Here is a 456,993-nt window from a genome sequence, read left to right on the forward strand (position 1 = left end):
CTGATGGACGTCGATGACACCATGACCATGTGCTCCATCCGCCAGGTGGTCGGCACTGCCCTTGGAGGAGGCAATATCACCTCTTCCTGGGGCACTTACATGATCCCGGCAGCGATTGCCAAACGACCGATTCCGGCGGGGGCGATCCTGCTGGGCCTGCTGACCATCACCATTGCCATTCTGGGGTTCCCGATGGACATCGCGGTGTGGCCACCGGTCATGTGCGTGGCGCTGTTGGTGGGGGTGTTCCTGCCGATGCTCGAGGCCGGCGTACAGATGATCAAGGAAGGGAAGGACGCCCAGGCGGCCGGGGTATGCCTGTTTGCCGCTGCGGTGACCAACCCTGTGCTTGCCTGGGCTGCGACCATGCTGCTCGACAATAATGGCTGGATCGGTGACCGCGAGCGTGCCGGGCGGCTGTCGCTGGCGGATCGGCTGGTCATTCCCGCCGCGGTGCTCGGTATCTGTCTGTTCGCCCTGCTGGCGGTGGGCATGTTCGAGGGACAGTACGGGATTCCCGCGCTGTTCTAGATCGAGCGCACGTGCCAGACGCAAGAGGCCGCCCAAGGGCGGCCTCTTGCGTTGTCGGCGGGTGATCGGTGTCACTCTTCCGGCTGGTACTTGTAGCCGACGCCGTAGACCGAGCGGATGATTTCTCGTTCTGGCCAGATGTCCGCGATCTTCTTGCGCAGCTTCTTGATGTGGCTGTCCACCGTGCGCTCCGACACGATGCGATGGTCGCGGTACATGTGATCCATCAGCTGCTCGCGGGCAAAGATGCGGCCCGGCGAATGCATCATGACCTTGAGCAGCTGGAATTCCACCGCGGTGAGGCCGAGATCCTGGCCGTTGGCCAGGGCGCGCCAGCCGCTCTCATCCAGGATAAGGTCGTGATTGGCCTGGCTGTCAGTGTGCCGGGCTTGGCTGCGACGCAGCACGGCCTTGACCCTGGCCACCACCTCTCGTGGGCTGAAGGGCTTGCAGATATAGTCATCGGCACCCAGCTCCAGGCCCAGCAGTCGGTCGACTTCCTCGACGCGGGCGGTGAGCATGACCACGGCAATATCGGGCCAGCGCTGGCGGATCTCGCGACACAGGGTCAGGCCATCGGTGCCCGGCAGCATCAGGTCCAGCAGTACCAGGCTGGGGCGCGACTCGACCTCGCTCAGGTAGCCAACGACCTGGTCGCCGTGGTCAATGTGGTGGGTGGCATAGCCACTGCCCTGCAGATAGTCCGCCACCAGGCGTGCAATCTTGGGCTCGTCCTCGACGATCAGGATCGTGTCGGTGGCGGCGTCGTTATCAGTCATTCGGTGTCCTCGTGCTGCTGCAGGTGGTCGGGCAGGGCCGGAAAACGCAAGGTCCAGCATAACCCTCCGAGAGCGGAAGGAGAGGGAGTCATCTCGGCGTCGTGGGCCCGTGCCAGGGCGGTGGCGATGGACAGGCCAAGGCCACTGCCTCCGCTGGCGCGGTTGCGGGAGCCTTCAACGCGGTATAGCCGCTCGGTCAGGCGGGGCAGCTCGCTGGCCGGGACGCCAGGGGCGCTATCTTCCCAGCGCAGCAGCCAGTCGTCGGCGTCGCGTTCGAGTCGGACCCTGAGCTGCCCAGGAGCCTGAGTATAGGCGCAAGTGTTGTCGATCAGGTTATTCCAAAGCTGGCGCAGGCGCTGGATGTCACCACGAATCCAGGCCGGCTGCTGGATATCATGCTCCAGGCTGATGCCGTGGTCACTCAGCCAGCCCTCCGCCTCATCCAGGCGAGAGGACAGCTGCTCGCCCAGGTCCAGCGGGGCTAGCTGCACTTCGAGCGCGCCAGCGTCACTCTGTGACAGCAGGCGCAGGTCGGCGACCAGTCGTTCCAGCTGTCCCACTTCCTGGGACAGTGAGTGCAGATTGTCCTGATCGAGGGCGCGAATGCCGTCCTGCATCGCCTCGATCTCCCCACGCAGCACCGCCAGGGGCGTGCGCAGCTCGTGGGCGATGTCCGATACCCAGCGGCTTCTTGCCTCACGACTGGCCTCCAGGGTTTCTGCCAGCACGTTGAAGTCATGTGACAGGCTCGACAGCTCATCGCGGCCCCGCTCGGGCAGGCGAATGCTGTAGTCGCCTTCGGTCAGGCGCCGGGTGGCCAGCGCCATGCCACGGGCGCGGCGTCCCATCCACCACGACAGCGCGGCTGCCAGCAGCAGCGACGTCAGCGCCAGTGCGATCACGATGATCGTCAGGTTGCGCTGCTGCTGGGCCAGAAACAGTCGATCCATGCGGGCCATCAGCTGTTCTGGAGGCCGATACCCCAGGGTCCCGACCTGGCGCCCGGCACTCATGACCGGCAGCCAGCGAAGCTCTGCCGCCATGTCATCCTTGTCCGGTGGCAGGCCGATGACCGGCAGTCCGTTCTCGTCGTGCAGTACGAAATCCCGTGGATCCCCCAGGTCTCCTTCAATCGACAGCGGTGGCAGGTTGTCGCCGGGCCATAGCTGTCGCCGCACCAGATGATGCCAGGCCCGCGGTGACTGGCGTAGCCATTGCCAGTTCTGTCGCCGCGCCCAGGCTTCGCCCAGCCCCTCCGCCAGGGTTTCGGCACGCCGGGTCTGGGAACGATCCAGGTATTCGATGAAGCCCTGATCGAGACTACGAGAAATGGCCACGAAGACCAGGCCAGCAATGGCCACGTTGACGACCAGAATAATGGCGAAAAGCTTCAGTCCCAGGCGTGAGAAGGCTGGGCGAAACAGACGTTTCGCGGACATGCGCGAGTTCCTTGACCGTGATGACAGTGGTTCCTGCACAGCATGCCATCGCTCGGCATGAAAAGGCGTCATTAACGGTGAAACCTTTGTGCAGCTTGTCGCCGACGGTGGTTCAGGGGCAGGTATCGCCCAGCACCAACTGGGTGGAAAGGCGCTGGTGCTGAGCGGGCTCAAGGCCGAGTACCATGCGTGCTGCGACGCGCCCTTTCTCGATGCTGTTCTGACGTACTGTGGTCAGCCGAGGTGCGCGGTACTGTCCCTCTTCGATGCCGTCAAAGCCCGTCAGGCGCAGGTCCTGCGGCACCCGGATGCCGCGTTGCTCGGCCAGGGTCAGCGCGGTCAGGGCAATTCGGTCCGACATGCACAAGAGCAGATCGGGACGCTGTTCGGCGGGAAGGTCAAGAATCTCCGCGATGACGGGGGAACATACAGCGTGAACGTTTTCATCGATGTTCCACACCGGCACGTCGTCAGGGTCTATGCCTTGCTCGGACAGCGCGCGCTGGAAGCCATCCAGTCTGGCCCGGGTGATGGTGTGGTCGGCGCTTAAATAGTCCTGTTCCTGGCTGACCCGACCATTATGCGGCTCCACGGTCAGACGCAGACTCACAATGGCCGCGCGTTGGGGCGCGTGGGTCAGAGCGTGGCGCGCAATGGCGTAGCACGCCTGTTCATTGTCGACGTGCACGGTAGGTCGAGCGTCGATATGGAAATCGACGCCAACCAGAGGTCGTTGGGCGGGAAGTTCGTTGATCAGGCGGTCACCGGGCATCAAGCCGTAGACGATAAAGCCGTCGGCCATGCTGGCGGAACCCGGGTGGCACAGCGCGTCGGCCTGGCGCGGTGAGCCCGCCTGACGCCCCGACAGCAGCAACAAGGTGTGGCCGTGGGCGTCGAGGACCTCGGTGACACCGCTGAGCAGCTCGCTGGAGACGGCGTCATTGAGGCTATAGGTAAGGGTTTCTGCCAGTACCACCGCGACGATGCGTGACTGCCCGGTGCGCAAGCTGCGCGCCCGGGCATCCGGGCCGGGGTATCCCAGGCGGCGTGCCTCGGCCAGGATATGTTCGCGCAGCGCGCGCGACAGCTGATCGGGACGGTTGAAGGCATTGGACACCGTGGCCGTCGAGACCTTGAGGCGCTGGGCCAGATCCTTCAGCGTGATAGGGCGATCGGACGTGCTCACGGTGGGATGTCCTCCGATGCAGTCGCCAGCAGGGCTGCGATGGATGATGTCGTGCCGACAGTAAGCCTGGTCCGCTGCCAGGCGCTGACGCTTGAAGCTACAGTGACACCAGAAAGAGAATCAGCGGTGGTGACAGTAGCGACAGCAGAAAGCCACTGACCACCGCAATGGGCACGCAGCGAACGCCACCGTGCTGCTGAATGACGGGCAGGGTGAAGTCCATCGAGGTGGCGCCGCCGTAGCCGATGGCCAATGGCGCATAGCGGCGCATGACCAGAGGAATCAGTACGAAGGCCAGCAGCTCTCGCGTCAAGTCGTTGAAGAAGGCGACGCCCCCGAGCGCGGGGCCTAGGTGCTCACCGATCAGAATGCCCGACAGCGAGTACCAGCCAAATCCCGAGGCCATGGCCAGCCCCTCGTTCCACTCAAGGTCGAGCAGCGGGGCCGCCGCCAGCCCACCCAGCAGCGAGCTCGTTGCCAGCGTCAAGGCGATGTAGAGACCATGTCGGTTCAACAGGATCTGCTTGAGTGGCATGCCGGAATTGCGCAGCTGGCAGCCGATCAACGCCAGCAGCAGGTACAGCACCCACTCGGCGAGGTGCTCCGCCAGCTGGAAAGGGGTCGCCCCCCAGCGGCCGACCAGCAGCAGGCCGAGGACCAGGCCTGCAACGACCACCCCGACCAGCGCCAGTGAGCCAGCCATGGCGGCCAGTTTGCTGGTGGGCGCTCCTTCAACGACCTGCCTTTTCCCCAGATCCAGTCGCAGTCGCCGCGACAGCCACCACAGGGCTGCCAGATTGAACAGCGAAATCACGCTGAACAGCGTCAGCGCTTGGCCGCCCATGCGCGACAGCTGGTTGCCGAGGTCTGGCAAACCCGCAAGGCTGATGCCCATCAGCAGCAGGATGAGATAGATGGAGGCGCTGACGCCTCGATTGATCCAGCCAAGCACCGCAGCGCTGCGAACGGGGATCAGGTAGCCCAGTACCAGGGGCAGCAGAACGATCAGCAGACCGCTAAACATGAAAGTGCATCCTTGCTTGATAGATAGAGTGCTTGTCGGCGCTTCCCAGAACGCAGGGAGAAAAGGAGATGGTCGGCCGGTATAAGGGGTGGCTGGATCGCTGCCATGGGCGATCCACTCGCAGCACGAAGCGCCCGGGTGATAGCCGCGGGCAACATGGGCAGGTAGAGCGCTGGGACATGTCCCTCGCTACCTGCGGTGCCAACATAAAGCGCACTACTCTATGCAAATTTGGTCGGCCGGGAAAGCCGACCAAAGCGGCAGAGCGTCGTCGGTGCAAGAGAGGGGGAAGCGCCGCCGAGCGGAGGTCTGCGACCTCGGTTGGGATGGGGGGTGGGTCACGGAAGGGTGAGTGAGGTGAGTGCCAGCTCGCTGACCTGCTCGCCCCGCTTGGTATAGGTCACGCCGAGCAACAGGCCAGCAAGCTCAGGATGAAAGGTCACCACCATGTGTCGGTCGTCTTTGTCAGGGTCTGCCAGTCGAACCCTGGGCGCGTCGATGGAGCGTCCCTGCACTTCCATCCTGCGTGACGCCATGGGGGTGGCAATCAGTCGTTCCTGTTCGCCCTTGTGGTCGAGATAGCGAAGCTCACAGGAGGGCGAGCAGCCATGCTGCTGTACCTGGCTAGACAGCTGAATCAACGCTGTCTGCCGATCAGGGGTCTGCCGCAGCTGCGGTGCATTGAGCTGGTAGCGCTTGCCGATACCCAGCAGCTTGTAGCCGCTGGCGTAACCAATGGCTTGAAGCTGTGCCCCCTGGCTCAGGAATCTCGCGCTCTCCTGACCTTCTGCAACGGCGACGCGAGCGCGCATATCACTGAGCCAATGTTCGCCCTCTGGCTGCAGACGGTGATGGACGGTGGCATCCGGCCAGCCGTCCACCGACAGGTGATAGCGAGCGTCGAAGGCCGATAGCGTCGCGGCCTGTGCTGTGGCAGGCAGGAGCAGCAGCCACAGCAGACTGGCGCCGAGCGCCTGGCGGCAGTGGGTGACAAGTCGGCGATAGTGGAGAATAGAGGCCATGGTGTTATCCGTGCTGGCAAGTCGGGTCGCTTACAGTGGGAGGCCGATTCCGCGACAAGGTTCCGCGACGCTGGCGATGACGCGGATCAGTGGTTACGCTGCATGACAGCATGGTCAGCGTGAGGCGGGTCTGAAAAGTGCCTGCGCTCGTCGACTTTTCGGTCAATGCCTCGACCCTGCGCCGTTTCCAACGACCAAGGAGTCTGCCTTATGGCACGTTTGTTGCTGCTCGCGGGAGATTTTGTCGAAGATTATGAAATCATGGTGCCGTTCCAGGCCTTGCAGGCCATGGGGCACCGTGTCGATGCGGTCTGTCCTGACAAGAAGGAAGGCGATACGGTCAAGACGGCCATCCATGACTTCGAAGGTGACCAGACCTATACCGAAAAGCCGGGGCATCTGTTCGCGCTGAACGAGACCTTTGCTGACATCACCGTAGCAGACTACAACGGTTTGGTAATCCCAGGTGGCAGAGCGCCGGAGTATCTGCGCCTGGACGAACGGGTGCTGGAGGTAGTGCGCCACTTCGTCGACAGTGAAAAACCGGTTGCAGCCGTCTGCCATGGTGCCCAACTGTTGGCCGCCGCGGTGTCATTGTCGGGTCACCGCATCTCCGCGTACCCGGCCTGTGCGCCGGAAGTGCGCCTGGCCGGAGGAGAATTTGTCGACCTTGAGGTGACCGATGCAATCACCTGTGGCAAGTTCGTGACCGCGCCAGCCTGGCCGGCGCATCCGGAGTGGTTGCGCCAGTTCAACGCGCTGCTGTAGAACGCGCTGCTGTAGACAGCAGCGGGCGGTGGCGAGACCCATGCAGGGGAGGAGGCTCACGCACGGGTGTCGTCGCCAATCGATTGCCGCAGGGCAAACGCCGCAAATAAGCGTCGCAGTGAAACCCTGAAGGGTAACGATGAGGTACATCGATAGAGCGTATCCCTATAGTTAGTGGTCGGTTCGGTGCCTCATTGTGCTGCTGGCGAGGCCATGAAGTGGGTGTTTGCTCGACGCCAAGGCCCCGTTATTCGGGCCTTGGTGGTCAGGCTGGCGGTTATCGGCGGAGTCACCTGTGATGGGGTTGACGTGAGTAGACGACTGGTCTAGTGTGCGATGTATGACGACTAAAGCTCCCACCAGAGACCTGTTGATTCAGGTCGGCATGACCACCTTTGCCGAGCACGGCTATACGGCCACGGGCATCAATGCGGTGCTCAAGGCGGCAGGCGTGCCGAAGGGGTCCTTCTATCACTACTTCGCCAGCAAGGAGGCGTTCGGCCTTGCGGTCGTTGAGTCTTTCGCGGAAGAGTACGACAAGCGCTTCCAGGCCTTGCTGGTGCATTCTTCTGACGAGCCCTTTGCGCGGCTGCACCGTTATTTCGCTGAAGCGCGTCAAGGCATGGCGGAATGCGGACACTTGCGCGGCTGTCTGATTGGCACCCTGGGACAGGAGATGTCGTCCCAAAGTGACTGCTTGCGAGACGCCCTTGACGGCATTTTCAAACGCTGGGAAAGCTACTTTGCCAGCTGCCTGAAAGAAGGGCAGCAAGCAGGGACGATTCGCAGCGATATCTCCGCAGAGGCGATGGCATCGTTCATCCTGGCGGGCTGGCAGGGTGCCATGCTCAGGGCCAAGATGATGAGGACCTGCTCGCCCATGTCGGAGTTTGAGGACACGTTGCTGGCGTGTATCAAGGCCTGAGCCGCAAGAGCAGGACCGCGTGAACCGCTTCGGCAGCATCGCGGCGTCACTGCGGCAAGACGGAACAAGCGCCTGCACGAATGAGCCGCTGCATTGGGCACAGCCCTGACGCCTCGCCGATAGCGCTTAGGCCTCGGGTTTCGCGCTCTTCGGGCTTCGCGACAAGTGCGTCCGGCGACTCATTCCGCTCGCTGGACGTGTGCAGCGCTCCTGGTGCTTTTTTTTGAACGCAATCACTAATAGACTGGTCTAAAAATTTGTACAGCATGGTTGAAAATCTATTCAATAGTTGTACATTAAGTGTATTGATAGAGAGCGTCACTGGTGAGTCCCTTCCGGGATAGGCGTCAGGTTTCGACGTCAGGGCTAGTTTCCATTGCCAGCAACCAGGACGGGTCTCCAGTGCTGGCGGCCAGCGCTACTCACCTAGGCTGTCTAGCGGTGGCGTGATGGCATTGGCAGGACAGCCAACGGAATCTCTCGTCACGTGAAAACGTTGCACCAGCAACAACGGCGACCTTTTTCATTTTCTTGCCAGATCGTCACGCCAAGACGATGACCACTGATCAGGAGGCTTTGTATGAGCGCTGAACAGGATCCGCTTTTTACCCCCCAGGCACTGGGTGATATTGAACTGCCGCATCGTGTCTTGATGTCTCCGCTCACGCGCTCGCGTTCCGCGCAGCCAGGGGATATCCCGCAGCAGATGAATGTGGACTACTACCGTCAGCGCGCGGGTGCCGCTCTGATCTTGAGTGAGGCGACGCAGATTTCACCCCAGGGAAAGGGCTATGCGTTCACCCCTGGCATTCACAGCCAGGAGCAGATCGCAGGCTGGCGCAAGGTCACCGATGCGGTGCATGAGGCCGGCGGCCGTATCCATGCCCAACTGTGGCATGTTGGACGGATTTCCCATCCCGAGCTACAGCCCGGCAAGGCTGACCCGGTCGCCCCGTCGGCGATCAAGCCGGAGGGGGCCAAGACGTTTATCAGCGCTGAATCAGGCATGGTCGATGTACCGACCCCCCGTGCGCTGGACGTTGACGAGCTGCCCGGTATCGTCGAGCAGTATCGCCAGGCCGCCATCAATGCGCGTGAGGCGGGCTTCGACGGTGTTCAGGTCCACGCTGCCAACGGTTATTTGCTCGATCAGTTTCTCAAGTCAGACAGCAACGCTCGCACCGACGCCTATGGTGGCAGTGTCGAGAATCGCCTGCGCCTGCCGCTGGAAGTCGTGCGCGCCGTGGTCGACGTATGGGGCAAGGGGCGTGTCGGCGTGCGCATCAGCCCGACGGGCAGCTTCAATGACGTGCACGACCAGAAGCCTGAAGAGACCTTTCCTGCCTTCGCTGCGGCACTGGATAACATCGGCATTGCCTACCTGGAGGTGGTCGAGGATTCCTTCCAGGGCAATCATGAGAACGGCCGTCCCGAAGCCATCATCAGCGCCATCCGTGACAGCTTCAGCGGCGTGTACATTGCCAACGGTGCCTACACCGCCAGCGAGGCGCGCGAGCGTATTGCCGCCGGCAAGACGGATCTGGTGACCTTCGGCCGCCCGTTCATCGCGAACCCGGACTTGCCTGAACGCTTCCGCCGCCATGCGCCCCTCAATGAGCCGGACTACGACACCTTCTACGGTGGCGATGAAACGGGCTACACCGACTATCCGTTTCTCGACGAACAGTGATGGAGACGGCTCCCCCGGAGAGCCGAGTCCCGCACCCCGCGGGGGTGCGGTGGCGCTTAGACACGACACCGTTAATGACACTCTTAACGGCACGCTAGATGACATTCTCAACGACAGTCTCAATGACGCATTCGGTGACGCTCTGAGGCCTTCGCGGAGCGACCCCAGACGGGCGTGCTTCGTGCATGACATGGGGCGACGGGTGTTTTTACCGAGCGTCGATGTCTTCACGGATCGATAATGGAGATCAGCATGGATATCAAGAACGTAAGTACCGACGGCATCCAGGACAAGGTGGTCATTATCACCGGTGCCAGCAGCGGTCTGGGCGAGGCGACAGCCAAGCGTCTGGCCAAGGGTGGCGCCAGGCTCGTGCTGGGGGCTCGCCGCGACGACCGCCTCAAGCGCCTGTGCGAGGAGATCAAGGCCGAAGGTGGGCAAGCCGTCTACCGGGTGACCGACGTGACCGATCGTGAGCAGGTAGAGGCCCTGGCACAGCTGGCTCGTGACGAGTTCGGGCGGATCGATGTGCTGGTCAACAATGCTGGCCTGATGCCGCTGTCGCCGCTGGACAAGCTCAAGGTAGACGAGTGGGACCAGATGGTGGACGTCAACATCAAGGGCGTGCTCTACGGCATTGCCGCCGTTCTACCCACCATGCGTGAACAGCACGAGGGCCACGTCATCAACCTGTCCTCCGTGGCGGGCCATGTGGTATTCCCGGCCGCGGCGGTCTACTGCGCGACCAAGTTCGCGGTCAAGGCGTTGACCGAAGGGCTGCGTCAGGAGTCCGGTGGCGAGATCCGGGCCACCAACATCTCCCCTGGGGCCATTGACACTGAATTGACCCAATCGATCAGCGATGATGATACGGCCAAGGGGGTCAATGAGCTTTACACCCTGGCCATCGACGCTGACGCGGTGGCTCGCGCGATCGCCTTTGCGGTGGAGCAGCCGGCCGACGTGGACGTCAATGAGCTGGTGCTGCGCCCGACCCGTCAGGAGCTGTAAGCTAGGCGGGAACATCGGCACTGAGTCAGCTGTCGGGTCATGTTGCGGCGAGGAGGGTGGCGCCGTTGCCACCCGACTCGATTTGCCGACGAACATGACGACAGCGGATCCCGGTCTGAGCGGGATGATGCCCACATCACGTGAAGGAACATCATGAGCAACGACACACAGTACCAGCCGCCGAAAGTATGGAAGTGGGAAGGCGAAAGTGGCGGTCAATTTGCCAGCATCAACCGGCCGATCGCCGGACCGACCCACGACAAGGAGCTACCGGTCGGAAAACACCCGCTGCAGCTCTACTCCCTGGCGACGCCCAATGGTGTGAAGGTCAATATCATGCTGGAGGAGTTGTTGGCGCTGGGCCATGACCAGGCGGAATACGATGCCTGGTTGATCCGCATCGGCGATGGCGACCAGTTCTCCAGCGGTTTCGTGGAGATCAACCCGAACTCGAAGATCCCGGCATTGGTGGACCACAGCACTCAGCCAGCGACGCGGGTGTTTGAGTCGGGGTCAATCCTGGTGTATCTGGCGGAGAAATTTGGCGCCTTTCTGCCCACTGACCACAAGGCCCGGACCGAGGCCATGAACTGGCTGTTCTGGCAGATGGGGTCCGCGCCGTATCTGGGCGGAGGCTTCGGGCATTTCTATGCCTACGCGCCTGAGAAGTACGAGTATCCGATCAATCGCTTCACCATGGAAACCAAGCGCCAGCTGGATGTGCTGGATCGCCACCTGGCCGACCATGAATTCCTGGCGGGTGACAGCTACAGCATCGCCGACATGGCGACGTTTGCCTGGTACGGCCAGCTGGTCCTGGGCCGGCTGTACGATGCCGCCGAGTTTCTGTCGGTGCACGAGTACACCCACGTGCTGCGCTGGGCCAAGGCCATCGATGCCCGCCCCGCCGTCAAGCGTGGGCGCATGGTCAATCGCACCTTCGGCGAGCCTGCCGAGCAGCTGCACGAACGGCACGATGCCAGTGACTTCGACACGCGCACCCAGGACAAGATCGGCGGTGACAGTTGAGCAGTGACGTGATGCAAGATCGTTGATCAACGACCGCAGAAGGGCACCTCCATGAGGTGCCCTTTTTTTCTGGTTCGCAAGGGTGTGTCAGCGATTCCAGGCCACGATGAGCGCTGCTATCAATAGCCTGCTTCGGGGTCCACGGTCTCGATCTCCTTGCCCTGGCTAAGCGCCTCGATGCTGGCGGCGACCTGGTCGAGGGCTTCGTTGAGCGGGGTGGGGCCAGCCATGTGAGGCGTCACCAGAACCCTCGGGTGGTGCCACAGCGGGCTGGAGGACGGCAAGGGTTCCACCGGGAAGGCGTCGAGCAGCGCCCCGCGCAGACGACCCTCCTGATGGTCATCGGCCGGGCCCAATGCCTGCAGCAGCGCTGCCTCGTCAATCAAGGTGCCGCGACCGGGGTTGATCAGGCTGGCACCCTGGGGCAGTAGCGCCAGGCTGCGCTGGTTGATGATGTGGTGAGTCGCAGGGGTATCTGGCAGAAGCAGCACCAGGGTGCGTGAGCGTTGCAGCGCCTGCTCCAGCCCAGCGTCACCGTGCAGGCACTCGATATCTTCCAGCGACTTGGGCGATCGACTCCAGCCGAGCACCGGGTAGCCGTCGGCGGCGATGGTGGCGGCGACCTTGGCGCCGATGGCCCCCAATCCCAGTACGCCGACCGTCCACTCCTGCTTGTCGATGACGGCGTGTTCTCGCCACTGGGCCTGCTGTTGCTGGCGCTGATAGCGATCGAAGTCCCGTTGGAAATGCAGCAGGCCGTAGCGGGTGTAGTCGGCGATCAGCTCGGCCATGCCCGCATCGCGCAGCTTGACGATCGGGACATCTCGGGGCAGGGCCGGATTGTTCAGCAAGGCATCGACCCCAGCCCCCAGGTTGATGATGCCCTTGAGGCCGGAGCACTCCCGCATCAGCGTCTCATCCGGTTTCCAGGCGGCCAGGTAGTCGGCCTCGGCGCGCTGCTGTCGATCCGTGTCCTGGCTCTTCCAAATGGTCGCGCCGGGTAGCCGTTCGCTCAAGGCGCGCTGCCACTGGTCTGCCTGGTCGGTATGTACGATAACTTTCATGGACAGTCCTCTGCGGGCGGTAGGTCGGGTCTAGTAGACAATCTGCATCATGGGGGGCGGGGCGTCATCCAGCAGCTGCGCCAGGCGCCTGAGGCCTTCCTCCAGGCGTTCGATATCCGGCTCGGCGCCAAGGCTCAAGCGCACTCGTCGCGGGGCCGGAGTCTGCTCCACCATGAAGGGCGTGGCCGTGGTGATCGCCACGCCTTCCTGTTCGGCCAGTTGCTGTAGTTCCTCCGCGCGCCAGCTTCCCGGTAGCGATAGCCACACATGCAGGCTAGTGGGGCGAGAGGCGCGGCCATGCTCCGCCAGCAGGCGGGCGGCCAAGCGCTGGCGCTCGGCCAGCAGATCCCGTTGATGAGCCGCCATCTGATCCACGCTGCCGTCCTCCAGCCAAGCATTGGCCACTTCAAAGCACAGCGGCGTGGCCATCCAGGAGGTCGCGCGCAGGCGTGGCAGCGTATGGTGAAGCTGGCTGCGCGGTACGGTCAGATATCCCGCGCGCAGTCCCGGCATGGTGGCCTTGGTCAGGCTGGTGACATGAAACCCTTGGGTGGGGATGCGCGCGCTGACCGGGGCCAGGGGTTGGGGCTCAAGCAATGCGTGAACGTCATCTTCGATCAGCCAGACGCCATGCCGCTCGAGGATCGCGGCAATGTCGTCCCGACGGGCCTCGCCCTGAGTCGCTCCGGTAGGGTTGAGCTGGCTTGATGTCAGGCACACGGCGCGAGGCTTGAAGCGGCGACACGCGGCATCCAGTGCCTCCGGCACCATGCCCTGACCATCGATGGCGACGCCTCTCAGCTGGAAGCCAAGTGTTCGCGACAGGGCGATCAGCCCATGGTCGGTCAGGGCTTCGGTCAGCACCAGATCACCGTGTTGCACCACGCTGGAAATGGCCAGCATGATGCCGTGAGCGCCACCGTTGGTGAGGATGCGGTCGTCCGGCTCGCCAGGCATCCCCAGCCGCTCGTTCAGCCACCAGCTGGCCAGCTCGCGTTGATGAGGGAGTCCAGCAATCGGGCGGCACGCGGCAAACACGTCAGGATGCGCCGTGTCAGCCAGTTCGCGCAGGCTGTCACGAAAGCGCTGATGATGGGCGGGAGGACACACCGGATGAGCAATCGACAGGTCAATCAATGCCTGTTCCGAGCGGGGCTCACCTGCGCGCAGATAGGCGGACTCGCGATTGTCGTCCAGCGCATTGATCCAGGTGCCACTGCCGACCCTGGCCTGGACCAGGCCCATTTTTTCGGCCTGTGCATAGGCGCGAGATACCGTTTGTACGCTGACGCCAATGTGCTCTGCCAATCTTCGGTGGGGCGGCAAGCGAGTGCCCGGCATAAGCTCACCAGAGCGTATGCCTCGGGACAGCGCCCGCGCAATGGCCAGGTACTTTGGCTGGCCGTCGTCGGGAAGCCCATCGATCAGGGCAGCGAGTTGGCCGAGTAGATCAATTGTCATGATGCAATAAAGCCTTTGACCGGGAGCTTATACGTAGTGCTAGTATCAGCAAGACGGCATTGATCAGTCATTGTCATGACGCTTCATGACGATTGTCATGACAATTCTTTCCTCCGCACGCTACAGGGGAAGCAATGCCGCATCAAGCAGACATTGAACGAAAGCGGCGAGGCCCCAGGCCCATCTTCGGCAGCGGTTGACGCCGGTTCGTTCAAGGCATCTGCAAGGGCGCGCCGGGCCTCTAGTTGCCCGGTTTTCGGTGATGACATTGTTTGGCGAGTGGTTTCATGATTCAGGTATCCCTGCCGTTCACTCGTGAGGAATACGCTCAGCGCCTGCAGAAGGTGCGTGCCGAGATGGCGATGCGAGGCATCGATGTGCTGATCGTCAGCGACCCGTCCAACATGGCCTGGCTGACGGGCTACGATGGCTGGTCCTTTTACGTACATCAGTGCGTCTTGCTGGGGCTCGAGGGCGAGCCCGTGTGGTACGGCCGGCGTCAGGACAGCAACGGTGCGCTGCGCACCTGCTGGATGGATCCGGACAACATCACCTATTACCCCGACTATTACGTCCAGAACCCCGACATGCACCCCATGGAGTATCTGGCGCAGTCGATCATGCCTGACCGGGCATGGTGTGAAGGGGTGGTCGGCATGGAGATGGACAATTACTACTTCTCCGCCAAGGCCTATCAGAGTCTGGTCAAGGAACTGCCCCACGCGCGTTTTCAGGATGCCAATGCACTGGTTAACTGGTGCCGAGCGATCAAGTCTCCGCGTGAGATCGAGTACATGCGGGTGGCGGCGCGTATCGTCGAGGGCATGCATTCACGCATTCTCGAGATGATCGAGCCGGGGCTGGCCAAGTCCAAGCTGGTGTCGGAAATCTATCGTGTCGGCATTGAAGGCTGGACCGACAGCACCGGTCAGGTCTATGGCGGTGACTATCCGGCCATCGTCCCGCTGCTGCCGACGGGCAGTGACGCCGCGGCACCGCACCTGACCTGGGACGACACTCCCTTTCGCGAGGGGGAAGGCACCTTTTTCGAGATTGCCGGCTGCTACAAGCGCTACCACTGCCCGCTGTCGCGCACGGTGTTTCTGGGCAAGCCGCCCAAGGAGTTCGTGCGCGGTGAGTCGGCCTTGCTGGAAGGTATCGAAAACGGTCTTGCGGTGGCCAAGCCGGGCAATCGTACCGCCGATATCGCTCTGGCGCTCGGCGCGGCGATGGACAAGTACGGCTTTGACCGGGGGGGCGCCCGCTGCGGATACCCCATCGGCATCAGCTATCCCCCGGACTGGGGCGAGCGTACCATGAGCCTGCGCCCGTCTGACGACACCATCCTCGAACCGGGCATGACCTTTCACTTCATGCCGGGCATGTGGATGGATGACTGGGGGCTCGAGATTACCGAAAGCATCCTGATCACCGAAAACGGGGCTGAGCCCCTGGCCGACTTCCCGCGTCAGCTATTCGTCAAGTAGGCGTTTCCCCTGACCGCTGCGGCGCTGCTGTCCCGTTGCCATGACAGGACCACAGCGCCGGATGCGATCTCACGATAATCCGGTGCCCATGACGGCATCGACATGCTTTCCGCAGATTCTGTTCTGGAGTTCCCATGAGCAAGCGCAAGAGCCCGATTTCCGCCACCGTCGATTTCGACGCCCAGGGCGTTCAGCACGGTTTTCTCAAACTGCCGATTTCCAACGACGAATCGGCCTGGGGAGCGGTGATGATTCCGGTGACGGTGGTGGCCAATGGCGAGGGTCCCACGGCGCTGTTGACCGGTGGCAACCATGGTGATGAGTACGAGGGCATCACGGCGCTGCAGAAACTCTCGGTATCGCTCAAGCCGGAAGAGGTGCAGGGGAGGGTGATCATCGTACCGATGATGAACACGCCGGCAGCCCAGGTAGGACGACGCACCTCACCGATGGATGGCGGGAACCTCAATCGCAGCTTTCCGGGAGACCCCGACGGCAGCGTCACGGAAAAGATCGCCGACTACTTCACTCGCGAAATGGTGCCGATGGCCGATATCGTGCTGGACCTGCATTCTGGCGGCCGCACCCTCGATATCATTCCGTTTGGTGCATCCCATGTGCTCGACAACCCCGAGCAGCAGCGTCAGGCGCTGGAAGGCGCCAAGGCCTTTGGCGCTCCCTACGCCATGATGATGTTCGAACTCGATGCAGCGGCCCTGTTCGATACGGTGGTGGAAAGTCAGGGCAAGGTCTTCATCGCGACCGAGCTGGGTGGCGGTGGCACCTCGACCCCCGAGAGCCTCGCCATCACCGAGCGCGGCATCGACAATATCTTGATTCACTTCGGCTTGAAGCAGGGTGAGGTAGCGATGCCCGAGACCCAGGTCTATCTCGATATGCCGGATGCCAGCTGCTACGTGCAGAGTGAACACACCGGGCTGCTCGAACTGACCCACGCCCTCGGCGACAGCGTTCAACGCGGTGATGTGATTGCAAGGGTGTATGACATGACGCGCAGCGGTGCCAAGCCCATCGAGTATCGGGCCGAACGCGATGGCATCCTGGCGGCCCGTCGCTTTCCGGCACAGGTCAACATGGGGGACACCATTGCGGTGATCGCGGAAGTGGTGGAATCCCTGGGCGAGTCATGAAACTTGACCGTTACGATCTCAAGATACTGTCCATCCTGTCCCAGGACGGGCGCATCACCAAGTCGCGGCTGGCCGAAGCCATCAACCTCTCGGTCAGCCCCTGCTGGGAGCGGGTGAGGCGTCTGGAGAAGGCCGGCGTCATCGAAGGCTATTGCGCCAGAATCAATGCCGCCGCATTGGTTCGGCGCACCCCCGTATGGGTGCAGATCGAGCTCAAGGCCCATAACGCCGAGAGCTTCCAGCGGTTCGAGGCATTGATTCATGCGACCGACGAGGTGACGGAATGTGTGGCCGTCGGTGGAGGGGTCGACTACTTGATCAAGGTCGAGACCGAGACCATCGACGCCTATCAGCGATTGATCGATGACTGGCTGACGTCGGACATCGGGATCGAGCGCTATTTCACCTACATCGTGACCAAGCAGGTTAAGGCGCCGCGCCAGGGGGTCGATATCGACGCTCTGAACAGCAGCGCTACTTGAGGTTCGGGCCGGGCCTCGTCAGGGGCCTGCCTGGGTCATCGGTTTGCACAAACCTGCATGGCAGAAAAAACCTCGATGTAGCGAGTCGGGACAAAAAAAATGCCATCTTCCAGCGGCGGCTTCAAAAAGTCCGTCCCTGGTATCTCCCTTACCATGACGTCATTGCGTGGCGCCTGCCATGGCATTGATACAGGTGTTCCGTCCCCCTGATGAGACGACGGAACCGACTAGGGAGGTAGCGTAATGAAGCTCAGCGATCCGCGTCTGTTTCGTCAGTATGCCTACATCGGTGGCAAGTGGACCCACGGTGATGAAGGCCGCGAAGAAGCGGTGATCAACCCCGCCAATGGTGAGGTGATCGGTCATATCCCTCTGCTCGAGCCGGCCCAGATCCGTCGTAGTGTGGACGTGGCCGACGAGGCCTTCGCCCAGTGGCGAGCCCTGCGCGCCGACGAGCGCTGTGAACGTCTGCTGGCGTGGTACGACTTGCTGCAGCAGCACCGCGAAGATCTGGCGACGATCATGACGCTCGAGCAAGGCAAGCCGCTGCCCGATGCACGTGGAGAAGTGGAGTACGGGGCCAGCTTCGTGCGCTGGTTCGCCGAGGAGGGCAAGCGAACCTACGGCGAGACGATTCCCAGCCACATTCCCAACGCGGCGCTGGGGACGATCAAGGAGCCGGTCGGCATTGCGCTGCTGATCACGCCATGGAATTTTCCGCTGGCGATGATCACCCGCAAGGCAGCAGCCGCCATGGCGGCGGGGTGTCCGGTGATCGTCAAGCCGGCCAACGAGACGCCGTTCTCTGCGTTGGCCCTGGCGGAGCTGGCCGAGCGTGCCGGAATCCCGGCGGGCATCTTCAATGTGGTGCTGGGGGATGCCGCCCAGGTGTCATCGCTGCTGTGCGCCGAGGACCGGGTCAAGGCGGTGTCCTTCACCGGCTCGACCCGTGTGGGGCGACTGTTGCTGGAGCAATCCGCGCCGACGGTCAAGCGGGTGTCGATGGAGCTCGGCGGTAACGCGCCCTTCATCGTGGGCCCGGACATGGACCCCAAGGAAGCGGCCCTGGCCGCCGTGGCGGCCAAGTTCCAGACCGCGGGGCAGGACTGCCTGGCGGCCAACCGGATCCTGGTGCACGAGTCGATCCACGACGCCTTCGTGGCGCACTTTACTGAGCGCATGGCCGCCTTGACCGTGGGCGACGGGATGCTCAGCGAAGTGGACCTGGGGCCGTTGATTCACCGCCGGGCGGTGGAAAACGCCCGTGCCACCGTGGACGACGCCGTCTCCCGCGGTGCCACATTGGTCGCCGGGGATCAGACGGATGCTCCGGGAGAGAACTTCTTCATGCCGGTGCTGCTCACCGGCGTGACCCAGGACATGAAAGTATGGCGTCAGGAGTGTTTTGCTCCGGTGGCGGGCGTGACGGCTTACCGCGATGACGATGAGGTGATCGCTCTGGCCAATGACACTGAGTACGGGCTGGCCGCCTATGTCTACACCCATGACATCAGGCGGATCTGGAAACTGCTGCGCGCCCTGGAGTTCGGCATGGTGTCGGTGAACTCGGTCAAGATGACCGGTCCTCCCGTGCCGTTTGGGGGCGTCAAGCAGTCGGGCCTGGGACGCGAAGGTGGCGCCACCGGTATCGATGAATATCTGGAAACCAAGTACTACTGCCTCGGCGCACTGGGCTCGGTCTCCGGCAGCTAGATGACAGCCTGCGGTGATGGACGACATGACCGCGGCAGGACGGTCGGCCCGTAGCAGGTACGGGCCGACATTGATGACGAAACCGCTGATCCGTTCTCTCGGCGAGAGCGGGAAGCGCTACGGGCAAGGAAACAAGGAAACCACATGAGCACCCATCAGGACCTGATCGATCGCGACCGCAAGGTCACCTTTCACGCCTCTACGCACCTGCGTGACTTCGCCCATGGCGACGCGCCTGGCCGCGTCATCACCGGCGGCAAGGGCATTCACATCGTCGACAAGGACGGCCGCGAATTCATCGACGGTTTTGCCGGGCTCTACTGCGTCAACATCGGCTATGGCCGCACCGAAGTCGCCGAGGCCATTTACCAGCAGGCGCTGGAGATGTCCTACTATCACACCTACGTTGGTCACTCCAATGAGCCTCAGATCGCCCTGTCCGAGCAGATTCTGAAGCTGGCGGGTCCCGGCATGTCCAAGGTCTACTATGGCCTGGGCGGCAGCGATGCCAACGAGACCCAGCTGAAGCTGGTGCGCTACTACAACAACGTTCTGGGCCGCCCACAGAAGAAGAAGGTCATCTCGCGCCAGCGTGGCTATCACGGCTCTGGCCTGGCCACCGGCTCGCTGACCGGTCTGAAGGCGTTCCATGATCAGTTCGACCTGCCCATGGCCGGCGTGCTGCACACCGAGGCACCCCATTACTACCAGCGCAGTGCCGAGCAGGCCGGCATGAGCGAGCGCGAGTTCTCCGCCTATTGTGCCGAGAAGCTCGAAGAGATGATTCTGGCGGAAGGTCCCGACACCGTGGCGGCCTTCATTGGTGAGCCGGTGCTCGGCACCGGCGGCATCGTGCCTCCGCCCGAAGGATACTGGGACGCCATCCAGGCGGTGCTGGCGAAGTACGACATCCTGCTGATCGCCGATGAAGTGGTCTGTGGCTTTGGCCGTATCGGCGCCGATTTCGGCAGCCACGCCTATGGCATCAAGCCCGACCTGATCACCATCGCCAAGGGCCTGACCAGTGCCTATCAGCCCTTGTCCGGAGTGATCGTGGGGGATCGCGTGTGGCAAGTGCTTGAGCAAGGTACCAGCGAGCTGGGCCCGATCGGTCACGGTTGGACCTATTCCGGCCACGCTCTGGGGTGTGCTGCAGCTCTGGCCAACCTGGCGATCATCGAGCGTGAGAAGCTGACCGGCAACGCGCGTGATACCGGCGCCTACCTGCAGAGCCGCATGCAGGCGGTGTTCGGCGATCACCCCATCGTCGGTGAGGCCCGTGGGGTGGGCATGCTGGCGGCACTGGAGTTTGCCGTGGATCCTGAATCCCGCCAGGCCTTCGACGCGAGCCACAAGGTGGGCCCACGGATCGCCGCCGCGGCGCTCGAGGAGAACCTGATTGCTCGTGCCATGCCGCAGGGTGACATCCTCGGGTTTGCGCCGCCGCTGACCACTACCCGCGCCGAGGTCGATGAAATTGTCGCCCGTGCCGAGCGTGCCGTGAACAAGGTCACCGATCAGCTGGTCAAGGAAGGCGTACTGCAGACCGCCTGACGTCAGCGCTGATCTGCGGTGTGTGACATGGGGTCGTCTCCTTGAGGGAGGCGGCCCCTGTCGGTTTTTATGCGGCGGCGGGGGCGCTGAAGGACGGTCGCCTTCGTCGCGCACCATAAAAGGAGACAGCCATGCAAGCCTCCACGTGCTCTGCCCATGGCGTGAGCCTGGACGAGATCTTCAAGGCCCGACACCGGATTGCCGGCCAGGTGACACGTACACCGCTGGTGTTGTCGCGACCGCTGTCCGAACGCTTTGACGCTGAGGTGTATCTCAAGCTCGAAACCTTGCAGCCCACCGGCGCGTTCAAGCTGCGCGGTGCCACCAACATGATCGCCGCGCTGCTGGAGCGAGATGGACGCGATGCCCTGGCACGTGGCGTGACCACCGCCTCCACCGGCAACCATGGGCGCGCGGTCGCCTATGCGGCGTCGCGTCTCGGGGTACCCGCCGTGATCTGCCTGTCGCGATTGGTGCCGGCTAACAAGGTCGCCGCTATCGAGGCCCTGGGCGCCCAGGTTCGACAGGTGGGAGCCAGCCAGGATGAGGCCTTCATGGAGGTGGCGCGCTTGGTGGAGCAGGAGGGCATGACGCTGATCCCTCCCTTTGATGACCCCCTTATCGCGGCGGGCCAGGGCACCATCGGGATCGAGCTGCTGGAAGACCTGCCCGAGCTTGACCGAGTGATCGTGGGGCTGTCCGGTGGAGGACTGCTGGGAGGCATTGGGGCCGCGATCAAGGGCGTGCGTCCTGCTGCCCGCGTCAGCGGTGTCAGCCTGGCCGAGGGGGCCGCCATGCATGCCAGCCTCACGGCGGGCTATCCGGTAGAGGTGGACGAGGTCGAGAGCCTGGGAGACTCCCTGGGTGGCGGTATCGGCTTGGACAATCGCTGCACCTTCGAGCTGGTCAAGCAGGTGATGGACGACCATTGCCAAGTGTCGGAGCGTGCCATCGCCCAGGCCATGGTGGACCTGCTCGAGCACGACAAGATCCTGGTGGAAGGGGCCGCCGCTGTCGGTTTGGCGGCCATGGCGCAGGGCCATCTGGACGTTCGCGGAGAGCGCGTTGTGCTGGTACTTTCCGGCAATGGCGTTTCGCTGGATACCCTTGACCAGGCGCGCCGGTGTGCGGCCGATGGCCCTCGCGGCTGAGGCGCGCACTTGAGGCCCGCACTTGAGGCCTGCACTTGAGACCAAGGTTGGATCCAGCGTCCGCCTCAGAACTTTCTTCACAGGGCACCGATAGGTGACAGGTGTCCTATCCATGACAAGGAGCCATGCATGCAGCTCTTCAACCGCGAACAGATTCGTCAGGCTGTCGCTATCGACCATCACGCCCTGGCAGCCGTCGAAGAGGGCTTCGCCGCGCTGGGGCGAGGCGAGGTGGTGCAGCCGCCGATCCTGTCCATGGCCATTGAGGAGGCTAATGGCGAAGTGGACGTCAAGACCGCCCATATTCGTGGTCACGACCGCTTTGCGATCAAGGTCAGCCCAGGGTTCTTCGACAATCCCAAGATAGGCCTGCCGAGCCTGAACGGCCTGATGATGGTGTTCTCGGCCCGCACCGGTCTGGTCGATGCGGTGCTGTTCGATGAGGGCTATCTGACGATGGTGCGCACCGCCTTGGCGGGCGCCATCGCTGCCAAGTACCTGTCGCGTGACTCCAGTCGTCGCGTCACCGTGCTGGGAGCCGGGGAGCAGGCCATCCGGCAGGTCGAGGCACTGCGGCTGGTACGTGACATCGAGATCGTCGATGTGTGGTCTCGGCGTGGGTCGGCTGCCGAGGAGTACGCCGAGACCATGCGTGCGGCTGGGCTTACCGTGAATGTCCATGGCAGTGTGCGTGAGGCCTGCGCGATGGCCGACATCATCGTCACCACCACGCCTTCCCAGGCACCGATTCTGGAGGCCGCCGACCTGCCCGAAGGGGTGCATGTGACCGCCATGGGCTCGGATAGTCCGGATAAGCGGGAGTTGGCCGAAAGCGTACTGACGCGTGCCGACGCCTTTGTCTGTGACACCCGCGCCCAGAGCGAGTCCAACGGCGAGCTGAAGGCGTTTCATGGACGTGAGGTGCCGTTCAAGGTGCATGAACTGGGCCAGGTCATTGCGCGTGGGGATCGTCTGCGCCTGTCCGATGCCACCATTACCGTGTGTGACCTCACCGGGACGGGCGTGCAGGATACGGCCATTGCCGCCCATGCCCTGAATCGGCTGGGCTAGCGGCTCATCGCCAGAACGTCAGGGCGGTGATGGCCAAGTTTGCCAATAACAGGCCGAATCAGGACGATTCCAGACGCTGGGGGAGGCTGCGCTGCCAATCGTTTTTGCTGAAACGAGATTTTTTGCGGAGGATAGAGGGGTCTTGAGCGTCTGGAGCTGTCATGCCCTCTCTACCTGCGCCTCTACGTCATCGGCGTAGATGGATCGTCATCCTGGCGCGACTTGGCTATACCGCCAAGGGCGTTGTCTATCTGCTGATCGGAATCCTGGCCGCGCTGGGGGCGGTGGGACTGGGCGGTGACAATGTCGGCACCAAGGAAGCCCTGGCTCATCTGGCGCGGCAACCGTTTGGCTCGCTGATGCTGGCGGCACTGGTGGCGGGGCTCTATGCCTATGCCGCCTGGCGTGGCTTGCAGGGACTGTTCGATGTGGAGAATCGTGGCCGTAGTCTGAAGGCCCTGGGCACACGGGCGGCGCTGGTGATCAGCGGACTCATCTACGCCAGTCTAGGCTGGTACGGGCTTGAGCTGCTGGATGATCCTCACGAGACCACAGGAGGGGCAGAGGAGCGAACAGCGATGCTGATGTCCCACCCTGGCGGTCTCTGGCTGGTGGCCGCACTGGGCCTGATCTTTATCGGTGTTGGCGTGCGCCAGTCTTGGCGTGCGTTGACCGCCAGCTACTTGGAGCGCTGGCGACGACAGGACATGAGCAAGCGCCAGAAAGACCTCGCGTCAGGGCTCAGCCGCTGGGGCCTGGCCGCTCGCGGTGTCGTCTTCGCACTGATCGGAGGCTTTCTGCTGGCTGCTGCCTGGCAGGCCGACCCAGGCCAGGCGGAGGGGCTGGGTGGGGCCTTGGATGCTCTGGCCGCCCAGCCCTTTGGCCCATGGTGGTTGGCCGCGGTGGCAGGAGGACTGCTCAATTACGGCACCTACTGTGTGATCAATGCTCGCTTCCGACAGGTGAAGGTGGACTGATGCGCCCGGTGCCGGCGCATCACCTGCCGCGCTTGGCACGGATCGTCAGCGCCACCCCGGCGATGGCGATGACCATGCCGGCCAGGGATAGCGCCGGCAGGCCTTCATCGAAGAGCCACCAGGCCTCGACCGCGGTCACCGGCGGAACCAGGTAGAACAGGCTGGCGACCCGGGAAGCTTCTCCGCGCTTGATCAGCAGCATCAACAGCAGAATGGCCGCGATCGACAGCACCAGCACCAGCCAGCCAAGGGTCAGGACAAAGGTCAGTGTCCACTCGACCTCGCGGCTTTCCAGCAGCAGGCAACCCCCACCGAGCAGCGCCAGAGCGCCCAGATATTGCACCACGCTGCCCCCGAGCAGAGGCATGCCGGTACAAAAGCGCTTCTGGTACAGCGTTCCCAGCGCGATACCCAGCAGCGCGACCAGCGTACAGGCCAGCGCAGGCCAGCCGAACCCGTCGAAGGACAGGGCCGACAGGTCCATCTTGCCGCCCAGCACCAGGCTGACGCCTGCAAGCCCCATCACGAGCCCCAGCCATTGCACCGGTGTGAGCCTCTCGCCAAGCAATGGGCCCGCCAGTGCCGCCGTTAGCAGCGGCTGCAGGCCCACCAGTAAAGAGGCCAGCCCCGCCGGCATACCCAGACTGATGGCATAGAACACGCCGCCTAGATAGGCCCCATGGACGAGGCACCCCGACACGGCGACGTGCCCCCACAGACGCAGCCCCTGTGGCCATGCCGATCGAGTGAGCAACACAATCGGTACCAGCAGCGCCAGGGTAGCGATGAAGCGGATGGTCAGAAAGGTGAAGGGCTCGGCGTAGGGCAGGCCGAATTTGGCACCGATGAAGCCGGTACTCCACAGCAGTACGAAGACCAACGGCATGGCTGCTGTCAGTCCGCCAGGCAGCGTCTTCGTGCTGCTCATGGGTGCGTCTCGGAGCACACGTCAGGCGCTGTGATGGTGGTGGCGACTGTGGCGAATTCAGTGGCGCATGCAGTGATGGATACAGTGGTCAGTAAGGGCAGCAATACCGGCGACTGCCGAGAAGACAGGATCCGTTCCATGGAGAGGCTCCTTTGCGATAAGCCAGGGCCCGGAGGTGCGAGCCGTGAAAGCAGAGCCCATGATGCCTGAAAAGGCGGCCGGGCTGGAGCTGCCGATGTCCCGTCGCTGTCGTGCTTTGGTCGTAGGTCGAGACGTCGTCAGATGATTGGTCAGACCATGATTTGGGTTGTTTTTACAAGTTTTTTTGCCTCTATGGGCACTGGTCAGACCAATCGGAGAGGGCACTTGCGTTGAAACACTGCGTTGGCCGTATTAGTGCTTTTCGCTAGCTTTTTTTCGACGACAGCCGTCCCGCGACAGGTGTGTGCTCTAGTGAATCAGGGCTCCGTTCCATCAGGGCTTTAGGAGCAAAACGGTGAGCCGGCATATGGCTGCGCAGCAGCTCGAGCCGCACATCACCCAAGCTCTGATGCCGCATCGCTGGGGAAATACCTGCAGTCAGGTGGCGGATGTCTGCGCATGGACGCGTGCAGGGCCTGGGTCCCATCCAGAACGCCTGCGGTAGTCAATGATGACGCCATGGATCGACAACAACAACGCACCTGGCACCGCCGACCCTCGGCGTGCCGATCCACCTGGAGTTTTGCCATGTCTCCGATCGACAAGTCCCGGCAAGATCAGCCTGGCATGTCTACGACACCTCTCGATACCCATGCGGCCGCTGCCAGTCCTGTGACGCCGGATCGCCGCCGCTTCCTCAAGGCTGCGGCGGTCGGCTCTGCCGCTGCGGTGGCGGCTCCCTGGGTCGGCAATGTGCAGGCTCAGCAGGGCATTCGCATCCGCATGCAATCGTCCTGGCAGCCAGGGACGACCGGCTATCGCATCTTCGAACAATGGGCTAACGGTGTGGCCGAGGCCACCAGTGGTGAAGTGACGATTGAGCCTTTTCCTGCCGGCGCCGTCGCCGGCGCCTTCGAGGTAGCCGATGCGGTTCGTAATGGGGTGCTCGATGGACAGAACTGGTTCACCGTCTACTGGCCAGGAAAGATGCCGGCTGGGGTGTTTCTGACGGCCTACCCCATGGGCCTGTCCGTGCCTCACCAGTGGGACATGATGTTCGGCGCTTACGGCGGCTTCGGTATTGCCAAGGATCTTTACCGCAAACAGGGTCAGGAACTGCTGGGCTACGTGCACCACGACCTCAACCTGATTCACTCCAAGGTGCCGTTGAGAAGCTTTGACGACTTTGAAGGAGTCAAGATCCGCATGCCGGGCGGCATTGTCGCCGAAACCTTCGCCAAGATCGGCGCCCGTACCACGCTGCTGCCTGGCTCAGAGGTCTATCCGGCCCTCGAGAAGGGGACGATTGATGCGGCGGATTACACCGGTGCGGCGGTCAACTTCGAACTGGGCTTCTGGCAGGTGACCGATTACATCATCATGGGCCCGCCTTCGACGCCCTGTCTGCACCAGGCGGTAGACCTCATGGACATCGCGGTCAACCGCCGCGTCTACGAGCGCATGTCCGATCAGACCAAGGACCTGATGCACGACCTGGTCGCCGCCTACTCCCGCGAGCACTACGCCGCCATCCAGAAGGCCAACGCCGAGGCCTGGCCGAAGTATCGCGAGAAGGGTGTCGAGATCATCCACCTGTCAGAAGAGGATGCCGACCGCTTCCGCGATGCCGCGATCCCGCTGTGGTTTGAATGGGCCAACAAGGATCCGGATGCGGCGAAGCTGTTCCGCGCCCACCTCAACACCATGCTCGACCCGGCGGTGGCCCTGATCACCGAAGAAGACATCAAGGATTTCGAGCTCAACGCTTGAGGGCAACCGCGACGCTGGGGCGCCAGCGTCGCGAGTACTCCTGAATGACTGACGTGCCGCCCGGGACTGCCCGATCGGCTTCGATGAATGGTCCGTGGTCGCCTGCAGCAAGCCGGCGGCCTGCGGAGGAGCGTCAATGAATCTTCAGATCGATTTCGTTCTGCCTCACTGGCTGTACTGGTCGGTGTTGGCGGGGTTGCCGCTGGTCGTGATGCTGTTGGTGGACAGAAGTTTTCGCCGCGGCGGTCAGGTCAGCGGTAGTGATACGGCCGAGACGCCTGTGTCGTCGGAGCAGGCTGACTATGTGCCGCCGGGAAATGCGCTGACGGCGGGTATCGACCGCATCTCGGGGTTCGCCGGTCGCTATGTGGCTTACTGGTCGCTGATAGCCCCCTTTGTCTTCACCTACGAAGTGCTGATGCGCTACGCCTTCAACTCGCCGACCAACTGGGCGCATGAGTCGATGACCCTGATGTTCGGCATGCAATACCTGCTGGCGGGCGCCTTCGCCCTGCGTGAAGGGGGGCATGTACGAGTCGATATCCTCTACCAGCGGGCGGCGCCGCTCAACAAGGCAGCGCTGGACCTGGTCACCTCGATTTTCTTCTTTATCTTCACCCTGGCGCTACTGACCACCGGGTGGCGCTTCTTCTCACAGTCGGTCAGTGATGTCTGGTGGTTTGGAGACAGCTACGCCAATGAGGTGTCCTTCACCGAATGGGCCGTACAGTATTATCCGGTCAAATTCATGCTGTTCCTGGGGGCATTGCTGTTGCTGTTGCAGGGCATCGCGCAGCTGATTCGCGATATGCAGTCCTACGCCCATCACCGCCAGAGCCACGCCGGTAGCCGGACCTTTGCTGCCGTACTGGTGGGGCTGGCTCTGCTGCTGGGTGCCTACACGCTGTATGAAGTGGTCAACATCGCTCTGACCGACTATGAAAGCCTGGCGATGAGCCTGGAGAATGCCCTGGCCACCGTCGGCATTGGCGAGCTGACGTTACTGATGTTCGGCACCTTGATGGTGGTCCTGGTGGCTGGGTTGCCGCTGGCCTTCGTCACCGGTGGGCTCGGTGTCGTCTTCCTGTACCTGGTGGGCGATCAGCACATGCTGAACCTGATGCCATCGCGGATCTTCCCGATGATGACCAATTACCAGCTGTCCGCCATCCCGCTGTTTATCTTCATGGCGGCGGTACTGGAGAAAGCGGGCATCATCGAAGAGCTGTTCGATGTGGTCTACAAGTGGATGGGGGGCCTCAAGGCCGGGCTGGCCATCGCCACCATCATTGCCTCCACCTTGCTGGCCGCCATGGTCGGTGTGATAGGGGCCGCCGTTGTGACGATGGGGCTGATCGCCTTGCCGGCGATGCTCAAGCGCAACTATCAGCCCGAGATAGCGCTGGGCTCGATCATGGCCGGCGGCACCCTGGGCATTCTGATCCCTCCCTCGATCCTGGCGATCATCTACGGCGTCATCGCCCAGCAGTCCGTAGGCGAGCTCTATCTCGGCTCGCTGATTCCTGGTCTCCTGCTGGCGGGCATGTACGCCTTCTATTGCTGGATGCGGGGTACCTTGAACATCAAGGTGGCACCGCCGATGCCGGTGGAAGATCGCGTGTCCAGCGCCGAGAAGCTGAGGCTGTTGCGCAATATGCTGGCGCCCATCGCGCTGGTGATGTTGGTACTCGGGATCATCTTCACCGGCGTCGCCACGCCGGTGGAAGCGGCCGGTATCGGAACCTTCGGTGCCTTGCTGGTGGCGGCACTGCATAAGCGCCTGACCTGGCCCAATCTGCACGCCGCCTGCATGACGACTTTGGTGGCCACGGCGATGGTGATGTGGATCATCTTCGGCGCCAGCATCTTCGTCGGCTTCTACATCCTGCAGGGGGGCCAGACCTTCGTGCAGGACCTGATCGCCGGCGCTGGGCTCGGTCCTTACGCGGTACTGGCGTTGATGATGGTGTTGCTGGTGGCGCTGGGCATGTTCCTGGATTGGGTCGGTATCCTGCTGTTGGCGGTGCCGATCTTCGTGCCGCTGATCAAGGGGCTCGACTTTACCGGGGTGCTGGGGCTGCCTGGCGTAGATCCCGCCGATGTGTCGCTGTGGTTCGGGGTCATCTATCTGGTCAACATGCAGATGTCATTTCTGAGTCCTCCCTTTGGCTATGCGTTGTTCTACATCAAGGGCGTGTGTCCTCCCCATATCACCATGGGGCAGATTTTCCGCTCATCCTTCCCGTTCCTGGCTCTGCAGGCCTTGGGGCTGTTGCTGGTCATCCTGTTCCCGGCGCTGGTGACCTGGCTACCCAACCTGGCTTACGGATAGCGCCGGCTAGGCCAACGCTTCTCCCCTGTCGCCGGAGCATCCGGTGGCAGGGGAGACAGTGCTTGGCTTGCTAGCCGCAGGCGCGAGTGTCGGCACATCCGCGCCGGCACGGCCGAGTCGCTGCCCCCGCTACGTAGTGACAGAAACCGCGAGAAGTGTCCGCTATTCTGCACTTCACCTGACGCAGCGTTGGCGTACCATGGAGTCAGCTCTTCACGCTGATGTCGCTCGCTGGAGACAGCTGGCTTGCATTCCGTAACACGATCGTGGGGAACCGATGCGAACGTGTGTCGTCACAATGGGCGAGCGATTGACGAATTCTCAATGACCTCCTGGAGGACTTCATGCAACGATTCACTGCCCTGATTACTGCCGCACTGCTCTCCGCCGGTCTGATGAGCGCCACGGCCCACGCTCAAGACGCCAGCGCCCAGGCATCGTCCAGCGCCGACGTGGAAGCAGCAGTACAGGCACAGAACTTCTCTGACGCCGAACTGCAGAAGTTCGCCGATGCGTCCAAGGAGATCGCTACGATTTCTCAGGATTACACCCAGCGCCTGCAAGAAGCCGAGGACCAGCAGGCCCAGCAGGATGTGCGCACCGAGGCCAACCAGAAGATGGTCGAGGCCGTACAGCAAAGCGGGCTCGAGGTGGAGAAGTTCAATGCCATCGGCCAGGCCATTCAGCAGAATCCTGACATGATGAAGCGCGTTCAGGAGATGGCACAGTCCTGATAGGTGACTGTCCATAAAGACGCCCCCTCCGGCTTTCCGCCGGAGGGGGCGTCTTCGTTTTGGGGACAGCCTTGCGTCAGTGGCTGACCTGGAGGGCCAGCTTTCTTGCTCTGGCGCTGATGGTGAATGACGCAATCATTCCCAGCACGCTGACCAGGGCCAGGGTGAGGAAGATATTGTGGTAGCCAAGCGCCTTGTCCAGATCTAGCCAGTGGCCGAAAAGCGTCGCTGAGAACAGGTCGGGAGAGAACCCAATCACCGAAGCAATACCTGCAGCGGTAGCCATCAGAGATGCCGGGATCTTGGTTTCACTGGCGATGGAGAACACGATGCCGTAGAGCGACAAGCTGAAGATGCCTGGCAGCAGGGAATAGAGGCTGACCATGGTCGAGCTGGCATTTTCTGGCATGTAGATCACGCCGGTGTAGAGCAGGGCAAGGATCGCGAAGAGTACCACGAACCAGCGGCTGGTCGATTTGAACACCTTGTCGGCGATGAGACCGCTGACGGGAGCGAGTATGTAGAACACGTAGGTTCTGAAGATGGTAAGAATGCCAGACTGCTCAGGAGAGACCCCATAGATGTCGGTCAGATAAGGCGTAAAGTAGACGTTGCTGGAGAAAATCATGAAGGCGGCAAAGATAATGACCGAGAAGATCCAGAGCACTGGGCTCTTGAGCAGGACCACGATCTGCGAGCTATCAAAGTTATTGGTAACAAGGTTGCGGGACGCCTCGCGATCCTCCTTGATGAGGAACCAGACGACGGCTGCTGCAATCGTGGTACTGATGCCGTAAATCATGACAACGTAGAAGAATTGCTGCGACATGTCGTCCGAGAAGCCTAGTACCCACACAGCAATGCCATTGATGGCCGCGCCGAAGAGTCCGTTGCCCATGTAGTAAAGTCCATACATGAACCCTTGCTCTTTTTCTCCCCCGATCAGGCGAATCGTTTTCATGAGGGCGCCCCAGAAAACAAATACGGTAGAGAACGATAACAGGAACCAGATGGCCAGACTGATGCCATAGCCCATGTTGAAGGCGTAGATAAAGGTCAGTATTGACGTCGAAAGTAGCGATAAAATAATACAGCGCTTAGTGGAGCTCTTATCTGCCAGAATACCCCCTGGGATCATCAGCAGGGTGGTGCCCACCGTATAGATAGTGGTCAGTAGGCCAATTTGCTGGTTGCTGATATCCATCGCCGCAATCTGGTAATCGTAGAATACATACCTGATGTAGGGAATGAGATAGATGGTCGCCCCGGCCGATGATAGTGCCAGTATCTGTAGATACTTAAATAGCTTTGCGTTCATGGGTGTTCTCTGCAGATGGATTTACTTGAGGAGAGAAGAAGCATAATCGACAAGAAACGCCACGCCGTTGATCAGGCCGGCTTCTTGCATATCGAATTTCGAATGGTGCAGCGGATACTGTCCCTCACCTTTTCCGATGCCGATGAAGCCAAAGCATCCCGGAACCTTCTGGAGATATTCCGAGAAGTCTTCACCCGCCATGGAGGGCGCGACTGAGACAAGTGCGGACGGTCCAAGTGTATTGATGACGGACTGCTGTGCCAGCGATGAAAAGTGTTCGTCATTCTCGACGAATGGTGCTCCATAGAGGTATTCAATCTCGTAGGTTGCGCCAAACGATGAGGTAACACCCTGCACGATGGTTTCAATACGCTGTTTTATGGTGTCTCTCGTGTCATTAGAGAAGTAGCGACATGTGCCCTTGAGGTGGACGGTATCGGGAATAGCGTTGTGAGCGACTCCGCCATTGACCGCGCACACGCTGACCACGGTGGGAAGGAAGGGATCAACCTGTCTGCTGCAGATACTCTGAAGGCTGGTAATGACATGCGCAGAAATCAACACAGGATCGATGGTCTGGTGAGGCATGGATCCATGGCCGCTGCTTCCTACGATGGTGATATCGAAGAAGTCGGCTTCTGCCATGCGCGGACCGCTATCGACAGAGATGGTGCCGACGGGAATATCTGGCCACACATGTAGTCCAGCAATGGCAGTCATATCTTCAAAAAAATCGCTTCTTTCGGCCACGATCTTCTGAGCGGCGCCCTCAAGCTCTTCATCAGGCTGGAAGATAAGTTTGGCTGTTCCTTTGAACGTATCTCTGTTCTCCGACAGGAACTTGGCAGCAGTCAGTAGCATGGCAATATGGCCGTCGTGGCCGCATGCATGCATCACCCCTTGGTTTTTTGAGGAAAATGAGACGCCAGAGGCTTCCGTGACTGGCAGTGCATCAATGTCTGCACGAAGGCCAAGAACGACATCCCCAGGTTGACCTTCAATGGTTGCCAGTATTCCAGTACCACACACCTCCTTTTCATAGGAGATGTTTAATTTGTCGAGCTCATGGCAAATACGCTCTGCCGTTTTAAATTCCTGCTGGCTCAGTTCTGGGTTTTCGTGGAAATGCTGACGTAGATCAATGGTGTATCTGGCGTTCTCTTTCGCAAACTCTAAAGGTGTCATGCTGATGCCTTCTGGATAGGAATTTAACTTCCGCTTATACGCGATGCGTTTTTTCGCGGAGCTGCTAGAGGTGTTGTCGATTAATATTTTTTAATAGCGCGTTCTTGTTTGCAATAAAAATGCATGGCGGTTTCGGATGAAAAATTGACATTCCTCTATGGAAAAGGCATTTGCTTCTGCTTCTACACGAACTGCTTGTATATGAGATGATTCACCATAATGACTTTTTTAGGTCTTTCGGCTTTTCACTTATCTTTTAAGGACTGCCCGAGGAAAGCGCTCGCTGTACCAGACGACGTAACGCTTTAGACTTACGAATTGTCCTGGGTAGATAAAAGCGGTGTTAGGAGCTGCAGTAAGAGCTGTGCTGGGAACTATGTCAGGCTCTTGATGTCGAGCCGCTTGCATGTGCTGCAAGTGAGAACTCTGCTCGTGTCACGCCCTGCGTTATTCATGTCAGTGCGGTGAAGAAAACACGCTGTGATCGAAACACTTGATAGGCATCCGTCATGCTTCACGCTGCCTGCGCTATATCCGCCATACCCGCCATACTCTGGCCAGTGTGCAGCGCACGCTGGTATTGCGGTGGGCTCGGGGTAGAGACGTTCCATGACAGGGGTCTGGCCATTCCGTGAAGTCCTGACATGATGAAGCGCGTTCAGGAGATGGCACCGACCTGGTCGGTTGCCCATGGGGATCACGCCAGGCGAACTGGGTGAACGCTCCCCGCTGACTATCCGGGTCAGCGGGTCTTTTGTGTGAGATGCTGTTGTGACCAGCCTCTTAGCACCCAGTGAGAGGACTGCACGCCTCTCCGGTCCAGTCGCACTATCGTGATGAATCCGCTGACGGGGCAGGAGGGCGTCGAGATCGTCGTGATCGAGCCCTTCGTCCTGGACCCACGGCTGCATCCTCCCGCCGAGTGAGCAAACGCTTTACAGCCATTGCCATGGCCCGCATCCTTTCTGCATGAGGGCGCCGAGCATGTAGCGCGCCTGTACCGGCACCGCGCGGAGGACACCATGGAAGCGGAACTGTTGGAAATCAGCCAGCACATGGGGCGCTTCCCGCCCTTTGATGGCCTCACGGATGAGCTGCTGGATGAGGTGGCGAGCCAGGTACAGGTCAGCTATTTCAAGGCGGGCTCGACGATTCTCGAGCTCGATGCGGTGCACGAGGAGTTCTGCTACATCCGCAGTGGCGCGGTGGAGGTCTCGCGCCGCAACGGCGAGCTTTACAACCTGCTTGGCGAGGGCGATATCTTTGGCCATTTCAGCCTGTTGCGCCACAGCAGAGTTCGCTTTCCCGCCAAGGCGCTGGAAGACAGTCTGATCTACTTCATTCCCGAGGCCATGTTCCATCGGCTGTGCGAGGCCGATGAAGCCTTCTCTGACTTTGTCGAGGTGGATCGCCCCCGGCTCGAGACGGCGGTCGAAAGCCAGCGCAAGAACAACGACATGATGGTGACGCGGATCCGCAAGCTGCTGACCCGCTATCCGGTGATGGTGGAGGCCCGTGCAACGGTGCAACACGCGGCCCGCCAGATCAGCGACTTCCAGGCGTCCGCCGTGCTGGTGCTGGACAAGCCCGGGGACAACCCCCGCTATACCTTCAAGGACAGCGAGGGCACCTACTGGCAAGTGACCGGGATCCTCACCGACAGCGATTTTCGTACCAAGGTGGTCGCCGAGGGGCTGTCACCGAATACCCCGGTAGGGGAGGTGGCGGGTCGTCGGCTGATCGCGATACAGTCCGATGAGTCGGTGCAGGAAGCGATGCTGTGCATGTTGCGTAACAACATCCATCATCTGCCGGTCATGCATCGGCGCTCACCGGTGGGCATCGTGCATCTGTCCGATATCATTCGCTACGAGACCCAGAGCAGCCTATATCTGGTGAGCAATATCTTTCACCAGCCATCGGTGGAGAGTCTGGCCAAGCTGGCCCCCGACGTGCAGGCAGCGTTCGTGCGGATGGTGCATGATGGCGCCGACTCGCAGATGGTGGGCAAGGCGCTGTCGACCATCGGTCGCAGCTTTACCCGGCGCCTTTTGGAAATGGCGGAAGAGGAGTTGGGGCCGCCACCGGTTCCTTACTGCTTCATGGCGTTGGGTTCCATGGCGCGCAACGAGCAGAGCATTGTCACCGACCAGGATAACGCCCTGGTTCTCTCCGACGACTTCGACCCGGCGCTACATGACGAGTACTTCGCCACCATGGCCAAACGCGTCAGTGATGGCCTTGCCGCCTGCGGGTACACCTACTGCAAGGGCGACGTGATGGCCACCAATCCCAAGTGGCGTCAGCCCTTGGCGGTATGGAAGCGCTATTTCACGCAGTGGATCGAGCAGCCCTCGCCGGAGGGGCTGTTGCACAGCTCCATCTTCTTCGACCTGGATACCGTGCATGGCGACAACCCGCTGGTGGAAGCCTTGCAGGACCTGGTGGCTACCAAGGCATCACAGCACAAGCGCTTCCTGGCTGCCATGGCGCGCAATGCCCTCAACCGTACGCCGCCACTTGGCTTCTTTCGGACGTTTGTGATGGAGAAGGACGGCAAGCACAACAACTCGATCAACTTGAAGCGCCGGGGCACCGCTCCCATGGTCGATCTGATTCGTATCCATGCCCTGGCCTGTGGGTCCCGTGCCCAGAACAGCTTCGATCGACTCGATGACATCGACCGCACTCAGCTGCTGGCGCCAGGCGTCAGTGACCGGCTGCGCTACGCGCTGGAGTTTCTGTCGATGTCGCGGATTCGCCATCAGGTCATCGATCTCGAGCATGAGCAGCAGCCGGACAACAACATCGAGCCCGAAAACGTGTCCAGCGAAGAGCGCCATCACCTGAAGGATGCCTTCCAGGCGCTCAGCAATGCCCAGAAGTTTCTCAAGTTTCGCTACCCGATGACGCACAGGTAGGCGGCCATGCCACTCCTTCGACCCAAGACACGCTCGGCCCCTGACTGGCACGACTACCTGGTGGCCCGGCGCCAGCAGAGTCGTCAGCGTGCCCTGGTGGACTTCTTTGCTGGTGCGGATCTGTCCCCGATCCTGCCCGTGCAGGAGGCCCCGCTGATGGCCCTGGATCTGGAAACCACTGGGCTGGACCCCAAGCGAGACGAGATCGTGTCGATTGGCCTGGTACCGTTCTCACTGTCACGGATTCGTCTGTCGGAGCGACGCTACTGGGTGGTCAGGCCGCACCGCACGCTCAAGGCCGAATCGGTCACCTTCCATCACATCACCCACGCCGATATCCAGGGAGCACCGCGCATCGAAGAGGTGCTCGAGGAGGTCTTCGAGGCGATGGCCGGGCACCTGCTGGTGGTGCACTATCGCCACATCGAAAGGGCCTTTCTGCAGGCTGCCGTGCAGGCTAAGTGGCAGGAGACTCTGAGTTTTCCGGTCATCGACACCATGTCCCTGGAGGCGAGAATCCATCGGCAATCACTGATGGCGCGCTTTCGACGCTGGATGGGGCGGCCGCCGGCCTCCATCCGCCTGCATGACAGCCGGGTGCGCTATGGCCTGCCTCACTACCACGGACATCATGCCTTGACCGATGCTATCGCCACGGCCGAGCTGCTGCAGGCCCAGGTCGCCGGCAACTACGCTCCGGAAACGCCCATCGGAATGCTCTGGAGTTGAGCCTTAGGCTGGCCTTCCCACAGCAGTGGCGGGTGGACCCCTGCGACACTGCCGGGTCGTCCGTTCGGTGACCGTGTCAGCAGGCGATAGGTTTTTCCTCGATAGGGTTGATAGAGGATGGTGGTGGCGTTCTCGGGTAGCGGAAGCTGATCGTCGCTGGTGACGATGCGACCGTTCGGATGGGAAGCCCACCAGCGATCCACCTCGTCGTCCTCCAACTCGACCAGAGGGCGTTGCAGCCGGCCAAGATACTGGAACTGGTCCGCGTAGCGCCCGGCGTAGGCAACGGGAGTTCCGCGAGTCTCCAGCTGGTGGAGTCGCTGGGCCAGAGGAGTAAGGTCATAGCGTTGTGTCAGCAGCGGGCGGGTGCTGACCAGCAGGCAGGTCAGGGTGACCGGCCACACCAGCAGGGCCAGGCGCGAAGAGCGTTGAGGAGCAGCGATCATGGCCAGCAGCAGGGGAACCAGCGCCAGCGCGCGATAGCCATTGTGAACAGGCGTAACGCCTCCCAGTGTCTGCAAGAGCTCCGGCATGACCAGCAGCAGCGGGACTGCCAGCCATGGCATATGTCGTAGCCATCTGCCGTGGCTTGCCAGCAGTGGCTGCCCCTTGCCAGGCAAGCCCAGGCTGATCCACAGCGCAGCGAAGGGCAGTGTCGGGATCAGGTAGTGCGCCTGCTTGCCACTGATCAGGCTCAGTACAAGGACCGCTGGCAGCACGCCGAGCAGAGCCAGGCGGGCCAGTCGGGACGTCAGTCGGGGACGCCACCACAACGATGTCATCGACCAGGGAAACAGCGCGAGCGGGATTAGCGGCAGGTACCAGTACCAGGGGCGGGCGTGGGCAAAGGAATGACTGACCCTGCCGGCAAACTGGCCCCACAGGATGTCACGGGCATAGTCGGCTCCACCGGCCTGTGCCGCGGGCAAGGCCCAGGCCAGGCCCATGGCCAGGCCGATTGTCCCAGAGCCACAGAGTGCCATCGCGCTGGCGCCAAGTGAGCGCGGCGACCACCAGCCGATTCCCAGCGCCAGCGGCAGCCAATACAGCAGTATCACCGGCCCCTTGGCCAGCAATCCGAGTCCCAGTCCCACGCCGCTCATCACTACCCAACCTGTCCCCCCGTATCGCGCTAGGCCGACCAGGCCGAGCACTGCCAGCAGCAGGCAGGTGGTCAGCAGAATGTCGAACATCGATAGCGGCAAGAAGACCGACCAGAGCGTCATGCCCAGCAGTAGCCCGGGAGCCCAGCGCGCCTGTGCGACGCTTTGCGGGAATCCGACGCGAACAATGGCCACCAGCAGGGGATAGCTCAGTAGACCCACCAAAGGCACCGCAAGGCGCCCGACCGGGTCGTCGGTGCCGAAGATCGCCCAGGCCAGATGAATGAGCCAGAACAGCAGGGGAGGCTTGTGGGCATAGGGCTCGCCATTGAGCTGGGGTACCAGCCAAAGGTGGCGCTGCCACATTTCCCAGGCAACACCCAGATAGCGGGTCTCGTCGATGGGCATCAACGGAGTAGATGCCACGCGCACGATGGTCAGCAACGCTGCCGCCAGCATCACCGTGGTCAATGGTGTCAAATGGGGCAGGGGTAGCTTGGACAGGGAGTGCTGGGATAGGGAGTGCTTGGATAGGCAGTGCTTGGACAGGGATCGCTTAAGCAACGTCAGCTTGGACATGACAGGCTCCATCAACGGATGCCCGCCACCCTAGACGACAAACCTTAGCAGAGGCTTATCCGGCAGGAGGGTGCTGCTTTTCAGGCGGCCATAACGACCATCGGCGGCCACAAGGCCGCCGATGGTAGATGATACGAAGCTGTCAGGCCGAATCAGACGGCCTTGGGCTCGCTCATCAGGCCCTTGATGATGGCGTAACTGGCCACCAGCAGCACCAGCGTGAACGGCAGACCGGTCGACACGGCTGCCGCCTGCAGCGCTGTCAGGCCACCACCCAGCAGCAGGGCAATGGCAATGGCGCCTTCGATCAGTGCCCAGAACACGCGCTGCGGCTTGGGGGCATCGACCTTGCCACCTGCGGTGATCGAGTCAATGACCAGAGAGCCGGAGTCGGACGAGGTCACGAAGAACACGATGACCAGCACGATGCCGATGAACGACGTGATCGACGCCAGCGGCAGCTCACCCAGCATGGCGAACAGCTTCAGCTCCAGTGCGGCATCCTGCACACCCTGGAAGCCATCGGTGATGTACTGCTCGATGGCGGTGCCGCCGAACGACGTCATCCACAGTACCGAGACCAGGGTCGGTACCAGCAGCACGGCCGTCAGGAACTCGCGCACGGTGCGGCCACGGCTGACACGGGCGATGAACATGCCGACGAACGGTGACCAGGAGATCCACCAGGCCCAGTAGAAGGCAGTCCAGCCCTGCACGAAGTTGGCGTCTTCACGGCCGAAGGGGTTGGACAGTGCTGGCAGTTCAGCCAGGTAGTGTCCCAGGTTGGAGAAGAAGCCGGTGGCAATCGCCAGGGTTGGGCCAACGATGATCACGAAGGCCAGCAGCAGGAACGCCAGCACCATGTTGACCTGGGACAGGCGCTGTACGCCCTTGTCGACGCCCAGCATGATGGAGCAGAGCGCCACGCCAGTGATCGCGACAATCAGCAGCACCATGGTGGTGTCGGTGTTCGGCGTGCCAAACAGCTCGTTGAGGCCGGCGGCTGCCTGGGAGGCACCGAGACCCAGCGAGGTCGCCAGACCGAACAAGGTGGCGAACACCGCCAGGATGTCGATCAGGTGTCCAGGCCAGCCCCACACGCGTTCACCCAGAATCGGGTAGAACACGGAGCGCATGGTCAGCGGCAGGCCCTTGTTGAACGAAAAGATGGCCAGCGACAGGCCGACAATGGCGTAGGCTGCCCAGGGGTGGAGCCCCCAGTGGAAGATGGTAGCGGCCATGCCCAGGTTGACGGCGGCCTGTTCATCGCCAGCGGCGCCGCCAAGAGGCGCCCAGTCAGTGCGAATACCGTTGTCACCGACGGTCGTGCCACCCAGCGCCGTCGAGAAGTGCGACATCGGCTCGGACACGCCGTAGAACATCAGGCCGATGCCCATGCCGGCGGCGAACAGCATGGCGAACCAGCCCATGTAACTGTAGTCAGGTGTCGCGTGAGCACCACCGATACGGACCTTGCCCAGAGGGGTGAAGATCAGCCCCAGCGACAGCAGCACGAAGACGTTGCCGCCCAGCAGGAAGACCCACGACAGGTTGCTGGTCAGCCAACCGCGGATGCCGTTGAAGAACGGCTCGGCGCTGGTCTGGAAGGCCAGGGTCAGGATAACGAACACCAGAATCAGCAGCGATGAGACGGAGAAGACCTTGCCGTGCAGGTCGACGTCCACGCCGAAGGATTTGGTGACGATATTGTCCTGACCGATGACGTAATCGGTATCGATCAGATTGGCGGGCCCGTCCGGGGCCGGTACCCCCTCGCTGCCGGTATCGGCGCTCGAGGGCTTGTGGTTAGGGTCTGTTTCCACGTGCGATCTCCCTTGCGTTTGAAGATGAGGTGCAAAGTGTTGCTGCCGTCAAGCCATGCTGCTGTCACTCGTTGCTCGTTTGTTGTGCCAGTCTGTTGGCCGTGCCTGCCTGAAGTGTGGCCTGTCTGAAGGCGCTTGCCAGCGGCATCTTCAACGGCAGGGGCCGAGGACGCGCTGCCAATGCTGCCACAAGCATGTCACATTCCGCGGCTGTAGAGCGTTCCCGCGACGACAGCGTGGAGGACATCAACGACAGCAGGGGCGCCCTGGGGCACCCCTGAAAACGGCCGCGTCGGAGTGACGCAACACGGTAAAGTGGGCTCAGGCTTCGCCCAGCCACTCCTTGACGACGTCCGGATGGTTCTCGACCCACTGCTTGGCATTTTCATAGGGGTCGGCGTCGTCTTCCTGATTCATCAGCATGACTTCGCCCATCATTTCCGGGGTCCACTCGAAGTTTTCGAGAATCGAGTAGGCCTCCGGCATGTCGTCCTCGAGCCCCTGGCGAACGATGGTGTGAATCTGCTCGGCACCACCGTAGACGCCCTGCGGGTCGTCGAGATACTTGAGATCCCAGCGGGCGAACATCCAGTGCGGTGTCCAGGAGGTCACCACGATGGGCTCGCCGCGGTCGATGGCACTGCCCAGTGCCGCCGTCATCGTGGCGCCGCTGCCAGTGCGCAGGTCCAGATCGAGATCATAGGCATCGACCACTTCCTCGGTCAGGCGCATCAGGCCCGCGCCGGGATCGATACCAATGATCTCGCCATTGAATTCGTCAGCGTGGTCGTTCAGCTCGTCAATGGAGCTGATATCCGCGTCCGCCGGGACCACCAGGCCGAGCTTGGTGCCGTCGAGGTTGACCCCAGCATCGACCAGTTGGTCCTTGAGGCGAGCGTAGTAGTCCTCATGGGTGGTCGGCAGCCAGCCGGCCAGCAGTGCATCAGCGTCGCCGCTGGCGACGGACTGCCACATGGCGGCGGCGGACAGGGCGGACGTTTCGACCTCGTAGCCGGCCTGTTCCAGTACGGCACGAACCACGTTGGTAGAGGCGACAGTGGAGGACCACTCCACGTAGGCCAGGTGCACGGAGCCCTTGTCCTGAGCGTTCACGCCAGTGGCGACGGCGCTGACGGCTAGCGCCAGGCCGAGGGTACGGGTTGCCTTCAGTGACATGCTGTGACTCTCCTTGCGATGAGTGAAACAGGTTCCATCAGCCGTGTTTCCAAGCTGTTAAAGCCTGAAGCAGGCGGTGGCATCTTGCAAATGGATGGGGCGCGCGGGCGTCAACGGCCGTGCCCCATCCGTAGCTGCCAGCCCTTACTGCTTGCGTTCCTTGCGCAGTGACTGGGTCAGACGGTCGAGCAACATCGCCAGAATGACCACGGCGATGCCAGCCTCGAAGCCGTCACCCGGGCGCAGGCGCTGGATCGCGCGCCAGACTTCGCTACCCAGACCGTCGGCGCCGATCATGGCCGCAATGACGACCATGGACAGGGCCAGCATGATGGTCTGGTTGATGCCGGCCATCACGGTCGGCAGGGACAGCGGCAGCTGAACCTTGAACAGCTTCTGGCCTCGGGTGGCGCCATAGGCGTCCGCGGCTTCGATCAGCTCCACCGGCACCTGGCGGATACCCAGAGTGGTGAAACGGATCGCCGGGGGCATCGAGAAGATGACAGTGGCAAAGATCGCGGACACCGAGCCGATGCCGAAGAAGGGGATAGCCGGAATCAGGTAGACGAAGGCCGGCATCGTCTGCATGAAGTCCAGAATCGGCATGATCGCTCGGTACAGCCTGTCCGATAGCGCTGCGGCGATGCCCACGGGCAGTGCGATGATCACGGCAACCAGGGTGGCGATCACCACCAGCGTCAGGGTCTCGATCATCGGATCCCAGAGGCCCAGGTCCCAGATGAGTCCCAGGCCAATCACCGCACCGATGGCAAGGCGCGGGCTGGCCAGTTTCCAGCACAGGCCTGCGATGATCACCAGCAGAGCCCAGTCGGGAAGCCACATCAGTGCATCGTTGAGACCATCAATACCGGTCTGGGTGAATCGCGAGATGCCGCGGGTGACACCAGAATACTCTGTGGTCAGCCAGTTCAGCCCAGTCTCGATCCAGTCTCCGAGGGGAATGCGAGGAATCTCGATCGCCATTATTGATCTCCTGCCTGTGCCAGTTCATCCAGTACCGCGCCCTTGACGACGACGCCCAGCAGGCGTCGTTCGTCGTCGATCACGGCGATCGGGAAGCTCTTCTCGTTGAACAGGGCGAAGAGATTATGCAACGGCTCGTCGGGGCCCACCGTGCGGAAGTCCTGCGTGAGTACACCATCGAGACGATCCTGACCGGCTTGAATGGCCGTGTTGGCAGCGTCTGCCTCGACCAGCCCCATCAGCTTACGGTCTCGGCTGGTGACGTAGATCGAGTCCATGGCGTTTTCTTTCATCTTGCGCAGCGCCGTACGCGGACCGTCATCTTCTCGCGCGGTGGCACGCACCGGACGCATGGCGCTGGATGCCGTCAATACCCGCGACATGTCGACGCCTTCAATGAAGCGTTCCACGTAGTCGTCGGCGGGTTTGGTCAGGATTTCCTCGGGCGTGCCGATCTGCACCACTTCACCGTCCTTGAGCAGCACGATGCGATCACCGATGTTCAGCGCCTCATCCAGGTCATGGGTGATGAATACGGTGGTCTTCTTCATGCGGTGCTGAAGCTCCAGCAACTCCTGCTGCATGTCCTTGCGAATCAATGGATCCAGCGCCGAGAAGGCCTCGTCCATCAGCAGCACGCTGGCGTCGTTGGCCAGTGCCCTGGCCAGGCCCACCCGCTGCTGCATACCCCCGGACAGCTGATTGGGATAGGCATCCTCCCAGCCCTTGAGGCCAACCTGGGAGAGGGCGTCGCGGGCCGTCTTGGCTCGGGTATCCGCGTCGATGCCGCGAATCTCGAGGCCGAATTCGGCGTTTTGCTGCACCGTGCGATGGGGAAACAGAGCAAAGTTCTGAAACACCATTGAAAAGTGCCTGCGACGGCATTCCAGCAGCGCCTTGTCGGACAGCTGGGGAATATCTTCGCCATCGATGACGATCTCGCCTTCGGTCGGCTCGATCAGCCGGTTCAGACAGCGAATCAAGGTGGACTTGCCGGAGCCGGACAGGCCCATGATGACCAGCAGCTCACCTTCATGGACGTCGAAGTCGATGTTCGACAGGCCCAGCGTCTGGCCGGTTTTCTCGAGGATGTCGGGACGCTTGAGTCCCTCGTCGCGAAGCTTGAGCGCCTTCTTTGGCTGGTCGCCGAAGACCTTGCTCAGCCCGCGAACCTTGATCTTGACGGATCGGTTATCGCTCATGGGTACGGGATGCCTTTTCAGGTGACGTGTTGGCTCCCAGGCGCTCGAACGATGAAGGTCGACGTCATGCGGTCGTTGGCGTCGGCGTTCATCGTCCAATGCTGGAAGCTAGGCCTCGGGGCTGCGGCTTTCCCTGCCGCGGCCACGCTGGGTGAAAGCATGCCATCTTTCACCGTTGAGGCGCAGAAAAGTGCAATACCCTAAAGGTCTTTGAAAGATCATTCAAATTAAGCATGGGGGCGAGGAGTGCTTGAAAGCAATCTCGCGCAGGGCAAGGGGTTGTGCATGAGAGCCATCGCCACCCATGCCGTTTAGGCATGGAAGCGAGGAAGTTTTGTGGCTTTTCGCGACGGGCTGTGGGCCTTGTGGCAGGGGCCTCAGCGAGCCCGTGATAGTCGGATCAGGCGCCCCGGGTTGGCGTCGGTCAACAGGTAGACGGCCCCTTCGGGACCCAACCTGACGTCGCGTATTCGTCCCACTTCGCCGTCGAGAATGACCTCTCTTTCGATCAACTGATCGGCGTCGAAACGCAGTCTCACCAGGCGTTCGCTGCGAAGGCCTCCGGCCAGCAGGTCACCTTGCCAGTCCGCAAACTCATTGCCGCTCACCACGGCCAGGCCCGAAGGCGCGAAGCGCCCTTCGAACACGTGCAGCGGGTCGCGCTTGCCCGGTGCGCTGTCCACGCCCAGTGGCAGGTTGGTGGCGTAGTCGCGGCCACGGGTGACGTCCGGCCAGCCATAGTTCTCGCCAGGCTGGATGAGGTTGAGCTCATCACCACCACGAGGACCATGTTCGGTGGCCCACAGGCGACCATCGGCGGCCAGGGCCAGCCCCTGGGGGTTGCGATGACCGAGGGAGTAGAGTTCCGCTGCCGCGCCTTCGATAGCAGGGTTGTCAGTGGCTGGCGCGCCCTCCGCCGTCATGCGCAACAGGCTGCCGGCATGGTCTCGCGCATCTTGTGCCCGCTCGCCATCGCCACGGTCGCCGATGCTCAGCCACAGCAGACCCTGGTGATCGAACAGCAGCCTGCCCCCGTAGTGACGTCCAGGTCGAGAAAATCGGTTCTGCACGAATACCGGCTCGACGCGGCCGAGCCTTTCACCGTCCCACCACACGCGAGATACAGCGGTGGCATCGCCCTCGGCGTCTTTATCCTGGGAGTCGTCAGTCTGGGCGGGACGCGCCCAGGCAAAGTAGAGCCAGTCGTGGACGCCGTCGCCATAGTCCGGGTGCAGGGCCAGGTCGAAGAGTCCGCCTTGTCCCTGGGTCGACACCTCGGGAAGCCCGGTCAACGTGTCGACCTGGCCGTCGTCGATCAGGGCGAGCGAGCCGTGCTGCTCGCCGACCAGCAGGCGTCCATCCGGCAGGAACGTCAGCGACCAGGGGGTATCCAGCGCGTCCGTGATCACTTCCAGTGCCACCGGATGGTAGAGCCCGGGCACTTCGGTCGGCGGCGGTTCCGCCCAGGCGGATGGGGCCGTTGCGGTCAATGACAGAGTCAGGATAAGGCGGCGGATCATGCAGTCTCCCGTTGATCAAGATGCCTGGCTCCGACAGCATCGCTGTCTCGACAGACGCTACAACAGCAATGCCAGCAGTGCCGGCAGATAGATCAAGGATAGCAGGGTGGAGCAGAACACCAGGCTGGCCACGTAGGCGGGTTCGCGTTGGGACTTCTGGGCAAACAGGTAGTTGAACACTGCTACCGGCATGCTCATCTGCACGACCAGAATGGCAAGGGCGGTGGGGGGCAGCGATAGCCAGGTACCCACACCCCAGGCCACCCCGGCCGCCATCGGAATCCGCAGCAGGCTGAACCAGACCCCTGAACGCAGGCTTCTGACCTGAATACTGGCCAGGGATACCCCCAGGGTGATCAGCATCAATGGCACGGTGAAGCCAGAGATAAGGTCAACGCTGTTCTGCAGCCACAGCGGCAGCTGGGTGTCCGTGAACAGCAAGGCCATCGAGATCAGGATGGCGTAGACGGTTGGGGTCTTGATCAATGACTTGAAGGGATTGCCACGGCTGGCCAGCATCGTGCCCAGGGTGAATTGGAACAGCGAGACCGTGACCATCACGGTGATGCCGAAGGCAAAGCCTGCCTGGCCAAAGGCGTAGAGCACGACCGGCAACCCCATGTTGCCGGTATTTGGGTACATGGTGGGCGCCAGCAGCACGCGCCAGTCCCGACGCAGGATGACGGCCAGCAGGAAGGTCAGGGCGGCCATGGCGCACAGCACCAGCGCGGCCGCCAGCATCGTTCGGCCAAAGCTCGACGCATCGATGTCGGCGCCGGCCAGAGAGGCGATGACCAGCGACGGGGTGCCGATGTTGAACACCAGCTTGGTCACGAAGGCCACCGGGTAGTCGAAGCCGCGTCGAATCCAGAAGAACCCGAGGCCTGCTCCGGTGATAACCGGGGCCATTACCGCAAAGAGTTCGGCAAACATGGAAGCGCAATCTCCTGGAGGTTGGGGAGGTCAGCGCTCACGCGCCAGGCGCGAGCGCTCGGCCTGGCGTTCAAGCGACATGGTCAGTCTTTCGATCAAGCCCGCGGTCAGGCGTTGTTCCACGGGATCATTGCCGTGCTGTTCCAGTGCCTCGAGCAGCTGCTCGCCGGTAGCACGCATATGTTCGGGTGGCTCGCCCCGGGCACTGGCGCCGTAGTCGTCTGCCAAGGCTGCGGCAAAGCGGTCGAGCGCCTGTCGTATCGGGGTTGCCTGTTCGCCGAGGCGGCGCCTCAGGTGCAGGCTGGCGTAGCCCAGGTCCAGGCCGACCAGCCCCAGCGATAGCAGATAGCGCCGCTGTTCCGGGAGCGCATCATCATGCCGGGCGAGACTCAGCAGGCGGTCGGCCATGGTACCACCAAAGCGCGTTTCTGCCTGGTGAGGCGGTCTTTGCCACAGGCGATGCAGGTCGCTGACCGTTGCTTTCACCAGGCGGCGCTTGCGCACCGCCAGGGGGAGGCCCGGCAACAGGCGAAACGCCGTGACCACGGTGGAGAGGCCGATCACCAGTGCAATGGCGCGGTTGAGAAAGCCATCGAAGGTGAGATCCATGCCATTGCCGGGCATGGTCAACAGGATGTTGCCGATGGTGAAGGCCAGGCAGTATCCCATCAGCCGCGGATTGGCGGCACCGAGCAGCCCGACGAACAGTGGAGGCATGAAGACCAGCGCCAGGGTCACGATATCGTTAGCCTGGGCCAGCAGCACGTGTCCGAACAGGAAGGCACTCGGTATGGCCGCCAGCATGCCCTTGAGGAAGGTCGCGGCGACCATGGCAGGGTTGTCGCGAGTGGCGAAGAACGCCGAGAACAGGGTGCCGACCAGCATCGCGACCTGGCCATTGTCCCAGGCGGTGTAGCGCCAGAAGGTCGCCAGCAGGGCGAACACCAGTCCTGCCCGCAGGCCATTCAGGGCTGCTGCCAGGTGGTCCCTGTGCCACGCCAGGGCGGGTGCCTTCAGTCGGCGTTTGCCAGGGGTATGAATGGCCTCACGCGCATCGAGGATGACCAGCGCATGGCCCAGGGCTTCGCGCATGCCCATATTGAGACGTAGCTGTAGCAGGGCCTCGGCGCCGTCACGGTCCCCGGTCGTGGCCGGATCGAGATGCTCACCAGCAGGTCCGGAAGGGGGGCTGGAAGTGACGCCAGACGTGCTGTCAGACGTGTTGAGAGACGTGCCATCAACAGCGCCGCGACAAGGACCGCCTTTGTCGATGCCGCGCTCGACGCACTTGAGGGCGCGGTGGCGAAGTTGCAGCAGGCGCTCACGGGCCTGGCTCACCCCTTGCCCCTCGGCGCTAAGACGCAGACCTTCCGCCATGTCCCGGGCCAGCTGGCGGGTCTCGGCGGGCAGGCGATCGCCGTGGTAGCGCAGCAGCTGCTGCAGGGCATGCAGGATGGCCAGCAGGCGTGAGGTGCGACGTGTCAGCACATGGCTGGCGCGAATACGTCCACTGCCCTCCGGGCCTTCATAACGTGCCGCCTGACTGTCGGTCTCAAGCTGGGTCAGTGGCGTCAGGGTGGCGGTCAGGGTGGACTGCAAGGCGCCGATGTCGTCGCTGTTGTTGAGGCGCAGGGCACCATGGAGAAAGGCATGATTGACCACCTGGTCAGCCAGGTCGGCCAGATGGTCGCGTACCTGGATCGGCCACAACAGGGCACTGACCAGGGTGGCGCAAATGGCGCCCAGGGCCAGTTCCGACAGGCGTGCAACGGCAATCGCGAACAGCCCCCCGGGGGCACTGGCGGTGATGATCACGATCAACATGGCGGTGACTGCCGCCATGATGCAGCCGTAGGACGCGTTGTTACGGGTCAACGAGGCAGCGTAGGCACACACGGATATCCACAGCGTCAGGCACACCAGGGCTGGCGTGGGGGCCTGAACGAAGGCAGCCATGATGGCGATGCCGGCGACGCAGCCGATGAGGGTGCCGCTGAGCTGACTGATACCTTTTTCAAGGACCATGCCGCTCATGGGGCGAATTTGCAGAAAGGCGGCGGAGATCAGTGCCCAGTAGGGGCGGTCGAGGTCGCACCAGAGCGCGATATACAGAGCCAGCAACATGGCCAGCGTCGCCTTGATGGCAAACTTGACCGCGCTGGCCGGCGGCGTCAGATAGGCGTGCCACCACACAGAGAAGGGCATCAGCGCGACTCTTGCTGGACGCGTACCGTAGCGGTCATGCCTGCGCTCAGTTCAAGCCCTTCGGGTAGCTCATCCAGGGCAATACGCACGGGAATGCGTTGTGCCAGGCGTACCCAGCTGAAGGTCGGCTCGACCTGGGGCAGCAGCTGGTTGTTGGGCGCCGTGTTGTCGTCGGCAATCCCGCGACCGATGCTCTCGACGTGGCCAGCCAGCTCGATATCTCCGCTCATCAGAATCACCGTGGCGGGATCCCCGACCGCAAACGCTGGGCGTTTGGTCTCTTCGAAGTAGGCGGTCACATAGTAGGACCCTTCAACCACCAGGGCCATGACGGCGGTGCCACGGGTGACGTAGTTGCCTTGGGCAAGCTGCAGGTTCAGCACATGCCCTGCCGCCGGGGCGGTGACGTCGGTGCGCTCCAGATCGAGACGCGCGCTTGCCAGGTCGCTGCGGGCCTGATCCAGGGTGGCGGCGGCCACATCCCGGTTGCGATTGGCGCTCTCCTGGTTTTCGGCACTGATGGCCTGGCGGCTCAGTTGCGCACGACGAGACGCTTCATGTTCACGCAGCGCCAGTTCCGCCTCGCGCTGGGCGACGATGGCAGAGGCCTTGTCGAAGGCCGCTTGATAGCGCGCCTGGTCGATACGAAAGAGCGTCTGTCCAGCGTCCACGCGAACGTTGTCGTCCACGGCCAGCTCAGTGACTCGGCCGGAGACATCGGGTGCAATGGTGATGATCTCGGCGCCGATACGGGCGTCCCGTGTCCAGGGCGTATAAAGGTAGTAATGCCAGAGCCATAGTCCGCAGGCGATGGCGACGGCGACCACGATCAAGGTGATCAGCGCACGTAGCGACTTGCGCATTCAGGTGGCTCCAGGGGTAAGGGCACCGAGCCAGGCGAAGGCGGCGGTGCAGATGACGAACAATGAGGTATCCAGCCACGCCTCGTGCCAGTAGCGGGAGCTGCCCAGCCAGCGATGCAGCAGCCAGCGCAGTGTCGCGGCCATGAGCAGGCCGAGGATCGCGTAGACCAGCAGGGGACTGAAGTAGATGCCGCCCAGGGCGACTTCCTTGAGCGCCATGGAATGTCTCCTGGGCAAACCAAGTGCCGGATGCGTTACGTGAATCGAGTAAGCCAGAGCGAGTAAGCCAGAGAAAGGTTAGCAAACAACGGACGTTGACGGCAGCCCTGCCGTCCCATGTCGCGTCTTTGCGCCTGACGTTGGTAGTGAGGTAGCGGCTGTTGATGTGGAGGAGGAGCTGACCTGCGGGAGGTGGCCTATGGGGAGCAAGCTCGCGACGGCAGAGGCCTTGGGTCAGCCAGCGGCCTGGCGGCGCGCAAGTGGCTCTTGGCGCTGGCCGATCCAGTTGGTAGGCACCGCATCACGCAGGTGATCCAGCAGGGCAGTGACCTTGCGCGGCTGATGACCGAAGCCATATAGCAGTGTCACCGGCAGGGGCGTCAGCGACCAGTGATCAAGGCAGCGCACCAGTTCCCCAGGGTGGTGACGCTCCCGGGCTTCAACCATCCACACCGGCAACACGCCAATGCCCCGGCCGCGCGCAATGGCATCTACATGCAGCATGGACTGATCGACCCGAAAACGAGAGGCCGGCGGCTGAAAATGCACCTGACCGCCCTGGCGGTGAGTCAGGGTGATGCCGTTCTGGCTTTCCCCCATCAGGTCAATCCAGGCGTGGTGGGCCAGGGCATCCGGGGATTCAGGCTCGCCGTGGTGGGCGAGGTAGTCGGGATGGGCATAGATGCCACGCTCCAGAGCGCCAAGGCGCTCCTGGCGTAGGTTGCCGTCCTCTACCTGGCCAAGCCAGACGCATACACCCTGGAAGTCGGGGTCCCTGGCAGCCACTTCCCCCGTGCTCAGGGTCAGACGCACGGCGGGATGTTTCTCGAGAAAGGTCTCCATCACACCACCCAGCCAGCTACGGGTCAGGGTGCGGTGTGCCTCGACATGGAGCTCGCCACTGACGTCTTCGCGCAGGCTGTCGAGGGTGCGCTGTCCCTGATCGGCCAGCTTCAGTATCTCGCGACTGATGACGTAGTAGCGCTGTCCTGCTTCTGTGGGCAACAGCTGATTGGCCTGCCGCTTGAGCAATGGCTGGCCTAGACGTGCCTCCAGCTGACTGATCCGCCGGCTCAGGGTCGACTTGGCCAGGCCCAGCTGAATCGCACTCTGGGTCAGGCTTCCGGTCTCCATGACACGGTTGAAGGCTAGCAGTTCGTCGAGGTCAGGCATCACATCACGCAGGCGTGCTGAAGAAGAGGAAGAGGCCTTGCAGTATGCCATGCGCTGACGCGGATGAAAATCATTCTCTAGGGCTGCGGCGCAGCGTCGCCGAGGCAAGAACGGGGCCCTCGCGTGTCTCTCGTGACGTTCGAGCCACAGATCCCGATTGCGGATGGCCTGTTGCGGACGACCTGTTGCGGATGGCCTGTTGCGAAGGGTGCAACGCGGTGTTTTGCAGCAATTATGAAACTTTGATGGAAGAATCTAAATGATAAATATTCACATTCATAAAGGCTTCGTCTTTAGACCCACGACCCAGCGGGCCGAAGCCAGAGCAAGAGCCACCAGGTGGATTGCCACCTCACTCGGAGCAAAAAACGATGTTGTCTCACCCCCTGCCGCGTCATCCTCTGTCGATCAGCATTCGCCGCCTTGCCATCGGGCTGGCGGGAGCCTCCGTATGCACGGCCCTGCCGGTGTTGGCCGCTGATGATGTTGCCCTGGATGACGTGGTGGTCACCGCCGCCGGCTTCGATCAAAGCGTGGCCGATGCGCCGGCCTCGATCAGCGTGGTGACCCGGGAAGACCTGGAAAAACGCTATTACCAGGACGTGACCGATGCGCTGCGCGACGTTCCGGGGGTCATCGTGACCGGCGGTGGCGGTGGCGACAATGGCTATGACATAAGCATGCGCGGCATGCCCGCCAAGTACACCCTGTTGCTGATCGACGGCCGTCGTGTCAGCACCCGCGAGACCCGTCCCAATGGCAGCGCCGGCTTCGAGCAGGATTGGCTGCCGCCGCTGCAGGCGATCGAGCGTATCGAGGTGGTGCGTGGCCCGATGGCGACCCTTTACGGTTCCGACGCTATCGGCGGTGTCATCAACGTGATCACCCGCAAGGTGGCCGATGAATGGCACGGCAACCTGCAGCTGGACACAATTCTGCAGCAGGACAGCGATTCTGGCGACAGCCGGCAGGCCAACTTCTATGCCTCTGGGCCGCTGTCCGAGGGACTGCTCGGGCTGACGGTGTACGGACGTGCCACCCAGCGGGATGAAGACAACATTATCAATGGCTACGAAGACAAGCAGGTCCAGAGCTTGACCGCGAGGCTGTCGCTGACGCCCTCCGACAATCATGATCTGGCGCTCGAGGCCAGCCGTACCGAGCAGGATCGCGAAGCCTTGCTCGGTAACAGCGTCGACCCGGACGGCTGCCGTGGTGGCTGTGAAGACAGCTTTGACGAGTTCACCCAGGAATACGTGGCCCTGACCCATACCGGTCGCTTCTCCTTTGGTACCACAGAGACCTACGTCCAGCGCGAAGAAGCCCGCAACAAGACTCGCGAGATGGAGATCACCAACACCAACGCCAAGTCGAGCCTGGTCATGCCACTGGGCGCGCATATTGTCACCGTCGGCGCCAGCTTCGAAGAGGAAGAGCTGGACGACCAGACCTCGAATCAGATTTCCGATCTGACCAACGTGCGCAACAGTCAGTGGGCCCTGTTTGCCGAAGACGAGTGGATGCTCCTCGACGACTGGTCGCTGACCGGCGGGGTGCGTATGGATCACGACGAGAACTACGGCTCTGAAGTCAGCCCTCGCTTGTACAGCGTCTGGCACATGACCTCCGACTGGACGCTGAAGGGCGGTGTCTCCACCGGCTACCGGGCACCGGATCTGCGCGAGATCACCCCTGGCTGGGGGCAGGTCAGCCGCGGCGGCAACATCTACGGCAACCCGGATCTCGAGCCGGAAACGTCGGTCAACAAGGAACTGGGGCTTCTGTACAACAATGCCAGCGGTCTGTCTGCCAGCGCCACCGTGTTCCACAACGACTTTGACGACAAGATCACCCGAATCGCCTGTCCGGTAGATATCTGCACGGATGGCCCTAACCAGTTCGGCAGCAACCCGACCTATCGAGTCAATGTCGATGAAGCCGAAACGCAGGGCGTCGAGCTGTCGCTGTCGACCCCCATCGGCCAGTCGTTGGAGCTGTCCGCCAGCTACACCTACACCGACTCCGAACAGAAGAGCGGCGAGTACGAAGGCGAGCCCCTGACCCAGCTGCCCGAGCATGAATTCTCCGCCAACCTCGACTGGGAGGTGAGCGACCGTCTGTCCCAGTGGACACGCGTGACCTATCGCGGTGACGAAAGTCAGCCCACCACCGGACCGTCGCAGAGTGCCATCGTGGCGCCGGACTACACCTTCGTCGACACCGGCATCGGCTATCAGCTGACCGACGCCGCTCGCGTCAACGTCGGCATCTACAACCTCTTTGATGAAGACATCGACTACGACGAGTACGGCTACGTCGAAGATGGACGCCGCGTCTGGCTCGGCTTGAACGTCGACTTCTAAGGAAGAGCGTCAGCGTCCCGCTCCGTCGAACGCACCGTTCCGATATGAGCGAGGAGGTTGGGCAAGCAACTGCAACTGAGATTGATTACTATATCGTTCCACATCGCCCCTCCTCGGCATGTCACCGAGGAGAGGCGTGCGACAAGGAATAGAGAAGATGCGAGCAATGTTCCGTAAAACATCCGCAGGGGTGGTGGCAGCGATCGGCCTGGCCGCTGTTGCCCTGTTGGCGCCTGTCAGTGCCAGTGCCCAGCAAGACAGCCGTGTGCTCGAGACCGCCCACGGGGAGGTCACGGTTAACGGGCAGCCGACGCGTGTCGTCACGCTATACGAGGGGGCGTTGGACGCTTCTCTGGCTGCCGGGGTAACGCCGCTGGGCGCCGTGGCGACGCGTGCCGCCGAGGATGTGGCGGACTATCTGCGCGATGACGTTCCCGATATTCAGATCGTCGGTACCTCCGGCGAGGTCAATGTCGAGGCGGTGGTCGGGCTCGAGCCTGACCTGATTCTGGCCTCCTCGCGTCTGTCCGACGAGAGTTACGCGCTGCTGTCCCAGCTGGCGCCGACGATCGTGCCCACTACCCAGGGCTTCGATGCCAATGCCTGGAAGGATGAGGCCCGCCTGTTTGGCGCCGCACTGGGGCATCAGGACCAGGTGGACGCTGCCATTGAGGCAGTGGAAACCCGCGCCGCCTCATTGGCTGATCAGGTCGCCGAACGCAGCGCGGGTGACAGCGCTTTCCTGATCCGCTGGATGCCCCAGGGGCCGCTGGTGATGTCGACTCGGCTGTTTTCCACCGGCTTGCTCGAGGCCGCTGGCCTGGACGTTCAGGACGATGGACTGGTGCCTGACAACCGTCCGCATAGCGACCCGCTGAGCCTCGAGTCGCTGTCGCGCGTCGACGGTGACTGGCTGTTCCTTGCCACGCTCGACGAGAAGGGACAGGAAGCACTGGCCCAGGCTCGCCAAAGCGATGCGTTTGCCCGGCTGTCGGTGGTCGAGAACGATCGCGTCGTGGCGGTGAACGGTCAGCTGTGGACCAGTGCCAATGGTCCCATCGCCGCCCAGGCTGTGCTCGATGACATCGAGCGGGCACTGGAGGTCACTGCCGCACCGTGACGTCACTTCGACATGTTCCAGGAGGGCCATTGGTGGCCCTCTTTGTGTTGCTTGGGCTCGCCGTCATGGCGAGCCTTGCCGTGGGTGCGGGTGAGCTCGGTGTGATCGACTCTCTGCGAGTGCTGATGGGGCAGGGGGGTGAAGAGGCGTCCTTCGTTGTCTGGCAGCTGCGACTGCCGCGCACCCTGGTGGGCCTGGTAGTGGGCATTGCGCTCGGCGTGTCTGGCACCCTGCTGCAGTCCATGACCCGCAATCCGCTGGCTGAACCTGGCCTGCTCGGCGTCAGCGCGGGGGCCGCCTTCGCCGTGGCGCTGATGTTGCTGGCGGGAGGCAGCCTGCTTCAGCTGCGCATCGGTGTGGCGCAACTGGGGGCGCTGGCCGGTTGCCTGTGCGTGCTGGGCGTCAGTCGCATCCGTGGCTTGGGCAGTGATCCGATTCGTCTGGTGCTGGCGGGGGCGGCATTCTCGGGCCTGCTGGGGGCCCTGACGTCACTTATTCTGCTGACCGATCGCCGTGCCGCCGACGAGATTCGCTTCTGGGTGGTTGGCAGCCTGTCAGGACGTCAGCTGGAGGACTTGCTGGCGGTGCTGCCGAGCATGGCGATCGCGGGACTGGCACTGATCGTGGTAGTGCGACCGATGGCCAGTCTGGCCCTGGGCGAGCGCGCCAGCGCTGGGCTTGGGCATCACCCCGGCAGGCTGCGTCTGATGGCGGTGCTGATCGTCGCGGTACTGGTGGGCGGAGCTACCGCCGTGGCCGGCCCCATAGCGTTCGTGGGGCTGGTGGTGCCCTTTGTCGCCCGCGCCATTGCCGGGCCTGAGCTGCGTCGCACGCTATGGCTGTGCCTGCCGCTGGGACCACTGCTGGTGCTGACCGCCGATGTCGTCTCCAGACGGCTGGTGGCACCCTCTGAAATGCCGCTGGGAGTGCTGACTGCCCTGTGCGGGGCACCGGTACTGATCAGCGTTGTGCGCGCCCGTCGCCTGCCGAGTCTGTAATGATGTCGATGCCTTCTTGTTCCTCACATAGCCCTTCGAATAGCCCTTCGCATAGCCCCTCACATAGCCCCTCACATAGCCCCTCACATAGCCCCTCACATAGCCCCTCACATAGCCCCTCACATAGCCCCTCAAATAGCCCCGCCACGCTCCCGGAGAGCGCCGAACATCGCGGCCCGCTGCCCCAGGGCATGTGGCTATGGCGTTATCGCGGGATCAGCTTGCTGCTCGACCGGCGCCACTGGTCAGGGGTGCTGTTACTGTTGGCTGCGCTAGGACTGGCGAGCCTTGCCTACCTGTGTCTCGGCGAGCAGCACCTGCCTCCACAGACCCTGTGGGACGTCATGCTCAACCAGGCGGGGCCCCTTGATACCTTCGTGGTCGAGCAGCTTCGCCTTCCTCGCCTGCTGGCGGCGCTGTCCACTGGCCTGGCCTTTGGGCTTGCCGGCTGCCTGATGCAGACCTTGGCGCGCAATCGGCTGGCGACGCCGGGCATCATTGGCATCGATAACGGCGCCACCGCCTTTGCGGTGGCCTCGGTGCTGGGCATGGGGCTCAGCCTGGCGCCTTCCGCCATGGCGCTGGCCGGGGCGGCGACTGCCGCTGTGCTGACCTTCGGCCTGGCCGCGGGAGGGGGCGCCCGTGGCTATCGCTTTATCGTGGCCGGGATAGGGGTCGGTGCCATCTTTGGGGCAGTGACCCAATTGATGCTGTCGCGGGCGGCCATCGATGTGGCCAATGCAGCCTACCCCTGGACCGTAGGCACGCTGAACGCGCGACCTGCCGGCGCCGTGCAGGTGTTGGGTGTTGGGCTGCTCGTGCTGGTGCCGCTGGCGCTGTGGCTGTCGCGGTCACTGGCATTGATGCGCTTTTCCGATGCCGTGGCCACCGGCCTGGGGGCACCGCTCAAGCGACGTCGGGCCCAGGTGCTGGTGGTCTCGGTGGCGCTGACTGCCTTGGCCGTATCAGTGGCAGGGCCGGTGGGCATGGTGGGGCTGCTGGGCCCTGAAGTCGCGCGCCATCTCTGCGGCAACCGTCAGGTACCGCTGCTCGGGGCGGGGCTCGCCGGGGCCATGGTCATGGTGGTGGCCGATCTGGTGGGACGGCTGTTGCTGTCTCCGCTTGAGCTGCCCGTGGGTATCGTCACCGCGGTGGTCGGTGGCCCCTGGCTGATCTGGATTCTGGTGCGCCGCTGATGGAGCTTCGGTTGAGCGGTTGCCCATGGTTGGGCGCACGTCTAGAGCCTATTTAGAAAATTTAGATAGTTGAGAGAGTCTTGATGTCACTCCCATCATCGTCACCGCAACAGCCTAGGCCGATGGCCCCTGAGCCCGCCCCCTACGTGGTGGAAGATCTGGTGCTCAGCCATGGCCGCCTGCGCGTCATCGACGGCTTGAACCTGACGATTCCTCAAGGCCAGCTCACGGCCATCGTGGGGCCCAATGGCTGCGGCAAGTCGACGCTGCTGGCGGGACTTTCACGGCTGCACACGCCGACACAGGGCAAGGTCTGGCTGCAGGGCCAGGAGCTCAAGCGCCTGAGTGCAAGAGACCTGGCGCGCCGCATTGCCTTGCTGCCCCAGGAGGCCTCCGCCCCCGAGGGGCTTAGCGTCAATGATCTGATCCGCTTCGGTCGCCAGCCTCACCAGTCCTGGTATCGCCAGTGGAGTGAGGAAGATCAGGCCGTGGTCGCCCAGGCCATCGCCAGCGCGGGACTACAGACGCTTGCCGAGCGTGGTCTGGAGACGCTCTCCGGAGGCCAGCGCCAACGAGCCTGGATTGCCATGACCATCGCCCAGCAGACGCCCATTATTCTGCTGGACGAGCCGACGTCGGCGCTGGATCTTGGCCACCAGCTGGAGGTCTTCGAGCTATTGCATCGGCTGGTGCTCAAGGGGCGCACCATCATCATGGTGGTGCACGACCTGACCAGCGCATGCCGTTATGCCGACCATCTGGTGGCGATGCGGGACGGTAAGCTGGTCGCGGAGGGAAAGCCGCAGGAGGTGGTGACACCTGCCCTGGTCAGGCAGCTCTATGACGTTGACTGTTCGCTGGTGGAAGATCCGCTGACGGGCAAGCCGCTGCTGGCAGGCTTGAGGCGGTCCGAGCAGAGCTGACGCGATGCTGAGACCAGGGACGTTAGACCTATCCAGGGACGTTAGACCTATCCAGGGACGTTAGACCTATCCAGGAACGTTAGACATATAGTGCGGGCCTAAAACGCAACACACCCGGTCGATGACCGGGTGTGTGATGGCGTCAAAGGACATTAGCCTGTGACGTTCAAGCTACCCCATTAATTGGCGGCATCTTGTGCAGCGTCTTCGGCATTGTCGCCAGCGTTTTCGATGGCATTACCGGCGCTGGTCAAGGCGTTGGCAGTGGCGGACTTGGTGGTCTGCCAGGCACTCTGAGCGCCTTCCTTGGTGTCCATCCAAGCCTGTTGCACGTTGGTCTTGGTCTGATTCCACCAAGTGTTGGTGTACTCAGGCTGTGCGGAGATTTCATCCTGAGTGATGTTCAGGTGAACGGAGTATTCGATGTTGTCCAGGCTGTCGCCGTTGGTGGTCTGAACGGTAAAGTCGCCGGTCTCGACCACGTACTGGTTTTCGCCCAGGTCGAGCAGGTCGCCTGCTTCCACCACGATGGCGCGGATTTTCATGTCATTGTCGAGCAGGATATCCTCGACTTCGCCCACCTCGTCCTGGCTTGAGCCTTTGGCAAAGACATCGGCATCGAGCAGCTCTTCAGCGGAGTAGAGGCCTTGCGGCTCGCTGTGTGCGGCCTGATTCGCGCCCTCGTTGTGATGATCGGCAAGGGCGGTGGTGCCCACGGCCATGGAGCCGGCGAAGACAGTGCTTGCGATAGCGGTAGTCAGCAGATTCTTGCGGATCATTCCTTTTCTCCTTCTGGCGAGTGGTTCTTGCGATCCTCTCGGTTGCGGCGTGTTCCAGTGCAGCAACCTGTCTTGCTTGCAGCGACGCAAGGATGCTCATCGCGACGCTGTGATATCTATTGTGGAGGTTATGTACAAGATTTCAAGGGCGCGTTGTGAAAGAAATATGTAAGCCCGTGTTGCTGCTTCATGACAGGTTCAGGGAAGCGTATAGCCCGAAGCCATGGGGAAAAGGCACGGCGGTTGAGCCGCGCGTATCGCTGCGAATCGGCGGCGCAGGCATTTGTGCAGTGTTTCCCTTGCGTCGACGGTTCGCTCTGGGACAATGCACGCCCTGGTGTGGCAAGCCAGCCATGACAAGCCCGTCGTCACAAGCCAACCGTGACACGCCGACAACCATGGACCTGGTCACACGTTGCCAAAGATGCTGCGCCACGTGGTGGTCTGTGAGCGTGGAGAAGTCCTGCGGCGTAGAGCAGCATTCAGCGAGCTAAATTCCCCCTGAGAGGCGTGAGTCATTGGAACTATTAAGTGTCGTCTACCGCTACTATCGTTGGCCCTTTGTCGGGGTGATGCTGCTGAGCCTCGTCAGCGCGGCCCTGGGGATTGGAGCGATCGCCTTCATCAACCGCCGTCTGATCGAAGTGTCGGGAGACGTCGGCAGTATTCTGCCCCAGTTCTTGGGCATTGTGGTGGCGCTGCTGGCCGTGACGCTGGCTTCGCAACTGGCGCTGACCACGCTGGGACATCACTTCGTCTATGGACTTCGCTCGCGTCTGGTCAAGCAGATTCTGGACACCGATATCGAGCGCCTGGAACGTCTAGGCAGTGCCGAATTGTTGGCCAGCCTGTCCAGCGATGTGCGCAATATCACGATCGCTTTCGTGCGTCTTCCCGAGCTGGTTCAAGGCATTGTATTGACGCTAGGCTCAGCGCTTTATCTCGGCTGGTTGTCGCCAGGGCTGTTGATCGTGACCAGCCTTTGGGTCGGGGCGACCATGGCAGCCGGAGCCTGGTTGGTCAGACGCGTGTATCGCCATCTGTCCCAGGTGCGCGAGACCGAGGACGCGCTGTACCGCGATTATCAGGCGGTCATTGATGGTCGCAAGGAGCTGGCGCTCAATCGTGACCGAGCCCAGGCACTCTTCGAAGACACCTACGACCGCGATGCCCGGCGCTATCGCCACCACATCATCCGCGCCGATACCTATCACCTGAGCGCTGTCAATGTGTCCAACATCATGATGTTGGGCGCCATCGGTGTGGTGTTCTATCTGGCCAACGGGCTGGGCTGGGCGTCTACCGAAGTCGCGGCCACCTTTTCGCTGACACTGTTGTTCCTGCGCACTCCCCTGATCTCAGCGGTGGGCGCCTTGCCCACGCTGCTGAGCGCTCAGGTTGCCTTCGATAAGATTCGTGGGCTGGATCTGGCTGAGCCCCGTCAGGAATTTGGCCGTCGAGCGGCGGTGAGCGGAGCATGGCAAGAGCTACGGCTGGAGGGCGTCAGCTTCCGCTATTCATCGTCGCATATCTCTGCAGGGGACTCTGGTGGATTCGTGGTCGGCCCCCTCGATCTATCGCTTAAGCGAGGTGAGCTGGTGTTTTTGATCGGTGGCAACGGCAGCGGCAAATCCACGCTGGCAAAGCTGTTGACCGGACTGTATCGCCCTCACGAGGGCAGCATGACGCTCGATGGCAAGGTGTTGAATGACAGCGATCGAGAAGGGTTTCGCCAGCGCTTTTCCGCGGTGTATACCGACTTTCATCAGTTCGACACCCTGGTCGGACCCGACGGGGCCTCGCCTGACCCGGTACTGATGGAACGCTGGCTCGATGTGCTCAAGATGCGGGACAAACTGCACTTCGATGGGCAAAGGGTGACCAATCCAGAGCTGTCTCAGGGACAGCGCAAACGCCTTGCACTGCTGATGGCGGTGGCGGAGGAGCGCGACATTCTGCTGCTCGACGAGTGGGCGGCGGATCAGGATCCGCAGTTCCGGCGTGTGTTCTATCAAGAGTTGCTACCCAAGCTGCGGAGCATGGGCAAGACGGTGTTCGCCATCAGCCATGACGATCACTATTTTCAGCACGCTGATCGACTGCTGGAAATGCGCGCCGGACAGTTGATCGAACTCACCGGGGAAAATCGCGAGGCCGCCAGTCGTGATGCCGTGGGACGCCTTGAACAACATTAGCGTACTTACCGGCCCGACAGTGAAAGCTGGGCAGCTAAGGCGCCCAGTGGGCCAAGCTCATCCAATCCAATCCAATCCAATCCAAGCCCAACCAAGCTAGGAGGTCAGTAAGCTCGCCCTGACTGGCGCGTACCGTGATGGTATGGGGGGCTGGGAGAGCGACTTGGAGATCGGCGTGGAGAGCGGCTTGGAGAGCGGCTTGGAGAGCGGCTCGGAGGAGGAGATCTTGGCGGGTTGGGTCGTAGCGATATGCCGATCGTTGACCGTAACCCGCATTTGGTGGAGAAGCGTTGACTGCTCGTGGAGGATAAATTGCGAGATTAAATGAAAACAATTAGCATGTAGATGTTGTTGTTTTCTTGAGCAGGATTCCCATTGGCGTTCCTGCTTGGTCGTTCGCTCTGACGCTGCCTCCGAGGTTCTCCATGCTCCCCCAGCACCACTCACTATCCCGTCACCCGCTTGCACGGGCGGTTCACTATGCCACCGTGCCCCTGATCGTCGGGTGGGTTCCGATGGCCTCGCTGGCGATGGCACAGGAGGAAGCGGTCACCGAGGTCTCCAGTGACACCATGGTCGTGACGACGTCTACCCTGAAGGTCGATACGCCGGTGCTGGAGACACCGAGGTCAACCTCCCAGGTCTCCCGAGAAGAGCTCGATAACCGCCAGGTCAACAAGTACGACGAAGTGCTGCGCTACCGCAGCGGCGTGGTATCGCAGCCGTTCGGCCAGGACAACAAGGCAGATTGGTTCTATATTCGCGGCTTCAACGGTGAAGATTCGCTCTATCAGGATGGCTTGCGTCAGTTCCGCGAGGGTGGCTACTTCTGGTGGAGCACCGAGACCTTTGGTCTGGAAAGCGTTGAGTTGCTCAAGGGGCCTGCCTCTATCCTGTACGGTGAGGCGCCTCCCGGTGGGGTCATCAACGCCATCAGCAAGCGCCCGACGGAAGACCAGCAGGGGCTTATCGAGCTGCAGTATGGTAGCGATAACCACGAGCAGGTCGGCGTCGACGTCTCCGGCCCTGTGGCCGGCCGCGACGATGTTCGCTATCGCATGGTGGGACTGTTCCGCGAGAACGATGCGCAGATCGACCACGCGGACAACCAGCGCGTCTATCTGGCGCCGAGTCTGGCGGTGGCTTTGTCCGACGATACCAGCATTACCTTCCTGGCAAGCTACCTGAAGGACCACGGGACACCCACCAACGGCTTCAAGCTGCCTTACGGCACCGTCGACAGCACGCCTTTCGGTCGGCTCGATCCCGAAGACAACCTCGGGGAGCCGGGCTACGAGCGTCAGGAGCATGAGCAGTGGGCGCTGGGCTACGAGCTGTCCCATCGTCTGAATGACACCTGGGACATCGAGCAGAACTTCCGTTACAGCCACCTGGACCTGCTGGAGCGCGACGTCTATGTGTCTTATCTGCTGGATGATCGCAATGCCCAACGTGGCCTGACCTATCGCGATGGTGACTTCGATGCGGTCACGGTAGACACCCGTGCTATCGGCCGCTGGTACAGCGATCGTACCGAGAACACCCTGTTGCTTGGCGTCGACTATCAAGACCTGGATATCGACTACGACAACTACGATGACTTCGCCTTCGGATTGCCCTTCGATATCTTTGATCCCGAGTACGGCAACTTCACGCCGTCATCGCGGACAGGTAGCGACCATGATGAGGGCAAGGAGCAGCTTGGCTTCTACGCTCAGAACCAGCTGCGTCTGGACGACCGCTGGATCTTTCTTGCCGGCCTGCGCCATGACAGCGTGGATGTGACCAATCGCATCAACGGTGAAGATAATGGCGGTGGTACCGAGGATGAGACGAGCTTCTCCGGCGGTATCATGTACCTCGGTGACTACGGTATCTCGCCGTATCTGAGCTACAGCGAGTCCTTCTCACCGCAGATCGGCACCGATCCGGACGGCCGCGCCTACCGCCCCAGCGATGGCGAACAGTGGGAGCTGGGGGTGAAGTATGCACCTGACTGGCTGGATGGTTATGTCACCGCGGCAGTCTTCGACCTCAAGGAAAGCGATACCCTCTACACCAGCGGTGAGTCGGCCAATCGCCAGGGGGGAGAGCGGGAGTCCCAGGGCTTCGAGATCGAGGGGGTGGGCTACGTGACCGATGACCTCAAGGTCACCGCCGCGTACACCTATACCGATGTACGGGTAGACTTGAGTCGCGAAGAGCAAGATCTGCGCGCGGGTCTGATTCCGCGCAATCAGGCGTCGCTGTGGCTGGACTATGAAGTGCCAGGAGCCCTGCATGGACTTAACCTGGGCGGTGGCGTGCGCTATGTGGGCGAGACCAAGGACAATCCTCGTTACTCGGATACTCAGGTGGACTCCTACACCTTGTGGGACGCCAAGGTCAGCTATGACATCACTCCGCAGTGGACCGCCCAGGTCAACGTCAACAACCTGACCGACGAAGAGTACGTGTCCGGTTGTGACTACTGGTGCTACTACGGTGAAGAGCGCAGCGTGGTAGGCAGCATCAAGTACCGTTTCTGACCACGGCAAGCAGTCTAAGTGAGAACGCCCGACCAGGCTCTGCCGGTCGGGCGTTTGTGTGTCTGCCGGGAACGTCATGGCTCAGCTGCCTTGGCGTCTCAAGAACAACGCTGTGAAGGTAGCGGCGCCTTGTTGACCCCTGCCTGGGCCAGTCGCTCGCCGTCTGCGACCTCGCTAAAGCGGTCCAGCAAGAGCTTCAGCTTGGGGGTAATCCAGCGCTCGCAGAAGGGCCGCGAGGGATCGCTGTAGAAGTAGTCGTGATAGGCCAGCTTGGAATCGCGAAAGGCGGCCAGAGGCAGCACCTGGGTCACCAGGGGGGCATCGAAGTCATCCTGCAGCTGGGTCAGCACCTGGCGGGCCAGCTGGGCGTGAACTTGGTTCTGGACATAGACCGCTGAGCGGTAGCGCTGGCGCAGGGCATGGCCAGAGGTGGCGTGGTGGGTGTGCAGGTGAATCTCGATCAGCACGTCCATGGGTAGCCGCGAGGGGTCGTAGTCCACCACCACCGCTTCATGAAAGTCACTGTCAGGGGGCTCGGCGGCGACCCAGCCCTGGTGAACGGCGTCGACGCCCTTGAGCGACTGATAGACCGCCTCCAGGCACCAGTAACAGCTGCCCCCCAGCGCCAGGCGTGCCTTGCTGGGCGCGAGCAGGGGCAAGCTGTTGCAGGGCTGGTCTGGCATGTCGGGCACCCCGGGAGGAAGTGTCGGCTTGGTCGACCATCATGCCCGAGCCTTACAGTCTCTTCAGCCCCCACATGAAATAGCTGCCGCCAAGAATCGAGGCGACCAGACCGGCAGGTATCTCCTGGGGGAACAGCAGTTGTCGCCCGACCCAGTCGGCCAGCACCATCAACAGGGCGCCGATCAGCGCCGCACCGGCCAGATGCAGGCGAGCGCGAGAGAACCCCATCAGCCGCGCCATATGAGGAGCCAGCAGGCCGACGAAGGACAGTGGCCCGACGATCAGCGTGGCCGCGGCAGTCAGCACCGCCACCGTTGCCAACAATCCCAGGCGAGCATTCTCCACATGGATGCCAAGGGCCTTGGAGGTAGCGCTTCCCAGCGGCAGGATATCCAGCCAGCGGGCCAGTAGCTGGGCAGCCAGGGCGACGGCCGCACCGGCCATCAGCACGATCAGCGCCGAGGTCGGGTCGACGTAGTAGGTCGAGCCAGACAGCCAGGCCATGACCTGTTGCCCGCGGGGGTCGCCTCCCACCATGATGATGGAGCGCACCGCGTCGAACAGCGCCGTGATGGCCACGCCGCTGAGCAGCAGGCGCTCGGGCTGGAAGCCGCTGGTGCGGTTGAGTGCAACCAGCAGCGCCAGTGTCACCAGCGCCCCCAGGGTGCCGGTTCCCAGCAGCAGCAAGTGGCTGGGGCCGGGCACCACAAAGATGGTGATGATCAGCGCGATGGCGGTGCCACCACTGATGCCCAGCAGTTCGGGGCTTGCCATCGGGTTGGCGGTGACGCGCTGGATCAGGGTGCCGGCGATGGCCAGCAGGGCGCCGCTGCCAGCGGCCGCCATGATCCGTGGCCAGCGCCAGTCGAGTACCTGGACCTCTGTGCTCAGTGACCAGCCCGTGCTGGTTTGCCCTGCGAGTATGCCGACCAGCATGGCGATCACCAGTGCCGCTGCGAGTCCTGCCAGCAGCGGGACGGGCGTCGAGGTTCGCAGCACCAGGGGAGCCGATGCCGGTGGCGGCCGACGGGGCGTCAGCTTGAGCCGGGGGATCAGCCACAACAGCAGAGGAGCACCGAGCATCGCCGTGGTAGCCCCTGTGGGAAGCAGTGTCGGCAGCGCGTCGATGCCGCCTTGCAGCACCAGGTCGGTGATGGTCAGCAGCAGCGCGCCAAACAGCATCGACCAGCCCACCCGCGCCGGCAGCCGTCGGGCACCGGCCATACGTGCGATGTTGGGGGCCGCCAGACCGATAAAACCGATGATGCCGACAGTGGCCACCACGCAGCCTGTCAGGAAGACCGCCAGGCCGAGGCCGCCCAGGCGCAGCCACTTGAGTGACACGCCGAGGCTCTTGGCGCTGGCATCATCGAGCTCGAGCAGTGCCAGCGGACGAATCAGCCAGATGGCCAGGGCGCCAGCGACCAGCACGCGAGGCAGTAGGTAGAACACCCCGTCCCAGCCATTCTGGGCCAATGATCCTGCACCCCATACCAGCACCCCCTTGAGCGCCTCCTGGTTAAAGAGCAGTAGCACGATGGCCAGGGCGCCGAAATACAGATTCACTACCAGACCACCGAGCACCACCACGCCAGGCGACAGGCCGCGCCGCCAGCCCAGCGCAAATACCAGGCCCATGGCCAGGGCGCCGCCGGACAGGGCGACCCACTCCCGTCCAAGGGCGAGCAGGCCCGGCGCGACCAGGGTGGCGATCATCAGAGCCAGGTTGGCCCCACTGGCGACGCCCAGGGTGGTGGGTGCTGCCAGGGGATTGCGTAGCACCTGCTGCATCAACACTCCAGCCAAGCCCAGGGCTGCGCCGGCGGTCAGGGCAATGGCCAGTCGTGGCCACCAGCTGTAGTGCAGTACCAGTGACGAGGGGGTGGTCACGTCAAGCGAGGACAGTGCGGCCAGGGCAGAGCTTGCGCCACCCAGGCCTTCAAGGGACTGCCACGCTGCCAGCAGGCAAAGGGCGACTAGCACCGCGGCGGTTGCACTCAGTCGGTGTGATCGCCAGCAGCGGGTGTCAACGGCCTGCATGAAGGGTCTCGCTATCAGGGGAGGAGGGGAGGAGCATCGTCGTTTCGCGCTGGGCGGAGCGCGTCGTTGGCGTGGTGGCTGCGGGGCTGTCTGCACCCAGAGCCTCACCCAGCTTGCTGGCGAAGCGGTTGGCAGAAGGCAAGGCACCAAAGCTCCACACCGGTGGCAAGGTCACGACGTCGTTTCGTTTGACGCTGCCCAGATGGCGCCATAGCCCGCTGTCGGCCAGCGCCTCGCGCACTCCCGCAACATAAGGTTCGACCACCACGATCCGCGCCTGGGGGTAGTTGGCCAGCTGTTCGATGCCGATCAAGCTGAAGCCCCAGACATTGGTGGTGCCGGTCCAGGCGTTGGTCAGGCCCATCCGCTCGATCACGGCCTGATACAGGCTGTGGTCACCAAACAGGCGCACGTGACGCTCATCCATGAACTGGATCAGCAGCAGCGGGCGCGTGTCCTCGGGCAGGCGATCGGCAATCTGCGCGATATGCGCCTCGCTGCTGGCAATAAGGCGCTCGGCCTCCGCCTGGCGGCCGACCAGTTCGCCCAGTTCGCGGGTCAGGGTCAGTGCTTCGTTCCAGAAGTCACCGTCCCCGCTGTACATCGAGAATTGCTTCACCTCGGCAATGGTCGACAGTCGCGGTGCCAGATTCGCAAACATGGGAGAGATGACGATCGCGTCCGGGTTCAGGTCGGCCAGCAATTCCAGGTTGGGCTGGGTGCGCAGGCCAATATCGACACTCTGCGCGGGTGCCTCTAGCCCCACCCAGCTTTCATAGTCATCGGTCTGGGCCAGTGCCATGGGCGGCGCCTCCAGGGCGACCAGCGTTTCTGCCAGGGTCCAGTCGAGGCTCGCGATGCGTGGTGAGGCCAGACAACTGGCGGACAGTGACAACACGCCCAGCGCCAGTGCTGTCAGCCAGCATGAACGCAAGGGGCGCGGCAATCGTCGAAAAAGCGGGCGGGCTGGCAGTGGAAGCCGACGGAGCATCATTGCACCAGGGCCACGGCGTGCTCGCCACTGGGGTGGGGCATGACCTGCATCGGGATGCCGTAGATATCCTCAAGGACGTCTCCGGTCATCAGTGTCTCCGGGCTTCCCTCGGCGATGACCTGGCCGCTGTGCAGGGCCACCAGGCGGTCACAGAAGCGTGAGGCCATATTGATGTCGTGAAGCACGATTACCACGCCCAGGTCGAGCTCACGGCTGAGCTTCTTCACCAGGGTCATCACCTCCACCTGGTGAGCGATATCCAGGGCTGCCAATGGCTCATCGAGCAGCAGCAGACGGCTGCCCTGGGCCAGCAGCATGGCGAGCCACACGCGAGTACGCTCGCCCCCGGACAGGGTGTCCACCAGGCGCTCGGCAAAGGCCTCGGTGTGGGTCAGTGCCATGGCCCTGCTGACGTGTTCCTGGTCGTCTCGGCGCGAACGCCCAAGCAGTCCCTTCCAGGGGTAGCGGCCAAAGGCGATAAGCTCGCGGCAGGTCAGGTTTTCGGCCCCAGGCAGGTGCTGGGGGAGGTAGGCCACCTCCCTGGCGAAGGCACGGCGCCCCCAGCTTTCAAGGGGCTGGCCGTTGAACAGGATGCGTCCTGCGCTGACCGGTTGCTGCTGCGCCATCAGCTTGAGCAGGGTGGACTTGCCCGACCCATTGTGGCCGATCAAGCCATGCACGCGGCCCGCGTCGAAGGTTAGGCTGGTGGGGGCCAGCAGCGTCTTGCCCGGAATCGTGAAAGAGGCGGACTGAAGGTCGAACATGAACAAGGGCTCCGCTGGGTCGTCCGGGCGATCGGAAATACACTCTTAATGGATAGGAATGGTTATCAATTTGTTTGCTGTTGTCAATCCGATGTGTCACCAGGGAACATCGGGCAGTCGCCGTTGGCTAACCCTTGTAGAAGAGGCGTAAAAGATGCCACCCTGTGGCCTACGGCATCGGGCCTTGCCGAGGTGAGCCAAGGTCGCTGAAGCGACGCCGCTGGACGAGAACTTTTCCAGCGCTGCAGGCGCTAGCGAGACCGTCGCGACTTGCCTATAGTATGAGGCCCACGATGACGCAAGCTGGTGAGTGGGATAGGATTATCCCCCTGAATCAGCCCAACTTTACAAGGAAGGAGGTATCACCATGGCACATACTCTGCCGGAACTGCCCTACGCCTACGACGCACTGGAACCCTCCATCGATGCGCAGACCATGGAGATCCACCATTCTCGTCACCACAACACCTACGTCACCAACCTGAATGGTGCGCTGGAAGGTACTGGTCTTGAAGACCTGCCGGTGGACGAGCTGGTTGCCAACCTTGAGCGTCTGCCCGAAGACAAGCGCCAGCCGGTCATCAACAACGGCGGTGGTCATGCCAACCACTCCCTGTTCTGGACGGTGATGTCCCCGAACGGCGGTGGCAACCCGAAAGGCAAGGTGGCTGACGCCATCGAAAAGGAACTTGGCGGCTTTGATGCCTTCAAGGATGCCTTTACCAAGGCTGCCCTGGGCCGTTTCGGTTCTGGTTGGGCGTGGCTGTCCGTGACTCCGGACGGTGCCCTGGTGGTGGAAAACACCCTCAACCAGGACAGCCCGCTGATGCACGGCAACACCCCGGTACTGGGGCTGGACGTGTGGGAGCACGCCTACTACCTGAAGTATCAGAATAAGCGTCCTGACTACATCGCCGCCTTCTTCAACGTGGTGGACTGGGACGAAGTCGAGCGTCGTTACCAGGCAGCCACTGCCTGATCGACACCGGCATGACGTCATCACGACGTCGTCCGACCTGCCAGCAGGTCACGCGCCGCGGCCCCAGGGCCGCGGCGTTTTGCTGTGTAGTTGTTGTGTAGTTGCTGCGTATTGCTGGTGTCGGCGGCCGGGTCTCGCCCTGCGCCAGCGTGTTCATGTTGCACGTCATCAACGGCTTCGCATTCTCAGCACCCGTGTCTTCGCCCCGTGCCGAGGGCGCGAAGCGCTGGCACCGATGTAAGCCGCAAGGAGCCACCACTGTGTCCACTTCCTCCAGCCTGCAGGCCTTGGGTCGCCTGTTGCGCTATGCCCGGGGCTATCGTCGGCGAATCGTCGCCGCGACCCTGTGCTCGATTATCAACAAGTTGTTTGATATCGCGCCCGAGATTCTGATCGGTGTCGCCATCGACGTCGTGGTCAATCAGGAGCAGAGCTTCGTCGCCCGGTTGGGCTTCGTCTCGGCGTCGTCCCAGATCATTGTGCTGGGGGTGCTGACCTTCTTTATCTGGGCGGGAGAGTCACTGTTCGAGTATCTGTTTCAGATCCTCTGGCGCAACCTCGCCCAGCGCCTGCAGGCGGACCTGCGACAGGACGCCTACGAACACGTGCAGCGTCTGGACATGGGCTTCTTCGAATCGCGTTCATCCGGCGAGCTGGTGGCCACCATGAACGACGATGTCAACCAGCTCGAACGCTTCCTGGATGGCGGAGCCAACTCGCTGATCCAGGTTGGGGTGACCGTCGTGGCGGTGGGAGCCGTGTTCTTCGTGCTGTCCCCGTTGATTGCGCTGCTGGCGTTTACCCCGGTGCCATTGATCCTGTGGGGGGCCTTCGTGTTTCAGCGCAAGGCGGGCCCCTTGTATGCCGACGTGCGCGAAAAGGTGAGCGTGCTCTCCAGTCGGCTGTCGAACAATATTCAGGGCATGGCCACCATCAAGAGCTTTACCGCCGAGGCCCGCGAGGCCGAGCGGCTCAAGGCCGACAGTGAAGCCTATGTGGATGCCAACAGTCGTGCCATTCGCATCAGCTCGGCCTTTATTCCGGTGATTCGCATGGCGATCCTGACCGGCTTCCTGGCGACCTTCATCGTCGGCGGCATGCAGGCGCTCTCCGGCGAACTGAATGTGGGAGCCTACGGTGTACTGGTGTTCCTGACCCAGCGCCTGTTGTGGCCGCTAACAGGGTTGGCCCAGGTCATCGACCTGTTCGAGCGGGCCATGGCCAGCACGCGTCGTATCCTTGATCTGATCGCCACACCCATTCGTGTGCGCGACGACGGTCAGACCACGTTGCCGACCCCGGTCAGGGGGGAGGTGCGGTTCGACAAAGTAAGCTTTCACTACGCCGAGAGCCACGCGGGTATCGATGATGTGGATCTGATGGTGCCCGCCGGACGCACCCTGGCGCTGGTCGGCCCCACGGGTTCCGGCAAGTCCACCCTGATCAAGCTGCTGCTGCGCTTTCACGATCCAGACCAGGGGCAGGTCGTCCTGGATGGCATTCCGGTAGCGGAGCTTCGCCAGAATGCGCTGCGCGATGCCATCGGACTCGTCAGTCAGGACGTCTACCTGTTCGAGGGCAGCGTGCGAGACAACATCGCCTACGCACGACCCGAGGCAAGTCTCGATGAAGTCGTCCGTGCTGCCCGCACTGCCGAGGCCTGGGAGTTTATCGAACGCCTGCCCGACGGCCTCGATACTCGAGTCGGCGAACGCGGCGTACGTCTGTCCGGTGGCCAGCGTCAGCGCCTGTCCCTGGCCAGGGCGCTGCTCAAGGACCCGCCGGTGCTGGTGCTGGATGAAGCCACCAGTGCGGTGGACAACGAGACCGAGGCCGCCATCCAGCGCTCGCTGGCGCGGATTGGCAGCGAGCGCACCGTGATCATGATCGCCCACCGCCTGTCCACCATCGTTCACGCCGACGACATCGTGGTGATGGAGCTTGGACGAGTGGTCGAGCGCGGGACCCACCAGCAGCTGATCGAACGCGGCGGACGCTACGCCGCCCAGTGGCAGGTACAGACCGGTGAGGCCGCCCAGTCGGCTCAGGTCATCTAGGCTGTCCGCTGGCGCCATCAGCTCCGCGCCAGCCTCAGTGTCAGCGGCAGTAGCCGTGCCTGTAGCAGAAGCCGTGCCTGTTGCAGAGAAGAGGCCCATCGCGCTTGGCGGCAAAAGTCGCCAAGCGGGCCCGGGGCGTCTAGGGTGAGTAAGTCACTACACACTTTGCTGCGCCGGGACGGCAGGGTGTAGTGACGGAGCCTGATGACCAGGCCAGCTCCCGGTACAGCAGCGAGCACATCGCGCTCGCGGGAGGAACTGCCATGGGCATATCGGCCAAGCAGCGTCCCAAGGCCGCTCAATCAGAGCCGCCCGAGACACAATGCCCTGAGACGGAATGCCCTGAGACAGGCAGTCAGGATACGGCCAGCCATGACACGGGCGCGCTCGATACGGGGCGCCACGACAGCAAGCGCTGCGATGCGAATCGCCTCAATGCTGGCGGCCTCGACGTATCGGAACACCGGGTGTCAGGGGGGGTGGCGCGAGAACGCTCGAGTGCATCGGCCTTGGCGGGTGAGCAAGGGCCTACTCAGCCAAGCCGAGAGCCGTCGAGGTCCGACGACAGTCGCGGCGTCGATCCTTGCGGTGACCGGGTGGATCAGTTGCTGGATGACATGGCGGCGTTGCTGGACTTTGCGCTGGAAGCGGAAGGCGTGCCGCTGGATGTGGATCTTTCCGCGTATTATCGGGCGCGCCAGCAGCAGAGGCAGAACGTGCCGTTAAGCGGCGCCGACATCGACGGTCTGGTCGCCTGTTACCGGGAGCTGTCGCGCCGCTACCCGGGCATCTCCCCACGCACCTTGGCGGCGACACGTCCCAGCCGGGAAAGCGGCAGACTTCGCGATAGCCGCACCGGGCGCTACCTGATGCGGTTGTGGCAGTGCACCGCGGCGGTGGTGTTGCTGGCCATCATCTCCAATGTGATGATGTCAGCGATCGGCGCGGAGGCAGGCATGACGGTTGGCGCTGGTGCGCAGGCCACTATCCTCGGATTTCTCTACGAAGGTCTGCGTCACACCGAGGCGTTTCTGTATGGAGCGCTCGGGGCCTTTGCCTTTGTGCTGCGGGTCACCGCCAGCCGACTCTACAGTCGTACCTTCGACCCGGCGCGTATTGGCGAGCACGTCAATCGCATCGTGCTCGGCACCCTGTCGGGAGGGGCGATCGTGCTGTTCGTTTCTCAGATTCCCAGCGACAAGGGCGCAGAGGTCGCGCTCAGCGGCGCCGCCCTCGGATTTCTCGCCGGCTACAGTATCGACTTTCTGTTCGGCACGCTGGACCGAATGATTCGCGCCTTGCTGTCCGATGGCAGCACAGACAGCGCCAATCGTGCGGCAAGGGCAAGGCGTGACGCCGATGTGGTGGAAACCCTGGATGAGTTGATGAGCCAGCAGACCGACGCCGAGACCCGGCGCCGGCTTGAAGGCATCATCGAGACGCTGAGACAGCGCCAGCGAGTCTGAAAACGGCGGCTATCCGCTCATCGCCTGGGGCAGGTAGGTAGCGATGCCGGGGAACAGGCTCATGATCACGATGGCCACGATCATCAGCAGGAAGAAGGGCGCCGTGGCACGGGTGATCGACATGATGTCGCGGCCGGTGAGTCCCTGGATCACAAACAGGTTGAACCCTACCGGCGGGGTGATCTGTGACATCTCGACGACGATAACCAGGTAGATGCCGAACCAGATCAGGTCGAAGCCGGCCACCTCGATCACCGGCATGATGATCGAGGTCACCAGCAGGATCAGCGAGATACCGTCGAGGAAGCAACCCAGCACCAGCAGGAACAGGGTCAGCACCACCAGTAACCAGGCCGGTGACAGGCCCATGGCGCCGATCTTCTCGGCCAGGTCCATCGGCAGCTGGGTAAAGCTCATGGCGGATGCCAGGAAGGAGGCCCCGGCAATGATGAAGGCGATCATGCAGGAGGTCCGCACCGCGGCAAACAGCGCCTCCTTGAAGATGGCGGCGTTGAAGTGGCCGTTGGCCCTGGCGATCAGCATGGACAGTACGACGCCGGACGCAGCGGCCTCGGTGGGCGAGGCGAGCCCGCCGTAGATGCTGCCAAGAATACCGCCGATCAGTGCCAGCAACGGCAGCAGCTGCAGGCTGCCGGTGAGCTTCTGGCGCAGCGGTATTGCGCTATCACGACGTCCCACCGCGCCCCGCCGATTGCCTACCAGTAGCGACCAGCCGATGACATAGGCCATGAACAGTCCAAGCAACAGCAAGCCGGGTCCAACGCCTGCGATGAACAGTCGCGAGATCGATTGCTCGGTGACGACGCCATAGACGATCATCATGATCGATGGCGGAATCAACAGGCCCAGGGTCGAGGCGCTGGCCAGGGTGCCGATGGCCAGATCGTCGTCATATCCTCGGCTCTTGAGCTCAGGCAGCGTCATCTTGCCGACGGTGGCGCAGGTCGCCGCAGAAGAACCGCACACTGCCGCGAACAGCCCACTGCCGATGATGTTGGAGTGCAGCAGGCGTCCAGGAAGTCGGCCGAGCCAGGGCGACAGCGCCTGGAACATGTTATTGGCAAGCCCAGAACGGAACAGGATTTCGCCCATCCACACGAACATCGGCAGGGCGGTCAGGTCCCAACCGTAGCTCGCGCCCCAGAAGTCGGACGCCAGGATAGGTCCGGGCGCCAGGGGAAAGAACAGCGTCAGCACGATAAAACCGGTGCCAAGCAGGGCGTAGGCGATCCATACGCCGCTGCCCAGCAGCAGTGCCAGGGCCAGCAGGGTAACCAGACTGATGATCAGCATAGCGACGGGCTCTCCACGCAGGGGTAGCAAGGGGGCCGTGCGACAGGGCAGGGGATGTCAGTCATGGCCAGCCTCATCATCCGGGGCCTGGAAGCGTTGTGGTGCCTGCAGCGCCTGGCGTGCGGTATCGATCAAGGCCTCGGCCAGAGCGAGGCTCATCATGACCATGCCGATCAATAGCACCAGCTGTGGAATCCACAGGGGGATGGCCAGCAGCCCCGACGAGACGTCGTCGTATTCCAGGCTCTCCTGCATCAGCTGCCACAGCGACACGCACAACAGCGCATTGAGCGCCGAGGCGATCAGCAGACAGGCAAGTTCGGTAAAGGCCCGCACCGCCGCAGGAAGACGCTGAATCACCAGCGACATGCGGATATGGGCATGATGGGTGAAGGTGTAGGCCATGCCGAGGAAGGTCGCGCCCACCAGCAGGAAGGAGGCCAGCTCCGATACCCCGGTGATTTCGAGGCCCAGGCGCGAGCTGCCGGCCATGACCAGTACGGCGTCCAATAGACGAAACAGTACCTGCAGGGTGATCAGCGTGCAGATGGCGACCATCGAGGCGGCCGCTCCCCATCCGCCAAGGCGGTAGATGGGCATCAGGCGAAATGTCATGAGTATGCTCCCACCGGAGGGCGGACAGGATCAATCAGCGCGGATGGCCTCCAGCGATCGGCAATCCGCGCTGCCTTGGCTCACTCGATGTTGCTGCGGTACTCCTCGATCAGCGCCTTGGCGCGATCATCCGCGCGGCTCTCCCAGTCCTGGAACAGCGTGTCGCCAGCCTCGGAAAGGGCTTCAGCCACCGCATCAACGGGCTCGGAAATGGTGATGCCATTGTCCTCAAGGGCCTGGGCGCTGCCTTCCATATCGGCCTTGCTGGCTTCCCAGCCACGCTGTTCGGCCTGGGCGGCGGCCTCCAGCAGTGCGTCCTGAGAGGCCTGGTCGAGACGGTCGAAGGCCTTCTGATTGACGAAGATGATGTTCTTCGGGATCCACAGGTTGGCATCGGTGAAGTGGGACACGTAGTCCCACGCGGCCATGGACTCACCGGTCGACACTGAGGTGATCATGGCGTCGACGCGTCCCGTGGAGAAGGCCGTCGGAATATCCGACTCCTCGGTTTCGGTGGGCAGGCCGCCGAGATTCTCGGTCAGGCGTTGGGTATTGATGTTGGGAGCACGCACCCTGAGCCCTTCAAACTGGGCTGGATCGTCGAGCGCGATGTCGGTGTAGATGCCTTGGGAGGGCCAGGGCACCGCGTACAGCGGTTTCATGCCCTGTTCAGCGAACAATTCTTCAATGACGGGCTTGCTTGCCTGCCACAGCGCCCATGCCTCGTCGTAGCTGCCGGCGAGGCCCGGTAGGGTGTCGAGTTCAAAGACGGGGGATTCGTTGGACAGAATCGACAGGAAGATCTCGCCGGCCTGGACGGTGCCACGCCTGACCGATGGCTTGATCTCGCCATGGCTGATCAGCGAGCCACCCGAGTGCACGGTAATATCCAGCTCACCGTCGGTGGCCTCGCGGACATCGTCAGCGAACTGTTTGGTGTTGACGGTGTGAAAGCTGGCGTCGCCGTAGGGCGTGGCCAGGTTCCAATCGGCGGCCTGGGCGGCGGATGCCAGGCCCGTCAGTGAGGCAACGGCAACCGCCAGACGAAGAGCGCGGAGACAGGGCATGATGGCGAACCTTGTTGTTGTTGAGTGTGTTGTTGAGTTTGTCGTCGAGTGAGTCGTTGAGTCTGTTGTCGAACCTACCGATGAGGCGATGCTTGCGTCAGCGTCAGTGAAGGCGGCGTTGAAGATCAACCGACACCACTGACGCAGCCCGGCCCGGTGGTCAGGCCTTCTTGAACAGCTGGCTGTCGCGATCCTTGAACGCCTTGAATTCTAGCGCGTTGCCGGAAGGGTCCTTGAAGAACATGGTCGCCTGCTCGCCCGGCTCGCCCTTGAAGCGAATATAGGGTTCGATCTCGAACGCCACGCCGTGGGACTTGAGCTTGTCGGCCAGGGCTTCCCAGGCAGGCATCTCGAGGACCACGCCGAAGTGCGGTACTGGCACCCCATGACCATCCACCGGATTCTTGTGGGCAGCGCTGGCGGCATCCTTGAGCGCTGGATTCAGATGGCAGACGAACTGATGGCCGTAGAGGTCGAAGTCGACCCAGGACTCGGAGCTGCGGCCTTCGGGGCAGCCGAGAAAGTTGCCATAGAATTCGCGGGCTTCGTCGATATCGCGGACCTGGATGGCCAGATGGAAAGGATCACTGACAGCCATGGGGAGTCTCCGGTTGGATGGGGCGTTATTGACAGGGTAGTGTCAGTGATTCTTGGCCGGGTGAGCTGCTGTCGTCAATCTTGACGCTGAATTTGTTGCTGCGCAGCGATGACGCGAGTCTCGGGGCGAGGCCGGTACGCTGCCCGGTGGCTTGATCGAGAATTCAGACAGCGACATCATTCAATGACACTTCATCGACAACAATAAGGTGGCCCTATGCCGATCCCCCTCCTCAACTGCGATGTCGGCGAGAGTTTCGGCGCCTGGAAGATAGGCCGTGATGCCGACGTGATGGCGTATATCGACTGCGCCAACATTGCCTGTGGTTTCCATGCGGGCGATCCCGACGTGATGCGTCGCACCGTCGGCCTGGCGGTGGCCAACAACGTGGCCATCGGTGCGCACCCCGGCTACCCGGACCTGGTTGGGTTTGGACGGCGCAGCCTGGCGGTGTCGCCGTCCGAAGCGGAGAACCTGTTGCTGTATCAGATCGGCGCGCTGGATGGTGTGTGTCGAGCGGAAGGCTCTCGAGTCCGCTATATCAAGCCCCATGGTGCCCTGTACAACGATATGGCGGTGAACAGCCCGGCGGGCCAGGACCTGCTGCGCGCGACCATGCGCGCCGTGCGTGCCTACGATGCCAGCCTGCCGCTGCTGGTGATGTCCACCGCCGATACCGATGACGTCCGGGCGTTGGCGGCGGAGGAGGGCGTTTCCCTGTGGTTCGAAGTGTTCGCCGATCGAGCCTACGACCAGCAGGGGCGGTTGGTGTCTCGGCGTGAACCGGGAGCGGTGCATCATGATGAGTCGACCATCGTCGCCCAGGCGGTCACGCTGGCCAAGGGGGAGCCTCTGGCGGCCCGAGACGGGACCCCGCTGCAACTGCCTGCGGATACGCTGTGCGTGCACGGTGACAACGAAAGCTCCGTGGCCGCCGTCCGGGCCATTCGTGAGGCCTTCGACCGACTGGAGGAGGCATGACGCCACGCCCACGACTGGAGACAGTCGCCTTCGATAGCCTGATCGTCAGGCTGTTTGATGCCATCGACGAAGCGCATATGCCCTGGGTGCTGGCGGCCACCAACGCGATTCGCCAGCGCCTTGGCGACGATGCCCTGGAGGTGGTGCCGTCCTACACCACGGTACTGGTCCAAATCGATATCCAGCGACTGTCGTTGGCGGAGGCCCGGAAACGCCTCACGGCGGCACTTGATGGGCTGTCACCCGAGGCGGCGGAGCAAGGCACCCTGCATGAGATTCCGGTCTGGTACGACCCCACCGTCGGTCCTGAACTAACGTTGATGGCGCGCCGCTCCGGGTTGACGGTCGAGGAGGTCGTCCGCCGTCACTGTGCGCGTGACTACAGCGTCTTCGCATTGGGCTTTGCGCCTGGCTACGGCTTCATGGGGCTGGTGGAGGAGGCCCTGGCGACGCCGCGTCTGGAGACTCCACGGCAAAAAGTGGCCGCTGGCAGTGTCGGGATCGCGGATCGCCAGACGGCGGTTTACCCGGCTCCTTCTCCCGGTGGCTGGAACCTGATCGGGCGAACCGCAGTGAAGCTGTTTGATCGCGAGCGCGAGGGCTACACCCTGTTCAAGCCCGGTGATCGCGTGCGCTTTGTGGCCATCGACCGCGCTACCTTCGAGGCGCAGGGCGGCGACACCACCCCCCAACCCCCGGCCGAGGAGAGCGGCAAATGAGCCTCAAGGTGGAACGTGCGGGACCCATGGCACTGGTGGTCGATGGTGGACGTGGTGGGGTGCGTCATCTTGGCGTGACCCAGGGCGGCGCCATGGACTGGGTGGCGCTGGGATGGGCCAACTGGCTGCTCGGCAATGCTCCGGAAGCCGCTGGTCTCGAAGTCATGGTGGGGGGGCTTGAGCTGGTCGCCGAGGCCGATATCTGCGTGGCGCTGGCGGGGGCGGATCTCGCTGCGCGACGTGACGGCGAGGCCATTGCTCCCGGTCAGGCACTGACGTTGAAGCAAGGACAGCGACTGGTCTTCGAGCGTCCCAGCAAGGGCCTACGCGCCTATCTGGCGCTCCCTGGGGGCGTGGCCGGAGAAGCGGTGATGGGGAGTCTTTCGAGTACCGTGCGGGAAGGCCTGGGCGGTCTGGATGGCCTGGGACGTCCACTGGTGACGGGTGACCGCGTGGAGGCAAAGGCGCCACACCAGCGTGTGAACGCACGAGAGCTGGCCCCAAGCGCGGCAACGCTGGCTGCCTCGTCGGAGCCGCTCGAGCTGGCGCTGGTAACGGGCGCTCAGCTCGCAAGCTTCGACGGACACAGCCTTTACCGTGCCTTCAACGAGGACTGGACCATCGATCAGCGTGCCGACCGCATGGGCATTCGCCTGACCGGGGCGCGCCTTGAAGGCCGCATGAAGGGCATGGTGTCGGAGGGTATTCCGCTGGGTGCGGTGCAGGTGCCCCCCGACGGCCAGCCGATCATCCTGATGAACGATCGTCAGACCATCGGCGGCTACCCGCGTCTGGGTGCGCTGACGCCGCTTGCCTGTGCACGCCTGGCCCAGTGCCTGCCCGGGACACGGGTCCGCTTCAAGGCGGTGTCTCCCGAACAGGCACGGCGGGACCATCTGCAGTGCCTGCATGCATGGCGTACTGAGTGATCGCCGTCAGACTCAGAACTGATAGCTCACGGTAGCACTGACGCTGCGTTCGGCGCCGAAGTAGCAGAACTCGAGGGAGTTGCAGGACGCGACGTAGTCTTCGTCCAGCAGGTTGTTGACGTTGAGTCGAGCGCTCACGCCCTCAAGTCCGACGCGGCTGAAGTCGTAGCCAAGGGTGGCATCGACCAGGGTGTAGTCCGGAACCGACTTGGTGTTGGCGCGATCTGCCTGGATATCGGCGTGGTAACGCACCCCCAGGCCGGTGTTCAGGCCGGCCAAAGGTCCGCGGGCGACATCGTAGTAGCCCCACACCGAAGCGATATGCTTGGGTGAGTAGATGGCGTCGTTGCCCTCTTCACCGGGGACATCGCTCTCCTCGTAGGTAATGTCGGTGTAGGCGTAGCTCGCCTGCATGCTCAACTCGTCGGTGAATTGGGTGCGGGCTTCAAGCTCAATGCCTTGGGACTCGATCTCACCAATGGCGCGGTAAGGATCCGTGGGCTGCTCCTTGGTCGCCACATTGTCTTGAGTGATGTGGAACAGGGCTATGGAGTATTGGTCCTGGGTGCCCAGCGGCTGATATTTCAGGCCGGTTTCCACCTGCTCGCCTTCCATGGGCTCAAGCAGATCTCCTGATGCATCGACGAAGCTGGTCGGAGTGAACGCCGTGGAGTAGCTGACGTAGGGCGAGACGCCGTTATCGAAGGCGTAGAGAAGGCCGGCCCGTCCACTGAACTGAGTTTCATCCAGTTCGGAGCTGTCACCGCTATCGCGATTGGTATTCTCGATGTCGACCCAGTCGTAACGGCCACCCAGGGTCAGATGCCAGCGGTCCCAGCTGATCTGGTCCTGCAGGTAGACGCCGGTCTGCTCGAGCTCGTGGGTCTCGCGGGTGGTCACCGCGATGTCGCCGACGGGGCCTGCACCGTAGCTGGGGTTGAAGGCATTGATCTGCGGGAAGGCGCCACTGGACCAGGTCACCTCGTTTTCCCGTGTCTGATAGTCGACCCCCGTCAGCACGCGGTGGTTGAGCCCGCCGGTGGTGAAGCTGGCCTCGAGCTGGTTGTCTACCGTCCAGGCTTCCAGGTCCTCATCGGCGCCTGAATAGTAGCGATAGAGCTCAGTGTCGTTGGCCCAGCCATAGGCATAGACCTGGTCCATGGTGACATCCGACTCCAGGTACCTGAGCTTCTGGCGAGCGATAAGCCCGTTGCCGAAGCGATGCTCCAGCTCATAGCCGAAGAGGTTCTGGTCACGCTCGAAGTTGTCGTAGTCGTCTTCGCCTTCGAAGAAGGTGTTGTCGATGTGCTGGCCGGCGTGGCTGGTCACGGTGCCCTCGTAGGGCAAGCCCGCGTGATAGCCGCCTTCGGGTTCACGAGACAGGTAGGCGTTGAGGTTCAGGGTGGTCGCGTCGGTGATGTCCCAGGTCAGTGACGGTGCGATGGCATAGCTTTCTTCCTCCACCGGGTCGAACTGGGTATCGGCGGCGCGGGCGACACCGGTCAGGCGGAAGGCGGCGCGCTGTCCTTCGTCGACGCTACCGGTGATATCGAAGGCCGCACGGCGCTGGTCGTTGTTGCCAAAGCCGACCTGGACCTCTCCGGTGGGGGTATCGGTGAAGGTCGGACGCTTGCTGGTCAAGGCCACCAGGCCACCGGGGGAGGCTCGACCGTAGAGCACCGAGGCCGGCCCCTTGACCACCTCGACACTTTCCAGCATCCAAGGGTCAATCTTCAGTGAGCTGTAGCTGTTGCTATCGCCCATCAGCTTCAGGCCGTCGAGGAAGGTATTGCTTACGCTGCCGTCAGAGAAGCCGCGCAGAACGATGTAGTCGTAGCGGTTGGATGCACCGATCTGATTGGTATAGACCCCTGGGGTGTAGTCCAATGCGCGCTGCACGGACTGGGCACCGCGTCGCTCGATGTCCTCGGCGCTGACGCTGGAGGTGGCCTGTGGGGTCTCCAGAAACGGCGTGTCGGTCTTGGTGGCGGCTTCACCGGTGACCGTCATGGTGCTGAGTTCTGCGCTGTCAGCGGCGCTGTTGTCGGCGGCTTGTGCCAGGGCGTTAGCAGAGAGCATCAGCGACGACAGGCCAAGCATCGCCAGCGATGCACGAGAGATGGCGGTCGCGAGTGGCGTCGACGCCCATTGGCGGCGCAGGCCGGGGGAGGTCATTGTGTTCATGGAAGGGCTTACCGTATGAGTCGAGCCAGGAGATGGCGTTGGAAGCGTGTTTTTCGGTAATGCGAATTATTCCATTTTAATGGCGCCATCTTCCTATGCGTATCGCCAAGATCCTTATGCGCGGTGACAGGCTGTTGAACGATTGCCGTGCCAAGCTGGTGGGAGTGCTGCGGCTATGCGTGAGCCACCGCCTAGCCGATATCCCGGGGGGATACCCCGAAGCGACGGCGGAAGGCGGTGGAAAAATTGGAAGCATGGCCGTAGCCGCTGTCGAAGGCGGCCTGCTGTACGCTGGCGCCCCGAGACAGCAGCTCATAGGCCAGCATCAGGCGGCGTTCGCGCAGGTAGTCGAAGACCGAGACACCGAACAGGCGCTGGAACTTTGCGCGTAGACCGGATTGGCTCATGGAGGCGAGCTCGGCGAGTTGCTCGAGGCTGTAAGGGTGAGCAGGGGCATCGTGCAGGGTTTGACGTACCCGCTCCAGGCGCTGGCGTTCTGCCAGCTGCAGACCGCTTTGATGCGCTCCGGGATGACGCAGGCCATGGGCCAGCAGCTGCAGTCCGATCGCCTCCAGCAGCAGCTGTCGCTGTCCTGCCGAGGGTTGCGGCGTGACCGCCTGCTCAAGCATCGGTGCCAGATAGCCGGGCAGCGGCCAGACATGCAGGTGAGGGCGCGGCGAGTCGAGAAGCTCGGTGATCTCAGGACGTTGGCTGAGTGCGTGGATGGCCGCTTCGTCGAGGGACAGGTTCAGCGTGCGCAGGCGCTGGCCGGCGTCCTGGTGCACACGCAGGGCCACCTGGTCGGCGAGCCTGGCGCTGAGCGCGCTGCCGGCGGAAAGGCGCTGGCGACGCCCGCCCTGATCTACCTGAATGGCGCCCTCCAGGACGACGCAGACGAACAGGGGGGAGGCCATGGTGGAGCAGGAGTCATACGGCGTCAGCACCTCGACGTCGGAAAACGTCAGATGCCAGCCAGGGCGTACCTGCTCCTCGATCACACGCCCCCTGAGCACGGCCAGGTCGCGGGCCACCTGGGGAGAGCGCATGCCGGCGAAGCGATAGTCGATGCCGTGGCGTTGCGCAAAGCCAAGAAAGTCACCGGCCCGAATGAGGCGTGGCTGGATGCCTTCGGCAGGCGCGCCGACGAGAGGGCGGGATCGGGCTGGGGGCATGGTCAGCCGGCGGCAACGCGAGACGTGGCGTTGCGCAAGGAGGGCCGACGCGCTTGGCGCTCGCCATCGTCCTTGGCCGCAGGGAAGGACTGCACCACGCTGGTGGTGTCGCCAGACTGGTTCTGGTTCTGGTTCTGATTCTGGTTTTGGCGCTTGGCCGCGGCGCGGGCTGCCAGGGCATTGTCATCCAGCGGGCAGGTGCCGCAGTAGGCCAGATCATCCAAGCGGTAGCGTAGGCAGCATACGCGGCGAATGCGCTGGGTCTCGCCTTGATCGTCCTGGAGGTAGCGAACCGGCATGAACAGAGGGTTGCGCCGGCCATCGGGATACACCCGGTGATCGAGCAGCCGCAGCGCTTGCTCGGCGGCGTCGGGTGAGCCCATGGGGTGTGTGTGAGCCCCACGGGCAAAGTAGTCGAAGTAGCCGCCGAAGTTGCTCCAGAACACCTTGGGCGAGGCGCCGGAAACGCAACCCAGCATGTCGATCAAAGGAGCAATATGGCCTTGCAGCAAGCGCTCGAAGCGCTCGAAAGCATCCAGTGATGGCAGCGGGGTGCCCTCATGGCGTAAGGCAATACCGTGGGTGCAGCCTGATTCGTTGAGATAGATCCCCATTTCGTCCAGTGCCACCGGCAGGTCCCGCTCCAGCAGCAGGTTGGACGCCAGCGTGTGGGCGGCAAGCTGGCTGAAGTGCCATTTCGACCACAGTGAGGCAACGGCCTTGAGATCCTCTCCCTTGAACTGCGTGGTGTAGCGCTCGATCAGCTCGTCCAGCACGCCAGGCTCGAGCAGTGTCTCTGCTGGCATGGCGTCGTCGGGCAAGGTCGCTGCCACAGTAGGCACCGTGAGGTGTTCCAGGGGACCGCAATACAGACGGGAAAGCGCTGATGTCATGGGGCGTCCTGCAGGCCGGAGGCTTGAGGTCGAAAGACCAACGGCGACTACAGTAGATTAAATGCGAATTGTTATCAAGGGCAGTGATTCTCGTTAGCTGGTACTACCCTGATGGCTCGCCACACCTGGCTTGCGCTCGGCCCTTCTGCCAGATCCGAGCACATGTCCACGCGATCAAGGGTCATCGAGCGACATAGCACTTGCGCATGGCCCTCATGGACGACGCCTTCATGGTCAGCCGATTTCCAGTGCCAGTGAATGCTGGCGCTATCGGCATCGGCGGTGGTTCCAGCGTCGGCGCCAGCCACGTCCTCGACCAGTGTCAGCTGCACGCCATCGGCGGCGCTGGTGGCGTCGTGCTCATCGAGCCAGCCGAGCAGGGCGACCTCGGCACACTGCTGTACCGGTGTCAGCGCGGACGCGCCACGGTAGCCGGGTAGATAGCGCCTGCCCTGAGCTTCGGCCTGCAGCATGGGCAGCGCGTGCTCGGGATCGATACGGCCGTACTTGCGCACCGGAGACAGCACGATGATGCTGGCGGCGAAGCGGCAGCCACCCAGGTGGCTGCTTTCCCACACGTCAAACGGCAAGCGCTGCTGCTCGACCGCGTGCGCCAGGGCCTTGTAACTGCGAAAGCCATAGCGTGCGCAGCACTTGTCCTTCTTGCCATGGGTACAGCACAGCACCACATCGTCGCGTTGGGGGAGCGATGGCCAGGCGGACAGGTCGGAACCCGAGGCCAGTGCGTCGGCGAACGCCAGCAGGGCATCGAGATCCAGACGCAGGCGCTGGCGCTCTGGCATCAGCATGACCTCATGGAGGCCGTCTGGCTGGTCGCGCCGGTGAATCAGGTTGACCCGGCGACCGCTTGCGGCCAACCCATCCAGGCTGTCTTTCAGGCGCTGTGGCATGTCACTGGCGTGGCGCAGGTTGCGCTGCCATTTGGCCCGGGGCCAGCTGATCAGCAGGTTGCGCTCGGCGTGGGCGCCGCTGCCGGGCAAGGGATCGTCCAGCTGGCGGCTCAGGTCGGTGCAGAAGGTCTTGTTGATCACGGCGGTATTGATGGTGGTGTGGCTGGCGCTGTTCATATCGGCACGGGAATTGCTGTCACGATACTGGTTTTCACGAGGCGGGATTTCACGGTGCGTGGGGTACCGTCTCAGGAAGGCCGCGTGCAGGCGGCGGCTTGGTCGCGGTCTTCCAGCAGTGGGCTGCCGGCCCTGTCCGAGCGTCGCTTGAGCGGCACGCACAGCGGCCTGCCGCTGGCCGGGTCGTGAATCACCTGGGCGTCCAGGTCGAAGACCTGCTTGAGATTGGCGCGGGTAAACACCTCAGCCGGCGTGCCGCTGGTGATGATGCGGCCGTCCCGCAACATTACCAGTTCGTCGGCGTAGGCGGCCGCCAGGTTCAAGTCGTGGAGCACCAGCAGCAGGGTGCGACCCTGGTCGTGGGCAAGGCCGGTCAACAGCTCGAGCAGATCGACCTGAACCTTGAGGTCGAGAAACGTCGTGGGCTCATCGAGCAGAATCAAATCGGTCTGCTGGGCCAGGACCATGGCGATCCAGCAGCGCTGGCGCTGACCTCCGGAGAGGGCGTCCACGTGACGATCGGCGAACTCGGTCACGTGGGTGTAGGCCATGGCTTCGGCGATGACCTCGGCGTCACGACGAGCGTCGCGCTGCCATAGTCGCTGGTGCGGGAAGCGCCCCATGGCCACCAGTTGGCGCACGCTGAGGCCTTCCGGGGCGGTCGGTCCCTGGGGCAGCAACCCCAGCCGTTTGGCCACCTCACGGGTCGACTGATGGTGGATCGCCTGGCCATCCAGCAGCACTTGTCCCGACTGCGGGCTAAGCGTTCTCGCCAATGTCTTGAGCAGCGTCGACTTGCCACTGCCGTTGGGCCCAAGCAATACCGTCAACTTGCCCGGTGCGATGGTGATGTCGACGCCATCCAGCACCACCCGGTCTTCGTATCCCACTGTCAGGGCTGTCCCCTGAAGTCGATGTGACGCTGCCTGGCGAGGGGCCGGGCGCGAAGGCTTTGGCGGAAAAGAGGGGGACGACGACATGGGCGCGTCTCTGCTGAGGGCGAAATGGCTGTCGACGGTATGACAAAACATTCTCATTTTCAATCTGGCGAAACAGCTTGCAGCACTGTTCGTGCGCTTTTGACCAGTCGATTAAGCACAAAAACTTGTGAGGTTATGACGAACGGTTCGTTCGAACATCATGGACAGCGCAAATTTGATTAATTAGGATAATCGTTCTCATTTAGAGATGCGGTAGTAACAACGACGCAGCACGATATCAGATGAGAGGCGTGCAGCAAGACCTCCGCTTGCGGAGACCCATTGGGAACAGGGAAGGCTTGACTGTCATGTCGGCTGATGTCGTCTCTCGCTGGAGTCACCGCCTCCGCCACGGGCGAAGGGGGCGACAGGCCTGAATCAGTCGCTGCGCAGATCATTCGAACGATAGCTCCACAAGGAATAACGCACGACATGAATCGTCATGCTCTATGGCCCACCGTCTCACTACTGAGCCTCGCCATTGCTCAGCACGCCGCGGCGCAGACCAGCGCTTCCTCGTCTTCCTCCGATGCAGCCCGTGCAGATCAAGGGCCGACCATGGTGGTGACCGCCTCGCGGACCAATACCACCAAGGAAGACTCGCCCCAGACGGTGCGCATCATCACCGAGGAAGAGATCGCTCAGCAGCTCGATGTGACCACGGACTCGTCGCAGATCCTGAGCAACCTGCTGCCGTCCTACTCCCCCAACCGCCAGAAAATGACCGGCAGTGGCGAGACCCTGAGGGGCCGCACGCCGCTGTTTCTGATCGACGGTATTCCCCAGTCGAACCCGCTGCGTCCCACCGGCCGTGAATCGCACACCATCGACTTTTCCCAGGTCGAGCAGATCGAGGTCATTCAAGGGGCCAACGCGACCAACGGTGTGGGGGCTGCTGGCGGGGTGATCAACATCATCACCAAGCGACCGGAGCCGGGTAGCTTCAACCAGCACTTCAGCGCGCAGCTGACCACGCCCACCAGTGAACTGGACGGCGACACCCTGAGCTACAAGACCGATTACGGCTTCAGCGGCAATGAGGGTGCCGTGGACTACGTGTTTGGCCTCAGCTATGAGGACCAGGGGCTCTATCTGGATGGCAAGGGCGATCCTGTCGGGGTCGATAACACCCAGGGCGATCTGATGGATTCGCGCAGCTATGACCTGCTGGGCAAGCTGGCCTACTGGATCGACGACAACCAGCGCGTGCAGTTCACCCTGAACCACTACGACATCGAAGGCCACAACGACTACGTCAGCGTGACCGGCGACCGCGATGCGGGCATCCCGACCACCTCCGAGCGTGGCACGCCCGAGGGCGATGCACCCTACAACGAGGTGTGGACGACGGGCCTGAGCTATGACAACTACGACCTGGCTGGCATGCAGCTGAGCGCCCAGGCGTACTATCAGGATTACGAGGCACTGTTCGGTGCCACCGATTCCGGCACCTTCCAGGACCCGTCGCTGGCGCCGGTGGGCACCTACTACGACCAGAGCTCTGCCAAGACCGAGAAGTTCGGTACCAAGGTCTCGCTGACCAAGGACGACCTGTGGGATGACCGACTGAAGCTGACCGGTGGCTTCGATACCCTGTTCGACGAGACCGAACAGTACCTGTACGGCAGCGGCCGCACCTACGTGCCGCCCACCGACTACACCGACCTGTCACCGTTCTTCCAGGCCGAGTTCGCCCCTGTCGACTCCCTGCTGCTGTCCGCCGGCGTGCGCTACGAGTACGCTGAGCTGGATATCGATGACTACCAGACGGTATGGGCCAACAACGGTGTGGACGTGGAAGGCGGCAACCCCGACTTCGATGAAACGCTCTACAACGTGGGCGCCGTATGGAAGCCGGTACAGGGTGTAAGCCTGTTCACCAACTACTCAGAAGGCTTCTCCATTCCCGATGTGGGACGAGCGCTGCGAGGGATCGATACGCCGGGACAATCGGTCGACAGCATCGACAACCTGCGCCCCATCGTCACTGAAAACATCGAGACCGGTGTGCGCTACGAGAACGATCGGCTGGCGGCTGAGTTGAGCTACTACGAGTCGACGTCCGACTTCGGCAGTCGTCTGACCGAGCAGGACGGTGTCTTCATCATGAACCGTCAGGAAACCCAGATCACCGGCATCGAGGCCTCGGTGGACTATGCCTTTACCGAGCGCCACTCCGGTCGCCTGGCCTACTCCCATATGACGGGGCTGTACGACAGCGACAACGATGGTGATCTCGACGCCGAGCTGTCCGGCCTGGATGTGTCGCCGGACCGTCTGGTCGGCAGCTGGTCCGCCAACTGGACCGACAAGCTGTCCACCTTCCTGCAGGCCAACTACGCCTTCGATGAGTCCTACGATGAAGAAGAGCGTGAGTTCGATGGCTACCTGCTGGTCGATGCCGCGGTGGGCTATCGCCTGCCGACCGGCAAGATCAACGTCGGTGTTTCCAACCTGCTCGACGAGGACTACATCACCTATTACTCCCAGAGTGCGCTGGTCAACGACGACCGCTACTTTGCTGGCCGTGGTCGCACCCTGACCCTGGGCTATAGCGTGGAGTTCTAGGCGCGAACGTTCTGGAGCGTCTGATCAAGGCCCGCCGTCAGGACGGCGGCGGGCCACTTGAGCGGCCCTGGCCAATAGCTCGCTGACGCAGCACAGCACACCTTCACCACGGTCATCACGACCATCTTCCGATCAATCGTCATAACAACCGCTACAGCAACACCATCACAACAACGCAACAACAACACCCCTTCGCCTAGTGACTAGCCAGGAAAGCGCGACTTTCTCAGGCCTGCGGTCGTGCGCCGTAGCCAGAGAGGGCAACAAAGGATGGAATCCTTGCGGAGGTTGCATATGCAATTCCCCTTACAGACTCGCACCCCTGGCGAGATTGCTCGGCATGCCTCGCAGCATGCCCTGCTCAACGGCATCATCAAGGAAGTGGGTATTCCCCAGGACTTGCTGAGCCACCACTGGCCTGCCCATCGGCAGGGCCTGCCCCACACCGATAAAGGATGGCCGCTGCAGATTGCGTGGTCACCGACGCTGAGCTTGTTTGTGCTGGTCGACCGGCATTCGGCGTTGGGCGTTCATGCCTATGTATCGGAGCTGTACCTGCGGCGTCCCACGGACCCGCGCTGGCGCCCGGCGCAGACGGCTGAGCTGGTAGCGGCATTGCTGGAGGACGGGCCCTGGCGTGACGCCTTCCCCAATCCGGAATTCCGCGACCAGGTTCTGCTGAGTCAGCGCGTGATGGAAGATATCCTGTCACGCGCCGACCAATCTGATCGTCGCAGCGAGCGTCCTGAGCGGCACCCCCTTGGCGACTATGCGTCCAGCGAACAGGGGCTATGGTTCGGACATCCCAACCACCCGACCCCCAAGGCGCGGCAATGGCCTGAGGATCTTCCCGATGCCGGCGTTGCCTGTTCGCCGGAGTCGGGTATCGCAACACGTTTGCACCAGTTCTCGTTCCCGGCAGAGGGCCTGCGCATCAACAGCAATGGTCCGTCGCCGCAGGAGCTGCTGCATCAGGCCGCGGACCAGGCAGCCGACAGCGCCGACGACCGCGTGGTACTGGCCATGCACCCGATCCAGGCCGAGCTGTTCCGGCGCTCGCCCCAGGTCGCCCCCTATCTGGCCGACGGGCGGATTCGCGATCTTGGCGCCAGCGGCTTCGAGGCGGTGCCCACGGCGTCCATGCGCACCTGGTACCTGGAGGATCACCCCTGGTTCATCAAGGGCTCGTTGAACGTGCGCATCACCAACTGCGTGCGCAAGAACGCCTGGTACGAATTGGCCAGCACGCTGGTCATCGACCGCATCATGGCGCAACTGGTCGAGGCGGGGGATCCCGCGCTTAAGCGACTGGAGGTCGCCCGCGAGCCCGCCACGCTGCACTGGACGCCGAGCGACGATGACGCCGATGGCCAGGATCCCGAGGTGCGCCGCTGGTTCTGTGAACAGACCGGCATCATCCTGCGCGACAACTTCTGCCGTCGCTTTGGTGCCGAGCGCTGCCTGTTGTCCGCCACGGTGTTTGCCCGGGATACCCAACTGACGCCGATGGTGCTCGATCTGGTCGGGCGCAGCTATGGCGTCGGCCCCGCGGACAGCAGCGACGAACAGCGACTCGACTGGTTCCGTGCCTACTTGAAGACCCTGGTGGAGCCGGTGCTCGCGCTGTACTTCCGGCACGGCATCGTGGTCGAGCCCCATCTGCAGAATTGTGTGCTGGTGCATCAGCAAGGACGCCCGCAGCGGATGCTGCTGCGCGACTTCGAAGGCACCAAGTTGACCGCTGACCTGGGCGTGGATTGGCTGGCCGGCGAGACGCTGGATCCCCGTGTCCGCCAGTCGATGGTCTACAGCCGCGAGAAAGGCTGGAATCGCATCGCCTACTGCCTGCTGCTGAATCATCTGGCGGAGGCCATCCTGGCATTGAGCTGGCAGCGTCCTGCCCTTGCCGATGACCTGTGGGACGCCACCGCCGACGAGCTGGCGCGAGTAAGGGACCGCTTGAGCGAGATGTCACAGGCATCTCCCGGGAGGGCTACCCCTGAACTTGATGCGCTGCTTGCCGGTGACGCGCTGCCATGCAAGACCAACCTCAAGCTCAGGCTGATGGCCCAGGCGGATCGGCATGCAGAATACGTGCGCTTGCCGAGCCCCTGGCGCGCGGTGTCGAGCCCGCGCCGGGAGGTGGCCCATGGTTGATGTCACCCTGAACCGCCCGTTGGCTGACGCTGTGCCGAGGGGCGACGCCGCTGATACGCAAGTGGTGGCGGAGCGTTCTGCAGCAGCAGCCGCTGGTTCCGATCACGCCATCCCCGAGGCGGTGCGCCAGGCCATATTGGCCCATCAGGCAGACGCCCAGGGCCCGGTCGCGGCCTTCTTCTACGACCTGGAGGCACTGGCAGAGCGGGCGCGCTGGATGATGTCGGCGTTGCCCAAGGGCGTCGAGCTGTTCTATGCCATCAAGGCCAACAGCGAGGCCCCGATGCTCAAGACCCTGGCGCCGCTGGTGGATGGTTTCGAGCTGTCCTCCGGCGGTGAGATAGCGCGGATGCGCCAGGCGACCCAGGCGTTGCCCTGGGTGCTGTCTGGCCCCGGCAAGCTGGATAGCGAGATGCAGCGCGCCATGGACGAGGGTATCGAGGCCTTCCATGTGGAGAGTCTCGGTGAAATTGCGCGTCTTGAGCGCCTGGCGGCAGCGCGGGGTGAGCCGCAGTGCGTGCTGCTGCGTATCAATCCGAGTCTGCCCGAGTCGCTGTCCAGTCGCTTGCGCATGGCGGGCACCGCCACACCGTTCGGCATCGACGAGGCGGAACTCGGCGCGGCGGTCGCGGCGGTGGAGGCAGCGTCCCACCTCAGGCTGGTCGGCTTTCACGTGCACGCCATGTCCCACCAGCGCAGCGTGCACAAGCACAAGACACTGCTCGATAGCTATCTGGATCGCTGGCCGCGTTGGCGAGCACTGGCCGAACATCCGGCGTCGGTCACCCAGCTCAATGTGGGGGGCGGCATCGGCGTTGACTATCATGCGCCATCTGCCCCAGGCGAGCAGTTCGACTGGCCGGCGCTGTGCGCCCATCTGGGACAGAATCTTGAGCACATGGACGATGCGCCACGCCTGCGCTTCGAGATCGGACGCTTCGTCTCAGCCTTCTGCGGCTATTACGTCATGGAAGTGATCGACACCAAGTCGAGTCACGGCGAGAACTTCGTGATCTGCCGTGGCGGCACCCACCAATTTCGCCTTCCCGCCGCCCAGGGCCATGACCACCCGGTGGTTGCGCTGTGCCCATCACCGGCCGAGGGCCGCTCTGGCGCGCAGGCAGACGCCAAGCCCGCTGCCACCAGACGCTGGAGCGTGGTCGGCCAGCTGTGCACGCCCAAGGATGTGCTGACACGCGCCGCCTGGCTCGACGACCCGGCGCCAGGGGATCTGCTGGTGCTGCCCCTGGCCGGGGCCTATGGCTACAACATTTCCCACGCCGACTTTCTGTGTCATCCAAGGCCCGAGCAGTGCTTTATCAGCGCGCCCGGCCGCGTGGCTATCTATTGACGTCGAGGAATCCCATGACATTACTTACTTCCGCGGCAGCCGCCACGCGGCCCTTTGCCGTGGCTGCCGACTGGCAGCATCGCCAACGCATCGAACGCCGCGTCATTGGCCAGCTGCTGCAGACATTGCTGTACGAAGACGTGCTCGAACCCATCAGCGAAACCCGCCTGGAGGCCTCGTCGGCATCCCCCGACGCCGCCGACAGGTCGCTGTTCCGGTTGAAGGTGGGGCCGGGTCGCTACCGGGTCGAAGGGTTTCGCTGCCACAGCTTTGCGCTGGTGCGCCTGGATCATTCGAGCCTGGTGAAGGAAGCCGCAGATGGCGATGTATCGCCGACCCTGTTCGAAGTGCTGGATGACCTCGACCATGCCCTTGGTGGCGATGGAAAACTCGGTGCGGGCTTTATTCGTGAGCTGACCGAAACACTGATCAAGGACCTGCAGTCGTCCACCGTCGCAAGCCCGGGTAACGGGATCGACCCGCGCCAGCTGGATGCCGATGCCCTGGAGCAGGCCTTCACCGATGCCCACAGCTATCACCCCAGCTACAAGTCACGCCTGGGGTTCAGCCTCGATGACAACCGCCGCTATGGCCCGGAGTTCGGCCAGGACCTTCGCGTGCTGTGGCTTGGCGTACCGCGGCGGCTGGCCCATCAAGGGGCTTCCTGCGGCTATCGGGTAGCGGCCATGGTCGAGGCCGAGGCGGGCGCCGAGGTCGAGTCGGCGCTGTCTGGGTGGCTGCAGCAGCAGGATTTGACGCGCGATCAGGTGGTACTGATGCCGGTCCATCCCTGGCAGTGGGACAATGTGCTGGTCGCGGCGCTGTACCCGGAACTTGCCCGCGGCGAGATCGCTCTGCTGGGGGAAGGTCAGCTGAGCTACCGGCCCCAGCAGTCGATTCGGACCTTGTCGCCGGTGGGGAACGCCGAGCGCGATGCGCCGCGCCCCTACCTCAAGCTGGCGCTGGGTATCACCAATACCTCCAGCACCCGCATCCTGGCCCGTCACACCATCACCAATGGGCCCATCATCACCGCTTGGCTCAAGACCCTGGTGGACAGTCATCCGACGGCCAAGGCATCGGGCATGGTCATCCTTGGTGAGGTAGCGGGCGTTGCCCTGGACGAGCGCGCCTTCCCCGGGCTGCGCCATGACCAGGTGTATGGCCAGGTAGGCGCGCTGTGGCGAGAGCACATCGACGAGTTCCTGGCGCCCGGAGAGCAGGCGGTGCCCTTCAATGGGCTCAGTCAGTTCACTCGCCAGCCTGACGGCGAACCCGATGCACCGTTCATCGCCGACTGGATCGAGCGCCACGGCCGCGATGCATGGACGCGTCAGCTGGTGATGGTGGCGACCTTGCCGATCATCCACCTGCTGTTTGCCGAGGGCGTCGGGCTTGAGTCCCATGGGCAGAACATCGTGGTGATTCACCGCGATGGCTGGCCGGTGAGAATCGCGCTCAAGGACTTCCACGATGGCGTGCGCTACAGCGAGGCCGCCCTGGCCCGCCCGGAGCTGGCCCCCAGGCTGGAGCCACTGCCCGCGGCTCATGCCGCTCGCAACCGCAACTCCTTCATCGTCACCGATGACCTGGATGCGGTGCGGGATTACTCCTGTGATGCCTTCTTCTTCATTGCCCTGGCCGAGATGGCGATCTTCCTGAAGCGTCACTTTGGCCTGGAGGAGAAGACCTTCTGGGCGATGGTCGCCGACGTCATCGTGGCCTACCAAGAAGCCCACCCGGAGCATGCCGAGCGCTACCGCAGCTTCGACGTCTTCGTCCCCGAATGGGAAGTGGAAGCGCTCACTCGCCGGCGGCTGTTTGGCGATGACATTCCCCAGGTCAAGCGCGTGCCCAATCCCCTGGCTGAGCACGCACCGGGCGGTGCAACGCCGCGCCAGCACCAGGGCGGGGAGCCGATGCCATGCTGAGAACCAATCAACTCAAGCTCGCCCTGGCGCAAGGGCGCGAGGTGTATGGCGTGCTGGCGTCGCTGCCTACGGCGGCGTCGATCGAGCTGATCGCCGAGGCTGGCTTTGACTTCGTGGTGATCGACTGCGAACACGTGCTGATCAACCCGGAAACCATCGAGCACATGATTCGCACCGCAGAAAGCTACGCGCTGACGCCGCTGGTGCGGGTCGCCGATGACGATCCCAAGACCCTGCTGCGGCTGCTGGATGGCGGCGCCCAGGGCATCGTGTTGCCCAGTGTCGAAGATCCCGAGCGCCTGGCAATGGCGGCCCAGGCGTGCCGCTATGCCCCCCAGGGCACCCGCAGCCTTAACGCCGGGCGTCCCGGCGCCTTCGGCAAGCACTCCCTGGCCGAATACGTGCACAAGGCCAACGACGAGATTCTGGTGGTGGCGATGATCGAGAGTCGCACCGGCGTGGAGCGCATCGACGCGCTGTGTGCGGTCCCTGGGGTAGACCTGATCCTCGAGGGCGCCGCCGACCTGTCGCAATCTCTGGGTGTCACCTGGCAGACCGCTCATCCCGAGGTGACCGATGCCCTGGCCAGGGTGCAGCGTAGCGCCGCCGAGCACGGCATCCCATACGCCGCCTTCCTGCGTCACGCCGGTGCCAAGGCCGGGTGGCGCGAACGCGGCGTGCATACCTTCATGCTGGGCGATGAACGCGGTATTGCCTTTCGCGCCCTCAGCCAGGCATTGCAGGAGGCCGCGTCATGACCCGGCCATCCCCAGACGCTGAAGGCCTGGCGTCATCACCCACCCCTGATCGCCCAACTATCCAACAGGAGGCCCCAAGTATGGCGTCCATCGACGGTTCCTCATCCTTTCGCGGCACTGATGTGTCTGTTACTGACTCGGCTGTAACTGATTCGGCTGGCGCAGATTCATTTGTCGAAACACCTGGCGCCGGCGAGCAGATTCTGGCGTTTCTCGTAGACGGCCTGCTGGTCGAGGGGCTGCTGGACAGCGCCAAGCTGCGTGAAGACGACGATGCTGCGCGGCGTCAGGCCACCGCCTGGTTTGGCGCGGCAGCGGTGCAGGGCCAGACCCGTCTGTGGGACTGGCAGACACCCCAGGGCGAGCGCCTGGTCATGCTGCTGGAGCCAGGCATTGTCCAGGCCTGGCAGAAGGTGCCGGCGACCCCTGTGCTGATCGTGCCGGACGCTGATGCCAGCGCCATCGAGCTGGATGCACCAGCGCTGATGCGCCTTCTATGCCAGGCGAAGGGGGAGCCGGAGCCAGTGCCAGAGCCAGCCGAGGCCAACGGTGACCAGCCCCACAGCGGCTTGACCAAGGGCCAGCAGGTGTTTCTGCGTGCGCTGGAGGACAGCCTGTGGCAAGCCGAGGCGTCGATGCATCACGGCGTGCGCACCGATGACCTTGCGGCGCTGGATACCCACGCCCACTTTGTGCGGATGGAGCAATGGGCATCGCTGCTGGATCGCCCCTATCATCCGACGGCCAAGGCCAAGCAGGGCATGAGTGCCGATGAGTACCAGGCCTACATGGCGGAGTTCGCTCGTCCGGTGGGGCTCGTCTGGGTCGCCGTGGCGCGCCATCGGCTATGCACCGGCGCCGGCCTGGAGGCGGCAGACGGTGGTGACGTGGACAGCGTGCCCGCCGACTGGGTGCTGGCCCATGATGAGCGCCAGGCGCTTCAGGATGAGCTGAGAAACAAGGGTATCGACCAGACCCACGTGGCCTTGCCGGTGCATCCATGGCAGCACGAGCATGCGCTGCCGACGTGGTTAGCCACGGATCTTGAGGAGGGGCATTGCGTGACCCTTGAGACGGTTACCGGGGGCTGGTGGCCGACGTCATCACTGCGCTCGCTGCTGTCCACCCGCTGCTCCGAGCACAGCCTGAAGCTGCCTATGGCCATTCATTCCCTGGGCGCCTCGCGCTACCTGCCCGCCGTGAAGATGATCAATGGTGATCTCAGCGCCAGGCTGCTGGCCCAGGCCAGGCAGCGTGACCCGGTGCTGGCGAGTGCCCTGCACCTGTGTGACGAGGGCAAGTGGTGGGCCTACATGCCCGAAGATGCCAGCCTGTTTGACGAAGCCCCGCGTCATCTCAGCGCCATGGTGCGCAGCTATCCGCGGGAGCTGCTGGCCCAGCGTGATGTGCAGCTGGTGCCCATGGCGACCCTGGGGACGCCACTGCCGAGCGAGAACACGGCAAGCGCCCACCACCTGTTCAGCGACTGGATGGACCAGCGAGGCATGGAACATGGGGCCGAAAGCGCCAGAGCCCTGTTTGGCGAGCTGTGTTCGCGCTTTTTCGAGATCAACCTGCGTATGCTGAGGCTCGGGATGCTGGCGGAGGTCCATGGTCAGAATGCCGTGCTGGTAGTGCGTGATGGCCAGGTCGAAGGGCTGCTGCTCAGGGACCATGACTCGCTGCGCATCCACGTCGGTCAGCTCGAGCGTCACGGCATGCAGGACCCGTGCTACCGGATCAAGAAGGGACACGCCAATACCCTCTACCACGACAGTCAGGAGGCCCTGGTGTTCTGGCTTCAGACCCTGGCCATCCAGGTGAACCTGCGCGCCATCATCGACACCGTGGCGGGGCATTTCAGCCTGTCGAGTCGGGCCCTGTGGCAGGATCTCTGCGCGGTGCTGGACGGCGTGCTCGACGTCGTTCCCTTCGAAGACGGTGAGCGTCGTCGATTGAAGGCGGTGCTGTTCGAGCGCGAAAGCTGGCCCTACAAGCGCCTGATTGCACCGATCATCGAGCGCGCCGGCGGCCCCGGCAGCATGCCCTTCGGTGTCAGCGAGACCGTCAACCCGCTACGGGCCTGCCAGGGGGAGCCGACGCATCAGACAGCCGAGGCAACGGCCTGTGTCGAACAGGGTGTCAGTACCGCTGCCGAAGCCGACCACCAGAGGACGCTGCAGCAAGCCTGATCTAGCGTAAGAAAGTAGCGGCGGCATCGGTGAATACCGATGCCGCCGTTTTTTGTGCGCAAGACAGGGGATATTCAGCGCAGCCAGTCGGGGTGCTCGCGCAACATCGCCTCGCGGCGGCTGGCTTCTTCGGCTTGCTTGGCCAGGGCGCGCTCCGCCAGTGCGTCGGCGCGATGGGGCGGCAGCACGAACAGGCCGTCGTCATCGCCGAGAATCAGGTCGCCGGGTTCGATGGTGACGCCGTCAATGGCGACGGTGGTGTTGATCTCACCCTCCAACGACAGCGAGCGGGTGGTCAGCGGGCTGGTCCCCCTGGCGTAGACCGGCAGCGATAGGCGGGAGAGGGCGTCCCAGTCGGTAATGGCGCCGTTGGTGACGACCCCGGCAAGTCCCTTCTTGAGCGCCGCATAAGCACGAAACTCCCCCCAGCAGGCGCGCTGGTGGTCGCTGCCCACGTCGATCACCAGCACGTCGCCGGGCTCTGCCTGGATCAATGCTTCGCGGATGATGCTGCCATCGATATGCGGGATCTTGACCGTCAGCGCCGTGCCCAACAGGCGAATGGGACGTCGAATCGGCTGCAGCGACGCGATAGCGCCGAGGTCGCTGAAGTGGCCCAGGGTGGAGGTCGACAGGCTGCCCAGGCGTTCGATCTGTTCGTCACTGAAGCGCTGCTGTCGCGGCGCGATGTAAAACATGCTGGTCTCCTTATTGAAAGACGAGGCTGTTTGAACAAGACGGTATCAGCAAGACACCAGTGCTGACGTGATTACGCCTCGACCCGGCAGTCCCGCTGGGCTTGATCAGCACTTCAAGCAGCACGTCAGGCTACTGCCGGTGGCGATAGAGCAGATAGACGAAGAACGGGGCGCCGACGGCAGAAACGAAGATACCGGCCGGCAGGTCCTTGGGCAGAAAGGCCACCCGTCCCAGCAGGTCGGCATACAGCACGATCAGGGCGCCACACAGCGCGGCCGTTGGTACCAGGCGCGCCAGGCTGCGTCCTACCAGGCGAGCCGCCAGGTGTGGGGCGACCAGCCCGACAAAGCTGAGTCCGCCGACGAAGGCGACCGCGGCACCGGCCAGGGCCACGCTCAGCGCCAGCAGGATCAGGCGGCTCTGTTGCACGTTGACCCCAAGCCCCAGGGCGACGCTGTCACCCAGCGCCAGGGCATCCATATGTCGAGCCAACGCGAGACTGGCCGGTAGGGCGATCAACAGCCACGGCAGCAGCGACAGCACGTCCTGCCATTGGGCGGCGTACAGGCTGCCGGTCAGCCAGACGTAGGCGTGCAGCGCCGAGGCATCGTCGCTGATCACGATCAACAGCGTAGTGGCAGCGCCCATGGCCGCTGAAAGGCCGATGCCCACCAGCACGACGCGAGAGGGTTCAAGCCCCGCTCGCCAGGCCAGGGACACCACCAGCAGGGTGGCCAACACGGCCCCTGCGAGTGCCGCCAGCGGCAGCAGATTGATGCTCAGCGAACCGAGAAGGCCTGCCAGGAAGATCACGGCCGCCAGCGCTGCGCCGCTGGTGATGCCGATCACGTCCGGTGAGGCCAAGGGGTTTCTGACGATGCCTTGGAGGATCGCGCCGGCGCAGGCCAGCGCGGCGCCCGCCAGCACCGCCAGCAGGATGCGTGGCAGCCGAAGCTCCCAGATGATAAAGCCGACGTCGCTGTCTGCCGGTGCCACCAGGGCGCCGAGCACCTTGGGCGGCGACGTGGGGAAACTGCCCAGGGACAACGACAGCCCCATGCTGGCGAGCAGCGCCAGCCCGAGCAGGGTGACCACCCACAGGAAGCGATATCGTGCTGTGCGCTCCCGTGGCGAAGAGCAGCCCGGTGAGGTCAGGGAACTGCTGCTGTTGAGGCAGGTGTTCGCGCGGTGATTGGCGGCGGGTGTCGACAAGGTGTTGCGTCCCTGGGTCATGTCGCCACCTGCCGTCTGCGCGCCAGGTAGATGAAGAAGGGCGTGCCGAGCAGTGCCGTCATCACCCCGACCGGCACCTCCTGGGGCGGCATCAGAAACCGCGAGGCGATATCGGCGGCCAGCAGCAGGGTCGCACCCAGCACGCCACAGGCGGGCAACAGCCAGCGATGGTCGATACCGATCAGACCGCGAGCCATGTGCGGCACGATCAGCCCGACGAAGCCGATCATGCCGGCCAGGGCGACGGAGCTTCCCGCCAGCAGGATCACGCAGAGGCCGAGCAGCAGTTTTAGCGTACCTACGCGCATGCCGAGGCCGGTGACCATCTCGTCGCCCAGCAGCAGCGCATTGGCATGACGTGATAGCGTCGCGGTGATGGCCAGCGCCAAAATAAACAGGGGCAACAGGGGCACCACCAGATCGAGCTCGCGACCCGAAACGGATCCCGCCAACCAGTACAGCACGCTCTCGAAGCTCTGCTGGTCGAGGATCAGCAGGCCCTGGCTGAAGGACAGAAACATGGCGCTGACGGCAACCCCGGCCAGCACCACCCGCAGCGGAGACAGTTCACCGCGACGTCCTCGGCTGAGCGCCAGCACCAGCAAGGCGGCTACCAGCGCCCCCAGCAGCGCCGCCCAGACATACTGACCGGGGGCATGCAGCGGCAGCAGCGATACCGCCACGACCACGAAGAACATGGCGCCGGCATTGATGCCAAGGATGCCAGGCGAGGCCAACGGGTTGCGGGTCATGGTCTGCATCAGCACCCCGGCGATGGCCAGGCTTGAACCGGTCAGGGTCGCAATGACGGCCCGTGGCAGACGCTCGGAGACGATGATGATGTGGTCGATTCGGCCTCCGTCGTAGGCGCTCAGCGCCTGCCAGACATCGCTCAGGGTGATGTCGGTGGTGCCCAGCGTCACGCTCGCGGCGAAGGCCGCAAGCCACAACAGGATGCCGAGCACGAGTCCTGCCGAACGGGTGGTGGTGCGGTCAAGCATCAAGAATCCTGCTGGTCGTCAGTAGCGCGAGTGGAGCTGTGGGTTTTGGCAGCGGTTCTGGCGTCGGACGTGAAGGCCAGTTGGCAGTCTGCGGTGCCGACGGGCGCCTGCTGGGACGTGCGAACCGCTAGCGGCGTCGAGTCAGCGGCCAGCGGCAGTGAGCGTGATGCGGAAGCGGCAGACTCAGACGATGCAAGCTGGGGAAAATAGTGACGGTAAAGATCATCGAGCATGGCGTTGGCCGCCAGAATGCCGCCACCCATGATCCAGTTGACCGTATTGACCTCATACACCCGTCCCGCCTGTGCTGCCTTCAGGCGCTGCCACAGGGGATGCGCGGTCCAGTGACGGTAGGTGGCCAGGATGGCCGGGTCGTCTTCCAGCAGCACGAAGATGACGTCGGCATCCAGCGTCGGGATGTTCTCTTCGCTGGTCAGCTTGATGCCCCAGCCCTGGTCGCTGGCCGCATCGGGCTGCTCGAAGCCGATCTCGCCGAGAATGCTGCCGGCAAAGCCGGTGGAGTACAGGCGCAGGTGATCACTCTTGAAGCGGACCACGGCCGCCTTCTGCGGCCAATCATCGCCCAGGCGCTGCGCCAGCCGCTGACGCAGGTCGGTGATGCGGGCATTCCAGCAGGTCATCAGCTCGCGGGCCTGGGCCTCGCGGCCGGTGGCTTGTGCTACCTCGTCAAGGGAAGACCTGAAGTCATAGACGTTGGCCGCGAAGCGGGTTGGGGCGATACGTTCCAGCAGCGGGCGAACCCGCTCGTGGCGAAAACGCGTGCCAATAATGACGTCAGGGTCGAGCCAGGCGATCTTCTCGAGATTGGGCTGGGTTTCCAGGCCCACATGCTCCACCCCATTCAGCGCCGGTCGCAGATAGCGGTAGGTGGGCTTCTCCATCCAGGCGTCGACCACTCCAATCGGCGTCAGGCCCAGTGCCACGGCACTGTCGGTGGCGCCCTGGTAGAGCGTGACCAGACGCGGAGAGGTGGCTGGAGGTGGCGCCGTGTCCCCACGAGCCGTTTCAGCAAACAGCAGCATGCCGGCCAGCAGTGCGATGGCGGCAAACAGCAGAGCGCCCGACAGCAACGCCAGCAGCTTTAGCAGCTCGCGCAGCGCCGAAGGCGCTGAGCGGGGGCGCAAGGGCCTCGGGGACGATGGCGCTGCGCGGGGGCGCAAGGGCCTTGGGGGCGATGGCGCTGGCGGGTGCGATGATGGGCGTAACGTGGGAGAGGGCATCATGGGGCGGATCCGTCACGGAAGCATGTGGGCAGTGTGATGGCGTGTTGCCCGGCCCAGCCGCCAGGCCAGCGGCAGGCACAGCAGGGCGATCAGGGCGAGCGCGGTGAAGGCTTCACTCAGGGCCTGGGCACTGGCGCCAACACTGGCGTCACTGCCGGCGAGCTGGTCGACTCGGGCATCGTAGTAAAGCGACAGCGCCACCAGCCCCAACGATGCGACCAGGCGTCGGGCCATATTGTTCATGGCGGAGGCCTGGGTCATCTCGGCGTCAGGCAGCGCGCGTACGCCGACAGTCGTGGCAGGCAGGTAGCCGCAGGCAAGGCCGATTCCGCGAAGTCCCATCCAGGCCCCGACCAGCCACACCGGCGCAGCCGGTGACATCAGGGCGAGTCCCATCAGGCTGATCGCGGTCACGCCGAGCCCCACCAGCAGACACCATTGGGGCGGGTAGCGGTCGATCATGCGGCCGGCCTGGGGCGAGCACAGTGAGGCGGTAAGGGCGGTGGCCAGAAACACCAGTCCGGTGACGAAAGGATTGGCACCTAGCACCTGCTGCATCCACAGTGGCGTCAGCAGGACGCAGCCAAACAGAATGATCGATTGCAGGCAGGCCAGCACCACGCTCAAGCGGTAGGCCGAGTGGCGAAATAACGACAGTGCCAGCAAAGGTGCCGTGGTACGTTGCTCCACCAGGACAAAGGCCACCAGGCAGGCGATTCCCGCGGTCAGCGGCACCGCCACACCAATGGACAGCAGGTTTTCAAGGGTCTCGACCCGTCCCAGAGCAGCAAGCACCGCCCCCATGCCAAAGGTGATCAGCACGAAGCCCGGCAAGTCGAAGCGGCGCTGACGATTGGGCGCTTCACGCCGCAGGCAGCGCCAGCCCAGGGCCAGGCCGAGCAGTGCAAAGGGAAGGTTCATCAGAAACAACGCACGCCAGTGGGTCAGCTCCAGCAAAAGACCTCCCACCGTGGGACCGATGGCAGGCGCAATCATGACGGCAAAGCCCCATATACCGCTGATTCGGCCCCGCTGCTCAGGCGGGTAGGCGGCAAAGATCAACGCCAGGGACAGCGGGATCATCAGGCCGGCAGCGGTGCCCTGAAGGGCGCGCGCCATGATGATGCCCGACAGGCTGTCGGCCATGGCTCCGAGCAGGGACCCCGCCAGAAATCCCGACAGCCCCAGCAAGTAGATCGTGCGGCGGCCGAAGCGGTCGGCCAGGTAGCCGGTGAGGGGCATGCTCATGGCCATGCTGATCATGAACAGCGTGATGACCCAGTTCACCTGGCTGGCGCTGGCCTCGAAGGTCACCATCAGCTCTGCCACCGCGAGGTTGAGCGCACTGTTGTTGAGGCTCACGGTAAAGGTGCCCAGCAGCACGCTGGCCAGTACCCAGGCACCTCCTGGCGTGACCTCGGCGGTATCGTCGTCAGTGGCCCGCGGCGGTGACGCGTCATCACCCAGGGCATCTTGGTTCTCGTCAGCTGTGCCAGCGCGAGAGGACAGCGCGGTGGGCGAGCGAGAAGAAGACGGTGCCGAGGGGCGAAGCGTGGACATGAAGCGTCTCACCGTAGTGATAAAGCGTGAGCATCGAGGGGCGATGATCATGCCATGTCGCAAAGGCAAATGCAATTCATTATCAAATAAGGCGTTGCCGTCAGCAACCGGGGGCGCCGCACGCTGTTGGGCAAACAAAGGCGCCAGACCCAAAGGCCTGGCGCAGGTAATCTGGATGGGTGTCAGGACACAGCCCGATGGTAGGTCTTAGAAATCCATCGTCCAACCCAGGGTAAAGGTGCGTCCCCGACCCTGGTAGTCATACAGGTACTCTGGACCATAGTAGGGAGAGTAGAACATCGCGGCGCGCTGACCCCAGACCGTGGAGTATTCTTCGTCGAGAAGGTTGTCGATGCCAAGGGTCAGGCGGCCGATGTCGATGTCCTGAGCCAGGGCCAGGTCCACCGTGGTATAGCCATCGATTTGACGGTCGTTGTCATCTTCCAGGTTGTGGGCATGGTTGGCCTGCAGGCGCGCGCTGCGACCCGCGGCCATATCGTTCCATCCAACGAAGGCCGTCGCCGATGACAGCGAGGCGTAGCGGGCGTCACGCTTGTTCCACTGTCCGTCGTCGTCTTCCTGTTCCGAGCGGACCAGGTGCAGGGTGCCGCCGACTTCGAAGCCCCCGTCCAGGTAGCGAGTGACAGCAGCCTCAAGACCGTAGTCACGCTTGTTTTCCTCAACCACGCTGACGGACAGGTCTTCGGCGTTTTCCACCGCCTTGTCAGACCACGCATAGTAAAGCGCTGCCTGGGTGCTCCAGTCGGCGTTGTTGAAGCGCCATCCCAGCTCTACCTGATCCGTCTTGATGGCATCCAGCGGGTTGTCGTCGACGCTGACGTCGGCGCTCTTGCCGTAATACTTGGCAGGATCGGGCAGCTCGAAGCCTTGACTGAACTGAATCCAGTTCTGGTGACCATTGCCATAGTCGTACAGCGCGCTGGCATTGAGTAGCGTCGCGTCGTAGTCATTCTCGCCGCCGGGGATGCCATTGAAGTCGTCGACCTCGACATCCATGTGCTGCTGACGAACCCCCGCAGACAGGGTCAGCCCCTCGGTTACCCGCCAATCCCCCTGGGCGAAGCCTGCATAGCCATCCACTTCATAGCTGGGGTAGCGGGGGACCACGTCACTGCGCTGCTGAGTCAGCCCGCCACTGGCGTTGGACGCAGCGATATCAAAGAGCATCTGGTTGGCGTCGAAGGACTCCCGGTCCATGTCGACCCCATAGGTCAGTGACACGCTGTCGCTCAGGTCGGCGTCAAATAACGCCTTGATGCCGCCAAGGTTGGTGTTCTGCTTGGAGGTACGAAACTCGATGCCCTCAGATGTCGCGTAGGGGAAGGCGTTGAAGCTGGCTTCCTCCTCCCGATAGAAGGCCTGCAGGTAGAAGTCCTGGCCCAGCAGGTCAGCGTGATGATACTGCAGGTTGACCATGCGACGGTCGGTCGCCGGGTCCCGGTCCGATGAGTAGCCGTCACGGATCTCGGCACCGTCCAGGTTGCCCAGGGTCAGGTTGGGGAAATACAGGCCGCGATCCCCTTCATAGGCGGAGCGGTAGAGCTGAGCCCCTAGCGTCAGTGTCTGTTGTGGCGCCAGCCTGACATCGACGCTGCCCATGATGTCGATGGAGCGGTTGTCCTGCAGGTCGGTCTGGGCGATATCCGGGAAGATCTCGTCACCGCGACCGTCGTAGAAACGGCCGTTGTCCTGATACGCCACCGCCAGACGACCTTGAATCTGCTCGTTGCCGCCGCTGATGTCCTGGGCGAGACGAAAATCGGCATCGTCGCTGTCATTGAAGCCGCTGGTCACGCTGATGGCGGTGGAAAAGTGGCGCCCGGGACCTTCCCCCTTCTTGGTGACGATGTTGATGATGCCGCCGGTGGCACCTCCGCCATACAGGCTGCTGGCGCCGGACAGCACCTCTACGCGCTCTATGTTGAAGGGGTCAATCGCATCGAACTGGCGCGAGAGACCACGAGAGCTGTTCAGCGAGACCCCGTCGATCAGCACCTGAACGCTACGGCCACGCATGTTTTGGCCGTAGTTGGTGCGCCCCTGAGGGGCCAGGTCCAGACCGGGCACCAGACGACCAAGGGCCGTTTTCAGATCCGCGCCAGTGGCGATCTGGGTGTTCAGCTGTTGCTGGTCAACGACCCAGACGGCACCGGGAATCTCACTGATCGATTTGGGCGTTCGCGAGCCGACCACCACCATGGTGTCGGCGGTAACCTCCGCTTGCGTGGTGGTCGCGGCAACGGAAGTGTCGTTTTGTGCCAGGGCCGTAGCAGGTGTTGCCAGGGTCAGCAGCAGCGCTGCGTAGCCGGAGCGGCAGGGCGTTCGCGGTGATGCTGAGTCGCAGGCGAGGGGGAAGCGAATGGCGTGGGAAAGAGGATGTCTGGGGTGCATGAAAGGATCGCTGAATAAGAAACACCGCCGCCATTAGGCGTGTCGGCGAAACAACGCGTGAAAGCCTCTTCGGGCTTCATCGCAACCGGCCAGCAGGCATCGAAGGGGCAGCTGTCGCTGCTGGCGCAAGCAATATAACGAATTGTGGAAATAATGCGAAGCGTTCGTATTAAAGATTGTGGTTTGTGCAAGTCAAGCTCCCCCCCTCGCCGACCAGAGGCACAAGGCGTAGGCTGGATGCCTCTACTACACGACGATCAGGAGGCTTGATGACACGGGTAAAGATCCTCAAGCAGGGCACGATCCACTGCTTTCCTCCCGGGCTGCGTGACGACCAGGGCGAGCTGGTCAACGCCGAGATTTCTGCGGTGGCCTACGATGGCGAGCGACTGCTGATGGCCAGCGACAAGCCGATCCCCGGTCACGAGCGTTCCGCCGCCTTCAGCCTGCCGTTGACCGCCGATGGTCCCGACGACAACCGCATCGACTACCTGACCCAGCAGACCATCAAGGAAGCGGTGAAATATGAAGACTTCGCCCTGACCACCGATGGGCGCCACATGATCGCCACCACCGGCTTTGATCGCATCGACGACGAGACTCACGATCTCAACGCCTATAACCACCTGCTGATCTGGCCCCTTCACGAGCCTGACCGGGTCCAGGTGGTGGACCCCGACCCCCGCGACGGCGTGGAAGGCTCGCTCGAGTTTCGGCGCAAGATGGACGCAGCCGTAGGCGAGCCCTACTACAAGATCGAGGGTCTGGCCGCGATCCCCGGCGAGCGTGGCGATGGCCTGCTGTTGTTCGGCATCCGCGAGCAGGGCAAGGCCCACGATGACTTCGACTATGTGCGCCGGGTCATCGGTGCCCACTACATCATCAACGACAATGACAACCTGGAATTCGTCGATGCCCTGCATGACGTCTTCAGCTTCGACCCCGGCGAGTACGACGGCGTGGACCACGTCTGTGGCCTGTCTAGCCTTGAGTACGATCCCTACCACGGCCAGCTTTACCTGCTGACCAGCTTCGAGACCGAAGAGGGCGACGACGAGGTCATCGGCGGCTATCTGTGGGTGATGTCGCTGCATGACTTCCGCCAGGGCAGGACACCCACCCTGGTGCGCGACGAGAACGACAAGGTGCTCGAGTTCGAACACAAGGCCGAAGGCCTCGCCGTACTTGACCGCGAACGTCTGTTCGTCGCCTACGACAACGACCGCAACTACGACCTGCACAGCGTCAGCGAACGCGACGAACGCCGCTGCTGCGAAGCCCCCTACACCATCCTTGGGCTGGTGCAGTAGACCCAACGTCATCCAGGCACCGCACAACCCCACATCGAACCGCGGTATAGCAGGACACGGAGGCGGCGACGGGAGAGTCCTGGAGAGCGTCAGTGAGCGATAGAGGGCGAAGAGCGATAACGCGTGAGTAGAGGTGTGGGAAAAAGGCGCGGGAAGAAAGGGCGCGGGGAATCGGCGAAAGGAGAAGGGCGCCGCGGGTACGCCAGCGGTACAGCCAGTCGCCAAATCGGTTCTTGAGGCGCCCAAGCGATGATGCGACCAGGGCTGTGATGTGAGGAAGGGCACAGCCGAAACGCCTCGAAGACCGCCATACTGACCAGTGGCAAGCGTCCACCTGAAACCCGCTGGCCTACGGCCGCCGCATTCGCTATCATACGTCCGCGCTGATAAGGGCCTATAGCTCAGTTGGTTAGAGCAGGGGACTCATAATCCCTTGGTCGTAGGTTCAAGTCCTACTGGGCCCACCATTCAGATCAGCGTCCTAGCCGAGTTGGTTAAGTCCTTCCGAGAATTTGGTGTCCGTAACGGCGTCCGTTGTGCCGTCCCTGGCACCCGCCTCAAGCCGACACGGTATCTTCAGCCAGGTAGATCCTGGCAGCTGGAAAGCCGTTATCCTCAAGACTGGGTGGCTACGGCTATCGCCGTCTGGCGTGTGTCCTGGGGGAGAAGCGCAAGCCGATCCAACGCATCTTGCAGCTCAAAGGTTGGTAGGTGCGCAAGCGGCCCCAAGGCTTCCGGCCGCGTGCCCGTGGCCTGCCGTCCGTCGCCTCTTGGCCTAATGAGCGTTGGGCCACCGACCTCACCCATGTGTGGTGCGGTAAGGATCGGCGGGCCAGCCGGGCGGTGATCATCGACTGTTGCACCCGAGAGATCCTTGGTTGGCGATTGTCGGACAACGGCAGCAGCAAGACGGCTGAAGCAGCGCTGGAAGAGGCTCTGGTACATCGATTCGGCGCACTGAGTCGGACTCATCAACCGCTGGCCCTGCGCTCTGACAACGGCCTCGTTTTCAGCAGTCGGCACTATACAGCGACAGTGAGGGCCTACGGGCTCACATAAGGGGTCAAGAGTCCTGGCCCTCGAAGCCTCTATTAGAGCCAGCATGATACCTATCGTCATGTGCAGGCGCATTCGTGCGCTTCACGCTATCATTGATAGCATTGTAATCACATGGAGAGTCTGGCATGGCTTCGATCACGATCCGCAACTTGGATGAGCAGTTGAAGGCTCAGCTTCGCATGCAGGCGGCAAGGCATGGCCATTCCATGGAAGAGGAGGTCCGCATCATTCTACGTAGTGCCTTAAACCAGCCTCAGGCAAAGGGGCTGGGGACTCGCATACGTGAGCGATTCGCAGACGCGGGAGGCATCGAACTGGAAGTGCCGCCTAGGTCTGAGCCACGTGATCCGGGCTTCGGCGCATGATTGTTCTCGATACCAACGTGCTATCCGAGCTGATACGGCCTGTGCCAAACGCCCGGGTTGTCGACTGGCTGGACAGGCAGGATGCTATTTCCGTGACAATTTCCGCTATTACAGTCGCTGAAATTCTCTATGGCATCGAGCGCCTGCCCGACGGTAGACGCAAACGTGGTTTCGCAGCCATGGCGGCGGCAATGTTTGAGGAAGATTTCTCTGGCTGCATTCTATCGTTCGATAGCGGGGCTGCGATTCACTACGCAGAGCAGGTCGCTGCCAGCGAGAGTGCAGGAAGGCAGGTTCACATGGCCGATGCCCAAATTGCGGCTATCTGCATCCAGCATGGAGCGGTGTTGGTGACACGCAACGTAAAGGATTTCGAGACGTTGAGCGTCGAGACGACCAACCCTTGGGAAATGGGCTGATATCGGTACACTGACGGTATAGTGGTAGGTTCGGGTAGGTGACACTAAATTTCGCTAAGCTGCTGATATTCCTCTTTTTTAATCCTTGCTAGATTGCGGTCGATTTCGTAGAATTTTGATTATCTTATTGATTTAAAAGCGAAGTTATAATTCCTTGGTCGTAGGTTCAAGTCCTACTGGGCCCACCATTCAGACCAGCGTCTTACGACTTCCCTTCCGAGAGTCCCAACGTCCAAGGGATCCGTTTCAGTAGTCAGTTTCAGTAGAGCGCCGATCCTTCTGTCCCCTGGAGACTTTACATGGCCACCATCGTCAAGACCCCCGCCGGCAGCTAGAAAGCCGTTATCCGCAAGACCGGCTGGACTGCCACCGCCCGCACTTTGCATTCGTTTTCGCACCAAGCGTGACGCTCAGGACTGGGCACGCCGCACCGAACACGAAATGGTGCGTGATAGGGGGGAATCGCAAATCCAGCGCAGTGCCTCGGAGCGCATGACGCTCGAAGCCGCCCTCAAGCGCTATCTCGCCGATGTTACCCCGACCTAGAAGCCCTAAGCTCTTATAAAAAGCTCAGAAGTGAATCGCTCGGTCTACCCGACTTATTTTAGAGAAGGCGGCCACTGGCGAGCTGTGTGTACCACACTCAGTACCCGCACCTGCATCCCCACAACGTCATAGACCAATATGTAGCTGGGGTGAACAACCAGCTCTCGGGATCCCGGAGCACGGCCATGTCGTCCACTGTCAGGCTGGTCCACCAGCTGTGCCGCCTTCTCTGAAAACAGTTCATCCAACGTCAAGGCTGCCAGCGGGTTCTCAGCTTCTATGTAGTCGTAAATGTCGTCACGATCCTGGATCGCCTCTGGCGTCCAGACCAGCTCCATCATTTAGACTTCGCCAGACGAGCACGGGTAGCTGCACGGCGGGCAGCAGACCTTGCTTCCACATCGGCGGCAGGTATCAGATTTCCAGCGTCTGCCGAGGCCCGTGATTGCTCCACCTTGGCAATCAGCCAGGCATCATAATCCTGCGCTTCCTGCTGTTGCGCTACATAGTTGCGCATAAAGTCGCGTAGAAGCTGTGCCCCGGTACGGTCGTGAGCCTTGGCCGCATTGGCAAACTCTGCTTTCAGGTTTTCGTCGACCCGAAAGGTGAAGGTAGCATCGCTCATAACACCATCCTCATGTGTTACACGGTAACTACAGAGTAGCACGGAGAGAATGCCATGCATCCACACGCATCCGCCATGGGCAGGTACGTGGGCGGTACATGTGGATTAATCACACGCTTGGTGAATAGTTCAGGACGCCGGTTCTGCCAGTCTTTCATCGCAGAAACTGGGGCCTGGTGCTTCAATGCCTTCTGCGGGATGTAATGATTGTACAGCCAGCAGTACCGTTTTAGCGTTTGCTCCAGGTCTTCTCCGGAGACATAGCGACGCGTCGCCAAGATGTCACTGATACAGCCATTGAAGCGTTCGACCATTCCGTTGGTTTGAGGGTGGCCCGGCCGAATCAGGCGGTGCTCCACGTGGTGCTCTGCACATGCCTGGTCAAACGGATGCTGTCCGGTGGGCTTGCGCTCTCCACCAGAGGTGAAGCGATCCGTGAAGCTCTTGCCATTGTCCGTCAGCACCTTTTGGACCTTGAACGGGGCATTCTCAACGACCCGATGAAAAAAACGCTTCAGCATCGCTTACCGCCTGGCGGGAGCGCAGCTCTATATAGACCCTGCGAGTAGCTCGGTCGATGGCAACGTACAGATAGCGGCGCTGCGTCTCATCAGGCATCTGCGGCAGATACTTGATATCGATATGGAGGTAGCCCGGTTTGTAGTCTCGAAAGGACTTGGGCGCCTCCTTCTTGCCCTCCTGATCCCTCTTAGCCAATTGGGCCAAGGTGGGTACCTGGCGGCGTTTCAACATCCGGTGGAGCGCCGCTCTGGATAGCGTGGGGTGCAAAAACTCCCAGGCGACGACGAGCAGGTCGTCGAGCCCGAGACGAAGGAATTCGCGTGCCGCAATCAGCACCTCTTCCTGCTCGTGAAGTGACTCCCACTTTCACGATCTACGTCATTGGCCAGTCAGCTGGCGGGTAGCGGAGGGTGTCGATCCAACCTATATCTGGCCAGGAGGCCTCCGTGATAAGTGGCCCCAACTCCATATAGACGTTGGGGAGATATACGTACTTGAGGGCGGAGGAACATCGTCGCTTAGTATATTGCGTCGTGCCCTTGCCAGTGTACCCCGATGACGACCATCGCATTCTGGATGGTGCCAGGTGCGAGCTACCCGAATGCCCAGCTGTGTGGGCGCATGAAGGGACTGGCGGAAATTCGCCGGCTCAAGAGTGATTTAGGAACTGGAATGACAGAGTTGCGGCCTTGACGAGGGTGTCACAGACATAGCCCTGAACACGAACGGCCACCTCGGTCTTGAAACCGGGTGGCCGTTCGCGTTTTCTGCAGCGCTTTATGGTTGCTGGTTCAGCTCTCGGGGGTCATTGCTCGGCGATGTCGAAATCGCCATTGGTGCGTACGTAGAGCAGTGTCTCGCCGTCGGCACTGGTGGCGATGTCATGGGTGATCTCGCCCTGTGAACCGAAGTAGCTGCCGGTCGTCAGGTGCTGGCTGTCGTTCTTGCCCTCGGTCTCGTGGGTCAGGTCGCCCTTGATGACCACGGCGCGGAATTCGTCGGCGTGGCTTGTGATCTCAACCGAGAAATCGGCTGGCAGTTTCACCAGACGGCCACTCATCTGTCCGGCGTCCGGGTTGCCCCACAGGAAAGCGGTCTTCGGGCCTTGTATGGCGTCGTCGCTGCCCGGAAGGCTGATCCAGCGAATGTCATTGGCATCCAACCATACCAGGTTGTTTTCGGCGACATTCAGCGGTTCTTCATCGTTGTGGAAGGCCTCGGATTCTGGCTGTACCAGATAGGGCCCTTCATCGATCTCGATGTAGGCCATGTTGACCTCGTCACGGGCTGCGGTGATATGAGACTCCCCCGCCGGCTGGATCCAGAACGAGCCTGCGGGCAGCCACTGCTCGTCGGCGTTCTTGTCATCGTTGTGAACCTCGCCCTGAATGACCACACCACGATAGGTAATGTTGTGGATGTGAGGCGGTGAGGAGAAACCTTCATTGAACTTCACCAGGAAGCCGGAAGCGCCATCCTTGGTGCGGTCACCCCACAGGTCGCCTGCGGCCGGGCTCTGGTCACCGCGCAGCGGATTGAGATAGCCCCAGTCGATATCGGACTGCTGGACGACTTCGCTGGTTGGCGTGAGCGAAGACTGGCCATCAGCGTGGGCGGTGATGCTGGTAACGGCGATCGAGAGGCCAAGTAGAGCAAGGGAGAAAGGACGTTTCATGATGGCTGCCTGTCTGTCTGAGCATTGAAAGGAAAGGCGCATCGCCGATGCGCTGGCAATCGACGCGGTGAATTTTGGAAGGCACAGGCGGCGTGATAAAGCGGCAAAGGGGGGAAACACTATTCGTCAGAACACGATAATCTGGCGCTGATGCTGGGCGTGGTGCTGTGGGTCGACGCTAGGGTGAAGCCACGACATGCGGCGTTTCTTCTTCCTAGAGTCGATGAGAATTCCTCGATAGGTCATGGTCGGCGCAAAAGAACGCTGTCGTGATGGACCTCTTCGTGGGCAAGGCCGCCCTTGCTGAGGTGGCTCTCCAGCATGATCTTATCGTCCCAGGCCACGGCGGTGTGCCATCGACACCGTCTGGCATTTCGGGTAAGGCTGGCTGGAGCGGCTTTCCTCTGTATGGCTATCGTCGAGTGGCACGCGCCCTGGTAGAGACGTGCAAGCCATACCGCGCCCCCTTCAGCTTAAGACTGGCAAGTGTGCAAGCGGCCCCAAGGCTTCCGCCCTCGCACCGAGAGTCAGCAGTTCTTGCCTAGAGGCCTAACGGTGGTCGTCATTGACTGCTACTTGCGAAGACCCTTGGCTTGCGATTATTGGACAACAGCTTCGTCTTAAGCAGTCGGTAGTCTACGTCGTCGGTGAAGACCGGCGCGCTCGCACAAGAGCTCACGACGCCCTACACCCCGGAAAGACGGCTTTGTCGAGCACATCTTTCTGCCCCCGATGGCTGAGTGCATCTGGATCCACTGTTTTGAATCGGTGGGCCAATCCAAGGTTGTGATTGATCACTGGACCCGGCATTACAACGATGAACGGGCGCATCAGTCCTTGACGCTGTGTGGCATCCCGAACACTCCCTGCCTTGACCGCGAGGGTTATGCAGAAGCCTGGGGAGCAACTGGAAGAGCCAAGCTGTTGTAGATCGAGAATCACCTCATAACATCAAACCTTTACGTCAATTTCATCGCTCGATGGTAGATTCCATGAGGTGGCATGGGAGTGTATTCATGAAGCGCACCATTTTGGTGCGTAGCTAAGGCTGGCTCTTTGTGGTTGCACCTTCACCGAACGTCTGATTTTTCGACTAAAGATGAAGAGAAAATGAGTCGAGAAAAGGTTCGGCGGCATGCTACGTTCGACTATATCTGATTGATATTTATTTATTTTTATTTTTTGTTTGGATCCTCAGTAGAGTGTTGTATCAGCGCTTGACGGCTAGGCGTGTAAACGATTACATTTGTGGCTGTGTCTCTTCATAACAACGAGCAAGGTGATACATGAAAGATATCTACGGAGCTGGTGTCAAAGATAGCTATGACTATGTCGTCATCGGCTCCGGCTCTGCTGGCAATGTTATAGCTGCCCGCTTGGCGGAAGGTGGAAGTCGTTCAGTTCTGCTGTTGGAAGCTGGCCCCAAGGACTCCCATATTCATATCCGGATGCCTGCGGCTCTCGGGTTTCCGCTAATGGATGAGCGTTTCAACTGGAACCTAACGTCCGAAGAAGAGACGTCGCTGAATCACCGAAAAATTGTTGAAGCTCGTGGACGGGTTCTGGGTGGGTGTTCGTCTATCAATGGCATGAACTGGGTTCGTGGCAATCCGGCTGACTACGATGGTTGGGCGAAAATTCCAGGGTTGGAACATTGGAGCTATGCGGATTGCCTGCCCTATTTCAAAAAGTCGGAAACCTTCGATAAGGGTGAAAATTCGTATCGTGGTAGCTCTGGGCCCATGCATATCGAGACCTGCAAAGCAGACAATCCGCTTTATCATGCATTTCTCGAGGCGGGTGTCCAGGCCGGCTATGAGCGGGTTGACGACCACAATGCCTTCCGTCAAGAGGGGGTACATGTCACGCAGAGGAATGTGCACAAGGGCATTCGCTGGAGCACATCACAGGCATACCTGCATAATCAGGAGCGGAAAGCCAACCTACAGGTGTGCGAGCGCTCCGTAGTATCGAAAATCGAGTTCGAGGGCGAAAGAGCCGTAGCGGTCCATTTCGACTGGAAAGATCAACCCCAGGTTATCGGCGTCGAGAGTGAGGTTGTGCTTTGTGCTGGCGCACTGCATTCGCCGCAGATTCTGATGCTCTCCGGTATTGGCGATAGGGATGACTTGGCTAAGCATGGTATTGGCAGCGTTGTTCACCTGCCGGGCGTAGGGCGTGGACTAAAAGACCACGTAGCTGCCCCTGTACAGTATCGTGCCACTCTCAACGTATCTATTGCCAAGGAATTGACGTTACTTGGAAAGCTAAAGATTGGTCTGTTATGGAAGGCGTTCAAAAAAGGATTGGGAGCAACAAATTTCTTCGAAGTGGGGGCGTTTGTACGTACCAACGAAAAAGAAGTTATCCCCAATGTTCAATTCGAATTTATACCAATGCTGGGCGAATTTCAGCATGGTAGCGTGAAGCTCGAAAATGGTTTTCAATATTTCTTCAGTTTGATGCGGCCAACCAGTGAGGGACAAGTGTGGTTGTCCAGTGCTGACTATAAGGATGCTCCAAAGTTTGTATTTAACTATCTGGCAACCGAAAAGGATCGCCGCGATGCAATTGATGCGGTGCGCAGTATTCGGCACGTAATTGCCCAGACGGCATGGGATAAGCTGCGTGGTGAGGAAGTGATGCCAGGAAAGGAGGTTGAGACTGACGACCAGATTCTGGCGTTTCTCAAGGAAACAGCTGGTACGAACTATCACCCTTGCTGTACTTGCCGTATGGGTTCGGACGAGAACAGTGTTGTTGACGGGGAGGGGCGTGTGCATGGCGTAGCGAATCTTCGTGTCGTCGATGCGTCAATCATGCCAGAAATCGTCAGTGGCAATCTTAATGCTCCCGTTATCATGATGGCTGAAAAAATAGCCGATGCGATCAAGGGGGAAGCCGCTCTTACGAAAAGCGAGGCAAACTACTACAAGATTTGCTCCGATGTTAACGATGATAAGATTCAGCTGGGAAGTCATAAATAAATGAAATGAATCATATCTAACAAAGATAAGGATGACGATATGAATATAAGGTCTATCGCAAAAAGTTCGGTCTACGCAACGACCGCTATCTTTTTCACCAATGGTTTGGTGTTGGGAATGTGGGCAACCAACATTCCGGCTATCAGCAAGACGCTGGGGTTAACAGATGGCCAGTTAGGGGCTGCACTAAGCATGTTCGCTGTCGGCACCATGCTCATGATCTTTCTGGCTGGTAGCGTCGCTAACAAGATGGGAAGCCGGGCAGCTATCGTGCTTGGAGGAATCGCACTTTCGATGGCATTGCCTGCGCTGGTTTTTTCGCCATCTTACGAAATTTTCTTCCTGATACTTCTGATGTTCGGTGTCGCCAATAGCATTATTGATGTTTCCATGAATACTCATGGCTCTATCATAGAAGCAAAGAATAAACGTCCATATATGTCCTCTTTCCATGCTGCGTTTAGCTTTGGCGGTATGGCAGGGGCTGGACTTGTATCTCTGCTGAATAGTCTCGGCATCGGCGCAGTGGGTAATATGGTGACTGCCGCTACGTTGATGGGGGTAGTGACTCTTGCTAGCGCTGCGCCGTTGCTGCATTTGCGCCCCGAGGAAGCGACGGAACGCGAGAAGAAACGAGTTCTTGTGCGCCCTAATCCTTACATCTTGTTAATTGCTGGTCTGACAGTGTTGGCGCTGTTCACTGAAAGTACGATGATCAACTGGAGTTCAAAGTTCTTGACCGATGTGGCATCGACCGATACCAGTATCGCTGCATTTGCCTTCGGCGGCTTCAGTTTCGCCATGGGGGTAGGGCGACTTATTGGTAATCGCCTGGTGCGTAGATACGGCCACGACAAGGTGTTGGCGTGGTCCGGGTTCATCGCCGCTTTTGGCTGTGCGCTGGCATTGCTGGTTCCAACGATGGTTGTCGCCATCCTTGGCTTTATGCTGGTAGGACTGGGGCTGGCAAATGCGACTCCGATTCTCTACAGCTGCGCCGGCCGAGCGTTCCCTGCTGCGCCCAGTCTAGGCCTGGCCATGAACGGAACGATTGGATATCTCGGCTTTCTGGTGGGGCCGCCGATCATCGGCTTTGCCTCCGACCGATTTGGCCTTCAGTACACCATGGTGTTGCCGTTGGTTGGCATGCTGGTAGTCGGGCTTGTCGCAATGGGGCGGCGAATCGACAAACAGGCGCTACAGCACTCGCAGCCTATGTAAACGTATACATTAGGCTGCATTGGTGTGGCCTTGCCAGGGGATAGAAATGTCAGAACGTGTCGAATTCAGCGTAGGTGATGTCAGCGCGATAAGTCAGGGTGAGGGCGAGGTTGTGCTGCTCATCTCTGGGCTTGGCGGCGAAGGTCACTTTTGGCTGCCTGTCATGCGACATCTTAGCGATGTTTACAGGGTCATCAGCTTTGACCATCCAGGTGTAGCGAGAAGCCGCTCTCGTGGGGTGCAACGAATTGATGAGATTTGCCGCGTAGCACTCGACATTCTCGATCAGGAGGGTGTTGGACGTGCACATGTGGTGGGCCACTCCACTGGCTCGCTGGTAGCTCAGGCGTTGGGTCTAGATCAACCTGAGCGTATTCAGAGCCTGGTGCTCAGCAGTGGCTGGTCTCGCACTGATCGCCGCTTCCGGAAACTTTTCGAGCTTCGAAAGCAAGTACTTAAGGATTCTGGGGGGCAGGCGTATCGGACGCTGGGCAACCTGCTGGCCTTTCCTTCTGCGCTATATAGCCAGTTCGATTTTCCTCCCGCTAACTTTTCTGACTCACAAGTGGAAGTGATGTTGGCTCGGATCGATATGTTGCTGGGGTATTCCCGACATGACGAGCTGGGCGAGCTGAATGCTCCGACGCTCGTTGTTGGGGCAGAGGATGATTGGATTGTTCCTTTTCACCACGCCGAGGAGCTTGCGGGTGCTATAGGTGGTGCCAGGCTCGAGACGCTCAATGGCGGTCACTTCACACCAAAAACTCGTCCCGAAGCGTACGCCACGCTTCTCGAGAGCTTTTTCCGAGGATGTGCATGAGTCAAGTAGACGCCGGAAGAATCGCCTTTATCGGCATGGGGGCGATGGGAAAGAAAGTGCTTACATCGCTTAAGCACAAGCTTCCTTATCACGAGTTCGCCTATCTGGTTGCCGAAGATCGAGTGGTGACGCTTGAGGATGAAGTCCTCGCTCAGGGCTTTGGAAGCGCTAAAGACCTCATCGACTGGCAGCCCGATTTGGTCGTCGAGTGTGCCGGGCATGGAGCTGTGGAGACCGTAGTGCCACAGCTGCTTGAGCAGGGTATCGATGTGGTGATCGCTTCCATCGGAGCACTGGTCGATGATGCGCTTTACGCCAAGCTCAAACGTACGGCCATGCGGGGGAATGCGCGGATAACCCTGATCTCTGGCGCTATCGGAGGTCTAGATGCCTTGCGTTGTGCGCTGCTATCGGAGCTGACTAGCATTGTCTATGAAGGACGAAAACCACCGCACGCGTGGCGTGGCACTCCTGCAGAGCGGCTTTGCGACTTGGATCAACTGACCGGTGCGAAGGTGTTCTTCGAGGGTACCGCACGCGAGGCGGCGCGAGAGTATCCCAAGAATGCCAACGTCACTGCTGCCGTCGCGTTATCGGGGCTGGGGTTCGACCACACTTCGGTAAAATTAATCGCTGACCCTGCCGTTAGTCAAAACTCTCATACACTGCACGTCAGTGGGGCATTTGGCGAGTTCTCGATCGTTTTGAAGAACAACCCCCTACCCGATAACAAGCGCACCTCCTGGCTTGCTGCACTCAGCGTCGAGGAGGCGGTACTCAAGTCTATCGACACCATTACGTTCTGAAATTCGGGCGATCTTCTATGTGAATCCGGTTTCAAAACGGTCAATTGTCGAGTGTCGCGAAGAGCGCGACTGTCTAACTATAAGTGAGGTGGTGAAATGCGAGTCAAAGATAAGGTTGTACTTGTTACTGGTGCTGGTGCTGGTATTGGCGCGGCGACGGCCGTTCGGCTAGCGGAAGAAGGTGCGAAGGTTGTCGTTACTGACATCAACGAGTCTATGGCGAGGCAGGTCGCTGAAAGTATTGGTGATCGTGCACTGGGCTTGAAGTTGGACGTGTCGATCGGAGCGGAGGTCAAGGCAGTAATTCAGCAGGCAATCGAGCACTTCGGGTCGTTACATGTCCTCGTCAATAACGCAGGTTTCGGTATTCTTGGCACTGTGGTTGATACTGAGGAAGAGGACTGGGATCGCTTGATGGATGTCGACCTCAAGGGTGTCTACCTTTGCTCTAAGTACGCCATTCCCGAAATTATCCGCGCCGGAGGTGGTGCGATTGTCAACGTCGCTTCCAATATCGCCGTAGTAGGCATCAAGGAGCGCGCCGCCTATGTCGCCTCTAAAGGTGGAGTGGCTGCATTGACCCGCGCGATGGCCCTCGACCACGCCAAGGACAATATTCGCGTCAATAGCGTCGCTCCAGGCGTTATCAACTCGAGCTACTACGAAGAGATGATGAAGAAAGTTGATGACCCCGTAGCATTCAGAAAGGGCCTCGAGGCTCGCTCACCCCTTAATAAGATGGGTGAGCCTATCGACATCGCCAATATGATCCTATTCCTCGCTTCCGACGAGTCCGGGTTCGCGACGGGATCGATGTTTACCATTGACGGTGGCTTCACCGCGGGGTGAGTTATGATTCATGAGCTTCGCCAGTACACACTGACAAGACAGAACTGGGAGAGCTATTGGAGGCTCTTTAACGATGTATGCATGCCGATCAGGAAGCATGATTTTGGCTTGCCAGTAGGCGCGTGGGAAGAGGTCTGTGGTGAAGGGGTGCGATTTTGGCACCTGTGGCAGTACGATTCCTTAGAGGATCGCCAAGCAAAGCGCGCCGAGCTAGGGCGGATTACTGAGTGGGGGCGCGACTTCATCAACCATGCTGTGCCTCTGATTGACAGCCAGGTGGTCCGAATCTTGTCGCCAAAGCGCATGCCGCCCGAAGGCATCGAGACCGCTACCAGGTGGGCGGCGATGCAGTGTCGTATTGGAGCGGCTGGTAAGGTCGCCGAGGAACTGGATGACGTTCTTTCGGCAGGTGCGGGACTCTGGACGGAAGAGTTCAGCAATCCAAATTGTGTCTGGGTGCTCAGCGCCGTAGACGAAGTCACGTCATCTGATGAAGCCGCTCACACGCAAACGAGCAGACAACTCAAGGCACTCTCTATCCCTTGTTAAGGTGCGCAATCCCTTGTCGAGGTGAGCAATCCCTTGCTGAGGCCGGCATCGCCATACAGATCGAGACGAATAGCCTTCAACAGAGCACAAGGAGATCGAATGAACTGGAGTCGCGTACTCAATATGGTGGGCTGCCATGCTGGCGGTGAGATTGGTCACGTGATCACTGGTGGTGTGGTGAATGTACCGGGCGATACTGTGTTCGCCAAAAAAATGCATCTACAGGATCATCTTGATCATATCCGCAAGCTTCTGCTGTTTGAACCGCGCGGAGGCGTGGTGCACAGCGTTAATGTGATCCTGCCGGCTACCGACTCTAGGGCGAGCTATGGCTACGTGATTATGGAATCCACTGAGTATCCGGCGATGTCCGGCTCGAACACTATCTGTGTGGCTACCGTGCTGCTCGAAACCGGCATGGTTCCGATGCATGAGCCAATGACTGATCTGGTTCTTGAGGCGCCTGCAGGTCTGATCAAGCTGCGTTGCGAGTGCGAAAACGGGAAGGTGAAGAGTGTACGCTTTGTCAACCAGCCGGCATTCGTGCATGCGTTGGATCGCCAGGTCGAAGTACCAGGTGTCGGCACCGTTACCGTCGATGTCGCCTATGGCGGTATGACCTATGCACTCGCAGATGCCCGGGCGTTGGGCTTCGAGATGGTACCCTCCGAGGCTCGTGACCTCTGTGTACTTGGTCAACAAATCAAAGAAGCCGCCGCGGAGCAGATTCCTACTTCGCATCCTGATAACGCTGACATCGCGGGAATCACGCAGACCTTGTTTGCTGGCCCTCTCTCGCGTGACAACGGTGTTCTCACTTCGAGAAACACGGTAATCGTGTCTCCTGGTCGTGTGGACCGCAGTCCGTGCGGTACTGGCACTTCCGCTCGCCTTGCGGTGCTGCATGCTCGAGGGCAGATCAAACCCGGCGAAAACTTCGTCCATGAGTCAATCATTGGTACGAAGTTCGACAGCCATATTGAGGCAACGACCCAAGTCGGGCGTTTCGATGCGGTGATTCCGAGCGTTGCTGGGCAGGCATGGATAACCAGTATGAGCCAGATTGGTCTCGACCCCACAGACCCATTCCCGGAGGGGTACACCCTATCCGACACTTGGCTAAAAACACTCTGACATCCTTCATGCATCAAGCGACGAGTATCGAATAGGAGGATACGTATGACACGCGAGTATAAGCACTGGATTAATGGTACCTGGGCAGTAGCAGACAGTGGACAGACGATTGAGCGCCACTCCCCCGCACATGGTGAACGGTTGGCAAGCTTCGCTGCCGGTAATGCCGTAGACGTCGACAAGGCAGTGGACGCCGCCTATCAGCTCTTCGATTCCCGAGCATGGAGCTCGGTACCGGCCAACGAAAAATCGAAGCTGCTACACCGCTGGGCAGACCTGATTGAGCGCGATACCGAGAAACTGGCGAGGATTGAGGCCGAGGAAGTCGGAAAGCCGATTATGTTCGCCCGTGGTGAAATTGCCGCTGGTATCGAGATGGTGCGCTACGCAGCATCGCTGGTCTGGCAGCTTCCTGGGGAGGTGCACAATCAGCTGGGTGATGACAAGTTAGGTCTTGTCACGCGGGAAGCCCGTGGTGTTGTGGCGATGATTGTGCCGTGGAACTTCCCCATGGTCACGCTTTTCCAGAAGCTACCTTACGCACTTGCGGCAGGTTGCTCGACAGTGATCAAACCGTCTGAGCTGACTTCCGGTACTGCGCTTGAGGTAGCGAAACTTTCCGAGGAAGCGGGGCTGCCTGCTGGTCTCATCAATGTCGTCACGGGCACTGGCTTGGACGTCGGGGACCGCCTGTCTTCCCACCCAAAGGTGGCGATGATCTCGTTCACAGGTTCGACGAGAGTCGGTAAGCAGATCGCTGCCAAGGCGGCAGATGATATGCGGCGGGTATCACTTGAGCTGGGTGGCAAGGCAGCAAACGTCGTTTTCGCAGATGCGGATCTCGACGCTGCGCTCGATGGTGTGCTGTTTGGCACGATTCTCAATCAGGGTGAAGAGTGCGTCGCAGGTACGCGTCTACTAATTGAGGAAAGCGTGGCTGATACGTTCGTCAGGCGTCTTGTCGAGCGTGCCAAGAAGGTGCAGATGGGGATGCCTCTTGATGAATCTTGCCAGTTGACGGCCATGATCCACGAAGGGCAGATGAATTCGGTACTCGACTATATCCGAGTCGGCAAGGAAGAGGGGGCGACCCTTGCCGTTGGCGGTGACCGCGTTGTCGACGGTGATTTCGGAAAGGGGTATTTCATTAATACCACCATCTTCACCGATGTTACCCCGGGTATGCGTATTTTCCGTGATGAGATCTTTGGCCCGGTGCTGACAGTGACCACCTTCAAGGACCAGGAAGAAGCGATTCGCTTGGCCAATGATACCGAGTACGGACTTGGTAACGGGCTCTGGACCAAGGATGTCGACAAGGCGATACAGGTATCTCAACGTCTGAAAAGTGGGACGGTGTTTGTCAATACCTATCTGGAAACTGCTGTGCAAATGCCGTTTGGCGGATTCAAGCAGAGTGGTATCGGACGTGAGAACGGTCTAGAGGGGCTTCTCGAGTTTACCGAGATCAAATCCACTTTTATCAAGATGAGCAAGCGCACGCCGGTACTGCCAAATACCGTCGACTGATTTGAGCCGGGGCGGCTATATTTGCCGCCCACTCTTTAAGGAAATTGAACATGTCCAGCAAACATGCAATAGCTGATAAGGATCTTGGTGATATTCGGGTTATTGGTCCTGAGGACGGTCGTGATTACTGGCAGCCGGTACCGGCGAACGGCCACATTTCGGTACGCATAGCTCCAGAGGACCTCAAGCTTGAAACCCCATTTAGTCTAGGAACGCAAACGCTTCCGCCGCAAAGCTACGTGCGTGAGCACTACCATCCTCACCATGATGAAGTTCTGCATTTTATCAAGGGGCATGGGATCGCCCGTGTAGACGGGAAGGAATATGAAGTGGTGCCGGGGACGACAATTTTCGTAGGTAAGAATCGTCGCCATATGTTCATTAATTATGATTGTGATGAACTGCATTGGCTCTGGTTTATTCAACCGAACGGGCTGGAACTATTTTTCCGTGATATCGGCCGTGAAAAGCGTCCAGGCCAGCCGACACCAGAACCGTTTGCTCGCCCGGAAAATGTCCTTGATATCGAAAAGACTACGGCGTTTGGCCCGCCGCTTGAAGATGCCTATGTTCCAAAGTTCTAACGTTAACCGTGAGCGCCAGCGATGCCGGCGCTCACGACGCATAGTGTTGTAGATTGCTGAAGTAATGATATCGCATTGTGTCGTGGTCCCATCAAGCAACGATACGACACTATTGTCTTAGTTGGCTTGAGCCAATGGTAGAGTCGCTGATAGCCATTGTCGACTCGCGCTTCATCAGCGGACTTGGGATGCATCGGGATGCAATGGGGAGACCATGTTCTAGGTGTTCTACCATCGCCAGAGCTGCGCTTCTTCCAATTTCGGCCACTGGTACAGACACGGTGGTCAGGGGCGGATTGAGTAGTGTTGAAAAATTAATGTCATCGAAACCTGTCACAGACAGTCGCTCGGGAACGTTAATATTCATTTCGCGACACGCTAGTAATACTCCAAAGGCGATGATATCACTATTGCAGATGCATGCGGTGACATCATTCCATCTACTAAACGCTTCCTTAAAGGCTGCTTTCGCGTCATCAATCGAATAGTCTTTATCGATTTCATGAACGATAGAGTGGCCATGTCGTTTCGTCGTGACATCTTGAAAGGCTTGTATACGATGTTGCTGTCGATCATTGCCACGAGTAGGACCAGATATCATCAATACTCGCTGATGATTGAGGTCATAGATATGGTTTGCTATCTGCTCGGCCGCTGTGTAATTATCAATGCCTATAGAAGGTATTTCGCCCTCACCCAAATAAGAATATAGAGATATTACGGGAATTTTGAAGTTTTTTAGATGATTCAATAATTCTTCATCATCGATTCGTCCAAAGACCAATAGCCCCTCGGCGCCTCGCTCAATAAGATGTCGTCCTCTGTCTGATAACTTTTTATTGTTAAATCCTGACGTTTCGAGTATCCCAACGTATCCCTTTTCTGAAAGCGTTTGCTGAATGCCATTGGCCGCTTCCGCGTAGATGGCGTCATCAAGCTTAGGAAGCATCGTGGCAATCATACGTGTGCGTCGGTGACGAAGGGCCCGTGCCGCGGCATTTGAATAATATCCCAATTGATTGGCGGCTTCTAACACACGTTGCCTTACTTCTTCATTCACGATGTCTGGTGTGTTGAAGGTTCGCGAGACCGTTGCCGTAGATACATTTGCTAGTGCTGCGACATCCTTGACTGATGGCTTCATTTCTTCGCTTCACGAGGTGACAATTTCTGCCAATGTAAACGATTTCTTCTTATGTATCAATCCTCCATATGTACAAGTGATGGTGCCGTATGCTGTTGTTTTGATTTACAGCAGTGTCTTGTATTTTCTATTACATCTTTGCGTCATATTGTCCATTGGCGTTATTTCACTGATAGCCATGACCATGGCACCACCTACTGTTGGTTTTAGAAAGTCACACACCTACTTAAGTCTAGGCGCACAGACCAGAGTAACGTCGCTGCTATCTTTGTTGGATGCTGACGTCTCTCTCGACTATTGAATTTCCAGCGGATTAAGCGTCAGCGCGTGCTTTCTCACGACTTCCAGCATGGCGGTGGCAGCGGCGGACTGTAACGAGCGCGCCGGTGTGATGATTCCCAGCGTGCGCGGAACGGTGGGGTGGGTCAGTGGGCGCCACTCGAGCCCCTCAGACGAGATTTGTTTAAAGCTGAGGGAGGGCAGGGCGGCGACGCCTTGTCCGGCTGCGACCATGCGTCCTGCTGTGCCGATCTGACTGACTTCGCACATGACGTCCATCTCCGCATCGAGGTGTTGCAACACCTCGTCGATGGCCTGCCGGGTGCTCGAAAGCCGGCTAAGGGCGATGACGGGATAGGCGATCAACTCCTCCCACTTCACCTCGTCCTGGTTCAGCAGGGGATGTCCATGGGGGCAGACCGCAACGAAGTGGTCGTCCACCAGCGATTCGAAATGTATGGCCTCTGCCCCGCTGGGCTTCACCGAAAAGCCGATATCCGCTCGCTGGTCCCTGACGAGTTCATCCACCTGGTTGGCCAGGACATCATGGACGTTGATGGCGATGTTGGGGTACTGCCGCCGGTAGTCCGCCAAGACGGCAGGGAGGAAGCCGGCCGCGAGGGTCGGAAGGGCGGCTAGCGTCACCTTGCCGCGTTCCTTGTTGAAGAGTTCGCCGATATCTCCCAGGGCCTCGTCCCAATCACTGATCAGGCGCCTTGCGATAGGCAGAAAATAGCGACCTTCCGGGGTCAGCTGGATCCCCCTGGGCGAGCGGTTGAAGAGCATGCCCCCGACCGACTCCTCAAGCTTGCGGATGGCAATGCTCAAGGCCGGTTGAGAGAGGTGCAGGCGTTCGGAGGCCTCTATGAAACTGCCGTGTTCTGCGACGGCCACAAACGCCTTCAACTGACGGATGGATGGTTGCATAAAAAAAGTAAAAGTCTCGTTCGTTTAAATATATTAGACAAATACCGGCTTTCTTTCCAAGGTGTGGAGGTCGCAAGACACTCGTCTACTGGACGCCAATAATAGATAACACCAGAGAGAGCTACGCCATGTCCTCATACAAGACGCCGCTGCTGGCTGCCATCCTCAGTGCCGGCCTGATGTCCGCTGCTGCCCAGGCGGAAGATCAGCTGCTTATCGGCTCCACCTCTACCTCCTCCAGCCAGTACGGCTATTTCGTGGCCGTCGGCCAGATCATCAACCAGAAAGTCGAAGGGGTTCGCGCATCGGTCGTCGAAACGGGAGCCACCGTCGACAATCTCCGCCGGATTCTTCGCGGCCAGCTCGATATGGGGCTTGTCACCACCAATGTGGGCTATCACGCCTACTCGGGCGAAGGTGAGTTTGCTGATCGGCCGGTAGATAACCGTCTGCTGTGGGTGTATTCAGCAGCCCCGCAGAATGTGGTCATGCGCGAGGATGCCGGGGTGTCGTCGTTGACCGACCTGAACGGAGTTGGTCTTAACCCAGGTATTACCGGGTCGGCTACCGAGGCGACAACGCTGGCCGTCATGGAGACCTTGGGCATCTCACCCGACTACGTGCGAGGCTCCACCACCGACGTCGTGGCCGGTGTGAAGGACAATCGCATCGCCGGTTACGTCAAGTCCGGGGTCGGCAACAAGCTCGACGGATCCTCCATGGACGTCGCCACCTTTACGCCGATTCAGGTGTTGTCACTGGACGAGGATCAGGCGAACACCCTGCGGGAGCAGATGCCTGACATCTCCGTGGTAGATATTCCAGAGGGCGCGGCCGAAGGTATGCCTGCCTACACCACCTGGAGCTTCGGCCTCGCCATGCATTCATCGCCGGACCTGGATGAGCAGATGGCGTATGACATCGTCAAGGCGGTCATGGAGAACCCAGATCCGCAGGTGAGCGCATTGGCCAACCTGGCGAATGTGGACATCGCCGAACTCACGTTGGAAAGCGGCACGGTTCCCTTCCATCCAGGCGCCGCTCGCTACTTCGAAGAGCAGGGCTACGAGATTCCTGACCACCTGCAGCCGGTGGAATAATCTCAGGAGCCCGGTCCCATGCGTAATAAAAGCTTGATGTTGGTCGCCCTGGTTCTCGGTGGCTTCATTTTCTACACCTCGGCAACAGGGCCATTCGATAGCCTGGTACATCGAAGCGTTTTTCTTGCGCTGGTGATTGGACTGGGCCTTCTCAGCTTCCCTCTGGGCGCAGGCAAGCCATGGCGTCCAGTTGGGATCATCGTTGATGTCATGCTTGCCATTGGTGCCATCACTTCCTGTCTCTACGTCACGGTAAAGGCAGACGAGATCCTGTCGACGCTGCCCTGGGCGACCACCCAGGACAAGCTCATGGCAGCGACGCTGGTGCTCACCATCCTGGAAGTCGCACGGCGTGCCATCGGCTGGATTTTCCCCATGCTGGTGGCGCTTGGCATTGCCTATGCGCTGTTCGGCAATCTGCTGTCTGGCCCGTTGAGTCATCGAGGTTTCGACACCGCTTTTGTGACCGAAACGCTTTTCCTTGGTGACCTGGGAGTCTGGGGCATGCTACTTGGTGTCGCGGCGACCACCATCGCTGCGTTCGTCTTGTTCGGATCATTGCTGCTGCATACGGGAGGGGGCCAGACCTTCATTGATCTGTCGATGCGCATCGGAGGCCGAAGCCAAGGCGGAGCAGCCAAGATTGCCACGGTCGCGTCGAGCCTGTTTGCCATGGTGAGTGGCAGTGCGGTGGCCAATGTCGCGACCACAGGCAACTTCACGATTCCGATGATGAAGCGCTTGAACTATCCCGCCGCTTTTGCCGGAGGCGTCGAGTCGGTGGCCTCGACGGGGGGGCAAATTGCACCGCCCATTCTGGGGGCCGCCGCATTCATCATGGCCGAGATCCTGGGCGTCAGCTACGTCACTATCGCTCTGGCGGCGCTGCTGCCTGCCGCTCTCTTCTATGTGGCAGTGTTTTTTACCATTCACGTGGTGGCGGTGCGGCGTGCGCTGCCGTTGGTGCCCGAGGCCGACTTGCCACGCTGGCCGGACGTACTGCAGTTCAGACGAATCGTACCCATTCTGGCGGCCCTGGGCGGCCTGTTCGGTGGCGTCCTGACGGGCTACTCCATCCAGTACTCCGCGTTTCTGGGCATAGCGTCGCTACTGCTGTGCTACGTGACCTTCGGCATGCTGGACCGCACACCGCCCGCGCAGATGATTCGGATGCTCATGACCGGGCTCGAGGACGCTGGCAAGGGCATGGTCATCATCGGTGTCCTGCTGGCAGGGGCTCAGATCCTCGTCGCGATGCTCAACATGACCGGTATCGGAGTGACGCTATCCACCCTGGTGGTGAGCGTGGCCGGCGAGCAGCTTTTCCTAGTGGCGCTGATCGTTGCCGTCATCTGTCTCATCATGGGGATGGGTATTCCCACCACCGCGGCGTATGTCCTGGTGGCCGCTGTTCTGGCGCCGGCCTTGACGCGTATGGGCGTTGAGCCGCTGGTCGCCCATCTCTTTGTCTTCTATTTTGCGACGATCTCGGTGATTACCCCGCCGGTGTGTATCGCGGTTTTCGTCGCGGCAGGCATCGCTCAGGCGGGATGGTTGAATGTGGCCGGTCATGCCGTACGGCTTGGCGCCGCCACCTACATTATTCCCTTCCTGATTCTGGCCTACCCCGCATTGATTGGCATGGGCGGTGCGTGGGAAATCACCACCGCAGCCCTGCGAGCCCTGGCGTTTGTCCTGGCCTTCGCCGGAGCCTTGGGTGGAGCCCGATTGACAGGGCGTCGCTGGCTGGATGCCGCCATTCTCCTCATCGTCGGCATTCTAGCGGTCTTGCCGGGCCTGGCTCCGGGCTTGGTTGGCGTCATTGGGCTGTTTGCCCTGTATGGCTGGGCTTGGAATGTGGCACGTCGTAACCAGCTGCAGGGAGCATCATGATGAACGATTCCGAGTCTGTGATAACGCGCATTGCGATAGTGGGATGCGGCACGATTGGCATCTGTTGGGCCGCCTATTTTCTTTCGCGTGGGTTAGAGGTCAGTGCGTATGACCCGGACGCTTCTGCAAGAGCCGCTTTTGCAGATCTTGTGGCTGCCGACATGGAAACACTGGGGGGCTCTCCACGTGAGCCCAAGGTATGTGGCGCTTTAGCTGAGACCGTTGAGCAAGCGGACCTGGTGGTGGAGAATGCGCCGGAGTCGGCAGAGGTGAAGCGTAGGCTGCTGGCTGACATTCAACGGCTGGCCCCCCCGTCGGCGTTGATCGTCAGCAGCACGTCGTCGATGCAACACTCCGATATTGCCTTGGATGCACCGGAACCGTCGCGAATCGCGATAGCTCATCCCTTCAACCCTCCCCATCTGGTGCCGCTTGTCGAGCTCTACGGGACGGATGCAGAGGTGGTCGACAGGCTCGCCACCTTTTACCGAGGCATCGGCAAGCAGCCCGTGGTGATGAAGAAGGAAATGGTGGGGCACATCGCTAACCGTCTGACGTCTGCGGTGTGGCGCGAGGCGCTGTACCTGCTGCAGGAAGGGGTCGCCAGTGTCGAAGACATCGACCGGGCGGTGACCGCGGGCCCGGGAATGCGCTGGGCGATACAAGGCCCTTTTCTGACGTATCACCTGGGGGGTGGAAAGGGTGGGATCAAGCACTACCTCGAGCACCTGGGCCCGAGTCAGCAATATCGCTGGGCCAGTCTGGGCTCCCCGACGATGGATGAGGCGCTCAAGAGTCGTGTCGTCGCCGGTGTCGAACAGGCGGCTTGCGGTCAGTCACTGAGCGAACTTTCTGCTCAGCGTGATGCCCAGTTGGTGGCGCTGCAGCAAGCCATCGAGCCTGCACCTCAGGCTGCACCTCTGTCCGCACAACCGCCCGCACATCAGCCCGCGGAGGTGAAGTCATGACATCACCTTGCTTGTTGATGGTCGCCCCCAACGGCGCCCGACGTACCCGGGTCGATCACCCGCAAATCCCGCTGACGCCAGAGGCGCTAGCCGCCGATGCGCTCGCCTGCCGTGATGCGGGGGCGGCCATGGTGCACTTGCACGTGCGTGAACCTGATGGCCGTCATCTATTGGATGTGGCTGCCTATCGAGACGCGCTGGGCATGATCCGTGCAGCTGTCGGCGATGACATGGTGCTGCAAGTCACCAGCGAGGCGGGTGGGCGTTATGACCCACAGGCCCAGAGGAAACTGCTGGAAGAGCTTCGTCCTGAGTCCGTCTCGGTAGCCGTACGCGAGCTGTTTGGCGACCCTCGGGAGGTCGCAGCGAGTGGCGCCGTTTGCCGTAACCTTCAGGCCGAGGGGGGCAGTGTGCAATACATCCTCTATTCCGTTGAGGATCTGCTCCACTTCAACCAGCTTCGCGATACTGGGGTCTTGCCATCCGGCAAGAGCTTCCTGCTGTTTGTCCTGGGACGTTATGAGACACCGCCAGTGGCGGATCCGGCTCGCCTGCCTGAATTTCTGGAAGCCCTGACACCGGGTGATAGGTGGGCCGTCTGCGCCTTTGGGCCGACGGAAGCCGAGTGCATGGGGTTGGCAGCAGCGCACGGTGGGCATGCCCGTGTGGGTTTCGAGAACAACCTCTGGCGCCCCGATGGCACGCTGGTGAAAGACAATGCGGAGTTGGTGCGCTTGACGCGCGAGAGGATTGAAGCCAGCGGCCGCAGCATCATGAAGCCTCGTCAGGTGAGAGAATTTCTTGGTTTGCCCTTGGTGAGATCCGGGAGGCTCGCATGACTGTTGTCGTAGGCTGTGGGGCGGGTTTCTCGGGCGACCGTACCGACGCGGCCGGGCCATTGGTAGAAGCTCTGCTGCACTATGATGCGCCGCGTGCCCTGATGTTCGAAACGCTGGGAGAGCGAACCCTGGCGGCCGCTCAGTTGGCGCGTCTGCAAGACCCCAGCAGAGGGGTAGAGCCTTTGCTGGAGGCATTTCTTGCCCCGGTGCTGGGTGATTGTTTGCGCAATGCCATTACCGTGTTGGGAAACTTCGGTGCGGCAAACCCGGAAGCCGCAGGTGACCAAGTGGCAGCGATGGCACAACGGGCTGGCGTCAAGGATGCCCGCATCGCGGTGATTCAGGGGGATGACGTTCGCCAGCAGATTCACTCGCTTGACTGGCAGCCGTGGGAGGGCGAGCACCGCGAGCTGCCAGACAGCAACGACGTGGTGGCGGCCAATGTGTACCTGGGGGCGGATGCACTGGTCGAGGCACTGGCGCAGGAGGCACAGGTGGTGGTCACTGGACGTGTCGCTGACCCCGCCTTGGCCCTGGCCCCTCTGCGCTACCACCACGGATGGGCGCGTGATGACTGGGACCGGATCGCCGCGGGGACCTTGGCGGGCCACCTGATTGAGTGTGGTGCACAGGTGACAGGAGGGTACTTTGCCGATCCCGGGGTCAAGGATGTTCAAGGCATGCACTGCCTGGGATATCCCATCGTCGAGGTAGAACGTGATGGCAGTCTGATAGTGACGAAACCTCCAGGTACCGGAGGCTTGGTGACGGAGCAGACGGTCAAGGAGCAGCTTCTTTACGAAATTCATGATCCCGCCGGCTATGTGACACCGGATGTGGTGGTGGACTTGACGGGCGTTGAGGTGCGGCAAGTGGGCCGTGATCGCGTATCGGTCAAAGGGGTGCGAGGGCATCCAGCGCCGGACAGGCTCAAGACGACCGTCAGCTTTCTGGATGGTTATCAAGGGGAAGCGGAAATTTCCTATGCCGGGCCTAACGCAATGGCTCGAGCAAAGCTCGCCCAGGATACGTTGCAGCGGCGGTTGGCAACGCGCTGCCCCGCTGACATGAGGACTCGCTTCGATGTCATTGGTATCTCCAGCGTGTTCGACGGTGATGCAGCAGTGTGGCGAGACAGTCCAGGAAGCTCCTCCGAAGATATTCGGCTGCGTCTGGCGGTCGAGCATAAACAACGTGCGGTGGTCGAGCTCGCGACACAGGAGTTGCTGGCGCTGTATTGCTGCGGCCCCGCTGCAGGTGGCGGTGTGCGTCGACACCTGAACCGCCGGCTCAAGACGGCCTCGTACCTGGTTCGCCGCCAAGATGTCACACCCAGCGTCAGCATCCGCAATGGGAGTTGAGGATATGTCTCGTGAACGACGGTCTCTTTATCACTTTGCCCATGCTCGCGCTGGCGATAAGGGCGACCGACTGAACCTGGCCGTTTTCGTCTACAAGGACGAGCACTACCGCTGGCTACTGGATCAGGTGACCGAGGAGGGGGTGTATCAGCTCTTCGCTCATCGTGGTGTCACCGGGGTGAAACGCTATCCCATGCCTAACCTTGCCGGGATCAATCTTGTCCTGGAAGACGTCCTTCAAGGGGGCGTAAATGGCTCGCTCAACCTGGATGGCCACGGTAAGACGCTCTCTTCTCTGCTGCTTTCAATGACGGTCGAGAGCCCCGTTTCGCGATAAATGGGACGTGCGACTGACAAGGTTGTTACGGCTACCTTCAGGGGGAACGTGGAGGACGTGCCCGAGGTCCGCTGAGTGGGCAGCCAGGTGCAGGCGACGGTGCGGCTTGCGAAGCAAAAGTGGGGCGAAGGGTGTTGCTCCCTGTCGCATCGTCTAGTGCTGCTGTGCTTTACAGCGGGGAAGACGTCAGGCGGATGATCACTCCGCCTGACGTGATTCGAATAGCTACGTCAGTGCTTGATCATGACATGTCTGACACAGGTGTAGTCTTCAAGACCGTACATCGACATATCCTTGCCATATCCAGATAGCTTCTGGCCGCCGTGCGGCATTTCGCTGACCAGCATGAAGTGCGTATTCACCCAAGTGCAGCCGTATTGCAGCCGGCTCGAGAGGCGATGGGCGCGCCCGATGTCCTGGGTCCATACAGAAGAGGCGAGGCCATAGTCGGAATCATTGGCCCAGGCTAGCACCTGCTCTTCTTCTTCGAACGGGGTCACGGAGACCACTGGGCCGAATACTTCGCGCTGTACAATTTCGTCGTCCTGGCGTGCACCCGCGATAATGGTTGGGGCAAAGAAATTGCCAGACCGGTCGAGGGCCGTCCCGCCGCTGACCACTTCAATATGCGGCACGGCTGCAGCTCGCTCTACAAAACCTTGTACGCGCTTCAGGTGGTCTGCAGTGATCAGGGGGCCCATTTCGACGTCTTCTTCATCCTGGGAACCGACCTTGATCTGGCCCACCGCGTCTTTCAAGCGGGACACAAAGTCTTCATAGACGTTTCGTTGGACATATAGGCGGCAGGCGGCGGTACAGTCCTGGCCAGCATTATAGAAGGCGAAGTTGCGGATGCCTTCCACTGCATCATCAAGGTCAGCGTCGTCAAAGATCAGTACCGGCGCTTTGCCCCCTAGCTCCATATGCATGCGCTTCACGCTGTCTGCAGTAGACGAAACGATAGCACTGCCCGTACCTACTGAGCCGGTCAGAGATACCATGCGTACCTTAGGATGACCTGTCAGGGGTTCGCCGACCGTGTTGCCTCGTCCATGGACCACATTGACGACCCCTGGTGGAAAGATGTCGGCCATGGCACTGGCGAGTGCCAGGCTCGTCAAAGGTGTGTGCTCGGACGGCTTGAGTACTACGGTATTACCCGCAGCAAGGGCCGGAGCAAGCTTCCATGACGCCATCATCAGCGGATAGTTCCAAGGTGCGATGGATGCCACTACTCCCAGTGGGTCTCTGCGGATCATGGAGGTATGCCCCTCCATGTACTCACCTGCAGCAGACGCACTCATGCACCTTACCGCGCCGGCGAAGAAACGAAAGACATCAGAGGCACCTGGAATCTCGTCTTCAAGAGACTGCCGATAAGGCTTTCCGCAGTTGTCTGACTCCAATCGGGCTAGCATTTCTTGGTGAGAATCAATCCAGTCAGCCAGTGCCAACAGCTTGGTAGCGCGAAATGCTGGTGTCGTCAGCGACCAGCTGGTGAATGCTGCATCGGCAGCTGTTACGGCTTCCTCAACCTGCTCAGAAGTTGCCTCATTAAGCGTGCACAGGACTTCATGATTGGTAGGATCAAGAACGTCCAGAGGAGCGCCTTTACCTTGACATAAAGTGCCGTTGATCAATAGCGAGTAATCCATGTAATATCCTTACGCGAGAGTGGTATCAAGGCGTTGACCAAGCAAGCGGCTAAGCCCTTCGATCTCTTTGCCATTGAGTTTAACGAAGTAGTGCATGGGCGGGACGAGCGTCCAAATAAAGCAACCTGGTAGTGTGACTAAATGCACGGTTGCACTGGAGTCAGAGACTCCCCGCCGGTAAGTTGCCATTTCAATATCAATCAGCGATGACAGCGTTGACAGCTGGGGATGCTGAGCAAGCCAGTCACTGGCAGCCTGCTCACCAGACCATTGCGTTCCCTTTCTCCAGTACGCTTCACCGAGAGGCGCCTCAAGGTTGTCAATCTTCAGAGTGATGTCTAGCTTGTAGATTCTAGAAAAGAAACGGCGCTTCTCGACGTAGCGCAAGATCATATCGCCACCATCGAAGCTTCCCGATCGGCTCATAGGGCCGATACGTTCGCTGCAACCTAGTTGCTTGGCCATGAGTTCGAACGCCATGTTTGCGCGCGTTTCGATGTTGGAGAAGAGTCTCATCGAGCGGAAGCCTCAGTCACTGGAGCGCTGTCTTCGGGACTGGTGGTATTGTGTTGGGCGTATAGTGATCCCAGAGGCGTCGGTGTGAACAATGGAATCTTCTTGAACTTTAACCAAGCCACTGCGTAGACAATGATAATGGTCATGAAGCCCCCTGCGATCGCGTAGATCTGGGCTTTCATCGCTCCTTCGGGATGAATGGTAACGATCATGTAGATACAGGCCGCGATACCCACTATTTGGGGAATCGGAAAGAAGGGGGTCGAGAAGGGCCGATGTACATTGGGATACCGCTTACGCAGGATCATGACGTTGATCTGGGCAATAACGTAGGAGAGCAGCCATGTCACGCAGGACGCCAAAATCATGGTAGCGATAAGGTCCATGCTGATGCTCAGCATGAAGGGGATGCATAGTAGAAGAAATACGCTAAAAATGCCTACCCAAGGAGTACGGAAGCGGGGGTGGACATAGGTGAAAGCTCGAGGCAGTAAGCCCTCTCTGGCAAGGCCGTAGAGCATGCGAGGTACAGCAGCCATGTGCGAGTTGATGGAGCTGGCACTGGCGAGCACCGTAATCATGACCATAAAGATCTTTCCAGCCTGCCCGAACAGCGCCCCGGCACCATCTACCTGAGGAGCCGTAGAAGATTCGAGCACGTCGAGGGGAACGTAACGTGCGATAGCTTGGCCGAACAACATATCAGCGACAAAGATGGTCAGAAGGCCAAACAACATGGCCTTGGGAATCGTCTTTTCCGGCTCTTTGACTTCTTCCGCCATGGGAGCGACGTACTCGATGCCAACAAATAGCCAGATACCGAGTGCTAATGACTGAAGTACGACCTCCCACCCTTTAGGGTTGAACGGAACCTGAGTGGGATCTGTGTGAGTACCCCATTCCATCAAACCCAGTACACCCATGACTGATGTACCTATGATCATGGAGCCGGTTGTGAATACCTGGACGGAGCCGAATACCCCGACTCCCACCAGGTTCACGGCAAGGAAGAGCACCAGAAGAACGACCGCGACGAACGTGGCGCTGATGCCAGGGACCAAGCTTTGTGCCGCGAGCCCTGCAGTGATCGACTCCATGGCTCCGGCAGCCGACACCAGTACAATGTAGCCGCCAAGAACGCTGACAATTGCCATGAAAGGGCCCATGGCTACCATCGTATAGTCGCCGATCATCCCCGCTCCGGGCATAAAAGATGACAGCTCAGAGTAAGAAAAAGATACAAGGATACTCACGATCATCGCGATAAAGGCACTGACGATAAACGCTGGGCCCACCAGGCCCATGCTATAACCAAGTGTCACCATGGTGGTGCCAGCCACGACCAGCCCCGTACAGGTGGAGAAAGCTCTCCAGAAGCCTAAAGTTCTTACAAGTTCGTTGCTCATTTTTGTCGTTCCACTGTGATGGATATTATAAGGCAGGGCTCGTTGTTTTATTGAAACACTGCATTCAGGAGCTCAAGATGTGACGCCCGCGTCAAATAGTGATGTTGGAATCTTGATGGTCAATATCTGAGCGGTCGCCAACGATTTTTCGTAGCGGTAGACGAGAGATAGCGTGTTTTCGTGTACGTTTAATTGATCAGTAGTAAAGCGTCCTAGTAGTTATATGCCTGGCGGATGATGTCTAAGTAACTGTCGACCGTCATTTCTTTGGCATTACTAGCGTCTGAGATATTCTGTTTTGATTTTTCAGCAATGCTATGAAAATCCGCTTCCTGGACGCCGGCTACTTCAGAGAATTTCGGGATGCCGAGCCGTTGGCTCATGTTGAAAAGCACGTCGACGGCAGCCCTGGCGGCATCTGCTTCGCCGAGTTGCGGGTCTACCCCCAGGGCAAAGGCTACTTGAGAATGCCGTTCCAGATCCGCGTCACAGTTATGTCTGAAGATAAAGGGCAGGAAAATAGAGTTCGCAACTCCGTGAGGAGTGTCGTACATGCCTCCGATGGCTTCTGAAATGCAGTGCACGCTGGCGATGTCTGCATTGCCAAAAGCCATACCTGCGATCAGGCTGGCGACCATCATTTGCTCTCGCGCGCCATGGTTATCGCGTTCTTCTACCGCAGGGAGAAGGTTTGAACTGATCAGGCGAATGGCGTGCAGCGCTAGAGCGTCACTGATGGGGTTAGCCATCTTTCCGGTGTAGGCTTCTATCGCATGTGTTAACGCGTCCATTCCCGTAGCTGCCGCGATTACCGGAGGTAGTTGGGCAGTGACCTCCGTATCGAGTAGTGCTAACTCAGGAGCTAGCCTGACGTCCAGCAGGCTCATTTTATACTGTCGTGCAGAATCGGTGATCACCGAGAAAAAGGTGACTTCGCTCCCCGTACCCGCTGTAGTCGGAATAGCCACTAGAGGAAGAGGGTCGGTGACAAGGGTATTCTCGCCTTCATAGTCCTCGATAACTCCTTCATGAGTCATCAAGACCGCGATCGCCTTGGCAGCGTCAATAGCGCTACCACCCCCTACCGCCACAAGGCCTTCGATATCTGCACCCCGATACTCGTTGGCTATGCGATTACAATCTTCGCTGCGAGGATTGGGCTTAACCTCAGTCGTTACCTTAAAGCTGATTCCCGCATGTTCAAGGCTTGCATAAATAGGAGAGAGAAGCCCTGCGGCTTCGATGCCCGGATCAGTGACAATCAGGATGCGTGTCAACTGCATTTCCTGAAGGTGTTGACCTACCTGTGAGCGCAGGCCCGGTTCCATCACGATTTTAGTGGGTAGCACAAAGGGAAAGTTCATGGTGTCTCCAGAGCTGTTATTATACGAGGGGCATGGACGGGCATTCGCATGCCATGAAGTTGTCAGTCAAGTGGGGAATGTCTAGCCATGATGTGCCTTACCACGCTGTAGTCTTGGAGCGAATCACTCGAAAGCTCCTTTCCATAGCCGGATCGTTTCAGTCCGCCGTGAGGCATTTCGGTAGCTAGCATGAAATGGGTGTTGATCCACGTGCAGCCGTATTCGAGTCGGCTGGCAAGATGCATTGCCTTATCCATGTTTGTGGTCCAGACGGAGGAGGCAAGTCCATATTCGGTATCGTTCGACCAATCCAGGGCCTGAGATATTTCATCAAAGCGTGTGACTGTTACGACCGGGCCAAAGACTTCACGCTGTACAATTTCATCCGACTGAAGACAGCCAGCAAGCAATGTTGGCTGGTAAAAGAAACCGCTCCCGGAAGGAATTGCCGCGCCCGTAATGCGTTCCACGTGGGGTTCTGTCAATGCCCGTTCGACGAAGCTGGCGACGCGATCACGCTGGCGTAGGCTGATCAAGGGGCCCATATCGTTGTCTTGATCGTTGCGCTGGGCAAATCGGAGCCGTGAGACGGCGTCGCCCAGCCGTTCTACCAGGCGGTCATGAATACCTGATTGGACGTAGATGCGGCACGCTGCAGTGCAGTCCTGCCCGGCATTGTAGTAGCCGTGTCGGGTGATGCCTTCGACCACGAGGTCCAGGTCAGCATCATCGCAGACGATGACGGGAGCTTTGCCACCAAGCTCAAGGTGGGTGCGCTTGAGTGAATTGACCGCCTCTTTCAACACCTTTTGGCCCGTGACGATGTCTCCGGTGAGGGAAATCATCCGAATATCGGAGTGTCGGGCTAGCAGGCTGCCTACGTTTTCACCACCACCACAGACGATGTTGAGACACCCCGCGGGGAGTATGCCTTCTAGATGGGTGGCCAGTTCAAGAATCGAGAGTGGCGTGTGCTCAGATGGCTTGAACACTAGGGTATTACCCGCTGCAAGCGCAGGAGCGATCTTCCACGCCGCCATCATCAGTGGATAGTTCCATGGGGCGATGGATGCGACGACACCAAGTGGTGCTCGCTGAACCATGCTGGTATAGCCGGGAACGTACTCAGCACTGAGTTGCCCATATTGACAGCGAACGGCCCCTGCGAAGAAACGAAAGACGTCGATGGCTGCGTTCAGGTCGTCGTTCAGTGCCTGATGCAGAGGCTTGCCGCAGTTCAGTGATTCTATTTGTGCCAGGGAAGAGGCCCTTTCCTGAATCAAGCTGGCAATTTCGAGTAGAGCTGTCGAGCGCTGCTGTGGCGTCGTGCGTGACCAAGTTGCCTGGGCGCGACCGGCAGCGGCGATGGCCTGCTCGACTTGTTCCATGCTTGCTTCCCGGACCTCAGCGATCACCTTCCCAGACGTGGGATCATGGATGCTTTCAGCTCGGCCCTCACCTTCGACGAGACAGCCATCGATAAGGAGCTTTGTAGTGAACGAAGGGCATGGGACTGAGGTCATGAGATTCTCGCTTGCAAGGATGGGAGCCGAGTCCAGCGACGCGCTCTTTTACGCAGTTCGGCAAGACTAAGCGGGAAGCAAAGTATCGACAATTTCTTATTTTCGAGGGTAGGTATCGATTTTTCTGTGGGCTCGAGGATCAAGAAGGACTTGAGGAAGTAACCGGTGCACTCAGCGTCTGGTGTCACCGTGACCGCCGCGAACGACGGACAGGAAGGCATCAACGAGGGCTGGACGCTGTGATCCCCTGCGCCAGGTAAGGCCAACGTCCAGGGTGTCGTTCAAGTCATGCAGTGAACGTGCCTCGATGATGTCGCCCTCAAGCGACCAGGGACGGTATGTCATGTCGGGCTGTATCGAGAGTCCAAGGCCGGCAGCGACCAGACTGCGTACTGCCTCTGTTGAGCTGGTTCGCATGGTGATGTTCGGGGGAGTGCTAAGGCGTTGCCAGAAAGCACGGGCGCTATGCTCCATTTCATCCACGTTCAACTGAATTAGCGCCTCTGCCGCGACGTCAGCGAGAGAGATGCTGTCATGCTCGAGAAGAGGGTGTCTCGCGGGTAGCCAGAGACGGTAAGGAGAATGCACCAGTACTTCGGTTTGCAGTGCCTGGCGATTGGACAGGTTGGAGAGTATCAGCACACCGACGTCAATTTCCCCGCTGACAAGCAGGTGTTCAACATAATGCCGCTCGTCTTCGACCACGGTGATCTCGACTCGCGGGTAGGCCAGCTGAAAGCGCGTCAACAGGTCGGCCAGGAAGTACCCGGCGACGAGACTTGTCACGCCGATGACCAGCTGGCCGGACTCTTGATGCGTCGCTTCCTGTAGATTCCTCTTGGCGTTTTCTACAGTGCTCTGAATCAGGTGCGACTGGCGCAGGAACTGATGACCTTGATGGGTTAGCGTCATACCCTTCGCGCTGCGGGAAAATAGCGACACTTCGAGCTCTTCCTCGAGCTGCTGGATGGCCAGCGTCAGAGTCGATTGAGAGACGAATACTGCCTGGGCTGCCGCTGAGATGGATCCCAGTTCAGCGATGGCGATGAAGTAGCGTATTTGCTTTAGGGTCATGGTCTAGTATTTAAAAAAACGATGGCGTGCTTAGGGTATAGGGTTTTTCTGCTTGGTGTCAGATCACGGAGCAGTGAGACGTTGGAGAGCATGACGTCCTGGACCCAACAAGCTGTCTCGTTCATGGAGGTGGAGAGCCCATAGCAGGAAGGCGAGTGGGCTGGTAGTCAGGATTTTGGTCCAGATGGCGTTCGCCGTTTGGCTGCGCGAGCGATCTTGGCTAATAGAGCTCAACCTCCAGCAGGAGAGGCGAATGGGTCCTTTGGGTAGCGAGGCCAGCGCTTCGTTTCATCACTCAGGCATCTCACATTCGGTCAGTGCTGTGGCTGTCGCTAGTGTGCATAATCGTCAACAGCATGCAGGCGAGCAACGATGACTCGCTGACGGAAAAGGGAGCCCTGGAGCGTATGCTGGTCTACAACGCCACCAAGCAGCAGTTTATCGATGATGTGCGAGCCAACGTCATCACCGACGCCATCGAGAACGAGGTGGCGCGTAGACTGAACCGCAACTCGCCACGCAGTGAGGTGACGTCCTGGGAGAACTCCCTGCGCTTCATGATGAGCGTTCTGCTCGACGAGGGCATTCCTGCATCGGCGGGGGTGGCCATCGAGTACAACATTCCGCTGACCAATCGCCGGGTGGACTTCATCCTGACCGGCAAGAACCACCAGCGGGACGATGCGGCGGTTATCGTGGAACTGAAGCAGTGGCAGTCCGTCGAGGTGACGAAGAAGGATGCCATCGTGCGCACCCAGTTGGGTGGTGGCGTGCGCGAGACCAACCATCCGTCGTATCAGGCGTGGTCCTATGGCGCGCTGATCGAGGACTACAACGAGACGGTACGCTCCGAGTCGATCCGCTTGGTGCCTTGCGCCTACTTGCACAACATGAAGCAGGGGGACGCCATCAATGATCCCTTCTACGAGCACCACACGCGCCGTGCGCCGGTCTTCATCTCGCAGGATGCCCTGAAGCTCTCCGAGTTTTTGAGCCAGCACATCAAGTACGGTGACAGCAACGACATCATGTATCGCATCGAGCATGGTGTGATCAAGCCGAGCAAGAACCTGGCGGATGCTCTGGCCTCGATGATGCAGGGCAACGCCGAGTTCCTGATGATCGACGACCAGAAGCTGGTCTATGAAACCGCGCTAGACCTTGCTCATCGCGCAGGCAGTGGCAACAAGCAGTGCCTGATCGTCAAGGGCGGGCCGGGCACCGGCAAGTCGGTGGTGGCGATCAACCTGCTGGTGGAGCTGACGAAGCGCGAGATGATGACCCAGTACGTCTCGCGCAACTCGGCCCCTCGTGAGGTCTTCAAGAAGAAGCTGACCGGCACGCGCAAGAAGACCCACATCGACAATCTGTTCAAGGGCTCGGGCAGCTACGTCAACGCCGAGCCGGATACCTTCCATGCGCTGATCGTCGACGAGGCGCACCGCCTGAACGAAAAGTCGGGCATGTACCAGAACCTGGGCGAGAGCCAGATCAAGGAGGTGATCGGTGCGTCGCGTTTCTCTATCTTCTTCATCGATGAGGCGCAGCGTGTCACGCTGAAAGACGTGGGCACGGTCGAGGAGATTCGGCGGCGGGCGGCCGAGGGTGGCGCCGAGGTGCAGGAGCTCGAGCTGGCGTCGCAGTTTCGCTGCAATGGCTCGGATGGGTACCTCGCCTGGCTCGATCACGCGCTTCAGATTCGCACCACGGCCAACACCGACCTTGAGGACATCGACTACGACTTCCAGGTGTTTGATGACCCGAGTGCCATGCGCCAGGCGATTCTCGAAAAGAACCGCAAGGCCAACAAGGCACGTATGGTGGCGGGCTATTGCTGGCCCTGGGCCAGCAAGAAGGACAAGCAGGCCATGGACATCGTGTTTCCCGAACATGGCTTCGCCGCCCAGTGGAACCTCGATGACGACGGCATGCTGTGGGCGATCGCCGATGGCTCAGCAGAGCAGGTCGGCTGTATCCACACCTGCCAGGGGCTCGAGTTCGACTACGTCGGCGTCATCATCGGCGACGACTTCGTGATTCGTGACGGCCGCGTGGTGACAGACGCGGCCAAGCGGGCAGGTCAGGATCGCTCGGTGCATGGCTACAAGACGATGCTCAAAAATGATCCTGAGCATGCCCGTGCCCAGGCGGATCAGATCATCAAGAACACCTATCGCACCTTGATGACACGGGGCCAGAAGGGCTGTTACGTCTATGCCACGGACCCCGAGACCCGTGAGTACTTCGCGGGGTTCGCTCGTTCTCAAGCAGCCAGTGAGCGCATCGACCTGGCGGTGGAAACAGAGACGCTGGATGGCTTGCACCTTCCCATCGTAGCGCGTGATGAGGCAGCGCCGTTCGAGCGCCATGTGCCCGTGTACGACCTGAGCATCGCCGCCGGTGAGTTCAGCGAGATGCAGATCGCCGACGCCGAGCACTGGGTCGAGCTGCCGGACTTCATGCGTGCGAGCCCCGACCTGTTCGTCAGCCGGGTAGTGGGAGAGTCGATGAACCGACGCATCCCCAATGGCGCCTGGTGCCTCTTCCGTGCCAACCCCGGTGGTACACGGCAAGGCAAGGTCGTCGTGGTGCAGCATCGCGCCATCGAGGACCCTGACCACGGGGGCAGCTTCACGGTAAAGCAGTATCAGAGCGAGAAGGTCGAGGAGTATGGTGAATTCGTCAACCAGCGCATCGTGCTGAAGCCCCAGACCAACGCCTTCGGCTACAAGGACATCGTGCTCGAGGACGAGCTTGAGGATCTGAAGGTCATCGGCGAATTCCTCTCCGTGCTGTGAGCGAGTGGGCGGCCGGATCGCCGCCTATACCGATGCAGGCTAGATAGCGAGCGGCAGAGCAGGCATGCTCACCGCTATCCGATACCGCAGAACCAGGTGAGCCCTAGATGTCAGACCCGTTCAAACAGCTCCGTGACGCCATGGACCAGTTCGCCACCGAGCGTGACTGGGACCAGTTCCACTCCCCAAAGAACCTGGCCATGGCGCTGACGGTGGAGGCGGCTGAGCTGCAGGAGTGCTTCCAGTGGCTGACCGAGGCGCAGTCCAGGGAGCTGGACGAGCAGCAACTGGCCGCCGTTCGCGATGAAATTGCCGATGTTCAGCTCTACCTGATCCGGCTGGCGGGCAAGCTGGACGTGGATATTGAAGCGGCATGCCGGGCGAAGATGGAGAAGAATGCGGAGAAATATCCCGCCGACCAGGTGAAGGGAAGTGCGAACAAATACACGCATTATCAGGATTGACGTGATGTGTCTTCGCCTGTCGGTGCTGTTTGACCGCTGAGCACGGCGCTGGCCCGAATACCCCGCCACCTGGCCGTCAGGTGGCGGGGCTTTTGCATCATGCCTTTCGTCATGAGCGGGCTGGTGTTACCTGTGATAGCTCAGGCGCTGCGATTGTCGCGCTTGAGAAGATAGGCGGCTAGGTAGAGCACCGTGAAGACTAGCCCTAGAGCGGCCGCGGTTCCGAAGACATTGCGGCCATCGCCCGGAACAAGTTCCAGAAAGGACGTCAGGAACTGTCCCAGGAAGATCGCCATCGTCAGGTAGGAAAGATTGCGACCGCGAACCGAGGGATGGCTGCGTTCCACCGTCATATGATTGAGCAGCGGGATGGAGAAACCGAAGCCCAAGCCGGCTAGCAAGGCCCCGACATTCATCAGGGACATGCTCTCGGCCTGTTGGAAGATGAACAGGCTGGCGGTGTAAAGCAGAAAGGCCAGCACCAGAGTCGGCATTTCGCCCAGCGCACGCGACACCTTCGGCATCAGCATTGCGGCTACCACCGCGACCAGTGAGATTGCCGCCAGGAAGATACCGGTGGCTGCCTCATCCAGCCCGAGAAGATTCAAGCGCATGGGCAGCATGACGATGGCCGTGAAGAATAGCGTCATCGAGATGGCTGCTGCCAGATAGGTGCCATTAAGCGAGGATGACGGCGCGGCGGCCTGATTCTGCCCGGGCTCAGCCTCAGGGGCGGATGGGGACTGTCTCGGCACCATTATCCACAGCATGGCCAGTAGCCCCCAGGCCAGCAGGTAGAGTAGGAATGGCATCTGCCAGGCGATACCCGCCAGTACGCCACTGACGAGCAAGAAGATCACCCCACCAAGCTCGATGGACATGCCCTGCTGGGCGATCATCGCCAGACGGGCATGACCGTGATACCACTCTGAGATCAGGGTGGTGCCGCCTGCCATCACCACCGCTGTCACGCCACCCAACAGGATGCGATCGGCAAACACGGCGACGGTGCCCTCCAGCAGCGCCCCGCCTGCTCCCAGCAGCCCATACAGCAGAAGACCACCCACAAGCGAGGGATAGGCACCGATGCGATCTATCATGCGCCCGGCAATCGGCGCGAACATCACGGCACCCAACGATGGCAAAGTGATCAGCCAGCTGGCATGGCTTTCCACCTGCAGGGCAGAGGCGATGTTCAGAAGCCCGGGGGCTACTACGGTTCCGACCATGATGGTCAGGCAGGCAATGGCCAGCAGTGTGAAACGGCTACCGGTAGAGAGAGTTGGCGAGGACTCGCGTGCACCCTGCGCGACGAGTCCAGTGGTTGATGTCGTCATATAGGCTCCACTCGTGTTCAGGGCCTCCGTATCAGCGGATGCGCGTCATCGGCCTACCCGCGTAAGAGGCAAGGAGGGACGCGAAAGGCAACAGCTGATGGAGGAAGGCTTAGCAGGCCCTCAGATTAACGAGTACAGACTTATAGTAGAAATGACGATAATCGATATGACTTATACTATCTGAGCATCAGTAATCCTTGAGGGCAGTCATGGAACTCCGCACTCTGAAAACCTTCGTCTCGGTGGCGACGCACAGAAGCTTCTCGGCCGCTGCACGTGAGCTGCATACCGTGCAGCCCGCTATCAGCCGTCAGATAGCCGACCTCGAAGCCGAGTTGAACGTGAGTCTGCTGTGGCGCAATACCCGGGAAGTTCGTGTCACGGCGCCGGGAGAGGCATTGCTGGAGGAGGCGCAGCGCATGCTGGCATTGGAGGCGCAGGCACGCAAGCGCGTGGTGATGGCAGCCAGCGGCCAGACCGGCACGCTGCGTATCGGCTATATGAGCTCGGCCTGCGCGAGCTTCGTGCCCGGATTGATGCGCGATTTCGCCGCCACCCACCCAGAGGTGAGTCTGACCTTGAATGAGATGAGCGCTCAGCAGCAGCTGGATGCATTCGGACGTGACGAGATTGACATCGGACTGTCGCGTCCGCTCCCTGTCGAGCACCGAAACGCCTTGGCTACCCTGCCTGTCTACGAGGATCGTCTGATGGTGGTTGTGCCGGAGGGGCATCGTCTGGCGCACCGCAAGCGGCTCGCCCTCAGCGAGCTGGAGCAGGAAGACTTCGTGCTATTTCAGCGCAAGCATGCGACCGGGTTGTTCGACCAGATCATCAGTGCCTGCGGCGATGCAGGCTTCTCGCCGCGCATCCAGCGCCAGCCAGCCTTGATGCAGACACTGCTCAGTGAGGTCGCGGCTGGGGTGGGAATCGCCATCGCGCCCGGCTGCATTCGACGATTGCAATGTGATGGCTGCCGGTTTATCCCATTGCGCCCGGCACTCGGGGCAGTGCCGCTGGAGTTGCACTATCCGACGACACCGGGACGACCGGTGATCGACGCCTTCGTCGCACTGGTCGAAGAGCGCCTCCCCGCCATCCGCCAGCAGATGGCGTGAGGCTCAAGCGGGGGCAAGGACGGGCTGGCCGTTGGTATAAACCTCAGGCCACGGAGGCCCATGGCTACTGAAAGTGGCAGCCGCTTAGCTCGCCGTTAGTGTTTCGGACTAGGCGCCGGATGGCAGGGCCTTCCTGATGCCGCTTGAAGCTCTCTACATGTTTAAGAGGCTTCCTGCCAAGTACCACAATCACACAAGGTGAACGAACAGGCTTGTCGACGCCTGCCAGCAGCGAGTAGACGCTTGTATCTTGAAGCACTTTTCTGAAGTGTTTAAGCGCTAGCCTATGACGCATCATTACTCCAAGCGCAGGGTATAACGCGACGACCAGCAGAGCAGGGCGACCTGTGCTTTGTAATCTTCACGCGCCATCAGCTGCCTCCGTGATGGCAAATTCTTCCGGCACCATGATGCGGTAGCGCGGGTGTATCTTGCCGCCTGTGACCAGTGCCCGGTCGCCGCTTCCCAGGTTGAATTCTTGCGGGTCAAGGCGCTTACGCCACGGGTGGTTGTGGCGGTCGGCAAAGACGAAAAACAGCCGCGTAACCTTAATCTTCCTACAGCTATGCAACAACGCAGAAAGCGTGCGTGGGCGAAGGGTTGTTAAACTTTCGAAGACCATATCGAGGTTGTGGAAGCTCTCATTGGCGGGTAATTCGTCCATGACTTCCAGGACGGCCCTTTCAGGCGATGACATTTTTAGTTGCCAGTCCCAGGGTAGGGCCCTTGAAGTGTCGGACTCGTCATTGGTAAGGCCGAGCGACGGGTCAGAGAAGAGGGGCGTTGTACGTATCTTGAGCGATGCGTTTAGCTGAAGCCTGGTCAGCCAGCTTGGTATCTCTTCACCATAGACCCAGACCTGGGCATTCCCGCCCAACGGTAAATAATGGCTATAGCCTTGCAGGGCGAGCGCAGCCATGCCGCCGACATGGGCATCGTAGGCCATGATGTGCTGCATCGAGAGCAGACAGGTTTTCCAGTCGAGTGCGTGGAGTTTGCCTGTATCCGGTGCCGGGCGCAGGAAAACGCCGCGAGTCACCCGCTCAAGCCAACCGCGATCAACGTATTTGCGCGCGAGGAAGCGGCTGACCTCGTGGCGCTCCAGCCAACCAGAATCGACGATGAAGCCGGGAGGGACAGCGTCAAGGATGCGCTTTAGCTTTTCTGGTTTATGTGCACTCATAGGTCACATATTGTCATGAGTTCAAAGAAAGTTCACAGCATTCTTTGATTTAATAGTTTTTGGTGAACCAATAGGGCACAAAAAATGCAAAAGGCAAAGAGGCCGATGTTCGCAAAGGCAGGAAGCAGGCGACCCTCCCTGAAGGGGAACATACCTCGCTGCCCTCTCTGAAGCGTCGACGTTTATCTTTGCACAGCTTGGGGAAGTACTGCATGAATGTCTGGGCCGACGATTCGCTGCGTTGCGCGCTGCTCGAACGCCTCACCTATACCGCATAGGCTCCTGGTTTTTCGCTATGGGCGCTTAGTGAACTGGTCCCCATCTTTCAAGGGGCCGGTCTCAAGCTACAAGGGATGAGAAGGTAGGCGCCGGGCTGTGCCTCGCAAGCCCAGCCAGGCATTGATGAAGAGGGTCAACAGAATCAATGAGCCGCCGAGCAGGGTCGCCTGTGGTGGCTGCTCATCCAGCCAGTACCAGACCCACAGCGTGCCAAAGACTGCTTCAATCAAATAGAACAGCGCCACTTCCGCCGATGGCAGGTGGCGGGTCGCGTTGTTGATCAGTGCGGTGGCCAATGGCATCTGCAATAACCCCATCAGCGCCAATACGCCGTAGCTTTGAGTTGTCAGGGCAAATGGGGTTGCCATCGGCCAGGCAATCAGTGCCGATAGGCCGCCGCCTATGGCGATAAGGGGGAGTCTGTCGAGCTTCGGGTGACGGCGCAGCAGGGTGAGGTTGCCCCCGACAGCCGCCGCCGCGATCACCGCATACATATCTCCCAGCAGTCCTTCGCTGGAAAGCGACCCCGCGAAAACGATCAGCATGCCGGCCATGGCCGCCAAAATCGCTAACCAGGTCCGCATGGCAACCGCCTCATGCAGAAAGTAACGCGTGAAGATGGCAGCAAACAGCGGGGCGGCACTCAATATGACGACAACATTGGCGACCTTGGTGTTCATGACGGCGAGGACAAACAGACTGGACGTGATCGCCAGCGTGATGGCGGAGCACAGGGCCGCGGCGGGATTCTCTTTCAGTGTTGCCAGCCGTCGGCCGCTTAGGCACAGCAAGCCGAGCGAGAGTGCCATCAAGGCGCCTCTCCAAAAAATGATGTTCCATCCATCCGTCGCCGCCAGGCGGACCAGCAGACTGTCGAAGCTTAGAACGGTGACGCCTGCCGCCGCCATGGCAAGGCCGCGTCCGTGGCCATGTAGAGGGAAGAACATTCAGTGGGCTCCTGCTGGGGTGTGCGTTGGTCCTGGGGTCAGTCTGGGGTGATGGCGACGATGTCACAACGTCCCAGGCAGGATACGAGCCCTGCGCCTGGCGAGCTGTTCTCTTTACGACAGCATGGTTGTTGTCTTTTCCCCAAGGGCAGCCGCGATCAGCCAGTCCCTGAACAGGGGCGGGGCGCTAGCAAGCGGGCGACTGCGGTCGAGCACGACGTACTCAGCAAGGCTGGTGTTGTCGCTATACTTGCCATCACGCACAAGCTTGCCGCTGGCAATGGCGTCAGCGGCCATGGAATGCCGCGCCAGGCCAGTGTGGCGCGCCCCTCCCGCCGAGCTGTGCGGGCTATAGGGCAGGCCATGCGGCTGGCGTACGCGCAGCCACCCGGAGAATACGATGAGCGAACAACGCCCCAAGCCCGAGGCCGGTGGCCCTGCGCTGGGAGGCCATGCCGTTGAGCAGATTCCCGCTAAGACACTCCGCCCCCGTGAGCCTGCGGTGCGCTGGCTAACGCCTGATGAGCTAGCCGACTTACGTCGTGATATGGCCGAGTCGTCGGCCTGGATGCGCGCTGAACTCAAGCGCCGTAGGGCGCGTAGGCAAGACCAGTAGCACGTTACGCGGTTGGAGCTTGCTCCTGTCGTTCCGGCTGACGAGTGGTTGTGATTCAGATGAGACCACGGTGGAGGCGCTGTCGTGGTCTAGTGGGTGCCGTGGTGCGGTCGGTTGCTGAAGTGGTCCAGGGGCAGGCAGTGACAGGTGCTCTTCGTCTTTTCCCCAGTTGCCTTCTAGGGCTTGTCTGAAAAGTGCCTGCGCTCGGTAATACGGCGTTAAAAATCGTCTGGTACGCCAGCCCGGTCAAAATACTCATTTACACCACGTAAACTGCGCTTTCTCAACGATTTTTTCCTTGTCTAACCTTCGCTCGTCGACTTTTCGGACAGAGCCGAGTCACCCGCGTTCTTTCATCGCCGGTGGCGAGTAGATCTGCTGCTGCTTTTCATCATTGTCTACGTCGTTTCCTCCAGTAACCACCGGGCGAACAGCTGCGTTGGGCGATGGGTCAGGCGCTGCCGGCGGATGGCAACGTAGTAGGCGCCACACACCATCGCTGTGCGGGAGGCCTGTACCAATTGGCCCTTGGATAGCTCGGCTTCGACAAAGTAGGCAGGAAGTACTGTCGCGCCGAGGCCATGTTCGGCGGCATCGAGCAAGAACCGGAAGTGCTCGAAGTGCTGGCCTGGAATCGACTTTATGGCCTCGCCATCGAGCCCGGCGCCTTGCAGCCAAAGGTATGTGGAAGACAGCTGAGGGGTGGGAGCATAGCTGCCGTGGTGCAACACCGGGTAGCGCAGCAGGTCTCTGGGGTCATCTATCGGGCCATATCGCTCGAACAGGGCCGGGGTGCATACGACCACCAGCTCGCCTTGAATCAGGAAGTGGCTCTCGAACTCTGGCCATTGTCCGTCCCCGTAGAGAATACCCACGTCAAAGTCTTCGCTACCGTCGTAGAGGTGGCGAAGATCATTCATGATGTCGGTAGTCACCTCAGGGTGCTTAAGCTTGAAGTCCCCGAGTCTGGGCAGTAGCCAGCGAGAGGTGAAGGAAGGCTCCGCGCCGACGGTGACCAGGTCAGACGTCCCACTGCCGAGCGAGCGTGTCACGTCGTCGATCTGGTGCAATGCTTTCGATACCACGCTCAGGTACTGCTGGCCACTGTCTGTCAGGCTCAAGCGCTGCTTCTCCCGGTGAAACAGCGCGCAGCCTAGCTCTCGTTCCAACTTCTTGATCTGCTTGCTGACAGCGCTCAGGGTCAGGTTGAGCTCTTCCGCCGCCTTGGTGATGCTGAGATGACGGGCCGTCGTCTCGAAGCAACTGAGCGAGATCATGGTGGGCAGCTGACGACTCATCGGCGCGGTCCTGAAGGGTCATTCCGTTTTGGAATGATCTATGGAAAATAGATCGATATCACGTATCTGACAAGTTCCTTACTCTACCCGAGTCGGCCCGAACTGGGGCTCGTCCAACGGTAGAACAGGAACAAGACATGGGACATCAGGACACGCGCGCGGCGCTGCGAACCGATCTGGCGGCGGCCTATCGACTTTTGGATTACTACGGCTGGAGTGATCAGATATTTACCCATCTGTCAGTTCGGGTTCCAGGTGACGAGCCGACATTTCTGATCAATGCCTATGGTCTGTTACCCGAAGAGGTAAGCGCATCCAACCTGGTGGAGATCGATGCTTACGGTAATAAAGTTGGAGAGGTGGATAGTGAGGTCAATCCCGCCGGGTTCACCATACATAGCGCTATCCATCTCCACCGGCATGACGCAGCATGCGTGATGCATACCCATACCATGGCCGGAATGGCCGTGTCGGCGTTGGAAGAGGGCCTGCTGCCGATCAATCAGACGAACATGGCCTTTTATCAGCGCTTGGGATACTACGACTACGAAGGCATTCCGTTGGACCTGTCCGTTCGGCAGCGCATCGTCGAAGCGCTTGGCAGTCACCAGGCGATGATCTTGCGAAATCATGGCCTTCTTACCGTGGGTCGCAGTATTCCCGAGGCCTTTTTCTACATGTATTACCTGAACCAGGCCTGCGAAATCCAGCTCGAGGCGATGAAAAGCGGTCGTCCGCTGGTCCTGCCCTCGCATGATGCCTGTGAGTTTACCGCCCGACAGTTCGAGCACCCCGACTATCATCAGGAAGGTGTTGACCTGGTCTGGAAGGCGCTGCGGCGCAAGCTGGACCGCATGGATCCGAGCTACCGGCAATAGTCCCTGGCGAACCGCGGCACGTCGTTCCGGACGACAGTGCCAGACAGGCCGTACCGGGACGTTGGCCTGATACCACAATGGAATCCTGAAGCTGGATAACTATAACAAGGTGGCACCCATGCAACATAAATCCGAATCATCGGCCGTGACCGATGAGACAACGCATCGCTCCCATCGCTATAGCGCTGCGCAACTTGCCAAGTTCCTGCTGCCCACTCTTCTTGGCGTGCTGTTGTTCCTTACTCCCATCAGCGTCGATGGCCGCCTGACGGTATTGATTGCTTTCGTTATCGACTATATCAATGACGTGATAAAGCCATTGATGGTGCCGGTAACCGTTGCCGTTGCGGTCATTCCCAGCGCACTGACGGTGCTGGTCACGTTCAGCTCGCTAAAGGAGCATCCCAATCGCTTCGTGCAGCTGCTGAATCCTGGAGTCGGATGGACGCTTATCAGGGTGGTAGGAGCCACACTGATGCTGATGACCTACTTCCAGTGGGGGCCAGAGTGGGTATGGCACCGCAACACCGGGGGCGTATTGCTTTACGACGTAGGGCCCGTGGTACTGGCCATCTATTTCCTGTCGGCCTTACTGCTGCCGCTGCTGACCGATTATGGGCTAATGGAGTTCGTCGGTAGCCTTCTGTCTAGGGTTTTCGTCAAGCTGTTCGGGCTGCCGGGGCGTGCCGCTATCGACAGTCTTGCCTCCTGGCTGTCAGCGTCCGCCGTGGGCATTATCCTGACCACGCAGCAGTACCGACAGGGCTTCTATACCAGTCGAGAAGCCTGTGTCATCTCGACCAATTTTTCGATCGTGTCGATCGCTTACTCGTACCTGTTGCTGAGTTTGATCGGAATGCAGCATGTATTTCTACCGTGGTATGCCGCCGTCGCTTTCACCGGCATTGTGTGCGCCATCATCGTGCCAAAGTTACCGCCGTTGCGGGGTAAGCCCGATGCGTACCATCCCGTTGTGGGTCAGCAACTGGTGATGGACAAGCAGGCAGGGGAAGGGCTGTTTGCGATGGGGCTGCGTCGAGCAGTAGAGCGTGCGGCCTCGGCTGCGCCACCGTTGGAACTGTTCAAGCGCAGTGTGCATGTCAGTCTCGATGTGGCGATCTCCGTATATCCCACGATGATGATCATTGGCTGTACCGGATTGGCGTTGATCGAGTTCACCCAGTTCTTCCACGTGCTGTCATTGCCTCTGGTGCCATTTCTCGAACTGCTGCAGCTGCCAGAAGCTGACAAGGCCGCTCCTGCGCTGCTGGCCGGCATTGTGGACAGCATCATGCCGCCGTTGCTCGGTGCCGGTATTGAAAGTGAGGTTACCCGGTTCGTGCTGGCAGGTGTCGCGGTCAACCAGATCATCTTCTTCACCGAGGCCGCGATCGTCCTGATTCGAGCAGGGATTGGTTTGAAGCTGAGGGACCTCATCGTGATTTATCTGCTCCGCGTACTGATCTCCTTGCCGATCCTGTCTCTCCTGGGCCACCTGATCCTGGGATAAATCTGCCAACGCCTGCGGCTAGCCTGTGTCATGTCACTGCGCTAGTCGCTGGAGGCATCTTCCGGTTTGAAAGGGCTACATCATGGACGTTTCTCGTCATTATCTGTCTTCCAATACCCGTCCTTCTGCAGCAACTGCCGAGCTGGTCTTGACCAATGGCCGGTTCTACACGGTGGATGACGCGACGCCCTGGGCTGATGCTGTAGCGATCTCTCAGGGGCGCTTCATCGCCGTCGGCAGTGCCGACCAGGTTGCCGCCCATATCGGCGAACATACTCGTGTGGTGGATCTAGGTGGTCGCTTTGTCATGCCTGGCCTTTACGACATGCACACCCATCCTGACCTGGCGCTGGCACCTGGCTACGCAGGATACCTGGATGTCGGACTCGAGGATCCGACGCCAGAGCAGGTTAGCCAGGCGATCTTGAGTTACGCCGACCAACATCCGGGGGATGGCTGGATCTATGGCGCCTATTTTGTGCGGTATACCTTCAAGCAGGCGGGTATCGTTCCGGATCGAGCCTGGCTCGACAGTATCGTGTCGGATCGCCCGGTAGCCATTCTCGACCGCTCCTGGGGATGTATGTTGGTCAACTCGATGGCGCTGGAACTGGCCGCTATCGATGTCAACACTCCGGACCCTCGCCATGGTTACATCGAACGTGACGGTATCACTGGCGAGCCGACGGGCATCCTGGTCGATGGTGCCTACGCGATGATTCATGCCGCCATGCCGCCCACACCGGCACATGCCCTGCAGCGAGCCTATCGTGAGGGCGTGCAGTTCCAAAGTGGGCGTGGGGTGGTCGGCACCAAGTTTGTCCATGTGTGCGAACACCGTCTCGATGCGTTGCGCACCATCGACCAGCAAGGACAGCTGACAGTGAGGGTCGAGGCGGCGATCAGCTGGCAGGATGACATCTTCCCCGTGAAGCGCCGCTGGGAGCTGATAGCAGGGGAGCGGCACTTCTATCGCAGTGCTCGGCTTAATGCCAACGCTGTCAAATTTCACTTTGACGGGACGCATGAGTCGCGGTCGTCGTACTTGTCGACCCCCTGGGCCGAGGGCAGCGCCTGGCGCGGTCACCTCAACCTGACGCCTGAGCATATCAACGACATGGTCGCGGATATGGATCGCAAGGGCATTCGCGTGATTGCGCATTGCACCGGCGATGGCGCTTCTGATCTGTTTCTTGATGCGGTGGCCGAGGCTCGGCGTCGCAACGGTGGCCAGGGCATGCGCCATCAGTGTGCCCACAGCACCACCTTGCTGGATGCCAACTTGCAGCGCTTCAGCGAACTGGATGTCATTGCCGAGTTTTCCCCGGTGGGGTGGTTCCCCTCTTCGTTTGCCTATGCTCGTGCTGTGTTTGGCGAGGAGCGCATGCAGCGTGCCTACAACTTCAAGGGCGTGTTGGATGCCGGCGGCGTGGCGGTCATGGGCACCGACTGGCCGGTATCGAGTCTGGACCCCTGGATCGGCTTCGAGGCAATGGTGACCCGAGAGAATCCCTGGGAGGAGACGGACGCCAGCTTCTATGGCGAGCCGATCAGCCTGGAGCAGGCTATTCGCGTAATGACCATCAATGGCGCCTGGGCGATGGGAATCGAGCATCAAGCCGGCTCGATCTCGGTCGGCAAGTCGGCTGACTTGATCGTGCTGGACCGCAACCTCTTCGAGGTTGCCCCACGAGGCAATATTCACGCAACCCAGGTAGAGCTCACCATGCTGGAAGGTGAGTTTGTCTGGGACGCACAGGGAGAGTTTTCCGGCACGGTGCGCGAAGCCGTATGGCAGCGCGATATTCCTGAATTTTGAACCGCCCAGTCTGAAGGGATGAGTCCGCATGAAGCATCAGCATTTCCCCCCTGTTCCGGTCACCATCGTGTCGGGCTTTCTGGGCGCCGGCAAGACGACCTTGCTCAACAAGATTCTCAACAGTGACATTGGGTTGAGGATGGCGGTGATGGTCAACGACTTCGGTGCGATCAATATCGACCGTGACTTGATCGTCAGTGAGACGCAGACCATGGTCAGCCTTGCCAATGGCTGTATCTGCTGCACCGTAGAGAGCGACTTGATGGAGCAGGTGTCCCGCTTGCTGGCTCTCAGGGAGCAGCGTCCGGAGTACATCCTTATTGAGGCCAGCGGCGTCTCCAACCCAAGCAAGATAGCCGGGACATTGCGTTATCCACAGTTTCAGGACCAACTGGTGATCGACAGTGTCCTCACGGTGATAGACGCAGAGCAGTTTGATCAGCTCGAGGGCGAGCTGGCGGCCCTGGCGATGGAGCAGCTCGATATTGCCGACATCGTGGTACTCAACAAGTGTGACCTGGCGAGCCCTGCGCAGGTGAGGGCGATGAAGCAGCGCTGGCTATATCCCGGAGTGCGACTGCTGGAAGCGCGCTTTGGTGAAGTGCCGCTGGAGCTGGTGCTGGGCGTTGGGGCCTTCGATCCTGTGCGCCTGGAGTCCTCGCATGAGTGCGGTGCGCACTGCACGCACGCAGATCACGCTCACCAGTTTGAAAGCTGGAGCTGGAGCAGTGATCGGCCGCTGTCATTGGCGGCGCTGCGGAGGGTGCTCGAATCGCTGCCGTCGAGTGTCTATCGCGCCAAGGGTATCTGTTGCCTGGCAGAGCTGCCGGATCGCCGTGCAGTGCTGCATCTGGTGGGCAGTCGCAGTGAGCTTGAGCCCGGTGCTCCCTGGGCGGAAGACCAGCCCATGTCGCGCGTTGTGGTCATCGGTGAGCGCGGACAGCTGAGCCTTCCTCAGCTGGAAGCGGCCTTCGAGGGATGCGTGGCGTAAGCGCCTGTTAGGCCAGCTCGCTGGCTGATAGTTGAAGCGCCTCCCCCGGCAGCAACAGGTCGTCGCCAGGGGAGGCCTCCGGTGGGTCAGCTATCAGACCTTATGACTTCAGGCTGTCGAGCAACAGCTCGGCGACGCCCTCAGAGGACATCGGGTTCTGGCCGGTGATGATCAACCCGTCCTGAATCGCGAAGGCGGTGAAGTCGGCCTTCTTTTCGTACAGACCACCTTGCTGCTGCAGGCTGTCTTCCACCAAAAACGGCACGATCTCGGTGAGGCCAACGGCGGCTTCTTCGCCATTGGTGAAGCCGGTGACGCGCACGCCATCGACGAAGGGGGTGCCGTCTGACTTCTTCGCCTTCAGCAGCACCGCAGGGGCGTGGCAGACCGCGCTGACGGGCTTGCCAGCGGCGTGGAACTGCTCGATCAGGCGAATGGAGTCTGCATCATTGGTCAGGTCCCACAGCGGGCCATGGCCGCCCGGGTAGAAGATGGCATCGAAATCCTCGACCTTCATCTCGGACAGCACCGCGGTGTTGGCCAGGTCACGCTGGGCTTGCGCGTCCTGATCGAAACGGCGAGTGGCGTCTGTCTGGAAGTCTTCGCCTTCACTGGCCGGGTCGAGCGGTGGCTGACCACCCTTGGGAGACGCCAGCGTGACCTCGACACCGGCGTCTTTCAGCACGTAGTAGGGGGCGGCCAGCTCTTCGAGCCAGAAGCCTGTCTTCTTGCCAGTGTCTCCAAGGGTATCGTGGGATGTGACAACAACCAGTACCTTGCTCATGGGGCTCTCCTTTATCGTGCGGAATCATCCGCAGGACGTGATGATGGGGTTGACGCCTAGACGTCGTTTAGCGCGTTGGCATCAGGTGCACTTCACGGATATTGGCTCGCGGCGCTGCATGGATGGCGTACAGCACGGCGTCGGCAACATCCTGCGGGTGCAGCTTGTCCGGCTTGGGCTGGTCAAAGAAGGGCGTGTTGACCATGCCTGGGGTAATCGTGGTGCAACGGCCCTGCCACTCGGCCATTTCCAGCGCCAGGTTCTGGCCAAAGCCGTAGGCGAACCACTTGCTTGAGCTGTAGATCGACCCCGCATGGGTGTCACGTCCCGCCACCGAGCTGGTGAGGATGAAATGCCCCTGACGCGCTCTCAGGTGGGGCAGAGTGGTGTGGGCGGTCCACAGCAATGCGTTGATGTTGATATCGATGACGCGCTTCCACTCTTCCGGGTCTCCCTGCTCCGTACCCGCTTGGCTGATGCCGGTGCCAGCGTTAGCAAAGGCAACGTCAAGGTGGCCGTAGTGGGCCACCGCACGCGCCACGACGTCAGCCATCTGATCGTAGTCGGTGGCATCGGCGGCAATCGCCAGCACCTTGTCGTGACCCAGTTCCTCGGCCAGGGCAGCAAGTCGCTCTTCGCGGCGCGCCGTGACGACCACCTTGTGGCCAGCTTCCACCAGCGTGCGCGCCGTGGCCTCGCCAATGCCGCTGGATGCACCGGTAATCAGAACGATCTTTTCGCTGGCAGTGTCTGTCATCTGTCCACCTGTCATGATGGGCTCCTGTGAGTCGAGTGCTGAGTTCACGTGGGTGTCACGGTAACGTCTGCTCGGCCATCGTCATAATCGATAGTGCGGATAGCTGCTATTATCGAGACAAATAGTTGGTGGCTCGCCGCCACGTCAGACGCTGCTGTGGGTGCCCTGGATGAAACTCAACTACGACCTCAACCTGCTGCGGACCTTCCATGCGTTGTACCTGGAGCAGAACGTCACCCGTGCGGGAGAACGTCTACATCTCAGCCAGCCGTCGGTAAGCGCTGCCTTGGGACGCCTGCGGGAGCTGTTCAATGATCCGCTGTTCATACGTGATCGCCAGCGCATGCGTCCGACAGAGAAGGCGGACCACCTCTTTCCCGTCATCGAGGCAGCGTTGACCGATCTGGATGGCCTGATTACCAGCGAGCGGGACTTTTCTCCCGCCACCGAGCAGCGCCATTTCGAGATCGCGGCCAACGACTATTTCGAGGTGTTGATTCTGCCCGCGCTGGCCGGGGTCCTGCGCGAACAGGCGCCAGGCATCACCTTGCAGGTGCGTCGCCTGTCACAGGACATGAGCGAGGCTGGGGTCATGAGCGGCACGACCGATCTGGCGTTTGGGCGCCAGGTCGATCCTCCCGATAACCTGGTCGTGCGCGAGGTCATCCGCGAAGGGATCGAGTGTCTGGTCGGAAATGGGCACCCGCTGCTGGAGCGGCTGGAAGGAAGTGGGCAGATGGCCAGGGACGATTTCGAGCGCTATGCCCATGTCCTGGTGCAGCCCCATACGCGCTTGAAAAGCGGTATCTTCAAGCAGCTCGAAGGCCAGGGCTTGAGGCGTGAGGTGGCGTTGGCCGTGACCTACTTCATGGCGGTGCCCGCGCTATTGGAGCGGTCTTCGCTGATCGCCAGCCTGCCCACGGGGCTTTGCCAGCATTTCCAGCGACAGTTTGCGGTGACCCCGGTGGCGCCGCCGGTGGCCTTTGACGCCTTTCCCTTTCATCTCAGCTGGCATCGCCGCTATCAGAAGGACCCGGCACACCGCTGGCTGCGCGAACAGATCATCGCGTGCTGTCGTACGCTGCCTGATCAGGGCGAGCTAACGTAAATGCGTATGCATCAGCCCGGCTTTCCATCCTTCGCGCTAGCGCCTCACGCCAGCTGGCGATACTGGCCCTTGAAGTACAGCAGGGGGCCGCTTGGGGAAGCCTCGCCCTGGTCGAGTGGGAGCGCCTTGACCTCGCCAATCACGATAAGGTGATCCCCGGCGACGTGCTCTGCGTGAATGTCGCAATCGAGCCAGTGCAGGGTATCCGGAATCAACGGGTTGCCTAGCGGTGATGCTTGCCACTCGATACCTTGCCACTTGTCGGCCCCCTGGCGGGCGAACTGATTCGAGATCGGCGCCTGTTCAGCGGACAGCATGTTGACCGCGAAGCGACCGGCCTGGCTGATCTTGGGATAGCTGTAGGAGGTCGATTTGACGCTGAAGGAGACCAGCGGCGGATCCATCGATACGCTGTAAAAGGACTGACAGGTAAAACCGATCGGCTCACCCTCAGCAAGAGAAGAGATCACGGTGATTCCGGACGCATAGTGCCCAAGGGCCTCGCGGAAGCGGGCCGGCTCGATCACATCCCTCGGCATGTGAACTTGGCCGGTCCTTGCCGTAGCGGGTGAGCCAGAAACAGAGGATGAGCCAGAAACAGCGGGTGCAGCGGGGTCTGAAACAACGTCAGAAGGTGGGGCAGGGAACGACATGGTGACTCCGGAAACGTCAGACGGCATGGCCGCCGCGAGGCGATCACGGCGGCCATGGGAAAGAACGGAGGGTGCGCGCCTGGTTTAGCGTGTCAGCTCCTGGCGGACAATCGCTGCCCCCTGACTGAGGGCATCCATCTTGGCCCTGGCGACCTGGCGTGACAGCGGCGCCATGCCGCAGTTGGTGCAGGGGTAGAGCTTGTCGGCGTCGACGAACTGAAGTGCCTTGCGCAGGGTGTTGGCCACCTCTTCCGGGGTCTCGATGGTATTGGTCGCAACGTCGATGGCACCGACCATGACCTTCTTGCCACGAATCAGCTCGATCAGCTCCATCGGAACCCGCGAGTTGTGGCATTCCAGAGAGACAATATCGATGTTGGACTGCCTGAGCTTGGGGAAGACCTCTTCGTACTGGCGCCACTCGGAGCCCAGACTGCTCTTCCAGTCAGTGTTGGCCTTGATGCCGTAGCCGTAGCAGATGTGAACGGCCGTCTCGCACTTCAGGCCCTCGATCGCTCTTTCCAGTGTGGCGATGCCCCAGTCATTCACTTCATCGAAGAAGACATTGAAGGCCGGTTCATCGAACTGAATGATATCGACTCCGGCAGCCTCCAGTTCCTTGGCTTCCTGATTCAGAATCTTGGCAAATTCCCAGGCCAGTTTTTCCCGGCTCTTGTAGTGACCATCGTAGAGGGTATCGATCATGGTCATGGGGCCGGGCAGTGCCCACTTGATGGGTTGATCTGTCTGGGCCCGCAGGAAGGCGGCATCGTCCACGAAGACGGGCTTCTGGCGGGAGACGTCTCCGACGACAGAGGGCACGCTGGCGTCGTAGCGATCGCGGATGCGCACGGTCTCGCGCTGTTCGAAGTCGACGCCATTGAGGTGTTCAATGAAGGTCGTGACGAAATGCTGGCGAGACTGTTCACCATCGCTGACGATATCGATGCCGGCATGGCGCTGTTCGTGCAGGGCCAGGCGCAGCGCGTCCTGCTTGCCTTCCACCAGCTCGGCTTCCTGAAGTTTCCAAGGGGACCACAGCACTTCAGGTTGTGCGAGCCAGGAGGGTTTGGGAAGGCTGCCGGCCGTCGATGTCGGGAGCAGTGTTGTCATGATGGATAGCCTTGTCAGAAGTGAATCAGTGAGCGTAATTGGCGGACCATTGTTCAAGAATCGCGCGGTAGGGTTTGATGAAGCACTCTTCAACAAACTTCCCTTGCTCGGTCGCGAGCTGGCTGCGTTCTTCTCTGTCGTAGACGATCTGCGTCAATGAATAGTCCTGCTGCTGCAGGCTCGGCTGGTAGGACTTCCCAGCAGCTGAGTTGGCGTTGTAGATCTCCGGACGATAGATCTTCTGGAACGTATCCATGGTGCTGATCGTGCTGATGAGCTCCAGGTTGGTGTAGTCGCCCAGCAGGTCGCCCATGAAGTAGAACGCCAACGGTGCGACGCTGCCCGGGGGCATGAAGTAGCGAACCTTCATGCCCATCTTGTTGAAGTACGCATCCGTCAGCGAATGCTCCTCCTGCAGATACTCGACACCCAGCACGGGATGATGATTTTCCGTGCGGTGATAGGTCTTGGTGCTCGACACGCTGATGCAGATGACGGGGGGCTTGTTGAAATGCTCCCTGTAGGTGTCCGAGTTCACGAAGGCCTTGAACAGGTTGCCGTGCAAGACACCGAAGTCATCAGGAACGCTGAAGGTGTCCTGCCCCTTGTTGTGTTCCTTCAGCACCAGGCTGAAGTCGTAGTCCCGGACATAGGACGAGAAGTTGTTGCCCGCGATCCCTTCGATGCGCTCGTTGGTGTGCGTATCGATGATGCGGGTCTTGAGGATTTCAATCAGCGGCAGGGCACCGTCACGGGTGGACGCATCCACGGCCATTTCTACCGAAATGATCTCCAGTTCCAGCCTGTAACGGTCACCCTTGGGGTTGTCCCAGTCAGCCAAGGCATTAAAGCGGTTGTCGATCATGCGCAGGGTGTTGCGCAGGTTGTCCTCGCGCTTTTCCCCTCTGGCCAGGTTGGCAAAGTTGGTGGTGATACGAGTGCTGTCCGACGGCTGGTAGTGTTCGTCGAAACGAAGGCTCTTAACGGTGAATGTAAAGTCGTTGTTCATCGTGGGTGCCATCCTGGTTCCTGAGAGGTGAATCCAAGGCGTCTGGAGATCCAGTCGTCCTTCGACGGTGCCTTTCGGGTCAAACGGTTGATCTCGTCAAGGTGTGCTAGCTCACCGGTAGCTTGCGCGCTGGTGGTGACGAGCTGGTGGTGACGAGCTGACCGTGACGAAATAGTGATGACGATTATCAAGACACTTCTAAGATGAGGCAAACTGAAGTTTCTCATTGTTAACTTCAAATTTATTCATGCAGGGAGGAGGGCGATACCGCAGCGTGCAGGAACGTCTTTGCATTCGATAAAACCGAATGGTCTATCGGATTTATGTCGCTTTTTTTCGATATTATTGTTGGTTTAATCTTTCTTCAACGCGACAGAGACGCTGATCGCGACACCCACTACACGGTCATGAAGAGAGACACACCATGAAACTCAAGCCCGCACTGTTCACTCTGCTTTTCGCCACTGCCCCTGTCACAGCAGCCCTCACTGCTCCTGCAATCGCTCAGGCAGGTCAGGCTTCTGCCCTCACCGCGAGATTGCATGAGCCACTTTCCACTCAGGCGCAGTCGCTCTCCGTTCAGGCGCAGCCGCTTGTCGGTACTGCGGTCGAGGCGAATGCCACGAAGGTCAGCATGGAAGGTAGCACTGCCATGGCGCAGGCCCGAGCCAACCTGCAGGCACGCCACCTGCGCCACACCTCGGCGACTGCGGACAGCAATGGGCTGCAGCTAAGCCTTAACGCGACCAAGTAACCCGGAAAGGCGTCGGCCTGGAGGCTTGCGCAAGATCGACCGAGTGCTTCCCTCGGTCGTGACAATACGAACACCGTCAGTGCCACATCCATCCGCTGACTCACCGAGAGTGGAATCGCCGGGATCGCGTTCGACTCTCTATGGCAACCGCCCGGCCCCCCGTGCTGTGGCAACCGCCCGAACACTCTTGGAGATATCATGAACACATCAGTCGTTAGCCGCGTCATCAGCAGTTCAGACAGCCTGGCCCCCCTGGCCCTGCGTGTGCCCGCCGGCATCATTTTCATGGCACATGGTGCCCAGAAGCTCTTCGGTTGGTTTGGCGGCTATGGTCTGGAAGGCACAGGACAGTGGATGGCCTCCATCGGACTTGAGCCGGGGTACTTAATGGCGCTGGCGGCTGGCAGCGCAGAGTTCTTTGGCGGTCTGGCGCTGTTGATAGGGTTGCTGGTGCGCCCGGCAGCGGTGGTGCTCGCGTTCACCATGCTGATGGCGATCTTCAGCGTCCACGCTGCAAACGGACTGTTCATGAGCAATAACGGCTATGAATTCGCGCTGTCGTTGTTGGCGATTGCTGTCTCTCTTGCGATCAGCGGCGGTGGACGAGCCTCACTGGATGCGGTCATGGCTCGTAAGGTGTCCTGATTGCCGTTCTGCGACTTTTCCACGCCCCATACTCGACCTATCCACGACTTAATCATGACCTTGATGCGTCGCCACGCGTGATCCTTTTGCGGCGGCTGCGCTTCACCAGGTGCTGCCTGTAGGAGGCAATATGAGACTTCGACATGCCCATGAACGCGGACGTGCCAATCAAGGCTGGTTACGCTCTCACCATACTTTTTCGTTTGCCAGCTACGTGGATCCACGGCACATGGGGTTCAGATCGCTGCGAGTCATCAACGAAGATCGTGTGACCGGTGGTGCAGGGTTCGGCACCCATCCCCACCAGGACATGGAAATTATTTCATACGTGCTGTCGGGGACGATGGCGCATCAGGACAGCATGGATAATGGCTCTACCATGCGGCCTGGAGACGTGCAGCGGATGTCGGCAGGCACGGGAGTGTTGCATAGCGAATTCAACGCTTCACCCAGTGAAGAGCTGCACTTCCTGCAGATCTGGATAGAACCTCGAGAGCGAGGCATCGCTCCCAGCTATGAGCAGCGCTCGTTTCCGCCGGAGGACAGGCAGGGCCGCTGGCGCCTGGTGGTCTCACCGCAGGGTCTGGACGATTCCGTCAGCGTGAATCAGGACGTCAACTTGTATGCGGGGCTGTTCGATGCGGGCGAAAGCGCCGAGACGCCGGCAACACGCCACGCATGGCTGCATGTGGCCAAGGGCGAGGTTGCGGTCAACGGGCAGCTTATGTCCGCAGGCGATGCGGCGGCGTTTGAACCGGGAGAAGAGGTCAGGGTCGTCGGTATCGCGGCGGCTGAGGTGCTGCTGTTTGACCTTGCCTGACTCGACCTGACCTAACCTGGCTGGCACTGGCCTTGGACGGCCACCACCCTGCATGCCGTCGCTAGAGACCCAGGCCGACGTCGTCGCTCGCGACGTCAGCCTGGGTCGCGCCAACATCACCGTGCGGCTCAAGACCGCTTCAGACAAGCTGCGAGGAATGGTGGCCCGTGATCTTCCATTCTCCTGCGATTTCTTCAAAGGTGAACAGGAAGCGCGCGGGAATGGTGGCCATATCACCCTTTATGAGATAGCTGAAGACGTAGTGGCCACCGATGACGACGGTGCCCAACTTGCGACTGACACGGCGAGAGAATTCGCCGAGCTCGCAGCTAAGGTCTTCGTTGGCGAGAAAGGCATCGAAGTAGGCCTGCCTGGCAAGTCGGTCTTCTCTCACGTCGTTGGCGACAGTCGGCACAAGAATGGCGTCTTCGGCGTAAAGCGCCAGCAGGGTCTCCTTCTCTCCACGACTGACGGCAATCGCCCATCGCTCCAGCGTTCGGGTGGCCGCGTCAAGGCAGAATTGCGCATCCCGTTCAGTCAATGGCGGGGAGGTCGGGTGGGGCATGGTGAATGGCTCTCCATAACAGTGTGGGAATGAACAGACGCCGCCGACAGGGCGGGTGTCGGCGACGTCAGGGCAGGGGAGTGGCTCGTTTGACGCTCACTCCTCGAGCCCTAGCCCTAGCCCTTGGTGCAGTCGGTCATGCCGTCTGCCAGTCGCTGCAGCAGCTGTGAATAGAGACCGGGGCCCAGGTCCAGGTCGACACCGAGGGGGTCCATCACGATGGAGGTGTTGACCTCTGTTCCCTCGAACACGCTGTCAATCAGGGCAGGGTTGAACTGGGGTTCGCGGAAGACGCATTGGATGTTGTCGTCGCTGACACGGGTCTGGATCTCGCGAATTCGCGCCGGGCTCGGGTCTGATGCATCGCCAAGGGAGATGGCCCCGGAGGCAGGGACAGCGAAGCGGTTCTCGAAGTACTGGTAGGCGTCGTGGAACACGATGAAGCGAACCCCTCGCGCGTCATCTAGTTGGTTGTCCAGCCGCTGAATCAGCTCGTCCAGCTCTGCCTGCCCATTCGCTGCGTTCTGGCGATACGTATCGGCGTGCTCTGGGTCCAGTTCTGCCAGGGTGGTCGCAATCGTATCGAGCCATGCCTTGGCATTGACAGGATCAAGCCAGCCATGGGGGTCCATGCCGTCGTGTGCATGACCATGTTCGTGATCATGAGCGGTATGCTGGTCGTGATCGTGATCGTGATCGTGATCGTGATCGTGATCGGCATGGTCATGATCGTGGTCGGCATGGTCGTGATCGTGGTCGGCATGGTCATGATCGCCATGTTCGTCGTGCTCGCCATGGTCATGATCGCCATGTTCGTGACCATCATGATCGTGATCTTCGTGATCTTCGTGATCTTCGTGATCTTCGTGATCTTCGTGATCTTCGTGATCTTCGTGATCTTCGTGATCTTCGTGATCGCCATGATCATGGGCTTCAAAGGTAGCGCCTTGGCGATATGCCAGTGTCACCGTGCCGGGAGCTTCCATCAGCTCCACTTCGCGAGCGCCATCCGCCAGGGAAGTCCTGGCTCGCTCAAGCCACGGCGTCAGGCTGTCACTGACCCAGAACACGGCGTCGGCGCTGGCCAGTGCCTGCGCTTCGGAAGGGCGCATGGAATAGCCGTGGGGCGACGCACCGGGCTGGATGACCAGCTCTGGCGATCCCAACTCTCCCATGACCTGGGCCACCAGCGCATGCACCGGTGGGATATCCACCGCCACGTTGGGCACGTCAGCGACGGCAATGGCCGGTGTCAGCAGCCATGGCAAGCAGAGCGGACGCAGTAGCGGTTTTTTCATCGTGTTCTCCTGGAAGGTATCGACGTGGACAGCTGACGTGGTGACGCCACGCTTGTGGAATAAAACGTTATATTATAACATTCACTGCCTGGTCAATGAGAGCCCCGTAAACCTGAGCCTCGTCAATAGCGCCCGCCCTGGTTTGGGGTCGCGTGCACGGGGTCCGCGACAGCTCATCCCTCTCCCGCGACGGCGCGTCCCTGTCTCGTGACAGCACGTCCGTGCGAGTGGCCAGAAGAGCCGTCATGCCGCGCGCGCCGCGCACGGTGGCTGTGAATATCATGTCTCTGCGCGTGAGCGGCGCAGCAATAGCCAGTTGGAGAGCCTCCATGCCCTTGCTGTCCATCGACAATTTGTCTGTCGCCCTAGGGGGCCATAGCGTATTGGAGGGCATCGACCTGAGTGTCGATCGCGGCGAAATCGTGACCCTGGTGGGCCCTAATGGCTCCGGCAAGTCGACTCTGTTGCGCGCCATCATCGGTGCAGTAAGGCCATCGCAGGGGCGTGTGACCCGGGAAGCTGGGCTGGTCATCGGCTATGTACCACAGCGGTTGGCCATCGACCCGACGCTGCCGTTGACCGTGTTTCGCTTTCTTAATCTGCCGCGCCGGCATTCGCGTCAGGCGCTGGCTCAGGCGCTGGTGCAGGCGGGAGTGCCGGAGCTCGGGCAACAGCAGGTCGCGGACCTGTCAGGAGGCCAGTTTCAGCGAATCTTGCTGGCGCGAGCCCTGCTGGAAAAGCCTGACCTGCTGTTGCTTGATGAAGCGACTCGTGGCCTCGACCACCGCGGCACCGCGGACTTTTATCGGCAGATCGCCAAGGTTCGCAGCGAGCTTGGATGTGCGGTAATGATGGTCAGCCATGAACTGCATGTGGTCATGCGGGCGTCGGACAGAGTGGTGTGTCTCAATGGCCACGTGTGCTGCCAGGGCACCCCTGAACGCGTGCTCGCATCACCGGTTTACCGCCAGCTGTTTGGCCCTGACACCAGTGATGCGCTGGCGTTTTATCGGCATTCGCATCCACAGCCGTCGTCTTCCCAGTGCCTGGCCTCAGAGGACGCGGGGGCCGAGGCGCCGCCGACCACTCCAGCGAAGGCGGCAAACGACAGGCTGATGGAGGCGTCTCGCTGATGTTTGACGATTTTCTTGTGCGAGCCGTGTTGGCCGGTCTGGGGGTTGCCCTGGCGGCTGCACCGCTCGGGTGCTTTGTTGTCTGGCGACGAATGGCGTATTTCGGCGACGCGACGGCGCATGCTGCGATTCTTGGGGTGGCTCTGTCGTTGCTGCTGTCCACGTCCATGTTGGCGGGCGTACTGGCCGTTTCGCTGCTGATGGCGGTGGTGGTCTCTCAGCTGAGTGGACGGGGCTACGCCATGGACACTCTGCTCGGCGTCATGGCGCATTCGGCGTTGGCCTTTGGGCTGGTCGCGGTGTCCTTTGTGTCGGGTGTGCGCATCGACCTGATGGCGTATCTGTTCGGCGATATCCTTGCGGTGGGCAAGAGCGACCTGATGATCATCGCCGCTGGCGCGATTCTGGTGGTTAGCCTGGTGGGATGGCGCTGGTCGGCGCTGTTGACCGCCACGCTGGACGAAGATCTCGCCAGGGCCAGTGGTATTGACCCGCGGCGGGAGCAGCTGGTGCTGACGCTGTCGCTGGCGGTGGTGGTCGCGGTGGCACTGAAGGTGGTGGGAGTGCTGCTGATTGCGGCGCTGCTGATCATTCCGGCTGCGGCCGCGCGCCCGCTGTGTCGCACCCCGGAAGCCATGGCGCTGGTGGCGGCGAGCATTGGCGCCTGTTCGACCACTGGCGGGCTCCAGGCCGCCTATTGGCTGGATACGCCGACAGGGCCCACCATTGTCAGTCTTGCTGCGCTTATATTCGTTGTGACCAGCGTGGTGGGGCGTCTTTGCTATTCCCGGTCTAGGGCCGTGGATCCCGAGTGACGACGGCTCCAGGACGACGGCTCTCACACTGCAGCGCACGCTTGGTGGTTGACCAAGCGTGCGCTGCAGCATGTGCGCTGGGTGCTTAAACGTCGTTGCCCAGGGTCTTGAGTTGCTCGGGGCTCAAGGCCAGGTCGTCATTGCGGTTGACGCCGATGCCCTGGTCGATGATGGTGCGCGCGATCTCCTGAGCCTCTTCGAGGGAATGCATCAGGTAGGTGCCGCACTGGTGCTCATTGAGCTCAGGAATATCTTCCATGCGCTTCACGTTGAGCACGTCGTTCATGGCCGCCTGCCAGGCGTCGGCGACGGCTTGCTCGCTGGGGCTGCCCAGCAGGCTCATGTAGAAACCGGTGCGGCAGCCCATCGGCGAAATATCGATGATCTCGACGCTGTCGCCGTTCAGGTGCTGGCGCATGAAGCCGGCAAACAGGTGCTCCAGGGTATGAATGCCCTTTTCCCCCATCATGCTCTCGTTCGGCCGGTTGAAGCGCAGGTCGAACACCGTGATGGTGTCACCCGAGGGTGAGCGCATGGTCTTGGCCACGCGCACTGCCGGGGCATTCATGATGGTGTGGTCAACGGTAAAGCTGTCGAGAAGTGGCATGTTGGCTCCTGCAGATATAACGCAAGGGCACGACGTCGCGCGTCGCGCCCATTGCAAGCATGATGCTCAGGCCTCCTGGGGGAGCGTGGCGCAAGCCAGGCGCTCGAGGCGCAGTGCCTGTTCGCGGCGCTGAGCGTTGTGGTCGGGAGCCTGACATTGTTCTTCGAGCAGGGCAATGGCTTCTTGCACCGGCATGCTGCCAAGGTCGCTGCCGTCACGCAGGCGCACCGTGACCTTGCCCTCGGCGGCTTCGCGATTGCCGACAATCAGCAGGTACGGGATCCGGCTCAAGGTCTGCTCCCGGATCTTGTAGCCGATCTTCTCGTTGCGCACGTCGGCATTCGCCCGTATCCCTGCTCCCTTCAAGGCATCTGCCAGCAGCTCAGCGTAGTCCCGCTGGGCCTCGGTAATCGACATGACCACGGCCTGCTGTGGCATCAGCCAGGCGGGAAGCTTGCCCGCGTGATGTTCGATCAGGATGCCGATGAAGCGCTCGAGCGAGCCAAACAGGGCTCGATGGAGCATGACGGGCCGCTGTCGTTGGCCCTGCTCATCCACGTAGTCGATGCCAAATCGCTCGGGCAGGTTCATGTCGACCTGCAGGGTTCCGCACTGCCAGTCGCGGCCGATGGCATCGCGCAGCACGAACTCCAGCTTCGGTCCGTAGAAGGCTCCTTCGCCCGGGTTGAGAGTGTAGTCCAGCGCCATGGCGTCTAGGGCTGTCGTCAATGCTTGTTCAAGGCGATCCCAGACAGCATCGCTGCCCATGCGGTTGTCGGGGCGGGTCGACAGCTTGATGTGGACGTCATCGAAGCCGAACTCCCGATAGATATCCAGCACCAGCGCGACCACCTGCTGACACTCCTCGTTCATCTGCTCCGGCGTGCAGTAAATGTGGGCGTCGTCCTGGGTGAAGTGGCGCACCCGCAGCAGGCCATGCAAGGCACCGGATGGCTCGTACCGGTGTACCTTGCCGAATTCACCCATGCGAATGGGCAGGTCACGGTAGCTCTTCAGTCCGTGCCGATAGAGCAGCACGCTGCCGGGGCAGTTCATCGGCTTCAGCGCAAGATCCCGTCCGTCCTCGGTCTGGGTGGTGAACATGTGGTCCTGATAGTTCTGCCAGTGCCCGGAGGTTTCCCACAGACTGCGGTCCATCATGTCGGGTGTGTTGACCTCGACATAGCCGCTACTGGCCTGGCGGCGACGCATGTAGGCGATCAATGTCTGCAGCACCTGCCATCCGCCTGGGTGCCAGAACACCGCACCGGGCGCTTCTTCCTGGAAGTGGAAAAGCCCGAGCTGGCGTCCCAGGCGCCGATGATCACGACGCTCGGCTTCCTCAAGACGCTGGACATAGGCCTTGAGTGCCTTGCGGTCCGCCCAGGCGGTGCCGTAAATCCGCTGTAGTTGGGCGTTGCGAGCGTCACCGCGCCAGTAGGCACCCGACAGCTTGGTCAGCGCGAAGTGCTTGAGAAACCGGGTATTGGGAACATGGGGGCCACGGCACATGTCCACGTATTCCTGGTGGAAGTAGAGGCCCAGGGTGGCTTCCTGCGGCATCTCCTCGATCAGGTGAAGCTTGTAGCTTTCGCCGCGCTCGCGAAAGATCTCTATGGCCTGGTCGCGGGGCAGGCGGCGCTTGATGACGTCGTAGTTCTGCGCGATCAGTGACGTCATGCGTTCAGCGATGGCTTGCAGGTCATCAGGGGTGAAGGGCCGTTCGTGGGCGATGTCATAGTAGAAGCCGTCTTCGATGACTGGCCCGATCACCATCTGGGCGTCTGGGTAGAGCTGTTTGACCGCGTGCCCCAGCAGGTGCGCGCAGGAGTGGCGCAGGATATCGAGCCCTTCGGGATCGCTGGGGGTGATCACCTGGACCCGGGCATCCCGGTCGATGGGGTCGCAGGCATCCACCAGCACGTCGTTGACGCGCCCGGCCAGGGTTTGCCGAGCAAGCCCCGGACCGATAGCGGCGGCGATATCTGCGACTGTAGTAGGCGAAGGCAGTGTGAGCTCGCGCTCATCCGGCAGTGTGATGGTGACGTGCGGGGCGGCCGCGGGGGCGCTGTCATTCATGTCGGTTCTCACGATGAAACGTCGTGGCGGTAGAGAAGCCCGGGTTCAGATCGCGCCAGCGCGGTGACCCAGGAGGAGGCTGAGAAGGCATGGGGGCGGCCTGTGGGTGGCCTGTGGGTGGCATCGGACTGGCCCCAGAGGACATCACGCTTCCTCTCGCCAATTCCACTGGCTACGAGCCACGGCGTCATGGGCATGCAGGCTTTCTGCGTGCACCACCTTCAGGTAAAAACCGTCGATACCGGGCTGGTCCCGCAGGACCTGGTGCACGCGACGAGCGGCGTCTTCGCAGAACATCAGGTTCTGTCCGTTAGCGAGGGCAAAGGCCTGCTCGTCAACCCGTTTGACGGCGGTCTGCAGGGCAGTGCCGAGGGCCTTTTCCACCCGATCGACGATGGTCTCCAGCGGCAGTTCCGTAAGCTCTGTCGACAGGCTCAGCGACAGGTGCGCCTGACTGCGCTGGCTATGGGGGGTGGCCAGGATGCCTTGCTCACTGGCGAGCCAGGCGTGTACCGCCTCTCGGGTGACGGGGGTATCGGTGAAGTCTTCATCGAACGCCTGCTGAATCAACTGGCGTGCCAGCGCCGCCGAGCAGGGGCAGGTCGATGAATAGCCGATGCTGACGTCGAGCACGGCGCTGATCTGGTCACTGGCGCTACGTCGCATGCGCAGCGCGAAGGGATAGGTCTTCCACCCTGACAGCGGGCTGATCAAGGCGGGGCGTCGCAGCAAGGCCTCGCCCTCCAGGTCCAGATAGGCCTGCTGCGAGAGCTGCTGGTGGCTGTCCAGAAAGTTGTTGAGGACGTCGTTGACGCGGGGCAACGTCAGCGGCACGTCCTCAAGCTCAGCCAGTGCCAGGTACAGGCGTGACATGTGGATGCCGCGAACCGCGGGATCGTCAAGGCTGACACCGGCCGATGCGCGGCCCGCAATGGTCTTGCCGGCGACCTGCAGTGGCAGGGCGATGCCCTCCATGCCGACCCAGTCCAGGGGAACTGAGTGAGTTGCAGGGGCGGCGGCGATATCTTCCAGAGGGTGCGATGTCATAGAAAACTCAATGTGTGGCTAGGTGGCGTGGGTCTTGGCCTCGTGCATCTGCGGGTGGTGCAGCTGGGCTAGCTATCGAAGTAGGTGAACAGCTGCGTCACCGTATCGGCGGCCACACCACTGGTGATGAATACAAAGCGAGACACGCCGTCCGGACAGGCGTCTGGCGGCAACGGGACGGGAGGGTGAAAGATATGCTGGACGCCATGCAGCGCCAGCGGCTGGTCTCGGTTGGCCACGTTAACGATGGCCTTGATCCGCAGCATTCTGTCGCCCAGCAGGCTCAGCAGAAGGTCCAGCCAGTCCTCCAGTACTTCGGCGGCAATCGGCGTCTCGACAGTGAAGCAGAACGAACGAATCTGCTCGCCGTGGCGGCTCACGGGAGCGTCGTGGGAGACGCTGAGCATGGGCGTCGGCGCGGCGCAGGCGCCAGTCCCGATAGAGACGCTGGCGCCAGTCCCCACAGAGACGCTGGAGAACGAGCTGACCTGTAGATAGGCGCCGGCCCCGAGCCAGCCCTGAGCCTGCGGCGCATCCTTGGCCGACGCTGGCAGGCGCCGGGCGGTGAGGCGTGCAGCATCGATTTCGCCATTCAGGACCTCGATCTGCTCGGCGGCAGGGTTGATCTCGGCCAGCTGCCTCGATAGATCGTTCAGGCGTGTCCCACCCACCAGATCGGTCTTGGTCAGCAGCAGGCAGTCAGCGACCGCAGCCTGGCGCTGTGACTCGCCATGGGCATGAAGGGTAGAGAGACCATTGGCCGCATCGACCAGACAAACAACGCCGTCTAGACGGAAGCGCTGGGCCAGCCAGTGATCGGTCATCAAGGTCTGGAGAATCGGCGCAGGATCGGCAAGCCCGGTAGTCTCGATGATCATTCGGGACACCGGGCGCGCCTCGCGTTGGTTCAGCTGCTCCACGGCTTGCTGCACGCTGCGACTGAGGTCGCCGCGAATCGTGCAGCACAGACAGCCACTGCTCATTTCGACGACGGTGTGCTCATCGCCCTCTGCCACCAGCCGGTGATCCAGGCCGATGTCACCGAACTCGTTGATCACCACCAGCGCATCGCTCATGGCCGGCTGGCGCACCAGATGATTGAGCAGTGTCGTCTTGCCGCTGCCAAGAAAGCCGGTCAGCACGGTCACCGGGATAGGTTCGGCATTCTGCATGGTTTACTTCCAGGCGGGGAAGGGGTCGGGCAGCGTTGCCCAGGCGTCCTTGCCCTCCAGCAGCAATGACTCGCTGATCAGGCAGTCATCCAGCGCTTGGCGGATACGCGCTTCGTCGAGGTTCTGGCCGATGAAGACCAGCTCCTGTCGCATGTCGCCGAAGGGCTCTTCCCAGCGTTCCATGATGGAGGCGCGATAGTCGGGGTCTTCGGGCCAGTTGATCTCAGGGATCGCCTTCCAGAACATGCCGGCAAAGCCGTAGTGGGCGATACCCCCAGCCTGGCTCCACTGGCCGGCAAAGGTCGGCCGCGTGGCCAGCCAGAAGAACCCCTTGGAGCGCAATAGCTTGCCGCCAAACCAGTTGCTGTGCAGCAGCTCGAAGAAGCGCTGTGGATGGAACGGACGTCGTGCGTGGTAGGCAAAGCTGGAGATGCCGTATTCCTCGGTCTCTGGCACGTGCTCACCGCGCAGTTCCTTGAGCCATCCCGGCGCTTGCTGGGCCCGCTCGAAGCTGAAGCGCCCGGTATCCAGCACCTTGTCCAGGGATACCTTGCCATGGGCGATGGGCAGCAATTCGGCCTCGGGGTTGAGGGCGCGCAGCACGCTCGTCAGCTCTTCAAGTTCGGTCTGGCTAAGAAGGTCAGTCTTGCTGATCAGCAGCACATCGCAGAATTCGATCTGGTCGACCAGCAGGTCGGCCACATTGCGCTCGTCGTCTTCTCCCAGGCTCTCCCCGGCCTCTGCCAGGGATTGGGCCTCGCGATACTGGCTGAGGAAGTTGGCGCCATCGACCACGGTCACCAGAGTATCCAGGCGGGCGACCTCGGACAGGCTACGACCTTGCTCGTCGGCGAAGGTGAACGTTTCGGCGACGGGGAGTGGTTCGGAAATGCCGGTGGACTCGATCACCAGCGTGTCGAAGCGCCCTTCCTCGGCCAGTCGTCGTACTTCGATCAGCAGATCCTCGCGCAGCGTGCAGCAGATGCAGCCGTTGCTCATCTCTACCAGCTGTTCTTCGGCCCGGTTGAGAGTGACCTCGCCTGCCTGGTCTGGTGCACCCCGGACCAGGGCCGCGTCGATATTGACCTCACTCATGTCATTGACGATGACCGCCACTCGGCGACCTTCGCGATTGGCCAGGATATGGTTGAGCAGGGTGGTCTTGCCGGCGCCGAGAAAGCCGGACAGAACGGTCACCGGAAGGGGGGCGGCTGAGGGGGTCATGCGCTTTCTCCTCGCATCTTGCGATAGTGGTGTTCCCGTTGCTCCTGGCGTTCCTTGGCCTCAAGGGTCAGCTTGGCGGTAGGGCGCAGCAGCAGCCTGGGGATGCCGATGGGTTCGCCGGTTTCGATGCAGTAGCCGTAGTCTCCGGCATCGATCCGACGAATGGCTGAGTCGATATTGGCGATCAGGCGGGTTTCGCGATCGGCCTGACGCAGCTGCAGCCTCAGCTCCTCTTCAAAGGCGGCCTGGTCAAGTTCGTCGCTATCCCGCTCGTGGGACGCCATATTGGTCCGTATTTCCCTCAGGTGGGCCTCGATCTGGGCCCTCTCCGACAGCAGCCGCTGGCGGAAAAATGCGAGCTGCTCTTCATTCATGTAGTCGTCGTCCGACATGGCCAGAAGACGGGTCTCTTCAGGAGACGACATCGCGGTGTTCTCCAGCGATAGGGGTGAATCACGGTGTGTTGGCAGCACGCGTTGGCTTGGCTTGCGTCGTGATCACTGGCTGATCATCCGTACCGACCGCCAGGCGTTGGCGCCACGGTGTGGATTCGAGCTACCACAGCTCGTCGCGCCCAAGCTGTGGGTGCAAAGTTATAACATAACAAAAAGAGGTTGCGAAGCAGGGCCGAGACGGTCGAAGTACACATGAGGGGACAAAGTCGAATAGCGCGATGCTTAGTGTGGTGTTTAGCGCGAGATGGAGGAGAGGGGGAGGCGAGAGGGAAGCGAGAGGGAGGCGAGCCCCCGCTACACCAGGCACCCCGAGAGGTTAAAAGGACTCGCTATGGAGGCGAGCGGCGGGGACGCCGTAGCTGATGAGATCATCGGTCAAGTTCGCTACGAAAGCAGAGGGGCCGCACACAAGATAGTGTATTTCGGGATGACCAGCGGTCTCGAGCACGGCAGCGGCGCTGAGGCGTCCAGCAACGTGGAAGTCATGTCCGAGGCGATCTTCCGGGGCCGGCTGACTGTAGAAGATGCGCTGGTGTAAGTGGGCATGACGAGCCACCAGTTCGTTGACTTCCTGGCGCAGGGGATGTTGATCGCCTCGGCGAGCTCCGTGAAGGTACCAGGCGGGGCGTCCTTGTCTGGCCGCCGCGTGAAGCATGGCGACCATAGGGGTGAGACCAATACCCGCACTGATCAATGCCACCGGTGTCTCTTTGCCAGGCAACACGAAGTCGCCGGAGGGCCTGCCTGCCTTGATGATTGCTCCTTCGCCAAGGACGTCGTGCAGGTAGCGTGATACCAGGCCGTAGGCCTCGCGCTTGATACTGAGACGGTAGTGTTGGCTATCGGCAGGATCACCTGACAGCGAGTAGCTACGCGAGGTGGTGCCAAGCTGTCCTGGAATCTGCATGTCCACGTTGAGGTGCTGGCCTGCGGTGGCCGGTTCTAGGGGATGTGCGTCGACAGGTGCGAGGTAGAAGGAGGTGACGTCCTTGCTCTCGCGTACCTTGCGCTTGATCGTGAGGTCTCGTGTGTGTTGAAGATCTCGCTGCCAGCGAAGTGACAGCACATGGCGGCGTTCCAGTATGCGTTCGATAGTGACGTGTATAAATCGTCTGGCTTGTGGGTCGGAGGACGCCCCCGGGCTCCAGTCGATTCGTGCGGTGCCACTGATGTGCAGCAGGCTGCCTTGGTTGAAGTCCACGAAGACCAGACCCACCCGTGGATCCTTGAGCAGATTGCCGATGGTGTTGAAGAAGTTATTACCCGCATAGTCCGGAATGACCAGCTCTTGCTCGCTCTCTACCTTGACGAAGCCCGGCGCGCCCCCACGATGCGAAGCGTCGAAGCCGTTGTGACGTGCTTCGGAGTGATCGTGATGGCCAGACCCCATAAACATCGTGTCGGCGCGTTCAATCCAGTGAATGTGGTCGCGTGTCAGCTGGCTGAAGCGCTTGAGCGTGCCCGGCGCGTCGGCTTGGGTACGCGATAGTGTGCGCTGTTGAATGTACTGGGGGCAGTTGCCAAAGGACTGCTGAACGTCGATGACGTAGCCATCGGAGGACCGTGAAATTCGCCCGTTGAAGCGATTCCTGCGTCGGCTGGCGAGATCGATGCCCAGCACTCCCACGTCACCGCCTGAGAATAAGCGCTCGGCTAGCGGATCACTCGGCTCTGGCTCGGTACGGAGGCTCAGCTGATAGGGCGTGGGAGAGTGCAGAAATCCGTCGGCCCCCTCCAGCACAGTGACCCAGGTACGACCGTTCAGGTCGCTACCTGCCATGACCAGAAAGGGCAGAGCAGTGTGGAAATCTCGATGCTGGTCGGGCAGAAAGTCTCGAATAAAACCGCCTGCCCAACTGGCAACGTCGCCGACACCCGCACGATGCTGGGCCTCGCGTTCGCCCTGATGAAAGGGAGTGGTGGGCACTTGCGTCATGGATATCCTCGCAGGATCTTGGAGGGGAACTGATTGATGGAACTGTATTTGGGGTCGTCGATGAGCTCTGAAATATGACGGTTAGGCCGGGCGCGGCTCTGGCGCCACCACCGGTGACGATGCCATGGCCACGAAGCCAGGCAGTGCGCGCACGCGCTGCAGCCACGTATGCACGCTCGGATAAGGCCTCAAGTCGACGCCGCCTTCTGGGGCATGGGCGATATAGCTGAAGAGCGCTACGTCTGCGAGCGTCGGTCGCCCAGTGGCGAGCCATGCTCGAGTGGATAGGTGAGTGTCCAGGATACCTAGCAGGTCGTGAGCCTTTTCTACTGCTGCCGAGTGATCCAGCGGGACATCGAATACCTGGACGAGGCGAGCGGCGCAGGGGCCTGCAAACAGGTTGTCGGCAGCAATGGTCAGCCAACGCTGCACTTCGGCTGCGTCCTTGGGTGAGGCGGGAAGCCAGTCGCTGTCCGCTGCATAGTTCTTGACTAGATAAACGAGAATGGCGTTGCTGTCCGAGAGTGTATAGCCGTTGTCGTCGATGGCCGGGACGAGACCGAAGGGGCTGATCGCCAGGAATTCGGGTGCTTTGTGCGCGCGATTGGCCATATCAAGATCGACTGTCCGATAGGGCAACCCGAGCAAAGAGAGCATTAGCTCTACCCGGTGGCAGTGACCAGACTTTGGCGTGCGGTATAGGGTGATGGGGTGCGACATGATGGGTGCCTGCTGTGGAAGTGTGAGCTTAAGCCTCGGTAATGACGAGCATTGGACGGCCACTGTGGCGGGCCTCACTGCTTGATGAGCTTATCTCTCTTCGTTTAATGAATTAATATGGAAAAAAAGAAAGGCATTATTTTATTAAATGGAGGTAATCCGCGAATGGATCGGCTGCAAAGCCTAAAGGTCTTCATTGCGGTGGCAGAAGCCGAGAGCTTCGCGGAAGCCGCTCGCCGACTTGGCATGAGTGCGCCCTCGGTGACGCGAGGGGTGAACACCCTTGAGGCTCGTCTAGGTACGCGGTTACTGATCCGCACCACCCGTCGAGTGCGATTGACAGAAGTAGGTCGCGCCTATCTGGAGGATGCCCGTCACGTGCTGGCGCAGCTGCAGGCCGCTGACGATGCTGCTTCCGGCGCGGCCATTCGTCCGCTCGGCGAGTTGCGACTCACCTGTCCCAATGAGTTCGGCCGGCGATATATGACGCCCATGCTGGTGGACTTTCTCGACGCCTATCCGGATGTGTCAGTGGATGTCGTGATGCTCGACCGAGTGGTCAACATGGTGGAAGAGGGCTTTGATGTGGCACTACGTATCGGTCCTCTTCCGTCATCAGAACTGGTCGCAGTCAGGGTGGGGGACGTGCGACGAGTGATCTGTGCAGCACCTGATTATCTAGAGCGCTGGGGCGAGCCTCAAAAGCCTCAAGAGCTAAAGGATCATCGCATTGCCGCGGTCTCTGCCTTGAGTCCAATCGTCGAATGGCGCTTTGGACGTGACGAAAAGGACACCGTGAGGATAAGTCCTCGGCTACGTCTGAGTAGCGTGGCTGCGGGGATCGAGGCAGCGTGTCACGGCTGGGGGCTGACGCGTGTGCTGTCGTATCAGATCGCGGATGAGCTGGCCTCGGGCCGTCTGCGCGTGGTGCTGCAGGATCACGAGCCCGCTCCTTGGCCGATTCATCTGGTGCATGTCGAGGGCCGGCGTGCGCCAGCGAAGGTGCGTAGCTTCGTGGATTTTGCCCGCGATCGCCTGCGTGCTCGTTTGGCAGACATGCTGGAGTGAGCGGGGCCGCAGCCGCCCTGCGGATAGTCTGACGATTGCAGCCCATTGCAATGAGACTGGCATGCGGGCTTCTGGTGTCGTCACCGATGAGTTACCGGGCCAACCAAAGCCCAATGATCACTGCGATGGCGACGGTGAGGAAGAAAATGCGGTTGCGCTGACGCGTATCACGACGGGGCTTGGAGGACACGTGAAATACCTGGCTGATGAAAGCGAATGACGAGGCGTCAGAAGCGCCGGTGGTTGCCATGAGACAGGTGCTAAGAGGACAAGACTCCACGGTGGCGACCGAAGGCCTACGTCCCACTGCCGGCAAGCCACTTGAGCACGGCGCTGACTCGCCATAGGGTAAACTCGTTAGCCTGCTGGCGCTACCGGCGGCCGGATTGCCGCTGCCCCTATGATGATGAGCGAAGGACAATGACCGAGTCACACCGCCCGACCTTGCTGTTTGCCCACGCCAACGGGTTTCCCGGGGGCAGCTATCGCAGTCTGTTGGCTCCACTGAAGGAGCGTTTTGACATCCAGCCACTGGACCGGCTGGGGCATCATCCTGACTTTCCTGTCGGTCACAACTGGCTGGCCTTGCGCGACGAATATCTGGACAGTACGCGTGATCTGCCGGGCCCCTTTATCGGCGTGGGACATTCTATGGGCGGCGTCATCACCGCCATGGCAGCGCGCCAGGCTCCTGAGCGGTTCCAGGCAGTGGTGATGCTCGACCCGCCGCTGATGCTGGGGTTGGACGCAATGGCCATGCGCCTCAGCAAATGGCTGGGCATGGTGGATCGGGTGACCCCGGCGGGCAAGAGCAAAGGGCGGCGCGCGCGCTGGGAAAGCCGCGATGCTATGCGTGCCCAGCTGCGGCGCAAGGGGCTGTTTCGGGCCTTTACGCCGGAAGCCCTGGACGACTATATCGAGGCAGGCACGACGGTATTGGAAGACGGTAGTGCGGTACTGAGCTACGACCCGGATATCGAGGTCGAGATATTTCGTCACCTTCCTCACCACCTGGATCGTCTGCCCCGCGAAGTGTCGGTGCCTATCGGGGTGTTGGCGGGAGCGTCGTCGGATCTGCTGACGCCGTCGCGCTGCAGGCGGCTGAGCCGCCGCGGTATCGTGCTGGAGACGGTGCCGGGGACGCATATGTTCCCCATGGAGCAGCCGGATGCGACGCGAGAGGCCTTGCTGTCCATGATCGATCGCCTGCTGGCACCAGAGGGGGCGCGTAAATGACCCGGATTCCGACGACGGCAACCGCCATGACCCCGACAGGCGCTGCTCTGGGCTTGGCTGAAAGGCGCCTGGCTGAAGGGCGTTTGGCTGCGCTGGTTTGGGGGGAAGAGGGGGCGCCCACCTGGCTGGCGCTGCACGGGTGGCTCGACAACGCGGCCAGCTTCAGTCGTCTCGCGCCGCTGCTGGCACGTCGCCTTGGCATACGCATCGTGGCCATCGATATGTCGGGCCACGGGTTGTCACGGCCACTGGCAGGGAATCTCGATTACGCCATCTGGGATTACTGTCATGACCTGCTCGACGCCATGGACGATCTGGGGCTGGAGCGCGCACCGCTGCTGGCGCATTCGCTGGGGGCTGGGGTCGCCTGCCTGCTGGCCGCTGCGTTGCCCGAGCGGGTCGAACGCCTGGTATTGATCGACGGCCTGGGGGCACTCACGACCGCACCGCAAGAGACCGCCCAGCAACTCGGACGGTCGCTCAAGGCGCACCGTCGCCGGCGGTCCCGCTCCCCCCGCTATGCGGATCTCGACAGCGCGGTGGAGGCACGCGTCGTCGGTGGTGCGACGCCCGTGGATGCCGAGACGGTTCGTGACATTGTGGCACGCAATCTGGCACCAGGGGACGATGGGCAGCTGCAGCTGCGCACCGATCCACGCTTACTGCGACCCTCTCCCGTCAGGCTGACCGACGAGCAGGTCGCCCACCTGCTTGAGGCTATTGCCTGCGAGGTACTGCTGATCGAGGGACGCGACGGTATCCTCGGTGACAGCCCCCGCGGCATTGCGGCGCGGGCTCGGGTTCGCCAGCTGACACGGCACGTGCTTGAGGGCGGGCATCATCTGCATGCGTCGCCCAGCCATGTGCAGGCGGTGGCAGACACCATCGTCAACGCCTTGACTGGCGGCCCGGGGGCGCCTGCCGCTTCATCCTAGCTGGCCCAGTAGCCCTGCAGCCCAACAAGCTCCGGCATGGGCATGGCGTGGGACGTCAGGCGCTCGTACCAGATGCCGGCCTCGAAGCGGCTACGCCGTGATCAGCGGTGTAAGTGTTTCCACGCAGGGGTGGACTAACCTGATAGACAGGTTCGAGGCAGCCGTATTCGCCAGAGCCTGTCAGATCATCGTGCGTCGGCAGGACGGTCATTGCCCAGCCCTCGACCTTGCCGTGGACTCGGGGACGACCCGCCGACATCAAGCGGCAGGAGGGCCACGCCATGACGACCTATCGCCACGACTGTCCGCCGGGCTTGCCCGGCAAGCGCATCGCTCTGACCCTGGGCAGCGGCGGAGCCAGAGGCTACGCCCACATCGGTGTTCTGCAGGAGCTGGCCGCGCGCGAGTATGAGATCGTCGCTATCTCGGGGTGTTCCATGGGCGCTCTGATCGGCGGCATCTATGCCGCGGGCAAGCTGGAGGACTATCGGCAGTGGGTCGAGGAGCTGGGCTCGTTCGGGGTGCTGCGACTGCTCGACATGTCGTTCACTTCCATGGGCGCCATGCAGGGCAAGAAGGTCATGAGCAAGATCGAGTCCTTCATCGGTGATGTGGCCATTGAAGATCTGCCGATACCGTTCACTGCGGTGGCCACCGACCTGGTGCGCCAGCGCGAGGTATGGTTTCAGCGCGGTTCGTTGCTGAAGGCTATCCGCGCCTCCATTGCTATCCCGGGGGTGTTTACCCCGGTGGAGGACGGGCCACGCCTGCTGGTGGATGGCGGTCTGCTGAATCCCTTGCCGATCATTTCCAATGTCTCGGTACACGCGGACCTGGTAATGGCCGTCAACGTCACGGCCAACAGTCCGCAGCTGGTCACCCTGGAAGAACTGTTGCCGACCCATTGTCCCAGCTGTGACGAGTCACGTGCTGGGTCGGCGTCCCCTGCGTCTTCCCCCTCGAAGGACGAACGACGCAAGGGGGATCGAAGACACGAGGCGAAAGGGACGCCGCTGGTACGTCGGCTGCTGGACAGCGCCAATACCGAGGCCGAGGCGGATCGCGCCGAGCGGGGCACGGCGGCGCTGGGTCCCAAGGACTGGGGACGCCTGGCCACCATCCTCACCTCATTCGATATCACCCAGGCGGCCCTGGCGCGCTACAAGGAAGCGGGATACCCGCCCGATATCCTGGTGGAGGTGCCCAAGACGGTGTGTGGGTCGTTTGAGTTCCACCGGGCCAGAGACCTGATTCGGCTGGGACGTCACCTGACCTGCCAGGCGCTGGATCGTATCGAGACCTGTGGCCTGGTGGAGCATGCCGAGGTGCGTCGCTGAGCGCATCACTGGCGACTACGTGATGGCGGATCGCCAGCGCAGGCAGTGATGCGGTCTGCCCCTAAGGAAGCGCCGCAGAAATGTAGCGAGCGATGGCAGGTCGGCTACTGCCGGAACGGAAAGTCCGGAGTTTACGAGCGGTTAAATGAGGATCTTGAGTACCGCCAGCCGTCGAGATGTCGAGCGCAGCAATTTATGCGGCGTTTTCCTACGGGGTGTGGCCACGTCTTCGCAGGAGCACGTACACCGCGCCGGTGCCGCCCTCGGCATCGGTGGCGGAGCAGAACGCCAGCACGCTTGGCCACTCCCTGAGCCAGGCATTGACGTGGCTCTTGATCACCGGGTAATCCGCGGTGGCGCCCCAGGCCTTGCCATGGACGACAATCACGCAGCGATGGCCGCTGGCGACGGAATCGCGCAGAAAGCTCTCAAGTTCAGCCCGGGCTTCTTCCAGGCTGTAGCCGTGCAGGTCGAGCCCACCCTCCCACTGGATCAATCCGCGCTTCAGCTGGCTGCGCGTCCGGTAGGGCAGGTCAGGCAATGCGAAATCGAGATACTCGGAAGGACGTACCGGCTCTACCCGACCGTCGGAGGTGCGCCCCGTCGCCACGTCATCCCCGGCACTGACCGCGGCCGCGCGTCTCGCGGCGGCGGCCTGGTCCCGCTGTGGATGCGATGTGGTGCGCGGCTTGCCGGTATCAGCGCGATTGTGCCGGATGCGACGGACTCCCGCCTGTTCCAGGGCCTGGCGAAACGCGTTGATGTCGTCGTCGGGCGGTGGCTGGCGGTGGCTCATCGGGGCCTCGAGTGCGTGAATGGGGCGGTCAGTATACCGCGCTCGTCGTGGCAGTGAACCGCTGGCGCGGATACAATGCCGGACAGTCCATTTCGCTACGCCGATTGCCTGTTGCAGCGCGTGCTGCAAGGCCGGATAGCCCCATCGCGAACCCGCTCGACAGGATTCCCCCTTGGCTGATTCTTCTTCTGCCCCCTCATCCACGCGCCTTCCTGCCCAAGGGCGCGACGCTTCCTCCACGCTGGTGCTCGCCGACGGTGAACTTGCCGATGGTCTGATCACCCTGCGCGACTGCCTGCGCTGGGCCACCAGCGAGTTTCATCTGGCCGGATTGACCTACAGCCACGGCACCGATAGCGCCTGGGATGAGGCGGTAGCGCTGGTGCTGGGCGCGCTGCATCTTCCCTGGGACGTTGATCCCAGCGTGCAGGAGGCCCGCTTGCTGCCGATGGAGCGCGAGCGCATCGTGGCATTGGTCCGCGCGCGTATTACCGATCGCCGGCCGCTGCCCTACCTGCTGGGCGAGGCATTTTTCGCCGGGCTGACCTTCGCCGTGGATGAACGCGTGCTGATTCCGCGCTCGCCCATCGCTGAACTGATCGAGAGCGGCTACCAGGCGTGGTTCCCGGAAGAGCCGCCGCGACGCATTCTGGACCTGTGTACCGGCTCTGGCTGCATCGGTATCGCCAGTGCCGAATATCTGCCCACTGCAGAGGTCGATCTGTCGGATATCAGCCAGGATGCCTTGGCCGTGGCGCGGGCGAACATCAATCGCCATGATGTAGGGCGTCGGGTGCGCGCGGTGCAAAGCGATGTCTTCGATGGCCTGGAGGGGCAGCGCTACGACCTGATCGTATCGAATCCGCCCTATGTGGATCTGCGGGACCTGACCACCATGCCTGAAGAGTTTCGCCATGAACCTGCGCTGGCACTGGGTGCCGGCAGCGACGGGCTGGATATCGTCCGGCGCATCCTGCGCGAGGCGAGAGCACACCTGACGGACCAGGGCGTGCTGATTGTCGAGGTAGGTAATTCTGACCATCACCTTGAAGCGGCCTTCCCCGAGGTGCCGTTCCTGTGGCTCGACTTCGAGCGCGGCGGTCAGGGCGTGTTTGCCTTGACGGCCGATGAACTCGACGCCCATGCGGCGTCCTTTGCCTGAGTTCGCCTAACACTTTCGCGATACACACAGAGGAGCGCCCATGTCCGGCAATACCTTCGGCAAACTGTTTACCGTCACCACCTTCGGCGAGAGCCACGGGATCGCGCTGGGCGCCATCGTCGATGGTTGTCCTCCTGGCATCGAGCTGAGTGAAGCCGACCTCCAGGCGGACCTCGACCGCCGGCGTCCCGGTACGTCCCGTCATACCACCCAGCGGCGCGAGCCGGACCAGGTCAAGATCCTGTCCGGCGTGTTCGAGGGCAAGACCACCGGCACATCGATCGGTCTGTTGATCGAGAATACCGATCAGCGCTCGAAGGACTACTCCAAGATCAAGGACCAGTTCCGGCCCGCCCACGCGGACTACACCTATCACCACAAGTACGGCGTGCGCGACTATCGCGGTGGCGGTCGCTCCAGCGCCCGCGAGACCGCGATGCGCGTCGCTGCTGGCGCGATTGCCAAGAAGTACCTGGCCAGTCAGGGCATTGTGGTGAGGGGCTACATGAGTCAGCTGGGTGAGCTGGCCATCGAATTTCGCGACTGGGCCTCGGTAAACGACAATCCGTTCTTCTGCCCTGACCCGGAGCGCGTGCCGGAGCTCGAGGCCTACATGGACCAGCTGCGTCGTGATCAGGACTCGGTCGGTGCCAAGATCACCGTGACCGCGGAAGGCCTGCCGCCTGGCTTGGGCGAGCCGGTGTTCGACCGTCTCGACGCTGACCTGGCCCACGGCTTGATGAGCATCAATGCGGTGAAGGGCGTAGAAATCGGTGATGGCTTTGCCAGCGTGTCACAGCGTGGCAGTGAGCATCGCGACGAGATGACCCCCGAAGGCTTCCTGTCCAATCATGCGGGCGGTGTGCTGGGGGGGATTTCCAGTGGTCAGACCTTGATCGCTCATCTCGCGCTCAAGCCGACCTCGAGCATCACCATTCCAGGACGCTCCATCGATGTGGACGGCAATCCGGTAGAGGTGGTGACCAAGGGACGTCATGACCCCTGCGTCGGCATTCGTGCGACGCCGATTGCCGAAGCGATGATGGCGTTGACGCTGGTGGACCACCTGTTGCGCCATCGCGCACAGAATAGCGAGGTTTCCGTCAGCACCCCACGGTTACGCTGAATCGCGGAGCGTGACAGGACTGCTACACTCAAGATGGCGTGAAAGGAAGATGACGAAGCAAGGCATCTTTTGCTTATTGCGTCTTGTGCTTGCTGCGCAGGGTGGCGCTGGTCAGGACAGTCGCCGTCGATATCGCTGATGCGATATTCCCCTAGCGCTGACGCAACGTCGACATATCGACCAGGGAGTAAGAGGCCAGCATGAAAATCAACGTCGAGTTCGATCTGACGCCAGAAGAATTCCGTCAGGCACTGGGGCTTCCCAATATCGAGGCCTTCCAGCAGGACCTGCTTGATCGCATTCAGCGGCAGATGGAATCCGGTGTCGAGGGCTATGACCCCATGAGTCTGATGCAGCCCTTCCTGCAGCAGCCTGCTCTGCAACAGGGCTTGTCCCAGGGTCTGGCCAGCTTTGGCAACTATCAGAAAATGATGATGGATATGCTGACTCAGGCGGCTCAGAGTGCGCGCAGTACATCGAGCTCCTCGGGCGAGTCGGAGCAGGAGTCGGGATCGGCGTCGCGATCCAGCAGCACCGCTCGGTCGAGCAGTGCGTCTCGTCGGACAGGCAGTGCCAGCGCCAGGTCCGGCAGCAAGGACAAGGGCTGACGGCTTGGCCATGGCAACAGGCGCGGCGATGCCGGTGACGAGTGTCCCATGCATATTCGCGCAGCTCGAGGGGATGTCATGGCGCTGTCATCCTGTGTGTGCCAGACTGACCTTTGTTGCGTTGCAACAATGATGCTGATGGCGCACGCCAGGAGCAACGTCAGGCTGGCCTGCAGTTGCCATGCAGAGCCATGCAAGAGCCATGGCGGTCGCCTGGAACGACAGGCGTCATGTGACTCCAAAGGGGCGCAATGCCCCCATGAAGAGCTCGCATGAATAGCCTGCATGAAGAACATCCGGTGCGCTGACGCGACGGCGTCATTGCCATGAAATGCTGAATGAACAGGCTGTTTGGACAGGGTTCATCGACAGGACTTCCAGGAGGTTTGGTCATGCAAGACAAGATGTTCGACAACTTCAGCGAGCAGACTCGTCAGTTCTTCGAGCCGATGCGCAAGCTCAATTCCCTGATGCTGGACAACATGGAAAAGATGTCCCAGTACCAGATGGAATCGATGAAGCGCTATAGCCAGATGGGCACCGAGCGCATGCGCGATGCCACCGAGATCAACGATGCCGAGGGGCTGCGCGACTTCTCCACCCGTCAGGCCGAGATGCTCAACGAGCTGTCGGCGCAGATGCTGGAAGATGCCCGCGCCATGAGCCAGCTCAGCCTTGAATTCAAGACAGAACTGGAGACGTTGTTCGCCGAGTCCGGCCAGCAGCTTGCCGAACAGGCCACCCAGGCACGGGACCAGGCGACGGCTGCCGTGGAAAAGGCCACCCAGCAGGTGACCGAAGCGGCGGAAAAGACCGCCCAGCAAGCGTCGCAGGCAGCCTCCAGTGCTACTGCATCTACCAAGTCGACAGGCACCGCCAGGGCGACCTCGAGTCGCAAGCGCACGTCCTGATCGCGGTATCACCCTGGCGGTCGGTCAAGCGACAGCCAGCAAAGGGCAGGGGTCCGGTGGACCCTTGCCCTTACGCATCAAACAACCATGACAAGATGAGGGTGGATACCGCGATGCCGGCCGGCGAACGGTGAGCCATCCTGTGTGCGGGGCAGTGGAGAGGAGGTCGCCATGGCGGCAGGTGAGCAGGTAATGGACAACCCTGAAGAGTGGGGCAGCCAGTTGTCAGTGCTGAGCGCAGAGTACCAGGCACTGATGGAGGACTTTCTTTCACGCATGGTACCGAGTGATGCAGCCGACTCGGTGATGGAAGATATTCGCAACAGCTTCCAGGCAGGTGCGGAATCGCTGATGCGTAACCCCACCTTGCTGTGGGAGACCCAGACGAAGTTGATGCAGGATCAGCTGGCGCTGTGGCAGCAAGCCATGTCTGCCGCCAGCGGCGGCGCCCTGGAGCCCTTGGTGACTCCCTCGCGGGGGGATCGCCGGTTCAAGGATGAGGCCTGGACCAGCGACCCGGCCTATAACGCCATCATGCAGCAGTATCTGCTTTTCTCCAGCACCGTGGAGAACCTGGTGGATCGGCTGGACGACCTGACCCCTGGCGAGAAGCGCAATCTGTCGTTCTACGCTCGCCAGATGGTCAATGCCATGTCACCGACCAACTTCGTCTCGACCAACCCGGAGGTCATGCGCAAGACCCTGGAAACCCGCGGTCAGAATCTGGTGGATGGTCTGGCGCGACTGCGCGAAGACCTGGCCAACTCTGCCGAAGGTCTGAACGTGACAATGACCGATCGCAGTGCCTTTGAGGTCGGCCGCAACATCGCGGTGTCCGAAGGCGCCGTGGTCATGGAAAACGAGCTGATCCAGCTGATTCAGTATGCGCCCACCACGGAAAAGGTGTTCAAGACACCGCTGCTGATCGTTCCCCCCTGGATCAACAAGTATTACGTGCTGGACCTGCGCCCGGAAAACTCGCTGGTCAAGTGGCTGGTGGACCAAGGGCATACCGTCTTCCTGATTTCCTGGCGCAACCCAGGCCCCGAGCAGCGCGACCTGACCTGGGCGGACTACATGCAGCTGGGGCCCATCGCGGCGCTGGATGGCATCGAGCAGGCTACCGGAGAGAAGTCGGCCAATTTCCTCTCCTACTGCATTGGCGGCACCCTGACCGCGTCGACCATGGCGTACCTGACCAGCACCCGGCGCGGGCGCAAGGCCAAGTCGGTCACCTACATGGCGACGCTGCAGGACTTTCGTGATCCTGGGGAAATCGGCGTGTTCCTCAGCGAGCCGGTGCTGCAAGGGATTGAAGCCAAGCTCGAGCAGGACGGTTATCTCGACGGCCGGGTGATGGCGTATTCCTTCAACCTGCTGCGCGAGAATGACCTGTTCTGGTCGTTCTACGTCAACAACTACCTCAAGGGCGAGGACCCTGCCGCCTTTGATCTGCTGTACTGGAACACGGACGGTACCAATCTTCCGGCGGGCACTCACGGCTGGTATCTGCGCCACCTGTACCAGGAAAACCTGCTGGTTGAGCCGGGCGGGATCGAGCTGGACGACGTCAAGATTGATCTGCGCAAGGTATCGACCCCCAGCTACTTCGTCGCCACCCGTGAAGACCACATCGCCAAGTGGAACAGCAGCTACTACGGGGCCTTGCTGCCCAAGGGGCCCGTCACCTTCGTGCTTGGTGGCTCCGGGCATATTGCCGGGATCGTCAACCCGCCTCACAAGAACAAGTACGGTTACTGGACCAACAGCGAACTGCCAGACAACCATGACGACTGGCTGGCTGGCGCCGAGGCCCACGAAGGGTCCTGGTGGCCGCATTGGCAGCAGTGGATGTTGGACGGTGGCTATGTGGATGCAGACAAGATGGTCGAGGCCCGTCAGCCCGGAGGGGGAGAGCTGGCCTTGCTGGAACCTGCGCCAGGACGTTTCGTGAAGATCTCGATTCCGGAGGTACTGGGCGAGTCTCCTGAAGACGATCCGTCCTCCTGAGACGCGCTCTGACGAGGGCTGTCACGACAACGCCGCAAGGGCCTTGGCCCTTGCGGCGTTTTGCTTGCCTGCAGGTCTTTGGTAGCGATTGGCGCTTGCTGGGGCGATAGGCCTTTAGCGGCTGACGCCAGGTCAGCTGCGCATCACCCTTTCGTCAGGCGGTGCGGCGGCGCCAGCCGAACCCGATCAGCAGCAGCAGGGCGGCCAGGGCCCAGGTGGGCCAGCTGCCGGTGCGCGTGAAAGGCGTCAGGCCTTGCATCGGTTGCACCTCGCCATCCAGCCTGGCGGTGGTGAATTGGGGCAGCTGGTCGAGGATCTCGCCCTGGTCGTCGATGATCGCCGTAATCCCGTTGCTGGTGGCGCGGATCACGTAGCGGCCGTTCTCCAGGGCTCGCAGGCGGGCCATCTCCAGATGCTGGTGCGGGCCGATGGAGTTGCCAAACCAGCTATCGTTGGACACGGTCAGCAGCAGTTCGGCGTGGCGAGCTCGCTGGGCTACCAGGTCGGCATAGATGATTTCGTAGCAGATCGCGTTGCCGATGGTATGCCCCGCGGCGACCATCGGGTCCTGCCGATCGGGACCCGGTGTCATGGCCGGCATCGGCAGGTCGAAGAAGGCGATGGCGCCGCGCAGCACGCTTTCCAACGGCAGATATTCACCGAAGGGCACAAGATGCGCCTTGCGATAGCCGCCGCTGGCGTTGCCGTAGGCGGATACGGCGTTGTAGAAGCGGCCGTCTTCATCCCGCTGCAGGATGCCCGTCAGCAGTGCCGTTTCGGGTGCCAGGGCAGCCTGTGCGCGGGCCATGATGGGTTCTGCCTGGTCTTCGAACATCGGCAGGGCAGCCTCCGGCCAGATGACGATATCCGGCTCGGCGGGACGGCTGGCCTCCAGTTCTCCCGTCATGCCGAGATAGGTGTTTACGGCTTGACGCTGACCTTCAGGCAGCCACTTGATCTCCTGGGGCAGGTTACCCTGCAACAGGCTGACCTTGAGCGGCTCGCCAGCAGGTGTCGTCCAGTGGCTTGGCAGGACGACGGCCACGGCCCAGATCAGGACCAGTGGCAGTGCTGCCAGATAACGCCTTTGCAGCAGCTCTACCAACAGGGCACCACTGGCGGCAACGGCTAACGACAGCAGATAGACGCCGCCCAGGGGAGCCAGCGTCGACAGCGGCGAGTCGACCTGGGTGCTGCCCAGCAGCAGCCAGGGAAAGCCGGTGAATAGCCAGGTGCGAATCCACTCCATCAGCACCCAGAAGCCGACAAAGCCCGCAAGCCCCGCGACGACGGTAGGGCGTGCTGGCATCAGGCGCCGGAACAGGCCCAGAGGAATGGCGACGAACAGGGCCATGCTGGCAACGAACAGCGCGGTCAGAAAGAAGGCCAGTGGAGCGCTGGTGTAGCCATAGTCGTGGATGGACACATAGACCCAGGAGGCGCCGCTGCCAAATAGCCCCAGGCCATAGCTCCAGCCGCGCAGCAGCGCCTGACGTGGCGACATGAGGTAAAGGCCGGCGTAGACCAGCGCGGGGGAAAGGAGAGCCAGCCACCACCAACCAAAGGGGGCAGCCGCCAGGGTGGTCAGGCCACCGGCAAGCAGGGCAGCAAGGTAACCGAGTCGGCCACCGAACAGTCGCTCGAGCATGGAACGTCCATCCTTGGGTCACGAGAGATAGGAGAGGGGCGATGCCCCTTGCGGGGCATCGGGGATCATTCGCTTTCGGCGTTGGCGGGCTCGACTTCCAGCAAGCGAATGCGTCGGTTATCGGCGTTGAGCACGGTGAAGCGCCAACCGCCGATCTGAGTATGTTCACCGCGAGCCGGAAGGTGGCCGAAGCGTTGCATGACCAGGCCGCCAAGGGTGTCGAATTCGTCATCGGAAAAGCGGGTATCGAAGCGCTCGTTGAAGTCTTCGATGGGGGTCAGGGCTCTGACGGCGTAGCGATCCTCACCCAGCTGACGAATGTCTTCTTCCTCGTCGGTATCGTGTTCGTCTTCGATGTCGCCGACGATTTCCTCGAGGATGTCCTCGATGGTGACGATACCCGCGGTGCCGCCGTATTCATCCACCACGATCGCCATGTGATTGTGGGTATCGCGGAATTCCTTGAGCAGGCTGTTGAGGCGCTTCGACTCCGGGACGAACATGGCCGGACGCAGCACTTCCTCAAGCTGAAAGGGGCGTTCCTCGCTGTTGTTCTGCAGCAGGGGCAGCAGATCCTTGACCAGCAGGATGCCCTTGACCTCATCGAGGTTCTCGCCGATGACCGGATAGCGCGAGTGGCCGGTTTCCAGAATGATGGGCAGGTAGTCTTCCAGCGGTTGTTCGAGCTCAAGCGCAGTGACCTGAGAGCGCGGAATCAGCACCTCCCTGACCTGCTGATCGCTGATGTTCAGGGCGCCCTCGATGATGGTCATGGCGTCCTGTTCCAGCCGTAGACGGCTGCCTGCCTGGCGCAGGAATTCACGGAGTTCTTCCCGCGAACTGGGCTCGTCGCTGTCGTTGGACAGCGCGCTGAAGAGTTTGTCGAACCAGGACTTGTTGGCCTGGCTACTCGATCGGTCTTCGCTCATGCGTCGGCTCTCTCGTCCTCGCTATCGGGATCTGGAGATGGGGCCGGCGGGGCGTAGGGATCAGAAATACCCAGGCCGGCAAGGATACTGCGCTCGAGGTTTTCCATGACCTCGGCTTCATCGTCCTCGATATGGTCGTGGCCGAGCAAATGCAAGGTGCCATGGACGACCATATGAGCGTAGTGATCGATCAGCCGCTTGTCCTGCTCCATCGCTTCGCGCTCGACCACCGGGTGACAGACCACCAGGTCTCCCAGTAGCGGCAGGTCGAGGCCGGGTGGGGCCTCGAAAGGAAAGGACAGAACGTTGGTCGGGGCATCCTTGCCACGATAGTCACGATTGAGGGCCTGGCTTTCGTCGCTATCGACCAGGCGTATCGTCAGTTCGGCATCTTCACGGCCGGGAAAGTGTTCCAGCACGGCATCGACCCAGCGTTGAAGCTGGGCCGAGTCGGGCAGCGCTTCGGCGTGGCTGGCGATCTGACGATCGACGCAGGCGCTCATCAGTGGGCGTCTCCGTTGCTGCCATTGCTGAACTGGAGGCGATCGGCACGTTCCTGGCGGCGTTCTTCGGCGCGGGCCTCGCGGCGCGCGCGTTCCTCGGCTTCCTGGTTGGCCTCGAACAGGTCATAGGCCTCGATGATGCGCTGGACCATCGGGTGGCGGACCACATCCTTGGCGGCGAAGTGTGTCACGCCAATGCCGGCGGTGTCCTTCAGCACGTCGAGCACCTGAATCAGGCCTGAGCTCTGCCCGCGCGGCAGGTCGACCTGGGTCACGTCACCGGTGATCACCGCGGTCGAGCCAAAGCCGATACGGGTGAGGAACATCTTCATCTGTTCGCGAGTGGTGTTCTGGCTCTCGTCGAGGATGATGAAGGCGTTGTTGAGGGTTCGTCCACGCATGTAGGCCAGCGGGGCGATCTCGATCACCTGGCGCTCGATCAGCTTGGCAACCTGCTCAAAGCCGATCATTTCATATAGGGCGTCGTACAGCGGACGCAGGTAAGGATCGATCTTCTGGGCCAGGTCGCCAGGCAGGAAGCCGAGTTTCTCGCCGGCTTCCACGGCTGGGCGTACCAGCAGGATGCGGCGCACCTGCTGCTGATTGAGGGCCTCTACCGCGGCCGCCACGGCAAGATACGTCTTGCCGGTGCCCGCCGGGCCGATGCCGAAGTTGATGTCGTGCTGGCGGATGCTGGTGACGTAGCCCTGCTGGTTCAAGCCGCGAGGCTTGATCAGCGTACGCGGCGTACGGATCAGCACTTCGCCGTCGCCGATCTCCTCTTCGGTCTCTTCCTCAAGGGCTTCGATACCGGATTCCTGCAGGAACAGGTGAACGCTGTCAGGGGTCAGTTCGGTAGACGCGGTCTCGCGGTAGAGATGCTCCACCAGGTTGGAGGCTGCCTTGACCCGGGGGCCGGGGCCCGCCAGCTGGAACATGTTGCCGCGGTTGCGCAGGGTGACGCCGAGCCGGCTTTCGATCAGCTTCAGGTGCTCGTCGCGCTGGCCGCACAGATTGGCGAGACGGCGCGGCTCGTTGGGTTCAAGGTTGAGCGTGATGATGCGATTGGCCTGGGTCGATGGCTGGCTCAAGGCGAGAAAAATCCGTGGTTGATGACTAGAGGGTGTTAACAGTTCCGTCAGCTTACTGCCCCGGCGTAGGCCAGGGCAATGATCCGAGGCGGTGTCGATGCGTGTTGGACAGCCACCTCGGGTCGGCTGCGTATCAGTAGCGCTCGCCAGAGGCGAGTTCGCCGCGCAGTGAATTGGGCAGCGCTTCGGTGATTTCCACGTCGACAAAGTAGCCAATCAACTCGGTCGGATTGGCCGCGCGGAAGTTGACGACACGGTTGTTCTCGGTGCGGCCGGACAGCTGTCCCGGGTCACGCGGCGAGAAACCGGATACCAGCACGCGCTGGGTAGTGCCTACCATGCGACGACTGATCTGCATGGCCTGCTGGTTGATACGCTCCTGCAGGATGGCCAGGCGCTGCTTCTTGACCTCTTCTGGCGTGTCGTCCTCCAGCGCCGCTGCCGGGGTACCCGGACGTGCGGAATAGACAAAGCTGAATGAGACGTCGAAGCCGATCCGGTGAATCAGGTCCATGGTGGCTTCGAAGTCTTCTTCGGTTTCACCGGGGAAGCCGATGATGAAGTCGGAGGAGAAGCTGATGTCGGGACGCAGCGCGCGAATGCGCTCCATCTTGTCGACGTACTCCTCGACCGTGTGACCGCGCTTCATGGCCGCCAACACACGGTCGGAGCCTGCTTGCACCGGCAGGTGCAGATGGCTGACCAGTTCCGGGATGTCGGCGTATGCCTCGATCAGGCTGTCACTGAACTCCACCGGGTGGGAGGTGGTGAAGCGGATGCGGTCGATGCCATCCACTGCCGCCACGCAGGCAATCAGCTCGGCCAGGTCAATCTCGTCGCCATCGTCGTTGATGCCACGGTAGGCATTGACGTTCTGCCCCAGCAGGTTGATTTCGCGAACGCCCTGGTCGGCCAGGTGGAAGACCTCATCCATGACGGCCTCGAAGGGCCGCGAGACCTCTTCGCCGCGGGTGTAGGGCACCACGCAGAAGGTGCAGTACTTGGAGCATCCCTCCATCACCGAGACGAAGGCACTGGCACCATCGGAGCTTGGCTTGGGCAGGTGATCGAACTTCTCGATCTCGGGGAAGGTGACGTCCACCACCGAGATCTGGTTGGAGCGGCTGGCATCCAGCATGCCCGGCACGCGGTGCAGGGTCTGTGGACCAAACACCATATCCACGTGGGGAGCACGCTTGCGGATGGCATCGCCTTCCTGGCTCGCCACACAGCCGCCGACGCCGATGACCAGGTCGGGGTTCGACTGCTTGAGCTTTTTCCAGCGGCCGAGCTGGTGGAAGACCTTTTCCTGGGCCTTCTCGCGAATCGAGCAGGTGTTGAGCAGGATCACGTCTGCGTCTTGCTCGTTGTCGGTCAGCTCCATCTGATGAGATTCGCCGAGCAGGTCCGCCATGCGGGCGGAGTCATACTCGTTCATCTGGCAGCCGTGGGTCTTGATGAAGAGCTTCTTCGTCATAACGGTGGTCGGGCTCCCGGCCCGAAGTGCATCAGGCAGGCCTGGTTACGTGAATGTGGGTAATCGGGCGCGAGACTGGCGGCCGAACGGCCGTGGCGCATGGAGGCATATTATACGCACCGACCGGGGATGGGGCCAGTGGGCCCCTGTCTGCCGGCACGGCTTGGGCCGCGCTGTGGCAGGGGCTGCTCACGGGAGGCGAGAGCCCTGCGATGTGGTAGTCTTGCCTGCGAGCCAGACAGGCGGGTGATTATTTTGTGACCGTTTTGAGTCAAACCCAGGCGACGCGCCCCGGGCGCGGCGATGTCCAGCGGTTTTCCCGACAGTTGTCCACAGCTGTTGTGGAACGTTTTTCACCTCGTCGCTGTCCTGTGTCGAGTTGCCAAGAAAGCCCTTGAGAGCCTCCTTGGCAAGCATGGCACGCGCCGGCACGCCGGCCGCGCCGCACAGCGAGCGACCCTATTCTCATTGCGCGCTGTTGAGCTGGCAGGATGCCAGTGCAGCGTCACAAGCGTCGTAACCGAGCCCAGATTAGTCAGGAAAGACGGCATGAAAACGCAATTTCTCAAGACAGTGACCCTTGGCCTTGCGCTCGCCAGCAGTGCCTTGCCGGTGATGGCCCAGGACGATGGCAACGCCAGGTGGGTCACGGATGAACTGACCACCTATGTGCGCAGCGGCCCCACCGATGGCTACCGCATCGTTGGCACGCTGACGGCGGGCCAACCAGTCAGTCTGCTCGACACCTCCGGTGACTATTCACAGGTGCGCAGCTCCAGTGGCGATGTGGTGTGGGTGCCCAGCAGCGAGCTGCAGGAAACGCCCAGTGCCAGCGACCAGCTGCCTCAACTCGAATCGCGAGTGGAAGAGCTGACAGCGGAGCTCGACGGCATCAATGAAAGCTGGGAAGAGCGCACCAGTACCATGACAGAGACGCTTAAGGTGCGTGAGCAGCGCATTACTGAGCTTGAGACGCGCAATCACGAGCTGGAGAGCTCCTTTGACGAGATCAGCGAGGTCAATCGGGATCTGGAAGCGCGTCTGGAGACCCGCAAGGAAGACCTGCTGATGCGCTACTTCATGTACGGTGGCGGTGTCGCCGGTGCTGGCCTGATCGTCGGTTTGATCGTTCCGCACCTGCCCCGTCGTCGCCGCAAGCGCGATCGTTGGTTCTAAGCGAGACCGCCTATGCAACAACACTGGCTGAAGCGCTGGGAGGAAGGCCGGATCGGCTTTCATCGCGATAGCGTGCACCCGGCGCTGGTACGGCACTGGCCGCTTCTCGGCGCGACACCGGGTACCAAGGTACTGGTGCCGTTGTGCGGAAAGAGCCTCGACATGCGCTGGCTAGCCGAGCATCAGCACCCGGTGCTGGGCATCGAGCTGGCCGAAGCCGCCCTGGCCCAGTTTGTGGAAGAAGGACCGGGTGAGGTGTCGCGCTATCAGCAGGACGGATTTTCTATCCAGCGCCAGGGCAGCATCGAGCTCTGGTGCGGCGATTTCTTCCACTTTCACATCGCCCAGGCGGCGGAGATTGGTGCCTTCTACGACCGGGCCGCCCTGATCGCCTTACCCGAGGCGACGCGTCAGCGCTACGCCTTCCACCTGGCGCAGTTGATTCCGCCTGGAGCACGAGGGTTGCTGGTCAGCCTGCGACGAGATGGCGAGGACGGGCCGCCCTACAACGTCAGCGATGAGGAGATTCGTCGCCTGTTCGACCCGAATTTCATCGTCACCCACCTGGAAGATGGTGAGCGTGAGGACAACGGGTTTCAGGAGTCGGTGTGGGCGCTGGTGCGGCGGGGGCCTGTCACCGACGAGCCAGCGCAGCATCGGTAGGTCGTTGCGCTAGCGCACAACGAAGGCGCTTGCCGGCCACTGGACCGGCAAGCCTGGACCGGTAACCGGCAATGACAGGAGGGCTTAGCGAGCCAGCAGCTGGCCCAGTTGGGGGTCGGCGAAGGCGCGATTGAGTCCGTCGGACAGCAGGTCCGTGACCATGCGCTGATTAGTCGCCTTGTCAGGTTTTACCGCGTAGCTCTGCACGCGTCGTGAGGTGTAGGTGCCGGTGTAGGTTTGACCATCGTTGGTGGCCACCGCTTCGATCACGCTCTCCAGGCGAGCTTCGTCTACCAGTGGCTGGCTCTGGCCGCGCTGGTAGCTGAGCTGCTTCAGCGTCAGGGTCAGGGTGGGACGTCCCGGGGCCGGTTCAGCGGTAGGGGCGAAGCCCATGTCGCGCACGGCGCGTTCCGCCTCGGCTTGCAGCCGCGGCACGATCTCATGGGGGCTGACCGTGATGGTCGCCGTCGAGCTGGCGCTGCCGGTTCGCGTGCCGAGCACGTCGGAAGGACGGTCATCGGCGGCAATCACGGTGACTGCCTGGCCAGAGCCGGACGCGGGAACGGCCACGCTGCGCTGGGGATCAGGCTGAAGCTGGTGGGGGCTGGAGCAGGCGGCAAGGGCAAGCAGCATGGCCATGCCAGCTGCGCCCTTCAACAGGCGACGAAGCATAGGGGTGAACTCCTTGTCATGGTATCTGAAAGTCGCAAAAACGCGTCGGCCGGTCACGCCGCTGCAGCAGCAGCGTGTGTCCGGGCTGCGCGATGATACGCCTATCAGAAGGGCAAGCGCAGGGAAAAGTTCCTCTAAGGCGCCTGATGGCGTCAGGCGCTAACCGGCTGCGGGCGCACCTGGGGGCCAGGGGCCTCCTGGGCGTCGGGATAGTGATGCCAGCGTCTGGGCAGGGCATGCACGCGCATGCCGCGCTTGAGGGACAGGCGCTCGGCGTCCTGGTGGCTTAGTGTGGCCATCCACGGCTCGCTCATCCAATCGGCACTGAGCTCTACACGGACTTCTGCACCCACCGGCACTATCGACATCACGCTGGCAGGCAGGTGGGCATCCGCCTGTGCCTGCAGGGCCACCTGAACCTCGTGGGGACGCAGCAGCAGTTCCTGGCGTCCGTCCTCGAGGTCGACCGCCAGGCGCGCATCACCGCAGGTCAGCACGCCGTCCTGGACGACTCCTTCCAGATGATTGACGTCGCCGAGGAATTCGAACACGAAACGATTGCGGGGCGCCCGATAGAGCGTATCCGGCGTGTCGACCTGCTCGATCCGTCCATTGCTCATCACCACCACGCGGTCGGATAACTCCAGCGCTTCCTCCTGGTCATGGGTCACGAAGACGCTGGTAAAGCCGAGCTCATCGTGCAGGTGCCTCAGCCAGCGGCGCAGCTCCTGACGAACTTTGGCATCCAGCGCACCGAAGGGTTCGTCCAGCAGCAGGACTTCCGGCTTGAGCGCAAGGGCGCGAGCCAGAGAGACGCGTTGCTGCTGGCCACCGGACAGCTGCGCGGGAAACCGCTCTGCCAGGTGCGACAGCTGGACCATCTCCAGCAGCTGCATCACCCGGGAGCGAATCTCGGCACTGGAGGGGCGCTCGGCGCGGGGCAGAACGGTCAGGCCGAAGGCGACGTTGTCGAAAACGCTCATGTGTCGGAACAGCGCGTAGTGCTGGAACACGAAGCCGATGCGGCGATCGCGCACGTGGACCTGGGTGACATCGCGCTCGCCGAACAGGATGCGGCAGTCTCGATGGTCATCGGGGGTCTCGAGGCCGGCAATGATCCGGAGCAACGTGGTCTTGCCGGAGCCAGATGGGCCGAGCAGGCCGATCAGCTCACCGCTGCGGATCTCCAGGTCGATAGGAGACAGCGCCTGGGAGCGTCCAAAGTGCTTCTGGATGTGGCGCAGATGAATGCTCATGTCAGGGCCTCCCGGCGCGTGGCGCGCCATTCAAGCATGGCCTTGGCGGCCAGGGTGAGAAGGGCAATCAGGGCTAGCAGGGCGGCGCTGGCGAAGGCGCCTACCGTGTTGTAATCCTGGTACAACAGCTCTACGTGAAGCGGCAGGGTGTTGGTTTCACCGCGGATGGCGCCAGACACCACCGATACCGCACCGAATTCACCGACCGCCCTGGCATTGGTCAGAATCACGCCGTAGAGCAACGCCCAGCGAATGTTGGGCAGGGTCACCCGGCGGAACAGGGTGAAGCCTCTGGCGCCCAGTGTGACGGCGGCTTCCTCCTCACGGGACCCCTGTGCCTGCATCAGCGGAATCAGCTCCCGCGCGACGAAGGGGCAGGTGACAAAGATGGTGACCATCAGGATGCCAGGCCAGGCAAACATCAGCTGAATGTCGTGGGCATCCAGCCACCCGCCGATCCAGCCGTTGCGACCGTACAGCAGCAAGTAGACCAGGCCAGCCACCACGGGGGAGATGGCAAAGGGAATGTCGATCAGTGTCTGCAGCAGGCGGCGTCCAGGGAAGGCAAACCGGGTGACCAGCCAGGCCAGCATCACCCCGAAGACGAGGTTGATCGGAATCGTCAGCAGGGTGACGAACAGCGTCAGGCCGATCGCGGCCAAGGTGTACTGGTCTGTCAGGTTGGCGATGAAGGGACCGACCCCTTCGGCCAGTGCCTGGGCAAAGATGGCGACCAGGGGCAGCAGCAGGAACAGTGCCGACAGGCCCACGGCCACCGCGATGAGGCTGCGTCTGAGCCATGGTGCATCACCGATACGTTGCATCAGCCACGTCCTCCATGCAGGCGGCGGATAAAGCGGCCTTGCCACAGGTTGATCGCCAGCAGCAGCAGCAGCGAGGTCAGCAGCACCACGGAGGCAATCGCGGAGGCACCGACGTAGTCATATTCCTGCAGCTTGACGAAGATCATCAGCGAGGTGATTTCCGTCTCGTAAGGCATGTTGCCGGCGATAAAGATGACGGCGCCGAATTCGCCGAGCGAGCGCACAAAGGCAAGGCCGGTGCCGGTCACCAGGGCGGGCCACAGGTGCGGCAGGATCACCCGACGAAAGGCGACGCCATCTCTTGCCCCCAGGCTCATGGCGGCCTCGTCGATTTCGCTGGGCAGATCCTCGAGCACTGGCTGCACGGTCCGCACCACGAAGGGAATACTGGTAAACGCCATGGCCAGGGCGATGCCGACCCAGGTGTAGGACACCTGCCAGCCCAGCGGCTCCAGCAGCTGGCCCATCCAGCCCTTGGAGGAGTAGAGCGTCGCCAGGGTGATGCCGGCCACTGCGGTGGGCAGGGCAAAGGGCAGGTCCATCAGCGCGTCCAACAGACGCTTGCCGGGGAAGTCATAGCGCACCAGCACCCAGGCCATGAGCAGGCCAAAGACGGCATTGATCAGTGCCGCGACGAAGGCGCCGCCGATGGTGGTGACGTAGCTGGCCACGACCCGTGGTTCGGTGATGATGAACCAGTATTCGGAAAGGGACAGCCCCTTCAACTGGCCCACCAGGCCGGTCAACGGCAGCAGCAGCACCAGTGAGACAAAGGTCAGGCTGATGCCCAATGACAGGCCGAAGCCCGGCAGCACATGGCGCCGGGCTTTGCGGGCTAAGGGCAGGGAAATGGCCTTCAGCATGGGGGCAATGGTTAACCTTGACGTTTAACGGCGCTGCAGCTGGTCCAGCTCGCCGCCGCTCTTGAAGTGGGTGTCCATGGCATTGTCCCAGCCGCCAAACACGTCCTTGACCTCGAACAGCTCGGTGGCAGGGAAACGGTCTGCGAACTCTTCCTTCACCGCCTCGTCATGCACGCGGTAGTTGAAGCCAGCAAGCTGGCGCTGGGCCTCCTCGGTGTAGAGGTATTCCAGGTAGGCACGGGCCAGGTCCAGGTTGCCGTTGCGCTCGGCGTTCTCCTCGACCACGGCCACCGGGAACTCTGCCAGGATGCTGACAGGCGGGACGATCACGTCGTATTCGTCGCTGCCGTATTCGTCACGGATGTTGTTGACCTCAGACTCGAAGCTGATCAGCACGTCACCAATGCCGCGCTCGATAAAGCTGGTGGTCGCGCCGCGGCCGCCGGTATCGAACACCTTGACGTTGCCGAGGAAGTCGCTCATGAACTGGCGAACCTGCTCTTCGTCACCGTCGAAATTACGTTCGGCCGAACCCCAGGCAGCCAGATAGGTGTAGCGGCCGTTGCCGGAGGTCTTGGGGTTGGGGAACACCAGCTCGACGCCCTCGGCTGCCAGATCTTCCCAGGTCTCGATGCCCTTGGGGTTGCCCTTGCGGACCAGGAAGGCGGTGGTCGAGTAGTAGGGGGATGCGTTGTTGGGCAGCTGGCTCTGCCAGTCTTCCGCGACCAGGCCTGCATCCGCCAGGACCTGAACGTCGGTGACCTGGTTGTAGGTCACGACATCGGCCTTGAGACCCTGCAGGATGGCACGTGCCTGAGCGGATGAGCCGCCGTGGGACTGCTTGATCGTCAGGGTGTCGTCGTGCTCGGCCTGCCAGTGTTCCTGGAAGGCTGGGTTGATGGCGGCAAACAGCTCGCGCGCGATGTCATAGGAAGAGTTGAGCAGCTCCTTGTCCTCGGCCATTACCGGCGAGGCCATGGTGCCACCAAGGCCTGTAGCCAGGGCGAGGGACAGGGCGGTACGGCGAAGGATCGGGGACAGCTTCATGTCAGGCTTCCTTGACGTCAGAGAATGTCGCGAGTCCTTCGAGAGCCGTTCGATAATGCTTGGCGAGGACTGCGAGAGGGTGCGCGAGGGTTGCGCCAGTGCCGTGCCCGGGGATGCAAGAACGTTGCAGGAACTCCGGGAACGATACGCAGGCTAAACCTAAATTTTGGTAATGACAATCCTTCTGCTTAAAACGTTTGGCTATATAAGGCGATAAGATGTGAATAGGTTGCAAGCCATGACGGCGCTGTTGCGGCGAAGGATGTCATTGGTTAACGCTGCCCTGCCACGGCCCAGCTGCTAGAATGCGATTTTCGTCAGGTGGCGGCACCCTTGACCGCTGTGCGGCGCCGCTCGCTTTTTGTCTCTTGCCAGCAGGGATGTCATGAACGATTTTCTGATTGCGCCTTCCATTCTGTCCGCCGATTTCGCCCGGCTGGGGGAGGAGGTGGACAATGTGCTTGCCTCCGGCGCCGATATTGTCCATTTCGATGTCATGGACAATCACTATGTGCCCAATCTGACCATTGGTCCCATGGTCTGTGAGGCCCTGCGCAAGCATGGCGTCACAGCCCCGATCGATGCACACCTGATGGTCAAGCCGGTGGATCGCCTGATTGGCGACTTTATCGACGCCGGTGCCACCTACATCACCTTCCACCCGGAAGCCTCGGAGCACATCGATCGGTCGCTGCAGCTGATACGTGACGGTGGTTGCAAGGCTGGCCTGGTGTTCAACCCGGCGACGCCGTTGTCCTACCTTGATTATGTGATGGACAAGGTCGACATGGTGCTGTTGATGAGCGTCAACCCCGGCTTCGGCGGCCAGTCCTTCATTCCCGCGACACTCGACAAGCTGCGCCAGGCGCGTCAGCGGATTGATGCCAGTGGTCGTAACATTCGCCTGGAGGTCGATGGCGGCGTCAAGGTCGACAATATTGCCGAGATCGCCCGCGCCGGTGCCGATACCTTTGTGGCGGGCTCGGCGATCTTTGGCGCCCAGCGTAGCGACGACCCTCATGGCTATGACAGTGTCCTCGCCGATTTCCGGGCACAGCTGGCCGGTACGCGTTGAGCGCTGAAGCGGACTATTCTGGCTCAGGGTGGGCTGGCTCTGACGGGGCTGACCCTGACGGGACTGACCCAGCCCAGCTCGACCCGACGCAGCGTGACTCGAGCGGGGACGAAGCAGGCAACCAGGCCGGCGTGCCGCAGACGTCCGCACGCTGGTACCTGTACGTGGTGGAGACGGCCGCTGGTGCCCTTTACACCGGCATCACCACGGATGTCCCCAGGCGACTGGAGCAACATCGCAGCGGCAAGGGAGCCAAGGCGCTGCGAGGCAAGGGCCCCCTGACCCTTCGCCATCACGAGGTGGTGGGTTCGCGCAGTGAGGCGAGCCGCCTGGAAGCTGCTGTAAAGCGCATGACGGTGCGCAGCAAACGACAGTGGCTGACGGCCCGGCGGGACAGCGGTTTGCCCGTCCTGCCGGCGGAACAGGCCCAGCAGCCACCCCCATAACGAAGAAAATGCCAAGCAAGGAGAGGGATATGGACGTTCTGGATAAGCTCAATGTGGATGCTCTGGTGGCATTTGCCTCCACCACAGGGCTGCAATTTCTGATCAACCTGGTCGCCGCTGCGGCGATCTTTATCATTGGCCGTTGGGTGGCCAAGGCGGTACACCGCGTTGTTATCAAGGGTATGGAGCGGGCGAACGTCGAGCCGCTGCTGATCAAGTTCCTTGGTAACATCCTGTACGCCTTGCTGCTGATCTTTGTGGTGCTAGCAGCGATCAGCCGCATTGGTATTCAGACGGCGTCACTGATTGCGGTCATCGGTGCAGCAGGCCTGGCGGTCGGCCTGGCATTGCAGGGGTCATTGGCCAACTTCGCCGCGGGTGTGATGGTGATCATCTTCCGTCCCTACCGCATCGGTGACTATGTGGAGGCAGGCGGCGTCAGCGGCACGGTGGAAGATGTGCAGATCATCAGCACCGAGCTCAGCACCCCTGACAATCGCAAGATCATCGTCCCCAATGGCCAGATGATGAGTGGTGCCGTGGTCAACTACTCGGCCCATGCCACACGTCGTGTAGACCTGGCGGTGGGTGTCGGCTACGACGACAATATCGATACCGTTCGCCGTGTGCTGGAAAGCGTGGTGGCCGACGATCCTCGCGTGTTGAGTGAGCCCAAGCCCAATATCCGCATGAATGCGATGGGGGACTCCTCCATTACCTGGATTGTGCGTCCCTGGGTCCAGGCTTCCGATTACTGGAGCGTCTACTGGGAAATGACCGAGGAGATCAAGCGCCGCTTTGATCGCGAGGGCATCAGTATTCCGTTCCCCCAGCGCGATGTGCATCTCTATCATCACGCCAAGGAAGAGAGCCAGGCCAACGGCTAAACTCGCCGCTTATTGACCTGTTGCCACGAAAAAGGCTGCCTTCCCAGGCAGCCTTTTTTTTGGAGTGCGCCAGGCATGGTGCCTGGCGCACCAAGGCCCAGGATCAGTGCAGCTTGAGGCGTGGTTTCAAGAAGCGGTTGAGGCCATCGACTACCACCATCATGGCGGTTTTGATGGAGCCATGAATGGTGCGCTGGTGCATCCGGTACAGCGACGCATAGAAGAAACGTGCCAGGTTGCCTTCGATAAACAGGCTGCGAGCGGAAGCGGCCCGCATGAGGCTGCCGATGGCATCGAAGTGTGCCAGGGAGATCAGCGACCCTCTGTCACGGAACACGAATTCCTTCAGTGGCTTGTCGTCGATCACGGCGCACAGGTTCTTGTACAGGACGCTGGCTTGCTGGTGGGCGGCCTGAGCCCGTGGCGGTACCACCTTGCCGTCTGGCTGGGGACAGCTGGCACAGTCACCGAAGGCGAAGATGTGCGGGTCATCAATGCTCTGCATGGTCGCGGCCACCTTGATGCGATGGTTGCGCTCTGTCTGCAGGCCCAGTTCCGAAAGAAAGGCGGGTGCCTTGATGCCGGCGGCCCATACGCCGAGGTCGATGTCGATGCGCTCATCATCCGAGGTGGTGATCGCATGTTCCTCGACCTTGGTCACGCGGGTATCCACATGGACCTTGACGCCCAGTTTCTCCAGCTCCTTGTGCACGGCCTGACTGATGCGGTCCGGCAGGGCCGGCAGGATCTTGGGTGCCGCCTCGATCACATGTACCCGCAGATGCTCACGGCCGAGCTCGGTGAATCCGTAGCTCTTGAGCATGCGTGATGCATCATGCAGCTCAGCGGCGAGCTCGACCCCGGTGGCCCCGGCACCGATGATACCGACGGTGATACAGGGCGGTTCATCGTTGGTCATCCGGGTGCTGTAACGCATGAAGGTATTGAGCAGTGCCTGACGGAAGCCTTCTGCCTGGGCCGGGCTGTCGAGAAAATGGCAATGGTCGGCGACGCCCTCGGTACCGAAGTCATTGCTGACGCTGCCAACGGCCATGACCATGTAGTCATAGGACAGGCGCCTGGCAGGCAGGATCTCGTGTCCATCGTCGTCAATGATGGCTGCCAGGGTCAGGGTTCTGGTGTCTCGGTCGAGATCGCACAATGTACCGCGCTGGAAACGGTAGCCGTTGCTGGCGGAATGGGCCTGGTAGGAAATCTCGTCCTGGCCGGAGTCGAGCACGCCGGTGGCGACCTCGTGCAGCAGAGGCTTCCAGATGTGCGTGGAATTGCGGTCCACCAGCACCACGTCCGCCTTGCCTTTCTTGCCCAGGCGTCTGCCCAGGCGGGTGACGAGTTCCAGGCCGCCGGCGCCACCGCCGACAACAACAATGGTGGGTTTGCTCATTGCAGAGCTCCATAAAGGGGAGGGGAGCGCCATCATAGGCAGATAAGTGCTTGGCTGACCACGGTGGTTGCGCCAGAATGTGCGCCTCGCATGTACATTCCGTTTTCTGCATAGTGAAGGGGATCGTGCAGGGGACGGTGCAGGGTATAGAGCAGGGGATAGTGCAGGGACATGGTGAACGACGGTTGGAAAATGCCTGTGGGCGAGGCCCTGGATGGGTCACAGTTGGTGGCCTTTGACCTGGATGGCACTCTTATCGACTCAGTGCCTGACCTGGCCGCGGCGGTCGATGCCGCGTTGCTCGACGTGGACCTGCCCGTGGCAGGTGAGGCGCGCGTGAGAGACTGGGTGGGCAATGGGTCATGGTCGTTGCTGGAGCGGGCGCTGACAGATGCCTTGGGCGAGGCCCCCAGTGAGGTGTTGTGCAAGACCGCCCACGAGCGCTTTCTGGAGCACTATCACCGGCACCCCTGCCTGCATACCCGCCTCTATCCGGGGGTCGAGACCGCCTTGTCTCAGCTGTTTCGCCGAGGCTTGATCCTGTGCCTCGTCACCAACAAGCCCGAAGCGTTCATTGGTCCCATTCTCGAGCACCTGTCGATCGACGGCTACTTCACGGTGTGCCTGGGAGGCGACACTCTCCCTCGTAAGAAGCCGGACCCCATGCCGCTCAGGCACCTGTGCCAGCAATTCGACGTCAGTCCTTCGCAGTGTGTGATGGTGGGCGATTCACGCCATGACATTCAGGCCGGCAAGGCCGCTGGGTATCGCACCATTGCGGTGCCCTATGGCTATAATCACGGCGAACCTGTCAGCCTCAGCGAGCCCGATCTGATAGTTGAATCGCTTGACCAACTCGTTTAGGGTTTTTCGGCATGACGCTATGTCATGGCGTTATGCCGATAGGCTCTGGCTATAGCCAGGACGACCTTGCCGAGGCAGAGTCGTGTTGCCTTTTCACCCCCTGACTTGCTGCGATGGATTGCCCATGGCCCAGCCTTTTTCTTCCTTGATGACCCTCCCGCACTGCTCGATGTCGGCGACACCGGCGCGTTGCGGTTGGCGATGGTGACGCTGGACCCTCTGTCACCCACTTTTTCATTGAGGACCTGGGCATGATGACCCCCGAGCGTTTTGCTGAGCTGGCCGACGCTGGCTATAACCGTATTCCCGTTACCCGTGAGCTGATGGCCGATCTGGACACGCCGTTGTCCACCTACCTGAAACTGGCCGATCAGCCCTGGACCTTCCTGCTCGAATCCGTCACTGGCGGCGAAAAGTGGGGGCGTTACTCGATCATTGGCCTGCCCTGTCGTGAGCGCATCGAAGTGCGCGGTCATCTGGTCAAGCACATCGTCGATGGTGAAGCGTCCGGGCTCACCGAGGCCGAAGATCCGCTAGCCTGGATCGAAGAGTTCCAGAGCCGCTTCAAGGTGCCGGTGCTGGATGATCAGCCGATCTTTGACGGTGGTCTGGTGGGCTATTTCGGCTACGACACCATCCGTTACATCGAACCCCGCCTCGCCGGCGTCGAGAAGGATGATCCCATCGGCGTGCCGGATATTCTGTTGATGGTGTGCGATGAGCTGGTCGTGTTCGATAACCTTTATGGGCGCTTGACCCTGTGGACCCACGCTGACCCGGCGACGCCTTCCGCCTATAGCGCCGCGCTGTCACGACTGGAGGCGCTGGAGGAGTCACTGCGCAGCCCGCTGGCGCTGCCTTCCCGGCTTCCCGGCCAGGCTCGACCGCAGGTCGAGGAGGGGCACTTTACCTCTGGGTTCACGGAAGAAGGGTTCAAGGCCGCCGTGGAGAAGATCAAGGACTATGTGCTGGCCGGAGACGTGATGCAGTGCGTGCCGTCCCAGCGTATGTCCATCGACTTCGAGGCAGAGCCGCTGGATCTGTATCGTGCCCTCAGAAGCCTGAACCCGTCGCCCTACATGTTCTTCTTCAATCTTGATGACCACCATGTGGTGGGCGCCTCGCCGGAGATCCTGACGCGGCTGGAAGATGGCATGGTGACCGTGCGCCCGATCGCCGGGACCCGTGTGCGCGGCAAGACCGAGGCTGAGGACAAGGCGCTGGAAGAGGACTTGCTGGCAGACCCCAAGGAAGTCGCCGAGCATCTGATGCTGATCGATCTGGGGCGCAATGACGTGGGCCGCATCTCCGAGACCGGTAGCGTCGAAGTGACCGACCAGATGGCCATCGAGCGTTACTCGCACGTCATGCACATCGTCTCCAACGTGACCGGCAAATTGAAGCCTGGCTACAGTGCCATGGATGTCCTGCGTGCCACCTTCCCAGCGGGTACCTTGTCCGGCGCGCCGAAGATTCGTGCCATGGAGATCATCGACGAGGTCGAGCCGGTGAAGCGCGGCGTCTACTCCGGAGCTGTGGGCTACCTGTCCTGGCACGGCAACATGGATACCGCCATCGCCATTCGCACGGCCGTGATCAAGGATGGCCAGCTGCATGTGCAGTGCGGCGCAGGCGTGGTGGCGGACTCGGTCCCCCAGTCGGAGTGGGACGAAACGCTGAACAAGGGTCGTGCTCTGTTCCGCGCCGTCGCCATGGCCGAGCAGGGTCTCGACAAGCCGGGTGGGCGCAGCCGCTGAAGGCTGTCGGCAGACGCGCCAGGCTTGACAGTCCTGAGGCCGACACACACTATAAGCCCATGATGAATATGAATCCGACAACATCCCGTGATCGCCAGCAGTGGTGGCGCCCCTTCAACTGAAGAGGGCGGAAGACCCCGTGCCAGCCAACGGGATGTCGTGACAGCAGAAGTGCCGCCCATGAGGCGGCATTTTTGTGTGGTTCGTCTCGATGGGTGAAGCCAAATTTTGATTCTGGAGCCAACATGATCTTGATGCTCGATAACTGATAGCGCCTTCCATCAGTATCCGCTTCTTTCCGTATCCTCTCAGCAATCCCTTGCTGTTACTTCCCTTTCTCTCCAGCGTGCTCCAAATCCATCCGTATGCATCCGAGCAAGATGTGAGTAAGATCGTGAGTAACGCTCTCCCTTACTCACAATACTATGCCCATATCCGACACCAAGGCGCGGAATGCCAAGCCGCGCGAGAAGCTCTACCGCATCGCCGACGGACATGGCTTGTGCCTCGAGGTACGACCATCGGGCCGTAAGGTCTGGCGTCTCAGGTACCGCCTGGACGGCAAGGCCAACATGTGGACCATTGGTGACTATCCACAGGTCAAGCTCGGCCCTGCTCGTGAACAGCGCGACTGGGGCCGGGAACTGATTGCCCAGGGCATTCATCCTCGCCACCAGGTTGAGCGCGACAAGCAGTCCCGAAAAGACGTTCAGGCCCTGACGTTCCGAAGTGTTGCTGAGGAGTGGATCGCGAAGCGTTCAGGTGATTGGTCGCTGTACTACGCGGGGCAGGTCCGCAAAGGCCTGGATGATGATATCTATCCGGCGTTCGGTGATAAGCCGATCCGCGAGGTACAGGCAGCTGATGTGCTCGAGCTTATGCGAGAGGTTGAGAAGCGCGGGGCACCCTCTGTCGCCCTGCTGTTACGTCAGTGGACCAGCGCCATCTTTCGCTACGGCATCATCAACCTTCAGGCCGACACGGACCCTGCCTCGTTCATCAAGGGCGCTGTGACTCGGCCCAAGGTCAAGCATGCCAGGGCACTACCGGAACGAGAGCTACGCTTTCTCCTGGGCCAGCTTGAGGTATTCGGCGGATACCGCACTACGCGCCTGGCCATCGAGCTTCTGCTGCTGACGATGGTACGCACCGTTGAGCTTCGCCGTGGGCGATGGGCGGACATCGATTTGGACGCTGCGATTTGGCGCATTCCTGAAGCTGACATGAAGATGCGTCGGCCTCATCTGGTGCCGTTATCCTGTCAGGCTGTGGAAAAGCTGAAGGAGCTGAAAGAGTACACAGGGGGAGGGGAGTTGTTGCTGCCCGGTATGAAGAACCCGCGCGCGCCGATCCATCACACGACGATCAACCAAGCGCTGTTCCGAATGGGCTTTGGGGAAGGGAAGTTTGCGGCCCATGGCTTCCGGGCGACAGCCTCGACCGTACTCAACGAGCAAGGCTGGAACCCGGACGCGATCGAGCGACAGTTGGCCCACGCGCCATCGAACCGGACGCGCGCAAGCTACAACCACGCTCAGCACATGGACGAGAGGAAGGAAATGATGCAGTGGTGGGCGGATTATCTTGATCGGCTGAGGGAAAGCAAGGAGACAAACGGCACCGCCTAGGATGCCTTCTCCCACTCAGCAGCGATCCACTCGTCAATCTCGGACTCAAGCCAGAGCCGCTTGCCGAGCACCAACTTTCCGGGAGGGAATGCGCCGTTGGCGATCCAGTCGTAGATTTTGCTCTTCTTGAACCCGATTTTGCGCTCGAGCTCGGGGAGAGGAAGCAGTCGGTCTTGAGGCATGTTTTCCTCCTGCGAAGTCTGTGCTCCAGGGATGGGCGGTAGTTATCGTGTGTATTCTCGTTCGCGCATTCTTTGAGCGCCGGGAGGCCACTGGTTGGCGCGCCGACGCTCGTGTGACGTGCTGCCGTAGAGCTTCAGCCGGTCAACCTTGACCACGCTTGCCGCCAGGTGGCGAAGCGAATATCGCCTGCACGATTCATCCATCCATTGAGATGATGGTTCTTCGCTGACGCTAGCCAGCTGCTCTTGGCTTACATCCAGCTGCCGGCGGTACTCGTTCAGCGATCCGTTACGCCGACTCATTGCAACATCCCTCGGCCTTTTGGCGGTATTCGATAGCCTTTCGCCTGATGAAGCTGTCACAGCTAGGATCGCTCAGCGGCAGGCATGATTTCAGCGCCTCCGCCTTTATCCGCGCATCTCGGCGGGCGAGGCTGGCGTCCTTGGTTCGCTTCAATACCGCTTTCGCATCGTCGGCGTACTCAGGCGTTACGCTCCCATAGTGCGCCATGGAATGCAGGATGGACTGGCACGACGTAAGTTCGCGCACCAGGTCGGACTGGTGTGCCGCCAGTGCATCCCTCTCGGCTTCCACCTGCTCCAGTCGCTTCCTCAGCCCATCCAGCGTCGCTAGCGTCGCCTCGTTGGTCGCCGTCATCACCCCGCACCCCTTCTCGCATCTGTGGCTGGTGTCGTATCGCGTCCCGCCGCAGCGGCTGCATTGCAATGTGGCCATCACCTACCCTCCAGCGCTTTCTCCAGTTTGCCGACCATGGTCAGGCCGACGCCCGCTGGCAAGTTGTCGCCTGCCCACTCTCGTGCCGCTCTAACGTCCTCACGCAGCCGCCAAAGCTTCCGCTCCAGCACTCGCTCTCGTTCGCTCTTGCCATCAGGATCCAGCTCCCCCTCTGGCATCCTGGCCTTCTCGATGCACCTACCCATGACGTTTCTCCTGCTCTCTATACGCCCGCCTCGCTTCTCGCAGGACCAGCGCAATGCCAGCCATAATCAGCAGGCCGAGAATGATGGCCGCGATCACGCTGCCATCCGTGTTTCTGCGGCCGGCATGAACCGGCGCTCGTGCGTGAAGTTCGCCTCAACGATTGCCTTGGCCAGAGGCGGGCACACACTGTTGCCGATAAGCCGCACCTGCTTATGCTTGGCCAATGGCCTGCCATTTACCTCGGCAAAGCGGTAGTGCTCGGGGAAGCCCTGCGCCATGGCCAATTCATGTGGCTGCAGCATGCGCATACCTATATCGACGATGGCGTATTGCTCACCGTCGATTACGACTGTGACAAGCTGGAATCGGTCTTTGGTTGTGACAGTGGGCGCGGGCTGACGCAGATCCCTGCCAGTTTCTCCGCTTCCGCTACCGTAGTAAGGGGCTAGGAATGCCGATGTCAGGTACGCGTGTGTGGTGCTGGCACAAATGGTCGTCAATGGCTCTCTGCAGTCTTTGGCGCTGCGCTTACTGCCTTTCATGTTGACCATGAAGGCGCTTACCAATGCGTTGTGATCCGTGGTTGTGACCGTGGGCAGAGGGTCACGCAGATCCGCTCCGACAACGCCGGTGTAGTGCTTCGCTAGGAAGGCAGAAACCAGCGCGAAGTGCCCGCCTTTGACTTGGGCGCACTGGGTGCGCAGAGGCTCATTAGCGGCCATGTTTCGTTGACTACTCGCGTTGGCACATTCAGTGACGAAAGGTGTCACCAGCGCGTATCCCGGTGCAGTGGTGATCGTCTGTAACGGCTGGATCAATGACTGTCCGCGGAACGGCGTGTAATAGCTTGCTGTGTGATTCAGCTTCACGATGAATGGCTGCTGGTGATTAACGACAAAGCGCATCACACCCTTGGCGATTCGATTCAGGGTGGCGGTGGCTAGCGGCTTCTTGCGTCCAAAAATCGAAGGGCACGGAAGCGACCAATCGATGCACTCGGCAGCGCTGCGCCATGGCCGCAGCTTTCCCCTCCGAACCGCGGGCGTGGACGGGTCGGCGTGCGTAGGCTTGGGCCAATTGATTGGCAGCCCATCACGACGAGCAACCAGGAACAGCCGGCGCCGAATGGTCGGAGCGCCGTAGTCGCAGGCGCGCAGGATCTTCCACTCAACCTGATAGCCGTGGCGCCGCAAGGCACGCACAAAGCCGTTGAAGGTCTGCCCCTTTCGCTCCGGATCTGGAACTAACTGGCCCTTGGCGTTCTTGATCAGCGGGCCCCAGTCCAGAAATTCTTCGACGTTCTCCAGCGCAATGACCCGAGGCTTCACCTTGGCTGCCCAGCGCGCAGCAACCCACGCCAGGCCGCGAACGCTCTTGCTGACGGGGCGGCCACCCTTTGCCTTGCTGTGATGGCGGCAGTCCGGCGAGAACCAGGCGAGTCCGACTGGACGACCAGCGGCGGCCGTCTCGGGATCTATGTCCCACACGTCGGCTACGCTGTGCTCAGAGCCTGGGTGGTTCGCGGTATGAACGGCGATGGCCGTGGCGTCGTGATTGATGGCGAGGTCTACTGGCCGGCCCAGGGCCTGCTCGATCCCCTCACTGGCTCCACCGCCGCCGGCGAAGTTATCGACCACCAGCTCGTGGCCGAACAGGTTCAGACTGGTCATGCGTTTCTCCATGGCATGAAAAAAGCCACCGGGTGGCGGCCTGGGTTGCTGGTGGACGGCAAATGCTCGCCCGGATACGGTTGGGGCTCCTACCAACGAAAGGGCAGTGCCATGAATGTGATCACAGGGGCTGAAACGGTCTCGCTGGGCGAGCTTGAGGCAACGAGCCTGGATGGCTTCAACATCATCTATGCGGTCCCGGAAGACGGGCCGGTTGCGGAAGGTGACAACATCGACCGGAGCAAGCGGTTGTGGGCTGATCGGGACGAGCTGTACATGATGCGCCTGGGCGATCGCTCAGAGGGCGAATCTATCCGCGTGCTGCACATCGCAGTGCTCGACATAGATGATGATGAAGCGATCGAGCGCCTGAAGCGGGCGGTATCCGCTAGGCTGGATTAGCCCTGACCCAGCCGCTTTGCCCGCTGCTTGGCTCTACGCTTGGCTGCGGCCCACTGGTGCGCCTTCACCCCGGCATAGCGCGGCCGGGGCGGCGCCTTCCGGTGGTTGATCTCCGGCGGCGAGGCGTCGTGGATGGCGATACCCGACCACTCCCGTGCGGTGACGTTCAACATTGAGGCGATGGCGAGGTGCATGGTCATTCGTTGTCTGCCTGCGATAGCTCGTCAATCAGTCGCATCGTCTCGTCCTCTGGAATGAGGGATGCCCCATCTCGGAGGGGAGCCCGGCATTGCCCACGCCTACCGCTTGGCGGTACCGCTCATCTCACTACCGACGGCCCCCATGCCGGCGGCGTAGAGGTAGAACAAGGGAGTGCGGCGTGTCTCCGCTGCTGGATGGATATTGGGTACTGCTGAACCGGCCGTGCCCGTCCTGGCGAGCAGCCTCGGTAACGACCGGCGTGCTTGTAGATTTACGCTGCCTTGCGGCGTCGCTTCGCGGCGTCGATACGGCCAATGGTCATGCGTGGCCAAGAGCACCAGAGGCGGGCATCAAGAGCGCGCCGGAGCGCCTTGATCTCAATGCCAATGTCATGGGCTAGTGTGGTACGAGACAGGCAGCGATCTCGGTATTCCCGAGCGATGGTTGCCAGGGGTCGGTCATGCCTGGCTTCGAAATTCCGTATGGCTTGTGCGCTACTGTGCGCGGGATGTTCAAGGCCGCGCTCTTGGGCTCGAGTCTTTACTGCATTGCGTGAGTGTCCGACGCGACGAGCAATCTCCGTCACGGGCACGCCAGCGGGGTAATCTCGATCAAGGGTTGCCAGTTCGCGGGTTGTCCACTCCTTCCATGTCCTGGGCATAACGGCCTCCACGGCAGGGGCCCCGTAGGGCCCGTTATCGTCAGGGTGTGAAGCTGCCCAGCAAGCACTCGAGCTCGGGCAGCGCCTCCTCGATGCGGCTGGCGAACTCACCAGCGATCTCCTGCTCGTTGGCATCGAGGGCCATGGCGCGCAGCCGGAAACCAGGTCCGCCCTTGGTCAGACTGGCGACGCGCATCTCAAGGTTGCGCTCAGTCAGTTCCTCGTAGGGCGCCATGCGCCAGGTGATTACCGCCGGCAATCGCTCGGCATTTTTCACTGTGACCTTGCTCATCACTCCGACCTGGGAGCTGTGCTCCTGCTTCTCGCTGTCGATGCTGGTCAGGTCGTCGATGGATACCTTGCGAAAGGCGTTGACCACCTTGCCGCGCTCCAGGACTTCACCCTTGCTATTGGTGAAGGTCATCAGGTGACCCCAGTCCTCGAGTAGCTCAACTATGCCCTCCTGGTCGAAGGTGCTGCCGTTGGCGCGGTGGAAAGCGATGAACTCTGGCGTCTTGGGTAGCGACAGCGTGGCCGTGTGGTCACAGTGCCCCGGAGCATCACTGCTGCCGATGTCGAGGTAACAGCGTGCCGCCATGTCGTCGCGGTCGATGAAGACTGGAGTCTTTGTTGCGGCGCGCTCGCCGAGATAGCGGGTGAAGTCGCCAAGCCCCTTGGTCGAGAAATTTCCGCGAAATCGCCGGCGATGATCTTGGTACTTCTCCAGGTCCGCCATCTGGAAGTCACTACCGAGCACCAGCGCGTTGCCGTTGGCCACTTCAGTGCCGGTCTTGTGTGACTGCTCAAGATGCTGCAAGGCGTCTTTGGTCAGGCTCACTGGTCGCTCTCCTTGTGCTGCTGCTGGGAAGACTTGCGGTGATGGTGGCCGATCATGTCGAGCTGGTTTTTCGGCTCAAGGGTCATCTCGCCACCTTGGTTGACGTACATCACCGTCTCGGTGGTGTGGTCTTCGGCGGTGGCGCCATGCGCCGTGGGCACCTTGAAAGACAGCTTGTGGATCACGCCCACTTGGCTGCCAGAGCCGATGTTCTCGATGCTCAGGTCCAAGGTCACCTTGGCCTTCTTCTTCGGGTTGTCGGTGGCCGCTGCCGCGGCGTGGCTGAGAATGACGCCAAGGCGTTCAGCCAAGACGCCGCCATCCAGGTCCTCGAAGAACCTGGTTACATCGGTGGGGTGTGACATTGAGGTAGCCCTCGTCGGGTCGGTAGGAAGGAGCCGAGCGGCCCCTGGTGGGTGGTCAGGCAGCCTTGAGTGAGGCCATTGCGTCGCTGTAGCCGCTCCAGTTGTCCACGCCGGCATCCAGCAGAGCGTAGAGACGAGCTTGGTCGGCGAGCAGCACCTCGTATTCCTTCTTCGTGATCTCGACCGTCGTCGGCTTGACCATTTGACTGCCGCGCTGGAAGTTGTCGGCAGCCTGGGTGATGCGGCTGGTGTCGATCGGCTCCCGGTAGCCGGGCTCGCCCTTGCTCGGGCTGTGGGTCTGGATGACCGGTGCGTCATCGGCCGGCGCGGGCGCTTCCTCGCGCGCCTTCCGCTCGGCCTCGGCCTTCGCCTTGGCTTCCTCCTCCTGACGGATGCGCTCGCGCTCGGCGTCGAGCTGCTTCTGCTCTTCGGCCTTGCGGTCGGCGATGCGCGCCTTGATGAGGTTTCGGACGTCGTCAGGCTGCCCCTGGATGATTTGCTTCCAGTCGCTGAACAAGAAGCCGTACTCGCCCTGCTCCTGCTCGAGCAGCGCCCGGTTGCTGCTGAGCTGCTGGGCCATTTGCTGGCACTCGACCTTGGCTCGGGCTACCTCGTCATCGGCCGCAGACTGTAAGGTGGCGATGGTCTTCTTACCCTTCATGGCGCCGGCGACGTTGAGGCTGTGCTGCGGCTCCACCGGGCAATCCAGTTTTGCCAAGAAATCGTCAAAGGCCTGGTGCGCTTTCTGCTGGATCTCTAGTCGGCGGTTCTCTTTCTCCGCCTTCACCAGCTTGTCGAGATGCAGCCGCTTCTGGCGCATGGTCTCGCGTAACTCATCAATGGTGCTGAACAGCTCGGCGATGCTAGCGGTCTGTTCCAGGGCGGCCTGCTTGCTGGCCTCCAGCTGCTTCTCGCCCTTCTGCAGAAACTTGACCGTTTCGCTGGCATCAGCGAAATGCTGATCGGTAGTCAGCTTGGTGCGGATGCCTTCGATCATGGCCATGGCCCGAGCCTTGAAGTCAGGCAAGTTACTTGCCTGAACTGCCCCGGTAAGGTCGATCTTGAGCGCAGGCAGTGCTTTTGGCGCCTCGCCCTGTGGCGCGACAACCTGCTCGGCAGGCTGATAGACCTCGAGGTCTGCTCTGAACTGCTCCCAACCAGTGACAAGCAGACTGGCATGGAAATCATCGAGAGTGACCCAGGTGCTGACAGTGTTTTCCTCGGTGCCGTCCGTGACCATGTAGAGCCACTTTTCTGCACCGCTCACCACTAGCTGCTGAACCACCTGCCAGTAGTCCTCTTGCGGCACCTCCCCTGAACTCACGACCTCAGCCTTCGCAGCGTTCCACTGTTTACACTCCCAGCCGACGTCCTCAAGCATCGTGATGCCATCGAACGAGGCCAGCAGGGCGCCGTCATCAGACACCGCAGTGACCGGGTACAGCTCCTCGCCGACGATGCGCTCCGCGATGGGGCGAGCCGAGGCCTCGATGCGGTGGCCCTTGTCGAGCACGTTCTTCTGGAACCACGCACTGAACTCCTGCTCTGAGCCGGTAGCCTTCATGTGCAGCAGCTCGTTGCGTTTCACGTTCTTCGAGCAGGCCATCATGATCGAGGCTTCGCTGGCAGTGAAATACCGGGAACGGTAGGCGCACCACTCGTCGCTACCCTGAACCAATTCGATGATCTTCATGCTGCTACCTCCAAGATCTGCTGTTTCTGCTCATTAGTGAGTTGGGCTTTGCTAGTGAGGAAGCCGATGACCTGTTCCGGCGTTCGCTTACCCGCCTCAATGGCGGCTTGCCAGGTCGGAAAGTTGTCTTCGAATTGCTCGGCCGGATAGAAGGGCAGGGTCTCCGGCTCATCCTTCTGCGGCGTGACGTCGCGCTCCAGATTGGTGCTGCGGTATCGGTCGGCCTCGTCCTCATCGATGATCCCCGACAGGCCAAAGGCATAGCGGGCGCACTGGATGGTGGCCTTGTGACGCAGCATGCGAACCGGCCATTTCTTCCACGGCTCGGTAGCGCCGGCGCACTCACTCAAGTACTCGGTCACCTCTGTGGCTCGGCTGCGATCCTTGCGGAAGATCCGGCAGGTGATTGCCAACAGTTTGCCCTGATTGTCGAGACGGTCGTCGAACTCCATGCCGTCGAATTGCGGGTGCGTGTTGATGATCTTCAGCCAGCCGTCGATGCTGACGATTGGCTGGATAGCCCCGCGGTTGTTAAAGGCGTAGATTTCCTTGGCCAGTGGGTTGAGCCGGTACTCGTTGGCGATGGACATGAAGACCATCAGCTCCTCGTGGGTGACCTGCTGCTGACCGCCCTTGGCCTTCATGAGTGTCTGCGTCATGAGGTTCTGAACGGTATCGGGATCGACGCTTAGGCGTGTCGCCATCATCTGGAACGGCGTCTGCTGCCCCGGATGCTGGTGGACTTGTGCGGGTTGGTTCATCGGGGGATACTCCTCGCTGATTCATGTCGTGTGGATCATCCGGCCCGCCACCAGCTCCACCTGGTGACGGGCTTTTTCATGCGGCTCTGTTCTGCAGGGCGAGGTACTCCTCGAGCAGACGATCGTCGTCCGCTTCAACAAGCTTGGCCTCAAGCCATGGCGCATGGCGCCCCCGACGGTCGAGTATCCGATACTCGAACTCACCCGTTTCCGGCGGCTCGGCGTCGCCAAATCCCCAGCCAGTGATGCGCATCGGCGTCGGCTTGCTGTAGTGCGTCACCTCGCATCGACAAGGGATACCGGCGACATGCGTCAGGAAACTCATGCGGCCTCCTTACTGCGATGCTCGGCGATGAACTGGGCCAAGCGATCTCGAAGTCCGGGGAAGTGATGCTCTTCGCTGGCGTGAAGGAAAAGCCAGTCCTCATGCGTTGGCTCGACGCCAAGAGGGACCAGTCGAACCTGTACCTGGAGTGACTGATAGCCGTTCTCGCCGAACGATCGTGTGGTGCTTGCGGTCAACCCGCACTGGCGTGGTACTTCCGCCACCAGCTCCTCGATTTCAGTGATCAGCTTGTTCATTGGTTATCTCCTGAATCATTTGGCGTGTCGCTGCAGGCATGTCGTCGTGGGGGACTTTCTCGACCGTCAGTCGGTAGGCCTTGCCGTTAATGAGGATCAGCTCCGAGGCTCTGGTCCGGCCGTGCTCTATAAGCATGTGATGGACTACGCCGTACTGGGCTTCAGGCCGAGTCATTGGGGGAGGGGAGATAGCAGTCATGTCACCTCCGAAGTTGAAGACGAGGCTCTGACAGGCCAGCGCGGCGACTGTGGTAATCGGCAAGGCGTCTGGCGTTTTCCCTTTCCTCTGGGCTGCTGGCGGTTCGTGGATCGAAAGGGCGGCTACCAATCACCGGGGGAGAAGGCTTGGTGATGGTGATGCCTCGGGCACGCTGCTGAGCGCGCATTTCCATGAGCACTGGATTGCGGGTCATGTGGGCCTCTTTACAATGACGATGCGCGGTGCGGGGATGCCCTCCTGGGCGGCGGCGAGTTTCGCTGCTTTTCGACTGGGGTAGGGTGATCCGGGGAGATCGCATCTCGGTACCATGCGGCCCTGGCGAGCCTGCTGGACCAGATATCGAGCGCTCATTCCCAGGCCTCGCGGAGCTGTCGGGCCAGCTGCATGTCTCGCAACTTCTGATCAATGTGTCGGCGGCAGGCGTAGCGGTCAGCGCCGCGCTGATCGTTCTGAACGCGTCTTTCGTGTTTGGTGATCGGCTGCATGACAATCTCCAATGTGAAGCGCAGCCCGCCCATAGCGAGCCCGCAGGAAGAAAAAAGCCCGCACTGTGGCGGGCAATATGCAGGGAAATAGGAAGGGGATTGAGCATTACATGCTCTAGTAGAAAAAAACTCGTCAATTTAGGCGGGATCTAGAAACTCTAATTCATAAAAAAGATCGGATTTTACCGTCTAAGCCATTACTATATTCTTCACTTTACTATTGTCTGCTTGTTTTTTAAGTGAGTATCCTGTTAGTTGAGATGCAATAACTGGGTTTATGTTTAGTTTTCTAGATATGTCATAAATTGATATGTTCATTTCTTCATGTATCATATCGATTGCTGAAGGAAGAATCTCGGGTATTTCCATCGGCAAAACGTCGTCAAGTTTTTCTTTTCGTGCTTGACCATTTTTGTTTAGATAAACATTGGCGCTTCTGTATTGTTGGGCACTTATTAAATCAAGTTTATTTGCTCTGTAGATCATTGCTCTGAGGCTAATTTTCCACCTTTCCTTTAAGCCTAGCATTTTTTCCCATCGAAACCCCCGGGGCCCTATGCAAGCGGGAAATTCTTTTATAAATGCGGCGCGTGGAAAAAGGAATGCACTTGCAAAAGCGTTAGCTTCCGACTCAGTCTTAGAACAACCTGTTTCGACTCCTTGATGTAGAACTAAGTGGCCGCACTCGTGAGCAAGATCAAAGCGTAACCTGCATACGCTTTCTTTTGCGTTATTTCTTACGATTATTGGACGTTTTCTACTTATAGAAAGTGCGTCTACTTTGTCGGAGACGTTGTCGTAGCAGGTAATAACGGCTCCGGCATTTTCTAAAGCTCTTACCATGTTTGTTATAGGTGCGTTTATGCCAAGTCCCCAATGTATCCGAGTCTTTTCGGCTGCCCTTTCGATTGAATTTGCGTCAGTTGTTAAGCTACCGAGCTCCGGAAAATCGATTTCTGGAAGCTCAAGTAGTGTGTCCAATAGCTGCACTATGTCTTCAAAAATGGTTGACATTGCCAGCACACGATTAGACAAGTTTACGGGTGTTGTTTTTCTTTTTCTAAAGTGACATTGCTCAAACTTAACATCATTGCCAACAGGTGTGAAAAAGAACCCGTTACTAACCTCAAGTCGTTCTGATATTGCGTTCAGAACGTCTTCGGGCGGCTTTTTAGCACCGCTCTCTAATTGGTGAATAAACTGACGTGACACATTAACGCAATCACCCAGCTCTTGCTGGGTGATTCCTGCCATCAGGCGAGCCAGGCGGAGCCTGTCTCCGTAAAAATCGTTACTCTTGGCTTGCGTCTCTGTTGCCATGATCTTTACCCTTATCTTTCTTCCGCAACCTAGCAGCCGCTGAAACCATTTCAACGCCTTCAGTTTTGGAGTCTTCAGCACTTGCAAGAGTGGTAATTTTACCTTTAATCGGTATTTCCCAGTTTATGTGCTGGATACCGTGCTCGGTGAAGCCAATGAGATAGGCTCTTTCAACAAGTTTGTCAGGACCCGTCTCAACAATGATGTACCAAATTAAGGAGTTGATTGGTTCATCATGGAAATTTAATTCAGTTTGTCTTAACGCTTCCTCGGACCTAAGAAGCTTACTGCCTGGTAGCCGCTCTGCGATGCCTTTCCAAAACCGAACTGGTGTGTCTCCGATCCGAAAAGTGAAACGCCTATCTGGCGTCAATACACTTAACCATTCGAACCCTGGGGTGCCAGCAGTGGAGCAAATGATTGATCGAGTTCTTTCATATGCAGTGAAGCCAAGAGACTTGGTAGTGTCTCCTTCCTCGGGAGCGTAGCTATCTACTGCACTGGCTCGAACATCTCGAATTAGCTCAGCCATGGCTGTGACTCGTTCGGAAGTAAGGTCAGGGTTAGCGACTTCAGGATGCATCAGAATTCCTCATACTTGGGCCTGATTATTCCAGTGTATGCCAAATAAGGAATTTGTCAACCCTTGGGGCGCTCGTCAACCGGAGTCGAAAACGTCAACTGAACTTGATAGCAACCAACGGCCCATTGGTACGCTGCGGGGCAGATGACGTTGTCTTTCATCCACCAGTCCACTCGTTGAATAGACTGGTGGATGGGCTCTGCCGTGGCAGAGCCCGGAATCCTTGGCACTTTCGTAGCCTTCACGCACTCCCCGGCGGCCTCTCGCGCTCTCCACGCTACGGACGGACGGGGCTTAGATTGTTAAAGAGCTTGGCCCTTGGAGGGCCTGAACCGGCTGCGCCGTGTTCGTGAGTACAAATATGGGTCAACCCATAGTATGCGTCAAGGGGTATACCCATATATTTTTTGTGTGGACATAAAAAACCCGCCACTGTGGGCGGGTTCAGGAGGCTGGGCAGGGCTATCTATCCATGTCGAAGGTTCGGTACTCGCCTGTGTCGTAGTCGTAGATCTCTACCTCGACCGAGTTGCCCCGGCTGTTGATTCGATCCACCTCGCCGTAGCGGTATTCACTTGCTTCCCAGTCGTAGTACTCGATCTCTTCGCCCGGTCGGACAAGGTTGCCGGACTCGATAGTGATATCGCTACTGGTCTCCCAGTCGAAGCCGTCCCAGGCGACGGCCTGCCCGATGCTTGCGCTACTGCCAATGGCCAAGACAGTGGTGGCGGCGAGTGTGGTTATTAGTTTTCGCATGCTTCATCCCTGCTTGATGAATGGAGGGATGAGTATAGCGTGCTCAACCTTGAAGGCATGGCGTGGGGAGGGACGTATGGGGCAATACAGGCTCGAAGCTGAAAAGCGTAGACGCTCTCAGCGTGTAATTACTGGATCAGGCTGCGGGGAGAAAGCGCATGATGGCAAACACGAGGCCCGCCATGGCGATAATCGTACCAACACTCCACATGGTTTGCTGACGAAGACAAGAGTGCAGCTCAGCACGCAAGTCCGCAATATCGGTCTTGGTGGCGTAGTTAGATTTGATGACAGCCACATCCTCGCGCACTGAGCGCATGTCTGTCTCCAACCGTTCGACGCGAGCTGTTAGGTCATGCATAGGGGGATCACCTCCGTTCCCACCATTATCGTCGCCACGACGCTCTCTGTCACGATCCATAGCCTCTTGGCGCCTGGCATCATCTAGCTTGTCGAGCAGGCTTGATACCTTCTGATCATTCATCCGGCGACTCCTTCAAGCTCTCTTCCCGCTGCCTCAGTATTTCTACAGCTGCTTCAATTGAAGATAGGGCGTCTTCACCTCGCTTCTTGGTGGAGGCATAGTTGGAGTCGCGAAGTGCAAGTGCCATCTCAATGTTGGCATCTAGCACTTCGACCAGCATGTCTACCGTTCTATCTTGCTGGACCTTCAGCTCATAAATCCGCTGTTCAAGCTCTTCGATGGTCGCCATTAGAGAAAATTCTCCACCCAGAACACCCGGCCGATGACTTTTGGCGCATCGGGATCGGCCATGGCATAGACCTCCTCGGGATACTCGTCGGCGTTGTCGCTGACTACTCGCATGCGTCCAAGCGGCATGCGGTACAGGCGCTTTACGCGGAGCATGCCGCCATGATCCAGCGCAAAAATCTTCCCGTCTTGAATGCCGCGACTGCCCTTGTCGATACCCAGGGTAGCGCCGTCATTGATCACCGGCATCATCGAGTCGCCCTTGGCTACTGCCAGAGCGGCGTTCTGAGGCTGTACGCCTGCGCGTATGAGCCGGGGTAGGCTGAAGCGCTCCTGAGCACCGTGGTTCTCAATGACTTGGGTACAGCCGTCGCCAGCGGCAAATTCTACTTCGCGAAAGACGGGCAGCATCACCTCATCAGGACGCAAAGGCTCATTGCCTTCAATGACCTCTGTGTTGAGCATCTCAAGCTCGTCGGGCTGCTGACCGTAGCGAGGTTTTAAGTCGGCAACATTATCGTCCATGGAGCCATCGCCAGTGGCAAGCCAACGCGGACTGACCTGGAGGGCGTGAGCGAGCTGCACGATTCGGCTGGTAGACGATACCTTGCCGGTCTCGAGATTCGAAATAGTGGTCTGATCCAGGCCGGTCGCTTCCGCCAGTCTCACCTGACTCATCTTTCGGGCCTTTCGTGCCTGCTTGAGGCGATCTTTTAGTTCCATCCGCGAAGTATTAGGGGTGCGCCCATACTCTTGCAAAGGGAGATAACCATATCTAAGATTATGGGTGTACCCATATGGAGCCATGTCATGGAATCCCTCTTCACTCAGTTGGTGGACCACTTTGGCACCCAAACGAAAGCCGCGGAAGCGCTCGGTGTGGACCAGACGACTATTTCGGGATGGGTGCGGGGGAAGCATGGCATGTCTCCTGCTGTCGCACTGCGAGCCGAGAAACTCACCTCCAGAAAGTTCAAGGCGGCGGATCTGTGCCCTGCCGTCTTCGGCGGCAGCCAGGCCGCATAACCCATCCTGTCCCGCCTGCCTGTGAAGGCCGCGGCATCCCTTAAGCAACCAAAGGAACTGCCCACATGCTTTCACACCTCAGCGACCGCCGTTGCAAACCGGAAGGTGAACACTTGCAGCACCTCGTCAAGCCTCGCTTCACCGATGACGAATTCGAGCGGATCCAGGCAGAAGCAGCAATGCGCCACGGTGGTCGGCTAGCGCCCCTGGTGCATGAGGCCACGATGCTCGGTCTAGACGTTATGCGTAAGCGCCGCGAAGCCCTCCTGGCAAGGCTGGCCAACGGTGAAACACCGCCGGCGGACGAACTTCAGGAGCTCGAGTGCCTGCTGGCTGAGATGGCCGAACGCCAGCTCTCTACCAACAGCATCAATCAATCTCAGTCGGCCTGACAGGGCCAAGGAGTCCGCGATGATCAGTCGCGATTCATTGACGCGAGTCTTCGAGCGCATGTCGCCCGAGTCTCAGGAAGCTGCCAAGGCCGAGGCACAAGCACGGCGAATGAGCGTGGAAGACGTGGTGCTTGAAGCATGTCTCAACGACGTACAGGGGCAGTTGTACGCCCTGCGTCGCCGAGTTCCTGTGCTCAGGGTGGTGGAGGGCGGTCGGGCTTGAGCTCGGCTACGAAATACGAGGCCCCAGTAGGCCAGATACCGGACGCAAAAAAGCCCGGAAGGCGACCAAACCAATCCCGGGCTTTTTCAAACAACGATAGGTGCATTGTGACCGATACAGCCGAGATTATCCAGTTCCCCGACCGTCGTGACGACGGCCAATCGCCAGGCCCTGAGAGGACCGGCAGGAGCATTCAGGTGGAAGACGGATATACCCGAACAGCCAACGCTCTCGTGGAGGCATTTGCACGTTCACCGCTGACAAGCCGTGAGGCTCGTGTGATTCGTGTCATTGAGCGCATGACCTATGGCTGGAACAAGCCTGAAGACTGGATCGCCGCATCCGTGTTCAGCGAGATGACTGGCCTGTCTGAGGGTAAGTGTTCCGAGACGCTTAATGGCCTTATCCGAAAGCGCGTACTGGTCCGCAGTGGTGGTGGGCAAAGCCCAGTACGCATCAACAAGGCTATCGAGGAGTGGGACTTCTCTGCTCAGAAGGCGAGAGTTATCCCAAAACGGAAGGTCGATCCAACTTGGGGAAAGATTCCCCAAAATGGGGTAACAAAGTCACCCCAAAATGGGGAAACACCGAAAGACAGTAAAGACATACCCCCTCTCCCTTCGGTCGAGGGGGAAGGAGCTTCGGCCAAAACCAATCTGAATTCTGATCCGGTAGGGCCGAAGTCGGAGACGACTCCCCGGAAGCCAAAGACTCAGCCGAGCAGACTCGACCTGAGCAACCTGCCTGCAGAGGTATCTGCCGAGGCCGTCCAGGGCTTCATCGAGCACCGCAAGGCGCTCAAGAAACCGCTGACTCAGCGCGCACTGAACCTGAACGTTAACGAAGCCATCCGCGCCGCCAAGAGTATTCCCGGCCTAACGCCTGACCAGGCGCTGGACGAGGCTGTGCTCGCTGGCTGGCAGGGCGTCAAAGCTGACTGGCTGGCTCGCCGGCTCAGCACCCAGCAGCGCTCAGGGAGCGGAATGAATCCAGCCGAGCGGCTTCATGCCGCTAATCAGCAGGCCATTCGTGAAGCCGTAGCACGCCGTCAGGCCAGCCCTGGCGATGTGGGCGACCTGCTCGACGCCGAGGGAGGGCACTGGTGATGACCGGAAATGACTTTGAGGCTTTCGCCGAGGTGTGGAGCCAGGCGCAGGAAATCTACAACCGCAGCGTTACGCCGGGAACCATCGAGCTGGTGTTCCGTGCTCTCGAGCAACTCGACCTGGAGGAGATCCGAAGGGCGCTCACCTTGCACATTCAGAGCCCGGACACTGGCCAGTTCCCTCCGAAGCCTGGTGACGTGATCAAGTTCGCTCGGGGTGATAGCCAGAGCCGCACCTTGCAGGCCTGGTCCAAGGTCGAGCGGGCGATTCGCAGCGTCGGCCACTACCGCGATGTTTGCTTTGACGATCCGCTGATCCATGCCGCCATCGAGCGCATTGGGGGCTGGACCAAGGTGGCCATGATCGAAAGCGAGAAGGACATGGTGTGGCTTCGCCAGCGCTTCGAAGCGCAGTACCGAGCCTATGCCGTGCACCGTCCCGATTCCTGGCCTGCGTTCCTGGCGGGCGCCGCCACTCAGCAGAACACGCTCATTGGCCAGCACACGAGGGGCAGTCTTCCCGGGAAGGACATCGCCGTCATCGGCAACCAGCAACGTGCTTTGCGAGTGATGGAAGGAGGGCGCCAAGGGTTAGCGAACGGCACTCAGGTGCAGCGCATCACCAACGACAGCCTGGCTGGAGTGATCGAGCACATGAAGATCAAGCAACAGGGAGCGGCGTAGCCATGGGAACTGTGACCAAACTGACCCCGCGTCGCGGGCGTTGTATCGATAACCCCGCCACTCAGATCGGGCGCGTGTACCTGGTGATGGGTGACGCCACCTACTGGATGCAGCTGCACGAGATCGGTGACGCCATTCTGGCTCGTTTCGGCCAGATGGATAGTCACGCCGGAATATCTGCTCGCATCCGTGAGCTGCGCTCCTTGGGCCAGACGGTTGTCAGCCGTGAGGTGAAAGGCCCAGGGACCGCGAGACCTCATGAGTACCGCCTGTTGTCCGCCTGGGGCGGCGAGGATGGTGCTGCGTGAAGCGGCTGCCCAAGCGCTACGTTGTCAGCTTTGCCACTCTCGAGGAAAGCCTCGCCGCTCTGGCCCGGTTGCCCCGCATCCTAACAGAGGCTCACCAGCGCTGGCCGAAAGTTCGCTTCGTGGTGGAAGAGCAACCTGATCAGCGGAGTATTCCGCAGAACGCTTTGCAATGGCGGTGGTGTGCAGATGCGGAAAAGCAGGGAGATCAATCAGCAGAGGACTACCAGGCCTTCTGCAAGCTCCACTTCGGGATTCCCATTTTGCGTCGGGACAGCGAGCAATACCGAGAGGCCTACGATCGGATCATCAAACCACTGCCCTACGAACAGAAGCTCGAGCTGATGAAGGCGCCCTTCGAGTGGCCGGTGACACGGGCGATGACCAAGAAGCAGCTTACCGAGCACTTGGACCAGGTGTGGCAGCACTTCACCTCACTCGGCTTCCAGCTTACTGATCCTGGTTTGCAGGGAATTGGTGCTGACCAATACCGGGAGGCCGCATGAATAGCTTTGCCATTTTGGTCTGTGCCGCGGTACTGGCAACGACAGCGGTTGGCGTAATGGCCTGTCAGGCTCGCCGCATCGACCGTAGACAGGGGCGAGAAGCTCTCCGAGACCTGCTGCGAAGAGCCACACAGGAGAAGCAACAATGATCCCGAAGCTGAAGCCGTACCGGTCCCGCCAGTGGCTGGCCAATGTCCATCAGCTTGATCAGTGCGTCTTGTGCGGTGCCTGGGGCATTCAGGCAGCACACCGCAACGAGGGAAGGGGGATGGGGCAAAAATCGAGTGATTGCCTAACAGCCGCACTTTGCCCGCGTTGCCACCATGAAATCGACAACGGAAAGGACCTGAACAAGGACGAGCGCCGCGCGCGTATGGACCGAGCCATTGTGCTGACGATTGACCAGCTTGCCCGTCGAGGACTCTTGGAGGCCGTCAAATGATGACGATCAGTAGTGAGGCTGGCCGACGGTTAGCCAAAGCCTATAACGAATACCGCGAGGCAACGCGAGCGCTGAAGGACGGAGCTGACAGCCTACCTATCGATTATCAGGAGCTGACCAGCCTGAAGCGTCGCCAGGACTCTGCCTCGAGCCGACTGAGGATTGCGGGCCAGATTGTTGGGCAAGAGCTCTGTGACCATGGCTTTCACGAAATGGACGGAGAGGACTGATGCATATCTTCATTCCGTACCTGGCCACAAGCACCAACGTTGGTACCCGCCAGCACTGGAGTAAGCGCAAGCGGGAGGTGGATGCCTGTCACCTGATTGTCCGCAACGCTGTGAGTCGAGCAGGCCTCACCCCTGTTGGATGCCAGGTAGATCTGGCGTTCACTCCCAGGCTTGGGAAGGGAGTTCGGCGTAGGGATACCAGCAACTACAGCCTGAGCATGAAACACCTGGAGGATGGGCTGGTTGCCGCCGGGATCATTCCTGACGACCGCGGGGAGTTTGTTCGCAGAGTGATCCTGGAGCCACCGGTGATCGACCGGAGGGCTGAGACCGGCACAAGGGTGGAGATTATCCCTGTTGAGCCCAAAGGGGGCCCTGATACGGGGCAGCAGCGCATCCGGTTCAGGACAGCGGCCTGATGGAGTACGGGCACAAGCCGGAAGGTATGCAGGCCAATCAATGGACCATCGAGTGTCAGTGCCGACACGTCGCCCGTGAAATGCAGAAAGGAAACACCAAGAGTGAGCGGCTGGCCATCTTCCAGCGTTGGTCAAATACCTTGCCAGCCGTGACAGAGCAGCGCGTGAGAGAGATATGGAAAGACGGCGTCCCGATGCCGAAGGAAACGAATCGGGGAAACGGGAAACGATTTGGGAAACGGTAGGAAACGGAGAGAGCCAATGCGATACATAAGCGCACGCCAGATGATCTTTGATGCCTACCACACCAGGAAAGGCGACAGCCCTGCGGCAGCCTATTTTGATCGTGCCCAGAAGCTAGGTGACGCCGTGGGCAACAATGGCGCCAAGCTGCGTAGCCTGATCGCTGAGCACAAGCGGAACATGAGGGCGCTTTCCCATGCGGGGCCGTTCGATGAGAACCTGGACCAGTTGAAAATGGCGGTTCGCCGCACTGAGAAACGTCTGTCCGAGATCCGGACGGCCCTAGAGGACACGACCAAATCGAGTAATGAGGGCAGGCTGCCTGACAACGACTGGAAGATTGTCCATGGTCTCGAGGCAGGCGCTGTCATGAGTCGCGTCGAGTCGCTGCCACCACACCTGGCGGCGCTGGCCCGATACTGCTTCGGCCCGTTCACTCGTGACGAGCTGGATGAGGACCGGGAGACGGTGGAGCTCGCCTTGTACCGGCAGCTCCTGGCCGATGGCATCCGATTGCCGGGGCAGGGGAAGGGCAGGCCTACCGCGCAGCAGCTTGAGACACTTCGGTATCTGTGCGCGGCAGCCCTCTACCACCATAGCGAAACGACCTGGCCATATCGGCGGGCGGGGTTGCCAACGCCGCAGGCGGTTCAGCGTTGGCTCATTGAAGAACGTGGTACCAGGATGGATGTACACCGCTGGTCGAGATTAGGGAGATCCTGTTGGGGCGATATTTGGAGGTCGTCGTTGGAGCGCATCGATGCATGGGAAGCTGCTGCTCTAGGACCTATCGCTTCTTTAACGGCACCATCCTGTGCCGCCTAGCTCTCAGAGCTCCCGTCTTGGAACGCCATTGCTTTGGAGCCCGCTTTCCAGACAGTCGAATCGATTCCATACCCATTCTCGCGTGTGCTGAAGAGCGAAATCTGGCTGGTCGCCGCTTCGTAGAGCCCGGTCAGCCAAGATGATTTGCTCCGCAAGTCTTATGCACCATTCGCTGGCGTATTCAGCTTCATCAAGAAGGATGGGGTCCTTCTTGCCTGTAGTCACGCTGTGGCACGCTCGGTCCCACCACTTGCGCAGCCGGTTGAGTTCGTCTCGTAGTTCGGGGTCATGAATGCTCTCGCAATGGTACATAGAGCCATGCAAGGTACCAGTGACTACCGCTCGGTCTATCTCCGCCATGATTTATGTCTCCTTTGACCAAATTCAGCTTTATATCAGTCTTGCCTTGTGGGCACGAATCGCCTACCCTGCCTCCAGCATCGACATCTGCGCCCTGACTTCCGAGTCGGGGCTTTTTGTGAGGTCTGCACCTGTGCACGGTTGTCTTGGACGGCTCATGCCCCTCCCATTCCAAAAGTTCATGATGCTGCGGAGATCGTGGTGAAAAAAGTGATTGCTATGGCAGATAAAACTTACGGCGAATTCCCGCGAGCTGCCTATGTTGAAACCGATCCCAAGACTGGGGATGAAATGTCCTTTTCTGGTGAGACCTTGGTCATTAATGAAGTCACACCCACACCGAACATTCTCGGCTATGACTTCATCGTGTCACTTTCCAAGCGTAGTGATCCGTGATGTGACATAGCGGTATTTCGAAGGCCCTGCCAGGTGACTGGCGGGGCCTTTTAGTTTCTCCCCCGCCGTGAGGCGCCGGAGTTCTTTTTTCTCTCACGCCGTGAGGCGCCGGAGACCTTTTATGCCACGGATCACACACGAAGCCGCTGGCGGGCTCAATGTCTGCGCCTTTTTGGACATGCTTGCCGTGTCCGAGATTGGCGAGGCCATGCTGGCAACGTCCAATGACGGCTATGACGTTCTCGTGGGCTCGCTGCCCGGATCGATGCGGCTGTTCAGCGATTACAGCGATCATCCGCTGCCTCGAGGACATGCCATTGAGTACCGGCCTGGCCTGTGGTCCACCGCAGCTGGACGCTATCAGATTCTGTCTCGGTATTGGCCACATTACAGGGATCAGCTTAATCTGCCCGATTTCGGACCAGAGAGTCAGGATCGCTACGCCATCCAGCAGGTCAAGGAGCAGTGGGCACTGCATCTCATCCAAGGCGGAGAGTTTGTTCAGGCCGTAGACCGCTGTCGCAACATATGGGCGTCACTGCCTGGTGCGGGGTACGGCCAGCACGAGAACTCTCTGGAGAAGCTCGCAGCGGCCTACGTTGCTGCTGGTGGGCGGATGGCCGGTGATTCCCTGCACTGGTACGACGAAGTAGTCAGGGAGCGCGCTTCATGAGTCAGCTGGTTTCAGACCTCTTGGCCGCTGCCCATGTGCCCATCGGCATGTACATCGTCTACCGCTGTATCGTTGCGCTGAGAGTGACCCATGACGGCCAGTCACGCTTTGCGATTGAGTGCGTCCTGGGCATCGCCGCCGCAGTGATTGCCCTGCGCCTTACCGACTACACCATTCCGCTTGAGGGAGAAGCACGATACGTCACCTGGCGCGCCCTGGTGTCGCTCGCAATGCTGTCCTTTCTGCCTCTCATCAACGCCCTGGCGAGGTCAGATCGGCGACAAGACGACTGAGGTGAGCCATGCCAGACCCGATGCTGATGGCCTGGCTGGCCGTCCGGGGGTTCATCGCAGAGCCGCCGGTGAGCGCCGCAATCGCCGCAATGATCATGGCGGCGCTGAAGCTGTTGGGCTCACTACCTCCAAGACCGCCACGCAAGTGGCTGGAAGTCCCAATGGTTGGCCTTGCCTCCTACGGCATGGTGCCTATCTCGATCACCCTGGGGGCAGATCCATCGTGGGCTGCCGGAATCGGTGCCGGGATAGGGTACGTCGGGATGGTAAAGCTCGAGAATCGGCTGGACCGCTGGCTGGGCGTCAAGGGTGACAAGAAATGACTTCAACCGAATATAAGGCGCTCACCACGGAGGCTCGGCGCTATCGACGGCTCTACCGAGGTTTCCTCTGGTCCTTTGTCTTGGCATCGGTATTCGCCGTTGCCCAAACATTCGACAAGGCGGCGATCCGCGAGGACTACGCCGACACCGTGGCCGCCTACCGTGCCGCTGTTTACGGGCTAACCTACGCGCTGAGCGAGGAGCAGGCCAAGGCTGGCGGGTTCGAGGCTGAAGCCAACGACCATGAGCAGAAGCTCGACAATGAGCGTGGCTATGCCTGGAACCTTCGCCAAGAGATCAAGCGCCTTGAGCACGAGCTACAGCAGTGCCAGGCAACACAGACGATGATCACTAGCCCTGGCTGGACGGGCAGCACCTCGATCATCCCGGAGGACAGTCGATGAACTGGAGCGACGTTGGTGGATTCCTATCCGAGATCGCACCGAGCGTGGGCCAAGCGCTCAAAGAGGCTGCCCCTGGCATGGCGCAGGTTGCCGCTACAGCGGCTGGCAATGCCGTTGTACCTGGTGCTGGTGGGCTGGTCGGTGCTGCTCTGGGTAAGCGCGTCGCTGACGCTTTGGGCACTGAGGTCGCGCCGCAAGCGGTAGTGAGCAAAGTGCAGGCTGACCCACAGGCGGCCAAGATCAAGCTGCGCGAACTCGACATCGAGCTGACGCGCCTCTATATGCATGACCGTCAGGATGCCAGGGCGATGCAGGTCGCCACGCTTCAGGCTGATAACGCCGGTTGGCTGGCACGCAACTTCGTGTACCTGCTCGGCACTCTGGTGATCGTTGCAGTGTTCGCCTACATCGGCGCAGTGACGTTCGTAGAGCTGACGCCTACCGGAGAGCGGTATGCCGACATTGCGGTGACGGGCATTGCCGCCGGCCTGGTCAGCAGTGTGATGGGCTACTTCCTCGGCAGCCGGCAGCGGCAAGAGAGCCGAGCGCCCCGCACGTTCATGGACGCGATCAAAACGAGGTGAGATATGCGAGAGTTACATGACCACAAGGTCAATCCGGCCAATGACACTCTGTCGATCGAGGTGCAGGACGAGCCAGGCGCCGGTGGTGCTTGTCACAAGTATGTCATCGGACCTTATGACGATTCTTCCAACCCGTCAGCGGATCCCGAGATGGTGGGGCTCAAGCGATCTGTGATCCTTTTCCAGAACGGGGCGATCAATGAAGTAGGGGTCAACGGACTGACGCACGAGGCGTTGCTCGCAATTGTTGCCGACCGGCTGCGATCTTTTCAGGCTGGCCCCTTTGCTTGCAAGGCCAATGCCTGCGCCCTGACCAAGATTGAGGAAGCTCAGCACTGGCTGCAGCAGCGCACTCTCGAGCGGATGCGACGTGGCGTCGAAGGTACTCACGCGAAGTGAAGCGTCATTGACGCGATTGGTGAAAACCCTGCAGCACCCAGAGATAGTCCCACCTCCTAAGGGCCTTGTTTCATGGCTCCTTAGCCTTCGATGCCTTAGGTGGATTCGCTCTGGGTGCGGGCCCCGATTTCTATCGAGAAGGTGTTGATCGCTGAAGCTCTTCTCGCAATCCATCTGAACGCAATCCTATCGGGAAGAGAGAAGATGGCGCTGGATAACGTTAACCCTCACTGCCCTGATCCTCACCCTGCTCTTCGAAGAAGCAGTCCATGAAGAACATGCAGTACCACAAAAACGAGAATGCCCGAGCCGAGTTTTCCCTGGTGTCGTAGTCCACGGATTCACCGTGGAGGACCATGTGCCGGTTGATGATGTGTTCAGGGGGAGGCGTCTCTCTGCGTTGTTTTTCGTTCATCATCATTGGCTGGTCTTGTCGAAAGAAGGGCATCAGTGCCTCACCCAGGAACTTGTCTTTCTCATATTCGGACTGAGCGGCTTTTAGAAGCTTCTTATTGGATGGACCCCATGCTGGAGCGTCATAGGCGTGTGCAGCATGCCCATCAGCCTGAATCAGAAACATGGGGGCTGAGAGGCTATATAGGCCATTTTTGTGTGCGTGAATCGCATCTTTGATGAGCTTCCCACGTCCTTCGTGTAAGGCGGCTTCGCCCTCATCGAGGAAGCGATCCATCACGCTTTCGAAGTGCTCGGTAATCTCCAGGTCGGCTTTTTCGTGGCCCTCATTGTCGTATGAAAGGCGGTAGTTCTGCACTTGTTGGAATGTGGCGCCAATGCTGATGGATGAAAAGTCAGGAAACCAGCCGTTCTGCGAAAGCAGATGGAAGTCAGTGCTTTCTGTATTTTCTAGCTCTTCCAGTCGCTTCAGTATGTCTATGAAGCTATCCGGTAGGGGAGGAATGTTTCTGAAAAATTCCGGCACGATGGCGGGAATCGAATTGGTGACTTCCTCGATAACCTTCATCTGATCTGCAAGCGGTTTGGCTATTTTGTTGAATCTATTGGCTGTTTCCAATATTTCAGGAGAAAGTCTGAAGTTGGGGAGACTGTCAGTGACACGTTTGTTGAGTCGTTCTAGCGTCTTTAGTGCTGGGAACAAGTCTTCTGGTATCACGGCTTCCACCTTTCTAGATTTTTCGAGAAGAGTTCAGGGTAGCCAAATTTAGAAGTTTCGGCACGCCGCGAGGCGTCCCAGCCGCACGTCGTGAGACGCCCGGCAAACTTGATGCGGTGAAACCGTCGGCAACTCGAAGCCGAGCCGGAATCGTCACCGGCACCGCATCACCCTATTCATGGAGGCGCCGCCCGTGAGGGCCGCGCGGACACCTATGGCACGACGCTATGACTGGGAGGCCATTGAGGCCGACTACCGTACTGGCCGATTCAGCCTGCAGAAGCTCTCGGACCGCCATGGCCCAAGCAAGGGCGCGATCAGTAAGCGAGCAACGGCCGAGGGCTGGAGCAAGGACTTAACCGGTGCAGTACAGCAGCGGACACGTGAAAAGCTAAGTCGGCCCGAGTCGGCGGCGCCAGATGTGCCGGATGCCGAGCTGATCGAGCAAGCGGCCAGCGAGAACGCGTCAATCATCAACGGCCACCGGCAGATGCTTCAGCGGTGGCGGCGCATCCAAGACAACTTCGCTGGCCAGCTCGATACCCAGCTTTCAACAGGAAAGCGCGATGTCGAGACGAGAGATGGCGAAGTCATCGAGGTGGATGTTGATCTGGAATATGCCGGCAAGTGCATTGGCTACGGCACCCAGGCTTTGGAGCGAGTGATCAAGCTGGAGCGCCAGTCCTATGGCATGGATCAGCCTGTCACCGACGATGCTCCTCCTGAACAAGCGCTCACTGATGAAGAGCTCGAGGCCAAGATCAAGGCATACGAGGCCCAGGGGATGGATGATGCATCGTGACCAGGGCCGAACGTCTTGAATATCTACGGTTGCTAGAGGAGCGCGACCGACGCCGCCGCTACAACCTGATCGATCAGCTGTTCCCCGAAGGGGGCAAGCTCTCACGCAACGCTTATCCGAAGCACATGGAGTTCTTTCGTGCTGGAGCCTTCCACAAGGAACGGCTCTTTATGGCGGGCAACCGGGTGGGGAAGACGGTCGCTGGCGGGGGGGAAATGACCTATCACCTGACTGGCCTATACCCGGACTGGTGGGAAGGGCGTCGGTTCGATCGCGCCATCACCGCTTTGGCCGCTGGCGACACCAGCCAGACCACGAGGGACATCATCCAGAGCAAGCTGCTGGGCGGACTTTACGGAACACCTGAATTCGGCACCGGCCTGGTACCCCTGCACCTGCTCGGAAAGCCGACACCTGCGCGAGGCGTGGCCAATCTCTACGAGGAGATCATGGTCAAGCACACCAGTGGCTTCTGGTCGCGTTTGATGCTTCGAAGCTATGACCAGGGGCGCCGGATCTTTCAGGGCACCGAGCAGGATGTGGTGTGGCTGGATGAAGAGGTGCCGAAGGACGTGTACGACGAAGCGCTCGTTCGGACGATGACGACACGAGGCATCGTCATGATGACCTTCACGCCCCTGTCGGGCCTTACCGAGCTGGTCGTTTCCTTTCTCGAATCCATGCACGAACAGGAGCCCCTATGACACAGCCAATATTGACGGCGAGCGACATTGCCAACCTCGACATGCCACCTGCCTCAGCTCGATACCAGGGGCGTACCAACAGCATGACAAAGCGGCTGGGCGACATGGTACGAGAGCGAGGCATTGAGCGGGGCACCTTGAGCATGCGAGTCGCACGCCTCGTTGATCCCCGGGCTCAGCTGGGCCAGAGCCAGGGCATTGCCGGCGCCAACTTCACCGTAGTCCCTTGAGCCGCTACGTGGTCCAGGCTGGCTGGAAGCATGCGCCGCACCTGAGTCAGCAAGATATCGATGACCTCACTGGGTCAATTTCCGCTCACCAACTGGAAGCCCGTATGAACGGTGTGCCGACCCTTGGTGCCGGGGCCATCTACCCGATTCCCGAAGAAGATATTGTCGTTAACCCGTTCCAGATCCCTGACTGGTGGGCACGGATCTACGGCCTCGACGTCGGTTGGAAGAAAACCGCTGCCATCTGGGGGGCATGGGATCGTGACACCGACACCATCTATCTGAACAGCGAACACTATCGCGGCATGGCTGAACCCAGCGTTCACGCCAAGTCCATTCGCATGCGAGGCGCTTGGATACCTGGCGTCATTGATACCGCCGCGCATGGGTCTAGCCAACACGATGGGCGCAAGCTGATGGACCTGTATCAGGATGAGGGGCTGATTCTTCACAACGGAGACAAGGCGGTGGAGGCAGGGCTCTTGGCCATGCTTGATCGACTTTCCACCGGCCGTCTCAAGGTCTTCTCGACGTTACAGCATTGGCTCGGTGAGTACCGCTTGTACCGCCGCAACGATAAAGGGCGCATCGTCAAAGAGAACGATCACCTGATGGATGCGACTCGCTACCTGGTCATGGGGCTTCACCAAGCGACCACACGGCCCATTGATCGCACCACCATGCCTGTCAGCCCCGGCGACACCACTACAGGATACTGAGATGCCTGAGCATGCGACTGTCGAGATGACAGACGAAACCGAGGCCCTTGAGGCTGAGACGCAACGCCTTGAGCTTCTGCTTTCCACCCTGGGCTCTAAGCTGAGTCAGCTGGCAGGGGAGCAAGTGTCGGCCCGTCAGCAGCTGGAAACCCGATGGCTCAACGACCTGCGTCAGTACCATGGCGAGTACACCGCCGACGAACTGGCCAGGATGAAGGAAAGCGGCACCTCGAGCATCTACGTCAACCTGACGCGCAACAAGACCCGCGCCGCCATTGCGCGGCTGTCGGACATGCTGCTGCCCAACGATGACCGCAACTGGGGTATCAAACCCACCCCGGAGCCCCAGCTGTCTGTGCTCTCCAACAGCCCGGACCAGGCGGCGAAGGCTGAGGCTCGTCAGCGCCGTGAGATCGCAGAGCAGAAAGCACGGTTGATGCAGACGGCGATTGACGACGACTTCACGGAAGCCCGTTATAACGGCAAGGCCCGAGACGTTATTGGCGACAGCTGCTTACTGGGTACTGGTGTCCTCAAAGGGCCGGTGGTGGTCAATCGGCAGCGCCGCGCCTGGCGCCGCGATGAGAACAGCGGCCTGCAGGTGATGGAGATTCAGGAAGAGTTCCGAGCAGGCTTGGAGCGTGTCGATCTGTGGGACTTCTTCCCAGACATGAGCGCCGCGACCATGGATGAGGCGGAGTTTGGCTTCGAGCGCAAGCTGCTTAACAAGAAGCAGATGCGGGAGCTGAGCAACTTGCCAGGTGTCATCGATGCCCAGCTGCGCAAGGTCTTGGAAACCGATCCCGATGGCACGCACATCAGCCGTGATCGTCGCGACGAGCTTCGCCACATCACCGGAGTGGATACGGTCGTCAACAACAAGCGCTGGGAGCTCTGGGAATATTGGGGGCCGCTGGACAAGGAAGAGTTGATCGCTGCAGGCGTCGATGTCGATGAAGATCCGTTGACCGAGTACAACGGTTGCGTCCTGTTCGTGGGTGAGCACGTCATCAAGGCTGCCATCAACCCTCTCGACAGCGGTGAGCTGCCCTGGAGCGTTCATAACTGGGAAGAGGATCCAGCCAGTATTTTCGGCTTCGGCGTCCCTTTTCTCATGCGCAATCCACAGAGAGTTGCAGCCACTGCCTGGCGGATGATCATGGATAACGCCGGGCTATCGGCGGGTCCTCAACTGGCCGTGGACAAGAGTGCTGTCACCCCTCAGGACGGGGACTGGAAGCTTCGCCCACGCAAGGTATGGATCAGCACCGGTAAGGTGCCGCTGAATCAAGCCTTCTACGCCTACAACATCCCTTCCAACCAGGGCGATCTGTACAGCATCTTCCAAGCGGCTCAGCAGCTGGCCGACACTGAAACCAATCTTCCCGTCCTGCTGCAAGGCGAGGGCGTCAGCGGCGGCCCCGGCGCTCGCACCGCTACGGGCATGCAGATGCTGATGAACAACAGCAACATCGTGCTGCGCTCTGCCGTGAAAAACTACGACGACGGCATCACCGAACCGGTGGTACGTCGCTTCTATGACTGGCACATGGCTTACGACGAGCGCGAGGAGATCAAGGGCGACTTCAGCATTGTGGCCCGCGGCTCCAGTGTTCTGATCGCCAGGCAGGAACAGCAGGAGAAGCTGTTGGCATTGGCGCAGATCGCCGCCTCGAACCCCGAGTTCGCTCAGTCCACCGAATGGCAAGGCCTGTACCGGGAGATCGTGCGTTCCATGTCGGTGTCGGCGGACAGCGTGCTCAAGGACGAAGAGACGGTAGAGCAGGAGAAGCAGCAGGCCGGACAGCAGATGCCCCCCGATATGCAGCTCAAGCAGATGGAGCTTCAGCTGAAGCAGCAGGAGCAACAGCTTAAGAGCCAAGAGATGCAGATGAGGGCGCAGCGCGAACAAGCGGATTACCAGTTGCGCGTACAAGAGCAGCAGTTTGAACAGCAGTACCGATCTGCTGAACTGCAGAGCAAACAGGAGCGGGACCGCGCAGAGCTGGCTCTCAAGCAGAACCTTACCCTGGCCGAACTGGAGGCCAAGCTCGGTCTGGAGTCGCAGAAGCTTGAGCTCAAGATGCGCGAAACCTCCGCCAAGCTTCAGACCCAGCGCGACACCACGGCGGCGGAGCTGACTGACCGTCAGAATGAACGTCGAGCCCGCCAGACCAATATGGCACAAGGGTTCGACAGCTATGGCTGACATCAATCGCAACAGTGACACCTGGAACGCTGTGGCCGAGTGGGCAGCACAGCAACGTCAGCATGCCGTAGAGAAGTTGATCGCGGGCAGCAGTCGTGATGACCGTCTGCGTGGCCAGATCGAGGCCATGGATGAATTGCTGGCCCTTGGCCAAGCAACAAGCCCGGACATCCCGCAGCCGAATTACGAGTAACCTCAGGCCTGCTCGATTCGGGCCTATTCACCACCAGCCGATCGGGAGATCCGCTAGATGCCACACCAGCAGCCGACAGCCCCTGACGAACAGGCGCTGAACCACGAGCCCCAGGACCATGGCGACAGCCAAGCCGATGACTTCGAGTCGCACTTCAACGCATTCTCCGCCGGTGCCACCAGCACGGAGGATGAATCTGCTGCTGACCAGGAGTCGGAGCAACCTTTGAAGCGGAAGGACGATGAGGTCACCGACTCTGACGATGGAGAAGGCCAGGGCTCCGACGGTAAACATGCGGAGAACTCAGCGCCGGAGCCTTCTGCGCGAGAGCTTGAGCTCCAACAGAACCTCGATCGGCTGAGGCAGAGCGAGGCCAGCCAGCGCGGGCGCGTTGGCGCCTACCAGCGGCAGATCAACGAACTCAAGCGGCAGCTGGCTCAGCAGGGCAGTCAGCCGCCGCAACAGCAGGAACAGCGTGGGCAGCAGCCCGCACAGAGCACATCCGGAGAGTCATCTGCGGAGGCCGACCAGAAGCAAGCTATCGCTGAGCATCATGGCAGCGAGGACTGGAAGGCGTTCGAGGAAGACTTTCCGGAGATGGCAGGCGCGATCAATGCCCGCTTGGCGGAAGTCAGCCGGCTGGAAGAGCGTCTCAACCAGCGGATTGCCGGTGTCGAGCAGTCCGTGCAGCCCATTCAGCAGCAGGCCCATGATCAGTACCTCGACAGTCAGATGCGCGCCCTTGAGGCCCGCCACTCCGACTGGCGTGAGGTGGTGAATGCGCCCGCGTTTCAGCAGTGGCTGCAGCAACAGCCGAGTTGGCTCCAGCAGCAGATGGAGTCAGAGAACGCCGACGACGCGTCCGCGTTGCTCGACTTCTACAAGAGCCAGTCGGCAGGCAGTGACAGCGCGCAAGGAAACACGACTGCCGCCGATGCCGAGCGTGCGAAACGCCAGCAACGCCTGGCCGGTGCCGTGACACCACAACGCCGCGGCGCGGCTAAGCGCGATGCCGTTCCCGAAGATTGGGAAGGGCAATTCAACCACTTTGCGAAACAGAAACGCTAAGACCGAGAGGTACTGAGCAATGCCGAATACTACCTATGGCGATATCTCCCAGCGCACCGCCGCCTGGGCCGCCACCGATCAGCTGAACCATGCCGAGCCTATCCTGGTGCTCTCCAAGTTCGGCCAATCCAAGCCGCTGCCGAAGAACAAGGCCGATACGGTGAAGTTCCGTCGCCCGATCCCCTTCGACGCGCTCAATACGCCGCTGGCCGAGGGCGTGACCCCTTCGGCCCAACAAATGGCCTACGAGGATGTCACTGTCCAGATCAAGCAGTGGGGTGCCGTGGTCGAGATCACCGATGTGGTGGAAGACCTGGCCGAGGATCCGGTGTTGGCGGATGCCAACGAGCTGTGTGGCGAGCAGGCCGCCGAAACCGTCGAGCTTCAAACCTGGGGCGCGATTCGCGCCGGCACCAACGTCTTCTACGCCGACGGTACGTCGCGCGCAGAGGTGGCGTCAGTGGTGTCGCTGGCCAAGCAGCGTGCGGTGACCCGCAGCCTGAAGGGCAACCGCGCCAAGAAGGTGACCAGCATGGTTGGCGCGTCGCCAAACTACTCCACCGAGCCGGTGGATGCGGCCTTCATCGCTTTCGCCCACACCGACCTGGAGGCGGATATTCGGGACATGGTTGGTTTCACGCCGACCGAGAAGTACGGCTCCATGAAGGCGCTGCCCCATGAAATTGGCAAGGTCGAGGATGTTCGCTACATCCTCAGCCCGGTGCTCACCAAGTGGGCCGATGCTGGTGCCGCAGTGTCTGGTGCCGCGTCAGGCAAGATCTCCAGTGGCGGAACCAGTGCCGATGTCTACCCGATCGTCTATGTGGGCAAGGAGTTCTACGGGCTCATCCCGCTGAAAGGCGCCAACGCCATCAAGCCCTCAGTGATCAATCCCAGCACTATCTCCAAGGACGATCCTCTGGGCCAGCGTGGCTACGTCGGCTGGAAGACTTACTTCGTGGCCAAAATCCTCAACGAAGGTTGGGGCGCCCGTCTCGAGGTGGCCGCGTCCGACCTGGCGTAAGCGCTACACCTGACTACCACCCATGGCCCGCCTTCCGGCGGGCCTTCTGATTCCCGACATGCCGAGAGGTATCTCCTGTGAGCGAACTCAATACCGCCACCATGAACCGCGAAGAACTGGAAGCCGCCGCCACTGATCTGGGTATTTCCTTCCAAGGCAATACCAAGGACGACACGCTGCGCAAGAAGATCGACGATGCCCTAGGCACGCCAGCTAGTGATGCGCCGGTTGGTTCGCATCCCGTAGAGCATCCTGCAGCGCCAGGCGAGAAGAGTAAGACAAAGCGCTACCGCATCATCATCGCCACCAGTGACAGCGACAAGCAGCCCGTGCAAGTGGGCGTGAACGGACGGATGTACGCCATCAAGCGCGGTGAAGAAGTGGTTGTGCCAGCCAGTGTCGTGAACGTCCTGCGTGATGCCGTTCAGCACATTTACGACCCTAAGACGATGAAGGAATCCAAGGTGCTGGCGTACCCGTTCCAGGTGATGGGCGAGGTCTGATTATGAACTTCCTGCAGCTGTGTAAGCGGCTGCGCCAGGAGGTAGGTGCCGCCGGTGATGGACCGGCGGCGGTGACTGGCCAGCATGGTGAGTACCAGCGTTTGATCGACTGGGTGCGGCAAGCCTGGCTGGAGATCCAGCAGGAGCAGCACGAATGGCGCTTTAACTGGGCAGAGGCGAGCATCGAGCTGGATGCCGACTTTCGAGAATACTCGCCGCCGGCGGATCTGGATCGGTGGGACGCCTCGACGCTGCGGGTGCATGACCGACGGTTGCGCGAAACGCCTTGGACGATTTTCAGGGAGCGCTTCCGAGAGGACAGCAATCGAGAGTGGCCCTCTGAGATCACCCGACTGCCCAACGGCAATTTGCGGATGGATACCAGTCCTGCCCAGCTGAGTTGGCTGACGTTCGAATACTGGCGCACCCCACAAGAGCTCAAGGCAAACATCGATGAGCCGCGCCTGCCTGAGCAGTATCACATTGTGATCGTGTACCGGGCGATGCTCGCATATGCGCTCTACGAGAACGCTCCGGAGGTGGCCACTGCCGCCCGTGAAGGAGAAACCAAGGTAATGGCTGAGATGATGCGCCGGGAGCTTCCAGCCATGGAAATCGGAGGGCCTTTGGCATGAGTCGCTCCGCTTATATCCGCCTGGGCGGTGGCATCGATCTGGTGACCCCGCCCGAACAGCTTCGGCCTGGTGCTGCGCTTTCCTGCATCAACTACGAGTGCCCGGTGACCGGAGGCTACCGGCGAATCGATGGCTATTCCCAGAGAGGTCCAGCGCTTCCCGGTGAGGGGCCGACACTTGGCGTAGTGACCTTTGCCGATAGGATCTACGGCGTTCGAAAGGATCTGGGGGCTGCCACAGCGACGCTTTATCGGCTTAGCAGTGCCGGCGACACATGGGAGGTTGTCGGCAGTACTGGGGCTCTGGCTGCAGGTCGTCACGAGTTCGTGGAAGGCAATGTCTATGCCACTGACTCAGGCAGGTCGCTTTACGGCGTTGGCGGGGGAAAGCCCTTCGAGCTGGCACTTGATGGCTCCTTGACCACACTTGCCAATGCCCCCAGCGGCGCGACGATGATCGCGCTCCATCAGAACCATCTGTTCCTCGGTTTCCCTATGGGGAGTCTTCAGCATTCCGGTATCGGTGATCCCTCCAACTGGGACGCCGCGACCGGTGGGGCGGGCGAGATCGGAACCAGTGATCGCCTGACCGGCATTCTGTCCGGCGTTGGCGGGGTGCTGCACGCGCTCTGCCGAGACTCCATCAAGACGCTACGCGGCACCAGCGCCGCGGACTTCGTGCTCGAGGTCACCGTGCCCACCAGCGGCGCACGGGCCTACTCCAGCCAGTCTATGCAGCAGCCGTACTTTATTGGCGAGCGCGGTATCAGCTCGCTTGAGGCTACGCAGCGCTACGGTGATTTCTCGGCCCTCTACCCCGGACGCGTGGTGGAGCCGATGTTCTCCCAGGGAGGCAAGGCTAATCGCGTCATCGCCAGCTGCATTGCGCGCACGAAGGGACAGTACCGCGTGTTCTTCGATGATCGCAGTGGGCTCTACCTGAGCGGCAACGGCATCACCGCCGTAGAGTTCCCCCTCCAGATGGTAGTGGCTCACTCGGGTGAGCTGGAAAGCGGCCAGGAGCAGATCCTGGTGGGCGACGACGAGGGAAACGTCTACTGCCTGGACGATGGCCAGGACTTCGATGGCACGCCGATCCGTGCCTATTTGACCCTGGCCTACACCGACCTTCAGTCACCGAGCGCACGAAAGCGGTTTCGTCGGGTGTTTTGGGACATCCGCTCTGGCAGTGACGCCAGGCTGTGGATGCAGCCGGACTTTGATTATGGCGACAACCAAACGGGGCGCCCACGCCGAGAGTACATCGACTTCATGCTGGGTGGCGGGCTGTGGGGCGTCGATAACTGGAACGAGTTTCGCTGGTCAGTTCCCGGCATGGGCCAGGAAGCCATGGATGTCACAGGCACTGGCACCTCCATCAACTTCTCGCTCTTCTCCGAATCGCAAAGTTCGCCGCATGAGCTGCTTGGGTATGACCTTCACTTCGATATGAGGAGGCAACGCCGTGGGTAACCCGTACTTCGACAACAGCGACCCTGGGAAACGCTTCCAGCCGGGAACGACCGCCGAAGGTGAGGCGGTGGATGAGAAGTTCGATGCAATCGCCACCGGGCTGGACGAAACCTTCAAGGACACCACCCGAGCACTCAAGTTTCCCTATGAAGAGGGCATGCCGAGCCAGGAGTTTGTGGCCACAGCGCTGCAACGCCGCAATCGTGTCCTAGGCTTCGATCAGACTGGCAACCTGGCACTGGTGTCCGGTTTCTACTTCCGCGGCGACTGGCAGCCCAACACCGACTACTTCCTCAACGACATCGTGCGTGATCCGGTCACCACCAACCTTCATGTCTCGATCGTTCGGCAGACGTCCGGGGCCACGTCGGACCTTAGCAACCCAGCGAAGTGGTACCTCGCTGTCGATGCCGACACCGTGCGCCTGGCGAGAATCGCCGCCGAGGAGGCGCGAGATGATGCCCAGGAGTACGCACGCAGCGCCCAGGGCGATGAGCAGGCTACCAGAGCTTATCTGATCGAAGTACAGGCGGCTGAATCGCACATTGAGTCATTGCACGAAAGTGCCGAGCAGTTTGCTGCGCAGGCTCAGCAGCATGCCTCGAGCGCCTCAGGAGCGGCCACAGCAGCATCGCAGAGCTCGGCCGTGGCAGTGTCCGCGCGAGACGTGGTGACCGCCACTGCGCAGCAGGTGGAGGCTGATGCCCAGGCGGCGAGCGCCGCCGCCGGTAACGCTGAACTGGTCAGCCAGCGAATCAATGACACCACCACGATGGATTTCCTGAACTTCGAACTGTCTGGGCCTGATCTGGTTGCCCACTTCGCGGGCTACTCGGACGCCAGCAACTTCACCATCAATGACGCCGGCGAACTGGAGGTGATCCTGTAATGCCAACCCTCAACCTAGGCCGAGTGCGCTTCAACATGCGCGGCCCCTATGACCCCAACTCAGACTATCTCACGCACGATGTCGTCACTGATGACGGCCAGTCGTATGTCTGTATCGCTGACGTCACCGGCACCGGGCCCAACGATGCGGGCGGGGCCACCTACTGGGAAGGCATGCTACTGCGAGGCGCCGATTATAACGCTGCACGTGACCAGGCTATTCAAGCGGCCAGCGATGCTGGCAGCAGCGCATCTGCTGCAGGCCAGTCCGCAACCGCCGCAGCCACTAACAGAGACGATGCGCAGGCAGCGCGAGACAAGTCTCAGGCGTGGGCGGAGAGCGATACTGCCCCCGAGCCGGGGAGTAAATCAGCGAAGACCTGGGCAGAGGAAGCCGCCAGCTACGGAGATCCTAATCAGCACAACGTTACCGCCAATGGCTCCGCCGATACTCGAACTGCTGCCGAGTGGGCGGGACAGACGCTTTCCAATCAACAGGCGATCAACAGCCTGGGAACTGCGTCTGCCGCCAACGTGGGTACCGGCGCGAATGACGTTCCCAAAACATCGCAGGCTGATGCGCGGTATGCGCGACTGTTGGGTCAGAATGACTTTGGAACAATGCCAAACGTAGGTGGTAGTCCCATTGTAGAAAGTGACAGCAATGATAACGGTCACTGGACCCGTTGGGCAGACGGCACTCAAATGTGCAGAAACAGAAAAGCCGCTGATCTTGGCACTAATCAGGGGGGGCTTCTTTTTCTATCTGGTGTTGAGTTTACGACTCCCATGGCACAGCCTTTTGTAGATGCCAACTACAATGTACTGCCGATGAGCGCTAGGGAGGGCAAAAGCGGAAATAGCTACCAATATGCAGTTATGCCAATCCCGCAGGAAGATTCACGAGACGCCATGAGCAGCACATTTGGACCTAAGTTTAGACTGGGTAGCCTCCAAAGCTGGGGGAATCTGAATGCGTCACTTTGGTACACGGCCTGGGGTAGGTGGAAAAATTAAAGGTAATATTATGAAATTAATGTTTAAGGCTGAGGGGCACGCGCCTGATTATTACGTGATCAATGATAATGTAATTGTTGCCTGCAAAAACGACATTTGCACGCCATTCGATCTATCCGATTTTCCTATTGCGGGGCTTTTTCAAGGTTCGGACAACGTATCAGGGGCACCCGCCTTCGGGAACATTGAGCGACACGATAATGGAGAACTTGTTGTTACATTGATCCAGCAGGTAATAGCGAGCCAATACCCCGAGCACAAGGCACATTGGCGAGGACTCGTCACTATCGAAGCGGCAGACTACGACCCCAATACCTGTTACGTCACACCTACGGGCATGGCAGGTATAGACGACTACGAAATTGTCCAGGGCGTTGATGTTGCCGGCAATACCGGATGGACGGTTCGCAAGAAGGAGGTGGCTGATGGGTAACGTTTACTGGATCCCGCCCAAGACAGAGGCGGAGAAGCTGGAGGATGCGCGGCAATCGGCCATGCGTAGCATCAACGACGCCTACGAGGCCGAGCTGGCCAGCATTCGCAGCGAGTATCCCGAGTCGGAGCAGATGACCTGGGACAAGCAGGAGCGGGAGGCACGGGCATACTTGGCTGACTCTGGCGCGGACACGCCCCTACTGGACGCATTGTCCACCGGCCGAGGCATGGACAAGTCCGAGTTGGCTACGCGCATCATCGCCAAGGCCGATGCCTGGATGCAGGCAAGCGGCCTGGCGACAGGAAAGCGCCAAGCTCTTGAGGACCAGATTAGAGACGCCGAGACAGTCGAAGTGGTTGAGGCGATCACTTGGTGATAGACAAAGCCCGCTGACTTACGTCAAGCCGGTCACACAACCTTCCACTCACCGTGAGGTGACTTAAATGGCAGCCAGCGACACCGTTCAGGGCCAGCTCAATGGCATCCTGAGCAGTAACTCTCCTCTCATGAAGCGAGCCGAAACCTTTGGCAAACAACAGGCCAATCGGCGAGGGCTTCTCAATAGCTCGATGGCCGCGGGCACCTCACAGGGGGCGATGATTGAAGCCGCTCTCCCTATCGCACAGCAGGACGCGAGCCAGCAGTTTCAGAAGGGACAGATGGCCCAGCAGCAGCAGAACACGCTTGAGCAGATGGCCCGAGGCAATCAGTACGATGTTGGGCTCGCAAACTTGCAGCAGAAGAACACGCTTGAGCAGATGAAGCGAGATAGGGACTATAGCCTCGACCAACTCCAAGCCTCTAGCACGGCCAACGCTTGGGGCATGATGGCGAACAACATCACCGATATTGTGGCTCAGGGCATGGAGGGCATTGCCAATATCCAGGCCAACCCAGACATCTCTTCTTCTGACAAGACCAAGATGATCAATCAGATCACCAAAATGCGTGATTCTGATATCAACTTCCAAAAAGGCCTGTATCAGAACCTGCAAGGGTATCTGCGTAACACCGGTCTATTCCCCAACCTGTGATTGGAGGTAAGCGATGAGCTGGTTTGATGGTGTGTCCAGCGCCCTGAGCGCTGGCTTCGATACGGCTTCAAAGTACGCGACCAACGCCTTTGACTGGCTGGGGGATAATCCTGAAGCGTCCAACTTGATTGGCGGTATTGCCACTGGGGTGGGGCAGGCTTATCTGGCCGAAAAGCAGGCGGATCGGGAGCGTGAACTTCAGCGCGATGAGTGGGCGTTCCGGCAGGACATGTACGAGCGTGAACGTGAAGATCGCTTCGCTCGTCCCGGCGAGGTCATGAATTACGACTCTCACGTCAATTCTCTGACCGATGGCCTAGTGACGAATGGCCAAGTGGCGGGAGGTTCTCGTAATGGGCTGGGCTGACTCTGCAGCTGATGGCGCCACTGGAGGGCGTGGAGGCTATGGTGGAGGAGCCACGGGAGGAGGCTCCTCTGGTCGCGGTGGACGACTGGGCTCTGAACTCGGCACAGTGGGCAAGGGGCGCGGTTACGGCAGCGGGCACACGAGCACCGGGCGTGGAAACGATACCCGCACAGTGACGGTCAGCAAGCCATCGGTAGCCCAGCCTGCTCCGAGCCAGACAGCGGCACCCTCCACCAGCACGACGGCCGCGCCCAGCACGCCCAGCTCTCGTGCCGATATTGCCACCCAGACACGAACTGACTCTCGGCGCACCGGGCTCAATGAAGACGGCGCCCGGGGACCGCTTGGCGGCGTGACTACCGGCGCGGTAGCAAGCTTGGATGAGCGAGCCGAGCGCAGTTTCATGGACGAGGCTACCGCTGATCGTCAGGCAGCCAGAGGTTTTATGGATCGTCTGGGCGCTACCTCATCCACCACCGCCGAGAACAGGGAGCGGGCGGAAACAGCGATTCACGAGCAATCAAAGCCTGGTCTTCTCGGAACCGCGGTACAGGGCGCCTTGTCGCTGACGGGGCCGCTGGGAATGGTGGCAGGAAAGGTGGGTAGTACGGGCCTTGCCGCCAACCAGGCTCAGAATGCAATCCAAGATCACAACGCCGAGTTTGGTCTCGACATTGATGACAGCTTTGGCAGGGCGGTAGGCCGTCAAGCGCTGGGAACGGTGACCGGGACCCTGGGAGGTATGGCTGGCAGTCGCGTTGGCGGCGAGCTGGGTATGGCGCTGGCAGGGCCCTATGGTGGTGTCGTTGGTGGACTTCTTGGTGGCGTCGTTGGCGGCACCACAGGGCGAGGGATTGGGCTTAGTCCCGGCGGATCGGCTTCACCCGGGGAAGGCATGGGCGATGGTCAGCTTGGGTTGTCTGGTGGTGCTATGATGGCAGGCAGCGCTGCGCCTTCATCGACCCAAGAAGAGGCGCCTGCTCCCGCGCCCAGCTATGGCCCCGTGGACTTTGACGGTTACGCCAGCTACGCCGAACAGTTCTTCTCATAACTCGCCGGGAGGCGACAATACATGGCAGGACTTCTGCAACAAGGGGCTGCAACCGTTCAGGATGGCCCCGCATCTTCTCCTCAAGCCCAACCGGGCCAGCCCTCTCGACCAGCACCAGGTCGCAGCGGTGATCCTCGCGTAGATATGGACCCAGAGCAGGGCGCTCAGCAGCGAGATCAGATCGTTAAGGCGATGCTTGAATCCCTATACGGACCGATGCTGGAGCAGGCACGTGACATGCTCAATGAGGTCCGTGACCAGCCTGACCAGGCCATTGGACGTATCGTGGCGCAGCTGATGCTGATGGTGCGCCAGGCAATTGCCGATCAGGGTTCGACGGTGCCTCCAGGCGTTATGGTTCAGGCAGCCATGATAGCTGCTCAAGCTGTCGGTGAGATGGCGATTACCATGGGTATTCTCGCGCCTGACGATGGTGAGACCATCGAGGGTGGCTTCATGGTGGCAATGGCCCAATTCGGCCAGCAAACAGCGCAGGACATGGACCCGCAGCAGCGTGCACGCTACGCAGAGCTGATCAGGGGCTTGCGCGACGCCAAGCAGCGAAGCCGTAGCGGACTGCGACCGCAGACACCCACTGAGGCAGGGCCTAACCAGGGACAGCAGGCCCAAGGAGGCGGGCAATGATTGGTGGACTGTTGGCTGGTGGACTGGCGGGCGGCGGTAAAGCTGTCCAGACCAATGCTCTGGAGGAGCTTGAGCACCGCAGGCGGACTGCTCTATCTCAGCTCGAGCATGAGCAGGCGATGGCCAGGCAGAACGACCAGCAGTCGTTCAGTCGCGAGGAGAGAGTGGCCGGTGAGGAATTCCAGACTCGCCGAGACGAGACATTGCACGGCTATCAGCAGGACAACACGCGTTTAAGCCATGGCCTGAGCATGGAGCAGGAGCGCTATCGCCAAGGACAGCAGAACGCTCGTCACTACAGCAGCTTGAGCGCCCAAGAGCGCGAAGGGGCTAATGACTGGCAGATGGTCCGGACCGAGGGTGGCAGCCTGGTGCAGTACAGCCCCAGTCGCAATTCCTATCGTGACGCCAACTTGCCAGATGGTGCGGTCATGGGCGGCATGGATTCCGAGCTCTCCGACCGTGACAAGTACCGCCTAGACATGCTTGCCGATGAGGCGGAAACGCTGAGGAAGAAGCAGGCAGATGGCCTTGAACCACTGAGCCCTGGCGAGAAGTCCCGGCTGGGACAGATTGAGGCGCAGATGACAGCGTTCCTCGGTGGTGGAGAGACTGGCGGAACAACACTCGAACGACTGCTTGCCGGTGAGGAAGTCTCCGGAGGTACAGGGGCTGATGAGGTGGCTGGCTTGCCTGACGTTACCTCCAGTGGCGGTGACGGTCCATCGGTTCGCGGATTGCTCAATCAGCAAATCGCCGAGCGAGAGGCCAATGACGAGGCACGGGAGTCGCGCCGTGCTGCAACCGCTGCCAGTGACCGAGCTGATGCCGTACTCAAGAGAATCGAGCGAGAGCTTGCAGGAGGGGCTGACCCCGATGGTCTCGTAGCCGATATCAACCGTGCGGCAGGCCGAGGCGGTAGCGTGAGTGATGAAACCTTGGACGAAGCACAACGGATAGCCGAAGAACTGCTCTCCCTGGGCGAGGATACCAATCTGTCCAGCGACTGGCGCCGGTGGACCGCGGAGCGACTGCTGCGCCTGCAGGACGCCGGTATTGACCTGAACCTGCAATAGAAAAACGCCCATCGAGCCAGGCTGGCTGAACCTCGCCAGCTTGGCTCGATGCCTACGATGCCTTGTCGGGAGACAACGCCAGATGCCCCTGATTGACGAAATTCGTCGCAAGAACCCCTCTCTGTCCGGTCGCAGTGACAACGAAATCAAGTCACTGATCCGCGAGTCCCCAGAATTCAAGTACTTCAGTGATGATGAGTTCGACGCCTACGTGGGTGGTACGCCGTCCGGTGGCGTTAACCCGTCGAACGAGACGCCAGGCTTCACGGGAGGCATCGCCGCCGGTATCGATCAGATGCAGGCCATGGGTGGCGGCCTGGTCATGGCCGCTGGTGAAGCCATGGAATCGGAAGCGCTATTAAACGCTGGTCGAGGCGTTTATCAGCGCAACATGGAAGAGGCCGCCGAGAATGATCTTGGCTACGGCTTTACCGATATTCGTGGTGCTGGCGATGCCTGGAACTGGGCCCGGTACACCGCTGGTAACCTGCTGCCAATGATGGCGACATCGGTCGTCAGCGGGGGCGTGGGCGGCGTTGCCGCCGGCGCGGGTGCACGCATGCTGGCCGGGGCCGCAGCGAAGGAGGGGGCAAAGCGCGCAGGTCAGGCGCTCGGTGCCTTGGCCGCTTCTACGGGCATGGAAACGGGCTCTCTGATGGGGGAGACCGAAGACCTTGATGCCTCACTTGCTCATGGAGTGTTGGCTGGTTCACTGGATGCCATCATGCCAATTCGTTGGTTGCGTGGTGCCGGAAAGGGGGCTCTTGCAGACCGCGCTGCTGATGAAATCAGTGATCGAGTTCTGTCGGATCTGCGCCGACAAGCGGGCAGAACGACAGGGCAGGCGCTGCGTTCGGGGTCTCTGACCAGCTTGATCGGGGAGGCTTCGACCGAGGGGCTGCAGGGGCTGATCAGTCAGCATGCCAACTACTGGGTGGAGAGCAATGGCGAGTCGCTGCTGGCCAACCTGAGTGAAGTAGACCTGAAAGCGATCGTCGATGAGGCAGCAGCAGGCGGGCTGATGGGGGGCCTGGCTGGTGCTCCAGCTGGTTTGGGAGAGCGTAGCCAGGCCCGCTCTCAGGTCGAGCGGATTGAAGCGGCGCGTGAGCAGACCGCCGCTGAGGGTGGTGATGCTCTCGCTCAGGCCATGGCCGGGCAGCAGGCTGAGCAGAGCAGCGTAGATGACGCGGCGCCGGTGGAAGATCCTGAGCGTGCTTCGCGGGCGAGTTATCGCGTTCAGAGTGCCATGGCGGACCTTGACGACCTGCAGCACCTGGCACGAGGTGCTAGCTATCAGGGCCAGACACGGATGCGCAACATCTCGAGCATGGTGGATCGCGCTGAGAGGGCTCTTGAGCAGGGTAACCTCGCTCAGGCGGAGAGTTTGGTGAATCGTGCCGAGAGGATCAGCGCCAACCTGCGCAGTGCCCTGCGTCGTGAAGGTACTGACGAGCGGCCGGCCCGCCGTGAAGGCGAGTTGGTGAATGGCGAAGATGATCAGGCCCAGGAGAGTGTAGTGGGGCTGATTGGCCAGGATGGTCGGCGCCTTCCGCCAGGCAACCCCGACACCATCTTCGCCGGTGGACCTACTGCCGATACGACCCAGTATGAGCCCCAGGCGCGTAACGTGCGCCGTGACGAGGCTCTATCCGCCCAGCGCCAGGGCGCCGAGCGAATGCGTGAGCAGCAGGCTAGTGTTCGCCCTTTGATCAGCGATCAGGGGATCGTCTACGGAGATGGCCCGGTAGCTGGAAACGCCAACACCGGCCTCGACCAGCCTTTTGAGCGAGCCGCATTCACCGACACTGGGGCTGGCATCGATGCTGAGGTAGGGCGCGCTCGCCAGCAGCAGAACGCAGCCGACGTCGCCCGCTTGGCCCGCACCCGAGGTCGCGGAGAAACCGCGTACCTCCCCGACAACACCCCCATCCGCACTCGCTTTCGCGTGGCGGAGGCTGCTGACCTTCGCCCGTCGAACACTCCGGATGGCCGTGTAAACCCGAATTACCCGGCTGAGCTTCAGCCTCGCGATCGGACTAATGCCAATAGTCAGGTCCAGGTGCGCAACATCGCTTCGCGTCTCAACCCGGAGCGGCTGGGATCAAGTCGGGATGCCAGCACCGGAGCACCGATAATTGGCCCTGATGGCGTCGTTGAATCCGGCAATGGCCGAACCATGGCAATTGCGCAGACCTATCGCCAAGGAGGCGAGCGCGCCGACGCCTACCGAGTGTTCGTCAGGCGTCAGGCCGAACTGCTTGGCATGGACCCGGTTGCAGTGGATGAGATGACGAAGCCTGTTCTGGTTCGTGAACGACTGACCAGTATTGACCGAGCTGATTTCGCACGCCGCGCCAACGAAAGTCAGGTGGCCGGCATGACTGCTTATGAGCAGGCGCTGGCCGATGCCGACAGCCTCAGTGGGGATGAGCTTCAAGCCTGGGCGCCGGACCAGTCAGGCGACCCTCTGGCTGCAACTAATCGCGACTTCCAGCGCATGTTTGTGCAGCGTCTTGGGAACAACGAGGCGGCCCGATACACCACTCGGGATGGTCAGGCCAGCCCTGAGCTGGGCAGCAGGATGCAGCGAGCTGTCTTCGCCAAGGCTTTTCAGGACGCAGACATGGTGGAGATGGCCACCGAGCAAGGCGATCAGATGCGCAACCTGACTGCCGCGCTCCAGGCTGCTGCTCCAGACCTGGCTATCGCTCGGGAGACTGGAAGCCAGGATGCGGCTGATGCCATTGGCACTATTGTCGATGCCGTCCGCATTGTGCGCCAGGCTCGCCAAGATGGTATCGGCGTGCGAGAGCTGACTCGTCAGAGTGATGCATTCAGCGAGCCGGTCCCAGATGTCACCGCGCTCTTGGCGGTGACGATGCAGGCCAACCTTCGCAGCCGCCGGGCTCTTGGTGAGGCGATGCGCTACATTGGCCAGGTCGTGCGAGTGCGCGCTGAGAGTGAGCGTAACGGCGCCCTGTTCGAGGACACCACTACCAATGAGGACGTGTTCAATGTCGCTTTCCAGACCAAAGATCCAGTTGAGAGCACCGAACAATCAACGCTTCAAGCCGATGTTCAATCAGGCGCTTCAGGACGCCAACGAGACGCTGCCAGCCGGCGAGAAGCTGAAGATGCCCAAGGGGTGGCAGAGGGTGGAAAAGCCGACGCCCTGAGAGGGCAGCCGATCGATTCAGAGTGGACGGCGTTTTCAGATGCCTCCGGTACGCGCGGTATCCCCCGTGCCGAGATGCCCCAGATCAAGGCTGAGCACCGCGGCGCTTTCGCCAACTTCCTGACAGCACGCGGCATCCCAAGCGACGAAGTTGCCGTGCCAGCCCGGACGCTGAAGCCAACACAGCGAGAGTTTTCCGAGGAGCGAGTCCAAGCCGCAAAGAAGCGAACCGGTGGTGATCGGGCGATCCTTGTCTCCTCTGACGGCCACGTCGTAGATGGCCATCACCAATGGTTAGCTCAGGCCGATCAGGGTGGTGAGGTGCGAGCCATCCGTCTGGATGCTCCCATCGACCAGGTGCTGGAAGCAGCGCACGACTTTCCGAGTAGCGAGGTGGATGAAAGCGCCCCTCTGCTTGCCTCATACGATGATCAGGAGCTGGCCAGTCGTGAACAGGCTCGTCGGCAGGCCGAGCAAGTAGAAGCCGACATTCGTCGCCAAGATGCGCAGCGCGCAGAGGCTGATCGTGATGCTGAAGACTTCGCTTTGGTGGGCAGCGATCGTTCAGCCGATGAGGCCATGGCGAGAGGGCAGCTAGATCTGGGTGACGCTCGAGAGGGGCAAGAATCCGAGACGCCCAGCTTGGAAGATAACAGTGAGGTCTATTCCCTGTCCGGTGCAGGACGATCAGATGCTTCCAATGTGACGCCAACCATCGCCGACGTAGCCGCTGTTCTAAGAGGCCATGAGGAGCTTGCCGACGCTCGTGTCATTCAGTCGGCACAAGAGCTCCCCCCAGCAGCCTTGGTCGGAATGGCGCTGCGTGGAGTTAACCCGCAGGACGTGCGAGGGATGTACATCGGAGGAGACCTGTACGTCATTGCCGACAACCTGACTTCTGTTCAAGAAGGTCTTGAAGTGGCCGTGCATGAAGCTGTTGGCCACAAGGGTATGCGGGCAGTGCTTGGGCAGGAACTTGAGGCGGTGATGCTGTCGCTTTATCGATCCCTGCCTAATAGCAAACAGGGTAGGGAAGCCCTGGCCGAGGTGCGCCGTGATTACCCCTTCCTTGATCCAGAAAGCCGCGAGGATCGCGTCACTATCGGCGAAGAGATGGTGGCTCATTTGCTGGAAAAGGGACATAGGCCCAAGGCATGGCAAAGCGCCGTAGCCAAGGTTCGAGAGCTACTGCGCCGCCTGTTTCCCTCCATCGCGTGGACCTACACTGACGTACTGGCGTTGGGTGAGCGCTCCAGGGACTATCTGCGCAGGCAGCAGGCAGAGCGTGAAGGCGAAGATGTTCAGCTCTACAGCCTTGGCGGCAAGCAACGCTCTCCAGTGGCGGAGCAGTTCAATGACCTCAGCCAGGCCCAGCGTGACTTCATGGCTAAGTTTGGGCCGCGCACGCCACGTCGCAAGGCCATGGATTGGGTGCGTGAGAAGTGGGATAGGGCTGGCCTGAAGATTCGCCAGGGCATGGTGGATCGCGTCGCTGCTCTGAAGGACTTGGATGAACAGCTCTATGGCGAGTCCGCCTTGGGCGAGAATATCCAGCGATCGAGCTGGGTACTCGCTCGCATGAGCAACGCTGCCAACGGCGCGCTTCATGCGATGCTCCACAACGGCCGCATCCGACTTGATCCCGAGGAGAAGGTCATCCAGCTGCAGGACGACGACTCGACCGGCCTCGGCTCCGTGCTCGGCCGCCTGGGCTCTGCAGCTGAGATCGAGCGCTTCATGATGTGGATCGCTGCCAACCGCTCGGACAAGCTCAAGGGCGAGGGCCGCGAGTTCCTGTTCAGCGAGGAGGAGATCGCCGCCGGCAAGAAGCTCGACCAGGGGCGCCTCGAGGATGGCTCTGCCCGGGCCGATCGCTACCAGGAGGTGTTCCGTGACTTCCAGCAGTATCGCGACGACGTGCTCGCCGTGGCCGAGCAGTCGGGCATCATCAGCGCCGATCAGCGGGCCATGTGGCGCGACGAGTTCTATGTGCCGTTCTACCGCCTCAGCGAGGAGAAGGGCGCGCCCACGGGGCAGATGGCCACTAGCGGGCTGTCCCGCCAGCAGGCGTACAAGCGCCTCAAAGGCGGCACGCAGAACATCAACGATCTGCTTCAGAACACCATGATGAACTTCCACCACCTCCTGGATGCCTCTCTGAAGAACCAGGCGGCGGTGCAGGCAGTAGAGAATGCCAAGCGCTTGGGTATTGCGGAGCAGGTGCCTGAAGGCAACCGCGACACCACCAACAGCACCTTCGTAATGGAAGGTGGTAAGAAGGCCTTCTATCAGATCGACGACCCGCTGGTGTTTCAAGCACTGACATCTCTGGCCCATCCCGGCATGAACTCGGCGATGATGAAGGTCATGCGCGCCTTCAAGCGGACGTTCACCAATCTGACCACCACCACGCCACAATTCATGGTGGCTAACCTGATTCGCGATAGCTTGCAGGCGACGGCCACCAACGATGTATCGAAGAATGCCTTCAAGAACGTCATCGATGGTGGGCGCGCGTGGAAGGACGAGCGTACCCGGGCGCAGATGATGGCCAGCGGGGCTTCCTTCAACTTCGGCCACCTCTATAACTCAAATCCGGACGAACTTCGTGCCCAGCTGACCCGAGACATGCGCAATGCCAAGATCATCAGCGGGCCGTTTCTCATCCCGGATGTGATGCGGAAGGGTTGGGCATGGTGGAACGACGTCAACAACACGGCAGAGAATCTCAACCGTGCGGCGATCTACAGTCAAAACCGTGAGGGCGGCGAGCTTCGTGCAGCGTTCGAAGCGCGCGATCTGATCGACTTCAGCGCTCATGGTGCCTGGCCCGCGGTGCGCATACTGATCGATATCGTGCCGTTCCTGAACGCTCGTATTCAGGGTCTCGACAAGATCTATCGGTCAGGCTTCAAGCCGGGCGCGAATGTGCTCGCCGAGGTGTTCGGCAAGGGCAAGGCCAGCACCACCGACAAGCAGGCGGCAGCCCGCTTCTGGACGGTGGCTGGAGCCCTGACCCTGGCCACCGTAGCCCTGTACCTGCACAACCAGGACGACGAGGAGTACAGGAAGCTTGAGGATTGGCAGAAGGATACATACTGGTTTATCCGCTTCGGCGACCAGGCGTTCTTCATTCCCAAGCCGTTCGAGGTAGGTGCCATCGCCACTATGGCGGAACGGATCACTCAGCAATTTGTTGATGACGAAGCCACGGGCAAAGTCTTCCGCCAGCGACTGATGCACATGCTGACCGACACCTTCTCGTTCAGCCCGGTGCCGCAGATGGTGCAGCCGGCGCTGGACGTCTATGCGAACTACGACGCCTTCACCGGCCGGCCCATCGAGGGTATGGGCATGGACAGGCTGAGTCCGGAGCTTCGCAAGCGTGCGGGAACATCGAAGCTTGGCGAGTGGATTTCCATGGGGCTCAACAATACCGTTGGCGCCATCGGCGATCCTGACAAGAATCCTCTCGCCCTGTCGCCTGTGCAGGTCGATCACCTCATCGGCGGGTACTTCGGCCAGGTCGGTACCTGGGTGGCTTCCTTTGGTGATGTCGTGTGGCGCGCCGCCTCAGGTGTCGAAGCCCCGGCCAGCCGTTGGCACGAGTACCAGCCAGTCCGTCGCTTCTACCGGGATCTGGGTGAGGAGGACCGCTACACCCGATATGGCACGGTGTTCTATGAAGGCCTACGCGAAGCCGGCAGGGCTTATGCCGATGTGAAAGAACTACGTGAGATGGGGCGCCTGGCAGAGGCTGCTGAAGTGGCGGAATCCCGGCGAGATCTGCTTGCTCTGCGAAAGCCGCTCAACCGTGCTCAACGTCGCCTGAGCGACATCAACAAGCGCATCGACCTGATTCGCCGATCGCGTATTGATGGCGAGCTCAAGCGGCAGCGCATCGACCGTCTATCGGCAGTGAAAAACCAGATCCAGCGTGCCTTAGGTGAGCGAGTGCTGGAGGCGCGCTCGGGTTAATCACTTTCCTGCCGCAAAGACACCGAGCAGGAAGAGCGCGCCGAAGAGGAGGGCCGGCATGTTCACGAGCAGGGCGATGATGATCAGGAACCCGGGGATGCCCAGGTAGCTGACGATCAGCCAGCCCTGCACGTTCTGCCAGTCCCGGGGCACGCCGATCATCGCCAGCAGACCGAGAAGGGGCAGGGAGAAGGCAAGGCCAAGGACGGTTTCGGTATCTATTCCCATGCACCAACCTTAGTCATGCAAGATACGAAGTGCGAGGGCCTTCTATTCTAAAAGTTCGAAATCGTCAGAAAATTCTTCGAAATGTCTGAATGCTTTCTTTGTGTTTGCTGAAGATCCCAGTGTCGCCACGCACCATGTTCCGTAGTCCCGCTGATTCATTAGCAGTCTGCAAATTTTCTCGAATCTTTGCCCGTTGATTCGGCCATCAATATAGAAGTCAGTCGTGACATCTGCGAGGGAAGCTTGCATCTCGATTAGCAGATACTGGCTTTCTGGCACTGCAGCAGCATTTCCCGCAATATAATCATCCGCCCATGATGGCGTGACATCTTCTTCATGCCCCTTTACGACATAAAGGTTGTAAGCTATCACAGACTCACTGTCGATATAATTGTATTGTGTGGCTGAATCCGAAGCTTGAATCTCTTCAATATCGGCGCTAGGGAAGAAGGCTCGAGCCAAGCCCGGTATATCAACAACATCTGCCGATGCTGCACAAGAATAGATGCTAGTAGCGGCGACTAATGGCGCTAAAACCTTCCCCATATCGCCTCTCTCCGTTGATCTCGTCTCGGTGTACCCGGCGTTACAAGATACGTGGGACTTACTATTGCTTGCTCCGCACCTTGATAAATACCGTAGCCACGGCGGCTACCCCTCCGAGGCCTAGCGCCGATGCAGCGATCTCTTGCCCGCGCAGGCCGAAGGTTAAGGTTATGGCAAGAAATACCAGGCCGAGCGTGAACGCCATCCATTGCCCGCGACGGATCTCGGCGATGCTGGCATCCTGGGCGCGAACGTTGGAGTCAGAAGCGCGAACGTTGGCGTTGGCGATGCGAGCATTCGCTTCATTTTGGTCTTTCTCTTCCTGATGGCGGTGCTGTTGCTCCTGCTCCGCCATGGTGAAGATGCGATCGGCAGCGCCTGGCAGGATCTGCTCGTAGCGGGCTATCTCTGCGGCAGGTGGCACGGGACCGGAGTGGGTGATGTGCTGCGCCTGAAAGCTGATTTCTCGAGGCTGAGAGTTGTCAGGTGGCGTTTTCGGTTCTGTCATACAGCTCCCGTGCCTTCCTTAGATCATCCCCGAGCGCACAGAAGTCTCCCCAAATGGCCTCACGGTCGCTCCGCTGGCGGGCAGCGAGTGGCATCTGCTTGATGTACTTCACCGGCTTACGCTCGCGAGGCAAGACGGTGACCACTCCGGCAAAGCCGCGGGCAAACGTCTTCATTTTCATGGAGTCCTCCTCTGAACTCTACGTCATGCACTTTGTATCCTAGCCCATACGAGGGCTGGGTGGCTATTCATCGCCTATGCCGCCGCATCACAGAATACGGCTTCACCAAGGACCAGGACTTTTACTCAGAATTGAGTAAAACCCCGAGCGGTGGGCGTCCCAGCCGGGAATACCACCTCTCTTTAGACATGGCCAAGGAGCTTTTCATGGTCGAGCGGAACGAGGGGTTATCTCACAACCCCCACTGGGGGACGTGCAAGAAACCAAAGGCAATAACCGCTCCTATACCACCGAGGTCTATATCTTCGAGGGCGATCAGGGCCGCCGTGACAGCTACGTGGTCGTCGCCCAGCTATGCCGCGAGTTGACCGCTGGCAGCAGCGAATTTTCCCCAAGGCATACACGTCCTGGATTACTTTGTTCGCTCACGAACAATTCGATCATACTCATGAAGAGCGTGATCGAGGGCTGCTTTTAGCGCATCAAGCCTCTGTCGAGCTTCATGGAGGGCGCGCGCCCCCTCATCGCTGCTAATTGAGCTGCTGCCATAACTGGCCTCGAGGCGTGCGATGATCTCCGCATTCATCGTGCGGTGGTTCTCTTTGGCCGCTTCCTTAAGCTTGTCTCGGAGCTCGGGCGGCATACGCAGCTTGTATTGCGGGTCGGTTCGGTTGTCCATGCTCGAATCATGGACCAATTGGGTGCTTGACGACAACAAACCCATTGGGTACCTTTTAAAGAACCCGATGGGTCCTCAAGGAGACGTCCAGTGAAGCAGCGAAACCCTCAGCTCAAGATCCGTCTTGAGCCCGACGTCAAAGCCTGGTTGGAAGCCAAGGCCAAGACTGATGAGCGAAGTCAGACCTGGCTGCTCAATCACCTAGCGAAAGAGGCCATGCGCCGTGAAGAACAGAAAACCGCGTAAAAACGAAAAGGCCCCGAGCGTTGCAGCGCCCAGGGCCTCGGAAGTAGAGCAAACCACAATCCAGAGGAAAGCTCACATGAGGGATTCTAGCAGCAACGCCGCCATCATCGCCATCGGCACCGCCTCCATCGGCGGCCAGGCCATCGAGACCGTCAATGCCCGCGAGCTCCACGCCTTCCTGGGGGTGGGTCGCGACTTCACCAGCTGGATCAAGTCTCGTATCGCGCAATATGGATTCGCCGAAGGTGGCGACTTCGTAGTCCTGGTGGCCGCTCCTCAAAACGGGGGAGCGGGCAACCGCGGTGTCCGCACCGAATACCATCTCTCTTTAGACATGGCCAAGGAGCTTTCCATGGTCGAGCGGAACGAGAAGGGCAAGCAGGCTCGCCGCTACTTCATCGAGTGCGAGCGCAGGGCCAAGGACGTGACTCCTTTACTCCCGCAGACCATGGCTGAAGCACTACGCCTCGCCGCCGACCAGGCCGAGCGACTTGAACAGCAGGAGAGGGCGCTGCAGGCAGCCGCACCCAAAGTGGCGTTCGCCAAGCAGGTAGAAATCTCGCACGACGCCATCACCGTGGGCCAGGCCGCCAAAACGATCGGTACCGGCCGGAACCGGCTCTTCTCTTTCCTGCGCCATCATGGCTGGGTCAACCGTCGCAATGAGCCGTATCAGGCCAAGATCGAAATGGGGCTGATGGACGTCAAGGTGGGCCACTGGGAGCACCCCGAGAAGGGGCTGCAGGAGAACATCACGGCCTTGGTGACCGGGAAGGGGCTAATCAAACTGCAAAAACTGTGGGACGAGCAAAAGGAGGTGGCCGCATGATCTCTCCAACCGTTCTTGCCATTTACGGGGTGGCCACAAGGGTTGATGCGACCACTAGGCTCTTGCAATGTACACGCTCGCTGCTGGATGAGGACCATCGTCCAATCATCGACATTGCCATCCGACAGCTGTGGTTATGTATTGAGGGCGCCCGGTACGCCGCGCATAAAATGCATGGCCAGAACACCTTTCCCAGCAAAGAACTTCTTGCCGATGTGCGCACCACAACCGACGACGAGCTGCAGTTGATGCTCCCGGGCGATGTACTCGACAGCTACGTTAGCATGCACCTTGATGCAACCCGCGCTGCCCTACTGGTTGTTGAGTCCATCTATCTAGAGAGCAATAGCTCACCGTCCTGCCAAGTTGGCGTGGCCATGTTCGAGTGTCTGCATTGGATCGCGGCGGCTCGCGATGACTTGCGGGCGCATGCAGAGGTGCTGCTGAAGACCGCGCTTGCAGCGTGAGGCCCTACTAGTTCCTACCTGACCGTCCTGAATGGGCGGTCTTTTCGTGCAACTGACCCACGAACCAAAGAGGAGTCCGGAACGAGCGCATTCCAAGCGCTGCCCTTTGGAACCGGCGGTGGCACATGGAATCGAGAAAGCGCCCTATGGGTATCTTGACAGCATCGCATCACCCCCACACTATAGCGTGCATGACTACTATCTCCCTGACCATCGCAGAGCAGTGGCGCCTCGACATTTGACGAGGCGGCTTTCGTGTGTCTGAGCATCAGTGCCGCCTGTCGAGGCGGCATTTTTGTTTCTGCCGACTCGCGAGGGGGTTGATTCGGGCAATGTGAGTAAGATTGTGAGTACGATGGTCGGCTTTGGGGATGTTGGTGTAATAAAATCAGGGGGATATGCCCGAAATGATCTTGATGCTCGATAACTACGATAGCTTCACCTACAACATCGTGCAGTACCTGGGGGAGCTGGGAGCCGAGGTGGTGACGCGGCGTAATGACACCATCAGCCTGGATGAGATCGAGGCCATGGCACCGAGTCATATTGTGGTGTCGCCGGGACCCTGTACCCCCAACGAGGCGGGTATCTCGCTGGACCTGATTCGCCACTTCGCCGGCAAGCTTCCGCTGCTGGGTGTCTGCCTGGGACATCAGGCCATTGGCCAGGTGTTCGGTGGCAAGGTGGTGCGAGCGCCCCAGGTCATGCATGGCAAGACCTCTGACATTCGCCACTCTGGCCAGGGCGTGTTCAAGGGACTGGATGACCCCCTGTCGGTCACGCGTTATCACTCCCTGGTGGTCGAGAGAGAAAGCTTGCCCGAGTGCCTGGAAGTGACCGCCTGGACCGATACGGACGACGTGACGCCAGGCTTGATCATGGGCTTGCGTCACAAGGAGCTGCCCATCGAAGGCGTCCAGTTCCACCCGGAGTCGATCCTGTCCCGACAAGGCCACGAAATGCTGGCCAACTTCCTTGAGCGCCACTGAACCGATCAGGAGACTAGCATGCAGATGACCAATGCCATCGCGGCGGTGATGCGCCGGGAAAATCTCGGCCGCGAGCAGGCCTACGCAGTGATGAATACCATCATGACCGGCGAAGCGACCGACGCTCAGGTCGCCGCCTTTCTGATGGGCATGGCCATGAAAGGGGAGACCGCTGAAGAGATCACTGGCTGCGCCCAGGTGATGCGCGATCTGATGACCCCGGTCCGCTTGTCCTGCGAAAACGTGGTGGACATCGTCGGTACCGGCGGGGATGGGGCAAACCTGTTCAACGTCTCCACCGCGTCCAGTTTTGTGGCGGCCGCTGCCGGGGCCCATGTGGCCAAGCACGGCAATCGCGGCGTGTCCTCGTCCTCCGGCAGCGCAGACCTGTTTCAGGTGGCGGGCATTGGCCTTGATCTGGATGCTGAGCAAGTGGGCCGCTGTATCGAGGAAGTGGGTGTTGGCTTCATGTTCGCGCCGAACCACCACCCGGCCATGCGTCATGCGATCGGCCCGCGTCGTGAGATGGGGGTGCGCACGCTGTTCAACATCCTGGGTCCGCTGACCAATCCGGCGGGGGCGCCCAATCAGTTGTTGGGGGTGTACCATCCGGATCTGCTCGAGCTGATGGTCGAAGTACTGAGGAAGCTGGGCAGCCACCACGTTCTGGTGGCCCATGCCGAGGATGGACTGGATGAAATCTCTCTGGCCGCGCCGACCCGGATTGCCGAGCTCAAGGATGGTGAGATTCATCGCTACACCCTGACCCCGGAAGACGTGGGCATCGAACGACAGTCCCTCGATTCGCTGAAGGTCAGTAGCGCCGAGGACAGCCTGCGCCTGGTGGAAAAGGCGCTGACCGGTGAAGGGCCCGCTGCCGATATTGTCGCGCTCAATGCCGGTGCTGCCTTGTACGCCGCCGACGTGGCGGACTCTCTAAAGGAAGGGGTGCTGATGGCCCAGGATGCCCAAGGGACGCGGCTGGCGCTGGAAAAAATGAAGGAGCTGGCGCACTTCACGCGAGTCTTCGCGCAGTGACCGCGACGGCTTGGACGTCAGTGACGACTGTTTTGACGCCGTAATGGCATGCCCGCAGGGGCCGCAAGGAGAATCACAACATGGCCAATGCCACCCCGACGATCCTCGAGAAGATTCTCGAGCGCAAGGATGAAGAAGTTGCCAGCAGGCGCCAACAGGTGAGTGAGCAGGCGCTGCTCGAGCGGGCTCGCGAGCAGGATGCGCCGCGGGGCTTCGTGCGCGCGCTGGCGGAGCGCATCCGTGAAGGCGATCCCGCGGTGATTGCCGAGATCAAGAAGGCATCGCCATCGAAGGGACTGATCCGCGAGGACTTTCGTCCCGCCGAGATTGCCGAGCAGTACGCTCGTGGAGGCGCTGCATGTCTCTCCGTGCTGACTGATGCAGACTTCTTCCAGGGACACGAGGACTACCTGGTGGCGGCCAGGGCCGCTTGCGATCTGCCGGTGATCCGCAAGGATTTCATTGTGCATGGCTATCAGGTCAGCGAGGCCAAGGCCATCGGAGCCGACTGTATCCTGCTGATCGTTGCTGCGCTGGACGACGTGAAGATGCAGGACCTTCACCAGCAGGCCGGTGAGCTGGGCATGGACGTGCTGGTGGAAGTCCATGATGCCCATGAACTCGAGCGGGCACTGGCACTTAACCTGGCGTTGGTGGGGATCAACAACCGCGACCTGCACACCTTCAACACGCGGCTCGAGACGACCCTGGACCTGCTGCCGCGGATTCCGCCGAATGTCACCGTCATCACCGAGTCGGGGATTCACGATCGCCATGACGTGCTGCGCATGCGTGAGCATGACGTCAACGGCTTCCTCGTGGGCGAGGCCTTCATGCGTGAGGAGGAGCCTGGGGAGGCGCTGAGGCGGCTATTCTTCTGACCGTCCGAGCGCACTAGGCTCGGTCTGCTGGGGTGTTTGCCCCACCAGCAGGTGTCCCGCATGTCTTCCCATATGACTTGGGCCGGTCGTTTGACCGGCCCAAGACGTTTTCAGACGAGAGACGGCTTCGGGCGGAAGGTGGCCTCAGGCAAGAGGCGGCTGGCTCAGGTGATGTCTCCACCGGGCATGACCAGCCGGATGACATGATCGCCCTTGCGCGGGCTGAGCGGTGCATCCGCACTGGCAATCCTCGGTCGCCCCGACGAGCCGATGCAGATGAGAGGCGCTGTGCGGGTACCGGGTGCGCCGATGGGGGGCGCCGCCTTCTCGCCCGAAGGCCTCAGCACCTGACGATGGCGTGGGGTTTCCGTCAGTTTCTCGACCTCGAAGCGGGCGCCTCGCTCGACCAGGCTGGATAGCTGGGCAAAGGTCATCTCCCTGCCGAACAGGTAGGGCACGTGTTCAATGGCAGTGGCATGCTGCCGTCTGGCCTGGCGGCCCAGGTTGACCGCCAGGCGAAACACCTGGCCCTGGCCGAGCAGGTGCTCGAAGTGCAGTGCCGCCAGGTCGTTGAGCTCGCGGTAGGGAGACAGCGGCACGAGGTAGCCGATGCCGGTCAGCTCCATGTGCTGGGAGGCGTGTTCCGACAGCGGATCACCGTAATAGGCGGACAGCTTTTCGGCGCGCGCCGCTTGCACGGCATCCCAGCTTGAGTCGGTCAGCAGTACCCCAAGGCCTGCCTGGCGCAGGCAGTGTGCCATCTGGCGGGCCACCGGGTTGGCGCCAATGATCAGTACGCCATGGGCGGAAGGGCGGCGCACCTTGAGCCAGTCTCCCACCGGTCGAGCGAGCAGGCTCTGTGACACCACTGTTGCGATGATGACCAGAAAGGTCACCGGCACCAGCCGATCGGCGCCGGGCACTCCGATCTCTTCGAGACGCAGGGCGAATAGCGATGCCACGGCGGCGGCGACGATACCGCGAGGAGCAATGAACGCCAGCAAGCCTTTCTCGCGCCAGTCCAGGCCGCTGCCAATAGTGCATAACCATACCGCCAACGGACGGACCAGCAGCAGCAACACCGCCAGGAAGGCCCAGGCAGGCCATCCCAGCAATGCCAGCTGCTCCACGGTCAGGCGCGCTGCCAGCAGAATGAACAGGCCAGAGATCAGCAGGACTGACAGCGTTTCCTTGAACTCGATGATCGGCCGTGTCGGCACCCCGCGCATGTTGGCAAGCCAGGCCCCCATCACGGTAACGGTCAGCAGCCCCGATTCATGGAACAGGGCGTTGGATACCGTGAAGAGCCCCAGCATGGTCATCAGAGTGCCAAAGCTGTGCAGGCGCTGTGGCAGCAAGTGCTGGCGCAGCACCTGGCCCCACAGGTAGCCGCCGGCCACACCGAGCCCGAAACCGACCAGCGCCGTCTGGGCGAACAGCGCCAAGGTATGCGGTAGCGCCTGGGTGCCGGAACCCAGTGCCACGAATTCATACACCAGTACGGCACCTATGGCGCCCACCGGGTCGATCAGAATACCTTCCCAGCGCAGGATCTGGGTCAGGTGCTCACGGGCCCGCAGCGTCTGCAGTAGCGGCAGGATGACCGTCGGTCCCGTCACGACCAGCAGCGCACCAAGCAGACTCGCCATCTCCCAGCTCAGCTGCAACAGCCAGTGTGCCGCCAATGCACCGCACACCGCAGTGATCAGGGCGCCCCAGGTCACCAGTCGTCGCACCGTGCGGCCATGGCCGCCGAGCTCGCGAAAGTTCAGGGTCAGGCTGCCTTCGAACAGGATCACCGCCACCGCCAGCGACACCAGCGGAAACAGCAGGTCGCCGAACAGCGCGTCGGGGTCCAGCAGGCCCGTGACAGGGCCGGCGGCGATGCCTGCAATCAACAGGGTCAGGATGGCGGGAACCTTGAGACGCCAGGCCAGCCACTGTGACCCCAGTGCCAGCAGGCCCACGCTGGCCAAGGTGAGTCCGGCATGCTCCATGATCGGTTGACTCCGAAAAGAGAAAAGCCGCGCAGACTAGCGGCGCGGCGTCCATCATGCAATGCATTCGCCTTATAGACGTCAACGATGGTCTGACTGTTGCTCGATGGGAGCCACCGCATCTCGCTGCCGCGGGTTCTCTCTGCTCCCGGGGCAGCGCCTCAGCTGGCGCGGCGCAGGGCCTCCAGCAGAGCCTGCAGCGGGTGGGGCAACTGCAGGTCCGAGAAACGCTTGGTCTGGCTGCGGCAGGAATAGCCGGTGGCCAGCAGTCGCCCCTGGGCGCCATGTTGCTGCACGACGGGCTCCCACGACTGAGCATAGATGGTGCGTGACGTCGCCAGGTTGCGGGCTTCATGGCCGTAGGTGCCGGACATGCCACAGCAGCCGGATGCCAGCGGTGCCAGGTCCAGACCGAAGCGCTCGAACAGCTGTTGCCAGGCCTTGGGGCTGCCGGGCGCCTGGGTCTTCTCGGTGCAGTGCGACAGCAGCTGGAAGGGCGCCTCCTGGCTCAGGTCCAGTCCGCTGGGGACCAGGCCATTGCCAAGGCTGAGCAACCATTCCTGCAGCATCAGCACCTCGGGAACCGCGTCCGCCCCCAGTGTCTTCACGTACTCCTGGCGGTAAGTCAGGGTCATGGCGGGGTCGATGCCGACCAGGGCGACGCCACTGCTGGCCAGCGCCCTGAGTTCCCGAGCACGGCGTCGGGCGGTGCGCTCGAAGGCCCCCAGGAAACCCTGCACATTGAGCGGCTTGCCGTTGGGCTTGAAGGGCGCCACGAAGACGCGGATATCCAGTCGTGACAGTAGCTCCACCACATCGGCGACCAGCCTGGCTTCGAAGTGGCTGGTAAAGGCGTCCTGTACCAGGATCACACTGCGTGCCTTCTGGCGCTCGCTGAGCCGGCCAAGGGTCAACGGCGTCGCCTGTGGCACGCCCCAGGCCTTGAGCTGCTTGCAAAGGCGTGCTTGCGACAGGCGCGGACTGTCGACCATGCCCAAGCCGTTGCGCAGCAGGCGGTCCACCAGTCGATGGTTCAGAGCGGCATTGTAGGCCGGTGCCAAGGGTGCCAGTGCCGGCAGCATGAACTCCAGTCCGCCGATCAGGTAGTCCCGTAGCGGACGCAGATAGCGACCGTGATAGACCTCGAGAAACTGCGAACGGAAGGCGGGGACATTGACCTTGACCGGACATTGGCCAGCACAGGACTTGCAGGCCAGGCAGCCGGCCATGGCGTCGTAGACCTGGTGGGAGAAATCGTCCTTGCCGCGCAGACTGTTGCGCGCCCGTCCGGGCAGGTGCTTGAGCCATCCCAGCAGCGTTTCTTCTCTCTTGCGTTGTGCTTCCTCGACCACATCGATGCCGGCCTGGCCCTGCAGGCGCAGCCACTCGCGCATCAGGCTGGCTCGCCCCTTGGGGGAGTGCACCCGGTCCCGCGTGGCTTTCCAGGACGGGCACATGGCGTCATTAGGGTCATAGTTGTAGCAGGCGCCGTTGCCGTTGCAGTAGACCGCATCTGCGTGGGCCTGCCAGACCCGCTCATCGATCTGGCGATCGAAGTCCCCACGCATGGGCACCTTGTCAATCGCCAGCAGGCCCGGATCGGTGGCCGTCAACGTGGTGTCGCTGCCGGAGTCGTCGACGCGGTCAGCCACGAGGGGCGTGGCAATCTTTCCGGGGTTGAGCTGGTTGTGGGGATCGAAGGCGCCCTTCAGTCGGCGCAGGCTGGGGTACAGCTCACCGAAAAAGGCCGGCGCATACTCCGAGCGAACCCCCTTGCCGTGCTCGCCCCACAGCAGGCCATGATAGCGCTGGGTGAGGGCGGCCACCTCGTCGGAGATCTCCCGGATCATGGCCTGCTGCTGCGGGTCTTTCATGTCCAGGGCCGGGCGCACATGCAGCACGCCGGCATCGACATGGCCGAACATGCCGTAGTCGAGACCCCGGGCGTCGAGCAAGGCACGGAATTCGGCAATGTAGTCGGCCAGGTGCTCTGGCGGAACGGCGGTATCCTCGACAAAGGGCAGGGGCCGTTTCTCGCCCTGCACGTTGCCCAGCAGACCCACGGAGCGCTTGCGCATGGCATAGACGCGACCAATCGCCTCGCGGCCCTCGGCACGGGTGTAGCCCAGCCTTGTGACGCTGGTATCGCTGTCCAGAGCCTGGCAGAACTCGGCGACCCTGGCGCTCAGGCGATCCGGGTCGTCGTCGTTGAACTCCACCAGATTGATGCCTTCGATGGTCATGCCCGCTTCCACCGGGAAGAACTCAGCGACCGCGTCCCAGACGAAGTCTTCCATGGCCAGGCTCAGTACCTTGTCGTCCACCGTCTCGATCGACGTGGGACGCAGCGCCTGCTGCGAGTCCGGTGAAGCGCCACCGGCCATCAGCGCCTTGGCATCGGCCAAGGCATCCATGAAGCTTGGGTAGCGGATGTTGACCAGCACCGCGTGGCGAGGAATCGGCAGCACGTTGAGCACCGCTTCATTGGTCAGCGCCAAGGAGCCTTCTGCGCCGCACAGCACGCTATTCAGGTTCAGTCGACCGTCTTCGGTACGCAGGTGAGCCAGGTCATAGCCCGTCAGGCAACGGTTGAGCGGTGGAAAGATAGCGTCAATCTGAGCGCGCTGGTGATCGATGATCTCTCGAGCCACCCGGTAAGCACGCCCCCTGGCGGTCTGTTCCTGGCACAGTGCGGCCAGTTCGCTCTCGTCCACGGGTCCCGTGACCAGCCGCTCCCCTCCGATCAGGATGCTGTCCAGTTCGAGTACGTGATCGCGGGTCTTGCCGTAGGTGCAGCTGCCCTGGCCACTGGCATCGGTGGCGATCATGCCGCCGATGGTAGCCCGATTGGAGGTGGATAGCTCAGGGGCAAAGAACAGGCCGTGGGGCCTCAGGGCAGCATTCAGCTGATCCTTGACCACACCTGCCTGAACCCGCACGCGGCGGTTGTCCACGTCGATCTCGAGAATCTGGTTCATGTGGCGGGAGACATCCACCACCAGACCGTCGCTCAAGGATTGTCCATTGGTGCCGGTACCGCCCCCACGCGGCGTCAGCGTCACCTGGCGGAATTCATCGCGCCCGGCCAGTCGGCCCAGCAGCACCAGATCGTCGGCGTGGCGTGGAAAGACCGCGGCCTGGGGCAGGCGCTGGTAAAGGGAATTGTCAGTGGCCAGCACCGTCCGACTGGCATAGTCGGGAGCCATCTCGCCCTCGAAGCCTTCGTTCTTCAATGTCGTGAGGAAGGTGACATAGTGCTGGTCAAGGTCGGTCGCGGTGTCAACAAGAGGCAGGGAAGCGATCATGGTCTCGGTCGAAGCTGGCCCCGCGTTGGCGAGTTGTAGCGCTCGCGACAGGGCGGAAGAATGAGGTGTGCCTACTTTACCGCGACTTTGGCTGCGATACATCCTGATCCCGGCTGTCCCTCGTGTCCGGTAACGCCAGCATCTGCCAGGCCGGCGATGTCTGCCCGGGCCAATGGCGTCGCCTGCGGGATTTGCCTACAATGACTGGCCTGCGCGGAGGGCGCCCGAGCCGAATGCCTCCACCTGTGGTGAGTCATGGCTCGATGGCGATGCAGTATGTCGGCCCACGGCGCCTCCGCACCAGACTGATACGTCATCTCCATTTCCTACATAGCCGACGGACCCGATTCCATGCTCGATCCGAAACTGCTGCGCGGCGACCTCGACACGGTCGCGACACGACTGGCCACCCGCGGATATACCCTCGACAGTTCAGCGCTGTCATCGCTGGAGGCCCGGCGCCGTGAGCTGCAGGCCGAGACCGAGCGCCTGCAGAACGAGCGCAATACACGCTCGAAGGCTATCGGCAAGGCCAAGGCGGCGGGAGAAGATATTCAACCGCTGCTTGATGAGGTGAGTGATCTGGGCGAGCGCCTGGACGCGGCAAAACATGCCCTGGGCGGCGTCCAGGGGGAGTGGGACGATATCGTGGCGGGCATCCCCAATCTGCCCCACGACAGCGTGCCCGCGGGCAAGGACGAAAGTGACAATGTCGAGGTGTCCCGCTGGGGAACCCCGGCTGAGTACGCCTTCGAGGTGCAGGATCATGTCGACCTGGGCGCCAAGAAGGGCGACCTGGACTTCGAGGTGGCCGCCAAGCTCACGGGCGCTCGCTTTGCCGTCATGCGAGGCCCCATCGCTCGGCTGCACCGTGCCCTGACCCAGTTCATGCTCGACAAGCAGACGCTGGAGCACGGCTATGAAGAGTGCTACGTGCCCTATATGGTCAACCGCGATTCGCTGTACGGTACCGGCCAGTTGCCGAAATTCGGTGAGGACCTGTTCAAGCTCGATGACGAGCGTGAGTTCCACCTTATCCCCACCGCCGAAGTGCCGCTGACCAATCTGCTGCGCAATGAAATCGTCGATGCCAAGTCGCTGCCGCTGAAGCTGACGGCGCATACCCCGTGCTTCCGCAGTGAGGCGGGCTCTCATGGTCGCGATACTCGCGGCATGATTCGTCAGCACCAGTTCGACAAGGTCGAAATGGTTCAGCTAGTGGATCCTGCGACCAGTTATGACGCCCTGGAAGAGATGCGCGGCCACGCCGAGGCCATCCTGCAGGCGCTGGAATTGCCGTACCGTGTGGTGACTCTGTGCACCGGCGATATGGGCTTCTCCGCGGCCAAGACCTACGACCTTGAAGTCTGGCTGCCCAGCCAGGCCACTTATCGTGAAATTTCTTCGGTATCCAACTGTGAGGATTTCCAGGCACGACGCCTGCAGGCTCGTTTCCGTGCCCAGGGGGAAAAGAAACCCCAGCTTTTGCATACCCTGAACGGCTCAGGCCTGGCCGTGGGCCGCTGCCTGATTGCCGTGATGGAAAATCATCAGAATGAAGACGGCTCGATCACCGTGCCCGAGGTGCTCAGGCCGTATATGGGTGGCGTCGAGCGCATCAATACCTAGGGCTTGTACGAAAAGTGCCTGCGCTTGGTGATACGGCGTTAAAAATCGGCTGGTACGCCAGCCCGGTTAAAATGCTCATTTACACCTCGTAAACTGCGCTTTCTCACCGATTTTTGCCTTGTCTAACCTTCGCTCGTCGACTTTTCGGGCAAAGCCTAGAACGCCTGGCCGAGCGTAAAAAGCCCGGCAGCGGCGTTGCCGTTTAGCGCTGCAAGAGAGCCCCCGGTAGTGACCACTACCGGGGGCTTTGTCGTGTTGAGCGCGGGTGGTCCAGCCGCCGCTTGCCGTCAAGCCATGTGGCTGGTGGCCTGGTCGCTGCCTTCAGGGGCTGGACGCGGTTGCCGCCTGACGATCGGCCGACGGGCTTTCCTGTCCTGCCAAGGCCCAGCGCACCTGGACGCCAGCGTCGATGGTAATGTTGCCGGGGCTGTAGTCTGCCGCACCGCCGCTTTCCGCCATGTCGGCGCGCATGGCCATCATGCGTGGCTGGAACACCGGGGCGTTGGTCTCTCTGACCTGAACCACGTCACCCAAGGTAACGCCCAGGGTATCGGCCATCAGTTCGGCCTTGGCACGAGCACGCTCCAGCGCCTGAGTCAGGGCCTGATCGCTGGCAGCATCGCGGTCAGCGAGGTCGTAGCTAACCCCATCCAGAGCGTTGACGCCTGCAGTGGTCAGCGCGTCAAGCAGGGTGGGCAGGCTGTCCAGGTCGCTGATGGAAAGACGGATCGGTCGTTCGAGGCGGGTGCGTACCATGGGGGTCGGGTTGTCACCATTCTGGCTCGCGCGATGCAGCATTTCCTGCTGCACACGCAGCGATCCGGCGTTGATGGCATCACGCTCAAGCCCGGCGTCCTCCAGCGCGGCGATCAGCTCAGCGGCCCTGGACTCCAGTTTGGAGCGGGCCTGACCGAGGGCCTCTGCGTGATCGCCACTGTCTTTCTCCTGGGCAATAGCGGGGGTCAGCTCCCACAGCCGCGCGCTCAAGGTCGCCTTGTCGGGAGCCACCTGGAGCTCTGACTGCGCCTGAATATCCAGGTAGCGCTGCGGCGCCGTTTCGCTGGCCAGCAGGGGACCGCTGGCAAGTGCCAGGCCAAGCCCGAGCCCCAGCAGGGCGGCAGGGGAAAAGCGGCGGCGGGGATGGGTCAGTGCCATGATGTGCTCCTTGGGTGTTCCCTTTCCTATGGTCTTGTGTGCCGGGTGGCAGCTATCCGAGAGATAGCCTTGGTGCGACGGTTGTGGCTCGACCCGCGCGGTGAGACTGGCCCCCCGCCGGCCCCGGCGATTCAGTCCTTCGACGTCGCCAATGGCGATGCGTTCCTGGCCTGGCAAGAACGTCCATGATAGTTGCATGGTTGCAGTCGCGTTCAATGACGGCATGGTCGAGGGCGATGATCATGGGCCTCCCGCTCAGAGCCCGAGGCCTTGAGTTTACGTACCTGGGCCCAAGGGCCCGGGCCTGCAACGTATTGTGGTAGCGGTCATGTTACTTTGTGCTGAAATGATTGGCAGGGCAGTATGTCGTGCGCGCCGGATGCGGCCTGGACGGGAGTGTGGCCGAGGACGTCATTGTCTCGGTGGCGTGTAGGCCCGTCCGCAAGCCCACGGCATACGTTGAGTCGCTGCCACCCCAGTCAAGGACGACCTGACCTACCTGACAGAGGAGTACAGGTGCATGGAAGACGATGTCAATGCGCAGGAAGAGCGCAGGCTTCCCCTCAACTTGACCCTGGCGCTGGCGGCGCTGGTGGTCATTGTGGCGGGGATGCGGGCCGGCTCCGATCTGCTGGTGCCGGTGTTGCTGTCGCTGTTCATCGCCGTGGTGTGTACCGCTCCGGTGCAATGGCTGCACGAGCGTGGCCTGGGACTGCGCTCCTCGGTGTGGCTGACGCTGGTGGTCATCGGGGGCATGCTCAGTCTGCTGGCGCTGTTGCTGGTCAATACGGTCAGCACCTTCTCCGAAGCGCTGCCCGGCATTGAAGAGAAGCTCTACGAATATTACCTGCGCCTGCTGGATGGTCTGGCGAGCATGGGGCTGGCCATCGATACCCAGCGTCTGGCGGGTTTTCTTGATACCGAACAGCTGGGCGAGTGGATCCCTGCGCTGCTCAGCCAGTTGGGCAACCTGATGATGCAGAGCATGGTGGTAGCCTTGCTCGTGGTATTTATGCTGTTCGAAACCCTGAATTTCCGGGACAAGGTGTCGCGGGCGCTGGCGAATCCCGCGCCTAGTCTCGAGCGGTTCAACGAGTTCAGCCACACGCTCAAGCGATATCTGGCGGTCAAGACGGTGATCAGCCTGATTACCGGTGCTCTGGTGTGGATCGCCTGCCAGATCGTGGGAGTAGACTTCCCGCTGTTGTGGGCGGTGCTGGCCTTTGCGCTCAATTACATCCCTAACATTGGCTCCGCTATCGCTGCGATCCCCCCGGTGTTGCTGGTACTGGTCTCCCCGGAGGGTGGCCTGGGTGATGCCTTGCTGCTGAGCCTGGCCTACCTGTCGATCAACTTCGTGATGGGCAACCTGATCGAGCCGCGGGTCATGGGGCGCGCCCTGGGCTTGTCTACCTTCGTCGCGTTTCTGTCGCTGGTCGTGTGGGGCTGGATCTTCGGCGTCACCGGCATGTTGCTGTCGGTGGTGCTGACCATGACGCTGAAGATTGCCCTGGACAGTCATCCCCAGACGCGCTGGATCGCACACTTGCTCGGCCCGGCCAAGGGGGGGCCGGTGGAAGACGCCAGCCGACCGCTGGCAGAGCGCGTGCGCATGGCCAAGCTGCACCGCCAGGCCATGCGCAAGGGAGTGCGAGGACTGATGTCCCGGGAGCCATCCTCGAAGGACCAGGCTCGCTCCAACGATCGCTGAGCCGTCAGGCAGGGCCTGCGAGCGCCGAGACGCCTGGATCCTGCCTGCGCGGGCAGGTCACGGCGCCTTGTCGGGCGGGGGAAAGATGACCTCCATTCCACGAGCATCGAGCTGGCGAATGTCGTCCGGGCTTCCGTCCTCGGCCAGCGTGATCAGACCGATGCCTGGCCCATTCCATAGCCGCTCGCCTGCCTTGGCGTGGTCAGGGTCGCGCGGTTCGACGGCCATTGGACGGCGCTGGGTAAACCAGTTGAGGGGCGAGCGTGGGGAATACAGCCAGCGGTTGAGCCGATCGAAGGTATCCAGCAGGGTGTCGGGAAAGCAGTTCTTGATCCCGCTGGAGGTCACCTGCCAGATCTTGGGCCCCTGGCGACGATGGCGAACCCGAATGTCATAGACAAAGGAGTAGTGCACGTCGCCGGAGAGAATGACGTAGTGCCCCGGGGTTCGGGAGTGGCGAAAGATGTTGAGCATGACGCTGGCGGCGCCGCGGTGGGCCATCCAGTTTTCCGCGTCCACCATCAGGGGTTTACCCGCCAGGGTGAAGAGCTTCTGGATCGCTTCGATCAGCTTGACGCCGAACATCGGGGCCGGTGACACAATGACCACCGAGGGGGCATCGATCAGTTCCTGTTGAAACTCTGACAGTGCCTCCCAGTCCATCAAGCCCGACGGACGGTGGGGCTTGCGCCCATTGCGCCAGCGGCGCGTGCGGGTATCCAGGACCACCAGGCGGGGCGTCCCCTCGACCTGAAACTCCCAGCCCTCGAAGCGGAAGAGTCGCTCAAGGCAGGCATCCTGATTGGCAGCCGACAGCCAGCCCTGGCGCTGGCGCGCGTCCTCGAGCAAGGCCTGGGCGTCGTCCAGGGGAGTCTTGAGGCGATCCGGATCGTTGCCCCAGCCCTGGCACAGCAGGTAGGCCATCAAGGCATTGCCGATGATCCGCTTGGAGAAAGGATGCCCATAGGCCGTTTGCTCCCACTGGGCGGTCAGATTCCAGTCATCGGTGACGTCGTGATCGTCGAAGATCATCAGGCTGGGCAGATGCGCCATGACCCTGGCCGCGGCGGGCAGCGTCTCGACAAAGTCATCAATGACACGGGCCTGTTCCTGGTAGCGTTCGCGATGCTCGTCATCGAGTTCGGGGCAGGTCAGCTCGATGATGCGCCAGGGAGTCGGGGACCACACCAGCAGGTACATGGCCATCATTTCGGCGAAGGTCATCAAGTGATTGGCGGCGCTGGCCGAGGTGAACACCGGCTTGCGCACGCCGCCGAAGAAGCGATCCTTGAGGTCATCGGTGCTCTTGACGTTCGGCAACAGCTCTTCCCTGCGGTAGTAGCTGGCAGCGCTTGCATAGAGCGCCGGGCTATCGTCGATCACCGCGCCTTCGAGCACTTCATCGAATAACCCCAGGCGCTTGATGAGTGCGTGGATGGCAACCAGCATCGGGCCAGCGACGTCATCCGCGTAGACCTGATCCCCGGTCATCAGTAGCCAGGCGGGCATCGCCTCGGGGTGGTCAAGCTGCCCGGCCAACCAGCTGTCCAGGTGCGCCAGACCATCGGGGCCATCGTAGTGGGGGCGGCGACAGGAGCCATGCAGCAGCCGTCGATGACTGGAGGCCAGGACGAAGCGGGGGGCGGACTGGCCGTCGTGGCAGAGGTGAGGGGCCCATCTTGCAGCACCTTGTCCAAGGCTGTCCGGGGCATTCTGCTCCACGACCTGAAGGTCATAGGCGATCAGCGTGTCCTGCGGAAGCGGGGCATCCACGGCGGCGTCGATGAGATACAGCCAGGCATGGCGCCCCAGGGGAATCTTGCGGTAGTCGTCGTCGCCGAGCACTCGGCGGTGAGGCGCTTCATCCTGCGGCGTAAGCTCCAGCTTCAGCGTCAGCTCGCGACTGGTGACCAGCCATGCTCGGAATCTCTCGCGCGTCAGGCGTCGCAGGATGGGCCCGGCAAGGATAGCGGGCAGGTCATGGTCTGACGTTCCAGTGTCGTTCATGGCGATCCTGTCGATGTCGTCGTGCTGGCAACAGCATGATGAGGTTCAGATACTGCAAAGAATATCATCGCTGCTCGGCACTGAAACCCGGCGCGGACGAGTCGCTGCCCTGTAGACGCCTAGCCATGCTCGGGGGATGTGTCGGCACTTGCCTGCGCTGTGAAGCCCCTCTGCTGCCATGCATCATCAGCGTCGCGAGCAGGCTCAACAGCGTGAGCGCTGCGAAATTAGATAAAGGAAGGGCCGCCGCGGTATCCGTGTGAGGGAGTGGGCCTGGTGCGACCAGCGGCGGGGAGCCTACAGGCCTTTCGCGTCATGAAAGGCCCGTAGGGCATCAAAGCAGCTTGGTTTGCCTGAGACTTTGCAGCGCGTCAGGTGCATCGAAGCTATTGGCGTTCGCCAGGTCCCAGAACTCACGGTACAGCGGGTGGTCCTTGGCGCCCCCACGCAGCAGCTCGCCTGGCGCCAGGCTATCTATCAGGCTGATGTAAGGCAGAGCCTTGCCGTTATCCAGGCGGCGGATGATATGTTCCGGGCCCAGCTCGTCGGGATGGTACAGGCCTGCGGCTTCCAGCATTTCACACAGAGCGAACTTGGTGTTGGCATGGAAGTTCTTGACTCGCACGGCCTTGTCATCCACATCCAGGCGGCTGCCACGGGCCTTGTCCTGGGTAGCGATACCGCTGGGGCACTGGTCGTTGTGACAGCTCTGGGCCTGGATACAGCCGAGCGAGAACATGAAGCCCCGGGCCATGTTGACCCAGTCTGCGCCAAGCGCGAGGGTGCGTGCGATGTCGAAGGCGCTGATCAGCTTGCCGCTGGCGGCGATACGGATGTCGTCGCGCAGGCCCGCGCCCACCAGGGTGTTGTGAACCAGGACCAGGGCATCGTTGAGGGGCATACCCAGGCGATTGATGAACTCCAGCGGGGCCGCGCCGGTACCTCCCTGTCCTCCGTCGACGACGATGTAGTCGGGATGATCGCCACATTCCAGCATGGCCTTGACGATGGCAAACCATTCCCAGGGATGCCCCAGCGCTAGTTTGATGCCCACCGGTTTGTCACCGGACAGCTCCCGCAGCTGCTGAATGAAGTGAATCATCTCGCAAGGGGTAGAGAACGCCGAATGGCGAGAGGGGGAGAGGACGTCCTGGCCTTCCGGGACACCGCGGGTGGAGGCGATTTCGGCGGTGACCTTGGCGCCGGGAAGAATGCCGCCGTGGCCGGGTTTGGCCCCTTGGGACAGCTTGATCTCGATCATCTTCACTTCGTCGCGGCGAGCGTTGTGGCGAAACTTCTCGGGATCGAACCCGCCATCTTCCCTGCGGCAGCCGAAGTAGCCGGAACCGATCTGCCAGACCAGGTCGCCACCACGCAAGTGATAGGGCGAGATGGCTCCTTCGCCGGTGGTGTGATAGAAGCCGCCTTCCCTCGCGCCCTCATTGAGGGCGCTGATGGCGTTGGGCGACAGAGCGCCAAAGCTCATGGCGGAAATGTTGATCACGCTGGCCCGGTAGGGGTGGGCGCGCTGCTCTCCGACGACAATGCGAAAGTCGTGATCGGTGATGTCCACGGGTGACAGTGACGGGCCCATCCATTCATATCCCGGGGCACTCATATCTCTCAGCGAACCGAAGGGTTTCTTGTCGCTGGTGCTCTTGGCACGGCGATAGACCAGCGAGCGCTGTTCCCGCGAGAAGGGCGCCTCATCGGTGTCGGACTCGATGAAATACTGGCGAAACTCAGGACCGATGGACTCCAGAAAGTAGCGGATGTGGGCAAGAATTGGGTAGTTGCGGCTGACGGTGCGACGTCGCTGCACGATATCGTAGATGCCCAGCGCGGTGAGGGCACCGAACGCCAGCACGCCGGCCAGCCACCAGGCCGAGGACGTTCCGACGCCGATCACGCTGATGATGAGGCCTGCAATGGCGAGGTAGAACGCACCGAAGCGAGTCGGAGCGTGGCGTGACAGTAAAGAGGCCATGAAGAGCTCCCTGCAGCTCAGGTCGAAGGAAAACGCTGCCGACCATGCAAGCATATAACCCTGCTTGGGCATAGTATGCCGGGCCCGCCGTGACGACTTGGCACACTGCATAACGCAGCGGGAGCGGGAGGGGCCGGACGGGTTAGGTAAATTTAGCCGGCACCGTCATCTTCTCGTCATCCAGGGCAAATAGTGTTTGACCTTGGCGCCAAGACGGCGCATGCTGCTAGCAGTTGGTTAGCAAGTTGAACGTCTCAGAGGTCATCGAAGCATCCTAGCGTCGATTGCCCGGGGAAAGGTTTCTTGTTTTACCCACTGCAACTCGGGTATCTCCCGGTCAATAAATATGCTAGTCGAGGATTCGATCATGGCAACTGGTACAGTCAAGTGGTTCAACGACACTAAGGGCTACGGCTTCATTTCTCCGGACGACAACGGTGACGACCTGTTCGCTCACTTCTCCGAGATTCAGGCTGACGGCTTCAAGTCCCTGCAGGACGGCCAGAAGGTCTCCTTCGAGGTGACTCAGGGCAAGAAAGGCCTCCAGGCCTCCAACATCAAGGTCATCGACTAAGTCGATCGCTTGATGGCCGCGTAAGCGGCAGCGTCCTTCGAGGACGCGATGATAAAGGCTCGCTTCGGCGGGCCTTTTGCGTTTTTGTGCCTTTAAAAGCCTTCTGGTTGTCAGCCTCTTCTCAGAGTGATGATATTGCCGGCGAGCTATTCTGCTGCTGCGGCTGATAGACACGAAAGTGTGTAGGGATGGGGAGCTGTCCTGGAGAGATGTGCACAAGAAGTCTCTATATGCCTGAAAGTGATAAAAAAATAATACATTGTAACTATTTAGCATAAGTTAAAGCAGGCACAATGAGCGCTGTCTCACCAGCAAGGCCACCCCATGTCTCTGGATGCCTGGATCGCTCTCTCTGTTGCTTGCGCTGTCTTTCCGTTGATGGCGCTCACCCGCGCCGGGCCAGACATGGTCATGATGGGCGCGTTGGTGGTGCTGCTCAGCCTCGGTGTCATCGATGCCCAGCAGGCGCTGAGCGGATTTTCCAGCAGCGGCCTGTTTACCGTGGCTTTCATGTACGTGCTGGTGGCCAGCTTGCGCGATACCGGGGGTATCGACCTGATCATTCGGCATGTGCTGGGGCGGCCAAAGGGCGTGCGTCATGCCATGGCGCGGCTGATCTGGCCGGTCACTGCGGTCAGCGGTGTGCTCAACAATACCCCGGTGGTGGCCACCTTCATTCCTGCCGTGATCAGCTGGAGCCGTCGTTTTTCCATCGCTCCTCAGTATCTGCTGATGCCCTTGAGCTTCGCGTCCATCCTCGGCGGCACCGTGACCTTGATGGGGACCAGTACCAATCTGGTGGTGCATTCGCTGATGCTGGAGCGCTTTCCGAACCTGCACCTGGGACTGTTCGAGATCGCCCTGGTGGGCGTGCCGATGGCGCTGGCCGGTGTGGGCTATCTGCTGTGGGCGGGGCCGCGCATGCTGTCTGGCCATCCCGGTAGCGAAGCCGCTTTTGCCAACCTGCGTGAGTTCACCATCGAAATGGAGGTAGACCCGCAGGGGCCGTTGGTTGACCGCACGGTAGAAGACGCCGGGCTGCGCCACCTGGCCGGTCTCTTTCTGGTCGAGATCGAGCGCGGTGGCAACGTGGTCAGCGTGGTGGGGCCTGGGGAGACCCTGAAAGGCGGCGACCACCTGGTCTTCGCCGGGACCACCGATGGTGCGGTGGAATTGCAGCAGATTCGTGGCCTGCGCCCCTCTCGGCTGGGTGAGTCCCACCTCGAGAAGGAATTTCGAGAGCGTCGCCTGGTCGAGGCGGTGGTCTCCGATCAGTGTCAGTTCATCGGCCAGAAAATTCGGGACGGACACTTCAGGACGCTGTACGGCGCTGCCGTGCTGGCGGTCTGCCGCAATGGGCGCCGGGTGGTGGGAAGCCTCGGCCAGATTCGCTTGCAGCCCTCGGATGTGCTGCTGCTCGAGGCTCGTCCTGCCTTCGTGGAGCGTCATCGCCAGTCCCAGGACTTTCTGTTGATCAGTCAGGTCAATGGTCAGGCGCGCCCCGCCTTCGACCGCGCTCTGCGCGCCTGGGGCATATTGGCGGCGGTGGTGCTGGTGGCCACCACGGGCCTGATGAGCATGATGAATGCGGCCATGCTGGGGGCTGCCGCGGCACTCTTGAGCGGCTGCGTCAGTGTGCGCAGCGCCCGCCGAGGCATGGACACCCAGGTACTGTTGACCATCGCTGCCTCGTTTGGCCTGGGGGCTGCACTGCACACCTCCGGCGCCGCCGATGCGGTGGCGGCCGGGCTACTGGAGCTGGTGGGCAATAGTCCCTGGGCCCTGTTAGTAGGCACCTACGTGGTGGTGGCCTTGTTGACCTCGCTGGTGACCAACAATGCCGCCGCCGTGATCACTTTTCCCATCGCCATGGCCGGTGCAGACAGCCTTGGCGTCAGCCCGTTGCCGTATGTCGTGGTGGTCATGTTCGCCGCCTCAGCGAGCTTCCTGACCCCTATTGGCTACCAGACCAACCTGATGGTCATGGGGCCTGGCGGCTACCGCTTGCGGGACTATCTGCGCCTGGGGGGGCCTCTCAACCTGCTGACCGCTGCCGTGGTGCTAGGACTTACTCCGCTGTTCTGGCCGTTCTAGCTGCCCAGAGCTGTCCGGTTTAGTAGCCCAGAGCTGTCCGGTTTAGTAGCCCAGAGCTGTCCGGTTTAGTGGCCCAGTGCTGTCCGTTCTAGCCGCCGTTGTCGCAGGAAGGGGCGGCAGTGGTGGCAGTGGCAGCAGTGGCGGCAGAGGGAGAAACAGGCCCTTGGGCGGTGCGCCCTGTGACCCACGTCTCGTTATGCTCGCTGCTGTTGCCGAGCTTGAGGCTCGTTCCTTGGCGTATAGTGCGCTAGGGTAGCGACGTATTCCCTGAAAGCTGCGTGCGTTGCCACCTACCTGCGCTGCACTTAGAGCTGAAACACAGATAGAGACCCGCCCATGAGCAATAACGACCAGTTGGTCATCGAACCGCGTGGCGATGCACCCGCTGACGCCTGCATGATCATTCTCCATGGCCTTGGCGCCGACGGTCGGGATTTCGAGCCCGTCGTGCCGATGCTGCCCAGGCCTGACTATGCCCAGGTCCGCTTCATCCTGCCCCACGCGCCCCGTCTACCGGTGACCATCAATGGTGGCATGGTCATGCCTGCCTGGTACGACATTCTTGAGATGAGCCTGGATCGCCGCGTTGATGAGATGCAGCTGCGTCTTTCGGCCGAGCGTATCAAGGGCGTGATTCAATCTCAGATTGATGCTGGCATCGATAGTCGACGTATCCTGTTGGCTGGCTTCTCCCAGGGTGGGGCAGTGGCCTATGAAGCAGCGCTGAGCTTTGATCAGCCGCTGGGCGGACTGCTGGCCATGTCGACCTACTTTGCCACGGCGAACTCGATCGAGCTGAATGACGCCAACCGCGACCTGCGTGTCGAGGTGCATCACGGCAGTATGGATCCTGTGGTACCCGAATCATTGGGTCGGGCAGCCTTCGCACGGTTGGAAGAGCTGGGCTATCACACGGTGTATCGGCAGTACCCCATGGCCCATGCGGTATGTCCCCAGCAGATCGGCCATATTGGCGAGTGGATGAGCGAGCTGCTCAGCCGCTGAGGCCCGTTCCTGCGGCGACCCATCGACGGGTAATGAGATTTTTCATCCAGCACAGGTAGGACGGTTCTTCTAAGCTTTTTCTTACAAAATTTTAAGAAATTGACTATGGGAACATGGGTATGTCATTGCTGGCATTCTTCCGACGTCGATGGTCCGCCGGAGTGCTTGAGCCGCCAACGGGCGCGGCTTTCAGCACTGAGCTCGACGCCTTGCTGGGGCAGGCTCCGTCGATGGCGCTAAGCCTAGGCGCTGATGGTCTGGTCGTCTGGGCTAATAGCAGCCAGTGCCAGCAATTGGGCCTGCCGCTGGAGGCGCTGGTCGGGCAATCGCTGTCCCAGGTGTTTTGTCCCGAGGCTGCGAAAACACTGGAAACGGCCCTGGACCACTGCCGCGCCAGCGGATCGGGCTGGCAGGGAGTCGTTATCTGCAGCAAGGGGCCGCAACTGCGTCACCTCAGTAGCACCTTGCATCCCGTTCGCCGGGAGCCAGCCTGCTGGCTGTTGATGTCCCAGGATATCACTTTGCTGCAGCGCCAGGCCGCCTCGGCAGAACGCCTGAGTGAATCCATCGAGAGCAGCGTAGCACGGCTTCCGGGGGTCGTCTTTCGCCTGCATCAATCGCCGGCAGGCCAGCTATCGTTCGGTTATCTAGGGCCCGGTTTCGAGGCGCAGACCGGCCTGTCACGGGCCCAGGCGCTGGAAGACGCCGAGGTGGTGCTGTCGCGCCTGGCCGAGGAAACGCGGGAGCAGCTGACGTTGGTACTGGCCCAGTCGCTGGTCAGCCTGACGCCGTGGCATCTGGATGTGAGGCTTGCGCGGCAGGGCGATGACAGTGGCGAAAGCGAGCGCTGGTTCGAGGCAAGGGGCACTCCACAGCGGTTCGAGGATGGCGCGGTGGTCTGGGATGGGCTGCTGCTGGATGTCACCAAACGCAAGCAAGCGGAAAGGCGCATTGCCAAGCTGGTGAGTACCGACGTGCTGACCGGGGTGATGAACCGCAGGGCGTTCTTTGAAGCGGGTGCGGGGGCCTTGGCCCGGCTTCGGCGACGCCAGGAGCCCGCCGTGCTGGCCATGCTCGACCTGGATCATTTCAAGGCACTCAATGACGCCTTTGGCCACTCCGCGGGGGATATGGTGCTCAAGGCATTTGCCGATACCTGTCGCCTGAGCCTGCGCCCCTATGACGTGCTGGCGCGGATTGGCGGTGAAGAATTCGTGGTGCTGCTGGCCGATGTAGTGGCCGAGGATGCCTGGGATATTCTAGAGCGTCTGCGGCGTAACGTTGAGACCACCACCTTGAAGGTGGACCATCGTGCCCTCAAGGTAACAGTGAGCATGGGGGCCATCAGTGTCGGCAAGGAAGAAAGTCTCGACATGGCGATGCGCCGAGTGGACGCAGCGCTCTACGAGGCGAAGCGAGCTGGGCGCAATCGTCTCAGTGGCCTCCTGCAACGTTTCGATGAAGTCAACGGTGGGTCGCAGCAGGCCCGTGAGTATTCCAGCATTCACAAGGAGTTGAAGATGGCGTTGAGCGAAGATCTGCGAATCCCGAAGGCCTGTCCTAACTGTGGCAGTCATAACATGCGCGTGCCCGCTACCAAGAACCCTGATGAGAAGGTGCACTGTGCCTCCTGCCAGAGCTACGTGTGCCTGTACTCTGAAGCGGCGGAAATGATCGAGAAGACGCCCAAGAGTGAAGAGGAAGCCTTGATCGAGAAGGCGATGAACCGCGACAAGTAAGCCGGGCGTGGGGCGGGTCGCCGCTTCGCTGCCGTTCAGCATGTAGACAGCGCCCCCGCCTTTGCAGGCGGGGGCGCTGGTGGTTCAGGGTGCCGCTAGGGGCGGGTCACTGTCGCACGACAGTGTTCGACAGAGCACGACAGAGCACTACAGCAGCTCCTCGCCGGCCAGGGCCAGGCGGGAGCGTTCCACGCTCTTCAAGGTCACGTGTCCAGCGTGGGGCCAGTTCTTGAAGTTCTGAACGACGGCAGCCATGCCGCAGGTGTTGGCGGTCAGGTAGGGGGTGTCGATCTGACCGACGTTACCCAGGCAGACGATCTTGGTGTTGCGCCCGGCTCGGGTGATCAAGCTCTTGAGCTGTTTTGGGGTGAAGTTCTGGGCCTCGTCGATGATCAGGAAGGTATCGTTGAGCGTACGACCGCGCATGAAGCCCGGCGCACGAATCTGCACCCGAGACGCCAGCAGCTGGCGCGTGGCATCCTGGTTCCAGGTAGAACTGCCGTCGTGCTCGTCTCGCAGCAGGTTGTCCATGTTGTCGTGGAAGGCGCCCATCCAGGGTGACATCTTCTCCTCTTCTGTCCCTGGCAAAAAGCCGATGTCCTCGCTCATGGAAATGGGGGCACGGGTAAACACCACGCGCTCGAAGCGTTTGCTGTCCAGGGTCTGTTGAAAGGCTGCCGCCAGGGTCATGAAGGTCTTGCCGGTGCCCGCGCTGCCGGCCACCGTGACCAGATCGATGGCATCGTCCATCAATAGGTTAAGGGTAAAGTTCTGACGGCTGTCGTGGGCATGGACGCCCCAGACGCTGGCGCCGTGACGGTAGTTGGTCAACAGCTCCAGGGTGGCCTGGTGCGGGGCCAGTTCGCGCACGATGGCTTCGAAGCTGGCTTCGCTGTCAGCGTCGGAGACCAACATGCCAAGGTGCCAGTGGGCGGGGATCTCTCCGCTCAGGCGATAGATCACCTTGTCCTGTTCACGCTCGACCTTGACGTCCAGAGCCATGGCGTCCCACAGGTCATGACCGGCATCCGGGTAGACGGACACGCCATCGGTCATGGCGTCGGAGTCGTCAAAGGCGCGGTCGGTCAGGTAGTCCTCGACGGGCACGCCCAGGGCGGCGGCCTTCACCCGCAGGTTGATGTCCTTGGTGACGAGAACGACCGATGCATCGGGTCGCTCCTGACGCAGCCGGCAGGTTTCTCCCAGCAGCCGGTTGTCAGGACTGTCCTCCAGGTTGTCAGGCAGGGTCAGGTCGGAGTAGCACAGCAGCCGGAGTCGGCCTTCAGGGCCGCTGACGCGGGTAATCGGGATGCCTTGGCGAATCTGGTCGATATCGACATTGGCGGTGAGGTCAGAGAGGGTCCGGCTGACTTGCCGGGCGGTGCGAGCAATTTCTCGGATGCCGTTCTTGTGCTTGTCGAGCTCCTCGAGCACGGTCATGGGGATAACCACTTCGTGCTCTTCGAACTGGTAGAGGGCGCTGGGGTCGTGGATCAGTACGTTGGTGTCCAGCACGTACAGTCGGGTGGCCTTCTTGTCGATGCGTACCATCGGCGCAGCTCTCCTGATGATCACCTTGGGCGTCAACATGACGCCTCGATGTCGACACTCTCAGCGCAACGTGTCAGAGATGTGACAGAGGCCGAGGTGTCGGCTTGCTCGCGTGGGGTTCCTCCTGTGGTGGCTGGGGCGACAGCCGCTCGCTGACGGCGTCACCGTAAGGTCGTTGAGCAGGGCGGCAAAGACGGTCCTGCTCATCCTTTTGACCGTGATGTTCTCAACTGGTGCCTTCGACCTAAGCATGGACGATGACAGAAATGCTGCAAGGGCGAACAGTTTCAACGCTTGATGACGTTTTGCTGGAGGCGGCCCCGGCGATCCTTGCCGGAGCCCGCCAGACAGTCTGGCCTGCCCGGAGGCTGAAGACTCAGGTGGCGATCATGACCCTGTCCTGGTCGAAGGCCACCGACCAGGTACGCAGTTGGATACCGGGATCTTCCAGGCATTGGCCGTCGGCCAGTCGGTAGTGCTGCTTGTAAAGCGGGGAGGCCACCATCGGCTCCCCCTGATGGTCGCCCAGCAGACCGCGAGCGATCACATTGGCTTGGGCGACCGGGTCGTGGTGGTCGATGGCAAAGAGCTCCGTGGGTTGGCCCGGCAAATAGAACAGGGCGACCTGGTGGGCGCCGTCACTGCTATCGCACCAGGCAGCAACGCCGGAGTACGCCACCAGATCGCTGCGCTGGCACAGCACGGTCCAGTGAGCCCCGTGCGCGGAGGGAGAGAGTGAAGCGTTCGGACAAGAAAGCGTCATGGTGGGTCCTCGGTATCCTGGATGGCGGGGTGGATCATGCCGGGCGCAGCTGGCCGCGCTCCTGGGTGACGATGATGTCGGGGTCGGCGCGCTGATCGTTGACATAGCTGCGAAAACGCTTGAGCTTGTCCGGGTCGGAGAGGGCGCCAGCCCATTCGCACTGATAGCTGTCGATGACCTGTTGCATCTGGCGCTCCAGCTCTGCACCGAGGCCGAGGCTGTCGTCCAGGATCACCGCCTTGAGATAATCGAGCCCGCCTTCCAGCTGCTCCCGCCATACCGAGGTGCGCTGCAGTCGATCGGCGGTCCGCACGTAGAACATCAGCAAGCGGTCGATGGTCTGGATCAAGGTCTGGTCGTCCAGGTCAGTGGCGAACAGCTCTGCGTGGCGTGGACGCATGCCGCCATTGCCGCAGACATACAGGTTCCAGCCGTGCTCGGTGGCGATGACGCCGATATCCTTGCTCTGTGCTTCGGCGCATTCCCGTGTGCAGCCCGACACCGCGAACTTGAGCTTGTGCGGGGAGCGCAGGCCCTTGTAGCGGTGCTCAAGCCGCAGTGCCATGCCGACGCTGTCCTGAACCCCATAGCGACACCAGGTGCTGCCGACGCAGGATTTCACGGTACGCAGCGACTTGCCGTAGGCGTGTCCGGTCTCGAAACCGGCCGCGATCAGCTCACTCCAGATGGCGGGAAGGTCCTCCAGGCGAGCCCCGAACAGGTCGATGCGCTGACCGCCGGTGATCTTGGTGTAGAGACCGTATGTCTTGCCCACCTGCCCCAGCACGATCAGCTTGTCGGGAGTGATCTCGCCCCCGGCAATCCGCGGGACCACGGAGAAGGTACCGTTCTTCTGCATGTTGGCCATGAAGGTATCATTGGTATCCTGCAGGGGGATGTGTGCTGCGTCGGTAATCGGCTCGTTGAAACAGGAGGCCAGGATCGAGGCTACCGCCGGCTTGCAGATGTCGCACCCCAGACCCGGCGATCCATCCGGGCGCGGCGTACCATGCCGTGACATCAACTCACTGAAGGTCTTGATGCCTTCCACCCGGACGATGTCGAAGAGCTGCTGGCGGGTGTGGGCAAAGTGCTCGCACAGCGAGGTATCGACGTCCATGCCGCGAGCTGACAGCTCATGATCAAAGACGCTTTTCAGCAGTGCAGCGCAGCCTCCGCAGCCGGTGCTGGCCTTGGTGGCATCCTTGACCGCTGACAGGTCCTCGCACCCCGCATCCACGGCTGCGCTGATCGCCCCCTTGGTGACGTTGTGGCAGGAGCAGATGGTCGCCTCCTGGGGCAATGCATCCGGCCCCAGTGCCGGCGCAGCCTCGTTGGATGGCAGGATAAGTGCGGCCGGGTCCACGGGCAGGTCAAGGCCGTTGGCGTAGTACTGCATCAGGGTGTCATAGGGGCCGTTGTCACCGACCAGCATGGCCCCCAGCAAGCGCTTGCCATCGGCGGACACGACCAGCTTGCGATAGATCTGCTGCAGCTGGTCAAAATAGCGGTACTGCTTGGCGCTGGGGTGACGGTTGCCATGGGCGTCGCCGATGGCGCCCACATCGACGCCCATCAGCTTCAGCTTGGTGCTCATGTCGGCGCCAGTGAAGGTCAGTTCGCCGCCGCTCAAGGTGTCTGCGGCCGCCTTGGCCATCTGATAGCCCGGAGCGACCAGGCCGAAGATGCTGTTGTTGTACAGGGCCACCTCACCCACTGCGAGAATCGCTGCATCGCTGGTGACGCAGTGATCGTCGATGACCACTCCGCCCCGCTCGCCGATCTCCAGTCCACACTCCCGGGCCAGTTCATCCCGGGGACGAATGCCCGCAGAGAACACGATCAGGTCGGTCTCCAGCACCTTGTCATCCTGGAACACCATGCGCAGGCGGCTGGCATCGCCAGGCACGATCTCGCGGGTGGCGCGTTCGGTCAGCACCTGAACCCCGAGACCCTCGATCTTTTCTCGCAACAGCTCGCCGCCCTGATCATCGACCTGCATGGGCATCAGGCGGGGGGCGAATTCCACCACCGCCGTATCCAGGTCGAGTCCACGCAGAGCGTTGGCCGCTTCCAGCCCGAGCAAGCCCCCTCCGACCACCACGCCAGTGGTCGCGGTGCTGGCGGCATGGCGTATCGCGTCCAGGTCGTCCAGGGTGCGATACACCAGACAGCCATCCCGGTCATTGCCCGCAATGGGCGGCACGAAAGGGGTCGAGCCCGTTGCCAGTACGAGCCGGTCATAGGCGTGTGTACCCTGCGGGGTGCGGACCTGCCGAGAGTCGCGATCGATAGCGGTGATGGCTTCGTCGAGGCGCAGCTCGATGCCGTGTTCGTGGTAGTAGTCCGCGGTCGACAAGGCCAGCGAGTCGGCGTCTTGACCGGTGAAGTAGTCGGACAGATGGACACGGTCATAGGCCAGGTGGCGCTCTTCGCCGAATACCGTGATGCGGTAGTGATGGTGCTGGCCGCGTTCGACCAGCTGTTCGATGAGGTGATGGCCGACCATGCCGTTGCCCACCACGATCAGGGTGGGGCGGGTGTCACGGGTGGCAGAGTCTGAACGTGTGGTCATCAGGCGGCATCCTGGTGGTGTGAAGAGTCGGAGTGAGGCGCAGCGTGGGCGCTGAGCAGAGCGTCGGTGTCGGCCTGGCCGAGCAGCAGGGAATGACGCACGCGGTCCAGACACGTACCTTGTTCGGCCAGTGAAAATAGCCATGGGCCCATGCGCGTATCGCCGTACAGCACGGCGCCCTCGAGCTTTCCATCGCGCAGCAGCAGGCGACGATATTCGCCGGTATCGTGATAGCTCAGCACTTCGTGGTCGCTGTCTGGCTCGGTAGGACCGAAGGCATACAGGTCGACGCCCGACACCTTCAGCTTGGTGGCGCAGGGCTTGTCGCTGTAGGTATCTGCGGCCTGGCCGCTGAGACGGGCGGCGAGTATCTCGACCTGGCGCCAGATGGGCTCTACCAGGCCGTAGGTGCTGTCACCGAACTGGCAGCACTCACCCACCGCCGAAATGCGTGGATCGGATGTGGCCAGGCCGTCATCCACATGGATGGCCCGATCGCAGTGAAGGCCCGCCGCTTGGCCGAGTTCGATGTTTGGCGTAATGCCTGCCGCAATCACGACGCAATCGGCCTCCAGCGCCGTTGGCCGTCCGCTGAGGCGCACGCCACTGACCTTGCCTCCTTGATCGCCGATGACGGCGTCGAGACGAGCCCCAGTGTGCAGTGCGATGCCGCGCTGACCGAGTTCGGTGGCCAGCATGCTGGCGGCGACAGCGTCCAGCTGACGGTTCATGACCCGCGATGAGCGCTGCACAACGCTAACCTGCATGCCTCGCCCGGCAAGCCCTGCCGCTGCCTCAAGGCCAAGCAGACCGCCGCCCACGACCACGGCGGTGCCGCCGGCTTCAGCGATGGCCGCCAGCCGGGCAGCATCGTCCAGGTCACGGAAGCCATGCACGCCTTCAAGGTCGATGCCGGGAATCTCGGGCATGGCACTGCGTGAGCCCGTGGCCAGCACCAGCTGGTCATAGCACAGTATTTCACCGTCATCACACTCGACGCGCTGGCGTCGACGGTCGATGTTTACCACCCGGGTGCCAAGGCGCTGGCCGACGATCGGGAAAGTGTGGTCATCAAGCGACAGGGCCATGCTTTCGCGCTCGATGTCTCCGGCAAGCCAGCTGGAGAGCAGTATGCGGTTGTAGGCGGGGTGGGGCTCGGCGCCGATGAGGGTGATATGGCTCGGTGCCCCGGAACGTCCCTTGAGGCGTGATACCAGCCGATGCGCGGCCATGCCGTTGCCGATGATCACGAGGTGACCTGTCGTGGGGCTTGCCTCAGTCGAAGGGGATACGGTGCTAGGGTGTGCGGTATCCGCTTGCGTCTTGCTGGACATGGTAAATGCTCCAAAAACGCCAAAGACGTCTCTCACTCCCCCAGCATTGGGGGGTGAAGAGACGTCTTTGTCTGAGTCGATGCGATCGCCGTTGATCGCGGCCGGCCAGGGCCGGTGTCATGTCAGTGAGTATCCAAGTTTCGTGCCGGGATACGCGGTTCTTCTTTTTTTACAACGTCTTGCTAAAAGATGAGGGTGCGTGGTGCAACACCACGACGGAGAGTACTACGGGGTGATGGCACTTGGTTGGTGCAACGCCTCGTCGTGATGCACGCTGCTGTAGCAGGTCTCCAGCGTGACGTCGTCCAGTTCCCGCCCTCTGGCCATCAGTAGCGGTTGGAGCCGCTCGGCCATGCCGTAAAAGTCGCTGGGGTGAGGGCGCAGGCCTTCACTCAGCAGAGGATAGCCGGGAGCGCAGCCCACGGGCAGTTCGTCGAGATGAGCGACCGCCTCATCCAGGTAGGGGGGCAGTGCCAGCCATTCCAGCGCCTGGCGGCGGGCGCCTGCCGCGCTGTCCAGCCAACTGGCGGCGGCCCGCAGCGCACGGATGAGGGCGGCCAGCGTGTGGGGGTAGCGACGCGCCCAGGACGCGGTGACGCCCAGCACCTTCTCGGGATGGCCCGGCATCATGTCCGCGCCGCTGGCGATGACCTTGCCGACCTGTCGAAATTCGGCCTGGCTTCCCCAGGGCTCGCCCACACAGAACCCATCGATTTCGCCCTCGCGCAAGGCGTCCACCATTCGGGGAGGCGGCAGCGCGACCAGCTCCACCTCGCTGTCGCTGTCGATAGCGCCGAGGGATAGCCATTCACGGAGCAACAGGTGCTGGCACGAGTAGGGGTAGACCATGGCCAGCCGAGGCTTGGCCAGACCCCGGGTCAGGCAGTCGCGCAGGGCCAAGGCGGAGCCTTGCGGGCGGGGCAGGTCGCTGCGCACATCCAGCGCATTGGCCAGCCGCTGGGACAGCACCAGGGTATTGCCCTGGCGGCCCAGTACCATCGCGGCCAGCGTTTCGCAGGGCGCCCGTGACAGACCCAGGCTCATGGCCAGTGGCATGGGCGCCAGCATGTGGGCACCATCGAGGAGTCCGGCAGCGACCTTGTCGCGCAGTGTCGACCAGGCGTTCTCTCGTGACAGGCTGACATCGAGGCCCTGCGCGCTGAAAAAGCCGCCTTCCCTGGCGATGATCAGCAGTGCCGCGTCCAGCAGCGGGACGAAGCCAAGGGTCAATCCTGCGAGCTCTGGTGCGCTGGTCGATGCCTGAGTGGCCTTCCCTATGCTCATGATCCCTGCTCCAGTGGTTTGAGAATATCGATGACGTTCTGGGCGACCTGGGCGATGCGCTGGCCGCGGTCCATGGCCAGCTTGCGCAGCATCCGGTAGGCCTGTTCTTCATCGCAGCTCTGGTGCTTCATCAACAGGCCCTTGGCCTGTTCGATGCGCTTGCGGTCGGCCAGCTGATTGCGAGCCTTGTCGAGGTCTCTGCGCATGCCCTGAAAGGCCTCGAAGCGGGCGATGGCAACCTCGATCACGGCCTTGACCCGGTTGGCGGCCAGGCCATCGACGACGTAGGCGCTGACCCCCGCCTTGACCGCTGCCTTGAGGGATTGCGGATCATGCTGATCGGCAAAGAAGACCACCGGCCTGGGATTTTCCCGTTGCAGCAGGGCCATGCTCTCCAGGGTGTCCCGGTCGGGGGATTCCATGTCGATAATGACCACATCGGGCTGATGCTGGCGCACCATGTCATTCAGGCTTGCCGGACTCGATAGCCGGCAGACGACCCGATGGCCATCGTTGGCCAGGGCCTCTTCGACCATGGCCGCGCGCACGATCTCATCGTCGACCAGCAGCACACTCAAGGTGTCGGGTTCAGGCATCGGCATAGAAGGCATGGCTCTTGTCGGGCGCTTGGTAAAGGTAACGGTGTGGTTGGAGGCACTGGGTAGTGGCAACGTGCCTCTGGTGTCAGCTGACAGCTCAGGACGCCGTCTAGGCTTCGCTGGCGGCAATATGTGTTCCACCTGGCTAACTATCTTTTTTAATCAGAGTGATAGCGATGCACGGCTACGGTGCAGCGGGGGGTGAAGGGATGGGCAAGCAGGCAAGGGGCACGAATTGCACCGGATGGGTGCGAAACAACGCTTCGCGGTGAACGTCGTGGTGCATGGCCGCCTCGTTCAGCCGCAGGCAATGCCCTGGCGGGCCCAGAGCGTGAGCCTTCACGCAACAGCCAGGCGGTCGCCCTCGGGCGGAGCGGAAAGCCGGTGTCACCGGGCGCACCTGCCCTGGCTGCCGGCAACCTGGAAGGGGGTTCCTGCCAAGATGGCACGAGGTTTGCTTCTGTAGTGGAAAGCGCAGACATCGGACAGCGACAGGTCTGCGCGCAACGGAAATCCAATGTGGGGTTTCCTCGGCAAAGACGCCCATTCAGCTCCTGGCCATGCCAGGCGCTGAGTGGGCGTTTTGCGTGATGGCTCACAGGAGAAGGGGATGACCCAGACAGATCATGACGGCGTGCCAGCCCAGCCAATCCTCGACCATGGCGATGGCAAACAGGCAGGCACGCTGACCACCTGTCCCTACTGCGGTGTTGGCTGCGGTGTCGCGCTGAGTGCCAAAGCGGGGAGCGCCGTGGTCGAAGGCGATACCTCTCACCCCGCCAACTTCGGGCGTCTGTGCGTCAAGGGAACCGCGCTGGCAGAGACATTGGGCCATCACGGCCGCCTGACGATGCCGCGGGTCGATGGTCACGAGACCCGTTGGGAGCCGGCGTTGGATACGCTCGCCGAGCGCCTGCTCAAGATACGCGAAGCCGCGGGGCCGGGTGCCATCGCTGGCTATCTGTCGGGACAGCTGTTGACCGAGGACTACTACGTCGCCAACAAGTTGTTCAAGGGGTTCATCGGTACCCCGCACCTGGATACCAACTCACGTCTGTGCATGGCCTCTGCTGTCGCCTCCTACAAGCGGACCTTTGGTGCCGATGCGGTGCCCTGTAATTACGAGGATCTCGAGGAGGCGGAGCTGGTCGTGCTGGTGGGATCCAACCTGGCCTGGAACCACCCGGTGCTCTACCAGCGGCTGCGGCTGGCCAAGTCGCGTAATCCCCTGTTGAGGGTGGTGGTCATCGACCCACGCGTCACTGACAGCTGCGAGATCGCCGATCTTTACCTGGGACTTCGCCCAGGCTCGGATGCGGCGCTGTTCAACGGGCTGCTTGCGTGGATGGCGCGCCATCAGCGACTGGACAGGGTGTACCTGCAGCGTCATACGGATGGCAGTGACGAGGCGCTGAAAGCGGCCTTGGTCGATGCTCCCGATATCGATGCGGTCGCGGCGGCGTGCGACCTGGACCCTGAGCGCCTGGAAACCTTCTACTACTGGTTTGCCACTCAGCTGCATGTGGTGACCCTCTACTCCCAGGGAGTCAACCAGTCGACCAGCGGTACCGACAAGTGCCAGGCCATCCTCAACTGCCACCTGGCCGGCGGCAAGATTGGGCTGCCCGGGGCGGGACCGTTCTCGATCACTGGGCAGCCCAACGCCATGGGCGGGCGTGAGGTCGGTGGCCTGGCCAACCAATTGGCGGCACACATGGATTACCACGCGCCGGGCGCGAGGGAGAGGGTGGCACGCTTCTGGTCGACTCAGACGGTGACCGCCACGCTGCCCGAAGGTCCAGGCTACAAGGCGATCGAGCTGTTCGAGGCGCTGGAGCGGGGAGAGATTCAAGCGCTATGGATTATCGCCACCAATCCTCTGGTCAGCCTTCCCGATAGTGATCGTGTTCGCGCCGCCATCGCCCGCTGTCCGCTGGTGATTGTGTCCGAGTGCATGGAGGATACCGAGCTGGTGGCGCTGGCGGACATCGTTCTTCCGGCCAGCGGCTGGTCGGAGAAGGACGGCACCGTGACCAACTCCGAGCGGCGCATTTCACGCCAGCGTGGTCTTCTTCCGCCGCCCGGAGAGGCACGCCATGACTGGTGGATCCTGTGTCAGGTGGCCGCCCGCCTGGGTCTGGGGGAGGCCTTCGCCTACACCCATCCGGCCGAGATATTTGACGAACATGCGCGACTGTCAGGTCTCGACAACGACGGTCAGCGCGCTTTCGATATCTCGGGCCTGGCGGGACTTACCCGGCAGCAGTACGACGCCTTGGCACCCATCCAATGGCCGGTCACCCGCTCCGCTCCGCGGGGCACGCCGCGGCTGTTCGAGGATGGTCGCTTCTTCACCGAGACCGGCCGAGCGCGGCTCTGGCCGGTCTATGCCAAGGCGCCACAGCAGACCACCAGCCAGCAGTTCCCGCTGCGCTTGAACAGCGGCCGAGTGCGTGATCAGTGGCACACCATGACCCGCACCGCCCGAGCCAGCCGGCTGATGAACCATCGTGCCGAGCCCTTCGTCGAGGTGCATCGTGACGACGCTGCAGCACTGGGCCTGGTCGATCAGGCACTGGCGTCGATCCGTTCACCCACTGGGGAAATGCGGGCTCGTGTGCGGGTCGCTCCTGGCCAACGCCGTGGTGAGGTGTTCGTGCCGATTCACTGGACCCGGCGCTTCAGCCACTCGCCTCAGGCTGGCGCGCTGTTCGGCGGGGTTACCGATCCGCTCTCCGGGCAGCCGGAAACCAAGCATGGTGCGGTGATGGTGTCTCCTCTGGTGCATAGCTGGGAAGCCACCCTGGTGCTCGGTGACGATGCCTTGCGCAATATGGGCGATTCGCCGCGAGACGCGATGGCCAGCCTGGTCAAGGGCACCGAGTACTGGACGCGAGTACCGATGGCGGCTGGCGAGCGCTGGCAGTTGGCGGGGGGGCTGCAGAGTGCCAGCCGCGACTGGCTGGCCTGGGCCCGCCAGCATCTTCCCGCTGAGGTGGGCCCGGTGCTGCAGGATCCGTCAGGCTGCCGCTGGCGCCTGGCCGGCTTCGATCAGGGGCGGTTGTGCTGGTGGCTGATGGTGGGACCGATGACCGAGCTGCCCGGGTTGGGCTGGTTGTCGCAGCGCCTGACGGAAGCGGCGAAGGGCGAGGTTATGGCCCAGCAGGATCGTCGCCGCGTGCTGGCGGGTTGCGATGATGGTGCTGCCGATCAGGGGCCTATTGTGTGCAGCTGTCACCAGGTGGGCCGCACCCCGATTCAACACGCGATACGTGCCGGAGATGATTCGGTGGAGGCGCTGGGGGCGAGGTTGGCGTGTGGCACCCAGTGTGGCAGTTGTCTGCCGGAATTGAAGAGCCTTGTAGAAGAGGAGAAGAGCCGTGGCGACATCAAGCCCCCGCAGCCAGTATCTGCATGCTGAGAACCCGTCCCCTGGGGCATCGAGCGTCAAGGCGTCCGCCGCTGGTACGTGGCGCAACAGCCCTGTCTGGCCGCGATGGATAGGGCTAGCCGTGCCGCTGTTGAAGCGTCTCGGTGGAAGCCGTTGCAGGCTTCGGCGCAGCGGTCAATCTGCGATGTTCGATACACCGGCACGAGCGATGTCGCTGCTGTTGGCGCGGCTGGCGACGCTCTGTCAGCGTGGCGCCGATCGCCTCGACAGGCCCGTGCCCATAGCGGCTAATGGCCCGCGTCGGGGACTGGTGTCGCTGGTGGGGGCGGGCAGTGGAGCCGGCGAGTTGCTGACGCTGCTGGCGCTGGAGCGACTCAAGCACGCTGATGCCGTCGTCTACGACCGGCTGGTGGGGCCTGGCGTGCTGGCGATGATTCCGGCCGGAGTGGAGCGGCACTATGTCGGCAAGGCACGCGGGCATCATAGCCTCGACCAGGCCAGCATCGGGCAGATGCTGGTCATGCTCGCGCGCCAGGGCAAGCGTGTAGTGCGATTGAAAGGAGGCGACCCCGGTATCTTCGGGCGTCTGGGAGAAGAGCTGGATGCGCTGGAGGCAGCAGGGGTGCCCTGGGATATTGTCCCTGGCATCTCGGCGGCGGCCAGTGCCGCTGCCGCCATGGGAATTCCCCTGACCGAGCGGGGCCATGCCCAGAGTCTTCGTCTGGTGACCGCCCAGCAGTGTCGAGAGGGCGGCGAGCCGGACTGGAGATCACTGGCGCGCCAGGATGAGACGCTGGTGTTCTACATGGGCCTGAACAAGCTCACGGCGATCTGTCGAGGTCTCATCACAGCAGGGCTCCCACGAGACTGGCCGGTGATGCTGGTGGCCAACGCCAGCCTGCCCGAGATGGCGTCAGTGGTGGGTACGTTGGCGGATATCGACAGCCGTCTGGCGGCCAGCCCGCTGCCGTCTCCGTGTCTGATCATCGTCGGCAGTGTGGTCAGCCGGGCCAAGGTGAAAGAGGCGGTTGTGGCAGAGCCTGCTATCACTGAGTCCGCCATCTCGGATCACCTGTAGCCGCCACCGGACACAGCCCTCTTTGCACAATCGTGGGAGGTGGCGCTGCCTGCTGTCAGCTGTGTCAGGTCGTTTCTGCGTGAGAGCCATGTGAGATGAGATGTCGGCGTCACTTTGGTGCCAGGACGACAGTGGCGTGACCGTTGGCGGTACCTGGCTCGACGTCACCGGTTTTCACATAGCGTGCCAGAAAGTCGAGCATCAGAACTTCACCGCTGACCGCCTTCAGGTTGGTGTCGATCCAGCGGTAGGCGCTGTAGGCACTGCCCTCCGGCGTGATCGGCAGAGGTGCAAGGCTGCCGTTATGCAGTAGTTGTATACCGACGCCCTTGGCATTCTGTGCACCGCTGTCCAGGGCGAGAATGCCCGCATCTCCGCTCGGATCGTACTCGTGGATGTCGCCCAGCACCGCCCATTCGATATCACTGTCAGTGTGGCACCAGGCTGAGACGTGTACTGGTGTGTCAGGCACGTTTTGCGGGGGCTGTCCGAGTTCAGTGAAGCGGTTGGTACCGACCTTGCCGAGCGAGACAGTCACATTGCTGAATCCCTGGCAGGGATTCATGCGCACCTTGAGGGGTTGGGCGAAGGTCAGGCCAGTGAGACTGAACAGGTCAGCATTGTGGGCAGGCGGGGTGCTGAGGTCATTCATCAGGGAAAGCAAACTGTATCCCTCCCAGGCCGCATGGGTGAGGGTGACACCATTGACGCCAGGGTCGCCCGCCAGCTTGTAGAGGGTGATCTTGACGTAGAACGGCGGCATTTGACGCCAGTTGACCGCAAACTCGGCGTCTGGACACACGCTGGTCATCGGGGGATATCCCGCTGCGAGCCCAGTGCCGGCCTTGGCGTCTGTGCAGGGAATGCCATGCACGGGCTCGTCGAAGGGAAACAGGTTGAAGGCTGGATTGGTGTTGGTCCACTTGAAGGGCAGTGCCTTGCCTTCCACCATCAACTCTGTGGTGTAACCGACGCTGCCGCTTCCGCCCCCGCCGTAGGGATTGCCGGTGCCGCTATCGGTCATGACGTACATGCCTCCGTCTGCTGCATCCGAGGTGATGCCAGGAATCGGCCAGTACCCCGTCGTCGCGGAGTAGTGCTGCCACAACAGCCAATACTTCACGGTATCTGGTGCGTACAGACAGCGAGCGACCCAGCCGCCGTTGATGGCATACAGCTGAGACGCGGGCAGTATGCCCACCCCGATGGGGGTGCCAATGGCCGTCGTGCTGTCCACCACGATCTCCGACCCGAAGTCGATCGGCAGGGGCCGGTTGTCCCATGGAGGGATGATTTCGAAGCAGTGCGCGCTTGCCCCGGGTGAAAAGAGGGCGGACGAGAGAGCCAGCAGCAGGCAGAGTCCTGGAAGCCAGCGACGGCAGAAAGGCAGGTAGCGGTGTTGAGGTGCCATCATCTCACGAGTTCCTGAGTCGGGTTGGGTGGGTGGGGCATACACTCCACTTCGACGATAGGGATGTCCGCGCTGCCCTTCGCAGGCATCACCCAGTCGGGCTTGGCCCAGCAGCGCTGGCCCTGGCCAAGCTCGACGGCCAGCACGCTTAGCGGAGCAAGGTCGCGTACCAGCAGCATGCCGCCAGCGCCGACTTGTCCAAGAGCTCGCCCGCCTGCCGTACTGACCTGGGCTCCGAGTGGTACGCCACGCCCTTGCTGCTGCAATACCACGACCACCGGCTGCCCGGACTGGGTGGCAAACTCGATAGGCACCATGGCGCCCGCATAGGGGGCAACACGAACGGTGGTACGCTGAAACTCCACCGCGGTAGAGGCACCGCGAGGATCCAGTTGAACGTCGTTGATGCGATAGGGCGACAGGAACGGCACCAAGGCCTCTCCGTCGCTATCCAGCGTAAGATTGGCGGCGTTGGTCACCCGCGCTCCGGCTCCGCCCTCGGCTCGTACCAGGCCCACGGTGTCGCCGGTGCTTTGGCCAAAGGTGATGCCATGGCGGTGCATCAGCACTGCGCCGTTGGCTCCAAACGACATCTGTTCGTAGTCATCACTGTGGGAGCCCGACAAGGTGTATTGTCCCACCGACGTGTTGGTGGACAGGTTGGCGCCGTAGGAGCGCTGATCGTAGCCGTTCCCCGTGGACTGGCTAGCGTGTATTCCGTAGGCCACGGATCTCTCGGCACCCAGGTTGCCGGACACATTCAGGTGGTGAGTATCGTTGCTTGCCGAGTCATGGCTGGACGACACCGTCATGCGAGGGGCAAAGGCGTTGTTGGATAGCGGCAGAGAAACGGAGACCAGCGCCCTGTTCTCGCTGTCGCGATCGTCGTTTTCGGTGCGCGATAGGCTCAAATTGACGCTTAGCCTGCCAAAGGTGCGTGTCAGGCCGAGTTGATAGGTCGACTCCGATCCGTCTCGATGCCAGTAGTCCGCCACGGACCCCGTAAATGACAGGCGGGAGCGCTCACCCAGTGGCTGGCTGATATTGAACTGCAGTCGGTTTCGCTGGCTGGCGTCGCTGTGGTAAACGCGCTCGTCGTACTGGTCATGTCCGTAGGTGGTCGGGGCGTCTTTCAGATAGGCGGCGTCGCTCAAGGACAGGTAGCCGGAGCTGGAGTAGCGATAGGCAGCCAGGTTGATATCGGTATCGCTGGTGATCAGGTGCCGACTGTAGGAGGCCTGCAGGCTCCAGCCATGGCGATCCTCATCGCGCAGGCGGGCATCCGAGTACTGGGCATCGACCCCCACGGCGCCGAAGCGGGTATTGAAGGCCGCGCCAATCAGCGGCGACCAGTAGTCCTCGCTGGCTTGCAGTCCGGTGTAGCCGGTCAGGGCATTGTTCAACCCACGTCGATAGCCAACCTCTGCCAGCAGTGGAGCATCATCGATACCGTCGCTATTGAGCTGCCCTGCGGCCAGATAGAGCCTGGAGTGTCCGGGCCGCAGCAGTCCCGGCAGTGCTGCGTAGGGCACGCTGTAGCGCTCTATGCTGCCGTCTGCCTCGGTCACTTGAACGTCGAGGTCGCCTCCGTACCCGGTCGGGTAGAGGTCGTCGATGACGAAAGGACCAGGGGGAACGCTGGTTTCGAGCAGGCGCTTGCCTTGTTGAGTGATGGTGACCTTGGCCTGAGTGCGCGCTGTTCCTGTGACCACAGGCGCGTAACCGCGCTGGCTATCGGGCAGCATACGGGGCTCACTGGTCAGGGTGACGCCCAGTACCGGGACAGAGTCGAATAGCTCGCCCCGGGTGTTGACCTCGCCAAGACGCAGTAGGCGTTGCTGGTCGGCCAGCGGACGCTGCACATAGTGGTGCAGACTGTCCCAGTCGACATGGCCCTGGTCATCCCGGGTGGCATTGAAGTCGCTGCGGTACTGCCATAGCCCCAGATTGGCAGCAATCGAGGCGCCCAGAAAGGTACTGTCGAAGTGCTCCCCATCAATGCTGGATCGATAGCTGTTGAAATGGTAGTTGGTCAACACCGCGGCCTCACCGACGGCCCAGTGCTCTGCATCTACCTGGCCCCGAGGTCGTTGCTGGATCAAGGCCTGGGGCACGCTGAGTCGAGCGCTGAGGGAGCCGCGATCCAGCGTCAGGGTGATGCCAGACGCGACGGAGGCGGCGTCGATATAGCAATCATTCAATGGCTTCGATAGGCAGCGCTGCTCGAGGGCACGGCCAATCTCTTTATTCAGCGGGACTTGTTGCCAGCTCGACAAAGGCAGGCTAAGCGGTTGTTGCCCGTCTTGACTTTCCTCTATGCGCAACAGGTGGCGACCCAGCGATTGCTGGTTAACGCTCAGCTCAACCGAGTAGTCTCCCGGTACCATATAGTTGGCCTGGGAAAATCGGCTGATGTCCAGGCTGGCATCTTCCAGAAATACCGGGTTGAACTGCACCTGGTCGGCGACGGCGAGGCAGGGCAAGACCCACAATCCCAGTGCCACGCAGGTAAGAGGTCGTGCTCGCCGTTGCCAGTGAGGACTGTGGAAGTGTGCAGCCTTGATGGACATCCGCTGAATCAGATGTGACCAAGGCGGCAGGAGTCGTGTTGTCATGGAACACACGCCTGATCAGTGTTATTCGAGCTCCGCCTGACGAATCACCACGGCGCCATAGTCATTGACAGCCTGGTACCACAGCGATGTGTGGTGAGCGTCAGCAGCGGTCATTGGCCAGCTGGCCTGGCTGTGAGGGGCGATCATGTCCAGCGATATATCCGTCGTCGCTGGATCTTGTTGCCAGGATGCCGATAGCAGAGAGACGTGCACGTCGCTGGGATTGGTGCATTCCAGCAAGGTCTGGCCGTCACGTTTCAGGATCCGCCACTGGAGTCCTGCAATCGCTGCTGTCGCACTGACCTCCAGGTCGGCGGGACGATAGAACAGCTTCAGGCGCGTCAGGATGCCGAGCTGCAGCAGATTGCTGGGTTGCTCGGACATTGGCGGAACCTCCTTGATGTTGAGCCAGTAAAGCGATTCCTCCTGGGTCTGGGTCACCGGACGAATGCGCAGAATGCGCAGTGTCTGGCTTTGGCCAGGATCGAGGCGAAAGACGGAGGGGGTGACCAGGAAGGGCGAATCGGCGTCCCTGGCGGGGCGCGACCCAGCCACCTCGTCCGTCCATGCCTGGACCAGCACCGGCACGTTGTCCTTGTTGTCCAGGCGAATGGTCTGCTCGTGCAGGTCTTCGCTGTAGACCACGCGGGTACCGTTGATGGAGACGCTGGCCAGGGCCTGCGTAGCGGTCGACAGTGCCACCAGGCAAAGTACGGCCAGGCAGAGTAGACCGCTTGGTGCAGATCGCCAGGACTTCAACACGCCCATGGCGTTCATTGATAGATGATCTCGATAGCACCAGTGGCCTTCACCGTGCCGGCGGTAACGGCGGCGGCGGTGGATTGGTACCAGGCGGTGAGCGGAATGACTGTCGTGCCTGTGCCTGCGACGATATCGACAGGTGGCGTGCTGTCATTGTTGGCGGCCTTGACCCAGGCATCGTTAGCGTCATAGACGGCAATCCCCACGTTCTTGGCCGTGCTGGTGGCATCTAGCAGGAACAGGCCGGTGGTGGGATCAACCTGGCTATCGTCTCCGGTAAAGCGCACGGAGACTTTTTGTGCGCCGGTCGTGCCTGCCGTGCAGGTCAGCGCCAGTTGAAAGGCCTTCTGGCCCGCCCGTGTGCCGGCGGCGCCAAAGGCTCCGGTAGAAATCTTTGGCAGGGTGACCGAGGTATCGGCGGTAGGAATGGTGCAATTGGCAGCGACGATTTCGCCATTGAAGGTAATGGTGCCATCGGCTGCCTGGGCGTTGAGCCCCGTGACCAGCAGGGCGGCCAGGCCGATGGGAGCGACGAGCGACAGGCGGGTAGACATGAGAGATCTCCTGAGAGGGAAAGAGCGCATGATGTACCTCGTTAGAGAGGGATCAGTGCGTTCAGAAGTCGTACATGTCAAAGAATATTAACTACAGGTAAATTAGTGTTGAGCTAAGTCAATTTTTGGTTCTTTCTTTATCTTTGGTTTCTCAAATGTGTGAATTTGTTAAGTTTGTCCTAAGACCTTAAGTAACTTTCAATGATGTAGGTGTGGATTGGAGCTAGAGAGAGGGATATGGAGGCGTACTTTTAGGACTTTCGCTATTCTGTGCCGATCAACACAGGACACACGGATTCCATCATGCGCGCGTGGCTTCACTCGTTCAGGGCAGTTCTGATACTGGCTTCGGCTATCACATTGACGGCGTGCAGTGGCCTTCCGTCATTGGAGGGGCGAAGCGAGACACGCTATCTGCCCACTGATGACGCACGACATACGGCACTAGGGGAAATGGTGTCCCCGTATGTTGACGCTCATCCCGGCAAGAGTGGCATCCATCCGTTGCGCAATGCCCACGACGCCTTCGCCGCTCGCCTGCTGTTGGCGGAGTCGGCTGAGCGGACGCTGGACGTGCAGTACTACATCTGGCACGACGACATCACCGGCTCCATGCTGTATCAGGCATTGCTGGATGCGGCGAATCGCGGTGTGCGTGTCCGACTGCTGCTGGATGACACCAATACGGCGGGCCTGGATGACAAGCTGGCGGCTCTGGACGCCCACCCCAGCATCGAAGTGCGGCTGTTCAATCCCTTTGTGGTGCGCTCGCCACGCCTGGTTGGCTACGTGACCGACTTTTCACGGGCCAACCGCCGCATGCACAACAAGTCGCTGACCGTAGACAATCAGGCCACCATCATCGGTGGGCGCAATATCGGTGACGAGTATTTTGGCGCGGGTGACAACGTGATGTTTGCCGATCTCGATGTGGTCGCGATTGGCCCGGTGGTCGAGCAGGTGTCTGCTGACTTCGATCGCTACTGGGCCAGCCAGTCGTCGTATCCGGCGAGTCGTGTCATCGATTCGGTGGGGCGTGAAGGGCTGGCGCAGCTCGAGCAGTCGCTGGCCGCCGCCATGGGCTCAGACGATTCCAGGGAGTACCGGGAGCTTCTGGATGACAGCCAGTTCATGTCGTCGATTCGGGAGGGCAGCCTTGAGCTTGTGTGGGCCAATGCCTTGATGGTCAGCGACGATCCGGCCAAAGGGCTTGGGCTGGCAGATGACGAGGACCTGCTGACAGGGCGCATTCGCGGGTTGCTCGGGCCACCTCGCGACACCGTACACCTGGTGTCACCTTATTTCGTGCCGGTAGAGAAAGGCACTCAGATGTTCGCCGACCTTGAAGCCCGTGGGGTAGAGGTCACCATCCTGACCAATGCGCTGGAGGCCACTGATGTGGCGGCAGTGCACGCGGGATACGCCAAGCGTCGTCGTGAACTGCTGGAAGCCGGCGTCAGATTGTTTGAGCTGAAGCGTGCTCCCGATGCGCCCGGGCGCAGCGACGCGGCAGGCCCCTTCGGCAGCTCCGGCGCTAGCCTGCACGCCAAGACCTTCGCGGTAGATGGGGATCGTCTGTTCGTCGGCTCGTTCAATTTCGACCCACGTTCTGCGCGGCTCAACACCGAGCTGGGCTTTATCATCGAGAGTCCCGAGCTCGCCCAGGAAATGGAGCGCGTGTTCAACACTGACGTGCTGGACAACGCCTATGAAGTAAAGCTGGACGAGGACGGCAGCATGTACTGGCTCGAGCGCACCCCGGAAGGGGTGGTGCGTTACGAGGGCGAGCCGAATGTCGGGGTGTTGCGGCGTGCGGCAGTGTCGCTGATCTCGATCTTGCCGGTGGAGTGGATGTTGTAACGGTACTGTGGCTGGATAGCGTTTGACCGGCAACAACGGCCAGCACCCTGCTGGCCGTTTGCGTGAAGGGACCCCGCGGTAGGGGCGTCATTCAGCCATCGCCGCCGAAGGCGTCAAATACCTCCTGGCCGGTCATGTCCTGAGTCTGGTTGCCAAAGTGGTACCAGGCTGGCTTCTGGTCGATGAAGATCTGGTGGTCGAAGTGCCAGTCCTGTCCCTGATCGACCAGCCCTGCCGGGATCGCGTAGTGCTGACCGTCTTTCAAACGGTAGAAGAGGTGGGTGCCGCAATGCCGACAGAAGGCGCGCTCGGCCCACTCCGAGGAGGCAAAGACGGTGATGGCGTCTTCTCCCTCCAGCTCGATGGGGCCGGCTGGCTCCACGGCGAACAACGGACTACCGCCCCAGACTCTGCACATCCGGCAGTGGCAGGCGGCCACCTGGTAGGAGGTCAGTGGCACCGTGAGCGTCACGGTACCGCACAGGCAGCTGCCACTGACGCGGTGGGATGGCGTTGATGCGGTATTCATGTCACGTGCTCCTGCAGGCGGGATGCCTCAAGCCTAGCAGAAGCACGTGGTGGGGCACGTTTGGACCGACGTCGGAATGCGGACGCCTACCGGCCATGAGAGCTGGCCTGCAAGCGCCCGTCGCTCTGGTGTCGCGGTGTCCTAGAGTGAGGCCAGCACGGTATCGGCGCTCGACGCCTCAATCACGCCGCGCTCGGTATCCACGCCCAGATACTGCACCACGCCGTCGTCGACGATCATGGCGTAGCGCAGGCTGCGCACGCCCATTCCGGCGCCGCTGGCGTCCTTGTCCATGCCGATGGCTCGGGTGAAGTCTGCATTGCCGTCGGCAAGCATCGTCAGCGCCTGGGCATTCTGATCCTGCTGCCAGGCGCCCATGACGAAGGCGTCGTTCACCGACAGGCAGGCAACGGCGTCCACCTTCTCCAGCAGCTTGTCGGCATTGACCACGAAGCCAGGCATATGGGTGTTGGAGCAGCCGGGGGTGAAGGCCCCGGGAACGGCGAACAGAACCACCTTGCGTCCGTCAAACACGTCGCGGGTAGAGATGGCTTCCGGCCCCTTGGCGCCGTTGGTGTAGAGCGTCACATCTGGCAGGCGATCGCCGATGGCAATGGTCATGAAAGTACCTCAGGTCAGGGAAGTAAAAGGGGGATGCAGGGACCGTCAATCAGCGTCCGTGATGTCGTCCTGCAGAGGTGGGGTGGGACGCACGAGAATCTCGTTGACGTCCACGTGGCGCGGCTGGGAGATCGCGTACATCACGGCGTTGGCCACATCGCGGTCTTCCAGCGCGTACTCCGGTGGTTCGTCGAAAAATGGTGTGTCGACCATGCCGGGTTCTATCAGCGTCACGCGTATACCGCTGCCGCGAAGCTCCTCGCGCAGGTTGTAACCGATGCCTGAAACGGCCCACTTGGTCGCTCCGTACATGGAGCCAGGAAGAGTGGTTCTGCCTGCCGCAGAGCCGGTAAGGAGCAGGTGGCCCCGGCTGCGCCGCAGGGCAGGGAGGCAAGACTGTATGGTCAGCCCAAGCCCGTACACGTTAGTCATCAGCATGGCCTTCCACGTTTCCGGATCCGCCGAACTGAAGCCGCCAGGTGAGCCACCTCGGCCCGCGTTGGCAAATACCGCATCGATGCGGCCAAAACGCTCAAGCGCTTCCTCGACCATCATCTTCTGGGCCTCGGGATCAGTCACGTCCATGCCCACGGTCAATACATTTTCGGGGCCAAGCTCCTGAGCAAGGGCCGTCAGGCTTTCCTGGGAGCGGGCTGCAAGGACCAGATGGTAGCCTTCCCTCGATGCCGCTCGTGCGGTGGCAGCGCCGATGCCGCTGGACGCTCCGGTGATCAGCAACACTCCTTCTCGCATCGCATCCTCCTGGTGGCTCGGCTCCAATCGCGTCGGTGCTCGTTTCAGCATGCGTGGCTCCGGCGCATGTTGCAAACCTCTGGGCACAGGGGACGTCTTTCAAGGGCAAGCGCAAGGACCAGGAGACACAGCAAAAGCCCGGCGCAAGGCCGGGCGGTCATGCAGTGACGTTGGCCGCGCCTCCAGGCGGGCGGGCCGGGACGACTCAGCGTAACGACAATGCGCTGCCACGCTCGCCCTGGGCAGCGTCCTCGTAGGCTGCCGCTTCCGCGGCCTCCACTTCGGGACTGAACCGAACCAGCAGGGCGCACAGGGCGGCCAGGATCACTGCGGCGCCCAGGTAAAACAGGCCCTGCTGATAGCTGATCGTCTCGGAGCGAAACAGGAATCCCGCGGCCACGGCGCCCGCATTACCACCAGCACCGACGATCCCCGCCACTGCGCCAAGAGCACGCCGATTGATGAAAGGCACCACACCGAAGGTGGCACCCTCGGCCATCTGCACGAACAGGCTGAACACCAGCATCATGCCGATGGCCAGTGCCAGCACGTGCATCTGGGAGAAGAACATCAGCGCCACGCCCTCGCACAGCAGCGCGATGAAAAGCCAGCGAACCCGGCCCTTCAGCCCTGCGTTGCGCGCAAACAGGTCCGAGAAGATACCGCCCATGGTACGTGCGAACAGGTTCATCAAGCCAAACAGGCCGGCGATCATGCCGGCGGTGGCCAGCGTCAGGTCGAAGTTATCGAAGAAGTAGATGGCGGCGATGTTGTTGATGGTCAGCTCCACGCCGAAGCAGGCCGCGTAGACGACGAACAGTGCCCATACGCGAATGTCTCGAGCGGCGGCGCCGAAGGTGCTGGCCATGCTGCCTTCTCCCGACGCTTCCTCCAGTTCACCGCGGGCACGTAGCTCCTTGAAATTGCCGTCGGGGGCATCCTGGGTAAAGCGGTAGTAGCAGAGTCCAGCGATAAACATCACTACCCCGGGAACGACCATGGCCAATCGCCAGCCCAGGGTCTCGCTGACCCCCAGCATCAACAGCCCAGAGAAGATCAGCGGCATCAGGATCTGGGTGGTGCCGCCCCCCAGGTTGCCCCATCCGGCAGAGGTGGCATTGGCGGTGCCGACCACGTTGGGAGCGAACATCACCGACGTGTGGTACTGGGTGATGACAAAGGAGGCGCCGATGGCGCCAATGGCCAGTCGTGCCAGCAGAAAGGATTCAAAGCTGTCGGCGAAACCAATGCTCATCACTGGCAGGGCGCCAAGGCATAGCAGCCAGGTGTAGGCCAGCCTAGGGCCAATGCGATCACACAGAACGCCAATGGCCAGCCGGACAATGACCGTGATGGCGACCGAGGCAATGATCGTATTGCCTATCTGGGTCTTGGTCAGGCCGAGGTCGTCTCTGACCACCGCCATCAGCGGGGCGATGCCAAACCAGCCGAAAAAGCATAGGTGGAACGCGAACCAGGAAAAGTGGAAGGCTCGCATTTGCGGAGTCGAGAAGGAAAACAGGCGGATCCTGTTGGCCTTGTGGCGCAGATTCATGGAACAGTCCTCCAGGGTGGACGAACACGCGAACTTGTTTGGCCTTCGCCATTGAAGGTCGGGTCCGACGCACTCGTACCCCCGAGGGGTCTGGTCCACGTCCGGCACACACTGGTTGATGCGAAGCAAGTGAAATGCCGATGAAGGATAAGCGCAGCCTAATCAGTCGTTTGTGATTTTTTGCGCTGCTGGCGTGCAGGGGGTGGCGACCCGCGGTGCATCGATGCGGTGCATCATTAGCCGTCATGTATGGTCGGAGTGCGCCTTGCAGGTGCCCCCAGCGGGATGCTGTGCGCCTTGAACCGAGCCTTTACCGCACTCGCCATGACGTGGATGTTGCTCGGCGAGATGCCATGGTCGCTGTTGGCTGCAGTGGGGTAGAGGAGGTAGAGCAGGTAGAGCAGGGGAAGAGGAGGAGAAGGAAGAGGAAAAGGAGGCGAGGGAAGGGAGGGCTGAAGAGGCATAGCGCTTCAGATCGAGGTGGGTGTCACGTGGCACAAGTGGGCCCGTGCGCCATCTAGAGCCACGGCACGGAGGCTCCGTGCCGTTGGCATCCTGGGCAGGCGTCATCAGCGCGACAGCGCAGCGACTTGCTGATCTTGACGTGGGCAGCGCAGGTAGGCGGAGCTGTTCAGCCAACGCTGGTCCGGATAGTAGGTGAACAGATACTGGTTGTCGCGAATACTGTTGATCAGCGGCACGGCGACCTCGTTGCGGACTGCCGGGCAGCCGTGGCTGCGACCGATTCGACCGGTTCGCTCAATGAATTCCTGGCTGACGTAGTCGGCACCGTGCATGACGATGGCGCGGTCGTAGGCGTTGTCGTTGACCCCCGGCTCCAGTCCTTCCAGGCGCAGGGAATAGCCATTGCTGCCGACATAGCTGTTCATGGTGCGAAACAGTCCGATGCTCGACTGATAGCTTTCGGGAATGTTCGAGAACATGCTGGCCACGGCGTCGCCAGAGTTCTTGCCGTGGCTCACCCATTCGCGAAAGATCAGGCGGGGCTGCTTCAGGTCGAAGACCCATAGTCGGCGTTCGGTGGACGGCAGCGAGAAATCGATCACGGCCAGGCGCTCTGCATCAGGATCAGCGCAGTTGATGGCGCGAGCGGCGAGACTTAGCACCCCCGGGTTGGCCTTGGGTGCCAGGCGCGCCAGGGTCTGCTCGAGGGAGTTGTGGTTCCAGTGGTCCTCCCGGGTGGCGTCGCGAATAAAATCCTGAGCGCTGGCAGGAGCCGCAAAAATGGCGCACAGGGTCAATACTAGAGCATGGGTGAGACGTGTCTTCATGCGATGGTAGGGGGCTGAACAATGGGTCGACATGCTCATCAAGGCTCCGAGGGCATACAGTGGCGTCGGTGGTGATCGTAGCTCGCTGTTCTGCTGCAGGCGTCGTGACAGGAGCCAAGAGACAAAGGCTGCGGTGGCCGGCCATGGCCTCGGTGCATCGCGCTATCTCAAGGCGACACGCCATCGCTGTCGCAGCGTCGCAAGGTGTCATGACGTAAGGTCGTGTAAGCGGTACGCTTAACTTTATGACGATACGCTGTCGTCGTGACACATGCTGTAAAACAGGTCGGGTCGGTGGAATACCGTACCGACGACTCTATTATGACAATACCGCCCGGGATGGCCAGTATTGACGTCAAGTTGCAGGGAGTTCAGGTCATGTTTAACCCAAATGTGGTACGGCGGCTAATGCCAGGGAAGGGCATTGCCGCAGCACTTTGTTACGCCATGCTGGTGTCTCCGGCGTGGGCGGCAGTAGACGGTGATGATGGCACCGGCGAGACGGGTCCTGCCGCGACGGGACTTTCGTCGGCATCCTCCACGGCGGAAGGGGGAAGCGTCGAGGAAGCGTTGCAAGATGTCGGCGGCGTAGTGCCAGGCCCACTTGCGGGCCGCCTGATCGGCGCATCCGAGATGGCCCAGCGCTTCTATGGACTGCGTGGCCAGCGCGCTGTGTGGACGGATATGGAGCGGGTAGATGCCCTGGTCGCGGCGCTGGAAGACCTGGATGACGATGGCCTGACGCCGCAGGATTATGCGCCGGCGGCATTGTTGAGCCAGGCTCAGTCCAGTGACCTGTCTACACCGGGGGCTTTTGAGGTCACGGCAACCGAGACGCTGCTGGCAGCCATGGCGCACCTGCAGCGAGGCAAGGTCGATCCGCTGAGGATCGATAACGACTGGGAAGTGGACGTCGATCCCCCTGCCTTTGACCTGGTGAGGCTTTCCCGTGAGCTGGACCGTGGCGATGTTGCTGACGCCCTCGAGATGGCACGCCCTCCGTTCGAGCCCTATCGCCAGCTGCGCTCGGCTCTGGCGCGCTACCGCAACATCGAGCGCTTGGGAGGCTGGCCGCTCTTGCCTGCACGGGAAACGCCGCTGCGTCCGGGAGACCGGGACGCCGATGTGGCGCTGTTGAGGCAGCGCCTGGCGATGATCGGTGAACTGGAAGTGATGGCGGCAGATACTGCCCACTACCCGCAGCTTGATCTGCAAGCGCCCGAGGCGGAAGTCTACGACGAGCCCCTGGCCGCAGCGGTGCGTCGCTTCCAGCGGCGTCATCTGTTGACCGATGACGGGGTGGTCGGACCGAATACCCAGGCCGCGCTCAACATGACCGTGGGCACCCGCATTGACCAGATTCGCGCCAACCTGGAACGGGCACGCTGGCTGCTGCATGGCTTGCCTGAGTCCTTCGTGCTGGTGGATATCGCGGGGTATCGGCTGAGTTACTTTCGTCCCGATGGCAACGTCTGGCGATCTCGCATCGTCGTGGGTCAGCCCTACCGTCGGACGCCGACCCTGCGCTCCGAGATCACTCACCTGACCCTCAATCCGACCTGGACAGTGCCTCCCACCATCTATCGTGAGGATATCCTGCCCAAGGTGCGGCGCGACCCAGGTTATCTGGCGAGCCGGGACATGGTGGCCCTGTCTTCCTCCGGCCAGCGCCTTGATCCCTATTCCGTGAACTGGTCGAGCCCCGGTGGAGTGATGCTGCGCCAGGGAGCTGGACCACGCAATCCGTTGGGTCGGGTGGTGATTCGCTTCCCCAATGACCATCTGGTCTACCTTCACGACACCCCTTCACGGGGGCTGTTCAACCGTACCCAGCGGGCCTTGAGCTCCGGCTGTATTCGGGTGGAAGGGGTGGCTGAGCTCGCCCAGCTGTTGTTTGATGACTCCAATACGTCGGCTAGCGTCAGCCGCCTGATCGGTGATGGCAAGACCCGCAATGTGTCGTTACAGCGACGTATTCCCGTGGTGCTTAATTACTGGACCGTGCAGCCGGAGGCCGATGGCCACCTGGCCTTCAGGCCCGATATCTATAACCGTGACCGTGCAGTGGTCACGGCACTCGATGCTCCGGTGGTGCTGTAGCGGCCCTGCGCACACATCGTCTGTTGCCGGCCCCTTGGGCGTGTTTCCACGTTTCTCGGGGCTCGGCAAAAGGTGTATTGCAGTGACTTGTTAGACGGGTAATGATCTGGGTTCACCCGTCGACGAGTCCTGTTTCATGTCTTTCCCACGTCTGCCCGCCTCCAGCCTGTGGTTGATTGTCAGCGGCTGTGTCTTGCTGATGATGTCCTTTGGGCTGCGCTCGAGTTTTGGACTCTTCGTCTCGCCGATCACCGAGGCCAACGGTTGGGGCCGAGATACCCTGGGGTTGGCCCTGGCGATTCAGAATCTTGCCTGGGGTGTCATCGCGGTGCTGGCCGGCGGGCTGGCCGACCGTTTTGGCAACGTCAAGGTGCTGATCGGCGGCAGCGTGTTGTATGCCGCGGGCATGTGGATGACCGCCGGCGTATCCGAGGTGTGGGCGCTGCACACGGGTACCGGGCTGCTGGTAGGCGCAGGAGTGGCAGGCACTGCCTTCGGTATCGTGCTGCCTGCCTTGGCAAGAGCGGTGGCTCCCCATCAGCGTCAGCTGGTGCTGGGCGTCGGTACCGCAGCAGGGTCCATGGGACAGTTCTTGCTGGTACCGGTGGCCCAGCAGTTGATCGGTGCCTTTGGCTGGGCTGGGGCGCTGCATGTCATGGCGCTGATGGCCCTGGCCATGGCGGTGCTGGCCATGCCTCTGGCCTCGTCCCGGGCCACGTCCGCCGCCGCCCAGGTCAGCCCAGAGCTTGCCGAGCGTGACTTCCGCGCCACCCTGGGGCTGGCGCGGGGCCACCTTTCCTACTGGTTGCTGACCATTGGCTTCTTTGTCTGCGGCTACCATGTTGCCTTTATTACGGTACACATGCCGGCGTTCCTGACCGATGCAGGCTTCGCACCTGAGGTGGCTGCCTGGTCCATTGGCCTGATTGGCCTTTGCAATGTGGTGGGATCGCTGGCCTCGGGCATGTTGTCGGGCAGGTTCACCATGCGCGGCGTGCTGATCGCCATCTACGCAGGTCGAGCGGTGGCAATCACGGCGTTTATGCTGCTGCCGCTCAGCTTGGGGTCGGTGTGGGTGTTCAGCTGCGTCATGGGACTGTTGTGGCTAGCCACGGTGCCTCCGACCACGGGTCTTGTGGCGACCATGTTCGGTACCCGATATATGGCTACCTTGTATGGAGTGGTCTTTCTCGGTCATCAGGTCGGCAGCTTCTCGGGAGTATGGCTGGGCGGGTGGCTGTACGAGACGACCGGAAGCTATGCAGGCTTGTGGTGGAGTGGTGTGGCCATGAGCCTTGTCGCCATGGCGTTGCACTGGCCCATTCGCGAGAGCGCCGCCCAGCCGCGTGCGGCAACCGCCATCTGAGTGTAGCTGCTGAATGTAGCTGCGTAGCAGGGGCCGAATCCGGCCGGGCAAGGAGAGGGAAGGAGAGGCCAGTGCCCGAGTGCCGTTGTCGTTATCAGAGAATTCGTGAAGACTGATATACCGCAGGGGGTCGGCGGTGCAGTATAACGTTGACGATGCAGTGGAGATGAGGCGACGTCCTCGATCTTCGACGCTGCCATCTGCCACACCTTGATCTGTACACCTCACCTTGAATAACAACGAGGCAATATCATGCAGCGATGGATAGCACTGGCGGCCTTGGGCCTGGCAAGTACTGGAGTGATGGCGCAGGACAATGACAAGCTGTACCTGTTCAACTGGACGGAGTACATGGATCCGGCCCTGATCGAGGCCTTTGAGCAGGAGTTCGAGGTCGAGGTCGTGCAGAACTACTTCACCTCCAATGCCGAGATGTTCTCCAAGCTGGCCGCCGGCGGTGACGCCCAGTATGACGTGGTGGTGCCGACCGACTATTACGTGACGCGACTGATCGATGCGGGACTGGTGCGGGAGTTGGATGGCGAGCGCATCCAGGGGCGTGAGCACTTGATGGAGGCCTTCCGCCATCCCTCCTATGACCCCGACGAGCGCTACAGTGTGCCCTACCTGTGGGGCGTCACCGGGATCGTCTATGACACTCGAGTGTTCGAGGAGCTGCCGACGTCCTGGAGCGTGCTGTTCGACCCGGCGGTCAACCCGGATCAGCCTTTCGCCCTGCTGGGCGGCGATCCTCAGGTGTCGTTGGGTATGGTCTGTGCCTACCAGGGTGCCGGTTTTGACTGTACCGGCAAGGAGGCCTGGATCGACGCCGCCAAGCTCGCCGGTCAGACCCTTGAGCGTGACAACTTCACGGGCTTTGTCGATAGCACGGCGGCAGTGGAGCAGGTCGCTCGCGGCGTCAGCGCCATTGCGGTGACCTACAGTGGGGATGTGGATTACCGCAAGGCGGACTCCCCCGAGATCTACGGCGACCTGGCCTTCTTCGCACCGGAAGAAGGCGCTCAGCTTGGCGTGGATACCTTCGTGGTACCCGCACGAGCCCCACATCCCGAGCTTGCCGAGGACTTCATCAGCTTTATGATGCGTCCGGAAAACGCCGCCAAGGCAGCCAACTACGCGTACTACAGGACGCCAAATGAAGCCGCGCTGCCGATGGTGGATGAAGCGCTGCGCGAGGTGTCCCAGTTGGATGCGACGGCCAGCGACCACCTCGTGACCACCCCCTTGATCGAGGGCGAGGCACTGACGATGCTGCAACAGCTATGGACCGAGGTGCGCTCGCGCTAAGGTATTTCTGGGGAGCTGCCTGCAAGCGCCTGTGCTCGTCGATTGCTCGGTTCGGACATGGAGGAGGCTAGCGCCCAGAACGTCTGGGGCGCCGCCCCCTCTACAGCCATCTTGCGACTGCCTGGCCTTGATGCCCTCGTGGCAGCCCTGGGACACAGTTCCGGCAAAAGTCGCGAGGGCGACGGCAGCTGCCTCTCCGTTATCTTTCCACCAGAGCCAGCTTGGCACTCAAGGCAACGAAGGTCCCCGCGAACAACCGCCGAAAGGCAGTCATTACTCCAGGACGTTGCTCGACATGTTGTCTGATCCAGGCGGCCCCCAGCCCGTAGGCTGAAAAGACCATAAGGGTCATCAGCATGAAGATGCCTCCGAGGCCGAGCATCTGTTCGAACACGCTCTCTCCAGCGGTGATGAACTGCGGCAGAAAGGCCAGGAAGAAGACCGACAGTTTGGGGTTGAGGACATTGATCACGGCACCGGTGATACCGATTCTGACAAGCGATAGCTGGCACGGGGACTGGCCGGAGAGTTCCAGGGCGCCCCCCTGTTTCAACAGGCAAAGGGCCATGTAGAGCAGGTAGATCACGCCGAGGATCTTGAGCACGGAAAAGGCCAGGGCGCTGGTATGCAGGATGGCGGCAACGCCGGTGATAGCAGCAACCAGGGATGGCACAATGCCGAGCGTGCAGCCAAGCGCTGCTGCCAGGCTAGCCTTCTCACCCCGCTCGAGACCGGTCGCCAGGGTATAGATGACCCCTGTGCCGGGGACAAGCACTACGACAAGACTGGTAAGCAGGAAGTCGATCGACATCCAGACGCTCCTTCATCCGGTGGGCGTTGACGGCAAGCAGGCGGTCAGGCGACCCTTTCAAGGTAGTCTGGCCGCTCGCTTTTTTCTGGAAGTTTCCGCGCAAGGGGCTCGCTCCAGGTTGCTGTCAGCCCTTCAACTGGTTGCCCACGGGCAGGGTCCTGATGCGCTTGCCGCTGGCGGCGAAGATGGCGTTGGTCAACGCCGGAGCCACCGGGGGGAGGCCTGGCTCGCCCACTCCGCCCATGGGCGCATCGGGGTTGTCCACCAGATGTACTCGAACGTCCCGCGGCGCGTTGGACTGGCGCGGCAGCAGGTACTGGTGGAAGTTGTCCTGCTCGATGCGCCCGTCCCTGGCGGTGATCTCGTTGAGCAGGCCAATGCCTATCCCCATGACCACCGATCCCTCCATCTGGGCGCGGATACGCTCCGGGTTGACCCTGGGGCCACAGTCGAAGGCCACGTCGGCCTGATGGATGATGACGCTGCCCTGTTCGCTGACCTCTACCTCCAGCACGATGGCCGTGTAGGAGCAGAAACTGTGGTGCACCGCCAGGCCCTGGCCGCGTCCCTCGGGCAGTGACTTGCCCCAATCGGCTTCCTCTGTCACTCGTTCAATGACCCCACGCAGGCGTCCCACGTCGATGGTGTAGCGTTCCGGGTCCTCTCCATAGTTCCAGCTGGCGCCGACCGACATGGGATCGATCTGGCGTGCCGGGCCCAGCAACTCCAGCAGGTAATCGCGATGGTCACGACCCGCACTGGCGGCCAGTTCAGCGACGAAACTCTGGATGGCGAAGGCGTGGGGCAGATTGACCACCGAGCGGAACCAGCCGATGCGCTTGTGGGCCGGCGCTTCACCATTTTCCAGTGACAGGTGGGGGATGTCGAAGGGCAGCGGGGTCAGGCCCATGCCTAGTTCGTAGGTCGCCTTGTACTTGGGGTCTTCCTTGAAGATCGACATGATGGTCGGCGCCAGCGTGCGATGACGCCAGCCCTGGACCTTGCCGTCGGCGTCCAGTCCGGCCTCAAGCCGGTCGACGGACAGGGCGTGGAAGTAGGTATGGTGCAGATCGTCCTCGCGGGTCCACTGGAGCTGCACCGGGCGGCCGTCGAGGGCGCGGCTCAGGTGGGCGGCCTCGACCACGAAGTCCGGCTTTGCCTTGCGTCCAAAACCGCCGCCCAGAAGCGTCTGATGCACGCTGACATTGGCGCCGTCGATGCCGAGCTGCCTGGCCACTTCGTCCCTGGTGCTCTGGGGATCCTGTACCGGAGCCCAAGTGTCGGCCGCGCCATCGACGACCCGGGCGATGGCCACCGGTGGCTCCATGGTGGCGTGGGCCAGGTGTGGCATGAAGTAGGTGGCAGTGTGGCGAGACTCGGCGTCGGTCAGCGCCGTCTCGATATCACCGCTGGCCCTGAGCACCTTGCCGGGGGAGTCGGCTCGTTCCTCGAGCATCTCGCGATAGCGATCGGTATCGTAGCTGGCGTTAGCCTCGACGCCGTCGGTGTCCCACTCGATCTTGAGCGCCTTGCGTCCTTCGATGGCGGCCCAGGTGTTGCTGGCAATGACGCCGACCCCGCCCAGGGGATGGAAGGCCGATGGCTGTGACGTACCGTCGAGGGTGACGGTCTTGATCACACCCGGGATCTCCAGGGTGGCGCTGTCGTCGACGCTGGCGACCCTGGCGCCCAGCACGGCGGGCCGGGCGATCACCGCATAGGCCATGTCGGGCAGCCGGATATCGCCGCCGTAGATGGCCTTGCCGGTCACAATGTCTTCTCCGTCAACGGCGGGGGCGCGCTCGAGCTGGTCAGGGTCGCCATCGTGGCTCGGCCCCATCGACTTGCCTATCCATCGCCACTCGCTGGCAGGCTTGAGGGTGAGGCTATCCCGCGCGGGAATGTCCAGCTCGCGGGCGGCGGCGGCCAGCTCGCCGAAGCCAAGTTCGCGACCGCTGGGCCTGTGGATCACGACATGGACGCCTGCTCGGCACTCGTCCGGGGGAACGTCCCAGCGTGCTGCCGCGGCCTGTTCGAGCATGGTGCGAGCCGCTGCTGCAGCCCGGCGCATGGGGTCGAACCAATGGCGCATGCTCCGCGAGCCGTCGGTGTCCTGGTTGCCAAATCGCTCGGAATCCCCCGGGGCCTGCAAGGCCTTGACCCGGCGCCAGTCGGCGCCCAGCTCGTCGGCGGCCACCATCACCAGGCTGGTGCGGATGCCCTGTCCCATTTCGGCGCGGTGGTTGGTCACGCTGACACTGCCATCGTCATCGATCTGGATAAACACATTGGGGTTGTCGACCCAGCCGTAGGGCATCGCGGCGGCGCCGTACTGCTGCTCGTCGGCGGACAGGGCAAGGTCCCAGCGAGCCGCCAGTACCAGGGCGGTGCCTGCCGACAGCCCTTGTAGAAAGCGGCGGCGCGAGACGTTGGCCAATAGCAGAGTCGCGGTGGTCTGGTTCATGCCTGCCCCCTCTCGTTGCGAGACGCCTTGGCTGCTTGTTGAGGGGAGCCGCTGTCGGCGGCCCGGTGAATGGCCGTGCGAATGCGGTTATAGGTACCGCAACGACAGATGTTGCCGCCCATGGCGCTGATGATCTCGTCGTCTGAGGGGCTGGCGTTGTCCTTGAGCAGCGCGGTGGCGCTCATGATCTGGCCCGCCTGACAATAGCCGCACTGGGCGACGCCTGCGTCCAGCCATGCCTTCTGTACCTCGCGACCGACCGGATCGGTGGCCATGGCTTCGATGGTGGTGACCTGCTTGTCCACCGCAGCAGACAACGGGGTGACGCAGGAGCGCACCGCCACCCCATCCAGGTGTACGGTGCAGGCGCCGCACAGGCCCATGCCGCAGCCGAACCTGGTGCCGGTCAGTGCGACCACATCGCGCAGCGCCCACAGCAAGGGCATCTGTTCAGGAAGATCCAGCGAGTGTTGCTCGTCATTGATGGTCAGGGTAATCACGGTCTTCTCCTCGGCGTCTTGTTATGGCGTCTTGTAATGGCGCCTCTTTAAGGCGTCACGGAGGGGATCAGACAACGCCTCCAGAGGAACAGGATAGGCAAGATTCCGCTGATGTTTTGTGCCACTTTCGCTCAAAAGAAGGGCGCAATGACCGCCGTGTTCAGGAAAGTTCGACGAGCCTGGGCGCGGAGGGGCCATGAAGATGGCAAGGCGAGCGCGCGACGGCATCGGAGCAACGCGGGGAAAAGCATGCGCTCAGCGGCGGACGTAGCGCGACGGGGCGGGCGAGCGGGGAGGGTGGCCCGGCACATCACCCTGACACCAGAGTGATGTGCCGTGTCGATCGATTGGCCCCTGGGTTCGGGGCGGGCAATCAGTTCTGGTCGACGCGGTCCTTGGCGGCGCTGAAGCCCATCAGCGACACGTTCAGATCCTGGCGCTGTCCACGCGGGTTGACGATGCTGACGGTCGCCGAGTTACCGGCCTTCAGCTGGTTCAGCAGCTGCGGCTGGAGAGGAATATCGGCGCGGCAGCCCTGCGGCACGCAGACCTGATACGGCATGCCAACGGGCTGGTTGGAGTCGACCTGGAGCTGCAGACCGGGGGCCAGACGCACGCCCAGGGGCACCAGGAAGGTCATGGCGGAGCTATCCAGCTGCGCAGGGTTACCCACAACAACGCGCAGGACGGGCTCCCCGTCGGCGCCATCGACCAGCTGGGTCATGGAGCAGGCGCCGTCAGCACGATTGACCGGGCAATTGACTTCCCAGGACTGAAACGTCTCGGTGTTGACGGCGGGTCCGGCGTTGCCGGTGCTCTGGGCCGCGGCCAGGGGAGACAGGGCCATCAGGCTGAGGGCACCGGCGGTACGCAGTCCGGACGCGAGGCGATTGAACATAGAAGGCAGGCTCCTTTCCAAATCCATTGGCAAACAAAGGGTCGGGGCATAGTTCAACACGGAATGCCCCCCGTTGGCGACTGCTGCGAGGGGGCAGCGTGATGAAAAACAGGGAGGTGCGCCGAATAAAGGACAATGTGCTGAAAACGACAGCGAGGTTTGGCCGGGTGCCACCGCACCTGCTGGACATGAGCAGCGTCGGTTCAGGGCGGTAACGGCGCCAAGGCCTCGTATTCAGCATCCAGCTCGATACCAAAGTGTTGGCTCAAGGCGGACAGGTAGTCCTCGCCAGCCGCCACGGTGGATTCGTGAAGGATGCCGTGTCGATGTTCCCGCAGGTTGAAGTTCGACAGGGTGACCAAGCCCTCCTGAGTGACAAGGGACGCCATCCGTGAGGTGGTGAAATGCAGTCCCGGCCAGGTCGAGGTGAAGTGATTGGCGATCTGAATATCGCCGGCGCAGACGGTCGACAGGTCGCTACTGTAGAGGTCCACCCACTGGCCATCGATCCGTGACTGCAGCATCACTCCAAACTGGGGGTCCTCGAGTAGGCGCAGGGACTGGTCACCGTGCTGTTGGGTCAGGCCAGGCTCCAGGCGGATGGGCGCCCTGGGGGTGTTGGCGCCAAAGCCGGTATCCACCAGCCATTGCTGCTTGCCCAGCGAGACCAGGGCCAACTGGTGGCTGCGCCCTGTCGGAGCCCCTGATAGGTGGACTCGCGCCAGTATCGCTCGGGCGCGGAAACCGCAGGCGTGAAGTGCCATCAGCAGCAGGCCGTTGAGCTCGAAGCAGTAACCTCCCCGGGGCTGATGTACCAGCTTGCGGACGATGGCATCTGTGCTGACGTCGACGCCACGGCCCAGGCAGATATCGAAGTTTTCAAAGGGCAGGTGGGTCACCTGGGCTCGCTGGATGTCGGCCAGGAAGTCTTCCGTGGGGGAAGCGCTGGATGTCAGTCCCACTCGGTCGAGGTACTGGTCCAGTGGAAACTGGCCGGGGTTCATGTGCTATCCGTCATCGTTGAGGGTAGTGCCTCAGCCTAGCGCTCCCCGAGACGCCTTGCTATGTGAAGTCTTGTGCTGCTTCGGGCGTTCGCCAGGGGGCGTCTGCTGCGTTGGATGCTATGTGCCCGTGGACAAATCTCACCGTGGACTTCTGTCAATCCTCTCAATGTTATAACATCGCGAAAATTTTTGGCCTGCAAACACGAAGAGGACGCATTTATGCTGCGGAGTTCACGATGGAAGGAGGGGCGAAAGCCTGTTCTCAAGATGCTGGCTAGTGCCGGCAAGGCCTCAGGCTTTCTCGCCGCCAGCCTGTCTGCGGCTGCGCTGAGCACGGCTCAGGCGGCCGATGGCCGGGTGGATGTAGTAGCTCCCTGGGAAGTGGGCAGCATTGAGCCCACCCAGTCGGGCCACATCTTTGGCCGGATGGAGGTGGGCGAGACGCTGGTCGATGTTGCCCTTGACGGTGAGTTGATCGCTGGCCTTGCCACCGACTGGCAGGTCGATGACAGCGGCCTCGAGTGGCGCTTCCATCTGCGCCAGGGGGTGGAGTTTCATGATGGCAGTCCCATGACGCCGGAGACCGTGGCCCAGTCCCTTGAGCGCACTCTCGGTGAGCCGGGGGTGCTGTCTCAGGCGAACATCAGCCAGGTGGCTGTCGACGAAGACGAGCTGGTATTGACGTTGGATGCCCCCTACGGCGCGCTACCTGCCCTGCTGAGTCATTACTCCACCCAGATTCTTGCGCCATCTGCCTATGACCAGGACGGGCGGGTGGTGGCCTACGTGGCCACTGGCCCCTACCAGGTAGCGACCGTCGAGACACCACAGCGCCTGACCACGACTCGCTTCGAGGCGTACTGGGGAGAACCACCGAGTATCGCCGAAGCCAGCTATCTGGCGGCGCCACGAGGTGAAACACGCTCGCTGATGGCACAGTCGGGCGATGCGGATATCGTGCTGACCCTGGATGCTGCCAGTCAGGCGAGGCTGAGCCGTGCGCCCAACGTCGAGGTCATGGCGGTGCCGATTCCTCGCACCGTATTGTTGAAGCTCAACGCTGCGCGTCCTGGCCTGGATTCCCCTGAGGTGCGTCGGGCCGTCAGCATGGCGATCCAGCGTGAGGGCATTGCTCGGGGCATTCTGCGCAGTGACGATGCCATGGCCAATCAGATGATGCCGCCGGGCGTGGCGGGCTGGCATCTGGACGGACTTGCCCCCTTGACGCAGGACCTGGACGAGGCGCGACGGCTGCTGGCGGAGGATGGCTGGACACCAGGTCAGGATGGCGTTCTGACCCGGGACGGCGAGAGGCTGGCGCTGACGCTGACGACCTTCTCCGATCGCCCCGAGCTGCCCTTGATCGCTACGGCGCTGCAGGCTCAGCTCGCAGAGGTGGGGATCGAGGTGACCGTGGATGTCGCCAATTCCAGCGAGATTCCTTCCCGCCACCATGACGGCAGTCTCGACATGGGGCTGATGGCACGCAACTTCGGTCTGGTGCCCGATCCCTTGCCCATCATGCTCCAGGACTACAGTTCAGGCCAAGTCGGCGGAGACTGGGGGGCGATGAATTGGTCCAGTCGTACCCTCGACGAGCTGCTCGGCGAGATGCAGGCGGCCACCGATGGCGCTACCCGGGAAGCGCTTGCTGGTCAGGCGGCTGAGGTACTGCATCGGGAGCTGCCAGTGATTCCGATCGCCTGGTACGTGCAGACCGCCGCCGTCAACGCAGATCTTGAAGGGTTCGAGCTGGATCCGTTTGATCGTAGCTATCGCATCAGCGAGTTGGAGTGGGCGCAGTGATAGTGAGTAAACCGCTTGACCTGCCCGCCGTGTCGCTGGGCCCGGTCTCGATCTTCGCCGAACCGACACGCTTCGCCGAGCCAACATGCTTCGCTAACCCAGCACGCTTCGCCGATCCAATACGCATCGCTGGGCCACTGCGGGGAGGTGCTTGATGGGCAGAGCGATTCTCTCGCTGCTGGGACAGCGACTGGTACAAGCAGGGCTGGTGGCCTGGGTCGTAGGGAGCCTGACGTACCTGTTGACGCGGGCCCTGCCTGGCGACATGAGCTTTCGGATTGCCGCCGGACGCTACGGCTATGAGCAGGTCAACGCCGAGGCCGCGGCGGCCGTTCAGCAGGAGCTGAGCCTTGATCAGTCACCGCTGGCGGCCTATCTCCAGTGGCTCATGGATCTTGCCTCCTTCGATCTTGGCCGCTCTCTGGTCAGCGGTGAAACGGTTGTGCAGGAGCTGTCTCACCAGCTTGGCCACTCCCTGTCCCTTGCCCTGACGGCGGTGGTCATGGCGTTGGTGCTGGGCCTGCCGCTGGGGCTGGCCAGCGGGTTGCGCCCCGGGCGCTGGCTCGATCGAGTCAGCCTGGCGCTGGCGCTTGGCCTGCGCTCGCTGCCGCCCTTTGTCGTCGGCATTGCACTGGTGGTGCTGTTCTCGTTGACCTTGCACTGGTTGCCCGCTGCTGGCCACGGCAGCCTTAGCCACCTGTGGCTGCCGTCGTTGGCGCTGGGGCTTGGTCTCGCCGCGGTATCGAGCCGCGTGGCGCGCAACGCGATGGCCGATGTCGCTGGCTCCGACTACTACGCGTTTTCACGACTGAAGGGACTCACCGGGTGGCAGACCCTGCGCCGGCATGGCCTGCGCAACCTGAGTGTCCCTGTGGTGGCGTTTCTCGGCGTGCAACTGGTGTATCTGATCGAAGGCGTGGTGGTGATCGAGTCACTGTTTGCCTGGCCTGGCATCGGTCATGCGCTGGTCCATGCCGTGGTCGCTCGCGATGTGCCGATGATTCAAGGTACGGCTCTGGTGCTGGGCCTGGGCTTTGTGCTGCTCAACACGCTGGTGGATATCGCCACCTTGTTGCTGGACCCGAGGAGGCGGCTGGCATGAAGACATTGACGAGACAAGGTCCCATGACACCGCTGCTGGCGCTCCGTCGTCGTTTGCCGGCGTCGCGGATGCTGGGGTTGTGCCTGCTGGTCGGGCTGATGCTGTTCGGTTGGGGCGTCCCGCTGCTGGGCGATGCTGATCCCTATGCTCAGGATTTGATGCACACTCTCGACGCCCCGGGAGCTCTGCATCCGCTGGGTACGGACCACCTTGGGCGAAGCTTGCTGGCACGCACCGCCGAGGCGGTCCGCCTGTCGCTGGGCCTGGCGTTTCTGAGCGTGGCCAGCGCGGTCACGATCGGGCTGGTGCTTGGCGTGGCCGCCGGCTGGCGCCGGGGGTGGGGCGATCGCCTGCTCGGCGCCCTGGCCGACTGTGTGCTGGCCTTGCCTGGCCTGCTGCTGGTGCTGATGCTGGCGGCCATTGCTCCTGGCAGCTTCTGGACCCTTTACCTGGGGATCTCACTGGTGCTGTGGGTCGAGGTGTTTCGCCTGGTGCGCAGCGTGACCCAGGGCCTGATGGCCTCGCCGCAGGTGCAGGCCTCACGGCTGCTCGGGTTCGGCCGGGTGTATCTGTTCCGCCGTCACCTGTGGCCTGCACTGCGGCCTCAGGTCATGACTCTGGCTGCCTTTGGTGCGGCCACCGCGATCCTGGCGGTGTCGTCTCTGGGGTTTGTCAGCATCGGGCTGCGGCCACCCACGGCGGAGCTGGGGCTGATGATGACCGAGCTCTTTCCGTACTACCAGGAAGCGCCCTGGGCCCTGGCTCAGCCGGTACTGGCGCTGTTCCTGATGGTGCTGGGATTCATTCTGCTGGCAGGGGAGGAGCCGAAATGAGCACCATGATGACGGTCAAGGAGCTGTGCGTCACCACCGCTGGGGATGCCCCGGAAGTGCTGCTCGAGCCGATCTCGTTTGCGCTGAAGGCCGGCGAGCCATTGACCTTGATCGGCCAGACCGGTTCAGGCAAGAGCCTGCTGGCCCAGGCCTTGATGGGTAACCTGCCGGGCAGTCTCGAGGTGTCGGGAGAGGTGTGGGTGGATCAGCAGGATGTCCTGAGCCTGCCACTGTCCGAGCGGCGTCGCTGGTGGGGGCGTCGGCTGGCCATGCTGCCCCAGGAGCCCTGGAGTGCGCTGGATCCGATCATGGCGATTGGCGAGCAGATCGGTGAAGGCCATCGGCTCGTCGGCGGACTTACGACCGTCGAGGCCGAGCAGGCCACGCGTCGAGATCTTGCCCACCTGGGGCTTGAGGACAGCTACGCGCGGCTGCCGATGCAGATGTCGGGAGGCATGGCCCAGCGTGCCGCCTTCGCTGCGGCGAGAACCGGTAACGCCCCGATCGTGATCGCCGATGAGCCGACCAAGGGCCTGGATCGCGGCCGTCGTGACGAGGTGGTGGCGTTGTTGCGGGAGGCGTTGGGCAGCCATGGGGCGCTGCTGACCATTACCCACGATTTCGAGGTGGCGCGTCAGCTCGGGGGCAAGGTCATGATCCTGCGCAAGGGGCGCTGCCTGGAGCAAGGAGATGCCGATAGCGTGCTGAGCCAACCCACCAGCGGCTATGGCCGCGAGTTGATGGAGGCGCAGCCGGAACGCTGGCCGGAAGCGACAGCCGCGCCAACCGACCCGCAGCGCAAGCAGGCTGCCATCGAGCGCTCAGCTCCAACGCTCTCGTGCACGCCGCCGCAGGGGGCCGTCCTCAGTGCCAGTGCCCTGGGCAAGTCGAGAGGGGGGCGCGTGCTGTTCAAGGACCTGAATCTGGCGTTTCGCCGAGGCGACATCGTCGGAGTGAGCGGCCCGAGCGGCAGCGGCAAGAGCAGCCTGGGGGATGTGCTGCTGGGGCTGGTGGCACCGGATGAGGGCGAGCTTTGGCGTGATCCTTCGGTGCAACCGAGCCGTTTTCTCAAGCTGTACCAGGATCCTCCTGCAGCCTTTGCACCGTTCTGGACAATGGGCACGCTGATCGACGACGTGTGCCGACTGCACCGCCTCGACAGCGCAAGAGTCGCCCCGATGCTTGAACGACTGGGGCTGGCGCCGGCGTTGCTCGATCGCCGGCCAGGCGAAATGTCGGGAGGAGAGCTTCAGCGTTTTTCCATCCTGCGTGCCCTGCTGCTGGACCCCGTCTTTCTGTTTGCCGACGAGCCGACGTCGCGTCTTGACCCGGTGACCCAGCGCGAGACGGTGGCGCTGTTGGTCGAGCTGGCCAAGGAGCGTGACTGCGCTCTGCTGCTGGTCAGCCACGACGAGGCCCTGGTGGCCAAGAGCTGTGACCGTATCGTCAGTCTTGAGCAGGCTGTCACGTCCAGGACGGTCTGACCGTCACACCCGAGCGCACGCCCGAAGGCCTTCCGGATGGAGGCTTTCGGGCAGCCTGGGTCATGCTTGTCTGGCACCTATTCTCTCGGCCTTCTTGGCTCTCTCGGTTCTCTTGTTCCTCTAGGTCCTCTAGGTCCTCTCGGTCCTCTTGTTCCTCTCGGTCCTCTTGTTCCTCTGGGTCCTCTCGGCGCCTTGATCTCCTCACTCCAATCCCCAGCGCGAAAGCGCCACCGTCATATCGACGGTACGCACAACGTTCATGGGATTGACATCTTTGTCTCGTATATATGGAATTTCATATATGCTGGCGGCTACACGACGATATCCAACGTACCGATTGGCCGCTATTGCGGTGACACGCCGCAATGATGCAGCGGTCTAGGTTATCCAATCGGAGGCCAGTACGGCGTTACGATTCATGATGACAAGGGGGGAGTTACCATGACACTCAAGATCGGCATCAATGGCTTCGGCCGTATTGGCCGGCTGGTGGTGCGCAGCCTGTGGCCGCGCATTGTCAGCGGCGAGGTGACCCTGGTGAGGGTCAATGACCCGGGCGGGGATGCGGAGACCTTTGCCCATCTACTGGAATTCGACTCGGTACATGGACATTTCTCTCCGGGTGCGGGGGTCCTGGGGCAGGAAGACGAATTGCGTCTCGATGGACGCCCGGTGGCCTTCAGCCGCGCGCCGACACCCCAGCAAGCCGACTGGTCCGGTTGCGAGGTGGTGGTGGAGTGCTCGGGCAAACACAAGACGCGGGACACGCTCGACGCCTATCTCGCCCAGGGCGTCGCGCGGGTGGTCGTCAGTGCGCCGGTCAGGGAGCAGGGCGTTCTCAACGTTGTCATGGGCGTCAATGATCACCTGTACCAGGCGGACCATCATCGCATTGTGACGGCGGCCAGCTGCACCACCAATTGCCTGGCGCCAGTGGTCAAGGTGGTGCTCGAGCGATTTGGCATTCGCCACGGCAGCATGACCACCGTACATGACATCACCAATACCCAGACGATTCTGGACGCCCCTCATAAGGATCTGCGCCGAGCGCGTGCCTGCGGCATGAGCCTGATCCCGACCACGACGGGCTCGGCCAAGGCCATCACCGCGATCTTTCCCGAGCTGGAAGGAAAGCTCAATGGGCACGCCATTCGCGTGCCGCTGGCCAATGCCTCGCTGACGGACATGGTGTTTGAGCTGGAGCGAGCGGTGACCGTCGAGGAGGTCAACGACGCACTCAGGGAAGCGGCCGAGGGGCAGCTGAAAGGCATCCTGGGGTATGAAGAGAGGCCTCTGGTGTCCATCGACTATCGCACCGACCCGCACAGCTCGATCATTGATGCGCTGTCGACCATGGTGGTCAACGGCACCCAGCTGAAGCTCTACGCCTGGTACGACAACGAGTGGGGATACGCCAACCGCACCGCGGAGCTTGCCTTGAAGGTGGGACGTGGCTGATTCGCTGCTGTCTCGGCTGAGAGCGCTGCCGTTCGAGGTTCGCCAGTATCTGCTGATCACCGGCAACTACTGGGCCTTTACCGTGACCGACGGCGCCCTGCGCATGCTGGTGGTGTTGCACTTTCACCAGCTCGGATATTCGCCTCTGGAAGTCGCCCTGCTGTTCTTGTTCTACGAGGCCTTCGGCGTGGTGACCAACTTGGTGGGGGGCTGGCTGGGCGCTCGCCTTGGGCTCAATCGCACCATGAATCTTGGTCTGGGGCTCCAGATCGTGGCGTTGGCCATGTTGATGGTGCCTTCAAGCGCCTTGACCGTTGCCTGGGTGATGGCGGCTCAGGCTCTGTCAGGCATCGCCAAGGACCTCAACAAGATGAGTGCCAAGAGTGCGGTCAAGGTGCTGGTGCCGGCAGGGCAGGGGGACAGCGACTCTGCCCTGTATCGCTGGGTAGCGCTGCTGACCGGGTCCAAGAACGCGTTGAAGGGGGCAGGCTTCTTCCTGGGGGGAGTGCTGTTGACGCTCATCGGTTTTCGCGGCGCGGTGAGCACCATGGCAGTGGTGTTGCTTGCCGTGCTGGGGCTGTCGCTGCTCAGGCTAAAGGCCGACCTGGGGCGCTCGACGCGCAAGCCAAAGTTCACCGAGATATTCTCTGCCTCCCGCGCCATCAACGTGCTGTCGGCGGCGCGTCTCTGTCTGTTTGCTGCTCGTGACGTGTGGTTCGTGGTGGCCTTGCCGGTGTTTTTGTACGATCAGCATGGCTGGAGTCACTGGACCGTAGGGGGCTTGCTGGCCATCTGGGTGATGGGTTATGGCGGGGTGCAGACCCAGGCACCCCGGTTGACGAGGAGGGTGACCCTTGGGCAGCGCTGGACAACGGTGCTGTGGGCCCTGGTGCTGGCAGCTTTGACTGCTGTGCTGGCGCTGCTGCCGCTGGCCCAGGTGGGCTGGCTGGTCGCTGGATTGCTGCTGTTCGGTGTGTTGTTTGCCATCAACTCAAGTTGGCACAGTTATCTCATCGTGCATTACGCCCGGGCCGACGGCGCCTCCATGGACGTGGGCTTCTACTACATGGCTAACGCCATGGGCCGTCTGTTGGGTACGCTGTTGTCGGGCTGGCTGTACCAGGTGCAGGGGCTTTCGGCCTGCCTGTGGGTAGCGGCGGCACTGGTACTGGCCAGCGCCTTGATGGCCTTGGCGCTGCCTGACAGAGGCAACAGTGCATGCGTGGCCTCGGCATGATCGGGCGTGGTCGGGCGCGCTTCAGGGGCCGAGCGTAGCTCCTGGAGTAAGCGTAGCTTCTGGAGTGAGCGTAGCTCCTGGAGCGAGCGTAGCGCTTGAATCAAGCTGCGCTCTCGGAGCAAGCGTAGCCCCATGGCAGCGATGGGCACGGGACATCGCTGACCGCCATGCACTTATCACCCACATCAGCGCTGAAAGGAGCGTGTTCTGGACCGCATTAGCCATCAGGAGAAAGGATGACGTCGCTTGATCCCCTTAGCCTCTACAAATGTCTGTCGGAGGAAACCCGTCTGTCGGTGATGTTGCTGCTGCTTGCTGAGGGCGAGCTGTGTGTCTGCGAAATGACCGCGGTCCTCCAGCTCTCCCAGCCCAAGGTGTCCCGGCACCTGGCCGAATTGCGTCGCTGTGGGTTGCTGGCCGATCGTCGCGAAGGGCAGTGGGTTTACTATCGGTTGAGCGATGACCTGCCCAAGTGGGCCATGACCTGCCTGAGGGCCGGTTATGAAGGGCGGCAGCCGGCGATGAACGCCCTCGGGGCGAGGCTGGCATCCATGGGAGACAGGCCCCAGCGGCGCGACAGCTGGTGTTGATGGGGGGTGGTGAGAGGTGATGACGGTGGATGACAGCGGATGTCAATGCAGGATGACGGGGCCATGTGGACGACCGGAGATGCGAGCTAGCCGTCAGGCATGACAGAAAAGACGTCATTGACTGACTCCTTTGTCAGCGTCCGCGCCTACACTGTGTAGTGGACCTGGCATGTTAATTTTCACGCTAATCAATTAACATGCTGCCCACTTACACGATTCAGCGCAAGGACCTTGGATCATGATCATTGTTTCCCTCATCTTCGCCTTGGTGGGGCTATCGCTCCTGGGGGGCGGCGCCTGGCTGATCACCCTGGGCGGAAGCTGGTATTACGCTCTCTCAGGTGCCGTCCTGCTGGCGGTTGGCGTCATGCTGCGTCGCCGTAGAGTACAGGCTCAGCTGTTGTTTGCCGGTCTGCTGGTGGCGACTGCCGTGTGGGCGCTGTGGGAGTCGGGCTATGACTGGTGGCCCCTCGCGACGCGTATGGGCCTGCTGATGCTGCTGGCCATTCCGCTGCTGTGGCCCCCTCGTGCCGGCAAGCGAGTTGGTACGGCGGTGCTGCTGCCGGTATGGGCCATTCTGGGTGTCGGCCTGCTGGGCAGCATCGCGGTGGATGCTCACCGCATCGACGGCCGTCTCAATGAAGACGAGGTCGTGCAGTCTCCTGATCTGGGCGACTCTCCCGAGGCCAGCTGGCATGCCTATGGGCGTAACAATCTTGGTCAGCGTTATTCGCCGCTGAACCAGATCACCCCCGAGAACGTGGGAGACCTGGAGCTGGCCTGGCAATATCAGACGGGAGACCTCAAGGGCCCTGACGATGTTGGAGAGACCACCTACGAAGCTACGCCGCTGAAGATCGGCAATGGCCTTTTCCTGTGCACGCCTCATAACTGGCTGGTAGCACTCGATGCCGATAGCGGTGAGAAGCTGTGGCAGTACGACGCCAAGGTTCCGGCGGAAAGTTCGCGTCAACACCAGACCTGTCGTGGCGTTTCCTATCTGCCGCCAGCCAGCGGAGATGAAGATGCTCTGGATGTGGCGGTGATGGACGCTCCTTCCGAGTCTCTTGAGCCAATTCAGTGCGATGCTCAACTGTTCATGCCGACCTCTGATGCTCGCCTGCTGGCGGTGGATCCGGCGACCGGTGCACTGTGCGAGAACTTCGCCGATAACGGTGAGCTGGATCTGATGCACAATATGCCGTTCAAGCAGTCTGGCTTCTATTACTCCACCTCACCCCCCGTAGTGGCCAATGGCCTGGTGGTGGTCGCCGGCGCGGTCAACGACAACTATGCGGTCAACTCACCCTCCGGTGTCATCCGTGCCTACGATGCCAGGACCGGTGAACTGCGTTGGAACTGGGATTCCGGTAATCCACAGGAGACCGCGCCGATCGCCGAAGATGAGACCTACGCCACCAGCTCGCCCAACAGCTGGTCGGTGGCCAGTGCCGATGAAGAGCTGGGCCTGATCTACTTCCCCATGGGTAACCGCACGCCCGATCAGCTGGGCCAGTTCCGCAGCGAGGCGGAAGAGACGTACGCCACCTCCGTGGTGGCACTGCGCCTCGACAGCGGTGAGGTCGAGTGGGTGCAGCAGTTCGTCCACCATGATCTGTGGGATATGGACACGCCGGCGCAGCCGAGCCTGGTCGATCTGGACACCGACGAGGGCATGCAACCGGCCCTGGTGGTACCGACCAAGCAAGGTGATGTGTATGTATTGAACCGTGCTACGGGCGAACCGATCTTCCCGATCACCGAAGAGCCGGCCCCTCAGGGCACCATCGAGGGTGACTTTGCGGCCCCGACCCAGCCCAAGTCGGCGCTCAACTTCCGTCCGCCGACGCTGCGCGAGGCAGACATGTGGGGCGGTACACTGGTCGACCAGATGATCTGTCGCATCCAGTTCCGTTCGCTACGCTATGAAGGGCAGTACACGCCTCCGTCAGAGCAGGGCACCATCGTGTTCCCCGGTAACTTCGGGGTCTTCAACTGGGGCAGCGTCGCGGTGGATCCGAAGCGTCAGGTGATGTTCGGCATGCCGCTGTATCTCGCCTTCACCAGCACCCTGGTGCCGAAGGAAGGTGCCGACCTTGGCGAGACCAACCAGGGCGAGCAAGGCCTTAATGAAAATGCCGGAGCGGACTACGCGGTAGAAATGAAGCCGTTCCTGTCGCCGCTGGGTGTGCCTTGTCAGCAGCCTCCCTGGGGCTATGTGGCGGGCACCGACCTGCGCACCGGCGAGGTGGCCTGGCAGCACAAGAATGGCACCATCGAGGATATGACCGCGTTGCCGCTGCCCTTCAAGATGGGGGTTCCTGGCATCGGTGGCCCGGTGATCACCGATGGCGGCGTGGCGTTTCTGGCGGCGGCCGTGGATGACTACTTCCGCGCTTACGATCTGACGACGGGAGAGCAGCTGTGGGAGTCGCGTCTGCCGGCCGGTGGCCAGGCCACGCCGATGACCTACCTCAATAGCAAGGGTGAGCAGATGGTCGTGTTGGTCGCAGGTGGCCACGGCTCCATCGGTACTACCATCGGTGACTATGTGATGGCCTACAAGCTGCCCGAGTGAAGAGAGCCTGGGCGAGCGCTGTAGCGCGCTCGCACCGCTCGCAGTGTTGCGAAAGCCCCCGTCGGTCTGCCGGCGGGGGCTTTTGCGTAAAGGGTGCCGTGCCTCTCTCTGGTGGGATGTCGAACGAGCGGTCGTAGGGTGCGAGGTGCTTGGTCTAGGTGCCAGGTGCCAGGTGCCAGGTGCCAGGTGCCAGGTGCCAGGTGCCAGGTGCCAGGTGCCAGGTCTAGGTGCGGCAAAATATCCAATTCCGCCTGGCTGGATTGATTCTCATAATGTGAATCTTTGGACCATCATGGCCCATCGCGAGGCTGTCTTGTCCGGGTCTGCCATCCACTGAGGAATCCCGATGTCTTCCATTGCCCTGTACGTGGCGATCTATCTCGCCGTTCTGCTGTCGATCTACCAGGTGTATTACATCTACTATGAACAGCACTTCGCCGACTTCGAGAAGCGTCCGGGGTTGGATGAACAGGGGCTGGCGGAGTTATCGGGGCTGGCTCGTCAGGTAAGGGAAGGCGGGGACCGCACAGCATTCGAGGCGGCGGTGCGCTCGCGCCTGGGGGATCGACTCGACCCCCGGGTCGTGCTCGCCGCCTTTGCTCGGGAAGGAGAGCCGGTCAATGCGGCGCAGTTGCTCCGGCGGCGTCGGCAGATTGTGACCAATGGCAGCATCATGGTGCGCCATCTTGCCCGCTGGAAGACAACGCCTCCTGCGCGGGATATTCGCGGGCTGATGATCCTGGTGATTACCGTGCTGTGCCTGTCAGTGCTGGCACTTGGGGGCCTGGCGATCTACACCGTGGGTTACCAGCTGGCATCACCCTCTCTGGCCTGGGCCAACGAGCCGGCGGTGCTGCTGGCGCTGATCGCCGGACTGATCGTCGCGACTCATCTGGTCTACAAGCTCGATGTCTACCTGCACGATCTCTACCAGATCGGTCGCTTGAACTTGCACTTCCAGTAAGCGACATGCGCTGCTGGCCCTCGCGGGCCAGCAGCGCCTGACTCATGGATCAGTCGTCTTCCAGTACCACCAAGCCGTAAGTTCCGAGGGTCGGCAGTCCGCCTGAGCGGTCACGCAGGGACAGGCTGCCATTTTCGGCAACGTCGAAAGCCAGCACCTCTCCGGTATTGCCCACCAGTTGGTAGAGTGAGTCTCCGGCAGGATTCAATGCCATGTCGGAGAAGAACAGGAGCTCGCCATCCTCCTTCTCGGTTCGCCCCAGCGCTTTCTCAGCCCTTGTTCCGCTCTCTCAGCCCTCTCTCAAAAACCTCTCAACAACCTCTCAGTTCTCCTTCAGCTCCAGGTCCGGCACGTCATGCTTAAACATGCGGGTCAGGTAAAGCAGGTAGGCAAAGCCCACCGCCACCCAGGTCAAGCCCACCTGGAAGGTATGCCCTGAAAGGCTCGACCATAGCCAGATGGTCAACAGGAAGCCGACGCTGGGCATCACGCCGTAACGCAGCAGGTTCTTGGGTTGCAGCAGGTGCTCGTCGACCAGGTAGTGCTTGATCACCGACAGGTTGACGAAGGAGAACGCCACCAGCGCACCGAAGCTGATCATGGTGGCGGCGAGTTCAAGGCTGATGACCAGCGCCATCATCGAGATTCCACCGACGATCAGGGTAGAACCTAGCGGCGTGCCGTAGCGCTGGCTGACCTTGCCGAACACCTTGGGCAGCACCTTGTCTCGTCCCATGGCGAACAGGATGCGCGAGACGCTGGCCTGGGCCGCCATGGCCGAGGCAAAGCAGCCAGCGACATAGGCGGCGGTGAAGAAGGTCACCAGGAAGCTGCCGCCGGCGCGGCGCATCACGTCGACGGCGGCCGAGTCGACACTGCCGAAGCTCTGGTAGTCCGGGAAGACCAGATGGCCCACATAGGAGGCGAGGATGAACAGGCCGCCACCGATCAGCGTGCACAGCATGATGGCGCGCGGAATATCGCGCTTGGGCTCACGAGTTTCTTCACACAGTGTCGATACCGCATCGAAGCCGAGGAAGGACAGGCACAGGATGGCGGCGCCGCCAATCACGCTGGCCCACTGGAGGCTTTCGCTGTGGAAGGGGGCCAGCAGCGAGGGGGTCTCGCCGCTGCCGATCACCTTCAGCGATATGGCGATGAAGGTCGCCAGAAACACGAACTGGAAGACGATAATGATCAGGTTCATCTTGGCCACCAGCTTGATGCCGAGGATGTTCAGCGCTGTGACGGCCACGATGGCACCCAGCACCCAGACATGCTGGTCGACCGCCGGGAAGTATTCCTTCATGTAGATGCCGATGACCAGGTAATTGATCATCGGCAGAAAGATGTAGTCGAGCAGCAGTGCCCAGCCGACCATGAAGCCGACGCGTCCGCCGAAGGAGCGGCGCGTGTAGGTATAGGCAGAGCCAGCGGTAGGATAGTGCTCGACCATCTTGCCGTAGCTATAGGCGGTGAAGAACATGGCCGCCAGGGTGACGATGTAGGCCATGGGTACATGGCCCGCGGTCATGTCGGTGACCACGCCGTAGGTCGTAAAGACCGTCAGTGGGACCATGTAGGCCAGGCCAAAGAAGACCAGGGCGGGCAGGCCGAGAATGCGCTTGAGCCCACTGTCCTGGCCGTCATGGGCTTCGGGAAGGCTGGAGGAGCGTTGCTGTGTCATAAGCCGGATCCTGTTGTCATTGCTGTTGTGGGGCTTGGGCTTGTACGTGTGCTGCTGCTTGGGAGTGTGATCGTGACGGTGTCGATGTTCCGGAGTAGAGGCGCAGGAAGTCGAGTCGCCGGTCCTTGACGCACACTCGCAGTGCCATTGGCCTGGGTCATATGGGACCAGAGCGCATAGGACCAGAGCGCACTGAACCAGAGCGCATAGAACCAGAGCGCATAGAACCAGAACGATAGAGCTCGGCGCGGTTTGGCGTGTAGGTGAGGGCATCCTTGGGTGTTCTGGCGACACCGGTCCGTGTGGAGGTTGACGTTGTCAGTGGCAACCGACTGACGATGCATGTCACTGTTCTGTCATCATTCACATAGTATGCAGAATGCTTTGCGAGGCGCCGCCGGAGGCGCGCGGAAGTCGTTAGCGTTGCGCCCCGGCGTACAGGACAGGGTCGAATGTCCTCCGCGTCCTCTTTCCTGAAGGCTTCCTCACGTCTCTGCCTTGGGCTGTCGCGCTATGCGGCATCGAAGCCTTTCAGCACGTTCACCGCGTTGATGCCAATTTCCTCCACGGCATAGCCGCCTTCCATGACGAACAGGGTCGGCAGGCCCAGGCGCTTGATACGCGCGCCAATCTCCAGATAATCCTCGCTCTTCAGGGTAAAGGAGCTGATCGGGTCGTTTTCGAAGGTGTCCACGCCAAGGGCGATGATCAGCACCTCGGGGGAAAAGTGGCGGACCTTGCCGGAGGCATCCTCCAGCGCCTGCAGCCAGCTGGGGAAGTCGGTGCCGCTAGGCAGCGGGTAATTGACGTTGAAGCCGGTGCCTTCGCCGCGCCCCGTTTCGTTGGCAAAGCCGAGGAAATAGGGGAACTCGTCCATGGGATCCCCATGCAGCGACAGCGTCAGCACGTCGCTGCGCTCATAGAAGATGTCCTGCGTGCCGTTGCCATGGTGAAAGTCGATATCGAGAATGGCCACGCGCTCACATCCGCGATGGCGAGCCTGCTGCGCGGCAACCGCCACGTTATTGATAAAGCAGTAGCCACCGTACTGGTCGCGGGCGGCATGGTGACCGGGAGGACGACACAGCGCGAAGGCTGGCTCGCCGTGGGCAAGCACATGGTCCAGTGCGGTCAGGGCAATGTCCTTGCTCAGCAGTGCCGCTTCGAAGGTCTCCGCGGTCAACGAGGTCTCGCCGGCCAGCGCATAGTAGCCCAGGCGCCCTTCGATATGGCGAGGAATGGGGCCGCCTGGCATTCGCCGAGTGGGCCATATGTTGGGGATGGCTTCTCCTTCGTAGCCGGCCGCCTGCCAATCGCGCCAGGCGACTTCCAGGAAGTCGATGTATCCCTTGTCATGAATGGCCAGTACCGGCTCGAGCCCATGGCTGTCTGGCGGCCTGATCTCGCCCAGCTGTTCGGCCCTGGCCCGGTCGATGATGTAGTCCACTCGTTCAGGACACTCGAAGGGGGCAACGAGCTGCCCGGCAAACAGCTCCGTCCTGGTGCGACGGTGGCGAGTAGCGTCACTGTGGATGATCAGCATGGGGTTCTCCTGTCGGAACTACTCGATCAACGAGGCAAAGGTATCGTTGAGTCGAGCGAGAGCGGGGCTTACCAAGGGAAGATGGCGCTGTCTGGCCAGCAATGCCTCCTCGGCGGCGTAGGTCAGAGTAATGCCTTTGGCGCCGAGCCAGCGCAGCGGCTCTGGCTCCCAGCGCTTGAGCAGCGAGGTTAATGCGCCGTCACAGACCCAAGGTGCCCTGGTACGTGGCGTATCCAGCTTGAGTATCCGCTCCGCCAGCGAGCGGGCCATCAGGTGGCTGGCGGCCACGCCTTCACCGGCATAGCCCCCCAGGGTGGCGATGCCCTCGCGACGATCCATGATGGCGTGGGGGCGAAAACTACGCGAGAGGCCGAGGGTTCCCCCCCAGCCGTGGCTGATGGTCACCTCGCCAAGATCAGGAAACAGCGACTGCAGCAGTGCCTTGCGCATGGCAATGTCAGCGCTGCTGATGGCGGTCTGATGGCGTGGCAGTGCCTTGTAGGAATAGTGCCCCCGGGCGCCGAAGATCAGTCGGCCGTCGCGGCTGCGGTGACCGTAGTTGATCAGGCGGCTGGCGTCGGCGAAGGTGGGGCGATCATGCAGTCCGATGGCTTCCCACTGGGCCGCGCTGAGCGGCTCGGTGGCAATCACCAGGCTGGACACCGGCACCAGGTGGGGGCGCAGCTGTGGCAGTGTGTTGTAGCCTTCGGTGGCCACTACCGTCATCGCCGCGGTCACGCTGCCGCGGGATGTGGTCACACGGCCACCGTCAATCTGGTCCACCGGGCTGTGCTCGTGAAGCGTCACGCCCATGTCGGTCAGGCGCTGTGCCAGTCCACGCAGCAGCTTGCCGGGGTGAAGGCTGGCGACCTGGCGGTGAAAGAGGGCGCCAAAGGGCCGCTGGAAGCGCGCCTTGGTCTCGAGTTCCTCCGCCGTCAGCCACTGACAGTCCTCGGCCCGATGGCCGAGTGCCAGCATGTGCTCGCGGTAGTCCCGTTGCAGCGCCTCCTGAGCGGGGTAACGGGCAGCCACATAGAGCGCGCCGCCCTTGTGGAAGTCGGCATCTATCCCTTCCTGGGTGAGGGTCGCGCCGATGGCATCGACATTGTCGGCCAGCAGGTCGCACAGGGCCTGTCTCTGCTCGGTGGAGTGTCCCGTCAGATGGCGTCCCAGTCCGGCCAGGCTGCCGATGGCCCAGCCGCCATTGCGGCCCGAGGCTCCGTGCCCCACATGGCGGGCTTCCAGCACGCGAATATCCATGTCCGGGGACAGCGTCTTGAGGTAGTAGGCCGTCCATAGCCCGCTGAAGCCTCCCCCGATGATCACTACGTCGGCCTTGGCATGGGGCTCGAGCGGTGGGTGATGTGGCGCCCCCTCAAGAGCGCCGGACCAGAAACTGGTGGGAGATGGTGTCGTCACATGAACCCCAGTGCCAGATAGAGAAGGCCGGCCAGCATGCCCGCCAGTGCGGCGTAGGGCAACTGGGTGAAGGCATGCTGGAAGGGCGTGCAGCCACTCGCCTGAGCGGTCAGTACCGTGGCATCCGAGTAGAAGCAGGCGTGGCTGCCGAAGGTACTGGCTGACAGGGTGGCCCCGATCACCAGCGTCATGTCAGCGCCTAGGTTATGCCCGAGCGTCGTGACGATGGGCAGGATGATGACGAACACCCCCCAGTTGGACCCCGTGGCAAACGACACGAAACCCATCAGCGCAAAGATGACAAAGGGCAGAATCTGGGCGTTGATCAGTGGCTCGACCGTGGTGATGATGTATTCATTCAAGCCAAGCGTGGTGTTGACGTCATTGAACATGAAGGCGGCAACCAGCACCGCCAGGGCATCCAGCATCGACTTGAAGCCCTCCAGGATATTGTCGAAGGTTTCCCCTGGTGACAGCTTCTTGAGGCCGATGAAGGCGACAATCATGCCGGCCAGGGTGACGAAGATGCCCATCAGGAAGTCGAGGTCGAAGTACCAGGTAAAGAACGCCAGGGAAGCCATCGGCAGCAGGAACATCCAGATGCTGCTGCGAGTCTGGTGCTTGGCTTCCAGGTGCCCGATCTCGTCATCGATGTGCTCAGCCCCAGGCGGCACGCACAGGCCCTCATTCTGGGCGCGCAGCTCGGCCTTCTTCATCGGGCCAAACAGGGGAATCTTGCCATAGGCGACCAGCGGCACCATGGCCACGGCAATCCACGGATAGAACATGAAGGGAATCGCTTGGATGTACTCCCATACGCCCTGTCCGTCCGGGGCCAGGCCGTTCTTCTCGATCAACGCACCAAAGAACACTGCCCAGGTCGAGATGGGGATCAGCACGCTGACCGGGGCGGCGGTGGAGTCGATGACATAGGCCAGCATTTCGCGAGATGTCTTGAAGCGGTCCGTCACCTGACGCATCGAGGTACCGACGGCCAGGGAGTTGAGGTAGTCGTCAACGAACAGCACGATACCCATGAACCAGCAGCCCAGCAGCGCCCTCGGCTTATTGGTGATGAAGCGCAGCAGGCTGTGGGCGAAGGAGCGGGAGGCCCCGGACTTCAGCAGCAGCGCGATGATCGACCCCATCAGGCCGCACACCGCGATGACCCAGGCTACGTCCTCGTCGGTAAGTACCGTCAACAGGCTGTCTGCCAGGGTAGACAGTGCACCGGTCGGCTGAATCAGCAGAGCGCCGACGAAGGCGCCTGCCACCAGCGGTTCCAGGGCCCGCCGACTCCATAGCGCGAGCAGCAGAACAACGACGGTGGGCAGCAGGACGAGCCAGCCGTCAGCGGGAAACAGATCTTGCATGGGGAGCCTCCTGGGCATTCATTGTTGTTGGTTCAGGAGCGTGGCGTCATGGCATCGTTGTTATGTGGGGTAGGTCTTGGGGCTTGGGTCTTAGCTCTTAGCGAAGTCTCTCGCGTAGCTGGTAGTACCACATGCCGGCCGCCAGCAGGCCATTGCCGATACGCTCGCTGACCGGAATACGCCAGTGGCGCATATTGGCAAACAGATCGAATTCTTCGAGCTGGCCGCTGACCGCTGCTGCCATGATGTTGCCGACGATGTGCGAGGTGGCGATGCCGTGGCCAGAGTAGCCCTGGGCATAGAACACATTGGGAGACAGTCTTCCCAGCTGGGGAATGCGGTTGATGACGATGCCGGCCTGGCCTTGCCACTGGTAGTCGAGTGCTACCCCGGCGAGCTGCGGGAAGGTGTGTTCGAGGCGCGGCCGTAACTCTGCCCCGATGTCCTGGCTTGCCTTGCCGGAATAGTTGGCACCGCCGCCGAACAGTAGACGACCGTCGGCGGTCAGGCGGTAATAGTCGAGCACAAAGCGGGTGTCATAGACGGCCAGGTCCTGAGGATTGATGGCCTGGCGCTGTTCGGCACTAAGCGGCGCCGTCGTGACGATGCCCAGCGACGCGGGAAACAGCTTGCCCTTGAGCGCTTTGCGCTCGAGGCGGTGGTAGGCATTGCCGGCGAGCACCACGCTGGCGGCATGGACACGTCCGCGATCGGTGATCACGCAAGGGGTATCGCCGTGCACAATGTCGGTCACCTGGGAGCCCTCGAACAGCAGCCCACCCAGGGATTCGATGGCCCGCGCCTCGCCCAGGCACAGGTTGAGAGGATGCAGGTGCATGTTGTAGTCGTTGCGCACGGCGCCGTGATAGAGCGTCGTACCAACGAGCTGACGTGTCTGCTGTGCATCCAGCAGCGACAGGTGCTGGGCAATGTCGTGGCCCTGTGAAGCGTCCACGTCACGCTTCAGCTCGTCCAGATGGCTTGGCTGATAGGCCGCATGCAGGTGGCCGAATTTAAGGTCGCAATCAATGCCATAGCGTTCGACGCGTTGGCGCAGGATGCGATGACCGCGCCAGCGTAGATCCCACACGAAGGCTTCGGCCTGCTCACGCCCAAGGGGGCCGCTGAGTTGCTTGAGCATGGCGTCCTGGCCGGAGAGACTGCCAGTGACCTGGCCGCCGTTGCGACCGGTGGCGCCCCAGCCGATCTTGTTGGCTTCGATCACTGCGACCCGGTAGCCGCGCTCCGCCAGTTCCAATGCCGTGTTGATGCCGGTAAAACCGCCGCCGATGATCGCTACATCAACGCTATGCTCCCCCTCCACGACAGGGTAGTGGGTTTCCTGATGGAGGGTTGCCGAGTAGTAGGATGCGCAGCGCGGTTGTGCCATGGGGCCTCCGGGGACGTCACGGTGTCATTGTTAGTGTGATCACATGGTGTGATCACACTAGCAGCAAGCTCCACAGCGCACAAGCAAGAGGCGTGTGCATCACGCCTTCCTTCTCCTCTGTTGCTACTGGCTCATGACGCTTCGCCAGATCTCTGCGCGGCCTACCGTTGGTGGTGGGTCTTCCTCCTGGGCCAGGCGGTGGTAGGCGGGCGGGCTCGGTTAGGCTAGGCTGGACGACGATAGCTGTGCGGCCGCCACTTCGCCGCCATTACGACCGAGGAGCGCCATGAATCAGGCTCGGCCTGCAACACCGACAACGGCAGACATCGTTACCGGGCCCAGCCCTGTAGCCGCGGCGGCGCCTGCGTTTCAGCCGGACACGGCCTCGATGCGCATCCATCAGGATTTGCGTCGTCGACTGTGCGAGGGGGAGTTTGGTCCCGGCGATGTCCTGTCGATACGTGGGGTTGCGGCCTGCTATGACACCAGTGCCATGCCCGCCCGTGAGGCCGTGCGCTGGTTGGTCAGCGAAGGTGCGCTGCAATTCGTCGACAGTCGCAAGATCATCGTTCCCTACCTCAGTCGCGAGCGCTTTGTTGAAGTGCTGTTCGCTCGCCGCAGTCTCGAGAGCGAGCTTGCCCGCCAGGCGTTTCCGTCTATCGAGAGCTGCCACATGGAGGCGCTGGAAGCGCTGGATGACAGCATCAATCGCGCCATTGAGGCGGGTGATCTGCGGCGCTACATGCGGGGTAACCACGCCTTTCACTTCTTGATCTATCGGCTCAGTGGATCTGCGGTACTGCTGCCGTTGGTCGAGCAGCTATGGCAGCAGTACGGACCGAGCATGGGCTTCATCTGTACCCGCTGGGGCGGCTCGGGTATCGCCGATGACCACCATCGCGAGATGACTCAGGCCCTGCGCGAGGGCGATAGTGAGGCATTCTGCCAGGCGCTGACGGCGGATATCGAGCAAGGCATGCAGCTGCTGGATGATGATGCGTTCAGCCAGCCCCCACCGTCCGTGGGCTTGAGCGGATAGAACGACACGGGACGCTGGCGCCAGGCAGGACGCCATGTGCCCGTCCCGCGCCGGCGGCGCGGCAACTCCCAATGACCCGCAGCAGGGGAGCAAGACCATGTTCAGTGATGTTCAGGGGCCCTACGTCAGTGAGCCCCAGATGTTGCCAGGCTTTGGCGAGAAGAGCGGCATTTTCAAGGTATTGGCGGCCAGTCCCCAGTGGCTTGGACGGTCTGGTCTGGCAGAAGATAGCCAGGCCAACCAGGTGGATCATGGTGGAGAGGATCGCGCGCTTTGCCACTATGCCGCCGATCATCACCAGCACTGGTGCGAGCGATTTCCCGCGGCCCGTGAGATGTTCCGGCCAGGGGTGCTTGGTGAAAACATCTCAAGCCAAGGCGCCGACGAAAGGCAGGTCAGAATTGGCGATATCTATCGCATCGGGGATGCCCTGGTGGAGGTGTCACAGCCGCGCCAGCCATGTGCCAAGGTGGATGCTCGCACCGGTCAGCCGGGTCTGGCGCGAGCGTTCATGCAGGAAGCCCGTATGGGATGGCTTTACCGGGTGCTGGAAGAAGGCTGGGTACCGGCCCAGCCACAGATTCATGTGGTCGAGCGGGGCCCGCAGGCGTGGACGGTGGCGTCCTGCTGGCGCGTGCTGGAAGACCGTCGAGCGGCGCTGGAGGTGATGGCTGAACTACGCCAGGTAGAGGCGCTGGCACAGCACTGGAAAGATCAGCTGACGCGGCGAATGGATTACTGGCGCGGGCGTGGCTAGGGGTAATGCTGCTAGGATCATTGCTGTCGTGACGTGCGATGCCTGTTGATGCATGGTACGTCGCTAGGGTCAATGCTGTGATGTTCGTCACGTCCCAACGACAAGGCCCTGCCGAGGAGGCAGGGCCTTGTCGTATTCAGAGCATGTCCTTAGCTGTCGTTGTCGCTCAGCTCTTCTGCCAGGGCGACCTCCGAGCCTGGCTTGGCGGTCTCGAGGGCTGCCAGGGTGGGGCCGGTTTCCTGCTGGAAGGCGGCCAGGGCCTGCCCGGACAGGCTCTGGTTCTCCGGCAGCGCCACGCGCATGGCGTCAACCTGGTTGTTGCTGACCATGACTTCATAATGCAGGTGAGGGCCGGTGCTGCGTCCGGTGTTGCCCGACAGCGCAATGCGCTCTCCCATGGTGACGCGCTGGCCGGTGCTGACCAGCGGGCGCGACAGGTGCAGGTAGCGCGTCTTGTAGCCATTGTCGTGACGAATCACGATGTAGCGACCAGCGGCGGGGTGGTTACCGACCTTTTCGACGCGACCATTGGCGGGAGCTTCGACGCTGGTGCCGATCGGCATCGCGAAGTCGGTGCCCTTGTGCGGGCTGATGCGCCCTGTCACCGGGTGGTGGCGACGCAGGTTGAAGTTGGAGCTGATGCGATAGCTGCCCGAGAAGGGGTAGCGATTGAAGGCCGGATCGAGGCTCTGGCCCTCAGGCGTATAGAAATTGTTGTCTTCGGGGTTGCGCACCAGGGTCAGATCCATGCGCTCGCCGGAGTAGGAAACCGCCAGGACGCGGGGGTCGAGGCGCTGCCCATCGATGATGTCGGATTCCACCAGCACCCTGAAGCCATCCCCACGACGCGTGTCGCGGCGAAAGTCGAGCTTCTTCTCGAGTACCCGTGCCATTTCGGCGACTTCGGCGCGGCTGAGGCCGGCGGCTTCGGCAGAGCGTGCAAAGCTGCCGCTGACGGTGCCCGCGTAGAGGCGCTGGGAGGACTCTCCCGCGCGCTCGATCGTGGCAACGTCAAACCCGTCAGCCTCGCGCTCAATCAGGTAGCCGTCGCGCACGTTCTTCATGATGCGCAGAGCCTGCAGGCGACCATCTTCATCGAGCTGGTATTCAAAGGTATTGCCGACCCGCCAGCGGGTCAGGACATTCTGGTCGGGCAGGTCTTCCAGCAGCGCCATGACCTCGCTGTAGCCCAGGCCCAGCGTCTTTTCAGCCATTTCTGCAAAGGTATCGCCCTGGCGCACGCGGTAGGTCTGCCAGGTCGGCACGAACGGTTCGTTGGCCGCAATTTCCTCTTCCAGCACGATCGGGCCTTCATCGAACAGCTCCAGCTCGTCTTCGCTCACGTCTTCGTAAGAGGTGGCGTCGCTGGCGACATCGAGTGACTGCTGTTCCAGCATCCCGCTGGCGACGGTGCCCAGCACCACCGCGATATGCAGTGAGCCTTCGTCGAGCTTGAAGGCCGGTGCCTGCTCGGGGCCTTCCAAAGCAACTGGCGCCGCGGTTGATGAAGCTGCGGCGCCAGAGAGCGAGCGGGTGGACTGTAAGGACAGCGGCGGTAGCCCCGACGATGAACGCATGGCGTTTTCAAACTTGACGTCAGCGTGGGCAGTATCGACGAAGTCGATGTCGACGATTTCTGTCGCCTTGAGCTGTGAAATCGGGATGTGCTGGCTGGTGGCGTCGAGTGCGAGGTCGATGGCTTCGGCGACAGGTGTTCGCTCGAAGTCCAGTGACGGCAGCCCTGGGGTGGCGCTGCTGTCGAGGGGAACCAGGACAGACTCCAGCGACTGGTTGTCGCGCTGGACATCTTCGTAGGTGGTGACGATCTTGTGGGCGCCCAGCACTGTGACCATGGTGGCAACGGGTAAAAGCAGCAGCTTGTGCGTGCGGGGCAGCGAATGAAGGATTCGCATCATGGATAAAAGGCCATAAAAAAGTGATGAAGGTAAATATATATAGGCTATCGCACCATACCCCATGGAAGGCGCTATCGCTAGACTGTATGGCCATACAGGAAGGGCGCTTAGGCTGGGTCTTACTGTGCCCAGAAGCGCTTATAGGAGGAAAAGCAGCGGCCGCATTTTTCTCGAACGCTGTTTATTAACTGCTGTCTATTGGACCCTTGCTACAGAAACTTTGCAACCCCCCGTAAAGTCGTAGTTCTTTATGCCGTGCCGGGCGTGATGGTCTTCTTCATACCTCAAGCCATCGAAACGGCGGAGAAGAGCGCTTGATGGTACCAGCCGTTGCCATACTGGCGGCCAATGTCGGGTGTCCAAAGTTGACTGAGTTGTAGGAGGGTTTCGCTGGCGACCGAGAAAGCGAACGTTGGTGATCCATGTCAAAAAGTCATGGCGGCTGGCATGCTTTGTACCAACGACGAAACATAAGGTGCCAGGATGTCCCGTGTGACGCTTGCTCAATGGCAGATGCTCGCCGCCGTTGTTGACCACGGCGGTTTTGCGCGCGCAGCTGACGCCATTCACAAGAGCCCATCAACGCTGAACCACGCCGTACACAAACTGGAAGAACAGCTCGGTGTGAAGGTGCTCGAACCGGTGGGGAGGCAAGTCAGACTGACCGAGGAGGGCGCGCTGCTGCTACGCCGCGCCCGGCAGCTGCTGGAAGGGTCGGATGCCTTGGCTGACATAGCAGCGCGACTGCGGGAGGGACTCGAAGCGGAAGTGGTCCTGAGCATCGATCAGATCTATCCCTCAGAGGCGCTGGCGCGCGCCATGGAGGCGTTTTCCGACGCCTTTCCTCAGGTCAGGCTGCAGTTGCATGAGTCGGTACTCAACGGTGGCGTTGAGATGTTGCAGGATGGACGGGCCGATCTGCTGGTCTCTGGCCTGCCTGCACCCGGCTACCTGGGGGAGCCGCTGGTCAGCGTGCCGTTTATCGCGGTGGCCCACCCCGACCATCCCTTGCATCGGCTGGACAGGTTGCTGGACCTGCGCGATCTGGAACATCACCGTCAGGTGGTCGTGCGGGACTCCTCCCAGCGTGCCGCGCGAGATTCGGGCTGGCTCAAGGCCGAGCAGCGGTGGACCGTGAGTCACATCGCCACGTCTCTGGAGATGCTCGAACACGGCTTGGGCTTCGCCTGGTTGCCCGAGACTCGTATTCGCCGGCAGCTGGATAGCGGCAGGCTAAAGGCCCTGCCGCTGCAGGCGGGGGGCGTGCGAGATGTTCCCATTCAGCTGTTCCATCGAGATGCGGATCGTGCAGGGCCTGCCACCAGAGCCATGGCAGAGCATCTACGGCGGGCGGTTCGCCGCTGTGATGGGGCGTCCGATACGCACGGTCATTCGAAAAAATCGGACGATTCGCCGTAAAAGCTGCGCTTGTCGTCGACGCAGTGCGTCGTAAGCTGCTGCCATGTGACACGATATCGAGGAGAGATGGCGATGGGCTTGCTGGTCAATGGCGTGTGGCGGGATCAGTGGTATGACACCGACAGCACCGGGGGCGAGTTTGTGCGGGAGTCGGCCAAGTTGCGGGACTGGGTGACCGCCGATGGTAGCCAGGGTCCACAGGGCGTCCCGGGGGTGCCGGCTGAGGCGGATCGATACCATCTGTACGTTTCGCTGGCCTGTCCCTGGGCGCACCGTACCTTGATCATGCGACAACTCAAGGGGTTGAGGTCACTCATTGGTGTGTCGTACACCAGCCCGCTGATGCTCGAGAATGGCTGGAGCTACAACGAGGCGGAGGGATCCAGCGGTGACTCGGTCAATGGCGTGAGCTTTCACCATCAGCTTTACACCCTGACCGACCCACACTACACCGGTCGAGTCACCGTGCCCGCGTTGTGGGACAAGCAGCAGGGCAGAATCATCAACAATGAGTCGGCAGAGCTGGTGCGGATGTTCAACGGCGCCTTTGATGCGCTGACCGGCAACCGCAACGATCTCTATCCCGAGTTCTTGCGCGACACCATCGACGAGATCAACGCCGACGTCTATGAAAACGTCAACAATGGCGTCTACAAGGCGGGATTTGCCACCGATCAAGCGGTCTACGAACGCCAGGTCTCGGCGCTGTTTGCCTGCCTGGACCGGCTGGAATCACGCTTGGCCAATCATCGCTACCTGGCGGGCGCCTGGTTGACCGAGGCCGATATTCGCCTGTTTACCACCCTGGTTCGGTTTGACGCGGTCTACCATGGCCACTTCAAATGCAATCTCTATCGCATCGAGGACTATCCGAACCTGAGTCACTACCTGCGTGAGCTCTACCAGTGGCCGGGCATCGCCGACACGGTCAACATGGAGCACATTCAGCGCCACTACTATATGAGCCACGTCACCATCAATCCCAATCGCATCGTGCCGAAGGGACCGGCCCTGACGCTGGATCGCCAGCATGACAGGGCACGGCTAAAGGGCGAAGGCATCCACCAGCGCGGATAGTCCTGCTCAAGCGCCGCCTGCTAGGGCCTGGCGTGACGTGCCAGCCAGCGGTCCAGCGCGTTGGCGAATTCGCGCCGGTCGGTGTCCGAGTACCCCTTGGGGCCTCCAGTGTGCTCGCCACTGGCGCGCAGGGTTTCCATGAAGTCCCGCATCTGGACCCTTGCCTTGATGTTATTGCGATCCAGCGTCTCACCACGGTTGGTCATGACCATGGCACCCTTGTCGAGCGCCTCCAGGGCCAGGGGAAGATCAGCCGTGATCAACAGATCGCCTGGCGCAATGCGGCTGACAATTTCGTTGTCGGCCGCATCGAAGCCGTGGCTGACCGCCATGGCCTTGACCCACTTGGAGGGCGGTAGCGGGATTTGGTGGTTGGCCACGAACCAGGCCCGGGTAGCCGTGCGTTCGGCCGCGCGCACGATGATGTCGCGAGCGACTCTGGGGCAGGCGTCGGCGTCGACCCATAGGTGGGGCATCGATGTCTCCGAAACGGGGAATTGGGTGAATGGCTCACAAAAGATGTGGCAAGAACCATTCGCCGATGGTAGCATGCGCGCTCCTCGCATGTGTTGACCCCACCATCATGACGCAGCGACCTCCGATATCCACGGATATCGCGAGCACACAGATGCTGCAACGCGCCAAGCGCGTTCGAATTGTGAAGATGGAGCACTCGACGTCGATTCCGACGGCCGCGGTGCAAACGGTCGCCACGATGGTTCTTGAACGGACGACGTGTCCGTTGCTTGAGCCGATGCCAGGTGCGACCGGCGTCCCAGACTCCGAATGCTGACAACTGACATGTTGACCTTGCTCTGCGTTGCGTAGAGCGACGTCGTTCTGTTCGCCCCGAAATTGGGCGTGTCAGGGACGCCAACCACGTTTTTTTGCCGGTAACCCCGGCCTACCAAGGTGTGATTCATGACCTCGACGACTGTCGCTTCACCGTCTTTCGGTGATCTGGCCCTGCTGCCTGCCGTTCTCTCCGCCATCGAGACCCTGGGCTATGAGACTCCCTCGCCCATTCAGGCGCAGACCATTCCAGCCCTGCTGGAAGGCCGCGACATGCTGGGCCAGGCCCAGACCGGCACCGGCAAGACCGCTGCCTTCGCTCTTCCCTTGCTCTCGCGCCTCGAGATGGATCGTCGTGAGCCTCAGGTACTGGTACTGGCGCCAACCCGCGAGCTGGCCCAGCAGGTAGCGGTGTCGTTCAGCAAGTACGGCCAGAACCTGAAGGGACTGGAAGTGGCAACGCTGTGTGGCGGTCAGGAATATCGCGAGCAGCTCAGCGCACTGCGCCGTGGTGCTCAGGTCGTCGTCGGCACGCCTGGCCGTGTGATTGACCACCTGGACCGTGGCAGCCTCAAGCTGTCTGGTCTCAGCGCCCTGGTGCTGGACGAAGCCGACGAAATGCTGCGCATGGGCTTCATCGACGACGTCAAGCGTGTCGTTGCCGACACCCCTGAAGATGCCCAGCGCGTGTTCTTCTCGGCGACCCTGCCCAGCGAGATCGAGCGCATCGTCAACCGCTACCTGGTGGATCCGGTCAAGGTCACCATCGAAGCGCGTACCACCACCGCGGAAAGCATCGAGCAGCGCCTGGTGCGCGTCGATGGCGGCGCCAAGCTGGAAGCACTGTCGCGTATCCTCGAGGTCGAGCCGGTCGACGCCGCCATTGTGTTTGTGCGTACCCGTGCCGCCTGTACCACTCTGATGGAGCAGCTGTCTGCCCGTGGCGTCAACGTCGCCAGCCTGTCCGGTGATCTGGATCAGAGCCTGCGCGAGCGGACCATCACGCGCCTCAAGCGTGCCAAGGTCGATGTGCTGATCGCCACAGACGTGGCCGCGCGTGGTCTCGACGTGCCGCGTATCACCCACGTCATCAACTACGATCTGCCCCAGGATGCCGAAGCCTACACGCACCGTATCGGTCGTACTGGCCGTGCGGGTCGTGACGGTGTCGCCATCACCTTTGCCGGCTTCCGTGAAGGCCGCAAGGTGGGCTGGCTGGAGCAGGCCACCGGCCAGAAGATGCTGGCCATGGAGCTGCCCGACGAGGCCGCTATCCGCGCCCATCGTGACAACGTCTTCCACCAGCGCGTGATTGCCGCCGTCACCAAGGGTGCCGAAGAGCAGCGTGCGCTGGTCGAGCGTCTGGTCGAGGAAGGCTATGACCCGATCGATCTGGCTTGCGCCTTCTCGGCTCTGGCCCGTGCTGATGAGGCACCGATCGGTCGCCTGCAGGCTCCGCGCAAGGAGCGCAATGATCGCGCCCCACGCGATGGCAAGCCGCCGCGTCGCCGCGAGAGCCGCGGACCCAGCGAAGGCATGACCCGCTACCGCGTGTCCGTCGGTCACAAGGACGGCGTCAAGCCGGGTCAGCTGGTCGGAGCCCTGGCCAACGAAGGCGGTATCGAAGGTGCCCGCATCGGTCGCATCGATATTCGCAACGGCTTCTCCACGGTTGAGCTGCCCAACGGCCTGCCGGCCAGCATCCTGGCCAAGATGGCGCGTGCTCGCGTCGCCGGTCGACCGCTGGAAATCAGTGAAGATCGCGGTGGTGATCGTGGTGGAGACCGTAATGGAGACCGTAATGGAGAGCGCAGCGGTGACCGCGCCCCGCGTCGTCGTCGCGATGACGATGCGCCGGTACGCCGTCAGTCCCGCGCCTGAGCACCTGCGGCCACCGCCAGATGGCCGCAGGTAGCGGTCGCAACGTCAGTGCTCGGCTGATGCCGCAGCGACAGCCATCTGACGCGATCTAGACAGAAGTCATGTCGACAACGCAAGAAGGCCGGTGGATATCCACCGGCCTTCTTGCGTTCGGAGACGATGTTGTCGCAGTGCATTCGGCTCGCGACCCTGGCAGGGCCCACGGGGCGACGGCTGGGGGTCACATCGGCGGCTAGTCGCTGATCACCATCTTCAGCGCAAAGGCGTCCAGCAGGCTGCTGGCCTCTGGTGTATCGCGCAGCCCCTGGTGCAAGGCGTCAGGATCTTCCCCCTGGTCGGCGAGCACCTCTCGTTGGTGGGCCAGGTAAGCGGCGGTCACGGCGGGGGTGAACTCCGGGTGAAATTGCACGCTGTACTGGCGCGGACCATGACGCAGGGCTTGATAGGGGTCGTGGTCGTTGGCGGCCAGTATCATGGACTGCGGCGGCCGCGTCAGGGCGCTCTGAGCATGGGTCAGCTGGGCGTTGAAGCGCTCGGGCAGGCTGGCGAACAGCGGATCCTTGCGTCCCTCGTCGGTCAGCGTCAGCAGCCGGGTGCCGCATTCACGACCAGACGGGTGATAGCCGGCCACGCCGCCAAAGGCATCTGCCATCAGCTGATGGCCGTAGCAGACCCCGAACAGCGGCAGGTTCGCCTGCCAAGCACGACGTAGCCAGGGTTTGAGCGCCTCGCTCCAAGGTGCCTGGTCGGAGACCATGGCGTGGGACCCGGTCACGATAACACCGTCCTGGTCAGAGACCGCCGGCAGCGAGGCGTGGCGCACGTCGATGACCTCGATGATGCCGCCCTGTTGGCGAAAGCCTTGCAGGCGAGCGATGAACAGATCCTCGAAATCACCGTGGTGCTGGACCACGTCACTAAAGCTGTCCCCGGTCTTGAAGATGGCAAGACGAGCCGGCCCTGAGCGCGATGTCTGGCTCATGGCTGGCGCTTCCTCAGGCGTTGGCCAAGAGCGCTCATGAAGTCGCTGCCAGCCTCCAGCTGGGGGCGTTCAATGTACTCGTCCGGCTGATGGGCCTGGCTGATGCTGCCGGGGCCGCAAATGACGGTGGGCAGTCCGGCCAGCTGAAATTGACCGGCCTCGGTGGCGTAGGCCACGGCGGCGCCGTCAGGGCTGTCGCCCAGCAGTTCGCGGCATAGGGTCAGGGCCTCGCGATTGTCGCGGTCGGCCAGGGCAGGCACGGTCGTATTGAGGCGCTCGGTGGTGATGGACGCCTCGGGAGCGCGTGCCTGCATGGCGCTCTCCAGGGTGCGGGCGGTGGCCTCGACACGGGCCAGCAGTTCCTCCGCGTCGTCGGTGGGCAGGTGGCGTATTTCCCACTCGAAGGTGCAGCGGCGGGCCATGATGTTGATGGCGGTACCACCCTCAATCTTGCCGACGTGCAGGCTGGAGTGGATCACGCTGAACGCTTCATCCACACGTCCTTCTTCCTTCAGCTCTGCCATCACGTCTTCGATGCGCGTGACCAGACGAGCGGCCACGTGAATGGCCGAAACGCCTTGATACACCTGGCTGGAGTGAGCCTCGCGTCCGATCACGGTCGTGCGGAAGTTGGTGGCTCCCTTGTGTGCCACCACCGGTGACATCAGGGTCGGCTCACCCACCACGACCGCCGCGGGGCGGGGGTGTTCGGCCATCAGTCTTTCGATCATGCGCGGTGCGCCAACGCAGCCGACTTCTTCGTCGTAGGACAGGGCCAGCCAGATCGGCACCTCAAGTTCGAGCTGGCTCCAGCGCGGTACTTCGGCCAATGCGCAGGCAATGAAAGCCTTCATGTCGCAGGTGCCGCGACCATACAGGCGCTCGCTGTTGGCGCCTTCACCCGCGGTCAGGGTGAAGGGATCGGTAGACCAGGGCTGGCCGGTGACCGGCACCACGTCGGTATGGCCCGACAGCACGACCCCACCTGGGACGGCTGGACCGATGCGTGCCAGCAGGTTGGCGCGGGAGCCGTCGTCGCTTGAGACCCGCCAGTGCTCCACCCCGTGCTGGTCGAGCCATTGCTCGACGAAGGTGATCAGTTCGAGGTTGGACTGTCGAGACACGGTGGCAAAGCCGACCAGGGTCTTGAGCAGGTCGTAAGCGGTCATGGGGGCTCCAGGGGCGGGTGTGGTGAAGGCGCCAATGTATCATGGGCGGTGTGCTGGCCCCAGCATGCGGACGCCTTCCTGTCGTGGTGGATGTCTCGGCTCCCGGCAGCATAGGGAGCTAGTCAGTGAGCACAACGCGACTCTCCCCATTGCCGCCAGGCATCACCTGGATCTGCACGGGAATGCGTTCATGCATCTCCTGGACGTGGGAGATGACACCCACTCGACGGCCCTGAGCCTGCAGCCCATCGAGTGCGTCCATGGCCAGGGCCAGGGACTGTGGGTCGAGGCTGCCGAAGCCTTCATCGATGAACAGTGACTCGATGGCAAGCTCCCCCGAGGCCAGGGAAGCCAGCCCAAGAGCCATGGCCAGCGAGACCAGGAAGGTTTCCCCACCGGACAGGGAGTGCACCGAGCGTCGCTCGTCCGCCACGTCGCGATCGATGACCAGCAGCCCCAGCGGGCTGCCTCCTCGCACCAGTCGGTAGCGACGGCTGAGGCCGGCCAGGTGTGCGTTGGCCTCGTCGATCAGACGCTCCAGGTTCCAGGCCTGGGCGATGCGGCGAAAGGTCTTGCCGTCGGCGGCGCCGATCAGCTCGCTGATCCGGCCCCAGCGGTGGAATTCGGCGCGGGCGGCCTCGAGCGCTTCCAGTCCATCGCGCTGACGCTGGCGGCGGCGATCATCGTCATGCAGGCGGTGCAGGGCGGCGTCCCGGGTCTGCTGGGCGTTGGCGACTCGCGGCTGGCATTCGCGTTGACGGGACGCCAGATCCTCGCGGCGTTGTGCCAGGCGGTGCTCGGTGTCGGTGTCGAGCAGGGTGTCCGGATCCTGGTCAGGCAGATGACGCTGGCGCCAGCCGCGCCAAGCTCGGCGTCGCTCCTCAAGGCTGGTGCGGGCGGTCTGCAGCGCATCGCGCGCGCTGTCGATCCGGCGGCGCAGCCCTTCGATGTCGGCGTCGCTGCGCTCGAGGAGTTGCGCCAGTCGCTCGTCGTTCAGCTCCGGCTGCTGGCTACGCCAGCTGGCGAGGTGCTGATCCAGTGCCGCCTTGTCATCCTCGATCTGGCGAAGGGTGTGGCGCTGATGGGTGAGCTGCTGATTGAGGCTGATGACCTTGCGTTGCCGCTCCTCCACCGCCTGGCGAGCCTGCTCGTAGTGTTCGCGGCTTCGTTGGACGTGTGCCTCGAGGCGTTGCTGCCAGGCGTCGACGCTGGTGTCATCGCCCAATAGGGTCGACAGCTCCGCCTGATGGCGCTCAACCGCCTGACTCAGTGTTGGGCGACGTTCATCGAGTCGCTGGATCTCTTCGGCAACGTCGGCCATCCGCGCTGCCACTGTCTTGAGGTCGGTTTCTGTTCTGGCGATGGTCTCCGCCAGGGGGGCCAGCGTGCGCTCGGCCTGTTCAACAGCCGCAAGACGTGTCTTGGCTGCTTGATGACGTTGCTGCTGGCGCTGGGTTTGCTGCGTCAGCCAGTCCTCCACGTCCTTGGCGGAGTGCTGCAGTGCGTGCAGGCTCGCGTCGAACAGCGGGTGGGCCTCAAGCTGGGTCGATGCCTGGTCGCCATGCGGGGCCAGCTCCGCCAGTTGGGTCTCCAGTTGTGACACCCGCTCGTCGAGGGTCCGGTAGCTTCCGAGCAGCGTATCGCGTCGCTGGCGACAGTCGCTCAGCTGCTCTTCCGATGCCGCCAGCTGGCGATTCTCCTCGGCGATGGTGGCTTCGAGCTGGGCGCCCTCGGCACTGGCCGGGGGGGAGTCACGCCATGGATGTTGAAGACTGCCACAGACCGGGCAGGGATGATCCGGCGCCAGCGTGGCGCGCAGTGCATCCACCTTGTCGCTGCGTACGGCACGCAGCCTTTCGATGCTGCGGCTGAGCGACTCGTGAGCCTGGGTGGCGGCATCCAGGTCTTGCCGTGCGGCCTTGCCCTCTTCCAGCAATTGGTCGCGCTGTCGTCTGGCCTGCTCATGTTCGGCAGTCACTTGGCGCTGCTGATCATCGAGTTGCTTGGCCCTTTGCCAGCGTTGGCGCAGCTCTCCGAGATCCAGCAGGCGTTGCCCCGCATCCTCAAGGCTCTGCTGGGCCTCGGTTCTGGCGTCGGCCACCCGTTGGTCGGGGCCCAGGTAGTGCGCCAGGGTTTCGGTGGCGCTGTCCCGTTGCTGGCGCTGCTGCTGCAGCGCGCTGTCGGCTGCCTCACGTTGCTGACGAAGCTCGGCGTGCTGTTGACGACGACGCCTCAGCTCCTGCTCGAGGGCCTCATGCTCTCGCTGGTGGCCGTGAAGTTCGCTGGCTATCTGGTGCGCCTGCTGGATGCGAGGACGCGCTGCGTCGCGCTCCCGTTCGGCAGTGGACAGCGAAGACTTGGCGGCCGTCTGCTGTTGTTCGTGCTGCTGCTGATCGTCGAGGGTGGTCGCCCGGCTGTGCTCGAGCTGTTCGAGGGTGTGGCGGGCATCGGGCAGCTGCCGAGCCAGCTGGTGTTGACGCTGGAACTGGCTGCGCTGCGGGGCCAGACGCTCGAGCCACTCAAGCTCGCGGCGCTGTGCATCCAGCTCAGCCCAGGACTGCTCTGCCTGGTCCAGAGCCTGGCGGGCTTCAGCGTGGCGTTCTCGATACTGGACGTCTTCGGTCAACCAGCTGGCTTCCTGCTCGAGCTGGCGCAGTGCCTGCAGCTGCTCGGCGAGCGCGGCTTCGGCCGAGCTCAACTCGGCCTCCATGGCCTGTCGCTGATCGCTGTCGCTGGGAGTGTCCTCATCCAGCAGCGCTTGCTGCCGCGCCACGGCGTCCCGCGCTTCCTTGGCACGCTGGTAGGCCGCCATCGAGATTAGCGAGTATTCAGCGGTGTCGGTCAGCTTTTCCAGCAGGTCCGAGCGGGCGTTGTCATCGGCCTTGAGGAAGGCCGCAAACTCGCTCTGGGCCAGCAGCACCGCACGGGTGAACTGGTCAAAGTTCAGCCCGAGCCGGTCTGGCAGCAACTCTGCAAACTCGCGCTTCTGGGCGGTCAAAAGACGCTCGTCCTCCAGGTCCTGCAGCGACTGCTCGACGGCCTGGAGCTTGCCGGTGGCCTTGTCCCGGGCGCGGCGGACGGCCCAGCGAGCCCGGTAGCGGCGACCGTCGCGGCCAATGAAATCGACTTCGGCGTAGCCGCTGGCGGCACCGCGGCGCAGCAGGCTGCGAGGGTCCGAAGTCAGAATGCGCGAGCCGTCCTGGTCATCCAGGTGGGAGTCTCGGCTCGGCGCACCGCGCAGGCGTGGCGTATTGCCGAACAAGGCCAGGCACAGTGCATCCAGCAGGGTGCTCTTGCCGGAGCCGGTCGGGCCGGTAATGGCGAACAGGCCGGCCTCGGCCAGCGGGGGCTGGCTGAAATCCAGCTCTAGCGGGCCCGGCAGTGAGGCCAGCTGGGCGAGTCGCAGGGCAAGAATCTTCACGTTGATGCTCCTTGGCGGCTGGCGCTTTCGGACGCATCGTCATCCTGAACCTGCTGACATAGTCCGTCGAAGTCCGCCAGGACGTCCTGCTCCGGCTCTTCTCCCCAGGCCTCGCGCCAGGTGCGCGTGAACAGCTCCCGTGGCCCGATGTCCTCCAGTCGCTCGCCGCGTTGGGGGGCTTGCTCGGCGCTGCTGGGCAGCTCGCGCTTGAGACGCAGCAGGCGCACGGCCTTGGTCGCCAGTGCCTGCTCGACGCGCGAGCGTAGCTCCGGCATTGGCGCCTCGAGACGCACATTGATCTCCAGCCAGTCCCAGCGCTCGGTGGGACCGGACCCTTGGCGCTCGGGCAGATCGTCGATGGCCTGCAACAGCTCATCCAGGGACGCCGGTCCAAGGCGTCGCATGGTCACGGCGCGTGGCACGGCCAGGGGCTCGACCTTGGCAAGCGTGCCGTTGTCCAGGCTCAGCAAGAGCACCTGATGGGGGTAGTCGACCTCACTGAAGTCCAGTGGCAGCGGGCTGCCGCTGTAGCGTATGCGCTCCTCGCCCACACGTTGGGCGCGGTGAAGATGGCCCAGGGCAACGTAGTCGATATCATTGGGAAACAGCGATGCAGACAAGGACTCCTCTCCGCCGATCACGATAGGCCTCTCGCTAGCCTCCGAGACGGCGGCGCCGCGCAGGTGGGCGTGACTCATGGCGATCAGCGCCTGACCGTCGGTGCGCTTGCGGCGGGCCGCCTCGATCAGCTCACGGTGAACCCGCTCGACGCTGCTGACGTAGTCATCGTGGCGATCGCTGTGGTGGTCGCTGGTGCGTCGGCGACCGGTGATTTCCGCCGGCCTGAGGAAGGGCAGGGCGAGGCACCAGGCGCCCACCTCGCCACGGGCATCGGTCAACGGCACCAGCAAGCGCTCGCTATCAATGTGGCCGTCGTCGATGAACTCGACCCGTCCCAGCGCGTAGGTCCGCAGGTGGCGCATCAACGGCGCTGGCAGCTCGATACGGCTACCGCTGTCATGATTGCCGGCGATCAGCACCAGGGTGAGCGCTGGGCAACGCTGATGAAGTTCGACGATGAAGTCGTACAGCATCTCCTGGGCACGCAATGAGGGGTTGACGACATCGAAGACATCGCCGGCCACCAGTAGGGCATCGGCAGCGTGATCCTCGGCGACCTGAATCAGCCAGTCGAGGAACGCCTTGTGTTCTTCATGGCGCTCCTGGCCGTGGAAGCTCTGGCCTAGATGCCAGTCCGCAGTGTGGATGATGCGCATCCGTCCTCCCTGATGGATCGTTGGGCCGAGCAGTCCCGCGGCTTGTCGTTGCCCGTGGCGGAGGCATAGTCTACCGCGAGCAGATGGCGACATCAGCCACCCATGGTCATCGACAAGGAGGCGCTATGACCAAGCTGCATTGCGCGCCCCGCCCGGCGCTGCACGACTGGGCACTGGCACCGAGGGAAGCCATCGCGCTGCAACGTTCGTTGGCCCAGCGGCTCGAGCGTGAGGACCGGATCGCTGACGTCGAGCATATTGCCGGTGTCGACATTGGCTTCGAGGAGGGGCAAACGACGACCCGCGCCGCGGTGGTCGTGCTGGCCTGGCCATCGCTTGAGGTGGTCGAGCAGGTCGTCGCCAGGGAGCCGACGCGCATGCCTTACATTCCGGGGCTGTTGTCCTTCCGCGAGATTCCGGCAGCGCTGGCGGCCTTCGACAAGGTACAGCATCGTGTCGACCTGGTGATGGTGGATGGACACGGTATCGCCCATCCGAGGCGCTTGGGCATTGCCGCTCACCTCGGTCTGTGGCTGGACCTGCCGACACTGGGGGTGGCGAAGAAGCGCCTGACAGGACGTCATGGTGATGTGCCCGAGGCTCGAGGTGAGTCCTGTGACCTGCTTGACGGGGACGAGCGCATCGGTGTCGTGCTACGCTCTCGCGCCGGCGTCAAGCCGGTGTTCGTATCCCCTGGGCATCGGTTGACGGTAGATACCGCCGCTGCCTGGGCGGTGGCCTGCCTTGGCCGCTACAAGCTTCCTGAGCCGACCCGGCTAGCCGACAGGCTAGCGTCAAGGCGCTGAACCGGCCTTGCTACTGAACCTGCGAGAACCGCCCATGTCCGACACTGCTCTGTCACCAAGCCTTGCCGCTACCGCGACCTGGGTCGAGGAATTCGTGGTCCGACTGAACGTCTGCCCGTTCGCCGGTCGCGAGCTCGCGCGGGACACCATTCGCTATGTCGAGGTGGACGGGCGCGCCCTCGAGCCGGCGCTGATGGCCCTGATGGACGCCTGCCACCAGCTGGAGGTGGCGCCAGAGGTGGAGACCAGCCTGCTGGTGTTCAGCCACGGGCTTGCCGACTTCGATGACTACCTGGACGCCCTCGCCATGGCCGAGGCGCTGCTGGTCGATCAGGGCTACGAAGGGGTCTTCCAGCTGGCGAGCTTTCACCCGGACTACGTGTTCGACGGGGTCGAGGACGATGACCCGGCCAACTTCACCAATCGCTCGCCGTGGCCGGTGTGGCACCTGCTGCGAGAAGAGGGGCTGGAGCGGGCGCTGGCCCACTATCCCGACCCCGAGGCGATTCCTGAGCGCAATATCGAAAAGCTCAGGGAGATCGGCAGCGCGGCGCTGGCGCGTCAGCTTGAGGAGCTGCGCCAGCGCTTCTGCTGAGCCATATACATTAGGAAAGTGCTGAGTAAATGTAGCGAGCGATGGCAGGTCGGCTACTGCCGGAACGGAGAGACCGGAGTTTACGTGTGGGTAAATGAGGATCTTGAGTACCGCCAGCAAGCCGAAATGTCGAGCGCAGTCATTTATGCAGTGCTTTCCTAGACGATATCCAGGGGTATGCGGGTGCTCGGCGCCGGATACAGCTCGTCCAGGCGCGCAAGCGTCGCCTCATCCAGCGTTACCTCCAGTGCCTTCGCATTGTCATCGACGTGGTCAGGAGTGGCGGCCTTGGGAATGGCGATGACGTCGCGACTGCCGTCGATGGGGCGAATGGCCCAGGCCAGCAGCAACTGAGCGGGACTCAGTCGATGCTCTGCCGCCAGGGCCTGGAGCTCGGGGTCCCGCAGTGGATCTGGCCCGACGCCACCGGCCTGCGCCAGAGGACAGTAGGCCATCAGCGGGATGCGATGCTGTCGCTGCCATGGCCGCAAGGCCACCTCGATGCCGCGGGAAGCCAGGTGGTAGAGCACCTGATTGACCGCGCAATGGCTGCTACCGGGGACGCTCGACAGCGCCTGCATGTCCTCCACATCAAAGTTCGAGACGCCAAAGTGGCGGATCTTGCCGGCGTTTGTCAGGCGCTCGAAGGCCTCCAGGGTCTCTTCCAGTGGAACGTTGCCGGGCCAGTGCAGCAGGTACAGGTCCAGGTAGTCTGTGTTCAAACGCTTGAGGCTTGCTTCGCAGGCAGCGATGGCGCCGCTGCTGCTGGCATTCCAGGGATACACCTTGGACACCACATAGGCCTGGTCGCGCCGTCCTGCCAAGGCCTCGCCCACGACGCTTTCGGCCTCGCCGTCGGCATACATCTCGGCGGTGTCGATCAGTCTCAGACCGCGTTCGAGCCCTCGCTGCAGGGCGGCGATTTCACGTGATCGCGGTGCGCGCCCTTCACCCATGAACCAGGTTCCTTGGCCAATCGCGGGGAGGGTGTCGGCATCATGGGGGCCGAGGGAAACGGTAGCGAGACTCATGAGAAAGCGGACTCCTTGTGGCTTTCGTGGACACTCAACAGGACTATCGTAGCCGAGTCCGCCGTCGCCAACGCAACAGGGGGCACAAGGCTGGACACTGCTTGATGGAAGATGCACTGTGGTGACATCAGTCTTGGTGGCGTGCCACGAAGACTGCCCGCTGACGCCGCCGCTGGTTCACATTGTTGCCAAGGGGTGTTCAGCGTGCGCCAAAGGGAAAGGCGCAGAGGTGATCGTCGAACTCGATCGAAGTCTCAGTCTGTCAATGGAAAGGAGTCGATATGAGCATTACCAATACCGCATCAGCGCAGTGGAAAGGCAATCTCAAGCAAGGCAAGGGCGTAGTATCGACCAACAGCGATGCGCTCAACGACGTGCCTTATGACTTCAAGCAGCGTTTTGAAGGTCAGGCCGGTACCAATCCAGAGGAATTGATCGGTGCCGCCCATGCCAGCTGCTACTCCATGGCCCTGTCGATGATTCTGGAGGGGTCCAGCCTGGAAGCTGACAGCATTGACACCAACGCTGATGTCACCCTGGAAGAAGTGGACGGCGGTTTTGCAGTGACCAAGGTGCATCTGACCGTGCGTGCCAGCATTCCTGGTGCCGAGGAAAGCGTGTTCAATGAGGCCGCCGAGAAAGCCAAGGCGGGCTGCCCGATCTCGAAGCTGCTGAACGCCGAGATCAGCCTCGATGCCAAACTGGTGTGATCGTCAGGGAGCGTCATCGCCTGGGCGATGACGCTCCCTGCCGGCTAGCTGGATAGAGCTTGCCGCATCAGTAAAAGCCTGCCGCTGGCAGGCTTTTTTGTGCACTGGCGTTGCCTCTAGTGTGACGTTCATGACGCAGGCCATGGCCAGACGCCATGAGTGACTACAGCGGATGTTCGGCCGCTGCCGCGCGTTGACCGGCATTCCGACTGGCCTTGGCGGGCGGGCGACGTTCGCAATGAGGCTTGCATGAGGCTTTCACCAAGGCCTTGATCAGCCGCTGCTGGGGGCGGTTGAACACCAGAAACTCTGGGTGCCATTGCACCCCGAGCAGGAAGTCATGGTCCCGCGATTCGATTCCCTGGACCAGGCCATCCCGGTCCCTGGCGACGATGTCGATGCCGCGCCCTGCCTGCTCGACGGCCTGGTGATGAAGGCTGTTGATGCGGCACCAGCTGACCCTCAGCAATTGGTGCAGGCGACTGCCCTCGACGATGTCCACGGTCTTGCGCGGCAGCACGGTGCGACGGCGCTTCAACCCTTCGTGGGTGGTGTAGATATCGCTGTCCAGGGTCCCGCCGAGGTGAACGTTGATCAACTGGGAGCCACGGCAGATGCCCAGTACTGGCGTGTTCCGCGGAATTTCCCGGGCCAGCAGTTCCAGTTCGAGCTCGTCTCGCTGGGGATCGACGCGCACGTCGAGCTGCATCTCTCCTCCGTAGAGATGTGCCTGGATGTCATCACCACCGCCCACGATCAGCCCATCCAGATGCTCTGGCCTGGGCCGTGACGGAGACAGTCGCAGTGGCCGGCCGCCATGCCGCCAGACCGCGAACCAGTCGAACCACCAGGCCAGCAGGCTCTTGTGGTCGGAGGTGGATATGCCGATCAGTGGACGCTCAGCCATCCTTGGCATCTCCTGTCAGCGTGTTCTTTACCTTTTGCCATAACGAGCGGTCGAGGTGACGGGCTCGGTACTCCGCCATACGCTCACTCAAGGTGTCCGGTGCGCAGGCGAGACGCTCGACTTCCAGCCAGCGATTCCACTCGGTGACGGCTCCCCAGTCGGGCTCGGAGAGTTGTGCGTTGGGCAGGCGGTAGTGAAAGGTCGGGCGCGGCTGGACGAGCTCCTTGCGAAACAGCTCGTGGGGGTGTTCTGGCCGCAGGTGCGCAAACAGCGGGAGCATGTCCAGATCACGGTTGCGGGTGGGGTTGTCGGCCAGGTAGTCATCGATCAAGGTGTCGATGTCGGGAGCGTAGTCCGGGTCGAACAGTTTGAGGCAGTAGCGCTTGTGAAAGGGATTGGCGTGGGGCAGCACCTCGCGGGTGATGTCGACCCGAATCTGTTCCCTGAGCCAGTTGGCCGAGAGCAGATAGGCACGCAGATAGCGCAGGATATCTGCCGCCTCGAGACTCGGCAGTTCAGGGTTGAGGTGCAGTCCGAAGCCGTAAAGCAAGCTGGCCTCGGTGCCCTTTGCGCCATGTTGACGCAGGGCGTCGAACAGGGCGTCGAGGGTGTCCAGCTCGTCCCATGGCACCGGGGGGCAGACGATTTCCGTCGGCACCACACCGGTCACCATATCGCCCAGCAGCTCCCGCGACCGGCGATCGATATCACGGCGCATGCGCTCCCAGTCATCCTGCTGGGCGGACTCCTGGGCGGCGTCAGGATGCACGTAGTGTGAATCAAGCTCGATCTTGAAGTCGCCCCAGCGGGTGTCGCAGACCTTCATGCGATGTGCACTCTGGACGTCGATGCGTCCTTCGAACAGCGACTGGACCAGCTTCGTCGTGGCCATGGCGTCCAGGCCAGCGAATTCGATTTCGACCCCCACCTTGCGGGTTGCTCCGTCCGAGGTGGTGGGCTCGGGTGGCGCTTGGGCTTTCATGTCGGCATCCTATTGAGGCATCAACGGTGCATTTCTTCGCAGACTACCACAGGCGGTCAAGGTTCATCCGCGAAGGCATCGATTCGTACGTGGCGAGGAGCACGAATGGTTTGGTTCAGGCAAAAGAGGTGGTACGTGTTTCAAGGGGTTAGCTTCCTCGCGCTTCTATTACTCTGTTTTGTGCCTATTCAGGCGTCGGCGCAAGGTGTCGGACTGACGGCCTTGGCCGGCAATAGCGGTAGTGGTGGTGCCGCCCAGGAAGCCTCTCCCGAAGAGCTGCAGCGCTCTCTCGATACCTTGATCCAGACGCTGGAGAGCGATCAGAGCCGCCAGCAGCTGGTCGACAGCCTGCGCTCCTTGCGGCAGGCAGGTCAGGCAGAGGTAGAGGCGCAGGGCAACTCGCAGGGGCTGTTGGGAGCGCTGGCCGATACCTTCAATGAGCTGGGTGAAGAGGCCGAAAGCGCCAGGTCGCCCATGGTCCAGTGGCGCGCCAAGTTCTTCGAGGGCTGGCAGGATATCGACGGCCTGGTCAGCGGCACCGAGCACAGTGACCTGGCGCGCTTTGCGGTCGAGTTCAGTGTGTTGATGGCCACCTGGGGGGGCATCGTCATCATCCTGGTGGCGTTGGGTCGGTTGGTCGGTCGTCGTCGCGGGTGGCCCATGGACCTCCCACGAGACCCCAAGGCCTGGCTGCTGGCAGCGCACTTTCTGCGACGCATGCTGCCCTGGGCGCTGGGGTTCCTGTCGATTCTGGGGGTGCTGCAGCTCGTCCCGGAAAGTGCAGCAGCCACGGGCGTATCGGTGGTGGCCTATGCGGCCCTGTGTGGGCGCATTCTGTCGGTGGTGGTAGAAATCGTGGTATCGGTGTTCACCAGCGGCCATCGCTATCCTGCGGTGCGCCTGCTGCAGCAGCACGCGCTGCGTCCGCTGTTTGTGATTGGTGCCCTGATCGCCCTGGGTGATGCCTTCAAGTCTGAACGCCTGGTGGAGTTGCTGGGCTTCGATCTGGCATCGTTGGCCTCGGTGCTGGCCAACATTCTGGCCACCGCATTGACCTTCCGCTTCATCGTGCGTTTCAAGCGCCCGATCAAGCACCTTATTCGCAACCGCAGTTACAGCATTCGCAAGGACTGCAACAGCCATACCGAGGTGACGCGGGTCATCGGTCGACTGTGGCATATCCCGGCCTTGCTGCTGGTCGGCGCGTCACTGGTGGCGATTTTCGTGACCGTGGGAGACGTCGGAACGGCGCTGGCGCGATCGATCATCAACGCCGCCTTGCTGGTACTGACGCTGGTGGTGACGGCGCTGCTGCGGCGGCAGAACGAACGACACGACCACTCTCGCGGACGCCACCGCCACCACAGTGAGTACCGGCGCCGGCTGGAACGTTTTGCCTATACCCTGGGGCACGTGTTGGCCTGGCTGGTGTTTGCCGAGCTGTCGCTGCAGGTCTGGGGCGGCTCCCTGGTGGGCATCGGTCGCGAGGGAGTGGCCAGCGTGCGCATCGGTCAGGCCATCCTGGCGATTGCCTTCACCGTATTGCTGGCCTGGCTGGCGTGGATATTCGCCGATACTGCGATCCAGCGGTCGCTGATGTCATCGGCACGGTCGCGAGGACGTCGGGTCAACCAGGCCAGGGCTCAGACCATTACGCCGATGATTCGCAATGTCGTCTTCGCGACGATCGTGGTAATTGCCTCCATCGTTGGACTGGCCAACCTGGGGGTCAACGTCACACCGCTGCTGGCGGGTGCCGGGGTCATCGGCCTGGCGCTGGGCTTTGGTGCCCAGACCCTGGTCCAGGATCTGATTACCGGCATCTTCATTCTGGTGGAGGACTCCCTGGCGGTAGATGACTTTGTTCGGATCAATGGTCATATGGGCACGGTGGAGGGGCTGACCCTTCGCACTGTTCGTCTGCGCGATCTAGACGGTATTGTTCATATCCTCACCTTCTCGAAGATCGAGTCGATCCATAACATGTCGCGCCAGTTTGGCGTGGCGTTGATGAAGATCCGCATTCCCTTCGACATGAAGATCGACGATGCCACTACCATGATGCAGGAAACGGCGCGGGACCTGCGTCAGGATCCGATCATGCGTCACCACATCTGGTCACCTCTGGAAATGCAGGGTATCGACCGCTTTGAGGATGGCTGTGCGATCCTGCGGATGCGTTTTCGGACCTCCCCGGAGATGCAGTGGGATGTGGCGCGTGCTTTCAACATGCTGCTGAAGCGTCGCATGGAGCAGGTAGGCATCGAGCTTGGTGCGCCACGCATCAGCGTCAGCATGGAAGGTCGCGGAGGCGGTCGTCTGGATGGCTCTACCCGAGAGGGCGAGGCGGACTATCAAGGCGCTACCTCAGGCACCCAGAGTGATGCCAGCGGTCGTCGTCCGGGCCAAGCCGGAGTGGCCGATCCGCAGCATCAGACCAGTGCCACGGGGGCGTCGCCGGACCCCGCGTAAGACCTGGGCTAGACGACAAGGGGGGGCGAAGGGCAATAGCCCTCGCCCCTTTTTGGTGTGTTGCACTCGACATGGCTGTGCTCACTTCTTGGGAAGCACTGCATGAATGCCTGCGCCGACGACTCGCGGGGTCTCCCAGTGTGCCGTGGCGTGCATCCCCATCCAGGGGCATAAAGTGGCTGTCAGGATGCGTCAGTCGGTGACACTAAGGTAACAAGTCGGGCGGCGGCAAGGTCCAGCAACAGGGACGCGGCGTCGCCTGCACCACTTGATACTGATGGCTTCCTGACCGGTTGACGATACGTCGCCACACGGGGAGGTCGTCCGGTGATAACAGTGTGCCTAGCGCACCACCAGAGGGATAAGACATGACGATTGCCAAGGATCTCGCGCTCTACCACTTTGCCCATTGCCCGTTTTGCGCCTTTGTACGGCGTGAACTCGACAAGCTTGGCGTCCAGGTTGATATCCGGGATGCGGGGGCGGATCCCGCCCATCGCAAGGCGCTGAAGGAAGGCGGCGGCAAGGTTCAGGTGCCGTGCCTGCTGATCACCGGTGATGATGGCAGCGAAACCTGGCTTTACGAGTCCATGGACATCGTGGCGTATCTGAAAAAGCGCTTCGGCAAGGAGAAGGTGGCGTAGTTTAGGTGTGGTGTAGGTGTGGCTCAGGCGTAGCGTGGGTGGCGTGCAGGTCGACCGCCCAGTGCGCCCCTGGAAACTACGATGGTGTTACCGGATTGGGCAGAAAACTGCATTGCAGGAGAGATGAAGCTCAAGACAGGTGAAGTTCAAGAGACGTGAAGTGCAAGAGAGGTGAAGCTACTGCATCAAGCCTGACGTGACTTTCAGCAAGCTAGTGATTGGGGCCACCTGGAGTGGCCCTTTTTTTGGTCTGGATATCCGTTCGAGTGGCTGATGCAGAGCCCAATGGCGGCGGTTGTCAGCTCCCGTAAGCGGAGCCCTTGCCGAGATTTTCCGGGCCGAAGGAGTCGGGCAGCAGCTCATCCATGGTATAGCGCTTGAGCAGCTGACCATCGGCATCCACCACGCGGATGACAGTCTGGGGAGAGGCAAATTCCCGCAGCCGCTGGCGGCAGTCGCCGCAGGGCGTGCACAGGTGTGACCCAGGTCCAATGACATAGACCTCCTGCAGTCGCGTTTCGCCTGCGGAGATCATGGCGGCAATAGCGGATGCTTCGGCGCAGAGTCCCTTGTAGTGGGCCACTTCGACGTTGGCGCCGACATAGCGATTGCCGGCTTGAGTGATCAGCAGGGCACCCACCGGATGGTCGGAATACGGGACGTAGGCGCGTCCCCGCACCTCGATAAGTGCCGCGACTATGTCGGCGGGGACGGCGGCTTCAGGGGCGTGATCCGTCATGAGTGTGTCTCCTGAGGGGCGTGGCGGCGATCGTCCTCGAGCACGGCGTCCAGGGCAATGCGCATCATGTCATCGAAGCTGGTGGCCCGCTCGTCGCTGGACAGGCTGTCACCATTGACGATGTGATCGGAAACGGTGCAGATCGTCATGGCTCGGGCGCCGAATTCGGCGGCGACGCCGTAAAGACCGGCGGCCTCCATCTCGACACCGACGATGCCGAAGTTACGCAGGCAGTCGATCAGCGCCGGATCGGGGTGGTAGAACAGATCCGCTGAAAAGATGTTACCGACCTTCACTGGCACCCCGTGACGTGCGGCCGTGTCGACCGCAGCGCGAGTCAGCTCGAAGTCCGCAATGGCGGCAAAGTCCAGCCCGCGAAAGCGCGAGCGGTTGACGCCGGAGTCGGTACTGCCGCCCAGGCCAATGATCAGGTCCCTGACCTTGACGTCATCGCGAACGGCTCCGCAGGAGCCGACCCTGATCAGGCGTTTGGCACCGAACTCGGTGATCAGCTCCTTGGCATAGATCGATACCGACGGGATGCCCATGCCGTGGCCCATGACAGAGATGTCGCGGCCCTGGTAGCGTCCGGTGTAGCCGTACATGTTGCGCACATCGTTGACCAGGCGGATGTCTTCCAGATAGGTCTCGGCGATGTAGCGTGCGCGCAGCGGATCGCCAGGCATCAATACGGTGTCGGCGAAATCACCGGGTTTGGCCTTGATATGGGGAGTAGCCATCAGGATTCCTTGTACTGTCGAAGCGACGTCGCCAGCGGGATGGCGCCCGCTGGGGCGGAGTCGAGCTGGCGGCGCGGGTCAGCTGGACCGCGGCGCTAGCGGTTTGGCAAAAAGCTGTCACCGTCGTCCATGGGAGCCAGACCAAAATGGTCGGCCAGGCTTTGACCAATGTCGGCAAAGCTGTGACGACGCCCCAGCGAACCCGACGTCAGGCCCGCGCCGCGGCTCAGCACCGGGATGTACTCGCGAGTGTGATCCGTGCCATGCCAGCTCGGGTCGCAGCCATGGTCGGCAGTGATCACCAGCAGGTCATCCTCCGTCAATCGGGAGAGCAGCTCCGGCAACTGACGGTCGAAGGCTTCCAGGGCAGCAGCATAGCCGGATACATCGCGGCGGTGGCCATAGACCATGTCGAAGTCGACAAAGTTGGTCATGATCAGCCGTCGATTGTCGGCGCTGGTGGGCTCATCCATGGCCGCCAGGGTGGCGGCCATCAAGGCGTCATGTCCCGAGGCCTTGACCAGACGGCTGATGCCACAGTGGGCGTAGATGTCGGCGATCTTGCCGATGGCGACGACCTCCCCGCCGCTGTCGTGAAGCTTTGACAACACGGTGGGAGAGGGGGGCTCGACGCTGTAGTCGCGGCGATTGCCGGTGCGCTGGAAACTGGCTGCATCCTGGCCGACGAAAGGCCGCGCGATCACCCGGCCGATGTTGTACGGCTCGAGTAGACGCCTCGCCGTTTCACACAGCTCAAGCAAGCGCTCCAGACCAAAGTGATGCTCGTGGGCGGCAATCTGAAACACGCTGTCGGCGGAGGTGTAGACGATGGGTTTGCCGCTCTCGCAGTGTTGCTCCCCCAGCCGGGCAATGATCTCGGTGCCTGACGCGTGACAGTTGCCGAGCACACCGGGAAGGCCGGCCTCGCTGATCAAGGCGTCAAGCAAGTCCTCGGGAAAGCTGTTGCTGTGGTCGGGAAAGTAACCCCAGTCGAAGCGCACCGGCACTCCCGCAATTTCCCAGTGGCCGGAGGGAGTGTCCTTGCCGGAGGAGACCTCTGCGGCGTGGGCGTAGGCACCATCGACGTCTCCCAGCGTGATCCCCTCGGCAACCTCGCTGGTGGCTTCCTGATGCGCATGGAACAGCCCCAGGCGAGCCAGGTGGGGAAGCACGAGCGGGCCGGTGCGCCCCCTGTCGTCGGCCTCGCCTCTGGCGCAAGCCCTGGCGATGTGGCCCAGGGTATCGGCGCCTGCGTCGCCAAAACGATCGGCGTCGGGCGCCGCACCGATACCGAAGGAATCCATTACCAGCACGATAGCGCGTGTCATCGGATGTCTCCTGCCAGGGAAGGGTCGGGCAAGGTGTCATGCACCAGTGGCAACGCGGGGGCCTGGTCGGCGACGGTAAAGGCGTCACGCAGCTGCGCGGCCACCCGCTGTGCATCATCATCACTGGCGGCGTGGATTCTGGCCACCGGGCGATGATCATCGACGGCCTGGCCGATGCCGGCGATCTGGTCAATACCGACGCGGTGGTCGATGGCATCGCCTGCTCGGCGACGGCCACCCCCCAGCGCAACGACGGCCATGCCAATCGCCTTGACGTCCTGGGCGCTGACCACGCCCGGTTGCTGGGCAAAGACGTCACGCACCACGGGGGCATCAACAAGATGCGCTGGCGCCTGCGAGAGCAGGTCTGATGGGCCGCCAAGGCCCGCCACCATGCGCTCGAAGCGCTCAGCCACCTGACCGTTAGCGAGACAGGCATCCAAGCGTGCCGCGGCCGTTTCCCGGTCCTTGGCGATGCCGCCCACCAACAGGGTTTCTACCGCCAGCCTGCGCGTTAGCTGAAGCAGGCGCGAGTCGCGACGTTCGCCACGCAGGATCGCCAGGCATTCGTGCACTTCGATGGCGTTGCCTGCGCTCTCGGCGAGGGTCTGATTCATGTCGGTCAGCAGCGCGGTGGTCGGCGTCCCTGCCTGGCGAGCGACGTCCGCGATGGTACTGGCGAGTTGCCGGGTGTGTGCATCGCTCTCTAGAAAGGCCCCGTTGCCGATCTTGACGTCCATGACCAGGCCGTCAAGGTTCTCGGCGAGCTTCTTGCCGAGGATCGAGGCGACGATCAGCGGCAGCGAAGAGACGGTGGCGGTCACGTCGCGCACGGCATACAGGCGCTTGTCGGCGGGCGCCAGGTCTCCGCTCTGGCCGACGATGACGACCCCAACGTCCTTCAGCAGGCGCTCGAAGGTCGCTCGCTCAGGCGTGACGTTATAGCCGCCAATGGCCTCCAGCTTGTCCAGGGTGCCGCCGGTGTGGCCCAGACCTCGGCCGGAGATCATCGGCACGTGGGCGCCACAGGCGGCCAGCCAGGGCCCGAGAATCAGCGACACGGGATCCCCGACGCCGCCAGTGGAGTGCTTGTCGAGTACCGGGCCCGGAAGGTCCAGGCTGCGGTAATCGAGACGACTCCCCGAGTCACGGGTCGCTTCGGTGAGGGCAACGGTTTCGTCCAGTGACATGCCGTTGAGGTAGGTCGCCATGGCGAAGGCGCCAATCTGCTCGTTGCCGGCGCTGTCGTCAGCGATCGCCATCACGAAGTGCCGGATCGCCTCCCGCGACAGAGTCTGTCCATCTCGCTTGGCCGCGATGATGTCTTGTAGCAGCATCAGTAGCCCCCAGCCTGGCCTCCGTCATCGACGCCAACCCCGGCGGTCATCATCAGGTTGTCGAGCAGGCCTGATGCGCCGAAGCGGAAGGTCTGCGGGGTCGCCCAACCCGGGCCCATGATGTCCGCGGCGAGGTCCAGGTAGACGGCGGCGTCTTCCACGGTGCGCACACCGCCAGCGGCCTTGAAGCCTACCGGGCGGTCGGCGCTACGGATCGCTTCAAGCATGACCTTGGCAGCTTCAGGCGTAGCGTTCACGGTGACCTTGCCCGTCGATGTCTTGAGGAAGTCGGCTCCGCCGGCGATGGCCTGCTCGCTGGCTCGGCGAATCAGGGCCGGGTCCTTCAGTTCACCGGTTTCGAGGATGACCTTGAGGGTGCGGTCACTGGCGGCCGCCTTGCACATTTCCACCAGCTCCTGGCCGATCGCGTCGTCGCCTGCCAACAGCGCGCGGTAGGGAAAGACCACGTCCACTTCGTCAGCGCCTGAGGCGACGGCTTCGCGTGTGGCGCGTGCAGCCGCCATGATGTCGTCACCGCCATGGGGAAAGTTGGTCACGGTAGCAATCTTGACCTGCCCGCTGAGGTTGTGGGCAGTCAGGGCGCGGCGTGCCGGCACCACGAACTGGGGGTAGACGCAGACCGCTGCCACGTTGCCCAGTGGCGTCTTGGCACGCTGGCACAGGGCTTCGACGACGGCATCGGTATCGTCATCATTCAGGCTGGTCAGGTCCATCAGGGAAAGGGCCTGGCGGGCAACGAGATGGGGGTTGAAGGTCGGGGTGGACATGAAAACGTGCTCCTGAAGCCACCAGGACCGCCATCGCGGCGGTCGGGGCATGAATGAAGGGAGAGGATCCGTCAGGCGTCAGGCGCCCAACGTCATGAAGAAGCCGGCGATGCAGGCCGACATCAGGTTGGAGAGGGTGCCGGCGAGGACGGCCTTCAGGCCCAGGCGGGCGATATCGTGCCGCCGACGGGGCGCGATGCTGCCCAGGCCCCCTAGCAGAATGGCGATGGAGGACAGGTTGGCGAAACCACACAAGGCGAAGGACAGTACCGCCGCCGTGTGGGCACTCATGGCCTCGCCGGTGGCAGCGACCATTTGCTCGCCGTCGATGTATGGCGCGAGGTTGATGAAGGCAACGAACTCGTTGACCACCAGCTTCTGGCCGATGAAGGAGCCTGCCAGCGTCGCTTCCTCCCAGGGAATTCCCAGCAGGAAGGCCAGCGGAGAGAACAGCCAGCCAAGGATCATCTCGAGGCTCAGACTGCTCATCCCGAACCAGCCACCGACACCACCCAGGATGCCGTTGAGCAGGGCAATCAAGCCGATGAAGGCCAGCAGCATGGCCCCCACGTTGGCGGCCAGCTGCAAGCCGGACGAGGCACCACCGGCAGCAGCGTCAAGCACGTTGGCGGGCTTGTCGTCTTCTTCGATGACGTCGGACACGCTGTCCGCCTTGTCCGCATTGGGATCTGTCTCGGGCATGATCAGCTTGGCAAACAGCAGGCCGCCTGGGGCCGCCATGAAGGAGGCGGCCACCAGGTATTCCATTGGAATGCCAAGCGCGGCATAGCCGGCGAGCACGGAGCCCGCGACCGAGGCCAGTCCACCGCACATGACGGCAAACAGCTGAGACGTTGTCATGTGGGCAATGAAGGGGCGGACCACCAGCGGCGCTTCCGTCTGGCCGACAAAGATATTGGCGGTAGCGGACAGCGATTCAGTGCGTGAGGTGCCCAAGAGCTTCTGCAGCGCACCGCCCAGTAGCCGGACGACCCACTGCATGATGCCGAGATAGTAGAGAACCGCGGTCAATGACGAGAAGAAGATGATGACCGGCAGCACCTTGACCGCGAAGACGAAGCCCACGCTGTCCACGTTGGCGAGCCCGCCGAACAGGAAGGCGATGCCGTCATTGGCGTACAACACCACCTGGCTAACGGCGTCGGATACCGTCTTCAGCACCTTCTGACCCACAGGGACATATAGCACGAAGGCACCGAGGCCTGCCTGGATAAGGAAAGCGCCACCGACGGTTCTCAGCCGGATGGCACGACGGTTGTGGGAGAACGCAATGGCGATGGCAATCAGCGTGACCATGCCGACCAGGCTCATGAGCAATGTCATAGGTGTTTACGCCTTGGAAAATGTGACTTGGACAGCGCGATGGAAAGGAGCGGTCGTTGTCCTAACTCTCGAGCCTTCCATAGAGAGTAGATCATCGCACCGGCCGTCACGGGCGTGGGTTTGCCGCTGAGACAGATGCAGGTCATGAGTACCCTGAAGGGCCCTGGCATGCCATTGCCATGGCGGCGAAGAAATGACCTGGGTCACCGCTTGCCGCACCTGAGTCCAGAAGTTCGCGATGCATGATGATGGATTGGCCAGGCGCCGCTGCAGCGATCTGGCTGTCAATGGGATCATGTTAACATTTAATGTGAGAAAATTAACATTTGTGCAGTGGCGTTTTCTTCAACGCCGATCGCTGGCTGAACCCTGTAGTTCAGTGCATGCTTATTGAAAAACCATAACAGAAGGGCACGATGACGGTCCGCGCGGGGGCAAACGTAATGAATCAACGAAGTGTGCAACGGCAGGAGCGCTTGCTGCAGGCGCTGGCTGGCGGTGGAAGCCTTCGCTTGGCCGATGCGGCCATGCTGTGTGGCGTTTCGGAAATGACGTTGCGTCGAGACGTCTCCTCCAAGGGCAGCCCCTTGATGTTGATGGGCGGGCACCTGGTGCGTCGTGACGATCCGCACTTCTCTCCCGTATACGACCTGGAGACCCAGCGGGATCGCGGTGTCGATATCAAGACCCGGCTGTGCCAGCGTGCCAGCAGCTACGTCCAGGATGGCGATACCCTGTTTATTGACTGTGGCACCACCTTGGTACCTATGGTGGCCGAGCTGGGGCAACGCCGCCATCTGACCGTGGTCACCTATGCCTTGAACGTGGCCAACGCGGTCAGCCACCTCGACAGCGTCAGGCTGATTCTGCTGGGAGGGCTCTATCAGGGCGTCTCGCAATCCTTCGATGGTGAGGATGTGGCCCGCCAGATACGCAGCCTAGGCATCAATCGCGCCTTTCTGTCGGCCGCCGGCGTGCACCTCGAGCGGGGGCTCAGCTGCTTTCACTTTCATGAAATCATTCCCAAGCAGGCGGCCATCGAGACGGCGGCCCAGCGCATTCTAGTGTTCGATGACAGCAAGTGGGGCGTTCTGCGCCCGGCTTTCTTCGGGACGTTGTCCGATGCCGATATCATCGTCACCCACGGGGAAGCTGCTGCCGCAGCGTCGGCATCCCCGGAGATCGCGGCGCGAGTCGACAGCCCGCGCTGATCCCCCATGCTCCACCACGCAGCGTCGACGGCTTTGTCAGCCAACGGCACCCGCTGCCGCCAGTCTTGGGACTGGTAGTTGCCGGCTTAGTGTGCCGCAGGTGGCACTCGGCAAGTACCCAGTACCCAGTACCCAGTACCCAGTACCCAGTACCAAGTACGAGTGCGAGTGCGAGTGCAAGAGTGAGGGTAAGGGTAGGGGGAAAGGTAGGGTTAAAGGCAGAGGTAAGAGTCAGGGCCAAAGGGCATCGGACAGCGGGTCCCGTCAGATGGCCTCCCTGATGACAGCTGTCCGCCGTGGTGGAACCATTAACGCCTTTCCGCTGTCACTTGCACGGCACCTTGCGGTCACGCGCGTTGGTCTTCGTTGCAGCCTTTCTCTCTCGCCCTCGCTGGCCTTGGCTTTCGGCTTCTTACTCGCCTTCTCTCTCGCCTGCTTGCGCGCGTTCTCTCTCGCCTTCCTACGCGGGCACTTTGAGGCCTGTGACGTGAGGTCGCATCCTCTGTGATCTTCGTCAAGGCTATGGCCCGAAGGCCGTGGCCTCGAGACATGACCCTGAACTGCATCAAGGAAAGGTGCGACACCCTGCGGCAAATCGTCGCTTCTCAAGTCGGGCTCTGCTGTCGACAATACGCACCGGTCGCGTTCCATCTCCTTTTTTGTCCTCGTAACGATCTCGTGTCGTGGTACTCGGATGAGTGGGGAGCGCGAGTTTCTGCGGGTTTCGATTGCGGATCGGCACATTTCATGCAGCTTTTGTGAAAGATGCATGCAATGTCTCTCCTCGTCGGGCCTGCATGTCCTGCGAGCCTGGGCTCGCTACCTATGGTCTTCCGCCGCCCTGACGAGGTTGCTACATGAGAAGAAAGTCGTACCTGCGCGTGCTCGGCCTAGTGCTGTTGCTGGCGCTGCCCCTGCTGTTGGCGGGCTGTGAGTCGGCGCTGCTCGACCCGAAAGGGGAGATCGGCCGTGAACAGCGTACCTTGATCCTCACCGCCTTCGGTCTGATGCAGATCGTGGTGATTCCGGTCATCGTACTCACTCTTTGGTTTGCCTGGCGTTACCGCCGTGGCAATACCGATGCCACCTATTCACCGGACTGGGCTCATTCCACCAAGATTGAAGCCATCGTCTGGTTTATTCCCTGCGTCATCATCGTCTTCCTGGCGCTGCTGACCTGGTACACCTCCCATAGCCTCGACCCGCACAAGACCCTCGAGGCCAAGGAAGGTCAGAATGAACCCATGGAAATCCAGGCAGTATCGCTGGACTGGAAATGGCTGTTCATCTATCCGGAGCAGGGCATTGCCACGGTCAATGAGCTGGCCTTCCCCGAAGATACCCCCGTGCGCTTCCGGGTGACGTCAGGTTCGGTGATGAATGCCTTCTTCATTCCGCGCCTGGGCAGTCAGATCTATGCCATGGCGGGTATGGATAACGATGTCCACCTGATCGCCGAAGAGCAGGGCGTCTACCCCGGCCGCTCCACCAACTACAGTGGTGCAGGTTTCTCCGGGATGACCTTCGATGCCCACGTGGGCTCTGAAGCAGACTTCGAGGAGTGGGTCGAGAAGGTACGTTCATCCTCTCAGACGCTGACCTTCCCAGAGGAATACTACGACCTGGCCACGCCCAGCGAGGACAACGAGGTCGAGTACTTCTCCGAGATCACCCCGGCGCTCTACGAGCGCATCATCAAGAGCTTCCTGGCGGGCGGCAAGCACGCCGAGTTCGTCGAGACCTACGGCGGCGTTGTTCATGGTCATGGCGCAGGTGGTCACGGCGATGAGGACGAGTCCCATGGCGAGTCGCATGGTGAGTCCAGCAGCGCGGAGGCAGCGGAGTAAATCATGTTTGGAAAACTGACGTTAGATTCGATTCCGATCCAGGAACCCATCATCATGGTGGTGGCGATCGGTATTGCTCTGGGCGGCATTGCCGTCGTGGGCGGTCTGACCTACTTCAAGAAGTGGGGCTATCTGTGGCGCGAATGGATCACCTCCGTCGACCACAAGAAACTGGGCATCATGTATTTCCTGGTGGCCCTGGTGATGCTGATTCGCGGCTTCGCCGACGCCATCATGATGCGGACCCAGCTGGCCATGGCATCTGCCGGGGCCGAGGGGTATCTACCGCCTCACCACTATGATCAGATCTTCACCGCGCATGGTGTGATCATGATCTTCTTCGTCGCCATGCCCATGGTCATCGGCCTGATGAACCTGGTGGTGCCGCTGCAGATCGGTGCTCGCGACGTGGCCTTCCCGTTCCTGAACAACCTCAGCTTCTGGCTGTTCGTTGCCGGCGTCATTCTGGTCAACGTATCGCTGGTGGTGGGTGAGTTTGCCGCGACCGGGTGGTTGGCCTACGCGCCATTATCGGGGATAGAGTACAGTCCAAGCGTCGGCGTGGATTACTGGATATGGGCATTGCAGATATCCGGGATCGGCACGACCCTGACGGGCATCAACTTCTTCGTCACCATCCTGAAGATGCGTACCAAGGGCATGACCCTGTTCCGTATGCCCATCTTCACCTGGACGTCGCTGTGCGCCAACGTGCTGATCATCGCGTCTTTCCCGATTCTGACCGCCACCATCGCGATGCTGACGCTGGATCGTTACCTGGGGACGCACTTCTTCACGAACGACTTTGGCGGCAACATGATGATGTACGTCAACCTCATCTGGGCCTGGGGCCATCCTGAGGTGTACATCCTTATCCTGCCGGCCTTCGGTGTGTTCTCCGAGGTGATCGCGACCTTTGCGCGCAAGCGTCTGTTTGGATACGGCACCATGGTGTGGGCAACCATCGCCATCACCTTCCTGTCGTTCATCGTTTGGCTGCACCACTTCTTCACCATGGGAGCAGGGGCCAACGTCAACGCCTTCTTTGGCATCATGACGATGATCATCGCCATCCCCACAGGGGTGAAGGTGTTCAACTGGCTGTTCACCATGTACCGCGGTCGCCTGGAGTTCACCTCCCCGGTGCTGTGGACCATCGGCTTCATCATCACCTTTACCCTGGGTGGCATGACCGGTGTGATGCTGTCGGTGCCTGCGGCCAACTTTGTGCTGCACAACAGCCTGTTCGTTATCGCGCACTTCCACAACGTCATCATCGGTGGCGTGGTGTTCGGGATGCTGGCGGGTCTGACCTACTGGTTCCCGAAGGCCTTCGGCTTCATGCTCGACGAGAAGTGGGGCAAGCGCTCCTTCTGGTTCTGGATTACCGGCTTCTATGTCGCCTTCATGCCGCTGTACGTGCTGAGCTTCTTCGGCGCCGTGCGTCGCATGCAGTCCTATGACAATGGTGCCTGGCAGCCCTGGATGATCATTGCCTGGGTCGGCGCCGTGCTGATCCTGTGTGGCATTGCCTGCACCGTGATCCAGTTCTACGTCAGCATCCGTGATCGCAAGAAGAACCAGGACGTCACCGGGGATCCTTGGGACGCGCGTACCCTGGAGTGGGCAACTTCCTCTCCGGCGCCGTTCTACAACTTCGCGCATCTGCCGGAGATCAAGGACATCGATGACTTCTGGAACCAGAAGCAGGCCAACGGTGGCAAGGCTGGCGTGTCCAAAGGGCCGTACAAGGACATTCACATGCCCAAGTACACCTGGGAAGGTCCGGTGATCGGTCTGATTTCCGCGGTCTTCGGCTTCGCTCTGGTGTGGCATATCTGGTGGCTGGCCATCGTGGCCGCACTGGGCATGTTCGCTACCTTCATCGCGCGTGTCTTCAACACTGACGTCGACTATTACGTGCCCGCTGCGGAAGTCGAGCGTATTGAGCGCGAACACCAGAACCGTGTGGAGATGCAGGCATAACCATGGCTACCGATACACTCAATCAGCAAGGTCATGCCTCCGGGCATGACCATGATCACGACCACGATCATCACGATGCCGCGGGCACCAAGGTCTTCGGTTTCTGGGTCTACCTGATGAGCGACCTGGTGATCTTCGGATCACTGTTCGCCACTTATGCCGTGCTCCTTCGGGGCACGGCGGATGGTCCGACGCCGGGCGAGATCTTCGAACTCCCGTTCATTCTGGTCGAGACCTTCCTGCTGCTGTTCTCGAGCTTCACGTACGGCATGGCCGTACTGGCCATGAACGCCAACCAGACCCAGAAAGTGCTGAAGTGGCTGGGGATCACCTTCCTGCTGGGCGCGGCCTTCGTAGGCATGGAGATCTACGAGTTCGCTCACCTGATCCATATCGGCTACGGTCCTGATCGGTCGGGCTTCCTGTCCGCCTTCTTCACCCTGGTCGGTACCCACGGTCTGCACGTGACCTTTGGTCTGATCTGGATTCTGGTGATGCTGATTCAGGTGAAGCAGCGCGGTCTCGACGATATGGTGCGCCCGCGCATCATGTGCTTGAGCCTGTTCTGGCACTTCCTGGATATCGTCTGGATCTGCGTCTTCTCCTTCGTCTACCTGATGGGAGTCCTGTGATATGAGCGGACACGCCAACGACCATCACAGCCATGGCAGCGTCAAGTCCTATGTGATTGGCCTGATCCTGTCCATCGTGCTGACTATCATCCCCTTCGGGGCGGTGATGACCGGTGCTTTCGACACCGGGGCGACCCTGATCCTGATCGTCGGTACCGCGGTGGCTCAGGTGCTGGTGCAGCTCGTGCTGTTCATGCACATGAACACCAAGGCCGATGAAGGCTGGAACTTCATGTCCTTCGTCTTCACCGTGGCGATCCTGGTTCTGGTCATCGGAGGTTCCCTATGGATCATGTACCACCTGCATCACAACATGATGATCGGCTGACGCCGACACCCATGATGTTCAGGGACACTCTTAAGGACTACCTCACGATCACCAAGCCGGGCATTATCGGCGGCAACGTGATCTCGGTACTGGGCGGCTACTTCCTGGCCGCCCAGGGCCAGTTCGATGTGGTGGTGTTTCTGTCAGCGTTGCTGGGCCTGGCCCTGGTCATTGCCTCGGGCTGTGCCTACAACAACGTTATCGACAAGGACATCGACGCCTTGATGGAGCGCACCCGCACCCGACCCCTGGTTCAGGGGCGGGTGAGCGAGGCGGCCACGCTGCGTTTTGCCACCTTGCTGGGTCTGGCCGGGTTCGGCCTGCTGGCGTTGGGGACCAATGCGCTGACGGTCGGTCTTGCCGCTTTCGGCTTCGTTATCTATGTAGGAGCGTACAGCCTCTACATGAAGCGTAATTCGGAATTCGGCACCCTGGTCGGCAGCCTGTCCGGGGCCGTACCACCGGTCGTGGGCTACTGCGCTGTGACCGGTAGCTTCGATACCGGCGCCCTGACGCTGCTGGTGATCTTCAGCCTGTGGCAGATGCCGCATTCCTATGCGATTGCGATCTTCCGCATGGAAGACTACAAGGCGGCCAATATTCCGGTACTGCCGGTAGTTCGCGGTATCGGTACAGCCAAGCACCACATTCTTGGCTATATCCTGGCGTTCATCGGCGCGGCGCTGTCGTTGAGTCTTGCCGGCTATGCCGGGCCTGGCTACTTCATCGTGGCACTGGTGCTGGGGGTCTATTGGCTGTACATCGCGGCCAAGGGCTACCGCACGGACGACAACGTGCGCTGGGCCAGGCAGGTGTTCGGCATCTCGATCCTGACCATCACGGCGCTGAGTCTGATGATGTCACTGGACGCCACGCTGATGCCCAGCACGCCCATGTGGACCTCGCTGGCTGGCTAGAGCGATCCTCTGAGCCAAGGGCTGACACCGGTCCTTATGTACGTCTCAATGCCCCGCATCACATCAGTGATGCGGGGCATTGTCGTTGATGGAAGAAGAAAAATATTAGCCACAACTTGTACAGTATGTGTACAGGATGTACCGTTGATCGGGTAGCGAACCGAAAATTCGGTTCTATACTGCAAGTTATGGACAACGGAGACCCGTGGATCGAGCACCGATGCCGGGGCTCATTTCAGCGGTAGCAGGGGGGAGTCAGTATGCTGACACATGTCTGGGGATTGATGGCCCATCCGAATCGCGAATGGAGACAGATCAAAGAAGAGAGGGAGACGATAACGCATCTGTATGCGCATCACGTCCTGTTGCTGGCCGCCATACCGGTGATCTGTTCGTACATTGGTACGACGCAGGTGGGTTGGAGTCTTGGAGGTGGTACCACCATCAAGCTCAGTTACCTGGATGCGTTGGGGGCGGGTATCGCGTTCTACATCGTGATACTGGCGGCGGTGTACATCGTCGGCAAGACGATACGCTACTCGGCCAAGCGCTTTCCCAAGACCCCAAGCCAAAGCCAGTGCATCATCTTTGCCGGCTATGTGGCGACACCGATGTTCCTGAGCGGTATCGTCGCGGTCTATCCGATCATCTGGCTGTGTCTGTTGGCCGGGGTGATTGGCCTGTGTTACACCGCCTATCTGCTGTATCTGGGGATTCCCTCCTTTCTCGACATCAGCCGGAAGGAAGGCTTCGTGGTCTCGAGCACCACCCTCGCCGTCGGTGTGCTGGTGCTGGAAGCGCTGCTTGGCATGACAGTACTGCTGTGGGGCTACGGCGAGCGCATCATCCTGTCGTTGATCGGCTGAGAGTCGACCCGTGCAAGACCGCAGTGAGCACAATAGAGAGCAGCATCAAGAGGGCGACGCGGCGGCGTCGCCCTCTTGCGTTGCCCTATTACGTTGCCCTCTTGCGTTGTCCTGTCGGGAAAGCCAAAAGATGAGCGATGGCTGACCCGTGGGCCAAGCCCTATCCCTTGATGCTGTCGAGGGCCTGCCGCAGGCTGGCGATGCTGCGCTCGGGCCGGTGCAGCTTGTCGAGGCCAAACAGGCCGATACGGAAGGTCTGGAAGTCGTCGCCTTCATCGCACATCAGAGGCACGCCAGCCGCTACCTGAAGGCCAGCGCCGGCAAATTTACTGACCAGGGCCGGGTCATCGTGATAGCAGACGACGACGCCGGGAGCCTCGAAGCCGTTGGCAGCAACACTCTTGAAACCATACTCGGCCAGCAGCGCGCGAACGCTCTTGCCCAGGGCCCACTGTTCTTGCTTGACCTTGTCGTAGCCATAGGCGTCGGTCTCGCGCATGATCTCGCGCAGGCCTCGCAGGCTGTCCGTCGGCATGGTGGCGTGGTAGGCATGGCCGCCTTTTTCGTAGGCCTCCATGATGGTCAGCCATTTCTTCAGGTCTGCCGCAAAGCTGGTGCTCTGGGTCTCCTCGATGATTTCCCGCGCCTGGGCAGAGAGCATGACCATGGCGCAGCAGGGGGAGCCACTCCAGCCCTTTTGAGGCGCGCTGATGAGCAGGTCGACCCCGGTGGCTTCCATATCCACCCACACCGTTCCAGAGGCGATGCAGTCCAGCACCATCAGGCCGCCGTAGGCGTGCACCGCGTCGGCGACGCGTCGAATGTAGTCATCCGGCAGGATCATGCCTGATGATGTTTCCACGTGTGGTGCGAAGACGATATCGGGCTGCATCCGCTCGATGGCTTGCTCGACATCTTCGATCGGGGCCGGTGCAAACGGTGAGGTAGGGTCGTTGTCGTCGAGGCGGCGGGCCTTTTGCACGTTGAGCTCTGCCGGGATGTTGCCCATCTCCAGGATCTGATGCCAGCGATAGCTGAACCAGCCATTGCGGAGCACCAGAGCGCTGCGGTTCTGGGCAAACTGGCGTGCCACCGCTTCCATGCCGAAGGTCCCGCTACCGGGCACAATCACGGCGCTATGCGCGTTGTATACCTGTTTCAAGGTGGTCGAGATGTCGCGCATCACGCCTTGAAAACTCTGCGACATATGGTTCAGGGCGCGGTCGGTGTAGACCACGGAAAATTCCAGCAGGCCATCGGGATCGACGTCTGGGAGCAGGCCAGGCATGAGGCACATCCTTTGAGTGGGCGTTGAACAAGCCGGGGCGCAGGGAGCCCGCGGTAGCGGCACCGGTCGACGATGCTCCGGTGCTCATTATTCTTCACAGCATACGGTCAAAGCGGGTCGACGACCAGTGGCCACAGGCACCACAGAGGCCCATGGCGACCGACCGTGCGCAGTGATTCAGGCACGGTTATTCCATCCCGTGCTTTTTATTCTGCCTATCGGTCTAGCAGGGATTTCCGTCCAGTTATCAGCTGCTTCGCCGTTCGGGGCCGGGCACTGGGCAGGGTGCGGCTGGCGACCAAAGCAAACTTTGATCATGCTCAATGAGGCCGTGGAGGGGGATGAGCGGGGTTGAGCGGGAATGAGCGTGAGTCCAGCGGCGGCCCCACAAGCGTCACCCACATTGCGATGGCGATGGCCCGAAGAGCTCGTCCTTTTCGCTTGGTGCGTATTCCTCCTTTGGCCTGCGCAAGACCAGGATCGTCGGCACCGCTGAAAAGCATGACGATGCCGATGAAGTGGACGCATCAGATCGAGGATGTCGATCATGAACGAGACACTGACATGCGCCTGTGACCATGGCGATCCGTCGTGGGAGGCGCTGGAACGACAATGGGTGGAGTGGGGACGGCGAAACCCTGAGCAGGCGACAAGGCTGCTGGCCAAGATGGGCGAGCAGACATCGTCGGGCGAACAGGGCCTGCAGGGAGCAACGCCGCCTGAAGATCTGGCGGCCGCAGGGCTGGGACCTGACGGAGCGCCGCTGGTCGGCGCATCACCCGACGTCATGCCGCTGGCTCGTGTCGAGCTGAGTAACGGCAACACCATCGAGTTTGTCGGGGTGCGCGGTGACAGCAAGGAACCTGAAGTAGGCATGCGCGAGCTGGGACAGCTCGACCGTGCCACCGGCGCGACCTTCGCTGCCGAGAGGGACGTGACGGCCCTGGAACTTTATCTGCGACTTGCCCCCAAGGATGCCCCGGTACCCGACATGCTGCTGGAGCTGAATCCTGCGGTAGAGCGCAAGGCGTTCAAGCATCGCACGGTGGAGAGGGTCGAGGACGCCATCGAGGTGGACCTGGATGAACTGGGGATTGCGCCGGACATCGCCCGGGCCGGCCCCTCCTCGGGGGGCGGCCCCGGGCAGGCCTACTGCGTGCCCGGGGATGGCTATGACCTGTTTCGCAACCACAACCGCGAAACGGTGTCGTTTCCCAGTAATACCTGGTGGTGGTGCGATCCCGCTGCCCATTACTATCACCGGGATCGCTGGACTTCCAATCACAAGCGCCGCAACTCTGTCGGCGTCACCAGCGCATGCCACGGACCGGCAGCCACCCTGCACTATTACAAGAATGCCTTCGGCAACTGGAGGCACTTGCATACCTGGCATCTTGCTTCAGGGTACTGGCAGTGGACCCGTTACGAAGGCTTGTCCAAGCGCGATCGCTGGATTCGCCATCGCTGCGTGACCGGCGGCGGCAGCAGCTTTGTTCGCTGTGTCAGTTTCTTCTTCAACTGACGCCTTAGCCCCACAACGCTGGGCACCATCTAGGGTGTCCAGCGTCTTGCTGGCGGGCTTGTCCAAAGCCGACTTCGCTCACCATCAGGCTATCGGTTGTCGGTGCTCTGTGGTGTCCTCGCCGGTGGCGTCCGACTCCGGCAAGGCGCCCTGATTGATGCGGGCAATGGCGGCGGCGGCGCGCTCTAGGGCGGGAAGGCAGTCCAGAGCACGCTGGCGGTCCATACGCATGACCGGGGCCTGAATGGCCAGTCCCACATTGGAGACCCCGGCCGGATTCGGGGCAAGCACCGCGATGCACAGCAGACCTGGAAGAAACTCCTCATCATCGAAGGCGTAGCCGTCACGCTTGACCTGTTCGATTTCGGCTTCGATGGCATCGATGTCCGTCAGGGTGTTGCGGGTGAAGGCCTCCAGGGTGGCATCGGCCAGCAGACGCCGTCGCTGGGATGCGCCCATCTGGGCCAGAAACAGCTTGCCGCTGGCAGAGCAGTGGGCCGGCACCCGTGAACCTGGATGCAGGTAGAAACGCAGCGGTGCAGAGGTCTCGACGCGATCCAGGTAGAGCACCTCGCTGCCGGACAAGGCGGTGATGTTACAGCTTTCTCCCACCTCCCTTACCAGCTCGGCCAGCACCCCGTGGCGTGCCCCCTGGACCGTGTCGTTCAGCAGCAGCGTTTCGGCCAGACGGCGTAGGCGAGAGCCCTTGCTGTAGTGACGGTTGTCTGCCTCCCGCTGCAACATGCCGGAGTTCTCCAGCTGCTGAAGCATGCGATGCAGCGTCGGCTTGGGCAGTCCTGTTTCATCTACCAGGCTTTGCAGAGTGAAGTACTGGTCTTTCTCCGCGATGACCTCGAGCAGTGCCAGCAGGCGCTGAGCCGGGGTATCGCCTTCAATGATGCGCGTGTCGGCGCCGAGTGTGGTCATGGCAGGCCTCCCTATGCCGTGAAGTTTATCTGTTTCTGAAAAGAACGCAATTCGTACCGTTTTTTGAAATTCGTGTTGACTCCTCACCACTCGGCGGCTACCTTTGCCTCAAGTTCTAGAAAACGGAACTTATCGTATCGAAAAGCTTGATTTGGCTATCCAGAGCCTCAAGCCAAGACACAGGCCGCCAAGGCCGCCAGCACCCATTCTGTTCCCTGGAGGAGCTCCATGAGTCACAACGACAACACCCAAAACCGCCAGGTTGTGAAGGGCAAGCAGAAGATGACGCCCTCGGAAGCCTTCGTCGAAACCCTCGTTGCCAACGACGTGACCGACATGTTCGGCATCATGGGCTCGGCCTTCATGGACGCCATGGATATCTTTGCCCCGGCCGGGATCCGACTGATTCCGGTGGTGCACGAGCAGGGTGCCGCCCATATGGCTGACGGCTATGCTCGCGTTTCTGGACGCCACGGCGTGGTCATCGGCCAGAACGGTCCCGGTATTTCCAACTGTGTGACGGGCATCGCGGCGGCTTACTGGGCCCATAGCCCGGTGGTCATGATCACCCCGGAAACCGGCACCACCGGTATCGGCCTGGGCGGATTCCAGGAGTGCAACCAGTTGCCGATGTTCCAGGAGTTCACCAAGTACCAGGGCCATGTGACCCATCCTGCGCGCATGGCCGAGTACACCGGTCGCTGCTTCGATCGCGCCATGGCCGAAATTGGCCCGACCCAGCTGAATATTCCGCGGGACTATTTCTATGGCGAGATCGAAGCCGAGATTCCCGAGCCCCGGCGTATCGATCGCGGTCCCGGTGGCGCCCAGTCGCTGGACGAGGCGGCTGCACTGCTGGCCGAGGCCAAGTTCCCGGTAATCGTCTCCGGTGGCGGTGTGGTCATGGCCGACGCGGTGGAACAGTGCAAGGCCCTGGCCGAGCGTCTCGGTGCACCGGTGGTCAACAGCTACCAGCACAACGACTCCTTCCCGGCCAGTCATCCGCAGTGGTGTGGTCCGCTCGGGTATCAGGGCTCCAAGGCAGGCATGAAGCTGATCTCCCAGGCTGACGTGGTGCTGGCCCTCGGCACTCGCCTTGGCCCGTTCGGCACCTTGCCGCAGCATGGCATGGACTACTGGCCCAAAGACGCCAAGATCATTCAGGTCGATGCCGATCACAAGATGCTGGGGCTGGTGAAGAAGATCTCCGTGGGCATTTGCGGCGATGCCAAGGCTGCCGCCATCGAGCTGAGCCAGCGCCTTGAAGGCCGCAACCTGGCCTGCGATGCGTCCAAGGACGAGCGCCTGGCCAAGATCAAGGCCGAGAAGGAAGCCTGGGAGAAAGAGCTCGACGAGTGGACCCACGAGCGTGATCCGTTCAGCCTGGATGCCATCGAAGAAGCCAAGGACGAGAAGCCTTTCTCTGGCGGCGAGTATCTGCATCCGCGTCAGGTCCTGCGTGAGCTGGAAAAGGCCATGCCGGAAGATGTCATGGTCTCCACCGATATCGGCAACATCAATTCGGTGGCCCACAGCTACCTGCGCTTCGAGAAGCCACGCAGCTTCTTTGCCCCCATGAGTTTTGGTAACTGCGGCTATGCGCTGCCCACTATCATCGGAGCCAAGACCGCTGCGCCTCATCGTCCGGCCATTGCCTACGCCGGTGACGGCGCCTGGGGCATGAGCCTGATGGAAACCATGACCGCCGTGCGTCACGGTATTCCGGTGACCGCCGTGGTGTTCCACAACCGCCAGTGGGGTGCCGAGAAGAAGAACCAGGTCGACTTCTATAACCGTCGCTTTGTCGCTGGGGAGCTCGACAACGAGAGCTTTGCCGAGATCGGCCGCGCCATGGGCGCCGAGGGTATCACCGTGGATCGCCTGGAAGATGTAGGCCCGGCCCTGAAGAAAGCGGTCGACATGCAGATGAATGAAGGCAAGACCTGCATCATCGAGATCATGTGTACCCGCGAGCTGGGCGACCCCTTCCGCCGCGACGCCTTGAAGAAGCCGGTCCGTCTGCTCGAGAAGTACCAGGACTACGTCTGATACCGGGGGCGGCGGACCCTGGAGTCTGATCGCCAAGCAAGACTCTCTCGTCCGGTATGACGACATTGCCCTGGCCTGGTGCCAGGGCTTTTTTTCATGTTCGTGATGCGCCACGACCGAGTCTGTCGACCCCTTTACCCCTGGGAGAGCGGTTGCGATGAAAGCGCTGAACCATATTCGTGAGATGGCCCGGCAGGACCCGAAACGCATCGTCCTGTGCGAAGGCGATGACCCCCGAGTGCTGAGGGCCGCCCTGACAGCGAGCGCAGCAGGCTACGCGCGCATTCAGCTGGTGGGCGAGCATAAGGTCATCCAGTCCCGGGCCGAAGCCGAAGGGCTTGAGCTGGGTGCGATAGAGCTGATTGACCCCGCGGATTCCGAGCACACCGAGCGCCTGGTGGCGCTACTGCTGGAGCTGCGAGGGGCGAAGGGCATGACCCCTGAGGATGCCGCCACACGGGCGCGGGATCCGTTGATCTTTGCCAACCTGATGGTGCGCGCCGGGCTTGCCGACGGCAGCGTGGCTGGTGCCGTCCACACCACCGCCGATGTGGTTCGCGCCGCGATCCAGTTGATCGGCATGGCCCCTGGCGCCACCCTGGTATCCAGCTTCTTCTTGATGATGCTGTGCAAGGAGTTCCACAGCCTCAAGGGCGGCATGATCTTCTCTGACTGCGGCTTGGTGGTGGACCCGGATGCCGGGGCGCTGTCCGAGATCGCCATGGCGGCTGCCGATAGCGCCGAAGCCCTGCTGGATGAGCCGGCCAGGGTAGCGATGCTGTCCTTTTCTACCAGTGGCAGTGCCCATCATGCGGCGGTGGACAAGGTTGTCGAGGCGGCGCGTCGGGTCAAGCAGGCGCGCCCGAGCCTGGCCATCGATGAAGACGTGCAGCTCGATGCTGCCATCGTGGCGGAGATCGCCGAGCGCAAGTTGCCGGAGTCCAAGGTCAAGGGCAATGCCAATGTGCTGATCTTTCCAGACCTTGAGGCAGGCAACATCGGCTACAAGCTGGCGGAACGCATCGGCGGGGCCGAGGCCATCGGGCCGCTGCTGCAGGGACTGTCGCGGCCTGCCAACGACCTGTCGCGAGGCTGCAGTGAGCAAGATATCGTCAACGTCATTGCGGTGACCACCGTCCAGGCCCAGCGCCTGTCGGTAGCGTAAACGGTATGGGGACGGCCAAGGAGGGTAGATGACACTGGTACCTGAGGGAATGGCGCTGTCCAGTCTTGCGGCGGTGGTATCGATCACCTTGCTGGCCGGCTACCTGCATACCGTGGCTGGCTTTGGTATCGGCATGATCATCATCGGAGTGGCCAGCGGTCTGGAACTTGTCAGCGTTGCCACCCTGGTGGCCGTTGTCAGCCTGATTACCCTGGTCAACAGTGCCGTGGCGCTACCTGGCAAACTGCATCACCTGGATGGGCGCCACGTGCTGGCGCTGGGTCTTGGCATCGTACCGTCCATCGGACTTGGCGTGTGGGCGCTGAACTGGCTGAGCGTCAGCGCTGAAGCTCTACTGATGCTGATGCTGGGGGCACTGGTGTTTTACGGAGGTCTCAGCGTTGGCCTCAGGCCCCGTCCGCGCGCACAGGTCTCGGCTCCTGCCGGCTTCGCGGTCAGCGGTGCGATGACGGGTCTGCTGGGGGGCATGTTCGGCATGCCGGGGCCGCCGGTCATCTACCACTGCTACCGCCAGCCGTTGCCCCGCGAGACGATTCGTCTGCTGTTGATCGCGTGTTTCGCCATGACCTCCGGGGTGCGCACCCTGTATGTCGGTGCCGGCGGCGGGCTCGACGCTCAGGTGTGGCTGCTGGCGCTGTGGACCCTGCCAGCGGCGGCACTGGCCACCTGGGCAGGGCGCCGCTATCCACCACCCTGCAGTGCTGAACTGCTGCGGCGGGTGGCGATGCTGACCTTGATGATCATCGGCACTGGGCTGGTGATCGATGGCGCCATGGCGCTATGGCAGTACTGAATCGATGCCAGAGCTTTGCCCTGAGCCGACGGCATCCATACATCTATCGAATGCATCTGGAGCTGGCCTGTGAGAGCCAATATAGAAGAGGCGCCGCTGGGGGTGCTGTGCCTGGATTCGTCCTTTACCAAGCCCCTGGGACACCTGCGCCATCCCGATAGCTTCCGCCATCCGGTGCGCTACCGCGTGCTCGAGGGCGTTGATATTCCCAGGCTGCTGCACGCGCCCGGCGACGCCTTGCGCGACCTGTTGCTTGAGCAGGCACGCCAGCTGGAAGCGGAGGGGGTGTGCGCCATTGCGGGCAGCTGCGGCTTCATGGCGCGGTATCAGGCTCAGGTCGCCGAGGCAATGTCGGTGCCGGTGGTGCTCTCCAGCCTGACCTTGTTGCCCTGGCTTGCCGTCGTGCACGGGGGCCTTGGGCGGGTGGGGGTGCTGACGGCCGACGCAGGGGCATTGAAGGCGCAACATTTCCTGGGAGCGGGCTGGCAAGGGTCTCTTCCCGCGCTTGAAGGTCTCCAGGACGGGAGCGAGTTTCGGCAGGTGATCCTTGAGGGACAGCGTGATGATCTCGACATGGCGGCGATGGCGGAAGAGGTCGCGACTGCCACGCGACGGCTGATGCGCAAGGTCACGCTGGATGCCATCGTGCTTGAGTGCACGGACCTGAGCGCCTTTGCGGACGTGGTGCGCCGGGAGGCGCGCTGCCCGGTCTACGATATTGTCCCGGCGCTCGATCTGGTCATTCGGGCCTGTGGCGGCAGCAGGTGAATATGCTTAGCCCGGTGTGCACCGTTCCGGCACGCCACGGTGCCCCTGCTCAGGCGTGAAGGGGCGCCAGGGCGCGCTTATGCCAGTGGGCCAGCCCCTTCTCGAGATAGGGCAGGAAGCGCTGGCATTGACGGGAGCTTGGATGAAAGCGCGGGGTGATGATGGCGATCTCCAGGTCGATGGCCGGCTCGAAGGGCACGATGGCCACGTCACAGTCCCGGCGCAGCAGGAAGCCCGCGGCAGAAACCGGGTCCACCAGCGCATGACCGATGCCAGCGCGCACCAGGCTGATGGCAGACGGAAACAGGTGTGTCTCGGCGGCGACATGCCAGCGGGCATCGGCCTGGCGTAGTGCCTGCTTCAGCTTGAGCGTGCTCTGGTGGTGCTCGTCCAGGGTGATCAGCGGCATCCCGTCAAGGTCCTTGGCCCCGACCACGGTGGCGGTGGCCAATGGGCTGTTCGCCGGTACCGCCAGATGCATGCGCAGGGTCAGATGCTTGACCTCCAGGTCACTGAGATCATCCTGACGTTCAATGACGCCCACATCGAATTGGCCTTCGGCCACCCAGTCGCGAATCTTGCCTGAGCTGAAGGTCTGCAGGGACAGCCGCGTATCGGGAAAGTCACTGAGATAGTCCGCCATGATCTGGGGCAAGGCGCTCGGTGAGAGCCCCGGCATGCAGCCGACAATCAGCTTGCCGGCGCGGCCCTGACGCAGACCTTCGGCCAGTTCGTCCAGATGTGACACCGACGCCAGCACCCTGTCGACGCCCTCCATCAGGTAGCGAGCCTCCGGCGTCAGCTCGGTGCCGTAGTTATTGCGACGGAACAGCAGAAAGCCGGCCTCCTGCTCCAGGTTGGCGATGGCGGAGCTCACCGCCGGCTGGCTGAGATCGAGTCGTCGTGCGGCCTTGCTGAGACTGCCGGTGTGCACGACCTCGCGAAATATCTGCAGCTGACGAAGAGGGTAGCGCAGCTTCATTCAGGGACTCCTGGGTAGGGTGGTGGAGGACAGGCTTCGCCGCGATGCGGCATGGGCCGACGTAGCTTCGCTTGTACTGCTGTCTGCGGTGCTGTCTGGGGCGTCGTTCGCGGCGACATGGTTTGGGCTCTTCCGCGGGAGGCGAGGGCCGCTAAAGTGCACGCGATATGGTCTAAGTTTTATCTATAGGTTCATAGGTAGATCAAAGTTGTTTTTATGACAAGGGTCGTCGAAGCTGACACCACCCCCCTACAACCATAACGAGGGTAGTTGCATGAATCCGATCGACCTCTGCGGACTGCTGCTGTACTTCGCGATACTGATCTACATCGGCTATCGCAGTGCCAAGAAAGTCTCTGACAGCGCTGACTTTGCGGTTGCCGGCAACAAGATCATCTGGCCGGTATTGTTCGCCACCTTGGCGGCGTCCTTTCTTGGTGGCGGTGCCTCAATGGGCCGTGCCGGCAAGTCCTTTGATGAAGGCTATGCCTTCATGTTCGCCGCTTCTGCGTTTCCCATTGCCACGGTGCTTGCCGGACTGTTTATCGCGCCCAGGCTCAAGCGCTACGTCAATGCCCATACGGTTGGCGACATCATGGCCCAGCACTTTGGCGCCAGTGCTCGCCTGTTTACCGGGATCTTCTCGCTGGTGTTCTGCGTCGGCATTCTAGGGGCTCAGGCCCTGGCTGTGGGCACCGTGTTCAACGCCATACTCGGCATCGACGTTGCCACTGGTATCTTGATCGGCATGGCCGTGGTGCTGGTGTATTCCACCATCGGTGGAATGTGGGCGGTCATCCAGACCGATGTAGTGCAATTTCTGATGTTGGCGATCTTCCTGCCGGTCACCATGCTGATTGGGCTGCATGACCTGGGGGGACCTCAGGCATTGATCGAGCGCCTGCCGGAGGGCCACTTCAGCCTGATGGGTGACTATTCGCTGGGCATGTTCCTGTCGATCTTCATTGCCTTCCTGCTGGGCGAAACGCTGGTTCCCCCCTACACCCAGCGAGCCCTGTCGGCGCCGGACTCCCGCCATGCACGTATCGGCTATTCGGTGGCCGGTGGCTTCGGTTTCCTGTTTTATCTGGTCAGTGCCACCATCGGGCTGGTGGCGTTGGTGCTCTATCCAACGATCTCACCTGATCAGGCCATGCCGACGCTGATTCGTGATGCCCTGCCGGTGGGCATTACAGGGCTGGTACTGGCATCGCTATTGGCGGTGGTGATGTCGACCGCCGACTCCTACCTGAACTCCGCCGCAGTGATCTTCGTCAGTGATATCTACAAGCCCTTCATCGAGCCCACGGTCAGTGAGCAGAAGCGGCTGTGGATCGAGCGTCTGGTCAACCTGTTGATCGGCCTGGGTGCGGTAGTGTTCGCCCTGTACGCGACCTCGATCATCGATGCGCTGCTGCTCAGCTATGCGCTGTGGGCGCCGACCATTCTGCTGCCGTTCGTGTTCGCTGTGCTGTTCAACTTGCGCTGCACCCGCTCAGCTGTGGCGGCGATGCTAGCGGGCGCGTCGGTCACGATCCTGTGGAAGTGGGGGCCCTTTGACCTGCAGGCGGCTACTGGCTTGACCGCTCTGATCGCCGGTGTCATCGCCAATGTCTCGGTGTTTGTACTGGTCTACCAGCTGTTCCGGTCGGCTCCCGATGCTCCCGTCGTCGCCAAGACTCAATAAAGGAGACTCCCATGACCCTGTACGCTCTTGCCCTGTATGCCGTCAGTGCCGTCAGCATCCTTACCGCGGTAGGGGTGGGGATCGCCTCCTGGCGCTTCTACCGCGATAACTGAATCCCCGCTATCCACGCTACGCGCGTCCGGCCTGAACCACGGGCCGGACGTCAGTGTCCCCAAGGAGACATTGCATGAACACCATCGCCGTTGTGGGGGCAGGCATTGTCGGTCTGGCCGTGACGAGATCGCTCGTTGACGCCGGCTACCAGGTGCAGCTCTTCGATCCGGGAGCACCGGGGGAGGGCACCTCCCTTGGCAATGCAGGACTGATTGCCAACTACGCGACCTCGCCCATGGCCAGTATCGAGACCTTGAAGGCCCTGCCCAGGGAACTGGTCCGGCGTGACGCATCGTTATCGATTGATCCCCGCTATCTGTCGCGGCTGGCCAGTTTTGGGCCGCGTTTTATCCAGGCCGCCACACCCTCCCGCTTTGCCCGCCACAAGGCGGATCTGGTGGCGCTGATACAGGACGCCGTCAAGGCGCAACACCGCTTGCTCGAATCGCTTGACGCACCGGGCCTGTACGCGGATACCGGCTGCCTGCAGCTGGCGTATCGTGGGGATGCGCTGTCTCGGTCGCTCGAGGCCTCAGCTGAGGCCAAGCGGGCCGATGGCGTCGACTGTCGCGCGCTGACGGCCGCTGACGTTCGCGACCTGGAGCCTGAGCTCAGCCCTGAGCGCCTGGAAGGTGCCTTGTTCTTTCCTTCCACACGTCACCTGAAGGACCCCTTGACCGTCAGTCGCACCCTGTGGCGCCGACTGGAGCGCGCCGGTGCGGTATTGCACCGTGCGCGCATCGAGGGACTGGCGCCTTGTGTCGATGGCGGGTGGCGTCTGGTCAGTACGCTGGGGGAGCACCATGCCGATCAGGTGGTCATGTGCGCGGGCATGGCTAACCAGGCGTTGATGAAGTGGCTGGGGATGTCGCTGCCGGTGGTCAGCGAGCGTGGTTACCACGTGCGGCTCGACACGTCGGTCTCGCTGACACGACCTACGGGCTGGCTGGCCCACCATTTTTACGCCACACCGATGGAGGGCGGTGTGCGCCTGGCGGGCACCACCGAGTTTACCGCGCCGGAACGGCGTGCCGACCAGCGCCGCTGGGACCGCCTGAAGGGGTGGGGAGACGCCATGTTCGGTCGCTCTCTGACGCTGAGCGAGCGCTGGATGGGCGTTCGTCATTCCACCCCGGATGGTTTGCCGGTGGTCGGTCCCGTGGCCGGCAGGGAAGGGCTGTATCTGGCCTACGGGCACGCTCACCTGGGGTTGACCCTGTCAGCCCAGACCGGTGAGTTGATCCGCGCCATGATGGATGGCAGCCCGCTGCCTGACTACGCACAACGGCTGTCTCCGGCGCGTTTTACTAGGTTGCGACGGGCGAGCTGAGAGGAGAGGGCCGAGTAGAGATGGCCGAGAACAGAGGATGCCGATTCATAGGCGGGGGATGAGGCAAGGGTTGTGGCGAGTGACACTCCTTCAATACCTTCGTTTAGACAGCATCAGCTCCACCACGTCATCCAGCAGGGTATTGTCCAGGGTCTGACCGATGTCGATGACTCGGTGTCTCGGATAGTAGGGGCTCAGGTCGAGACCGACGCCGAGGCCAACGATATCGATGGGGCCGGAACGACGACCGTTGCCGCCGCTGTACGTCGCCACCACCGAGCGCAGGTGGTGGTCGAGGTAGTGACGATCGTTGGCCAGGTTGGTGGCGCTATCCGAGGGGCTGCCGTCGGAGATCACGACCAGCAGGCGGCGGTTGACGTCGGCGCTCATCAGCCGCTGACAGGCCCATTGCACGGCTTCGCCGTCGATCCCTTCCTTGTAGATATCGGCCTTGAGCAGGGCCGCCAGTCCCAGCCGGGCGCGGCGCCAGGGCTGGCTGGCGTCCTTGATGATCAGATGGCGTGCCTCGTTGAGGCGTCCCGGGGCCGCGGGTCTGCCTGACCGGAGCCAGTCCCGTTGGGCACGGCCCCCATTCCAGGCGCCGGTGGTGAAGCCCAGCACCTCGCTGCTTACCCCCGCCATGTCCAGCGCCCGGGCCAATAGCTCCACCAGGGTGGCGATGGCTTCACCGTGGACCTTCATGGAACCGGAGCAGTCGATCAGCAGGCTGACTTGAGCATCGCTGACGGGTCGATGGCGTTCGCGGAGAAAGACGCGGCGCTCCTGGGGCGATGTCACGATCTGCGACAGTCGGCGCCCGTCGATCACGCCGCTTTCTTCGCCGTCGTTCCAGCCATCTCTCTCCACCACCGACAGATGACGCCGAAAGGCCCGGGCCAGCCGGCGCACGTTGACCTTCTGTGCGGCGAGCCGCTGATCCAGACGGTCGCGGTACTCCACCAGCAGCGCGTGCCGGACCAGGCTGTCGGCACGCCTTTCGCTGTCATAAGCCGTGGTGAAGGCGCGGTAGCGGTTGGCGTCATCCTCCAGTAGACGGCTTTGCCCGCTGAGCGCGACCGGGATCTCTTCCTCCAGGTCATCTTCACTGTCCAGCAACAGGGCCAGGGCACGGCGAGGATCCTTGTCCTCCTGCTCGCGATCCTGCTGAGGCTCAAAGCCTTCCAGCTGGGCAGCTATCCAATCGGCGATGGCGTGGGCGTGACGCTGGAAGGCCGCTTGATCGTGACGCTCGCGTCGCAGTCCCGCCAGGGCGTGGCCGAGGGCCGGTACGATATTGGCCCGGGTGGCCTCCAGCATGTCCTCGAACGCTTCCAGCATCGGTGCCGCCATCAGCCGCGAGCGACTGATCTGAATCACGCAGAACAGCAACAGTCCGAGGGCAGTTTCGGTGAATTGCGCGTGATGGTAGTCCAGCGACCACTGTCGGAAGCGCTGTTCGAGGTTGCTCGCCATGCCCGGTGCCCCGGGGCCCAGCAAGGCTTCCACGCGGCACTGCTCCAGCCAGTCGTAGATCAGCCGTGGTTCGGGCTCTGCTGGCCGTAGGTACTGGTGAAGCGCGTCGTCGCTGAAGCGCTCGCGCAGGGCCAGGGCATCGCTGACCGCGCGATAGCCCGTAATCGACAGGCAGTCATCGGCAAGCTTGAGGTGAGGGGCCCGCAGGGGGACTCGTCGTTGCCCGTGGTAGAGACGACGGCTGGCGTAGAACCAGCGGCTGTCGCCGGTGTGGGCTCGCAGTACCGCCGCCTCGATGTCTTCGAGATATTGCTGGCGCCGTGTTCTGGCCAAGGCGCTGGCGTGGGTCGCATCGCCTGGGGTCGTCATGATGCTGTACTGCCACCGTCGCCGCGGGCGATGGACTCACTCAGTTCCTCATCGAAGCAGCGTTGGTAGAACTCCGCGACCAGGGCGCGTTCGTGCTCGTCGCACTTGTTAAGAAACGACAGGCGAAATGCCAGCGCAGGATCGCGGAATATCTCGCAGTTCTCGGCCCAGGTAATCACCGTGCGTGGCGACATCAACGTCGACAGGTCGCCGTTGGCGAAGCCCTTTCGGGTGAGTTCGGCCACCGCCACCATGGCGTCGACATGGCGCCGGCCACGCTCGTTGTCCTTGCTCGGCACCCTGGCGAGCACGATGTTCACTTCTTCGTCCCGCGGCAGATAGTCGAGCTTGGCGACAATGTTCCAGCGATCTACCTGGGCGTGGTTGAGCAGCTGGGTACCTTGATAAAGGCCGTCCTGGTTGCCCAGGCCCACGGTATTGGCGGTGGCGAACAGGCGAAACATCGGGTGTGGACGGATGACCCGGTTCTGATCGACCAGGGTGAACTGGCCATCGCGCTCGAGGATGCGCTGGATGACGAACATGACGTCGGGTCTGCCCGCGTCGTATTCATCGAAGATCAGGGCGACCGGCCGTTGAAGTGACCAGGGCACGATGCCCTCCTGGAATTCTGTGACCTGCACGCCGTCTCGGATCACGATGGCGTCCTTGCCCACCAGGTCGAGGCGACTGATGTGACCGTCCAGGTTGACGCGCACGCAGGGCCAGTTGAGGCGCGCCGCGACCTGCTCGATATGCGTCGACTTGCCGGTGCCATGAAGCCCTTGAACCATCACCCGACGGTTGCGGGTAAAGCCCGCCAGGATCGCCAGGGTCACGTCCGGGTTGAAGCGGTAGGCCTCATCCATGGCGGGCACATGATCGTCTCGCTGCGTGAATACCGGCACCTTGAGGTCCGAATCGATACCGAAGATCTCCCGGGCGCTGTGCCATTGCTGGGCGGGGAGGCTGTCATCGAGCAGGGAAGGGGCATCGGCCATGGTCGTGTGTCCTGGTGCGCTGCTGTGAAAGTGATGACACTATAGACGTGTTTTAAAAAATAACGCAAATTGTATCGAAAAATGAGATTTCAATGGTTTCTGGCCATCCTGGGATGAGTGGGGCGCCGTGAACAAGGGGGAGAAGCACATGCGGGATGTGATCGTGGTGGGTGGAGGCGTCATCGGCATGATGAGTGCCTGGCGTCTGGCACAAGCCGGCCTGACGGTGACGCTGGTAGAGCGGGGTCGTTGTGCCGGAGAAGCTTCCTGGGCCGGTGGTGGCATCGCTTCGCCGCTGTATCCATGGCGCTACAGCGCGCCTGTCTCTGCGCTGTCAGCGTTGTCTGAAGGCGTCTACCCGGCGCTGTGCCGCCAGCTATATGACGAGACCGGGGTCGACCCGCAGTTCACCCGGCATGGCCTGTTGTATCTCGCGGTGGACGATGCCGAGGACGCGCGACAGTGGGCGCAGCGCTTCGGCAAGCCATTGGAGGACATCGACGCCGATGCCATTTGCGGCCTCGAGCCAGGGCTCGCCGAGACCGATTGGCTGCGTCGGCAGCAGGGCGGGTTGTGGATGCCCACACTCGGCAGCTTGCGTAACCCGCGCCTGGGGCGTGCCCTGCGCGCGCGGCTGGAACGGGATCGCCGGGTCGAAGTCCGGGAGGATTGTGAGGTCATTGGATTCAGGCGTCGAGGCGATGACGTGGTCGGGGTAGAGACCGTGCAGGGTCGCATCGATGGGGGGCGCATACTGGTCTGTGGTGGAGCATGGAGCGGCGAACTGCTGCGGCGAGCCGGGGTTGGCCTGGCAGTCAACCCGGTCAAGGGACAGATGATGGTGCTCAAGCCCCCTTATGGTACTCGACCGCTCTCACGGGTGGTGCTGGCGGATGGGCGTTACCTGATCCCACGTCAGGATGGACGCATTCTGGTGGGGTCCACCCTGGAGCACCAAGGCTTCGACAAGACCACCACCAGCGCGGCACGGGTGTCGCTGTATCGCAGTGCGGTGCGGCTGTTGCCAGCGCTTTCCAGGGCCAGTATCGAGCATCACTGGGCCGGCCTGCGACCTGGCTCTCCTGGCGGCATTCCTTTTATCGGGGAGGTGCCTGGCTGGGCTGGACTCCACGTCAATGCCGGCCATTTCCGCAATGGTCTGGTGCTGGCGCCCGCGGCGGCTCGACTCGGCGTGGAGTTGCTGTTGGGTGAGCGACCCTGCGTGGACCCGGCACCCTATCGGCTCGGGCACGACGCACACCATGTGCAGGATTCGGCGTCACCCGCAGGGCTGGCCCAATCGACAGCGAGCAACTGGTGCTAAGGGACGAGCGCTCGGGGCCTTTAGGCTCGGGGGTAGACGAGGCCAAGAGGGCCTCGCCAACACAATAACGATACTGCTCTAGGCGCTCAGTCGCGCCGTGAACAACAAGGAGAACCTCCATGAGCCAACCCGACGCCCAGTTTCTCGCCGATTTCGCCGATGCGCTCAATCGTCATGATATCGACGCGGTGATGTCGATGATGACCGACGATTGCGAGTTCCATGCCGTGGCTGGCCCAGAACTGCTGGGTAAGACCTTTCATGGTCAGGAGCAGGTTCGCGCTGGACTCAGGGCGGCCTGGGAAAATGCCCCGGATGCCCAGTGGCTTGACGGGGTGCATCAGGTGATTGGAGATCGCGGCTACAGCGAGAGCACCTACTGTGGGACCACCGTCGATGGAATGCGCTCCGAGGCCCGCATGATCGATGCCTTTACCTTCCGCGACGGCAAGATTGCGGTGAAGAATGCCTTCCGCAAGCAGCGGCCGGCCACGCCGACTCGTCAGGGCTGAGGGTACCCCATTCGCGATCCGGGAGGAGCGACATGCTGGAGCTAAAGACCGCGGAGCAGCGAGCGTTGGATGCCACCGGCCAGGGGCCGCTGCAAGGCAAAGGTGCGGCGACGTCTGCGCGCGCCCCTTATGATCCTGCCTATGACCCGCTGACGGCGAAGCAGGTGGGTACCGGCTGTGACTATGCGCCCACTTACTGGGTCGCCACCGCCGGCGAGCCACCTGCCGACGACGGCCCCATTGAGTGCGATACCGATGCCGACGTGGTCATCGTTGGCTCGGGTTTCACGGGGCTGACCGCGGCGATCTTCCTGGCGGAGCGCTATGGCATCAAGGCCACGGTACTGGAAGCCAATCGGGTGAGCTGGGGCTGCAGCACGCGCAACGGTGGCCAGGCTCAGTGCGCCTCAGGGCGCCTCAAGCGCTCCCAGTGGATTGCACGTTACGGTCTCGATACGGCGCTCAAGCTGCATCGGGAATGCGTCGAGGGCATGCAGACGTTCAAGTCCCTGATCGCCGACATTGACTGCGATCCACAGCCCGGCGGGCATCTGTATATCGCCCACAAGGATCGGATGATGCCGGGCCTGGAGAAAGAGGCGCGACTGCTGCGGGACACCTTCGACTACGATGCGCGGATCATCGATGGCGACACCGTCAAGCGTGAATGGGTGGGGGACAGTGAGGCGGCAGGCGCCATGCATGAGCCTGAGGGCATCGGTATTCATGCGGCAAAGCTGGCCTTTGGTTACCACCGCAAGGCACGTGCTCTGGGCGTCAAGGTACACCCGGCAAGTCCGGTTCTGGGCTGGGAGACCCGCGGCGACACGCACTACCTGCGCACACCGGGCGGTCTGGTCAAGGCGCGGGCGGTCGGGATTGCCACCGGGGGCTATATCACCGGTCAGCTCCACCGTTCGCTGCATAATCGGCTGCTGCCGATCCTGTCGAATTCCATGGTCACTCGCCCATTGACGTCCGACGAGATCGAGGCGACCGGGTTTCGCACGCGCCAGGTGCTCACCGACACGCGCATCCTGCGCCATTACTACCGACTGTTGCCCGACAATAGGGTGCAGATTGGCAGTCGCAGCGCGATTTCAGGTCGTGATGCGCCGAAAGAACGCTACGCCGCCATGCTCAAGGCCGATCTTGAGCGCAAGTTTCCGGCGCTGGCCGGTATCGAGATCGACTACTCCTGGTGGGGCTGGGTCGATGTCAGCCACGACATGATGCCGCGGATTCACCAGCCTGATCCCCGGGAAAGCGTGTACTACGCTCTCGGTTACGGTGGAAATGGGGTGATGTACTCGGCCCAGGCCGGCAAGCGGCTGGCACAGTGGATCGCAGGTGAGGGCGTTACCCTGGAGTTGCCGATCTTTACGTCCAAGCTTCCGTTTCCCAATCTGAGAGAGCGCATCGAGTCGCAGGCGTTTGCCCCTTTCCGCCGCGCTGGCCAGCGTTTTCTCTACCGCTACTACTACGTCAAGGACGAATTGCTATGACGACATTCGGCGACGCCGGTACCACGCTCTTGTAACGTGCGCTGTTGCCTCGCTGGGTCAAGGGAGCCAGGCCGTGCCCATCGGGACGGCCTGGACGTCGTTGTGATGTGGGGCGGCGGACTCGCCATCCCGTTCGCTCTAGAGTGGTCGGACGCGTAAGGCGTCGAACCCTCAATGCTCTGGCGGCAGCTGCTTGTCGAGCCGCTGCAGAAAGGCCGTTTGTACCGGCGTCAGCTCCCCTTCGCGCCAGGCCACTTCCGTGAGCAGACTGTGTTGCACGCCTTCCAGGGGCACCATGGTTACCCCCTTGCGCAGGTAGTTGCTGGCGCACTCCAGATGCACGGTGACGCCAAAGTCGCAGGCCACAAAGGCGAAGATCGTCTCACTGTTGAAGGTTTCCTGCGCCACCTTGGGCTCAAATCCCGCCTCGCGGCAGATCAACTCGAGCTTTTGACGGAAGTGGTGCCACATGCTGTGTGCGCCGAGAATGAAGGGCTCGTGGGCGAGCTCCTCCAGGCGGATACTCCGGCGCTGTGCCAGGGGATGATGCTCGCTGACCGCAGCAATGAAACGGTCGCGCTGGATAGGACGTGAGCACAGGCCTGGGGTCAGCACAGGCCCGGTGACGAAGCCGAAATCCAGATGGCAATCCGTCAGATCCTGTAGCTGTGATGCCGTTGAACCGAAGTGCAGGTCAAAGTGGATATCCGGGTGCAGCCGGCGAAAGTCATCCAGCAATGCCGGCAGTTCCCCGGTGATGGCAAAGTCGGTGTAGCCAATGGCAAGGCGTCCCAGCTCCCCCCGTCCCGCTCGCTGTGTCTTGAGCACCGCCTCGTCCAGATGGCGCAGGATCTGGCGACTCTCCTCCAGCATGACGCGTCCGGGCTCGGTCAACCTGACCTGGCGGTTGTTGCGTAGCAGCAGGGTCTCGCCGATGGCCTCTTCCAGCTGAGCAATGGTGCGGCTGAGAGCAGGCTGTGCAACGTTGAGCCGCTCAGCGGCATGACGAAAGTGCAGGCAGTCAGCCACGGCGACAAAAGCGGAGAGATGGCGAAGTTCTATGCGCATTGATGCCTCATCGGTATCGCATGAAACCTAATTGATATTATACGAGCAACGACGGTGGTCCTAGGCTGAGAACATCCGCTTCACTTCCAATAACAACCGTCGGGTGACTCCATCATGCAAGATTCCTTTCACGGGGTAATTGCCTTTGCGCTGCTGGCCTTGATGCTATGGCTTGGCAGTCAGCTGCGCAGCCGCCTTGGCTGGCTGCGAGCCTCGCTGGTTCCCGCCAGCATTGTCGGTGGTCTGCTGGGTTTCTTGGCGCTGTCGCTGGGCCTGCTGCCTGGCTATGAGCCAGGCGATTTCACCGCGCTGACCTTTCACTTTTTTACCCTGAGCTTCATGTCCTTGTGCCTGACGGGAAGCGGGCGCCAGAGCGAGGCCGGCGGTGGCAGCATCTTTCGCGGCGGCATGTGGATGACCCTTGCCTGGAGCATCAGCCTGGGCCTTCAGGGCGTGATCGGTTTCCTCGTGGTCAGCGGCTACGACGCGGTGACCGGCAGCGAGATCAGCGCCTTTCTCGGTGCCATCGTCACCCATGGCTTCACTCAGGGGCCCGGACAGGCGCTGACCTACGGCACTATCTGGGAGAGCGAGTACGGCATCGCCAATGCCGCCCAGGTGGGACTTATCTATGCCTCGCTTGGATTCCTGATGGCCTTCGCACTAGGCGTGCCGTTGGCGCGACGCTATCTGTCCAAGGGACTGAACGCCAACCGCGCCTCACGCCTGGACGACAACTTCCGTCGCGGCTTCTTCACCCGTGCCGGCGAGGCGGCCGACGCGACCTCCTTGCCATCGATGGGGCGCATGATCTCCCACCCTGGCAATCTGGACTCCCTGGCCTATCACCTTGGTCTGCTGGCGATTGCCTATGTCGTCACGCACCTGTGGCTGACCTTTATCCAGGGGGTGATCGGTGACGCCACACCCTTCGGCATCAACGTGGGGGTGCTGTTCAGTCACAACCTGTTCTTCCTGCACGGTCTGGGCGTCTGCGTGCTGATGCGTATGCTCATTGATCGTCTTGGCCTCGCTCATCGGGTCGATGATGAGACGCTTAAAAGAATTACTGGCAGCTCGGTGGATTTCATGGTGGTGGGCACCCTGATGAGCATCCAGTTTGCCGTGCTTTACGCGCTGCTGGTGCCCATCCTGCTGGTCACGGTGGCCGTCACCTTGTCGACGCTGCTGGGGTGTCTGGTCATGGGGCGGCTGAGCGGCGAGCTAGGACCGGAGCGAACCGTGACGTCCTTTGGCTGCTGCTGCGGCTCCACCGGTACCGGGCTGCTTCTGCTGCGAATGATGGACGCCGACTTTTCCACCTCCGTGCCCAAGGAGCTGGCCTTCTTCAATCTGGCCATCGTGCTGGCGACGCTGCACCTGCTGATGATCTTCGCGCCGATCGCGCCGTCTCTGGGGGCAGGAACTTATCTGCTGGCCTTTGGTGGCACGGCGCTGGCCCTGGTCGCCTGCATCCCGCTGATGCTGATGTGGGGCCGCCACGGGCGAGATAGTTCGCCATCGTCAGGTTGGGCCGCCAGCGTCGACCAACCTTCATACACCAGCTCACCCGCCAGCCTTTCATCGACCGTGACCAAGGGAGCGTCTCGCTCATGAGTATCGTTGTCTATCCTGCTCGCCGCGTGCTGACCATGAATCCATCCCAGCCCCGGGCCACCCACGTCGCCGTGCACGATGACCGAATCCTGGCGGTGGGCGGCGCCGAGGATATGCCGAGCCATGCCCGCACCGATGATCAGTTTGCCGACAAGGTGATCCTGCCGGGCTTCGTGGAAGGCCACAGCCATGCCCTGGAAGGCGCGATGTGGGACTACCTGTACCTTGGATTCTTTCCGCGACAGGATCATCTTGGCCAGCAATGGAGCGGCCTTGAGACCATCGCCCAGGTGCAGCAGCGCCTGCGCCAGCATGCGGCCACGTTGGACGAGGGGGAGCCGCTGATCGCATGGGGGTTCGACCCGGTCTACTTTCCAGGGCAGCGACTGAGTCGTCGAGAGCTGGATGAGGCCGTCGCAGACCGGCCGCTGGTGATCCTCCACGCCAGCTTTCACAGCATGACGGTCAATAGTGTGATGCTGGAGCTGAGCGGGATCGAGCAAGGCCCGAGGGTGGAAGGGGTACGACTGGATGACCAGGGACGGCCAAACGGTGAGCTGCAGGAAATGGCGGCCATGTTCGTGGTGTTCGATGCCATCGGCAATAACCTGTTCAATGCGGTGGCCTCGCCCCAGGCGCTCAAGCGATACGGGACGATCGCCAGTGCCTGTGGCGTGACCACCATCACCGATCTTTACAACCCGATGACCGACGAGGCCATCGAGGCCATGCGGGAGGCGACCCAGGCCGCCGATTTTCCGGTACGGCTGGTGCCTGCCATGGGGGTATTGGGTTGGTCGGCGGAGGAGGGGATCGCGCGTCTACAGCGTGCCAAGACCTACAGTCATGACCGACTGGTGTTCGGCCCGGCCAAGCTGATGACAGACGGCTCGATTCAGGGCTACACCGCCCGCCTGAAATGGCCCCACTACCATGACGGCCACGCCAATGGCATGTGGAATGCCGACCCCGCCGCCTTGACGGAGCTGGTGCAGGCGTACCATCAGGCGGGATTGCAGCTGCATATCCACACCAATGGAGATGAGGCCGTCGAACTGATGCTGGAGGCTCTGACCCAGGCGTTGACGCTGTGGCCGCGCCCCGATCATCGCCATACCCTGCAGCACTGCCAGGTCATCGACCATGCTCAGCTGCGACGTGCTGCCAGGCTTGAGCTGTGTCTCAACATGTTTGCCAACCACATCTACTACTGGGGCGACATCCATCTGCAGCGCACCCTGGGTCCGTCTCGCTGCCAGCGACTGGAGCCACTGGCGTCTGCGCGACGCCTGGGCATCATGACCGCGATCCATAGTGATGCGCCGGTGACCCCTTTGGGGCCACTGTTTACTGCCTGGTGCGCGGTGAACCGCACTACCGCCAGCGGCCGTCAGCTTGGTGAGCAGGAGGCCGTCAGCGTTGAGGCCGCCCTTGAGATGATCACCCTGGGTGCCGCCTTCACCCTGGGGATGGATGATCGCGTGGGCAGCCTGGAAGTGGGCAAGTTTGCCGACATGGCCGTGCTGGATCAGGACCCGCTTGAACAACCGGCCGAAGCCCTGCGAGACATCAGGGTACATGCCACCATGCTGGGCGGGCGTATCCACCAACGCAAGGCAAGCCACACAGGATGAAGGTTGCTGACTCCGTCGCTGGCGACAGGGTGCCCGGCAAAGGGCAAGAGAGCGCGATGGATACGGCCGCCTGCAATGGGCATCAACAAAGGTAGATGAGATGGTCCATGACGATCTGGCAAGTGGTCCCATGGGGGCTGAGAGGATAGAAGGGGCTGAGGGAATAGTTCGGACTGAGGGAATAGTGCGGGCTGAGGCAATGGAAGCCGCCAGGGACAGCCTTGAGCCCGCAAGCATCCGTCCGCGGGGCTCAGCGCAGCGCAGTGCCCTCGAGGCGGTTCCGGTCACGGTCATCGCCGGTTTCCTGGGGGCAGGCAAGACCACCTACATCAATCGACGCCTGGCGGCGGGTGACGTGGTGGACGCGCTGATCCTGGTCAACGACGTCGGCAAGGTCAATGTGGATGTGGCATCGATCGATTACCGGGACGATCGCGTGCTGTCGTTGGCCAATGGCTGCGTCTGCTGCACCCTGGGCGGGACCCTGGCAGAGCAGCTGTCCCAGGCGTTGCGGCTGAAGGCCAGGCCCAGTGAGATACTGATCGAGGCCAGCGGTGTCGCCAACCCTTGGCGCATCGGCGACATCGCTCGACTGGCGCCGGGGTTGAGCCTTTCCGATACCGTGGTGCTGGTCGATGCCAGCCAGGCCCGGCGCCTGGCCCAAGACGTTCAGGTCAGTGACCTCTGGCACGCTCAGTTGTCGTCGGCGCGGCGCTTGTTGGTGAATCGTCTACCTCGGGACGAAGAGGATAGAGAACGCCTGCTGGCCTGGTTGGGAAAGCTGGCGCCAGGAGCCACCCTGGTATCGGAAACCGGGGCCTGGGACGATGGCGATGTCGCCGCTCAGTCATGTGGCGGCGCTGACAGCCAGCTTGACCGCACGATGGCGGGGTCTTCTGAGCATCCGGCGGGCGCCGACGCGTCAGGGGGCCACACAGATCACTCCGGGCTGAGGCAGCGTACCCTGCACTTCACCGGAGCGGTGGCGGCCGATCGACTGGTGACGGTGCTGGAGCGCTACCGCGATTGCCTGTATCGGGCCAAGGGCTTTCTCAGGCAGGCCGCGGGCGAAGGTGGCTGGTACAGCCTCCAATACAGCGGATCGCGAGGTCGTTGGCACCCCCATGGCCGTCCGGTGACTGGAGCGGTGTTGGTCTGTATCGGCCGCCAGAGCGAGGCATTTGACGGTCTGATCAAGGAGATTGAACAGCTCGAAGAGCCGCTTGAACATCTGATCGACCATCCATAGATCGCCACGCGGCCAGCCCGCCAGGGGACACCTGCATCAATGGCTGCGCCGCCGATTCGCTGCGTCGCGGGCGCCTAGCGCCTCATACCGCTTGGCTGGTGTATTCAGCGCTGCCCTAAGGGGCGATGGTGTGTGGAGCCGACGCTTAAGCGGATGTGCGTTCAGCCGCGATGCACCGGCGTACTTGCCTCTTGCCGCAGTGAGGGCAGCAGTGAGGCCAGACGCTCGATGCCGGCTTCGATGCGTGACTCGTCGATGGCAGAAAAACCCAGGCGCAGCGTGGGACGTGTCGGCTGGGTAAGGAAATGCACGTCTCCCGCTTCAAACAGCACGCCTTGCTCCTGGGCCAGACGCTTGAGCAGCCCGACGTCGGTGCTCTCGGGCGCTTCCAGCCAGAAACACGAGCCGCCAAAGGTGGAGCGGATCTGGAACTGAGGAAGGTGCGCTTCCAGGGCATCCCGCATCAAGTGCCAGCGACGTTGATAGGTCTGGCGTATCTGGCGCAGCAGAGCGTCGTGATAGCCCCGGTCGAGAAACAGCGCCACACTGCGCTGATTGTTGGTCGCTGGATGGCGAAGCATGAGGCGACGCAGGGCGCGCGCTTCAGCGATGAAGGCAGGGGGCGCCACCATGTAGCCAAGCCTCAAGCCTGGCGCCAGCGTCTTGGACAGACTCCCCACATAGATGACCCGACCGCTGGTATCCAGACTCTTGAGGGCGGGGGTCGGGTTGTCGATGAAATTGGTCTCGCTCTCGTAGTCGTCTTCTATCACCAGGAAATTGTCGCGGTCGGCGCGTTCCAGCAGCTGTCGGCGACGCTCCAGCGGCAGGGTGACGCCGGTAGGGGATTGGTGGCTAGGCGTCACATAGGCCAGATGGCAGCCGGCAAGTCGGTCATCGATCACCAGCCCCTGGTCGTCCACGTCCACCGCCAGAATATCGTCGGTAAAGGTGCGCGCGATGTTGACCATGTCGACGTAACCGGGGTTTTCCATGGCAAAGCGGCGCTGTGGCCCCAGGGTCAGCATCGCGCTGATCCACAGCGCCTGCTGCGCGCCCACCGTCACCAGGATTTCCTCGGGTCGTGCCCAGACGCCGCGGCGTGGCAGCAGGCGTTGGTGAATCTGTTCGACCAGCAAGGGGTCGTCTTCACTCAGGTGGTCGGCAGACCAGCGGCGAATCGCCGGCACGCTCACCGAGTCACGACTGCACTCGCGCCAATGCTGGGTAGGGAAGAGGTTGGGATCGATCTGACCGTAGAGGAATGGGTAGTCGTAGTCGAGCCAGTCGGTCGGCTTGGTGATGCAGGGCTGCTGGGCGAGCCGGCGCGTCAGCAGTGATTCCCAGGGCAGCTCGGGTGCGGCCGCAGTACGTGCGGCAGCGTGATTGTCGGCCCCGGTGGCGGCGACGCGCCCGGCCAGAATGTCAGGATTGACGAAGTAGCCGCTGCGTTCTCGGGCCACCAGATAGCCATCATCCAGCAGCTGGTCATAGGCCAGCATGACGGTATTGCGCGCGACGCCCAGCTCCTTGGCCAGGCGCCGGCTCGAGGGAAGCGCTTCGCCAGTCGGCAGATGGCCTTCGATGATCGCGCGGGCGATCTGCTCGCGCAGCTGGCACTGCAGGCTTTCCTTACGGTCGGCGTTGAGTCGAAACAGGGGGGCGCTCATTCCGCTGGTGCATTCCTGATAGTCATTATTGGCATTGTGGGGCGACGAAGAGATTCGCTACCGCTGCTTACGATCCTACAGACAACGCACGCTGTCGAGAGGAGCCGGGGGGCTGGCCCAAACGATGGCGGCGCGTTGGTCCTATGGGGTGCGCGTTTGTCGATAGAGAGTAAGCATCATGGTGAGGCGGCGAAGCCAACATGCCGCCGACCGCCCCTGAAATGAAACACCCGACACAATATTCCGCTCGATGCGGTACAACAATGATGGGAGTTCCTCATGCACAACCAGGCACCCTATACGCACCCCAAGTCCTCACGCGTTCTGCCGCGCGGGCTGGTTACCGGCTTGTCACTGGCGCTGCTGAGCGCTGGGACCACTGCCCAGGCGGCGACCTGGAAGATGGCGCTGGGTGATGCCGCCGGTGGCACCCAATATGAGCTTGGATCGACCTTTGCCAACCTGATCGAGGAAAAGTCCGGGGGTGAGATCAACGTCGACCTGTTCCCCAACGGTCAGCTTGGCAGCGAGCAAGATACGGTCAACAACGCCAGCATGGGGCTGCTCGACCTGTCGGTGCTGGCGATCAACAATATCACCCCCTTTTCGCCCACGGTGGGGGTGATGACCCTTCCCTATGTCATTCAGAGCCCCGAAGATGCCCGCACCCTGACCCAAGGCGCGATCGGTCAGGAAATGGTGGAGAACACCATTCGCGATGCCGGCGTGCGCATCCTCGGCTGGGCCTATTCGGGATGCCGACGGCTGACCAATTCGTCCCATCCGGTAGCAACCCCGGACGATCTGGATGGGCTGGTCATTCGCGTGCCCAAGAACGAGATCATGATCGCGGCCTATCAGTCCTGGGGCATCAACCCCAATCCTCTGGCCTGGTCGGAGACCTTCACGGCGCTGCAGCAGGGCGTGGTCGACGGTCAGGACAACCCCTACATCACCATTGATGCGATGAAGTTCTACGAGGTCCAGGATCATGTGACCGACAGCTGCTATGTGTTCTCCATGGAGCCGCTGATCATCAGCGAAGGCAAGTTCCAGAGCCTGCCCGAAGAACAGCAGCAGTGGGTGTTGGCAGCGGCTCAGGAGGCCACCGACCACAGCTATGACTATCTGCTTGCCCAGGAAGACGCCATCAAGACGCGCCTGGTAGAAGAGCACGGCATGGAAATCACCGAGCCTGCCGATGGCGAACAGGCTTGGATCGAACAGGCCACTGCCATCTGGCCTGACTTCTACGACAGCATTGGCGGCAAGCAAAAACTGGATGCCGCCCTGGCCGCTCTAGGACGTGAACCCGCTCCCTGAATAGCGTCCCTCGCCTGAATGTCCTTGAACCCTCCTGGTGCCCGGTGTCGGGCACCATGGCCGCCGACTCCACTGGCAGGGTCGGCGGCGACCGCTCGGAGGTCGTCGTGATGAAATGTGTCTGGAAGGTGGTGGACAATCTCGAGAACTGGCTGTGTCAGTTGCTGCTGGTGACCTTTGTTGTTCTCCTTTTCGCGCAGATTCTTCTGCGCAATCTGTTCAGCTACTCGCTGCCCTGGGCCGATGAGCTGGCGACCTACGCCTTTGTCTGGTTTGCCTATCTGGGCGCGGTGTACGCCGCCAAGAAGTCTGCCCATAACCGGGTGACGTTTCAGTTTCGCTTCCTGCCCAGGTGGGTGGGGCTTGCCTGTGGCGTGCTGACCGATCTGATCTGGGTCGGCTTCAATTTGGTGTTCATCTGGCTGAGTTACGACTTCGTGTTCCATCGGATGAACGACTTCTGGAAATCCCAGACCCTTGGGGTGCCGATGAAGGTGTTCTACCTGATCCTGCCGCTGGCATTTGTGCTCATGACGCTACGTATCGTGCAGAACAACTATGTGCGCTTTGTTCAGCATCGGGAGCCGGAAGACCCGGAGGCCGAAGCCATCGAGGAAGCACGGATGGCCGCACTGTCACCCTCGGCCGAGGAGAAGTAGCGATGGAAACCAGCCTGATCTACGTGCTGTTTGGCGTGTTCTTTCTGCTGCTTCTGCTGGGGGCTCCGATTACGGTGTCGCTGGGTGTCGCCGCCCTGGCGACGTACCTGTGGCTGGGGGAAAACCCCATGGCCTTCGTCCAGATCGCCTTTACCTCGGTAGGCTCATTTCCGTTGATGGCATTGCCAGCCTTCATACTGGCGGGGGCATTGATGGAGGCTGCAGGCATATCCCGACGCCTGGTCGATATCGCGGAAGCCTTCGCGGGTCCGGTGACGGGGGGGCTTGCCGCCGCCACGGTATTTGCCTGCATGTTTTTCGGTGCCATCTCTGGATCGGGGCCTGCCACCACCGCTGCGGTGGGCATGCTGATGATCCCTGCCATGGCCAATCGTGGTTATGACCGCGGCTATGGTTCCGCCATCACCGCCTCGTCCGGTGGCTTGGGGGTTGTCATTCCGCCGTCGATTCCGATGGTGATCTTCGGGATTTCGGGGATGGGTCTGCAGCCCCCGGCAGAGGCCGTGGCGCAGCATGGCGCCTTCCAGAGTCTGTCGATTCCGAAGCTGTTCATCGCCGGTATCGTACCCGGCATGGTCATTGCCGGTTGCCTGTTGACCATCAACTATGTGATCTCCAGACGCCGTGGCTATTCGGGGCTCAGTGATACCTGGTCCTGGGAGACCATTGGCCGCAGTCTGAAGCGCGGTGTGTGGTCGATTCTGGCACCGCTGATCATTCTGGGAGGTATCTACAGTGGACTCTTTACCCCCACGGAATCCGCCGTGGTGGCCATTGCCTACACCCTGATCGTCGGCATCTTCCTGCACCGCGAGCTGAAATGGAAACCCACGCTGAAGACCCTGGAGACGACTACCTGGATCACTGGTCGGGTGCTGCTGATCCTGTTCACCGCGACCGTCTTTGGACGACTGCTGGTCGAGCAGCGGGTTCCTGCCGTCATTGCCGAGGGCATGCTGGGATTGACCGACAATCTGTATCTCATCTGGGCCATGGTGATCGCCTTCCTGCTGTTTGTCGGCATGTTCATGGAAACCCTGGCGGCCATCATGATCCTGACGCCCGTTCTGCTGCCCATCATGTACATGCTGGGGATGGATCCGGTGCATGTGGGCATTGTAGTGGTGTGCGCGCTGGCCATCGGCTTCCAGACGCCGCCTCTGGGGGAGAACCTGTTCGTGGCGTCAGGTATCGGAGGATCGTCGATCGAGGAAATTTCGCTGAAGGCGCTGCCATTTGCTGCCGCATCGGTATTCGCGTTGTTCCTGATTGCCTACTTCCCGGCGCTGTCGCTGTGGCTACCCGGGCTTCTTGGCTATTGACGTCGTGCAGGTGCCGCCGGGTCATGGCGGCGTCGCGGGCGCCAGTGTGAGTGTCGCCCTCTGAACTAGCCCTCTGAACTAGCCCTCTGAACCTCGCCGGGAACCGCCACGCCAGCGTCCCGGCCTGACACCCCATAGAGAGGTTGCCATGCCTACCACCATCTCACGTGTGCTGTGTTGCCTTGGGCTCAAGGATGACTGCCGTCAGGTCCTGGCCCATAGCCTCAGCCTCGCCAGCGCCTGCCAGGCAGAGGTTCACGTGTTGCACGCCGTCAAGTCACTCTCTGACGATGTGATGCAGACCCTCAAGGCCAACATTCGCGAGCGACGCACTCTGGATGCGTTGATGGAACAGCGACGCGCACAGGCGGCACAGCGACTCGATGAGTTTATCGAGGCGCTTCAGCAGGATTGGCTGGGGAGTCACCCAGCAGACAGCGAACAAAGCGGCCGACAGCGCGGTGACAAGGTATCCGCCGACGCGCCGAGCCACATGAGCCTGATCACCGCTCGTGCCGTGGTGGAGGGATATCCGGCGTCGGAAATCATCCGTTATGCCACCCGACATGATTGCGACATGATCGTCATGGCCACCAATAAACGGGGGTTCAGCGCGTCCTACGCCGGCAAGGTCACCAAGGGCGTGATCAAGCGTGCCAGCGTTCCCGTGGTGGTGGTGCCACCGGTGTGAGCCTGTGGAAACAACCTGTTGAAAGAGCTCGTTAAAAAAGCCCTTTAAAAGAGCCCGGTGCAGCGTCACGTCTCGTCACGTCGCGCAGCGTCGGGCTCTTCATGTCGTCGAGCCCAGGGCCTCTCAAGATGAGACGCTGCTAGACCGCTTCTCAGCGCTGAAACGTTTCTTGCAGCTGGCCGGCGATACGGCGCATCAGCGGGGCCCACTCCATCAGCGAATCAATGGTGTGGCGTAGTCGCGGGGCGTGAATGGCGAGCGTCGCCTGGATACGGCCCGCTGTGTCGTAGATGGGCACCGCGATAGCCACCATGCCCTGAATAAATTCTTCGTTGTCGGTGCTCAGCTCGTTGGCGGCGATGTTCTCAAGGCGGCGTTCGAGTTCGTCGGCGTCGGTGGCGGTGTAGGGCGTGTAGGCCTCCAGCGGCAAGTGCTTGAGCAGCTGGCGGCGTTGGTTAGCGCCCATCAGGGCAAGAAACAGCTTGCCGCTGGCGGTGCAATGCAGCGGGATGCGAGAGCCCGGGGGCAGCTGGATGCGTACCGGCCAGTTGGTTTCCACCCGCTCGTAGTAGAGCACCTCGTGACCCTCCAGCAGGGTCAGGTTGCAGGTCTCGTTGACGTCTTCGGCGAGACGCTTGAGCAGCATCCGGCGCGGAGCCTTCAGGCTCTCGTTGGCGAGGACCCCCATGGCCATCTGATGCAGGCGATCTCCCGGCAGCAAGTGACGGCCCTCTGGGTCCCGCACGATCAGATCCTGTTCCTCGAGCTGCTTGAGCAGTCGGTGGAGCGTCGGCTTGGGGATGTCCAGCTGGCGTTCCAGGTCGGCGGCACTGACGCCATGCACGGCGGTGGCGATGCTCTCGAGCAGCATCAGACCGCGTTGCAGCGTGGAATTGGTCGTGTTGCGGGAGCTGTCGTTGGTCGGCATAGGCGATCCTTGGCGACGTCGAAATGAAAAACCTGACGTTCATGATAACGCGGCAAGCCCGGAGAGGCTTGCCGCGTCAGCGTGCACCGGTTCAAGCGATGTCATCCCACCAGCATCAGCGACAGGGCAGGCCATAGCGAGATAGCAATCCAGCAGCTGATCAACGCGATAAAGTAGGGAATAACGAACTTCACCAGTCTGAGGTAGGGAATGCCGGTGATACTGCTGGCGACGTACAGGTTGAGACCGAAGGGCGGCGTGACGAAACCGATGGCGGCACCGACCAGGAAGATCACCGCGAAGTGTATCGGATCGACCCCCGCATTCTGGGCGATTGGCGCAAGAATCGGGGCCAGGATGATGGTCACCGGCAGACTCTCGAGAATCATGCCCGCCAACAGGATCATCAGCATGCATGCGCCGAGGATGACGTAGTAGTTGCCCAGCCCGCTGAGCAGGGTCTCCAGCGCCTGCCCCGCACCCAACACCGACAGAAGCTGCTGCATGACCACCGAAATAGCGATCAGCGGTGCCAGCATGCCGGCGATCTGGCCGGAGCGCAGCATGATCGACGGCAGTGCCGTAAAGCGGATCTCGCGGGTGATCAGCAGCCCGGCAATCAAGGTGAAACCGACCGTGATCGCTGCCGCCTCGGTGGGCGAGAACTTGCCCGAATAGATGCCGTACAGCACCACCCCGATAGTCGCGAAGCCCAGGTAGGCGCGGCGTGCGAAGCGAGCGCTTTCTCCGCCCTTGAAGGGAATCAGCGTGCCCCAGCCGTGGCGCCGTGCGACCAGGTGGCAGGCCACCATCATGCCCAGCACCATCATCGCTCCGGGAATCATCCCGGCGATGAACAGATCGCTGATCGACAGGTTCATCATGAAGCCGTAGACGATAAAGATGATCGAGGGGGGGATGATGATACCTACGGTGCCGCCGGAGGCTGCGGTGGCCGCCGAAAAGCGCTCGTCATAGCCGTTCTTGACCATCTCAGGCTGCATGATGGAGCCAATCGTGGCCGTTGTGCCGGCGTTGGATCCCGAGATCGCCGCAAACAGGCCGCAGGCGCCCAGGGTCGCCATGCCCATGCCGCCGCGCAGCCAACCCAGTACCGAGTAGGCAAAGTCGGACAGCCGCTTGGCAATGCCCGCGGCATTGATCAGGTCGCCGGTAAGGATAAACAAGGGAAGCGCCAACAGCCCGAAGAAGCTGAGCCCCTGAAACAGGGTGACGCCGACGTTGGCGAGGGTGAAGTCGATGATCAGGCTGGTGCCGACCACCCACAGTCCGATCACCAGAAAGATCGGGACCCCCAGCAGAAAGATCGTGGTACAGCCCGCCGTGACCAGGCCAATAAGCATGCCGTCAGTCATCACGCTTCTCCTAGTCCATGATGGACGGTTGCAGGTTGAAAGGTTCGCCTCGGCGGAAACGTGCGACGTCGGTCGCCAGATTCTGGAGGACGCGGTAGATGATCAGCACCCAGGCCAGCGGCGTGGCCAGGTAGAACCACCACTGCATGACATTGTCGGTGCCGGGCACGATGGCGAAGTTCATGTGCGCCAATTGCACCTGGATGAGGGTGAAATGGATGACCAGGGCGCCGAAGGCGATCCACAGCACCGCATCGAGGACCTGACAGGCGAACTGGCCTGAGTAGGGCAGGCGCATGCGAATCTCGTTGAGCGAGAGGTGGGTACGCTGCTTGACGTTGAGCGACGCGCCGAACCAGGTCAGCCACAGGAACAGCAGCACCGGAATACTGGTACTCCAGGGGGCTTGCAGGCTGAAGAAGAAGCGGCGGATGACCTCGACGAAGATGATGCCTGCCATTCCGCTGTAGGACACCAGAATGATGACCTTCTCCAGGTTGGCATCGATCCACTTCAGAGGCAGCAGCCAGGCGGGAGTCGAGCGGTTGGCGACGTCAGACGACGTCGCCTCAGCCGCGGTGGCCTTGTGATCGCTCATTACGCCCTCCACCAGCGCTTCGGCGCTACATTGACAGCCGCCATATCGCGGGGGATTTCGCGAGCAATGGTGTGAATCTCCTGGTAGATATCGATGTCGCCCGCCCAGCCATTCAAGCGCTCACGCCATTGCTCCCAGGGGCCCGGGTTGAACTCGGGCGCACATAGCTGCTCGGCCTGGGCGCGAATCTCATCGGATAGCGGCGCGACTCTCACATTGTTTTCTGCAAAGACGGTGCCCGCGGCAGGGTGTTCACTGGCGCCGACAATCTGGTAGCGACCGGCCTCGTTCATGCCCTGGGTAAAGATCTGCGCGGTATAGGCAGATTCCATCACTTGCTGCTGAAGTTCTGCGCCGAGGCTTTCGAACTTGGACAGATTCATGGCGGTATGCTCGGTGCCCGCAAAGAAGCGCAGGTCGACCGCTTGGGAGACCACCGGCGCCATGCCCGCGTAGGCCACCGCACTCATCCAGGTTTCCGCGCCATCCAGCAGTCCCTGCCGCAGTCCGTCCAGGGTCTCTTCCCAGGCCACCGGAACCGGATTGAGACCAAGCTGTTCCATGGCGATACGACCGAGCTGAGTGCCTGTTACCCGGTTCTTGGTGCCTTGCAGCACTTCCAGGCTGTCGACCAGCGGACGGTCCGCCCAGCTCTGGCCCATCATCAGTCCGCGCAGGTCGCAGTGGGTGAACAGGAACTGCAGGTTGTGGCGCTGGCGCATCGGTTCGCGCAGTAAGGCCTCGCTGCGGTGGTCGTAGAAGAAATGGAACATCGAGGCGACGCTCGGGAACATGTAGGCGAAGTCCAGCACGTTCAGGTAGGGCGCGCCGCCGGCGGAATTCTGGGTCGATGCCGAGAAGATGTCGACGATGCCCTGTTGTGCCTTGCTGACACAGTCGAGCTGGTTGCAGACCTCGTTGGACCCCATGAATTCGACGCGAATAGCGCCGTCGGTGCGCTCCTCGAGGTCCCGGGCAAAGAACAGCTGACCGGATTTCTGAATATCCAGGTTGCGCTCATTGAAGCCGGAGGCGCCGAAGCGTAGCTGGAACTTTGGCTCGCTGGCGTAGCGGCGCTGCTGCTCGGACTCCGCGGCGCGGGCAAGACTCGATGCGGTCAGGCCCGCGCCGAGGCCGCTGGCGGCCAATAGGGTAGACGTCATGCCGAAGCGACCGGAGATGTTGAGGAAGTCACGGCGAGACAGACGTGAGGGGAGAAGGCGTGAACTCATGTGTTGCTCCCAATGTTGTGGTTGGTGTCGGGATGCAGAAGGAGGCAGGCCATGGCGGGGCAATGCCTCCGGGCCGTTTTTCGGCCTTGACCACACCATAGATCGCCTTTTGGGTGTTGGCAATAAAATTGATTCTATTTGTCTCGATGTTGATATTTTTGGAAATGGGTCTACGATGTTTTGAGACAAAACGTCTCGTTTGAGTGAGAGCCATGACAACGACAACACCATCGTCAGACGTCTTCGACTACATCGTCGTGGGAGCCGGTTCCGCCGGCTGCGTACTGGCGAACCGTCTCAGCGAAGACCCGGAGGTTTCCGTACTGCTGCTGGAGGCAGGGGGATCGGACTGGAACCCTTGGATTCACGTGCCGGTAGGCTACTTCAAGACCATGCACAACCCGGCGACCGACTGGTGCTACCTGACGGACCCGGATGACGGCATCGATGGTCGGCGGCTGCAGTGGCCCAGGGGCAAGGTCCTGGGGGGATCGAGCTCGTTGAACGGTCTTCTCTATATAAGAGGGCAGCGTCAGGACTATGACGACTGGGCGGCCATGGGCAACCAGGGGTGGGATTACGCCTCGGTGCTGCCCTATTTCAAGAAGTCCGAGTGCCAGGAGCGCGGGGCCAATGCCTTTCATGGCACCGATGGGCCGCTCAAGGTGTCAGACCTGCGACTGCGTCGCGAGATCGCCGAGCGCTTTATCGAGGCCGCCAAGGCGGCGGGTATCCCCGAGAATCAAGACGTCAATGGCGAGACCCAGGAAGGAGTCGGCTACTTCCAGCAGACATCGTACAAGGGCTTTCGCTGCTCCACGGCCAAGGCATTCCTGCGCCCCGCGTTGAAGCGCCCCAACCTGACCCTGGTCAAACGGGCCCATTGCCAGCGCCTGCTGCTGGAAGGAAAGCGGGTGGTCGGCGTCGAGTACCGCCAGGGCAATGTGCTTCGTCAGGCCAGCGCTACTCTTGAGGTGCTGCTGTCGTCGGGTGCCATAGGCTCGCCGCAGATCCTGCAGTGCTCGGGTATCGGTGACCCACAGCACTTGGCCGATGTCGGCGTCGACTGCCGTCACGAGTTGCCTGGTGTGGGGGAGAACCTGCAGGACCATCTGCAGATTCGCCTGGTGTTCAAGACGCGTTGCCGAACGCTCAATGATGAGGTGCGCCATCCACTCAAGAAGCTGGCGGTGGGCACCCAGTATGCACTGACCCGCACCGGGCCGCTGACCCTGGCCGCCAGTCAGGTGTGCATTTTCACCCAGTCGCGGGAAGGGCTGGACCGCCCTGACATCCAGTTTCATATGCAGCCGCTGTCCGCCGACAAGCCGGCGGAAGGAGTGCATCCGTTCTCGGCCTTTACCTCATCGGTGTGCCAGCTCAGACCGACCAGCCGCGGACGCATTCGTATCACCAGCCCGGACCCGGCGGTCTATCCTTCCATCCAGCCCAACTACCTCAGCACCGATGAAGACTGCCGAGTGGCGGTGGACGCCATCAAGGTTGCGCGGCGTATCGCCGAGCAGGCCCCCCTCGCCGATGTGATTACTGACGAGTACGTGCCTGGACGGGCGTATCAAAGCGATGAGCAGTTGCTGGACGCCGCTCGTCGCTACAGCCAGACCATCTACCACCCCGCGGGCACCTGCAAGATGGGCAAAGATCCACTGGCGGTGGTGGATGATCGCTTGAAGGTACATGGGCTCCAGGGGATCAGGGTCGTCGACGCTTCGATCATGCCCATCATCGTGTCGGGGAATACCAATGCACCGACCATCATGATCGCCGAACGCGCGGCGGACATGATCAAGGCCGACCGCCAGACAAGGACGCAGGTCGCCTGAGTACGGCGCGCCGCCAGGACGTCTAGCTGGACTCATGCAAGGCCCGGCGCTGGTCCTAACTCCACCGCAGCGCCTGGGACAGCATGTGCTGCATGCAGTGCCGGCCGCAGCGGTCCCCGTATTGCTCACACCATGAAGACGCTGCCACGACGTGGCGATATCAACGACAACAGAGGACACGTCATGTCCCAGCCAACGACCCACGCCCCGAGCGACGCCCCAGACAGTGGGTGGAGGCGGCATCTGGAGCCCGCCAGGGCGCGTATGCCCGGCGTACTGATCTGTATCACCATCGCCCTCGCGACGACCTTCATCGCTGATCACTATGGTGGTCCAACCCTGCTGTACGCGCTGCTGTTCGGCATGACGCTGCACTTTCTCAGCGAGCAGGGCCCCTGTCTGCTGGGCGTCGAGTTCGCGGCTCGCACCATCCTGCGCCTGGGCGTGGCCTTGCTGGGCGTGCGGATCACGCTGGAACAGGTGGCCGAGCTTGGCATCGGTCCGGTGGTAACGGTAGTGGCCGGGGTCATCCTGACCATCGTCGCGGGTGGGGTGCTGGCGCGGCTGCTTGGCCTGCGCAATGAACTGGGCCTGCTGACCGGGGGATCGGTCGCCATCTGCGGTGCATCGGCAGCGCTGGCGCTGTCGGCGGCGATGCCTCGTAACGAGGTGGCCGAGCGCAATACCATCCTAACGGTGGTGGGCGTGACCACGCTATCCACGGCGGCCATGGTGCTGTATCCGCTGCTGGTGGGAGCGCTGGAGCTGAGCGACACCCAGGCGGGTATTTTTCTGGGCGGCACGATACATGATGTGGCCCAGGTCGTCGGTGCTGGCTATATGATCTCGGACGAAACGGGCGATATCTCGACCTTCGTCAAGCTGCTGCGGGTCGCCATGCTGGTGCCGGCGGTGATGGTCTTCATGCTGCTGTTTCGGCGTGCCCGGATGGCCGAAGGCGGTGCGGATGGCGCCAAGGTCCCCATGTTCCCGAGCTTTCTGATTGCGTTTGTGGTGCTGGTACTGATCAATAGTCTCGGCGTGATACCCCCGGTGATGGTGGAGGGTATGACGGACCTGTCGCGCTGGTGCCTGGTGACGGCGATCGCCGCGCTGGGGATCAAGACGTCGTTCCAGAAGCTCGCCGTGGTGGGGTGGAAACCGGTCATTCTGATGATTGCCGAGACGCTGTTCCTGCTTGGCCTGGTGCTGGTGTGCCTGTACACCGGTATCGCCGAGTGGTGACCGTGGAGGCAGGCGTGGCAGACAACCTAGCCCCGGCAACGCCGGGGCTAGGTTGTATCAGCGCCGAAATGCGGCGATCAGGACGCCAGTGGCGGCATTGGCGTGACGGGAAACGTCGGCGGGCCGCTATTGCCCAGCCTGAATCGCCGTCAGCGCAATGGTGTAGACGATGTCTTCGACCAGGGCGCCCCGTGACAGATCGTTTACCGGCTTGTTGAGGCCCTGCAGCATGGGGCCGATGCTGACCACCCGGGCACTGCGCTGGACCGCCTTGTAGGTGGTGTTGCCGGTATTGAGGTCAGGGAAGACAAACACCGTAGCGCGCCCTGCCACCGGCGAATCCGGTGCCTTTTGCCGGGCCACGCTGGCGATCGCCGCAGCGTCATATTGCAGAGGACCATCGATGGGCAGGTGCGGGGCTTTCTGGCGGGCGATGCGGGTGGCTTCTCGGACCTTGTCAACGTCGGCACCGGTGCCTGACTCGCCGGTGGAATAGCTGATCATGGCGACCCTGGGCTCGATGCCGAAGGCCTCGGCGCTGGCCGCACTCTGCAAGGCAATCTCGGCCAGCGCGTCGGCGTCCGGGTCAGGATTGACCGCGCAGTCGCCGTAGACCACCACCTGATCGGGCAGCAGCATAAAGAAAACCGACGACACTTGAGCATATCCGGGGGCGGTCTTGATCAGCTGAAAGGCCGGTCGAACGGTGTTGGCGGTGGTGTGTATCGCCCCTGATACCAGGCCGTCGACCTCGCCTTCCGCCAACATCATGGTGCCCAGAACCACGCTGTCGTGAAGCTGGGCCTCGGCGGTCAAGGGGGTCAGCTTGCCCTTGCGCCGTTCCACCATGGGGGCGATGAAGCGGCAACGTTCGCTGTCGGGGTCGAGAATCTGCAGATCATCGGGCAATTCAAGGCCGCGGGCCTTGGCCACTTCCACAATGGCCTGGCGCTTACCCAGCAAGACGCAGTTGGCGATGCCGCGGCGTTGGCACAGGATGGCTGCTTCCAGAGTGCGTGGCTCCTCCCCCTCGGGCAACACGATGCGCTGGCGCTTTTGCTGGGCCATGCTGACCAATTGATGGCGAAAGGCCGCGGGAGACAGTCGGCGCTGGGTCTCGTCGTCCATCAATGCCAGCAGCCATTCTCGATCGAGGTGATCCGCCACAAAGGCGCTGATGGCCTCCGCCCGCTCCTGGTCATCCACCGGAATCCCACCAGGGATGTCGGTCAGTTTGGCCACCGTGGTGAAGCTGTCGGTATCGACGGACAGGACAGGCAGGCCGGAGGATAGCGCTGGCTGGCAGACGTCGATCAGCTGCTTGCTGGGGGTTTCGCCGTGGGTGAGCAGGAGGCCCGCCAGGGGCACCCCGTTCATGGTGGCGAGGGCAGCAGCCAGCAGGGTGTCGTCGCGATCACCAGGCGACACGATGAGCTCGCCCGGGCGCAATGCATACAGCAAATGCTCGGCGCTGCGGGCACCCAGGGTGGTATGGGCGACGCGACGTCTATCGGCATCACCGTGATGCAGGATCCTGGCGCCGAGGGCGCGGGCCACATCCAGGGTCCGCGGCGCGGTCAGCGCGGCGCGATAGGGTACCGCGGCCACTACCGGCAGGCTCTGCTCGGATGCCGTGGCCAGTTGGTCCTGCCAGTACTGGCGGTGGACGCTGGCTTCACGATCACTGACGGAGGCCAGGGTCTGATCGCTTGCCGAGTCATCGCCGTCACTGGGCAGGCGCATCAGAATGGTGCCGAGGGTGCGCCTGGAACCCACCGCGTCGATGCTCTGGCGATGGAAGGCCAAGCTCTTGGCCAGCTCCTTAAGGTCGCTCGTCTGGCCATCGGCGACCAGAATCACCTGGGCGTCCAGGGCGCTGGCAAGCCGTACATTGAGATCCAGGGCGTAGGCGTTCTTGCGCAGGGGGCGAATGCCTTCCACGACGATGAAGGCTGGCCGCTTGCCGGTCGCCGGTTTGGCGACCCGTGAGTGGCGTTCGACGGCAAGCTCAAGCAGACCGTCGCTGTCATTTCTGCCCAGGTAGTGCTCCACGTCTTCCCGAGGCACTGGACGAGGCGAGCCGATGCCCAGGGTGCTGGCGACCAGCGAGCGAGCCCTTTCGGCGCTGTTGCTATCGTCATCGATGCCCTCTGCCTGGCTGAATGGCTGCAGGAAGCCTGCCTCCAGGCCCAGGGTATCCAGTGCGCGCAGCATTCCCAGCGCCGCAGAGGTCAGGGCGACCCCCTCATCCACCGGGATCAACAGCAGGGTACGGGGTTGCAGGCTCATACGGCTTCCTCGGACCTGTCGGCCAGTGCCAGACGGGTGATCAGTACTCGGGTCTGGCTGGCGATATAGCCTTCTTCATCGGTGGGAATGACGCGGATTTCCGGCGAACCGGACTCGCTGGCGTCATGGATGGCACCTTCGCTGCCGCGCGCAAGAGCGCTGTTGGCTGCGCTATCAAGATGCACGCCCAGCGCCTTTAGGTGGCCCAGCGTGCGGGCCCGAATCAGCGACGAGTTTTCTCCGATGCCGCCAGTGAAGGCGATGCCATCGACCCGAGGAAGCGCGCAGGCGAGACCGGCCAGGGTCTTGGCCAGGCGATAGCAGAACACTTCGATGGCCAGGGTCGCGCCGGGGTGTCCTGCGCCTGCGGCCTGCTCCAGCTCGCGCATGTCATTGGTCAGCCCAGATACGCCGAGAAGGCCGCTCTTCTGGTTGAGCAGCAGGTCAATCGATTCCAGCGACATCCCCAGCTGGCGGGCCAGATGGAGGTGCAGGCCCGGGTCGACGTCGCCACTGCGTGTGCCCATCACCAGCCCCTCCAGGGGCGTCATGCCCATGCTGGTATCCTGGCTTTCGCCTTCCCAGACTGCGGTTGCGGAGCAGCCATTGCCGAGATGGGCGATCAGCCAACCTCCGTGTCCCCGCTCGCTGACCTCGGCCAGGCGCTCGCTGACGTAGGCGTGACTGGAGCCGTGGAAGCCGTAGCGCCGGATGCCATGGCGCTGATACAGGTCTTCGGGAATCGCATAGCGGTAGGCGTGGGCCGGCAGGGTCTGGTGGAAGGCGGTATCGAATATCGCCACCTGGGGCAGGTGCTCGAACAGTCGTCGGGTGGCGGTGATGCCATCCAGGTTGGCCGGGTTATGCAAGGGTGCCAGGCTGACGGTCTGGCGAATGGTGCGGACTACCGTGTCGTCCAGCAGCGTGGCGCAGGTGAAGCGCTCGCCGCCGTGGACCACCCGGTGCCCGATGCCGACGGGACGTTGATCACCCAGGTGGTCGAGAATGGTCTTGAGCGCCAGGGCGTGGGTGGCTCGAGGTAGCGAAATGTCACGCCGGTTGCCGTGCTCTTCTTCCAGCTTCAGGCAGGCGTCGTGGCTGCCCAGGCGCTCGGCAATGCCTGATATCCGAGGTGCGCCAGGGGTCTGATCGACCAGCGCAAACTTGATCGAGGAGGAGCCGCAGTTGATCACCAGTATCGGGGCTTTCATGCCATCTCCAGAGAAAGACGCCTTGTTAAGGCGTGTAAACGGGGGGATGGCGGCGAATCTAGCACCGCGGCCGGTGCCTCATAATTGTCCTGGGGAGGTAGGGAGGGCCAGTCGCTAGTGGAACAGCACTGCTTGTGACGACCATCAAGTGACAGGGCAAAGGAGTTAGACTTTGGTATTAATTTGTGCGGTGCAGCGTGAAGGCTGCCCGCGGCCCTGAATCTCCGCCGCAGCATTCGCTTTACGGCAGCCACCTCCCCGCCCGCGGGGCCGTGGGCGGGAAGGTGGCCGTGATGGGCTTGCGTCAGACTTCCTTGTACAGGGCACCGCCTTGCTGGCGGAAGGCTTGTGCCTGCGCCTCCATGCCCGCCATGACCGCCTCGCTGTCGCCGTCCAGGCCGTTGTCGCGGGCATAGTCGCGGACTTCCTGGCTGATCTTCATGGAGCAGAACTTGGGTCCGCACATGGAGCAGAAGTGGGCCACCTTGGCCGCGTCCTTGGGCAGCGTCTCGTCGTGGTAGGCGCGGGCCGTGTCCGGGTCCAGGCCCAGGTTGAACTGGTCCTCCCAGCGGAACTCGAAGCGTGCCTTGGACAACGCATTGTCCCGGCGCTGAGCGCCGGGGTGCCCCTTGGCCAGATCCGCCGCATGGGCGGCGATCTTGTACGTGATGATCCCGGTCTTGACGTCGTCCTTGTCGGGCAGGCCCAGGTGCTCCTTGGGGGTGACGTAGCAGAGCATGGCGCAGCCGTACCAGCCGATCATCGCCGCGCCGATGCCTGAGGTGATGTGGTCATAGCCGGGAGCGATGTCGGTGACCAGCGGGCCCAGGGTATAGAAGGGCGCCTCGTCGCAGTACTCGAGCTGCTTGTCCATGTTCTCCTTGATCAGGTGCATGGGCACGTGGCCGGGCCCTTCTATCATCACCTGCACGTCGTGCTTCCAGGCAATGTGGGTCAGCTCGCCCAGGGTCTTGAGTTCGGCCATCTGAGCTTCGTCATTGGCATCTGCCACGGATCCCGGGCGCAGCCCATCGCCCAGCGAGAAGGCCACGTCATACTGCTTGCAGATCTCGCAGATCTCCTCGAAGTGGGTGTAGAGGAAGCTTTCCTGGTGGTGATAGAGACACCACTTGGCCATGATCGAGCCTCCCCGCGAGACGATGCCGGTGACTCGGCCAGCGGTCAGCGGCACATAGCGAAGAAGCACACCGGCGTGGATGGTGAAATAGTCCACCCCCTGTTCCGCCTGCTCGATCAAGGTGTCGCGAAAGACCTCCCAGGTCAGGTCCTCGGCCACGCCCTTGACCTTTTCCAGCGCCTGATAGAGTGGCACGGTACCGATCGGCACCGGTGAGTTGCGGATGATCCACTCACGGGTTTCATGGATGTTCTGTCCAGTGGACAGGTCCATGATCGTATCCGCCCCCCAGCGAATCCCCCAGGTCATCTTGTCCACTTCCTCTTCGATGGAGGAGGTCACCGCAGAGTTGCCTAGATTGCCGTTGATCTTCACCAGAAAGTTACGCCCGATGATCATCGGCTCGGCTTCGGGATGATTGATGTTGGCCGGGATGATGGCACGTCCGGCGGCCACTTCCTGGCGCACGAACTCGGGGGTGATCTCATCCGGCAAACGGGCTCCGAACGACTGGCCGGGGTGCTGGTGGCCAAGTATCGCTTCGACCTCGTCACTGCCACGATAAGGGTCCTGAAGGGCCTGTCGACGTTGATTCTCGCGAAGTGCAATGAACTCCATTTCCGGTGTGATGATGCCGCGCCGCGCGTAATGCAATTGGGTGACGTTGCCCGGGCGGCCATCGGCGGTCCTGGTGGCGCGGCGTGGTGTGCGCGTCAGCTCGAAGCGCAGCGGTGCCAGCAGCGGGTCATCGGCACGCCGGCGGCCGTACTCGGAGGTGGGACCGTCGAGCCACTCGGTGTCGTTGCGCTCCTCAATCCAGGGCCTGCGCAACTCGGCCAGTCCCTTGCGCAGATCGACCTGTATCGCCGGGTCGGTATAGGGGCCTGAGGTGTCGTACACCAGTAGCGGTGGATTGGCTTCGTCGGGGCCTGAGGTGCGCGTCGGCGACAGGGTGATTTCGCGAAATGGCACCCGCAGGTCGGGGCGGGAGCCCTCTACATAGACCTTGCGAGAGCCTGGCAGGGGAGTGACGGCGGCCTGGTCGACCCTGGCCGTCTCGGCCAGGAAGTGGGCGTCATGGCGGGATCTCGGATGAGACGAGGGATGGTCGAGTGACATAGGTGGTTTCCTCTCACGGCGGTGCAGGGCAAGTGGCGTCGCCCTGATGGTGGTAATGGCACGTCGCGAGGGAGAAGGGGGCGTCGAGGCCGTGGCCGTGAGCGCTTGATCCCTACGCTGGTCCTCGCCTCGATGCCGTAACATCGGGGGTATCCCCAGATCAGGTTCAACGGGTCTCATGCGCTGCATGATCTCAGCCGCTGGCTGCGGCACCCCGTCAAGCGTTGCTATTGTCAGCTTGTCTGTGTTGTCGAGCGCGATCACCCAGGTCGATCGCCCAGTACGATCGCTCAGTTCAATCGCCTAAAGGCGTCGCCAAGGTCAGTCACTCAGGTCTAGTCCCATCTGCCAGAAGTCTGTCTCGAGACGGGTCGCGTCGCTAAAGATGCGCGCCAGCCGTTCGAAACGAGCGCTCGATACCTGGCTGAGCTGGTCGTCGAGCCAGTGTCTTTCGCGCACGGCCGAGGCCTGAAAGTCAGGGCTTGCGTACATGGTGATCCAGGCATCGTAGGGATTGTCGCCACCACGCAGCGTCTCGGGATGATCCGCCAGCCAGCGACCGATATCGGCGTAGCCGACCATGCAGGGCGCCAGGGCAACGTGCAGGTCCAGCAGATCACCCCGACTGCCGGTGTCGAGGACGTAGCGGGTGTAGGCCAGGGTGGCACGTGCCTCCGGTAGACGGCTGAGCTCACTGTCGTCAATGCCCCATTCTCGGCAGTAGGCAAGATGCAGGCCCAGTTCGACCTCGAGGATCGTCTGCATCCCCTTGAAGGCCCCCTGCAAGCTCTCCAGGTTCTGGCTCTTGTAGGCAGCAAGGGCGTAGGCGCGTGAAAACTGCAGGAGAAACAGGTAGTCCTGCTTCAGATAGTGGCGAAAGCTGGCGTCATTCAGGTCGCCGCGCCCAAGTGCACGAACGAAGTCGTGCTCGGTATAGCGCCGCCAGTCGTCGCGGCAGGCAGCGATAAGGTCGTTGAAGCAGTAGCCCATGATAGCTCCGGCATAGTGGATCCGGTGGGCGGGGCAGAGAAGGACGGCGGGGAGGAAGGGCAGGCCCCCACAGGGAAGGCGTGCCACCGCCTGATTCCCTACGCCGGTTCAAGGTGTGAGTCCACACCGCACCCGGATCAGGTTCCACGGGATCGGTGCTGTCGGGCCGCTACACCACGCAGGCCCTGCACCATCTCAGCCGGATTGACCGGCACCCCGTCAAGCGAGTCGACCGCAGTCTAGCACGCCCCTGCGGCTTTGCCAGACACCACTTTCGGATAGCATCGGAAGGGGGCGTCAAGGGAGGTTGTCGAGAGAGACTACCTAATGATGACGCCGCGGCCATGAGGGTCACGGCCGCGGCGTCCTGCACCGACGCTGATGATGGCTTATGATGGATCAGCGACGATCTGGCGTGGGGGTGTCGATCGGGTGGCCAGGGTCGCTGTGCACCTCAGCCGATTGATGGGGGCGTCGGAAGGACTGCACAGGCATGTCTCGGGGACGCTCGCTGGGGGGAGCGGCCGGCGCGCCCGATGAGGGTAGCTGACTCTCGATGTGTAGATCGGCGACGACCCTGGGGGGGCGTGTCTCACTGGGTACCAGCAGAAGCCCGGCGCGGGCCAGGCGGCGGCCGATGGTCAGGCTGGAGCTCCAGCGCACCAGCGGAGCCGCCAGCACCAGGCCGAGCCAGACGGGCGTCAGCCAGAGAAAGAAGCTCGGAGTGTAGGCCCAGGTGACAAGAGCCCACACCGCACCAATCAGCGACCACAGCCAGGTATGGCGGAAGGCTTCCCGCCAGGGCAGTGCCCGCCCCTCTCGGGATTGCGGGTCCCAGGCAACGGTACGACCGGTCAGCACCTGGATCACGAAACGGCTGTGGAAGACCATCATCAGCGGTGCGATCAGCATGGCGAACAGGGTCTCCACCAGCATGCTCAAGACCAGTTTTGGGCGTCCCCCGTAGCCCTCTGGATCCCGCATGAGACCAAGTATCAGTCCCAGCACCTTGGGCATCAGCAGCATGCCCAAGGTGCCGATCAACAAGGGAATGATCAGGTTGGGCGGAGCGATGGGCCAGTCAGGGAACAACTGCGAGCTGGCGGTGAAGAAGTTCGTGGGAACGAGCGCCCTGATCAGCGCATCGATGGTACTGATGACCAGGATCGCCAGCCACACCAGCGACGACAGGTAGGCCAGCGCGCCGAAGAAGAAGTGCAGACGGCTCAGCACATGCAGGCCATGGCCATTCAGCAGGCGCAGATGCTGCAGGTTGCCCTGTACCCAACGTCGATCACGCTTGGCATAGTCGAGAATGTGGCTGGGCATTTCCTCATAGCTGCCGCCCAGGTCGGTGCGCATGCGCACCTGCCAGCCGGCCCGGCGCAACAGCGCTGCCTCGACAAAGTCATGACTGAGGATATCGCCACCCAGGGGCGGCTTGCCGGGGAGCTCGGGAAGGCCGCAGGCGTCGGTGAACGCGTCCACCCGAATGATGGCATTGTGGCCAAAATAGTTGGCTGCGGTGGCGTGCCAGAAGCTCAGCCCTGCCGCCAGCATGGGCGAGTAGAGCGCGGCAGCGAATTGATTGCAGCGCCCGAACAGACTTTGCTGGCGCACGGGAATGGGCACCGTCTGAAGGAGCCCCAGCCGAGGATTGGCCATCATCTCGTCGATGAGCTCGACCACCGTGGTCCCGCTCATCAGACTGTCGGCGTCGACCACCAGCATATAGTCGTAGTGGCTGCCCCAGCGGGTGCAGAAGTCGCCCAAGTTGCCTGCCTTGCGCCCTGCGTTGCTGTCCCGGTGGCGATAGTGCAGCCGGCAGTGGCCCTCGAGTCGCTGCTGCAGCGCTGCCATGGCGGCCTTTTCTTCCGCCACGACGGCGTCGTCGGTGCTATCGCTGAGCACGAAGGCCTCGACGTCGATGCCCTCCGGCAGCTCGCCAAGGTCCATGCAGGTCGTCTCGAGCCCAGCCGCTACCCGGGCCACGTCCTCGTTGTGGATCGGCATGACCAAGGCGGTGCGAGAGCGAGAGCCGGCGGGCCTCATCGGTCCGGCGCCACGCCGCTTGAGGCTCAAGGGGTCACGCCCAGTGAGGTGAAGCACAAACCCGATCACGGCGCTCCAGAAGGCCATGGTGATCCAACCGAAGGTAATCGCAAACAGTCCCAGGATGGCCATTTCCAGGGGAGTGATGCCCTCGACATACAGGATCTTGAACATGGTCCAGACACCCAGCGCGGTGGTGGCGGCAATGGCCATGCCGACCAGCGTTCTGCGCCACCGGGGCCAGGGGACTTCCGGGGTATGCTCGTTCATCGGGGACTCCAGATGCTGTTCCAGGTTTCGCTCAGGCGCTGGTCGCGCAGCATCAAGGTCAGGCGCAGGTCTGCCGGCGTATCGCCATCAGGCAGCAGCTTGAAGCTGGCCCGCCAGGTGTCTCCATAGGGCAGTGCTGTCACCTTGGCTTCCGTCGTTTCGCCACTGGACGTGGTCAGGTGCACGCTGACCGGCTGGCTCACATCAAGACCCTCGAGCTCGCCGCCGCGGAAGTCGATGATGAACTGCCTGAGCTGTTCGTCGGGGGGATTGCTCTGACCGGGAATGCCACCCCAGCCCTGGCGTGACCTGACGACCCGCGCCAGGGGTTCCTCCATGGGGGTGTCAGCGAAGGTCCAGGTCTGATACCGATAGGTGCGTGACTCTCCCGCCTTGAGGGGCGAGGAGGGGACCCAGTAGGCCGTGATATTGTCGTGGGCCTCGCTGTCGGTCGGAATTTCGATCAATTCCACGTGGCCTTCTCCCCAGTCGCCAGCGGGCTGTACCCACTGACTTGGGCGGCGTTCGTAGCGGGCTTCCATGTCCAGATAGGCATCGAAGTGGCGCGGACGCTGGACCAGGCCGAAGCCCCTGGGAGAGGTATCCTGCAAGCCAGAGATCTGCAGGTCTGCGGGATTATCGAGAACGCGCCAGGTCCACTCGCCAGAACTGGTGGCCATCAGCAGCCCGCTGGAGTCATGCACGCGTATGCGATAGTCATCTTCTTCCTGCCGATCCATTTCGCCATGCAGGAACATGCTGGTCAGCGGCGCGACTCCGAGCTTTTCGACATCGCTGCGGGCAAACAGTCGCGCTTCGGTGTCGACGACAGTGTTCTTGCCAGGCGCAATCTCGAAGCGGTAGGCCCCGGCCAGCGACGGGCTGTCCAGCAGCGCCAGAACCGTCATACGGTTGGCGTCAGCCTCAGGCTGGACCAGCCAGAACTCGCGGAAGGAGGGGAACTCTTCGCCCTGGGGCATGGCCGTATCGATCGCCAAGCCTCTTGCGGAGAGCCCGTAGCCCTGGTTTCTGCCCACCAGGCGGAAGTAGGAAGCGCCGAGGAAGACGGCAAACTCGTCGTCGACATTCGCTCGGTTGAGGGGGTAATGCAGACGGAAGCCGGCATAGCCCTGGTCGCTGAGATCCAGTTCGGCCAGCTCAGCGGCATCGTCGTCGTAGCGAAAGCGCTGCTGCTCGAAGGGCAGGGTGCGCACTTCGCCATCTTCGAGGAGATGGATATCGACCGGCTGGTCGTAGAGAAAGCCGGGATGGAACAGCTCCACCTGAAAGTTGCCGTGATCGCGCCAAAGCGCCTGTTCATCGCGGTAGCGAATCTGCCGGTAGCGGTCGTAGCCCATCTCGGCCACGGCGTCAGGCAGTGTACTCTCTGGCGCTTCGTAGGGCGCTTCGGCCAGGGTTCTCGCCTGATCGGTCACCTGTTCGAAAAGGCTGTCGGCATCCACTGCCAGCGCGGGTGCGCTGACCAACATGCCGGCCAGTGCCCATGATGCAGCGGCCTTCCATTGGAGGCCGCCGCGTCCACTGACGCGGGCTGACTCGGCCGGGTAGGCAGTGGGCGGTGTCGACCGTCCGCAGATGACTCGGGTGTTCACGTTCGCTCTCCTTGCGGCCTGATGGCACAGAACTGCCAGTGCTCTGTCAGGCGGAACCAGTGGGACGTTGGGCAGTGGGCGTCGGGACCTGTCACGGCTATCGCGGAGCCATCACGGTCTGCCGCGGATCGCCGTGATAGGTGACCATCGCCGCGACTGCCGTTGCGGCGATGGTCGAGAGGCGGTCAGCCAGCAGGTCGCGTGTCTCACTTTGCCCATATTTGTGCTGAAACGGCTATCCATGCTCTTCACACTCTAGCCTATTGTCTGATGGTAAAGATGCAATAGATGGGTTCTACCTGCCTTTGAGAGGAGGTGGAAAGTGAGGTTCCGTGTCGTCTTCTGGCGACAAAATTGCGAAGAAATGTATCCCTGCGGATACATGTCGCAGGGGCAAGGGCAGGAGAGAAGGGGAAGGGGAAGAGACAGGGACAAGAGAATAGACAGGATAAGGGGCTGATCTGGCGGGTAAGGCGCGAGGCAGCAGGGGCGCCCGCGTTGGCGGGTGTCGGCTCGGCTGCGTCAGATGGCTACCACAGCCAGCTGTCCACCCGAGGCGGCGGCAGCCGCCGGTGTAGCGCGCGCCAGCCGATGATGCAGCGAATCACGAACCAGGCACTGACCAGCAGTGGTGGCAAGGCCAGGCCGATGACCAGAACCGTCAGCACCGCCGCGGCGGCCCCATACACCAGGCCGATCCAGAAGGTTCGAATCAGGTAGTGATAGTGGGCCCGAAGCCACGGCGGGGCATCCTTGCGGTACACGTAGGCCACGATCAGCGCGATCAGCAGGGTCAGGAACCCGGTGACCAGGCCCGCCAGGTACATCACGTACAAGGCGTGCCCTACATGGGTGTCGCGGGAGATCGAGTCCTGAGGACGGGTCACTTCATATTCCTCGAACTGTACAGCCGGTGGCGGCGGAAGTCGGGATCGCCGCGCTGCTCTTCCAGGGTCTTGGTGAAGCGCTTGTACTCCCATTGGTACTGGGCGGGTTCGAGCGCGATGACCTCTTCGATGCTGGCATTGACACCGGTACAGGAGGTCGTCTCGTCGGCATCGTAGACCCGCTCGTCGGCGGCCAGGAAGTGCAGGGCAAACCCTCGCCCGGGTAGGCGCAGGGCGACGCCTGTCACCACCCGTGCTTCGGTGCGTCCCACCAGCTTTGGCAGCAGGGTGGCGGTATAGGCCGGGCGTCCGAAGAAGGGAGCAAAGACACCGCTGCCCCAGCTGGGCTCCTGGTCCGGCAGGATGCCGACGGCCTCGCAGCGCTTCAGCGCCTTGAGCAGGGCGGCGACCCCTCTTGGATTGGTCGGCACAAGGCTGGCGCCGCAGCGCTCACGTCCCGCACGGATGATGGGATCCAAGGGTGCCAGCTTGGGCGGCTCGTACATGGCGGTGAAGGGAAAGTGGCTGGACAGCCAGAAGTTGAGCACTTCCCAGTTGCCAAAGTGAGGCGCCAGGATGATGACCCCCTTGCCTTCGGCGCGGGCGTCATCCAGCAAGGCTCTGCCATGCACCTCGACGATGCTGTCAGCCACGCGCTGCGGGTCGCCTTGCCAGGAGAAGCCGAGCTCGAGCATGGTGGCGGTCGAGTGCGTGAGGCTGTCGCGAGCCAGCGATTCCCGCTGCTGCGGGCTGGCGTCGGGGTAGACGACCTCCAGATTCAGCCGAGTGACCGCGCGTTCGCGCTTGAGCAAGGGGTACGCCAGGCTGACGAGAACGCGGCTCAGCCGCCACAGTGAGGCGGGCGAGCAGTGCGACAGGAGGGTCCACAGGCGAGCGACGGCAAAGGCCTGCAGACGTTGTTGCCAGGGGAGTTGCATGATCAGATCAGCCAGCTTTCCAGGTTGTCCGGGGCACGCTTTTCCTGCAGGGCCTTGAAACCCTTCACACAGCGGACGATCAACCATACGGCCAGCGCCAGCAGCAGCGGTAGCCCGATCAGGACGAAGGTCAGCAGGGAGGCGACGACCGCATAGACCAGTCCGATCCAGAAGGTGCGGATCTGGTAGCGATAATGCTGGTCCAGCCAGGCGGGACCCTTGCCCTTGTAGACATAGGCGATGACCACGCCGATCACGGCGGTAAAGCCGGTGACCAGATTGGCCAGCAGCAAGGCGTAGCCGACCATGGCGATGGTGGTGTCGGCTCCGGAGCCCTCCGGCTCGGGGGGCGTGACGTGGGGAGGCTGGGGCTCGAGGTCGCGCTGGCTCATCCGTGTTCCTTTCTGTGCATGTAAAACGGCTTCGCTATGATACCCAGCCTGTGCCGCAATGCCATGATGAACGGGGGAGATTCGTCGCTGGATCTCACTCGTTCCTCGGCCTCATCCCGCTCTAGACCTCACCGTGCTCCTGGGGTTCTCGCAGTGGGCGGCAGATCTCCAGCAGGTTGCCGTCGGGGTCTCTCAAGTAGAGCGACTCGATCTTGCCGGTGGCGCCCTGACGAGTCACCGGACCGAGCTCGATGTCGACCGACAGTGCCTCCAGGTGTTGCTGGACGTCAGCAAGGGGTAGCTGGCTCTTGAAACAGATATCGAGGCTGCCGGGCGTCGGTGTGGCGGCGCGCGGATGGACGTCGGTCGCGGTCCAGTGCAGACGCAAGGCCAGCTCGCCCAGCATCAGGTCGACACGTTCACGGTCTCGGTAGCGGACATCGAGTCCAAGCACGCGCGTGTAGAAGTCAACGGCGCGGGAAATATCGGTCACGGTGATGACCAGGTGATCAAGACCTGACAGCATGCCTTTCTCCACAAGTGAATCAAGCCTCAGAGAATACGACGATGCCGAGCTGTCCGCTATGCACAAACCCGACGACCCAGCATTTTCATTGGGACGGACAGCGCGACTACTTCCGCTGTCCGCGCTGTGACCTGATTGCCGTGCCGCCGGCTCAGCGTCTGGCGCCAGCCGCGGAGAAAGCGATCTACGACCAGCACGACAACCGGCCCGACGATCCCGGCTATCGGCGTTTCCTGGGACGGCTGTTCGAGCCCTTGAGCGAACGATTGCCTGACGGGGCAAGTGGGCTGGATTTTGGCGCTGGCCCTGGCCCCACGCTGTCACTAATGTTCGAAGAGGCCGGCTTTTCGATGCGGATTCACGATCCCTACTACCACCCCTTCCCGCAGTGGGCAGAGGCGGAGTACGACTTCATCACGGCCACCGAGGTGGCTGAACATCTGTACGCCCCCGGTGAGGTACTGGCCAGTCTGGTGCAACGCCTGCGTCCTGGTGGCTGGCTGGGGTTGATGACCAAGCGCACACCGGATGACTTTGCCGGCTGGCACTATATCCGCGACCCTACCCATGTGGTGTTCTTCAGTGACGCGAGCTTTCACTGGTTGGCCAAGCGACTGGGCGTCACGCTGGAACTGGTTGGCTCGGATGTCGCGTTGCTGCAGCGGCCAGCGCGCTGACATGGCTGTAATTTGTGCTTTGTCAACAAGGCGTTGCAGGAGCTCTGCAAAAGCGGCTCGAAAGCCGTTGACAGACGGACAAACGGGGGTATATTCGCCGCCCAAGAGTCGTCAATAACGCACCGCGACGGACGGACTCGATATGCCAACACTCACCCGCCGTCGTCGTCCGCGTCGTCCGCATCGCTGGAGCCCAGACCTGTCATGTCTCCTCAGCTTCTGGCCATGGCTCTGCCCCCTGTTCTGGGGCTGTTCATCCTTGGTATCGGCAATGGTTTTCTGTCGTCGCTGATTACCCTGCGGCTCGATGCTGCCGGGGAATCCCCGGTCGTGGTCGGCTGGGTGTCTGCCGCCTATTACATTGGCCTTGGGCTGGGGGCACTGTTCAACGATCGCCTGCTGCTGGCCATTGGCCATATCCGCGCCTACGGCAGCTTTGCCTCGTTGGTCGCCGTGACCGTGCTGCTGCAAGGCTTGATGCTGGACCCGGTGGCCTGGTTCGGCTTACGTCTGATCGGTGGCTGGGCCACGGTGGGTGTCTTCCTGGTCATTGAAAGCTGGTTGCTGGCGTCCGGTGACTCCCAGGTTCGCGGTCGCCTGCTGGCGCTCTACATGATCGCGCTTTACGGCTCTGGCGTGCTCGGGCAGCTATTGCTTGGCGTGACCCAGAACCTGGGGGACACCGCACCGTTCATGGTGGTGGGGGCGCTGGCCTCGCTGTCGGTGCTGCCGATGGCGATGATTCCCCGCGTGACCCCGCTTCTGGACAAGATCGAACCCCTATCGCCGTTCCGGCTGATGGTGTTGACGCCGACAGGGGTCGTGGGGGCGTTTGGCTCTGGCATGCTGGCCGCTGCCGTCTATTCGCTGCTGCCGCTATACCTTCAGCGCAACGGTTTTGGCGTGGCGGATGTTGGCCAGCTGATGGCGGCCACGGTGCTGGGCGCCATGTTGCTTCAGTACCCTGTCGGACGCTGGTCTGATCGTCATGACCGGCAGACTGTGCTGATTCTTATCGGGATCTTCTGTCTGGCGATCTCGCTGACGGTGCTGTTGGTGCCGTTGCCTTCCTGGGGGCTCGCGGCGCTGCTGTTCCTGCTCGGGGGTGGGGTATTCTCGCTGTATCCGGTGTCCGTCGGTCACTCCGCTGACCGCGCCCCGGCCGGTGCCCTGGTGCCGATGAGCCAGGGACTGCTGCTGATCAGCGCGCTGGGCTCGTCGGTGAGTCCGCCTCTGATCAGTCCGGTCATGGCTGCGCTTGGCGACACGGCGCTGTTCATGTCCTTTGGTGCCTTGGGAGCTGCCCTGGTGCTGTTCTTCGCCTGGCGTCGTCTGGTGCGTCCTGCTCCGGTGCCTGTGGTGCCGTTCTCTGCGGCCACCCCGCTGTCCTCGGTGGGCGCGGAGCTGGTGGTCACCGACGAGTGGGTGCAAGGCGCCAAGGAGCACGAGCACATGGAAGACTTGTCAGACGTGGTGCCTGACGTGGATGTGGCCGAGCCTATCGTCGGGCCCCCGGTCGAAGAGGGACAGTACGTGGCCTACTTTGACGACGCCGGCTTCCACGACGGGGTGCTGCATCATCACGAGGCCACCGAGGCTGTCGATGAGCACGAGTCCGAAGCGGTCAAGGACACGGCGGGGCCGGAAGCAACGTCCAGCGATCCGTCCACCGCCCATCCAACGGCGTCAGATTCCGCCTGCGGCAAGGCCAGCGGCACCTGACGTTCAGCGCCTGCGCTAGCGTGGGTGTCATCCGCCGCCCTTCGTTTCCCACTCAGCTATGTGAAAGACCGCGGGGGAGAGACGGCGCAGGGGTGGTCATTGCTCGAACAGCAGCTTGAACAGGGCGCGCCGCACTGCCGGCGTGGCCTGCTGGCGCGCATAGGCGAGCAGCAGGTCGTGGTGGTTGGGGTGGCGGGCGTTGCGGACCAGAATCTTGCGAGCTTGCTGAACAGGGGTGGTAGTCATGAGTGTTCCTCCGGGGACGAGGCCCATCGTGGGCCCTGGCATTGGAGGTAGTCGTCGCGAGGGACCTATCCTTGACGTTGCGCCCTGTGCCGCAACGCTAACAGGGCGGACAGGGCCCGCCACAGCGCCCCTGCGGCGGATGATGAGTGATCAGTCGCTGTTCCCGTCGGCTGTCCTGTCCAGCTGTGCACGCCAATCCATGATGCGCTTGAAGCGCTCTTCCTGGCCGTAGTCAGACGGCTGATAGAATGCCTGAACGGGTAGCTCCTCCGGCCAGCAGTCGTGCTGGCTGCCCGCTGGGTATCCGTTGGGTTCATTGTGGGCATAGCGGTAGCCGTCGCCATGGCCGAGGGACGCCATCAGTTTGGTCGGTGCGTTACGCAGGTAGGTGGGCACCTCCAGGCGTGGTTGTGACGCGACGAATGCCTGCGCCTTTTTCCAGGCCTGGTCGATGGCGTTGCTCTTGGGCGCCACCGCCAGGTGGATCGCGGCATGGGCGATAGCGCGCTGTCCCTCGTAGTCCCCCAGGCGCAGATAGGCGTCCCACGCCGCCATCACCAGGGGCAGGCAGCGCGGATCGGCATTGCCGACGTCCTCCGAGGCAATCGCGGCCAGTCTGCGCACCACATCAAGAGGGTCACCACCGCCCTGAATGAACCTCGCCATGTACAGCAGGGCAGCATCTGGACGGGAAGATCGCACGGACTTGTGGATGGCCGACAACAGGTCATAGTAGGCATCTCCCTGCTTGTCGAAGGCGCTCGCCGTGTGGCCGATAACGTCGTCGAGCACCCCGGCCTCAAGCCGTTCTCCCTGGCCCTGGGGCGCGCTGAAGGGAACGGTGAAATCGCAGGCGGTCTCGAGCAGGCCCAGGGCGCGGCGTGCGTCGCCCGCGGCGGCCCTGGCCAGGGTGGCCAGTACCTCATCGTCGACCTGGATGTTGCGCTGGCCAAGGCCTCGCTGTGTATCGCTCAGCGCTCGGCGCATCACCTGGATCAGGGCGTCGTCATCCAGGGCCTTGAGCACATGGACTCGCGCTCTGGACAGCAGCGCCGAATTGACCTCGAAGGACGGATTCTCCGTGGTGGCGCCAATCAGCGTCAGCAGGCCTGACTCCACGTGGGGCAGCAAGGCATCCTGCTGGCTCTTGTTGAGGCGGTGAATCTCATCCAGAAACAGCACCGTGGTCTGGCCTTGTCCCTGGGCCGCCCGGGCCCGCTCGACGACCTCGCGAATGTCCTTGACCCCAGCCATCACCGCAGACAGGTGTTCCAGGCGTGACTGGGAGGCGTGGGCCAGGATGTCTGCCAGGGTGGTCTTGCCGACTCCCGGGGGGCCCCACAGGATCATCGAGCGAATTTGTCCGGCTTCCACCATGCGCCGCAGAGGCTTGCCCGGGCCCACCAGCGATGGCTGTCCCAGGTAGTCGTCGAGGGTTCTCGGGCGCATGCGCCAGGCCAGCGGCGCTGCGTCTTCCTGGTGGGCCTGTTGAAACATGTCCATCGCCGACTCCTGCTCAAATGGAAAAATGCGCCAGAGGTTAATGCTTAGGCGGATTGTAAGAAATCGTTCATTACTTATGTGGTGGAATTCGTCGGGCAGAAACGTGATTATGCGTCTAGGGTGATACATTCCGGTGTGTGATCGATCCGGAACCTGATCCGAGAAGGCCAGTCTAAGCTAGGGTGCCTTCAGCTCACGCTGACCACAGGAGGTTTCCGTCATGCCCATGCTAAAGCAACTGCGACGGGATCACGCCAACATGGCGCGCATACTGCACGTCCTGCAACTCAAGCAAAAGACCCTCGCTCAGGGAGAGCGGCCCAATTTCCAGCTTGTCAGGGAGGTGGTCGATTACATTCTCGACTACATGGCAGGCTTCACGCTGCCGCTGGAACAGATCTGCACCGATCGCCTCAGGGAGGTGGCGCCAGCCAGCGAAGACATCGCCGAGCGCCTCTCCGGAGACTACCGCAAGCTCAAGGCAAGGCTCTCCCGCCTGTCTCGCGACATCGACATGATTCTGATGGACGTCGCTGTTCCCATGGACCAGTTCTCCAGCGACCTGCGCGACTACCTCGACAGCCACCGGACCTACCTGCGCCAGGAACGGGAAGAGCTGTTTCCGCTGATCAGCGAGCACTTCTCTGACGAGGACCTCGAACGGCTGGCGCATGCCTTGCCGGAACACGCCACCTCTGAGCTCGAGAGGCTGCAGGGGGCCTACCCGGAACTCTACGCAGAGCTCAGGGAAGAACCCATGCCGGCCTGACAGTCGGTGCGCCCGCAACCTTCCATCTGACACGTCACTCCAGGGTAAATGGCGGTAACGGCGGTGGCGCTTGACTCGCGCTGCTGCTGACTCCGCTGCATCCTCTCGGGTAGAATGGCGCCATGATGATCATGGCGCCATATCCTGTGTCTGCTCCCGTTCAATATCTTCTTCGTCGCCGTACCAAGGGCCCATCGTCGCCGAGGATGGGCCTTCGTGTGATCGTTGATGGCGTGGGGGACTGATGGCGGGTCCTGTACTGGTTTTCGACTCAGGGGTTGGCGGGCTTTCGGTGGTTCGGTCGCTGCGCCAGCACCTGCCCGAGACGGCAATGGCGTATTGCTGTGACAACGCCATGATGCCCTATGGCATCCGCCCTGATGACTGGCTGGTCCAGCGTATCGTTGCGGTGTGTGCTGCCGCCGTCGACGCGACCTCTGCAGATACCCTGGTGGTGGCCTGCAATACCGCCAGCACGCTGGCGCTCAACGAGCTTCGTGAACGTCTTGCGCTGCCCGTGGTGGGTACCGTACCCGCCATCAAGCCTGCCGCTTTGGCATCACGCAGCGGCTGTCTGGCGTTGTTGGCCACCAGTGCGACGGTATCAAGGCCGTACACGCAGCGACTGATCGATAGCTACGCCCCTCATTGTCGGGTAAAGAAGGTCGCCGCTGATGCGCTGGTGACCCAGGCTGAGCACCAGCTGGCAGGGCACGCGGTAGATCTTGAGGTGGTGCGTCACGCCCTGGCGCCGCTGATCGACGATCCGCTGGTGGATACGGTTGTGCTCGGCTGTACCCATTTTCCCCTGCTGTTGCCTTGGCTGGACGAGGTCATGCCGCGAGCCATCACCTGGATCGACTCGGGGGACGCCATTGCCCGGCGCACGGTTCAAGTGATGCAGCAACCCGATGCGCGCCAGGGAGCGCAGTGCGCCTGGTTGACGGCATCGTCGCCGGCGCTGGAGCCTGGGCTGTCGCGCTTTGGTTTCGACGCGGTTCGCCAGCTGCCGACGGTGTAAAGCGTCTGCCTGACGCGGAGCCTGTGCGTGCCAGCCTTGAGGCTGTCCGGCGGGGTCGGGCAGCGCTGGGCCGGGTTGCGCTGGGTCGGATAAAGCAGAGCCGGACATCCAATGTCGTCTTGATGTCGCCCTGATGCCGTCTTGATGTCGCCTTGGTCGCTGCTCGTTCTGGCAGTTCTTGATGAGAGCGCTTTATGACAGCGCTTTATGACAGCTCGTTTTGACGGTTCTTGCTGACAGCGCTTGCTGCCGACGCTGTCTGTCTACCCTGTTTTTCTCTGGTTTCTCTACTATCCAATGTTTGTTGCGGAGTCATTGTGGCCATACCTGTTGTTGACCCTGAACGCTATACCGAACAGCTAGACGCCAAGCGCGAGCGCCTGGAAGCTCAGTTTGCCCGCTTCTCGCCGCCGGCCCTCGAGGTCTATCCGTCACCGCCGAGCCACTATCGCCAACGCTGCGAGTTCAGGGTGTGGCACGAAGGGGATGATCTCTACTATGTGATGTTCGAGGTCAATCCCGACGATCCTTCTGACAAGGCGCTGGTGCGTATGGATCAGTTCGCCGTGGCCAGCGAGCGGATCAACGCCCTGATGCCAGCCCTGCTGGATGCCATACGCGACAACCCGGTGATGCGGCGCAAGCTGTTTCAGGTCGAGTTTCTCTCGACACTGGCGGGGGAAACCTTGGTCAGCCTGATCTACCACCGCCCGCTGGAGGACGACTGGGAGGCGGATGCGCGCGCGCTGGAGCAGGCGCTTGGAGTGATGATCATCGGCCGATCGCGCAAGCAGCGTATTGTGCTTACGCGCGATCACGTGTGGGAGCGTCTGGAGGTGGATGGCCGTACCCTGCACTACCAGCAGGTCGAAAACAGCTTCACCCAGCCCAATGCACAGATCTGCTCCGCCATGCTGAGCTGGGCCCGCGATGTCACCGCCGGGAGCCAGCACAGTGACCTGGTAGAGCTCTATTGCGGCAATGGCAACTTCACCATCGCGCTGGCCGAGAACTTCCGTCGGGTCCTCGCCACCGAGATTTCGCGCACATCAGTGGCCAGTGCCAAGGTCAATCTGGAGGCCAACCAGGTGACCAACGCCGTCGTCGCCCGGATGTCTGCCGAGGATTTCTCGGCTGCGCTGAAAGGGGACAAGGGCGGACGACGTGTCGACGAAATGGCCCTGGACGGCTATGACTTCTCGACAGTGCTGGTCGATCCCCCGCGGGCCGGCCTGGACGCCGACAGCTGCGCACAGCTGAGCGAGTATCAGCGTATCGTCTATATTTCCTGCAACCCTGACACCCTGGCCGACAATCTTGAACAGCTGACCCAGACCCATGATGTGGTGAGGTTTGCTCTGTTTGACCAGTTTCCTTTCACCCATCATTGTGAATGTGGCGTACTGCTGGAGCGCCGCTAGCACCAAGGCGCAAGCTGAGGCCGCTGTCAAGACCGATGCGCAACCGTCATGCTCCATGAGAAGGCGGGCATCTGGATGGGGGAGAGGAAGGGATTGCCGTAAGCTTGGCGACCATGCACTACGCTCGTCATAACCGTTCAACTGGCCACAGTGAAGTGGCCGCCGCCAACCGAGGTGAGGATGTTACACGTCGCACAGGATGACAGTCGCGAAGATCTGCTGAAGCAGCTCGAGGAAAGGCTCGAGGGGCGACTCGATCAGGACAAGGCCGGCCAGGTGAGTAACTTCGCTCGTCACTTCTACTCCACGATTCCGCTGGAAGATCTGACTGAGCGTCGCCTGGACGATCTCTACGGCGCCACTCTCTCGGTATGGCACTTTCTGCAGCAGTTTGATCCTGCCTCGCCCAAGGTCAAGGTGATGAACCCTGACTTCGAGGAGCACGGCTGGCAATCGACCCACACCTTCGTGGCCGTGTTGCATGAGGACATGCCGTTTCTGGTGGATTCCGTGCGTATCGAGCTGAATCGTCGTGGCATGACGGTGCATGCGATCCACAACTCGGTGCTGTCGGTGGCCCGGGACGAGCAGCACCGGGTGGTGCGCCTGGCCTCTCCGCGTGACAAGGACGCACCGGAGCAGCGCGAGTCGCTGATCGCCATCGAGGTCGACCGCCACTCCGATCCCGCCGAGCTGGCCGCCATCGAGCAGAGCCTGCAGGAAGTCTTGCAGGAAGTCCGCACTGCCGTGGCGGATTTCGAGCCGATGCGTGCGCGCATCCGCGAAGCCATCGATGAGCTGAATACCTGCTGCCCCGGACCGGTGAACAAGGACGACCACGCCGAGGCGGTGGCCTTCCTGGAGTGGATGCTGGAAGACAACTTTACCTTCCTGGGCTATGACGAATTCAGCGTCGATGGGTCCAATGGGGGGCAGAGTCTCAATCAGGTGGACGGCAGCGAACTAGGACTGTTCCGCCTGTCCGAGGCGCAGTATCGCCAGCGTATCCGCACCGACCAGGGGGTCGAGGGGGATCGTTACGTCCTGGTTCCGCAGCTGCTGTCCTTTGCCAAGAGCGCATTTCATGCGCGGGTGCACCGTCCGACCTACCCGGACTACGTCACCATCGATCGCTACGACGACCAGGGTAACGTGATCGGCGAGCGCCGCTTCCTTGGCCTGTTCACGTCCGGGGTGTACAACGACTCTCCGCGCCACATTCCGATCCTTCGGCGTAAGCTCAAGGCGGTCATGGACATTGCCGGCTTCAACCCCAAGGGCCATAACGGCAAGCAGCTGACGCAGATTCTGGAGGTCTATCCGCGCGATGACCTGTTCCAGATCGACACCGACGAGCTGGCGCAGACGGCACTGGGCATTCTCGACATCCGCGAGCGTCGCCGCGTGCGTCTGTTCATTCGCGAGGATCGCTTCGGCCAATTCTACTCCTGCCTGGTGTTTGTGCCTCGTGATGTGTTCTCCACCGAGCTGCGACTGCGGCTGCAGCGCGTGCTGTGCGAAGAACTTGACGCTACCTTCGGTGACTTCAATACGTACCTGTCCGAGTCGGTGCTGGCACGTATCCAGTTCATCCTGCGCTTTAACGGAGAGGCGCCCAGCGACTACGACATCAAGGCGCTCGAAGAGAAGCTGGCCCGACTGGCCCGCAACTGGCGTGATGATCTGCTCAATGCGGCCATCGACGGATACGGCGAGGAACAGGCCAATCATCTGCTGGCCCGCTTCCGTGACGCTTTCCAGGCGGGTTACCAGGACGATTTCAGCGCCCGCACCGCGGTCTATGACCTGCAGCACATCGGCGAGCTCGACAACGGCAAGCCGCTGGCACTGTCGCTGTATCGGCTGATCGAAGAAGAGGGCAGCGGCGTCAATCTCAAGCTGTTCCACAAGGGCAGCCAGATTCCGCTGTCTGACGTGCTGCCGATGATGGAAAACCTTGGCCTGCGAGTGATCGGTGAGCGACCCTACGAGGTCGAAGCCGTGGATGCGAGCTACTGGATCCATGACTTCGATCTGGAGCATCACACGGCCACCGAGGTCAATCTGCAGGAGATGCGCAAGCCGTTTGTCGAGGCTTTCCAGCGTATCTGGGCCGGTGAGGCGGACAATGATCGCTTCAACCGCTTGATCATTGGTGCCAATCTGGATTGGCGCGAGGTCGCGATGCTGCGCTCCTATGCGCGCTACCTCAAGCAGATTCGCTTCGGCATCTCTCAGAATTTCATCGCCAATACGCTGGTCGCGCATCCGCACATCACCCGCGAGCTGGTGACCCTGTTCGAACTGCGCTTTGACCCAGAGGATCGTCCTGACGAAGGCGAGGTCGAGGCATGCGTCGAGCGCATCAACACCCTGCTCGACGATGTGGCCAGCCTCAATGACGATCGTCTGCTGCGCCGCTATGTAGAGCTGATCATGGCGACGCTTCGGACCAACTATTACCAGAGGACCGACGAGGGCGGCTTCAAGGATTACCTGGCCTTCAAGCTGGAGCCGTCCAAGGTGACGGGCATGCCCAAGCCGCGCCCGATGTTCGAGATCTTCGTGTGTTCTCCCAGGGTCGAAGGGGTCCACCTGCGCGGTGGCAAGGTGGCCCGCGGCGGCCTGCGCTGGTCCGATCGCCACGAGGACTTCCGCACCGAAGTGCTGGGGCTGGTCAAGGCGCAGCAGGTCAAGAACTCGGTGATCGTGCCGGTCGGTGCCAAGGGCGGCTTTGTCTGCAAGCGCATGCCCGAGGGGGCCGATCGTGAAACGGTGCAGAAGGAAGGCATTGCCTGCTATCAGACCTTCATTCGCGCCTTGCTGGACGTGACCGACAATCTGGTCGGCGGCGAGGTAGTTCCGCCCCAGAACGTGGTGCGCCATGATGACGCCGACCCCTACCTGGTCGTGGCGGCGGACAAGGGCACGGCAACCTTCTCTGATATCGCCAACGAGATTTCCCTGGAGTACGGCCACTGGCTGGGCGATGCCTTCGCCTCCGGCGGTGCCAACGGCTATGACCACAAGAAGATGGGGATCACCGCCAAGGGGGCCTGGGAGTCGGTCAAGCGTCACTTCCGCGGTCTTGGGGTCGACACCCAGTCCGACGAATTCAGTGTCGTCGGTATCGGCGACATGGCGGGCGACGTGTTCGGCAATGGCATGCTGTTGTCCGAGACCATTCGTCTGGTCGGGGCCTTCAACCACCTGCATATCTTCGTCGATCCGACGCCGGATGCCGCGTCCAGCTTCAAGGAGCGCAAGCGTCTGTTCGAGCTGCCTCGCTCCAGCTGGCAGGACTACGACGAGAGCCTGATCTCCGAGGGCGGTGGCATCTTCTCCCGTGCGGCCAAGTCCATCAGCATCACGCCGCAGATGAAAGACGCCTTCGGTATTACCGAGGACAAGCTGGCACCCAATGACTTGATTCAGGCCATGCTGCGCTCCCGCGTCGACCTGATCTGGAACGGCGGCATTGGTACCTACGTCAAGGCCAGTACCGAAACCGATGCCGAGGTCGGTGACAAGGCCAACGACGTGCTGCGCATCAATGGCAATGAGCTCAACTGCAAGGTAGTGGGCGAGGGCGGTAACCTTGGCCTGACCCAGCGTGGGCGCATGGAAGCCGCCACTCGGGGTGTGCGGGTCAACACCGACTTCATCGACAACGCGGGCGGGGTCAACTGTTCCGACCACGAGGTCAACATCAAGATCCTGATCGATGAAGTGGTGGCCAACGGCGACATGACCGAGAAGCAGCGTAATCAGCTGCTGGCGGACATGACCGAGGAAGTCAGTGAGCTGGTGCTGACCGACAACTATCGTCAGACCCAGGCGCTGGATCTCTCCGAGCGTCTGTCGCTGCAGGGCATCGGCCCCTATCGTCGCTTCATCAGCGAGCTCGAAGCCGCAGGTCAGATCGACCGTGAGCTGGAGTTCCTGCCGTCCGACGAAGAACTCCAGGAGCGGGCCGCCAACGATCAAGGCATGGTGTTGCCGGAGCTGTCGGTGCTGATCTCTTACGCCAAGAGCACCCTCAAAGGCGATTTGATCGCCTCGGACGTGCCTGACGACGAAGTGATTGCCCAGCATGCCGCGCGGGCCTTCCCCCAGAGTCTGGTGGAGCGCTACCGTGACCAGGTGTTCAGTCACCGCCTCAAGCGTGAGATTGTCGCGACCCAGCTGGCCAACGATCTGGTCGACCATATGGGCATCGTGTTCACGCGCCGGTTGATCGATTCCACCGGGATGGGACGTGCCGATATTGCCCGTGCCTACGTGATTGCCCGAGACAGCTTCCAGTTGCCGAAGCTGTGGGAGCAGATCGAGGCGCTGGACAACAAGGTGTCCACGGACATCCAGTACAGCATGATGCTGGACCTGATGCGGATGATCCGCCGGGCGTCACGCTGGTTCCTGCGTAACCGTTCTGGCCAGTCTGCCGCGGATTGCATCGAGTACTTTGCACCGCGCATCGCTCAGCTGCAGGAGAATATCGGCAAGCGCCTGCGCGGTGAAGACCTTGAGGCCTGGCAGGCCCGCCGTGATGAACTGGTCGCAGCAGGAGTGCCTGAGGCCCTGGCATCGACCGTCGCCGCCACCGATAGCCTGTACACGGCGCTGGGTATTATCCAGACCGCGCGCCAGGTCAACGAGAAGCCGCAGAAAGTGGCCGAGGTCTGCTACGAGATCGGGGCTCGCCTGGAACTTCCCTGGATGATCCAGCAGGTGACCGCTCTGCCGGTGAAGGATGGCTGGCAGTCCAAGGCCCGCGAGACCTTCCGCGACGATATCGAGCGTCAGCAGATGGCCTTGACCGCCAGCGTGTTGACCATGGAAAGCGGTGCGCGTGATACCGCCGGGCGTGTCGAGCAGTGGCTCAAGCATCATGAGTCGATGCACAAGCGCTGGTGTCGTCTGATCAACGAGGTCGAGAGTGGCGCCCAGGGTGGCTTCCCGCTGTTCGCCGTGGCTGTGCGCGAACTGGTCGACCTGGCAGAGAGCAACAGCGAGGTGTAACCGCCATCACCCGTGCGCCGTCGAGGGCATCACACTGATGCCCTCACTGCCGCTGCCTGTTGGCAGTCGTTATGGTAGACGGCTGATGGTAGACAACAAGAAGGGCGCCCCTCGGGGCGCCCTTCTTTAGTCATGGCCGTTGCTGGAATGCTGATATCAGCGGCAGCTGATGCTCCAGATCGCCTTGAACTCGGCACTGTCGTCGTTCAGCGCGGCCAGGTTGGTGTCCTCGCTGACGGTGCCGCCTTCGACCATGGCCTCAGCGCGTTCGCGCTTCTCGGCGCTGGTGTTGGGACCCAGCACTTGCTGCTCTTCAATGATGAACTCATCACGATCCTGGGCCTCGCACTGCTCCAGTGCGCGTTCCTTGGCCTCTTCCAGCGCCTCCTGACGATCGTCGCCGAGTCCGGTGACGATGTAGTCGGTGCTCTGCTTTTCCATTGACGCGCTATCGCTGGCACAGCCAGCCAGGCCTACCAGAGAAGCGGCGCCCAGCACGAGCATCATGGAGCGGGTCTTGGTCATCATGCGGTCTCTCCTTTTTCCGTTCGGGACAGTGCAGACCGGCGCAATATCCGTGCGCCTTGGTGACCATGCTAACGAATACAGCAATCAGCACAAGAGTAGAGAGATTGCGACGCCATATGTCGCTTAAAGGAGACAGATGGCTGCCGCGGGTAACGAGGCGGTGCTGGGCATGAATTCGCGGCGGGCGATACAGAGCACAGGCCATCACCGGCCACCACAGGCCATCACCGGCAGGGGGGGGCAGCGTGCCCCACCAAGCCAGCCATGGCTTGGTGGGGGCGATGCGGGTTAGAGCAGGAAGATGGTCGCCAGACCCAGGAATGACATGAAGCCGATGACATCCGTGACCGTGGTCAGGATGACCGAGCCCGACAGGGCCGGGTCGATGTTCATGCGCTTGAGAATCAGCGGAATCACGATGCCGCAGACGCCGGCAGCCAGCATGTTGATCACCAGAGCGGCGGCGATGATGGCGCCAATGGCCATGCTCTTGAACCAGAGGACCGCCAGTACGGCGACCACCAGCGCCCACACCACGCCGTTGAGCAAGGCGATGCCGACTTCCTTTCTGAGCAGCCAGTTGCTGTTGGTCTTGCTGATCTGTCCCAGAGCCAGACCACGGATGGCCAGTGTCAGAGTCTGACTGCCGGCGATACCGCCCATGCTGGCGACGATGGGCATCAGCACCGCCAGCGCGACCACCTTCTCCAGCGCATCTTCGAACTGCCCGATGACCCACGCCGCCAGGAAAGCCGTCAGCAGGTTGATGCCCAGCCACACGGCACGGCGTTTGGCGCTGGGCAACACCGGGGCGAAGAGGTCTTCCTCTTCATCCAGGCCGGCCATGTTCATCAGCGCCTGTTCGGAGTTTTCCTGGATGACGTCGACGATATCGTCGATGACGATACGGCCGAGCAACATCCCATCGTTGTCCACCACGGGTGCCGACGTCAGGTCGTGGGTCTGGAACAGGGTGGCGACGTCGCGGGCTTTCATATCCCCCTGGATGACGTCGACGTCGGCGTCCATCAGCTCGACCACCGACGTTTCCTGGTCGTGGGAGACCAGTCGGGCCAATGGCAAGACCCCAACGAAGTGGCCGATGCGGTCCACCACCATCAGGTTGTCGGTGTTGTCCGGAATCGACTCCTTCCAGCGCAGGAAGCGCTGTACGGTTTCCAGCGTCACGTCCGAGCGCACCCCAATGGCGTCGGTGCGCATCAGGCGACCGGCGCTGTCTTCCTCGAACGACAGCGTCTCCTGCAGGCGTGTGCGCTGCATTTCGTCCATGGTACGCAGCATGTCCTCGGCCACCTGCTTGGGCAGGTCCTCGAACAGCTCGGCCAGGTCAGCGGTGTCCAGCGAGGCGGTGGCCGCCACGATCTCTTCTGGATCCATGTCCTCGATGAGGGTGCTGCGGACCTCATCGTGAACGTGCAGCAGTACTTCGCCATCGTCCTCTGATGGCACCTGTTCCCACAGCTTGATGCGCTCGCTCAGCGGCAGCGACTCAAGCAGCAGAGCTACCTCGGCAGGTTCGAGATCCTCTAGGACATCGGAGACTTCCTGCGAGTTTTCATCTTCCAGGGCCAGGTGGATGCGCGACAGCTGGCTTTCAAAGGTCTCGGTCACTTCTGTCATGGTCCCTCCCGGCATATGTTGCTGACTGACAAGGCAACGTTCGTGTCCTACGTTGATTGGGCAGAAGTCCTTTGCCACCAACGTGTGAATCAGGACACCAGTAGACCACAACTGTTTGCAAAGAAAAGGAGTTGCACATGGCCGGATCGAGCGAGGGCTACCATGAGCCGGTGGAAGAGCTGACGGCTCAGACCCGTGATTACCATCGCGCCATCGTGTCGCTGATGGAGGAACTGGAGGCGGTAGACTGGTACAACCAGCGTGTAGATGCCTGCAAGGACGACGATCTACGCAAGATCCTCGAACATAACCGCGATGAGGAGAAGGAACACGCTGCCATGACCCTGGAGTGGCTGCGTCGCAAGGATCCCGTCATGGACAAGTATCTGCGCGAGTTTCTGTTTACTGACGGCGATATCGGCCATTGAACGAGCGTTGATTGCCCCGGGGAGGAAAGCTCGCTGGGGCAAAGTTCATGACCCTTGATGCAGAGCGTCGTCGTGAAGGCGTGGCTGCGCTATACTCGCGCCCGGCCGCACGCCCTCGTCTTTTTCTCGTTCCGGAGATGTCATGTACGATCTCGCCCGCTCTCTGCTGTTTCGCCTCGACCCTGAACGGGCTCATGACCTCTCGCTTACGTCACTGGACTGGGCGGCGCGGGTCAAGGCCACGCGATGGATGGCGGGAGCGCCGGTAGATGACCCGACCACCGTGATGGGGCTGACCTTTCCCAACCGTATTGGTCTGGCGGCCGGGTTGGACAAGAATGCTGACCACCTCGATGCGCTTGGGGCGCTGGGCTTTGGTTTCGTGGAAGTAGGCACCGTGACGCCGCGAGCGCAGTCCGGTAACCCCAAGCCGAGGCTGTTCCGGCTGCCGGAGCGCGGCGCGATCATCAATCGCATGGGCTTCAATAACCACGGTGTCGACCATCTGGTGGAGCGGGTCAAGGCCAGCCGCTATCGCGGCGTCATCGGCATCAATATCGGCAAGAACCTGACCACGGCGGTGGAAGACGCTGAGGCCGACTATCTCTACTGTCTCGAGCGAGTCCACGATCACGCCGACTATGTGGCAGTGAACATTTCGTCCCCGAATACGCCGGGATTGCGCAACCTGCAGTTCGGTGACCACCTGGACCGCCTGTTGGCCAGTCTGCGAGAAGCGGGAACACGCCTGGACGAGCGTAGCGGGCGCCGGGTGCCGCTGGCCGTCAAGATTGCGCCGGACATGGATGAGGATGAGGTGCGTCTGGTGGCCGGCGCGCTGACCAGCAACGGTATCGATGCGGTCATTGCGACCAACACCACGGTATCGCGTGAGGCGGTGGCGGGGCTTGAACATGCCGACGAGCAAGGCGGCCTGTCAGGATGTCCGGTGCTGGATGCGTCCAACCGCGTCATCGCTCAGCTACGCGAGGCGTTGCCGCAGCTTCCCATCATCGGTGTCGGTGGTGTGGACAGCGGCCAGGCGGCGGTGTCCAAGCGGCAGGCTGGCGCAGATCTGGTGCAGCTCTATTCCGGCTTTATCTATCGTGGCCCGGCGCTGGTCCGTGAAACGGCCAGGGCGCTGGCGTCCAGCCGCTAGCGGAGCATCGTCAGGCAGGTTGTCTGGCGGGGCCGCGGGCAAGAGCGTGGCGATGTTGCTGAAACAAGTGCTGCAGAATGTGGCAGCAAAAAGCCCATGGCACTGACGGCCATGGGCTTACGGGGTCTTTCCCTTACCTCAACAGTACAGCGTTATCAGAGCACCATGGGGTTCTTGTGAATGCCGGACACTCCTGTCATGCCCGACCACTGGTCCCCACGACCTTCACGCCAACCGCTCATCCAGTACTCCCGTAGATTGATGTCCTGGCTGGGGCAATCGTCTCGGGATCTACCCGAGAGGCCTGCCTTATAGCCGTGTACATAGGCGCGCTGGAAGCGATCACGTTTCTGTCGTTTCATGGGTCTACCTCGTGACAAAGGTACCAATCCGACCCGCTCCCGCCGTACATTGGGGAAGAGCGTGGAACGGGCCCGTGATGCCCAAGCCTTGCGATGTGCGTTCTAGCGTGAGAAGCACGAAATGAAGGCTTGTTGACAGGATCACATGTGTCGTATCTCGTAGCTACCATTTCATTGATAGCGTAAGCCACGAGCCGTTGTCGACGTTTGTTTTGTAACAACCTGTTCATCCAGCGGTCATCGAACGATTAGTCGAAAAATGACTTGCAGGTTCATTATCAAAGTAGGAGAAGCAAGTGCCTGAGAAGTTAGACCTTCTGGCGACCTGTCCACGCGGCATCGAGCAGTTGCTGGCCACTGAGCTTGCGACATTCGGTCTCGCCCCTGGTAAGTCCACCGTGGCGGGAGTCAACGCCGAGGGTGACCTCGAGGGTGCCTATCGAGCGTGTCTGTGGTCGCGTCTGGCCAATCGGGTCATCCTCTGCGTGGCTCGCGTCGAGGGGGTGGAAACTCCCGATTCCCTGCGCGACGCGGCAGCGGCCATTGACTGGCAGCGCCATGTCCGTCCCGGCGCGACCATCGCGGTGGACTTCCACGGTCGCAGCGAGGAGATCCGCCATACCCGTTTCGGTGCGCAGACGGTCAAGGATGGGGTGGTGGATCGCTTGACCGCCTCGGGCCAGGCGCGCCCCGATGTGGATACTCGCCAACCCGACGTGCGTCTATACGCGCACCTTCACCGGGGGCGCCTGGTGCTGGGGATCGACCTGTCCGGCGATAGTCTGCATCGTCGCGGCTATCGTCGTGACACGGGCCATGCTCCGCTCAAGGAGAACCTGGCGGCGGCCCTGCTGGTACGTGCCGGCTGGCCTGAGTTGGCCAAGGAGGGCGCGCCCCTGATCGACCCCATGTGCGGTTCGGGGACGCTGCTGATCGAAGCGGCGCTGATGGCGGCGGACATGGCTCCCAACCTGTCTCGTGAGCGTTTCGGTTTCCATCGCTGGGCCGGGCACGACCGAGCTCTGTGGCAGGAGGTGCTGCGAGAGGCCCAGGCGAGAGCAAGCTTTGGGCGCAAGCGCGCGCAGTCGTCGATCTTCGGCTTTGACCAGAGCCCGCCCGCTCTGACGGCCGCCAAGACCAACGCCATGCGAGCCGGCATTCCGGCACTGATTCACCTGGATGGTGCCAGCGTGCAGCGCCTGTCACGTCCACGGGTACTCGACCCTGAGCTGCCTGGACTGGTGATCAGCAACCCCCCTTATGGTGAGCGAATCGGCGAGCTGCCGGAGCTGGTCAGGCTGTACTCGGATCTTGGTGTGCGCCTCAAGGCGGACTTTTCCGGCTGGCGGCTGGCGCTGTTCACCGGCAACCCTGATCTGGGACACCGCTTGGGAATGCGTGCCCACAAGCAGTATGCGCTGCGCAATGGGCCGTTGGACGCCAAGCTGCTGCTGATCGACATTGGCCAGCGTCGTGAGGGCGATGTATCTGCATCAGCGGAAGGGCTGACAGACAAGGCGACGGAGGCGAGGCCTGCGTCATCCTTCGACGATGCTGCGCACAACCCCCAGGGCAGTGCCAGCGCCGAGCCTAAAGGCTCGCAGCCGCAGCCAGGGCAGGGGTCAGAACACCCCAGTGCAGAGCGTGACTCCCGTCGAGAGACAGGCGAGGCCGACAGCCCGACACAGCCGGCTCGTAGTTCAGGCGCGCAGATGTTCGCCAACCGTCTGGAGAAGAACCAGAAGAAACTGCGCAAGTGGCTCAAGCGAAGCGGTGAGCGTTGCTATCGCTTGTACGATGCCGACATGCCCGAGTACGCCCTGGCCATCGATGTCTACGGTGACCATGTGCATGTACAGGAGTATGCGCCGCCCAAGTCGATCGATGCCTCCCAGGCTCAGCGTCGGCTCTATGATGCCCTTGGCGTGATACCCGATGTGCTTGGCGTGGAGCCCGGCAAGGTCGTGGTCAAGCAGCGCCAGCGCCAGCAGGGCAAGTCACAGTACGAGAAGCAAGGTCGCAGCGGGCAGCGTTTTCAGGTGAGCGAGGGGCAGGCGAGTTTCTGGGTCAACCTGCGTGACTACCTGGATACCGGTCTGTTCCTGGATCATCGTCCGGTACGTCGGATGCTCGGGGAAATGGCCGCGGGCAAGCGCTTCCTCAACCTGTTTTGCTATACCGCGACGGCGACGGTGCAGGCGGCACTCGGCAGTGGCAAGGAGGGTCAAGCCGGTGCCAGCGACAGTGTCAGTGTCGACATGTCCAACACCTACCTGGAGTGGGCCCGGGACAACTTCGCGCTCAACCGCCTCGACCCGTCACGCCACCGGGTCGTGCGTGACGACTGCCTGCGCTGGCTGGAGACGGCCAAGGGCGAATTTGATCTGATCTTCATGGATCCGCCGACCTTCTCGAACTCCAAGAAGATGGACGACACGCTGGATATCCAGCGTGACCATCCCCGCTTGGTCGAGCTGGCGATGGCGCGACTGGCCCCAGAGGGCACTCTGGTGTTCTCCAACAACCAGCGCCGGTTCAAGATGGATGAGGCGTTGGAGCAGCATTTCGAGATCAAGGACATCTCACGCCAGACGTTTGATCCGGACTTCAGCCGGCGCCCCGACCTTCACCACTGCTTCTTGATTCGCCATCGGGCATCGTGATGGGGCGCTGGGTGATGATCACCACGCTGGGTTGCCACCTGTGCGAGCAGATGGCAGCGCTGGTCAAGACGCTGTCGGTGGAGGACATTGCCATCGACAGCGTCGAGATCAGCGACGATGAGGCGCTGCTGGAGCGCTTTGCCGAGCGCATCCCTGTGTTGATCGACGAGACGCGCCCCGATGATGTGCTGGAGGGGCGTGTCGACGCCGACAGCGTGGCTCGTTGGCTGGATGCTCGCGGTCTGCTTGATCACAGCGCGTGGCGGGCGCTGGTCCAGCAGACTGAAGCGGGTGAGGCAGACCATGTCGTCGGCGCAAGGCTGGTACGGGGTAGGCGGGTATTCGGCGGTCGCTGACCAAGGTCAGCGCCGACTGGCCAGGACGGCGGCTAGCTCCTGGCGGTAAGCCTGCGGGTGATCGTCCTGATGCTCGGGAAAGCGGCCCAGGGCAACGGCCAGGCTGAAGAAGCCGGGTCCAGGCAGGTGAGGGGGCTGGCGGCTGACCACCAGAGTGGCCAGCAAGGGGCGGCCCGCTGCCACGTCTTCGTGGATGGTGACTTCCAGCGCCTCGGCAACCCGGCGAATGGTCCGGGGTGGCATCAGCCCTAGTGCCTCGGCAGCCTGCTGGTAGGTCAGCGGTAGCTGGTGGGTCTCAGTGGTCTCCAGCAGTGCTCGCAAACGTGCTGCCAGCGCGTCGCTGGTGGTGGAGGCGTCAGCTGCCGGCATGTCAGTTGGCGTCCAGCAGCGACAGTTGACCGACGGCCTCACGCCCTTCAGGACTGTGGTCATCGGCTTCCAGGACCTTGCTGAAACCGCGCGAGGTCAGGATGGTCTTTTCGTCTTCCAGCCACATCATGGCCTGGGCATAGTCATCGGCCAACTGATGCTTGAGCCCGCCGAACTGGGTGCCGATCTGCCCCCAGGCACGGCTGAAGATCCAGTCGCCGAACATGTCCTGATGCACATGCACAAGGACATAGTCATGGTCGGTTTCCCAGCGGACGATCACGGCGACTCCCGTCTATCAGCAGTGGTCGGCACCTGAGGGCCTCAAGCACCGTCTTTTTTCGGTTAAGATGGCCATTGTAAGCCCTTGAGGCTCATCCACAAATAGCCCGATCTTGGGTCGGGCTGTCGATTGCCCTGCCGCCAGGAACCGTTCATGAAGATTGTCGTCGACGCCAACGTGCCCGCTGCCGATGCTTGTTTTGGCCCGCTGGGAGAGGTGGTGCGCGTACCGGGACGCGAGATCAATGCCCATCACCTGGCTGATGCCAGCGCGCTGGTGATTCGTTCTATTACCCAAGTGGATGAAGCGCTGATCAACCAGGCGCGGTCGCTGGGATCGCCCTTGTCCTTCGTTGGCAGCTGCACCATCGGCACCGATCACGTCAGTCTCGCAGCCCTGGCGTCGAGTGGAATAGCCTTTGCCAGCGCGCCTGGCTGCAATGCCGAGCCAGTGGTGGATTATGTGCTGTCCGCTCTGGCCTTGGCCTGCGAGCGACGGGGCGAGTCGCTGCTCGATAAACGGGTGGGCATCCTGGGTGTCGGTAACGTGGGGGGGCGTCTGGCGGCGCGTCTGGCCGCCATGGGAGTGGCCCACGAGCTGTGCGATCCTCCCCGGGCAGACCGAGAAGGTCAGCAAGGGTTTGTCGACCTGGATACGCTGATCGAGCGCTGTGATGTGCTTTGCCTGCATACCCCGCTGGTCAAGGAGGGGGCCCACGCCACCCGACACCTGCTGGACGCAGGGCGCATCGAGGCCTTGAAACCAGGCAGCCTGCTGCTCAACGCCGGGCGCGGTGACTGCGTCGATGGGCAGGCGCTGAGCGCGAGGCTCGAGCGCGACAACGATATGACGGCCCTGCTGGATGTGTGGGAGCGGGAGCCGGCCATCGATCTGACGCTGGCTCACCAGGTAATGCTGGGCACTCCTCATATTGCAGGGCACAGCCTGGAGGGCAAGCTGCGTGGCACTCACCAGATCTATCAGGCCTTGGTCAAACACCTTGGTGTGGATGAGGCCGTCACGCTACAGGAGCTGTTGCCTTCTCCCGCGTTGGCGCGCATGACCTGGCAGCGAGCGCTGCCGGTCGAGGAGGTGCTGCGCGCCTGCATGCGCGCGGTGTATGAGCCCAGACGCGACCATGACCGGCTGGCCCAGGCCCTGGCCACCAGCTCGCCGGCTCAGGGGTTCGACCAGTGCCGCGCCAGCTATCCGCTGCGCCGCGAGTTCTCGACCCTGAGCGTCGAGTTGACGGGCGAAGCACAGAGATTGGCCAAGGTGCTGGCAGGCGCGGGCTTTCGCATAGTGTGAGGCTGAGGCTGAGGCTGAGGAGGCAAGTCAAGCCGGGAGGCCATGGCCTTTGAGCACCCGTGGCCGGGAGCCTTGGGCACGCCTTTTTGGGCACGTCCCGCCTTGAAGGGCGGCGGGACGCATCCGGTGCGTGGTGGAGGTATCGTCGGGGACTGTCTTGGCCTGTTTCGGCCTGCCTTCGTCCTTTATAGCCCCATGGCAGAGGAGGTGGAGCGTCGTGGGTCGGCTCCGCCGTAGAAGGTGCCGTCCTCGATCATGATGGACTGAGCGGCGCCCATGGCTTCCTGCAGGCTGACGCTGTGGCCCATGTTCTCGAGCAGCTGGATGGTGTCCGGGCTGATTCCCTGCTCGATGCGGATCTCGTCAGGCAGCCACTGATGGTGGATGCGCGGCATGCTCACCGCAGCCTGGATGTTCATGCCATGATCGATGACATTCATCAGCACCTGCAGCGTGGTGGTGATGATCCGCGATCCGCCCGGACTGCCGGTGATCAGGAAGTTCTCGCCATCCTTCTTGACGATGGTGGGCGTCATCGATGACAGCATGCGCTTTTCAGGCTCGATCTTGTTCGCTTCGCCGCCGATCAACCCGTAGGCATTGGGTACCCCCGGTTTGGCGGAGAAATCGTCCATTTCGTTGTTGAGCAGGAAGCCTGCGCCATCCACCACGATACCCGAGCCATAGCTGAAGTTGATGGTGTAGGTATTGGAGACCGCGAGGCCGTTGCCGTCGGCGATCGAGAAGTGGGTGGTCTCGTTGGACTCGTAGGGCAGCGGGTTGCCGGGGGCGATATCGGCACTCGGCGTAGCCTGGTCGGCGGCGATCTCGCTGCGCAGTTCAGCGGCATAGTCTTCTGAGGTCAGGCCGGCCAGGGGGACGTCGACGAAGTCGGTATCTCCCAGGTACTGCGAGCGATCGGCATAGGCGCGCTTCATGGCTTCGGACATCAGGTGGATGGTGCTGGCGGAGTTGAAGCCCAGCGCTCCGATGTCGTCGCCCTCGAGCATGTTGAGTATCTGCACGATATGGGCGCCGCCGGAGGAGGGTGGGCTCATGGCGTAGACATCATAGCCCCGGTAATTGCCGTGCACCGGCTCTCGCACCGTGGCCTGGTAACCGGCCAGGTCTTCCAGGGTCATCATGCCATCGTGGCGTTCCATTTCGGCCGCAATCAACTGTGCGGTCTCGCCCTCGTAGAATTCCCTGGGTCCCTGTTCGGCAATTCGCTTCAGGGTGGCTGCCAGGTCTGGCTGGCGGTAGATGTCGCCTACCTCGTAACGAGAACCATCTTCCTTGAAGAACTTGGCGCGACTGGCTTCCCAGGGCTCAAAACGTTCACTGGCGCTCTCGATGCCATCGACGAACCGTTGCGGCACAGCGAAACCGTCCTCGGCGAGCTTGATGGCGGGCGCCAGCGTCTCGGCCAGCGTCATGGTGCCGTACTGCTCCAGCGCCAGGGCGAGTCCGGCAACCGTTCCGGGCACGCCGGCGGCGTTGTGGGTATAGCGGGACAGCTCGGCTACGGCGTCGCCGCTGTCATCCTGAAACATCGTTTCGTAGGCCGCCTTGGGGGCCTTCTCGCGATAGTCGATGGCGATCACATCGCCGCTTGTCTCATCGGAGATCAGCATGAAGCCGCCGCCGCCGATATTGCCCGAACGTGGCTGGGTGACAGCCAGGGCAAAGCCTGCCGTGACGGCGGCATCCACCGCGTTGCCACCGTTGGCCAGCACGTCGCGGGCCACCTCCGATGCCAGGAAATGGCTGGTCGCGACCATTCCCCTGGTGCTCACTTCCGGATGGAACCGTTCGCCTTCGAGAATGGCTTGGCTGTCACTGAGCGCTGGGCTCGCGCTCAGGCTCAGTGATAGACCGATGGCTGAACCAGTGATGGTGGTGCGTAAACGGCGGGAGATCGACATGGCGTACCCCTCAGGTTGTCGGATCGTTGGGTGATGGAATGGTGGCACTGTCGAATGGTGCTGCGGCCATCAGGCATGACTCGCCGTTTTACTATTGACGCCCATGGACCACAGCGCAAATAGGGTTGGGCGCCAACAAGAGAGGTGTGCGGGTGTCGAAGGGAGCTGAGGGCGACCGGTACAAGCGCAGTGGCGAGGAGCCGGGGCCGTGGCAAGCACGACAAGAGGCGCGGTAGACCACAGCAAAAAATGATGCTGAAAAAGAAACACCCCCGCCGGCGGGACCGGCGGGGGTGTTGGCAGGACGGCGCTTTCGTCACTGACGGTAAGCGGCTTCCTTGAGGGCGCGAATACGATCGTCCAGCGGCGGGTGGCTGGCGAACAGTTTCTCCATCAGCTTGCGGGTCTGGCCGGTGGTAATGGCGAAGGCGGTCAGGGTATCCGGCATCTGATCGGGCATCTGGGTCTCGGCCTTGAGGCGTGCCAGGGCATTGATCATGGCGCCGGAGCCCGCAAGCTTGGCTCCTGCAGCGTCGGCACGGTACTCACGGAAGCGGGAGAACCAGGCGGCAATCATCGAGGCGAGAATGCCGAACACGATCTCGGCGACCATGACCACGGCGAAGTAGCCGAAGAAGCCGAGGCCTTCGTTGTCATCGCGGCGCAGGAAGCTGTCGACCAGCTGTGCCACCACCCGAGCGAAGAACATCACGAAGGTGTTCAGCACGCCCTGAATCAGCGCCAGGGTGACCATGTCACCGTTGGCCACGTGACCGATCTCGTGGGCCAGCACGGCCTTCACTTCTTCCGGCTGCATGCGGTTGAGAAGTCCCGCAGACACGGCGACCAGGGCGTCGTTCTTGTTCCAGCCGGTGGCAAAGGCGTTGGACTGCTGGGCCGGGAAGATACCGACCTCAGGCGTCTTGATGTTGGCCTCGCGGGCGAGTTCGGCCACGGTGTCGAGCAGCCACTTTTCGGTGGCGTTGGACGGGTTCTCGATGATCACGGTGCCGGTGGAACGCTTGGCCATCCACTTGGAGATGAACAGCGATACCATTGACCCTGCCATGCCGAACACAAAGCAGAAGATGAGCAGGCTGTTGAAATTGATGCCCTGGGCGTTGAGGTACGGCTCCACGCCCAGCAATCGCAGGGTGATACTGGCGACCAGGATGACCGCCAGGTTGGTGCCCAGAAAGAGCAGGATTCTCATCATTGCCGACATTCTCCGTAAGGAAAGAAACCTGAAGAGCCCAGTGGCTCGACGGGGGAATCAGATGCTTAGATAAGCCCTGGGGCGCCAAGTTTCAAGCGCCCGGGCGTTGATCGCTCCATCGCTTGTCGAGCGAAGCGCAAGTACCTGTCGGTTTGCGCCTGCCGGTGCGTGCCTGTGCTTGCCGATTTACTGGCGATAGCGCGACAGAAAACGGGCAAAACGATCCAGCGCATCACCCAACTGGTCCGCCCAGGGCAGGGTAACGATGCGGACATGGTCCGGATCCGGCCAATTGAAGGCGGTGCCCTGTACCAGCAGGATCTTTTCCTGCAGCAGCAGGTCGAGTACCAGCTGCTGGTCATCCTGAATGTTGTAGACCTTGGGGTCCAGGCGCGGGAAGGCATACAAGGCGCCCTTCGGCGTGGCGCAGCTGACCCCCGGGATGGCATTCAGCTTTTCTACGGTAATGTCCCGCTGTGCCAGCAGCCGCCCACCGGGCAGGACCAGATCATTGATCGACTGATAGCCGCCAAGTGCTGTCTGAATGGCATGTTGCGCAGGCACATTCGCGCACAGGCGCATCGATGCCAGCATGGTCAGCCCCTGAATGAAGTCATTGGCTCGCTGCCGGGCGAGCGTGCCGGATAGCGTCATCCAGCCGCTGCGAAAGCCGGCGCAGCGATAGCTCTTGGACAGTCCATTCATGGTCACGACCAGCTGATCTTCACTGGCCAGCGCCCCGGTGGCCACGTGCACGGTGTCATCGTAGAGAATCTTGTCGTAGATCTCGTCGGAGAACACCACCAGGTTGTGCTCGCGGGCGATGTCGAGCAGCTCGCGCAGTACCTCGGGGGGATAGACGGCGCCGGTCGGGTTGTTGGGATTGATGATGACAATGGCACGGGTGTGGCTGGTGACCTTGGCCCGGATATCATCCATGGCGGGCGCCCAGTCTGCCTGCTCGTCACACAGGTAGTGGACGCCACGGCCACCGGACAGATTGACGGCGGCGGTCCACAAGGGGTAATCCGGCGCCGGAATCAGCACTTCGTCACCGTCGTTCAGCAAGGCCTGCATGGCCATGACGATCAGCTCTGACACGCCGTTGCCGATGTAGATATCCTCGATGCCAACGCCGGGGATCTCCTTGCGCTGGCATTCCTGCATGATGGCCTTGCGTGCCGAGTACAGTCCCTTGGAGTCGCAATAGCCCTGGGCCGTGGGCAGGTTGCGCATCACGTCCTGAAGAATCTCTTCCGGCGCTTCAAAGCCGAACGGGGCTGGATTGCCGATATTCAGCTTCAGAATGCGCTGGCCTTCGTCCTCGAGGCGCCTGGCGTGCTCCAGCACCGGGCCGCGAATGTCGTAGCAGACGTTATCCAGCTTGTGTGACTTTGAAAGGGTAGGCGTGTCCATGGCGCGGGTCTCGCAGAATCCGTTGTAACGTGCCCGCTGAGGGCGGGCCGGTCGTGTAGCCGTGTGTGGCAGGTCGTGATGGCCGTCTGCCGGGTAGTCAGTCTTCCGAGGTCGCACCACCCGATGCCGAGCTGTCGTCTGCTTCAGCCGGGGAGGCCTCGGCGCTGATGTCGTCGTCGGCAGGGGCATCCACCGGGATGTCATCCGGGGTTTCCAGCGTCAGTCGGCCGAGCTTGCCATCACGCAGCTCGTGCAGCAGCACTTCGGCGCCACGATGCAGGTCAATTTCCCCGCCGGCACGCAGTCCCCCACGCTTGGCGGCGATATCCGCCAGGATAGCGTGGCCGTCGAAGCCAGCCTGGGCCATGAGGTCAGGACGCTCGTCACCATCCGCGTCGACCTTGTCCGCGTCAGGATGCGCGTCGTAGGCAGGCAGTGACGTCAATTTATAGCGTGACCTGAGGGCTTCTGGATAGCGCTTCGCCAGTTCGGCAGCGGTAATCAAGGCCACATCGACATAGTCGATAGCGGTGTCTCGGATGGCGCCGCTGGCGGCCAGGCGGTAGGCACTGGCCTGGTCCTCGATCTTGGGCCACAGCACGCCGGGAGTGTCGGTCAGGGCAACGCGACCCTGAATGCGCACCTTTTGCTGACGCTTGGTGACGGCGGGCTCGTTACCCGTCTTGGCAATGGTGCGGCCAGCCAGTCCGTTGATCAGCGTCGACTTGCCGACGTTGGGGATGCCCATGACCATGACCCGCACATCCCGGTCTGCGCGAACCTGACCGGCCAGTTCGTGACATAGCTTGGGGATGCGCTTCAGCTCGCGGGTGTTGGTCGTGGTCACCGCCAGCGCGCGGGTGTCTGGCTGTGCGTCGAAGAAGGCGGTCCAGGCGCGGGTGCCCTCCGGGTCAGCGAGATCGGCGCGGGACAGAATCTTCAGCACCGGCTTGTGGCGGGTCAGACTGGCCAGCATCGGGTTCGCGCTGGAGTAGGGCAGGCGGGCGTCGAGCACCTCGATCACCACGTCGATTTCCGGCAGCGCCTCCAGTATCTGACGGCGCGCCTTGTTCATGTGTCCCGGAAACCAGCCCAGCATCTCTTTCTCCTGCCTACTCTATAAGCGCAAATGACGCTCCATCTTAGGGAAACCCGAGTCAAATGTCGTCAGCAGAGATGCGGGCAGGCTGCTGAAGCGCGAGTCGATGCAGTAAGTGGGCGACCACGAGCCGCCGGGGTGGCCGTGGTCGCCAAGGGGCGGGAAGGGCGTGCTAGGTGCGCCAGGCGCTATTCACCTTCGTGAAAGTTCAGTGCCAGTGAGTTGATGCAGTAGCGCTGGCCGGTGTGTGTAGGGCCGTCGGCAAAGACGTGGCCGAGGTGGGCGTCGCAGCGCTGGCAGCTGACTTCGGTACGGCGCATGCCGTGTCGATGGTCGTCATCGAGCTGGATGCAGTTCTCGGACAGCGGCCGGTCGAAGCTTGGCCAGCCACAGCCGGCATCAAACTTGTGCTCGTTCTCGAACAGTGGCGCGTTGCAGCAGGCGCAGTGATAGATGCCGTGGGTATCGGTGACGTGGTAGTCGCCGCTGAAGGGGCGCTCCGTGCCTTTTTCGCGAGTGACGTGATATTGCTCCGGGGAAAGCTGTGTCCGCCATTCGGCATCGGTTTTCTCGATCTTCTTGCGCATGGATGTTCTCCCGTGAGGTTCGACGCAGGCGCTCACTTCAAGCTAAGACGTTTATGGCCGTTTGACCAACCCGACGGTTTCACGCTGACCGTTCCATGGTGTACGTGGGACGTGCTCGTGAACACTGCGCTGGGTGTCGGCCTCATACGAGGCCCGTGTGTCTAAGTACATGTGCCTATGTACGTGTGCCTGTGTATGGGGCAAGCAGGACGGGTAATAGAGAAGGGCGTTGAATCGAACAGGAAAATCGTGGCTCGGGGTTGACACTTTTCAGGGTGCTCAGTAACATACGCGCCACCTCGAGAGAGACGAGGCCGATGCGTCCCATTCGTCTAGTGGTCTAGGACACCGCCCTTTCACGGCGGGAACAGGGGTTCGAACCCCCTATGGGACGCCACTTCGCCTCTTGAAAGGCCGGAATGCGGGAATAGCTCAGTGGTAGAGCACAACCTTGCCAAGGTTGGGGTCGCGAGTTCGAATCTCGTTTCCCGCTCCAATGCGTCCCATTCGTCTAGTGGTCTAGGACACCGCCCTTTCACGGCGGGAACAGGGGTTCGAACCCCCTATGGGACGCCACTTTCCGGTACAATTTGCGATGCGTTTGCGGGAATAGCTCAGTGGTAGAGCACAACCTTGCCAAGGTTGGGGTCGCGAGTTCGAATCTCGTTTCCCGCTCCATGCGTCCCATTCGTCTAGTGGTCTAGGACACCGCCCTTTCACGGCGGGAACAGGGGTTCGAACCCCCTATGGGACGCCACTTCGCAACGCAGCAGAGGGACGTCGACAGCTGTCGCGGTCTCTGCATCGATAGAGCGGGAATAGCTCAGTGGTAGAGCACAACCTTGCCAAGGTTGGGGTCGCGAGTTCGAATCTCGTTTCCCGCTCCAAAAATTATTGGCCTGTTGCCTCGGCGGCAGTGCCTGACGAAAAAAGGGCCCCCGGGCCCTTTTTTTGTGCTTTCTGGATGGTCTGACTCGCTGTGCGTATCTCTTGTCGTGGGCCGTCAGCCGCTAGCGGGCCGACGCTTGTCTGATGGTGCGCGCCAGCCCCCTTTGACCTCACGTCACCTATGTCACGACAGTGATGGGGCCATGATCGTCACAGTGATCCCCATGAGGGTGGTGCAGGTGGCCATCGACGAGGTAGTCGATATGATCCCCATGAGGCACCGGTTCATGACCGCATCCGGGGCCATGCACATGATCTGCGGCATGGCCTGAACACTGGTGGTGCGGCGTGCAGTCTGCCGGGTTTTGATCAGTTACCTCGATGGTGTGCTCATCCACGTGGTCGCCGTGCATGTGGTGCAGGTGCCCGTCGTGCAGGTAGTCGATGTGCCCGTCATGTTCTATCGCCGTGTGACCACACCCAGGCCCGTGCTGATGCTCATGATGTGGGTGCTTGTTGCAGGTCGTCATGGCGTTGTCCTCGTAGTGGTTAAGACTGTTTAGCTTAGGCTGCGTTCAAGGGGGTGGCCACTGACCTCCGTCATGCTTTGATGGACGTCGGCCCTCGCCTTTGGCCCCTCGTCCCTCACCAAAGAGGTGTCAGTGGCAGGTTGGGCGGCGTTCGACACGTATGTCCAGGCGCTCTCGGGGCATCGTGTCGCCCTCTAGGTGACACGCTGCTGGCAGCGGCAAGGCGGGTGGCTCGGTTGAAGATGTGGCTGAGTGACCCCATATGGTGAGCCTTCTATCTATTTCCCCTGACACCCACACCAAGGATCCCTCATGGCCGAACCGGCTCTGTCCATTCGAGGCCTGACCAAGGTCTACGGCAATGGTTTCAAGGCTCTCAAGGGCATCGACCTCGATGTTCAGGAGGGCGATTTCTACGCGCTGCTGGGTCCCAACGGCGCCGGCAAGTCCACCACACTGGGCGTGGTCTGTTCGCTGGTGCAAAAGACCGCGGGCCAGGTATCGATCTTCGGCATCGATATCGACAAGGACTTTGCCCGTGCCAAGTACCACCTCGGGGTGGTGCCCCAGGAATTCAACTTCAACCAGTTTGAGCGAGTCATCGATATCGTGCTGGCGCAGGCGGGCTACTACGGGATGTCCCGGCGCGAAGCGCTGCCGCGGGCAGAGAGCCTGCTCAAGGACTTGAGCCTGTGGGACAAGCGCAACGGCAGCGCGCGCATGCTGTCTGGCGGGATGAAGCGGCGGCTGATGATTGCGCGGGCGCTGATGCATCGACCCAAGCTGTTGATTCTCGATGAGCCGACCGCCGGCGTGGATATCGAGCTGCGCCGCAGCATGTGGGAGTACATGCGTCGCATCAACCGGGAGGAGGGCACCACCATCATCCTCACCACCCACTACCTGGAAGAGGCCGAGAGCCTCTGTCGCAACGTGGGCATCATCAACCACGGGGAAATCGTGCGTAACACCAGCGTGAGAGAGCTGCTGGCGGAGCTGGACACCGAAACTTTCCTGCTCGACCTGGCAGAGCCGGTGTCCGAGGCACCGGCCATCGAGGGCTTCGAGGTGGGCAAGGTCGACGATGCCCAGCTGTCGGTCGTGGTCCATCGTGGGCAGTGCCTCAATGACGTGTTCGACGCGTTGAAGCGGGACGGCATCAAGGTGCTGTCGATGCGCAATCGTGCCAACCGGCTGGAGGAGATGTTCGTCTCCATGGTGGAAAGCGGCAATGCAGACAAGGAGATGCGTGGATGAATCCGAGCCAGATAGCGATCGCCCTATGGACCCTGGTGATCAAGGAAATTCGTCGCTTTACCCGCATTTGGCCTCAGACGCTGCTGCCGCCGTCGATCACGATGACGATGTACTTCATCATCTTCGGCAACCTGATTGGCTCGCGTATTGGCGAGATGGACGGCTACAGCTACATGGACTTCATCGTGCCAGGACTGATCATGATGTCCGTGATCACCAACAGCTATTCCAACGTGGCGTCGTCGTTTTTCTCCAACAAGTTTCAGCGCAGTGTCGAGGAAATGATGGTGTCGCCCATGCCCAACTGGGTGATGCTGGCGGGCTTCATTCTGGGCGGCATGGCTCGTGGGCTCGGGGTTGGCATCATCGTCACCGGGGTGTCGCTGTTCTTTACCCGGATCGAGGTCGCGCATCCTCTGTTGACCATCGGCGTGGTCATTCTGACTGCGGCGCTGTTCGCCACGGGCGGTTTCATCAATGCGCTGCTGGGCAAGAAGTTTGATGACATCTCCATCGTGCCGACCTTTGTACTGACGCCGCTGACCTACCTCGGCGGGGTGTTCTACTCGATTTCCCTGCTGCCGGACTTTTGGCAGGGGGCGTCGATGCTCAACCCGATCCTGTATATGGTCAACGTCTTCCGCTACGGCTTTCTTGGGGTGTCGGATATCCCGGTGGGCTGGGCCCTGACCGCGATCTTTGGCTTTATCATTGGTCTATTCGCCATTGCCCTGTGGATGCTGGAAAATGGCAAGGGCATTCGTAGCTAGCGCCGCGTCATCGCGGCGTTTGCCGTGACCCTTTTTCTTGGTTCTTTTGTGTTCAGGTAGCGTGCATGAGTCACTCGTCCGATCATCCTCACCATCGCCCCGCGACCTTGGCCGACGCCCCGCTGGGACGAGAGTCGGCCTACCCCGACCAGTACGATCCGGGGCTTCTCTTCCCCATCGAGCGGGCGGCCAACCGAGCGCCCCTGGGCATCGCGGAGGATGCACTGCCATTCGTGGGAGAAGACGAATGGCACGCCTTCGAGCTGTCCTGGCTGACGCCCAAGGGCAAGCCATGCGTTGCCGTGGCGCGCTTTCGTCTGCCAGCGAGCTCACCGCGTCTGATCGAGTCCAAGTCGTGGAAGCTGTACCTCAACAGCCTGAACCAGACGCGCTTGAGTTCGCGCAGTGAACTCATCGCGACCCTGGAGCGGGACCTTGGCGAGGCGGCAGGAGCAGCGGTGAGCGTTGAGATTCTCGACGTCGAGGATGAGCAGCTGTCACCGCGCCGCCTGCCGGGTGAGTGCATCGACGACCGGGATATCGAAATTGCTCGTTATACACCCAGTCCCGATCACCTGACGGTGAGCGATGAGATTGTCGAGGAGACGCTGACCTCCCACCTGCTCAAGTCCAACTGCCCGGTCACCGGCCAGCCCGATTGGGGCAGCGTCATGATTCGCTACCGTGGGCCCAGGCTCGATAGAGATGGCCTGCTGCGCTACATCGTCGGTTACCGCCAGCATCAGGACTTTCACGAACACTGTGTCGAGCACATGTTCGTGGACCTGATGGAGAGGGCCCGCCCTGAACGCCTGCTGGTGTTGGCGCGCTACGTGCGGCGCGGTGGTCTGGATATCAGCCCCTGGCGCGCCACCCCCGGCGAGACGCCTCCCACGCCGCTGCGCCTGGCGCGGCAGTGACCAGCCGCACGCAGTGGATGCGGCGCCCTAGATCGCGGGGATAGATCGCGGCGATAGATGGTGCCGCAGGGACAATACCTGAGTGGTCTGGTAGGGTAATGCGAAAGCGTCTCAACCATTGAATTGTGACAGGGCATTCGCCCTCTGGAGTGACACGATGGATGCCATGACATTGCTGCATGAACGCAGCTCCATGGGCAAGCTGGCGGGGCCTGCTCCGTCCCGTGAGCAGCTCGATGCCATGTACCGAGCCGCGCTGCGCGCGCCGGATCACAAGGAACTCAGGCCTTGGCGCTTTATCGAGTTCTCCGGTGAAGGCCTCGATCGACTAGGCGAGCTGTTCGCCGAGGCCGAGTTTCGCGAAGACCCCAAGGCGACCGACGAGTGCCTCAACAGCGCACGGATGAAACCCAAGCGCGCACCGATGATCATCGGCGTCGTCGCCAAGGTGGACCCGGACGTGCCCAAGGTACCGAAGATCGAGCAGGTGATTTCCGCAGGGTGCGCCGCCCACGGTATCTTGCTGGCCGCTCACGCCCAGGGTCTGGGCGCCATGTGGCGCAGTGGCAAGTACGCCTTCGACGACACCGTGCGCAAGGGGCTCAGGCTGGGAGAGCACGATGAGCTGGTCGCCTTCATCTACCTGGGCCAGCTGGGTGGTCGTCACAAGCCCATCGCCGAGCACCGGGTAGAGGATTACGTCGAGGTATGGGACTAAGCGCCGTTGCGCTTGGGTCAGCTGACACGGGACGCACGTTCATGGATGACATGACAAGACAGGTTGGCCACGCGCATCCGCGGCCAGCGCTGCCGCCCACAGGTGTGCCTGAAGACCTGAACGGTTTTCTTGACTGGCTGGGGGAGGCCATCCCCCTGGTGGGATCGCTTGGCATCCAGCGCATGCGGGAAGAGGGTAACGCTCTCGTGTGGGAGCTCGATCTGCGTCCCAACCTCAATGACAAGGGCACCGGTTTTGGCGGTTCGTTGACCGCTCAGACCACCCTGCTGGGCTGGTGCTGGACGACGCTGTGGCTTAGGCGTCGCGGGATCAACCAGGATGTGGTGGTAGCGCAGGCTAGCCAGCGGTTCGTGGCGCCGGTGACCGGGGACTATCGCTTGATCTGCCGGCCGGAAGAGCCGGGCGACGACCGAGCAATGCTCGACCGTGCTATCGCCGGGGAGACATCGCCCGAAGATGCGCTGGAGCGCCGCCTGGCCGAACGAGGGAAGGGGCGAATCGCCCTGGTCCAGGAGCTGTGGTGTGGTGAAACGCTGTGCCTTGAGGCGCGTGGTGACTACGCCGTGCTGCCCAGCGAGCCGCCAATTGCCGTCTAGGCACCAAACCGATCTCCAGTATGGGCAAAGTAGCAAAAAACGGCTTGCAATCGAGAACTTAAGGCGATAAAGTATGCGCCGTCTTGAGGGATAAGCACCGCGCAACGCGGGCATCATGTTCTTCAAGATAACAATGCGGAGGGGTGTCCGAGTGGTCGAAGGAGCACGCCTGGAAAGTGTGTAAGTCGAAAGGCTTCGAGGGTTCGAATCCCTCCCCCTCCGCCACGAATTGTTGAAAAGCCCGCTGAGAGATCAGCGGGCTTTTTCTATATGGGTGGTATTTACCTGGCCTTGTTTACCTGCTCTTGGAAACTTTCGTCGGTTGACCTGTCACGCGAGGTGGTCCCGGGGACTTGAGCCAAGGGCTAAGCCTGCATCGTCCCGCCCCAGAGATCCTGAACACGAGCAGTGAACGGCGGCTATTTAGCTGATGCTGCCTGGAGCGTATCGCAGCGTCCCACGAAAGCGAATGGATCCCCAGTTTCGCACCAAGCACCAAGCACCAAGCACTGATCAGATCGAGCATGTGTTCCTGTTCGACCGCGCGTTAGGGATTTTGCTCGAGCGTGGCACCTGCAGCGCTATAGTGTTTGGTGTGAAACCTCCTCATCAGTGCCGGGATAGAGACATGCATGTCAAAAGGCTTGGGCGACTGAAATACGGACTAATGGGCGGCCTGTTGCTCGTGATGGGTCTGCTGGCGACGGGAGCGGAGGCAGGCTGCCCACAAGGGCAGGAAGCCTTCACCTCCTGCCAGATGGAAGGCCTCGGTACCGAAGTCTTCGTGTGTTTCGATAGCCAGACTGCCACCTACAGCTACGGCCCAATTGGCGGGCCAGCGGACCTCACTCTGTCAGAACCCATTGAACGCGTTGATTTTGAGCCATGGTCGGGGCTTGGCAAGGCGATCAGCGAGTCAGTCACCTTCTTCAATCAAGATTACGGTTACAACGTTGTGGGCGGCTTTGACCGTCCGTTTTCCGAGGAGGAGATGCAGCGTCCGATAAGGCGCTTTGGGTGGGTTGAAGTGACCGAGAGCGGCGAGCGGATCGCCCGCCTTGAGTGCATCCCTGAGACAGTAAGCTATGGCTTTGGCGGCGGGCTCCATGATGTCAAAGTGGCCGCCGGCCAGACGTGGGATTGGGACTCCCAGACCTGGATATCGGATGCTGTTTCATCGGCCTCCATACCGCTTCTGCTAAAAAACCATCAATATAGCGACGAATTTGATTGCCTTCCCCCATCGGAGCTTCGCCTCAATGGGATAAAGATGGGCGCGCCAGTGGGCGCACTCAGAAAGTTCGGAACACCGAAAGCCACCGACGCAACCTCGTTCAGTGATGAGCCAATTGACCGGATAGCCCTGATTGGCGCGAATATCGATTTTTTCCAAGATGTCGTTGTCAATATGTCCACCATCTCGCCGAACTGGCAGACGCCCTCAGGGATCAGGGTTGGTTTGACCCGTGGGGAAGTGATCCGCATTCTTGGACGCGTGCCCTCAGGATATACTGCCAGATCGCAAAATTTCGTTATCCCGGCCTGCTCCGACATTCCCGATACCCATTCTGAGGATGCTTACCGGGAATGGTTTGCTCTGATCGAATTCGGACAGGACAAGCGCGTGAACCGAGTCGTCTTATTGACGTCAACCCAATAGGGGATCACTGCGGCTTATTCCGGCTATGTCGGACAGCGTTGCGTGCAGCTCGAGTAGACGTGGAGGGCTGTCTGGAAGACACTGGCGGTACCACTCGCATGGAGAACGCACGAATGCATAGGCGTCGGCTGTCGGGATTACTTTTGGGAATTGGCATGGCCGGAGTGGCGGTGGTGCTGTCGCTTAACTTGTACACGGCGTTGAACGCGCAGTCTCTCAACGGCTTGCCGTGGTACTCCAGTGAGTGGTGGACGCGCTGGTTTCCTGCTTACACGATCTGGGTGAGTTTAACCGCAGTTGCTCTGCTGCTTCGTTTTTTGCCTTCAAGGCACGCTCGCAAGCGGGCAGAGCAACCTGAATGATGCTGTGACACCTTGCGTGAGGAAAGTGGACTCTCGGCGCGCTCTGTCTCAGAGATAAGGCGACGTCTTGATCGGAGTAGCTTCGGCCTGCAACGGACATAGCCTGAGGGCGGAAGGGGAGCCGTTTGCAGTTAGGAAGTTGAGCTGCTTCGGTCCGCTAGCACAATGGGCTGGCCGAGCGAACAGCGCTCGACTCGGGCTTCAATGGCATAGGCCTCATGTAGTCGTTCAGGTGTCAGCAGCTTGTCTGGTTCACCGAGATAGGCCGAACCGTTGGGTGTGAGTATCAGCAGTTGATCACAGAAGCGCAGAGCAAGGTTTAGATCGTGACTTGCCACAAGTGCAATAGCGTCCTGTTCGTCAGTCGCATTGCGTACCGCTTGCAGAACACTAAGCTGCCAGTTGAGATCGAGCGCGCTGGTCGGCTCATCCAACAACATCAGAGGCGGGCGACGCACCAGTACTTGAGCAAGGCCGATCATTTGTCTTTGTCCACCTGAGAGCTGGTCGAGCTGGCGCAGCGCCAGCGAGCGAATTCCCAGTGTGTCGAAGACACGCTCTACCGCTTCATCGACGCCGAGCGAAGTGCCACACCCAAGCGAGCGATAAGCGCTGACAACCGTTTCATATGCCACAAGAGGGACCCGCTGGGGTAAGGCCTGGGGCAAATAACCGATTTTCGCTAGGCGTTGCCTGGAGGGAAGTGATAACAACGCCAGGTCATCCAGACTGACGCTGCCCTTCGCGGGAACGAGGCCCGCAATTCCTTTCAGCAGGGTCGACTTGCCGACTGCATTTGGCCCAACGACCGCTACCAGGCTGCCACGAACAATCGCTGGCAGAGTCAACTGACGAATGACCGGGCGGTGCCGATACCCGAGTGTCAGCTGTTCGAGTTGGAGCGTCATGAGCTTCCTCGCCTACTACGTAGCACAATTAACAGAATGAATGTGGGGACTCCCACCAGTGCTGTTACCAGGCCGACGGGCAGAACAACTCCCGGGACAAGAAGCTTGCTGGCAATGGAGGACAGCGATAATAGTGTTGCGCCTGTCATGGCGCTGCCGATGAGCAGAAAACGATGATCCTCTCCGAGCAGCAGGCGCGCTATGTGCGGGGCGACTAGCCCAATGAAACCGATCTCTCCAACAAACGCCATGGCAGCCGCTGTTAACAGGCTGACGCGCATCAATGTCATGAGGCGGAGGCGCTCAACTGGAACCCCCAGGCTTTTGGCCTGATCTTCTCCACTTCGAAGTAGTGTCATGGACCAGGCATTGCGTAGAGAGAAGGGCAAGCAAATGGCTAGCACCGTTGTCACTACGGCCACCTTCTCAAGTGATGCACGGGAAAGACTCCCCATGGTCCAGTAGACGATTTGCTGGACGGACTCTGCATCTGCCACGAATTGCAGTAGCCCGACCAGGGCATTGATACCGAACAGCAATGCGATACCGAAGAGCACCACAGCATGAATCGAGGCGCCCAGCGAGCGGGAAAGTAACAGCACCAAAAGGGATGCTGCCGCTGCGAAGACGAAAGCCGCTAGCGGTAGCATTAGATAGCTGGCAATGCCGAAAAAGGAGACCGGATAGACGATGACTAGCGATGCACCTAGAGTCGCCGCTGCGCCGACGCCGAGTGTAAAGGGACTGGCCAAGGGGTTGTTGAGCACGGTCTGCATTTCGACTCCAGCCAAGCCTAGACTGGCGCCGACGACGACTGCCATCAATGCGTAGGGAAGCCGTATATCGAACACTATGACGGAGGTACTTGGTTCTAGTGACTCTACGGACAACAGCGCTTCTAGCACATCGTCAAGACCCAATATGGAAGGGCCTGAGGCAATGTCCAGCAATAGTGTGGATAGTGACGAAAGCGCCAGTAGGAGGAGGCAAAGCCAGCGGCGCCATACAAATCGGCGATACAGCAGGGCCAAAGACGGCTGTGTCATTGTAGGCATGCTTATGGTGCCTCATCGCCGAGCGTGACCCAGTAGCAGCCGCTCAGTGGTACGGGCTGGAATCGTTGATACAGCTCAGCCAGCGTACTTTGCGGTGAAAGCGCTGAAAACTCGAGCGGATATAGCCATTTGGCAATAGCCTGAACCGCCACTACGTTAAGTGGAGTGTTGTAGAAATGATGCCAAATGGCCAAGGCGTGACCGGGAACGTTGATCGGGTCTAATTGCTCAAGTCCTGGACGAGAGACGGCGCGCTGGAACGTGCGCTGAGCAGTGTTTTCGTCGACGCCAGCTCCCAGCACGACGTAAGGCAGGTCATCGGCGGAGAGTTCGAGGCCGGGTGCACCGATGGCTGTTGCCAAGTAGCGATCAGGCGGTTCGGTCAACAGGGTTTCGAGGCTCAGCATGCCACTGACGCCCGGGAGAAGCTCAGTCGCCATGTTGTGGCCTCCAGCAAAGCTGATGAAGTCACTCATCATGCCTCTGGCCATGGTTTCACAGCACCCGTCCATCCGTCCGAGGCGACTGTGAAGGAATACCTTCAATCGGTGGCTTTCAGGGATACGGTTAACCGTCTGGCCTACCTTGTCGAGCTCACTTTGATAGAAGCGGTTGAAGGCCTGAGCCTGGGCTTCACGGCCTAGAACTTCGCCGAGAACCGCCATACTTGTCTGGGTGTTCTCCAGAGGTCTTTGGCGGAAGTCAATGAAGATGACAACGACGCCGGCTCGCTCTAGCCGATCAACCAGGTCTTGGTGACGAGCTCCTGGACCATGTCCATCCAGGCTGAAGATCGCTAGATCAGGGTCCATCGCCAGCACGTGCTCCAAGCTAAAGCTATCGGCTGAGGTGTGGCCGACACGAGGAATATCGTCCAGCGCTGGGAAGCGTGCGAGGTATTGAGCGTAGCCGGCAGGATCCGTCATTTCGAAGTCTGGCAGCATACCTACCAGTCGATCGACCACGTGCTCGCCCTCAAGGATTGCGAGTGCGGGTATATAGCGGCTTTCGCCAAGGACAATGCGCTCTATGGTATCGGGGAGCTCAACCTTTCTCCCTGCAAGGTCTGTGACGGTTGAGGCAGAGACTGAAGGCGCCAATAACAGTACCAAAAGGGTAGCGCCAATATAGCGAAACACGGAAGAAGCGACGACGGATGGCTGCATATAAAGGCCTGGTTGTACAGATATTGCAGCAGCGGCCAGGGGCCCCCGCACGAGAATAGGCAATAAGCGTTGGGTCGAGTGCTCAGGGCAACATTTGGTCAAATGCTGCGCCAGAGTTCGTTGCTGGACCGAACAAGCGGCAGC

The 456,993-nt window shown here is 61.6% G+C and carries 404 protein-coding genes, 8 tRNA genes, 2 pseudogenes and 2 riboswitches (1 of these 416 cut by a window edge); of the genes and pseudogenes, 220 read left to right on the forward strand and 194 right to left on the reverse strand.

What is annotated here, in order from left to right:
• Positions 1–531 carry the final stretch of a DUF3360 family protein gene (locus tag KUV45_RS13120; protein WP_222161747.1) on the forward strand. It extends 993 nt beyond the left edge of the window, so the window shows 531 of its 1,524 coding nt (coding positions 994–1,524); the start codon falls outside the window, past its left edge; its stop codon occupies positions 529–531.
• A gap of 71 nt (positions 532–602) precedes the next feature.
• On the opposite strand, the gene KUV45_RS13125 is transcribed toward KUV45_RS13120, so the two are convergent.
• The 5 genes from KUV45_RS13125 to KUV45_RS13145 form a co-directional block, all read right to left on the reverse strand.
• The gene (locus KUV45_RS13125) at positions 603–1,310 is read right to left on the reverse strand and encodes a response regulator (protein WP_206939757.1); all 708 of its coding nucleotides are present in this window, start codon (positions 1,308–1,310) and stop codon (positions 603–605) included.
• On the reverse strand, positions 1,307–2,749 hold the full coding sequence (locus KUV45_RS13130) for an ATP-binding protein (protein ID WP_206939755.1): 1,443 nt from the start codon (positions 2,747–2,749) through the stop codon (positions 1,307–1,309). The genes KUV45_RS13125 and KUV45_RS13130 overlap by 4 nt, the downstream gene beginning before the upstream one ends.
• Before the next feature lie 112 nt (positions 2,750–2,861).
• Positions 2,862–3,935 carry a LacI family DNA-binding transcriptional regulator gene (locus KUV45_RS13135; RefSeq protein ID WP_224851826.1) on the reverse strand — a complete coding sequence of 358 codons (1,074 nt, stop codon included), beginning with the start codon at positions 3,933–3,935 and terminating at the stop codon, positions 2,862–2,864.
• A gap of 97 nt (positions 3,936–4,032) precedes the next feature.
• The gene (locus tag KUV45_RS13140; protein ID WP_206939753.1) at positions 4,033–4,959 is read right to left on the reverse strand and encodes a lysine exporter LysO family protein; all 927 of its coding nucleotides are present in this window, start codon (positions 4,957–4,959) and stop codon (positions 4,033–4,035) included.
• Between the two features lie 338 nt (positions 4,960–5,297).
• The gene (locus KUV45_RS13145) at positions 5,298–5,981 is read right to left on the reverse strand and encodes a hypothetical protein (RefSeq protein ID WP_222161748.1); all 684 of its coding nucleotides are present in this window, start codon (positions 5,979–5,981) and stop codon (positions 5,298–5,300) included.
• Positions 5,982–6,191: 210 nt separating this feature from the next.
• On the opposite strand from KUV45_RS13145, the gene KUV45_RS13150 reads away from it, so the two are divergent.
• The 5 genes from KUV45_RS13150 (at position 6,192) to yghU (ending at position 11,404) form a co-directional block, all read left to right on the forward strand.
• Complete coding sequence (locus tag KUV45_RS13150; RefSeq protein WP_206939749.1) at positions 6,192–6,749, forward strand: DJ-1/PfpI family protein; 558 nt, start codon at positions 6,192–6,194, stop codon at positions 6,747–6,749.
• A gap of 340 nt (positions 6,750–7,089) precedes the next feature.
• Positions 7,090–7,674 carry a TetR/AcrR family transcriptional regulator gene (locus tag KUV45_RS13155; protein WP_206939747.1) on the forward strand — a complete coding sequence of 195 codons (585 nt, stop codon included), beginning with the start codon at positions 7,090–7,092 and terminating at the stop codon, positions 7,672–7,674.
• Between the two features lie 580 nt (positions 7,675–8,254).
• Positions 8,255–9,364, forward strand: a complete 1,110-nt coding sequence (locus KUV45_RS13160; RefSeq protein ID WP_222161749.1) for an alkene reductase — start codon at positions 8,255–8,257, stop codon at positions 9,362–9,364.
• Between the two features lie 252 nt (positions 9,365–9,616).
• Complete coding sequence (locus KUV45_RS13165; protein WP_206939743.1) at positions 9,617–10,375, forward strand: SDR family oxidoreductase; 759 nt, start codon at positions 9,617–9,619, stop codon at positions 10,373–10,375.
• A 153-nt stretch (positions 10,376–10,528) separates the two neighbouring features.
• Positions 10,529–11,404, forward strand: coding sequence for a glutathione-dependent disulfide-bond oxidoreductase (gene yghU, locus KUV45_RS13170; protein ID WP_206939741.1), 876 nt, complete (start codon positions 10,529–10,531; stop codon positions 11,402–11,404).
• Positions 11,405–11,523: 119 nt separating this feature from the next.
• On the opposite strand, the gene KUV45_RS13175 is transcribed toward yghU, so the two are convergent.
• Both KUV45_RS13175 and KUV45_RS13180 read right to left on the reverse strand, forming a co-directional pair.
• A complete protein-coding gene (locus tag KUV45_RS13175; RefSeq protein ID WP_222161750.1) occupies positions 11,524–12,468 on the reverse strand; it encodes a glyoxylate/hydroxypyruvate reductase A in 945 nt (314 codons plus the stop codon).
• A 30-nt stretch (positions 12,469–12,498) separates the two neighbouring features.
• Positions 12,499–13,929, reverse strand: a complete 1,431-nt coding sequence (locus KUV45_RS13180; RefSeq protein ID WP_206939737.1) for a PLP-dependent aminotransferase family protein — start codon at positions 13,927–13,929, stop codon at positions 12,499–12,501.
• Between the two features lie 287 nt (positions 13,930–14,216).
• Here KUV45_RS13180 and doeA point away from each other — a divergent pair, with 287 nt between their 5' ends.
• The 8 genes from doeA (at position 14,217) to KUV45_RS13220 (ending at position 23,515) form a co-directional block, all read left to right on the forward strand.
• Positions 14,217–15,416, forward strand: a complete 1,200-nt coding sequence (gene doeA / locus KUV45_RS13185; RefSeq protein WP_222161751.1) for an ectoine hydrolase DoeA — start codon at positions 14,217–14,219, stop codon at positions 15,414–15,416.
• A gap of 134 nt (positions 15,417–15,550) precedes the next feature.
• Positions 15,551–16,567 (forward strand): N(2)-acetyl-L-2,4-diaminobutanoate deacetylase DoeB, encoded by a 1,017-nt coding sequence (doeB, locus tag KUV45_RS13190; protein WP_206939723.1) that lies wholly within the window; start codon positions 15,551–15,553, stop codon positions 16,565–16,567.
• Entirely contained in the window at positions 16,564–17,049 is a 486-nt protein-coding gene (locus KUV45_RS13195) for an Lrp/AsnC family transcriptional regulator (protein ID WP_222161752.1), read from the forward strand. Before doeB ends, KUV45_RS13195 begins: the two co-directional genes overlap by 4 nt.
• 243 nt (positions 17,050–17,292) lie before the next feature.
• Positions 17,293–18,762, forward strand: coding sequence for an NAD-dependent succinate-semialdehyde dehydrogenase (locus KUV45_RS13200; RefSeq protein ID WP_222161753.1), 1,470 nt, complete (start codon positions 17,293–17,295; stop codon positions 18,760–18,762).
• Between the two features lie 144 nt (positions 18,763–18,906).
• The gene (locus KUV45_RS13205) at positions 18,907–20,316 is read left to right on the forward strand and encodes an aminotransferase (RefSeq protein WP_222161754.1); all 1,410 of its coding nucleotides are present in this window, start codon (positions 18,907–18,909) and stop codon (positions 20,314–20,316) included.
• Between the two features lie 131 nt (positions 20,317–20,447).
• Positions 20,448–21,467 (forward strand): hydroxyectoine utilization dehydratase EutB, encoded by a 1,020-nt coding sequence (gene eutB / locus KUV45_RS13210; protein ID WP_222161755.1) that lies wholly within the window; start codon positions 20,448–20,450, stop codon positions 21,465–21,467.
• Between the two features lie 129 nt (positions 21,468–21,596).
• Positions 21,597–22,538: a cyclodeaminase gene (locus KUV45_RS13215; RefSeq protein WP_222161756.1), complete on the forward strand. Its 942-nt coding sequence runs from the start codon at positions 21,597–21,599 to the stop codon at positions 22,536–22,538.
• Between the two features lie 161 nt (positions 22,539–22,699).
• Complete coding sequence (locus KUV45_RS13220) at positions 22,700–23,515, forward strand: DUF1206 domain-containing protein (RefSeq protein WP_206939705.1); 816 nt, start codon at positions 22,700–22,702, stop codon at positions 23,513–23,515.
• Positions 23,516–23,534: 19 nt separating this feature from the next.
• On the opposite strand, the gene KUV45_RS13225 is transcribed toward KUV45_RS13220, so the two are convergent.
• On the reverse strand, positions 23,535–24,443 hold the full coding sequence (locus KUV45_RS13225; protein ID WP_222161757.1) for a DMT family transporter: 909 nt from the start codon (positions 24,441–24,443) through the stop codon (positions 23,535–23,537).
• A gap of 729 nt (positions 24,444–25,172) precedes the next feature.
• Here KUV45_RS13225 and dctP point away from each other — a divergent pair.
• The 3 genes from dctP (at position 25,173) to KUV45_RS13240 (ending at position 29,420) form a co-directional block, all read left to right on the forward strand.
• On the forward strand, positions 25,173–26,354 hold the full coding sequence (gene dctP, locus KUV45_RS13230; protein WP_224851825.1) for a TRAP transporter substrate-binding protein DctP: 1,182 nt from the start codon (positions 25,173–25,175) through the stop codon (positions 26,352–26,354).
• A gap of 136 nt (positions 26,355–26,490) precedes the next feature.
• Complete coding sequence (locus tag KUV45_RS13235; RefSeq protein WP_206939699.1) at positions 26,491–28,686, forward strand: TRAP transporter large permease subunit; 2,196 nt, start codon at positions 26,491–26,493, stop codon at positions 28,684–28,686.
• Between the two features lie 344 nt (positions 28,687–29,030).
• On the forward strand, positions 29,031–29,420 hold the full coding sequence (locus KUV45_RS13240) for a DUF4168 domain-containing protein (protein ID WP_206939697.1): 390 nt from the start codon (positions 29,031–29,033) through the stop codon (positions 29,418–29,420).
• Between the two features lie 76 nt (positions 29,421–29,496).
• On the opposite strand, the gene KUV45_RS13245 is transcribed toward KUV45_RS13240, so the two are convergent.
• On the reverse strand, positions 29,497–30,738 hold the full coding sequence (locus KUV45_RS13245) for a nitrate/nitrite transporter (protein ID WP_222161758.1): 1,242 nt from the start codon (positions 30,736–30,738) through the stop codon (positions 29,497–29,499).
• A gap of 21 nt (positions 30,739–30,759) precedes the next feature.
• The gene (locus KUV45_RS13250) at positions 30,760–31,923 is read right to left on the reverse strand and encodes a M20 family metallopeptidase (RefSeq protein ID WP_222161759.1); all 1,164 of its coding nucleotides are present in this window, start codon (positions 31,921–31,923) and stop codon (positions 30,760–30,762) included.
• Between the two features lie 1,022 nt (positions 31,924–32,945).
• On the opposite strand from KUV45_RS13250, the gene KUV45_RS13255 reads away from it, so the two are divergent.
• Together KUV45_RS13255 and KUV45_RS13260 are read left to right on the forward strand one after the other, a co-directional pair.
• Positions 32,946–34,844, forward strand: coding sequence for a DUF294 nucleotidyltransferase-like domain-containing protein (locus KUV45_RS13255; protein WP_222161760.1), 1,899 nt, complete (start codon positions 32,946–32,948; stop codon positions 34,842–34,844).
• Positions 34,845–34,850: 6 nt separating this feature from the next.
• The gene (locus KUV45_RS13260) at positions 34,851–35,573 is read left to right on the forward strand and encodes a 3'-5' exonuclease (RefSeq protein WP_206939689.1); all 723 of its coding nucleotides are present in this window, start codon (positions 34,851–34,853) and stop codon (positions 35,571–35,573) included.
• Here KUV45_RS13260 and KUV45_RS13265 read toward each other — a convergent pair.
• From KUV45_RS13265 to KUV45_RS13315, 11 genes are all read right to left on the reverse strand, one after another.
• Positions 35,534–37,255: a glycosyltransferase family 39 protein gene (locus KUV45_RS13265; RefSeq protein ID WP_222161761.1), complete on the reverse strand. Its 1,722-nt coding sequence runs from the start codon at positions 37,253–37,255 to the stop codon at positions 35,534–35,536. The genes KUV45_RS13260 and KUV45_RS13265 overlap by 40 nt on opposite strands.
• Positions 37,256–37,407: 152 nt before the next feature.
• Positions 37,408–39,078 carry a BCCT family transporter gene (locus KUV45_RS13270; RefSeq protein WP_206939685.1) on the reverse strand — a complete coding sequence of 557 codons (1,671 nt, stop codon included), beginning with the start codon at positions 39,076–39,078 and terminating at the stop codon, positions 37,408–37,410.
• 321 nt (positions 39,079–39,399) lie between these two features.
• On the reverse strand, positions 39,400–40,254 hold the full coding sequence (locus KUV45_RS13275) for a glycine betaine ABC transporter substrate-binding protein (protein WP_206939683.1): 855 nt from the start codon (positions 40,252–40,254) through the stop codon (positions 39,400–39,402).
• Positions 40,255–40,398: 144 nt separating this feature from the next.
• Positions 40,399–41,232 carry a proline/glycine betaine ABC transporter permease gene (locus tag KUV45_RS13280; RefSeq protein WP_308126719.1) on the reverse strand — a complete coding sequence of 278 codons (834 nt, stop codon included), beginning with the start codon at positions 41,230–41,232 and terminating at the stop codon, positions 40,399–40,401.
• 5 nt (positions 41,233–41,237) lie between these two features.
• Positions 41,238–42,440: a glycine betaine/L-proline ABC transporter ATP-binding protein gene (locus tag KUV45_RS13285; RefSeq protein ID WP_206939680.1), complete on the reverse strand. Its 1,203-nt coding sequence runs from the start codon at positions 42,438–42,440 to the stop codon at positions 41,238–41,240.
• Positions 42,441–42,817: 377 nt separating this feature from the next.
• Positions 42,818–43,960: a PQQ-dependent sugar dehydrogenase gene (locus KUV45_RS13290; protein ID WP_222161762.1), complete on the reverse strand. Its 1,143-nt coding sequence runs from the start codon at positions 43,958–43,960 to the stop codon at positions 42,818–42,820.
• A 57-nt stretch (positions 43,961–44,017) separates the two neighbouring features.
• Complete coding sequence (locus KUV45_RS13295) at positions 44,018–44,893, reverse strand: AEC family transporter (RefSeq protein WP_206939676.1); 876 nt, start codon at positions 44,891–44,893, stop codon at positions 44,018–44,020.
• Positions 44,894–44,923: 30 nt separating this feature from the next.
• Positions 44,924–47,098 (reverse strand): FUSC family protein, encoded by a 2,175-nt coding sequence (locus KUV45_RS13300; protein ID WP_222161763.1) that lies wholly within the window; start codon positions 47,096–47,098, stop codon positions 44,924–44,926.
• Positions 47,098–47,961 (reverse strand): efflux RND transporter periplasmic adaptor subunit, encoded by an 864-nt coding sequence (locus tag KUV45_RS13305; RefSeq protein ID WP_206939672.1) that lies wholly within the window; start codon positions 47,959–47,961, stop codon positions 47,098–47,100. Before KUV45_RS13305 ends, KUV45_RS13300 begins: the two co-directional genes overlap by 1 nt.
• A complete protein-coding gene (locus KUV45_RS13310) occupies positions 47,962–48,180 on the reverse strand; it encodes a DUF1656 domain-containing protein (RefSeq protein ID WP_222161764.1) in 219 nt (72 codons plus the stop codon).
• A 234-nt stretch (positions 48,181–48,414) separates the two neighbouring features.
• A complete protein-coding gene (locus KUV45_RS13315) occupies positions 48,415–49,404 on the reverse strand; it encodes a LysR family transcriptional regulator (protein WP_224851824.1) in 990 nt (329 codons plus the stop codon).
• A gap of 320 nt (positions 49,405–49,724) precedes the next feature.
• On the opposite strand from KUV45_RS13315, the gene KUV45_RS13320 reads away from it, so the two are divergent.
• The 5 genes from KUV45_RS13320 to KUV45_RS13340 all read left to right on the forward strand — a co-directional run bounded on the left by KUV45_RS13320 (position 49,725) and on the right by KUV45_RS13340 (position 55,953).
• Complete coding sequence (locus tag KUV45_RS13320) at positions 49,725–51,716, forward strand: ligand-gated channel protein (RefSeq protein WP_222161765.1); 1,992 nt, start codon at positions 49,725–49,727, stop codon at positions 51,714–51,716.
• A gap of 157 nt (positions 51,717–51,873) precedes the next feature.
• Complete coding sequence (locus tag KUV45_RS13325; protein ID WP_308126714.1) at positions 51,874–52,836, forward strand: iron-siderophore ABC transporter substrate-binding protein; 963 nt, start codon at positions 51,874–51,876, stop codon at positions 52,834–52,836.
• Positions 52,837–52,865: 29 nt separating this feature from the next.
• Positions 52,866–53,834 (forward strand): iron ABC transporter permease, encoded by a 969-nt coding sequence (locus tag KUV45_RS13330; protein ID WP_261315948.1) that lies wholly within the window; start codon positions 52,866–52,868, stop codon positions 53,832–53,834.
• Positions 53,835–54,025: 191 nt separating this feature from the next.
• A complete protein-coding gene (locus KUV45_RS13335) occupies positions 54,026–55,030 on the forward strand; it encodes an iron chelate uptake ABC transporter family permease subunit (protein ID WP_222483542.1) in 1,005 nt (334 codons plus the stop codon).
• 122 nt (positions 55,031–55,152) lie between these two features.
• Positions 55,153–55,953 (forward strand): ABC transporter ATP-binding protein, encoded by an 801-nt coding sequence (locus KUV45_RS13340; RefSeq protein WP_222162096.1) that lies wholly within the window; start codon positions 55,153–55,155, stop codon positions 55,951–55,953.
• A 179-nt stretch (positions 55,954–56,132) separates the two neighbouring features.
• Here KUV45_RS13340 and KUV45_RS13345 read toward each other — a convergent pair whose 3' ends face one another.
• A complete protein-coding gene (locus KUV45_RS13345) occupies positions 56,133–56,732 on the reverse strand; it encodes a PRC-barrel domain containing protein (RefSeq protein ID WP_206939655.1) in 600 nt (199 codons plus the stop codon).
• A gap of 518 nt (positions 56,733–57,250) precedes the next feature.
• Between KUV45_RS13345 and KUV45_RS13350 the strand changes: the two genes are divergently transcribed.
• Both KUV45_RS13350 and KUV45_RS13355 read left to right on the forward strand, forming a co-directional pair.
• Complete coding sequence (locus tag KUV45_RS13350) at positions 57,251–58,927, forward strand: multidrug ABC transporter permease/ATP-binding protein (protein ID WP_222161767.1); 1,677 nt, start codon at positions 57,251–57,253, stop codon at positions 58,925–58,927.
• A 425-nt stretch (positions 58,928–59,352) separates the two neighbouring features.
• Positions 59,353–61,455, forward strand: a complete 2,103-nt coding sequence (locus KUV45_RS13355) for a TonB-dependent siderophore receptor (RefSeq protein WP_222161768.1) — start codon at positions 59,353–59,355, stop codon at positions 61,453–61,455.
• Positions 61,456–61,553: 98 nt separating this feature from the next.
• Here KUV45_RS13355 and KUV45_RS13360 read toward each other — a convergent pair whose 3' ends face one another.
• From KUV45_RS13360 to KUV45_RS13375, 4 genes are read right to left on the reverse strand one after another with little or no spacing between them, the layout of a single operon-like run.
• Complete coding sequence (locus KUV45_RS13360; RefSeq protein ID WP_222161769.1) at positions 61,554–62,138, reverse strand: peptide-methionine (S)-S-oxide reductase; 585 nt, start codon at positions 62,136–62,138, stop codon at positions 61,554–61,556.
• A gap of 52 nt (positions 62,139–62,190) precedes the next feature.
• Entirely contained in the window at positions 62,191–64,179 is a 1,989-nt protein-coding gene (gene fhuB, locus KUV45_RS13365; RefSeq protein ID WP_222161770.1) for a Fe(3+)-hydroxamate ABC transporter permease FhuB, read from the reverse strand.
• Positions 64,166–65,113 (reverse strand): iron-siderophore ABC transporter substrate-binding protein, encoded by a 948-nt coding sequence (locus KUV45_RS13370; protein WP_224851823.1) that lies wholly within the window; start codon positions 65,111–65,113, stop codon positions 64,166–64,168. The genes fhuB and KUV45_RS13370 overlap by 14 nt, the downstream gene beginning before the upstream one ends.
• Before the next feature lie 56 nt (positions 65,114–65,169).
• On the reverse strand, positions 65,170–65,937 hold the full coding sequence (locus tag KUV45_RS13375) for an ATP-binding cassette domain-containing protein (protein ID WP_206939628.1): 768 nt from the start codon (positions 65,935–65,937) through the stop codon (positions 65,170–65,172).
• A 367-nt stretch (positions 65,938–66,304) separates the two neighbouring features.
• Between KUV45_RS13375 and KUV45_RS13380 the strand changes: the two genes are divergently transcribed.
• From KUV45_RS13380 to KUV45_RS13390, 3 genes are all read left to right on the forward strand, one after another.
• On the forward strand, positions 66,305–66,916 hold the full coding sequence (locus tag KUV45_RS13380; protein ID WP_206939619.1) for a superoxide dismutase: 612 nt from the start codon (positions 66,305–66,307) through the stop codon (positions 66,914–66,916).
• A gap of 260 nt (positions 66,917–67,176) precedes the next feature.
• On the forward strand, positions 67,177–68,973 hold the full coding sequence (locus tag KUV45_RS13385; RefSeq protein ID WP_224851822.1) for an ABC transporter ATP-binding protein: 1,797 nt from the start codon (positions 67,177–67,179) through the stop codon (positions 68,971–68,973).
• A 263-nt stretch (positions 68,974–69,236) separates the two neighbouring features.
• Positions 69,237–70,439, forward strand: coding sequence for a hypothetical protein (locus KUV45_RS13390; RefSeq protein WP_222161772.1), 1,203 nt, complete (start codon positions 69,237–69,239; stop codon positions 70,437–70,439).
• Positions 70,440–70,448: 9 nt separating this feature from the next.
• On the opposite strand, the gene KUV45_RS13395 is transcribed toward KUV45_RS13390, so the two are convergent.
• From KUV45_RS13395 to KUV45_RS13410, 4 genes are all read right to left on the reverse strand, one after another.
• Positions 70,449–71,753 carry a TRAP transporter large permease gene (locus KUV45_RS13395; RefSeq protein WP_222161773.1) on the reverse strand — a complete coding sequence of 435 codons (1,305 nt, stop codon included), beginning with the start codon at positions 71,751–71,753 and terminating at the stop codon, positions 70,449–70,451.
• A 57-nt stretch (positions 71,754–71,810) separates the two neighbouring features.
• Positions 71,811–72,368, reverse strand: coding sequence for a TRAP transporter small permease (locus KUV45_RS13400; protein ID WP_206939612.1), 558 nt, complete (start codon positions 72,366–72,368; stop codon positions 71,811–71,813).
• Between the two features lie 80 nt (positions 72,369–72,448).
• The gene (locus KUV45_RS13405) at positions 72,449–73,435 is read right to left on the reverse strand and encodes a TRAP transporter substrate-binding protein (protein ID WP_222161774.1); all 987 of its coding nucleotides are present in this window, start codon (positions 73,433–73,435) and stop codon (positions 72,449–72,451) included.
• A 160-nt stretch (positions 73,436–73,595) separates the two neighbouring features.
• Positions 73,596–74,033, reverse strand: a complete 438-nt coding sequence (locus KUV45_RS13410) for a VOC family protein (protein WP_222161775.1) — start codon at positions 74,031–74,033, stop codon at positions 73,596–73,598.
• Positions 74,034–74,249: 216 nt separating this feature from the next.
• Here KUV45_RS13410 and KUV45_RS13415 point away from each other — a divergent pair, with 216 nt between their 5' ends.
• From KUV45_RS13415 to KUV45_RS13425, 3 genes are read left to right on the forward strand one after another with little or no spacing between them, the layout of a single operon-like run.
• Entirely contained in the window at positions 74,250–75,014 is a 765-nt protein-coding gene (locus KUV45_RS13415; RefSeq protein WP_222161776.1) for a 5-oxoprolinase subunit PxpA, read from the forward strand.
• Positions 75,011–75,733, forward strand: a complete 723-nt coding sequence (pxpB, locus tag KUV45_RS13420) for a 5-oxoprolinase subunit PxpB (protein ID WP_222161777.1) — start codon at positions 75,011–75,013, stop codon at positions 75,731–75,733. The genes KUV45_RS13415 and pxpB overlap by 4 nt, the downstream gene beginning before the upstream one ends.
• Entirely contained in the window at positions 75,730–76,662 is a 933-nt protein-coding gene (locus KUV45_RS13425; RefSeq protein ID WP_222161778.1) for a biotin-dependent carboxyltransferase family protein, read from the forward strand. Before pxpB ends, KUV45_RS13425 begins: the two co-directional genes overlap by 4 nt.
• A gap of 12 nt (positions 76,663–76,674) precedes the next feature.
• On the opposite strand, the gene KUV45_RS13430 is transcribed toward KUV45_RS13425, so the two are convergent.
• The 5 genes from KUV45_RS13430 to KUV45_RS13450 all read right to left on the reverse strand — a co-directional run bounded on the left by KUV45_RS13430 (position 76,675) and on the right by KUV45_RS13450 (position 82,889).
• Positions 76,675–78,837, reverse strand: coding sequence for a TonB-dependent siderophore receptor (locus tag KUV45_RS13430; protein WP_374107039.1), 2,163 nt, complete (start codon positions 78,835–78,837; stop codon positions 76,675–76,677).
• Between the two features lie 200 nt (positions 78,838–79,037).
• Positions 79,038–80,018 carry an AraC family transcriptional regulator gene (locus KUV45_RS13435; protein ID WP_222161779.1) on the reverse strand — a complete coding sequence of 327 codons (981 nt, stop codon included), beginning with the start codon at positions 80,016–80,018 and terminating at the stop codon, positions 79,038–79,040.
• A gap of 2 nt (positions 80,019–80,020) precedes the next feature.
• Positions 80,021–80,911, reverse strand: coding sequence for a siderophore-iron reductase FhuF (gene fhuF, locus KUV45_RS13440; RefSeq protein ID WP_222161780.1), 891 nt, complete (start codon positions 80,909–80,911; stop codon positions 80,021–80,023).
• Positions 80,912–80,985: 74 nt separating this feature from the next.
• Entirely contained in the window at positions 80,986–81,999 is a 1,014-nt protein-coding gene (locus tag KUV45_RS13445) for a sucrase ferredoxin (protein ID WP_224851821.1), read from the reverse strand.
• A gap of 71 nt (positions 82,000–82,070) precedes the next feature.
• Positions 82,071–82,889, reverse strand: coding sequence for an ABC transporter ATP-binding protein (locus KUV45_RS13450; protein ID WP_224851820.1), 819 nt, complete (start codon positions 82,887–82,889; stop codon positions 82,071–82,073).
• Between the two features lie 522 nt (positions 82,890–83,411).
• Here KUV45_RS13450 and KUV45_RS13455 point away from each other — a divergent pair.
• The 6 genes from KUV45_RS13455 (at position 83,412) to KUV45_RS13480 (ending at position 93,936) form a co-directional block, all read left to right on the forward strand.
• Positions 83,412–85,547, forward strand: a complete 2,136-nt coding sequence (locus tag KUV45_RS13455) for a TonB-dependent receptor (RefSeq protein WP_206939570.1) — start codon at positions 83,412–83,414, stop codon at positions 85,545–85,547.
• A 294-nt stretch (positions 85,548–85,841) separates the two neighbouring features.
• Complete coding sequence (locus KUV45_RS13460; RefSeq protein WP_222161782.1) at positions 85,842–87,704, forward strand: IucA/IucC family siderophore biosynthesis protein; 1,863 nt, start codon at positions 85,842–85,844, stop codon at positions 87,702–87,704.
• Positions 87,697–89,055 carry a type III PLP-dependent enzyme gene (locus KUV45_RS13465; RefSeq protein WP_222161783.1) on the forward strand — a complete coding sequence of 453 codons (1,359 nt, stop codon included), beginning with the start codon at positions 87,697–87,699 and terminating at the stop codon, positions 89,053–89,055. Before KUV45_RS13460 ends, KUV45_RS13465 begins: the two co-directional genes overlap by 8 nt.
• 14 nt (positions 89,056–89,069) lie before the next feature.
• On the forward strand, positions 89,070–90,986 hold the full coding sequence (locus KUV45_RS13470; protein ID WP_222161784.1) for an IucA/IucC family siderophore biosynthesis protein: 1,917 nt from the start codon (positions 89,070–89,072) through the stop codon (positions 90,984–90,986).
• Positions 90,980–91,744 carry an HpcH/HpaI aldolase/citrate lyase family protein gene (locus KUV45_RS13475; protein WP_222161785.1) on the forward strand — a complete coding sequence of 255 codons (765 nt, stop codon included), beginning with the start codon at positions 90,980–90,982 and terminating at the stop codon, positions 91,742–91,744. Before KUV45_RS13470 ends, KUV45_RS13475 begins: the two co-directional genes overlap by 7 nt.
• Before the next feature lie 80 nt (positions 91,745–91,824).
• Positions 91,825–93,936, forward strand: a complete 2,112-nt coding sequence (locus KUV45_RS13480; protein WP_222161786.1) for an IucA/IucC family protein — start codon at positions 91,825–91,827, stop codon at positions 93,934–93,936.
• Between the two features lie 74 nt (positions 93,937–94,010).
• Here the strand turns inward: KUV45_RS13480 and KUV45_RS13485 are convergent, their stop codons facing one another.
• From KUV45_RS13485 to KUV45_RS13510, 6 genes are all read right to left on the reverse strand, one after another.
• Complete coding sequence (locus tag KUV45_RS13485) at positions 94,011–94,634, reverse strand: RraA family protein (protein ID WP_222161787.1); 624 nt, start codon at positions 94,632–94,634, stop codon at positions 94,011–94,013.
• Positions 94,635–94,764: 130 nt separating this feature from the next.
• Positions 94,765–95,868: an iron ABC transporter permease gene (locus KUV45_RS13490; RefSeq protein ID WP_222161788.1), complete on the reverse strand. Its 1,104-nt coding sequence runs from the start codon at positions 95,866–95,868 to the stop codon at positions 94,765–94,767.
• Positions 95,865–96,869 (reverse strand): iron ABC transporter permease, encoded by a 1,005-nt coding sequence (locus KUV45_RS13495; protein ID WP_222161789.1) that lies wholly within the window; start codon positions 96,867–96,869, stop codon positions 95,865–95,867. The genes KUV45_RS13490 and KUV45_RS13495 overlap by 4 nt, the downstream gene beginning before the upstream one ends.
• Entirely contained in the window at positions 96,869–98,014 is a 1,146-nt protein-coding gene (locus KUV45_RS13500; protein WP_224851819.1) for an ABC transporter substrate-binding protein, read from the reverse strand. The genes KUV45_RS13495 and KUV45_RS13500 overlap by 1 nt, the downstream gene beginning before the upstream one ends.
• A 111-nt stretch (positions 98,015–98,125) precedes the next feature.
• Entirely contained in the window at positions 98,126–99,673 is a 1,548-nt protein-coding gene (locus KUV45_RS13505; RefSeq protein WP_222161790.1) for a DHA2 family efflux MFS transporter permease subunit, read from the reverse strand.
• 207 nt (positions 99,674–99,880) lie between these two features.
• Complete coding sequence (locus KUV45_RS13510) at positions 99,881–102,085, reverse strand: TonB-dependent receptor (protein ID WP_222161791.1); 2,205 nt, start codon at positions 102,083–102,085, stop codon at positions 99,881–99,883.
• Between the two features lie 269 nt (positions 102,086–102,354).
• On the opposite strand from KUV45_RS13510, the gene KUV45_RS13515 reads away from it, so the two are divergent.
• The 5 genes from KUV45_RS13515 (at position 102,355) to KUV45_RS13535 (ending at position 105,238) form a co-directional block, all read left to right on the forward strand.
• Entirely contained in the window at positions 102,355–103,395 is a 1,041-nt protein-coding gene (locus tag KUV45_RS13515) for a hypothetical protein (protein WP_222161792.1), read from the forward strand.
• Positions 103,396–103,785: 390 nt separating this feature from the next.
• A tRNA-Ile gene (locus KUV45_RS13520) sits at positions 103,786–103,862 on the forward strand.
• 244 nt (positions 103,863–104,106) lie between these two features.
• A complete protein-coding gene (locus KUV45_RS20475; protein ID WP_222161793.1) occupies positions 104,107–104,454 on the forward strand; it encodes a DDE-type integrase/transposase/recombinase in 348 nt (115 codons plus the stop codon).
• Positions 104,455–104,579: 125 nt separating this feature from the next.
• On the forward strand, positions 104,580–104,819 hold the full coding sequence (locus KUV45_RS13530; protein ID WP_206943143.1) for a plasmid stabilization protein: 240 nt from the start codon (positions 104,580–104,582) through the stop codon (positions 104,817–104,819).
• Entirely contained in the window at positions 104,816–105,238 is a 423-nt protein-coding gene (locus tag KUV45_RS13535; protein WP_222161794.1) for a type II toxin-antitoxin system VapC family toxin, read from the forward strand. Before KUV45_RS13530 ends, KUV45_RS13535 begins: the two co-directional genes overlap by 4 nt.
• A 599-nt stretch (positions 105,239–105,837) precedes the next feature.
• Here KUV45_RS13535 and KUV45_RS13540 read toward each other — a convergent pair.
• The 4 genes and pseudogenes from KUV45_RS13540 to KUV45_RS13555 all read right to left on the reverse strand — a co-directional run bounded on the left by KUV45_RS13540 (position 105,838) and on the right by KUV45_RS13555 (position 108,606).
• The gene (locus KUV45_RS13540) at positions 105,838–106,125 is read right to left on the reverse strand and encodes a type II toxin-antitoxin system RelE/ParE family toxin (protein WP_222161795.1); all 288 of its coding nucleotides are present in this window, start codon (positions 106,123–106,125) and stop codon (positions 105,838–105,840) included.
• Positions 106,122–106,409 carry a CopG family ribbon-helix-helix protein gene (locus tag KUV45_RS13545; protein WP_222161796.1) on the reverse strand — a complete coding sequence of 96 codons (288 nt, stop codon included), beginning with the start codon at positions 106,407–106,409 and terminating at the stop codon, positions 106,122–106,124. Before KUV45_RS13545 ends, KUV45_RS13540 begins: the two co-directional genes overlap by 4 nt.
• Positions 106,410–106,426: 17 nt before the next feature.
• Positions 106,427–107,279, reverse strand: a pseudogene (locus tag KUV45_RS13550) (DDE-type integrase/transposase/recombinase); the annotation flags it as partial.
• 457 nt (positions 107,280–107,736) lie between these two features.
• Positions 107,737–108,606, reverse strand: a complete 870-nt coding sequence (locus KUV45_RS13555; RefSeq protein ID WP_222161797.1) for a DUF4437 domain-containing protein — start codon at positions 108,604–108,606, stop codon at positions 107,737–107,739.
• Between the two features lie 681 nt (positions 108,607–109,287).
• Here KUV45_RS13555 and KUV45_RS20480 point away from each other — a divergent pair.
• The 10 genes and pseudogenes from KUV45_RS20480 to KUV45_RS13605 all read left to right on the forward strand — a co-directional run.
• A pseudogene (locus KUV45_RS20480) lies at positions 109,288–109,536 on the forward strand (integrase core domain-containing protein); the annotation flags it as partial.
• A 356-nt stretch (positions 109,537–109,892) separates the two neighbouring features.
• Positions 109,893–111,593, forward strand: a complete 1,701-nt coding sequence (locus KUV45_RS13565) for a choline dehydrogenase (protein WP_222161798.1) — start codon at positions 109,893–109,895, stop codon at positions 111,591–111,593.
• A 39-nt stretch (positions 111,594–111,632) separates the two neighbouring features.
• Positions 111,633–112,814: an MFS transporter gene (locus KUV45_RS13570; RefSeq protein WP_222161799.1), complete on the forward strand. Its 1,182-nt coding sequence runs from the start codon at positions 111,633–111,635 to the stop codon at positions 112,812–112,814.
• A gap of 46 nt (positions 112,815–112,860) precedes the next feature.
• The gene (locus KUV45_RS13575) at positions 112,861–113,634 is read left to right on the forward strand and encodes an alpha/beta fold hydrolase (RefSeq protein ID WP_222161800.1); all 774 of its coding nucleotides are present in this window, start codon (positions 112,861–112,863) and stop codon (positions 113,632–113,634) included.
• Positions 113,631–114,440, forward strand: coding sequence for an aspartate dehydrogenase (locus KUV45_RS13580; RefSeq protein ID WP_222161801.1), 810 nt, complete (start codon positions 113,631–113,633; stop codon positions 114,438–114,440). The genes KUV45_RS13575 and KUV45_RS13580 overlap by 4 nt, the downstream gene beginning before the upstream one ends.
• Before the next feature lie 96 nt (positions 114,441–114,536).
• Positions 114,537–115,289, forward strand: a complete 753-nt coding sequence (locus tag KUV45_RS13585; protein WP_222161802.1) for an SDR family oxidoreductase — start codon at positions 114,537–114,539, stop codon at positions 115,287–115,289.
• A 3-nt stretch (positions 115,290–115,292) separates the two neighbouring features.
• Entirely contained in the window at positions 115,293–115,838 is a 546-nt protein-coding gene (locus KUV45_RS13590) for an NIPSNAP family protein (protein ID WP_222161803.1), read from the forward strand.
• Positions 115,839–115,937: 99 nt separating this feature from the next.
• A complete protein-coding gene (locus KUV45_RS13595) occupies positions 115,938–116,972 on the forward strand; it encodes a proline racemase family protein (protein WP_222161804.1) in 1,035 nt (344 codons plus the stop codon).
• A 45-nt stretch (positions 116,973–117,017) separates the two neighbouring features.
• Positions 117,018–118,502 (forward strand): aldehyde dehydrogenase family protein, encoded by a 1,485-nt coding sequence (locus tag KUV45_RS13600; RefSeq protein ID WP_222161805.1) that lies wholly within the window; start codon positions 117,018–117,020, stop codon positions 118,500–118,502.
• Positions 118,503–118,552: 50 nt separating this feature from the next.
• Positions 118,553–119,086: a cupin domain-containing protein gene (locus KUV45_RS13605; protein WP_222161806.1), complete on the forward strand. Its 534-nt coding sequence runs from the start codon at positions 118,553–118,555 to the stop codon at positions 119,084–119,086.
• 109 nt (positions 119,087–119,195) lie between these two features.
• Here the strand turns inward: KUV45_RS13605 and KUV45_RS13610 are convergent, their stop codons facing one another.
• On the reverse strand, positions 119,196–120,230 hold the full coding sequence (locus KUV45_RS13610) for a LacI family DNA-binding transcriptional regulator (protein WP_222161807.1): 1,035 nt from the start codon (positions 120,228–120,230) through the stop codon (positions 119,196–119,198).
• A 294-nt stretch (positions 120,231–120,524) separates the two neighbouring features.
• On the reverse strand, positions 120,525–121,436 hold the full coding sequence (locus KUV45_RS13615; protein ID WP_206943107.1) for a LysR family transcriptional regulator: 912 nt from the start codon (positions 121,434–121,436) through the stop codon (positions 120,525–120,527).
• A 128-nt stretch (positions 121,437–121,564) separates the two neighbouring features.
• Between KUV45_RS13615 and KUV45_RS13620 the strand changes: the two genes are divergently transcribed.
• Genes KUV45_RS13620 through KUV45_RS13645 form a run of 6 tightly spaced genes read left to right on the forward strand, consistent with a single transcriptional unit; the run spans position 121,565 to position 127,934 of the window.
• A complete protein-coding gene (locus tag KUV45_RS13620) occupies positions 121,565–122,536 on the forward strand; it encodes a TAXI family TRAP transporter solute-binding subunit (RefSeq protein WP_206943105.1) in 972 nt (323 codons plus the stop codon).
• 18 nt (positions 122,537–122,554) lie between these two features.
• The gene (locus KUV45_RS13625; RefSeq protein ID WP_222161808.1) at positions 122,555–124,429 is read left to right on the forward strand and encodes a TRAP transporter fused permease subunit; all 1,875 of its coding nucleotides are present in this window, start codon (positions 122,555–122,557) and stop codon (positions 124,427–124,429) included.
• Positions 124,429–125,397: a 3-hydroxyacyl-CoA dehydrogenase NAD-binding domain-containing protein gene (locus KUV45_RS13630; protein WP_224851839.1), complete on the forward strand. Its 969-nt coding sequence runs from the start codon at positions 124,429–124,431 to the stop codon at positions 125,395–125,397. The genes KUV45_RS13625 and KUV45_RS13630 overlap by 1 nt, the downstream gene beginning before the upstream one ends.
• Complete coding sequence (locus KUV45_RS13635; protein ID WP_222161810.1) at positions 125,394–126,236, forward strand: 3-keto-5-aminohexanoate cleavage protein; 843 nt, start codon at positions 125,394–125,396, stop codon at positions 126,234–126,236. The genes KUV45_RS13630 and KUV45_RS13635 overlap by 4 nt, the downstream gene beginning before the upstream one ends.
• Positions 126,233–127,597, forward strand: a complete 1,365-nt coding sequence (locus KUV45_RS13640) for an acyclic terpene utilization AtuA family protein (protein WP_206943097.1) — start codon at positions 126,233–126,235, stop codon at positions 127,595–127,597. The genes KUV45_RS13635 and KUV45_RS13640 overlap by 4 nt, the downstream gene beginning before the upstream one ends.
• A 4-nt stretch (positions 127,598–127,601) precedes the next feature.
• Positions 127,602–127,934 carry a hypothetical protein gene (locus KUV45_RS13645; protein ID WP_224851818.1) on the forward strand — a complete coding sequence of 111 codons (333 nt, stop codon included), beginning with the start codon at positions 127,602–127,604 and terminating at the stop codon, positions 127,932–127,934.
• Positions 127,935–128,164: 230 nt separating this feature from the next.
• On the opposite strand, the gene KUV45_RS13650 is transcribed toward KUV45_RS13645, so the two are convergent.
• From KUV45_RS13650 to KUV45_RS13675, 6 genes are all read right to left on the reverse strand, one after another.
• Positions 128,165–129,589 (reverse strand): gamma-aminobutyraldehyde dehydrogenase, encoded by a 1,425-nt coding sequence (locus tag KUV45_RS13650; protein WP_222161811.1) that lies wholly within the window; start codon positions 129,587–129,589, stop codon positions 128,165–128,167.
• A gap of 9 nt (positions 129,590–129,598) precedes the next feature.
• Positions 129,599–130,069 (reverse strand): hypothetical protein, encoded by a 471-nt coding sequence (locus tag KUV45_RS13655; protein ID WP_222161812.1) that lies wholly within the window; start codon positions 130,067–130,069, stop codon positions 129,599–129,601.
• Between the two features lie 32 nt (positions 130,070–130,101).
• Positions 130,102–131,511 carry an APC family permease gene (locus tag KUV45_RS13660; RefSeq protein ID WP_222161813.1) on the reverse strand — a complete coding sequence of 470 codons (1,410 nt, stop codon included), beginning with the start codon at positions 131,509–131,511 and terminating at the stop codon, positions 130,102–130,104.
• A gap of 212 nt (positions 131,512–131,723) precedes the next feature.
• Positions 131,724–132,875 (reverse strand): iron-containing alcohol dehydrogenase, encoded by a 1,152-nt coding sequence (locus KUV45_RS13665; protein ID WP_222161814.1) that lies wholly within the window; start codon positions 132,873–132,875, stop codon positions 131,724–131,726.
• 62 nt (positions 132,876–132,937) lie between these two features.
• On the reverse strand, positions 132,938–134,398 hold the full coding sequence (locus KUV45_RS13670) for a gamma-aminobutyraldehyde dehydrogenase (RefSeq protein WP_222161815.1): 1,461 nt from the start codon (positions 134,396–134,398) through the stop codon (positions 132,938–132,940).
• A gap of 171 nt (positions 134,399–134,569) precedes the next feature.
• Complete coding sequence (locus KUV45_RS13675) at positions 134,570–135,472, reverse strand: LysR family transcriptional regulator (protein WP_206943087.1); 903 nt, start codon at positions 135,470–135,472, stop codon at positions 134,570–134,572.
• Positions 135,473–135,828: 356 nt separating this feature from the next.
• Here KUV45_RS13675 and KUV45_RS13680 point away from each other — a divergent pair, with 356 nt between their 5' ends.
• Together KUV45_RS13680 and KUV45_RS13685 are read left to right on the forward strand one after the other, a co-directional pair.
• Positions 135,829–138,270 (forward strand): DNA/RNA helicase domain-containing protein, encoded by a 2,442-nt coding sequence (locus KUV45_RS13680; RefSeq protein ID WP_224851817.1) that lies wholly within the window; start codon positions 135,829–135,831, stop codon positions 138,268–138,270.
• A 107-nt stretch (positions 138,271–138,377) separates the two neighbouring features.
• Positions 138,378–138,734: a nucleotide pyrophosphohydrolase gene (locus KUV45_RS13685; RefSeq protein ID WP_222161816.1), complete on the forward strand. Its 357-nt coding sequence runs from the start codon at positions 138,378–138,380 to the stop codon at positions 138,732–138,734.
• A 140-nt stretch (positions 138,735–138,874) separates the two neighbouring features.
• Here KUV45_RS13685 and KUV45_RS13690 read toward each other — a convergent pair whose 3' ends face one another.
• Positions 138,875–140,071: an MFS transporter gene (locus tag KUV45_RS13690; protein ID WP_222161817.1), complete on the reverse strand. Its 1,197-nt coding sequence runs from the start codon at positions 140,069–140,071 to the stop codon at positions 138,875–138,877.
• Positions 140,072–140,280: 209 nt separating this feature from the next.
• Between KUV45_RS13690 and KUV45_RS13695 the strand changes: the two genes are divergently transcribed.
• On the forward strand, positions 140,281–141,189 hold the full coding sequence (locus KUV45_RS13695) for a LysR family transcriptional regulator (protein WP_206943081.1): 909 nt from the start codon (positions 140,281–140,283) through the stop codon (positions 141,187–141,189).
• A gap of 361 nt (positions 141,190–141,550) precedes the next feature.
• Here the strand turns inward: KUV45_RS13695 and KUV45_RS13700 are convergent, their stop codons facing one another.
• The 3 genes from KUV45_RS13700 to KUV45_RS13710 all read right to left on the reverse strand — a co-directional run bounded on the left by KUV45_RS13700 (position 141,551) and on the right by KUV45_RS13710 (position 143,895).
• Complete coding sequence (locus KUV45_RS13700; protein ID WP_222161818.1) at positions 141,551–142,372, reverse strand: type IV toxin-antitoxin system AbiEi family antitoxin domain-containing protein; 822 nt, start codon at positions 142,370–142,372, stop codon at positions 141,551–141,553.
• 344 nt (positions 142,373–142,716) lie between these two features.
• Complete coding sequence (locus tag KUV45_RS13705) at positions 142,717–143,559, reverse strand: DMT family transporter (protein WP_224851816.1); 843 nt, start codon at positions 143,557–143,559, stop codon at positions 142,717–142,719.
• Positions 143,560–143,712: 153 nt separating this feature from the next.
• Entirely contained in the window at positions 143,713–143,895 is a 183-nt protein-coding gene (locus tag KUV45_RS13710; protein ID WP_222161820.1) for a hypothetical protein, read from the reverse strand.
• Between the two features lie 103 nt (positions 143,896–143,998).
• On the opposite strand from KUV45_RS13710, the gene KUV45_RS13715 reads away from it, so the two are divergent.
• On the forward strand, positions 143,999–144,214 hold the full coding sequence (locus KUV45_RS13715) for a hypothetical protein (protein WP_222161821.1): 216 nt from the start codon (positions 143,999–144,001) through the stop codon (positions 144,212–144,214).
• A 398-nt stretch (positions 144,215–144,612) separates the two neighbouring features.
• Here KUV45_RS13715 and KUV45_RS13720 read toward each other — a convergent pair whose 3' ends face one another.
• Positions 144,613–145,512 carry a LysR substrate-binding domain-containing protein gene (locus KUV45_RS13720; protein WP_222161822.1) on the reverse strand — a complete coding sequence of 300 codons (900 nt, stop codon included), beginning with the start codon at positions 145,510–145,512 and terminating at the stop codon, positions 144,613–144,615.
• Positions 145,513–145,649: 137 nt separating this feature from the next.
• Here KUV45_RS13720 and KUV45_RS13725 point away from each other — a divergent pair, with 137 nt between their 5' ends.
• The 4 genes from KUV45_RS13725 to KUV45_RS13740 all read left to right on the forward strand — a co-directional run bounded on the left by KUV45_RS13725 (position 145,650) and on the right by KUV45_RS13740 (position 150,710).
• Positions 145,650–146,390: a class II aldolase/adducin family protein gene (locus KUV45_RS13725; protein WP_222161823.1), complete on the forward strand. Its 741-nt coding sequence runs from the start codon at positions 145,650–145,652 to the stop codon at positions 146,388–146,390.
• Positions 146,391–146,508: 118 nt separating this feature from the next.
• A complete protein-coding gene (locus KUV45_RS13730; RefSeq protein WP_206943074.1) occupies positions 146,509–147,900 on the forward strand; it encodes a YjiH family protein in 1,392 nt (463 codons plus the stop codon).
• Positions 147,901–147,982: 82 nt separating this feature from the next.
• Positions 147,983–149,719 carry an amidohydrolase gene (locus KUV45_RS13735; RefSeq protein WP_222161824.1) on the forward strand — a complete coding sequence of 579 codons (1,737 nt, stop codon included), beginning with the start codon at positions 147,983–147,985 and terminating at the stop codon, positions 149,717–149,719.
• A 28-nt stretch (positions 149,720–149,747) separates the two neighbouring features.
• A complete protein-coding gene (locus tag KUV45_RS13740; RefSeq protein ID WP_222161825.1) occupies positions 149,748–150,710 on the forward strand; it encodes a GTP-binding protein in 963 nt (320 codons plus the stop codon).
• A gap of 100 nt (positions 150,711–150,810) precedes the next feature.
• On the opposite strand, the gene KUV45_RS13745 is transcribed toward KUV45_RS13740, so the two are convergent.
• A complete protein-coding gene (locus KUV45_RS13745) occupies positions 150,811–151,494 on the reverse strand; it encodes a type 1 glutamine amidotransferase domain-containing protein (RefSeq protein ID WP_222161826.1) in 684 nt (227 codons plus the stop codon).
• A 67-nt stretch (positions 151,495–151,561) separates the two neighbouring features.
• Entirely contained in the window at positions 151,562–152,266 is a 705-nt protein-coding gene (locus KUV45_RS13750; RefSeq protein ID WP_224851815.1) for an SDR family oxidoreductase, read from the reverse strand.
• Between the two features lie 154 nt (positions 152,267–152,420).
• On the opposite strand from KUV45_RS13750, the gene KUV45_RS13755 reads away from it, so the two are divergent.
• Positions 152,421–153,359 (forward strand): LysR substrate-binding domain-containing protein, encoded by a 939-nt coding sequence (locus tag KUV45_RS13755; RefSeq protein ID WP_222161827.1) that lies wholly within the window; start codon positions 152,421–152,423, stop codon positions 153,357–153,359.
• 44 nt (positions 153,360–153,403) lie between these two features.
• Here KUV45_RS13755 and KUV45_RS13760 read toward each other — a convergent pair whose 3' ends face one another.
• The 3 genes from KUV45_RS13760 to KUV45_RS13770 form a co-directional block, all read right to left on the reverse strand.
• Positions 153,404–153,898, reverse strand: a complete 495-nt coding sequence (locus KUV45_RS13760) for a flavin reductase family protein (RefSeq protein WP_222161828.1) — start codon at positions 153,896–153,898, stop codon at positions 153,404–153,406.
• 198 nt (positions 153,899–154,096) lie between these two features.
• Positions 154,097–155,125: a methionine synthase gene (locus tag KUV45_RS13765; protein WP_222161829.1), complete on the reverse strand. Its 1,029-nt coding sequence runs from the start codon at positions 155,123–155,125 to the stop codon at positions 154,097–154,099.
• 25 nt (positions 155,126–155,150) lie between these two features.
• Entirely contained in the window at positions 155,151–156,134 is a 984-nt protein-coding gene (locus KUV45_RS13770) for a DUF1852 domain-containing protein (protein ID WP_222162103.1), read from the reverse strand.
• Between the two features lie 424 nt (positions 156,135–156,558).
• On the opposite strand from KUV45_RS13770, the gene KUV45_RS13775 reads away from it, so the two are divergent.
• From KUV45_RS13775 to KUV45_RS13785, 3 genes are all read left to right on the forward strand, one after another.
• Complete coding sequence (locus KUV45_RS13775; RefSeq protein WP_222161830.1) at positions 156,559–156,888, forward strand: hypothetical protein; 330 nt, start codon at positions 156,559–156,561, stop codon at positions 156,886–156,888.
• A 198-nt stretch (positions 156,889–157,086) separates the two neighbouring features.
• Positions 157,087–157,533 (forward strand): DoxX family protein, encoded by a 447-nt coding sequence (locus KUV45_RS13780; RefSeq protein ID WP_222161831.1) that lies wholly within the window; start codon positions 157,087–157,089, stop codon positions 157,531–157,533.
• A gap of 130 nt (positions 157,534–157,663) precedes the next feature.
• Positions 157,664–158,353, forward strand: a complete 690-nt coding sequence (locus tag KUV45_RS13785) for a pirin family protein (protein ID WP_222161832.1) — start codon at positions 157,664–157,666, stop codon at positions 158,351–158,353.
• Positions 158,354–158,492: 139 nt separating this feature from the next.
• Here KUV45_RS13785 and KUV45_RS13790 read toward each other — a convergent pair whose 3' ends face one another.
• Positions 158,493–158,918 carry a nuclear transport factor 2 family protein gene (locus tag KUV45_RS13790; protein WP_206943059.1) on the reverse strand — a complete coding sequence of 142 codons (426 nt, stop codon included), beginning with the start codon at positions 158,916–158,918 and terminating at the stop codon, positions 158,493–158,495.
• A 116-nt stretch (positions 158,919–159,034) separates the two neighbouring features.
• Positions 159,035–160,216, reverse strand: coding sequence for a zinc ABC transporter substrate-binding protein (locus tag KUV45_RS13795; protein ID WP_222161833.1), 1,182 nt, complete (start codon positions 160,214–160,216; stop codon positions 159,035–159,037).
• A 329-nt stretch (positions 160,217–160,545) separates the two neighbouring features.
• Between KUV45_RS13795 and KUV45_RS13800 the strand changes: the two genes are divergently transcribed.
• Complete coding sequence (locus KUV45_RS13800) at positions 160,546–161,349, forward strand: metal ABC transporter ATP-binding protein (protein ID WP_222161834.1); 804 nt, start codon at positions 160,546–160,548, stop codon at positions 161,347–161,349.
• Positions 161,349–162,164 (forward strand): metal ABC transporter permease, encoded by an 816-nt coding sequence (locus KUV45_RS13805; RefSeq protein ID WP_222161835.1) that lies wholly within the window; start codon positions 161,349–161,351, stop codon positions 162,162–162,164. The genes KUV45_RS13800 and KUV45_RS13805 overlap by 1 nt, the downstream gene beginning before the upstream one ends.
• An 85-nt stretch (positions 162,165–162,249) precedes the next feature.
• On the opposite strand, the gene luxS is transcribed toward KUV45_RS13805, so the two are convergent.
• The 8 genes from luxS to KUV45_RS13845 form a co-directional block, all read right to left on the reverse strand.
• Positions 162,250–162,771, reverse strand: coding sequence for an S-ribosylhomocysteine lyase (gene luxS / locus KUV45_RS13810; protein WP_222161836.1), 522 nt, complete (start codon positions 162,769–162,771; stop codon positions 162,250–162,252).
• Between the two features lie 66 nt (positions 162,772–162,837).
• Positions 162,838–164,850 (reverse strand): threonine--tRNA ligase, encoded by a 2,013-nt coding sequence (thrS, locus tag KUV45_RS13815; protein ID WP_222161837.1) that lies wholly within the window; start codon positions 164,848–164,850, stop codon positions 162,838–162,840.
• Between the two features lie 144 nt (positions 164,851–164,994).
• Positions 164,995–165,897, reverse strand: coding sequence for a GTP cyclohydrolase FolE2 (gene folE2 / locus KUV45_RS13820; RefSeq protein WP_222161838.1), 903 nt, complete (start codon positions 165,895–165,897; stop codon positions 164,995–164,997).
• A gap of 68 nt (positions 165,898–165,965) precedes the next feature.
• Complete coding sequence (locus tag KUV45_RS13825; RefSeq protein ID WP_222161839.1) at positions 165,966–167,069, reverse strand: GTP-binding protein; 1,104 nt, start codon at positions 167,067–167,069, stop codon at positions 165,966–165,968.
• Positions 167,070–167,072: 3 nt separating this feature from the next.
• Entirely contained in the window at positions 167,073–168,293 is a 1,221-nt protein-coding gene (zigA, locus tag KUV45_RS13830) for a zinc metallochaperone GTPase ZigA (RefSeq protein WP_222161840.1), read from the reverse strand.
• Positions 168,290–168,718: a TraR/DksA C4-type zinc finger protein gene (locus KUV45_RS13835; RefSeq protein ID WP_206943045.1), complete on the reverse strand. Its 429-nt coding sequence runs from the start codon at positions 168,716–168,718 to the stop codon at positions 168,290–168,292. Before KUV45_RS13835 ends, zigA begins: the two co-directional genes overlap by 4 nt.
• A 346-nt stretch (positions 168,719–169,064) precedes the next feature.
• Entirely contained in the window at positions 169,065–170,684 is a 1,620-nt protein-coding gene (locus KUV45_RS13840) for a pyridoxamine 5'-phosphate oxidase family protein (protein ID WP_222161841.1), read from the reverse strand.
• Positions 170,685–170,765: 81 nt separating this feature from the next.
• The gene (locus tag KUV45_RS13845) at positions 170,766–171,404 is read right to left on the reverse strand and encodes a glutathione S-transferase family protein (protein ID WP_222161842.1); all 639 of its coding nucleotides are present in this window, start codon (positions 171,402–171,404) and stop codon (positions 170,766–170,768) included.
• Between the two features lie 165 nt (positions 171,405–171,569).
• Here KUV45_RS13845 and KUV45_RS13850 point away from each other — a divergent pair, with 165 nt between their 5' ends.
• The 5 genes from KUV45_RS13850 (at position 171,570) to KUV45_RS13870 (ending at position 175,980) form a co-directional block, all read left to right on the forward strand.
• The gene (locus KUV45_RS13850; RefSeq protein WP_222161843.1) at positions 171,570–172,472 is read left to right on the forward strand and encodes a LysR family transcriptional regulator; all 903 of its coding nucleotides are present in this window, start codon (positions 171,570–171,572) and stop codon (positions 172,470–172,472) included.
• Positions 172,473–172,533: 61 nt separating this feature from the next.
• Complete coding sequence (locus KUV45_RS13855) at positions 172,534–172,692, forward strand: hypothetical protein (protein ID WP_206943038.1); 159 nt, start codon at positions 172,534–172,536, stop codon at positions 172,690–172,692.
• A gap of 200 nt (positions 172,693–172,892) precedes the next feature.
• Positions 172,893–173,708, forward strand: coding sequence for an alpha/beta fold hydrolase (locus KUV45_RS13860; RefSeq protein WP_222161844.1), 816 nt, complete (start codon positions 172,893–172,895; stop codon positions 173,706–173,708).
• A gap of 26 nt (positions 173,709–173,734) precedes the next feature.
• Positions 173,735–174,643 carry an alpha/beta fold hydrolase gene (locus KUV45_RS13865; RefSeq protein ID WP_222162104.1) on the forward strand — a complete coding sequence of 303 codons (909 nt, stop codon included), beginning with the start codon at positions 173,735–173,737 and terminating at the stop codon, positions 174,641–174,643.
• Positions 174,644–174,924: 281 nt separating this feature from the next.
• Positions 174,925–175,980 carry a patatin-like phospholipase family protein gene (locus KUV45_RS13870; protein WP_222161845.1) on the forward strand — a complete coding sequence of 352 codons (1,056 nt, stop codon included), beginning with the start codon at positions 174,925–174,927 and terminating at the stop codon, positions 175,978–175,980.
• Between the two features lie 208 nt (positions 175,981–176,188).
• Here KUV45_RS13870 and KUV45_RS13875 read toward each other — a convergent pair whose 3' ends face one another.
• Positions 176,189–176,776, reverse strand: a complete 588-nt coding sequence (locus KUV45_RS13875; protein WP_206943035.1) for a Smr/MutS family protein — start codon at positions 176,774–176,776, stop codon at positions 176,189–176,191.
• Between the two features lie 172 nt (positions 176,777–176,948).
• Between KUV45_RS13875 and prmB the strand changes: the two genes are divergently transcribed.
• The 5 genes from prmB to phaC all read left to right on the forward strand — a co-directional run bounded on the left by prmB (position 176,949) and on the right by phaC (position 182,593).
• The gene (prmB, locus tag KUV45_RS13880) at positions 176,949–177,938 is read left to right on the forward strand and encodes a 50S ribosomal protein L3 N(5)-glutamine methyltransferase (RefSeq protein WP_206943034.1); all 990 of its coding nucleotides are present in this window, start codon (positions 176,949–176,951) and stop codon (positions 177,936–177,938) included.
• Between the two features lie 40 nt (positions 177,939–177,978).
• The gene (gene aroC, locus KUV45_RS13885) at positions 177,979–179,064 is read left to right on the forward strand and encodes a chorismate synthase (RefSeq protein ID WP_206943033.1); all 1,086 of its coding nucleotides are present in this window, start codon (positions 177,979–177,981) and stop codon (positions 179,062–179,064) included.
• Between the two features lie 200 nt (positions 179,065–179,264).
• Positions 179,265–179,672: a hypothetical protein gene (locus KUV45_RS13890; protein ID WP_222161846.1), complete on the forward strand. Its 408-nt coding sequence runs from the start codon at positions 179,265–179,267 to the stop codon at positions 179,670–179,672.
• Between the two features lie 392 nt (positions 179,673–180,064).
• Positions 180,065–180,583: a phasin family protein gene (locus tag KUV45_RS13895; RefSeq protein WP_222161847.1), complete on the forward strand. Its 519-nt coding sequence runs from the start codon at positions 180,065–180,067 to the stop codon at positions 180,581–180,583.
• 192 nt (positions 180,584–180,775) lie between these two features.
• On the forward strand, positions 180,776–182,593 hold the full coding sequence (gene phaC, locus KUV45_RS13900) for a class I poly(R)-hydroxyalkanoic acid synthase (protein WP_374107040.1): 1,818 nt from the start codon (positions 180,776–180,778) through the stop codon (positions 182,591–182,593).
• A gap of 154 nt (positions 182,594–182,747) precedes the next feature.
• Here the strand turns inward: phaC and lnt are convergent, their stop codons facing one another.
• The 5 genes from lnt to miaB all read right to left on the reverse strand — a co-directional run bounded on the left by lnt (position 182,748) and on the right by miaB (position 188,241).
• Positions 182,748–184,241 (reverse strand): apolipoprotein N-acyltransferase, encoded by a 1,494-nt coding sequence (gene lnt, locus KUV45_RS13905; protein ID WP_222161849.1) that lies wholly within the window; start codon positions 184,239–184,241, stop codon positions 182,748–182,750.
• A gap of 65 nt (positions 184,242–184,306) precedes the next feature.
• Positions 184,307–185,170: an HlyC/CorC family transporter gene (locus tag KUV45_RS13910; RefSeq protein WP_206943026.1), complete on the reverse strand. Its 864-nt coding sequence runs from the start codon at positions 185,168–185,170 to the stop codon at positions 184,307–184,309.
• The gene (ybeY, locus tag KUV45_RS13915; RefSeq protein ID WP_206943023.1) at positions 185,167–185,673 is read right to left on the reverse strand and encodes an rRNA maturation RNase YbeY; all 507 of its coding nucleotides are present in this window, start codon (positions 185,671–185,673) and stop codon (positions 185,167–185,169) included. The genes KUV45_RS13910 and ybeY overlap by 4 nt, the downstream gene beginning before the upstream one ends.
• Entirely contained in the window at positions 185,673–186,764 is a 1,092-nt protein-coding gene (locus KUV45_RS13920; protein WP_222161850.1) for a PhoH family protein, read from the reverse strand. The genes ybeY and KUV45_RS13920 overlap by 1 nt, the downstream gene beginning before the upstream one ends.
• A 133-nt stretch (positions 186,765–186,897) precedes the next feature.
• Complete coding sequence (gene miaB, locus KUV45_RS13925; protein ID WP_222161851.1) at positions 186,898–188,241, reverse strand: tRNA (N6-isopentenyl adenosine(37)-C2)-methylthiotransferase MiaB; 1,344 nt, start codon at positions 188,239–188,241, stop codon at positions 186,898–186,900.
• Positions 188,242–188,790: 549 nt separating this feature from the next.
• Here miaB and KUV45_RS13930 point away from each other — a divergent pair.
• Positions 188,791–189,417, forward strand: coding sequence for a TIGR04211 family SH3 domain-containing protein (locus KUV45_RS13930; RefSeq protein WP_222161852.1), 627 nt, complete (start codon positions 188,791–188,793; stop codon positions 189,415–189,417).
• Positions 189,418–189,429: 12 nt separating this feature from the next.
• Positions 189,430–190,080: a thiopurine S-methyltransferase gene (locus tag KUV45_RS13935; protein ID WP_206943017.1), complete on the forward strand. Its 651-nt coding sequence runs from the start codon at positions 189,430–189,432 to the stop codon at positions 190,078–190,080.
• Positions 190,081–190,164: 84 nt separating this feature from the next.
• Here KUV45_RS13935 and KUV45_RS13940 read toward each other — a convergent pair whose 3' ends face one another.
• The 5 genes from KUV45_RS13940 to cysP all read right to left on the reverse strand — a co-directional run bounded on the left by KUV45_RS13940 (position 190,165) and on the right by cysP (position 194,742).
• A complete protein-coding gene (locus tag KUV45_RS13940; protein WP_206943016.1) occupies positions 190,165–190,752 on the reverse strand; it encodes a YajG family lipoprotein in 588 nt (195 codons plus the stop codon).
• A 152-nt stretch (positions 190,753–190,904) separates the two neighbouring features.
• Complete coding sequence (locus KUV45_RS13945; protein WP_222161853.1) at positions 190,905–192,008, reverse strand: sulfate/molybdate ABC transporter ATP-binding protein; 1,104 nt, start codon at positions 192,006–192,008, stop codon at positions 190,905–190,907.
• Positions 192,005–192,832, reverse strand: coding sequence for a sulfate ABC transporter permease subunit CysW (gene cysW / locus KUV45_RS13950; protein WP_206943014.1), 828 nt, complete (start codon positions 192,830–192,832; stop codon positions 192,005–192,007). The genes KUV45_RS13945 and cysW overlap by 4 nt, the downstream gene beginning before the upstream one ends.
• Complete coding sequence (gene cysT, locus KUV45_RS13955; RefSeq protein ID WP_206943013.1) at positions 192,832–193,695, reverse strand: sulfate ABC transporter permease subunit CysT; 864 nt, start codon at positions 193,693–193,695, stop codon at positions 192,832–192,834. Before cysT ends, cysW begins: the two co-directional genes overlap by 1 nt.
• Before the next feature lie 24 nt (positions 193,696–193,719).
• A complete protein-coding gene (cysP, locus tag KUV45_RS13960; RefSeq protein WP_206943011.1) occupies positions 193,720–194,742 on the reverse strand; it encodes a thiosulfate ABC transporter substrate-binding protein CysP in 1,023 nt (340 codons plus the stop codon).
• A 385-nt stretch (positions 194,743–195,127) separates the two neighbouring features.
• Between cysP and rpe the strand changes: the two genes are divergently transcribed.
• The 3 genes from rpe to KUV45_RS13975 all read left to right on the forward strand — a co-directional run bounded on the left by rpe (position 195,128) and on the right by KUV45_RS13975 (position 197,150).
• Positions 195,128–195,817, forward strand: a complete 690-nt coding sequence (gene rpe / locus KUV45_RS13965; RefSeq protein WP_222161854.1) for a ribulose-phosphate 3-epimerase — start codon at positions 195,128–195,130, stop codon at positions 195,815–195,817.
• 131 nt (positions 195,818–195,948) lie between these two features.
• Positions 195,949–196,263 carry a GIY-YIG nuclease family protein gene (locus KUV45_RS13970; protein WP_224851814.1) on the forward strand — a complete coding sequence of 105 codons (315 nt, stop codon included), beginning with the start codon at positions 195,949–195,951 and terminating at the stop codon, positions 196,261–196,263.
• A gap of 29 nt (positions 196,264–196,292) precedes the next feature.
• Positions 196,293–197,150, forward strand: coding sequence for a mechanosensitive ion channel family protein (locus tag KUV45_RS13975; RefSeq protein ID WP_206943008.1), 858 nt, complete (start codon positions 196,293–196,295; stop codon positions 197,148–197,150).
• A gap of 103 nt (positions 197,151–197,253) precedes the next feature.
• On the opposite strand, the gene KUV45_RS13980 is transcribed toward KUV45_RS13975, so the two are convergent.
• On the reverse strand, positions 197,254–198,555 hold the full coding sequence (locus KUV45_RS13980) for an NAD(P)/FAD-dependent oxidoreductase (RefSeq protein ID WP_222161855.1): 1,302 nt from the start codon (positions 198,553–198,555) through the stop codon (positions 197,254–197,256).
• Between the two features lie 171 nt (positions 198,556–198,726).
• Between KUV45_RS13980 and KUV45_RS13985 the strand changes: the two genes are divergently transcribed.
• From KUV45_RS13985 to KUV45_RS13995, 3 genes are all read left to right on the forward strand, one after another.
• Positions 198,727–199,419, forward strand: a complete 693-nt coding sequence (locus tag KUV45_RS13985) for a phosphoglycolate phosphatase (protein ID WP_224851813.1) — start codon at positions 198,727–198,729, stop codon at positions 199,417–199,419.
• Positions 199,420–199,673: 254 nt separating this feature from the next.
• The gene (gene trpE / locus KUV45_RS13990) at positions 199,674–201,176 is read left to right on the forward strand and encodes an anthranilate synthase component I (protein ID WP_206943185.1); all 1,503 of its coding nucleotides are present in this window, start codon (positions 199,674–199,676) and stop codon (positions 201,174–201,176) included.
• Positions 201,177–201,601: 425 nt separating this feature from the next.
• Complete coding sequence (locus KUV45_RS13995) at positions 201,602–202,804, forward strand: tyrosine-type recombinase/integrase (protein ID WP_222161856.1); 1,203 nt, start codon at positions 201,602–201,604, stop codon at positions 202,802–202,804.
• On the opposite strand, the gene KUV45_RS14000 is transcribed toward KUV45_RS13995, so the two are convergent.
• The 4 genes from KUV45_RS14000 to KUV45_RS14015 all read right to left on the reverse strand — a co-directional run bounded on the left by KUV45_RS14000 (position 202,801) and on the right by KUV45_RS14015 (position 205,599).
• Positions 202,801–202,986, reverse strand: coding sequence for an AlpA family transcriptional regulator (locus KUV45_RS14000; protein WP_052704413.1), 186 nt, complete (start codon positions 202,984–202,986; stop codon positions 202,801–202,803). The genes KUV45_RS13995 and KUV45_RS14000 overlap by 4 nt on opposite strands.
• A 289-nt stretch (positions 202,987–203,275) precedes the next feature.
• The gene (locus KUV45_RS14005) at positions 203,276–203,644 is read right to left on the reverse strand and encodes a hypothetical protein (RefSeq protein ID WP_222161857.1); all 369 of its coding nucleotides are present in this window, start codon (positions 203,642–203,644) and stop codon (positions 203,276–203,278) included.
• A gap of 77 nt (positions 203,645–203,721) precedes the next feature.
• Positions 203,722–203,928 (reverse strand): hypothetical protein, encoded by a 207-nt coding sequence (locus tag KUV45_RS14010; RefSeq protein ID WP_222161858.1) that lies wholly within the window; start codon positions 203,926–203,928, stop codon positions 203,722–203,724.
• A 93-nt stretch (positions 203,929–204,021) separates the two neighbouring features.
• Positions 204,022–205,599 carry a DNA cytosine methyltransferase gene (locus KUV45_RS14015; RefSeq protein WP_222161859.1) on the reverse strand — a complete coding sequence of 526 codons (1,578 nt, stop codon included), beginning with the start codon at positions 205,597–205,599 and terminating at the stop codon, positions 204,022–204,024.
• A gap of 111 nt (positions 205,600–205,710) precedes the next feature.
• Here KUV45_RS14015 and KUV45_RS14020 point away from each other — a divergent pair, with 111 nt between their 5' ends.
• Positions 205,711–206,001, forward strand: coding sequence for a hypothetical protein (locus KUV45_RS14020; protein ID WP_222161860.1), 291 nt, complete (start codon positions 205,711–205,713; stop codon positions 205,999–206,001).
• On the opposite strand, the gene KUV45_RS14025 is transcribed toward KUV45_RS14020, so the two are convergent.
• Positions 205,998–206,195, reverse strand: a complete 198-nt coding sequence (locus KUV45_RS14025) for a hypothetical protein (protein ID WP_222161861.1) — start codon at positions 206,193–206,195, stop codon at positions 205,998–206,000. The two genes, KUV45_RS14020 and KUV45_RS14025, sit on opposite strands and share 4 nt — an antisense overlap.
• A 185-nt stretch (positions 206,196–206,380) precedes the next feature.
• Between KUV45_RS14025 and KUV45_RS14030 the strand changes: the two genes are divergently transcribed.
• Positions 206,381–206,602 (forward strand): hypothetical protein, encoded by a 222-nt coding sequence (locus KUV45_RS14030; RefSeq protein ID WP_222161862.1) that lies wholly within the window; start codon positions 206,381–206,383, stop codon positions 206,600–206,602.
• A 301-nt stretch (positions 206,603–206,903) separates the two neighbouring features.
• Here the strand turns inward: KUV45_RS14030 and KUV45_RS14035 are convergent, their stop codons facing one another.
• The 14 genes from KUV45_RS14035 to KUV45_RS14100 form a co-directional block, all read right to left on the reverse strand.
• Positions 206,904–207,701 carry a DUF2303 family protein gene (locus KUV45_RS14035; protein WP_222161863.1) on the reverse strand — a complete coding sequence of 266 codons (798 nt, stop codon included), beginning with the start codon at positions 207,699–207,701 and terminating at the stop codon, positions 206,904–206,906.
• Positions 207,698–208,066 (reverse strand): hypothetical protein, encoded by a 369-nt coding sequence (locus KUV45_RS14040; protein ID WP_222161864.1) that lies wholly within the window; start codon positions 208,064–208,066, stop codon positions 207,698–207,700. The genes KUV45_RS14035 and KUV45_RS14040 overlap by 4 nt, the downstream gene beginning before the upstream one ends.
• Positions 208,067–208,121: 55 nt before the next feature.
• Complete coding sequence (locus tag KUV45_RS14045; RefSeq protein WP_222161865.1) at positions 208,122–209,759, reverse strand: YqaJ viral recombinase family protein; 1,638 nt, start codon at positions 209,757–209,759, stop codon at positions 208,122–208,124.
• A complete protein-coding gene (locus tag KUV45_RS14050) occupies positions 209,756–210,520 on the reverse strand; it encodes a recombinase RecT (protein WP_222161866.1) in 765 nt (254 codons plus the stop codon). Before KUV45_RS14050 ends, KUV45_RS14045 begins: the two co-directional genes overlap by 4 nt.
• Positions 210,521–210,596: 76 nt before the next feature.
• Positions 210,597–210,845 (reverse strand): hypothetical protein, encoded by a 249-nt coding sequence (locus KUV45_RS14055; protein WP_222161867.1) that lies wholly within the window; start codon positions 210,843–210,845, stop codon positions 210,597–210,599.
• The gene (locus tag KUV45_RS14060) at positions 210,842–211,102 is read right to left on the reverse strand and encodes a hypothetical protein (protein WP_222161868.1); all 261 of its coding nucleotides are present in this window, start codon (positions 211,100–211,102) and stop codon (positions 210,842–210,844) included. The genes KUV45_RS14055 and KUV45_RS14060 overlap by 4 nt, the downstream gene beginning before the upstream one ends.
• A gap of 200 nt (positions 211,103–211,302) precedes the next feature.
• Complete coding sequence (locus KUV45_RS14065; protein WP_222161869.1) at positions 211,303–211,515, reverse strand: hypothetical protein; 213 nt, start codon at positions 211,513–211,515, stop codon at positions 211,303–211,305.
• A gap of 154 nt (positions 211,516–211,669) precedes the next feature.
• On the reverse strand, positions 211,670–211,807 hold the full coding sequence (locus tag KUV45_RS14070; RefSeq protein WP_222174252.1) for a hypothetical protein: 138 nt from the start codon (positions 211,805–211,807) through the stop codon (positions 211,670–211,672).
• 189 nt (positions 211,808–211,996) lie between these two features.
• The gene (locus KUV45_RS14075) at positions 211,997–213,127 is read right to left on the reverse strand and encodes an XRE family transcriptional regulator (protein WP_222161870.1); all 1,131 of its coding nucleotides are present in this window, start codon (positions 213,125–213,127) and stop codon (positions 211,997–211,999) included.
• The gene (locus KUV45_RS14080; RefSeq protein ID WP_222161871.1) at positions 213,099–213,659 is read right to left on the reverse strand and encodes a hypothetical protein; all 561 of its coding nucleotides are present in this window, start codon (positions 213,657–213,659) and stop codon (positions 213,099–213,101) included. The genes KUV45_RS14075 and KUV45_RS14080 overlap by 29 nt, the downstream gene beginning before the upstream one ends.
• A gap of 513 nt (positions 213,660–214,172) precedes the next feature.
• Entirely contained in the window at positions 214,173–214,466 is a 294-nt protein-coding gene (locus KUV45_RS14085; RefSeq protein WP_222161872.1) for a DUF5334 family protein, read from the reverse strand.
• 136 nt (positions 214,467–214,602) lie between these two features.
• The gene (locus KUV45_RS14090) at positions 214,603–214,950 is read right to left on the reverse strand and encodes a hypothetical protein (RefSeq protein WP_222161873.1); all 348 of its coding nucleotides are present in this window, start codon (positions 214,948–214,950) and stop codon (positions 214,603–214,605) included.
• Positions 214,943–215,179, reverse strand: a complete 237-nt coding sequence (locus tag KUV45_RS14095) for a hypothetical protein (RefSeq protein WP_222161874.1) — start codon at positions 215,177–215,179, stop codon at positions 214,943–214,945. Before KUV45_RS14095 ends, KUV45_RS14090 begins: the two co-directional genes overlap by 8 nt.
• Entirely contained in the window at positions 215,179–215,985 is an 807-nt protein-coding gene (locus KUV45_RS14100; RefSeq protein WP_308126715.1) for a helix-turn-helix transcriptional regulator, read from the reverse strand. The genes KUV45_RS14095 and KUV45_RS14100 overlap by 1 nt, the downstream gene beginning before the upstream one ends.
• Positions 215,986–215,988: 3 nt before the next feature.
• Here KUV45_RS14100 and KUV45_RS14105 point away from each other — a divergent pair, with 3 nt between their 5' ends.
• The 18 genes from KUV45_RS14105 to KUV45_RS14190 all read left to right on the forward strand — a co-directional run bounded on the left by KUV45_RS14105 (position 215,989) and on the right by KUV45_RS14190 (position 225,010).
• Positions 215,989–216,204 (forward strand): Cro/CI family transcriptional regulator, encoded by a 216-nt coding sequence (locus tag KUV45_RS14105; RefSeq protein ID WP_045993581.1) that lies wholly within the window; start codon positions 215,989–215,991, stop codon positions 216,202–216,204.
• 65 nt (positions 216,205–216,269) lie between these two features.
• Positions 216,270–216,596, forward strand: coding sequence for a hypothetical protein (locus KUV45_RS14110; RefSeq protein ID WP_222161876.1), 327 nt, complete (start codon positions 216,270–216,272; stop codon positions 216,594–216,596).
• 19 nt (positions 216,597–216,615) lie between these two features.
• The gene (locus tag KUV45_RS14115; RefSeq protein WP_222161877.1) at positions 216,616–216,819 is read left to right on the forward strand and encodes a hypothetical protein; all 204 of its coding nucleotides are present in this window, start codon (positions 216,616–216,618) and stop codon (positions 216,817–216,819) included.
• Between the two features lie 197 nt (positions 216,820–217,016).
• A complete protein-coding gene (locus KUV45_RS14120; protein ID WP_222161878.1) occupies positions 217,017–217,925 on the forward strand; it encodes a replication protein in 909 nt (302 codons plus the stop codon).
• A complete protein-coding gene (locus KUV45_RS14125) occupies positions 217,925–218,608 on the forward strand; it encodes a DUF6475 domain-containing protein (RefSeq protein ID WP_224851836.1) in 684 nt (227 codons plus the stop codon). Before KUV45_RS14120 ends, KUV45_RS14125 begins: the two co-directional genes overlap by 1 nt.
• Positions 218,609–218,610: 2 nt before the next feature.
• Positions 218,611–218,916, forward strand: coding sequence for a hypothetical protein (locus tag KUV45_RS14130; protein WP_222161880.1), 306 nt, complete (start codon positions 218,611–218,613; stop codon positions 218,914–218,916).
• Complete coding sequence (locus tag KUV45_RS14135; RefSeq protein ID WP_222161881.1) at positions 218,913–219,419, forward strand: hypothetical protein; 507 nt, start codon at positions 218,913–218,915, stop codon at positions 219,417–219,419. The genes KUV45_RS14130 and KUV45_RS14135 overlap by 4 nt, the downstream gene beginning before the upstream one ends.
• A gap of 145 nt (positions 219,420–219,564) precedes the next feature.
• The gene (locus tag KUV45_RS14140; RefSeq protein ID WP_045993587.1) at positions 219,565–219,861 is read left to right on the forward strand and encodes a hypothetical protein; all 297 of its coding nucleotides are present in this window, start codon (positions 219,565–219,567) and stop codon (positions 219,859–219,861) included.
• Positions 219,858–220,091 (forward strand): hypothetical protein, encoded by a 234-nt coding sequence (locus KUV45_RS14145; RefSeq protein ID WP_222161882.1) that lies wholly within the window; start codon positions 219,858–219,860, stop codon positions 220,089–220,091. Before KUV45_RS14140 ends, KUV45_RS14145 begins: the two co-directional genes overlap by 4 nt.
• Entirely contained in the window at positions 220,091–220,510 is a 420-nt protein-coding gene (locus KUV45_RS14150) for a hypothetical protein (RefSeq protein WP_222161883.1), read from the forward strand. The genes KUV45_RS14145 and KUV45_RS14150 overlap by 1 nt, the downstream gene beginning before the upstream one ends.
• Before the next feature lie 261 nt (positions 220,511–220,771).
• A complete protein-coding gene (locus KUV45_RS14155; RefSeq protein ID WP_222161884.1) occupies positions 220,772–221,578 on the forward strand; it encodes a hypothetical protein in 807 nt (268 codons plus the stop codon).
• Between the two features lie 561 nt (positions 221,579–222,139).
• Entirely contained in the window at positions 222,140–222,334 is a 195-nt protein-coding gene (locus KUV45_RS14160) for a hypothetical protein (RefSeq protein WP_222161885.1), read from the forward strand.
• Positions 222,335–222,455: 121 nt separating this feature from the next.
• Positions 222,456–223,007, forward strand: a complete 552-nt coding sequence (locus KUV45_RS14165) for a glycoside hydrolase family protein (protein ID WP_222161886.1) — start codon at positions 222,456–222,458, stop codon at positions 223,005–223,007.
• On the forward strand, positions 223,004–223,300 hold the full coding sequence (locus tag KUV45_RS14170) for a hypothetical protein (RefSeq protein WP_045993593.1): 297 nt from the start codon (positions 223,004–223,006) through the stop codon (positions 223,298–223,300). Before KUV45_RS14165 ends, KUV45_RS14170 begins: the two co-directional genes overlap by 4 nt.
• Before the next feature lie 8 nt (positions 223,301–223,308).
• Complete coding sequence (locus KUV45_RS14175; protein WP_045993594.1) at positions 223,309–223,623, forward strand: phage holin family protein; 315 nt, start codon at positions 223,309–223,311, stop codon at positions 223,621–223,623.
• Positions 223,620–224,027 (forward strand): hypothetical protein, encoded by a 408-nt coding sequence (locus KUV45_RS14180; RefSeq protein WP_222161887.1) that lies wholly within the window; start codon positions 223,620–223,622, stop codon positions 224,025–224,027. Before KUV45_RS14175 ends, KUV45_RS14180 begins: the two co-directional genes overlap by 4 nt.
• On the forward strand, positions 224,024–224,611 hold the full coding sequence (locus KUV45_RS14185; RefSeq protein ID WP_222161888.1) for a hypothetical protein: 588 nt from the start codon (positions 224,024–224,026) through the stop codon (positions 224,609–224,611). Before KUV45_RS14180 ends, KUV45_RS14185 begins: the two co-directional genes overlap by 4 nt.
• Positions 224,612–224,614: 3 nt before the next feature.
• Positions 224,615–225,010, forward strand: a complete 396-nt coding sequence (locus KUV45_RS14190; RefSeq protein WP_222161889.1) for a hypothetical protein — start codon at positions 224,615–224,617, stop codon at positions 225,008–225,010.
• 220 nt (positions 225,011–225,230) lie between these two features.
• On the opposite strand, the gene KUV45_RS14195 is transcribed toward KUV45_RS14190, so the two are convergent.
• Positions 225,231–226,142 (reverse strand): hypothetical protein, encoded by a 912-nt coding sequence (locus KUV45_RS14195; RefSeq protein ID WP_222161890.1) that lies wholly within the window; start codon positions 226,140–226,142, stop codon positions 225,231–225,233.
• 214 nt (positions 226,143–226,356) lie between these two features.
• On the opposite strand from KUV45_RS14195, the gene KUV45_RS14200 reads away from it, so the two are divergent.
• From KUV45_RS14200 to KUV45_RS14280, 17 genes are all read left to right on the forward strand, one after another.
• A complete protein-coding gene (locus KUV45_RS14200; protein ID WP_222161891.1) occupies positions 226,357–226,944 on the forward strand; it encodes a hypothetical protein in 588 nt (195 codons plus the stop codon).
• Entirely contained in the window at positions 226,941–227,648 is a 708-nt protein-coding gene (locus KUV45_RS14205) for a terminase large subunit domain-containing protein (RefSeq protein WP_222161892.1), read from the forward strand. The genes KUV45_RS14200 and KUV45_RS14205 overlap by 4 nt, the downstream gene beginning before the upstream one ends.
• Positions 227,645–227,878 (forward strand): hypothetical protein, encoded by a 234-nt coding sequence (locus KUV45_RS14210; protein ID WP_222161893.1) that lies wholly within the window; start codon positions 227,645–227,647, stop codon positions 227,876–227,878. The genes KUV45_RS14205 and KUV45_RS14210 overlap by 4 nt, the downstream gene beginning before the upstream one ends.
• Before the next feature lie 104 nt (positions 227,879–227,982).
• Positions 227,983–228,597, forward strand: a complete 615-nt coding sequence (locus KUV45_RS14215; protein WP_222161894.1) for a hypothetical protein — start codon at positions 227,983–227,985, stop codon at positions 228,595–228,597.
• A 1-nt stretch (position 228,598) separates the two neighbouring features.
• Complete coding sequence (locus KUV45_RS14220) at positions 228,599–230,806, forward strand: DUF4670 domain-containing protein (protein ID WP_222161895.1); 2,208 nt, start codon at positions 228,599–228,601, stop codon at positions 230,804–230,806.
• Positions 230,799–230,999, forward strand: coding sequence for a hypothetical protein (locus KUV45_RS14225; RefSeq protein WP_222161896.1), 201 nt, complete (start codon positions 230,799–230,801; stop codon positions 230,997–230,999). Before KUV45_RS14220 ends, KUV45_RS14225 begins: the two co-directional genes overlap by 8 nt.
• Positions 231,000–231,056: 57 nt before the next feature.
• Positions 231,057–232,067 (forward strand): hypothetical protein, encoded by a 1,011-nt coding sequence (locus KUV45_RS14230; RefSeq protein ID WP_222161897.1) that lies wholly within the window; start codon positions 231,057–231,059, stop codon positions 232,065–232,067.
• A gap of 19 nt (positions 232,068–232,086) precedes the next feature.
• On the forward strand, positions 232,087–233,091 hold the full coding sequence (locus KUV45_RS14235) for a N4-gp56 family major capsid protein (protein ID WP_222161898.1): 1,005 nt from the start codon (positions 232,087–232,089) through the stop codon (positions 233,089–233,091).
• A gap of 77 nt (positions 233,092–233,168) precedes the next feature.
• Positions 233,169–233,594, forward strand: coding sequence for a hypothetical protein (locus KUV45_RS14240; RefSeq protein WP_222161899.1), 426 nt, complete (start codon positions 233,169–233,171; stop codon positions 233,592–233,594).
• Positions 233,595–233,596: 2 nt separating this feature from the next.
• The gene (locus KUV45_RS14245) at positions 233,597–234,229 is read left to right on the forward strand and encodes a hypothetical protein (protein ID WP_222161900.1); all 633 of its coding nucleotides are present in this window, start codon (positions 233,597–233,599) and stop codon (positions 234,227–234,229) included.
• Complete coding sequence (locus KUV45_RS14250; protein ID WP_222161901.1) at positions 234,226–235,701, forward strand: hypothetical protein; 1,476 nt, start codon at positions 234,226–234,228, stop codon at positions 235,699–235,701. The genes KUV45_RS14245 and KUV45_RS14250 overlap by 4 nt, the downstream gene beginning before the upstream one ends.
• Complete coding sequence (locus KUV45_RS14255; RefSeq protein WP_222161902.1) at positions 235,694–236,590, forward strand: hypothetical protein; 897 nt, start codon at positions 235,694–235,696, stop codon at positions 236,588–236,590. The genes KUV45_RS14250 and KUV45_RS14255 overlap by 8 nt, the downstream gene beginning before the upstream one ends.
• Positions 236,590–237,606: a hypothetical protein gene (locus KUV45_RS14260; protein ID WP_222161903.1), complete on the forward strand. Its 1,017-nt coding sequence runs from the start codon at positions 236,590–236,592 to the stop codon at positions 237,604–237,606. The genes KUV45_RS14255 and KUV45_RS14260 overlap by 1 nt, the downstream gene beginning before the upstream one ends.
• 10 nt (positions 237,607–237,616) lie before the next feature.
• On the forward strand, positions 237,617–238,039 hold the full coding sequence (locus KUV45_RS14265) for a hypothetical protein (protein ID WP_222161904.1): 423 nt from the start codon (positions 237,617–237,619) through the stop codon (positions 238,037–238,039).
• On the forward strand, positions 238,032–238,418 hold the full coding sequence (locus KUV45_RS14270; RefSeq protein ID WP_222161905.1) for a hypothetical protein: 387 nt from the start codon (positions 238,032–238,034) through the stop codon (positions 238,416–238,418). Before KUV45_RS14265 ends, KUV45_RS14270 begins: the two co-directional genes overlap by 8 nt.
• Positions 238,419–238,485: 67 nt before the next feature.
• Positions 238,486–239,076 (forward strand): hypothetical protein, encoded by a 591-nt coding sequence (locus KUV45_RS14275; protein ID WP_222161906.1) that lies wholly within the window; start codon positions 238,486–238,488, stop codon positions 239,074–239,076.
• A gap of 13 nt (positions 239,077–239,089) precedes the next feature.
• Positions 239,090–239,443: a hypothetical protein gene (locus KUV45_RS14280; RefSeq protein ID WP_222161907.1), complete on the forward strand. Its 354-nt coding sequence runs from the start codon at positions 239,090–239,092 to the stop codon at positions 239,441–239,443.
• 123 nt (positions 239,444–239,566) lie between these two features.
• Here KUV45_RS14280 and KUV45_RS14285 read toward each other — a convergent pair whose 3' ends face one another.
• Positions 239,567–239,848, reverse strand: coding sequence for a hypothetical protein (locus KUV45_RS14285; protein ID WP_222161908.1), 282 nt, complete (start codon positions 239,846–239,848; stop codon positions 239,567–239,569).
• Here KUV45_RS14285 and KUV45_RS14290 point away from each other — a divergent pair.
• The 4 genes from KUV45_RS14290 to KUV45_RS14305 all read left to right on the forward strand — a co-directional run bounded on the left by KUV45_RS14290 (position 239,847) and on the right by KUV45_RS14305 (position 249,368).
• Positions 239,847–240,494: a hypothetical protein gene (locus tag KUV45_RS14290; RefSeq protein WP_222161909.1), complete on the forward strand. Its 648-nt coding sequence runs from the start codon at positions 239,847–239,849 to the stop codon at positions 240,492–240,494. The two genes, KUV45_RS14285 and KUV45_RS14290, sit on opposite strands and share 2 nt — an antisense overlap.
• Before the next feature lie 192 nt (positions 240,495–240,686).
• Entirely contained in the window at positions 240,687–241,139 is a 453-nt protein-coding gene (locus KUV45_RS14295; protein ID WP_222161910.1) for a hypothetical protein, read from the forward strand.
• Positions 241,136–242,215, forward strand: a complete 1,080-nt coding sequence (locus tag KUV45_RS14300) for a hypothetical protein (RefSeq protein WP_222161911.1) — start codon at positions 241,136–241,138, stop codon at positions 242,213–242,215. The genes KUV45_RS14295 and KUV45_RS14300 overlap by 4 nt, the downstream gene beginning before the upstream one ends.
• An 82-nt stretch (positions 242,216–242,297) precedes the next feature.
• A complete protein-coding gene (locus KUV45_RS14305; protein ID WP_222161912.1) occupies positions 242,298–249,368 on the forward strand; it encodes an LPD38 domain-containing protein in 7,071 nt (2,356 codons plus the stop codon).
• Here the strand turns inward: KUV45_RS14305 and KUV45_RS14310 are convergent, their stop codons facing one another.
• The 4 genes from KUV45_RS14310 to KUV45_RS14325 all read right to left on the reverse strand — a co-directional run bounded on the left by KUV45_RS14310 (position 249,369) and on the right by KUV45_RS14325 (position 250,831).
• Complete coding sequence (locus KUV45_RS14310; protein WP_222161913.1) at positions 249,369–249,596, reverse strand: hypothetical protein; 228 nt, start codon at positions 249,594–249,596, stop codon at positions 249,369–249,371. It abuts the gene before it with no gap.
• A 42-nt stretch (positions 249,597–249,638) separates the two neighbouring features.
• Positions 249,639–250,142 (reverse strand): phage Gp19/Gp15/Gp42 family protein, encoded by a 504-nt coding sequence (locus KUV45_RS14315; RefSeq protein ID WP_222161914.1) that lies wholly within the window; start codon positions 250,140–250,142, stop codon positions 249,639–249,641.
• Between the two features lie 61 nt (positions 250,143–250,203).
• A complete protein-coding gene (locus KUV45_RS14320) occupies positions 250,204–250,650 on the reverse strand; it encodes a DUF2335 domain-containing protein (RefSeq protein WP_222161915.1) in 447 nt (148 codons plus the stop codon).
• Positions 250,625–250,831 carry a hypothetical protein gene (locus tag KUV45_RS14325; RefSeq protein ID WP_222161916.1) on the reverse strand — a complete coding sequence of 69 codons (207 nt, stop codon included), beginning with the start codon at positions 250,829–250,831 and terminating at the stop codon, positions 250,625–250,627. Before KUV45_RS14325 ends, KUV45_RS14320 begins: the two co-directional genes overlap by 26 nt.
• A 59-nt stretch (positions 250,832–250,890) precedes the next feature.
• Between KUV45_RS14325 and KUV45_RS20485 the strand changes: the two genes are divergently transcribed.
• Entirely contained in the window at positions 250,891–251,199 is a 309-nt protein-coding gene (locus KUV45_RS20485; RefSeq protein ID WP_222161917.1) for an antA/AntB antirepressor family protein, read from the forward strand.
• A 44-nt stretch (positions 251,200–251,243) separates the two neighbouring features.
• On the opposite strand, the gene KUV45_RS14335 is transcribed toward KUV45_RS20485, so the two are convergent.
• On the reverse strand, positions 251,244–251,510 hold the full coding sequence (locus KUV45_RS14335; protein ID WP_222161918.1) for an Arc family DNA-binding protein: 267 nt from the start codon (positions 251,508–251,510) through the stop codon (positions 251,244–251,246).
• A gap of 90 nt (positions 251,511–251,600) precedes the next feature.
• Here KUV45_RS14335 and KUV45_RS14340 point away from each other — a divergent pair, with 90 nt between their 5' ends.
• From KUV45_RS14340 to trpC, 6 genes are all read left to right on the forward strand, one after another.
• Positions 251,601–251,756 (forward strand): hypothetical protein, encoded by a 156-nt coding sequence (locus KUV45_RS14340; RefSeq protein WP_222161919.1) that lies wholly within the window; start codon positions 251,601–251,603, stop codon positions 251,754–251,756.
• 76 nt (positions 251,757–251,832) lie between these two features.
• A complete protein-coding gene (locus KUV45_RS14345; protein WP_222161920.1) occupies positions 251,833–252,585 on the forward strand; it encodes an antA/AntB antirepressor family protein in 753 nt (250 codons plus the stop codon).
• The gene (locus KUV45_RS14350) at positions 252,582–253,052 is read left to right on the forward strand and encodes a hypothetical protein (RefSeq protein WP_222161921.1); all 471 of its coding nucleotides are present in this window, start codon (positions 252,582–252,584) and stop codon (positions 253,050–253,052) included. The genes KUV45_RS14345 and KUV45_RS14350 overlap by 4 nt, the downstream gene beginning before the upstream one ends.
• A 398-nt stretch (positions 253,053–253,450) precedes the next feature.
• Entirely contained in the window at positions 253,451–254,041 is a 591-nt protein-coding gene (locus tag KUV45_RS14355) for an aminodeoxychorismate/anthranilate synthase component II (RefSeq protein WP_224851811.1), read from the forward strand.
• Positions 254,042–254,059: 18 nt separating this feature from the next.
• Complete coding sequence (gene trpD, locus KUV45_RS14360) at positions 254,060–255,079, forward strand: anthranilate phosphoribosyltransferase (protein ID WP_222161922.1); 1,020 nt, start codon at positions 254,060–254,062, stop codon at positions 255,077–255,079.
• Positions 255,080–255,159: 80 nt separating this feature from the next.
• Positions 255,160–255,960 (forward strand): indole-3-glycerol phosphate synthase TrpC, encoded by an 801-nt coding sequence (gene trpC / locus KUV45_RS14365; RefSeq protein WP_222161923.1) that lies wholly within the window; start codon positions 255,160–255,162, stop codon positions 255,958–255,960.
• 164 nt (positions 255,961–256,124) lie between these two features.
• On the opposite strand, the gene KUV45_RS14370 is transcribed toward trpC, so the two are convergent.
• Both KUV45_RS14370 and KUV45_RS14375 read right to left on the reverse strand, forming a co-directional pair.
• Positions 256,125–257,957 (reverse strand): sodium:proton antiporter, encoded by a 1,833-nt coding sequence (locus KUV45_RS14370; RefSeq protein WP_222161924.1) that lies wholly within the window; start codon positions 257,955–257,957, stop codon positions 256,125–256,127.
• A 161-nt stretch (positions 257,958–258,118) separates the two neighbouring features.
• Positions 258,119–261,262, reverse strand: coding sequence for an FAD-binding and (Fe-S)-binding domain-containing protein (locus tag KUV45_RS14375; protein ID WP_222161925.1), 3,144 nt, complete (start codon positions 261,260–261,262; stop codon positions 258,119–258,121).
• A gap of 351 nt (positions 261,263–261,613) precedes the next feature.
• Here KUV45_RS14375 and serS point away from each other — a divergent pair, with 351 nt between their 5' ends.
• Entirely contained in the window at positions 261,614–262,891 is a 1,278-nt protein-coding gene (gene serS / locus KUV45_RS14380; protein WP_222161926.1) for a serine--tRNA ligase, read from the forward strand.
• A gap of 321 nt (positions 262,892–263,212) precedes the next feature.
• Here serS and KUV45_RS14385 read toward each other — a convergent pair whose 3' ends face one another.
• A complete protein-coding gene (locus KUV45_RS14385) occupies positions 263,213–264,046 on the reverse strand; it encodes an SIMPL domain-containing protein (protein ID WP_222161927.1) in 834 nt (277 codons plus the stop codon).
• Positions 264,047–264,566: 520 nt separating this feature from the next.
• Here KUV45_RS14385 and KUV45_RS14390 point away from each other — a divergent pair.
• Positions 264,567–265,757 carry an AI-2E family transporter gene (locus tag KUV45_RS14390; protein WP_222161928.1) on the forward strand — a complete coding sequence of 397 codons (1,191 nt, stop codon included), beginning with the start codon at positions 264,567–264,569 and terminating at the stop codon, positions 265,755–265,757.
• 57 nt (positions 265,758–265,814) lie between these two features.
• Here KUV45_RS14390 and KUV45_RS14395 read toward each other — a convergent pair whose 3' ends face one another.
• Complete coding sequence (locus tag KUV45_RS14395; RefSeq protein ID WP_222161929.1) at positions 265,815–267,764, reverse strand: alkaline phosphatase D family protein; 1,950 nt, start codon at positions 267,762–267,764, stop codon at positions 265,815–265,817.
• Between the two features lie 334 nt (positions 267,765–268,098).
• Entirely contained in the window at positions 268,099–269,751 is a 1,653-nt protein-coding gene (locus tag KUV45_RS14400) for an FMN-binding glutamate synthase family protein (protein WP_222161930.1), read from the reverse strand.
• Between the two features lie 367 nt (positions 269,752–270,118).
• Here KUV45_RS14400 and KUV45_RS14405 point away from each other — a divergent pair, with 367 nt between their 5' ends.
• From KUV45_RS14405 to KUV45_RS14420, 4 genes are all read left to right on the forward strand, one after another.
• A complete protein-coding gene (locus KUV45_RS14405) occupies positions 270,119–270,325 on the forward strand; it encodes a cold-shock protein (protein WP_045994373.1) in 207 nt (68 codons plus the stop codon).
• A gap of 324 nt (positions 270,326–270,649) precedes the next feature.
• A complete protein-coding gene (locus KUV45_RS14410; RefSeq protein WP_206942984.1) occupies positions 270,650–272,419 on the forward strand; it encodes an SLC13 family permease in 1,770 nt (589 codons plus the stop codon).
• A 336-nt stretch (positions 272,420–272,755) separates the two neighbouring features.
• Positions 272,756–273,424: an alpha/beta hydrolase gene (locus KUV45_RS14415; RefSeq protein WP_206942982.1), complete on the forward strand. Its 669-nt coding sequence runs from the start codon at positions 272,756–272,758 to the stop codon at positions 273,422–273,424.
• Positions 273,425–273,543: 119 nt separating this feature from the next.
• Complete coding sequence (locus KUV45_RS14420; RefSeq protein WP_222161931.1) at positions 273,544–275,163, forward strand: diguanylate cyclase; 1,620 nt, start codon at positions 273,544–273,546, stop codon at positions 275,161–275,163.
• A 147-nt stretch (positions 275,164–275,310) separates the two neighbouring features.
• Here the strand turns inward: KUV45_RS14420 and KUV45_RS14425 are convergent, their stop codons facing one another.
• The 6 genes from KUV45_RS14425 to KUV45_RS14450 form a co-directional block, all read right to left on the reverse strand.
• Positions 275,311–276,714, reverse strand: a complete 1,404-nt coding sequence (locus KUV45_RS14425) for a PhoH family protein (RefSeq protein WP_206943184.1) — start codon at positions 276,712–276,714, stop codon at positions 275,311–275,313.
• 376 nt (positions 276,715–277,090) lie between these two features.
• A complete protein-coding gene (gene nirD, locus KUV45_RS14430; protein WP_206942970.1) occupies positions 277,091–277,477 on the reverse strand; it encodes a nitrite reductase small subunit NirD in 387 nt (128 codons plus the stop codon).
• Between the two features lie 34 nt (positions 277,478–277,511).
• The gene (nirB, locus tag KUV45_RS14435) at positions 277,512–280,052 is read right to left on the reverse strand and encodes a nitrite reductase large subunit NirB (RefSeq protein ID WP_222161932.1); all 2,541 of its coding nucleotides are present in this window, start codon (positions 280,050–280,052) and stop codon (positions 277,512–277,514) included.
• The gene (locus KUV45_RS14440; RefSeq protein WP_222161933.1) at positions 280,052–281,386 is read right to left on the reverse strand and encodes an NAD(P)/FAD-dependent oxidoreductase; all 1,335 of its coding nucleotides are present in this window, start codon (positions 281,384–281,386) and stop codon (positions 280,052–280,054) included. The genes nirB and KUV45_RS14440 overlap by 1 nt, the downstream gene beginning before the upstream one ends.
• A 225-nt stretch (positions 281,387–281,611) precedes the next feature.
• Positions 281,612–282,670 carry a CmpA/NrtA family ABC transporter substrate-binding protein gene (locus KUV45_RS14445; RefSeq protein ID WP_206942964.1) on the reverse strand — a complete coding sequence of 353 codons (1,059 nt, stop codon included), beginning with the start codon at positions 282,668–282,670 and terminating at the stop codon, positions 281,612–281,614.
• On the reverse strand, positions 282,667–283,281 hold the full coding sequence (locus KUV45_RS14450) for an ANTAR domain-containing response regulator (RefSeq protein ID WP_224851810.1): 615 nt from the start codon (positions 283,279–283,281) through the stop codon (positions 282,667–282,669). The genes KUV45_RS14445 and KUV45_RS14450 overlap by 4 nt, the downstream gene beginning before the upstream one ends.
• Before the next feature lie 598 nt (positions 283,282–283,879).
• Between KUV45_RS14450 and KUV45_RS14455 the strand changes: the two genes are divergently transcribed.
• Together KUV45_RS14455 and cobA are read left to right on the forward strand one after the other, a co-directional pair.
• Entirely contained in the window at positions 283,880–286,690 is a 2,811-nt protein-coding gene (locus KUV45_RS14455; protein WP_222161934.1) for a nitrate reductase, read from the forward strand.
• Positions 286,691–286,844: 154 nt separating this feature from the next.
• Positions 286,845–287,738, forward strand: a complete 894-nt coding sequence (gene cobA / locus KUV45_RS14460; protein WP_222161935.1) for a uroporphyrinogen-III C-methyltransferase — start codon at positions 286,845–286,847, stop codon at positions 287,736–287,738.
• Between the two features lie 109 nt (positions 287,739–287,847).
• Here cobA and KUV45_RS14465 read toward each other — a convergent pair whose 3' ends face one another.
• Genes KUV45_RS14465 through KUV45_RS14480 form a run of 4 tightly spaced genes read right to left on the reverse strand, consistent with a single transcriptional unit; the run spans position 287,848 to position 293,080 of the window.
• A complete protein-coding gene (locus tag KUV45_RS14465) occupies positions 287,848–289,152 on the reverse strand; it encodes a fimbrial protein (RefSeq protein ID WP_222161936.1) in 1,305 nt (434 codons plus the stop codon).
• Positions 289,149–291,764 carry a fimbria/pilus outer membrane usher protein gene (locus KUV45_RS14470; RefSeq protein WP_222161937.1) on the reverse strand — a complete coding sequence of 872 codons (2,616 nt, stop codon included), beginning with the start codon at positions 291,762–291,764 and terminating at the stop codon, positions 289,149–289,151. Before KUV45_RS14470 ends, KUV45_RS14465 begins: the two co-directional genes overlap by 4 nt.
• A gap of 21 nt (positions 291,765–291,785) precedes the next feature.
• Positions 291,786–292,541 carry a molecular chaperone gene (locus tag KUV45_RS14475; RefSeq protein WP_222161938.1) on the reverse strand — a complete coding sequence of 252 codons (756 nt, stop codon included), beginning with the start codon at positions 292,539–292,541 and terminating at the stop codon, positions 291,786–291,788.
• Positions 292,538–293,080, reverse strand: a complete 543-nt coding sequence (locus tag KUV45_RS14480) for a fimbrial protein (protein ID WP_222161939.1) — start codon at positions 293,078–293,080, stop codon at positions 292,538–292,540. Before KUV45_RS14480 ends, KUV45_RS14475 begins: the two co-directional genes overlap by 4 nt.
• Before the next feature lie 453 nt (positions 293,081–293,533).
• On the opposite strand from KUV45_RS14480, the gene KUV45_RS14485 reads away from it, so the two are divergent.
• Positions 293,534–294,940, forward strand: coding sequence for a phospholipase D family protein (locus KUV45_RS14485; protein ID WP_224851809.1), 1,407 nt, complete (start codon positions 293,534–293,536; stop codon positions 294,938–294,940).
• A 91-nt stretch (positions 294,941–295,031) separates the two neighbouring features.
• On the opposite strand, the gene KUV45_RS14490 is transcribed toward KUV45_RS14485, so the two are convergent.
• The 5 genes from KUV45_RS14490 to KUV45_RS14510 all read right to left on the reverse strand — a co-directional run bounded on the left by KUV45_RS14490 (position 295,032) and on the right by KUV45_RS14510 (position 299,723).
• Positions 295,032–295,469: a GFA family protein gene (locus KUV45_RS14490; RefSeq protein ID WP_222161941.1), complete on the reverse strand. Its 438-nt coding sequence runs from the start codon at positions 295,467–295,469 to the stop codon at positions 295,032–295,034.
• A gap of 141 nt (positions 295,470–295,610) precedes the next feature.
• Positions 295,611–296,090, reverse strand: coding sequence for a peroxiredoxin (locus tag KUV45_RS14495; RefSeq protein ID WP_222161942.1), 480 nt, complete (start codon positions 296,088–296,090; stop codon positions 295,611–295,613).
• A 45-nt stretch (positions 296,091–296,135) separates the two neighbouring features.
• On the reverse strand, positions 296,136–296,843 hold the full coding sequence (locus KUV45_RS14500) for an SDR family oxidoreductase (protein ID WP_206942935.1): 708 nt from the start codon (positions 296,841–296,843) through the stop codon (positions 296,136–296,138).
• 205 nt (positions 296,844–297,048) lie between these two features.
• Positions 297,049–298,398: an MFS transporter gene (locus KUV45_RS14505; protein WP_222161943.1), complete on the reverse strand. Its 1,350-nt coding sequence runs from the start codon at positions 298,396–298,398 to the stop codon at positions 297,049–297,051.
• 569 nt (positions 298,399–298,967) lie between these two features.
• A complete protein-coding gene (locus tag KUV45_RS14510) occupies positions 298,968–299,723 on the reverse strand; it encodes a murein L,D-transpeptidase catalytic domain family protein (RefSeq protein ID WP_374107041.1) in 756 nt (251 codons plus the stop codon).
• A gap of 345 nt (positions 299,724–300,068) precedes the next feature.
• Between KUV45_RS14510 and KUV45_RS14515 the strand changes: the two genes are divergently transcribed.
• From KUV45_RS14515 to KUV45_RS14525, 3 genes are all read left to right on the forward strand, one after another.
• Entirely contained in the window at positions 300,069–301,790 is a 1,722-nt protein-coding gene (locus KUV45_RS14515) for a murein L,D-transpeptidase (protein ID WP_224851807.1), read from the forward strand.
• Between the two features lie 136 nt (positions 301,791–301,926).
• A complete protein-coding gene (locus tag KUV45_RS14520; protein WP_206942931.1) occupies positions 301,927–303,156 on the forward strand; it encodes an MFS transporter in 1,230 nt (409 codons plus the stop codon).
• Between the two features lie 252 nt (positions 303,157–303,408).
• Positions 303,409–304,464: a spermidine/putrescine ABC transporter substrate-binding protein gene (locus KUV45_RS14525; protein ID WP_222161944.1), complete on the forward strand. Its 1,056-nt coding sequence runs from the start codon at positions 303,409–303,411 to the stop codon at positions 304,462–304,464.
• Between the two features lie 199 nt (positions 304,465–304,663).
• Here KUV45_RS14525 and KUV45_RS14530 read toward each other — a convergent pair whose 3' ends face one another.
• The 5 genes from KUV45_RS14530 to KUV45_RS14550 form a co-directional block, all read right to left on the reverse strand.
• Complete coding sequence (locus KUV45_RS14530; protein WP_222161945.1) at positions 304,664–305,275, reverse strand: LysE family translocator; 612 nt, start codon at positions 305,273–305,275, stop codon at positions 304,664–304,666.
• Between the two features lie 124 nt (positions 305,276–305,399).
• Positions 305,400–307,739, reverse strand: coding sequence for a molybdopterin cofactor-binding domain-containing protein (locus KUV45_RS14535; protein ID WP_222161946.1), 2,340 nt, complete (start codon positions 307,737–307,739; stop codon positions 305,400–305,402).
• Positions 307,736–308,239, reverse strand: a complete 504-nt coding sequence (locus KUV45_RS14540; RefSeq protein WP_206942923.1) for a (2Fe-2S)-binding protein — start codon at positions 308,237–308,239, stop codon at positions 307,736–307,738. The genes KUV45_RS14535 and KUV45_RS14540 overlap by 4 nt, the downstream gene beginning before the upstream one ends.
• A 373-nt stretch (positions 308,240–308,612) precedes the next feature.
• Positions 308,613–309,137 (reverse strand): invasion associated locus B family protein, encoded by a 525-nt coding sequence (locus KUV45_RS14545; protein ID WP_206942921.1) that lies wholly within the window; start codon positions 309,135–309,137, stop codon positions 308,613–308,615.
• A gap of 203 nt (positions 309,138–309,340) precedes the next feature.
• The gene (locus tag KUV45_RS14550; RefSeq protein ID WP_222161947.1) at positions 309,341–310,141 is read right to left on the reverse strand and encodes an arylamine N-acetyltransferase; all 801 of its coding nucleotides are present in this window, start codon (positions 310,139–310,141) and stop codon (positions 309,341–309,343) included.
• A 219-nt stretch (positions 310,142–310,360) separates the two neighbouring features.
• On the opposite strand from KUV45_RS14550, the gene KUV45_RS14555 reads away from it, so the two are divergent.
• From KUV45_RS14555 to KUV45_RS14595, 9 genes are all read left to right on the forward strand, one after another.
• The gene (locus tag KUV45_RS14555; protein WP_222161948.1) at positions 310,361–311,947 is read left to right on the forward strand and encodes an ABC transporter substrate-binding protein; all 1,587 of its coding nucleotides are present in this window, start codon (positions 310,361–310,363) and stop codon (positions 311,945–311,947) included.
• A 154-nt stretch (positions 311,948–312,101) separates the two neighbouring features.
• Positions 312,102–313,049: an ABC transporter permease gene (locus KUV45_RS14560; RefSeq protein WP_222161949.1), complete on the forward strand. Its 948-nt coding sequence runs from the start codon at positions 312,102–312,104 to the stop codon at positions 313,047–313,049.
• Positions 313,046–313,882, forward strand: coding sequence for an ABC transporter permease (locus tag KUV45_RS14565; protein ID WP_224851806.1), 837 nt, complete (start codon positions 313,046–313,048; stop codon positions 313,880–313,882). Before KUV45_RS14560 ends, KUV45_RS14565 begins: the two co-directional genes overlap by 4 nt.
• Entirely contained in the window at positions 313,879–315,366 is a 1,488-nt protein-coding gene (locus KUV45_RS14570; protein ID WP_222161950.1) for an ABC transporter ATP-binding protein, read from the forward strand. The genes KUV45_RS14565 and KUV45_RS14570 overlap by 4 nt, the downstream gene beginning before the upstream one ends.
• A 441-nt stretch (positions 315,367–315,807) precedes the next feature.
• Entirely contained in the window at positions 315,808–316,824 is a 1,017-nt protein-coding gene (locus KUV45_RS14575; RefSeq protein ID WP_222161951.1) for an ArsJ-associated glyceraldehyde-3-phosphate dehydrogenase, read from the forward strand.
• On the forward strand, positions 316,817–318,061 hold the full coding sequence (gene arsJ / locus KUV45_RS14580) for an organoarsenical effux MFS transporter ArsJ (protein WP_222174255.1): 1,245 nt from the start codon (positions 316,817–316,819) through the stop codon (positions 318,059–318,061). Before KUV45_RS14575 ends, arsJ begins: the two co-directional genes overlap by 8 nt.
• 236 nt (positions 318,062–318,297) lie before the next feature.
• Entirely contained in the window at positions 318,298–318,651 is a 354-nt protein-coding gene (locus KUV45_RS14585) for a metalloregulator ArsR/SmtB family transcription factor (protein ID WP_222161953.1), read from the forward strand.
• A gap of 238 nt (positions 318,652–318,889) precedes the next feature.
• A complete protein-coding gene (locus tag KUV45_RS14590) occupies positions 318,890–321,229 on the forward strand; it encodes a glucose/quinate/shikimate family membrane-bound PQQ-dependent dehydrogenase (RefSeq protein WP_222161954.1) in 2,340 nt (779 codons plus the stop codon).
• A 346-nt stretch (positions 321,230–321,575) separates the two neighbouring features.
• A complete protein-coding gene (locus tag KUV45_RS14595; protein ID WP_222161955.1) occupies positions 321,576–322,193 on the forward strand; it encodes a hypothetical protein in 618 nt (205 codons plus the stop codon).
• A gap of 49 nt (positions 322,194–322,242) precedes the next feature.
• On the opposite strand, the gene KUV45_RS14600 is transcribed toward KUV45_RS14595, so the two are convergent.
• From KUV45_RS14600 to KUV45_RS14625, 6 genes are all read right to left on the reverse strand, one after another.
• Positions 322,243–322,407 carry a hypothetical protein gene (locus KUV45_RS14600; protein ID WP_206942901.1) on the reverse strand — a complete coding sequence of 55 codons (165 nt, stop codon included), beginning with the start codon at positions 322,405–322,407 and terminating at the stop codon, positions 322,243–322,245.
• Between the two features lie 108 nt (positions 322,408–322,515).
• Positions 322,516–323,880 (reverse strand): APC family permease, encoded by a 1,365-nt coding sequence (locus tag KUV45_RS14605; RefSeq protein WP_222161956.1) that lies wholly within the window; start codon positions 323,878–323,880, stop codon positions 322,516–322,518.
• Between the two features lie 511 nt (positions 323,881–324,391).
• Positions 324,392–325,423, reverse strand: coding sequence for a histone deacetylase family protein (locus KUV45_RS14610; RefSeq protein WP_222161957.1), 1,032 nt, complete (start codon positions 325,421–325,423; stop codon positions 324,392–324,394).
• 18 nt (positions 325,424–325,441) lie between these two features.
• Positions 325,442–326,842 (reverse strand): FAD-binding oxidoreductase, encoded by a 1,401-nt coding sequence (locus tag KUV45_RS14615; RefSeq protein WP_222161958.1) that lies wholly within the window; start codon positions 326,840–326,842, stop codon positions 325,442–325,444.
• Positions 326,839–328,215, reverse strand: coding sequence for a Na+/H+ antiporter NhaC family protein (locus tag KUV45_RS14620; RefSeq protein WP_206942894.1), 1,377 nt, complete (start codon positions 328,213–328,215; stop codon positions 326,839–326,841). Before KUV45_RS14620 ends, KUV45_RS14615 begins: the two co-directional genes overlap by 4 nt.
• Positions 328,216–328,312: 97 nt before the next feature.
• Entirely contained in the window at positions 328,313–329,605 is a 1,293-nt protein-coding gene (locus KUV45_RS14625; protein ID WP_222161959.1) for an FAD-binding oxidoreductase, read from the reverse strand.
• 286 nt (positions 329,606–329,891) lie between these two features.
• On the opposite strand from KUV45_RS14625, the gene KUV45_RS14630 reads away from it, so the two are divergent.
• Complete coding sequence (locus KUV45_RS14630) at positions 329,892–330,644, forward strand: GntR family transcriptional regulator (RefSeq protein WP_222161960.1); 753 nt, start codon at positions 329,892–329,894, stop codon at positions 330,642–330,644.
• Positions 330,645–330,741: 97 nt separating this feature from the next.
• Positions 330,742–331,401, forward strand: coding sequence for an MOSC domain-containing protein (locus KUV45_RS14635; protein ID WP_222161961.1), 660 nt, complete (start codon positions 330,742–330,744; stop codon positions 331,399–331,401).
• A 149-nt stretch (positions 331,402–331,550) separates the two neighbouring features.
• Here the strand turns inward: KUV45_RS14635 and KUV45_RS14640 are convergent, their stop codons facing one another.
• Positions 331,551–333,317 carry a peptidoglycan DD-metalloendopeptidase family protein gene (locus tag KUV45_RS14640; RefSeq protein WP_222161962.1) on the reverse strand — a complete coding sequence of 589 codons (1,767 nt, stop codon included), beginning with the start codon at positions 333,315–333,317 and terminating at the stop codon, positions 331,551–331,553.
• Positions 333,318–333,800: 483 nt separating this feature from the next.
• Between KUV45_RS14640 and KUV45_RS14645 the strand changes: the two genes are divergently transcribed.
• Both KUV45_RS14645 and KUV45_RS14650 read left to right on the forward strand, forming a co-directional pair.
• On the forward strand, positions 333,801–334,736 hold the full coding sequence (locus KUV45_RS14645) for a LysR family transcriptional regulator (RefSeq protein ID WP_222161963.1): 936 nt from the start codon (positions 333,801–333,803) through the stop codon (positions 334,734–334,736).
• A gap of 72 nt (positions 334,737–334,808) precedes the next feature.
• Positions 334,809–335,813, forward strand: a complete 1,005-nt coding sequence (locus KUV45_RS14650; RefSeq protein ID WP_222161964.1) for a glutathione S-transferase family protein — start codon at positions 334,809–334,811, stop codon at positions 335,811–335,813.
• Positions 335,814–335,833: 20 nt separating this feature from the next.
• Here the strand turns inward: KUV45_RS14650 and KUV45_RS14655 are convergent, their stop codons facing one another.
• On the reverse strand, positions 335,834–336,289 hold the full coding sequence (locus KUV45_RS14655) for a YaiI/YqxD family protein (protein ID WP_222161965.1): 456 nt from the start codon (positions 336,287–336,289) through the stop codon (positions 335,834–335,836).
• Positions 336,290–336,734: 445 nt separating this feature from the next.
• Between KUV45_RS14655 and KUV45_RS14660 the strand changes: the two genes are divergently transcribed.
• Positions 336,735–338,486: a DEAD/DEAH box helicase gene (locus KUV45_RS14660; protein ID WP_222161966.1), complete on the forward strand. Its 1,752-nt coding sequence runs from the start codon at positions 336,735–336,737 to the stop codon at positions 338,484–338,486.
• Positions 338,487–338,718: 232 nt separating this feature from the next.
• Here KUV45_RS14660 and KUV45_RS14665 read toward each other — a convergent pair whose 3' ends face one another.
• The 4 genes from KUV45_RS14665 to KUV45_RS14680 all read right to left on the reverse strand — a co-directional run bounded on the left by KUV45_RS14665 (position 338,719) and on the right by KUV45_RS14680 (position 345,335).
• Positions 338,719–339,468 carry a glutamine amidotransferase gene (locus KUV45_RS14665; protein WP_206942878.1) on the reverse strand — a complete coding sequence of 250 codons (750 nt, stop codon included), beginning with the start codon at positions 339,466–339,468 and terminating at the stop codon, positions 338,719–338,721.
• Positions 339,465–340,637 (reverse strand): acetylornithine deacetylase, encoded by a 1,173-nt coding sequence (argE, locus tag KUV45_RS14670; protein ID WP_222161967.1) that lies wholly within the window; start codon positions 340,635–340,637, stop codon positions 339,465–339,467. Before argE ends, KUV45_RS14665 begins: the two co-directional genes overlap by 4 nt.
• Before the next feature lie 118 nt (positions 340,638–340,755).
• Positions 340,756–344,058, reverse strand: coding sequence for an AAA family ATPase (locus KUV45_RS14675; RefSeq protein WP_222161968.1), 3,303 nt, complete (start codon positions 344,056–344,058; stop codon positions 340,756–340,758).
• Complete coding sequence (locus KUV45_RS14680) at positions 344,055–345,335, reverse strand: exonuclease SbcCD subunit D C-terminal domain-containing protein (RefSeq protein ID WP_222161969.1); 1,281 nt, start codon at positions 345,333–345,335, stop codon at positions 344,055–344,057. The genes KUV45_RS14675 and KUV45_RS14680 overlap by 4 nt, the downstream gene beginning before the upstream one ends.
• 125 nt (positions 345,336–345,460) lie before the next feature.
• Between KUV45_RS14680 and nfi the strand changes: the two genes are divergently transcribed.
• Positions 345,461–346,141: a deoxyribonuclease V gene (gene nfi / locus KUV45_RS14685; RefSeq protein WP_222161970.1), complete on the forward strand. Its 681-nt coding sequence runs from the start codon at positions 345,461–345,463 to the stop codon at positions 346,139–346,141.
• Between the two features lie 34 nt (positions 346,142–346,175).
• The gene (locus tag KUV45_RS14690; RefSeq protein WP_222161971.1) at positions 346,176–346,736 is read left to right on the forward strand and encodes a DUF1415 domain-containing protein; all 561 of its coding nucleotides are present in this window, start codon (positions 346,176–346,178) and stop codon (positions 346,734–346,736) included.
• Between the two features lie 158 nt (positions 346,737–346,894).
• Here KUV45_RS14690 and KUV45_RS14695 read toward each other — a convergent pair whose 3' ends face one another.
• Positions 346,895–347,767, reverse strand: a complete 873-nt coding sequence (locus tag KUV45_RS14695) for an aldo/keto reductase (RefSeq protein ID WP_222161972.1) — start codon at positions 347,765–347,767, stop codon at positions 346,895–346,897.
• Positions 347,768–348,048: 281 nt separating this feature from the next.
• Here KUV45_RS14695 and KUV45_RS14700 point away from each other — a divergent pair, with 281 nt between their 5' ends.
• Positions 348,049–348,477, forward strand: coding sequence for an OsmC family protein (locus KUV45_RS14700; protein WP_222161973.1), 429 nt, complete (start codon positions 348,049–348,051; stop codon positions 348,475–348,477).
• Between the two features lie 163 nt (positions 348,478–348,640).
• Here the strand turns inward: KUV45_RS14700 and KUV45_RS14705 are convergent, their stop codons facing one another.
• Entirely contained in the window at positions 348,641–349,384 is a 744-nt protein-coding gene (locus tag KUV45_RS14705; RefSeq protein ID WP_206942862.1) for a gamma-glutamyl-gamma-aminobutyrate hydrolase family protein, read from the reverse strand.
• Entirely contained in the window at positions 349,377–350,366 is a 990-nt protein-coding gene (locus KUV45_RS14710; RefSeq protein WP_206942860.1) for an amidoligase family protein, read from the reverse strand. Before KUV45_RS14710 ends, KUV45_RS14705 begins: the two co-directional genes overlap by 8 nt.
• Before the next feature lie 105 nt (positions 350,367–350,471).
• Between KUV45_RS14710 and KUV45_RS14715 the strand changes: the two genes are divergently transcribed.
• Both KUV45_RS14715 and KUV45_RS14720 read left to right on the forward strand, forming a co-directional pair.
• Positions 350,472–352,838, forward strand: coding sequence for a mechanosensitive ion channel family protein (locus KUV45_RS14715; RefSeq protein ID WP_222161974.1), 2,367 nt, complete (start codon positions 350,472–350,474; stop codon positions 352,836–352,838).
• A gap of 368 nt (positions 352,839–353,206) precedes the next feature.
• A complete protein-coding gene (locus KUV45_RS14720) occupies positions 353,207–353,482 on the forward strand; it encodes a glutaredoxin domain-containing protein (protein ID WP_222161975.1) in 276 nt (91 codons plus the stop codon).
• Between the two features lie 298 nt (positions 353,483–353,780).
• Here KUV45_RS14720 and cdd read toward each other — a convergent pair whose 3' ends face one another.
• The 6 genes from cdd to KUV45_RS14750 form a co-directional block, all read right to left on the reverse strand.
• On the reverse strand, positions 353,781–354,221 hold the full coding sequence (gene cdd, locus KUV45_RS14725) for a cytidine deaminase (protein ID WP_206942854.1): 441 nt from the start codon (positions 354,219–354,221) through the stop codon (positions 353,781–353,783).
• Positions 354,218–354,961: a purine-nucleoside phosphorylase gene (gene deoD / locus KUV45_RS14730; RefSeq protein ID WP_222161976.1), complete on the reverse strand. Its 744-nt coding sequence runs from the start codon at positions 354,959–354,961 to the stop codon at positions 354,218–354,220. Before deoD ends, cdd begins: the two co-directional genes overlap by 4 nt.
• Positions 354,962–355,056: 95 nt before the next feature.
• Positions 355,057–356,289, reverse strand: a complete 1,233-nt coding sequence (locus KUV45_RS14735; RefSeq protein ID WP_222161977.1) for a phosphopentomutase — start codon at positions 356,287–356,289, stop codon at positions 355,057–355,059.
• Positions 356,286–357,626 (reverse strand): thymidine phosphorylase, encoded by a 1,341-nt coding sequence (deoA, locus tag KUV45_RS14740; RefSeq protein ID WP_222161978.1) that lies wholly within the window; start codon positions 357,624–357,626, stop codon positions 356,286–356,288. The genes KUV45_RS14735 and deoA overlap by 4 nt, the downstream gene beginning before the upstream one ends.
• Positions 357,626–358,414 carry a deoxyribose-phosphate aldolase gene (gene deoC / locus KUV45_RS14745; RefSeq protein ID WP_206942846.1) on the reverse strand — a complete coding sequence of 263 codons (789 nt, stop codon included), beginning with the start codon at positions 358,412–358,414 and terminating at the stop codon, positions 357,626–357,628. The genes deoA and deoC overlap by 1 nt, the downstream gene beginning before the upstream one ends.
• 78 nt (positions 358,415–358,492) lie before the next feature.
• Positions 358,493–359,758, reverse strand: coding sequence for a NupC/NupG family nucleoside CNT transporter (locus KUV45_RS14750; protein WP_222161979.1), 1,266 nt, complete (start codon positions 359,756–359,758; stop codon positions 358,493–358,495).
• Between the two features lie 443 nt (positions 359,759–360,201).
• Here KUV45_RS14750 and KUV45_RS14755 point away from each other — a divergent pair, with 443 nt between their 5' ends.
• The 7 genes from KUV45_RS14755 (at position 360,202) to KUV45_RS14785 (ending at position 367,545) form a co-directional block, all read left to right on the forward strand.
• Positions 360,202–360,969 carry a DeoR/GlpR family DNA-binding transcription regulator gene (locus KUV45_RS14755; protein WP_206942842.1) on the forward strand — a complete coding sequence of 256 codons (768 nt, stop codon included), beginning with the start codon at positions 360,202–360,204 and terminating at the stop codon, positions 360,967–360,969.
• An 857-nt stretch (positions 360,970–361,826) separates the two neighbouring features.
• The gene (gene cyoA, locus KUV45_RS14760) at positions 361,827–362,816 is read left to right on the forward strand and encodes a ubiquinol oxidase subunit II (protein WP_206942840.1); all 990 of its coding nucleotides are present in this window, start codon (positions 361,827–361,829) and stop codon (positions 362,814–362,816) included.
• Between the two features lie 3 nt (positions 362,817–362,819).
• Complete coding sequence (gene cyoB, locus KUV45_RS14765; protein WP_222161980.1) at positions 362,820–364,802, forward strand: cytochrome o ubiquinol oxidase subunit I; 1,983 nt, start codon at positions 362,820–362,822, stop codon at positions 364,800–364,802.
• Positions 364,803–364,804: 2 nt separating this feature from the next.
• On the forward strand, positions 364,805–365,434 hold the full coding sequence (gene cyoC / locus KUV45_RS14770; protein ID WP_206942836.1) for a cytochrome o ubiquinol oxidase subunit III: 630 nt from the start codon (positions 364,805–364,807) through the stop codon (positions 365,432–365,434).
• A 1-nt stretch (position 365,435) separates the two neighbouring features.
• On the forward strand, positions 365,436–365,762 hold the full coding sequence (gene cyoD, locus KUV45_RS14775; protein WP_206942834.1) for a cytochrome o ubiquinol oxidase subunit IV: 327 nt from the start codon (positions 365,436–365,438) through the stop codon (positions 365,760–365,762).
• Positions 365,720–366,679: a heme o synthase gene (cyoE, locus tag KUV45_RS14780; protein WP_206942833.1), complete on the forward strand. Its 960-nt coding sequence runs from the start codon at positions 365,720–365,722 to the stop codon at positions 366,677–366,679. Before cyoD ends, cyoE begins: the two co-directional genes overlap by 43 nt.
• Before the next feature lie 260 nt (positions 366,680–366,939).
• Positions 366,940–367,545, forward strand: coding sequence for a Yip1 family protein (locus KUV45_RS14785; protein WP_206942832.1), 606 nt, complete (start codon positions 366,940–366,942; stop codon positions 367,543–367,545).
• Positions 367,546–367,705: 160 nt separating this feature from the next.
• On the opposite strand, the gene KUV45_RS14790 is transcribed toward KUV45_RS14785, so the two are convergent.
• Complete coding sequence (locus KUV45_RS14790) at positions 367,706–368,833, reverse strand: aminotransferase class V-fold PLP-dependent enzyme (protein ID WP_206942829.1); 1,128 nt, start codon at positions 368,831–368,833, stop codon at positions 367,706–367,708.
• Between the two features lie 547 nt (positions 368,834–369,380).
• On the opposite strand from KUV45_RS14790, the gene KUV45_RS14795 reads away from it, so the two are divergent.
• Entirely contained in the window at positions 369,381–370,355 is a 975-nt protein-coding gene (locus KUV45_RS14795) for a hypothetical protein (protein ID WP_222161981.1), read from the forward strand.
• Positions 370,356–370,439: 84 nt separating this feature from the next.
• On the opposite strand, the gene KUV45_RS14800 is transcribed toward KUV45_RS14795, so the two are convergent.
• A complete protein-coding gene (locus KUV45_RS14800) occupies positions 370,440–371,282 on the reverse strand; it encodes an IclR family transcriptional regulator (protein ID WP_222161982.1) in 843 nt (280 codons plus the stop codon).
• Positions 371,283–371,510: 228 nt separating this feature from the next.
• Between KUV45_RS14800 and xsc the strand changes: the two genes are divergently transcribed.
• The 4 genes from xsc to KUV45_RS14820 all read left to right on the forward strand — a co-directional run bounded on the left by xsc (position 371,511) and on the right by KUV45_RS14820 (position 376,078).
• A complete protein-coding gene (gene xsc, locus KUV45_RS14805) occupies positions 371,511–373,331 on the forward strand; it encodes a sulfoacetaldehyde acetyltransferase (RefSeq protein ID WP_224851800.1) in 1,821 nt (606 codons plus the stop codon).
• 157 nt (positions 373,332–373,488) lie between these two features.
• A complete protein-coding gene (pta, locus tag KUV45_RS14810; RefSeq protein WP_222161983.1) occupies positions 373,489–374,496 on the forward strand; it encodes a phosphate acetyltransferase in 1,008 nt (335 codons plus the stop codon).
• A 28-nt stretch (positions 374,497–374,524) separates the two neighbouring features.
• Positions 374,525–375,310, forward strand: coding sequence for a TSUP family transporter (locus tag KUV45_RS14815; RefSeq protein ID WP_206942821.1), 786 nt, complete (start codon positions 374,525–374,527; stop codon positions 375,308–375,310).
• Positions 375,311–375,379: 69 nt separating this feature from the next.
• Complete coding sequence (locus tag KUV45_RS14820; RefSeq protein WP_222161984.1) at positions 375,380–376,078, forward strand: aspartate/glutamate racemase family protein; 699 nt, start codon at positions 375,380–375,382, stop codon at positions 376,076–376,078.
• 49 nt (positions 376,079–376,127) lie between these two features.
• On the opposite strand, the gene KUV45_RS14825 is transcribed toward KUV45_RS14820, so the two are convergent.
• On the reverse strand, positions 376,128–377,060 hold the full coding sequence (locus KUV45_RS14825; protein ID WP_206942817.1) for a LysR family transcriptional regulator: 933 nt from the start codon (positions 377,058–377,060) through the stop codon (positions 376,128–376,130).
• A gap of 274 nt (positions 377,061–377,334) precedes the next feature.
• Here KUV45_RS14825 and KUV45_RS14830 point away from each other — a divergent pair, with 274 nt between their 5' ends.
• Both KUV45_RS14830 and KUV45_RS14835 read left to right on the forward strand, forming a co-directional pair.
• Positions 377,335–378,747, forward strand: a complete 1,413-nt coding sequence (locus tag KUV45_RS14830) for a sodium:solute symporter (RefSeq protein WP_206942815.1) — start codon at positions 377,335–377,337, stop codon at positions 378,745–378,747.
• 187 nt (positions 378,748–378,934) lie between these two features.
• Positions 378,935–380,191 (forward strand): FAD-binding oxidoreductase, encoded by a 1,257-nt coding sequence (locus KUV45_RS14835; RefSeq protein WP_222161985.1) that lies wholly within the window; start codon positions 378,935–378,937, stop codon positions 380,189–380,191.
• A gap of 90 nt (positions 380,192–380,281) precedes the next feature.
• Here KUV45_RS14835 and KUV45_RS14840 read toward each other — a convergent pair whose 3' ends face one another.
• Positions 380,282–382,033, reverse strand: a complete 1,752-nt coding sequence (locus tag KUV45_RS14840) for a cobalamin biosynthesis protein CobT (RefSeq protein ID WP_222161986.1) — start codon at positions 382,031–382,033, stop codon at positions 380,282–380,284.
• The gene (locus KUV45_RS14845) at positions 382,030–383,034 is read right to left on the reverse strand and encodes a MoxR family ATPase (protein WP_222161987.1); all 1,005 of its coding nucleotides are present in this window, start codon (positions 383,032–383,034) and stop codon (positions 382,030–382,032) included. Before KUV45_RS14845 ends, KUV45_RS14840 begins: the two co-directional genes overlap by 4 nt.
• A 148-nt stretch (positions 383,035–383,182) precedes the next feature.
• Here KUV45_RS14845 and thiO point away from each other — a divergent pair, with 148 nt between their 5' ends.
• From thiO to KUV45_RS14860, 3 genes are all read left to right on the forward strand, one after another.
• Positions 383,183–384,358, forward strand: a complete 1,176-nt coding sequence (gene thiO, locus KUV45_RS14850) for a glycine oxidase ThiO (protein ID WP_222161988.1) — start codon at positions 383,183–383,185, stop codon at positions 384,356–384,358.
• A 119-nt stretch (positions 384,359–384,477) separates the two neighbouring features.
• On the forward strand, positions 384,478–384,870 hold the full coding sequence (locus KUV45_RS14855) for a nuclear transport factor 2 family protein (RefSeq protein WP_222161989.1): 393 nt from the start codon (positions 384,478–384,480) through the stop codon (positions 384,868–384,870).
• A 32-nt stretch (positions 384,871–384,902) separates the two neighbouring features.
• Positions 384,903–386,375, forward strand: coding sequence for an FAD-binding oxidoreductase (locus tag KUV45_RS14860; protein WP_222161990.1), 1,473 nt, complete (start codon positions 384,903–384,905; stop codon positions 386,373–386,375).
• 171 nt (positions 386,376–386,546) lie between these two features.
• Here the strand turns inward: KUV45_RS14860 and KUV45_RS14865 are convergent, their stop codons facing one another.
• Positions 386,547–387,443, reverse strand: coding sequence for a LysR substrate-binding domain-containing protein (locus KUV45_RS14865; protein ID WP_222161991.1), 897 nt, complete (start codon positions 387,441–387,443; stop codon positions 386,547–386,549).
• Positions 387,444–387,557: 114 nt separating this feature from the next.
• On the opposite strand from KUV45_RS14865, the gene KUV45_RS14870 reads away from it, so the two are divergent.
• From KUV45_RS14870 to KUV45_RS14880, 3 genes are all read left to right on the forward strand, one after another.
• Positions 387,558–389,060: a sodium/glutamate symporter gene (locus KUV45_RS14870; RefSeq protein ID WP_206942797.1), complete on the forward strand. Its 1,503-nt coding sequence runs from the start codon at positions 387,558–387,560 to the stop codon at positions 389,058–389,060.
• On the forward strand, positions 389,057–390,694 hold the full coding sequence (locus tag KUV45_RS14875) for an amidohydrolase (protein ID WP_222161992.1): 1,638 nt from the start codon (positions 389,057–389,059) through the stop codon (positions 390,692–390,694). The genes KUV45_RS14870 and KUV45_RS14875 overlap by 4 nt, the downstream gene beginning before the upstream one ends.
• Positions 390,695–390,893: 199 nt before the next feature.
• A complete protein-coding gene (locus KUV45_RS14880) occupies positions 390,894–391,943 on the forward strand; it encodes a GTP-binding protein (RefSeq protein WP_222161993.1) in 1,050 nt (349 codons plus the stop codon).
• Positions 391,944–392,104: 161 nt separating this feature from the next.
• Here the strand turns inward: KUV45_RS14880 and KUV45_RS14885 are convergent, their stop codons facing one another.
• Complete coding sequence (locus KUV45_RS14885; RefSeq protein WP_222161994.1) at positions 392,105–393,613, reverse strand: PLP-dependent aminotransferase family protein; 1,509 nt, start codon at positions 393,611–393,613, stop codon at positions 392,105–392,107.
• 279 nt (positions 393,614–393,892) lie between these two features.
• Here KUV45_RS14885 and KUV45_RS14890 point away from each other — a divergent pair, with 279 nt between their 5' ends.
• The 4 genes from KUV45_RS14890 (at position 393,893) to KUV45_RS14905 (ending at position 397,629) form a co-directional block, all read left to right on the forward strand.
• Positions 393,893–394,936: a TRAP transporter substrate-binding protein gene (locus KUV45_RS14890; protein WP_222161995.1), complete on the forward strand. Its 1,044-nt coding sequence runs from the start codon at positions 393,893–393,895 to the stop codon at positions 394,934–394,936.
• Positions 394,937–394,992: 56 nt separating this feature from the next.
• The gene (locus KUV45_RS14895; RefSeq protein WP_224851798.1) at positions 394,993–395,595 is read left to right on the forward strand and encodes a TRAP transporter small permease; all 603 of its coding nucleotides are present in this window, start codon (positions 394,993–394,995) and stop codon (positions 395,593–395,595) included.
• Positions 395,596–395,597: 2 nt separating this feature from the next.
• Positions 395,598–396,938 carry a TRAP transporter large permease gene (locus tag KUV45_RS14900; protein ID WP_206942786.1) on the forward strand — a complete coding sequence of 447 codons (1,341 nt, stop codon included), beginning with the start codon at positions 395,598–395,600 and terminating at the stop codon, positions 396,936–396,938.
• A 148-nt stretch (positions 396,939–397,086) separates the two neighbouring features.
• Positions 397,087–397,629 (forward strand): universal stress protein, encoded by a 543-nt coding sequence (locus tag KUV45_RS14905; protein ID WP_222161996.1) that lies wholly within the window; start codon positions 397,087–397,089, stop codon positions 397,627–397,629.
• Between the two features lie 151 nt (positions 397,630–397,780).
• On the opposite strand, the gene KUV45_RS14910 is transcribed toward KUV45_RS14905, so the two are convergent.
• The 4 genes from KUV45_RS14910 to KUV45_RS14925 form a co-directional block, all read right to left on the reverse strand.
• Positions 397,781–398,557, reverse strand: a complete 777-nt coding sequence (locus KUV45_RS14910; protein WP_206942781.1) for an IclR family transcriptional regulator — start codon at positions 398,555–398,557, stop codon at positions 397,781–397,783.
• A 101-nt stretch (positions 398,558–398,658) separates the two neighbouring features.
• Complete coding sequence (locus tag KUV45_RS14915) at positions 398,659–399,933, reverse strand: TRAP transporter large permease (RefSeq protein ID WP_222161997.1); 1,275 nt, start codon at positions 399,931–399,933, stop codon at positions 398,659–398,661.
• 10 nt (positions 399,934–399,943) lie between these two features.
• The gene (locus tag KUV45_RS14920) at positions 399,944–400,531 is read right to left on the reverse strand and encodes a TRAP transporter small permease (protein ID WP_222161998.1); all 588 of its coding nucleotides are present in this window, start codon (positions 400,529–400,531) and stop codon (positions 399,944–399,946) included.
• Entirely contained in the window at positions 400,531–401,763 is a 1,233-nt protein-coding gene (locus KUV45_RS14925; RefSeq protein WP_206942775.1) for a TRAP transporter substrate-binding protein, read from the reverse strand. The genes KUV45_RS14920 and KUV45_RS14925 overlap by 1 nt, the downstream gene beginning before the upstream one ends.
• 212 nt (positions 401,764–401,975) lie before the next feature.
• Here KUV45_RS14925 and KUV45_RS14930 point away from each other — a divergent pair, with 212 nt between their 5' ends.
• Both KUV45_RS14930 and KUV45_RS14935 read left to right on the forward strand, forming a co-directional pair.
• Positions 401,976–403,607: a GMC family oxidoreductase gene (locus KUV45_RS14930; RefSeq protein ID WP_222161999.1), complete on the forward strand. Its 1,632-nt coding sequence runs from the start codon at positions 401,976–401,978 to the stop codon at positions 403,605–403,607.
• Positions 403,608–403,790: 183 nt separating this feature from the next.
• A complete protein-coding gene (locus KUV45_RS14935) occupies positions 403,791–404,852 on the forward strand; it encodes a YeiH family protein (RefSeq protein ID WP_224851795.1) in 1,062 nt (353 codons plus the stop codon).
• Positions 404,853–404,978: 126 nt separating this feature from the next.
• Here KUV45_RS14935 and pta (KUV45_RS14940) read toward each other — a convergent pair whose 3' ends face one another.
• The 10 genes from pta (KUV45_RS14940) to KUV45_RS14985 form a co-directional block, all read right to left on the reverse strand.
• Positions 404,979–407,141: a phosphate acetyltransferase gene (gene pta / locus KUV45_RS14940; RefSeq protein WP_222162000.1), complete on the reverse strand. Its 2,163-nt coding sequence runs from the start codon at positions 407,139–407,141 to the stop codon at positions 404,979–404,981.
• Positions 407,138–408,352, reverse strand: coding sequence for an acetate/propionate family kinase (locus KUV45_RS14945; protein WP_222162001.1), 1,215 nt, complete (start codon positions 408,350–408,352; stop codon positions 407,138–407,140). Before KUV45_RS14945 ends, pta (KUV45_RS14940) begins: the two co-directional genes overlap by 4 nt.
• 304 nt (positions 408,353–408,656) lie before the next feature.
• Complete coding sequence (thiC, locus tag KUV45_RS14950; RefSeq protein WP_224851793.1) at positions 408,657–410,609, reverse strand: phosphomethylpyrimidine synthase ThiC; 1,953 nt, start codon at positions 410,607–410,609, stop codon at positions 408,657–408,659.
• Between the two features lie 92 nt (positions 410,610–410,701).
• A riboswitch (TPP riboswitch) is annotated at positions 410,702–410,836 on the reverse strand.
• Positions 410,837–410,930: 94 nt separating this feature from the next.
• Positions 410,931–411,599 (reverse strand): thiaminase II, encoded by a 669-nt coding sequence (gene tenA, locus KUV45_RS14955; RefSeq protein ID WP_222162002.1) that lies wholly within the window; start codon positions 411,597–411,599, stop codon positions 410,931–410,933.
• Positions 411,600–411,676: 77 nt separating this feature from the next.
• A riboswitch (TPP riboswitch) is annotated at positions 411,677–411,828 on the reverse strand.
• Between the two features lie 170 nt (positions 411,829–411,998).
• Positions 411,999–413,921 carry a glucans biosynthesis glucosyltransferase MdoH gene (gene mdoH / locus KUV45_RS14960; protein WP_222162003.1) on the reverse strand — a complete coding sequence of 641 codons (1,923 nt, stop codon included), beginning with the start codon at positions 413,919–413,921 and terminating at the stop codon, positions 411,999–412,001.
• Complete coding sequence (locus tag KUV45_RS14965; protein ID WP_224851792.1) at positions 413,918–415,534, reverse strand: glucan biosynthesis protein; 1,617 nt, start codon at positions 415,532–415,534, stop codon at positions 413,918–413,920. Before KUV45_RS14965 ends, mdoH begins: the two co-directional genes overlap by 4 nt.
• A gap of 530 nt (positions 415,535–416,064) precedes the next feature.
• Positions 416,065–416,421, reverse strand: coding sequence for a hypothetical protein (locus tag KUV45_RS14970; RefSeq protein WP_224851791.1), 357 nt, complete (start codon positions 416,419–416,421; stop codon positions 416,065–416,067).
• On the reverse strand, positions 416,418–417,359 hold the full coding sequence (locus tag KUV45_RS14975; RefSeq protein WP_206942763.1) for a lysophospholipid acyltransferase family protein: 942 nt from the start codon (positions 417,357–417,359) through the stop codon (positions 416,418–416,420). The genes KUV45_RS14970 and KUV45_RS14975 overlap by 4 nt, the downstream gene beginning before the upstream one ends.
• Positions 417,360–417,361: 2 nt before the next feature.
• A complete protein-coding gene (locus KUV45_RS14980; protein WP_222162004.1) occupies positions 417,362–417,751 on the reverse strand; it encodes a DUF4870 domain-containing protein in 390 nt (129 codons plus the stop codon).
• A gap of 121 nt (positions 417,752–417,872) precedes the next feature.
• A complete protein-coding gene (locus KUV45_RS14985) occupies positions 417,873–418,277 on the reverse strand; it encodes a VOC family protein (RefSeq protein ID WP_206942759.1) in 405 nt (134 codons plus the stop codon).
• 41 nt (positions 418,278–418,318) lie between these two features.
• Here KUV45_RS14985 and KUV45_RS14990 point away from each other — a divergent pair, with 41 nt between their 5' ends.
• Both KUV45_RS14990 and KUV45_RS14995 read left to right on the forward strand, forming a co-directional pair.
• Positions 418,319–418,954, forward strand: coding sequence for a class I SAM-dependent methyltransferase (locus KUV45_RS14990; RefSeq protein ID WP_222162005.1), 636 nt, complete (start codon positions 418,319–418,321; stop codon positions 418,952–418,954).
• A gap of 204 nt (positions 418,955–419,158) precedes the next feature.
• The gene (locus KUV45_RS14995; RefSeq protein ID WP_222162006.1) at positions 419,159–420,676 is read left to right on the forward strand and encodes an MFS transporter; all 1,518 of its coding nucleotides are present in this window, start codon (positions 419,159–419,161) and stop codon (positions 420,674–420,676) included.
• Positions 420,677–420,772: 96 nt separating this feature from the next.
• Here the strand turns inward: KUV45_RS14995 and KUV45_RS15000 are convergent, their stop codons facing one another.
• Positions 420,773–420,922 (reverse strand): hypothetical protein, encoded by a 150-nt coding sequence (locus tag KUV45_RS15000; RefSeq protein ID WP_206942753.1) that lies wholly within the window; start codon positions 420,920–420,922, stop codon positions 420,773–420,775.
• 150 nt (positions 420,923–421,072) lie between these two features.
• Positions 421,073–422,425, reverse strand: a complete 1,353-nt coding sequence (locus tag KUV45_RS15005; protein WP_222162007.1) for a replication-associated recombination protein A — start codon at positions 422,423–422,425, stop codon at positions 421,073–421,075.
• Positions 422,426–422,651: 226 nt separating this feature from the next.
• Between KUV45_RS15005 and KUV45_RS15010 the strand changes: the two genes are divergently transcribed.
• The 4 genes from KUV45_RS15010 to KUV45_RS15025 all read left to right on the forward strand — a co-directional run bounded on the left by KUV45_RS15010 (position 422,652) and on the right by KUV45_RS15025 (position 430,658).
• Positions 422,652–423,194 (forward strand): hemerythrin domain-containing protein, encoded by a 543-nt coding sequence (locus KUV45_RS15010; protein WP_206943167.1) that lies wholly within the window; start codon positions 422,652–422,654, stop codon positions 423,192–423,194.
• A gap of 244 nt (positions 423,195–423,438) precedes the next feature.
• Positions 423,439–424,215: a glutamate racemase gene (murI, locus tag KUV45_RS15015; protein WP_222162008.1), complete on the forward strand. Its 777-nt coding sequence runs from the start codon at positions 423,439–423,441 to the stop codon at positions 424,213–424,215.
• A 317-nt stretch (positions 424,216–424,532) separates the two neighbouring features.
• The gene (gene trmA, locus KUV45_RS15020; protein WP_206942748.1) at positions 424,533–425,636 is read left to right on the forward strand and encodes a tRNA (uridine(54)-C5)-methyltransferase TrmA; all 1,104 of its coding nucleotides are present in this window, start codon (positions 424,533–424,535) and stop codon (positions 425,634–425,636) included.
• Positions 425,637–425,816: 180 nt separating this feature from the next.
• Positions 425,817–430,658: an NAD-glutamate dehydrogenase gene (locus KUV45_RS15025; protein WP_222162009.1), complete on the forward strand. Its 4,842-nt coding sequence runs from the start codon at positions 425,817–425,819 to the stop codon at positions 430,656–430,658.
• 156 nt (positions 430,659–430,814) lie between these two features.
• Here the strand turns inward: KUV45_RS15025 and KUV45_RS15030 are convergent, their stop codons facing one another.
• Both KUV45_RS15030 and mgtE read right to left on the reverse strand, forming a co-directional pair.
• Positions 430,815–431,186 carry a hypothetical protein gene (locus KUV45_RS15030; RefSeq protein ID WP_206942744.1) on the reverse strand — a complete coding sequence of 124 codons (372 nt, stop codon included), beginning with the start codon at positions 431,184–431,186 and terminating at the stop codon, positions 430,815–430,817.
• Between the two features lie 288 nt (positions 431,187–431,474).
• Positions 431,475–432,827 (reverse strand): magnesium transporter, encoded by a 1,353-nt coding sequence (gene mgtE / locus KUV45_RS15035; RefSeq protein WP_206942742.1) that lies wholly within the window; start codon positions 432,825–432,827, stop codon positions 431,475–431,477.
• A gap of 137 nt (positions 432,828–432,964) precedes the next feature.
• Between mgtE and KUV45_RS15040 the strand changes: the two genes are divergently transcribed.
• Positions 432,965–433,255 carry an encapsulin-associated ferritin-like protein gene (locus KUV45_RS15040; protein WP_206942740.1) on the forward strand — a complete coding sequence of 97 codons (291 nt, stop codon included), beginning with the start codon at positions 432,965–432,967 and terminating at the stop codon, positions 433,253–433,255.
• Between the two features lie 142 nt (positions 433,256–433,397).
• The gene (locus KUV45_RS15045) at positions 433,398–434,414 is read left to right on the forward strand and encodes a quinone-dependent dihydroorotate dehydrogenase (protein ID WP_222162010.1); all 1,017 of its coding nucleotides are present in this window, start codon (positions 433,398–433,400) and stop codon (positions 434,412–434,414) included.
• Positions 434,415–434,569: 155 nt separating this feature from the next.
• On the opposite strand, the gene rmf is transcribed toward KUV45_RS15045, so the two are convergent.
• A complete protein-coding gene (gene rmf / locus KUV45_RS15050) occupies positions 434,570–434,776 on the reverse strand; it encodes a ribosome modulation factor (RefSeq protein WP_045994893.1) in 207 nt (68 codons plus the stop codon).
• A 296-nt stretch (positions 434,777–435,072) separates the two neighbouring features.
• Here rmf and rlmKL point away from each other — a divergent pair, with 296 nt between their 5' ends.
• Together rlmKL and KUV45_RS15060 are read left to right on the forward strand one after the other, a co-directional pair.
• Complete coding sequence (gene rlmKL, locus KUV45_RS15055) at positions 435,073–437,439, forward strand: bifunctional 23S rRNA (guanine(2069)-N(7))-methyltransferase RlmK/23S rRNA (guanine(2445)-N(2))-methyltransferase RlmL (protein ID WP_222162011.1); 2,367 nt, start codon at positions 435,073–435,075, stop codon at positions 437,437–437,439.
• Positions 437,440–437,453: 14 nt separating this feature from the next.
• A complete protein-coding gene (locus tag KUV45_RS15060; RefSeq protein WP_206942734.1) occupies positions 437,454–437,795 on the forward strand; it encodes a glutaredoxin family protein in 342 nt (113 codons plus the stop codon).
• 6 nt (positions 437,796–437,801) lie between these two features.
• On the opposite strand, the gene KUV45_RS15065 is transcribed toward KUV45_RS15060, so the two are convergent.
• Positions 437,802–438,164, reverse strand: a complete 363-nt coding sequence (locus KUV45_RS15065) for a hypothetical protein (protein WP_206942732.1) — start codon at positions 438,162–438,164, stop codon at positions 437,802–437,804.
• A gap of 1 nt (position 438,165) precedes the next feature.
• Positions 438,166–438,447, reverse strand: a complete 282-nt coding sequence (locus KUV45_RS15070; RefSeq protein ID WP_206942730.1) for a hypothetical protein — start codon at positions 438,445–438,447, stop codon at positions 438,166–438,168.
• Between the two features lie 153 nt (positions 438,448–438,600).
• On the opposite strand from KUV45_RS15070, the gene pdxB reads away from it, so the two are divergent.
• Complete coding sequence (gene pdxB / locus KUV45_RS15075) at positions 438,601–439,755, forward strand: 4-phosphoerythronate dehydrogenase PdxB (RefSeq protein WP_222162012.1); 1,155 nt, start codon at positions 438,601–438,603, stop codon at positions 439,753–439,755.
• Positions 439,756–439,940: 185 nt separating this feature from the next.
• Here the strand turns inward: pdxB and ggt are convergent, their stop codons facing one another.
• The 5 genes from ggt to msrB form a co-directional block, all read right to left on the reverse strand.
• A complete protein-coding gene (gene ggt / locus KUV45_RS15080) occupies positions 439,941–441,680 on the reverse strand; it encodes a gamma-glutamyltransferase (protein ID WP_222162013.1) in 1,740 nt (579 codons plus the stop codon).
• A gap of 316 nt (positions 441,681–441,996) precedes the next feature.
• Complete coding sequence (htpX, locus tag KUV45_RS15085) at positions 441,997–442,896, reverse strand: protease HtpX (RefSeq protein WP_206942725.1); 900 nt, start codon at positions 442,894–442,896, stop codon at positions 441,997–441,999.
• A gap of 186 nt (positions 442,897–443,082) precedes the next feature.
• Complete coding sequence (locus tag KUV45_RS15090) at positions 443,083–444,312, reverse strand: pyridoxal phosphate-dependent aminotransferase (protein WP_222162014.1); 1,230 nt, start codon at positions 444,310–444,312, stop codon at positions 443,083–443,085.
• A 97-nt stretch (positions 444,313–444,409) separates the two neighbouring features.
• Complete coding sequence (ylqF, locus tag KUV45_RS15095; RefSeq protein WP_222162015.1) at positions 444,410–445,411, reverse strand: ribosome biogenesis GTPase YlqF; 1,002 nt, start codon at positions 445,409–445,411, stop codon at positions 444,410–444,412.
• Positions 445,412–445,599: 188 nt separating this feature from the next.
• Positions 445,600–445,998 (reverse strand): peptide-methionine (R)-S-oxide reductase MsrB, encoded by a 399-nt coding sequence (msrB, locus tag KUV45_RS15100; protein ID WP_222162016.1) that lies wholly within the window; start codon positions 445,996–445,998, stop codon positions 445,600–445,602.
• 321 nt (positions 445,999–446,319) lie between these two features.
• On the opposite strand from msrB, the gene KUV45_RS15105 reads away from it, so the two are divergent.
• From KUV45_RS15105 to KUV45_RS15130, 6 genes are all read left to right on the forward strand, one after another.
• Positions 446,320–446,395: transfer RNA gene (locus KUV45_RS15105), tRNA-Glu, on the forward strand.
• 24 nt (positions 446,396–446,419) lie between these two features.
• A tRNA-Gly gene (locus KUV45_RS15110) sits at positions 446,420–446,494 on the forward strand.
• 4 nt (positions 446,495–446,498) lie between these two features.
• Positions 446,499–446,574 (forward strand) — tRNA-Glu (locus KUV45_RS15115).
• A 27-nt stretch (positions 446,575–446,601) separates the two neighbouring features.
• Positions 446,602–446,676 (forward strand) — tRNA-Gly (locus KUV45_RS15120).
• A gap of 3 nt (positions 446,677–446,679) precedes the next feature.
• Positions 446,680–446,755, forward strand: a tRNA-Glu gene (locus tag KUV45_RS15125).
• Positions 446,756–446,810: 55 nt separating this feature from the next.
• A tRNA-Gly gene (locus KUV45_RS15130) sits at positions 446,811–446,885 on the forward strand.
• Between the two features lie 180 nt (positions 446,886–447,065).
• Here KUV45_RS15130 and KUV45_RS15135 read toward each other — a convergent pair.
• The gene (locus KUV45_RS15135; RefSeq protein WP_222162017.1) at positions 447,066–447,416 is read right to left on the reverse strand and encodes a hypothetical protein; all 351 of its coding nucleotides are present in this window, start codon (positions 447,414–447,416) and stop codon (positions 447,066–447,068) included.
• A gap of 312 nt (positions 447,417–447,728) precedes the next feature.
• Between KUV45_RS15135 and KUV45_RS15140 the strand changes: the two genes are divergently transcribed.
• From KUV45_RS15140 to KUV45_RS15170, 7 genes are all read left to right on the forward strand, one after another.
• Entirely contained in the window at positions 447,729–448,673 is a 945-nt protein-coding gene (locus KUV45_RS15140; protein ID WP_206942721.1) for an ABC transporter ATP-binding protein, read from the forward strand.
• On the forward strand, positions 448,670–449,443 hold the full coding sequence (locus tag KUV45_RS15145) for an ABC transporter permease (protein WP_206942720.1): 774 nt from the start codon (positions 448,670–448,672) through the stop codon (positions 449,441–449,443). Before KUV45_RS15140 ends, KUV45_RS15145 begins: the two co-directional genes overlap by 4 nt.
• Positions 449,444–449,508: 65 nt before the next feature.
• Positions 449,509–450,363 carry an NADPH-dependent 7-cyano-7-deazaguanine reductase QueF gene (gene queF, locus KUV45_RS15150; RefSeq protein WP_222162018.1) on the forward strand — a complete coding sequence of 285 codons (855 nt, stop codon included), beginning with the start codon at positions 449,509–449,511 and terminating at the stop codon, positions 450,361–450,363.
• A gap of 157 nt (positions 450,364–450,520) precedes the next feature.
• Positions 450,521–451,081, forward strand: coding sequence for a nitroreductase family protein (locus KUV45_RS15155; RefSeq protein WP_222162019.1), 561 nt, complete (start codon positions 450,521–450,523; stop codon positions 451,079–451,081).
• A 41-nt stretch (positions 451,082–451,122) separates the two neighbouring features.
• Positions 451,123–451,698: a YiiD C-terminal domain-containing protein gene (locus KUV45_RS15160; protein ID WP_374107037.1), complete on the forward strand. Its 576-nt coding sequence runs from the start codon at positions 451,123–451,125 to the stop codon at positions 451,696–451,698.
• A gap of 137 nt (positions 451,699–451,835) precedes the next feature.
• Positions 451,836–451,923: transfer RNA gene (locus KUV45_RS15165), tRNA-Ser, on the forward strand.
• Between the two features lie 244 nt (positions 451,924–452,167).
• The gene (locus KUV45_RS15170; protein ID WP_222162020.1) at positions 452,168–453,358 is read left to right on the forward strand and encodes a hypothetical protein; all 1,191 of its coding nucleotides are present in this window, start codon (positions 452,168–452,170) and stop codon (positions 453,356–453,358) included.
• 493 nt (positions 453,359–453,851) lie between these two features.
• On the opposite strand, the gene KUV45_RS15175 is transcribed toward KUV45_RS15170, so the two are convergent.
• The 3 genes from KUV45_RS15175 to KUV45_RS15185 are packed head-to-tail and all read right to left on the reverse strand — an operon-like array spanning position 453,852 to position 456,849.
• The gene (locus KUV45_RS15175; protein ID WP_222162021.1) at positions 453,852–454,628 is read right to left on the reverse strand and encodes an ABC transporter ATP-binding protein; all 777 of its coding nucleotides are present in this window, start codon (positions 454,626–454,628) and stop codon (positions 453,852–453,854) included.
• The gene (locus KUV45_RS15180) at positions 454,625–455,683 is read right to left on the reverse strand and encodes an iron ABC transporter permease (RefSeq protein WP_222162022.1); all 1,059 of its coding nucleotides are present in this window, start codon (positions 455,681–455,683) and stop codon (positions 454,625–454,627) included. Before KUV45_RS15180 ends, KUV45_RS15175 begins: the two co-directional genes overlap by 4 nt.
• A gap of 2 nt (positions 455,684–455,685) precedes the next feature.
• Positions 455,686–456,849, reverse strand: a complete 1,164-nt coding sequence (locus tag KUV45_RS15185; RefSeq protein ID WP_222162023.1) for an ABC transporter substrate-binding protein — start codon at positions 456,847–456,849, stop codon at positions 455,686–455,688.
• Between the last annotated feature and the right edge of the window lie 144 nt (positions 456,850–456,993).

The sequence above is a fragment of the Halomonas sp. DP3Y7-2 genome, assembly GCF_019800795.1.
Lineage (GTDB): Bacteria > Pseudomonadota > Gammaproteobacteria > Pseudomonadales > Halomonadaceae > Halomonas > Halomonas litopenaei_A.

Excerpts from the sequence above, each read along its gene's own strand:
- KUV45_RS14630 (WP_222161960.1), top strand. The coding sequence starts at position 329,892 with ATGAATCAGGCTCGGCCTGCAACACCGACAACGGCAGACATCGTTACC.
- KUV45_RS14910 (WP_206942781.1), bottom strand. The coding sequence starts at position 398,557 with ATGCCGACCAACGACAGCTCCCGCAACACGACCAATTCCACGCTGCAA.
- KUV45_RS13705 (WP_224851816.1), bottom strand. The coding sequence starts at position 143,559 with ATGGCGGCGGCAGGCGTCACCGTTCTAAGCTTCGACAGTCTGCTGGTC.
- KUV45_RS14385 (WP_222161927.1), bottom strand. The coding sequence starts at position 264,046 with ATGGCACTGACCCATCCCCGCCGCCGCTTTTCCCCTGCCGCCCTGCTG.
- KUV45_RS14845 (WP_222161987.1), bottom strand. The coding sequence starts at position 383,034 with ATGGCCGATGCCCCTTCCCTGCTCGATGACAGCCTCCCCGCCCAGCAA.
- rmf (WP_045994893.1), bottom strand. The coding sequence starts at position 434,776 with ATGAAACGACAGAAACGTGATCGCTTCCAGCGCGCCTATGTACACGGC.
- KUV45_RS14995 (WP_222162006.1), top strand. The coding sequence starts at position 419,159 with ATGTCTCCTCAGCTTCTGGCCATGGCTCTGCCCCCTGTTCTGGGGCTG.
- KUV45_RS13840 (WP_222161841.1), bottom strand. The coding sequence starts at position 170,684 with ATGACGCAAGTGCCCACCACTCCCTTTCATCAGGGCGAACGCGAGGCC.
- KUV45_RS14260 (WP_222161903.1), top strand. The coding sequence starts at position 236,590 with ATGCCAACCCTCAACCTAGGCCGAGTGCGCTTCAACATGCGCGGCCCC.
- KUV45_RS14290 (WP_222161909.1), top strand. The coding sequence starts at position 239,847 with ATGGACGAGGCTACCGCTGATCGTCAGGCAGCCAGAGGTTTTATGGAT.
- KUV45_RS13855 (WP_206943038.1), top strand. The coding sequence starts at position 172,534 with ATGCGGGCTTCTGGTGTCGTCACCGATGAGTTACCGGGCCAACCAAAG.
- KUV45_RS13540 (WP_222161795.1), bottom strand. The coding sequence starts at position 106,125 with ATGATGGAGCTGGTCTGGACGCCAGAGGCGATCCAGGATCGTGACGAC.
- KUV45_RS15060 (WP_206942734.1), top strand. The coding sequence starts at position 437,454 with ATGATCACCACGCTGGGTTGCCACCTGTGCGAGCAGATGGCAGCGCTG.
- KUV45_RS14560 (WP_222161949.1), top strand. The coding sequence starts at position 312,102 with ATGGGCAGAGCGATTCTCTCGCTGCTGGGACAGCGACTGGTACAAGCA.
- KUV45_RS13290 (WP_222161762.1), bottom strand. The coding sequence starts at position 43,960 with ATGATCCGCCGCCTTATCCTGACTCTGTCATTGACCGCAACGGCCCCA.
- cdd (WP_206942854.1), bottom strand. The coding sequence starts at position 354,221 with ATGACGGATCACGCCCCTGAAGCCGCCGTCCCCGCCGACATAGTCGCG.
- KUV45_RS14690 (WP_222161971.1), top strand. The coding sequence starts at position 346,176 with ATGTCCGACACTGCTCTGTCACCAAGCCTTGCCGCTACCGCGACCTGG.
- KUV45_RS14870 (WP_206942797.1), top strand. The coding sequence starts at position 387,558 with ATGCAAGATTCCTTTCACGGGGTAATTGCCTTTGCGCTGCTGGCCTTG.
- KUV45_RS13430 (WP_374107039.1), bottom strand. The coding sequence starts at position 78,837 with ATGACCTCCCCCGGCCTGCGCCGCCAATGGGCGTCGACGCCACTCGCG.
- KUV45_RS13310 (WP_222161764.1), bottom strand. The coding sequence starts at position 48,180 with ATGGCGCTCAAGGAAGTCGCCCTGGGCGGCATCTACTTCAGTCCCCTG.
- thiO (WP_222161988.1), top strand. The coding sequence starts at position 383,183 with ATGCGGGATGTGATCGTGGTGGGTGGAGGCGTCATCGGCATGATGAGT.
- KUV45_RS13625 (WP_222161808.1), top strand. The coding sequence starts at position 122,555 with ATGCGTAATAAAAGCTTGATGTTGGTCGCCCTGGTTCTCGGTGGCTTC.
- KUV45_RS14020 (WP_222161860.1), top strand. The coding sequence starts at position 205,711 with ATGAATGTGATCACAGGGGCTGAAACGGTCTCGCTGGGCGAGCTTGAG.
- deoD (WP_222161976.1), bottom strand. The coding sequence starts at position 354,961 with ATGGCTACTCCCCATATCAAGGCCAAACCCGGTGATTTCGCCGACACC.
- nirB (WP_222161932.1), bottom strand. The coding sequence starts at position 280,052 with ATGACCACACGTTCAGACTCTGCCACCCGTGACACCCGCCCCACCCTG.
- KUV45_RS13695 (WP_206943081.1), top strand. The coding sequence starts at position 140,281 with ATGGAACTCCGCACTCTGAAAACCTTCGTCTCGGTGGCGACGCACAGA.
- KUV45_RS14465 (WP_222161936.1), bottom strand. The coding sequence starts at position 289,152 with ATGATGGCACCTCAACACCGCTACCTGCCTTTCTGCCGTCGCTGGCTT.
- KUV45_RS13320 (WP_222161765.1), top strand. The coding sequence starts at position 49,725 with ATGTTGTCTCACCCCCTGCCGCGTCATCCTCTGTCGATCAGCATTCGC.
- KUV45_RS13715 (WP_222161821.1), top strand. The coding sequence starts at position 143,999 with ATGAGCGAACAACGCCCCAAGCCCGAGGCCGGTGGCCCTGCGCTGGGA.
- KUV45_RS13895 (WP_222161847.1), top strand. The coding sequence starts at position 180,065 with ATGCAAGACAAGATGTTCGACAACTTCAGCGAGCAGACTCGTCAGTTC.
- yghU (WP_206939741.1), top strand. The coding sequence starts at position 10,529 with ATGAGCAACGACACACAGTACCAGCCGCCGAAAGTATGGAAGTGGGAA.
- msrB (WP_222162016.1), bottom strand. The coding sequence starts at position 445,998 with ATGCGCAAGAAGATCGAGAAAACCGATGCCGAATGGCGGACACAGCTT.
- cysP (WP_206943011.1), bottom strand. The coding sequence starts at position 194,742 with ATGAAGCTGTCCCCGATCCTTCGCCGTACCGCCCTGTCCCTCGCCCTG.
- KUV45_RS14060 (WP_222161868.1), bottom strand. The coding sequence starts at position 211,102 with ATGAACAAGCTGATCACTGAAATCGAGGAGCTGGTGGCGGAAGTACCA.
- KUV45_RS13580 (WP_222161801.1), top strand. The coding sequence starts at position 113,631 with ATGAGTCAAGTAGACGCCGGAAGAATCGCCTTTATCGGCATGGGGGCG.
- KUV45_RS14520 (WP_206942931.1), top strand. The coding sequence starts at position 301,927 with ATGTCTTTCCCACGTCTGCCCGCCTCCAGCCTGTGGTTGATTGTCAGC.
- KUV45_RS14905 (WP_222161996.1), top strand. The coding sequence starts at position 397,087 with ATGCCTACCACCATCTCACGTGTGCTGTGTTGCCTTGGGCTCAAGGAT.
- KUV45_RS13535 (WP_222161794.1), top strand. The coding sequence starts at position 104,816 with ATGATTGTTCTCGATACCAACGTGCTATCCGAGCTGATACGGCCTGTG.
- KUV45_RS14055 (WP_222161867.1), bottom strand. The coding sequence starts at position 210,845 with ATGAGTTTCCTGACGCATGTCGCCGGTATCCCTTGTCGATGCGAGGTG.
- KUV45_RS14455 (WP_222161934.1), top strand. The coding sequence starts at position 283,880 with ATGACCCAGACAGATCATGACGGCGTGCCAGCCCAGCCAATCCTCGAC.
- KUV45_RS13250 (WP_222161759.1), bottom strand. The coding sequence starts at position 31,923 with ATGACACCTTTAGAGTTTGCGAAAGAGAACGCCAGATACACCATTGAT.
- KUV45_RS14530 (WP_222161945.1), bottom strand. The coding sequence starts at position 305,275 with ATGTCGATCGACTTCCTGCTTACCAGTCTTGTCGTAGTGCTTGTCCCC.
- KUV45_RS13205 (WP_222161754.1), top strand. The coding sequence starts at position 18,907 with ATGAGCACCCATCAGGACCTGATCGATCGCGACCGCAAGGTCACCTTT.
- KUV45_RS13770 (WP_222162103.1), bottom strand. The coding sequence starts at position 156,134 with ATGAACAACGACTTTACATTCACCGTTAAGAGCCTTCGTTTCGACGAA.
- KUV45_RS13610 (WP_222161807.1), bottom strand. The coding sequence starts at position 120,230 with ATGAAGCCATCAGTCAAGGATGTCGCAGCACTAGCAAATGTATCTACG.
- KUV45_RS15030 (WP_206942744.1), bottom strand. The coding sequence starts at position 431,186 with ATGATGACCAAGACCCGCTCCATGATGCTCGTGCTGGGCGCCGCTTCT.
- KUV45_RS14450 (WP_224851810.1), bottom strand. The coding sequence starts at position 283,281 with ATGCCTTCTATGCCGATGCCTGAACCCGACACCTTGAGTGTGCTGCTG.
- KUV45_RS14585 (WP_222161953.1), top strand. The coding sequence starts at position 318,298 with ATGACGTCGCTTGATCCCCTTAGCCTCTACAAATGTCTGTCGGAGGAA.
- KUV45_RS14210 (WP_222161893.1), top strand. The coding sequence starts at position 227,645 with ATGACACAGCCAATATTGACGGCGAGCGACATTGCCAACCTCGACATG.
- KUV45_RS14735 (WP_222161977.1), bottom strand. The coding sequence starts at position 356,289 with ATGACACGCGCTATCGTGCTGGTAATGGATTCCTTCGGTATCGGTGCG.
- ybeY (WP_206943023.1), bottom strand. The coding sequence starts at position 185,673 with ATGAGCGCCTGCGTCGATCGTCAGATCGCCAGCCACGCCGAAGCGCTG.
- mdoH (WP_222162003.1), bottom strand. The coding sequence starts at position 413,921 with ATGAACGAGCATACCCCGGAAGTCCCCTGGCCCCGGTGGCGCAGAACG.
- KUV45_RS13675 (WP_206943087.1), bottom strand. The coding sequence starts at position 135,472 with ATGACCCTAAAGCAAATACGCTACTTCATCGCCATCGCTGAACTGGGA.
- KUV45_RS14175 (WP_045993594.1), top strand. The coding sequence starts at position 223,309 with ATGCCAGACCCGATGCTGATGGCCTGGCTGGCCGTCCGGGGGTTCATC.
- KUV45_RS13600 (WP_222161805.1), top strand. The coding sequence starts at position 117,018 with ATGACACGCGAGTATAAGCACTGGATTAATGGTACCTGGGCAGTAGCA.
- KUV45_RS14130 (WP_222161880.1), top strand. The coding sequence starts at position 218,611 with ATGGGAACTGTGACCAAACTGACCCCGCGTCGCGGGCGTTGTATCGAT.
- KUV45_RS14795 (WP_222161981.1), top strand. The coding sequence starts at position 369,381 with ATGAACGAGACACTGACATGCGCCTGTGACCATGGCGATCCGTCGTGG.
- KUV45_RS15175 (WP_222162021.1), bottom strand. The coding sequence starts at position 454,628 with ATGACGCTCCAACTCGAACAGCTGACACTCGGGTATCGGCACCGCCCG.
- KUV45_RS14230 (WP_222161897.1), top strand. The coding sequence starts at position 231,057 with ATGCCACACCAGCAGCCGACAGCCCCTGACGAACAGGCGCTGAACCAC.
- KUV45_RS13735 (WP_222161824.1), top strand. The coding sequence starts at position 147,983 with ATGGACGTTTCTCGTCATTATCTGTCTTCCAATACCCGTCCTTCTGCA.
- KUV45_RS14315 (WP_222161914.1), bottom strand. The coding sequence starts at position 250,142 with ATGGGGAAGGTTTTAGCGCCATTAGTCGCCGCTACTAGCATCTATTCT.
- KUV45_RS14835 (WP_222161985.1), top strand. The coding sequence starts at position 378,935 with ATGAACACCATCGCCGTTGTGGGGGCAGGCATTGTCGGTCTGGCCGTG.
- queF (WP_222162018.1), top strand. The coding sequence starts at position 449,509 with ATGAGTCACTCGTCCGATCATCCTCACCATCGCCCCGCGACCTTGGCC.
- KUV45_RS13680 (WP_224851817.1), top strand. The coding sequence starts at position 135,829 with ATGCAGGCGAGCAACGATGACTCGCTGACGGAAAAGGGAGCCCTGGAG.
- KUV45_RS13875 (WP_206943035.1), bottom strand. The coding sequence starts at position 176,776 with ATGAGCCACCGCCAGCCACCGCCCGACGACGACATCAACGCGTTTCGC.
- KUV45_RS14990 (WP_222162005.1), top strand. The coding sequence starts at position 418,319 with ATGCCGAGCTGTCCGCTATGCACAAACCCGACGACCCAGCATTTTCAT.
- mgtE (WP_206942742.1), bottom strand. The coding sequence starts at position 432,827 with ATGACAGAAGTGACCGAGACCTTTGAAAGCCAGCTGTCGCGCATCCAC.
- pta (WP_222161983.1), top strand. The coding sequence starts at position 373,489 with ATGAAAGCGCTGAACCATATTCGTGAGATGGCCCGGCAGGACCCGAAA.
- KUV45_RS13375 (WP_206939628.1), bottom strand. The coding sequence starts at position 65,937 with ATGTTCGACCTTCAGTCCGCCTCTTTCACGATTCCGGGCAAGACGCTG.
- KUV45_RS13200 (WP_222161753.1), top strand. The coding sequence starts at position 17,293 with ATGAAGCTCAGCGATCCGCGTCTGTTTCGTCAGTATGCCTACATCGGT.
- KUV45_RS13255 (WP_222161760.1), top strand. The coding sequence starts at position 32,946 with ATGGAAGCGGAACTGTTGGAAATCAGCCAGCACATGGGGCGCTTCCCG.
- trpE (WP_206943185.1), top strand. The coding sequence starts at position 199,674 with ATGACCCCCGAGCGTTTTGCTGAGCTGGCCGACGCTGGCTATAACCGT.
- KUV45_RS13825 (WP_222161839.1), bottom strand. The coding sequence starts at position 167,069 with ATGCAGAATGCCGAACCTATCCCGGTGACCGTGCTGACCGGCTTTCTT.
- aroC (WP_206943033.1), top strand. The coding sequence starts at position 177,979 with ATGTCCGGCAATACCTTCGGCAAACTGTTTACCGTCACCACCTTCGGC.
- KUV45_RS14510 (WP_374107041.1), bottom strand. The coding sequence starts at position 299,723 with ATGTCGACCCATTGTTCAGCCCCCTACCATCGCATGAAGACACGTCTC.
- KUV45_RS14250 (WP_222161901.1), top strand. The coding sequence starts at position 234,226 with ATGAGTCGCTCCGCTTATATCCGCCTGGGCGGTGGCATCGATCTGGTG.
- KUV45_RS14190 (WP_222161889.1), top strand. The coding sequence starts at position 224,615 with ATGCGAGAGTTACATGACCACAAGGTCAATCCGGCCAATGACACTCTG.
- KUV45_RS14575 (WP_222161951.1), top strand. The coding sequence starts at position 315,808 with ATGACACTCAAGATCGGCATCAATGGCTTCGGCCGTATTGGCCGGCTG.
- KUV45_RS13225 (WP_222161757.1), bottom strand. The coding sequence starts at position 24,443 with ATGAGCAGCACGAAGACGCTGCCTGGCGGACTGACAGCAGCCATGCCG.
- KUV45_RS14885 (WP_222161994.1), bottom strand. The coding sequence starts at position 393,613 with ATGAGCGCCCCCCTGTTTCGACTCAACGCCGACCGTAAGGAAAGCCTG.
- KUV45_RS14620 (WP_206942894.1), bottom strand. The coding sequence starts at position 328,215 with ATGCAAGATCTGTTTCCCGCTGACGGCTGGCTCGTCCTGCTGCCCACC.
- KUV45_RS14700 (WP_222161973.1), top strand. The coding sequence starts at position 348,049 with ATGAGCATTACCAATACCGCATCAGCGCAGTGGAAAGGCAATCTCAAG.
- KUV45_RS14000 (WP_052704413.1), bottom strand. The coding sequence starts at position 202,986 with ATGCCTCAAGACCGACTGCTTCCTCTCCCCGAGCTCGAGCGCAAAATC.
- KUV45_RS14605 (WP_222161956.1), bottom strand. The coding sequence starts at position 323,880 with ATGACACAGCAACGCTCCTCCAGCCTTCCCGAAGCCCATGACGGCCAG.
- KUV45_RS14395 (WP_222161929.1), bottom strand. The coding sequence starts at position 267,764 with ATGAACGACACTGGAACGTCAGACCATGACCTGCCCGCTATCCTTGCC.
- KUV45_RS14525 (WP_222161944.1), top strand. The coding sequence starts at position 303,409 with ATGCAGCGATGGATAGCACTGGCGGCCTTGGGCCTGGCAAGTACTGGA.
- KUV45_RS13740 (WP_222161825.1), top strand. The coding sequence starts at position 149,748 with ATGAAGCATCAGCATTTCCCCCCTGTTCCGGTCACCATCGTGTCGGGC.
- KUV45_RS13865 (WP_222162104.1), top strand. The coding sequence starts at position 173,735 with ATGACCCCGACAGGCGCTGCTCTGGGCTTGGCTGAAAGGCGCCTGGCT.
- KUV45_RS13615 (WP_206943107.1), bottom strand. The coding sequence starts at position 121,436 with ATGCAACCATCCATCCGTCAGTTGAAGGCGTTTGTGGCCGTCGCAGAA.
- ylqF (WP_222162015.1), bottom strand. The coding sequence starts at position 445,411 with ATGCTGGGCTGGTTTCCGGGACACATGAACAAGGCGCGCCGTCAGATA.
- KUV45_RS13465 (WP_222161783.1), top strand. The coding sequence starts at position 87,697 with ATGGTTGATGTCACCCTGAACCGCCCGTTGGCTGACGCTGTGCCGAGG.
- KUV45_RS14550 (WP_222161947.1), bottom strand. The coding sequence starts at position 310,141 with ATGAACCCCGGCCAGTTTCCACTGGACCAGTACCTCGACCGAGTGGGA.
- KUV45_RS13410 (WP_222161775.1), bottom strand. The coding sequence starts at position 74,033 with ATGGCTGTCAGTGATCCTTTCCATCTGGCCATCCAGGTCCGCGATATC.
- KUV45_RS13565 (WP_222161798.1), top strand. The coding sequence starts at position 109,893 with ATGAAAGATATCTACGGAGCTGGTGTCAAAGATAGCTATGACTATGTC.
- KUV45_RS14500 (WP_206942935.1), bottom strand. The coding sequence starts at position 296,843 with ATGCGAGAAGGAGTGTTGCTGATCACCGGAGCGTCCAGCGGCATCGGC.
- KUV45_RS14800 (WP_222161982.1), bottom strand. The coding sequence starts at position 371,282 with ATGACCACACTCGGCGCCGACACGCGCATCATTGAAGGCGATACCCCG.
- KUV45_RS14985 (WP_206942759.1), bottom strand. The coding sequence starts at position 418,277 with ATGCTGTCAGGTCTTGATCACCTGGTCATCACCGTGACCGATATTTCC.
- KUV45_RS13180 (WP_206939737.1), bottom strand. The coding sequence starts at position 13,929 with ATGACAATTGATCTACTCGGCCAACTCGCTGCCCTGATCGATGGGCTT.
- KUV45_RS13315 (WP_224851824.1), bottom strand. The coding sequence starts at position 49,404 with ATGGCATACTGCAAGGCCTCTTCCTCTTCTTCAGCACGCCTGCGTGAT.
- KUV45_RS14925 (WP_206942775.1), bottom strand. The coding sequence starts at position 401,763 with ATGAGTTCACGCCTTCTCCCCTCACGTCTGTCTCGCCGTGACTTCCTC.
- KUV45_RS14270 (WP_222161905.1), top strand. The coding sequence starts at position 238,032 with ATGGGTAACGTTTACTGGATCCCGCCCAAGACAGAGGCGGAGAAGCTG.
- KUV45_RS14655 (WP_222161965.1), bottom strand. The coding sequence starts at position 336,289 with ATGCCCCACCTATGGGTCGACGCCGACGCCTGCCCCAGAGTCGCTCGC.
- KUV45_RS13325 (WP_308126714.1), top strand. The coding sequence starts at position 51,874 with ATGCGAGCAATGTTCCGTAAAACATCCGCAGGGGTGGTGGCAGCGATC.
- KUV45_RS13650 (WP_222161811.1), bottom strand. The coding sequence starts at position 129,589 with ATGGATTACTCGCTATTGATCAACGGCACTTTATGTCAAGGTAAAGGC.
- KUV45_RS14075 (WP_222161870.1), bottom strand. The coding sequence starts at position 213,127 with ATGGCAACAGAGACGCAAGCCAAGAGTAACGATTTTTACGGAGACAGG.
- KUV45_RS13510 (WP_222161791.1), bottom strand. The coding sequence starts at position 102,085 with ATGCACCCCAGACATCCTCTTTCCCACGCCATTCGCTTCCCCCTCGCC.
- folE2 (WP_222161838.1), bottom strand. The coding sequence starts at position 165,897 with ATGACATCGCACCCTCTGGAAGATATCGCCGCCGCCCCTGCAACTCAC.
- KUV45_RS14180 (WP_222161887.1), top strand. The coding sequence starts at position 223,620 with ATGACTTCAACCGAATATAAGGCGCTCACCACGGAGGCTCGGCGCTAT.
- KUV45_RS14215 (WP_222161894.1), top strand. The coding sequence starts at position 227,983 with ATGAACGGTGTGCCGACCCTTGGTGCCGGGGCCATCTACCCGATTCCC.
- KUV45_RS14750 (WP_222161979.1), bottom strand. The coding sequence starts at position 359,758 with ATGACATTGCTCATGAGCCTGGTCGGCATGGTCACGCTGATTGCCATC.
- KUV45_RS14890 (WP_222161995.1), top strand. The coding sequence starts at position 393,893 with ATGCACAACCAGGCACCCTATACGCACCCCAAGTCCTCACGCGTTCTG.
- KUV45_RS14485 (WP_224851809.1), top strand. The coding sequence starts at position 293,534 with ATGGTGTCCCCGTATGTTGACGCTCATCCCGGCAAGAGTGGCATCCAT.
- KUV45_RS13445 (WP_224851821.1), bottom strand. The coding sequence starts at position 81,999 with ATGAACAGCGCCAGCCACACCACCATCAATACCGCCGTGATCAACAAG.
- KUV45_RS13380 (WP_206939619.1), top strand. The coding sequence starts at position 66,305 with ATGGCACATACTCTGCCGGAACTGCCCTACGCCTACGACGCACTGGAA.
- KUV45_RS13260 (WP_206939689.1), top strand. The coding sequence starts at position 34,851 with ATGCCACTCCTTCGACCCAAGACACGCTCGGCCCCTGACTGGCACGAC.
- KUV45_RS13155 (WP_206939747.1), top strand. The coding sequence starts at position 7,090 with ATGACGACTAAAGCTCCCACCAGAGACCTGTTGATTCAGGTCGGCATG.
- KUV45_RS13935 (WP_206943017.1), top strand. The coding sequence starts at position 189,430 with ATGCAACAACACTGGCTGAAGCGCTGGGAGGAAGGCCGGATCGGCTTT.
- KUV45_RS15180 (WP_222162022.1), bottom strand. The coding sequence starts at position 455,683 with ATGCCTACAATGACACAGCCGTCTTTGGCCCTGCTGTATCGCCGATTT.
- KUV45_RS13265 (WP_222161761.1), bottom strand. The coding sequence starts at position 37,255 with ATGTCCAAGCTGACGTTGCTTAAGCGATCCCTGTCCAAGCACTGCCTA.
- KUV45_RS14025 (WP_222161861.1), bottom strand. The coding sequence starts at position 206,195 with ATGCACCTCGCCATCGCCTCAATGTTGAACGTCACCGCACGGGAGTGG.
- KUV45_RS13305 (WP_206939672.1), bottom strand. The coding sequence starts at position 47,961 with ATGCGCAAGTCGCTACGTGCGCTGATCACCTTGATCGTGGTCGCCGTC.
- serS (WP_222161926.1), top strand. The coding sequence starts at position 261,614 with ATGCTCGATCCGAAACTGCTGCGCGGCGACCTCGACACGGTCGCGACA.
- KUV45_RS14480 (WP_222161939.1), bottom strand. The coding sequence starts at position 293,080 with ATGTCTACCCGCCTGTCGCTCGTCGCTCCCATCGGCCTGGCCGCCCTG.
- KUV45_RS14595 (WP_222161955.1), top strand. The coding sequence starts at position 321,576 with ATGTCTTCCATTGCCCTGTACGTGGCGATCTATCTCGCCGTTCTGCTG.
- KUV45_RS13415 (WP_222161776.1), top strand. The coding sequence starts at position 74,250 with ATGCCGATCCCCCTCCTCAACTGCGATGTCGGCGAGAGTTTCGGCGCC.
- KUV45_RS14565 (WP_224851806.1), top strand. The coding sequence starts at position 313,046 with ATGAAGACATTGACGAGACAAGGTCCCATGACACCGCTGCTGGCGCTC.
- KUV45_RS13585 (WP_222161802.1), top strand. The coding sequence starts at position 114,537 with ATGCGAGTCAAAGATAAGGTTGTACTTGTTACTGGTGCTGGTGCTGGT.
- KUV45_RS13660 (WP_222161813.1), bottom strand. The coding sequence starts at position 131,511 with ATGAGCAACGAACTTGTAAGAACTTTAGGCTTCTGGAGAGCTTTCTCC.
- KUV45_RS13775 (WP_222161830.1), top strand. The coding sequence starts at position 156,559 with ATGAAACTCAAGCCCGCACTGTTCACTCTGCTTTTCGCCACTGCCCCT.
- KUV45_RS13910 (WP_206943026.1), bottom strand. The coding sequence starts at position 185,170 with ATGAGCGAAGACCGATCGAGTAGCCAGGCCAACAAGTCCTGGTTCGAC.
- deoC (WP_206942846.1), bottom strand. The coding sequence starts at position 358,414 with ATGTCCACCCCGACCTTCAACCCCCATCTCGTTGCCCGCCAGGCCCTT.
- KUV45_RS14815 (WP_206942821.1), top strand. The coding sequence starts at position 374,525 with ATGACACTGGTACCTGAGGGAATGGCGCTGTCCAGTCTTGCGGCGGTG.
- KUV45_RS14600 (WP_206942901.1), bottom strand. The coding sequence starts at position 322,407 with ATGGCATTGAATCCTGCCGGAGACTCACTCTACCAACTGGTGGGCAAT.
- KUV45_RS14880 (WP_222161993.1), top strand. The coding sequence starts at position 390,894 with ATGGAAGCCGCCAGGGACAGCCTTGAGCCCGCAAGCATCCGTCCGCGG.
- doeB (WP_206939723.1), top strand. The coding sequence starts at position 15,551 with ATGAGCAAGCGCAAGAGCCCGATTTCCGCCACCGTCGATTTCGACGCC.
- KUV45_RS14150 (WP_222161883.1), top strand. The coding sequence starts at position 220,091 with ATGCATATCTTCATTCCGTACCTGGCCACAAGCACCAACGTTGGTACC.
- KUV45_RS14115 (WP_222161877.1), top strand. The coding sequence starts at position 216,616 with ATGATCAGTCGCGATTCATTGACGCGAGTCTTCGAGCGCATGTCGCCC.
- zigA (WP_222161840.1), bottom strand. The coding sequence starts at position 168,293 with ATGACCCCCTCAGCCGCCCCCCTTCCGGTGACCGTTCTGTCCGGCTTT.
- KUV45_RS14415 (WP_206942982.1), top strand. The coding sequence starts at position 272,756 with ATGAGCAATAACGACCAGTTGGTCATCGAACCGCGTGGCGATGCACCC.
- KUV45_RS14705 (WP_206942862.1), bottom strand. The coding sequence starts at position 349,384 with ATGGCTGAGCGTCCACTGATCGGCATATCCACCTCCGACCACAAGAGC.
- KUV45_RS13470 (WP_222161784.1), top strand. The coding sequence starts at position 89,070 with ATGACATTACTTACTTCCGCGGCAGCCGCCACGCGGCCCTTTGCCGTG.
- KUV45_RS13870 (WP_222161845.1), top strand. The coding sequence starts at position 174,925 with ATGACGACCTATCGCCACGACTGTCCGCCGGGCTTGCCCGGCAAGCGC.
- KUV45_RS15170 (WP_222162020.1), top strand. The coding sequence starts at position 452,168 with ATGGATCCCCAGTTTCGCACCAAGCACCAAGCACCAAGCACTGATCAG.
- KUV45_RS14325 (WP_222161916.1), bottom strand. The coding sequence starts at position 250,831 with ATGAAAATGAAGACGTTTGCCCGCGGCTTTGCCGGAGTGGTCACCGTC.
- KUV45_RS15000 (WP_206942753.1), bottom strand. The coding sequence starts at position 420,922 with ATGACTACCACCCCTGTTCAGCAAGCTCGCAAGATTCTGGTCCGCAAC.
- KUV45_RS14545 (WP_206942921.1), bottom strand. The coding sequence starts at position 309,137 with ATGTTCAATCGCCTCGCGTCCGGACTGCGTACCGCCGGTGCCCTCAGC.
- eutB (WP_222161755.1), top strand. The coding sequence starts at position 20,448 with ATGCAAGCCTCCACGTGCTCTGCCCATGGCGTGAGCCTGGACGAGATC.
- KUV45_RS13975 (WP_206943008.1), top strand. The coding sequence starts at position 196,293 with ATGGACGTTCTGGATAAGCTCAATGTGGATGCTCTGGTGGCATTTGCC.
- KUV45_RS14505 (WP_222161943.1), bottom strand. The coding sequence starts at position 298,398 with ATGAATCTGCGCCACAAGGCCAACAGGATCCGCCTGTTTTCCTTCTCG.
- KUV45_RS13930 (WP_222161852.1), top strand. The coding sequence starts at position 188,791 with ATGAAAACGCAATTTCTCAAGACAGTGACCCTTGGCCTTGCGCTCGCC.
- rpe (WP_222161854.1), top strand. The coding sequence starts at position 195,128 with ATGAACGATTTTCTGATTGCGCCTTCCATTCTGTCCGCCGATTTCGCC.
- KUV45_RS15185 (WP_222162023.1), bottom strand. The coding sequence starts at position 456,849 with ATGCAGCCATCCGTCGTCGCTTCTTCCGTGTTTCGCTATATTGGCGCT.
- KUV45_RS14755 (WP_206942842.1), top strand. The coding sequence starts at position 360,202 with ATGAATCAACGAAGTGTGCAACGGCAGGAGCGCTTGCTGCAGGCGCTG.
- KUV45_RS15140 (WP_206942721.1), top strand. The coding sequence starts at position 447,729 with ATGGCCGAACCGGCTCTGTCCATTCGAGGCCTGACCAAGGTCTACGGC.
- KUV45_RS13945 (WP_222161853.1), bottom strand. The coding sequence starts at position 192,008 with ATGAGCATTCATCTGCGCCACATCCAGAAGCACTTTGGACGCTCCCAG.
- KUV45_RS13345 (WP_206939655.1), bottom strand. The coding sequence starts at position 56,732 with ATGATCCGCAAGAATCTGCTGACTACCGCTATCGCAAGCACTGTCTTC.
- KUV45_RS13890 (WP_222161846.1), top strand. The coding sequence starts at position 179,265 with ATGAAAATCAACGTCGAGTTCGATCTGACGCCAGAAGAATTCCGTCAG.
- KUV45_RS14920 (WP_222161998.1), bottom strand. The coding sequence starts at position 400,531 with ATGAGCGATCACAAGGCCACCGCGGCTGAGGCGACGTCGTCTGACGTC.
- KUV45_RS13275 (WP_206939683.1), bottom strand. The coding sequence starts at position 40,254 with ATGTCACTGAAGGCAACCCGTACCCTCGGCCTGGCGCTAGCCGTCAGC.
- fhuF (WP_222161780.1), bottom strand. The coding sequence starts at position 80,911 with ATGACATCAGCGCTTTCCCGTCTGTATTGCGGTCCCCTGGAACACCTC.
- KUV45_RS14285 (WP_222161908.1), bottom strand. The coding sequence starts at position 239,848 with ATGAAACTGCGCTCGGCTCGCTCATCCAAGCTTGCTACCGCGCCGGTA.
- cysT (WP_206943013.1), bottom strand. The coding sequence starts at position 193,695 with ATGCTGAAGGCCATTTCCCTGCCCTTAGCCCGCAAAGCCCGGCGCCAT.
- KUV45_RS13630 (WP_224851839.1), top strand. The coding sequence starts at position 124,429 with ATGAACGATTCCGAGTCTGTGATAACGCGCATTGCGATAGTGGGATGC.
- KUV45_RS13665 (WP_222161814.1), bottom strand. The coding sequence starts at position 132,875 with ATGAACTTTCCCTTTGTGCTACCCACTAAAATCGTGATGGAACCGGGC.
- KUV45_RS13555 (WP_222161797.1), bottom strand. The coding sequence starts at position 108,606 with ATGAAACGTCCTTTCTCCCTTGCTCTACTTGGCCTCTCGATCGCCGTT.
- cyoA (WP_206942840.1), top strand. The coding sequence starts at position 361,827 with ATGAGAAGAAAGTCGTACCTGCGCGTGCTCGGCCTAGTGCTGTTGCTG.
- KUV45_RS14935 (WP_224851795.1), top strand. The coding sequence starts at position 403,791 with ATGTCCCAGCCAACGACCCACGCCCCGAGCGACGCCCCAGACAGTGGG.
- KUV45_RS14070 (WP_222174252.1), bottom strand. The coding sequence starts at position 211,807 with ATGCAGCCGATCACCAAACACGAAAGACGCGTTCAGAACGATCAGCGC.
- KUV45_RS14420 (WP_222161931.1), top strand. The coding sequence starts at position 273,544 with ATGTCATTGCTGGCATTCTTCCGACGTCGATGGTCCGCCGGAGTGCTT.
- KUV45_RS13160 (WP_222161749.1), top strand. The coding sequence starts at position 8,255 with ATGAGCGCTGAACAGGATCCGCTTTTTACCCCCCAGGCACTGGGTGAT.
- KUV45_RS14515 (WP_224851807.1), top strand. The coding sequence starts at position 300,069 with ATGTTTAACCCAAATGTGGTACGGCGGCTAATGCCAGGGAAGGGCATT.
- KUV45_RS14790 (WP_206942829.1), bottom strand. The coding sequence starts at position 368,833 with ATGCCTGGCCTGCTCCCAGACGTCGATCCCGATGGCCTGCTGGAATTT.
- KUV45_RS13545 (WP_222161796.1), bottom strand. The coding sequence starts at position 106,409 with ATGAGCGATGCTACCTTCACCTTTCGGGTCGACGAAAACCTGAAAGCA.
- KUV45_RS14090 (WP_222161873.1), bottom strand. The coding sequence starts at position 214,950 with ATGAATGATCAGAAGGTATCAAGCCTGCTCGACAAGCTAGATGATGCC.
- KUV45_RS14245 (WP_222161900.1), top strand. The coding sequence starts at position 233,597 with ATGAACTTCCTGCAGCTGTGTAAGCGGCTGCGCCAGGAGGTAGGTGCC.
- KUV45_RS13940 (WP_206943016.1), bottom strand. The coding sequence starts at position 190,752 with ATGCTTCGTCGCCTGTTGAAGGGCGCAGCTGGCATGGCCATGCTGCTT.
- KUV45_RS14110 (WP_222161876.1), top strand. The coding sequence starts at position 216,270 with ATGCTTTCACACCTCAGCGACCGCCGTTGCAAACCGGAAGGTGAACAC.
- KUV45_RS13590 (WP_222161803.1), top strand. The coding sequence starts at position 115,293 with ATGATTCATGAGCTTCGCCAGTACACACTGACAAGACAGAACTGGGAG.
- KUV45_RS13530 (WP_206943143.1), top strand. The coding sequence starts at position 104,580 with ATGGCTTCGATCACGATCCGCAACTTGGATGAGCAGTTGAAGGCTCAG.
- KUV45_RS14320 (WP_222161915.1), bottom strand. The coding sequence starts at position 250,650 with ATGACAGAACCGAAAACGCCACCTGACAACTCTCAGCCTCGAGAAATC.
- KUV45_RS14650 (WP_222161964.1), top strand. The coding sequence starts at position 334,809 with ATGGGCTTGCTGGTCAATGGCGTGTGGCGGGATCAGTGGTATGACACC.
- KUV45_RS14715 (WP_222161974.1), top strand. The coding sequence starts at position 350,472 with ATGGTTTGGTTCAGGCAAAAGAGGTGGTACGTGTTTCAAGGGGTTAGC.
- cyoB (WP_222161980.1), top strand. The coding sequence starts at position 362,820 with ATGTTTGGAAAACTGACGTTAGATTCGATTCCGATCCAGGAACCCATC.
- KUV45_RS14235 (WP_222161898.1), top strand. The coding sequence starts at position 232,087 with ATGCCGAATACTACCTATGGCGATATCTCCCAGCGCACCGCCGCCTGG.
- KUV45_RS13835 (WP_206943045.1), bottom strand. The coding sequence starts at position 168,718 with ATGTCGTCTCCTGAAGAGACCCGTCTTCTGGCCATGTCGGACGACGAC.
- KUV45_RS14425 (WP_206943184.1), bottom strand. The coding sequence starts at position 276,714 with ATGGTACGCATCGACAAGAAGGCCACCCGACTGTACGTGCTGGACACC.
- luxS (WP_222161836.1), bottom strand. The coding sequence starts at position 162,771 with ATGCCACTTCTCGACAGCTTTACCGTTGACCACACCATCATGAATGCC.
- KUV45_RS13360 (WP_222161769.1), bottom strand. The coding sequence starts at position 62,138 with ATGCCAGACCAGCCCTGCAACAGCTTGCCCCTGCTCGCGCCCAGCAAG.
- KUV45_RS14085 (WP_222161872.1), bottom strand. The coding sequence starts at position 214,466 with ATGCGAAAACTAATAACCACACTCGCCGCCACCACTGTCTTGGCCATT.
- KUV45_RS14015 (WP_222161859.1), bottom strand. The coding sequence starts at position 205,599 with ATGACCAGTCTGAACCTGTTCGGCCACGAGCTGGTGGTCGATAACTTC.
- KUV45_RS15005 (WP_222162007.1), bottom strand. The coding sequence starts at position 422,425 with ATGGACATGTTTCAACAGGCCCACCAGGAAGACGCAGCGCCGCTGGCC.
- KUV45_RS14945 (WP_222162001.1), bottom strand. The coding sequence starts at position 408,352 with ATGAAAGCCCCGATACTGGTGATCAACTGCGGCTCCTCCTCGATCAAG.
- KUV45_RS14155 (WP_222161884.1), top strand. The coding sequence starts at position 220,772 with ATGCGATACATAAGCGCACGCCAGATGATCTTTGATGCCTACCACACC.
- KUV45_RS15010 (WP_206943167.1), top strand. The coding sequence starts at position 422,652 with ATGCTAAAGCAACTGCGACGGGATCACGCCAACATGGCGCGCATACTG.
- KUV45_RS14875 (WP_222161992.1), top strand. The coding sequence starts at position 389,057 with ATGAGTATCGTTGTCTATCCTGCTCGCCGCGTGCTGACCATGAATCCA.
- KUV45_RS13860 (WP_222161844.1), top strand. The coding sequence starts at position 172,893 with ATGACCGAGTCACACCGCCCGACCTTGCTGTTTGCCCACGCCAACGGG.
- KUV45_RS14900 (WP_206942786.1), top strand. The coding sequence starts at position 395,598 with ATGGAAACCAGCCTGATCTACGTGCTGTTTGGCGTGTTCTTTCTGCTG.
- KUV45_RS14040 (WP_222161864.1), bottom strand. The coding sequence starts at position 208,066 with ATGTCACACCCCACCGATGTAACCAGGTTCTTCGAGGACCTGGATGGC.
- KUV45_RS13340 (WP_222162096.1), top strand. The coding sequence starts at position 55,153 with ATGGCCCCTGAGCCCGCCCCCTACGTGGTGGAAGATCTGGTGCTCAGC.
- KUV45_RS14625 (WP_222161959.1), bottom strand. The coding sequence starts at position 329,605 with ATGGCACAACCGCGCTGCGCATCCTACTACTCGGCAACCCTCCATCAG.
- KUV45_RS13130 (WP_206939755.1), bottom strand. The coding sequence starts at position 2,749 with ATGTCCGCGAAACGTCTGTTTCGCCCAGCCTTCTCACGCCTGGGACTG.
- KUV45_RS14640 (WP_222161962.1), bottom strand. The coding sequence starts at position 333,317 with ATGATGCGAATCCTTCATTCGCTGCCCCGCACGCACAAGCTGCTGCTT.
- fhuB (WP_222161770.1), bottom strand. The coding sequence starts at position 64,179 with ATGCAGGCCGTTGACACCCGCTGCTGGCGATCACACCGACTGAGTGCA.
- KUV45_RS14080 (WP_222161871.1), bottom strand. The coding sequence starts at position 213,659 with ATGGCTGAGCTAATTCGAGATGTTCGAGCCAGTGCAGTAGATAGCTAC.
- KUV45_RS14125 (WP_224851836.1), top strand. The coding sequence starts at position 217,925 with ATGACCGGAAATGACTTTGAGGCTTTCGCCGAGGTGTGGAGCCAGGCG.
- murI (WP_222162008.1), top strand. The coding sequence starts at position 423,439 with ATGGCGGGTCCTGTACTGGTTTTCGACTCAGGGGTTGGCGGGCTTTCG.
- KUV45_RS13980 (WP_222161855.1), bottom strand. The coding sequence starts at position 198,555 with ATGAGCAAACCCACCATTGTTGTTGTCGGCGGTGGCGCCGGCGGCCTG.
- KUV45_RS14830 (WP_206942815.1), top strand. The coding sequence starts at position 377,335 with ATGAATCCGATCGACCTCTGCGGACTGCTGCTGTACTTCGCGATACTG.
- KUV45_RS13235 (WP_206939699.1), top strand. The coding sequence starts at position 26,491 with ATGAATCTTCAGATCGATTTCGTTCTGCCTCACTGGCTGTACTGGTCG.
- KUV45_RS14335 (WP_222161918.1), bottom strand. The coding sequence starts at position 251,510 with ATGGACAACCGAACCGACCCGCAATACAAGCTGCGTATGCCGCCCGAG.
- KUV45_RS14665 (WP_206942878.1), bottom strand. The coding sequence starts at position 339,468 with ATGAGCCAGACATCGCGCTCAGGGCCGGCTCGTCTTGCCATCTTCAAG.
- KUV45_RS13605 (WP_222161806.1), top strand. The coding sequence starts at position 118,553 with ATGTCCAGCAAACATGCAATAGCTGATAAGGATCTTGGTGATATTCGG.
- KUV45_RS14660 (WP_222161966.1), top strand. The coding sequence starts at position 336,735 with ATGACCTCGACGACTGTCGCTTCACCGTCTTTCGGTGATCTGGCCCTG.
- KUV45_RS13505 (WP_222161790.1), bottom strand. The coding sequence starts at position 99,673 with ATGTCCACGCTTCGCCCCTCGGCACCGTCTTCTTCTCGCTCGCCCACC.
- KUV45_RS14590 (WP_222161954.1), top strand. The coding sequence starts at position 318,890 with ATGATCATTGTTTCCCTCATCTTCGCCTTGGTGGGGCTATCGCTCCTG.
- KUV45_RS14375 (WP_222161925.1), bottom strand. The coding sequence starts at position 261,262 with ATGATCGCTTCCCTGCCTCTTGTTGACACCGCGACCGACCTTGACCAG.
- deoA (WP_222161978.1), bottom strand. The coding sequence starts at position 357,626 with ATGCTGCTACAAGACATCATCGCGGCCAAGCGAGATGGACAGACTCTG.
- KUV45_RS14100 (WP_308126715.1), bottom strand. The coding sequence starts at position 215,985 with ATGGCTCCATATGGGTACACCCATAATCTTAGATATGGTTATCTCCCT.
- KUV45_RS13795 (WP_222161833.1), bottom strand. The coding sequence starts at position 160,216 with ATGAAAAAACCGCTACTGCGTCCGCTCTGCTTGCCATGGCTGCTGACA.
- KUV45_RS14445 (WP_206942964.1), bottom strand. The coding sequence starts at position 282,670 with ATGAGCATAGGGAAGGCCACTCAGGCATCGACCAGCGCACCAGAGCTC.
- KUV45_RS13335 (WP_222483542.1), top strand. The coding sequence starts at position 54,026 with ATGTGGCTATGGCGTTATCGCGGGATCAGCTTGCTGCTCGACCGGCGC.
- KUV45_RS14825 (WP_206942817.1), bottom strand. The coding sequence starts at position 377,060 with ATGAAGCTGCGCTACCCTCTTCGTCAGCTGCAGATATTTCGCGAGGTC.
- KUV45_RS14855 (WP_222161989.1), top strand. The coding sequence starts at position 384,478 with ATGAGCCAACCCGACGCCCAGTTTCTCGCCGATTTCGCCGATGCGCTC.
- KUV45_RS14410 (WP_206942984.1), top strand. The coding sequence starts at position 270,650 with ATGTCTCTGGATGCCTGGATCGCTCTCTCTGTTGCTTGCGCTGTCTTT.
- KUV45_RS14975 (WP_206942763.1), bottom strand. The coding sequence starts at position 417,359 with ATGCAACTCCCCTGGCAACAACGTCTGCAGGCCTTTGCCGTCGCTCGC.
- KUV45_RS14305 (WP_222161912.1), top strand. The coding sequence starts at position 242,298 with ATGCCCCTGATTGACGAAATTCGTCGCAAGAACCCCTCTCTGTCCGGT.
- KUV45_RS13455 (WP_206939570.1), top strand. The coding sequence starts at position 83,412 with ATGAATCGTCATGCTCTATGGCCCACCGTCTCACTACTGAGCCTCGCC.
- KUV45_RS13245 (WP_222161758.1), bottom strand. The coding sequence starts at position 30,738 with ATGAACGCAAAGCTATTTAAGTATCTACAGATACTGGCACTATCATCG.
- KUV45_RS14005 (WP_222161857.1), bottom strand. The coding sequence starts at position 203,644 with ATGACGGCGACCAACGAGGCGACGCTAGCGACGCTGGATGGGCTGAGG.
- KUV45_RS14860 (WP_222161990.1), top strand. The coding sequence starts at position 384,903 with ATGCTGGAGCTAAAGACCGCGGAGCAGCGAGCGTTGGATGCCACCGGC.
- KUV45_RS14400 (WP_222161930.1), bottom strand. The coding sequence starts at position 269,751 with ATGGCCTCTTTACTGTCACGCCACGCTCCGACTCGCTTCGGTGCGTTC.
- cyoD (WP_206942834.1), top strand. The coding sequence starts at position 365,436 with ATGAGCGGACACGCCAACGACCATCACAGCCATGGCAGCGTCAAGTCC.
- KUV45_RS13595 (WP_222161804.1), top strand. The coding sequence starts at position 115,938 with ATGAACTGGAGTCGCGTACTCAATATGGTGGGCTGCCATGCTGGCGGT.
- pxpB (WP_222161777.1), top strand. The coding sequence starts at position 75,011 with ATGACGCCACGCCCACGACTGGAGACAGTCGCCTTCGATAGCCTGATC.
- KUV45_RS14165 (WP_222161886.1), top strand. The coding sequence starts at position 222,456 with ATGCCACGGATCACACACGAAGCCGCTGGCGGGCTCAATGTCTGCGCC.
- KUV45_RS13175 (WP_222161750.1), bottom strand. The coding sequence starts at position 12,468 with ATGAAAGTTATCGTACATACCGACCAGGCAGACCAGTGGCAGCGCGCC.
- KUV45_RS13220 (WP_206939705.1), top strand. The coding sequence starts at position 22,700 with ATGCCCTCTCTACCTGCGCCTCTACGTCATCGGCGTAGATGGATCGTC.
- KUV45_RS13575 (WP_222161800.1), top strand. The coding sequence starts at position 112,861 with ATGTCAGAACGTGTCGAATTCAGCGTAGGTGATGTCAGCGCGATAAGT.
- KUV45_RS14865 (WP_222161991.1), bottom strand. The coding sequence starts at position 387,443 with ATGCGCATAGAACTTCGCCATCTCTCCGCTTTTGTCGCCGTGGCTGAC.
- KUV45_RS14185 (WP_222161888.1), top strand. The coding sequence starts at position 224,024 with ATGAACTGGAGCGACGTTGGTGGATTCCTATCCGAGATCGCACCGAGC.
- KUV45_RS15135 (WP_222162017.1), bottom strand. The coding sequence starts at position 447,416 with ATGACGACCTGCAACAAGCACCCACATCATGAGCATCAGCACGGGCCT.
- KUV45_RS14050 (WP_222161866.1), bottom strand. The coding sequence starts at position 210,520 with ATGAACCAACCCGCACAAGTCCACCAGCATCCGGGGCAGCAGACGCCG.
- KUV45_RS14350 (WP_222161921.1), top strand. The coding sequence starts at position 252,582 with ATGATCTCTCCAACCGTTCTTGCCATTTACGGGGTGGCCACAAGGGTT.
- KUV45_RS15160 (WP_374107037.1), top strand. The coding sequence starts at position 451,123 with ATGGATGACATGACAAGACAGGTTGGCCACGCGCATCCGCGGCCAGCG.
- KUV45_RS14045 (WP_222161865.1), bottom strand. The coding sequence starts at position 209,759 with ATGAAGATCATCGAATTGGTTCAGGGTAGCGACGAGTGGTGCGCCTAC.
- KUV45_RS13850 (WP_222161843.1), top strand. The coding sequence starts at position 171,570 with ATGGATCGGCTGCAAAGCCTAAAGGTCTTCATTGCGGTGGCAGAAGCC.
- KUV45_RS14720 (WP_222161975.1), top strand. The coding sequence starts at position 353,207 with ATGACGATTGCCAAGGATCTCGCGCTCTACCACTTTGCCCATTGCCCG.
- KUV45_RS13755 (WP_222161827.1), top strand. The coding sequence starts at position 152,421 with ATGAAACTCAACTACGACCTCAACCTGCTGCGGACCTTCCATGCGTTG.
- KUV45_RS15155 (WP_222162019.1), top strand. The coding sequence starts at position 450,521 with ATGGATGCCATGACATTGCTGCATGAACGCAGCTCCATGGGCAAGCTG.
- KUV45_RS15040 (WP_206942740.1), top strand. The coding sequence starts at position 432,965 with ATGGCCGGATCGAGCGAGGGCTACCATGAGCCGGTGGAAGAGCTGACG.
- KUV45_RS14695 (WP_222161972.1), bottom strand. The coding sequence starts at position 347,767 with ATGAGTCTCGCTACCGTTTCCCTCGGCCCCCATGATGCCGACACCCTC.
- nfi (WP_222161970.1), top strand. The coding sequence starts at position 345,461 with ATGACCAAGCTGCATTGCGCGCCCCGCCCGGCGCTGCACGACTGGGCA.
- KUV45_RS13685 (WP_222161816.1), top strand. The coding sequence starts at position 138,378 with ATGTCAGACCCGTTCAAACAGCTCCGTGACGCCATGGACCAGTTCGCC.
- dctP (WP_224851825.1), top strand. The coding sequence starts at position 25,173 with ATGTCTCCGATCGACAAGTCCCGGCAAGATCAGCCTGGCATGTCTACG.
- lnt (WP_222161849.1), bottom strand. The coding sequence starts at position 184,241 with ATGCTCGAGCGACTGTTCGGTGGCCGACTCGGTTACCTTGCTGCCCTG.
- KUV45_RS14895 (WP_224851798.1), top strand. The coding sequence starts at position 394,993 with ATGGCCGCCGACTCCACTGGCAGGGTCGGCGGCGACCGCTCGGAGGTC.
- KUV45_RS13425 (WP_222161778.1), top strand. The coding sequence starts at position 75,730 with ATGAGCCTCAAGGTGGAACGTGCGGGACCCATGGCACTGGTGGTCGAT.
- KUV45_RS13355 (WP_222161768.1), top strand. The coding sequence starts at position 59,353 with ATGCTCCCCCAGCACCACTCACTATCCCGTCACCCGCTTGCACGGGCG.
- trpC (WP_222161923.1), top strand. The coding sequence starts at position 255,160 with ATGGCCAATGCCACCCCGACGATCCTCGAGAAGATTCTCGAGCGCAAG.
- KUV45_RS13645 (WP_224851818.1), top strand. The coding sequence starts at position 127,602 with ATGTCTCGTGAACGACGGTCTCTTTATCACTTTGCCCATGCTCGCGCT.
- KUV45_RS13460 (WP_222161782.1), top strand. The coding sequence starts at position 85,842 with ATGCAATTCCCCTTACAGACTCGCACCCCTGGCGAGATTGCTCGGCAT.
- KUV45_RS13125 (WP_206939757.1), bottom strand. The coding sequence starts at position 1,310 with ATGACTGATAACGACGCCGCCACCGACACGATCCTGATCGTCGAGGAC.
- tenA (WP_222162002.1), bottom strand. The coding sequence starts at position 411,599 with ATGGGCTACTGCTTCAACGACCTTATCGCTGCCTGCCGCGACGACTGG.
- KUV45_RS14930 (WP_222161999.1), top strand. The coding sequence starts at position 401,976 with ATGACAACGACAACACCATCGTCAGACGTCTTCGACTACATCGTCGTG.
- pta (WP_222162000.1), bottom strand. The coding sequence starts at position 407,141 with ATGAGCCTGCAACCCCGTACCCTGCTGTTGATCCCGGTGGATGAGGGG.
- KUV45_RS13495 (WP_222161789.1), bottom strand. The coding sequence starts at position 96,869 with ATGCTTGACCGCACCACCACCCGTTCGGCAGGACTCGTGCTCGGCATC.
- KUV45_RS13395 (WP_222161773.1), bottom strand. The coding sequence starts at position 71,753 with ATGCTGATCATCAGTCTGGTTACCCTGCTGGCCCTGGCACTGCTGCTG.
- xsc (WP_224851800.1), top strand. The coding sequence starts at position 371,511 with ATGAGTCACAACGACAACACCCAAAACCGCCAGGTTGTGAAGGGCAAG.
- KUV45_RS13295 (WP_206939676.1), bottom strand. The coding sequence starts at position 44,893 with ATGTTTGCCGAACTCTTTGCGGTAATGGCCCCGGTTATCACCGGAGCA.
- KUV45_RS13760 (WP_222161828.1), bottom strand. The coding sequence starts at position 153,898 with ATGCCGAGGGATGTGATCGAGCCGGCCCGCTTCCGCGAGGCCCTTGGG.
- KUV45_RS14535 (WP_222161946.1), bottom strand. The coding sequence starts at position 307,739 with ATGAACCAGACCACCGCGACTCTGCTATTGGCCAACGTCTCGCGCCGC.
- KUV45_RS13515 (WP_222161792.1), top strand. The coding sequence starts at position 102,355 with ATGACACGGGTAAAGATCCTCAAGCAGGGCACGATCCACTGCTTTCCT.
- KUV45_RS15065 (WP_206942732.1), bottom strand. The coding sequence starts at position 438,164 with ATGCCGGCAGCTGACGCCTCCACCACCAGCGACGCGCTGGCAGCACGT.
- cyoC (WP_206942836.1), top strand. The coding sequence starts at position 364,805 with ATGGCTACCGATACACTCAATCAGCAAGGTCATGCCTCCGGGCATGAC.
- KUV45_RS13725 (WP_222161823.1), top strand. The coding sequence starts at position 145,650 with ATGGGACATCAGGACACGCGCGCGGCGCTGCGAACCGATCTGGCGGCG.
- KUV45_RS14785 (WP_206942832.1), top strand. The coding sequence starts at position 366,940 with ATGCTGACACATGTCTGGGGATTGATGGCCCATCCGAATCGCGAATGG.
- KUV45_RS14710 (WP_206942860.1), bottom strand. The coding sequence starts at position 350,366 with ATGAAAGCCCAAGCGCCACCCGAGCCCACCACCTCGGACGGAGCAACC.
- doeA (WP_222161751.1), top strand. The coding sequence starts at position 14,217 with ATGATTCAGGTATCCCTGCCGTTCACTCGTGAGGAATACGCTCAGCGC.
- KUV45_RS14915 (WP_222161997.1), bottom strand. The coding sequence starts at position 399,933 with ATGACTGACGGCATGCTTATTGGCCTGGTCACGGCGGGCTGTACCACG.
- KUV45_RS13485 (WP_222161787.1), bottom strand. The coding sequence starts at position 94,634 with ATGTTTTACATCGCGCCGCGACAGCAGCGCTTCAGTGACGAACAGATC.
- KUV45_RS13570 (WP_222161799.1), top strand. The coding sequence starts at position 111,633 with ATGAATATAAGGTCTATCGCAAAAAGTTCGGTCTACGCAACGACCGCT.
- KUV45_RS13800 (WP_222161834.1), top strand. The coding sequence starts at position 160,546 with ATGCCCTTGCTGTCCATCGACAATTTGTCTGTCGCCCTAGGGGGCCAT.
- KUV45_RS13710 (WP_222161820.1), bottom strand. The coding sequence starts at position 143,895 with ATGGCCGCTGACGCCATTGCCAGCGGCAAGCTTGTGCGTGATGGCAAG.
- htpX (WP_206942725.1), bottom strand. The coding sequence starts at position 442,896 with ATGATGAGAATCCTGCTCTTTCTGGGCACCAACCTGGCGGTCATCCTG.
- KUV45_RS14680 (WP_222161969.1), bottom strand. The coding sequence starts at position 345,335 with ATGCGCATCATCCACACTGCGGACTGGCATCTAGGCCAGAGCTTCCAC.
- KUV45_RS13165 (WP_206939743.1), top strand. The coding sequence starts at position 9,617 with ATGGATATCAAGAACGTAAGTACCGACGGCATCCAGGACAAGGTGGTC.
- KUV45_RS14370 (WP_222161924.1), bottom strand. The coding sequence starts at position 257,957 with ATGGAGCATGCCGGACTCACCTTGGCCAGCGTGGGCCTGCTGGCACTG.
- KUV45_RS14405 (WP_045994373.1), top strand. The coding sequence starts at position 270,119 with ATGGCAACTGGTACAGTCAAGTGGTTCAACGACACTAAGGGCTACGGC.
- KUV45_RS14300 (WP_222161911.1), top strand. The coding sequence starts at position 241,136 with ATGATTGGTGGACTGTTGGCTGGTGGACTGGCGGGCGGCGGTAAAGCT.
- KUV45_RS13730 (WP_206943074.1), top strand. The coding sequence starts at position 146,509 with ATGCAACATAAATCCGAATCATCGGCCGTGACCGATGAGACAACGCAT.
- KUV45_RS14065 (WP_222161869.1), bottom strand. The coding sequence starts at position 211,515 with ATGACCCGCAATCCAGTGCTCATGGAAATGCGCGCTCAGCAGCGTGCC.
- KUV45_RS14475 (WP_222161938.1), bottom strand. The coding sequence starts at position 292,541 with ATGAACGCCATGGGCGTGTTGAAGTCCTGGCGATCTGCACCAAGCGGT.
- KUV45_RS14840 (WP_222161986.1), bottom strand. The coding sequence starts at position 382,033 with ATGACGACCCCAGGCGATGCGACCCACGCCAGCGCCTTGGCCAGAACA.
- KUV45_RS13985 (WP_224851813.1), top strand. The coding sequence starts at position 198,727 with ATGGTGAACGACGGTTGGAAAATGCCTGTGGGCGAGGCCCTGGATGGG.
- KUV45_RS13390 (WP_222161772.1), top strand. The coding sequence starts at position 69,237 with ATGGGCATATCGGCCAAGCAGCGTCCCAAGGCCGCTCAATCAGAGCCG.
- KUV45_RS14310 (WP_222161913.1), bottom strand. The coding sequence starts at position 249,596 with ATGGGAATAGATACCGAAACCGTCCTTGGCCTTGCCTTCTCCCTGCCC.
- phaC (WP_374107040.1), top strand. The coding sequence starts at position 180,776 with ATGGACAACCCTGAAGAGTGGGGCAGCCAGTTGTCAGTGCTGAGCGCA.
- KUV45_RS13995 (WP_222161856.1), top strand. The coding sequence starts at position 201,602 with ATGCCCATATCCGACACCAAGGCGCGGAATGCCAAGCCGCGCGAGAAG.
- KUV45_RS14295 (WP_222161910.1), top strand. The coding sequence starts at position 240,687 with ATGCTTGAATCCCTATACGGACCGATGCTGGAGCAGGCACGTGACATG.
- KUV45_RS13780 (WP_222161831.1), top strand. The coding sequence starts at position 157,087 with ATGAACACATCAGTCGTTAGCCGCGTCATCAGCAGTTCAGACAGCCTG.
- KUV45_RS13720 (WP_222161822.1), bottom strand. The coding sequence starts at position 145,512 with ATGAGTCGTCAGCTGCCCACCATGATCTCGCTCAGTTGCTTCGAGACG.
- KUV45_RS14220 (WP_222161895.1), top strand. The coding sequence starts at position 228,599 with ATGCCTGAGCATGCGACTGTCGAGATGACAGACGAAACCGAGGCCCTT.
- KUV45_RS14490 (WP_222161941.1), bottom strand. The coding sequence starts at position 295,469 with ATGAATACCGCATCAACGCCATCCCACCGCGTCAGTGGCAGCTGCCTG.
- KUV45_RS13635 (WP_222161810.1), top strand. The coding sequence starts at position 125,394 with ATGACATCACCTTGCTTGTTGATGGTCGCCCCCAACGGCGCCCGACGT.
- KUV45_RS15145 (WP_206942720.1), top strand. The coding sequence starts at position 448,670 with ATGAATCCGAGCCAGATAGCGATCGCCCTATGGACCCTGGTGATCAAG.
- KUV45_RS14980 (WP_222162004.1), bottom strand. The coding sequence starts at position 417,751 with ATGAGCCAGCGCGACCTCGAGCCCCAGCCTCCCCACGTCACGCCCCCC.
- KUV45_RS14010 (WP_222161858.1), bottom strand. The coding sequence starts at position 203,928 with ATGGGTAGGTGCATCGAGAAGGCCAGGATGCCAGAGGGGGAGCTGGAT.
- KUV45_RS13765 (WP_222161829.1), bottom strand. The coding sequence starts at position 155,125 with ATGACAACACTGCTCCCGACATCGACGGCCGGCAGCCTTCCCAAACCC.
- KUV45_RS14555 (WP_222161948.1), top strand. The coding sequence starts at position 310,361 with ATGCTGCGGAGTTCACGATGGAAGGAGGGGCGAAAGCCTGTTCTCAAG.
- KUV45_RS13750 (WP_224851815.1), bottom strand. The coding sequence starts at position 152,266 with ATGACAGGTGGACAGATGACAGACACTGCCAGCGAAAAGATCGTTCTG.
- KUV45_RS13670 (WP_222161815.1), bottom strand. The coding sequence starts at position 134,398 with ATGACCTCAGTCCCATGCCCTTCGTTCACTACAAAGCTCCTTATCGAT.
- KUV45_RS14225 (WP_222161896.1), top strand. The coding sequence starts at position 230,799 with ATGGCTGACATCAATCGCAACAGTGACACCTGGAACGCTGTGGCCGAG.
- KUV45_RS14200 (WP_222161891.1), top strand. The coding sequence starts at position 226,357 with ATGGCACGACGCTATGACTGGGAGGCCATTGAGGCCGACTACCGTACT.
- KUV45_RS13640 (WP_206943097.1), top strand. The coding sequence starts at position 126,233 with ATGACTGTTGTCGTAGGCTGTGGGGCGGGTTTCTCGGGCGACCGTACC.
- KUV45_RS13805 (WP_222161835.1), top strand. The coding sequence starts at position 161,349 with ATGTTTGACGATTTTCTTGTGCGAGCCGTGTTGGCCGGTCTGGGGGTT.
- KUV45_RS14495 (WP_222161942.1), bottom strand. The coding sequence starts at position 296,090 with ATGACCATTGCCATCGGCGATCGCCTGCCAGATGTGACGCTCTACACC.
- KUV45_RS14265 (WP_222161904.1), top strand. The coding sequence starts at position 237,617 with ATGAAATTAATGTTTAAGGCTGAGGGGCACGCGCCTGATTATTACGTG.
- KUV45_RS13150 (WP_206939749.1), top strand. The coding sequence starts at position 6,192 with ATGGCACGTTTGTTGCTGCTCGCGGGAGATTTTGTCGAAGATTATGAA.
- KUV45_RS14345 (WP_222161920.1), top strand. The coding sequence starts at position 251,833 with ATGAGGGATTCTAGCAGCAACGCCGCCATCATCGCCATCGGCACCGCC.
- thrS (WP_222161837.1), bottom strand. The coding sequence starts at position 164,850 with ATGAATGACAGCGCCCCCGCGGCCGCCCCGCACGTCACCATCACACTG.
- KUV45_RS15045 (WP_222162010.1), top strand. The coding sequence starts at position 433,398 with ATGTACGATCTCGCCCGCTCTCTGCTGTTTCGCCTCGACCCTGAACGG.
- KUV45_RS15090 (WP_222162014.1), bottom strand. The coding sequence starts at position 444,312 with ATGGACACGCCTACCCTTTCAAAGTCACACAAGCTGGATAACGTCTGC.
- KUV45_RS13240 (WP_206939697.1), top strand. The coding sequence starts at position 29,031 with ATGCAACGATTCACTGCCCTGATTACTGCCGCACTGCTCTCCGCCGGT.
- KUV45_RS13475 (WP_222161785.1), top strand. The coding sequence starts at position 90,980 with ATGCTGAGAACCAATCAACTCAAGCTCGCCCTGGCGCAAGGGCGCGAG.
- KUV45_RS14140 (WP_045993587.1), top strand. The coding sequence starts at position 219,565 with ATGATCCCGAAGCTGAAGCCGTACCGGTCCCGCCAGTGGCTGGCCAAT.
- KUV45_RS14170 (WP_045993593.1), top strand. The coding sequence starts at position 223,004 with ATGAGTCAGCTGGTTTCAGACCTCTTGGCCGCTGCCCATGTGCCCATC.
- KUV45_RS14095 (WP_222161874.1), bottom strand. The coding sequence starts at position 215,179 with ATGGCGACCATCGAAGAGCTTGAACAGCGGATTTATGAGCTGAAGGTC.
- KUV45_RS13435 (WP_222161779.1), bottom strand. The coding sequence starts at position 80,018 with ATGCCCCCAGCCCGATCCCGCCCTCTCGTCGGCGCGCCTGCCGAAGGC.
- KUV45_RS13140 (WP_206939753.1), bottom strand. The coding sequence starts at position 4,959 with ATGTTTAGCGGTCTGCTGATCGTTCTGCTGCCCCTGGTACTGGGCTAC.
- KUV45_RS13845 (WP_222161842.1), bottom strand. The coding sequence starts at position 171,404 with ATGTCGCACCCCATCACCCTATACCGCACGCCAAAGTCTGGTCACTGC.
- KUV45_RS15025 (WP_222162009.1), top strand. The coding sequence starts at position 425,817 with ATGTTACACGTCGCACAGGATGACAGTCGCGAAGATCTGCTGAAGCAG.
- KUV45_RS14275 (WP_222161906.1), top strand. The coding sequence starts at position 238,486 with ATGGCAGCCAGCGACACCGTTCAGGGCCAGCTCAATGGCATCCTGAGC.
- KUV45_RS14570 (WP_222161950.1), top strand. The coding sequence starts at position 313,879 with ATGAGCACCATGATGACGGTCAAGGAGCTGTGCGTCACCACCGCTGGG.
- KUV45_RS13285 (WP_206939680.1), bottom strand. The coding sequence starts at position 42,440 with ATGAGCGATAACCGATCCGTCAAGATCAAGGTTCGCGGGCTGAGCAAG.
- KUV45_RS14635 (WP_222161961.1), top strand. The coding sequence starts at position 330,742 with ATGTTCAGTGATGTTCAGGGGCCCTACGTCAGTGAGCCCCAGATGTTG.
- nirD (WP_206942970.1), bottom strand. The coding sequence starts at position 277,477 with ATGACGCTTTCTTGTCCGAACGCTTCACTCTCTCCCTCCGCGCACGGG.
- argE (WP_222161967.1), bottom strand. The coding sequence starts at position 340,637 with ATGACCGCTTACGACCTGCTCAAGACCCTGGTCGGCTTTGCCACCGTG.
- KUV45_RS14145 (WP_222161882.1), top strand. The coding sequence starts at position 219,858 with ATGATGACGATCAGTAGTGAGGCTGGCCGACGGTTAGCCAAAGCCTAT.
- KUV45_RS13490 (WP_222161788.1), bottom strand. The coding sequence starts at position 95,868 with ATGACCCAGGGACGCAACACCTTGTCGACACCCGCCGCCAATCACCGC.
- KUV45_RS14105 (WP_045993581.1), top strand. The coding sequence starts at position 215,989 with ATGGAATCCCTCTTCACTCAGTTGGTGGACCACTTTGGCACCCAAACG.
- KUV45_RS14610 (WP_222161957.1), bottom strand. The coding sequence starts at position 325,423 with ATGCTGATCATCCACAGTGACGCTACTCGCCACCGTCGCACCAGGACG.
- KUV45_RS13620 (WP_206943105.1), top strand. The coding sequence starts at position 121,565 with ATGTCCTCATACAAGACGCCGCTGCTGGCTGCCATCCTCAGTGCCGGC.
- KUV45_RS13195 (WP_222161752.1), top strand. The coding sequence starts at position 16,564 with ATGAAACTTGACCGTTACGATCTCAAGATACTGTCCATCCTGTCCCAG.
- KUV45_RS13145 (WP_222161748.1), bottom strand. The coding sequence starts at position 5,981 with ATGGCCTCTATTCTCCACTATCGCCGACTTGTCACCCACTGCCGCCAG.
- trpD (WP_222161922.1), top strand. The coding sequence starts at position 254,060 with ATGCAGATGACCAATGCCATCGCGGCGGTGATGCGCCGGGAAAATCTC.
- KUV45_RS13655 (WP_222161812.1), bottom strand. The coding sequence starts at position 130,069 with ATGGCGTTCGAACTCATGGCCAAGCAACTAGGTTGCAGCGAACGTATC.
- KUV45_RS14440 (WP_222161933.1), bottom strand. The coding sequence starts at position 281,386 with ATGTCCAGCAAGACGCAAGCGGATACCGCACACCCTAGCACCGTATCC.
- KUV45_RS14470 (WP_222161937.1), bottom strand. The coding sequence starts at position 291,764 with ATGACAACACGACTCCTGCCGCCTTGGTCACATCTGATTCAGCGGATG.
- KUV45_RS13405 (WP_222161774.1), bottom strand. The coding sequence starts at position 73,435 with ATGCCCTGTCTCCGCGCTCTTCGTCTGGCGGTTGCCGTTGCCTCACTG.
- KUV45_RS13745 (WP_222161826.1), bottom strand. The coding sequence starts at position 151,494 with ATGAGCAAGGTACTGGTTGTTGTCACATCCCACGATACCCTTGGAGAC.
- cyoE (WP_206942833.1), top strand. The coding sequence starts at position 365,720 with ATGGATCATGTACCACCTGCATCACAACATGATGATCGGCTGACGCCG.
- KUV45_RS13785 (WP_222161832.1), top strand. The coding sequence starts at position 157,664 with ATGAGACTTCGACATGCCCATGAACGCGGACGTGCCAATCAAGGCTGG.
- pdxB (WP_222162012.1), top strand. The coding sequence starts at position 438,601 with ATGAAGATTGTCGTCGACGCCAACGTGCCCGCTGCCGATGCTTGTTTT.
- cysW (WP_206943014.1), bottom strand. The coding sequence starts at position 192,832 with ATGCAACGTATCGGTGATGCACCATGGCTCAGACGCAGCCTCATCGCG.
- KUV45_RS14280 (WP_222161907.1), top strand. The coding sequence starts at position 239,090 with ATGAGCTGGTTTGATGGTGTGTCCAGCGCCCTGAGCGCTGGCTTCGAT.
- miaB (WP_222161851.1), bottom strand. The coding sequence starts at position 188,241 with ATGACGAAGAAGCTCTTCATCAAGACCCACGGCTGCCAGATGAACGAG.
- KUV45_RS13480 (WP_222161786.1), top strand. The coding sequence starts at position 91,825 with ATGGCGTCCATCGACGGTTCCTCATCCTTTCGCGGCACTGATGTGTCT.
- KUV45_RS14645 (WP_222161963.1), top strand. The coding sequence starts at position 333,801 with ATGTCCCGTGTGACGCTTGCTCAATGGCAGATGCTCGCCGCCGTTGTT.
- KUV45_RS13700 (WP_222161818.1), bottom strand. The coding sequence starts at position 142,372 with ATGAGTGCACATAAACCAGAAAAGCTAAAGCGCATCCTTGACGCTGTC.
- KUV45_RS13300 (WP_222161763.1), bottom strand. The coding sequence starts at position 47,098 with ATGCCCTTCTCTGTGTGGTGGCACGCCTATCTGACGCCGCCGGCCAGC.
- KUV45_RS13690 (WP_222161817.1), bottom strand. The coding sequence starts at position 140,071 with ATGACGACATCAACCACTGGACTCGTCGCGCAGGGTGCACGCGAGTCC.
- KUV45_RS14390 (WP_222161928.1), top strand. The coding sequence starts at position 264,567 with ATGGAAGACGATGTCAATGCGCAGGAAGAGCGCAGGCTTCCCCTCAAC.
- KUV45_RS13790 (WP_206943059.1), bottom strand. The coding sequence starts at position 158,918 with ATGCCCCACCCGACCTCCCCGCCATTGACTGAACGGGATGCGCAATTC.
- KUV45_RS13215 (WP_222161756.1), top strand. The coding sequence starts at position 21,597 with ATGCAGCTCTTCAACCGCGAACAGATTCGTCAGGCTGTCGCTATCGAC.
- ggt (WP_222162013.1), bottom strand. The coding sequence starts at position 441,680 with ATGTCGATCTCCCGCCGTTTACGCACCACCATCACTGGTTCAGCCATC.
- KUV45_RS13400 (WP_206939612.1), bottom strand. The coding sequence starts at position 72,368 with ATGACATTTCGCCTGATGCCCATCTACCGCCTTGGCGGATGGGGAGCG.
- KUV45_RS14355 (WP_224851811.1), top strand. The coding sequence starts at position 253,451 with ATGCCCGAAATGATCTTGATGCTCGATAACTACGATAGCTTCACCTAC.
- thiC (WP_224851793.1), bottom strand. The coding sequence starts at position 410,609 with ATGTCACTCGACCATCCCTCGTCTCATCCGAGATCCCGCCATGACGCC.
- cobA (WP_222161935.1), top strand. The coding sequence starts at position 286,845 with ATGTTCGATACACCGGCACGAGCGATGTCGCTGCTGTTGGCGCGGCTG.